We start from the raw sequence: 461,373 nt of genomic DNA on the forward strand, positions 1-461,373 counted from the left end.
CGCCGGGCGGCGGCCGTCCGACAGAGCCTGGCGCTGCGTCAGTTGGAGCGGGTCGGCGCGTACTTGTAGAAGTTCTGCGCCCACTCGATGGTCCAGATCGTCGGCTCCACGTACACGTTCTTGTCCGCGCCGAGGACCATCTCGCTCTTGATCTTCGCCATCGCCGCGAGGAAGACGCGGCGGTCGTCCTCCATGCGCGACCGCATGACGCTCGAGGGCGGGTACAGCTCCTTGACCTGCGACACGACCGCCGCGTCGTTGATCCACCCGTCGACCCCGTGCTCGCCCTTCGGCAGGCGCTCGCCGCCGGCGTCCAGCCAGTCGCGCAGATCGTTGTTGCCGCGGTTCATGCCGTCCGCGTGGCAGCCGATGCAGGAGCTGCCGGTGTTCAGGCGGCGGTCCTGGGTGGCGAAGCCCACCGTGCTGTTGATCTGCGCGTCCGACGCGTTCCGCTGAATGCGCGGATCACGCACGATGTTGACGAAGGCGTCCACGCGGCGCTGGTTGAAGCCGCCCCACAGCGAGTACCCCTGCAGGCCGTTCGGCAGATCCCAGATGACCTCCTCCGCCGACTGCTGCAGCCCGTCGGTCCCAGTGTAGTAGCGGCAGTTCACGTAGCCGCCGCCCGCGTAGCTCGGCTGCCCATCGCACCCCGGCGGCTCGGTGCCCTGCGGCTGAGCCAGGGTCGCGATGAAGCTCCAGTTGTTCGCCGAGCCGCCGATGCCCGTCCCGCTGATGAACTTCGGGATCGGATGCGCCCAGAAGGGGAACCGGATCTGGCCCGTCTCCCACGCCTGCTCGATCGTGTTCACGCCGCCGTCGAGCTGCCCGGTGAAGACGTCCCAGGTCTTCCAGTAGTACCCGCCGCGCCGCGTCTTGGCCCTGAAGTACATGCGGGAGTCGACCGTGATGGCCTGCTTCGTGAGCATGTACTCGTACGACTTCATCCCCTGGTCCTTGATGACGCCGAGCTCGGTCTCGAGGTCGTGCGCATACCAGGGGATCGCCATGATCGCGTTGTAGACGTCCGGACGGGTCAGCGTGTAGACGAGCTGGCTCGCCTCGATGTAATCCGTCTTGAAGCCGTCGACGTAGGGCGGCAGCACGCCGCCGTCCGTCGCGCCCTCGACGTTGCCGGCGAGGACGCGCCCCCAGACCAGCCGCGCGAAGCTCGGATCCACCTGGACGTCCGACGTGAACCGGTACTTCTCCCGGAAGGTGACGTCGGAGCCGACCGGCTCGCCCAGGTAGTTGACGCTGGTCCTCCCGAAGAAGACGTCGTCGTCCGACCCGCCGAAGTGGAGCTTCGTGACGCCCTTGTTGTAGCCCCAGTAGCTGCGGGTATCGAAGCGGTAGACGACGCCCTTCCCGTTGATGTCGACCGGGTTCACGATCCGGGGAGCCCAGCGCGCCGTCGAGTTCAGCGCCTTCGACAGGCCGACGCGGGCCACGTTCATCTCCTCCGCCGTGGCGCCCTTGTTGTGGATCTCGTGCAGCGAGGCGTACTTGATGAACTCCGCGTCCGCGGCGGGGATGGTGGCCTTGTCCGTCGCGATCCACGACTTGACCTGGGCCTCGGTGACCTGCTCGCCGGCCGCGACGGGGCGCGGGGTCGTCGGCAGGCTCGGCGCGACGGCGTTGGCCCACGCCGTGACGGCGGAGAGCATCTGCGTGTTCGCGTCCCTGCAGCTCGATCCGAAGCAGTTGTGCCGGTCGATGCCCATCCGGACGACGAGCTTGGAGTCCGCCGGCTTCTTGAAGTTCACGCGCGTGAGCGCGTACTCGTGGGCCAGCGCCGGATCGACGTCGGAGTGGAGGGGCGCCTGGGCCTTGCCCGTCGAGCTGTGGCAGCCCGAGCAGTTGGTCTGCAGCAGCGGATAGACCGTCGTCTTGAAGGCTTCCAGCGACGCGGCCATGTTGAAGTTCATCTCTTTCGGGATGCAGACGGGCTCGACGTTGAGGCCGCCCTTGCCGTTCGGGAGCTGGCTGTAGCCGAGCCCGCAGCCGGACGCCGGGGCGACGCCGACGTCGCCCGATCCGCCGGTGCCGCCGCCGCCGGTCCCCCCGGCACCCCCGGAGCCGCCCGCGCCCCCAGCGCCGCCCGCGCCCCCAGCTCCGCCCGCCCCGCCGGTCCCGGTGGTCGTCGAGCTCGACGACGTCGTCAAGCTCGACGAGCTCGAGGAACTCGACGACGTCGAGGAGCTCGACGAGCCCCCCACAGCCTTGAGCGAGAACTTCTGGTTGTCTCCGTTGGCCCAGCTCCACTGGTGGAGGCTGGCGCCATCCGCGGTCGACCGTCCCATGACGTCGAGCACCTTGTTGCTCGCGCGGTTCGTGAACCGCTGGACGGTCGAGGAGACGTCCGCGATAGAAAACTGCTGGCTCGTGGCGTTGCCGCAGCTGGACTGCACGATGGTGGCGCCGTTCGAGGTCGACGAGCCGTTGACCCCGAGGCAGAGGCCGCTCTTCACGTTGCGCAGCCGGTAGTAGTTGCTCCCCGCAGACTCCACCCGAAACTGCTGGCTCGTGTCGCCGCTGCGGCAGGAGGCGATCTGCGCGGCCGCCGAGCTCGCCGTGCTCCCGCCGCGGATCTCGACGCACTTGTTGCTCTGCACGCCGACCATCGTGTAGACCGCGCTCGGGTCGATCGTGAGGCCCTCGTCGAGCACGCCGCCTTCCTCGTCCTCGTAGTCCTCCGCCAGGCCGACGCAGGACACGGCGAGAAGGCCCGTCGCGGCGGCAAGCAAGAGTTGCCTGGATGCGAATCTCATGTGATTCTCCTCATTATGTTAACCAGGTAAAAAGCCGATCTCTCTACAGCTCGACGCTGCCCTTCGTTGATCGGGTGCGCTCGCCGCGCGGTGAAGGCTGCCGAGGTACCGCCGCGGTCGCCCTCCGGTGAATCTCGCTCTCGAGGTCCACGGAGCGAGTGGTCTCGGTCCGTGTTCGGTCAGGCACTGCGACGAGGATAGTTATTGTTTCATGTTGGCTAGCCCGTCAAGGCGAACCTGCATTTCGCGGTGTTTTGCGAGCCGACGTGACTATTCCGAAGTCACAACAACCGCGGTTTTTAGGTGATGTTGGGTAGCGCAATATCCGACATCAACCGGAGCTCAGACGAGCTCTACTGCCCGTGAGATTGAACTGCTTAAGCCTCGTTCGAAATGAGAACGTTAACTCGGTCAAATGGATCCGCCGGCGACCAGGTCATCGCGTGCCCCCAGCGGCTCCAGAAATCCAGGCTGGTCGGTCCTCGGACGCGGTGACTGGACGGCGAGGATACGAGCCAACCGAGGACGGCCGAGGCGATCAGGACGTCAGGAAGAGAATTTTTACGCGGCGGCGCCAGGACGCGCAGAGCACCGCGAGATAGGAAATTTCAGGATTCGCTGGCGTTCTCGCGCCCTACGGCACCCTCGACGGATTGATCCAGGCCCCTGCGCCAGAGGCCGCCGAGCGCCGCGCCGACACCTCACATGGGCAGATCGAGGAACGACTCGCCAGTACCCATGATCGCCGCGCCGACAAGGCAGATGGCGGGCTTATCGACTCCGCGCGCCGAGGACGATGATGGCCGTGCCCGCAATGGTCATGGCGCCGCCGAGGACGTCCCAGCGCGTCGGCCGCTGCCCTTCGATCAACCAGAGCCAGAACAGCGAAACCGCCACGTAGATGCCGCCGTACGCCGCATAGGTGCGGCCGGCTCCGGTCGGATGAAGGGTGAGGAGCCAGGCGAACGCGGCGAGGCTCGCCGACGCCGGCAAGAGCAGGAGCGCGGACTTCCCCCGCTGGAGCCAGAGATAGGGCAAGTAGCAGCCGACGATCTCGGCGAGCGCCGTGATGATGAACAATCCGCCGGCTCGCAGGAGGGTCACGCCCGAGCGCCCTTCTCTGCCAGATCTCCCGGGCTCATGCGCTCGAATCACCACGATCCGTCGCCGACGTCAAGATCACGCGCGTGTCGCTCCGGAGGATGCGTTGACCGGCGCACGCGAAGCGCCGCGCGGCTCAACGCATGTTGCCGACTGGACTGTCGTGGACCCCGATGGGGCGCTCCGGATACCGAGGAGCAAGAAGGCCGAGCGGATGGCTCGGGCCGGTGTCCCATCGCGCTCGTGCCTGGAGCAGCGCGCCGCGCCCGCCCTCGCGGCATCGGCGTTCGCGCGGCCGGCCGGAGGTTCGTGCTCGCACGCCTCAGGGCACATGGTAGGCTCTCCACCGATCGTGACCCGGCGGCGAAGGCGAAACTCTGGATCCAGGTGGACGCGGCGGCTGGTCCGGCTGCTCTCCATCCTGGTGCTCGCCTTGTTCGTAAGCCAGATCACCGTAGCCTACGCCTTCGTCGCCGCCGACGATTGCGGCGAGTCCTGCCCCGACGATGAAGACCAGGGGGACTGCCCTTGTCCCCTGGATTGCTCCTCGGGGTGCTGCGCGGCGAGGGTCCCGGCGATCCCGCCCTCGCCCAGCGTTCCGGTTTTGCTCGCGCCCTCGCCCGCCGAGCTGCTTCTCCTCGCGCCCGAGCGCGCGCCCCCGTCGCCGGAGGCGCGCGAGGTGCTCCACGTCCCAAAGCGCCTCGCCTAGCAGGCGCTGCTGGCCGCGCCGCGGCCCGAACCGTCGATCGCGCTCCGGCGGGCTCCGCAGGAGGAGCCCTGTCCGGCCCCGGCGATCGCGGCGTGGTTCAGCGTTCTGCCAGGTCCGCGCGGAGGACGCGATCGCGACCCGCCGTGGCGCGCCCGCGGGAGCGCCCGTTCAACGCTGCTCTCTACCCAGCGCGGGGATCGCGCTCGCGGGCAGGGTTGGCGGCGGCGCTGGCGCGCGGGAGCAACGGCATGCGCAAGATCCGTCCGTCACCCGACGTTGCGAACAGCTAGGAGAACAGGCCCATGAAGTTTCGTTTCATCTCGATCGTGCTCTGCGTCCTCGCCCTCGGTGCTGCGTCGTGCTCGAAGGAGGCGCCGAGCCAAGACAAGGCCGCGCCCGACCAGACGCAGGCGAAGGCGGCGCACGCGCCGCATGCGCCGGCCGACGTGAAGCCCGGCTCCCACGAGGACTGGTGCGGAGAGCACGAGGTGCCCGAGTCGCAGTGCACCCGCTGCAACCCGGACCTGATCCCGGCCTTCAAGGCCACGGGCGACTGGTGCGCGGAGCACGGGCTGCCCGAGTCGCAGTGCCTCAAGTGCAACCCCGACCTGAAGATCGTCAGGCCGCCGAAGGGGAGCTGACATGCCCGGCCGCGTTCACGTCGTGGTGCTCCTGGCGCTCGCGGTCCTCTCCGGGTGCGGGGCCAAAGGGACCGACAACGCCGCGCCGGAGAAGGCCGAGGCGAAGCCCAGAGCCGCGTCGGCCGTCGAGGGCGCCATGTGCAAGGAGCACGGGGTGCTGGAAGCGCTCTGCACGAAGTGCAATCCGAAGCTCGCCCCGGTCTTCCAGGCGAAGGGGGACTGGTGCAAAGAGCACGAGCTCCCGGAGTCCATCTGCCCCGTCTGCCACCCCGAGCGCGGCGGCAAGCCGGCGGCCGACGTGGCGAGCGACGGCGCGCCGGCGGACGGGACCAAGGTCAAGTTCAAGACCAAGGACACGGCGCGGCTCGCCGGCATCCTCACCCAGAAAGCGGTCGAGCGGCAGGGCGGCGGCGGGATCCCCGTGACCGCCAGGATCGTCTACGACGCGCTCAAGGTGGCGGAGATCAACGCCCGCGCCGCGGGGGTGGTCCGGCAGCTTCACGTGGACGTGGGGGCGGAGGTCGAGAAGGGCGCGCCGCTCGCGATCATCGACAGCGCCAACGTGGGGGCGGATCGATCGCGGCTCGCCAGCGCGCTGTCGCGCCTCAAGATCGCCGAGGAGAACCTGCAGCGCGAGGAGCAGCTCGAAAAGGAGGGGATCTCGTCGCGCAAGAGCGTCCTCGCCGCGCAGCAGGAGCTCGACGCCGCCCGCGCCGAGCGCGCCTCGCTCGCGGCCTCCCTGGCCGTCGTGGGCGCGAGCGCGGGCGGGACCGGGGGCTACACGCTCACGACCCCGCTCGCCGGCATCGTGACCCAGCGCAAGGCCACCGTGGGCCGGCTCGTCGGCGTCGAGGAGACCCTGTTCGAGGTGGTCGACGTGTCGAGCATGTGGGCCGAGCTCGACGTGCCGGAGACCGATCTCCCGGCCGTGTCGCTGAAGCAGCCGGTGGTCATCGAGGTCGACGGCCTCGAGGGGCGCGAGCTCAAGGGGGAGATCACGTACGTGGCGCCGGCCATCGATCCGGCGACGCGCACGGCCAAGGCGCGGGTCCCGCTCGCGAACCCGGGCGGCGCGCTGCGGGCCAACATGTTCGGCCGGGCGCGCATCCTCGCCCCGGCACGCGCCGCGGTCATGGTGCCCCGCGCCGCCGTCCAGCGCGCGAAGACGGTGAAGCTCGTGTTCGTCCGGCTCGCGGAGGACCAGTTCGAGGCGCGTCGGGTCGAGATCGGGGCGACCGAGGGCGACCTCGTCGAGGTGACGAAGGGCGTGCGCCCGGGCGAGGAGGTCGCGACCGAGGGGAGCTTCCTGCTCAAGACCGAGACCCTCAAGGAGAGCATCGGCGCCGGCTGTTGCGGCGAGGACTGAGGCGCGGCCATGCTGAACGCCGTCATCACGTGGTCGCTCCGCCACCGGCTCCTCGTGATCCTGGCCTCGATCGGCCTCTCCCTGGCGGGCGTCCTCGCGCTCCGCCGCCTGCCGATCGACGCCTTCCCGGACACGACGCCGGTGCAGGTGCAGATCAACACCGTCGCCCCTGCCCTCTCGCCCGTCGAGATCGAGCGCCAGATCACGGCGCCCGTCGAGCAGGCGATCTCGGGGCTGCCCAGGCTCGAGGAGGTCCGCTCGCTCTCCCGCTTCGGCCTCTCGCAGGTCACGGCCCGCTTCGAGGACGACACGGACATCTACCTGGCCCGTCAGGTCGTCCTGGAGCGGCTCCAGACCGTGACGCTGCCGCCGGGCATCGAGCGCCCGGAGCTCGGCCCGGTCGCCACCGGGCTCGGCGAGGTGTTCCACTACGTGGTCACGGGCAAGGGCAAATCGCTGAGCGAGCTGCGCACGGTCCACGACTGGGTCATCGCGCCGCAGCTCCGCTCGGTGCGCGGCGTGGCCGAGGTCAACGCCTGGGGCGGCGACGAGCGCCAGATCCAGGTCCTCGTCGACCCGGCGGAGCTCACGGCGCGGGGGCTCTCGCTCCACGACCTCTCCGAAGCGCTGGAGCGCAACAACGCCAACGTGGGTGGGGGCACCCTGGACCAGGCCGGCGAGTCCAGCCTCATCCAGGGCATCGGCATCGCGACGCGGGTGAGCGACATCGAGGACATCGTGGTCGCCGCCAAGGGCGGGGCCCCCATCCGGGTCCGCGACGTGGCCCGGGTCGTCGAGGGGCGCGAGATCCGGCGGGGCGCGGTCACCGCGGACGGCCAGGGGGAAGTCGTGCTCGGCCTCGGCTTCATGCTGATGGGCGAGAACAGCCACGACGTCACGACGCGGCTCAAGGCGCGCCTCGCGGAGGTCGAGAAGAGCCTGCCGGAAGGCGTCGACGTCGCCGTCGTCTACGACCGCACCGAGCTCATCGACGAGGTGCTCGGCACCGTGGAGAAGAACCTGCTCGAGGGCGCGCTCCTCGTGGCCGCGGTGCTCTTCGCCTTCCTCGGCAACCTCCGCGCGGGGCTGATCGTGGCCTCGGCCATCCCCCTGTCGATGCTCTTCGCGTTCGATCTGATGCTGCGCGCCGGCGTGGCGGGGAGCCTGATGAGCCTCGGCGCGATCGACTTCGGCCTCGTCGTCGACAGCTCGGTGATCATGGTCGAGAACTCGGTCCGGCGGCTGTCGGAGGACGCGAGCGACCGGAGCGCGACGGACGTCGTGCGCGACGCGTCGATCGAGGTGCGCAAGCCGACGATGTTCGGCGAGCTCATCATCATGATCGTCTACCTGCCGATCCTCGCGCTCGAGGGGGCGGAGGGGAAGCTGTTCCGGCCGATGGCGCTCACCGTCATCTTCGCGCTCGTCGGCTCGATGATCCTGTCGCTCACGCTGATGCCGGTGCTCGCGAGCCTGCTCCTGCCGCGCCGCGCGAAGGAGCGCGAGAACGCGCTCGTGCGCCTCCTCAAGCGGGCCTACCGGCCGGCGCTGCAGCTCGCGCTGAGGTGGCGCTGGGCGGTGCTCGCCGGCGCCGTGCTGCTCCTCGGCAACGCGGTCTTCCTCGCGACCCGGCTCGGCGCCGAGTTCGTGCCGCGGCTCCGCGAGGGCACCATCGTCGCCAACACCGTGCGGCTCTCGGGGGTCTCGGCGGGCGAGTCGATCCGCTACGGCACCCAGCTCGAGCGGGTCCTGCTCGAGAGGTTCCCGGACGAGATCGAGCGCGTCTGGACCCGCACCGGCACCGCCGAGGTGGCGACGGACCCGATGGGGCTCGAGCTGTCCGACATGTTCATCACGCTGAAGCCGCGAGCAGCCTGGAAGCGCGCCGCGACGCAGGACGAACTGGTCCAGGCGATGGAGTCGGAGCTCGCGGGGATGCCGGGCATGGGCGTCATCTACACGCAGCCGATCGAGATGCGGGTCAACGAGATGGTCGCCGGGATCCGGGCCGATCTGGGGGTGAAGCTGTTCGGCGACGACTTCGACACGCTGAAGCAGAAGGCGCGCGAGATCGAGGCCGTCCTCAAGCAGATCCCTGGCGCGGCCGACGTGGTGACCGAGCAGGTCACAGGGCAGCCCGTGCTCGAGATCGAGGTCGACCGCGCGGCCATCGCCCGGCACGGCATCGCGGCCGCCGACGTGCTGGATGTCGTCGAGGCGCTCGGCGCGCGCGAGGTGGGGCAGCTCCAGGAGGGCGAGCGCCGCTTCCCCGTGACGCTGCGCATCGACGATCGCTACCGGCAGGACCCCGCCTCGATCGGCCGCATCCTGGTCACCGCGGCCGGCGGCGAGCGCATCCCGCTCGCGCGGCTCGCGAAGATCCGCACGGCCGAGGGGCCGACCGCGATCAACCGCGAGTGGGCGAAGCGCCGGATCGTCGTGCAGGCGAACGTCCGGGGCCGCGACGTGGGCACCTATGTGGAGGAGGCGCGCGCGCGGCTCGATCGGGAGGTCGAGCTGCCGCCCGGCTACTACGTCCGCTTCGGCGGGCAGTTCGAGCACCTCGAGCGGGCGCAGGCGCGCCTGCTCGTCGTCGTGCCCGTCGCCCTGGGGCTGATCCTGCTCCTGCTCTACTTCACGTACGGGCGGCTCCTCGACGCGATCCGCGTCTTCACGGGCGTCCCGTTCGCCGCGATCGGCGGCGTCGTCGCGCTCTGGCTCGGCGGCCTGCCCTTCAGCATCTCCGCGGGCGTCGGGTTCGTGGCGCTGTCGGGCGTCGCGGTGCTCGGCGACATGGTGCTCGTCTCCACCATCCGGCAGCTCACCGCGGCCGGCATGCCGGTGCGGGCGGCCATCGAGCTCGCGGCCGAGCGGCGCCTCCGTCCGGTCCTGATGACGGCGCTCGTCGCGTCGCTCGGCTTCGTGCCGATGGCGCTGAACACGGGCGTCGGCGCCGAGGTCCAGCGCCCTCTGGCGACGGTCGTGATCGGCGGCGTGATCTCCTCCACGCTGCTCACGCTGCTCGTCCTCCCGGTGCTCTACAGCGTCGTGGGCACCGCGCGCGAGGGCGCGGCGGCCGCCCCGGACCCTTCCGCCGCGCCGGGCGCCGCCGGCCCCGCGCCGCGCGCCGCGGCGGCCCTGCCGCCGGCCGCGGAGTAGACCGATGGGCGCGCACCCGCACCTCCGCGCTGCCTCCCGCGCCGCCGGCGTCCTGATGCTCCTCCAGGCGCTCGCGGTGGGCCTTTACTGGGCGGTGGAGCACCGCCGCGACGCGGGGCGGCCGGGGCGCCCCTTCGCGCACGAGCCGCTCTCCGGGGCCGAGCTGGCGCCGGACGAGGTCCTGACGCGGCCGGACGGGAGCGAGCTTCGCCTGAGCGCGCTGCGCGGCCGGGCCGTGCTGCTCCACGTCTGGGCCACGTGGTGCGGTCCGTGCCGCGCCGAGCTCCCTGCCCTGCTCGATCTCGGCCGGGAGCTCCGGCGGCGCGGGGACGTCGAGCTCGTCGCCGTGAGCGTCGACGAGAGCTGGGAGGTCGTGCGCGCCTTCTTCGACGGCGAGGTGCCGCCCGAGGTCGTGCGGGCCGGCTCGCCCGCGCTCGGGCGGCGGCTCGGGGTCTCGACGCTGCCCGACACGTTCCTCGTGCGCCCGGACGGCACGCTGGCGCTCCGGTTCACGGGCGCGCGCGACTGGAGGGCGCCCGAAGCGCGGCTGCTCGTGGCCGGGCAGGCGGGGACGGGGAAATGGGGGAACTGAACGACGCCTGGATCCGTAAGCCCGAGCCGCGTTGAGAAGATGCGCCGCGGACCTTGCTGCGGTGTACATCCTCCGGCAGGCTGGAGGCATGGCGTCCCTGGCCTTCTCGATGCCGGTGGAGATCGTCGACCCGGACGTCGTCGCTCCTCCGGGCGATCTGGACAGCAACGAGCCGCCCATGGAGAGCTATGTGCACCTCATCCAGATGCTCCTGCTGCTCGAGAGCCTGGAGCTCTTCTGGAAGGAGCGGACGGATTTCTTCGCGGCCGGCAACCTGACGATCTACTTCAGCCCTCGCCAGCTCAAGTCCGAGCACTTCCGGGGTCCCGATTTCTTCGTCGTGCTCGGCACCGAGCGGAGGCCGCGCAAGAGCTGGGTCGTCTGGGAGGAGGACGGCCGGTATCCGAACGTGATCGTGGAGGTGCTCTCGGACAGCACCGAGAGCATCGATCGCGGCCTCAAGAAGCAGACGTACCAGGACGTCTTCCGGACGCCGGACTACTTCTGGTTCCATCCGGAGACGCTCGAGCTCTCGGGCTTCCATCTCGTCGATGGGCAGTACGAGCCGCTCTCTCCCGACGCCTCGGGCCGCCTCTGGAGCGCGCAGCTCGAGCTGTTCCTGGGCGTCGCGGAGGGACAGCTCCGCTTCTTCACCCGCGAGGGCGAGCTCGTGCCGGCCGGCAAGGAGCTCGCCCAGCGGGCCGAGTCCGCCGAGCAGCGGGCCGAGTCCGCCGAGCGGCGGGCGGCGCGGCTGGCGGAGAAGCTCAGGGAGCTCGGCGTCGATCCCGACACGTTGAAGTAACCAGCGCGGCCCGCGCGCTCCCCAGCGCGCGGCGCGCGCCGTCGCGTCGCCTGCTCGCCCCGATCCTGGTAGAACGCCGGCCGGAGCGGGCTCGCTTTCCGGGCCGCTCTCCGCGCTCGTCATCTCGTCGCTCGGGAGGGCCCATGTCCGACATGCTCGTCAACCTGCTCAAGCTGCCGCCGCTCGAACCGTCACTCGAGGCGATGCGCCGAGCCTCCGTGGTCGTCCGGCGGGCGGCGCCTTACGAGATCACGCGCGTCCGGCAGTTCGTCAAGCAACACTTCACGACGTACTGGGCCGATGAGATCAGCGTCGGTTACGCGAACAAGCCCGTCAGCGTCTATCTCGCCATCCGCGGCGGCGAGGTGATCGGCTTCTCCGCCTACGAGTGCACCCGCCGCGGCTTCTTCGGCCCGACCGGGGTCGCCGACAGCGAGCGCGGCCAGGGGGTCGGCAAGGCGCTGCTCCTCGCCTCGCTGCACGGCCTCGCGCAGATGGGCTATGCGTACGGCATCATCGGCGGCGTCGGGCCCGCCGAGTTCTACGCGCGCACGGTCGGCGCGACGCTCATCCCCGACTCCACCCCCGGGGTCTACGCCGATCCGCTGATCGACCCTGCCCCGCCCCGCGGCGCGGAGCCGCCGCGCTGACGCCCGTTCCTCACCACGGAGGCCACGATGAAGCTGTATTTCAGCCCCGGCACGTGCTCGCTGTCTCCCCACATCGCGCTGCGCGAGGCTGGCCTGGAGTTCGACCTCGAGCGCGTCCACCTCGGCACGAAGAAGACGAGATCGGGCGCCGACTTCACCCTGATCAACCCCAAGGGCTACGTCCCCGCGCTCGAGATCGAGAGCGGCGAGGTGCTCACCGAGGGGCCGGCGATCGTCCAGTACATCGCCGATCGGAGGCCCGAATCCGGGCTCGCGCCGCCTGCGGGCACCCTCGGTCGCTACCGGCTCCAGGAGTGGCTCAACTTCATCGGCACCGAGCTGCACAAGCAGTTCGCGCCCCTCTTCAAGCCGAGGGCGCCGGAGGAGCAGAAGAGCGCTGCGCGCGCCTACCTGGGCCAGCGCTTCGGTTACGTGGCGCAGCGGCTCGACGGCGCCACGTACCTCCTCGGCGAGCAGTTCACGGTGGCGGACGGCTACCTCTATACCGTGCTCACCTGGACGAGGTTCGCCGCCGTCGATCTCGGCGGCTGGCCCGTCCTCGGCCAGTACAAGGACCGCGTCGGCGCCCGCCCCGCCGTGCAGGCCGCCATCGCGGCCGAGAAGGGCAAGTAGCGCGTCGCTCGCGGACCGGCTCCCTCAACCGACCGCGATCACGAGCTTGCCGACGTGCTCGCCCCGCCGCAGCGCCTCCATCGCCTCCCGCGCGGCCTCGAACGGGTAGACGCGGTGGATCACCGGCCGGATGCGGTGGTGCGCCACGGCCCGCACGAGGTCCTCGAACATGTCGCGGCTGCCCACGCTGATGGCCTGGATGCGGGCGCGCCGCAGCAGCATCGGGACCACGTCGAGCTCCGCGGAGGCGCCCGCGAGCAGGCCGACGAGGCTCACCTGGCCGCCGGGGCGCAGCGCGCGCACCGATCGCCGCAGGTCGCCGCCCGCCATGTCGACGACGAGGTCGACGCCGACGCCGCCCGTCAGCTCGAGCGCGCGCGCGTCCCAGTCGGGCGTCGAGCGGTAGTTGATGAGGTCGGTCGCGCCCAGCTCGCGCGCCCGCGCGAGCTTCTCGTCGCTGCTCGACGTGACGATCACCCGCGCGCCGGACGCGCGCGCCAGCTGGATCGCGAACACGGCGACCCCGCCGGTCCCGAGCACGAGGACGGTGTCGCCCGGCCGCGCGGGCGCGTCGACGTGGAGCGCCTGCCACGCGGTCACGCCGGCGATCGGCAGGGTCGAGCCCTCCTCGAAGGTCAGCGCCGGCGGGAGCACGACCAGCCCATCCTCGTCGAGCACGACCTGCTCGGCGAGCACCCCGCCCCGCGGATAACCGAGGCTCGACTCGAGGGTCGTCCTGAACGTGGGCCGCCCGCCGAGCCACTTCTGCTGAAACAGGGTGGCGACGCGATCCCCGACGCGCAGCCGGTGCGCGTCCTCGCCGACGGCGACCACCTCGCCCGCGCCGTCGGAGAGCGGCACGAGCGGCGTCGAGAGGGATCTATCGAACTGGCCGTCGATCACCATCAGATCCCGATAATTGAGCGACGCCGCCCGGATCCGGACGACGACCTGGCCGCGCTTCGGCGCCGGGACGGGCAGCTCGACCGGCCGCAGGTGCTCGGTCCCGAACCCACCCTCCAAGACCCATGCTCTCATTCGCCTGTTCATCGCGCGCTCCTCTGCTCGAAAGCCCATCGAATGCGCCGCCGCGGCGCGGAGAGCGCCGCGGCGGAACAGCGGTGTTCCCGGCGCCCTCGCCGCCCGCGGCCGTGCTCCGGCCGGCGCGCGGCTCCGTCGAGCGCCTGAGCGGAGGTTAATTCATTCCACTCTGTGCGTTAGAGGCATCGGTGACACTTGTCTCGTTCCAGAGTAGAACGAATCGCCGTGGACACGCTGACGAGCATCGAGTTCTTCGTGACGACGGTACAGGCGGGCAGCTTCGCCGCCGGGGCCAAGCGCCTCGGCGTCACGGCCTCCGCGGTCAGCCGCCGCATCGCCCGCCTCGAGGACGAGCTCGGCGTCCAGCTGCTCGCGCGCACCACGAGGTCGCTCCGGCTGACCGAGGACGGCGCCGCGTTCCTCGATCGGGGCGCGCGCATCGTCGAGGAGTACCGGGCCGCGACCGAGACGCTCAAGGGCGCGCGCACGGCCCCCGCGGGCGCGCTGCGCGTCGACGCGGCGGTCGTGCTGGGGCGGACGCTCCTCGGGCCGAAGATCCCGGACTTCCTCCGCCGCTACCCGCGCATCCGGCTCGAGCTGACGCTGCGCGACCAGTACATCGACCCGGTGGCGGAGGGGGTCGACGTCACGCTGCGCATCGGAGAGCTCGGCGACTCGTCGCTCGTCGCGCGGCGCCTCGGTGAGATCCGCACGCTGATCTGCGGCTCGCCCGCGTATTTTCGCCGGCACGGCCGGCCGAAGCGCCTCGAGGACCTCGCGCGCCACGCGTGCCTCGGCTTCCTCCGGGACGGGCGCCCCACGCCCTACCGCTTCGCCGACGGCCGGCTGCCGCCGGCCGCCGCCGTGGAGGCGCGCTTCAACACGAACGACGCCGACCTCCTGCTGCACGGCGCGATCGCCGGGCTCGGGCTCCTCTACTCGTTCGACTTCCACGTCGAGGGCGCGATCGCGCGCGGCGAGCTCGAGGCCGCGCCGCTCCGCGACCCGAGCCTCACGTACCCCGTTCACGCGCTCTACCCGAGGAGCCGGCACCTCCTGCCGCGCGCGCGCGTCTTCGTCGATTTCCTCGTCGAGCTCTTCGAGGCCCGCCGCAAGGAGGCGCCCTCGGGCCGTTGAGCTCGAGCCGCCCCCGAGCCCGCGCCCTGCCGCTCAGGCCGGCGCTTGCGCGCGGCGCAGCCCGATCGCCTGCGCCTCGGCGAAGAGCGCCACGGCGAGCGCCTGCACCGCGACGAACGCATAGCCGAGCGCCGTCGGCTCGAACCCCCCGAGCGCGAGGAGGAGCACGCTGTCGACGACCCAGAGCGCGTTCGTGACGACGACGGCGAGGACCGCCCCGCGGGCCGGCTTCTCCCGCGTGCCGAGCCAGGCCACGAGGGCCGCGAACGGCAAGAGGCTCGCGCCGGCCCAGCGGAACAGCGCCTCGGGCAGGCCGGTGAGGCCGGCGAGCGGCGCCGCGGCCGCGACCATGAGCAGGCCAGTGGCGCCGCTGACGACGGCATCGGCGAGGAGGGCGCGGCGCAGGAAATGAGGAGAGGTCATGAACGACATGGCGAGTTCCTTTCGCTGGGAGTGGTGCTCCGACACGGCATACGATGCGCGGCGCCGGGGTCGGGATCGATTACCTCCCAGGTAATGGGCGTCATTTTCCGGCGTGCTAGGGTCGCTCTCGATGATGAGCGCCCATCCTCCGGTCGGGGGTCTCTTGCGCGAGTGGCGCCAGCGCCGCCGCATGAGCCAGCTGGATCTCGCCTGTCAGGCCGACATCTCGACGCGCCACCTGAGCTTCCTCGAGACCGGCCGCGCGCAGCCGAGCCGCGAGATGGTGATCCACCTGGCGGAGCGCCTCGACGTGCCCCTGCGCGACCGCAACCAGCTCCTCGTGGCCGCGGGGTTCGCGCCGCTCTATCCCGAGCGCAGCCTCGACGATCCCGCGCTCGCGGCGGCGCGCAAGGCGGTCGATCTCGTGCTCGCGGGCCACGAGCCGTATCCGGCGGTCGCCGTCGATCGGCACTGGACCCTCGTCGCCGCGAACGGGGCGCTCGGCCCGCTCCTGGCCGGCGCCGACCCTGCCCTGCTCCGGCCCCCGATCAACGTGCTGCACCTGAGCTTGCACCCCCAGGGCCTCGCGCCGCGCATCGAGAACGCCGCCGAGTGGCGCGCGCACCTCCTTGCCCGCCTGCGCCGCCAGATCGAGGTGAGCGCCGACCCCGTCCTGGTGAAGCTCCTCGAGGATCTCAGCCGCTATCCGCCGCCGCCCGAGGGCTCGCGGCGCTCGGCGCCCGGCCGCGAGGCGAGCCCGGTGGCCATCGCGGTCCCGCTCAGGCTCCGGACCGAGCACGGCGTCCTGAGCTTCCTCAGCACGACGATGGTCTTCGGCACGCCGGTCGACGTCACCCTGTCCGAGCTCGCGGTCGAGTCGTTCTTCCCTGCGGACCAGGCGACCGCGGACGCGCTGCGCGCGCGCTGACGGGCGAGCGAAACTTCGAACCCCCAAGGCGCCGAGGACGCCGAGAAGAAGACGACACCGTGGGGCCCTTGGCGTCTTCTCGGTTCCCTCTTCGCTCGCTCGACGTGATCGGCGCTCTACCGGTGCATGGCGATGTCGTTGCGGGGGAAGGGCTTGATGCGCCGGTTGACCCGCACCGTCGACGGGGCAGGCTTGGCCCGCCCCGGGGTCCGCGCGGGGCGCGCGGCGGGCTTCTTCGCGGCCGGTCGGACCGCCTCGGTCGCCGGCGCGGCGTCGGGCTGGGTCGCCGCGGCGGCGGCCGGGGCGGGCTCCGGGATCTCCGGCGCGCGCAGCTGCCGCTGCGTCTCCACGACGCTGGCGAGGAGCGTCGCCTCGGTCGCGCCGGCCATCGCGGCGCTGCGGGGGGCGACGGCGGCGAGCGCGGCGCCGTCGGCCACGGGCGCGCCGTAGCGGGCGCCGAGGAACACGCCGGCGCCGGCGAGCATCACGCCGAGGGCGGCGGCCGTGGCGAGCCGCACCGAGGGCGGCCTGAGCTTCTTGCGGCTCGCGGTCGTCATCATGACCGTCGTCGTGCGATCGGGGACGTCGGCCTCGCAGGGATCCGTCTCCGCCAGCGCGAACGCCGAGGGCGCCGGCGCGGGGTGGCGACGGGTGACCGCGGTCTCCGGCGCGCTCGGGACGCGCATCGTGATCGGGCTCTCCGCGCCCGTGTCGCCGGTCGTGGCCCACGCCTCGGCGCCGCGCGTGCGCGGCGAGAGCGCCCGCTCCAGCGCGTCGGCCATCTCCTTGGCGGACCCGAAGCGCGCGCTCGGGTCGAGCTGAAGCGCCCTGCGCATCCAGTCGTCGAGGGCGGGGGGCGCCTCGGGCCGGAGCGCGCTCGGCGGCTTGAACTTGGCGGTGTGCACGAGCAGCGTCAGCGCCGCGAGCGAATCCCCGGAGAACGGGGCCTGCCCGGTGATCGCGTGGTAGGCGACGACGCCGAGCGACCAGAGATCCGCGCGGAAATCGAGGTCCTTCGAGCTGATGAGCTGCTCGGGGCTCATGTAGAGCGGCGTCCCCACGACGTTCCCGGTCGAGGTGACGCTCATGTCCCGGGCCCGCCGGGCGATGCCGAAGTCGAGCACCTTGACGAAGGTCTCCCCGTCCACCTCGGTCAGGAACAGGTTGTCCGGCTTGATGTCGCGGTGGACGATGCCGAGCCGGTGCGCCTGCCCCAGCGCCTTCGCCGCCTGCGTCACGATGCGCGCCACCTCGCCGAGCGGCAGCCGGCCCAGGCGGCGGATGCGGGCCCGGAGGTCCTCGCCGCGGAGCAGCTCCATCGCGATGTACGGCATGCCCTCCGCCGTGAGCCCGTGATCGAGGACCTGGGCGACGTGCGGGCTCGTGATCTGCGCCGCCGCGACCGCCTCTCGCCGGAACCGCTCCACGTAGCCCGGGTCGTCCACGAACTCGGGCGACATGAACTTCACGGCCACCTGCGACTTCAGCGGAAGGCGCTCGGCGACCCAGATGCTCCCCATCCCGCCCCGCCGGAGGATGCGTACGAGCCGCAGCGCAGGGGTCACCATCTGTCCGGTGTGCAGGGGCATACCTCTGCTACTCCTTACTCGAAAGAGGCCCGAGCTGGTGGTTCATGTCAGCTCTAGCCCAAAACTCGCGTACCTAGATCACTACGACGCCTTCATACGCTCTGCAAGGGAAACAAGTGCTCTCCCGCGGCGCCGCGCTCGGGGCCACCACCGCGGCCATCGCCGAGGCCCTCGCCGAGGATTCCCGAGCAATCATGGGCAGTTAGCGGCGTGGACGCGCATCGACCATGCACCGATGTCGGCGCATGGGCGCACAGGAGCACAAATATCGCCCCTTCGGTCGAAATCATGCTCTTGCGCGGGCGATGTCGGGAGATCCCGGAGGCGCGCTCATCGCACACGGCGACGGAGAGCGAGCGAATCGCCCCTCGCCCTCGTCCCGCGAGGTCGTCTCGTCGTGGTAGGCCGCGGCCGGCCGACGAGAGCATGGATGAAGAGACACAAAGCAGAGACGCCAAGAAGAGAGAGGATGAAGCCCATCCCGTCTCCTCTTGGCGGCTGCTTCTGTCTCGACGGCTACGTCTCTTGCCGTCCTCTCGCGTGGCGCCCTGGGCGCGCACTCGCGCCCGGGCGGTCTGTCCCCTGCTCAGCCCTGCTCAGCCCTGCTCAGCCCTTCGAGGGCTTCGGCCCGAGCGGCCCCCCGTCGCCCGGCATCCGCGCGTAGACGCCGGGGTGCGAGGCGGCGAGCCACTGGTTCACGTGGCTCATCACGTGCGGGCGCTCGGTCCTGAGCTGCAGGTAGCGCTGGCCGCGGGGGACGAGCACCTGCTCGGTGACGTTGCCGCCGAGCTGCTCGGCCAGCACCCGCACGACCGGCTCCACGTCGAAGAACTTGCAGCTGAACAGATCGAAGAACGCCTCGTCGCTGTCGGGGAAAATGTGCAGCGTGATGTGCGACTCGGCGATCATCACCATCGCGCTGATCACCGGGACCCCGTCCTTCGTGGCGGTCTTCACCACGAAGGGCCGCATGATCGGCGTCATCCCGATCTTCGCGGGCAGGTGATCGAAGATGTCGAAGAGCGCGTCGAGCGACGTCGGCCCGCGGTACGGGCTGAACTGCAGGAAGAGGTGGGGACCGAAGTCGGCCTCGGGGCTCACCACCTCGTGCCCCCGGCGCTCCTGGAGATCTCCGCCCTCGCCGCGATCGACCGTCTGCGTGAACACGCTGCGGCACGGGAGCGTCGTCTGGAGCATCATCTGGACGCGCTGGGGATCGAAGGCCCCCGGGTACACCAGATCCGCGAAGAAGCACTCGCGGAAGCTGAAGGTGTGGATCGTCAGGTGGCCGCCGAGCAGCAGCACGAAGGCGCTGATGCCGCAGTCCTCGGCCACGACGCCGTTGTAGTACGGGAGGATGAAGGGAGGCATCACCGGCTTCAGCCGGAGCACGCCGGGCACCTCCTCCAGAAGCTCCTGCGCCAGCTTCACGTCATCAAAACGGCTCCGGAAGCCGTGGAAGCCATCCATCGTGAAATGGGTGAGGTTCTTGCGCGCCTTATGCATGTTGCCCCTTCGTCGACGAGTTGAGCGATGCTACTCCACACGGAGCACGCGCGATCGGAGAAATTTCGCGCGCCGCCTTCCGCCCCCGGCGCGCGTGTGCGCCACCCGATGATCAGGTGGGGAAGCAGGGTACAAACATGGCTGTCGTGCGGCCATGGCCCGCGATCCGGTGCGGTTTCACGCATCGGCTCACCTCGCCGTGCACGATGAGCCCGCCGGGACGTCGCTCGACACTGCAGCGCTCGCCCGCCGCCCGTGCCCCTCGGCGACGGCCCTCGCCCGCGGAGGCCCAGCAGCCGCCAGCGAGGCTCGCGGGAAGAGAGGAGACGCTTGACTTCAAAAAAAGTCTTTCATTTGGCTTCGAGATGCCTTGATGGATCGCGCAGAGACCATGAAGCGAATCGCCTCCAGGCCGCGCGACCGCCGGCGCTCATGTCGGTCATGCAGCGCAGGAGTCGCGGGGACCGGACGACTCCGATGGGGAGCTCGGCGTCCGAGACGTGCCTGTCATCACGCGCTGCGACAGGCCAGCTCACCCGGGAGGCGGCCAACACCTCTCTCGGTTTCGGGATGCCGGCTCACTGAACGAGTTCACCCGGACAGCCCGGACGCCCCCGGAGCGCGCGTTGCGCCGGCGGAGGAAATCCACCCGCCGTGGATCACGGTGTCGAGGTGCGATAAAAATTGAAGCCCAGGTGTCATCCATCGTTGCCCGGACGCGCGCAGGCGTAGAATCGCCGTAGCTATGACCCGATCCCCCTCCGACAAGGACGCGAACAAAAAGGCACCGGTCAGCCCAGTGTCGTCGCGAGGGACCCCGCCGGAGACGATCCCGTCGCGCGGCAACACGAGCGGCAGCTACGTGCCGCCGGCGCCGCCCCCGGCGCGCAACAACAGCAGCTGCCTGCCGCCGGCGCCGGCGTCGAACCGCGGCGGCAGCACCCTCCCGCCCCCGCAGCACCCGGCCGCCCCGGCCCGCGGCAGCCACTTCCCGACCGACGCGCGCGTGCGGCGCGATCGGCCGAGCGCCACGGGCGCGGTGCACGGCGGCCACCCCTCGCCGGACGCGCGCTGGCGCGAGCGGCCGCTCGGCGCGGCCGCGGCGCGCAGCGGCCACGCGTTGCAGGATCCGTTCGATCGGTGGGACCCGCCCGAGGGCCCGCCCACCATGCCCGCGACCCAGCCGCCCGAGCCGCCGAGCTCGCGCGTGCCGGAGATGGCGCGCCACGAGGACGGGGGCCGCGGCCACGCGCCGGCCTCGTCGCCGGGCAGGCGCATCACGCCCGCCGCGCCGTCATCGCACCAGCAGCCTTCGCACCAGCCGTCGGCCCGCCCGGCGGCGGCGCGCGAGCCGCAGCGGCTCCACGAGCCGCACGGCGGCGGGCACGACCCGTACACGCCCATCAACCAGATCCTCGGCTACACGCGGCTGCTCGTCGCGTCGCTGCAGGGCAAGGTCGCGCCGCAGCACATCGAGGACATCCGCAACATCGAGCTCGCCTCGCGAAAGCTGCTCGGCATCGTGCAGGCGATGGAGAACGGCGACGAGGACGCGCCCTCGAGCGTGAACGTCAACGTCGCCTCCCCGCGCGAGGAGCCCGCGGTCCACGCCGAGATCGAGGGCGGCGGGCGCGGCGCGATCCTCGTGGTCGACGACAGCCGGGGCAACCGCGACGTGCTCTGCCGCGTGCTGCAGAACAACGGCTACCGCGCCGTCGCCGCCGAGGACGGCCCGCGCGCGCTCGGGCTCGCCGCGCGCGAGCGCTTCGACGCCGTGCTGCTCGACGTGAACATGCCCGGCATCAGCGGCCTCGGCGTGCTCTCCGCCCTGCGCCAGAGCCGGTCGGCGGCGGAGCTGCCCGTGATCATGGTGACCACGCGGGGCGCGAGCGAGGACGTCGTCGAGTCGCTCAAGCTCGGCGCCAACGACCACGTGACGAAGCCCATCGACTTCGACATCCTGCTCGGGCGCCTCGACACGCAGCTCACGCTGAAGCGCTCGCGCGAGCAGCTGTCGCAGCTCGCCGGGGAGCTGTCGGTCAAGAGCGAGTTCATCCGCAAGACGTTCGGCCGCTACCTGAGCGACGACGTGGTGAACCGCCTGCTCTCCTCGCCCGAGGCCCAGCTCCTCGGCGGCGAGGAGCGCGAGGTCACCATCATGATGACCGACCTGCGCAGCTTCACCACGATGACCGAGAACATGCCGCCCGAGGTCGTGATGCGCCTCCTGAACGGCTACCTCGGCGAGATGGCGCGCATCATCATCGCGCGCGGCGGCACGATCATCGAGTTCATCGGCGACGCGATCCTCGCGCTCTTCGGCGCGCCGTTCCCCACGGGCGACGACGCCCGCCGGGCGGTCGCCTGCGCGCTCGAGATGCAGATCGCGATGGACGCGGTGAACGAGAAGAACAGCGCGGAGGGGCTGCCGACGCTCCAGATGGGCATCGCGCTCAACACCGGCCCGGTGGTCGTCGGCAACATCGGCTCCGAGGCGCGCACGAAATACGGCGTGGTCGGCTCGCAGGTGAACCTGACGTCCCGCATCGAGTCGTGCACGGTGGGCCGCCAGATCCTCATCGCGGACACCACGCGCCGGGCCGCCGGCGCCGGCCTCCTGCTCGGCCAGAGCCACGCGCTGGCGGTCAAGGGGTTCTCGAACCGCGTGCTGTGCCACGAGCTCCTCGGCCTCGACAACCCCGAGCGGCTCTACCTGCCCGAGCGGCGCGTCGAGATCCTCGCGCTCTCGTCGCCCCTGCCGGTCGTGTGCGCGCGCCTCGCGGGCAAGCGCGTCGAGGGCGAGCCGCAGTCCGCCTTCATCCTCGGGCTCTCCCCCTTCGGCGCCGTGCTGCGGCTGCACCCGCGGCCCGCGCCGTTCACGAACCTCCAGCTCCACCCGTCCGTCGCGCTCGCCGAGCAGCTCGGCGGCGAGCTGCACGCGAAGGTGATCGAGCTCGACCCGCGCGCCGAGGACGTGGTGCGCATCCACTTCACGTCGTCGCCGCCGGGGCTCGCCGCGCTCGTGCAGGAGCTCCACCGCGCCGAGGCGTAGCCTCCCCGCCCCCCGGAAGGCGCGGGCTCCCTAGGCCTGCGGCGGCGCGGGAAGGCGGCGCGCGACAAGGAAGTACCCCAAGGGGAATTTCCTGCCGCTCCAGTGCGCGACCTTCCGGCCGGGCGACGACCGGGACCACGCGCTGACCACGCCCTGCGCCAGGGCCGCGATCGGATTCCCCACCACGGGAACGGCGGAGGCGCTCTTCGCGAAGACGTCGCACGCCACTTCCACCAGCCCGCCGATGCGCTCCATGACCAGCACCTCGAACCCGGCCTGCTCTGCCAAACGACGGTGCGCGAACTCGGTGTACCGGTAGTAGTCGTAGGGCTCTCCGTGCACCCAGTAGAAGAACGGCGTGTTCACGAAGGCGACGCCGCCAGGGCGCAGGATCCGCGCCATCTCCGCCCAGAGCGACTCCGGCCGCGCGATGTGCTCGAGCACGTCGGACAGGATCAGCGTGTCGAGCGAGGCATCCTCCAGCGGCAGCGCGCCGTTCAGATCGCACTCGAAGTCGAGGTGCGGCGTCTCGAACGCCGAATTGCTCCAGTCCACGCAGATCACGGACGAGACGTGGCTCCGGTAGGCCCCGTACAGCGGCACCGTCCCGCAACCGAGGTCCGCCGCGGCCCCGTGCGCGTACCGGGGAAGGTACTCGTCATAGAGCCTCGCGATGCAGTCGCCGGTCAGGCGCGAGCCCATGATGACCTCCCGCAGGTCGGTCGACGCGCGCAGCCTGCCGCCCCGCCGGACGAACTTCGTCTCTCGCCATGCCGCTTCGTTCTTCATGGCCCTGCTTATCCGACGGGCCCTCCGGCGCCGTCAACCGGAAGGCACCCGAAGCGCCCCGACGACGAGGCGGTCGCGCCCTCTCCGATGCCGCACGCCACGCCGACGGCGATGGACGTGTCGACGAGCGCGCGCGCGACGACGGCGCCGCGTCCCTCGCGCGCGGCGCCTTCGCCGGCAAACTCAGCGGTGCGCGGCGTTGCTTCGGACGAGCGCCTCGCCTACGCTCCGCCCTCGCAGCGCAGCGCGATTCCGTCACGCGGCCGCACACACCGAGGTAGCCGACGCACATGCGTTCCCTGACCATCGCGGGCCCTGCGGGCGCGCTCCACGTCGTCGATCATCCCGCCGCGGGCGCCCCTTCCCCCGCGGGCGCTCCGCCCGCCGCGGGCGCGGATCCCGCGCGCGAAGCGCTGCCCCTCGTGCTCGTGCACGGGATGGTCGGCCACGCGGGCTTCTGGGAGGCGCCGCTCGCGCACGCCTCTGGCCGGCGCCGCGCCGTGGCCATCGATCTCCGGGGGCACGGCGCGTCCGAGCCCCCCGCCGACGCGGACTACGCTCCTTCCGCGTGCGCGGCCGACGTGCTCGCGGTCCTCGACGCCCTGGCGCTCCCCCGCGTGGCGCTCGTCGGCCACAGCTACGGCGCGCTCGCGGCGCTCGCCGCCGCGGCCGCCCATCCGGAGCGGGTCGCCCGCCTCGTGCTCGCGGACCCGCCCCGCGACTTCTCGCAGGTCCCGGCGGCCGGCAAGGCGCAGCACTTCAAGCCTTATATCGCCGCGCTCGAGGCGGACGGCTGGCGGGACACCGCGGTGGCCACCTTCGACGAGGCGCTCGCGGGCAGCACGCCCGCGACGCGGGAGACGGTGCTCTCGCGCGCCGCCGCCGTGCCGCATGACCAGATGCTCGGCATGTCCCGCCACCTGCTCGAGTTCGAGGCCGCGAGCGCGCTGGACCGCTACCTCGCGGCCCCGGGCGCCCGCGCCCACGCCATCCTCGCCCCGTCGAACGCATGGCCGCTGAGCCTGCATGTGCTGCGGCCCGCGCTGACGTCCGTCGTGCTGCCGGGGACCAGCCACTGGCTGATGCTCGACGCTCCGTCCGCGTTCGCCGCGGCGCTCGAGGCCTGGCTCGACGCCCCCTGACGGGACGCCCCCGCCTTTGCGGCGCGGCCCGCCCGGCGCACACTGCCGCCATGCGCGACGACGACCTCTCCCGGCTCACCGCGAGGACCCTCGGTCACTACGACGATCACGCCCTGTCGTTCTGGGAGGGCACGCGGGATCACGACGTCTCGCAGAACCGCGCGGCGCTGCTCGCGGCGCTGGAGGGGGCGGGCCCGTTCACGATCCTCGATCTCGGCTGCGGCCCCGGGCGCGACCTAGCGGCGTTCCGCGCCGCGGGGCACATCCCGGTCGGGCTCGATGGGTCGGCGCGGTTCGTCGAGATGGCGCGGCAGCACGCCGGGTGCGAGGTGCTCCACCAGGATTTTTTGCGCCTCGATCTCGGGGCCGAGCGCTTCGACGGGATCTTCGCCAATGCGTCGCTGTTCCACGTCCCGAGCCGCGAGCTGCCGCGCGTGCTCCGCGAGCTCCACGCCGCGCTCCGCCCGCGCGGCGTGCTCTTCAGCTCGAACCCGCGCGGCGACGATCGCGAGGGGTGGTCGGGCGACCGCTACGGCTGTTACTGGTCGCTCGAGCGGTGGCGGGAGCAGGTGAGCGCCGCCGGGTTCGAGGAGATCGAGCATTACTACCGCCCCGCGGGCCGGCCGCGCGAGCAGCAGCCGTGGCTGGCGACGGTGTGGCGCAAGCGCTGAGCGGCGGCGCCCGTTCGAGCGCCGGCCCGGCGCTCCGGCCCGGCGCTCCGACCCGCGGCGACGCTCGCGTCAGTGCGCCCTGAGCGCGGGCCGGCAGGACGCGGGCGGGCACACGGCGGGCGCGCCGGCGGCGGAGCCGCGGGCCACGGCCGGGGCCAGGGCGACGATGACGAGGACCAGCGCCACGACGAGGACGAGCCCGCCGCGCAGGGTGAGGAGGTCGGCGACGAGGCCGATCGCCGGCGGCCCGACGAGGAAGCCGCCGTAGGACATGGTGGCGAGCGTCGAGAGCGCCCTCCCCGGCGCGACGCCGGGGGCGCTCGCCCCGGCGCGGAAGACGAGCGGCACCACGACGGACAGGCCGGCGCCCACGCACCCGAAGCCCAGCAGCATGGCGATCGGGACGTTGACGAGCAGCGCCGCGCCCAGCCCGGCCGCGACGACGAGCGCGGCCGTGCGCACGAGCCGCTCGGCGCCGAACCGCTGCGTCAGCCCGTCCCCGGAGAACCGCCCGAGGAGCATCGCCAGCGAGAACACGGCGTATCCGGTCGCGGCCACGGCCGCGGTGGTGTGGAGCTCGTCGCGGAGGTAGACCGCCGACCAGTTGGCCATCGCGCCCTCGCCGATGGAGGAGCAGAACGCGATGAGGCCGAGCAGGAGGAGCCGGGTCGAGCGGCGCTCCCCCGGGGCGCCGGCGGCCGCCGCGGCCGGGGCCTCGGGGCGCGCGTCGGCCGAGAGCGCGGCGCCCGCGGCGGTGACGGCGGCGGCGAGGACGGCGGCGACCGCGAAGAGGTGCGCCGCGGGCGACACCGCCCGGTCGGCCGCGAGCGCGCCGAGGGACGCGCCGACGAGGCCGCCGAGGCTGAACATGCCGTGGAACGAGGCGAGGATCGGCCTGCGGTGGCGCCGCTCGACCTCGACGGCCTGCGCGTTCATGGCGACGTCCATGAGGCCGTTGCTCGCGCCGAGCAGCAGGAGCGCGGCGACGAGCGCGGCGAAGGAGGGCGCGAGCGCCGGCAGGGGCAGCGCCGCGCAGAGGAGCACGGCCGAGACGCGGGTGACGCGCCGGCTGCCGAAGCGGGCGATGAGCGGCCCGGCGGCGCGAAAGGCCAGCATCGCGCCGACGGCGACGCCCAGCAGGGCGAGGCCGAGCGCGCTGTCGCGCAGCGCGAGCCGCTCGCGGACCGCGGGGACACGCGCGGCCCAGGAGGCGAAGGCGATGCCGTTCGCCACGAACATCACGGAGACGGCGCGCCGGGCGCGCGCGACGTCGCCGACGGGTGCTGGGGGCGCGAGCATCACGGCACCCTCCGCGCCGCGCCGGACGGGGCGCGGGCGCTGCGCCGATCGAGGATGGCCGTCCAGCAGACGGCAGGGTGAGCAGGAAGCGTTCCAGAATCTTCGTGCATTATCGTGAACATCAAGGAAGAATCTTGCAGCCGAACACGGCCTTCGCAAGGACGTTCGTGCACAAACAGGAACCAACGTGCAAAACAACGCAGACAACTCCGGGCTCATGGTCGCCGAACGGCGGCGGCATATTCTCGCCGTACTGGAACGTGACGGGAAGGTGGTGGCGGCCGAGCTGAGCCGCGCGTTCGGCGTCTCGGAGGACACGATCCGGCGCGATCTGCGCGAGATGGCGAACGAGGGGCTGCTGCAGCGGGTGCACGGGGGCGGTCTGCCGCTCGCCCGGGTGAACCCGAGCTTCCCTGCGCGGGAGCGGCAGCAGCCGCGCGTGAAGGACGAGCTCGCGCGGGCGGCGGCCACGTTGATCAAGAAGGGTCAGGTGGTGTTCATCGACAGCGGCACGACGAACGTGGCTGTGGCGCGCCACCTGCCGCGCGATCTAGAGGCGACGGTCGTGACCAACAGCCCTCCTGTGGCGATCGCGCTGTCCGAGCACCCGCGCGTCGAGGTGGTGCTGCTCGGCGGGCGCATGCGGAAGGATCCGCTGGCCGCCGCGGACGCGGTGACCATCGCGGGGGTGCGGCAGATCCGGGCGGACCTCTGCTATCTCGGCGTGTGCACGCTGGATCCGACGTTCGGCATCACCACGGTGGATCTGGACGAGTCGTACGTGAAGCGGGCGATGGTCGAGGCCTCGGCGGAGGTCGTCGCGCTGGCGACGGCGGACAAGCTCGGCACGGTGTCTCCGTACGTCGTCGCGCCGCTGGGCGAGCTGACGTGGCTCTTCACCGAGCGCGGGGTGTCGAAGGACGCGCTCGCTCCTTATCGGGAGGCGGGGGTCACCATCACGCAGGCGCTGGAGGAGGAGCCGGCGTAGCGGCGCTCGACCCGGCGCGCGAGGAGGAGCCTTGCCGACCGGCGCGGCCCGCGGCGAGGGAGCTCGTCGGCGCCCACGACGCGCTCGAATTTCAATCTCGCTCTGCGCTCCTCAGTCAGAGTTGGGCCAGGTGAGGATTCCCGCCCGCGGGTATGGCCCGAACCCCGTGAATGGGCTCCAGTCAGATTCGCGTTCTATCACCGCGTGCACCCACGCTTCGTGCGATTCCGCGAGACGTGCCCGGTCGGTCACGATGCCGACGATGCGACACTCGCACAGAACGCGGTCAACGATGTCCGCATCCTCGTGATCGAGCCCGCGCATAGCGCCGCTACCCATGTACTTCGGTCCCTCGAAGTGGGACGTGAGGGCGAGCCACCCATCGTCTGGGTCCAACGGAACGAATACACCCTCAATCTCGGGTTGCATACAAATGTGGCCACAGGTCTGGTTCGAGTAGATGACCCCGCTCGGGTAGGGGATGATCAAGCCGAGGCCCGCGTCGTAGAGCCTGATGCGTCTGCTCATCGCGCTCGGCTGTCGTCAGGAGAGCACTTCGGCGGCGGTCTTCGCACCAAGGACGTTATCGATCCAGCGGTCGAGGGTCGCAATGTCGGTGCATGCCTGGATGCGTGCGCTCTCGTTCTCGGTGAGCCCGATCCCTGCACGCGCGAGCAGCCGCAACGGCGTATCCCTCTTGCCCTCGAGCTTGCCCTCACGCATGCCCTCGAGCTTGCCCTCACGCTCGGTGTACCGCCTGTCACTCGTTCCAGTTCTTCCAATCGTTCCAATTCTTGGACTGAGTCTGCCACACGCCCGTGTTGTTGTAGTCGCCACCGTCTTTGAGGAACGCGTCCTTGCGGGAGTTCTCCCCGCCGAGGTGCCAACGCATCCAAGCAACGTTCGCTCCGGCGCCGTCCCAAGGCCCCGAGCCGTGACCACCGCCCTTCATCTTGCCGAGCCAGACTGGCCCCTTGTTGCCGGCGTTGTTGAAGTCACCCTCGGCGTTGGGCGCCTCTTGACCCGTTTCACCGTAGATGATGCCGACAGGGATCTTGAGATTGACGAGGGCGTTGTGCTCGAAGGAGCCGCTGTTGTTGAGCAACGCGGTGGAGACGCGCTCATCGGTTTGAGCAGCCGCTTCCGACGACAGCCCGCCCATCGAGTGCCCGAACACACCAACGCGGTCGAGGATCAAGCGGCCGTACATGGGGCTGTTCTGATCGGCGTCCTGAGCCTCCAGCCAATCGATCGCCGCCGACATGAGCACGGCGTCGCCCGTCGACTCTCGAATACCGACGAGGACGAAGCCGTGCGAGGCCATGCGCGTCAGCAGCTGTAGGTAGTCGCGAGGAGGGGTACCTCCGCCCGGACCCCAAATGGCCACCGGGTGCTTCTTGTTGGGCTCGGTGGTGAGCGTCGTCGGCCTGACGAGAATGTGGCCACCGCCGCTGAACGAGAGGTCCTGAACCGTCGTCTCGAGCGGTCCGTTAGCGTTCACATTGTCACCCGCCAGCACCACTTCGGGCCGATTGACCTGGCCGCCGCTACCGCCCGCGCCCGAGTCGCTGCCTCCGGAGCTCGTGCCGGTGCCTGCGGACCCCGCAGTGGTACCACCCGAGCTGTTGCCAGCGGCCTCGCCCGTGCCGCCCGCTCCGGCGGGGTCAGCGCCGCCGCCAGAGCTGGTATCGGTTCCGCCCAAGCCCGCGGCACCCGAGCTCGAACCGCTCGCCCCTGGGCTGTAGCCGTCGCCGGGAGCGGACTCGCTCGAGCAAGCAAGAACTAGAATGAGAACAGAAGGAGCTAGTTGCCTCATGGGATACCTCGGAGCTCCGAGCGCGCTTTCTTGACGACGGCCCTCAGGCCAACCTGCTACCGGAGCGGAAAAATCCGAACGACTCGCTGCTGTGCGGCGGCTGCGATGTGAGCGCACACATGACCCGATTCCGCTACGAAGTCCACCTATTCCGCTGCCGCGCGATTGTTCAAACCGCGCTAAACTCGAGGACTTCGGCCGGACGGCTCTAGCGCCCGACGGCGGGAGTATCGTCACCTCGTGAGCCTGACCGAGCCGACCGACCTTCCCATGCCGGAGGTTGACGCCAATGGGGTCGACCAGTAGTGTACAGCTATACGGTAGGATGCCTTCCGCTTGGTGCCAGTAGTGTACAGCTATACGGTAGGATGCCTTCCGCTTGGTGCGACGTCGCGGTAATCGCAGGCGGTTCACGAGTGGAAGGCCTGTCTGATCGCATAAGGCCCGTTCTGTCGACAAACTCGTACAGTCGGACTGCACGAGCCAGCAACGGCTCCGAGAATCTTGCTTTGCGGAACGCGTTTGCTTGTCCTTCTATGGAACGTAGTGTCAAGCCAGATCCCTCCCGATCGCCGACCGTCCTCTTCAACGGAGGCGTCCGCTCCCAGTCGGCACGTGCGGCGTGGCTTGTCCGGGTTCGGCTGGCTTTTGCGACGGGGCTTGCCCGCGTTCAGCTGGCAAGCGCGGCGAGCCTTGAGCGCTTCGCGGTCGGTCACGCGTCCGCGATTGGCGTTGGAACCGCTGGCCAGTACGGAGGATGACGGTAGCTCCCTTTCTGGGGTGTTTTCGCTGGCATCCTCGACGAGATCGAAGCCCTGTTGTTCTCGCGCACGGAGCGGGAACCATCCTTCTATCTGGGCCTCTTCTGACCATGGCTTCTTTCGGTACTCCGAGGGGGCATAGCCTATCCGAGGGACCTCAGGTCGACTGCGCCTGGGCCAGGACAAGCATGGATACTCACCCTCGAACCTTGCTCGTCTCCAGCTGCTGCGCCGGCGATTACACCGCTGCTGGGGATTGATAAATCCACACGTGAGACGAGTCTTTAGCCTTGCTTGCGATGCTTCGTCAGGTCGTACTTCTCCTTGCTCTTCCACATCGAAAGAGCGATTGCGGCGATCTTGCGGGCGATCGTCAGCTTCGCCAGGTTCGGCTTCGTGCCCGCATCGATCAGCCGCTGGTAGTCCTGTTGCAACGGCTCGTTCGGCAGCTGCGTGATCACCGTCGTCGCCGCGCCCTTGAAGACGTTCTTCAGCGTGCGGTTGTGATTCAGGTTCAAGCCGCGCGTCTTCTGTACCTCGGCCCGCCTCCAGCCGCCTTCTTTGTTCTGGATCCAGTCCGACGTCGAGCGCATCACGATCCCGAGGCCGCAATACGACCAGAACTGCCGCTTGGTCCGGAACCGCGCCGGCGACACGACGATGGGCATCATCTGCGCCACCCGGATCGGCCCCGGCCCAGGGCACGACTCGAGCACCCGGCTCATCGGGTGTCGGTGCGCTTCGGCGACGAGGCCCTTCTCCGCTCGCCGCCGCACCGCTTCCACCGCATCGTACTGCGCGTAGAGCATCGTCGCCGCCGCACGGCTCGCGTTGGGCAGCTTCTCCAAAAACTCCCCGCGGCCCTGCTCCGAGTACACGCTCTTGCCCGCCACGGCCACGCCGCGCGACCGAAGCAACGCTTGGATCCGGTTCTGCACCCGCACCACGTCCTGCACGATCATCGCGTGGGTGCGGCCCAGTTCCCCCAGCGTCTTGTACTCGCCCACCTCCTTGAACACGCGCGTCTTGATCGCTCCCGTGCGCAGTTGCTCGGCCAGCCGGAACGCGTCGCGCTCGTCGCTCTTCTGGCCTCGGCTCTCCGAGACCATCGCCACCACGATCTCCTCCGCGTGCGGCGAGAGGATCTCGTAGAGCCACCTGCTTTGCGTCCCTTCCTCGAACGCCACGTGCCTCTTGCCGGTGATCGTCTTGAGTTGCTCCACGAGCGCTTGGCCGTTCGTCTCGACCACGTGCGACCCCTGCCGCTTGCCGCTCTCCCCAATCACCGCAAACGTCCTGCTTGCGGCGTGAACATCCAGACCGATATAGTTCTGCACTGGCGCCCCCTTTCGCAGCTGCGTGGACCTGCAAACCAGCGCTGGCCTCGACGAACGGAGGGCGCCAGCCCTTCCGCAGGCTCGCTGTCATGGGCTCGCTCGCCTCGACGCCACCCTCGCGGCCAGTCAGCCCCACCTGCCCCGAGCTCGAGCCCCCAGCGGAGCGCCCCTCCGCCGTCGCCCACGGTTCGCGTGAGGCACCGCGCGCAGCTCGTGTCCGGGCCGCCGCAGGCGCCCGCGCAGCGGGGCGATGCGCCTGGACACGAGCGAGCACGGTGCCACCGTCCCCAGGCGACGGCGAAGATGCGCCCACGTCGCCGGTCGGACCGGCGCCGTCGGCGCATGCGGGGATCTGCGGGCACGCGGAGGGCGAGCGCGACGATGGTCGCCAGGATCACCACCGCCCCCCAATAGACCCGCGGCCCGAGGAAGCGCACCGACGGCGGCATCGCGCGCTTCCGACAGCCCTCGCGCCGGCAGCACAAGCTGAACCGACGGGCGAACGCCTCGCCCGCTGGCGCGACGAGGGCCCCACGCGGCTTGCGGTCGCAGTCGCACCGGTGCAGCGGCCCGTCGCACACGGGGCAGCCCTCGGCCGCGACCCGGCGCGTCACCGCCTCGTCCACCTCCACCAGCATCCTGAAGAACCCGCGCCCAAGATGGGGGTCGTCCAGCATGGTCTACCTCCGGTCCTGAAACCCGGAGGGGAGCCCCCTCGGACGAACTTCACCAAGTTCAGTGAGGGGGCTTCCTTGTGCGCCCCTCAAACAAGTTGATCAGGATGGGCCCCAGCCCCCTCCATCTCCCTGACGGTTCTCATTCGCGCGCGGGCGGCTCGTCGGAGCGCGCCGTCGGGAAGGTCGCGGTCACGGCGCGCTGACTGCCGAACGCTTGGGGCTGCACACGATGCCGCCCGTGCAGCAGCGTCGCCCGCCAGCGCGGCCCGCCAACCGCGCGCCTGGAGCCGCCGACCGCGCGAGGGTAGCTACTCCTGCCACATCCGAACCTCCGTTGTTGTGGCGTTTCGGGTTCGGGACAGAGCCTGAACGAGCGCGCGTGAGGCGGCCCGAAATGGTAATTCCGACGATCCGGTAACTCGTCGCGAGTTACCTGGATCTAGTCAGGCGGGGAACCCGCTCTGATGACGCGCAGTTAGGCCGTTTCGAGAGAGCGCCCGAGGGGCCGATTTTGGAGGGGCGCGAAGGGGTCGATTTGGTAATTTCGCGCGGGGTCGGCTGCGCGTCTCCGGCGAGCCGCCGACCTCCGTTTTGTCGCATGCGACAGGGCGGCGCGCGCCGGGCACAACCGCGGGCCGGCCCGAGCGGCGCTGCGCGAGCTCGTCCTGGCGGACGCCGGGGCGGCCTGGGGCTGGCGCCTGGACGCGAGCACGCGGCGGGGCGCGAACTCGGCGCACGGGGCCGCGGAGCTCGTCCACACGGGAGGCTGACGGCAGGCGGAGCTCGTCCAGGTGGACGTACGCGCGGCCGGCGGACGCGGCGCCGGGAGGGCTGGCCCCGCTCGACGGCCGGGCGGTGGGATCGCCGGAGGGGTCACCCCGCACACCGAGGTCACCTGATCGGGCCCCAGCGAATGCCAGTCAGGTCACGGTGCCACGTGAGAACCGGCGTCCTCTTGGTCGCACGTTACATCAGACTTTCATGCCGTCACCCTCGCCAGGCGCCGACTCTTGTACTGTGCTTTAACGCTCTTTAAAGTTGAACGGAAAAATGAAGGCTTCGCCCTGGCAGGTTTGTGGTTCGGTGCTTTTGTAGACGCATGAGCTCGCGGCGCTGGTACGAGCTCGCGTGCGGAGTTGTCCGCGCGCCGAGCCACGTCCTGGAAGAGTGTTTCCAGATGAACAAGCAGACCCGGTGCCACCTGCGCGCGATCGCACGGCTGCACCCCGAGATCGGCAACCTGTGTGATCAGCTTGAAGCGCGCTGGAACGCCGTGCGAAGGATCGCGCACGCGCCGGGGGCGGCGGAGCAGTGGGAGCGCGCGGCGCAGGTGCTCGGTGAGCTCGTGGAGAAGCGCCGGGCGACGGCGCCACGCCGGTCGAGGCTGGAGGCTGCGCGCCTGGAGGCGCTGAAGCGAATGGGACCGCCGATGGAGGGGGGAGGAAGACTTGCAAGCAGCCTGCGAGCAGCGTGGGAGGCGGCAGAGCGCGGGACGCCCGCGGTCTCAAGCCCACGTCCGAGCGATCGGCATGCTAGTCTGCGGTGCAGAGCTACCCGCCGGGAAGCGCGCCAGTCGAGCACATGAAGCGGCGTCGCGTTGGACTTTCGCCGCGTACCTCTCCCGTGCGTGCCGATCGCGCCCGCTCGCCGATCCTAATTCAGGGAGCAGGCGACGCTGGCGCACGCGCGACGTCGTGCAGCTCCAGGTGCGTCAAGGAGTGCTGCCACGGCGCCGGTACGGCGCCGCGCTCGGCCCGATGGACGAGGCCGACGGCGCAACGTTCGCCGACGTCCGCCTCGATCTCTGCGACGGCGTCGCGCCCGCCCGGGGTGGACAAGGCCCGATGGGTGGCTCTACGTCGCCTCCACGCGCGGCGTCGCCGGAGCGCGCGAATTACCAAATCGAGTCCTTCGCAAGCCCCCATTTTCTGCCCCTCGGCAGGGCTTTCCAGAACACCCAACCCCGCGATGCAACAGGGTGTTTTCCCCAGGCAGGTCTCCGGGCAATTCATGTCGAATCACCGGCGACACGGAATTACCGTTTCGTGCTCCTTTCAGAAGCGGCGGTCACGGTCGCGCACGAACCCGACACGAATGAAGGTATAGTATGACACGAGCGGCTCTCGCGCGTGTTTCCGGCACCGCTTGCTCTTCGTCAGGCTGGTAACGGCACGCTCGCCATCGACAGAGAGAGCCTGGAGACGCCCGCCGGCGGATGGTCCAGCCCGAAGGTGATCGGCCAGCCAGCGACGGCGACGGCAACCGCAACGCTCGCGATCCCGCTGGATGGGCTGACGATCACGGCGCCGCAGCCGGAGATGCGATTGTCATCCATCGGCTACTGGCACTGGCTGCCTACCCCGCGCGCATCATCGCGCACAACCCGCTGCCACGCGGGTGGATTCCGAAGATAGAGAATAACAAGGCAAAGGGTTACTTGTACCCCGACGAGGATGCTTATCGCGAGCTCTGGCCGGACAATCGGCGTGTCTTCGTCGGGCCAAAGTGTGACTCCTTGCCGGGTTGTCACGGGGCGGAACGCTTCAGAGAACACCTCCAACGCGCGGGAGTCGATCGACCCGAGCTGTTCGAGACCACGGAGTCGAGGCTGAACATCCGATTGCACGACACTCGAGCGACCTTCATTACCATCAAGCTCGCGAATGGTCGCACGGAGACGTGGATCTCCGACCGAACCGGACACAAGTCGAGCGGCCAGATCCACCACTACAAGCGCGCCGCGCGCAAGATCGCCGAGCTTGGGCTGGGCGACTTTGCCCCCCCTGGACGAGGCGATCCCCGAGCTGAGAGGAAAGGGCGGCTCGGTAGGAGGAGGCCAACCCGCGTCCGCTGGAGCAGGCATGGGCTCGGCGAGCGCCGAAGCTTCCGCCTCCGGCGCGCCGCCCGGTCAGACGGCGCCCCCGGACGACGTCCCCGCCCCCGCCACGGCGGACGCTGGCGCCTTCACAGGCGGTTCGTTGGGCCCGCGTTGGGCCACGCCGGAAGAGGACTCGGCCACGCGGCAGTCGGAACCAATTGAAATAATAGATATTTCTGCCGCTGACGCCTCGGCGCCGGAGATGTCCTCACGGAACATCTCGACGAGGGCGTTGTGCTCGAGCGTCGGCATGACGCTCGGCCTCGAGCATGCCCCATGCCGACACGAAATGACGGGAAAACCCGAGGAGAGAGCCAGCTCAGGGGGTGGCGGCGCCATGGCGGAGGCGGCGGCGACCACGCCCCGCTCCACGGCAGATCGGCAAGACGCATTCCTCTCTCCGCTCATGCTGAGACCAGCCATCGATCTGTCGGTCGCGCGCGCCTGCGGCTCCCTCGATCAACGCCACGCTGCTCGACAATCACGGTGTCACGCCGCTGGAGACGCTGCCGCCGATCGTGTGCGACTGATCACGGGCCCTCTCTCCGGGCCAGTCCGACCACCGCCATCGCCCTGTAGCAATCTAGAGCAGCCCGGAGACCAACCCCAGGACACCGCACGTCAGGCCCCCCGAGGAGAGCGCGACGAGGGGCTCGAGGCTCGAGGCGATCGACTCCGGGTAAACCCCGCGCCGGGGGGCCCAGCAGGTCGGCGCGCCCGCGCCGTCCCGATCGCAGACGGCACCGCAATGGCCGAGGAGGGTGAGCCCGCACGTGGGCGACTGCCCGCAGACGCGCTGGACGGTCTTCGCGCTCAGCGCCACGCCGCAGTCGTCGATCAGGGAATTGTCGGCGCAGGCGAACGCGGTCGGGTGGGCCGGCTCGAAGAGATCGCCGAACATGATCGCGTCCCGGACCGTGTACTCCGACGCCTCGCCGTCCGACGCGTCGGCGAGCCCCGGGTGGCCGCCGGTCAGGTGGACGGCGACCTGCGCGCCCAGCGCGTTCAGCGACTGCAGCAGACACGCCGTCATCCAGCGCCGCGACGCGCCGTCCGAGAGCGGCGAGGAGGCCCACGACGGCGCGAGCCCGATCCACCCGGCGAACGATCGATCGAAGCGCGCCTCCACCGCCGCCCCCGCTGGCAGGGCGCAGGCGACGACGCGCTCCACAAGGTGCCTGCCCTGCTCGCTCGCGAGGAGCGCCGCCCCTGCGCCGCTGTCCAAGCCAGCCGGGAGCGGCGCCTGCGCCAGCGCCCGCAGCGCCTGCTGCGTCGAGGGCTTCCAGAAATAAGCCGGCTCGAGGCCGTTCATCACGATGATCTCCTGCTCCGCGACAAGGACCGACTCGCCGTCGTCGGCCGGCGCCGCACCGCACCCGACCGCAAGCACGCAGAAACCGATCACCCCGGCAGCATCGATCCTTACGCGAAGCATGACCTCATCCTCCAGTTAAGGCGCACGTGCGTGCGCATCACACCCGGTTCAGCGGCCACTCCTAAGCAATTCCCGAGCCGCGGCAGCGTCCGGCCGGTCGTCCGCTCCGGCGGCCACCGCGCCGCGGCCGCCGCAACCGGGCTCAGCGCGAGGCGCGCGGTGCGGTCAGCAGCGGCTCGCAGCGGCCTGCGACGCGCCGAGCCGCAGCGCGAGCCCGTCGAACCGCGCGCGCCAGGCCGGATGCTCCGACAGCAGCGCGCGGGCCCTGCTCAGGCTCGCGACAGCGACCTCGACAGCACCGTGGCGGATTGCCGCACGGCCGCGCCAGTAGAGGACCTCGAGGAGCTCGTCGGCGAACTGGAACGGGCCGGCCTCGAGCTCCGCCTCGTCGAGGCCGCCGAGCAGGTCGCGCGGCGCGACGCCGTCGCCGCCGTCCGAGAGCAGGCAGCGCAGCATCAGGTAGCAGCCGTGCGCCGCCTTCGCGGACGGATCCGGCGGGCACGACGCGGCGATCCACGCGAGGAGGCGCCGCGCCTCGTCGAGCTCGCCCCGCGCCGCGAGGATGCGCGCGAGCAGCAGCGAGCACTCGGGCACGGGGCGATCCTCGAACCGCTGCTCGAGCGTGTGCGCGCGGCGCGCCAGCGAGAGCGCCTCGTCCTGCTGATCGCTCCAGTAGAGCAGCTCGGCGACGTTGTACGTGGCGACGCGCTCCAGCCACGGGTTGCCGATCTCCCGCGCGAGCGCGATCGCGCGCCGGAGGTCCGCGGTCGCGCGCGGGAGATCCTTCTTCAGCGCCCAGAGCACGACGCGGTTCATGATCGCGACGCAGAGGTGCGGCAGATCCTCGGCCCGCTCGCAGAGCGCGATCGCCTCCTCGGCCCGCCGCTCCGCCTCGGCGAAGCGGCCCGCGTGCGCGAGCTCGGTCGACAGCAGCACGAGCGCGATGATCCGGCCCTCCTCGTCGCCCGCGGACTCCGCCAGCGACGCCCCCTCCGAGAGGAGCGCGATCGCCTCCACGACCTCGCCCCGCCTGAGGCGCGTGCGCCCCTCGGCCACGCGGAGGCGCGCCGAGAGCCACGGCGAGCCCGCGCGCTCCACGAGCGGACGCGCCAGCTCGACCCGCCGCGACGACGCCTCGTAGGCGCCCGTCCAGTCGAGCGCGGTGGCCTCCTCGAGCAGGACGTCGGCGCGGAGCTCGTCGTCCGCGAGCTCGAGCGCGGCGGAGAGGTCGGCCAGGGCCTCCTCGATGAGGTGGAGCCGGTAACGGATGCGGCCGCGGCCGGCCAGCGCGAGCGCGCGCCGGCGGCGATCGCCCTCGCCGGCGAGCTTGAGCGCGGCGGTGTAGCAGCGCTCCGCCTCGACGTGCCGGTGCCGCGCGAACGCGAGATCCCCGAGCCGGAGGTGCGCGTCGGCCGCCTCCTCCCCCGCCCCGCACGCGCCCGCGTGCCGGGCGAGCGGCTCGAGCTCCTCCGGCCCCGGCTGCGCCGCGAGCTCCGCGGGCGGCGCGACGGGGTCGGCCCGCGGGGCCGCCGACGACGCGGGAGGGCGCCCGCGCTCGACCCGCGCCCGCCAGAAGGCGAGCGCGTGCCGGTGGATCTGCGCGCGGTGCTCGGGATCGAGCGTCTCGTACACCGCGTCGCGAAAGAGGCCGCTCTGGAACCACCACCGCTCGCCCTCACCCCGCGCGCGGCGGCCGTCGCCCTCGCCGCGTCCGCCGCGCTCGCCCTCGCCGCGCGCGATGATCCCCTGCTCGACGAGCACGCCGAGCCCGTACCCGGCGTCGACCGGCGTCCCGGCGCCTCCGGCGCGATCCACGGCGTCCTGCACCCACTCCAGCTCGGCCCGGGTGAACGACTCGCCGAGCACGGCGCAGAGCCGCGCGAGGGCGGCGACCTCCTGCGGCAGCGCCCCGAGCTGCCGCATCGCCAGCCACTGCCACGCCGGAGAGACCGGCAGGCCGTCGAGCTCCGCCGCCTCGACGCAGTAATCGCCGCCCCCGGGACGGCGGCGCACGAGGCCGGCCTGCTTGAGCGACCGGATGATCGCGGCGAGGCAACCCGGGTTGCCGCCGGCCCAGCGGGCGAGCCCCCGGAGCACGTCGGCGGGCGGGTACGCGGCCGGCAGGAGCAGCTGCGCCGCGAGGTCCGCCGCGGCGGCCTCGTCGAGCGGGGCGAGCGTCACCCGGTCGGCGCGCTGCGTGCGCGCGCCCCACGTGGGGCGGAAGCGCTCGAAGCGCGGGTGCGCGACGACCGCCGCCCAGAGCGCCACCCCGGCGCCGTCGAGCGTCGCGACCTCGAGCGCGTCGAGCACGGTGACGTCCGCCCACTGCGCGTCGTCCACGATCACCGCGACCGGGGCGCGGCGCGCGCGGCGGCGCAGCCCCTCGGCGATCGCCCGCGCGAGGTGGTGCGGCGTCGCGGCGCCGGGGCGCGACCACCCGAGCGCCGCGGCCACGGACGCGAAGGTCGAGGCGCCGATCTCCGGGCCGAGCCGCGCCTCGCAGAAGGCCCGGGGATCGGCCGGCGCGGCCGCGGGCGCGGCGAGCGCGAAGCGCAGGATCGCCGCGGTGTCCTTGCTCGCCTCGCCCGGCAGGGGCTGCGCCGCGCGCACGACGAGCGCCGCGGCGCCGGGGCGGAGGCGCCGCGCCACGGCGGCCGCCTCGGCCGCGACCCGGCTCTTGCCGAGGCCGTCGTCGCCGAGCACCGTGACGAGCGCGGGGCACACGCCGCTGAACGCCGCGGCGGCGCTCGCCTCGAGCGCCGCGATGACGTCGCCCCGCCCGACCGTGGTCGGCGGCGGCGCCTCGAGCTCCGCCGCCGGCGCGCCCTGCGGCGACGTCGGGGTCATGGTCGCCTCGGCCTCGACGAGGGCGCGCTCGAACTCCTCGGTGAGCGCGACGCCGGACCAGGGATCCGCAGGGATCCAGGTCTCCGGGCGATCCACGGCCGCGCCGTAGACGGCGGGCGGGGCCTTGTCGCGCGGGCGGATGATGACGCCCGCGAGGTGGAGCGCGGCGCGGGCGCCGTGCCGCTCGACGAGCTCCCGCGCGGCGGCGAGCGCGAGCCGGACCGGGTCCTCGGCGTCGTGGGCCGAGAAGACGGCGGTGTAGCGGCGCCGGCGCTGGCGGACGCAGATCCCCCTGCGGCTCGCGAGCGCGGCGACCACGACCGGCGTGGCGGCGCCCGTCTCCGCGACCAGCACGACGGCCGGCTGGAGCCCCTCGGCGATGAGCCTGCCGCCGCCGCGGCCGGAGGGCGGCCCCGGCGCGATCGCGGGCCGCGAGGTCGGCTCCGCGGCAGCGGCCGCGCCGCGCTCCGCGACGGCGGCCGCGCCAGGCTCCGCGGCGCCGCGCTCCGCGATGGCGGCCGCGCCGGGCTCCGCGGCGGCGGCGCCGCGCTCCGCCGCCGCGCCGGGCTGCTCCGCGGCAGCGGCGGCGCCGAGCGCGCAGGCCTCGTCGAGCGCGCGGCGGAGCCGGGCCGCGCTCGGGGGCCGGCGGCCAGGATCCTTGGCGAGGCACGAGAGCACGAGCTCCTCGAGGGCCTCGGGGACCGGCGCGAGCTCCCCCGGCCGCGGCGGGCGCAGCGTCAGGTGCCCGTGCTCCACCGCGCCCGTGTCCCCCACGAACGGCGGCCTGAGGGTGAGCAGCTCGAACAGGATCGCGCCGAAGGCGTAGAGATCCGCGCGCTCGTCGAGGTCGGCCTCCGCGCGGAGCTGCTCGGGCGCCATGTACTCGGGCGTGCCGACGACCGTGCCCCCGCGCGTGATCTCGATCTCGTCGTCGTGGCGCGGCGCCCCGGCGGGCCGCGCCAGGCCGAGATCGAGCAGCACCGCGCGCGCGGCGCCCGCGCCGGGGCGCGCTCGGGGCGGCGTGAGGATCACGTTCTCCGGCTTGAGATCCCGGTGGACGACGCCGCGCGCGTGCGCGGCCGCGAGCGCGTCGAGCAGCGCGGCCGCGCACGCCGCCGCCCAGGCCGGCTCGGGGGGCCCGGGCAGCGCCGCGAGCGCCTCGGCGAGCGTCTCGCCGGGGACGAGATCCATGGCGAACCAGGGGCGGCCGTCGTCGAGCCGCCCCTCGGCGTGGACCCGCGGGACGTGCGGCGGACCGATGAGCCGGAGCGCGCCCGCCTCGCGCCGGAACCGCGCCTGGACGGTCGGCCGGGGGGAGCGGCCGATCTTGAGGGCGACGGTCAGGCCGTCCGCCTCGCGCCGCGCGGACCACACGGCGGAGAAGCCGCCCTGCCCCAGCAGGCCGCCGACCTGGAAGCCGGGGACGCGCGGCGGCCCCGGCGCGGGCGTGCGCTCGACCGACGGCGGCGCCGTCCCGCCGTCTCGAGGGCAAGCCCCCGCCGGGGGGAGCCGGCGGTGGCACTGTGGGCAGCGGGACACGTCGTTGCTCCCTGGGGCCGGCGGAGAGCGCCAGCTCGCCGCCGCGCTTATGGTACCGTCGCTCGGCCGTTCCATGGTGAGCGAAGAGCCCGACACCCTCCCCAGCGCGGGGATCCCCAGCGAGCGCACGGTCCGGACCGCGCAGCCGGACTCGGCCGAGCCCGCCGCCGCGGCGACGCCGGTCACGCTCACGCCGATGACGCCGACCGCCACGGCCACGCGCCCGCCGGCCGCGCTCGGCGGCCTGGCGCTGGACGGCCTGATGCCCGGGGAGCGGGCGGGCGAGTGGGTGATCGAGGGCCCGCTCGGCGCGGGCGGCTTCAGCGTGATCTACCGCGCCCGGCACGCGGACCGCGGCGCGCCGGCCGCGGTGAAGGTGCTGCACCCGGAGCTCAGCGCGCAGCCGGACGTGGTGATCCGCTTCCAGCGGGAGGTGGAGACGGTCCGGCGGCTGGAGCACCCCGGCATCGTCCGGGTCTTCGAGCAGGGGCAGCTCGAGGACGGGCGGCCCTACTACGTCATGGAGCTGCTCGCCGGGGTCAGCCTGGATCAGCACCTCCGGTCGCGCGGCCGGCTGTCGCCCGAGGAGGCGCTCGCGGTGCTGGAGCCGCTCTGCGACGCGCTCGAGGCCGCGCACGCGCAGGCCGTCGTGCACCGCGACCTCAAGGCGTCGAACGTCTTCCTCGAGGAGGACGGCGACCGCCGCCGCGTCGTGCTGCTCGACTTCGGGGTGGCCAAGCTGCTCGACGCGCCCGGGCCGTCGCTGACCTCGTCGCGCGAGGTCCTCGGGAGCCCCTCGAGCGTCGCCCCCGAGCAGCTCCTCGGCCAGCCGGTCGACGTCCGGGCGGACGTCTACGCGCTCGGCGCCCTCACCTACCGCATGCTCGTGGGCGAGCCGCTCTTCAGCGGGGACATCGGCGCGCTCCTGCGCCAGCTGCACCTGTTCGCGAGCCCGCCGCGCCCGAGCGCGAAGGCGCGGCTCTCGTCGGGCTTCGACGAGGTCATCCTCCGGGCGCTCGCCAAGGACCCCGCGGCGCGCCCCCCGAGCCCCGGCGCCTTTCTCGAGGAGTTCCGCGGCGCGCTCGAGGCCTCGCGCGGCGCCAGCGACGCGCCGAGCGGCGCGCGCGCGCGCCCCGGGGTGGCGGTCTACGCCGAGGTGGGCGCCGCGCCCGAGGCGCTCGACGCGCCGGACGATCGCCTGCTCGCGGACCTGGAGGCGATCCTGCCGTTCGTGGCCGCCGAGCTCACCGAGGCCGGGCTGTCCTCCGGGGCCGAGACCGGCAGCAGCCTGCTCTTCACCGCGGAGCGCCCCGGCGACGCCGACGCCGACGCGGAGGCGCGCCGCCGCGCCGTGGACGCCGCGCTCCGGATCTTCCGGCGCCTCGAGGGCCGCCCGGGGCGCGATCCGAGGGTGCAGGTGCGCCTGTGCCTCCACACGGGGGAGCTGCTCGTCGGCCCCTCGGGCGAGCTGCTCGGCGGCGAGCTCGCGGAGGTCGGCGGCTGGGCGCCCGAGGGGGCGCAGGCGGGCGTGTTCGCCTCGCCCGAGGTCGTCGCGGGCCTCGGGATCGTCGCCGGGCCCACGGCGCTCGAGGGGACGATGCTCGTCCTCGCCGGGGCCGAGCCCGCCGCAGCGCGGTAGCGGCGCCCTCCGGCACCGCGCCGGAAAAGTCCATCCTGGGTGCTGCCTGCGAGGGCCATCAGCAGCTGCGTGCCCGCGTCTGCACCGCAGGTGCGATGTCCGGGACACCGCTCAGGCGAGGTTCGACATGGTAAGCTGGTGAGAGTGATCCGCACTCCGATCCCCACACCAGGCGAGGACGCGACCACCGTGCTGAAGGTCCACCCGCGCGAGGTGACGTTCGGCAGATTCAGCGTGCAGGTGGTGAGCGGCCCGGATCAGGGCGCGTCCCACGTGGCCGACGCGCCGGAGCTCGCGATCGGCACCGCGGCCGGCAATCACCTCGTGCTCACCGATCCGTCGGTGTCGCGCCACCACTGCGTGATCGCCGCGACCCCCAAGGGCTATCAGCTGCGCGATCTCGGCAGCACGAACGGCATCATGCTCGGGGGCTTCCGCGTGGAGGCGGCGTACCTGACCCCGGGCGCCACGTTCGGCGTGGGCCAGACGTCGCTGCGCTTCGACCACCTGCCCGACGAGGTCCACGAGCCGCTCGGGGACGCGGAGCTCTCCGGGCGGGTGCTGGGGCAGAGCACGGCCATGCGCCGGCTCTTCGCGATGATCCCGAGGATCGCCGCGGCGGACGCCACGGTGCTCCTCGAGGGCGAGACCGGGTCCGGCAAGGGGCTGCTCGCCGAGGTGATCCACCAGAAGAGCCCGCGCGCGGCCGGGCCGTTCGTGGTCATCGACTGCGGCGCGATCCCGCCCACGCTCATCGAGGCCGAGCTGTTCGGGTACATGAAGGGCGCGTTCACGGGGGCGCACCAGTCGCGCGCCGGCGCCTTCGAGGCGGCGCGCGGGGGCACGGTGCTGCTCGACGAGATCGGCGAGCTCCGGCTCGACCTCCAGCCGAAGCTGCTGCGCGCCCTCGAGGAGCGCTCGATCCGCCGCATCGGCAGCCTCGATACCGTCCCGCTCGACGTGCGGATCATCGCGGCCACGAACCGCGATCTCCGGCAGGAGGTGAACCGCGGCACCTTCCGCTCGGACCTGTTCTACCGGCTCAACGTGGTCCGGCTCCGCGTGCCGCCGCTGCGCGAGCGGCGGGACGACATCCCGCTGCTCGTCGCGCACTACTACCGGCAGTTCGCCGACAAGGCGGCTCCGCCGGCCGAGCTCGTGGAGCGGCTGGTCCACCACGACTGGCCCGGCAACGTCCGCGAGCTGCGCAGCGCGGTGGAGCGCGCCGTGCTGACCGGCGATCCCGCGATCGGAGAGGGCTGCGCCGCGGCGCGGGAGGTCGTCGACGACGATCAGGCGCTCCGGCCGGACGACCTCGAGCTCTCGTTCCGCCAGGCCAAGGAGCGCACGGTCGCGCGCTGGGAGCGGGCGTACGTGAGGGCGCTGATCCGGGCCAACGGGGGGAACCTCTCCCACGCCGCGCGCGCCGGCCGGATGGACCGGAACTACCTGCGGGAGCTCCTGCGCCGGCACGGGGTCACGGCGACCGAGCCGTGAGCGCCGCGCGCCGCCCGGGGCTCACGAGGCCTCGGGCCGCAGGCGATGGGGCCGCGCGGGGCCAGGGCCGTCGCGGTCCGAGCTCCGCGAGCGCCGGAGCGGGCGCCCGCCTCGCCCGTCCTGCCGCTTGGGGAGCGGCTTCCGGTGGAGGGCGGCGTCGGCGCGCGCGAGGACGTCCGCGAGGTAGTCGCCCCGCCCGGCGGTCGCGTGGAGGGAGTCCTGGATGCCGCGCCGGTGCATCTCCCAGCCGCGGCCGGGGACGAAGCGGAGCGTCGTCGTGGACGCGTGCGGCCGCGCGCGCTCGCGCAGCGCGTCGCCGTCGAGCACCCACACCTCGGGGCCGAAGGCGGCGACGGCCTGCCGCAGGTCGACCGCGGGCAGCGCGCCGACGCGGTTGGCGCTGCTCACGAAGAGCGGCGCGTGGCGCTCGATCAGCCAGGCGATGGGCTCCCAGGTGACGCCGAAGAGGAGCGCCATGCCGTAGCTCGCGGCGGGCTCGAGCCAGCTCGGCGCGGCGACGTCGCGGGCCTGCGGCACGAGGGCGGTCACGCGCTCGACCGCGAGCAGCCAGCCGAGGCGGCGGCGCTCCGCCTCGTCGAGCGCGAGGTGCGGCGCGAGCCGGTCGAGGCGCGGCTCCCACGTGGCGACGGGGTGGTTGTGAGGTCGTCCCCGCGCGCGGTTCACGGCCGCGGCCGTCTTCCCCGCGATCACGTAGGCCAGCGGCGACGGGGTGGGCAGGACGACCGCCTCGCCCCGCTGGAGCGCCTCGTCGATGGCAAGCTTGCCCGCGGCATCAAATCGGGCGACCGGCAAGGGGGCCTCCTGTGTGCTCGCGATCGTGCGCGGTCACGGATGATTCGGTTCTTGCTTGAAACATGGTGGTCACACTCGACGGCGGGCGAGGTGCACGGGGGATGTCGGCCTGCCGCCGCCGCGCGCTCTCAAGCAGGCATCGCGCCACGCGCGGCGCGGGCCGAGGCGAGGGCGATCGCCGCCTCGGAGGGGCCTGATTTCCGTGGAGATGCGGGCGCCGCCGCGCGCGGCGGGCGGCGAGCGCGGCAGGCGGCGACCGAGGCGCCCCCGGCGCCCGGGTGCTGGCTGCAGCAGGCGGCAGGTGCAGCCCGGCGCAGGCAACGAGCGCCCTCTCCCGCCGGCCGGTCAACCCGCTGGGCCCGCTGGACGGGCGAGCGCCAGGGCGTCGGACAGGATCCAGAGCCCCAGGCCGATCAGGACGAACGGCAGCGCCGCCCGGCCGTAGCGCCGGATGCGGCTGCCCAGGACCGGGTGGTGGACGAGTCGGTGGCCGAGCGCGCAGAAGGCGCCGGTCATGACCGCGAACACGGCCGCATGGAGCGGGACGTGCGCCGGGGTGCTCGAGAACAGCGGGATGTAGACGCCGAGGTTGTCCCCGCCGTTCGCGATGGTCACGCTCGCCACCGCGAGCGCCTTGAAGCGCGCCGCGCCGCCGGGCGGCTTCTCGTCGTCGTCGTCGTCGCCGTCGTGGTCGGTCCCGGAGCCCCGCCGGAGCGCCCAGAGGCCCCGCAGCCCGAGCGCGAGGGGTGCCAGGCCGAGCAGGCCGATCCACCCGTCCGGCACGCGGACGGCGAGCAGCGCGCACGCGACGCTCGCGAGGACGAGCGCCGCCATGCCGAGGAACTGGCCGGCGACGACCTGGCGGGCGGTGAAGCCGGGGTCCGCGAAGAAGGCCGACAGCAGGAGGATGTCGTCGATGTTCGTCGAGATGAACACGACCACGCTCACCCCGAGCGCCGGAAGGATCTGGTCCATGGCGCCCGCGGGCGTAGCACCTCCCGCGGCCGGCCACCGCTCGGCGCGGCGCGGCCGGAGCGGCGCCGGCCCTGCGCCGCGGGAGCCGTATCGGCCGTTCCGGGGTAGATAGCGTGGCCGGAGCGGCTGCGCCCGCGCAGGCGGACGGGAGGCGAGCCGCGCGCTCGTGGAGTGGAATGGAGAGCCCATGACGACGAACCCCCAGCCCGCCGAGCCGACCCGGGCGACGGCCGCGCCCGGAGCGAACGCCGCGACCGTGGAGCAGCGCGCCCGGACGGACGTCCCGGTGCAGGGCATGACCTGCGCGGCGTGCGTGCGCCGCGTGGAGAAGGCGCTGCGCGCGACGCCCGGCGTCGCGGAGGCGACGGTCAACCTCGTGACCCAGCGGGCGACGATCGCCTACGATGCGCAGACGACCACGCCGGCCGCGCTGGCCCACGCCATCGTGGAGGCGGGCTACGAGGTGCCCGAGGTGCCCGACGCGTCCGCCGTCGACGGCGACACCGCAGCCTCCGCCGTCGACGGCGCCCCCGCAGCCTCCGCCGTCGACGGCGCCCCCGCAGCCTCCGCCGTCGACGGCGCCCCCGCAGCCTCCGCGGACACCGGCCCCCGCGCGACCTCCACGGGGCCCGAGACCTCCGGGGCCGCCGCGCCCGCCCCTCCACCGCGCCCGCACCCGGCAGCATCCGCGCGCGCCGCCGCCATGGACGCGGCCGAGCAGCGGGAGCGGCGCGCGCTCCGGCGCGACGTCGCGATCGCCGCCCTGTTCACGGCCCCCCTGCTCGCCGTGGCCATGTCCCACGGCGCGATCCCGGCGCTCGAAGGCGCCTTCGGACGCTGGCTCTCGCTCGCGCTCGCGACGGTCGTGGTCCTCGGGCCGGGGCGCCGGTTCTTCCGCCTCGCCTTCGGCGCGCTCCGGCACCGCGCCGCCGACATGAACACCCTCGTGAGCCTCGGGGCCGGCGCCGCCTGGCTCTACTCGACCGCCGCGGTCGTGGCGCCCGGCCTGTTCCCGCACGCCGAGCACGGCCACCTGCCGCCCGTCTACTTCGAGGCCGCGGCCGCGATCGTCACCTTCGTGCTGATCGGCAGGCTCCTCGAGACGCGCGCGCGGAAGCGGCTCGCCGACGCCGTGCGCGGGCTCGTGGCGCTGCAGCCGAAGACCGCGCGGCGCCTCCGCGGCGACGCCGAGGACGAGGTGCCTCCCGCCGCGCTCGCGCCCGGCGACCTCGTGCTGGTGCGGCCCGGCGAGCGCATCGCGACCGACGGCGAGGTGGTCCGCGGCGCGTCGGCGGTCGACGAGTCGATGCTCACCGGCGAGAGCATGCCCGTCGACAAGACCGCGGGCTCGGCGGTGATCGGCGGGACGCTCAACCAGAGCGGCGCCCTCACCTTCCGCGTCACCAAGACCGGCGCGGACACCGCGCTCGCGCGCATCGTCGAGGCCGTGGAGCAGGCGCAGGGGTCGCGCGCGCCGATCGCGCGGCTCGCCGACGTGGTGAGCGGCGTCTTCGTCCCCGCCGTCGCCGCCGTCGCGTCGCTCGCCTTCGTCGCGTGGCTCGCGGTCGACCCGACCGCCGCGGGCCTCGCCACGGCCATCGAGCGGTTCGTCGCGGTGCTCGTGATCGCCTGCCCGTGCGCGCTCGGCCTGGCCACGCCGGCGGCCGTGGCCGTCGCGACGGGGCGCGGCGCGGAGCTCGGCGTCCTCGTCAAGGGCGGCGCGGCGCTGGAGGCGGCGAGCCGCGTCGACACGGTGCTGCTCGACAAGACCGGGACGCTCACCTCGGGGCGGCCCGAGCTCACCGACGTCGTCGCCCTCGCGGGCCACGGCGAGGCGGAGCTCCTCGGCCTCGCGGCGGCCGCGGAGCTCGAGAGCGAGCACCCGGTGGCGCGGGCGATCGTCGACGGCGCGCGCGGCCGCGGCGTGGGCCTCCCGGCGGCCTCGGACTTCCGCGCGGAGATCGGCCACGGCATCGAGGCGCGCGCCGCGGGCCGCCTCGTGCGCGCCGGCACCGCGGCGTGGCTGCGCCGGGCGGGCATCGACCCGGGCGCGCTGGAGGCCGAGGCCGAGCGGCTCGCCGCGCAGGGCCGCACGCCGTCGTTCGTGGCCGTCGACGGGCGGCTCGCGGGGCTCGTGGCGGTCGCCGACCGGCCGACCGAGGAGGCGCGCCGCGCCGTCGCGGCCCTGGCGCAGCTCGGCGTCGAGGTGGCCATGGTGACCGGCGATCGGGCGGGCGCCGCGCGCGCCGTCGCCGAGGAGCTCGGCATCCGCGCGGTGTTCGCGGAGGTGAGGCCGGAGGACAAGGCGAGGATCGTCCGCGAGCAGCGGGCCGCCGGCCGCCGGGTGGCCATGGTCGGCGACGGCATCAACGACGCGCCCGCGCTCGCCGGCGCGGACGTGGGGGTCGCGCTCGGCAGCGGCGCGGACGTCGCGGTCGCGTCCGCCGACGTGGCGCTGCTCCGCGGCGGGATCGCCGGCCTGCCGGTGGCGCTCGGGCTCGCGCGCGCCACGCTGCGCACGATCCGCCAGAACCTCTTCTGGGCGTTCATCTACAACGTGCTCGGCATCCCGATCGCGGCGGGCCTCCTGTACCCCCTCACCGGGTGGCTCCTCTCCCCCGTCCTCGCGAGCGCGGCGATGTCGCTGTCGAGCGTTTCGGTGCTCGCCAACTCCCTCAGGCTGCGCGCGTTCGGCCGCGGCTGACGTCGCGAAGGAACGCTCGATGTTGGGATTCCGCATCGCGCGCCGACCTCCGCGCGCGGCGACGGCGCGCGGGCGGTCGGGCGGCTCCACCAGGTCGGAGGAGACCGAGATCGCCTCGCGATGAGGACCATCTCCCACTCGACCCGTTCTCGACGGCGTTGAATTCATGCTCGATGTCCAGATCGACCTTGGCGAAACCTGGACTGGCCTCGATACCTAGACCTCGGTGAGGAGCGCACGCGTGACGGCGGCACGGGCCAGGGCTCGCTCGCCCGCGTCATCCCGCTGCCCAACGCGGCGCACAAAGAAGCCGGGCGCGCCGTTCGATATCGCCGCGCCGGATTCCTCCGGGCGCCGGCTTGCGGAGGACGCGCCAGCCCCGGACGCTCTTCTGCCGCGCGGGCGCTCCGCCGCACGCCCACACGCATTTCGCGGCAGCATCGCCCCGCGCCGACGGGGTGAATGCTAGAAGCAGCGTACGCACCAAAGTCTCAGAAATACGGAGGATCTATGAGAACTTACCACCGGCATACTGGCACAGCCGTTGCTCTTACCGTGTTCCTCGCGGCGCAAGCCGCTGACGCCGCCGTCACGGTCGACATCGTCCACCCGAACGACACGATCATCGAGGGCAGCACGGTCCCGGTGCGCGTCGCCGCGTCGTCCCCCGACGAAATCTACTACGTGGAGGCGGAGTTCGAGGGCCTCACCATCGAGCTCACGCCGACGGGAGACGGCTACTACGAGGGCGCGTTCGATCTTGGCGAGCTCGGCAGCGAGCTCCCCTACGGCCCTTACGTCGTGACCGTGAACGCGTACGACACGTTCGGCGAGGGGGCGAGCGACGAGGGCATCGTGCACCAGTACGCGCCCCCGACCGTGGTGTGGAACGTGCTGCCGCACGACACCCTCACGGCCGGCTGGCGCTTCGAAGCGAAGTGCATCCCGACACCGCCCTACGAGTGCAAGGAGCTCTCGGCGCGGTTCGACAGCCCGAGCGGGAGCTACGAGTTCTACAACGACGTGTGGTCGCACTACCCGCAGCCCGTCCCGGGACGGCTCTACGTCAAGGAGGCCAATGGCGGGAATGGCTACTGGATCCCATCGGGCAAGACGTACACGCTCACGGTCTCGGCCAACGTCGGCATCGGACCCGACGTCACAAGGACGGTCGGCCCCATCCATGTCGACCGCAGCCCGAGGCTCACCGCCGTCCAGCGCGCTCCCGGCACCATCCTCGATTTCGACGCCACGCGGTTCCTCTTCCTGGATTACCTTCGTCGTATCGGGATCTACGATCGCAACACCCACCAGATCACGTGGGTCGAGGCCATCCCGGAATGGGCGGCTCCCCAGCTCGGCGCCGTCTACGGGGCGCTCACGCCGTCGGGGTCGGTGTACCAGTCGGCGACCGGCTACATTCTCTCCTGGGTCGACGGCGTCCGGCGCCAGGTCGCGAGCGCGACGATAACGCCGCGCCTCGACGCCGTGAACGGCGACACGGCGGTGTGGACGTCGTACAACGACGACTGGGCCCACCAGCACTCGCTGTCGACGGGCACGAACCGGACGCTCTGGTACAACCCGGGGAGCCGATCGCCGTTCCAGGCCGACGTTTCGGCGTCGGGCGGCGTCTTCTTCGGCACCTACGAGAACGCATCCATCGTCGGCCCGGGCAACGCGCTCCTCGGGGATCACGCGGGCAACCTGCAGCGGCCGATCACCGACGGAACGAACGTCGTCGGCCGCTGGTGGGACGGGATGACGAGCTCGAGCTACCTCTACACCGCGGAGGGTGAGGAGGTGTTCCTGGGCGACTCGCTCAGCAACACCTCTGCCGGGCTGCTGGCGCACGCCGGCTACGCCGCCTTCCTGAGGAGCGATGGCGACGCCAACCAGATCTGGCTGCGGACCCCCGACGGCGAGCAGCACCAGATCAGCGATTTCCCGAAGTCGAGCCGGTTCGACCAGGCGAAGCTCCGGGTCGGCCGCGACGGCATCAGCGACGCCGGCGAGGTCCTGTTCCTGTACGAAGGCAAGCGCTATATCGGCCGGCCGGGGGGAGCGCCCGAGCCGATCAGCACCGAGCTCGGCCACGGCCGCTGGCTCGACGGGAGCTGGTATGTGACCATCGGCAACACGCTGTTCCAGGTCTCGACCCCGGCGAGCGCCGCCGCGCGGCTCGCCGCGACGGGGATCGAGGAGCTCGCGCGGGAGGAGGGCCTCGGCGAACGCGAGGTGCTGTCCACGTCGTTCGCCGAGCGAGAGGCGCTCGATGCGACGGTGTGGGCTCGGGATCTGCACGAGCCCGACGCGCTGCCGGCGTCGGCCGACGGCGCCGAGCTGCTCGGCGACGTCGATACGGACACCGGCGCCGACATCGCGCCGGCCGGGGCGGGGTGCAGCACCTCGGGCCCGGCGGGCTCTGCCGGCGGCACCGCCGCGCTCGCCGCCGCGCTCGCGGGCCTCGCGCTCGCGCGCCGCAGCCGCGCGCGCTCGTAGCGCGCCCCGCGGCACCTCGCCGCCGACACGGCGCGCCGGCGCCGCCGGAAGCCCACCGCGATCGTAGATCCCGCCCGCAACGTCTGTTATAACGGACGCACGTCCTCGCTCCGATCGGGTCCAGGTCGATGCGCGGCGCCGCCGTGGGGGACGAAGCGCATCGACCCGGCAACGAACCGTCATCACCGCCTCACGCCGCGGGCGTCGCGCGCCGGTCCCGCCGGGAACGGCGGCGGCGCCCCCGGAGAACACGCGAACGCCCAGAACTCAAGGAGACGCAGCGCATGCGCTTTCGTCCGGATCCCACCTTCTACCCGTCGCCGCGCCTGGCGATGGATGCGCCGCCCGAGCGGCTGGCCTACGTGACGGCGCTCGACGCGGGCGCCGCGCTGAAGCGCCCGGGCAACCATCGCCACGACGCGCTCACGGTCGTCGACCTCGACCCGAGGTCGCCCGAGTATGGCACCCTCGTCTCGGTCAACGAGGTGCCGACCTACGGCGACGAGCTCCACCACTCGGGCTGGAACGCGTGCAGCGCCTCCCTGTGCCCGTACGCGCCGCACCCCCACGTGGAGCGCCGCTTCCTCCTGCTCCCCGCGCTCCGCTCGTCGAACATCTTCGTCTTCGACGTCAAGCCGAACCCGCGCCGCCCCGAGCTCGTCCACACGGTCCGGGCCGAGGAGATCGCCAAGCGGGCCGGCTACTCGCGCCCGCACACGCTGCACTGCGGGCCCGACGGCATCTACGTGAGCGCGCTCGGCAACCCCGAGGGCGAAGGGCCAGGGGGCATCTTCGTGCTCGACTGCGAGAGCTTCGATGTGCTCGGCCGCTGGGAGATCGACCGCGGGCCGCAGTTCCTCCACTACGACTTCTGGTGGCACCTCGGCCACGACACGCTCCTCACGAGCGAGTGGGGGACGCCGAAGATGATCGAGGACGGCGTGAATCCGGAGCTCTTGCTCGGCAAGAAATACGGCCACAAGATCCATGTCTGGGATCTCCGGAAGCGAAAGCACCTCCAGGCGCTCGATCTCGGCGACGAGCACCAGATGGCGCTGGAGCTCCGCCCCGCCCACGACCCGACCAAGGCCTATGGCTTCGTCGGCGTCGTCGTGAGCGTCAAGGACCTCTCCGCCTCGATCTGGCTCTGGCATCGCGACGGCGACCGGTGGGCGATCCGCAAGGTCATCGAGGTGCCGGCCGAGCCGGCCGAGCCCGACCTTTTGCCGCCGCTGCTCAAGGGCTTCAAGGCCGTCCCGCCCCTCATCACCGACATCAACCTCTCCCTCGACGACCGGTTCCTCTACGTGTCTTGCTGGGGCACGGGCGAGCTCCGCCAGTACGACGTGTCGGACCCGTTCCACCCGAAGCTGACCGGCTCGGTGCACCTCGGGGGCGTGGTCCGCAGGGCCGCGCACCAGCGCTCCGGGCCGCTGCGCGGCGGGCCGCAGATGGTCGAGGTGAGCCGCGACGGGCGGCGCATCTACTTCACGAACTCGCTCTACGCCTCGTGGGACGAGCAGTTCTATCCGGAAGGCGTGGGCGGCTGGATGGCCAAGGTCGACGCGGCCGAAGGCGGCGGCATCGCGCTCGACCCCGAGTTCTTCGTCGACTTCGGCCCCTTGCGCCCTCACCAGGTGCGGCTCGAGGGGGGCGACGCGTCCTCGGATTCATTCTGCTATCCCTAGCTCGCCATGACGCCCTGGCTCACCCTGGCGCTCCTCGGCGCCTATCATGGCATCAACCCGGGCATGGGCTGGCTGTTCGCGGTCGCGCTCGGCCTGCAGGAGAAGAGCGGCCGCGCGGTGCGGCGGGCGCTCGTGCCGATCGCGATCGGCCACGCCGCCTCGATCGGGCTCACGGTCGCGCTGCTCGGGCTCGGGCTCGCGAGCGTTCCCGCCGCGGCGCTCCGGTGGATCACGGCGATCGCGCTGATCGGGTTCGGCGCGCTCAAGCTCGTGAGGCCGCGCCACCCGAGGTGGGTCGGGATGCGCGTCGGCTTCCGCGATCTGACCTGGTGGTCCTTCCTGATGGCCACCGCGCACGGCGCCGGGCTCATGCTGCTGCCGGTCTTCCTGCTCGGCGCTGACAACCCGGCGCCGTGCCATGGCGCCGGGTGTCACAACGCAGCTGGCCTGTCCCTGACGAGCCCCGCGGGCTACCTCGCCGCCGTCCTCGTGCACACGGCCGCCATGATGGCGGCGGCCGCGGCGGTCGCGCTCGTGGTCTACCACAGGCTCGGCGTCGCGATCCTCCGCACGGCCTGGTTCAACCTCGATCGGGCGTGGGCCGCCGCGCTCATCGGGGCCGGCGTCATCGCGATCCTGGTCTGACGCCGATCAGCCGCCCGTCGATTCGCCGTCAGTTTGCCGTCAATTCGCCACGACGAGCTGCCACCGCTGCTCCTCGCCGCCGCTGCTCCCCCGCTGCTCGATCGCGGCGGCGTCCTCGGTCGAGCCCTGGACGACCCCGACCAGCTTGCCGCTGTTCTTGTTCCTGATCTGGAGGTCGCCGCCGCCCAGATCGATGAAGAGCCACGCCTGGTTGTCGCCGTCGTGGTCCGTCCATTGCTTCAGCGCGATCCCGTCGCTCTTCGACTCGTCGGGGACGTCCAGCACCTTGCCGCTCTTGACGTTGGTCAGCCGGAAGTAGCCCGCGCCGTTGTAGTTGAGGCTCCACTTCTGGTTGTCTCCGCCGTCGTCCGCGCTCTGCACCACCGCGGCCCCATCCTCGGACGACGCGCCGGCGACCGCCATCACCTTGCCGCTCTTCCTGTTCATGAGCTTGAATCGGTTCGTCGCCCCGGTGACGCTGCCCGCCGCCGTGTCGATGGTCAGCGTGTTGTTCCAGCTCATGCTCATCGTGGTGTCCGAGGGGAACGAGATCGGCTGCCAGACATAGGTGGAGTCGTTGACCCGCCCGCCCCAGGCGCCCGCCCAGCGATCCCCCATGTACAGGTAGGCCGTCCCCGCGCTCCCCTGGACCGGGAGCACGTAGGTCGACTGGGAGTGGTAGGTCGTGCCGTCGGCGACGTTGGTCATCGTCGACCAGCCGCGCTCGAGCGAGCGGGAGGTCGCGTACTTGGCCTGGTTGGGGTCCCAGCCCGTGGCCCCGGAGGTCAGCAGGAAATAGACGCCGTTCCGCTTGAACAGCGCCGGCGCCTCCCGGTGTCCGCCGGGGAAGAGCACGGCCGCCAGCCGGTCCACGGCCAGGTAGTCGGGGGTCAGCGCGTAGAGGTTGAGATCGTAGTTCTCGTTCGAGGCCGAGATGAAGTAGCCCTTGCCGTCGTCGTCGACGAAGAGGCCGCAGTCCCGGGACATGTACCCGGGCTTGCCGTGGTCGGTCACCCCGGTGCCCGCGAGCGGCCGAAAGCTGCCGTGATACGTGTAGTCGCCGTCCACGGTGCTCGAGCTCGCGACCGCGGCCCGGGCCTCGCCGTAGTTCACCCCGTTCTCCCAGTGCATCCACATCACGTATTTGCCCGTGGACGCGTTGTAGACCACCTTCGGCCGCTCGATGTTCGCCGGGTCGAGGTCCTCGTCGGAGTCCATGGTGAGCACATGGTTCCTGAACTCCCAGCGCCGCAGGTCCGACGAGCGGTAAGCGGACACGGCATAGAACGTCCCGTCCGGGTTCCGGTTCTCGCCGAACCAGTAGTAATAGGAGCCCACCTTGATCATCCCGCCCCCGTGCGCCTGGATGGGATTGCCCGAGGTGTCGGCCCACTGAATGCCGTTGACCAGAGGCCCGACCGGCGGGAGCGGCTCCGGGCCGCCGCCCTCGCCGGCAGACCCGCTGTCACCGGGCGCGCCGCCGACGCCGGAGGCGCCGACCCCCGAGGTGACGCCGCCTGAAGCGCCGATCCCCGAGGTGACGCCGCTTCCGGGCGCGCCGCCGCCGCCGGAGGCGCCGACCCCCGAGGTGACGCCGTCCCCGGGTGTCGCGCTCCCGGCGCCCTCGGCCGTACCGGCATCGCAGGCGGCGAGGCCGACCCCCGCGACCAGCAGGCACACCATCGGAGACAAGGAATCGAGACGCATGATGCCCTCCAGAAAGAGCACCATCTCCAGGCCTTCAACCAGGCTTGTCAAGGCCTTCGCGCGCGCTATGGCAGCGCTGGGATGTTCCGCTCTCGTGCGAACACCCAGCCTCGGCGATCTCGGCCGCTCGCGCCGGCCGATCAGCGCGCGCCCGCCGGAATCCCCGACGCGGCGCTCGGGGCGGCGAGCTTGTACTTGTCCCGAGCCCAGGCCGCGACGTCCGCGACCTGCCGCTCCACGGGAGTCGCCGACCAGCCGAAGGTCTCGCGGAATCGCGTGTCGTCGATGACATAAGGCACGTCCCACTGGTACGCCATCTCGACGGCCTCGCGCACGAACGGCGAGAACAGGCCCACCGCGCGCAGCACGAGGCGCGGGATCCGCGCGACCTCCACCTCGACCCCGAGCGCGCGGCCGAGGCGCCGCGCGAGCGCGCGCGTGCTCTCGGCGGGCGCCGTCGGCAGGTGCCAGATGTGGCCCATGGCCTCTTCCCGATCGCCCAGCGTCACGAGGGCGCGCGCCACGTCCTCCACGTACGTATAGGAGTGGGGCATGTCGGGATCGCCCACGCATTCCACCGCCTTTCCGGCGAGCGCGCGCGTATAGAAGCGCTCGCCCCAGACGGACAGCGGCACGTTGGCGCCGAAGAAGTCGCTGGCGCGCCCGATGGCGACGCGCACGTCGCCGCGACGCTGGGCCCCGAGGCGCATCTCCTCGAGGTCGACGCGCAGCGCGCCCTTCTTGCTGCAAGGGCGGCGCGGGGAGCCCTCGCGCATGGGCCCGTCGGGCACGCCGTACATGTAGAGGCAATCGAGCGCCACGAGCTTCGCGCCCGCCTTGCTCGCGCCGTGCACGGCGCCCCGCGCGATCGGCAGGAGCTGCGTGGGCCAGAGATGGTAAGGCGGGTTCATGCAATCGTAGACCACGCTCGCGCCGCGCGTGGCCTCCTCGGCAAAGGCGAGATCGGTGATGTCGCCGCACACCGACGTGAGCCCCGGTCGCTCCGGTGCGCGGCGGGTGCGCTGCACCAGGCGCACGCGATGCCCGCGCGCGAGCAGGAGAGCCGCGACGCGCGGGCCGATCTGGCCGGCGCCGAGGACGACATGGAGCTGGGAAGAGGAGCCCGGGGCGGGCGATGCGTTGTTCATGAGCCCAGGATGGTTCTTGCAACGGCGCAAGACAACGCCCGGAAACTGCAAGCGGCGGCGGCAAAAATGCAAGACCCGAGAGGGCGCGGCGCCGGCGAGCCACGGCCTCGATCCAGGCAGATCGCGACGCTAACGGGAGCGTGTGTCCCGCCGGCGGGGCGCGGTCAGGTGAGGCTGGGGAGCGGCCCGGTGCAGAACTGGGGGTCGCCGAAGGTCGTGTCGTCGGTCCCCATCGCGTTGGCGATCGAGACCAGCAGATCGTTGTGCTGGCGGGGGGAGCCGCCGTTCGCCAGGTAGTCCACGAAGCGGCCGGTGCGGAAGGCCCCGCCCGCGCTGCCGGCGAGCAGGAACGGCATGTTCGTGAGCGCGTGCTGCGTCGACTCGCTGATCTCGGTGACCCACAGGACGACGGTGTTGTCGAGGAGCGTGCGATCCCCCTCCGCGTACGAGTCGAGCTTGCCGAGGAGGTAGGCGAGCTGCTCCGCGAACCACGTGTGGATCTTCGAGTACTGCGCCTTGCCCGCGGTGTCCCACTGGTGGGAGATGGCGTGGTGGTTCCCCTGGAGATCGAGGAACGGATAGAGGTGCTCGCTCTCGGCGTACGACCACTGGATCGTGCAGATCCGGGTGAGATCGCAGGCGAGCGCCGCGGCCGCCATGTCCATCTGGAGCTTGCCGATGGCGGGCATGTTCGCGTCGTCCGAGAGGTCGATGCGATTGCCGAGCGCCGGGCCCTGGCAGCTCGTGCCCGGGGTCGGGCCGCCGCCGCTCGACGAGCCGCCGCCGGCGAGGCGCGCCTCGATGTCCTGGATCGACTGCAGGTGGGCGTCGAGCTTCACGCGATCTTCCCGGCCGATGCGCGGCCGCACGTCGGCGATGTCCTCGCGGAGGATGTCGAACACGGTGCGCCGCTGCGCGCGCAGCCGATCCAGCGCTTCGGAGCTGCCCTGGCCCTGGCCCGGCACCGAGGCCCCGAAGAGCTGCTCGAACGTATCGTAGGGATCCTCGCGCGGCGGGATGGGCTGATCGGGCCCGGCGTAGCAGATCCGGCCGCGCACCTCCGCGTCGCGGACCTGGACGCCGAGCTCCAGGGTGCGAAACAGCGTCGGGGGCTTCAGCTTGTTAGCAATGTGCTGGTCGAGCGAGATCCCCGACGACCAGCCGGCGTTGTTGGAGTTGAAGCTCCGGAAATTGCCCCGGAGCAGCGCCCGCCCCGTGAGCAGGCCGCCGATGCCCCGCGCGTGCTCGGAGCCGATGTTGGAGTTGACCACGACGTTCATGTTGATCCCGCGCATCGGGATCAGCTTCGCCTTGAACGGCGAGAGCGGCTGCAAGAGCGGGCTCAGCGTGAAGTTGGTCTCGGTGCCCTGGGGCATCCATTGCGACTCGAGCGTGCCGTTCGGCGTGTAGAACACCACGAAGCGCTTGGGCGCGATGGTCTCGTCCCCGCGGGCCAGCTCGGAGTTGAGCAGCGGGATCGTCGCCGTCGCCGCCAGCGCGCCCTGGAGCATCCGCCGCCTGGAGATCATTCGCTGTCTCATCTCACTCCTCCTCTGCCGCGATCGCGCTGCGGAACATGAACGCCTCGGTCTGCGTGGTGGCCACGATGAGCTCCACGAGATCGCCCTCGGAGGCGTGGAACCCGCCGCGCAGCTGGTCGAGCGAGCAACCGTCGCCGTCCGTCTCGAAGCGGCCCGCCGCGTAGCGGAACCACTGCGTCGCGAGGCACTCGCGGACCTGCTCGCTCCCGGCGAGCCGCTCCGCCAGCTCGCGGACGCCGACGAACGGGCCATCCACGTCCGCGGACCGGAAGATCTCGCCCGAGCTGTCGATGACCTGGCCGCCCTCCTCGGTGCGGTAGGCGCCGACAGCATCGTAGTTCTCGAACGCGAAGCCGATGGGATCCATCAGCTGATGACAGCCGGCGCACGACGCGTCGGAGGAGTGCTGCTGGAACCGCTCGCGCGCCGTGGCGCCCTCCTCGCCCGTGGGCGGCGTGAGGTCGACGTCGTCCGGGGGCGGCGGCGGATCGTAACACAGGAACTTCTGCCGGATCGCCTTGCCGCGCAGGACCGGAGACGTCTGATCCGGGTGCGCATGGACGGCCAGGAACGCGGGCTGCGTGAGCAGCCCTGCGCGCTGCTCGGGCGGGAGCTCGACGAGCTGGGGCGTGGTCGTGCCGGGCGGGACCGACACGCCGTACAGCTCGGCGACCGGCTCGGTGGCGAAGCCGACGGGCAGCGTGAGCAGGCTCGACAGCTTCCGGTCCCCCGACCACAGCACGTGCTCGATGAACGCGGGCGTCTCGGCGCTCATCCCCGCGACGAGCTCGTCGTCGAACCCGGGGAAGGCGCTCTCCAGCTTGACGATGGTCTGGAGCCTCCCGAGGTTGAGCCATTGCTTGTAGAATTCTGCAATGGCCAGGCGCGCCCGCGGGCTCTCGAGCATCTCGCGGGCTCGCTCGGCGAGCTGTTCGCGGGTCTCGAGCAATCCGGCCTCGGCGTCCGCGAGCAGCTCGTCGTCCGGCCCCGACGCCCAGACGAGGTAGGAGAGGCGGGACGCCATCTCGTACGGGTCGAGGCGCACCTTCGGCGCGGCGTCGTCGAGATCGTGGCGCAGCTCCAGGCGGAACAGGAACTTCGGCGACTGCAGCGCGGCCCGGATGACCACCTCGATCCCCTCGCGCAGCGACCCGCCCGTGCGCCCAGCGTCGTAGGCGCGCATCAGCCGGTCGACGTCCTCTGGCGCGAGCGGCCGGCGGTACGCGCGGCGGCCGAAGGTCTCGATGAACTTCCGCGCGCACGCCGCCTCCGCCTCGGCCTGGCCCTCGACGGCGGCCGGGTCGCACGGCAACAGCTTCGACAGATCGCCCGCCACGGCCTCGGCCGCGAGCGCCTCGGCCGCCAGCAGGTATTTCTCGGCGTGCAGCGACGATATCGTCAGCACCGACGCGTTGTTGTTGAACCCGCCGGCGACCTCGTCCACCGGGAATTGATCGGCAGGGGTAAGCGACGTTCCGAGCAGATCTCGAACCGTGTTGTTGTATTCGAATCGCGTCAGACGCCGCTGCGGCGCGAGGAGCCGCTCTGTCCCCCCGCACGCCTGCGGACCGCCTTGTCCGGACGCCGGGACGTCCTCCCCGGCGCCGGCGCCCGCCGCTCCGATCCTCCCGTCGCACCCGGCCGCGAGCGTCAGCGCGAGCGTCGCGGTGGCCGCGAGACAACCTCGCCAGCGACGAACCCTTAAGTCAGCCATACCGTGACCTCCTACCGTCGTTCACCACCTACGGTGAAGCTTCGGCACGCGCTCGGCGACTCGGGCCAAGAAAATTGCACTCACGCCGAAGCTATCGTGTCTCTCCGCGTCACCGCGCCGAAACCAGGACCGCGATCCCCTGAATGCCCGCGCTGGGGCGCCTTGATCACGGGCGCGCCAGAAATCTTACCGCGCCCGGGCGCCGGGCTGCTCCGGGGGAGCGCCGGCGCGCCGCGCGACGAGCGCGCGCTCCGAGGGATTATGGGGTGTCCTCGACTCCGCTCCTCCCGTCGTTCGCGGGCGCGGCCGCGCGGGAGGCAGGCAGCCGCAGCCATCCATGCGCGGCGAGGAAGCGGCGAAGCGCCGGGTCGTCGGCGGACAGCGGCGGCAGGTACGCTCCGACGCGCTCGCGGCGCCACCACGCGCCGCTGCCGTCGCCGATGCGGGTGAAGCTGTACCGGTAGAGCTCGGCGCGGATGTACCGGGGCGGCGCGCCGGGAAACGGGTTCCGCCCGAGCAGGCGCTGCGCGCCCGGGTCGCCCGTGAGGAGCTTGTAGATGAAATGGACGAGCCACGGCTCGCTCTCGTAGCTCCCGAACGCGGCGAACCAGATCTGCCAGTCGAGGCGGTAATGATACGGCGTGATGACGCACGGGCGCCGGCGCACGTCGCCCGGCTTGCACGGCAGGTCGTATTCGAGCCACCGGGTCCCCTCCCCGAGCGCCTCGTCGCTCGTGCCCTCCAGGATCACCTCGTAGCGCTCCCGGCCGACGCTGCCGAACGCACCATAGGTGTTCACCAGACCGAAGCTGTCGAACGTGGCGTTCATCGCCTGCCGCGGCGAGAGCAGGTTCATGACCGGGCTCACGCTGAGGCAGAGCACCAGGATCGCGAGCACGGCGGCGGCGGCGCGGTGCGCGCGGGACGGCGAGCGCCCCTCGGACAGCGCCGCGGCGCGCTCCCTGAGCCGCGCCGGGAAGAGCCGGCCGAGGGCGCCGTCATCGAAGCAGGCGAGCGCCGGGACGATGGTGAGCCAGTTGAGGAAGGAGAGGTTGCCGCTCGCGATGAGCATCACCTGGAAGAGCACGAGGAGCGCGCCGGCGGCGTGCCGGGCGCGGCGGGGGCCGAACGCGAACCAGGGGACGACCAGCTCGACGAGGTGGTTGAACAGCGCGCCGAGCGCGTGCACCGGCCGCGGGAGCTGGTGGAGGTAATAGCTCAGCGGGCTCGGCACCGGCTGCGTCTCGTAATGATAGACAAGGCACGAGAGGTCGCGCCAGCACGGGTCGCCCCGGAGCTTGATGAGGCCGGCGCCGAGCATGATCCGGAAGATGAGCCAGCGGAAGAGCCAGATCACCACGACCGGCGGCGGCGGCGACCGGAACGGGCGGAGGCCGCGCACCGGACAGAGGAAGATGGCCAGAAAGCCGGTCTCAGCGAGCTGGTGCTCCCAGCCGTAACCGTAGAAGACCTGCCCGATGTGCACGAACGAGAGGTAAAGCGCCCAGAGCGCGAGCTGCACGATCGCGTTGGTGACGCCGGCGCACACGGCGAGCGACAGCGCGACGCCGGCCCACGCGGCGGCGAGGAGGACGCCCTCGGACGCGCCGAGCCACAGAAAGAGCGTGGGGAGCCGGCGGAACGCGGCGCCGGGCGAGCCGGTCACGGCGAGGAGGCGCTCGAGGAACCGGTCCGCCGGCAGGAGCCCGTCCGGGCCGAGGAGCGGGCCGAGCTGCCGGGCGAGCGAGAAGAACGCGATGAGGTAGACGAAGCCGAGCAGGCGGAGCAGGACGAAGCGCGTCAGCAGGTACGTGCGCGGAGGGCCGAGGAAGCGGCGGAGCGGGTGGCTCCGGATGCGGCGGAGGAACGCGCGGTCGTCGTCGGCCGGCGCTGCTTCGTCGGCCGGCGCTGCGGCGGGGGGCGGTGCTTCGCGAGCCATCGGGCGCGCGAGGATAGCCCCCCCGCGCGCCGGTCATCCACCGCGCTTCATCGTGGCGTGGATGAGCCCGTGCGGCTCGTCCACGGGGACGAAGATCTCGTTGTCGTTGCCGAGCCCGAAGCGCGAGAGATCGACGAGCAGGCAATGCTTGTTCGGCAGCGAGAGTCTCAGCTCGTCGACGGCCGGGCAGGCCGCGAGCACGGCCTCCGCGAGCGCGTGGATGGTGTGCTGCACCGAGAGGCTGTGCTGCTCGGCGAACGTCTCGAGCAGGGCGCGGCGGGCGCGCTCCCAGGTCGCCGTGGGGGCCTCGTCGCGGGCCGCCGCGCGCCATCGCGCCAGGATGAGCGTGGAGAGGATGCGGTCCTCCGTCTCCTTCAGCGTCGTGTACTTGTCGCGCGGGAAGCCCGAGAACGCCGAGCCGCCGGTCTTGAGGACGAGCAGATCCGCGATGCCGGACACGATCTCGACCCCGCCGGGCGTCGCCGTGATCTCCGCGGTCCGCCGCTCGGCCCCGGCGCGGAGGAAGGCGTGCCGGTGCGGCGCGCCGCCCGCGTCGATGCGCGACCAGACGTTCTCCGCGATGGCGACCCGCGCCAGCCGGGTATGGTCCTTTCCGAGGAAGTGCTCGGCGAGCAGGACGCCGAAGTCCTCGATCGGCTCGACCGGGTGGCCCTGGGCGAGGGCGTACACGGTGTTTTTCATCGTGTCCGTGGGCAGCACCTTGCTGTTGTCGCCCCGCGTGTAGGCGTCGTCGAAATCGCCCTCGAGCTGGATGTCGATGTCGATGTCGGTGAGCTCGTGCCGCCCGTCCGCGCGGCGGACCTTGACGAGCCGCACCCTCGATTTGCCATAGCTGTTCCGCACCAAGGAGATCGACATCGTTCTTCAGCTCCCGCGCCCGGGCAACGACGCTTCGTTGCGATGCGGGAGATACCGTACCTTGAAGCGGGACGCCGGCTCAAGCCCGGCGGGCAGCCGGCGCGGGCAGCGCCCGCGGTGAGGCGCCCGCCGCCCGCCGGAACGCCCCGGGCGGGCTCGTGCGATACGGGACGTGCGCCGGCGAGCGCGCGTCGCAAGATAGGTCGTTATGGCGATCGCAGAGCGCGACAGGGCGGCCGATCGACTCCTCGCCTCCCGCGAAGCGTTGATGACGGCCGCGCTCGGGCGCCTGCGGGGCGCGGCGGCCGCGCAGGTCGCCCCCGGCGCCCGCGAGGCCCTCGCGCGGTGCGGCCTGGACCTCGGCGCGCACATCGACGCGCTCGCGGCGGCGCTGCGCGCCGGGGGAGGCGACGAGCTCGGCGAGCACTGCGCCTTCGCGGCGGTGTTCCTCGAGGGGCTCGGCGTGCCGCGGAGCGCGCTCGCCGCCGCGCTGGACGCGCTCGGCGAGAGCGTCGGCGAGCAGCTCGACCCGGCGCTCGCCGCGGTCGCGCAAGGCGTCCTCGCCGCCGGCCGGCGGCGCCTCGACGACGCGCCCCTCGTGACGCCGGCCGCGCTGGCGGCCGTCCCCCCGGCCGGCCCCGTGCCGGGCGAGGTGGCCTCGGCGGCGGAGGCGCTCCGCATGTCGGCGCCGCGCATCGCCCCGATGAGCGTGGCGCTCAGCTACGCGCGGCGGCCGGAGGACGCGCTCGCCCACGGCCTGGGGCGCGCCCGCTGCCTGGAGGACGCCCATCGCCACCTCGCGCAGCTCGCCGCGGCCGTCGAGCTGGGGTCGCCCGAGCTCTTCGGCGCGTACGCGGACTGGGCGCAGGCGCTGCTGGTCGGCTTCGGCCTCGACCCCGCCGAGCTCGTGGGCCACCTCGGCGCGCTCGGCGACGTCCTCGCGATCGCGCTGCCCGAGCAGCTCGCCGAGGCGCCGCGGAGGTACCTGTCCGCGGCGATCGATCGGCTCACGTCGGCGCGCGTCGAGCCTCCGAGCTTCGTCCGGCCCGAGGCCCCGCTCGGCGTGCTCGCGTGCGGCTACCTCGACGCGCTCCTCCAGCGGGACCGGCGGCGGGCCATGAGGCTCATCCGGGAGGCGGTCGAGGCGAGCACGCCGATCGGGGACATCTATGCTCACGTCCTGCAGCCGTGCCAGTACGAGGTGGGCCGGCTGTGGCAGCTCCATCAGCTCAGCATCGCCGAGGAGCACTACTGCACGGCGGTCACCCAGATGGTCATCAATCAGCTGTACCCGCTCGTCCCGAGCGCCCATCGGGCCGGCCTACGGCTCGTGGCCACCGCGGTCGACGGCAACCTCCACGAGATAGGCGCGCGCTTCGTCGCCGATTTCTTCGAGATGGCGGGGTGGGACACCTTCTATCTCGGGGCCAGCACGCCGGCGCAGGACGTGATTGACGCGGTCGTCCGCTGCAAGGCCGACGTCCTCGCGATCTCGGCCGCGCTCGGCGAGCACCTCGCCAGCGTGGGCGCTCTCATCGCCGCCGCGCGCCGCGACGTGCGGTGCAAGGGGGTCGTCGTCCTCGTCGGCGGCCGGCCGTTCTGCGCAGTTTCCGACCTCTGGAGGCAGGTCGGCGCCGACGGCTCGGCGCCGACCGCCGAGGGGGCCGTCCGCGCGGCGGAGCGGCTCCTCGCCGCGCGCGCCGCATGACCCTGCCCGGCGCGCCCGCGCGCCGATCCCGCCAGCGCGGGCGAGCGGCTGCGGCGCCAGCGGGGTGCGTTTCGTCTAGCGACCTTCGCGCCGGCCTGGCAAGAACAGGTCGTTCCCACCGGAATCGAAGGTGAGGCCCGGAGTCCGCGATGGCACCGCGCGAGCCGCGAAGCACAGGAGATAACGAAGAAAAGATGGGATTGGCCCTGCCGGCGACAGGGCAGCCCGACGGCAGGATCGCAGAGCTCGCCGGCTCCTTTCTCATGGACTCCACCGCGCTGGCGGTGGGCGTGTTCGCGCCGGACGGCGCGCCCCGGCTCGCGAACCGCGGCATGCGCCGGCTGCTCGGACGCGCGGGTGAGCCGGCCCGCCTCGTCAGCCCGAGCTTTCCGCAGCTCGCCGCGGCGGGGCCCGGCGGCGACGCGCCGGTCCACCGCGGCATCCTGCACTTCGGGGATCTCCGCGCGATCGCGCACAGCGTCCGCGGCGAGGTGTGGCGGCTCGACGATGCGCTGCTGATCCTCGCCGAGTTCGACGTCGTCGAGCTCGAGCGCGTGGTCGCCGAGGTGTCCGCGCTCAACTCGAGGATCACGAGCCTCCAGCGGCGGCTCCTGTCCGAGCAGAAGGCGCTCGAGAGGTCGCTCGGGCAGCTGCGCGCCACGCAATCGATGCTCGTCCACTCGGAGAAGATGAACGCCCTCGGCAAGCTGGCCGCCGGCGTGGCCCACGAGATCAACAACCCCCTCGCCTTCGTCCGCAGCAACGTGCACACGCTGGGAGCGTCGCTCGGTCGGCTGTTCGCCGCCTACGAGGCGCTCGAGGCGGCCGCCCTCCGCGGGCGCCCGGACGACGTGGCGGGCATCGCCGAGGCGCTCCGCGAGGACGCCGACCTCGAGTTTCTGCGCGAGGACGCGGGCGATCTCGTGAAAGGCACCCTCGGCGGCCTCGCGCGCGTGCAGAAGATCGTCGAGGATCTCAGGACCTTCGCGCGGCTCGACCAGGCGGAGGTGGAGCGCTCCGACCTGCGGGAGAGCCTGGAGAGCACCCTCGCGATCGCCGGCCCAGCGCTGAGGAGCGGCGGCGTCCAGGTGACGGTGGAGTGGGCCGACCTGCCGAAGGTGCGGTGCAAGCCGGCGGAGCTCAGCCAGGTGTTCCTGAACCTGCTCATCAACGCGGCCCAGGCGGTCGAGTGCCGCGGCCCGGGGAACGGCCGCATCGCGATCCGCGCGCGGGACGAGGGGCGCCAGATCGCCCTCGAGTTCGAGGACAACGGCGCCGGGATGAGCGATGACGTCGTCGGCAGGATCTTCGATCCGTTCTTCACGACCAAGCCCGTCGGGCAGGGCACGGGGCTCGGCCTCACGATCTCGCACAAGATCGTCGTGGATCAGCACGGGGGCACGCTCGCGGTCCGCTCGACCCCGGGGGCCGGGAGCACCTTCACGATCACGCTGCCGAAGGAGCTCGATCGATGACGAGCGCGCCCGGAGAGCGCCGCGCCCTGCTCATCGTCGACGACGAGCGCGAGACCCTGAAGGCGCTCCGCCGCGAGCTCCGGCGCGACTACGAGGTCCTCACCGCGGAGAGCGCCGAAGAGGGGCATGCGCTCCTGCGCGTGCGGGCCATCCCCGTCGTCCTCAGCGATCAGCGGATGCCGGGCATGACCGGCACGGAGTTCTACGCCGCGGTCCAGGCCGAGTTTCCGGAGACCGTCCGTCTCCTCATGACGGCCTATGCGGACACGAACGCGGCGGTCCAGGCCATCAACGACGGCGGCGTGTACCGATTCATCGCCAAGCCGTGGGATCCGCCGGAGCTCGCCGCCGTCGTGCGGGACGCGTTCGCGCAGCACGATCGGCTCTGCGACCGCAATCGGCGCCTCGCTCGCCTCGAGGCGAGCGCCGAGACGCTCCGCCGGGAGAACCAGCAGCTCGCCGAGCAGAGTCAGCGGAGCCATGAGCTCGTGGGCATCGCCGCGCACGATCTGCGCAATCCGATCGCGGCGATCCAGTGGTTCTCTGCGATGCAGCTCGGGGGCGCCTCGGCCGGGCGCGAGGACGCGCGGCGCCACCTCACCAAGATCCAGGCCAACGCCGAGTTCGCGCTGCAGCTGCTCGAGGATCTGCTCGACATCACGACGCTCGAGCACGGGAACGTCGCGCTTCGCCTGCAGGACGCCGACCTGCGCGGCCTGATCGCGGCGGCGATATCGCTGAACGAGCACGGCGCCCGCCGCAAGCAGATCGCCCTGGTCGTCGACGCGCCCGCCGATCTCCCGCCCGTCCGCTGCGACGTCGAGCGGATCGAGCAGGTCGTGAGCAACCTGCTCAGCAACGCCTTCAAGTTCTCTCATCCGGGCACGACGGTGACGGTGCGCGCGCGACGGCTCGACCAGGCGGTCGAGGTGGTGATCGAGGATCAGGGCCTCGGCATCCGCCCGGAGGAGATCAGCGGCCTGTTCTGCAAGTTCCGGAGGACGAGCACCCGGACGACCGGCGGCGAGAAGAGCACGGGGCTCGGCCTCTCGATCTGCAAGAACCTCGTCGAGCGCCACGGCGGCACGATCCGCGTGGAGAGCGAGCTCGGCCGGGGAACGCGGGTGTTCTTCACGCTGCCGCTGGCCGTCGAGAGGAGCAGCTGAATCGACGCAGCTTTCTTCGAGCGCGATTCGCGGTCGCCTAGCATGCGCGCTCCTGCTCCAGGAGCAAAGGCATGCGGCGCACTCCCCTCTGGTTCTCGATCGTGACCTCGGCGACCCTCGCGACGGCGGCGGCCTGCGGCGACGACGGCGGCGCAGGCAGCGGCGGTGATGGGGGCGCTGGCGCGACCAGCAGCTCGAGCACCGCGGGCGGCGACGGCGGCACGGGCGGCTCCGGCGGCGGCACGGGTGGCTCCGGCGGCTCCGACGGCGGCTCGGGCGGCTCCGACGGCGGCTCGGGCGGCTCCGGCGGCGGCACGGGTGGCTCCGGCGGCGGCACGGGTGGCTCGGGCGGCTCTGACGGCGGCTCGGGCGGCTCCGACGGCGGCTCCGGCGGCACGGGCGGCTCCGGCGGCTCCGGCGGCGGCACGGGCGGCACTGGCGGCTCCGGCGGCTCCGGCGGCGGCCACGCTGCCGAGGACTGGACGCGCGACATCCTCTCGACGGCCCTCGAGCTCGACCTCGCCAGCCTGGCGGGCAGGGCGACCATCGTGCTCGCCGCGTCGGACAGCACCGCCGCGTCGTTCGAGATCGGCGACCTCGACATCGTGTCGGTCGCGGATCCGTCGGGCGACCTCGACCACGCGGTGGCCGCCGGCGCGCTCCACGTGAGCGTGCCGTCGACCGGGAGCGACGCCACGGTCATCATCGATTACGCGTTCAAGCCCCACAACGGCTCCGACGGGTGGATGCCGGAAGCAGGGGTGTCGTTCCTCTGGCCGTATTTCTGCGGCAACCTCTTCCCGTGCAAATCCGATCCTGCGGACGGCGTGCGGTTCACGATGCGCGTGACCGGGGTGCCGGAGGGCATGACCGCGATCTATCCGGAGACCATTCCCACCGACGCGCCTTCGTACATGCCCGCGATCGCCGTCGCCGAGCTCACCGAGCTGGCCCTCGGCGTCACGACCGCAGGCACCCGCGTCAGCGTATGGCACCTGCCCGACCAGGGGGCCGACGCCGCGACCGGCACCGAGCACCTCGTCGACGTCGTCGACTTCCTGGAGACCACCTACGGCCCCTACCCCTTCGGCGACAGCGTGGGGACCGTCTCGGCCGACTGGGGCGGCGGAGACTACGGCGGCATGGAACATCACCCCTTCTGGCACGTCTCGAGCGGCTCTCTCGACCGCGAAGAGGTCAACGCGCACGAGGCCGCCCACGGCTGGTTCGGCAACGGCGTGCGCATCGCCTGCTGGGAGGACTTCGTCCTCTCCGAGGGCACCGCCTCGTACCTGGCGGCCCGCGCGCTCGAGGAGCTCGGCGTGGAGGTCTGGCCGTCGTACGCGTGCGATCTCAAGGACGCCTGCGACCCCGCGGGCGCCAAGAACACCATCGCGCTGCCGGACACCTGCAACGAGATCGACATCCTGACCGATCCGCTGTGGTCGACCGTGCCCTACATGAAAGGCGCGTTCTTCTTCCGCGAGGTGGCCGACGCGATCGGCGTCGGCGCGCTCGACCAGGCCCTCGGCGACTTCTACAGGGCGAACGTGGGGACCGCCGCGCGGACGCAGGACCTCATCGACGCCATCAAGGCAGCGACGGACAGCGCCGGCGCCGCCGCGGTCGACGCGCTCGCCGCCGCCTGGCTCCGCACGCTGGAGTGCCCGATCGACGTCTCGACCCTCTGCCCCACCTAGAGCCCTGCCATGTGGACCGATACCCGCCTCACCCGACAGCTCGGACTCCGTCTCCCGATCATCCAGGGCCCCTTCGGGGGCGGCCTGTCCACCACCGCCCTCGCGGCCGCCGTCTCGAACGCCGGCGGGCTCGGCTCCTTCGGGGCGCACGCCCTGACTCCATCGCAGATCGGCGACCTCATCCCCGAGCTCCGGCGGCTCACGCCGCACCCGTTCGCGGTCAACCTCTGGGTGCCGCAGCCCGGCGAGCCCACCACCATCGACGCGGCGGAGCTCGAGCGGCACGTGGCGCGCCTGCGCCCCATGCTGCGGCAGCTCGGCCTGCCCGATCCCGAGGTGCCCAGCGCGTTCGCCCCGCGCTTCGAGGAGCAGGTCGAGGCCGCGCTCCAGGCGAGGCCGCAAGCCCTGAGCTTCGTCATGGGGGTCCCGCCCGCCCCGGTGATCGAGGGCGCGAAGGCGCGGGGGATCGCCGTCATCGGCACCGCCACCACCGTCGACGAGGCGATCGCGCTCGACCAGGCCGGGGTCGACATCATCGTCGCCTCGGGCAGCGACGCGGGCGGGCATCGGGGCGCGTTCCTGCGGCCCGTGCGGGAGTCGCTGGTCGGCACGCTGTCGCTCGTCCCGCAGGTGGTGGACGCGGTGCGGGCCCCGGTGGTCGCCGCGGGCGGCATCGCCGACGGCCGCGGCGTCGCGGCGGCGCTCGCGCTCGGCGCCAGCGGGGTGCAGATCGGGACGGCGTTCCTCGCCTGCGAGGAGTCGGGGGCGAGCGCCGGCCACCGCAGCGCGCTGGCCTCGCCGGGCGCGCGCACGACCGTGCTCACCCGCGTGTTCTCCGGCCGCACCGCGCGGGGCATCCCCAACGCGTTCGTCGAGGCCCTGACGCCGCACGAGCACGACATCCCGGAGTATCCGGTCCAGAACTGGCTCACGCAGCCGATCCGCCGGGCCGCCGCGGCGGCGGGGCGCGAGGATTATCTGTCGCTCTGGGCCGGGCAGAGCGCCGCCCTCGCCAGGCCGCGGCCGGCGGCCGAGCTCGTGGCGGCGCTCGTCGAGCAGGCCGAGCAGGTGATCCGCGGGCTCATGCAGCCCTGAGGGGGCTCGCCCGCGCCGCCCTGGCCTTACCAGGTCACGGTGTCGTTTCGCGTGAGCGTCCCGCCGGACGCCGGGGTGTTCAGCGTGCGATTGCCCCCGCCGGGCAGGTTCTCCCAGGTGACGGAGCCATCGACGTTCGTGCGGAGGTACTTGTACTGCAGGGCGCTGCCGGCCGGCAGGTTGACCCGGTTCGTCCATACCGGGTAGCTGCGCGGATCGACCGGGATGGCGAGCGCGGTATTCCAGTTGCCCAGCGCCGCGGTGTTGCCGGTGACGTACACGTGCTGGCCGTCCACGGTGCTCGCGGTCACGTTGAACACGACGCTCGCCTGCCCGGACGCGGGCGGCACGACGCAGGCGTTGTAGCGGCTGCAGACCACCGACGGGACGTCGACGACCTTGCCCGCGCGGATCGACGCCAGCAGGCTGATGTACTCGCCCATGGCCCAGTTCAGCGGGCTCATCGACCTCGTCGGGGTGCCCGCCGTGGCGTTCGCCGGCTTCTCGACGATCCAGCCGGTGACGTTCGTCGTCTCGCTCCACACCTGCTCCGGGATGAAGCCTTGCGGCGTCGAGAACGCCTTGACCGCGGCGAGGTAGGTGCTGCCTTGGGTGCCGAGGCCCGAGAGGGCGATCTCGTACATGCCGCGCTCGGCGGTGAAGATGGGCCACAGCCGGCCCCGACCGCCGTCGCCGTCGAAGTTGCCGCCGCCGTTCTCCTCGCCGTACGCGTCGTAGTTGTAGCGGAACCAGGCGTCGCCCTTGCCGGGGATGTTCCGCTTCAGGATCTTGTCGTAGATCTTCATCGTCGCGACGATCGACGCATCGTCCGGGCGCTTCACCCCCATCCTCACGAGCTCGAGGAACCCGCCGTCGACGATGTAGCGCTGGTCGTGCGTGCCGCCGCCGTTGCCGATCGTGAGGGGGGTCGCCGCGTTCGGCCCGGACACGGGGTTATAACGCTGCCGCCCTGTGCCGGTGATGTTCGGGTCCGCCGGGTTGATGCGGACATGATAGCTGTGCTGGCCGTTCACCTCGTGAAAGCCGGTGGTCGTGAACGTCCAGCGGTCGACGTTCTGCTGCCAGTAGTCGGCGGCGGCCATGTAACGGGCTGCGCTCGTCGTGTCGCCGTTGTCGCGCGCGATCGCGGCGGCGCAGACGAGGCCGGCGATCTCGGCGGCGATGGTCGACGGCGAGTACCCGGAGTTCTCCTCCCAGCGCTCCTGCTGGGTCCACGGGCCGGTGTTGACGATGTAGTCCGCGGTCTTCTTGATCTTCGACCACAGCGGGTTGTACACCGACGGGCCGAGGCGCCAGGCCAGGATGATCGGCATCGCCTGCTCATCCATCTGCGTGCCTTGCCAGTACTGCCACCCGCTGACCCAGGCGTTCTGCGGGAAGCGGCCGACGCGGCTGTAGCCCTGGGGGCAGCTCGGCGCGTTGTACTCGGCGCTCCCGCAGTCGCTCGACTGCTGGAGCGTGTTGAACAGGTAATTGACCACCGAGGTCGCGGTCGCCGTGTCCCCGGCCGTCACGAGCGCGCTCGCGAACTTGAACAGATCGCGCGGCCAGACCAGGTGGTAGCCGCCGTTGTTGGCGTCGCCGTTGGTCTCACCCCACGGCGTGCCCATCCCGGCGATCATGGCGCCGTTCGACTTGTCCTGGATCGTCTTCAGCGACATCGCCGCGAGGTAATACTGGTCGTCGGCGGTGCCGCCCTGGTTGTCGAGCCCGCTCGCATAGCCGTTCCACCCGCTGTCGTAGGTGGTTCGCAGGGTGGTCAGGTTGCTGCCGAGGGTCGCGTTCGCGGTGGTCGTCGCCTCCGCCTCGGTGGCGCCGAAGGCGAGCACCACGTCGAACGAGACGCTGGTGACCGCGCTCGTGCCGAGATCGATCCAGCCCATCTGCGCCACGTTGCCGCCGCTCGCGAGGTCGTTGCGCCAGCTCATCGTCTTGTCGGAGGTGCCGCCGAGCAGGTCGGTCCAGCCGTCGGTCGAGCCGACGAAGCCGCTCGACACCATCGGCAGGCCGCCGGTCGTCAGCACCTTCCACGGTTGCGAGGTCGCGAGCGCCGAGAAGCGGCTGTTCTCCGAAGCGACCAGCATCGTGCGCCCGCCCGCCGTCACGGTCTTCGACGTGTCGCCGCCCCCGGAGTTGTCCATGGCCGGGTTGTGGAGCAGGTAGAGGTTGAACTGGGTGACGTTCTTACCGTTCAGCGCGTCGAACTGGACGCGCTGGATCAGCGCGTTGCGCCCCGGATCGGTGAAGATGCTCTTGGTGATGCGCCAGTTGTGGGGGATGTTGTTGGTGACCGCCTGCCAGCGCATGGAGCGCTTGTCCGGCTGGGTGACGGTGTAGCTCTGCTGCTTCTCCTCATCGACGAAGGTCTTGGCCGTGTCCCCCACCATGAACTGCAGGTCGACGGTGTTGACCGTGTCGAGCACCGGATAGAACACCTCGGACACGATGCCGCGGTACCCGGTGAAGTAGACCCGCGAGGCCGAGGTCGTCGACGTGCCGAGGAACGACTTCTCGGCAGGCCCCCACACCGAGGCCACCCCTGCGCCCGCGGCGCTGAGGCCGGCGGCGGCGGCTCTCACATCGCTCGCCGGCGCCTCGCCGTCATGTTCGAACGGGACGGCCGACGCCCCGAACGAGGCCTCGTCCGCGCCGACCGCACAGCCCGCGAGCCCCAATGCCAGATGCAAAATTATAGCACCACAAGAAATCCGGTTCCGCATCACGCCATCCCCTTTCCACCCGGGCAGCCGCCGCGTGAGGGCTCTCCACGGCTGCCGTAAGCCAGCGACTTGATTGACATTTCCACGTGGTGCAGGCGATCCGCGACAGCGGCCCCCTGCGCTCTGCTCGCTCCTGCGCCGCGTGGAACGCCGGCAATTTTTCAGCATAGCACGCAAACAACGCGCCCTCGCGCGCCGCCATGCCGGGCTCCAGGCGACAGCGACGATGCGCTTTACGCGTCGTGTCGAGGCGGTGTTCTCGGCGGCGTGAGGCCGCGTGCTCAGGCGCTCACGAGCCGGCCAGCTTGCGCCGCGCCGCCGCGTAGCGCTTGGCCAGCTCGTCCGCGATGACGCCGATCAGGATGACGGCGCCGATGACCGCGAACTCGATCTGGGTCGGGACCCCCAGCATGTTGATGGAGTTGCGCAGCACCTGCATCAGCGCCGTGCCGAGGATCACGCCCATCACCGCCCCCTCGCCGCCGCGCAGGCTGAAGCCGCCCAGCACGGCCGCGGCGATGGCGTAGAGCTCGTAGAAGTTGCCGAAATCGACCGGCTGGGCCGAGTTGACCTCCAGCGCGAACAGCATGCCCCCGAAGCAGGCGAGCACCGAGCAGAGGACATAGGCGAGGATCGTCATCCGGTCGGTGTCGACACCGCTGTAGCGGGCGGCCTGCTCGTTGCGGCCGAGCGCCATCAGATAACGGCCGTAGACGGTGCGGTTCAGGAAGATCGACGCCGCGACCGCGATCCCGAGGAACAGGAGGAACGGCATCGGGATGTCGATCCACGTGATCGGATCGAGGCGCGTCCTCGCGCCCGTGAACGGGTTCACCGCGTAGGGGCTGAAGCGGCCCTCCGAGATCCACGAGAGGAACGGCACCGGGATGGAGAACGGGCTGCCGACCGACAGGTACCGCAGCGATTCGAACCCGACGCCGAACCCCTGCGTCTGATCGCCCGAGATCCCGCGCGCGGTGCCCCGGTAGAGCAGGAGCCCGCAGAGCGTCACCACGAACGGCTGGAGCCGGAGCTTCGTGATGAGCAGCCCGTGCGCGAGCCCGATGCACAGCGAGATGCCGAGCAAGAGCGGCACCGCCAGCGCCGGCGACCAGCGCTCCACCGCGAGGAGCCACGGCAGCATGCAGCCGGCGAGCGCCACGACCGAGCCGATCGACAGGTCGATGCCGCCCGTGATGATCACGAAGCCGGCGCCGATGCTGAGGATGCCGAACAGCGCCGTCCGCCGGATCAGGTTCTCGAGGTTGTCCGCCAGGAGGAACCTGCCGTTCAGGAGCGCGGTCCCGAGCGACACGGCGACGAGCAGCCAGAAGACGCCGAGCACCTTGCGCCGCGTGCTCGACGCGGGCGCGGGCGCGTCGTCGCGCGCGCGCGCCAGGGGATCACGAGTCGTCGTCACAGGCATGCTCCTCTGGCCTCGATCCCGCCCGATGGCTCCAGGTCACGCGGCGGCGTCGCTGCCGGTCGCGAGCTGCATGATCGCCTCCTCGCGGAGCTCGTCGCGGCCGAGCTCCCCGGCGATGCGCCCCTCGTGCATCACCAGCGCACGATCCGACATGCCCATCACCTCTTCCATGTCGCTGGAGACGAACAAGGTGGCCATGCCGCTCGCGGCCAATCGCTCCATCAGCTGGTATATCTCGTGCTTTGCGCCGACGTCAATGCCGCGGGTCGGCTCGTCGAGCAGGAGCACGCGCGGCGACATCGACAGCCACTTTCCGATGACCACCTTCTGCTGGTTGCCGCCGGAGAGGTGCTGCGCCGGCTGCACGTCGGTCGGCGTCCGCACGCCGAGCTCGCGGACGATCTGCGCCGACATCCGGCGCTCGCCCGCGCGATCGAGGACGCCGTAGCGCTGCGCCGCGCCGAGGCTCGGCAGGCTCACGTTCGCCCGGATCGCCATCTCCAGGATGATGCCCTGTTGCTGGCGGTCCTCCGGGACCAGGCCCATGCCGGCGGCGATGGCGTCGCGCGGGGTGCGCGGGGTGAAGGCCCGCCCGGCCACGCGGACGGCGCCCCCGGCGGCCGGCGTGACGCCGAACAGCGTCCGCAGCAGCGACGTGCGCCCCGCGCCGAGCAGCCCCGCCACGCCGACGATCTCGCCGGCGCGCACGGTGAAGGAGAGCGCGTGCTCGGGGTGCCGCGGCGTCCGGAGGCCCGAGACCTCGAGCACCGGCTCGCCCGGCGGGTGCGGGACGTGCGGATAGAACTGGGAGAGATCGCGGCCCACCATCAGCCGCACGATGCGATCGTGGCTCACCTCGTCGCGCAGCAGCTCGCCCGCGTTCTCGCCGTCGCGCAGCACGAGGACGCGATCGCACAGCGCCGTCACCTCGCCGAGGCGGTGAGAGATGTACACGACGCCGATGCCGCCCGCGCGGAGCTCCCGCACCACCTCGAACAGCGCCTCGGCCTCGCGCGGGCACAGGCACGACGTCGGCTCATCCATGATGAGCACCCGGGCGTTCGAGGAGAGCGCCTTGGCGATCTCCACGAGGTGACGCTGCCCGAGCGACAGGCCGCCGACGAGCGCGCGCGGCGAGCAGGCGAGGCCGACCCGCGCCATGATCGCCCGCGCGTCCCGCTCCATCCTCCGCTCGTCGATGAAGCCGCCCCGCCGCGGCTCCCGGCCGAGGAAGATGTTGGCGGCGATATCGAGGTTCTCCGCCAGGTTGAGCTCCTGGTGGATGAGCGCGATCCCGCGGGAGAGCGCCTCTCGCACCGAGCCGAGCGCGACCGGCCGCCCGTCGAGGCGCATCTCGCCGGCGTCGGGCGCCTCGACGCCCGCGAGGATCTTCATGAGGGTGCTCTTGCCGGCGCCGTTCTCGCCGACGATGCCGAGCACCTCGCCGCGGCCGAGCGCGAGGTGGACGTCGTGGAGCGCGAGCACGCCGGGAAAGCGCTTGGTCAGGCCGCGCGCCTCGAGCAGCGGCGCCCTGTCCGGGTCGGGCGAGGAGGTGGTCATTCGCGTCTGGGGTCGTCTATCTGGCGGCGCGGCGCGGCCCGCCTGGGCCGGCGGCGCGGCGCGGCCCGCCTGGGCCGGCGGCGCGGCGCGGCCCGCCTGGGCCGGCGGCGGCGCGCGGCCCGCCCGGGGCTCACTCCGCCTTGCCTGCCTTCTGCTTCAGATCCGCCCAGAACTCCGGCAGGTTGGTCTTGCGGATCTGCCGGGCCGGCAGGGAGATGAACTCGCCCGGGGGCACGACGGAGGTGTCGCCCCGCACGAGCGCCGCGAGCACCCGCACCGACTCCTTGCCATACATGTACGGATTCTGCACCACGGTGCCGACCACCTCGCCGTCCTGGATCGCGCGCAGCGTCGCGTCCTGCTCGTCGAAGCCGACGACCTGGATCGAGGCCATCTTCCCGGCCTGCTTGACCGCCTCGAGCAGGGCCGGCGTGTGGTACGCGTTGAGGCCGATGAGGCCCACGAGGTCCGGGTGCGCCGACATCATGTCTTCGGCGTTGCTCTTCGCCTTGGCGGCGTCGATCTGGTCGGTGAGGGTCGCGATGATCGTGTACTTCGCCCCCTTCAGCTCCTGGTTCAGCGGGTCGTTCCCGCCGCTCGTGTCCTTCCGGTCGAGCAGCTCGTCGAGCACGCCCTGGCGGCGCTTTCTGGCGTTGTCGCCCTCGAGCCGGCCGACGAGGATGGCCACCTTGCCGCCGCCGGGGATCGCCTCCTTCACGAGCTGCCCCGCCATCCGGCCAGCGACGTAGTTGTCGATCCCGATGTACACGAGCCGATCGCTCTTCGGCGCGTCCGAGTCCTGCGTGATGAGCTTGGTCTTGGCCGCCGCCTTGTTGAGCAGCGGGACCTGGTTCTCCGCGTCGATCGGGCTGATCGCGATGCCGTCGACGCCGCGGATCAGGAGATCCTCGACCCGCTGCATCTGGTCGTTCACGTCGCTCGGCATCACGACGCTCACCTCGGCGTTGTACTCCTTCGCGCCGTCGATGACGCCCTTCTCGGCGATGGTCCAGAACGGGGCGACCCCGTTCGTGATGTACGCGAGCTTCGGCTTCGCGCGCTCTGCCGGCTCGCCCGGCGCCCCCGGCGCGCTGCCGGCGCCGCTGTTGTCGCAGCCCAGGGCCGCGAGCCCCGCCGCCACGCAGACCCCGACGATGAACCGTCCGATGCTCTTCCTCATGCGCCTCACCCCTCCACCCGCGCGGAGCCGCCCGACTCGGCAGGTCCCGACGCCTCGTGCCGCCGCACGGCGCACGCTGAAACAGGCACCCCCCGGCGGACTGGCGGCCTCATGATGCGCCATCCGCTCCGGACGTGTCTACACGATTCGACGTACGGACCTCCGGGCCGTCCCTAGGCGCGCGTCCCCGACACCCTCTGGGCGCCGGATCGGCCGATGGCGTAGGCGATCCCGCTCTGCAGGGTGCCGCGGATCGCGATGCGCGACAGGTCGATGTCGAGCCGGATGAGCGCCTGCGCGACCTCGCCGCGGATGCCGGTCAGCACGGCCTGGGTCCCGAGCAGCCGGAGGGCGTTCGCCGCGTTGATGAGCGCGTTCGCCACGCGGTGATCGACCCCCTTGATCCCCGTGACATCGATGATGACCACGCGGGCGCCGCTCCTCGTCGCGCCGTCGAGCAGGGTCTGGAGCACGTCCTCGGCGCGCTCCTCGTCCAGCGTGCCGATGAGCGGCATGACCATGACGTCGTTCGTGATCGGCACGAGCGGCGTCGACAGCTCGGAGATCTTCTCCCGCTGGAACCGGATCACCTCCTCTTGCAGCTGGGCCCTCGCCTCCTCGGCGCGCTCGCGCTCGCCGAGCTCGTGGAGGAGGCGCAGGTTGGCGTCCCGGAGCTCCTCGCTCTGCGCCGAGAGGCGCTCGTTCGCCTCCGAGAGCTCCTCCGTGCGCTCCTCGACCTCCCGCTCCAGGCGCTCGTTGGCCTCGCGGAGCTCGGCGCTCACGGCCTCCAGGTCCGCGTAGAGCAGCGCGTTCTCGACCGCCACCGCCGCCTGCGAGGAGAGCAGCCGCAAGAGCTCGATGCGATCGGCGGTGAACGCGTGCTCGGCGAGGTGGTTCTCGAGGTACAGGACGCCGCTCAGCCGGCCCTGGTGCAAGAGCGGCAAGCCGAGGATCGATTTCGGCCGGCGCGCGATCACGTGCGGATCGCCGGCGAGGCGCGGGTCGTCCTCCGCCCGGCCGATCACGAGCGCCTCGCGCGAGCGCGCCACGTAGTGCACGACCGCGCGGGCCAGATCGAGGCGCGTCTCCAGGGGCATCGCGAGCCCGAGGCTCACCGTGTCCGGGTCGAGCGAGATCATCGCCTCGACCGTGAGCACCTCGCCGCGCGAGAGGATCAAGAACCCACGGCTCGCCCCGGCGCTCTTGATCACGCTGCGCAGCACCTGATCGAGCACCTTGTCCAGCACGATCTCGCTCGAGATGGCCTGAGCGGTCCTCAGCACCGTGGCGAGGTCGAAGCTCTCCCCCGCGACGAGCCCCGGCAGCGCGGTGCTCGTCGGCGAGAGCGCGACGGCCCCGTCCGCGGACGCCGGGGCGGCCGGCGCGAGCTCCTGGCGCAGCGCCTCGACCTTGGCGCTCGCCCCCCAGCGCTCGTACAGGTAAACGGCCCTGCGCAGGTAGATGCCGGCGAACTCGGCCCTGCCCTGGGCGAGCCAGAACCTGCCGTAGAGCTCGTTCCCGAGCGCCTGGTTGTTGATGTAGTCGGCCTGCCGCGCGGCCTCGATGCCCTGCTCGTAGAGGTCCATGGCCTCGGCGCGCCGCCCCTCGACGCGGGCCTGCTCCGCCAGCAAGAGCAGGTATTTGTGACGCACGTTGTCCGGCCCGGCGTCCGCCCAGCGCTTCATCCGCCCAAGGAGCCGCCCGAGCTGCTCCTCGTGCTCCCGCCGCCCTTCGCCCTCCGCGCCCTCCAGCACGGCGATCCGCATGAGCCCCGCGTAGAACGTCGCCTCGGGCACCTTCGCGTGCGTGGGCAGCGCGCCCTCGATCACGGCGAGCTTCGGCATCAGATCGGGGAAGCTCGCACGGTCGCCGAACAGGTACGCATTCCGGATCTTGGCGTAATACAACCACCCCATGTGGTAGGGCGACCCGCCGTGCTTCGCCGTGTAGGACGCCTCGTCGAACGCGCCGTCGTCGAAGCTGAGCCGGCTCTTCGTCAGCCCTTGCAGGCATTTCATGGGCTGGATCACGCCCGCGAGGAGGATATCGATGATGTCGTGGCTCCGGGCGCGCCGCAGGAACGCGAGGTGCACCTCGGTGAGCTGCGAGAGCTCCGCGAGCGGCATCCCGTAGGTGAGCCGGTCCGAGCCGCTCTGGCTGATCATGTAGCCCATGGCCGTCCAGTCGCCGGCCTGGAGCCCGAGATCGTAGACGCGGTCGTAATAGGGATCCGCCCGCCGCAGGGGCTGTGTCCAGCTGTGCACGTCCGCGGAGAAGATGTGGTAGGTCTTGGCCCGGAGCACGAGGTTGTCGAGCTGGTCCGCGAGCTCGATGGCCATCCTGCCGAACCGATAGGCCGTCTCATACTCGCCGAGCAGCGGGCCCACCACCATGCCGTACGCGACGTATCCGAAGGCGGACATGTCGCTGTTCCCGTGCTGCAGCGAGAGCGTCACCATCTTCACGATGGCGAGGTTCGCGAGCGTCTGATCGCTCGAGTTGTAAGCCCCGAAGAACAGGTTGACGAGGAGCTCCAGCGTCAGCGGGAGCTCGGGGCGCGTCGTCCTCGGGGCGTGGGCGAGCTCCTCGATGCTCCGCCCCGCGAGCAGGACCGGCACCGCCTCGAGCTCCTGCCCGAGCAGCGCGGCGACCTCCTCCCGGTCCTCGGGGATCGGGCACCCGAGGAGCCGGAGGCCGGCCTTCTGGACCAGGGTCGCCTCGTGGTTGCGCCACTGGAGCAGGTATTGATTCGCCTGGACGAGGTGGATCGAGACCTTGTCCATCGCGGTCCGGGCGCGCTCGAGCGCCGCGGCGCACAGCCGCTCGGCCTCCTCGAAGGCGCCGCACAGCGACTCGACCTCGGCGCGCTCCCGGTGGAGCGCGAGGGCGAGCTCGTAGTGGTCGTCGAAGCCGCCGCGGGGCAGGAACGCCATGCCCGCGCGGAGATAGCCGGCCGCGGCCTCGTAGGCGGTGGCCGCCTTGGCCCGCCTGCCGGCGGCGAGGTTCAGCTCCGCGGCCGTGGCCTGCTCCGCGGGCGAGGTCACGATCGGCGCCGCGATGTTGAAATGGTTCACGATGTCGAAGAGCGCCTCCTCGCGGGCGGCGCCCTCCATGCTCGCGAGCATGAGGCGCCCGATCCTGAGGTGGACCTCCCTCTTTCGATCCTCGGCGATGAGCGAGTAGGCCGCCAGCTGGACGCGGTCGTGCAAGAAGCGGTAGGTGACGCGCCAGTCGACGCCGGCCCGCCCGTCGCCGTCGGTCGCGTGCGCGAGGCGGTAGTCGGCGTCGACGGGCGCGATCAGGCCCTCTTGCAGGATCTTCCACAGCGCGGCCACGGTCTCGTGCGGCGGCCGCTCGCTGATCACCGCGAGCGTGCGCAGGTCGAACTCGTGCCCGATGCACGCCGCGAGCCGGAGGACGCGCACGAGCTCGGGATCGAGCTCCTCGATCTTGCGCGCCATGAACTCGACGACGTTGTCGGTGACCGTGCGGCGCCGGATGCTGTCGATGTTCCACGTCCACGCGCCCGCCTCGAAGCGGAGCAGGCCCTCGGCGTGGAGCGAGGCCAAGAACTGGCGCACGAAGAACGGGTTGCTCTGGGTCCGGTCGAACACGACGCGGGCGAGCGGCTCGACCTCGGCGCGCGCCGCCGAGAGCGCGTCCGAGAGCAGCTCGACGACGTCGGCGAGGGCGAGCGGCCGCAGCCTGAGCTCGCAGAGCGGCGCGCCCGCCTGCTCGATCTCGCCGAGCGCGACCCGCAGCGGGTGCGCCGCATACACCTCGTTGTCGCGGTAGGCGCCGATCACGAGCAGGTGGCCGCGCTCCGGATCCGTGGCCAGGACCTCCAGCAGCTTGAGCGAGGCGGGGTCGGCCCACTGGAGGTCGTCCAGGAAGAGGACGAGGGGGTGCTCGGCGGTCGCGAAGACGCGGACGAACGCCTTGAAGATCGCGTGAAAGCGGCCCTGCGACTCCGCCGGGGGGAGCTTCTGGACCGGGGGCTGCGGGCCGACGATCCACTCGAGCTCCGGGATGAGGTCGACGAGGAGCTGGCCGCTCGTGCCGAGCGCGCGGGCGAGCTCCGTGCTCCAGCGCGCGAGCTGCTCCGGCCGCTCGGTGAGGATGTGCCGGATGAGCTCCCGGAAGGCCCGCGCGAGGGAGGTGTACGGCGCGCCGCGGTTCAGCTGGTCGAACTTGCCGGCGGTGAAATAGCCGCCTCGCTGGGCGATGGCCTTGTGGATCTCGTTCACGAGGGCCGATTTGCCCATGCCCGAGTACCCCGACACGAGCAGGAGCTCCCCCTCCCCGCCGGCGGCGCGCTCGAAGGCGGCGAGCAGCGCGCGCTCCTCCTCGGCGCGGCCGTAGAGCTTCTGCGGGATGCGCAGCGTGTCCGGGATGTCGCGCTGGCCGAGCGCGAACGGCGCCACCGCGCCGGCGCTCGAGAGCTGGCGGAGGCACGCGTCGAGGTCGGCGAACAGGCCGAAGGCGCTCTGATACCGGTCCTCCGCGTTCTTTTCGAGGAGCTTCATCACGATCCGCGACACCGCCTCGGGCACGCCCGGGACCCGCTCGGGCGGGGGCACGGGCGTGCGCGCGATGTGCCCGTGGATGAGGTCCATCGGATCGCTCTCGCTGAACGGCAGGACGCCGGTGAGCATCTGGTAGAGGGTCACGCCGAACGAGTAGAGATCGGTGCGGCGGTCGATCACGCGGTTCATCCGGCCGGTCTGCTCGGGCGACATGTACGCGAGCGTCCCCTCGAGCGCCTCGGGGCTCACCGCCTGCTGCGTCTCCTGCGGGAGGAGCGTGGCGATGCCGAAGCCGACGAAGTGGACCTTGAGCGAGTCCGGGTCGACCAGGATGTTGTGCGGCTTGACGTCCTTGTGAATCACCTTGCGGCGGTGGATCTCGTCGAGGACCCGGGCCGCCGAGCGGGCGATCGTCAGGGCCGGCTTGAGCTCCAGCCGTCCGGCGCGCAGGACGTCGTGGAGCGTCGTCCTGCTCGGCCTCTCGAGCACGAGGGCGAGGCCGTTCTTGTGCTTCTCGAGCCCGTACGCCTTGACGACGCCCTCGACGTCGAGCTCGCGGAGGACGTTGTATTCGTGCCGGAGCGACGCGAGCTCGCGCGAGCTGGGGAACTCGCTCTTCAGGACCTTGAAGACAGCAGGCTTGCGCTCGTCGCCCCAGGTGCCTTCGAACACCTCGATGCTCGAGTCGCTGTAAATCTGCTGGCTCACGGTACAGGTTGCGGAGAGCATCTCACCTCGCCAGGCGTATGACCGTCCGGTCGGCACAGCGCTTGCGCCGAGCAGAAGGGACGGATGGTCGCCTGGCAGAATCGCACTGTGGGCGGATTCTGTCTAGATCGCTCGTCCGCGGATCCTGAGCAAATACGGGTGGGTTAATTCGCTCACGATCAATAATTACAGTCTTTATGCTGGTTAGACTCGACCAGGACGGATTCGCCTTCGCTTGCGGTGGGCGCGTGCGCCGGCGGCGCTGGGAGCGGTGCGTCGTTAGCGCAATGCGCCATGGATTGTGGGCGAGCTCTGAGGGATAGCCATGGATCGATTGCGCGGCGCGCCGGAGGGCGGGTCACCGGCGCAGGGTCAGCGCGGCTCCTCGACGGTGGGGCAACCGAACTCGACACGGACGCTCTCGACCCCCACGGACTTCACGTGCTCGCACGTCGCGCCCTTGATCACGACGGTCGGTGGGGTCGTCGAATCGTCGTAATCCCAGCCGTCGTCGCCCGCCTTCGGCAGCACCTCGCCGTCGATGATGACGTTGACCTTCGCGCGGTCCGGCGGCTCGGTCTCGAGCGCGAGCTCGCAGCTCCGCACGAGATCGCGGGTGATGCTCGTCAGCGCCTCGCCGAGGCTCGCCGCGTCCACCACCTCGAAGTAGCGGGGCGAGCTGTCCGACGTGGCCGTTCCCCCCTCCACGGCGAGCTCGTCCAGCACATCGGCGTAGGCGGTCGAGCCGGGGATGCCGACGATGAACGTCTCGATGCCGGCCGCCCGCAGGTCGCTCACCTGCTGCACGGTGCGCGCGTCGTCCAGGCACGCGTCCGCCGCGCCCCCGGAGCAGCAGTTCTCGACGCCCGCCGGACAGTCGCCATCCATGTTCGTGGTGCAGGTCGTGGCCGGGCACGTCGTCGCCGGATCCTGGTTGCAGTTGGGGCCGCCGTCGGTCGCCAGGAGGACGTACCTGTCGCCCGCGAGGGTGCTGCCGGCGCCCTCGGTGAGGTACCGCAGGGCGCGCTCGAGGGCGTCCGCGGTCGGCGTCGCGCCGCCGGGCGCGGTCGCCTCCAGCCGGGCCTTGATGGCGGGGACCGAGGTCGCGCCCGGAGCCACCGCGACGCTCAGATCCGTGCCCGGATCCATGCCGCAGTGATCGTCGGTGGGAAAGAGCTGGAGCCCGACGGACATCCTGCCCTGGATCGCGTCGAGCGCGGTGCCGAGGGCGCCCTTCACCATCGTCCAGCGGTCGCTCGCCTCCCAGCCCTTGGTCATGCTCTCCGAGCGATCGAGCACGATCACGAGGTGAACCTCCCGCGGCGCCGCGTCGACCTGCTGGCCGCCGCAATCTCCGCCGCCGTCCCCTCCGCCCGGGCCGCCGCCGCTGCCCGATCCAGGGCCGAAGAAGCCGCCGCCGAGGGAGGAGTCTCCGGCCGTTCCGCCGGAGCCCGTCCCGCCCGAGGCGATCCCCCCTTCGCCGCCGCTGCCGGAGCCGTCGCCGCTCGTCCCCGTTCCGCTCGTCGATCCAGAGCAGCCCGACGCGAGCGCCCAGCCGAGGAGCCCGAGGGACGTCAGGAACACGGAGCGAGCGCAGATCGCGCGTATCTTGCCGGTCATATCCATTCTCCTCGACACGGGTGCATCGACACGGGGGAGCGCGTTCGCACGCCGCGTCACCCCGGAGGAATGCGGCAGATGCCGTTGTAACACTGCACCGCGCCGGCGTTGCAGCAGTCGGACGTCGCGCCGCAGAGCTGCCCGTACTCCGCGCAAACCGGCGTGCTGCCGCCCGAGCCGCCGGTGCCGCCGGTCGCGCTCGCGCTGCCGCCGCCGGTCGCGCTCGTGCTGTCCGCCCCGCCGGCGCCGGTCGCGCTCGTGCTGTCCGCCCCGCCGGCGCCGCCGGTCGCGCTCGCGCTGCCGCCGCCGGCGCCCGTGGCCGACGACGAGCTCGGGGGCGTGCACGTGCCCGAGCCGGAGCCCGGATCGAGCTCGCAGGTCGTCCCGACGCAGCAGTCGCCGTTGTTCGTGCAGGGTCCACCCTCGGTCACGCACCGGGGCGTCGGCTCGCCAGGGGTGCCATAGCACTGCAGCCGTCCGTCGGCGTTCGGCACGCACGGCGCCCCGTCGCAGCAGTCGTCGGAAGAGGCGCAGTCGTCGCCGGCCTCGCGGCACTCCGTCAGCGCGTTGCAGCGCGGCACGCCGAGGGCGTCGAGGCGGCAGTTGCTGGCGCGCCCCAGGTAGCTGCAGCAGTTGTTGGGAGCGCTGGTCGAGGTATCGGAGCAATAGCTGTCCTTGAAGTGGCAGACGCCGCCCTGGGGCGTGCACATCATGGGGTTGCGGCAGCGGCCGATCTCCCCGGCCGGGTCGCCCGACGTGTCGCAGACCACGTTTCCGGCGCCTGGCAGATCGGCGGTGGGGTCGCCGCCGCAGCAGTCCTCGTTGCGCCTGCACAGGGCGCCGTTCACACGGCAGCCGCTCGGCGGCTGGCAGACGGAGATCCCGGTCGGGCCGTACGGCGCGCAGACGCGGCTGCAGCAGAATCCGCAGCCGTCGCAGACGGCGCCGTCGATGCCGCCGCTGTTGCAGCGGCTGGCCGTGTCCGGCTCTTCGCCGCAGTAGCCTGCGGCGTCGGACGCGCTCCGCTTCACGCACACGCCGGTGCAGCAGTCGCTGTTGCTCGCGCACACATCATCGCGCTGCACACAGAACGAGGCGTTGAGGACGCAGCGGCCGTCGCGCCCGCAGAGCCGGGAGCAACACTGGCTGTCCTCCGTGCACAGGTTGCCGCCGGTCTGGCACGCGGCGTCGCCGTTGACGTCGCTGCACGTCCCGCCGACGCACATGCCGCTACAGCAGGCGGCCCCGCCTTCCGTGCAGTCGGACCCGTCGACGAGGCAGGCGGCCGCGCCGCACCTGCCCGCGGTGCAGTTGAGGCTGCAGCAGTCGGAGGCCTCGTCGCAGACCGCGCCCGGCCCCAGGCAGACGCTGAGGGGCGAGGCGCAGGTCCTCGTCGCGCTGTCGCAGATGCCGGAGCAGCAGTCGCCGGAGCTCGCGCACGCGCCGCCGTAGGGCTCGCAGGTCGGCACCTCGACCCCCGTGTCGGGCCCGCCCGCGCCGCCCGTGCCGCCCGTCTCCGCGCCTCCGGCGCCCGTGCCCGCGCCTCCGGCGCCCGTGCCCGCGCCGCCCGTTCCCGCGGCCGCGCCGTCACCTCCGGTGCCAGCGCCACCCGTTCCCGCGGCTGCGCCGCCCGTTCCCGCGGCCGCGCCGTCGCCGCCGGTGCCCGCGCCGCCTCCCCCGGAGCCGCTCGCGGCGCCCGCGCCGCCCATCCCCGCGCTGCTTGCGTTGGCCCCGCCGGAGGCCCCGCTGCCATCAGCGGTGGTGCCCGTCGAGGTCCCCGACGAGGCGGAGACGCCGCCTCCCCCTCCTGAACCCGTGCCGCCCGTCGAGCCGCACGCGGCGGCGAGCCATACCATACCGACAGCCGCGAAGATTCGAGACACGCGCATACACTTTCCCCCGCTCGATCGCTGGGTGAAACCGACGCGATCCGAGAAAGATACATTCGCGCAACTGCGGCTTGTCCGTATTGGCTTTTGTTCTCTGGGGCGACCGTCTCCTTCACTTTTGTCGGAGGTGGTGAGCCTCGTTGAGCGCAGCGCGCACAACGGCGCGCTGCGACGCTCCGCGACGGGGCGAGCTCTGCCTTGAACGGTCAGCGCGCCCGCACTCCGCGCCTCGGTGAGGTCCGACGCCGAGCGCGCTCACGAGAAAGAAGCGATGGCGCCGCGGGCTACGCCGACGACCTGCTCCCCTTCCAGAGCGCGGTCCAGAACCGTCCCGTCTTCACGGCGGCCTCCGGAGCGGGCTCTTGAGCGCTGTCCGCGGCGGGCTTGTCCTTGTGCGCCTGTCCCTCCAGGAACGCGATCAGCCGCTCTCGGAGCGGATAGTACATGGGGTCCTCGAGCACCGCCTGGCGGTCCCTGGGGTGTGGGAACGGCACCTCCAGGATCTCGCCCACCCGCGCCCCCGGGCCGTTCGTCATCATCGCGATGCGGTCCGACAGGAACAGGGCCTCATCCACGTCGTGCGTGACCATCAGCGCGGTCTTCTGGTCCTCGGCCCACAGGTTCATGAGCACCTCCTGGAGCTCGAACCGGGTCAGCGAGTCGAGCATGCCAAAGGGCTCGTCGAGCAAGAGCATCTTGGGCGACAGGGCGAAGGCGCGCGCCAGCCCGACCCGCTGCTGCATCCCCGAGGACAGCTCGCGCGGCTTCTTGTGCATCGACTCCTCGAGCCCGACGAGCTCCAGGTAGTGCGTCGCGATCTCGATGCAGTCCTTCTTGCTCTTCTGCCGGTGGACCTGCTCCACGCCGAGCAGGACGTTCTCGAGCGCGGTCATCCAGTGGAGCAGGCACGGCGACTGGAACACGACCCCGCGGTCCGGGCCGGGCCCGTGGATCTGCCGGCCCGCGAGGACGATGCCGCCGCTCGTGATCTCGCTGAGGCCCGCGACCATCGACAGCACCGTGGACTTGCCGCAGCCCGAGTGGCCGATGAGGGACAGGAACTCGCCCTTCCTCAGGTTCAGGTCGAAGTTGCGGACGACGACCGCAGGGCCGCTCGGGGTGGGAAAGGTCTTGGTGACGTTCCAGATCTCGAGATACTTCTTCATGCGACCGCCTCCGCGCTCCGCGCTGCGCCGGGCACGCCCCTGCCCGCGCTCGGCCCGGCGCCCGGGCCGAGCAGGTAGTTGATGACCGCGCCGCGGATCTCCTTGAAGCGCGGATCGTGGTTGAGGGCCTTGCGATCCCGCGGGCGATCGAGATCGACGATCACGCTGGGGCCCAGCGTCGCGCCCGGGCCCTTGCTGAGCGGGACGATGCGGTCGGCGAGGAGGATGCCCTCGTCCACGTCGTTGGTGATGAGGAGCACGGTCTTCTCGGTGGCCCGCCAGATCCGCGCGATCTCGTCCTGCAGCGTGGCGCGCGTGAGCGCGTCGAGCGCGCCGAGCGGCTCGTCCATCAGGAGGATCTCCGGATCCATGGCGAGCGCCCGCGCCACCGAGACGCGCTGGCGCATGCCGCCGGAGAGCTGCGCCGGCTTCTTGTCGCGGGCCGGGGTGAGCTTCACCATGGCGATGTAGCGCTCGGCGTGCTCGCGCTTCTTCTCCGCGGGCCAGGCCGAGAAGATCTGGTCCACGGCGAGATAGACGTTCTCGTAGACCGTGAGCCAGGGCAAGAGCGAGTAGTTCTGGAAGATGACGCCGCGGTCGGGCCCCGGCCCCTCGATCGGCTTCCCGTTCAGCGTCACCACGCCGGCGTCCGGCCGCTGTAGCCCGGCGATGAGCGACATGAGGGTCGTCTTCCCGGCCCCCGAGTAGCCGACGACGGCGACGAACTCGCCCTTCTCGATCTCCAGGTGGATGTCCCGGAGCACCTCGGTGCGGGTGGCCCCGGCGCCATAGCTCTTGTCGACGTTGCGCAGCTTGACGAGCGCCATCGCCGTCACCCTCCCGCCAGCTTGAGCCTGCGCTCGACGAGGCTCATGAGCGCGTCGAGGAGGAAGCCCACGACGCCGATGGTGATGATGCACAGGATGATGTGCTCGTAGATGAGGCTGTTGTACTCCTGCCAGAGGAAGCCGCCGACGCCGGGCGAGCCGGTCAGCATCTCCACGGCGACGATCACCAGCCAGGCGATGCCGAGGCTGAGCCGGAAGCCGGTGAACATGTACGGCAGCGCGGCGGGCAGCTGCACCTTGAACAGCGTCTTCATGCGCGAGAGCCGGAGCACGCGGGCGACGTTCATGTAGTCCTGCGGGATCGACCGCACCCCGAGCGCGGTGTTCAGGACCGTCGGCCACATCGAGCACATCGCGATGGTGAAGACGCCGGCCGGGTCCGGCTTCTGGAAGAGCACGAGGCCGAGCGGGAGCCACGCGAGCGGGGAGACGGGGCGGAGGATCTGGATGATCGGATCGAAGCTCGACTTGAAGAGCTTCGAGGCGCCGAGGAAGAAGCCGATCGGCGTCCCGAGCAGGATCGCCAGCGTGTAGCCCTTCGCGACCCGCTGGAGCGAGTACCACGTGAAGCGGAGGATGCCCTGGTCGAGCTCTCCCCGCTTCTCGAACGGCTCGAAGATGTAAGGCCTGCTCACCTCCCACGTCTTGAGCGGAGAGGGCAGCGTCTGGGCCCACAGGCTGCTCGCGGCGGCCCACAGCCCGATCACGCACGCCACCCCGAAGAGGGGCAGGATCATGTGGTCGACTCGAATCTTGGGAGAGATCGCTTTCGCCTCGCTCATGCAGCACTCCTCCACCGCGGCGCTTGCCGTCGGCTCCCGGCGATGCCGGGGATCACCCCTTCAGGGCGTTGACCGGGAACGACGTCGCATATTTCTCGGGGTCCTTGGGATCGAACGTCACGCCGTCGAACAGCGTCTCGGGCTGGTCATTTTGGCCGCCGTGCGCGACCCCGAGCTCCTTCATCGCCTCCTCGTAGAGGTCGGGGCGCATGACCTGCTTGACGACGCCCTCGTAGTCCGGCCTCCCCTCCACCATGCCCCAGCGCCGGAACTGGCTGAGCCACCAGAGCGCATACTTCGGCTGCGGGTAATTGCAGCCCCGGTCGCTGAAGATCATGTAATCCTTGTCCTCTTTCCTGCGGCCGTCGCCGTAGTCGTACTGTCCCTTCAGCCGGCCGAGGATGAGCTCCGGAGGACAGTTGATGTACGTGGGCCTCGACACGATGTCCGCCTGCTCGGGGCGGTTGTCGAGCTTGTCGAGCCAGACGCTCGCCTCGTGGAGGGCCTTGAGCACCGCCTTCACCGTCTTCGGGTTCTTGTCGGCGAACTCCGCGGTGAACGCGCACACCTTCTCGGGGTGGTCCTTCCAGAGCTCCTGCGTGGTGACGGCGGTGTATCCGATCTGATCGGCGATGGCCCTGGCGCCCCACGGCTCGCCGACGCAGAACCCGTCCATCTTCCCCACCTTCATGTTGGCGACCATCTGCGCGGGCGGGATGGTCACGAGCGCGACGTCCTTGTCCGGGTGGATGCCGCCCGCGCCGAGGAAATAACGGGTCCACATGGCGTGCGTCCCCGGCGGGAACGTCATGGCGAAGGTCATGGGCGCGCCCTGCGCCTTCGCATCCTCGACGAACGGCTGGAGCGCCTTGGGATCCCCGGCCACCTTGCCCCGGAGCTCGCTCTTCATCGTGATCGCCTGGCCGTTGCGGTTGAGCAGCCACGGGATGATCATGGGCTTCTTCGGCGACCCGAGGAGCCCCATCGTCGAGGCGAGCGGCATGCCGAAGAGCATGTGCGTCGCCTGGAGGTCGCCGTTCGACAGCGAGTCGCGGATCGCCGCCCAGCTCGCGCCCTTCACGATGGTCGAGTCGATGCCGTACCTCTTGAAGAACCCCTTCTCGTGGGCGATCACGAGCGGCGAGCAGTCGGTCAGCGCGATGATGCCGAAGCGCAGCTCGGTCACCTCAGGCTTGTCGGCGGTCGCGACGAGCGGCGCGGCGTTCGCGGCCGGCGGCCCCGGCTCGTCGGAGCGCGAGCCGCAGGCGGGGAGGAGCGCCGCTCCCCCGAGCCCGAGGGCGCCGCCGAGGAAGCGCCGCCGATCCAGGGGCGAGGCGCTCGATGCTTCCTTCGAAGGTTCCCGTTTCTTCATTCAAGAGGTCCTTTGCTGGGGGATGGGCGTGGAGACGCTGGCGCAAGCAGTCGAGCGCGCCCGCCGGTCGCGGCAGACCGGCGCGGTCGCGCTCCGCGCCGCCGCCGGTGACATCGCCCTGTGGTTCAAGAAGGAGCCAGGTCAGCTCCGCTGCGAACCGGCGGATCGAACGCCATTTCGCATCGGTTGAGGGCCCAGGGTGGTCTCGACCCTACATGGGCCCATGATCCGCCGAGGATCGTGCATGGGTGCGCGTTTCCATCGCGTTTCCGTACAATGTTTTTTCTGCGTTCGAAACGCCGTCCGCGCAGGTGTCCGGGAGGCAGCGAGCCCGGTCGGCAGCGTCGCGCAGCGACGCCCTTCCCTTTGACGAACTGGTTTCATAGACTGCACGTGAGAGCATCCGGAGAATTTCGTTCCATGACGTTGAAAGGTACGCGAATGGCCATTCGACATGCCAGTGTGTGCGTCATCGCGATGTCCTGGATCGGGTGTGCGCAGATCTTCGGCTTCGACAAGGAGTACCTGGTCGTCGAGGATCGAGGGATGGGAGGCGCTGGCAGCGGTGGCGCCGGCAGCGGTGGCGCCGGCAGCTCCGGAACCGGGGATACCGGGGGAGCCGGAGGCGGGGGCGCGGGAGGTGCAGGCGCTGGCGCCGGAGGAGCCGGAGGTGGAGGCGCCGGCGGCGGATGTGTCGTCGAGATGCCGGCGGGCGCGGCGCCAACCGCGGCGCTCTTGATCGACGATATGGAGGATGGAGACAACAACATCATCCCCCTCGAGGACGAAGCGAACCCTCGGAGAGGGTACTGGTTCGCGGCCAATGACATGAACGGCGAGCAGCACCCCGCGCCCGGCAACTTCTACATGAGCGAACTCGAGCTCCCGCGCGGCGACAGCACGTCGGCCGTGAACACCGAGGCGGACGACGGATTCACGACATGGGGAGCCCTCGTCGGCCTTCTACTGAACACCGACGAGGCCGGGACGGAAGGCGTCTACGACGCCTCCGGGTTCCGTGGAGTCGCGTTCTGGGCCTACGCCGAGAGCGGCTCTTACGCGAGGATGATCGTGGACGTCGCCGACGTGCAGACCTGGAGAGCAGGCGGCATCTGCGGCACCAAGGGCCTGTGCGATGACCATTTCCGCACGATCGTCGCGCTGACGCCCTGCTGGAAGTACTACGAGGTCCCGTTCGCGGACCTCGAGCAGACGGGATGGGGCGAGAAGTTCGACGCGGTGGACGTGACGCAGCTCTGGGCGATCCAGTTTCGCTTCAACGTCGGGCAGAAATTCAACATCTGGGTCGACGACGTCGCGTTTTACGAGTGAGCGGCTCCCTCGTCGTCGTGCCTCCGCCCGCCCGTGCATGCGTTACCGCCCGGACACGCTGACCCCTGAGGCGCGGTCGCTGCCCGGTCCGGCGCTGCCACGCCCCCTGAGCGGGGCTCGCGGCGGCCGGAGGGTCCGCGTGCGTCGCTTGCCAGGCCGCAGGTGAGACGGTAGCGTCCGCGCGGCCCGGGTCGCCGTCATGCACGGCCGAACGGGGTGATGCGGTCGGAAGAGGAACCGAGATGAGGAGCGAGTCCACGACATGGGTGTGGGCCACGGCGTGCCTGCTGACCTGCGGGTGTACGGCGCTCGCGGGGCTCGACAAGCCCTATCACCTGGCGACGGGGAGCGGCGGAGACAACCTCGGCGGCGGCGGGGCCGGAGGTGGCTCTCCCGGGTGCGACGAGGAGGCGAGCGCGGGGTGCGTCTACGATCGGTGCGGCGCCGTCCCCGAGGGCGCCCCGGCCGGCGTCTACACGCTCGATCTCGACGGGACCGGCCCCTCGGGGCCGCTCGAGGTCTACTGCGGTGAGCCGGCGGACGGAGGACGGTGGGCGCTCGTCTTCAACAGCGTCGGCGCGGCGGACGGCGCCACGATCGCGTTCTGGAAGATCCTGTATGCCGACCGGCTCAGCGCCAAGGGGGAGCCGTCGATCGACGGCAACCATTACCAGCCTTCCCTGTACGTCGTTGGCCGGGAATACCGCGACGAGATCGAGGACATCGCCGGGATCGTCGCCGAGGTCATGCGCGCGACGGCCGAGGGCATCGACACCGCGGACATGCACCTCCTCACGCCGGTCCGCGTCTCCGGGGAGGAGGAGCTCTTTACGTGGCAGTTCGCCACCGGGTGGTCGTCGCCGGACTTCGACGCGGACACCAAGGGCGACGGCAACTGCGCGAGCTCCTACGTGGGGGTCACGCAGCACTACGGGCACTGCTTCGTCTACAACCTCGGCGCGGACGACGACGCGCCGATCGAGGACGAGGGCTGGGGGCCGCACGTGAGGACCCTGAGCGCGACGTCGTTCGGGCTCTCGGACGACGGCAGCCCCTACACGCGGGTGAAGCGGATCTCCCGCTGGACCCGCTGGTGAGCGCGCCCGGCGCGCTCAGGCCGGGTGCGCCACGACGGGCAGCGACGTCACCCCGCGCATGGAGAGGGAGCGCCGCCACTCCGGCGGCCCGGCCGGGGAGAGCCGGCAGACGCGCGGCAGCAGCGCCGTGAACAGGAGGCGGGCCTCGAGCCGCGCGAGCGGCGCGCCGAGGCAGAAGTGGACGCCGTGCCCGAACGGCAGGTGCGTGACCCCGCCCCGGTCGATGTCGAACCGGTGCGCGTCCGGGAAGTGCGCCTCGTCCCGGCAGGCGGATCCGATCATCACGAGCACCTTCGCGCCCTTCTGGAGGCGCACCCCGCCGAGCTCGGTGTCGGCCGTGGCGAGCCGGTACACCGACCGGATCGGCGGCTCGTACCGCAGGACCTCGTCGACGAACCTCGGGATCAGCGCCGGATCCGCGCGCAGGCGATCGAGCACCTCCGGGTGCGCGATGAGCTGGAGCGCGCTGTGGCTCAGGAGGTGCACCGTGGTCTCCAGGCCGCCGACGAGGAGCAGGAAGAGGAAGCTCATCAGCTCGGCGTCGGTGAGCGACTGGCCGTCCACCTGGGCGCGGAGGAGGTCCGTCACCATGTCGTCGGCGGGCGCGCGGCGGCGGCTGGCCAGCACCTCGGTCAGGTACTGCTCCGCCTCGCGCACGGTGGTGCGGATCTCCTCCATGCGCGCGGTCATGTCCGGCGTGACCGGGCTGATGCTGGTGAGGTCGTCGGTCCAGCGCTTGAAGCGCGCGTGGAGGGAGGGATCGAGGCCGAGGAGCTCGCCGATGACGCTCGCGGGGAGCGGCATGGCGAGCGACTCCACCCAGTCGACCGGCTGGCCGAGCGGCAAGCGCGCCGCGATGTCCTCGGCGAACGCGCGCACGCGCGCCTCCAGGCGGGCCATGGCCGCGGGCGTGAAGGCGCGGTTGACGAGCGACCGCAGGCGGCCGTGCGCCGGCGGATCCAGGACGAGCATGGAGTCGCCGAACGGGTTGTGCCCGAGCCACGCGGGCTTCGTGGCGGCGCGGAACCCCTCCGACGAGAACAGCGCGGTGTCCTTGAGGACGGCGACGACGTCGTCGTGGCGGGTCACCGCCCAGAAGCCGCCCGGATCGACCTGGCACACGGGGGCGTCGCGCCGCAGCTCGGCGTAGGTGGGGTACGGGTCGGCGAGCATCGCGGGGGACATCAGGTTCAGCCGTTCGCTCATGGATCGAGGACCTCCCGGGCGGGTCAGGGATGGAGCGGGCATGGTCGCCTGCCGCGGGGGCGCGCCGCAAGGCGCCGATCAGCGATCCTGAAGGAAGCCCATCACCGCTGCGCAGAACGCCGGCGCGTCCTCCTCGGGCCACATGTGGGTGGCCCCGCGGACCACCAGGTGCTGCCCGGGGATGCAGCGGGCCGCCGCGCGGGAGACCACGCTGAACGCGGGCCGCGACAGCTCGCCATGGGCGACGGTCACCGGCATCTTCAGGCCCGCCAGCTGCCCGCAGGTGATGGCTGGCGGCTGAGGCTGCGAGAGGAGGAGCGGCATCGTCCGCGCGTTGTCCAGGTTGACGGCCTGTCGCTCCGCGGGCTGAGCGTCGAAATATCCCTGGCGCTGCCCCGACCCGTCGAGCAGGAGCCTCAAGGCCTCTCGGCTGTCGCCGCGCTGGACCGCCCCGAAGACGGGGCCGAACATGGCGTTGAGGTCGTCCCCCAGCGCGCGCAGCTCGGCGGGATCGGTGACGTACGAGGGGACCCCAGGCTCGTAGATGAAAGCGCTCCTCAGCAGCTCGGGGTGGCTCAGCGCCGCGGTCAAGGCCACGTGACCGGCATAGGACCACGCGACGAGATGGACGGGCCCCGCGTCGAGGCCGCGGAGGAACGCGGTCAGATCGTCCGCGTGCGTCTGCACGCCGAGCGGGGGCCAGCTCGCGTCCCACGCGCCGGTCCCGAAATAGCGCTGGCTGTAAGCGATGGCCCGGTACCGCTGGCCCACGATGGCGCGGTGACGGTCCCACATCCGATGATCCGAGGCCGCCCCGTGCAAGAACACCACCGGAGCGCCCTGCCCTTGCTCTGCATAGGCGAGCCGGGCGCCATTCACCTCCATGAGCCGAGGTGCGTCGGCGCCGTCCGAGCCGCCATGTTCCGACAGAGATGCTGATTCCATACCCAGGCCGCGATAGCTCGCTCGAGCTCACGGAGCAAACGCCGCGTGGAGATCGCCGGTCGCGGCGCTCGAGCGCTTCACGTCGCTCGTCTGGGCTGGGCGGGGCGTCCCCGGCGCCCTGGGGAAGCGGCGCGCGCTCGATGCCGCGCATCGGCCACGCGCCGGCGTGCCGCGGCGCACCGCCGGGCCGTTGACCCGGGACCGGAGGGCGGGCGAAGATCCGGCGAGCCCTTTGCGCCGCCCCGCGACACGCTCTCTCGCCGCACTCCTCGCGCTCGCAGCGAGCGCCTGTTCCCGCGGCCCCGCCCCCGCCGCGGACGCGGGCGCTGCCCCGGCCGGCAGCGCGGGCGCCCCGGTCGGCAGCGCGGGCGCCCCGGCCGAGCCCCCGGCGCCGCCCGGCGCCGCGCCCGTGCGCGCGCCGGTCCGCGAGGGGGGCGCCCTCGCCCGCGCGGCGCGCGAGGACGCGCTCTACGTGGCCGACGAGGATCACGGCGTCGTCCGCGTCGTGCCGCTGCCGCTCGATCCCGCGCGCCCCGGCGCAGGCGTGCCCGCGCCGGGGCGGCCCGCGCAGGTGCTCGCGCTCGGCGGGGGCGGCGGGCACGAGGCGCGCGTGCTCGCCACGGTCCGCGACCCGGGGCTCCTGCTCATCTTCCGGCCGGACGCGTCGGCGGGTCTCGTCGAGGTCGGCCGCGTCCCGCTGCCCGCCGACGCGTGGGGCATCGCGGTCACGCCGGACGAGAAGACCGCGATCGTGACGTCGGCGTGGACGCACAAGGTCTCGGCCGTGGACCTCGAGGCCGGGAGGGCGAGGTGGACGGTCGACGTGGCGCGCGAGCCGCGGGGCGTCGCCGTGCTGCCCGACGGCAGCGCCGCGTACGTGAGCCACCTCGTCGGCGCGGATCTCACGCGGATCGACGACCTCGGCGGGGCGCCGAGGGTCCGGCGCGTGGCCTTGCCCGCGTCGCCGCTGCGCGCCCCGTCGGGCGAGCGGCTCGCGGCGTCGCTGGGCTATGCGCTGGCGCTCTCCGAGGACGGGCGGCGGCTGTTCGCGGCGCGGCACGCGCTCGGCGCCATGGGCCACGCCGCGTGGTTCGGCGCGGCGACCGTGGACGTGCTGATCACCGGCCGGGACGAGCCGCTCGCCCCGCAGCACCACGGCAACCTGCCGGTGCTCCGGTCGGCGTTCGCCGAGCAGGTGATCACGCCGGAGAGCGTCATCACCCTGCCGGGCGCGAGCGTCACGCCCGTCACCCAGCCGCGCGCCGCGGTCTACCGCAAGCGCGCGCGCACGCTGCTCGTCGCGGGCGAGGGCGACGACCTCGTGCTCGAGGTGGACGCGACGGCCGTGGATCCGACGCTCGCGATCGTGAAGAGCTACGCGGTCGGCGGTCGCTACGACCCGCACATCCGCGTGGCCGGCACGTGCGGCGCGCCGACCGGGCTCGCGCTGTCCGCGGACGAGGCGACGGCGTGGGTGTTCTGCCGCTCGACCGGCGACGTGGCGGCGCTCCGGCTGCACGATCCGGCGGCGGGCGCGGCGCTGGCGGGCGCGGGCGCGACGGGAGCGCCCGGCGCGACGCCCGCGGCGGAGGGGCCGGCGGCGCTCGTGCACCTCGCCGACGATCCGCTCGGCCCCGAGGTCGCGAAGGGGCGCCGGCTCTTCTACAACGCGCTCGACGGCACGGTGAGCGGCAATCTCGGCTGCGCGGGGTGCCACCCCGACGGGCGCGACGACGGGTACGTCTGGCGCGAGGCGACCTTCAGCACGGCCGACGGCGAGCACGCGAACTTCGTCGGCCGGCCGGAGAACATCCCGGAGGTCGCGAAGAGGAAGGGGTTTCCGCGGCGCACCCCGATGCTCGCCGGCAACGTCGGCGCGGCCGGGCCGTACGGCTGGCACGGCGAGAGCGAGGATCTCGTCGGCAGGCTCCAGACGGGCATGGGGCTGCACCGCTGGGGCGGGCTGCCGATCGACCACACGCCGGCCGGGCTCGCGGCAAGGGCCACGTACCTCGCGATGTTCCTCCGCCGGGGCCTGGTGACGCCGCCGCGCGGCGAGGGGGCGCCCGACCAGCGGGCGAAGCGCGGCCGGGAGATCTTCCACAGCGACGAGGCGAAGTGCTCGCGCTGCCACGTGCCCGCGAGCGATTACACCGATCGCACGGCGTACCCGATGCCGAAGCGGCCGCCGCTGCCGGGGTACGACGACGATCCGCGCCCCGAGTACAAGACGCCGTCGCTGCGCTTCGTGGGCGGGCGGCCGCCCTACCTGCACGACGGGCGGGCCGGCACGCTGGCGGAGCTGATCGAGCAGAACGCCGACTGGATGGGCAAGACCAGCCACCTGTCGCCCGAGGATCGGGCGGCGCTCGTGGCGTTCCTGGAGACGCTATGAGGCTGCGCTTCGCGTGGCTCGCCTGGATGGCCTCCGGCATGGCCGGCGTCCTGGCCGCGGCGGCCGGCACCTCCGGCGCGCAGCAGGACGGCGCGCGCTCGACCGCGGCCCCGGCGAGCGCGCAGCAGGACGGCGCGCGCTCGGCCGCAGCCCCGGCGAGCGCGCAGCAGGACGGCGCGCGGTCGGCCGCAGCGACCGACGCCGGCGAGGAGCGGCCCCTCGACGCCGAGCCGTTCCCCGCCGAGCCGTCGAAGCAGCCCACGGCCGCCGAGTGGAAGGCCGCGCCGCGCGTCCGCCTCTCCCGCACCGGCCCCGCGGCCGCGGGCTGCCGCGCCTACCGGATGAGGGAGTGGCTGCGCATCCGCTGCCCCGAGCTCACCGTCTCGGCCATCTCGCTCCTCGGCGGGAAGACCGAGGGCGTGGCCTTCTGGATCGATCCGCCCCGCGGCGGCAGCGAGCTCCCCCGCGGCGGCGAGGTGATGTTCCCGATCCGCCGCGGCGATCGGCGCGTGATCCAGATCCTGACCTTCGGCCCTGGCTACGACGGGCCGTTCACCTTGTTGCCGGCGATCGTCGTCCAGGAGCAATGGCTCGACGACGAGCCGGCGCCGACCGTGACCGCTTCCTGAGACACCATGCGATCCCACAGCACGCCCCTCGTCCTCTCCGCGCTGTTCTTCCCTGCCGTCGCGTGCGGCGTCCTCGCCGCCGCGTGCGGCGCCTCCCCGGCGCCCCCGTCCGCCGGGCCCGCCGGGCCTTCACCCGCTGCGCAGCCCACGCCGGCGAGCGCCTCCGGCGGCGCGGCGACCGCCCCGGCGTCGCCCCAGCCCGGGTCCGACGCGGCCCCGGCGCCGGCCGGCGCCAGCGCGACCGTCGCGCAGGCCGGCGGCGACACGGCCGCGGCGCAGGCCGGCAGCGGGCAGGCCTCCGCCCCGGCGGTGCCCCCCTCGGACGGATGCCCGGACGGCATGGCCCGGGTCCCAGGCGGCAGCTTCGTGATGGGCCCGCTGAAGGTGAAGGCCACCGTGGCGGACCTTTGCATGGACAGGACCGAGGTGACCGCCGAGGCCTACGCCGCGTGCGTCAAGGCGGGCAAGTGCACGGATACGTTGGCGAATTGCGCCAAGGAGGCGTCGACGTACGGCGTCGCCGGGAAGGAGAAGCAGCCGATGGTCTGCGTCGACTTCGCGCAGGCCGAGGCCTACTGCGCGGCCCAGGGCAAGCGGCTGCCGCGCGACGACGAGTGGGAGTGGGCGGCCCGCGGCGGCGAGGAGGCGCGGCCGTACCCGTGGGGCGGCGAGGCCCCGAAGGATCAGCTCTGCTGGTCCGGCGGCGGCGCGGTGCGCAAGACCGCGTGCGACGTGGGGAGCTTCCCCGCCGGCGCCAGCCCCCAGGGCATCCAGGACCTGGCCGGCAACGTCTTCGAGTGGACGACGAGCGCCAACGACGGCAAGGGCAAGATGCGCGTCGCCCGCGGCGGCAGCTGGCGCGACGGCATCCCGCCGCTCGTCAGGACGGCGCGGCCCGGCGGCTTCGAGGCGACCTACCGCTGCGGGTTCCTCGGCATCCGCTGCGTCGTCGAGCCGGCGGCGCAGGCGGCCCCGTAGATCGAGATCGCGCCGCGTCAGCCGGCGTCCATCGGGTCCGGCGGATCTGTCGCCCGGCGCCGTTGCGCTACGTCGCGTTCGGATCGGCGAGCCAGGTCGCCAGCACTTCCGCCGAGGACGAGAGCAACACCTCCGCCACCCGGGTCTCTTGCAGCCGGGCGAGCCGCTCCCCGAGGGCCGCGATCTCCGCCTCGGTGAGCGGCCTGCCGAGCCGGAGCTCGCACATCTGCGCCGTCAACCGGAGCCGCGCGCGCTGCTCCGCCTCCCTCTCCGCCTCCTTCTTGGCCTCCTTCACCGCCTCCTGCAGCGCCTCCTTCAGCCCCGCTTCCACCCCCGCCGCGACCTTCCGCGCGGTGAACTGTTCGAACCATTCCCGGGTTTCCATGACGAAATCCCTCTCCTCGGAGGGCAGCCCTGGAAGGAGCTGCTCCGGCACCTCGAAGCTTAACCGAACGAGCCACGGCATCGCCACCCGGCGCTCCCACGCGTCCCCGGGGAGCGCCGCGAGATCCCGCAGCGCCGCTCGGCGCACCCGGGGCGCGCCGAGCAAGCGCAGCAGCACCGTCCCCCGCACCCGCGGCAGCTCCGCGATCACCACCGCATGGATCCGCCACCCCGGCGCCGGCCCCGCATAGAGGCCGTCCAGCCCGGAGGCGTCCTGCACGAAACCGAAGTCGCGCAGCACCCCGTCCGGGCGCCCGGCGCTCACGATCCACGCCGACGGCAGCTGGAGCGCGCGCTCCGCTCGCAGCTCGAGCGTATGATGCCACTGGTAGCGCTTGCGCATGCAGCCGTGGAGCTCGGCCGCGCCCGGCGCGGCGCTGAACACCTCCACCATCCCCGCCTCGGCCGCCATCGAGCGGAGCAGGCCCGGCTCGATCTCGGGGTGCGCGCGCAACAGCGCCGGATCGGGCACGTGCCAGACGTCGATCCGCTGGGCGTCCCCGGCCGGCACCTCCACCTCGGTCTCGGCTGCGCCCACGAGCACGAAGAAGTCCCGGAGGATGTTCTTGGCGAGCTGATCAAGCCGGAAATGCATGACTGCCGCCGATACCACACCAGGGATCGAGTGGACACTTTGCGGCATCGCGCGCGTCGTCACGAGCGGTGTCGAGGGGGCATTACGGAGACCCTACAATTTCATTCGCACATTCGCTCGACACCGATGCTCGGCCGCGTCTGGCGCGCCGGCCCGGGCCGGGACGGCCGTCTGGCGCCCGGGGGCGCCGAAGGCGCGAGCCGCGGACGACTGCGCCGCCCGAGCCGCGCGGCTTGCGTTCCGGCCACGCGCGGCGCACCTTCGCGCCCAGCCACCATGCACAGCGACGATCCCTACGTGATGCCCGCCTACGTCAAGCTCCTCGTGGCCGACGCGGAGCGCTCCGCCTCGTTCTTCGAGCTCCTCGGCTTCACCCGCGTTCACCAGGATCCGGTGTTCGTTCACCTGCGCTGGGCGCGCTATGCCGATCTCTTCCTCGTGGCGACGCCGCCGGGGGTCGCGCTGGCCGGCCAGCGCGGCCTCGGCGTCATCGTCTGCTTCAGCGCGACCGGCGACCTCGGCATCGAGACCATCGCCGCGCGCGCCGCGGCCGCCGGCGCCGCCGTCGATGGCCCGCGCGACCAGCCGTGGCATACGCGGGAGGTCGTCGTCACCGACCCGGACGGCTACCGCCTCTGCTTCGTCGAGCCGAGCACGTCCCTGCGGGGCTGACGTCCCCCGCCCGCCCGCACCGGAGCCGAGCCGCGCGGCGAGCGCGGGCGAGACGCCCGACAGCGCCGGCCAGGCAGCCCCCACCTTCACCTCGATCGACGAAACCTGCCCGGCGCTCCCGCGTAGAGGGAGCGCGCGGCGAGGAGCGCCGGCCTCAGCGCCTGGCGGGCGCCGCAGGGGGCATGTCGCGGGCGGGTGGTCCGCTCCGAGCACGAAGGCAGGCAGGCGTGCTGAAAGACCGATGGTCTCCTCGGCTCCCCGTCTGCACGTGAGATCCTCGTGAGCGGATGCGCCCCCCGACCTCGCCGCGCGATGCCATTGACGAAAGGAGATCCCATGATCGTTCGCACTGCATTGCTCTCTCTGTTCACGTTCCTCGCCGGCGCCGCGGCGTTCGAGCCGCTCGCGCGCGCCGACGAGAGCTGCCGCGCTCTCGTCCAGGACAGGGTGTCTCGGATCTACGGCCAGCTGGGGTGGGAGATCGACATGACGATCCACCGCGACGGCGTCCGGCAGGTGACGCACTCCAGAGGATGGCTCAAGAGAACGGACGGCGGCGCCCTCGTCGGCCGCGCGGATCAGCTGTTCTCCGATCGCACCTCCGCCGCCGATCCGGACCAGCAGTTCGACGCCGAGAGCGCCGATGAGCTCACTATCGACGTCTCGCCGACAGGCGTCCTCCACATCCGGTATTTCCCCTGGAGGTTCGACACCTCCTGGGACATGGCCTGCCAGGGCCCGGTCATGACCAGGTACATCCCCGGCATCGGCGTCGTGACGCTCACGTTTCACCAGAACATCACCATCCCCTTTTGACCCGAGCCGCCCTGCGCGCGGCGCCGCCGAGCGCGCCCATGGCCTCCTCGCGCCGTGGGTCCGCGGGCTCGATCCGTGTCGTTCGTCACGGCGCTCCACGCGCGCAGGCACCTGCCCCCTGCGCGCCCTCCGGGCCCGCCTCGGCGGGCTCCGGAGGCGCGCTCACCGCCCCCCTTCTCCCCACCCCCTCGATCCTCGCGGCGAGCGCCGCGGGCGAGAGCGCTCGATCCAGGAGATCGGATCCGCAGGGCTCGCGGATGCATCGGCGGGCGCGGCCGTCCTGGCGAGCGGCGGCGCCGTGCGCGCTCGTGTATCATCGCCCCGGCATGTGGTCGGAGCCGTCGCATCCGAGGCGAATCGGGCGGTATCTGCTCTACAGCCCGATTGCGTCCGGCGGGATGGCGTCCGTGCACCTCGGCCGGCTCGTCGGCGAGGCGGGGTTCGCGCGCACCGTGGCCATCAAGCGGCTGCACCCCCAGCTCGCCGCGGCGCCCGAGATCGCCGAGAGCCTGCGCGACGAGGCCCGCATCGTCGCGCGCATCCAGCACCCCAACGTGGTCGCCACGATCGACCTCCTCATCGCCGAGGACGAGGCGTTCCTGGTCATGGACTACGTGCGGGGCGAGTCGCTGGCGCGCCTGCTCCGGGCGGCGCGCGACCGCGGCGCGCCGGCGCCGATCCCCGTCGTCGCGAGCATCGCGTGCGGCGCGCTCCACGGGCTGCACGCGGCCCACGAGGCGCGCAGCGAGTCCGGCGAGCCGCTCGGCATCGTGCACCGGGACGTCTCGCCCGAGAACGTGCTCGTCGGCGTCGACGGGACGGCGCGGCTGCTCGACTTCGGCATCGCCAAGGCGCGCGGGCGGCTCAGCACCACCCGCGGCGGGCAGATCAAAGGCAAGCTGGCTTACATGTCGCCCGAACAGATCCTCTGCGGCGAGGTGACGCGGAGGACCGACGTGTTCGCGGCGGGCGTGGTCCTCTGGGAGGCGCTCGCGGGCCAGCGGCTGTTCGACGGGGGCGACGAGGCCGCGATCCTCGGGGCCGTGCTCGAGCGGCCGATCCCGCCCCCGAGCTCGCTCGCGGCGCACGTGCCGCCGGCCCTCGACGCGATCGTCCTCCGGGCGCTCGAGCGGAACGCCGAGGGCCGCTACCCGACCGCCCGCGAGCTCGCGATCGCCGTCGAGGACGCGGTCCCGCTCGCGTCGCCGCGCGCGGTGGGCGAGTGGGTGGAAGAGCTCGCCGGCGACGCGCTCGCGCGGCGGGCGGCCCGCGTCGCGGAGATCGAGGGCGCCTCGGCGGCAGCCCCCGGCAGCGCGGCGGTGGCCGGCGCCGGGACGCCAGCGCGCGGCGGGTCGAGCGAGCCCGGCAGCGAGCGCGGGCGCGACCTCCAGAGCGGGCGCGACCTCCAGAGCGGGCGCGACCTCCAGAGCGGGCGCGACGAACGCGGGTCGACGGGCCCGCGCGCAGGCGGGCTGGCCGAGACCGCGCCCGCGATCCCGACCAGCGCCCTCGATGCGGTCGCGCTCGCGGCGGCGCCCCCGCCCGGGTCCGCCACGTCCAGCGGGCTCTCCGTGGCGCTCTCCCCGGGAGACGGCGCGCCGCGCGACGTTCGGCCTGCCGCGACGTCGAGCCGCGCGCGGCCGGTCCTCGCGCTGCTGGGCGCGGTGCTCCTCGGCAGCGCCGCGGCGCTCGCCGTCCAGTGGGCGCGCCGCGGCACGCCCGGGCCGGAGAACGCAGCGAGCGCGGCCCACACGCCCGCGGAGCAGCCCGCCGGCGCCGGAGCGTCGGGCGCGCCACCGGCTTCGATCCAGCCGGCGCCCGGCCCGCCGGACGTCACGAGCGCCACGCCCGCCGCTCCCCTCCCGCCGCCGGCGCCGAGCCCGGGCAGCGCGGCGACCACGCCGCCGGCGCCGAGCCCGAGCAGCGCGGCGAGCACGCCGCCGGCGTCGGGTGCCGCCGCGACCGCGTCCGCCCGCAAGCCGGCGCGCACCGCCGCGGGCGCGCGCGCCCCTGCGCCCGCGCCGCGGCCGGCCGGCGCCGACGCCCAGCGCTGCTCTCCGCCCTACACCGTGGACAAGGCCGGCATACGCCGGCTCAAGCCCGAGTGCATGTGACCCGATGAACGCCCCCTCTCCCGCCCGCGCGCGACCCGCGCGCCCGCTCGCCCTCTCCGTCGCCGTCGCCGCGGCGCTCGCCCTCACCGGCGCCCGCGCCCACGCCCAGCCTCACAAGAGGGCGTGCGCCGCCGCCTACGAGCGCGCGCAGGGCCTCCGCCGCGACGGCAAGCTCCTCGCCGCGCGGGAGGCGCTCATCGCCTGCTCGCAGCCCACCTGCCCGGCGGCCGCCGTGGCCGACTGCGGGCCATGGCTCGCCGAGGTCGAGAAGAGCCTGCCCACCGTGGTCATCGCCGCGAGGGACGCGCACGGGCGGGAGCGGCTCGACGTGCGCGTGCTCGTGGACGGGCGCCCCCTCGCCGCGGCGCTCGACGGCAAGGCGCTGCCGGTCGATCCCGGCCCGCACACCTTCCGGTACGAGCCCGCGTCGGGGCCCGCCGTCGAGGAGCGCGTGCTGATCCGCGAGGGCGAGAAGAACCGCCCCATCACCGTGACCCTGGGCGCCTCCTCGGCCGGCGCGCCGGCCTCTCCGCCGCCGCCGGCCGCGCCGACGCCCGCCTCGACCGCCGCGCCGGCGCCCGCCTCGACCGCCGCGCCGGCGCCCGCCTCGACCGCCGCGCCGGCGCCCGCCTCGACCGCCGCGCCGACGCCCGCCTCGACCGCCGCGCCCCCCGCCCCGCGGGCGCCGACGTCCGCGCCGCCATCCGCACCAGCCGCGCCGCCCGCGCCGGCGGCCTCGCCGGCCACCCCGTCCGGGGAGCCCGCCGTCCCCGGGCTCGTGTGGGCTTCCGGCGCCCTCGGCGCCGCGGGGCTCGCCGTGTTCGCCGTCGCCGGCGCGCTCTCGCTGAGCGCCGAGGCCGACCTGCGCGCCACGTGCGCCCCCCGCTGCCCCGGCGACGACGTGCGCGCCATCCGCGTCCAGCACGCGGTCGCCGACGTGGGCCTCGGCGTGGGCGTCCTCGCCCTCGGCGCCGCGACGTGGCTCTACCTGACGCGGCCGGCCGCGGCGAGGCCGCCGAACGCCGGCGTCGCCGCGCCCGGACCGGCGCTGCGGCCGTTCGTCGCCGGCGCCGCCGCGGGCGTCGAGGGGGCCTTCTGATGCGCCTCCGGCCGGCCCACGCCGCCGCGGCCGCCCTCGCGGCCGCCCTCGCCTCGGCGTGCACGCTCGTGCGCCCGCTGCACGGCCTCACCTGCGAGCCGGGCGCCGCGAACGCCTCGTGCCTGTACGGCCAGCCCTGCGAGGCCGACGCCGACTGCGCGACGGCCTCGTGCGTCACCGACGTCTGCCAGTGTCCCGTCGGCATGGTGACGATCGAGAGCTCGTTCTGCATCGACCAGACCGAGGTATCGAACGCCGCCTACCGCGCCTTCCTCGCCACGCAGCCGGACGTCGCCGCGCAGGAGCCGTTCTGCCTGTTCAACGACAGCTTCGCGTTCGACACCGGGCCCGGCGCGCCCGACGTGTGCCAGACCCGCAGCGAGGACGACCGGCACCCCGCCACCTGCGTCGACTGGTGCGACGCCCGCGCTTACTGCAAGAGCCTGGGCAAGCGCCTCTGCGGCGAGCTCCACGGCGGTCCGCTGCCGTACGGCGGCGACACGGCGCAGGGCGAGTGGTTCGAGGCGTGCAGCCACGGAGGCACGCTCCCTCACGCGACCGGTGACTTCGACACCGAGCATTGCAACGGCGACGGGGTGACGACGGTGCCGGTCGGCGATGACGACAGCATGGCGTGCGAGGGCGGCTATTTCGGCCTGCAGCACATGAGCGGCAACGTCCGCGAGTGGGAAGACGCGTGCTCGGACGACACCGGCCCGGGCGACCTCTGCAGGACGCGAGGCGGGGCGTTCGACAGCGGGGGCTCGCTCGACGAGCTCCGGTGCGACGCGCGCGACGTGCGGGAGCGCGCCGACACGGATCACACGATCGGGTTCCGCTGCTGCAGCGGGTAGCAGCGCGCGTGAGGAGCCCCGCCAGGGATCGCTGACCCGGCGGAACGGATTCAGGCAGCGACGGAGCGCGCTGGCTGCGACCCGCGCGCCGATCGCCTCGAGCGGGCGCGCATCGGGGGGCTGAAGGACACCTGCGAGCGCAACCCCGCCGAGGAGCGCCCTTCCGACGGGGCGCCTCGGGCCGGCAGCGGCGCGGCCGCCGGGGAGCGATGAACGAGACGGCTCGCGATGTCAGCCGCGGCGGGCGGCGCGCATAAACCTCTCTCGACAACGGTGAGGCGTTCGCGGCGATCCCGCCCGGCGCAGGCCGACGGGCAAGGCTCGGAACAGCCTTGCTCGAGGCCAGCCACGTCGGGCTCACGCCGCCCGCGAGCTCCCTCATCCAGCGCGGAGCCGCCGCGCTCGGCGCTCAGCGTGTCCGAGCGCTCGCCGGTCCGCGCGACTCAATCCGACATTTCACGCAGCCCCCAGAACGAAGGAACACATTCAATGAAACACAGGTTCGCATCGCTCGTCATGCGCCACGCTGTCACCTCCATCGCCGCGGTCTCCGCCGCCCTCGCCGGCTGCGGACCAAGCGAGTTGGGGGACGAAGCGGCCGCGAACGAGGAGCCGATCGCGTCGACCCATGACGCGCTCCAGCTGGTCGGCACCCCCTGGCCCGGCGGCTGGGTGCCGGTGTGTTATCGCATCGACGACGTCGTAACCAACGCCGAGCGGGAGCGGCGCTTCAAGTACTTCGCTCGGGCCCGCGACGCGGTCGACAACTCGTGGCAGCGGGCGGCAGACATCAAGCTCGAAGACTGGGGCCCCTGCGGCTCGAACACGAACGGCTATCTCGTCGTCCACCTCACCGCGGGAGGCGGCAGCCGCAGCGGGGCGGGCTATCCGGGGCCGAGCGGCGCGCAGCACATGACGCTCGACACGACCGACGGCCGCGTCGAGGTCGTCGCCATGCACGAGTTCGGGCACGCGCTCGGGTTCTCGCACGAGTTCGACCGCGACGACTGGACGGGGCAATGCATGAAATGCACGTCCGATGCCCAGTGCGCGAGCGGAGACGGCAAGGTCTGCCTGCCGAGCGGCTACTGCGGCGTCGCCCACACCGGCGCCAGCAAAGCGACGCCGGTGGCCGACACCGACTCGATCATGGCGGCCACGTATTGCAGCAATCTGGCCGACACGAATCGGACGCTGTCTCCCTGGGACGTCATCGGCGCGCAGAACGTCTATGGGCGCAAGCACGGCGGCTCGATCGTGGGGCTCGGAGGCCGCTGCCTGAACATCGACGGTGGCACGACGGAGTGGGGCAAGAACATCCTCGCGTGGCAGTGCATGAACGCACCCAACGACACATGGTCGAAGCTGCCGCACTCCTCCGGCGGGAACCACCTCCGGGCGACGATCGACGGAGAGATGCTCGCCATGAACGTCGGCGGCGGCGTGGTCTCGCCGACGTCTGGAACGCCGCTCATCTCGTGGGGCCTGATCGATGGCGCGCCCAACGAGCTGTTCTCGTTCGAAGGCATGCGCCTGCGGGCCATGGGCAACATGTGCGTCGTCGCCACGGGCACGACAGCCGGCGCGATGCTCGAGGTGCGCCGCTGCGGCGAGGTGCCGTCGACGCGCGAGCGCTGGACGGCGACGGCGACGAGCCGGCTGCAGTTGACCGGCACCAACCTCTGCGTCGACGTGCCGCCCGGCACCCCGGCCCTCGGCACGCGGCCGACGCTGAAGCCGTGCATCAACACCGCATCGTACCAGTCGTTGAGCTTCCTCGCCGGCGAGATCAAGGCCACGTTCGCCGTCGACCGCTGCCTCAACGTATCCGGCGGCATGCCCGTACCGGGCTCCCCCATCGTCTTGTGGGACGGCTGCGGCCAGGGCCTCTACAACGAGTACTTCTACTTGAACGGTCCTATCAAGTCGCTCGGGCAGTGCGTCGATATCTTCGGCGGCGCTTCGTATCCCGGCGCGCAGGTCGGCATGTACCCGTGCTGGCTAGACGCGGCCAACCAGGAGTGGGACTTCCACTGGCGCTGAGGGGCAACGCTCCCGCGCTCACCGTCGGATGTTGTACTTGTCCAGCTTGTAGAGCAGCGCGCGCCGGGAGATGCCGAGCCGCTTCGCCGCGCGCGTCTGGTTGTTCCCCTCGGCGGCGAGCGCGTCCTCGATGCTCTTCTTCTCCAGCTCGGCGAGGCGCGCCGGCATCGGCGCGTCCTCCGCCGGGGCGCTCGCCGGCCCCCCCACGCTCGCCGGCCCCCCCACGCTCGCCGGCGCCCCCACGCTCGCCGGCGGCGCGTCGGCGCCGGCCACGGTGGCCGGCAGGTGCTCGACCTCGATGACGCCGCCCTCGGCCAGCACCACGGCGTGCTCGACCGCGTTGCGCAGCTCGCGCAGGTTGCCGGGCCACGCGTGCGCCTCGAGCAGCCGCATCGCGGCGGGCGCGAACCGCGGCGCCGGCTCCCCCATGCGCTCGGCGACCTGCTGCGCGAAGCGGTGCGCGAGCAGCGCGATCTCGGCGCGCCGCTCGCGGAGCGGCGGGACGCGGAGGACGAACGTGCTGATGCGGTAGTAGAGATCCTGCCGGAACCGCCCGGCCGCCACCTCGGCCGGGAGATCCCGGTGCGTGGCGCACACGACGCGCACGTCGAGCTCGATCTCCTGCGTGCCGCCGATGCGGGCCATGCGCCGGCTCTCGAGGACGCGCAGCAGCTTGGCCTGCATGGCGAGGGGCAGCTCGCCGACCTCGTCGAGCAGCAGCGTACCGCCCTGCGCCGCCTCGAAATAGCCGATCTTGCGGCGATCCGCCCCGGTGAACGCCGCCTTCTCGTGGCCAAAGAGCTCGCTCTCGAGCAGCGTCTCGGGCAGCGCCGCGCAGCTGAGCCGCACGAACGGGCCGCCGGCGCGCGGGCTCGCGCGGTGGATCTGCTCGGAGACGACCTCCTTCCCGGCGCCCGTCTCGCCGAGGACGAGCACCGTCGTCTGGGCGCGCGCGAGGCGCTGCACCACCTGGAAGACCTTCACCATCGCCTCGTCCGCGACGACGAAGCCGGCGCCGGACAGCGCGTCCGCCGCCCCGGCCAGCGCGGCCTCCGCCGGCGCGGGCGGTGCGAGCAGCGCTGGCGCGGCGATCGCGACGACGATCTCGGCCGGGCCGACGCGGATCACATCGCCGCCGGCGAGGAGCCGCTCACCCCCGCGCACGGCGGCGCCGTTCACCGACGTGCCGTTGCGGCTCCCGAGATCGACGAGCTCGAGGGCGTCGCCCCGCCGCGCGATGCGCGCGTGGTTGCGCGAGACGCGGGGATCGTCCACGCAGACCGTCGACTCCGGCGCGCGCCCGATCGCGACCGCGTCGCCGTCGGTCAGGTCGATCACCTGCGCCGCGCCGTCGCCGGTGCGCACGATGAGCGACGCCTGCCCCCGCGGCGTCCGGCCCCCGGCACCCTCCGCGGCCTCGAGCTCGGTCGCGATCTCGGCCGCGAGGGGCGGCGGCGCCTCGCCGGATGGAGGAGCCGGCTGTCGACGAGGGTCTCGCTCCGCCATGCCGTCCGAAGGATGCGCACGTGTACGAAGCTTGCGCAACCCTCAGCGACGGCGCCGCGCGGCGCGGGCGCGAGATCGCGGGAGAGACGCGGGCCGCGCGCTGGCCCCCGCCTTGCAATGCCGCTCCGGCGCGCACGGAGACGACGCGGGAGCCGCCGTCGCCGGGAGCCATCGCGGGGACCGGTGCGTCGCGAGACGCCCTGCGCCGACGTGCGCCGAGCTTCACGAGCCCACGAACCAGGAGAGAACCCATGACTTATTCCAGCCGTCCGGCGTCCGCCCTCGCGATCCGCAGCGCGCTTTGCCGCGCCCACGCCGTCGTGTGCGTCACCGCCGCGCTCGCCGCCGCCGGGTGCGGCGCGGATCCAGCCGTCGACGCGGAGGTCGCCTCGGGGGCGAGCGGCGACGCGGTGAGCGGGGCCTTCACGATGGCGTGCTCGAAGCTGACGGTGAGCCGCGGCAGGATCGGCGCCGGGCAGACGGCGGCCGGGCTCGCGACGGCCGATCTCACGGGCGAGCAGGACGTGTGGAGCAAGTACGTCGAGTTCGCGCCGAGGACGAGCGCGACGTGCGAGTACGCGCTCCCCGCGGGCACGTCGGCGGCGCAGCTCTCGTCGCTCGCGCTGGGCGTCAACTACCGCGGCCCGGCGAAGTCGGCCATGCGCTGGACCTTCGAGGCCTGGGACGCGGCCGCCGGCGCCTGGGTCCCGATCGGCGACAACGCGTTCGCGGACGACTGGTCGTGGACGAGCGCGAGCCTGAGCCTGCCGGCGCCTCATGCGAGGTTCGTGTCGGGCGGGGCGCTCAAGATCCGGTATGCGACGGCCAGCTCCGCCGACAGCTCCCAGCTCGATCAGCTCGTCCTCACGGGCGCGACCGCCAGCGGCTCGACCGGCAGCGGCGGTGCGACCAGCAGCGGCTCGGGCGGCTCCGGCGGCAGCGGCGGCTCCGGCGGCTCCGGCGGCAGCGGCGGCTCCGGCGGCTCCGGCGGCAGCGGCGGCTCCGGCGGCTCCGGCGGCAGCGGCGGCTCCGGCGGCAGCGGCGGCAGCGGCGGCTCTGGTGGCTCCGGCGGCGGCGGCGTCTGGGTGCCCGCCCCGGGGACGACATGGCAATGGCAGCTCACGGGCACCATCGACACCAGCCTGAACGTCGCCATGTACGATATCGACCTCTTCGAGGCCCCGCAGGCGACCATCGACGCCCTGCGCGCGGCCGGGAAAAAGGTGATCTGCTACTTCAGCGCGGGGAGCTCCGAGGACTGGCGCAGCGACGCGTCGAGGTTCCCCGCCGCGGCGCTCGGCAACCCGCTCGACGGGTGGCCCGGCGAGCGGTGGCTCGACACCCGCAGCGCCGGCGTGCGCGACGTCATGAAGGCCCGGCTGGACCTGGCGGTGCAGAAGCGATGCGACGGCGTGGAGCCCGACAACGTCGACGGCTACACCAACGGCTCCGGCTTCCCGCTCACCGCGGCGACGCAGCTCGACTACAACCGCTTCCTGGCCGCCGAGGCGCACGCGCGCGGGCTGTCCATCGGCCTGAAGAACGACCTCGATCAGGTGAGGGACCTCGTCGGGCACTTCGACTGGGCGCTCAACGAGGAGTGCCACGCCTACGACGAGTGCGAGATGCTCACGCCGTTCATCCGCGCCGGCAAGGCGGTCTTCCACGCGGAGTACGTCGCCGCGTCGCAGGCGAACGCCGTCTGCGCCGACACGAAGCCGCTCGGGCTCTCGACGCTGATCAAGCGGCTCGATCTCGACGCCTGGCGCGTCGCCTGCCCCTGACCCGCGCGCGAGCGCTGGCCGCCCACCGGCGGCCAGCGCCATCGCCCGTCAGCCGCTCACTCCCCCCTCACCTCCAGCACCTGCGCTCCGGAGAAGCTCTGCTGCTCCGGCTGGTAATACGGGTGCACCTCGGCGCCGCCGTCCTCCGCCCGGACGGGCATGGTCGCCTGCAGCCGATAATCGAAGCTCGCCGCGCCGCCCGCGGGGATCTCCTTCACGTACAGGATCAGCTGCTTGCCCGTGATCTCGAACCTCGAGAGCTGGCCCGCCGCGATGTACCGCTGGAGATCCTCGGTCAGGACCTGGAAGCCCGGCGGGAGCCCGACCGTCACGAGGATCATGCTCTGCGCCGAGCTCGTCGTGTTCCGGACGTCCACCGACGCGGTCACGATGTCGTTCACGTACAGCGCGGTCTTGTCGTAGCTCACGCTGACCGAGAGCGGCCCTCCCCCGTCGTTCGGGACCGCGCTCCAGGGCAGGTGGTGGCGGCTCACCAGGTTGTAGCTGAGCTTCCCCTCCCCCTCGAACGCGAGCGTGACCTCGTGCGCGCCGGTGGTCGCGAGGTGCGTGAGGTCGACCGTGGTCATGACGTCGGCCTGGTCCTCGCGCAGGGCGACCGTGCCCGCCGCCTCGCCGTCGACCGCGACGGTCAGCGACCCCACGGCGCCCTCGCTCCCCTTGCTCGCGGCGAGGAGCAGCGTCCGCAGGCTCCAGATCGTCGCCTGGGTGGAGCCGAAGTTGCCGTTCGCGTCCTTCGACTCGGTCAGGAACTTCACGCCGCCGTCGGCGCTCGACCGGTGCGCGTCCGCGGAGAGCAGCGCGTGCGCCGCGAGCGCGGTGGTCGTCACCTTGGCGTCGTCCCCGACCTCGTAGAACGAGGTCTGCGTGCCGCCGTCGTCCCAGAAGATCGCGCCCCCCTCGGCCGTCTTGCGCTCGTCGAGGGCGTCGAGCACCCGGTCGGTCAGCGCGCCGGAGGGGGCGGCCACGGCGAGCGCGTTGGCCGCGATCGCGAGCGTGTACAGGTCGTCGGTCGCCGGCTGCAGCGACCTGCCCAGGTAGTCGAGCCCCCGCGCGATCTCGGGCCCCTCGTACCCCGCGCTCGCGAGCGCCCAGAGCACGAAGGCGCTGTTGCGGAGCGTGCCCGTGTGGAAGCTGAAGAACTCGGTCTGATCGCCCTCCCACGTGCCGTCCGTCTTCTGCTGGCCGGCGAGCCAGGCCACGGTGCGGGCGAGCATCGCCTCGTCCACGGCGTGCACCTTGATCATGTCGGCGAACTCCATGACGCCGAACGCGGTGACCGACAGGTACGGGTGCCCGTCCTGCTCGCCGAACCACGAGAACCCGCCGCCGGCGTGCTCGAAGGTGAGCAGGCGCTGGTAGCCCGCCGAGATCAGCGACTCGGCCTTCATCTGGATCTCCGGGGTGATCTGGCCCGTCTGCTTCATGTACTGCGTCACGAGCACGTTGGGCCAGGTGGTCGAGGTGGTCTGCTCGAAGCAGCCCGACGGCACCTGGAGCATGCTGTCCATGCCGCTCACGACCTGCGACAGGAACGCGGGGTAGATCTCGAGATAGAGCTGGTTCGAGCCGACGACCGCGCCCTCGGGGAACGACAGCGCGTGGGTGACGCTGCCCGTCTCGACCATCCCGGACTTGCTCTCGGCGAACGGCTTGCCGTCCGGGACCACGCGCACGGTGCGCGCCACGGCGTCGGCGCCCTCGGTGCCCCGCGCCGTGACCGTGAGCGCGTTGACGCCCACCGTGTCCACGCGGACGGGGAACCGGACGCCGCGCACCTCGCCCGGCGCGAGCGACACCTGCGCGGTCGTCGCGCCGAGCGCGGTGTACCAGCTCCCCGGCTGGAGGCTCAGATCGACCGTCTGCGGCGTTTCCAGGTAGTTGTAGACGGCGATCGGGAACTCGACCTCATCGCCGCGCGTGAGCGTGGCCGGGAAGCTCACGTCGACGAAGAAGTCCTGGAACACCTTGAAGCCGCTCTGCACGCCGCCGAGCTTGCCGTCGGCCGAGTTCGCGAGCGCGGACAGCCGCCACTCGGTGATGCTGTCCGCGAGCGGGATGCTCAGGGTCGCCGTGCCGTCGGAGTTCGTGATCACGCTCGGGTTGACATACAGCGTCTCCGGGAACTCGCGCCGGACGCGCGGCCCGCTCTCGCCGCCGCCACCGGGGTCCCCGACGACGCCGCCGCCGCCCGCCCCGGCGCTGGCGCCCCCGTTGGCCCAGTCGCCGTCGCCTTCGGCGGCCTCGGGCCAGTTCGGCGCGGGCACGTCCACCCCGAGATCGGCGAACTCGAACGCGATCGCCGCGTCGTCCGCGCTCTGCGCGACCTCGTCGGGCCCCGACGAGAGCACCGTGAGCCCGCTCCAGGTGGAGCTCACCCGGTACGCGTTGCCCCACACGTCGAAGGCGCGGAGGCGCTCGGCCATCCGGCCCGCGAACAGCGCGGCGACCTCGCCCTGCCCGTCGCAGTAGTACTGCGTGGGATCGCAGCCGAGCGCGCGGACGTCCTCCACGGCGGCCGCCGCGGCCTCGGCGAGCACGGGCCGGAGCGCGCCCCGCTGGCGTTCGTAGAACGGCTCGAGCTCGGTCTTCACCTTCGCCAGCACCGCCGGCCAGGTGCGCGCCTGGAGGCCGGTCACCGACGTGCCGGCGAGCGCGGCGAGCGACGCCTGGGTCGTGCGCTGCGCGGCCTCGGCCTGCTCGGGGTCCTCGCTCGCGGTCGCGCTGAACAGGAGGTTCTGGAGGTTCGCCGAGGGGCCGCGGATCTGATAGCTCGGCTTCGCGAACTCGTCCTCCAGCTCGAAATAGGTGCGGAGCAGCCCGGGCTGCGCGTCGACCAGCGCGAAGACGGCCTGATCGACCACCTGCACGCCGACCGCCGCGACCTTCGGGTTGCCGGCGTCGTCCTTGACCGAGAGCCGCAGCGTCGCCGTCTCTCCCGGCGCATACAGGGGCTTGTCGGCGTCGACCTCGATGTTCAGCGCCGAGTCGCCCCGCGCGAAGACCGTGCGGCCCGAGCGCACCAGGTTGCCGTCGTCGTCGACCAGGTACGCCTCGACGCGGTTGTTGCCGAGCAGGCCGGCGTCGACCGGCATGCTGAAGTGGGCGCGCCCGCCCTCGAGCTCGAGAGAGCGCATGTCGACCGCCTGGCCGTCGTTCAGCCAGTCGACATAGACGCTCCCGGTCTCCTCGCTCGACTCGATGGCGACCTCGATCGTCTCGCCGGCCTCGTACACGGCGCGATCGGTGCGCACGATCAGGTGCTCGCCGCCCGCCTGGGCCGCGAACGAGAACTTCTGCTGCACCGCCTTCTCACCGACCGTCGCTCGGACCGAGAACTCGCCGTCCGCCGCGCCCGGCGGCGGGGTGAAGCTCACCGCGGCCTGGCCGAAGGCGTCGGTGCGCGCGGTGAGCTGCGCGCCGTCCGGCGCCGTGATGACCGCATCGATCTCGGGGATGGGCTCGCCGAGCGGATCGGTGACGAAGAGCAGCAGGGTGTTCGGCACCCCCGGGACGAGCTCGCGCGCCTCGGGCACGAGCACGAGGGAGGCCACGTCCGCGGCGACCTTCACCGGGATCGCCTTGGTGACCTCCTGCCCCGCCGTGTCGGCGACGGTGATCGTGAGCGTCACCGCCGCGTCGCCCTGCTCCAGCGGCAGGCCCGCGAGGTGCTGCGGCAGCGTCAGGCTGAACCCGTAATGCCCCTTGGCATCGAGCGTGCCCATGATGCGCTGGAACGTCGTCTGGCCGACGTCCAGCGACGCCGCCTCGATGGTCACGCTGCCGCCGGCGACGTCCTTGCCGAAGAAGTAGCGCGCGTCGATGGTGCCGGTCAGCGTGTCGCCCGCGCTGTACCACGGCCGGTCGGTCTTCACGGCGACCTCGAACTTCGGCAGCGCGTACTGCCCCACGGTGACGGTCTTCTCCGTCGTGGTCTCGCCGCTCACGAGGCGCACCTTGAACTCGCCGACGTTCACGATGGAGCCGATCTGGAACGTGGTGGCGGCCACGCCGAAGGCGTCGGTCTCGATCGGCTTCTTGAAGATCTTGTTGCCCTTGCCGTCCTCCACCTCGAACGTGACCGGCGCGCGGGCGAGCGGCGCGTTGTTCCCCCGCTCGAGCGCGAGCGCGCGGAGGTGGATCGTCTGGCCGGGCTTGTAGAGCGGCTTGTCGGTGGTGAGGAGCAGCTTCGGGCCGGGGCCCTCGACGGTGACCTGCTCGTCGACGACCGCGCTCACGCCGAAGCCGAGCGCCCGCGCGGCGACGGGGAGATCGCCGATCTCGCCGGGCTCCACCTCGAACACCGCGGCGCCCAGCGCGTCGGTCGTCCCGCGGAGCTCCCGCGCCGCGGCCCCCTCGCCCACGGCGAGCTCGACCTCCACGCTCGGCACGGGCTGGTGGCTGAAGGCGTCCGTCGCGCGCACGCGGTAGCTCGCCGCGCGCCCGCGCACCACGCGCGCCGGCCCCTCGAGCTGCACGTCGTAGGGCGGGATGACGCGCAGCAGGCTCCGCGTCACGAGCAGCCCCTCCTCCGACCCGTCGTCGATGCGGACGAGGTAGCGCGCGAGCCCCGGCTGGTCGCTCACGGCGGGCGCCCGCAGGCGCGCCTCGGCGGTCGCCGCGGCCGAGCTCGAGATGTCCACGTCCACCTCGGTCGAGCCTTGCTCCTTGTCGGCGCCGAGATCGACGAGCGTCACGCGCAGGTGGCCGCGCGTCGCCCCGGCGGTCAGGTTGCGCACCGGGATCTGGAGGCGCAGGTCGCCCTCCTCGATCACGCCCCGCAGCTTCGCCTCGTCGACCTCGATCGTCGCGTTCCGCGGCTGATCGGGGCGGCCGAAGGGCGGCGCTGCCTCTTCATCGGAGGAGCAAGCCGCCCCCGAGCCGGCGCCCGCCAGCGTCAGCGCCAGCGCGGCCAGCAGGTGGGGTGAGCTCCAGCGTCGGCGAAATGCATCGAAGCGTGCGCGCATGAATCCAGTCCTCCCGAACGGCGCTGGCACACCCCAGCGGCCGGCGCGTAGGTTGCATGGGATGTACCAGGTTATCGAAGCAGCAATTTCGCGGGAATAGACGCGGGTCGTCCCGGGAGCTGTGCCACCTTGTGCCCCGGATCCGGCTCCCGGGAGGCCTCCGGCGCTGCTCTCGGGGGGCGGCGCCCCGCGTTCGCGGGAGCGACGGCGGCGCGTCGCGGCCGCACGGGGCGCTGGTCGCAAGGCGCGGCCGCCGCGAAGCGCCTCGCGCGTCATCGATGATGGCGGCGCGGCAGCAGCCGATGGCCGTGCACAGAACAGCTGGTCTCTGGCCACATCGCCTATCGAGATCGCGTGTTCGCATTCACCCCTATCCATGACGACACGCGAGCCCGACCCATGGGATGGGGTCGCCCGCTCAGCGATGCGCGACATCGGCGCGGCGATGCGCGAGGTAGCCGGCGCGCGCCGGCGATGCTCCGGCGCCGGGGCGGACGCTCGCCGGCGCTCCCCTGGACATCGGCGTCCGAGCGTCCAAGGCTCCCGTTCGAGCAAGAGGCGCTTCGCTCAGGAGGAACCATGCAGATCGACTTCGATATGCCCGTGATCGCGGGAGGCGGCCTCGACGCGGGCGTGCTCGACCGGGTCCTGGTCGACCGGGAACGGGGCGTGTTGACCCATGTGGTGCTCCGTTCGCCGCTCTCGAGCGAAGAGCTCCTGGTCTCGATGGATCTCGTGCAGGGCACGGCGGGGGGCCAGCTCCGCCTGCGGCCGGGGCGAGACGAGCTCCTCTCGCTGCCTCGGTACTACGAGGGGCGGACGACCGCGCAGCCGGCGGGCCGGGTCGACACCTCGCTCGTCCCGCAGCCGCCCGAGCAGAGGCAGGCGCTGGACGAGGCGCTGGGGGTCACCGACGATACGGTCGAGCTCGGCCCCGAGACGCGGGTGATGACCGCCGATGAGGCCGAGGTGCAGCTCGTGGGCATCGGCGCGAACGACCCCGGCAATGACATCTCGCGGCTCCGCGTGCGCGGCCCGGCGGGCGCCGAGGCCGACTTCCCCGCGTCGTGGATCGACGTGATGCGCGAGGACGTGGTGGCGCTGACGGTGACCCGGGACGACGTCCTGCGGTCGCGCCCCGCGCCCAGGCGCCGCGACGGGAACCTCGCGGACCTCGAGGGGCTCTCGGGCATGGGCGGCCTCGACGGAGACACGCCCGAGGAGGTGTTCGGCGCGGATTTCGTCGATGAGCTGCGCGACAAGGGCGGAATGGTCCTCAACGTCCCCGGCGCGAGCGGCCCCGGCGAGGCCGAAGGCCGCCGCGCCGCCGAGCCCGTCGACGCGGGGGCGGCCGCGGGCGCGGAGCGGCAGCGCCCCTCCCGCTGAGCGCGCGCGCCGGGCCGCTCACCGGCGCTCCGCTCGACCGGAGCTCCGGTCTCGGCGCGCCCTCTTCCTGGACCTCGCGCGCTCGTGGAGGACGCCCGCGCTCGCGCGATCAGGGCCATCAGGGCCAGGAGCGCGGCGCGGGACTCCATGCCAGGGAGCATCCGAGTCGAGCTCGCGCGGCGAGAGCGAGGTGACCGCCGGAAACTTGACATCGATGCTGGCGCGTGCTCGTCTCCGCCCCCCGATGGATCCACACGACAAGCCGCCGAGCCGGGACACGGGCGCGGCCAGGGTTCTCGATCCGAGCGAGGTGGCCGAGACGTTCCGTCGCGAGATCCGTGCGGAGCTCGCCGCCCTGCCTGAGCCGCTGTTCCTGGTCGGTGTGCTCGCGGCGGATCACGGGCCCTCGTACACGTATGCCGAGTACACGCGCAAGGCGTGCGAGGACGTGGGGGTGCGCTTCGAGATCCGCCACGCCACGCGGCTGAGCGCGGAGTCCGCCATCCGCTCGGCGAACGAGGACGCGGGCGTGCACGGGATCATGGTCTATTACCCGATCTTCGGCACGGAGCAGGACGTCTATCTCCGGGACAGCGTCGATCCGTCCAAGGACATCGAGGGGCTCCACACGTACTGGGCACGTTGCCTGTACGGCAACCAGCGTTTCCTGGATGAGGCGAAGACGAAGAAGGCGATCCTGCCCTGCACGCCGCTGGCCATCCTCAAGCTCGTCGAGGCGGCCGGCTTCTTCGGTCAGGGCGAGCGGCCGCTCGAGGGCAGGAGCGTGTGCATCTTCAACCGCAGCGAGGTCGTCGGGAGGCCGCTCGCCAGCATGATGGCGCACGACGGAGCGCACGTGACCTCGTTCGACATCGACGGTCCCCTGCTCTTCGTCCCGAGCTCGTCCGGCGGCACGCACGAGGTGCACGAGACGACGGTGGACCGGGCAAGCGCGCTGCGGCAGGCGGACATCGTGGTGACCGGCGTGCCGTCGCGGAGCTTCCCCCACGTGCAGGCCTCCGAGATCCGCGAGGGCAGCCTCTGCATCAATTTCTCCACGCTCAAGAACTTCAGCGACGATATCCAGGCCAAGGCGAGCGTGTTCGTGCCGCGCGTCGGCCCCATGACCGTGACGATGGCGATCCGCAACAGCCTGCGGCTCTACAAGAACACCCACCCGACCGGGTGAGCGCGGCGCGCGACGCCGACCTCGCGCGCGCTCGCCGGCGTCAGCCCCCGGTCCACGCCGGCGCGTGCTCGCGCGCCCAGGCCTCGAAGGTCCGCGGCTTCCGCCCCGTCACGCGCTCGACGGTGTCGGTCTGCATGGCGCCCTTGCCCGCGCGGATGCGCTCGATGAGCTCGCCGACGGCCATGGCGAGCGACGCGGGGGCCCCGGCCTCGATCATCCTCCGCCGGGCGGCCTCGACCGGGACGTCCACCCGCCGGAGCGGCGTGCCGAGGACGCGCGCGAGGATCTCCACCTGATCCGGCGTGCTGAGGAGCTCGGGGCCCGTCACCTCCAGCGCCTGTCCCACGAGCTCTTCCGTGGTCATCGCGCGCGCGGCGACCGCGGCGATGTCGCGCGGCGCGATGGGCGCGGTCTTGCCGTCCCCGTGCGGGTTGTAGACCACGCGCTCGGCCCGGATGGACCGGGCCCATTGAAAGGTGTTCGACATGAACGTGCCGGGGCGGACGAAGGTCCAGCGGAGCCCGGACGACCTGACGAAGTGCTCCCGCTCGGCGTGGCGGCGGGCGAGCTCGACCTCCGGCGCGCCGGCGCTGATGCTCGACAGGAGGACGACGCGGGGCGCGCCGCTCGCCTGCGCCGCCGCGACGAAGCCTCGGACGTGATCGATGCCGTCGGCCTCCGCGACCGGCAGCAGGAACGCCGCCCTCACGCCCTGGAGCGCCGGCGCGATCGTGTCCTGTCGCGCGAGGTCGCCGACGGCCTTGTCGACCCTGGCCCCCCAGTGGGCCACTTTGCGCTCGTCGCGCGTGAAGACCCGGACCTTCTCGCCCGCGGCGAGGAGCTCCTCGACGAGCTCCTTGCCGACGTTCCCGGTGGCACCCGTGACCAAGTACATGCGTGTCTCCTTCCGGGTGCGCTCCTCGGATCGAGCCGTGAATCGCGGCGAAGCCGTCGCATCGCGCGCTCGACCGGGCCGAGCCACCCGTTCTGGAGCGAACCTACGACTGTTCCATGGGCTTGATTAGTATGGACGTGTAGGAAAAATCGTTCCATACACGGGACAATCGATGCTGCCCGACCTCAACGAGATCGCTGTCTTCACCCGGGTGGTCCAGGCGGGCAGCTTCACGCGGGCCGCGCGCGAGCTCGGGATGCCGAAGTCCACGGTGAGCCGGAAGGTGTCCGAGCTCGAGGCGCGGCTCGGCGCGCAGCTGCTGCGGCGGACCACGCGCAAGCTCAGCCTGACGGACGTCGGCGCGGCGTACTACGAGCGCTGCGCGCGCATCGTGGCCGATCTCGACGAGGCGGATCGGACGGTGACGCAGATGCAGGACGGGCCGCGCGGGCTCCTGCGGATCACGGCGCCGCTGCACTTCGGGTGGATCGGCGGCGTGGTGGCCGAGTACCTGCGCGATCACCCCGAGGCGAGCGTCGAGGTGGTCTGCACCGATCGCGTGGTCGATCTCGTCGCCGAGGGGTTCGACGTGGCGCTGCGGTTCGGCGCGCCCAGCGACACCTCGCTCGTCGCGCGCCGCCTCGGGGCGCTCCCGCGCTACCTCGTGGCGGCGCCCGCGTACCTCGCGCGGCGCGGCGCCCCGCGCGCGCCGGCGGACCTCGCGGGGCACGACGTCCTCGTGTCCGCGGGGGCGCGCGCGGGGGAGCCGCCCGGCGCGCGGTGGGTGCTCCACCGCGGCGCGCGGCGCGAGGAGGTGCGCGTGACGCCGCGGGCGACGGCGAACAACCTCGAGGTGCTGCACCGGGTCGTGCTCGCGGGCGTGGGCATCGGGGTGCTGCCGGCGATGCGGTGCGAGCTGGACGTGCGCGAGGGGCGCCTCTCGCGCGTGCTCGACGCGTGGAGCCCGGCCGACGTGCCGCTCCACGTCGTCTATCCCGGCACGCGGCACCTGTCGCCCAAGGTCAGGGTGTTCGTCGACCTCGTGCGCGAACGGCTGGGTCCCGCGCTGCGCGGCCGGCGGGCGGGAGCGGCGGGCGCCGGTCCAAGCAGCGCGTGAGGAGCCCCCGGGCGGAGATCACATGTGATCGGTGGGATCGTCAGGAGCGGTCCTAGGCCTGGCGGGCTGCGGGGTGCCTCTCCGGGGGGCTGGTGAAGGCGGCGCGGGTGCGGAGGCGCTGGTCGGCGCGGCGGGGGTGGACGGCGCGCTCGCCGCGGCGGAGGCGCTGGGAGCGGCCGGCGGCGAGGGCTCCGTCGCCGCCGCCGAGGGCCCTGCCGCGGAGAGCGCCGTCGCGGGCTGCGCGGCTGCGGAAGCCGGCGAGCCCGCTGGGTCGAGCCGCGACGCCGGCGCGTCGCTCGGCGCGGTGGCGCGGAGGACGGCGTAGGTGACGAGCCCCAGCGCGAGCACGCTCGCGCCGAAGGCGAGCGGGACCCAGCCGCGGCGGCCGCTGCCCGGCGGCACGACGAGGATGCTTCCGGACGGCGCCAGCGTGCTGGCGGTCTCCTGGAAGGCCGGTGCGCCGCCCGGGTCGGCGCCGCTGCCCGGCGCGCCCCGCGGGAGGGCCCCTGGGGCGGCCGGCAGCGTGGACCGGAACGCGCCGTCGGAGTCCGCGTTGGGCTCGGAGCGCGGCATTCCAGGGATCGTGCCCATCGCGCCCGGGCTCGCCCCCATCGCGCCCGGGCTCGCCCCCATCGCGCCTGGGCTCACCCCCATCGCGCCTGGGCTCGCCCCCATCGCGCCCGGGCTTGCGCCCCCCGCGGGCGCCGGCGGCCGTGGGGCCGCGGTCTCCGCCCCGGGCGCGGCGGCCGCTGCGCCGAACGCCTCGGCGAGCTCGCTCGCGCTCTGGAACCGGCGCTCGGGCTCGCGCATGAACGCGCGCGAGAAGAACCGGTCCACCTCGGGCCCGAGCTCCGGCGCGAGGCTGGACGCGAGGGGGACGTCCTCCGTGCAGATGGCCACGAACACCTCGCCGATCTCCTCGCCCGGGAACGGGAGCCTGCCGGTGACGCAGCGATACGCGATCACCCCGACCGACCAGAGATCGCTGCGCCAGTCGAGGGTCTTGCTCCGGCGCACCTGCTCGGGGCTCATGTAGTAAGGCGAGCCGACGAGCGTGCCCGTCTTCGTCTCCTTGCCGGCGAGCAGCGTGCCCTGGGCCTTGGCGATCCCGAAGTCGAGGACCTTCACGATCTCCTCGTCGTCCTGGCGCGCGAGGAAGAGGTTCGCCGGCTTGAGATCGCGGTGGATGATCCCCATCTCGTGCGCGCGGCGCAGGGCCTTGCACACCTGCGCGACGACGCTCAGCGTGGCCGCCAGCGAGAGGCGTCCTTCGCGCGCGAGCCGCGTCTCGAGGTCCTCTCCGTCGAGGAGCTCCATCACGAGAAACGGCGTTTCGCCCTCGATCCCGTAGTCGTGCACGTGGACGACGTTCGGGATCTTGAGCTGCGCCGCCGCCCTCGCCTCGCGCTCGAAGCGCGCCCGCGCGGTCGACGAGGCGGCGTACTCGGGCGCCATGAGCTTGATCGCCACCGCGGCGTCGAGCTGGACGTGCCGGGCCACCCAGATCGCCCCCATGCCGCCCCGCGCGAGCATCCGCTCGAGGCGGTATCTTGCAGCGATGACGCTGCCTTCTGCGAGCGAACTCATGAGCCTCGGCCTCTCGCTGGGATGACGTCTCCGAGGCCCCGGGAGCGTGCGCTCCGGGGCGCCTCGCACCCAACCAAGCAAACGAACGGGCCCCTCGCAACAGGATCCGCGCGCCGAAAGCGGGGCGGCCGGCGGCCGAGGCGAGGGCGAGCCGCCTACCTGCCCCTCGGCCGCGTCGTCGCGCCTGCGCCGAGCGCCGCCTTCGGGGCGGCGGATCGCCCGGCGCCCTGCGGGGCCCGGAGCTCGCTCGCGCGCGCGCGCCGCGCGGGAGCGCCGCCCTGCGACGTGAGCTGCTCCAGCGCCGCCCGCAGCTCGGCGCGCACGTGGGGGCCGAGGAGCTTCTCCGCCATGGCGCTCAGGCGCCCGGCGAACGTGGCCATGATGCAGGCCGCGCGCTGGTCGTCGCGGTCCGGAGCCCCCGAGCGCCGGTAGTGCCGCGCGTAGTCGCGCGTGATCGCCCCGAGGTCGCCGCCCACGTGGACGGCCTGCCGCATGAAGAGCCGCGCGGCGCGCTCGTTGGTGATCCGCGGCATCTGCGCGAGCGTCAGGGCGACGTCGGTCCTGCCCACGGCGAGCAGCATGGAGACCACGCGCTCGCGGGCGATCTCGACGAGCCTCGGCGCGAGCGTGTGCTCGTCGAAGACGTGGACGTTCGCCGGCACGAGCGCCTCGCGCTCGGCGCCGAGCTCGTTCAGGAAGGCGTTCAGCACCGGCGAGCGGGTCGGCGCCGCGTGCAGGTACTCCCGCGCGCTCTCCGCGGCCGGCGCGCCGCCCGGCGGCGAAGGGGCGCCGGCGTCGGGCGTCGCGGGCGCCTGGCGTCGCGCGGCTCGCGCCCGCCGCGCCCGCTCGAAGTGCCGCTCCGCGATCCCGGCGCGCTCGTCCGCCGCGGCGGGATCCGTGGCGCCGAGGAGCGCGGCCAGCCCCGCGGCGCGGGCGGCGGTGACGTGCGGAAGGGGTTTCTGGCTGGTCATTCGAGCAGGCTCTCTCGCTGAGACCTGCTCAGGCGTTTACCACGCCGCGCGAACGGCTGTACAGGGCTGAACTCGGGTTCCGAATGGGGCGCACGCGGGCACGGGGCCGTGATCAGGCGGTCCAGCCGGGTGCTCGGCGGCAGAACACGCCCTCAGGGCTCGCCCAGCACGTCCGCGAGCGTGGGCGCGGTGAGCACGCGCTCGGACCACCGATCGAGCTCCGCGATGTCGGCGGCGTTGATCTGGGCAACGGCGGCATCGGGCAGGGCGCCGAACCGCGCACCGAGCAGCTTCAGCAACATGTGCCGGCGCCCCTGTTGCAGGCCCTCCCGCAGCCCCTCCTGCCTTCCGCGCTCCACCAGCTGATCGGCTGCCGACACGATCTCCTCCTTCCAGGATTCTCCTGCCGCGGCCAGGAGCCGCTCCAGGACCTCGTCCGCCTCGTCGCGCTCGTTCGTCGCCAGAATGTACCGCCATATCGTCCGCAGCGCCTCCACCCCGTTCGGCGCGCGCCGCACGTCGTTCATCAGATCGAGCCACTTCCCGAGCTGCGCCAGCAGCTCCTCCGGCTCCCGCGCGTGCCGCAAGCACCAGAGGACCAGGCGCGAGAACGCGCTCATCGACCGCGCCTTCAGCGCCTCGTCCGCCTCCTGGCTGAGGTCGTCCAGCACGAACCGGAGCCGCGGCACATGCTCGCCCACCGCGGCCCGCGCGCCCTCGTCGAGGTCGAGCAGCTCCTCGAACGACGTCCCCGAGGCCCAGCCCCTCTCGCTGTGGTGCAGCACGACCGGCACGATCGCCGGCAGGCGCTTCGACCCCGGGTGCTCGGCCAGGTGATGCTCCCAGATCCGCACCATGTAGCGGAGCAGCCGGAACGCCATCAGCGGCTCCACCGTGCTCTGGTGCTCGAACAGGAGAACCAGGAGCACGCGGGCTTCGCCCATCGAGGTCGAAAAGAGGAGGTCGCTCTGCCGCTCCTTCAGCGCCTCATCCACGTAGCTGCCAGGGCACAGCCGCAGATCCGCGAAGTTGATCCGCGACGAGAGCTCGGGCGGCAGCGCTTGCCGCAGCTCTCCCGCCGCGTGCTCGACCTGCGAGAAAGCGGCTTTGAACAGCGCATCATGCGCGTTGGTCTGCATCGGTCGGGCGACACCATGCCTCATGGGCACGCCGCCGACACCTTTTTCGGAGATGAGTTTACGCATCCATTGAGGCGTCTCTCCGTAATTCAGACCTCGCCTGGCCATCTGCAGCGGGCCGGCGCGCCCCCAGGCACGCCTGCGTCGCGCGGGGGCACGGCGCGACGGGAGGACGGACCAAGGCAGGATCATGAATAAAATCAACAACATGTGAAAATGCTCATATTTTGTTAGCAAAATGTCGGCATCCAGGTCCATCCTCAGGCCATGGAGAACCCCCGAGGGCGCACCGCGAAGCGCCGCAGCGCCGCGTCGAAGGGCCCGGCGAACCGCCCGGAACAGGCGGGCCGTCCGAGCAGCGAGGCGCGCGGTCGCCCGGGCGCCGGGCCCGCGGAGGGCCAGGCCGCCGCGCCGCACATCGTGTCATCGGCGCACCTCGTCTCGCCGCGCAGCCCGGAGCTGAGCGAGCTCGAGTTCGGCCTGATCGTCGCGAACAGCGCGTTCTCGCGCTGGATGGTCCACTGCATGACCGCCGCCGGGCTGCCGGACCTGACGCCGCTCGACGTGCGCGTGCTGCACCACGTGAACCACCGCGAGCGCGACAAGCGGCTGTCGGACATCTGCTTCGTCATGAACGAGGACACCCACGTCATCAGCTACTCGCTGAAGAAGCTGCAGGCCCTCGGCGTGGTCGAGGTCAGCCGCAGGGGCAAGGACGTGACCTATGCGACGTCCGCGCAGGGCCGCGAGCACGTGAGGCGCTACGCCGAGCACCGCGAGGCCTTCCTCATCGGCACGCTCGAGCCCGACGAGGCGCAGAACCGGCAGATCGGCGAGCTCGCGCGGCTCCTGCGCAGGCTCTCCGGCGTGTACGACCAGGCGGCCCGCGCCGCCGCCGCGCTGTGAGCCCCACAGCGCAGAGCTTCGAACCGCCGAGGCGCCGAGGACGCCAAGATCCGATCCTCTTCTTGGCGTCCTTGGCGTCTAGGCGGTTCATTCCTCGCTCGTTTCAACGTGATCCGTAGTCTGGCAAGGAGTGGAATCCATGACGTCGACCTCGAGCCAATGGCAGTTCTGGATCGACCGCGGCGGGACGTTCACGGACATCGTGGCCAGGCGGCCCGACGGCTCGCTCACGACCGCCAAGCTGCTGTCGGAGAACCCCGAGCAGTACGCGGACGCGGCGGTCGAGGGCGTCCGCCGCCTGCTCGGCCTCCCGCCCGGGCGGGCCATCACCCCCGCCGAGGTCGCGTGCGTGAAGATGGGCACCACGGTGGCCACGAACGCGCTGCTCGAGCGCAAGGGCGATCGCACCGCGCTCGTGACCACGCGCGGCTTCCGCGACGCGCTGCGCATCGGCTACCAGAACCGCCCCCGCCTGTTCGATCGCCACATCGTGCTGCACGACCTCCTCTACGAGCGCGTGATCGAGGCGCGCGAGCGCGTCGACGCGCGGGGCGAGGTGGTCGAGCCGCTCGACGGCGCGGCGCTGCGCCGCGCGCTGGAGGAGGCGTTCGAGGCCGGCATCCGCGCCTGCGCCGTCGTCTTCATGCACGGCTACCGCTCCGCGGCGCACGAGCGGCGGGCGGCGGAGATCGCGCGCGAGGTCGGCTTCACCCAGGTCTCCGCCTCGCACGAGGTCAGCCCGCTCATGAAGCTCGTCTCGCGCGGCGACACCACGGTCGTCGACGCGTACCTCTCGCCCATCCTGCGCCGCTACGTCGAGCAGGTCGCCGGCCAGATGCCGGGCGTGCCGCTCTACTTCATGCAGTCGAGCGGCGGGCTGACGCTCGCCCACAGGTTCCAGGGCAAGGACGCGATCCTGAGCGGCCCGGCCGGCGGCATCGTCGGCATGGTGCGCACCGCGCTCGCGGGCGGGCACGAGAAGGTCATCGGCTTCGACATGGGCGGCACCTCGACCGACGTGTCGCACTACGCGGGCGAGCTCGAGCGCGCCTTCGAGACGCAGGTGGCCGGCGTGCGCATGCGCGCCCCGATGATGAGCATCCACACCGTGGCCGCCGGCGGCGGCTCGCTCCTCACCTTCGACGGCGCGCGGCTGCGCGTGGGCCCGGAGTCGGCCGGCGCGAACCCGGGCCCGGCGTGCTACCGACGCGGCGGGCCGCTGGCCATCACCGACGCCAACGTGATGCTCGGCAAGATCCAGCCCGACTTCTTCCCGCGCGTGTTCGGGCCCGGCGCCGACGAGCCGCTCGACCGCGAGGTCGTCGAGCGGCGCTTCCAGACCATGGCCGAGGAGGTGCGCCGCGAGACGTCGCGCCCGATCACGCCGGAGCAGCTGGCCGAGGGCTTCCTGCAGATCGCCGTCGCGAACATGGCGAACGCGGTGAAGAAGATCTCGGTGGCGCGCGGCTACGACGTCACGCAGTACACCCTCCAGTGCTTCGGCGGCGCCGGCGGCCAGCACGCCTGCGCGGTGGCCGACGCCCTCGGCATGCGCCGCGTCTTCGTGCACCCGCTCGCGGGCGTCCTGTCCGCCTACGGCATGGGCCTCTCCGACCAGAACGCGATGCGCGAGGCCGCGGTGGAGCGGCGCCTCGACGAGGCCGGCCTGGCCGCGGCGGGCGAGGCCCTCGCGCGCATCGGCCGCGACGCCGAGGCCGAGCTCGTGGGGCAAGGGTTCTCGCCCGAGCGCGTGCAGCTGCGAGCGCGCGCGCACGTGCGCTACGAAGGCACCGACACCGCCCTCGTCGTGCCGTACGGCGGCGCGGAGGCGATCCGCGCCGCCTTCGAGGCGGCCTACCGCAAGCGGTTCGCGTTCCTGATGCCCGACAAGGCGCTGGTCCTGGAGAGCGTGTCGGTGGAGGCGATCGGGCCGGGCGACGCCGCCGAGGAGCGGCCCGCCGCGAACACGCGCGCGCGCCCGCACCGCCCCGAGGCCGACGCGCGCGCGCGCATGTTCGCGGAGGGCGCCTTCCGCGACGCGGCGCTGTACCGGCGCGAGCGGCTCGGGCGGGGCGCGGTCATCGACGGCCCCGCCATCGTCGCCGAGGCCAACGCCACCACGGTCGTCGAGCCCGGCTGGCAGGCCGAGATCACCGCGCTCGGCCACATGACGCTCACCCGGGTGGCGCCGCGCCCCGAGCGCCGCGCGGTGGGCACCGAGGTCGACCCGGTGATGCTGGAGGTGTTCAACAACCTCTTCATGAACATCGCCGAGCAGATGGGGCTGCGCCTGCAGAACACCGCCCACTCGGTCAACATCAAGGAGCGGCTCGATTTCTCCTGCGCGCTCTTCGACGCGGAGGGCCACCTGATCGCGAACGCCCCGCACATGCCGGTGCACCTCGGCTCGATGGGCGAGTCGATCCGGACCGTGATCGCGCGAAACCCGGGGATGAAGCCGGGGAACGTGTACGTGCTGAACGACCCCTACCACGGCGGCACCCACCTGCCCGACGTGACGGTGGTCACGCCGGTCTGGGACGACCCGGGCGCCCGCGCGCTGTTCTACGTGGCCTCGCGCGGGCATCACGCCGACATCGGCGGCATCACCCCGGGCTCCATGCCGCCGTTCTCCAGGACGATCGAGGAGGAGGGCGTCCTGCTCGACAACGTGAAGCTGGTCGAGGCCGGGCGGCTCCGCGAGGCCGAGATCCTCGCGGCGCTGGGCAGCGGCCCGTATCCGGCGCGCAACCCGCGGCAGAACCTGGCCGACCTGCGCGCGCAGATCGCGGCGAACGAGAAGGGCGCGCAGGAGCTCTCGGCGATGGTGGCCCAGTTCGGGCTGGAGACCGTGCACGCCTACATGAAGCACGTGCAGGACAACGCCGAGGAGAGCGTGCGCCTCGCGATCGCGCGGCTCGACCCGGCGCTGCTCCGCGACGGGCGCTTCACGCTGCCGCTCGACAACGGCGCGACGATCGCGGTGTCCGTCCGGATCGACCGCGCGCGCCGCTCGGCGGTGGTGGACTTCACCGGCACGTCGGCGCAGCTGGACAACAACTTCAACGCGCCCCGCGCGGTGACCATGGCCGCCGTGCTCTACGTCTTCCGCACGCTCGTGGACGACGACATCCCGCTGAACGCCGGGTGCCTGAAGCCCATCGAGGTGATCGTCCCCGAGGGCTCGATGCTGAGCCCGCGCCCGCCCGCCGCGGTGGTGGCCGGCAACGTGGAGGTGTCGACCTGCGTCACCAACGCGCTGTACGGCGCGCTCGGCGTGCTGGCCAGCAGCCAGCCGACCATGAACAACTTCACGTTCGGCAACGACAGGGTCCAGTACTACGAGACGATCTCGGGCGGCTCGGGCGCGGGCATCGAGCTCGGCGCGGGCGGGGCGCGCGGCTTCCCGGGCACGAGCGTCGTGCAGACGCACATGACGAACTCGCGCCTGACCGACCCCGAGGTGCTCGAGCACCGGTTCCCGGTGCGGATCGATCGCTACGAGATCCGCGCGGGCTCGGGGGGCGCCGGGCGCTTTCCGGGCGGGGACGGCGGCACGCGCGCCGTGCGCTTCCTCGAGCCGATGACGGCGTCGATCCTGTCGAACGGGCGCTCGACGGCGGCGTTCGGCCTGGCCGGCGGGGGCGCCGGCGCGCCCGGGCGCAACGTCGTGGTCCGCGCGGACGGCTCGACCGAGGTGCTGCCGCACATCGGGTCGGTCGAGATGGGGATCGGCGACGTGTTCGTGATCGAGACGCCCGGGGGCGGCGGATACGGAGCGCCGGCGCCGGCCTGAGCGCGCCAGAGATTCAAACCGCCCATGCGCCGAGGACGCCGAGATCTCGTTCTCTTCTTGGCGTCCTCAGCGTCCTTGGCGGTTCATCTCTCGGTCGATCGACGTGATCGGTGTCCTAGAAGCTGCCGACCACCTGGAGACCGAGTCCCTCGCGACCGAGCCGGGCGGGCGCGGCGCCGAGCAGGCGCGGGCCGGAGCGCGCGACGTCCTCGCGCACGAGCGTCGTCTTCCGGACCAGGATGCCGCTCGCGATCATCGCGAGGCCCGCCGCCTGCAAGGCGCCGTCGATCACGAAGATCGCCTCGTCCCCGCTGTCCGCCACCCGCGCCGCGTGGATCAGCGGACCGGCCACCGGAACGGCGAGGATCGGGTACCCGATGAGCGTGCCCGAGACCGAGAACGGCGTGTAGGCCACGCCGAGGATGGTCGCTCCCGCGGAGATGAGCCCGCCGCGCGCGTTCGTCTCGAGGCGGTACCCGAGGGGGATGGGATCGCCCTTCTTGTAGTCGAGCTCGACCGGGTCGGCCGCGGTGAGGATGGCGCGCGCCTTCACCGCCCGGAGCGGCGCGTCGACGACCTTGCCCGCCTTGACGGAGACCGTGGTCGGCGGCGTCCCGAAGCCGTCGGATCCGAACAGCACGATCACGTGCGCGCCGGGCTCGACCTTGCCCTCCCAGGGGGTCGTGCCCACGCGCACGCCGTCGAGCGCGACGCCGAGCTGCTTGCCCGTGACCTCGGAGATGCGCAGGCGCCCGCGCGTCTCGATCGCCTTGAGGCTCGCCGCGACGCGCGCCGTCTTTCGGCCGAGGACGTCGACGCGCGCCTCGAACGGCTCGAAGCCGTCCTTCTGGACGCGCACCGTGTGCGCGCCCGCCGCGACGCGCAGCGGGGCCGGGAGCGGCAGCTCGGCGCGGCGCTCGCCGTCGACGAGGACCACCGCGCCGGGCGCGCCCCCCTCGATCGCGATCGCGCCGACGAGATCGCGCAGCTGCTCCACCTCGGCGAGCGCCGCCTGCTTCGCGTCGGCCGGGAGCACGTCTTCGAAGTCGGCGAGGACCGACTCGAACAGGTCGAGCGCCTCGGTGGTGCGCCCGAGCTTCTGCAAGCAGCGCGCGGCGCTGGAGGTGGCCCCCCACGTCGGGAAGAGCCGCCGCGACTCGAGGAACTCGGCCGCGGCGGCCTCCCACGCCTCGGCCCTGTACATGCGCAGGCCGCGCTGGAAGCGGGCCTCGGCCTCCGCCTTCGCGACGGCCTCGGCGGCGGCGGGTGCGCCGGCAGGAGGCGCGCCGGCGGCGGGCGCGGTGGCAGCGGGCGCGCCGGCGGCGGGCGCGGTGGCGGACGGCGCGCCCGCGGCGGCAGGAGGCGCGCTGGCCGCGGGCCCGCTGGCGGCGGAAGGCGCAGCCGCAGGCCTGGTGGCGGCGGGCTGGGCGCGTCCGGCGCCCTGCGCGAAGAGCGGCGCCGCCCACGCGGCGAGGAGCAATGCGACGGCCGCAGCGGCGCGTCGGGAAGGGCAGATCCGGATTCGCATGATCGAGGATGCGACGCCCGCAGCTTACAGGAACCCTGTCCCTTTCCCGCAACCTGGTTCTGGGTGCCGCCGGCTACTGAAGCGTGCTCGGGACGAGCGGGTCCGCCGGCGGCTTGGGCGGCGCCGACGGCTCCTTCGCCGGCGCCGGCCGGCGTGGCGGCTGCGGTCTGGCGGGCGGCGCGCCGGTCGCTCGGGACGCCGGGACATCGAGGGCGAGCCGCGCCGGAGACGCGCCGTTCTCGGTCACCGCGACCTCCTCCACCCGCTCGGCCCCCGCGCGGACGAGGCGCACCCGGTGCTTGCTGCCGAGCACACCGGAGATCTCGACCAGCCCGCCGCGCACCTCGGCGGGCGCCCCATCGACCTCCACGGCGGCGTCGCTGGGCGCGACGGCCAAGGCGACCCGCCTGAGGGCGACGGGCGCAGGATCGGGCGGCGTCGCGGACGCGGCGCTGGCCGCAGGCGACGCGCTTGCCGCCGCGACGTCGCTCGCCGCAGGCGCTGCGCTCGCCGCCGCGCTGGCCGCCGCCGCGCTGGCGGCCACGGCGGCGTCGGCGCCCGGCTCCGCCGCGCGCGGCGCCGCGAAATACGCGATCGCGCCGGCGGCGCCGAGGGCGAGCAGAATCGCCGGCGCCCGGGACCGCGCCGCGGCGCCGCTCGCCGGCGCCCCGCTCGTCGTCGGAGCGCCCGACGTCGCGCTCACGGCGCGGCCGCGCCCGCCGTCCGTCGTCGAGTCGCCCGGGCGGCGCTCGGCGGCGTTCGCCGGGCTACCCTCCCGGCGCGCCGCGGGGCGCACGTCGAGCCTCGGCGCCGGCACGGCGCGCTCCTCGTCCGTGACGGCCACGAGCATCTCCTCCCGCAGCGCGTGGCCGCCGGGCAGCAGCGGGAGCATCGCGGCGAGCATCTCCTCCGCGCTCTGGAAGCGATCGCCCATCTTCAGCTCCAGCGCGCGGTGCACCACGGCGGCCACCTCGCGCGGGACCCACGGGGCGGCGTCCTGGATGGGCGGGGCCGGCTCCGTGCACAGGAGGACGAAGAGGCGCGCGATCGAGGCGATGTGATGATGAGGCGCGTTCCCCGCCAGCGCGGCGTACAGCACGACGCCGAGCGACCAGATGTCGGTGCGGTAATCGACGGTGCGGATGTCCTCGATCTGCTCCGGCGCCATGAAGAGCGGTGAGCCGAGCATCTTCCCGGTCGTGGTCAGCCCGGTCGTCACGCCGCCTTCCGACGGCTTGATCTTCGCGATCCCGAAGTCGAGGAGCTTGACCACGATCTCCCCGTCGCCGGAGCGCGCCAGGAACAGGTTCGCCGGCTTGATGTCCCGGTGGATCACGCGGGCTTCGTGGGCCTTTTGCAGGCCGAGGCACGCCTGGACGACGATGCGCAGCGCGACGTCGGGCCGGAGCGGCCCGAGGCGGTGCAAGAGCTGCCCGAGGTCCTCTCCGTGGAGGTACTCCATCACGAGGTACGGCGAGCCGGTCGCGGGATCCGTCCCGGCGTCGAGCAGGCGAACGATGTGCGGGGTCTCGATGCCGGCCGCGGCGCGCGCCTCACGCTGGAAGCGGCCGAGCGCGGTGCCGCTCTCCCGTCGCTTCTGCGAGCTGATGAGCTTCACCGCGACCCGCTCGCCGGAGTCGGTCTGCCGCGCCTCGTAGACGCAGCCCATCCCTCCCTCGCCGATCAAGCGGGTAAGGCGGTATTTGCGGTCGACGATCTCGCCTTCCAAGGCCGAGCAGGGTAGGTCGAAGGGCGCCCGGCTGCAAATCAGGCGCAGCTCAGGCGCAGACACCGCGGCGGGCGGACGCCTCGGCCGGCGCGCCGCGGTGTCCCGGGGCCCGCCGCGCGCCGCGGCGCGCGTCACCCCCGCGCGCCGGCTCCCTCGAACCGCGCCCCGCCCTCGCCGCCCACCGCGCCGTTCGCCGCGCCGTTCGCCGCCCTCCCGTCGGCCCTCGGCGGAGCCTTTGCCTGGGCCGCGTGGCTCGCCCGGTGGACGGGCGGCATCTCGATGCCGTGCGCGCCGAACGCCTTCGCGAGGCGCCTCCGGTACTCCCGGCCCACCTGCCACTGCTCGGCCGGCTGCGTCTTGATGCGCGCGCGGACGACCACCGCCCGCTCGTCGAACGACTCCACGCCGACGAGCTCCAGCGGCTCGAGGATGCTCGCCTTGTAGCGCCTGTCCTCCTGGAGCTCGCGCGCGACCTCGCGCATCACCCGCATCGCCCTGTCGACGTCCTCCGTCGTGGCGACGGCCACGTCGAACATCACGGCAGACCACTCCTTGGTCATGTTCGAGAGCGCGTCGATCTTCCCGTTCTGGAAGACGTGCACCACCCCGGCGTCGTCGCGCAGCGAGACCGTGCGGAGGCCGATGTGCTCCACGATCCCCGAGGTGCCGTTGATGCTCACCACGTCGCCGGGCCGAAGGTGGTTCTCGAGGAGCAGAAAGAAGCCGGAGATGACGTCGCGCACGAGCTCCTGCGCGCCGAGGGCGATGGCCAGACCGGCGATGCCGGCGGCCACGAGGAGCGGCGCGATGTAGACCCCGAGCTGGACGAGGAGGATCATCGCCACCACGACCCCGATGACGACCCGCCCGGTCGTCCGGATGATGCCGAGCAGCGCCTCGGAGCGCCTCTCGATCTCGCGCACCGACTTGACGTCGCCGCTGCGGCTGCGCCTCATCAACGACACCTCGACGCGCCTGCACAGGACGTGGAGCCCCTTCAGCAGCACGAGCGCGACGAAGAGGAGCAGCAGCGCGGTCGGCAAGGCGTGGATGACCCACGCGACGGCGCGCCGGAGAACGTCCCGCCAGGATGTGACGTCGAGCCAAGAGTCGAGCGCCATGGGCGATGGCACCTCCTCCGCAGGGCATCCGCAACCCACATGCCAGCGAGCTCCGGGGGTGCGAGGTCCGGCAGCGGGCGCGCGCGGTGACGCGGCCGACGCGCCGCGCGCGGGACGGTGCGACACGATGTCGCAGAGGAGTCGAATTGTCGCAGGGGTTGTGCGTCCGGGCGTCGCGGCCCGTGCTCGCCGAGGCGTTCGGTCCAGCGCCGCGGGCTCGCGCCGGCCCCCGGCGCGGGCGATCGCGCGGCGCCCGGTGCGGGCTCAGAGATCGAAGCGACCGGACGCCTCGGGCTGGTAGACGACACGGTCGATCCGGAAGCGGCGCGTTCGGCTCGGCGTGGGCCACTCCACCTCTTCTGCTTCTCGACAGCCGAGCAGCGCGAGCCCCATCGGCGCGAGCACCGAGATTCGCCCGCTGTTCACCTCCGCGGCCCCGGGAAAAACCACGGTCACGCAGAGCTCCTCCTTCGTATCGAGGTCGACGAGCTGGGCCCTGGAGTTCATCGTGATGACGTCCGGCGGGATCTCGTGCGGCTTCACGACGTCCGCGCGCTCGAGCTCGATCTCGAGCGCCTCCAGGTTCGGGGATTCGGCCCCTGGCCGCTCGCGGAGCGCCTCGAGCAACCGTGTGAGCCGCTGGCGGTCGAACTCGGTGATGACGATGGGGTTGGTGTGAGGTGCCATGAGCAGGATCTCCTTGTGTTGTCGACTCGAGCCAGGCCGCGGCCGGCGGCCCGCGCGGGGCGAGCAGGCCGGCGGGCGCGCCCGTCCAGCTCGTCCGGACGCGGGCGTGCTCGACGACACCCGCGCTTCATCCCGGGAGCGGCCGGCGAAAGGCGCCGAAAGACCGCTCCCTTACGAGCGTGCGGGCGACCTCGGACAGAGCAGCCGGGCGCGCAGGGGGAGGAACGCGCCGCGCGCGCCGCGGCGAGGCCGCGAACACGACTCGAGGTGCAGGCGCGCGTTCATTCCGCTCAGACGGTAGCACGGTGGTGTTCCGCGAGCCATCGAGCAGCGCTTCACGTCTTCCAGGCGCGGCGCGCCTCCGCGCCATCCGCCGTCGAGCCGAATCGGCCGTGCCGCTGGCCGCGACGCGCTCCTGCCCGCGGCGGCGGCGGACGGCGGGACGGCGACGCCGCTCGATGGCGCGACGCTTGCCCGCGACGGCGGCCGCGGCCGCGCCGCCCGCCTCGGACGAGGCCGGTCGGCGCGGGCGCGCGCCCGTGCGCATCACCGCGGGCGAGCGCGGCGACCGGGCTCGAGCCCACGACAGCATCGCTCCGTGCCGGGGCCGTCGCGGCCGCATGACCATCCACAGAGGAGGCAAACGTGAACATCCGGCCGATGGTGCCAGTTCTGTTCTTCATCGTCGTCGCGTTCCCGAGCGCGGCGCAGGCCGAGATGCTCAGCGTCAAGGTCCCGGTCGCGAACTTCCGCGCGGGCCCGTCCACGCGTGAGCCCGTCGAGTTCACCGCGACCCGGTACTACCCGGTCAAGGTCCTGGAGCGCGAGGGCGGGTGGTGCAAGATCAAGGATTTCGAGGGCGATCTCGCGTGGGTGGCCGATCGGCTGCTGGCCAGGGTCAAGACGATCGTGATCAAGGCGGCGCGGGGCAACATCCGCGAGGCGCCGACGACGTCCGCGGAGGTCGCGTTCCAGGCCGAGCGCGGCGAGGTGTTCAAGGTCCTCGATCGCAAGGGGCGCTGGCTCCAGGTCATCGACGAGAAGGGCGGGAAGGGCTGGGTGCGCGAGGATCTGGCCTGGGGCATGAAGAGGCCCGGCGACGCGAGCGGCTCGTCCTGAGCCCTGGAGCGAGGCGCGGCGACCCGTCCCTCACTCGCCGCCCCGCCGGCTCCCCTCCCCGCTCACGCGGGGCCGGCTCCCTTGCTCCCGCCTCCGCGCGAGAGCTTGCTCGTCGCCTCCCACAGGCCATTGAGGTAGACCAGGCCCAGCGCGCGGTCGTACAGACCATACCCCGGCTTGCCGGTCTCGCCCCAGATCATGCGGCCGTGGTCCGGGCGCACGTAGCCGTCGAAGCCGACGTCGTGATACGCCTTCACGATGGCGGCCATGTCGAGCGAGCCCTCGCAGGACAGGTGGGCGGACTCGAAGAACGTGCCGTCCTCCTGGACCGCCACGTTGCGCATGTGCCCGAACGGGATGCGGCCCATGCCGCCGAACTCGTACACCAGCGATACGATGCTGTTGCACAGGTCCGCGCCCAGCGAGCCGGAGCACAGCGTGATGCCGTTGGCCGGGGAGTCGACGATCTTCACGAGCCGCATCAGGTCGTCGCGGTTCTTGACGATGCGCGGCAGGCCGAAGATCGGCCGGGGCGGGTCGTCCGGGTGCATGGCCATGCGGACGCCGACCTCCTCGGCGACCGGGATGATGCGCCGGAGGAAGTGCTCGAGGTGCGCCCACAGCGCCTCTTCATCGACGTTCTTGTACTCGCCGAGGACGGCGCGGAGCTCCTCGGGCCTGTAGCTGGTGTCCCAGCCGGGCAGCGCAATTCCCTGCTCCGGGTCGATCTGCGCCACGGCCCCGGCGTCGAAGGCCAGGGTCAGCGAGCCGTCGGAGAGCTCCTTGGCCATCTCGGTGCGCGTCCAGTCGAAGACCGGCATGAAGTTGTAACAGATCACCTTCACGCCGACGGCCGCGCAGTTGCGGATGTTCTGGCAGAAGTTGTCGATCAGGCGCTCGCGCGTCGGCTTGCCGAGCTTGATGTCCTCGTGCACCGGCACGCTCTCCACCACCTCGAAATTCAGCCCGGCGCCCTCGATGCGCGCCCGGAGCGCCTCCAGCTTCTCGACCGGCCACACCTCGCCCACCGGCACGTCGTAGATCGCCGAGACGATGCCGTAGAGCCCCGGGATCTGGCGGATATACTCCAGCTTGACGGGATCGTTCTCTCCGTACCAGCGAAAGGTCATCTTCATCGTTGCGATCTCCTCGGGCGGGCGCGCTCGGCGCGCGGGAGCGCGCGGCGCGGCCTCGATCCGGGGTAAACCCGGGGCAGACCGGCGCGGCGCTCCTCGCTGCGAGCGCCGGCATCGTACAGCCAGCCGCGCGCCGAGCAAAGGGATCGCGGGCGCCGAGCGCGGGGCGCCACAAACGGCGAGGGCCCGCCGCGCACCCCGTGCGCAGCGGGCCCTCCGAGGTCGCTTACAGCCGACGCGCGACTATTCCGCCCCCTTGCCCATCCAGTAGCTCTCGGGCGGGCCCAGGTAGCTGTCCTTCACGCCGCCCGCGTCCACCACGATCTTCTGGAGGATCACGCCAGGATGGACCATCCAGAACTTCAGGACGTGATCCCCCGGCGCGCTGATCGTGTGCTTGGTGCGCATGATGTTGACGTTGTCCGAGGTGTGCCGCTCCCAGATCTTGTTGCCATTGCCGTTGAGGTCGATGGCGTGGGTCATGTTGACCCGCTGGATCGCGCCGTTGTCGATCGACACGCCGTACTGCATCCCGTCCTTCCAGTTCTGGAAGTTGTTCCTGGGGGACACGTACACGTAGACGTTCACCTCGCCGCTGCTCTTGAGGTGCATGTCGTACTCGAGCCGAGGCGAGTTGCCGCCGGGCTGCTGGGCCGCCGCCGTCACCGGGAACGGCGTGATGCCGTCTCCGGTGCGGCCGATGTCCGGGATCTGCTTCCACCAGATCTCGTCCGTCTCGATCGCGCGGCTGTAGCGCTCCGCCAGCATCGACACATAGCCGTTGGCCTCGATGTAGCGGTTGGGCTTCCAGTCGAGCTTCCTCGGGTCCTCGACGCGCGCCTTGACCACCACCGAGCTGCCGTCCGACCCGCTCACCGTGATCGGGATCTCGAGCGGGAACTGGAGCGGCAGCTGCTTCGACGGATCCGCGGGGTCGGGATACGTCGTGGGGGCCAGGGTCCAGTCCACCCGCACCGTGGCGCGCACTTCCTTGTCGACGACGCCGCGGCTCGGGTGGATGGTCAGCCACGGCGGGCACGGGGCGCCGCCGCCCCAGCTCGCCCAGCCGGCGGGGCACTCGACGGGCAGCTCGGCCTCGATCGCGTACTCCAGCGGCTCGCTGCCGCGGTTGAACACCTCGATGTACTGCTCGGGCGCCGTCTGGTACGGGCTGAACGACGGCAGCACGGGCTCCTCTTCGCTGCCCCCGCCCGCCGTCCAGTAGTCGCTCGAGCCGTCGATCGCCACGCCGAGCTCCGCCGCCGCGGGCACCTCGATCGACACGAGCTCAGGCCAGATGAACTCCTGGATGTTGTTGTACTGGTACTCGGGCTGCTGCCAGGACGGGTTGCCAGGCGCGCCGTAGCCGATGTGCGGCTGCGTCTGGAAGCCCTCCCACTTGCCGCCGGCGAGATCGTGATTGTAGTGGTAGGAGAGCGCCAGATCGTCCTGGAGCCGCGCCTCCGCGATGGCGGCCATGTCGTTGGTCGCGGCCCGGCCCTGCGCGGCGTAGAGCTTGTTCTTGAAGCCCGAAAGGCGCAGCGCGTACAGGTTGGCCGTCGCCTTCACCTGGTAGAGCACGAGCTGGAAGTAGGCGTCCTGCGCCTCGTGCGGCAGGAGCTTGGCCACGAACTCCGCCTGCGAGGCCAGCGACTCCCACTCGCCGGCGACCTGCTCGAGCTCCTGGTAGTTGGTGAGGCTGAACGGGCTGGCGCTGTCGTCGTACGTGACGGCGGCGGTGTCGGGGTCCGGCTGCTGGGTCGTGGGCTCGGAGTACAGGAGGTCGTAATCGACCGTGATCTTCCGGTTCGTCAGCTCCGGCTTGCGATCCGACTGCAGCAGCGAGTAGCCGTGCAGGATGTCGGCGATGATGTCCGCGTAGTCCGGGCCGAACTGCTGCTCGGTCCACCGCTCGTACCACTCGCCGATGCGCTCGACCGGCCACCGCTCCGGGTTCCAGGCGTAGTCCAGGAAGAACTGGAGCGGGAGCTCCTCGTTCTTGAAGTCGCCGACGTTGACCACCCAGAGCCGATCCACGCCGTAGTTGTAGGCGAGGTGGAGCTGCTCCCAGACGTTGGGCAGGAGCGTCGTGTCGACCCACTTGTAGTTGCGGCCGCCGCCGACGTAGTCGAAGTGGTAGTAGAGGCCGTATCCGCCGGCCCGCTGCTTGCCGGGCTCCGGCAGGCGCTTCATGTTGGCCCAGTTGTCGTCGGCCCAGACCACCGTGACGTCGTCCGGCACGCGGATGCCGGCGTCCCAGTACCCCTGGATCTCCTTGTAGAGCGTCCAGACCTGGGGAATGGTCTCCACGTCCTGATCCATGATCGTGTCGAGGATCTCCCGCTGGGCGGCGATGATGTTCTGCATCAAGGGAATGCCGTCCCCCGGGGGCAGGCTCACGTCGCCGGGGCCGCGCATGCCGAGCGTGACGACGCCCTCGATGTTCTCGTCGTGCATCCGCTGGATGCCCTTGGTCCAGTGCTTCTTCAGCGCCTCGGCGTTGACGGAGAAGCGCCAGTCGCCGGTGCCGCCGTACGGGTCCGTCTTCGGCGTGACGACATTGCCTTGAGCGTCCTTGACCTCCGGGACCACGTGGCGATTCCACTCCTCGATGCCCTGCATCATCGGGGCCTCGTGCGAGGTCCCCATCACGATGCCGTAGCGCGTCGCCGTCTTGTGGTTCTCGGGGTCGTCCTCGGCGAACGCCCGGCCCCACACGGCCGGCCAGATGTAGTTCGCCTTCATGCGGAGCGCGGCCTCGAAGACCTTCTCCCAGTAGAGGTGGTTGAGCCCGCCCGGGTAGCCCGGCGCCTTGCCCGGCCCGAACATCTTCGCCGCCCAGTTGCCCGTCGCGGGGTTCTCGTCGTTGACGAAGAAGCCGCGGTACTTCACGGCGGGCTCACCCTGGGTGTGGACCCCGGGCAGCACGTACAGCGCGCCCTTCTTCTGGGGCGGGACGTCGTCCCACCAGTACAGGGGCGACACGCCGATCTGCGCGGAGAGGTCGTACGCGCCGAAGATGGCGCCGCGCTGATCGCTGCCCGCGATCACGAGCGCCCGCTCCACGCCCTCCACCGGGTCCTCGACGATCTGCGTGACGAAGGTCTCCCACTTCCCGGTGAGCGCCGAGGCGTCGAGCTTCCCGCTCTCCTCCAGCTGATCGATGAGGGGGCTCTTGCCCAGCGTGCCGATGATGACCACCTCGGACGCCGACTCCGGGATCTCGTTCTCGACCTCGGCCGGGGCGTCGGTCACCCGCTGGATGTCCTTCGCGAGGTCGTCCGCGACGCGGCGCACGCCCGCGTAATCGTCGTCGCTGACGACCAGCGGAGGAACCTTGCCGTTCACGGCCAGGGCAAAGCGACCCGCGCCCCCCTCGGTCGAGACGTACTTGCCCGGGTCGGCCCCTGGCCCGTCCGACACACCGTTCTCCCCCGGATCACCGTCCTCCCCCGGCGGCCCCTGCTCGCCCGGCGGCCCTTGCTCGCCCGGCGGACCTTGCTCGCCCGGCTCGCCCGGCTCGCCCTTCTCGCCGTCCGACCCGCAGGCGGTCAACGCGGCGAGCGACAGGGGGAGCAACAAGCAGAGTAGCGAGGGTCCGATTCGACCCTTCCTGATGGCAATGCGTGCATAGCTCATGACGGTGTTTTCCTCGTTGATGCGGCTGACCGGTGTTGGTCGGCTCGCCCGCGCCGAGCGCCGGCCGTGTCATCCGGCGCCGGGGCAGGCCGCTCTGTGCATTGACCGATGTCCCTCGAAGACGTGCGCCTGCGGTGGTCCGCTTCGTGTTGAATCAACGGAGCCGCGGACCTGTCGACCACGGCTAGGAAATTTTTCCAGCAGTGTCAGCCTTCGAGCCCGTAAGTAACCCGACGAATTCGATGAGATCTAGGGCGTTGTTATTATTCCCGCCCAGGTCCGAACTGATCTCACCATCGGCGCTTCCGTGGTAGGACGTAAGCGACGCAACCCTCATGCGCCGGCGCCGCCTGAAGCGCGCAACAAGGCCCCTCCGAAGCGGCAGCTCGCCAGGGTCTCCGCTGCTCGGCGCGCGGCCGGAACTCCCCGCCTTCGCCCTCTCTCACGTGCTCGTCACTCCCGAGCTCGTGAGATGCCGGCCGTCGCGCGCGGTCGACCGGAGGCGGGCCTCGCGAGGCGCGGAGACATCATCGAGGGCTCATCCCGCTTCCGGGAGGGCGAGCGGCCCGCACAAGGGATCTCCGGTCGCGCGCTGCAGGCGCGGCGATTCGGTCTTGACATCCTCGAATCATTCTGTCTCCCCCTCCCCTCGGCCGGCGGCGCCCGTGCCGGTGCCGCCACCGGCTGCGCCCGCGCCGCTCGGCCCGGAGCCTCCGCCGGGATCGCCGCTGGAGGCGCGGCGAGCGGCGGCGAGCCGGAGCAGGACAGAAATGAGGTGAGGCACGCTCCGCTCTTACACCCGCTGGCCGGGCACGGGAAGCCGCGCGTGACACGCCGCGGTGCCGTCGCTCCGCGCGCTCCGGCCGCTCCGGGGGGCTCCGGGCGCGGTCGGCCCGCGCGCCCATGAGGCCTCTCCTCCTCCTCCTCCTGCTCCTGGCTCCTGCTCCTGGCTCCTGCTCCTGGCTGGCCACGCCGCGCGCGGGGCGCCGCGCGGAGGCCGGACCGGCGGCGACGTCTTGCGTTGACGTGCCGCTCCGCTGCCGCACATACTCCCGCCGATGCGGCGTCCCGTGATGTGCACCACACACGGTGTGGCTCGGCGGGCCGCTGTCGGGCCCGAGGGCGCTGGGGCGTCTCGATGAGGAAGGGCCCCGCGAAGCCGGCCAGCCAGCGCGCGCAGCGCGAGGGTGAAGGGCGCGCGGCCGACCCGGCGCGGAGCCTCGCGCTGCTCTGGGGCTCTCACGGCAAGCCCGGCCGGTCGGGGCTCACGGTGCGCGCCATCGTGACGGCGGCCATCGAGCTCGCCGACGCGCGCGGGCTGGAGGCGGTCTCCATGCGGCACCTCGCCGACCAGCTGAACGTCGGGACCATGTCGCTCTACACGCATGTCCCCGGCAAGGCCGATCTGACCGATCTCATGGTCGACACGGTCTACGGCGACCTCTACGACGACGTGGACGCGCCGTCGCGGCAGCCGGGCGGGTGGCGCGCGTCGCTCGCATACATCGCCGCACGCAACTGGGAGCTCTACCAGCGTCACCCGTGGCTGCTCGAGATCGTTGGGGGGCGCCCCGTGATCGGGCCGAACGCCTCGCTCAAGTACGAGGCCGAGCTGCGGCCGCTCGACGGCCTGGGCCTCACCGACGTGGAGATGGACTCGGTGCTCACCCTCCTGCTCACGCACGTCGAGGGCACGGCGCGAGCGCTGGCGAGCGCGCGGCGCACGCGGCAGGAGAGCGGCATGACGGACGTCGAGTGGTGGGTCGCCACCGCACCGCTGCTCGACAAGGTCGTCGACGCGAAGCGGTTCCCCGTGGCGACGCGCGTCGGGCAATCCGCGGGTCAGGCCTATCAAGGGGCGTCAAGCCCGGAGCACGCATTCCACTTCGGCGTGGAGCGCATCCTCGATGCCGTCGCGCTCCTGATCGCGGAGCGGCGCGGCGGCCCGGGCGAAGGCCGGGCCTGAGGGCGAGAGGGGCCCAGAGGCCCCTGCCCTCGCGGCGGCCTCGCCCGCCCGCGGCGAGCGCGGCCCGGGCCGGCGTCAGGCGCCCTCGGCGGAGCTCCGCGCCGCGAGGTGGGCCGAGAACTCCGCCGGCGTCCGCCCCCCCGTGCTCCACGACCGCCGCGTAGACGTCCACGCCGCCGATCTGCTCGGGGTGCTCGGGCCGGCGGGACCACACGTCCTTGATCCAGAGGATCGCCTGCCTCAGGTGGCCAGTCGGCGATCACCGGAGCGCAACACTAATTAAGAATAATTAACAGGCATCATCTCCGGGATGAATGCATGGATCGCCGCGTATACGCGCGCTTGACAGCCCACAGGACGACTCCTATCCACCAGCTGCGCCGGACGAACGACCTGGCAGCCGGCGACTTCGCTCGAGGAGAAATCGAATGCGGTATCTGATCGCACCAGCGGCAGTCTGGGTGGGCGTCCTCTTGTCGGCTTGCTCGGCGGAAGAGGCCGCCTCTCGTGACGATTTCGGCGAGGCCGCCTCGGCGCTCAGCGCCGGCGCGGCGGCGGCGCTCGGGTTCGAGACGCTGAGCGGCTGGACGGCCAGCGCGGGCGCGCTGTCGCTGAGCGCCACGCGGAGCGAGGGCGAGAGCGCGCTCTCGGTCGCGAACGCGACGTACACGGTGATCCAGCGCGCGCCGCTCGCCATCGACGAGCCGATCAAGGGCGCGGTCTCGCTCGACGTCCGCGTCCCGGCGCAGCAGCCGAACCCCTGGTGGGCCGGCGAGATCTCGCTCGCCGTGCAGGCCCCCTCGAAGGGCGTGTCGCAGAGCCTCGGGACGAGATCGCTGACGGGCCTCGCGCAGGGCACCTTCCATCGGCTCTCGTTCAGCGTGCCCTCGGCGGTCCAGCAGGCGCTGTCCGCCGGGGCGCCCGACTGGTCGTTCACCATCACCCTCAACGTGCCGTCCGGCAGCGGGCCGCACCTCCTCGATCGGCTGGACGTCGTCGACGCCGCCCCGCCGGTCGCCGCGGCGCCGCTGCCGCCGTGGCTCGAGTACTGCGACACGGCGCCCTGCGCGGCGGCCGCTCCCGTCGTGGTCCACGTCTGCCCGGAGAGCAACCCGCTGTGCACGCCGACACGGCAAACCACGGTCGTGCCGAACGTGAACGGCAAGCCGATCAGCGGCGTGTACCTGCCGATGACGCTGCCGGCGGGGGCGGTGCTGCGCCACGTCTCCGGCTCGGCCACCGTGAGCTACAACACCGTATCGTACTCGTATGCGCCGAGCCTCGTGCTGCGCTCGGACCTCGACGTGCTGCTCAGCTATTACGATGTGGCGCCGGTCTGGAGCGGGACGACGCCGGTGACGTTCGAGAGCACGCAGCTGACCTCGGCGACCGTGGACAGCGTGTTCTACCGCCACCCCTCGTACAGCACGGGGACCGCCGCGGCGGATCTGCACGCGCAGGGGCAGGACGCGGTCGCGATCGAGCGCGCGATGACCGGCGTCACCTCGGAGAAGCTGAGCGCGTTCTTCATGCCTTCCGAGCTGGGCGGGGTCCAGGGGGAAGGAAACTGGTCGTTCGGGAACGGGACGGTCACGATCAACTACGGCAACCCGCCGTTCATCGCGTACAAGGGCGGCATCCCGAGCTCGGCGATGCCGCGGTTCGCCCACGAGAACGCGCACGAGCTGTACAACGAGATCCGCTCGTCGTTCCTCGGCGACGACTCGTGCCTCAACGAGGGCATCGCCGACGCGCTGGCGTACCTGACGGGGTATTTGCCGGTCGAGGACTTCGGCCCCATCGGCCTGACCGGGATCGATTTCGACACCGGCTGCACCGAGCTCACGAGGACGCACGACATCGGCAACTGCTATTTCTGGCACGTCAAGAACGCCGGGCTGCTCACCGAGAGCTTCATGCACGGCATCTTCCATCCGCAACACCAGTACGCCTTCAACAGCTGCACGCAGAACGTGGCGCAGACGGGCAACAGCATCCTCGTCTACTTCACGGAGGCCGCGGGCGGCGCCGACATGGCGCCGGTGCTCGACGCCATGGAGATCCCCCACGCCGGGTCGTACGCCGCGGCGAAGCTCGCGCTCGGGCTCTGAGCGCCCCGTCGATGGTCATGGCTCATCCAAACGCGCGTCGTCGAAGCGGACGACTCGCACCTTGCGAGCGACCGTTCTTAAACAATCGCAATTAAATTACATCATAAAACAGGCTGCGAATGGGCCGCGAGAGAGAGGCGCCCATGGCGCCCGGCCGCACCGTTTTGAGGAGGATTCGAATGCGTTATTCGTACTTGTCAGCTGCATTCTGCCTGGGGATCCTGTCGTCGGGCTGCGCTTTCGAGGGAGACGCGGGTTCTTGCGAGGACTGCGGGGAGTCCGCCTCGGAGCTCAGCGCCGCCGCGGCCGCCGTGCTCGGGTTCGAGACGCTGACCGGCTGGTCGGCCAGCGCGGGCACGCTGTCGCTGAGCACGACGCGGGTCGAGGGCGCGAGCTCGCTCTCGGTCGCGAACGCCGCGTACACGGTGGTCCAGAGCGGGCCGCTCGCCGTCACCGAGCCGATCAAGAGCGTGGTCTCGCTCGACGTGCGCGTGCCGTCGGTGCAGCCGAACCCCTGGTGGGCCGGCGAGGTCACGCTGGCGGTGCAGGCGCCCTCGAAGGGCGTGTCGGAGAGCCTCGGGACCAAGCCGCTGACGAACCTCGCGCAGGGCACGTTCCACCGGCTCTCGTTCAACGTGCCCTCGGCGGTCCAGCTGGCGCTGGCCTCCGGGGCGTCCGATCTATCGTTCTCCGTCACCGTCAACGTGCCGGCCAACAGCGGGCCGCACCTCCTCGACCGGCTCGACGTCGTGAACGCCACCGCGGGGTTCGAGCCCAACGTCACGGCCGTGGCCGTGACCAACCCGGCCGGCCTCGCGCCCGTGAAGGGAGACCCGCTGAAGATCACGCTCACGGTGACGAACCCCGGCACCGCGGCGGGCACGGTCGTGCTCCGGCCCCGCGTCACGAGCGCCCGGTTCAACGACTTCACCAACGTCGCGGCGGGCAGCGTCAGCACCTCGCTCGCCGCCGGGGAGACGAAGCAGGTCACGCTCACGGCGGGGCCGATCCTCGTCGACACGGCGCAGGGCAAGCGCTTCGCCCTCGGCCGCAGCGCCTACACCCTCTCCGGCGTGAGCGTCGAGCCGGCGGGCGGCACGGCGTCCGTCGACACCTCCTTCACGGGCGGTGCCTTCACGATCGGCGCGAGCGACGTGCTCTTCAACGCGGTGGTCTACGACCAGGATTACTTCGACGCGATCGGCTACACCGGCACGGCCGAGGCCTACCTGCTCAACGCGTTCACGCGGCCCACCGAGCTCTTCACCCCGTCGAGCCCGGGATCGAGCTCGGGATCGTACGTGCTTTACCCGAACGGCTTCGATCAGATGATGGGCATCCGGCAGATCTTCCACGCCGTCGGCGGGCTCCCGAACAACCCGTCGAGCGGCGGCTTCTGCGAGCACGTCGGCGCCTACGGGCGCACCGCCCTCGGCCTGACCCGCGACTGGGACATCGACGAGCTCAATGGCAACTACACCGATCCCGACCACCACGGGTTCGACATCCTCATCGGCCTCACGCCGGAGTACGGCGGCGGCGCCGCGTGCGGGTGGCTCGGCGTGCAGGTGAGCGGGCAGTTCAGCTCCGCGCTGAACGTGGGCGTCAGCCAATTGATCTCCGTCCACGAGACCGGGCACCTCTTCGGCGCCCCGCACTGCGATCCTCTGCAAGGCTACGTGATGTGCGGCGGCGAGCACCACCCGCACTATCTCAGCGACGGCATCTTCGTCTGGCACAAGGACTCGTTCGACGTGATGCAGTACATCTGGGACTGAGATCGCCGCCGCGCCGGGCGGGCTGCGAGCTGCGGCTCGCGGCTCGCCCGGGCGGGGCGCCCTCCTGCCTTCGCGGCATGGCGGCGGACGAACAGGCAAGCATTCCGGTCGAACGGTCATGGCGGCGGCGCCGCGCGGCCGCAGATTGGCGGGCGTCCAACGCGCACCGAGGTGAACCGTCCCATGGCCATTCCCGCGATTCTGGTCTTCGGCGCTACCGGCAAGATCGGCGGCGCCCTCATCGACGAGCTCTTGCCCGATCACGCCGCAGGCCGGGTGAAGCTCATCGCCGCCGTGCGCCGGCCGGAGGCCGCCCCGACGTTCGAGGCGCGCGGCCTCGAGACCCGGCTCATCGACCTCGACCTCGCCGAGACGCGAGGCCTCGAGGCGATCGTCGGCGCCATGCGCGGCGTCGATCGCGTGTTCCTGGTCACCGGGTACGACGTCAAGATGATCGCGCAATCGAAGGCCGCCACCGACGCCGCCAGGGCTGCCGGCGCGTCGCAGATCGTGCATATCGGGGCGCACGCGAGCCCGGACACGACGATCGTCCACTTCGCCTGGCACCAGGTCGTCGAGGCCTACATCGACCGATCCGGCCTCGACGCCACGCACCTTCATCCGACGTCGTTCATGCAGAACCTCCCGCTGCTCCTGCAGGTCGGCGCAGCCGGGCCCGGCGTGCTGCCGCACTACATCGGCGACGCCCGCACCAGCTGGGTCGACGCGGGCGACGTCGCCCGGGTCGCCGCGGTCGTGCTCCGCGAGCCGAAGGCGCACGCGGGCCGCGCCTACGGCCTCGGCACGGAGGCCGCGTCGATGCCGGAGATCGCCGCGAAGATCGAGGCGGTCACGGGCCTCCCGTGGCACGCCGAGGCGAGGGAGCCAGCGGCGTTCTTCCGCACCATCACCGCGCTCGGCGCCGATCCGGTGTACATGGCCTGCGTGCGGAACGTCTTCGAGCGGACGCGCGACGGCTCGCTGAGGGAGGCGGCAGACACGTTCGACACCGTGCAACGGCTGACGGGCCGCGCGCCGACCAGAATCCGCGACTACATCGAGAAGAACCGCGCGGTATTCTGCTAATCGCCCCTGACATCCCCGCTTCCGTCTCGATTTCATCGTGACGCCGCGCTGCGCGAGCGCCAGACAAATCGGAAAACGCGTCCTCTCCTGCGGCATCAAGATTGGGTAGCGACCTGAGTCGTTCTCGATTTCTCCGGGCGCAGGAGCGGTCGTCAAGGACGCCGCGCCGTGGAGCTCGTGTTCGCGTGGCTACCGATGGGGGGTGAGGGATGCTTCTGCGCGTCATACCGAGAGCACGTACGTTCTGCGCGACGACCGTCATGTTGGCGATGATGCCAGCCTGTTCCCCGAGGACGCGGCCGTTCGACCCCGAGCATACAGCCGGTTCGGCGGGCGGCCGGGACAAAATCTGCGAGCCTGGAGAACAGGAGCTCTGCTACGGCGGCCCGCCATCGACGGCGGGTGCGGGCGCATGCAAGGCCGGGACGAGAACCTGCAATGACGATGGAACGCAGTATGGCCCATGCGAGGGTGAGGTCCAACCTGCGTCCGAGCTGTGCGATACGCCCACCGACGAGAACTGCGACGGAATCGTCAATGAAGGGTGTGTCTATTCGAGCTGCGCCGACGTTCCGGCCGGCTCGCCGAGCGGCGTGTACCTTCACCATCCTGGTGCATCCGGGGCCGCCGGCGAGTCCGCGGTCTACTGCGACATGGAGGCCGAAGGCGGCGGCTGGGCGCTCCTCTACAACAGCATCGGCTCGGACCAGGGGACCACGATGGCCTTCTGGGACATCCCGTACCTCCATCGATTCGGCAGCAAAGGGGAGCCATCGCTCGACGCCAACGTCTACAACGGGTGGCTCTATCTGCACGGAACCGAGTACCGCGACGAGGCGGAAGACCTCGAGGGCGAGGTCGCACAACTATTCCGCGCGAAGTCGACCGGGGTCGATCCAGACACCCTGCATTTCAAGGCTCCGGAGCTCGTATCCGGCGACTCCGAGATCTACGCAGCTCAGTTCGCCGCTGGTTGGTCGTCCTCGGACTTCGACGGCGATACCACGGCGGAGAACTGCTCCGTGAAATATTCGCGCGTGACGCAGCACTACGGCAGCTGCTGGAGGTACAGCCTCGGCTCTGACGCGGACAGTCCGGTGGACGACGGTGGCTGGGGTCCACATCTCCACTCAGCGTCTGCCCAGCGCCTGGGACTGCACGTCGACGGGAGCGGCTACACGCGCGTCAAGCGCATATCGCGATGGGTCCGGTGGTGAACACCCACAACGATGGCTGAGCCCGCCGGCCGAGAAGAGCCTGCTCGGGGCACGGAATCTGCCTCTAACATCCTCCTGGAGACGGCCGGTGCGCCGAGCCCGACCGCGTGGCAAGACAGCCGCCGTCGCTGCCAAGCGACGCGCCGAGGAGCCCCCTCGGCGGCGACCGAACGCAGAGCCCCCCGAGGAGCGTCATGCCTGATCCCCTGCCCACGACCGACCGCGCCCACGACGTGCTTCGCCAGGAGTTTCAGAGCCTCGACCCGATCTTCAAGCCGCGGAACGTCGCCGTCATCGGCGCGACCGAGAACAGCGGCGCCGTGGGCCGCACCCTCCTCTGGAACCTGATCAGCAACCCGTTCGGCGGGACCGTCTTCCCGGTGAACCCCAAGCGGCCCAGCGTCCTCGGCATCAAGGCCTACCCGAACATCGCGGCCGTCCCGGCCAAGGTCGACCTGGCGGTCGTCGTGACGCCGGCCGCGAGCGTGCCGGGCCTGCTCGGCGAGTGCGTCGACGCCGGCGTCCCCGGCGCCATCGTCATCTCCGCCGGCTTCAAGGAGATGGGCCCTCCGGGCGTCGCGCTCGAGCGGCAGATCATGGAGCGCGCGCGCGGGAAGATGCGCATCATCGGCCCCAACTGCCTCGGCGTCATGAACCCGATCGGCGGGCTCAACGCCACGTTCGCCAAGGGGCAGGCGCGGCCGGGCAAGGTGGCGTTCATCAGCCAGTCCGGCGCGCTCTGCACCGCGGTGCTCGACTGGAGCCTCCAGGAACAGGTCGGCTTCAGCGCGTTCGTCAGCATCGGCTCGATGCTCGACGTCGGCTGGGGCGATCTCATCGACTACCTCGGCAACGACCCCAAGACGAACAGCATCCTCATCTACATGGAGTCGATCGGCGACGCGCGATCGTTCCTGTCGGCCGCCCGCGAGGTGGCGCTGAACAAGCCGATCATCGTGATCAAGCCCGGCCGCAGCGAGGCGGCGGCGAAGGCGGCCGCCTCGCACACGGGCTCGCTCACCGGCTCGGACGAGGTGCTCGACGCGGCGTTCCGGCGCGTGGGCGTGCTCCGCGTGAGCGACATCGCGGACCTGTTCTCGATGGCCGAGACGCTGGCCAAGCAGCCGCGGCCCCGCGGTAACCGCCTGTGCGTCGTCACCAACGCCGGCGGCCCGGGCGTCCTCGCGACCGACGCGCTCGTCGCCCACGGCGGCGAGCTGGCGCCGGTCTCGCCGGAGATCCTGGGCGAGCTGAACGGCTTCCTCCCCGCCGCGTGGAGCCGCAACAACCCGGTCGACGTGCTCGGCGACGCCGGCGCCGACCGCTACCAGAAGGCTCTGGCGATCTGCGCCAAGGACCCGAACAACGACGGCGTGCTCGTCATCCTCACGCCGCAGGACATGACCCAATCGACCGAGACCGCCGAGGCCCTGCGCAAGCACGCGCACGTCGAGGGCAAGCCGATCCTGGCCAGCTGGATGGGCGGCGCCGAGGTGGAGGCGGGCAAGTCGATCCTGAACCGCGCCGGGATCCCGACGTTCGAGTACCCCGACACCGCCGCGCGCGCGTTCTGTTCCATGTACCGCTACACGTACAACCTGCGCGCCCTGTACGAGACGCCGAGCATGGATGAGCGCGCGCAGGACGTCGATCGCGAGAAGGCCGCGGCGCTCGTGGCCGGCGCCCGCGCGTCGGGCCGGGCGCTCATGGATGAGTTCGAGTCGAAGCAGCTCATGGCGGCGTACGGCATCCCGACGGTGCAGACCGCCGTCGCACGGAGCGTCGAGGAGGCGTCGGCCATCGCCAGGGAGATGGGGTATCCGGCCGTCCTCAAGCTGTACAGCGCGACGATCACGCACAAGACCGACGTGGGCGGCGTGAAGCTCAACCTGCGCGACGACGACGCCGTCCGCCGGGCGTTCGCGGAGATCCACGAGAGCGTCTCGCAGAAGGCCGGCGCGGAGCACTTCCAGGGCGTGACGGTCCAGCCGATGATCGCCTTGAAGGACGCCTACGAGATCATCCTCGGCAGCTCGATCGATTCGCAGTTCGGCCCGGTGCTCCTGTTCGGGGCCGGCGGGCAGCTCGTCGAGGTGTTCAAGGACCGCGCGCTCGGCCTGCCGCCGCTCAACGCGACGCTGGCCCGGCGCATGATGGAGCAGACCAAGATCTACGGCGCCCTCAAGGGCGTGCGCGGCCGCGCGCCGGTGGACCTCGCGGCCCTCGAGCACCTGCTCGTGCGGTTCTCGCAGATGGTGATCGAGCAGCCCTGGATCCGCGAGATCGACATCAACCCGCTGGCCGCGAGCGCCGAGCGGATGATCGCCCTCGACGCCCGCGTCGTCCTGCACCCGGCGGACACCCCCGAGTCGGCGCTCCCCCGGTCGGCGATCCGCGCGTATCCGACGCAGTACGTGACGGAGCTGAAGAGCCGAGACGGACAGGCGTTCACGATCCGCCCGATCCGCCCCGAGGACGAGCCGCTGATGGTCAAGTTCCACCAGAAGCTCTCCGAGCGCACCGTCCGGCTCCGGTACTTCTACCCGATGCAGCTCGACCTGCGCACCGCGCACGAGCGGCTGACGCGCGTCTGCTTCGCGGACTACGACCGCGAGATGGCGCTCGTCGTCGAGAAGCCGCCGACGGACGGCGCCGATCGCGAGATCATCGGGGTGGGCCGGCTGAGCAAGCTGCCCGGCACCAACGACTCGGAGTTCGCCCTGCTGATCAGCGACGAGCACCAGCGAAAGGGGCTCGGCTCGCGGCTCCTCGGCCTCCTCGTGCAGATCGCCCGGGACGAGGGGCTCTCCCGCATCAGCGCCGATATCCTCGGCGAGAACGTGGAGATGCAACGCGTCGCGCAGAAGCTCGGTTTCCGGCTCACCCGCGATCTCGAGGACTCGACCTCGAGGGCGGAGCTCCTCCTGTAGGCAGAGCGCAGGGCGGGCGCGCTTGCTCGGAAACAGCCCCTCGGCCGGCGCGCGCTGCCTCCCTCTTCAGCGCAAGCTCCGCTGGACGTCCACGGGAAGTCGCCGGACGCTGATCATGCTCCACGGGTTGTGGAACTCGCAGCGAGCGTCGCGGGCCACCGCGATCGTCCGGTACCGGTCGAGCAGGATCTCCAGCGCGATCTTGGCCTCGAGCCTGGCCAGCGGGGCGCCGAGGCAGAAGTGGATGCTGTGTCCGAAGCTCAGGTGCTGGTTGGGCTTGCGGTGCATATCGAAGGTGTCGGGGTCCTGGAAGTGGGCGCCGTCCCGGTTGGCCGAGGCGATCCACAGCATGATCAGCTGATCGGCGGGGACCGGCTCTCCGCCGATCTCGACCTCCTTCGTGGTCCGCCGGGCGAGCCGCGGGAACGGCGGGCGGTAGCGGAGCACCTCCTCGATGGCCGCCGGGATCCGCGCCGGGTCGGCCCGGAGCTCCGCGGCGGCGGCGGGGTGCTCGTCGAGGCAGAGGATCGCGTTCCCGAGCAGCGCGGTGGTCGTGATGTGCCCGGCGAGCAGCAGCAGGCCGACGAAGCCGACGATCTCCTCGTCTTCGAGGCGGTGCCCATCGACCTCCGCGCGCACCAGCTGGCCGATGAGATCGTCGGTGACGCGCTCGCGGCGCTGCTTGATGTGCGAAAGGAGATAGCGGTTCATCTCGCCGAGCACCGGCCCGAGGCGGTCCACCATGGCCTGATCCGGCAACTGGCCCGGGCCCTGGGTCTCCCTCGACAGCATCGTGTCGGCCCAGGTCTGGAAGGCCGCTCGGTCCGCGGTCGGGATGCCGAGCAGCTCGGCGATGACGATCACCGGCAGCGGATGGGCCAGGCTCCCGACCAGGTCGAAGCGCTCGGCGTCCCCGACGTCGGCGAGCAGCTCGCCGGTGACGGCCGCGATCCGCGGGGCGAGCCCCGCCACCACGCGCGGCGTGAACGCCTGGCTGACGAGATCGCGGAGCTTCCGGTGCTTCGGCGGGTCCATCCGGACGAAGTTGCCTTTGGAGAACAGGTCGAAGTCGGCCTGCGGCGGGATGAACTTGGACATGTCCGACGAGAACGTCGCCGGATCGGACAGCACGCGGAGGATGTCGGCGTGACGGAAGAGGTGCCAGAGGCGCTGCTTCTCGTCGTGAAGAACCGGGGTGGACTCCCGCGCGTTGCGCAGCCAGGTCAGAAAGGAGTCCAGCGTGGGCTGGCTCGGCTGGGTGGTCACGTCGGTCGTGCTCATATCGGATCACTCCTCGGGGCTCTCCCGCGTTGAGTTGATGTTGCCCTGTGCGAACTGCACGTAGTGAGCGCGTAGCTGCTCGAACCGGTCGATGATCGCGGGCGCGAGCGCGCGCATCACGCCGGGCTCGGGGGGTTCCGGGGGCTCGAAGGTCCTGCGCACCATCGTGGCGACCATGTCGGCCCGCTCCTCGATGGACCGCCTCTCCTCGGCCGGGAGCAGCGGATCGATCAGGTAGAAGCCGAACACGGCGGCGTTGATCGCGTAGATCTGGGCGTCCAGATCCACGTCGGTGCGCAGCAGCCCGTGCGACCGCAGGAGCCCGCAATACTCGCGGAGGTAAGCGAACTTGTTCGCCTGGAGCGGCCGCGCCGTGCTGTCGGTGACGAGGCTGCCCAGCACCTCGGTATCGCGGGTGAACAGCGCCTGCAGCAGCGGATACTCCTCGAGGAGGAGGAGCCTGCGCCGCATCACGCGGTGGAGCAGGATCTCCGCCGGGTCCTCGCGGATGACCTCGGCGAACCTGTCGAACATCCGCAGGGCGTCGCGCGCGAGGACCGCGAGGAAGAGCGCCTCGCGCGTCTTCCAGTGCAGGTAGACCGTGCCCTTGCCGATGTTCGCCCGCTTGGCGACCTCGTCGATGGTGACGCGCTTGTACCCCCAGCGGAGCACCAGCTCCGCCGCCGCATCCAGGATCCGCTCGGCCCGCTGCCGCTGCTTCGAGAAATCTCCGTCGGCCACCCTCGCCCTCCGCCTACTGAAAAATGACCGATTTGGAAAATTGGTCAAGCGTCGATCGGTCACGGCGGCTCAAGCTCAAATTCTAGCGTCATTCCGCATATATTCCTTGACAGGTATATACCGATATAAGAATATAAGCCGTCGATGATGCAGACGTTCGCGGCGCTCGCCGATCCGACCCGCCTGCGCATCGTCGAGCTGCTTCGCGCCGGGCCTCTGCCGGTCGGCGAGATCTGCGACCGCCTGCCGCTCGCGCAGCCTCAGGTCTCGAAGCACCTGCGCGTGCTGCGGGACGCCGGCCTCGTCGGCGTCCAGCCTCGCGCGCAGCAGCGCATCTACGGGCTGCGCGCGGCGCCGCTGCGCGAGCTCGGCGCATGGCTCGAGCGCTTCCGGGACATCTGGGACGAGCGCTTCGAGCAGCTCGACGATTTGCTGGCCGAGATTCAACGCGACGAAGAGAAGGGGTGAAGATGGAGACGACGAACCTGGAAGTCACGTCAGAGCGAGAGATCGTCATCACGCGCACGTTCTCGGCGCCGCGGCGCATCGTGTTCGACGCGATGACGAAGCCAGAGTACGTGAAGCGCTGGTACGGCCTCAGGGTCCTCACGATGTCGGTCTGCGAGATCGATCTGCGCGTGGGCGGCAGGTGGCGCTACGTCCTGCGGGCGCCCGACGGGAGCGAGCACGGGTTCACGGGGGTGTACCGAGAGATCGTGCGGCCCGAGCGGGTCGTGTGCACGGAGAACTACGAGCCGCTGGGCCCGGGGCACGAGATGCTCGTGACGGCGACGTACGACGAGCGCGACGGGAAGACGACGTTGACGAGCAGGATCGTCTACCAGTCCCAGGCCGATCGCGACGCGCACCTGCAGTCCGGGATGGAGGCCGGCATGCGCGAGACGTTCGATCGCCTCGCCGAGATCCTCTCCGCGCTCGCCTCGGGTGGCTTCGAACCGGCGAGCGCCTCATGACGCCTCCGCACGCCGGCGCGCGGAGGCGACGCGCTGCTTCCAGCTACCACTCTGCGAGCACGCCGGCGCTGACGACGTTGGCGTCCTGCGTCTCACCGCGATGCCAGGTGTGCTTCAGATTCATGGCGTCGATCGAGAACACCACAGGGGTCATGTAGTAGGCGACCTTACCGCCGATGCCGCGCACTTCCTCGATCACGCTGATCTTGACCGGGTTCGAGGGGGCCTTGTCCCAATCCGTCTCCACCACGTTGGTGGAGCCATAGGTGACCGCGACCTCGAGATCACCCGCGCGGTAATTCGCGGCTGCCAGGTAGCCGTAGTGCATACGCAGCTCGCCGATGCTGTCGATGGCCGTGTTGCCGAGCGCCCACGCCGTGCCGAGGCCCTCGCCGAACCAGCCCGTGGCGCCGATGCCGAAGCCGGCGTAACGACCCCAGGCGCCGCCGCCGGCGCCCCACACGTTGCGCACCGCGTCCGCTGGAATCCCAGGGTCCTGCGCGTCCGGGTTGCTCGGCGACTCCTTCGTGCGGCCGACCATCTGCGTCAGGCCGTTGAGCCAGGCGTTGACCTCGTCCTTCACGGCGGGCTTGTCGTCCAGCACCTTGCGAAAGGTGAGCTCGCCCTCGAAGCGGGGCGCGATCGTGCGATTCCAGGAGGCGTCGATCATGGCCGGGTCGAGCGCCGCCACCGAGAGCTGCACGCCGGCGAGCTCCGGCGTGGCGTAGCCGAGCTGCGCGTGACGAGACGGGAACATCGAGCCCACGCCGGTGTGGCCGCAGGTGGCCGCCCCTGACGAGTCCACGTTGCACGGGTGACCCACGCCGTGCTGGTGGATCAGAGTCCAGTTCATCCTCATGCCGCCGCGGTTGAACAGGCCGAGGCGGCGGCCGCCCCACGCTGCGCCCCAGCTTCCGGAGAGGTCCACATACTGCTCGCGGAAGTCCACCGAGGCCGCGTCGTTGAACTGGCGCACGTTGTTGTTCTGGGCGTTCTGAATGCCCGCCCACAGCGCCAGCTTGATGGTGAGCTTCACGTCCGGCAAAACTTGCTTGTAGACGTTGAAGGCCAGGATCGTGCTGGCGAACCCGCCGCGGATGCGGAACGTGTTCAGATCCGTGTCGGTGACGGTGTTGCCGACGGCGCCAGCGGGCGTCGGGTTGCCGCGGATCGAGATCTGCGGTCCTACCAAGATGTACCGTTCGGTCGACGCAGGGTCGCCGGGGTCGACCTCGTTGCCCAGGCCATCCGCGTCGATCGTCTCGCCACCGATCCAGTTGAGGTAGGCGTCGACGCGTCCGTTGGTCGAGACCTCCCAGTCGTCCACCTTCTCCTTCTTGAGCAGGAAGATCTCGGCTCGCGCCGGCAACGAGGACAGCAGCGCGGGCACGACGCCCGCGCAGACCACGAGGGCTCGCACGACTCTCTTTGAATGACGCACGTTTGTCGATCTCCTCTGCCTGGATCTCGAACGAAGGCCGGCGTGGAGCGCGGCCGGCGGTACACGCAGCGACCGGAACAAATAGTCCAAGTCAAAAAAAATTTGAAATTAAAATTCCAAAAAGTTCTACCGGACGGCGTTCGGTGCGGCGGCAATGCGCTCGGCCAGCTCCCGTCGACATCGGCGTAGGCATCAACGAGTCGCCGGCGCAGGTCGAGGCCGTGGGCGGGACGGCGAGCGCATCGAAGTGCGCAAAGTTGCAAACTCACTGCATTCCAAACAGCGTGAGCGCAATAAAATCATGAACAATTATGAGCGCTTATCGACTCTCATGCGCTCGCCCCGAGGCCGTAGGCGCCCATGCGAGCCTCCCAGGCACATCCCGTGCCCCGAGCTCTGCGGGCGAGCTCGGGGCTGTACCAGACCCCCTCTGAAAACTGCTGTGTGTCCTCGTTCTACGGGTTGACAAATTGGAACAAATATTCTACGAGGGAGCTCCCTGAGCCAGAGCCGCTGGCGAAGGCAAATCAGAGCGCGTGGAGGCGAAGATCCTGCGATCAGCGCCCTGGTAGGAGTCCATCATGGCAAAGAAGATCGGGTTCGTCGGAGTCGGGTTGATGGGACACGGCATGGCCAAGAACCTCCTGGCCAAGGGCTTCCCCGTCGCCGCGATGGCTCACAGGAATCGCAAGCCGATCGAGGACCTGCTCGCGCAAGGCGCGAGCGAGGCCAAGACGCCGCGCGCCATCGCCGAAGCCTCCGACCTCGTCCTCCTGTGCGTGACCGGCGCTCCGCAGGTCGAGCAGGTCGTGTACGGAGAGAACGGGCTCCTGGGTGCCTTCAAGAAAGGCATGATCCTGCTCGACTGCTCCACGAGCGAGCCGGCCATGAGCGAGCGGGTCGCGAACGACCTGGCGGCGCTCGGCGCGTCCTACGCCGACGCACCGCTGGCGCGCAGCCCGAAGGACGCCGAGGCCGGCAAGCTGAACACCATGGTCGGCGCCGACGAGCAGACGTTCGCCGAGGTGCGGCCGGTGCTGGAAGCGTTCTGCGAGAACATCTTCTACATGGGCGGCGTCGGCTCCGGCGCCCGCACCAAGCTCATCTACAACCTCATCACGATGGGGCACGCGGCGCTGATCGCGGAGGCGCTGTGCGCGTGCGCGGCCACGGGCGTCGACCTCGGCAAGTTCGCCAAGGTGGTGGGCAGCGGCGGCGCCAACAGCGGCATCTTCCAGCTGATCGTGCCGAAGATCCTGGAGAGCGGCGACTTCGGCGGGCTCAACTTCACGCTCGCCAACGCCGCCAAAGATCTCCGCTACTACAACCGCATGGTGGCGGACGTTCCGCTCACGGCGCCGATGGGGCCGGCGGTGCTCAACTCGCTCGTGTCCGCGCTCAACTCCGGCTACGCGGACGGGCTGGTCGGACACATGGTCGCCTCCCACTGCAAGCAGAACGGCGTCGAGCTCGGGAAATGACCTCTCGCACCCTGAACCTGGCGGCGGTGGGCGCGCTGTGCGTGCTCGCGGCGGCGTGCAGCAAGAAGACGGGTGCCGAGGGCGCTTCGTCCTCGCAGGCGGAGTCCGGCAAACCGCCGATCCTGATCGGCATCACGGCGGACGCCAGCGGCCAGTACGCGAACAGCGGCGACTCCGACAAGCGCGGCATCATCATGGCCATCGAAGAGGCCAACGCCAGGGGCGGCGTGCTCGGTCGGCCCGTGAAGTGGGTGCACATGGATACCGAGACGACGCCGGCGACGGGCTCCCGCGTCGCCGAGCGCATGATCAAGCAGGACAAGGTCGCCTTCCTCGTCGGCGGCGTCAGCTCCGGCGTGGCCAACGCCATCTCGCAGGTGGCGCAGAAGTACGGCGTCATCTACCTCAACACGAACAGCAGCTCCGCCACGGAGGCCGGCGAGAACTGCCACCGCGTGAAGTTCGTGTGGGACGCCAACGGCAGCAACTTCACCCAGGCTTCCGCCAAGGGCGCGATCGAGACGTTCGGCAAGAAGTGGCTCTTGCTCACCAACGACTACGTGTGGGGTCACGACACCGCCAAGGCCACCAAGAAGGTGGTGGCGGAGAGCGGCGGCGAGATCATCGACGAGATCCTGGTGCCGCAGGGCACGCGTGACTTCAGCGCGATCCTGCTCAAGGTGCAGCAGAAGGCGCCGAACGTCATCGCCGCTGCCGTCGGCGGTGACGACCTGAAGGCCCTGCGCGCGCAGGTCGCGCAGATGAAGCTGGGCGACAAGTACGCCTGGATCAACAACCAGCAGGACTGGCCGGACATCTACGGCTTGCCGCGCACGGACCTGTTCGGCGTGTTCGGCACGACCTGGTACCAGGGGCTCGACTTGCCCGGGGTCGAGGAGTTCAACGCCAGGTACGCCAAGGCCAACCCCGACGCCAAGATCAAGACGCCGGGCAACGTGTTCTACAACGGCTACTGGGCGACCCGCTCGCTGCTGGAGGCGGTCGAGCGCGCCAAGACCACCAAGAACCACGCGGTGATCAAAGAGCTGGAGGGCCTGAGAATCTCGGCCAAAGACCGCATGCAGCACCACGACGCCACCATGAACCCGGCGACGCACCAGCTGCAGCAGACGATCTACCTGGCCACCGCCGACCTCGACTCCCAGAACCCCGACGAGCTGTTCAAGATCCTCAGCCACACCGATCCGAGCCAGGTCGTCGACAAGGAGGCGGACGCCAAGTGCAAGCTGGAGCCGCTCGAGTCGACGCCCGTCTACGAGCCGTAAGCCGTGCTGCCCCACCTGATCAACGGCGTCTCGCTCGGCATTCTGTTCGGGCTGCTGGCGCTCGGCTTCATGCTCATCGTCGGCGTCATGGAGGTGATCAACCTGGCGCACGGCTCGCTGTTCGCGCTCGGCGCCTACCTGGCGGTGGAGATCATCAATCCCGGGTTCATGGGCGAGGCGGCCGGCACGTACTTGGAGCTGCCGCTGGCGCTCAGGTACGCGCTGGCGCTGATCGTGGCGCCGCTCCTGCTCGGCGTCGTGGGCATGGGCCTGGAGCGCTGTATCCGCCGCACGTACGGAAAGAAGTCCGAGTACGGCCTCCTGCTCACCTTCGGCGCCTCCCTGGTGCTCGAAGAAGGCATTCGCATCGTGTGGGGCCCGGGCGAGAAGAGCCTGCCGGTGCCGGAGGCCGTGAACGGCGCGTTCATGGCCGGTGACCTCATCTACTCCAAGTATCGGTTCTTCGCCGCATTTCTGGGCGTCGTGATGATGGCGCTCGTGTGGCTGTTCCTGGAGAAGACGCCCTACGGGGCCCGCGTGAAGGCCGGCGCGCACGACGCCGAGATGGTGCGCGCGCTGGGCATCAACATCAGTCGGCTGCGGCTGTTCGTGTTCGCCATGGGCGCGGGTCTGGCGGCGCTGGCGGGCATCATCCTGACGCCGATCTGGGGCCTGCGCCCGCACGTGGGCGTGGACGCGGTGATTCCCTCGTTTCTCATCATCGTGCTGGGCGGCGTCGGTAGCTTCTGGGGCGCCGTGCTCGCCGGGCTGCTCGTCGGCGTCACGGTCGGCATCACCGGTGGATACGCCGCCGAGTGGTCGGTCATGTCCATGTACCTCTTGCTCATCCTGGTGCTCAGCGTCCGCGCGCGCGGGCTGATGGGTAAGAAGAGCGCGCTCGAGGCCTGATCGATGCCGCTTTACACACCCGTCACCGCAAGAGGCCGCCAGGCGCGCGGGCAAGCCTGGGTCACGAGGCCCATGCTGATCGCGCTGGCCTCGATGGCGAGCTTCCCGCTCTGGGCCGAGCACGTCGGGCTCTACCAGTACCTCGGCATCGAGGTCGCGATCTGGATGTTGTACGCCCTCGGCTACAACTTGCTCATGGGCTACACGGGCCTGCCCGCGTTCGGCCAGGGCGCGTTCCTCGGCGTCGGCGCCTACGCCTACGGCCTGTCTTACCTGAGCTGGTCGCAAAACCCGCTGATTTGCCTGGCGCTCGGCGCGGCCGCGGGCGGCCTCGGCGCTGCGCTCGTCGGGGCGCTCGTGGCGCACCGGCGCGGCATCTACTTCGCCCTCCTCACCATCGCCTGCGGGCAGGTGTTCTGGTTCGTGGCCATGAAGGCGCACTCGATCACGGGCGGGGAGGACGGCTTGCTCAACATCCGCCGGCCGGCGCTGGCTGGGCTCGAGCTGAAGGACAACGCCGCGCTCTATTACGTGGTGCTCGCCATCCTGGCGCTCGCGATCGTGGCGCTGTGGCGCCTTGTGCACTCGCCGTTCGGCAAGGCGCTGCAAGCCATCCGCATGAACGAGCCTCGCGCGCGCTTCGTCGGCTACAACGTGTGGCTCACGAAGTGGACCGTGATCGCGCTCTCCGGCGTGTTCGCCGGGCTGGCCGGCGGGCTCCTGGCCATGGCGCAAGAGAGCGCCTATCCGGACGTGATGAGCGTGCACAGCTCCGGCTTCATCGTCATGGCGGTGCTGATCGGCGGCGGCACCGTGAGCTTCTGGGGGCCGGTGCTGGGCGCGCTGGTGTTCATCGTCGCGCGCGACCTGCTCGGCGCCGCGACCGAGACCTGGCTGCTCTGGTACGGCTTGCTCTTCATGGCGGTGGTGCTGTTCCAGCCCGAAGGCATCGCCGGCGCGTTTCAGCATTACCGCGCCAGGCTCTCGCGCCGATCTCGCGCGGCGGGACCCGAGCCGCTGCCCACGGAGGCCGGAAATGGCTCTGTTTGAGGCCATCCACCTGAGCAAGCGCTTCGGCGACCGGGTGGTCTTGGAGGACATCACGCTGTCGTTCGAACAGGGCCAGCTGTCGGGCATCATGGGCCCGAACGGCGCCGGCAAGTCGACCTGCTTCAACGTGCTCACCGGTCACTTCCCGCCGGATCGCGGGCAGGTGCTGCTGGATGGACAGGACATCACCGGCCTGTCGCCGCGGCAGATCGCGCAGAGGGGCGTGGCACGCTCGTTCCAGATCATGAGCTTGTTCGACGAGTTCACGGTGCTGGAGAACGTGCTGTTCGCCGTGCCGGAGATGCGCCGCTCCGGCATGAACCCGTTCAAGAGCGTCGCCGCCGACTCCGCTGCGATGGACAAGGCGATCCGCGTCGTCGAGCAGGTGGGGCTCGGCCAGCGCCTCGACAGCAAATCGATCAACCTGTCCTACGGCCAGCGCCGCGCGCTCGAGATCGCCGTGGCGCTCGCGGCGGAGCCGCGCGTGCTCTTTTTGGACGAGCCGACGCAAGGCATGGGCGCCGAAGGGCGCGACCGGCTGCTGGAGCTGATCCTCACGCTCAAGCGCCGCTTCACCATCGTCATGATCGAGCACGACATGGACTTCTTGTTCCGGCTGGCCGATCGCGTGTCGGTGATCCACTGGGGCCAGGTGATCGCGCAGGGCACGCCGGACGAGCTGCGCTCGGATCCGTGGGTGCGCCGGGCGAAGCTGGGAGCGCCGGCGGATGCTTGAAATCCAGGGTATCGAGACCTTCTACGGCGAGACGCAGGCGCTGTTCGGCGTCGATCTGAGCGTCGGCGAGGGCGAGGCCGTGGCGCTCCTCGGGCCGAACGGCGCCGGCAAGACGACCGTCTTGCGCTCCATCCTCGGTCTCACGCCGGCGCGCCGCGGGGCGATCCGCTTCGGCGGCAGCGAGATCACGCGCGCGGCCACGAGCGACATCGCTCGCGCCGGCATCGGCTGGGTGCCGGATGATCGCCGCATCTTCCCCGCGCTCAAGGTGAGGACCAACCTTCAGCTGGGCAAGAAGAAGACGGCGTTCCGCAGCTGGAGCGAGAAGGAGGTGTTCGGCCTGTTCCCTGCGCTGGAGTACCTGCTCGATCGCGACAGCGAGAACCTCTCCGGCGGCGAGATGCAGATGGTCGCCATCGGCCGCGCCCTGCTGGGCGGTCCCGGCCTGGTGCTGCTGGACGAGCCGTCGCAAGGCCTGGCGCCCAAGCTGGTGCAGGACGTCATGAAGACCATCGCGCGCCTGCGCGACGAGGGTATCGGCGTGCTGGTGGTGGAACAAAACGTGCGCAGCGTGCTGGCGGTGTGCGATCGCGCGTACATCATCCGCGGCGGCCGCGTCGTGCACCACGGGCCGGCCAGGGCGTTGCTAGAGGACGCATGCCTGCTGGGAGAGCTGTCATGACGACGCCGGTCCTCGAGGTGCGGAACCTGAAGAAGACGTACTCGCGCGGCCTGTTCGCCAGGAAGCAGACGTTCAGCCTCAGCGCCTCGTTCACGATCGAAGGGCCGGAGATCATCGGCGTGATGGGGCCGAACGGCGCCGGCAAGACGACCCTGTTCGAGATGCTGTCGGGCAGCAACGCGCCGACCAGCGGGCAAATCCTGTGCGGCGGGCGCGATATTCAAACGGTGAAGTACCGCGAGCGTGACCGCATGGTCATTCACTACCACCAGTCGTATCAGGTGCGCTCGGTCAAGAAGACCAAGCCCGATTTCATGCTGCGGCCGGCGGGGTCCGACTACCCGCTGGTGCACATCTTCGACGAGCCGCAGTTCAGCACGCAGGACGGTTACATCGGCTTCATGCTGAGCTTCTTCAAGCAGCTCCGCGCCAGCGGCCGCGTGGTCATGCTGTGCGTCCATCCCTACGAGCCGTTTCACATCGACATCCTGCGTGACCACTGCGAGCGCTTCCTGTTCGTGGCCGGCGGTCAGGTCGCGGAGCTGCCGACCTACGGCAGGCTGCTGGAACATACGGGCGTGCGCGACTACCTGGGCGCGCTCGCGGATTGCTGAGCAACGAGAATGACGCCAACGAGAATCGAAACGAAGGACAAGACGAACAACCCGAGCCGCGTCGCGATGGTGACGGGCGCCGGCGGCGCCATGGGCGCGGCGATCGCGCGCTCCTTGCTCGCCGAAGGCCACCGCGTGGTGCTGGCGGACGCGGATCGCGCGGCGCTCGATGCGGTGACGGCCTCCCTGGGCGATGGCGCCTACCCGATCCTGTTCGATCTGAGCGACTCGGCGCAGGTCGAGGCCGCGTGCGCCGAGGTGCGCGAGCGCGTCGGGGCGGTGGAGATCCTGGTCAACAACGCGGGCGTGCTCTCCAATCACAAGCTGGCGGAGACCACGCCGGAGGAGTGGCGCAAGATCATGGCCGTCAACCTGGACGGACCGTACCACCTGAGCCGCGCGTGGGCGCCCTCCATGCGCGAGCGCAGGTGGGGCCGCATCATCAACATGTGCTCGGTGGCCATGAAGACCGGCGGCCTCACGGCCGGCACCGCCTACACCGCGTCCAAGGGCGCGCTCGGCGGACTCACGTTCTCGCTCGCCCGAGAGCTGGCGCCGCACGGCGTGACCGTGAACGCCATCGCGCCGGCCTACGTGAAGACCAAGATGATCACCGAGCAGCTCACGGAGGAGCAGCGGCAGCAGACGCTGAAGCAGATCCCCGTCGGTCGCTTCTGCGAGCCGGAGGAGATCGCGCACGCCGTGGTCTTCCTGTCCTCGCCCCTGGCTGGCTTCATCACCGGGGAGCTGCTCGATATCAACGGCGGTTTACACCTGGATTGAGGCCACCATGACGACCACCGCGCCCCAGTTCTCGAGGACCCTGCTCGGCAAGGTCGCGTACGTACCGGGCGGCACCGGCGTGCTCGGCGCGGCGATCGCGCGCGGCCTCGGCCACGCCGGCGCCAAGGTGGTCGTGGGCGGCACCGACGAGGGCAAGCTGCGCGCGGTGACAGACTCGGTGCTAGCTACCGGGGCGGAAGCCGAGGGCGTCGCCTTCGACGCCCGCTCGGTGAAGGACATCGGGCGCTCGGTCGACGCGGTCTGCGACCACTTCGGGCGCTGCGACATCCTGGTCAACGCCGTCGGCATCCATCGCGAGCAGCGCGTGCTCGAGGCGACCGAGGAGAGCTTCGACAGCGTGATCGACCTCAACCTGAAGGCGGCCATGTTCCTGGGGCAGGCCGTCGCGCGGCGTCAGGTGCAGCAAGGACAGGGCGGACGCCAGGTGCACATCCTGTCCGTGCGCGCCTCCCTGGCCCTGCAGGGGAAAGGCTATTCGGCCTACACCTCGAGCAAGGGCGGCCTGGCCATGATCGTCCGACAGCACGCGGTGGAGCTCGCGCCGCATCGCATCAACGTGAACGGCGTGGCGCCGACCTTCGTGCAGAGCGAAATGGCGCAACATGTACTCAAGAACGCCGAGCAACGAGCCAAGCTGCTCGAGCGCATCCCGCTCGGTCGCGTCGCGGAGCCGGGGGACGTCGTCGGACCGACGCTGTTCTTCTGCGGCCCCGGCAGCGATTTCGTGACCGGGCAGATCCTGTACGTGGACGGAGGCCTGACGGCCTGCCAATAGCGCGGCACGAGCCTCGATAGGTAATGAAGCCATGATCAAGAAACTGCAGAACTACGTAGGCGGCAAGATGACGGACAGCTCCACGCAGCGGTGGGGCGACGTCTTCAACCCGGCGCTCGGCGCCGTCACGAGCCAGGTGCCGATGTCGACGGCCGGCGAGGTGTCGAGCGCGGTGGGGGTCGCCAAGCAGGCCTTCGAGGGCTGGTCGGCGACGCCGCCGGTGCGGCGCGCGCGCGTCATGTTCGAGCTGAAGAGCCTGATCGACCGGCATCTCGACGAGCTGGCGGCGCTCGTCACCGCCGAGCACGGCAAGGTGCTTGACGACGCGCGCGGCTCCGTGACGCGCGGCATGGAGGTCGTCGAGTTCGCCGCTGGTATTCCGCAGCTGCTCAAGGGTGAGTACTCGGAGGGCGTGGCGCGCGGCGTCGACAGCTGGTCCTTTCGCCAGCCGCTCGGCGTGTGCGCCGGCGTCGGGCCGTTCAACTTCCCGGCCATGATCCCGCTGTGGATGGCGCCGATCGCCATCGCCTGCGGCAACACCTTCATCATGAAGCCGTCGGAGAAGGTGCCGTCGCTGTCGCTGCGCCTCGCGGAGCTGTGGACGCAGGCTGGGCTGCCGCCGGGCGTGTTCAACGTCGTGAGCGGCGACAAGGAGGTCGTCGACGCTCTCATCGAGCATCCGGACGTCGCGGCCATCAGCCTGGTCGGCTCCACGCCCGTGGCCGAGGACGTCTATCAGCGCGCGACGCGAGCCGGCAAGCGGGTTCAGGCTCTGGGCGGCGCCAAGAACCACATGATCGTCATGCCGGACGCCGACCTGAGCCACACGGTCGACGCGCTGATGGGCGCCGCCTACGGCTCGGCGGGCGAGCGCTGCATGGCCATCTCGGTGGCGGTCGCCGTCGGCCCCGGAACGGGCGACCGCCTGGTCGATGCGCTCATCCCCAAGGTCAAGGCGCTCAAGATCGGACCCGGCGACCAGCCGGGGTTGGACATGGGGCCCCTGGTCACCAAGCAGCACCTCGAGAAGGTCTCCGGCTACGTGGACCTCGGCGTCAAGGAAGGCGCAAGGCTGCTGGTCGACGGGCGCGGCCTCAAAATCGCCGGATCCGAGAACGGCTTCTTCCTGGGTGGTTGCCTGTTCGACCACGTCACCTCGTCCATGAAGATCTACCAGGAAGAGATCTTCGGCCCGGTGCTCGCCATCGTCCGCGTGCCGACGCTTGACGCCGCCATCCGGTTGGTGAATGCCCACCGCTATGGCAACGGCGGCGCCATCTTCACCAGCAGCGGCGAGGCTGCGGATGAGTTCACCAAGCGCATCCAGATCGGCATGGTGGGCGTGAACGTGCCGATCCCCGTGCCGATGGCGTTCCACAGCTTCGGCGGCTGGAAGGGCTCGCTGTTCGGCGATCACTACATGCACGGTCCGGAGGGGGTCCGATTCTTCACGCGCCTGAAGACCGTCACGTCGCGCTGGCCGCGAGGGGCCAGCGTCGGGGCGAGCTTCGCGATGCCCACGGTGAAATGAATGAAGAAGAGCGAAGCTACGCTTCCGGAGACGTACGAGCAGCTGGAAAAGGCGATCATCAAACAATTCCCCAGCCTGAGCAAACGTCTCCAGCAGATCGCCAGCCACGCTCTCGACAACCCCAGTGAGCTCGCGCTCGACACCATCGCGCAGGTCTCGCAGCGCGCCGGTGTGCAACCCAGCAGCCTCATCCGCTTCGCCCAGGAGTTCGGCTTCTCCGGCTACAGCGACATGCAGCGCGTGTTCCGCACGCGGCTGACCGACGCCATGCCGGACTACAAGGAGCGCCTGCGCTCCCTCAACGGCACCGAGGGCGCTCCGAGCGAAGAGGCCAAGGGCGACGCCAGCGCGCTGCTCGACCAGTTCGTCGAAGCGGACATCGTCGGCCTGCGCCGGCTGCAGCAGCAGAGGCGGATGGGGCCGCTGCTGGACCAAGCCTGCAAGCTGATCACGGACTCCGAGATCGTGTACGTGGTGGCGCACCGCCGCTCCTTCCCGATCGCCTTCTACCTGGCCTACGCCTTCAGCCAGATGAACGTGCGCAACGTGCTGGTGGACGGCGTGGGCGGCATGTTCATGCAGCAGGTCGGCCACGCCACGAATCGCGACGTCATCATCGCCATCAGCTCCAAGGATTATTCGCCGGACGTGGCGCAGGTCGTGCGTGAAGCCAAGCAGCGTGGCGTCAAGATCGTCGCCTTGACCGACAGTCCGCTCAGCCCGCTCGCCGAGCACGCCGACGTGAGCCTGGAGGTACAGCAAGCCTCGGTCGGCATGTTCCGCTCGCTCGCCGTCACCATGACGCTGGCCGTCACGCTCGTCGTCGGCCTCGGCCGCGCCGTGGAGGCCAAGCGCAGCCACGGTAACGGTAAGAAGTCGAAGCGATCGGCCTGAAGGCTTCGCGCACCGCCGGGCGTCAGGCGAGCGGTCGCGGAGGGGTGCGGCGACGCGGGGGCGGCCCGCGGGGCGAGCTGCGACGCGGCAGCCCACCCGCTCCAGCCGCCGGCCGGCGCTGGTCAGCTCACGTGTCTGGATTCGGGATGCGCAGGTCGCGGATGAAGCTGAGCAGCCCGTAATATGAATCGAGGAAGGTGCGCAGCGTGCGACGGGTGGCGCCGAAGCCGTCGAACTCGGCCACCTTCATCCCCTTGGGGTCGTAGGCGCGCCTGAAGTCATCGAGCTGCTCGGAGAGCTCGGTCATGGCTTGCTGCGGAACCGGGTTGTCGATGCGCGGGATGACCGGGATCTTGGAGGCGTTGAACTTGCGCTGCCACTCCGGCGGAATCGTGAGGATGACGTCCCCGCCCACCAGCTCCGACCAGTGGAGGTGATGACGATAGGCGGCGGCGAGCAGGCGCGTGCGGTAACCGGACTGCTTGAACGTCTTGAGCGCGTTCTTGAACACCGCGATGCCGGCCCAATCCAGCGTGCCGGGGGTCGGCACCTTGCCTTGTCGTTCGCACACGACCTTGAGCCAGTCGTCGAGGCGGCCGACCATGATGGTGCAGACCGGGACCATGTTGGCCGTGGAATGTCCGGCTGCCTCACGGCGCTTGAGCCCTCGCTCGACGGCCTCGGCCACGGCGACGGCCTGCGGCGCCGTGAAGCAGACGGTGGCGTTGACGTTGACCCCCTCCGCCGTCACGTCCTCGATGGCCTGGATGCCGGCCACCGTGGCCGGAATTTTCACCTGCAGGTTGGGAGCGAGCGACGCGAAACGGAGCGCCTGGCTCACGAGCGCATGGGGGCTCTTGTGAAACTCCGCGTTGGTCTGGATCGACAACCAGCCCTTCTTGCCCCCCGTCTGCTCGAACACGGGTGTGAGCAGGCTGGCAGCTTTCACGGACATCTCTTCCATCAACTCCCACGCGATGTGCGCCTCCGTCCACGTGGGCTGCGCTTGGATCAGCTCCTCCACGCGCGCCTTCCAGTCGCCGAACTCGGTCCTGAGCACGCTGGCGACGATGGTGGGGTTGCTGGTGGCGCCGACCGCGCCGTGCTCGAGGGCGTACTTGAGCTCGCCGACCGCGCACGAGTCGCTCCAGAAGTCCGTGGGGGTGGTCGAGGCCATCTCGTGCAGGGGGCTGCGGAACCTGGTGGACATGCTGACATTGGAACATATTTTCTAACCAACGGCAATTATCGGAATAAAAATTCCACGGCCGGGATCCCGGCCGCAGCATCGAGGAGAAGGACGGCGCGGTTGAGAAGGTAAAGCAGCCAACACAGGAAACGAACGTCGCTCGGAGAGCGGACGGGGACGGCCGCCGTGAGCCACGAAGCTGGGTGACGGTGCGCCCGCGTGCGTCGATCGAATGTGCGGGTCGTGCGGGGTCGGAGGCGCTGCGCAGGTCGAGCGCACGTACGAAGTTCACCCGAGGCGACCGGGCTTTTGGTACGCTGGCGGAGGACGGCGCCGTCCGTCGGCGCTTCGAGGGGCCACGGCATCATGAACGATGGCGAAGCGAGGAGTGGCAGTACAGCGGAGGTGGAACTGGAGAGGCTCCGCCGGCGCAACGCCGAGCTAGAGCGGCAGCTCGCCGAAAAAGCGCGCGTGGAGACCGCCCTGCGCGACAGTGAGGCGCGCTACCGGGGCATCGTCGAGGACCAGACCGAGCTCATTTGCCGCTTCCGGATGGATGGCACGCTGACCTTCGTCAACGACGTGTACTGCCGGTACTTCGACAAGACGCGGGAGGAGCTGATCGGGCATAGCTTCACGCCGCTCGTCCCCGACGAGGATCAGCGGGTCCTCGATCGCCAGTTCGCGAAGCTCGGCCCCGAGAATCCGATCGTCCACACCGAGCACCGGGTCGTGCGCCCCGACGGGTCGATCCGCTGGCTGCACTGGACCAACCGGGCCCCGCTCGGCGAGGGGGGCGCGAGCGCCGAGTTCCAGGCGGTCGGCGTCGACGTCACCGATCGCCGGCAGGCCGAGGACGAGGTGCGGCGGCTCAACGCCGAGCTCGAGCTGCGCGTGGCGGAGAAGACGATGAAGCTCGAGCAGATGGTCCGCGAGCTGTCGGCCCCGCTCATGCCGGTGGCGGATGAGGTCATCGCGATGCCGCTGATCGGCTTCCTCGACAGCGCCCGCGCCGCGGCGGCGCTCGAGACGCTCCTCCAGGGGGTGATCGCGCACAACGCCACCACGGTGGTGCTGGACATCACCGGCGTGGCCGTGATCGACACCCAGGTAGCCGACGCGATGATCCGGCTGGCCAAGGCGGTGCGGCTCCTCGGCGCGCAGGTGGTGCTCACCGGCATCCAGCCGCGGATCGCGCAGACGCTGGTCGATCTGGGCGTCGGTGTAGGCGGCGTCGTGACGCTGCGGACCCTGAAAGAGGGTATCGCGTTCGCCCTGAAGCGCGGCCCCGCGGGCCCGGGGCGGCAAGCCCGCTAGCAAGGCTCCTCCGCGACGCGGCGGTCCTCGGCTCTGCGCAACCCATGGATTGAAGCAAGGAATCTCCGACCCTCTATCCAGCCTGGCGTCGCGTCGTGTAGCGTGATCGATCATGGCGCAAACGACCGCTCACCTCGATGTGCAATCCGCCACCGACGAGGATGCCCGCGGCGACTCACGGGGGATGGAAGAGGCCGACCCCCGCTACATCAACGACGACATCGCGCCCGTGCGCCTGGATCAGCGCAAATGGGGGATGAAGGACATCGCCGCACTGTGGATATCCATGTGCGCCTGTACTCCCACGTACATGCTCGCTTCGGGCCTGATCGCCGAGGGAATGAGCTGGGCTCAGGCCGAGCTCACGATCCTCCTCGGCAACGTGATCGTGCTCCTGCCCATGATCCTGAACGCGCACGCGGGCACGAAGTACGGCATTCCGTTTCCCGTCTACTGCCGGAGCGCGTTCGGCGTCCGAGGGGCCAACGTGCCGGCGGTGCTCCGGGCCCTCGTGGCGTGCGGCTGGTTCGGAATCGGGACATGGCTCGGCGGGTGGGCCATCTACAAGATCGTCGCCGTCTTCGTGCCGTCGATCGAGCAGATGCCGGCGACGCCGCTCGGCATCAACGCCGCCCAGCTCGCCTGTTTTCTGCTGTTCTGGGGCATCAACGTCTGGATCATCCACCTGGGCATCGAGTCGATCCGGATCCTGCTGAACATCAAGGCGCCCCTCCTGGTCGCCCTCGGCCTGCTCTTGCTCTTCTGGGCGTATGGCCGCGCCGGCGGGTTCGGCCCGATGCTCGAGAGGCCCTCGTCCTTCGCGGCGGGGCAACCCAAGGAAGGCCAGCTCTGGAGCTTCTTCTTCCCTGCGCTCACGGGGATGGTCGGCTTCTGGTCCACGCTGGCGCTCAACATCCCCGACTTCACCCGCTACGCGCGCTCGCAGCGCGATCAGGCCCTCGGGCAGGCCGTCGGGCTGCCGCCCACCATGGCGTTCTTCTCGTTCATCGGCGTCGCCGTCACGTCGGCCACGGTCGTCATCTACGGGGAGACCATCTGGGACCCGGTCGTCCTCATCACCCGCTTCGAGAGCCCCGCCGTCCTGATCGTCTCGCTCGCGGCGCTCAGCATCGCCAACCTGGCGACGAACATCGCCGCGAACGTGGTGAGCCCCGCCAACGATTTTTCGAACCTCTGGCCGTCACGGATCTCCTTCCGCACCGGCGGCCTCATCACCGGGGTGATCGGGATCCTGATGCAGCCCTGGCGGCTCGTCAGCGATCCGACGGGGTACATCTTCACCTGGCTCGTCGGCTACTCCGCGCTGCTCGGCCCCGTCGGCGCGATCCTGATCGCAGAGTACTACGTGATCCGCAGGACCGAGCTCGATCTCGCAGCGCTCTACAAGCGGGAGGGGCCCTATTGGTACACGAGCGGGTGGAACCCCATCGCGATCGTCGCCCTCGTCGCCGGCGTCCTGCCCAATTTGCCCGGCTTCCTCGGCACCATCGGTGTCTTGACCGTCTCCGCCGCATGGATGGACTTCTACCACTACGCGTGGTTCTCGGGTTTCTCGATCTCGTTCGTGGTCTACGTCGCCCTCTCGCTGATGCGCCGCCCGGCCACGCGCGCCGCGGCTTGATCCTCGCCCCCCGCGCAGGCGCGATGCCCATCACGACGTAACCTGCCGGCGAAGGCTGCGCCCCTGACGCGGGGAGCACGCCGCGACATGCGGCTTCCCCACCACGGCGACAGGACGCCCTCGCGACCGAGCCTTCGTGGTGGGTCGGGCCCCTACCGGAGAGGACCTGTAGCACACTGTGGAGCGAGCCATCCACGAGGAGCGCTCGTCCTTGAAAGGTGTCTTCCCAAACAATCGCATCATCTTCTGACTCTGCACCATTGCTCGGCGGCTGAGGTTCGGTGGTATCCTTGAATGTTCCCCTAGCCTCCGAGGTTCCCATGATGAAGCTCCTTCGCCTGTCGCTCCCGGCGCTCGCCCTCGCCGCCTGCGGCGACACCGGCACATCTGTGGACGAATCCCGAGCCGGCGCGAGCGCGCCGAGCGCCCTCGCCCCCGCCCGCCCCTACACCCTCTTCGAGAGCGGCCAGGTCCGCCCTCTCGCCCTCTCGCCCGACGGAACGATGCTCTTCGCCGTCAACACGCCGGATAACCGGCTGGAGATCTTCAGGGTCAGGCGCGGCAGCCTCGAGCACCGCGGCTCGGTCGCCGTCGGCCTGGAGCCCGTCGCGGTCGCGGCCCGCAGCGACGACGAGGTCTGGGTCGTCAACCACCTCTCCGACAGCGTGAGCGTGGTCGACGTCTCGAGACCCAGGAAGCCCCGCGTGGCGCGCACCCTGCTCGTCGGCGACGAGCCTCGCGACATCGTCTTCGCCGGCCCTGGCAAGGACCGCGCCTTCATCACCACCGCGCACCGCGGCCAGAACAGCCCTGTCGACCCGGCGCTCACCACGCCGGGCGTGGGCCGCGCCGACGTCTGGGTCTTCTCCGCGGCGAGCCAGAGCCCCGCGCCGCTCACCATCGTCACCCTGTTCAGCGACACGCCGCGCGCGCTCGCCGCCACGCCCGACGGCGCGCGCGTCTACGCGGCGGCCTTCCACTCGGGCAACCGCACCACGGCGATCGAGACCAACGTGGTGAACCTGGGCCTCGGCCTGCCCCCGCCGACCACCAACGCCGCCGGGGTCGCGCAGCCCTCGGCGCCCCTCATCGTCAAGTTCGACGGCCAGCACTGGGTGGACGAGCTGAATCGAGCCTGGGACGACAAGGTGAACTTCGCGCTGCCCGACAAGGACGTCTTCGTCCTCGACGCCATGGCCGACCCGCCCGCAGAGCTCGCGGGCCCCGCGGGCGCCTTCCAGGGCGTGGGCACGGTCCTCTACAACATGGCCGTCAACCCGGTGAGCGGGCGCGTTTACGTGGCCAACACCGAGGCGTTCAACGAGCAGCGCTTCGAGGGCCCCGGCGTCTTCGCCGGCCACAGCGTGCGCGGCCGCTTCAACCACAACCGCATCACGGTGCTCGATCCGGCGACGGGCGGCGTCGCCCCGCGGCACCTGAACAAGCACATCGACTACAGCGCGTGCTGCGCCCCGGTCCCGAACGCCGAGAGCCGGAAGAGCCTCGCGCTGCCGCAGGGCATGGCCGTCTCGGGGAACGGAAAGAGGCTCTACGTCGCCGCGCTCGGCTCGGACAAGATCGGCGTCTTCTCGACCGCGGCGCTCGAGGCCGACACCTTCGTGCCCAGGCGCGCGAGCCAGATCCCCGTCTCCGGGGGCGGGCCGACCGGCGTGGTGCTCGACGAAGCGCGCAAGCAGCTCTACGCCCTCACTCGGTTCGACAACTCCATCGCGGTCATCGACCTCGACGCCCGGGCCGAGATCGCGCACGTGCCCATGTACAGCCCGGAGCCGGAGAGCGTGGTCCGCGGCCGCCGCTTCCTCTACGACGCCTCGTTCTCGTCGAGCCACGGCGACTCGGCGTGCGCGAGCTGCCATGTGTTCGGCGACGTCGACAGCCTGGCGTGGGACCTCGGCGACCCCGACGCGATGAACACGCCGATGCCCGGGCCCTTCGTGCTCGATCCTGCGCTCTTCGGCCAGCCCGCCGAGTTCGCCGCCCTCAAGGGGCCGATGACGACGCAGAGCCTGCGCGGGATGGCCAACCACGGCCCGATGCACTGGCGGGGGGACCGCACCGGCGGGAACGACGCGCCGAGCGCGCAGCCGGACAGCGGCACCTTCGACGAGGAGGCGGCGTTCAAGAAATTCAACGTCGCCTTCGTCGGCCTGCTCGGGCGCAGCGCGCCCATCCCCGAGGCGGACATGCAGGCGTTCACCGACTTCATGCTCCAGGTGATGTATCCGCCCAACCCGATTCGCCGGCTGGACAACACGCTCACCCCCGACCAGGAGGCGGGTAAGGCCTTCTTCACCGAGCCGGGCGGCGCGTGCAGCACGTGCCACGTGCTCGATCCCGCCGGCAACGCCGAGCACGGGGTTCCGTTCCCGGGCTTCTTCGGGTCCGACGGGCGCTACACGTTCGACTTCATCTTCCAGAGCTTCAAGGTCGCCCAGCTGCGCAATGTCTATCAGAAGGTGGGGATGTTCGGCATGGTGCAGAACCCCCGCTTCAACGATCGAGACGTCGCGTTCCAGGGCGACCAGATCCGCGGGTTCGGCTTCGGCCATGACGGGACGATGGATACGATCTTCCGCTTCCACGATCAGCGCGGCTTCAACGAGGCGCCCGGGGTCGCCGGGTTCCCGCCGGGCGAGGCGGGCGACGTGCTGCGCCGGCAGGTGACCTCGTATCTGCACGCGTTCGAGACGAACCTGGCGCCCGTCGTGGGCCAGCAGGCGACGCTCGCCGGCGCCGGCGACACGGCGGCCGAGCAGCGCGTGGACCTCTTGATCGCGCGCGCCGGCGCGGGCGAGTGCGATCTCGTGGTGAGAGGCCGCGTGCAGGGCGAAGAGGCGGGCTTCCTCTACCAGGGCGACGGCACGTTCCGCCGGAACCGGGCGGGGAGCGCGGCGATCGGCGCGGCGGCGCTGCGCCAGCTCGCAGCCGCGGAGCACGCGCTGACGTACACCTGCGCGCCGCCGGGCTCGGGGGTGCGCATGGCGCTCGACCGCGACGGCGATGGAGCGCTCGACGGCGACGAGGAGGACGCGGAGACCGATCCGGCGGATCCGGCGAGCCATCCCGGAGGCTGAGCCAGGACCCGCCCGCGCGCGCTCACGTCGCGCGCACACGCCCGGGGCGGCCATCGACCCGACGAGCACGTCCAAGACCAGAGCGCCGCAGCCCGCGCTGCCACGGGGCTCGGAGAGGCGTCCGCCTCGATGGCGTGCGGTTTGCAATCTGCCTCAACCGCTCTCGGACTGGCCTCTCCACGGCACCGAAGAGCGCGGGAGCATGAAGAGAAGCAGCATTGGACCGTTCCTGGACCTCACCCTCGCCATGGCCCTCGTCGGCAGCTCCGTCGTGGCCGGCAAGATCATCACCCGCGAGTTCCCGGTATTCCTGGCTTCGGGCCTGCGCTTCGGGCTGGCGATGCCCTTGCTCATTCTCCTGTTGCTCGCCAAGGAGAAGCGCCTGCCGGCCCTGGTGTGGCGCGACTACCGCGTGCTCTTCCTCCAGGCGCTGACGGGGGTGTTCCTGTTCAGCCTCTTCCTCCTGTACGGGCTGCGCTACACGACCTCCTCCGAGAGCGGCATCATCACCAGCACGACACCGGGCGTCACCGCCCTCCTCGCGGCCTTGATCCTCGGCGAGCGGCTCAATCGCTGGAAATGGGCCGGCGTCGGCCTCTGCGTCGCCGGGATCGCCGCTCTCCAGCTCGGCTCCGGCGGAGAGGGCGGCGCGGAGGGCGCCCGCGGCTCGGCTCACCTGTTCGGTACGGTCCTGATCCTGGGAGCGGTCGTGTGCGAGGGCCTGTTCACGATCCTGGGGAAGGTCATGACGGCGAAGCTCAGCCCCCTCGCGGTCTCGACCATGGTGGTCGCCTTCGGCTTCATGCTGTTCTTGCCGCTGGCGGTCTACGAGGCCCGCTCGTTCTCGTTCTCGCAGGCCTCGATGGCTGGCTGGCTGTCGATCGTGCACTACGCGCTGGCCGTCACGGTCCTCGGCTTCGTCCTGTGGTACCGGGGCGTCAGCAAGGTCTCCGCGGCCACGGCGGCGGTCTTCACGGGAGTCCTGCCCGTGAGCGCGCTGATCCTGTCCTATCTCGTGTTGCACGAGGAGCTCCGCGCCGCGCACGGGCTCGGCATCCTGCTGATCTTCGGCGGGATCCTGTGCGCGACCCGGCAGCGCTAGCGCCGAACGCTCCCGCGGTTCCTTTTGCATTTGCCAGAGGCTTCCGTCGTCAACCTAGAGCGGATCTCGGTTGGAACTGAGACACCGTCCTCCGTCTCTCGTCCCCGTCTTCCCTCTTCCCTCTTCCCTCTTCCCTCTTCCCTCTTTCGTGCTCCTCTTCGTGCGCGTGCGCGTGCGCGCTGATTCCGGGAAATCGCGCACGCGCACGCGCACGCGCACGAAGGACGCGCACGGAAGACGGAAGACGAGAGACGAGGGATGAGAGACGAGAGACGAGAGACGAGAGACGAGAGACGAGAGACGAGAGACGAGGGACGAGGGACGAGGGACGATCGGGACGAGAGAGTTTGGTTCTAGCGCGTGCCGTGCTGCTCGGGGCAGCCCCGAGCCCCCTACCCGCGCGTCGCTTCCTTGAGCTCGCGGACGAACCCCTCGACCGCGGCCAGCCGCGCCGGCGCCGGCGTCGCGTCGAGGAGGCGAATGATCGCGCTGCCGACGATGGCGCCGTCGGCGCAGCGCGTGACCTGGCGGACGTGGGCCGGCGTCCCGATGCCGAAGCCGACCGCCACCGGGAGCGCCGTGGCGGCCCGGATGCGGTCGACAAGGGCTTCCATCCCGTCCGCCACGCGGTCGCGCACGCCAGTGACGCCGTTCAAGGGGACGCAGTAGACGAAGCCGCGGCCCTTGGCGCCCAGCGCGCGCAGGCGAGCCGGGCTGGTCGTCGGAGCGGCGATGAAGGCGACGCCGAGGCCGTGGGCACCCAGGACATCGAGCCAGGGGTCGGCGGAGTCGGCCGGCAGATCGGGGACGATGAGGCCGTCGATGCCCGCCTGGACCGCCGTCGCGGCGAGCCTGTCCAGACCGAAGGCGAGGAACGGGTTGCTGTACCCCATCAGCACGATCGGCACCGACACGGAAGCCGCGCGGGCCCGGGTGATCTCGGCGAGCAGCCAGGCGAGGCTCGCGCCATTGGCCAGCGCATCGTGGCTGGACTTCTGGATCACCGGGCCGTCGGCGACCGGATCCGAGAACGGTACGCCGACCTCGATGGCGTCGGCGCCGGCGCGCTGGAGCGCCGCGAGCAGCGGGATGAGCGACTCCCGCGACGGGTGGCCGGCGGTCACGTAGGGAATCAACGCGCGCTCGCCGCAGCGCGACAGCTCCGCGAATCGGGCTTCGAGCTTTCTCATGATCAGGCTCCCTCTCTTTGAATGTGTGCGATCGCCGAGTCGAGGTCCTTGTCGCCGCGGCCGGAGATGTTCACCACCAGGATCGCGTCGCGCCCGAGGCGCGGGGCGAGCTCCAGGGCGTGCGCGACCGCGTGCGAGGACTCGAGCGCCGGGAGGATGCCCTCCATCCGGCAGAGCGTCTGGAACGCTTCGAGAGCGCGCGCGTCGTCGACGGCGACGTACCGGACGCGGCCCGTGTCGCGCAGGAGAGCGTGCTCGGGGCCGACGCCCGGGTAGTCGAGGCCCGGCGCGACGCTGTGGGTCTCGAGGATCTGGCCGTCGTCATTGTGAAGGACATAGGTCTTGGCGCCCTGGAGGACGCCGACCCTGCCGGCGACGAGCGACGCCGCATGCCGCCCGCTCGCGAGGCCCTCGCCGCCCGCCTGGACGCCGATGAGCTGGACCGACGGCTCGTCCAGGAACGGCGCGAAGATGCCGATCGCATTGCTGCCGCCGCCGATGCACGCGACCACGGCATCGGGCAGGCGCCCCTCGCGCTCGAGCACCTGCGCCCGGCACTCGGCGCCGATCACCGTTTGAAAGTGGCGAACGATGGTGGGGAACGGGTGCGGTCCCACCGCGGACCCGAGCAGGTAATGCGTCGAGTCGACGTTGGTGATCCAGTCGCGCAGGGCCTCGTTGCTCGCGTCCTTCAGCGTCTTCGAGCCGGCGTGGACGAACCGGAGATCGGCGCCCAGCATGCGGATTCGCTGGACGTTCATCGCCTGGCGCTCCGCGTCGACGGCCCCCATGTAGACCGTGCACTCGAGCCCGAGCAGGCTCGACGCGGTCGCGAGGGCGACGCCGTGCTGGCCAGCCCCGGTCTCTGCGACGATGCGGCGCTTGCCGAGCCGGACCGCGAGCAGCGCCTGGGCGACGGCGTTGTTGATCTTGTGGGCGCCGGTGTGAGCGAGATCCTCGCGCTTACCGTAGATGCGCGCGCCGCCGAGGGACTCGCTGAGGCGCAGGAGCGGCGTGAGCGGCGTCGGGCGGCCGACGAAGTTCTTGAGGACGTCGCCGAGCGCCCGGTTGAACTCCGCGTCGTCCTTGTAGCGGAGGAAGCCCTGCTCGAGCTCCTCGAGATTGCGCATCAGCGTCTCGGCGACGAAGCGGCCGCCGAACGCGCCGAACACGCCCGGCGCAGGCCCCGAGGAGCCGAGGAGGGACCTGAGCGCCGCGCCGGGATCGGGCGCGCTGACCAGCGCCTCGCCGACGAGGATGCCGTCGAACCCCATGCCGGCGACGGCGGCCACGTCCTCGGCGGTCTTGAGGCCGCTCTCGCTGACCGTGAGCACGTCGGCCGGGATGAGCCGGCGGAGCGCGCGGGACCTGTCGAGGTCGACCGCGAACGTCGACAGATCGCGGTTGTTGATGCCGATGATGCGAGCGCCGGCCTGCACGGCCCGCTCGATCTCGCCGGCGTCGAAGGTCTCGACCAGCGCCTCCATGCCGAGCGAGCGCGCGAGCGCGATCAGCTCGGTGAGGAGCGCCGCGTCGACGCCGCGCGCGATGAGCAGCACGGCGTCGGCGCCGGCGGCGCGGGCCTCGATCACCTGATACGGGTGGACGATGAACTCCTTGTACATCACGGGGACATCCACCCCCGCGTCGTTCGCCACGGCCTCGACGATCTCGGGGCCGCCGCCGAAGAACTCCCGGTCGGCGAGCACGCTGATGGCCCGGGCGCCGTTCGCCCCGTAAGCGCGGGCGATGGCCACCGGGTCGAAGCCCTCGCGGAACACGCCTTTCGAGGGCGACTTCAGCTTGATCTCGGCGATGGCGGACACGCCATCTTTGCGCAGCGCCGCCGCGAAGTTCCGGGGCGGTCGGGCCACCCTGACCCGCTGCTCCAGCGCGGCGCGCGGAACGCGGCGCTCCTTTGCGGCGACCTCGCCGCGCTTGTGTTCGAGGATCGTATCGAGAATCATCGCAGTCCTTCCGCGCTCCGGCGCGTCGCCGAGCGCGCAATGAGGTTGTCCACAAGTGAAGCCAGCGCCCCCGACCGGATGGCGCGGCGGGCGACCTCGACGCCATCGCGCAGGTCGGTCGCGAGGCCGGCGAGGTACAGCGCCGCGGCTGCATTTGCGGCGCAAAAATCATGAAGAGGCCCGCGCTCGCCCCGGCAGAGCGCGCGGAGCAGCGCCGCGTTCTCGGCCGGACCCGCGCCGCGCAGGGTCGCGAGATCGCAGCGGGCGACGCCGAGGTCCTCCGGCGTCACCGTGAACCGGCGCAAGGCGCCGTCGCGCAGCTCGACGATGTCCGTCGGCGCTGCGAGGCTCAGCTCGTCGAGGCCGTCGCGGGCGTGCACGATCAGCGCGCGCTGGACGCCGATCGCCGGGAGGATCTCGAGGTAGAGATCGACGAGGGCCGGCTTGGCCACGCCGAGGACGCGGCGCGCGGGGGCGGCTGGGTTGGCCAGCGGTCCGAGGAGGTTGAGCGCCGTCCGCAGGCCGAGCTCGCGGCGCAGCGGCGCGAGCCCGCGGAGCGCCGGGTGGAAGCGCTGGCTGAAGAGGAACGCAAAGCCGGTCTCGGCGAGCGACCGGTCCACCTCCGCAGGCCCGAGCTCGATATCGATATCCATCGCCTCCAGCAGATCGGCGCTGCCGCAGCGGCTCGAGGCGGCGCGGTTGCCCGCCTTGGCGACGACGGCGCCTGCGGCGGCGGCGATCAGCGCCGCGGCCGTGGAGGCGTTGAAGCTGCCGTGGTGGTCGCCGCCGGTGCCGGCGGTGTCGATGGCATCGGCCCTTTGCGCGACACGGACGGCGCGCGCCATGAGCGCGGCGAAGAAGCCCTCGAGCTCGGCGACCGTCTCGCCCTTGCAGGCGAGCAGCGACAGCCACGCCGCAGCCTGCGCCGGCGTGAAGGCGCCGTCGAGCAGCGCGAGCATGGCGTCGCGCGCCTCGCTCGCGAGGAGGTGCTCGCGGGCGGCCGCGCGCGTCAGGACCTCGACGGGTCTCATGTCAGCGCCCTTCGACCTCGGGCGACGGCTCGCCCGGCAGGAACTTCACGGTGTCCTCGACGGCGAGGCCGAGCTCGCCCCCGGTGAGGGGCGCCGCGGCGGCGACGAGGACGTTGTAATGGTTCGGGAAATGGCAGGCGTCGAAGCCGAGCACCCTGCCGATCACGGTGCCGCCGTGGACCACGAGGTCGCCGCGCTCGATGACGCCGGCGGCGCGCGCCTCGACGAAGCCGAGGAATCCCACCCGGTCGACGCGGTCGCCCGGCCCCGCGGTCGCCTGGTCGGTGGTGACGAGCTCGTGGACCTCGCCGGCGCGCACGCAGCGCGTCGCGTGTCGCTCGAGCACGAAGCCGCGATCGCTCCGCTTGTGCTGGAGGAGCTTCACCACCGTCGTCGGGACGATGCGCTTGCGCGCCTGCGCCGCGCGGGAGAGCCCCTCCGCGGCGTAAGCGTCGTTCACGAGCCGCACGGCGTCGAGGCCGTCCTCGCCGTGGCAGCCGCCCGCCCCGATGGTGGCGACGAAGTCGCGCAGGATCTCCTCGTACTCGTGCCAGAGAGAGCCCTTGAACTCGTCGAAGCCAGCGAGCATGTCGATGGTGATGCTCTCGCCGTTCTTGAGCGAGACCTCGATGTCCTTTCGCTCGCCGCGCGGGTAGGCCCAGTCGAGGCGGACGTGCACCGGGATGCCGCCTTCGCTCACGAGGTCCACGTCGGCTTCACGGTCGATGCCGGCGCCGTCGCGCTCGACGGCGGCGCGGGTGACCTCCATCCGGCCGAGGAACGAGGCGAGCGTGTCGAAGACGTTCGGGCCGTTGTCCGCGAGGCAGCCGCCGCCGCAGCGGCGCGAGTCGAGGTACCAGCGGTCATCGCCCGCGTGCTCCTCGATCTTCTCGAGGTATCGGGCGGTGACCGAGGCGATGCGCGACCGGTCGGCGAGCTGCGGCAGCGCGCGCACGACGTTGACGTTGTAGCGGCGGTGGAACGCCGTGAACAACGTCCGGCCGGCGGCGCGCGCCTGGCCGACGAGGCGCTCGGCGTCCGCGCGGCGGATGGTCAGGGGCTTCTCGCAACAGACATGCTTGTCGGCCGCCAGCGCGTCGCGGCAGATGGCGTAATGCTCGTCGTTGGGGACGTTGATGATGACCGCGTCGATGTCGTCGCGGGCCAGGAGCTCCCGGTAATCGAGCGTCGCGTCGATGCCGCGCGCCTCGAAGGGCGCGACGCGCTCCTTCCGCAAGTCGCACACGGCGACGAGCCTCGCCCCGTCCACGCGCGGAAAGCCCGCGACATAGAACTTCGAGATGACTCCCATACCAATCATACCGATACGAACGGTCACGCTGCATCTCCTTCTTCGACAAGGGTCTCGAGGGGCTTGATCCCCAGCTCGCGGGCCAGCCCGCCGAGCGCCGCGAGCAGGTCGGAGTCCACGCTCACCGCGTCGACGCGCAGGTCGCGGCGGCGCTCGTGCTCCAGATATCCAGGGTAAGTGACGCGCCGGCCCGGCCCGTTGGCCGGGCACTCGACGACGCCAGAGAGGATCCGGTCCATTCGCCGCTGGAACTCCGACAGCTCACCGAAGCGGCGGATGTCCAGGGCGAGGAAGAAGTGGCCGACGTCGCGATCGTCGCGGGAGCGGGCCTCGCCCGAGGGGCCGAAGAGGTCTGGATCCGGGCCGGCCGCGGCGCCGGCGAGGGCGCCGCAAAGGATGTCCACCCAGAGGGCCAGGCCCAGACCCTTCCACCCGCCGGTCTCGGGCTGGCCGCCGAGCAGCTGCAGGTGCCCCGTCCCGGCGTCGTACGAGGCCGGATCGGTGACCGGAGCGCCGTGCTCGTCGACGAGCCAGCCTTCGGGGATGCGCTCGCCCAGGCGGGCCGCGGCGCGGACCCTGCCGGTCGAGACGACGGTCGTGCTCATATCCAGGACGAAGGCCGGCATCTCCCCGCCGGGGGCGGCGAGGCAGATCGGGTTGGTCCCGACGATCTTCACCCCGCCATGCGGCGGGCGAGCGATCGTCTGGGAGCCGAGGTTCGACATGGCGATACCGACCATGCCGCGCTCGAGGGCGAGCTCGGCGTAGTAGCCGGCCGGGCCGAAATGGGAGCTGCGGCGCACGGCGACGGCGCCGACGCCGGACGCCGCCGCCTTGTCCATCGCGAGGCGCATCGCCTTGACGCCGGTCACGAGGCCGAGGCCGTCCTGACCGTCGATGAGCGCCGTGGCGCCCTCGTCCTTGAGGATGCGTGGCTCGGCGTCGCCGCGGATGCGGCCGCTCCTCAGCTTGGCCACGTAGATGCGGCCGAGATTGGCGATGCCGTGGGTATCGAAGCCCTTTCTGTCCGCGTAGACGAGCGGCTCGGCCGCGATGCGGGCGTGCGCCGGCGCGAGGCCGGCCCGGGTCAGGGCGTCGGCCGCGAAGCGCCGCAGCTCATGGAGAGAGATGTTCATTTTGCTCATATCGATTCCTCGTCAAGGGGCGCGGCACCGCTTCGACAGTGGTCGCCGAAGGCCAGGACGATGGCCTCGACCTCGCGGGCGAACCGCTCGAGGTCGGCCACGGCGATGAACTCGCCGTCGGCGTGCGCTCGGTTGTGCTCCAGGCTGCAAGGGCCGTAGACGACCGTGTAGCGGTCGGAGCATTGCGCCCACATGGCGTCGCAGGTGAACGCGCGATGCGCGAGCGCGGGCGGCGTCCGGCCGACGCCGGCGGCCCCGAGGACGCGCGTCATGGCCTCATCGCGGTTGTCGAGCGTCGGGAGGCGGCGCTTGAGCCATTCGAGGCGCGTCACGGCGCGCGCGGCCGAGGCCGTCGCGCCGAGGACCTCGGAGCCGGCGAAATCGGTCGCGAGGCCCTGGAGCGCCTCGGCGAAGCGGATCTCGGTCGCCTCCTCGATCGCCGCGGCCTGGGCCATCGTGGAGTACGCGAAGTTGACGAGCAGCGCCCCCTCGCCGTAAACCCGGTTATGCATCCTGCCGGTGTGGATGCCGGCGACACAGGTCTTGCCCCCGATGCGACGCACGTCCGCGACCAGATCGCGGGCGAACCGCATGGCGACGGCGGCGAGGATGACCGTGGCGTTCTGGCCTGCATGGGGCGCGTCGTCGGTCGAGCCGACCCCCTCGACCGAGACGCGGGCCGTCATCGACGTGGTCGAACGGTCGAAGAAGTAGCCCTCGCTCGGTTCGGCGAAGATGTTCAATCGGCCGACGTAGCCGAGGTCCACGAGGGCCTTCGTCCCGTAGACGCCCATGGCGCCGCCTTCCTCGCCGGAGACCGACTGGACGAGCACCTGGATCTCGTCCGCGAGCCGGGGATCCCGGCGCATGGCCGCCTCGATGCCGGCGAGCACCGCGACGCCGGGGCCCTTCATGTCGACGGCGCCGCGGCCGGTGACGATCCCGTCCTCGCACGCGACGGGGACGTGCCCTGCGACCGTGTCCATGTGGAGGTTGAACATCACGGTGCGAGCCGCCGGACGGGCCCCGCCGGCGCGGAGGACCAGGTTCGGCTGCGACGAGAGGAACGCGCCGCCCATCCTCGCGGCCACCTCACGCACGGAGACAGGGACGTGGGCGCCGCTCAGGAGCGCGGCGCACGGAGCCTCCAGGTAAGCTTCGGTGAAGCCGCGGGAAACCGCGAAGTCGCTGAAGGCCCGCTGAGCGTCCGGGATGGCGCTCGGAACGCCGGTCTCCATGGGGCTGACGGTATCGATGGCGAGCAAGCCGAGGAGGTGCTCCAGGTGCTCGGGGGTGAAACGGGTCTGCGGATCGTTCATCGGGTCCTCCCTGCCCGCCAGACCGCCCGGGCGATGCGCTCGAAGCGGCCGCCGAACTCGACGAAGCTCTCTCGCAGCGTGGCTGTGTCGGCGGTCCTGCCGAGGTGAGGGATGTGGGCCAGGTGCGGCTCGATGGCGATGGCGCCGGCGTAGCCCGCCGCCTGGAGCATCGAGAGGCACTCGGCGACCTGGGCTTCACCTTCGCCCGGCCAGGTGAACTGGGCGGCTCCGTCGGCGTCCCAGACGACATCCTTGACGTGGACGTGGCGCACGTGCGGGAGAACGCGACCGAGGAACGCGACGGGGTCCTGATCCGCGACGCGCACGTTGCCGACGTCGAACAGGAGCCCCAGATGGGGGCTCTCTATCTCGCGCAGCATCGCGAGGGTTTGCTCCACGCCCTGGGAGGCCCAGCCCGAGCAGTTCTCGTGGAGGAGCGTGACGTCGAGCGCCGCGGCGAGCTCGACGAGCTCGGCGACCCGGCGCATCGCCTCGCGGCGCCAGCCGGCGCCATCGAGCCCCTGGTTCGGATAGGACATGATGCGGATGAACCTGCAGCCGAGCGCGTGGGCGCGGTCGGCGAGGATCCTGAGCTCTCTCAGGTCGCGGCCGAAGGGCCCGGAGACCGGGCGCGCCCAGCCGCCAATCCGGCTCGCCAGGGCCACGACCTTCATCCCGTCCTCCGTGATGCGCCGCGCGGCGGCCGCGAAGCGCGCGGGGTCGAGGTCGGCGACGGCGACGCCGTCCAGGGTGCGGAGCTCGATGCCCGGATAGCCGAGGCGGCGCAGCGCCTCCAGCTGGCCGTCGAGGTCCGGAGAGGCCTCATCGCCCACGCCGGCGAGGAGCACAGGGGGCGCCTCACGCATGGAAGCTCCTGACCGCAGAGACGACGTAATCCACTTCCGCGTCCGTCATCTCCGCATAGAGGGGCAGCGACAGCGCCTCGCGCGAGAGCGTCTCGGCCCCGGGGAAGTCGCCTGCCACGTGCCCGAGGTGGGCAAAGCACGGCTGCAGGTGCAGGGGCACCGTGTAATAGAGCTGGGTCTCGACGCCGCGCTCGAAGAGGTGGGCGCGGAGCGCGTCACGGCGCTCGGCGCGGATCACGTAGGTATAGAACACGCGCTCGCCCGGCGCGGACGCGAGCGGCCTGATCGCGGCGCCGAGCTTGCCGAGCTCGGCGTCGTAGTGCTCGCCGATGGCGCGGCGGCGCGCGTGCAGCGCGGGGAGCCGAGCGAGCTTCGCGGTGAGGTAGGCGGCCACGATCTCATCCATCCGGTGGTTCCACCCCAGGTGGTGATGCAAGAAGCGTGTGACGCCGTCCTGGCCGTGATTGCGCAGCCGCCGGCACATGTCGCCGAGCGCGGCGTCGTTGGAGACGATCATCCCCGCGTCGCCGATGCCGCCGAGGGGCTTCGCGGGAAAGAAGGAATAGACGCCGACGTCGCCCGCGAGCCCCGCGGGGACACCCGCGGTCGTCGCGCCGAGCGCGACGGCGCTGTCCTCCAGGACGCGGAGGCCCAGCGCCCTCGCGGCGGCCTGGACCTCGGCCATCGCGGCGAGCGAGGAGAAGAGGTGGGCGGCGATGACGACCTTCGATTCCGGCGTGCACCGGCGCGCGAGCTCGTCGGCGGCGATGGTTCCGGTATCGGGGTTCACGTCGACGAAGACCGGCCGGGCACGCAGGAGGGCCGGGGCGCTCGCCGTCGAGATGAACGAGAAGGCGGGCGTCAGCACGTCGACGCCCGGGCCGACGCCGAGCGACGCCAGCGCGATGAGCATCGCGTCCGTGCCATTGGAGACGGCGACGGCGTGGGCGGCGCCGGTCTGGGCCTTGATGGCGTCCTCGAGCTCGGAGACGCGCTGTTTCAGGATGAACGCGCCCGAGGCGCCCACCTCGGCCACGAGCTGCTTGACGAGCGCCGCGTCGGCGCCGAAGCGCCTCGCATAATCGAAGTACGCGACCCTCATCGCGCGCCTCCGCGCTGGAAGAAATCGGCGATGGCGCCGCAGACGCGCTCGACCTGTCCAGCCGTCATGTCCGGGTACATCGGGAGGCCGAGCGTGCGGGTGCAGGCGCGCTCCGCGACGGGCATGTCGCCGCGCACGTAGCCGAGTCCCCGAAAACAAGGCTGCAGGTGCAGCGGCACAGGGTAGTAGGTCTCGGTCCCGATCCCCTCGTCGGCGAGGTGACGGGCGAGCGCGTCGCGCTGCTCGCACTCGATCAGATAGACATAGTAGACAGGGCCCGCGCCCTCGGGGCGGCGCTGGATGCGCGGCGTCGAGACGCTGGGCGAGAGGCCGGCGAGGCCGCGATCGTACAGGGCGGCGAGCTCGGCGCGCCTGGCGATGTCCTGGGGCAAGCGCCCGAGGCGCGCCAGCAGGATCGCCGCCTGGAGGCTGTCCATCCGGCTGTTGAAGCCGAGGCGGCGATAGACCTGGGGCTCGCCCTCCCTCTGGCCGTGATTGCGGAGCATGCGCGCGGCCTCGGCGATCCGGTCATCGTTCGTGAGGACCATGCCGGCGTCGCCGAACGCCCCCAGCGTCTTGGTCGGGAAGAACGAGAGGACCCCGGCGTCGCCGATGAGGCCGGCGTGCTTGCCGCCGAGCCACATCCCGATGCCCTCCGCGCTGTCCTCGAGGACGAACAGGCCGTGGTGGCGGGCGACGTCGACGATGGCGGGCATATCGGCCATCTGCGTGAACAGGTGGACCGGCATGACGGCCTTGGTGTGCCGCGTGACGACCGCTGACATCTGGGTTGGATCCATCGCGTACGTGACCGGATCGATATCGACGAAGACCGGCTTGGCCCCCGCGTGCGCGATGGAGGACGCGGACGCGAAGAAGCTGAACGAAGGGACGATGACCTCGTCGCCGGGCCCGACGCCCGCGGCCATGAGCATGATGGTGAGCGCGTCGGTGGCGTTGCCGCAGGCGATCGTGTGGCGCGCCTCCGTGAAGAGGGCGAGGCGTCGCTCGAGGCGACGGACGAGCGGGCCGTCGGTGAACGACCCGCCGGCGAAGAGCTCGTCGATCAAGGCGTCGATGTCGCCGCGCTGCCGCTCGAGCGACGCAGCGCACGTGTAAAACGGGATAGCTGATGTCATGTACGACTCCGATGCTTGAAGCTCCGCGTCGCGGCGGGCGGCGGCATGAGCGCCCCGGCGGCGCCGGACGAGAGCTCGGCGGCGAGATCCGAGCAGGCGGCAGGCGCGCCCGCGCGCCCTCGCGACCTCCCCGCGCCGCGCAGGACGGCGTCCGGCACGCCGGCCGGATGGAGGAGGCCGCTCAGGACCTTGGCGCGGGCGATGACGTCCACCACCGCCGTGTTGAACTCCACGCTGCTCAGCGGCTCGGGCCCCTGGGCGGCGAAGTGACGATAGTATTCGATGAAGCAGGTGCTCAGGGGGTCGTCCTCGTACACGTCCGTCGCGACGAGGCGGCCGTCGCCGCCGAAGACCTTGACCCAAGCGTGGTTGTCGTCGGCGCCGGTCTGGTAATATCCAATGACCGTCCCGCGCTCGAGCTCGAGGATGACGTCGCGCTTGCGCATCGGACACCCGAGGTCGGAGTGGCAGACCGCGGCCACGCGATTGCCGTGCATCGTGGCGATGGTCGCGCCGCCCATGTGAGGCACCGTGCCCGAGGCGGCGGAGAGATCGGTGCACTCGGCGTGGAGGACCGCGGCCTCGGTGCCGCCGAGGGCGAGCGCCAGCGCGATCTGGTGGGGCATCTCGACGTCGAAGGCCGTCTGGTGGCTGCTGTTCGCCAGCGTGCGGTTGATGCGCGGCTTGCTGCTCTCGATGACCATCCGCTCGAGCGCGCCGAGCTCGCCGCCGTCGATGATCGCCTTGAGGCGCGCCGTCACCGGGCTCGAGAGCCAGTTGCTGACGACGGCGACGTCGAGGCCGGCCTCCCGCTCGAGGGTGAGGATCTCGCGCGCGTCGGAGACATGGATGGTGAACGGCTTCTCCACGACGAAGCGGCGATACCCGGCGGCGACGGCCGCGACGAACACCGGGTAGTGCTCCGACGGCCCCGTGCAGATGTGGACCACCGTGCGCCGCGGGTCGAAGGCCCCGCGCGCGTCGGCGATCGAGGGATAGGCCGGGAGGCCGGCCGCGCCCTGGAGCGCGCCGCCCGAGGCGACGAGCGGATCGACGACGCCGATGCGCTCATCGAACAGCCCTCGCCCCTCCGGCCTGCGTCGCGCCTTGCGCAGGCAGGTCAGGTGCAGATCTCGACCTGCCTTTCCGAATCCAACAATCAGCTGCTGAAACATATTTCGCTCCTGGTCGTGCGCGCTCATGCGTTCAGCGAACACGACAGCTCGCGCGTGATCACGTCGGCGAGCTCGTTGACGTACGCCTCGAGCCGAGGCCGCTCCACGCCTTCGGCCATGATGCGGACGACCGGCTCGGTCCCGGACGCGCGGACCACCATGCGCCCGGCGGCGCCGAGCTCTCGCTCCACCCTGCGGACGACCGCGGCGATCGTCGGATTGCTGCTCAACCTGTTCCTGTCGGCGACCATCACATCGGCGCGGACCTGCGGGAGCCTCTCGAACGGTCGGGTCAGCTCGCTGAGCCGACGGCCCGTCCGCCTCACGACGTCGAGCAGCAAGAGCCCCGCCAAGATCCCGTCCCCGGTCGTCGCGTGGTCCAGCCAGACGATGTGCCCTGACGGCTCGCCGCCCAGGTTGTAGCCGCCGCGCCGCATCTCCGCGATGACGTGGCGGTCCCCGACCTCGGTCCGCTTCGTCGCGACGCCGAGCCTCCCGGCCGCCTGCGCGAGCCCCGCGTTGCTCAGCACCGTCGTTACGATCGTGTCGTTGGCCAGCCGGCGCTCTCGCTTCGCGGCCGACGCGCAGACATACAGGATCTCATCACCGTCGACCGTCGCCCCGCGCTCGTCGACGGCCACCAGCCGGTCCGCGTCGCCGTCGAAGGACAGCCCCAGCTGCGCGCCGCGCCGCAAGACCTCTTCTCGCAGCGCCTCGACGTGCAGCGAGCCACACGCATCATTGATGTTCAACCCGTTGGGCGCAACCCCGATCGCCACCACGTCCGCGCCGAGCTCCCGGAAGACGCGGGGGGCGAGCTCATACGCGCCCCCGTTGGCGCAATCGAGCACGATCCGCGCCCCGTCGAAGCGCGCCGGCACGGCCGCCTTCAGGTGGCGCAGGTACGCCTCCGTCGCCTGTACGTCGACCGACATCGCGCGGAGCTGTCCGCCGACCGGGCGCGGCAGCCTGTCCTCCGGCGCGTCGAGCAGCTGCTCGATCGCCTGTTCCACGCGGTCCGGCAGCTTGAAGCCGTCCGCGCCGAAGAATTTGAAGCCGTTGTCCTCGGCTGGATTGTGCGAGGCCGAGATCATGATCCCTGCCGTCGCGCCGAAGTGCCTGGTGAGGTACGCGACGACCGGCGTCGTCACGACGCCGAGATGGATGACGGAAGCACCGATAGACGAGAGCCCAGCGACGATCGCCGCCTCCAGCATCGGGCTGGAGACGCGCGTGTCGCGCCCGACGACGAAGGTCGCGCCGCTCGCCTCGCCCGCCAGCGCGTGGCCGCCGCAGCGACCGAGCCGGAAGGCGAGCTCCGGCGTCAATTCCAGGTTTGCGATACCGCGAATGCCGTCGGTGCCGAAGTATTTCCCCATAGAGTTCCACCTCTCCTCGAGGCCTCCGCGCTCGCGGCGAGCTCGCCCGTCAGCGCGCGCGCCGCTCGGGCGAGCTTGCTCGGCGCGCGCCCGATTCCCCTGCTGGATCCCTCATCCTGCGTAGGGGCGCTGGCCTCTTGCCCCTGCCTTCAGCAACGGCCGTGCCGTCCGCTGATGTCGAGGGCGCTCGTCGCGAGCCGAGCCGGATCCGAGAGCCAACGCGCTCGTATTCCACGCGAGCGCTCGAGGAGGAGCGCCTGGCGCCGAGCAACGGTTGGCGTGGTCGCGCAAGACCGCCTTGCGCGGCGTCCGCGGTCATGTCCGCCTGTCCGGCGCGCGGCCAGGTCCAGGCGCGGTCCTCGCCGGAACGCGCGGGATGGCATGACGGCTGCACGCGCCCTCGGACGAACAGCGGTCCATCGCTTCACGGGGGTGTCCTGTGGGGCGCTGAGGCGCCTCCTCGTCATCGGGTACAAACCATGTGTGGAATCGTTGGCTACGTGGGTTATCGCGACGCAAAGGAAGTGCTCCTCGACAAGCTCGCCCGGATCGAGTATCGCGGCCATGACGGCGCGGGCCTCGCGATTCGCACGGTGACGGGCATCGAGGTCTACAAGAAGGCCGGGCCGCTCGCCGGCCTCGCGGGAGAGCTGAAGCTGCGCTCGGTCCGCGGGATGCTCGGCCTCGGTCACACCCGGTGGGCGACGCACGGCGCGCCCGACGACCGCAACGCTCACCCTCACGCCAATGAGGATGGGACCATCGTCGTCAGCCATAACGGGATCATCGAGAATTACCGCCCGCTCAAGGAGCGGCTCGCTGCCCAGGGCTACGCGTTCCGATCCGAGACCGACACCGAGGTCCTCGCCCACCTCATCGAGGAGAAGTACCGGGGAGATCTCGCGGGCGCCGTCCGCGCGGCCCTCGCGGAGGTGCGCGGCGCGTACGCCGTCGTCGTCGCGCACGCCGAGCACGAGGAGATCGTCGCGGCCCGCAGCGTCAGCCCCCTCGTGATCGGCGTCGGCGACGGCGAGATGTTCATCGCGTCGGACGTGCTGGCGCTGCTCCCTTACACCCGCCGCGTGGTGTTCCTGCAGGACGGTGATCTGGTCGTCCTGCGAAGCCAGAGCTACGACGTCACCGATCTCGAGGGAAGGCCGCGCGCGCGCCCCCCCACCCTCGTCGACTGGAGCGCCGAGGCCGCCGACAAGGGCGACTACGATACGTTCATGCTCAAGGAGATCCACGAGCAGCCCCGGGTCCTCGCGCAGACCATCGCGGGCGGTCTGCCCCGCGGCGCCGCAGAGGCGCGGCTCGATCTGCGCCTCGACCCTTCCTCGATCGATCGCGTCCAGATCATCGGATGCGGCACCGCGTACCATGCTGGCCTCGTCGGTGAGCACCTCATCGAGCGGCTCGCCCGGGTGCAGGTGGAGGTCGACATCGCGAGCGAGTATCGGTATCGCCAGCCGATCGTCGACGAGCGGACGCTGGTGATCGCCATCAGCCAATCCGGCGAGACCATGGATACCCTCGAGGCCCTCCGCGAGGCGAAGCGGCTCGGCGCGAGGACGCTCGGCATCGTCAACGTCCAGGGGAGCAGCATGACCCGCGAGGCGCACGAGGTCCTCTACGTCCACGCCGGGCCGGAGATCGGCGTCGCCAGCACCAAGGCGTACACCGCCCAGCTCAGCGCGCTGCTCCTGTTCGCCCTCTGGCTCGGTCGGGCGCGTGGGGCCCTGAGCCCCGCGCGCGCGGCCGAGCTCTCCGCCGAGCTCCGCGACCTGCCGCGCGTCGTCGACGAGGCGCTCGACGCGGCGCGCGTCGCGGAGATCGAGCGGATCGCCGCCAAGTACAGGGACGCCCGCGGCTGGCTGTTCCTGGGGCGCGGCGTGAACGCCCCGAGCGCGTTCGAAGGCGCCCTCAAGCTGAAGGAGCTGAGCTACGTGTATGCCGAAGCGCACGCCGCCGGGGAGATGAAGCACGGCCCGATCTCCATCATCGACGACGGCCTCCCCGTGGTCGTCATCGCGACCGAGTGCGCCCTCCTCGACAAGGTCCTCAGCAACATCCAGGAGGTCAGGGCGCGCTCCGGGAAGGTCATCGCCCTCGTCAGCGATGGTGACACGGAGGCCGCCCGCCACGCGGACGACCTGATCCGGCTCCCTCGCACGGACGAGCTGCTGAGCCCCGTGGTGAACGCCGTGGCCCTGCAGCTCCTCGCATACCACGTCGCGTCCCTCCTCGGGAGGGACGTCGACAAGCCTCGCAACCTCGCCAAGAGCGTCACGGTCGAGTGAGGCGACAACCCCAACCTGGCCGCGCCCGCGAGGCGAGGCGATCGCGCCAAAGGGCAGCTCCGCGCCGCGCGCGGGCCAGCATCGAGCAAACCAAGCACAGAGACCGAGAGATGGAAAGACTCCTCAGGAAGATCGAGCGCCGCGAGGCAAACGTTGTTGTGGTGGGCGTGGGCTACGTCGGCTTGCCGCTCGCGGTCGAGCTCGCCAGGGCGGGCTTCGCCGTGACGGGCTATGACAAGGACCCCGAAAAGGTGCGACGGCTCGGCCGCGGCGAATCGTACATCGACGACATCGGCTCCGCGGAGCTCGCGCCGCTCATCGACGCCGGAAAGCTCAAGGCGTCCGCCGATCTGGGCGTCCTGGGCGCCGCGGACGCCGTCGTCGTCTGCGTGCCGACGCCGCTGAGCAAGAACAAGGATCCGGACATGAGCTTCGTCACCCAGGCGATGGAGGAGATCGCGGAGCGGCAGCACGCCGAGATGCTCATCGTGCTGGAGTCGACGACCTACCCGGGCACGACGCGCGAGGTGCTCGCGCCCACGCTGACGCGCGGGATCTACGAGCTCGGCAAGGACGTGTTCGTCGCCTTCAGCCCCGAGCGCGTGGATCCGGGCAACGCGCAGTGGAAGACGCGCAACACGCCCAAGGTCATCGGCGGAATGACGCCGGCGTGCCTCGCCGTGGGGAGGGCCCTGTATGGGGCGATCATCGATACGCTCGTGCCGGTCGGCAGCACCGACACGGCCGAGATGGTCAAGCTCTTCGAAAACACGTTCCGCGCCGTGAACATCGGCCTCGTGAACGAGGTCGCGCTGATGTCGCGGCGGCTCGGCGTCGACGTGTGGGAGGTGATCCGGGCGGCGGCGACAAAGCCCTTCGGCTTCATGCCCTTCTATCCGGGGCCGGGGCTCGGGGGGCACTGCATTCCCATCGATCCGCTCTACCTGTCCTGGCGCATGCGCGGCCTCAAGTACCAGGCGCGGTTCATCGACGTCGCGGACAGCATCAACAGCGCGATGCCGGGCGAGGTCGTCTCCCTGGTGCAGGAGTCGCTGAACCGGCACAAGGTGCCGGCGAACGGCGCAAGGGTGCTCGTCTCGGGCGTGGCCTACAAGAAGGACGTCGCCGATTACCGCGAGTCGCCGGCGATCGACGTGATCCACGGCCTGCGCAGCCTGGGGGCCGAGGTCGACTACGCCGATCGGCACGTGCCCGAGGTCCGCGAGCACGGGCTGGAGCTGAGGAGCGTGTGCCCGAGCGTCGACTACGGGCGCTATGACGCGGTGGTGGTCGTCACCGACCACTCTGACACCGACTATGCCCGGATGCTCTCGGAGTCGAAGCTCATCGTCGACACGCGCGACGCGCTGCGGACGCTGGACGGCGACAAGTCCAAGGTGGTGCGCCTGTAAGCCGGGGCGAGCCCCAGCGGGTCTCCCAGGAGGTCGACGAGCAGCCCTCCCCGTGAGCTCAGCGCCGCCGCTCCCTCGGCGCGGGGCCCTGCATGCAGTGAACCAGGGCGTCGCGCAGGTTCGCGAGGGTGTTGATCCTCGAGAGATCCACGCCGAGCGACACGATGGTCTGCGCCACCTCGGGCCGGATGCCCACCACGATCCCGCGCACCCCGAGGAGCTCGACGGCGCGGACGAGCCTCACGATGTGATCGCCCGTGCGGTGGTCGATCCCGTCGGCGCCGGTCAGGTCGATGATGGCAGAGCGGCAGCGGGTGCGCATGATCGCCTGGAGCAGCACCTCCATCATCTGCTCGGCGCGGCGCTCGTCGACGGACCCGAACACCGGCATGGTGATCACGCCCTCCCAGACCTCGATGATCGGCGTCGAGAGCTGGCGGATGGCCTCCTGCTGCCGCTCGATGATGTCGAGCTTGTCCAGGAGCACCGCCTCCGCCCGCTTGCGCGCGGTGATGTCGCTGAGCGAGCCCGCCATGCGCGTCGCCCTCCCCTGCTCGTCCCAGAGCGCCTGCCCGCGCGAGCAGAGCCAGCGGAGCTCGCCCGCGGCGGTGCGGCGCCGGAACTCCACGTCGTACGGCGCGCGCCGCTCCAGGTGGCCGCGGAGCGCGGCCTCGACCCGGTCCCTGTCCTCCGCGTCGACGAGGCCCAGGAAGGACTCGATGGAATCGCCGAGCTCGCCGTCCCGACAGCCGAGGATGTCCTTGAAACGATCGGAGTAATAGGCGCCCCCGGCCGCCAGGTTCCAGTCCCAGAGCCCGTCGCGCGCGCCCAGCACGGCCAGGGCGAACCGCTCCTCGCTCTCCTTGAGGGCGATCTCGGCGCGCCGGCGCTCCGCCCGCTCCGCCACGTCACGCAGCGAGCGCTCGATCGCGGGGGCCAGGCGCCTGAGCTCGCTCTTCAAGACGTAATCGTCCGCGCCGGCTCGCATCACCTCGGCGACGATCGTCTCTCCGATGCTGCCCGAGACGATGATGAAGGGCAGATCCAGCCCGCGTTCCTTGATCATGCGGAGCGCCGCCAGCGAGTCGAACCGGGGCATGCTGTGATCGCAGAGCACGACGTCGTACGCCTGCCGCGAGAGCGCCTCGGTCATCCCCTCGGGCGTGTGCACCCGCTCGTGCGACGTGTCGTAGCTCCCCCGCTTGAGCTCGCGCAGGATCAGCCGCGCGTCTTGCTCGGAGTCCTCGACCAGGAGGACGCGCAGCGGCGTGCCCATCTAGGACGCGCTCCCCGGCCGCGCGACCGCGTCCCTCCGAGGGGGGTCGTGGCCCGCGCGAGCTGCCCGCGCGGCGCCGCGCGCGTTGTCATCGACGAGGGGGTTCGTTCCGTGGTCCATGGCGATCCTCGCGAACAGATGAGATCCCGGCCTAGAGCGTGAAATAAAACGTCGCTCCCTGGTCGACGGCGCCCTCGGCCCAGATGCGGCCTCCATGGCGCTCGACGATGCGATGTACGGTCGCGAGGCCGACGCCGGTCCCCGCGAACTCCTCCTCGGTGTGCAGGCGCTGGAACGCGCCGAACAGCTTCGCGGCGTACCTCATGTCGAACCCGGCCCCGTTGTCGCGCACGAAATACGTCGCGCGGCGGCCCCGCTGCTCCTCCTGCGCGCCCGCCATCTGCCCGAGCTCGATCCGCGCGTCCGCCCGCTTGCTCGTGAACTTCCACGCGTTGCCGAGCAGGTTCTCCAGCACGATCCTGAGCAGCTGAGGGTCGCCGTCCGCCGCCACCCCCTCCGCGACGACGCACGCCACGGCGCGATCCGGCTCCGGCCGCTGCAGCGCGGCGAGCACCTCGCGCGCGAGCGCGCTCATGTCGACGCGCTCGCGCTGCATCTCGGCGCGCGTCACGCGCGACAGCCTGAGCATGTCATCGATGAGCTCCGACATTCGCTGGCTCCCCCGCCGCACCTCCGAGAGCAAGTCGCGTGCCTCCTCGTCGAGCTTGTCGCCGTAATCCTCGATCAGCGCGAGGCTGAACCCGTCGATGACCCGGAGCGGCGCGCGCAGGTCGTGAGAGACGGAGTGGCTGAACGCCTCCAGCTCCTTGTTGGCCACCCGCAGCTGCGCCGTCCGCTGCTGGATCCGGAGCTCCAGCTCGCTGTTGAGCTCCCGGAGCGCCTCCTCCGCCCGCCGCCGCTCGGCGTTCTCCCTCGACAGCTCCGCGTAGAGCCGCGCGTTCTCCAGCGAGCTCGCGGCCTGTGACGCCAGGAGATCCAGCGTCAGCGCCCGCTCCGGCGTGAACGCGCCGGCGGTCAGGTTGTTCTCCAGGTAAAGGAGACCCACGAGCGTGGCCTGCCGCAGCAGCGGGATGCACAGCACCGACTTCGGCCGGTTCAGCCGCACGTACTCGTCGTCGGCGAACCGCGGCTCGCCCGCCGCATAGTCGAGCACGACGCGCTCTCTCGCCCTCCGGACGTGCCCGAGCAGGGTCATGGGCGCGGCCGACGAGGGCAGCGGCGCCGCGGGGTTGCAGACGCTCACCGCCGCGCCGGCGGCGGACGCCTCCGCCTCGAGGAGCAGCGCCCCCGCCTGATCCCGGAGCAGATACCCCTTCTCGGCCCCGGCGTTCTCGATCGTGATCCTCATGAGCTTCTGGAGCAGCCGCTCCAGATCGATCTCGTCGGAGAGCGCCTGGGACGCCTTGATGACCGCCATCAGATCGATCGCCGACGGCCCCGCCGGCAGCCCGAGCCGGTCCGGCGCCGAGGGCGGGCGCGCGGCGAGGAGGGCGCCGTATCGCCCCTCGAGCTGCGCCACCTTCGCGGACGCGCCCCACGCGCGGTAGCACCGGTGGGCGTCGGTCATGTAGACGCCGGCGACCTTGTCCCGGCCGAGGCCGAGGTAGAACCTGGCCGCGAGCTCGCTCGCGAGCGCCTCGTCGTGCACGAACCGGTTCGTCTTGGCCGCCTCGATCGACCGATCGTAAAGGTCCATCGCCTCGATGAGGCGCCCGGCGGCGCGCGCCTCCTCCGCCTCGATCAGGAGGCGCTTGTGCTCGAAGTTCTCGGGGCAGCCCGCGGCGTACGAGGAGACCTTGCCCCGGTAGCGGGCGAGCATGCCGCCGAGCGGCTCCCGGGCGGCCTGCGCCGGGGGCAGCGCCAGGATCGCGAGGCACAGGTGAAACGCCATGTCGACCGACAGGATGAGGCCCGCGCTCCCGCCGATCGTGTGGTCGGCGATGGTCCCCATCTCGATCGCGCCGGCGTAGTCCTCGGCGAGCAGCGCCAGCCGGAGCTTGGCCGCGGCGTACCAGCACAGCGTGCTCACGAGCTCGGGCGCCATGATGCTGTCCACGAAGGCCGGCTCGTCCAGCGTCTCGTCCCCGATGGAGTGGAGACCCGCCGTGCGCCCCCGGAGGCAGGCGACGAGCTGCCGCCCGATCGTCACGTTCGCCGTGCTCGCCGGGTTGTACGTCTGCCGCACCAGGAGGAGGAGCTTCTCGATCTCCTCGCCGACCGCGCCGAGCTCGTCGCCCAGCGCGACCCGCGTCCAGACGATGTTCGAGAGGGTGTACGACAGATAGTTGAGATCGCCCGACTCGGGCCCTGCGCGCATGGCGCGCCGCGCATGCTCGAGCGACAGACGGAGCGACCTCTTGCAGAAGCTCACGTTGAGCGCGAACATGTAGTGGAGCCGGCATTTGATGGAGATATTGTTGTATCTCTCGTTGAGATCCAGCGCGAGCTGGCCGAACTCGTGGGCTGCGTCGTACTCGCCGCGCGTGGCCAGCACGAAGCCGTAGGTCAGGTATCCGAAGGCGGCTTCCTCCGAGTGCCCGTGCTTGAGGGAGATGTTCGCCGGCATCACGCAGACCAGCGCGAGCAGCACGGGGTTGATGATGAACGCCACCCCCCACAGGTTCGCCAGGATCTTGAGCGCGATGAGCTGCTCGGGATCGGTCATCGACGGCGCATCGATGAGCTCGCGGATCCGGCGCCCGCCGAGGTTCACGCGCACCGCCGCGAGCTCCGCCTCGAGCGCGGCCTGGCACTCGTCCCCCGCCTCCGGCACGCGGATGCCGAGGAGCGCGAGCGCCGCGCGCCCGACGTCCATGGCCTGCACATACCGGATCTGCATGCAGTAGAGGACGACCCGCAGGTTGAGGATCTGCGCTCGTTCGAGCGTCGATCGCGCCCGCCGCAGGATGACGTCGAAGAGCGCCTCCGCCTCCTCGTGGCGGCCGATCAGGTACTCGCACTCGGCGAGCTCGGCGGAGAGCTCGAACGTCGTCGCGTACTCGTCGCCCCACCCGTCCTCGCCGAGCAGCGCCGCGCCGGCCCGGAAATACCCGACCGCGGTCTGGAAGGCGGTCGCGGCCTTCGCCCGCTTGCCGGCCGCGAGGTTCAGCCGCGCGACGTCCACCTGCTCGCCGCGCTCGGTGATCAGCGCGGCGCCCAGGTTCGTGTGGTGGACGATCTGGAACACGTCCTCCACGTGCCCCTCGTCCGCGCGAGAGCGCCTGAGCAGCCTGCCGATCTGCAGGTGGACCTCCTGCCGGCGGTCCTCCTCGATCATCGAATACGCGGCCTGCTGGACGCGGTCGTGCAAGAACTTGTACGAGATCCGGAACGCGTCGAGGTCGTGCTGGTCCTCGACGTCCTCTCCCCTGGGCGCGTGGAGGAAGCGGTACTCGGACGTGAGCGGCACGACGTACCCTTCGCGGAGCGCCTCCCACAGATCGGCGGCCGTCGCGGCGGGCGTCTTCTCGTGGATGATCGCCAGCGTCCTCAGCTCGAACTGGTGGCCCATGCACGCGGCGAGCTTCAGGATGCGCTGCGTGCCGGGCGCGAGCTTCCGGATCTTGCCGACCATGAGGACGACCACGTTGTCCGTGATGTCCGCCCGCTGGATGCGCGCGAGATCCCACTCCCACGCTCCGGTCCCCGCGTTGAAGCCGATCAGCTTGTCCCGGTGGAGCGCCCCGAGGAGCTGGCTCATGAAGAACGGGTTGCCCTGCGTCTTCTCGAAGACGATCGCGGCGAGGGGCGCCACCCGGTCCGCGTCGGTGACGAAGGTGTCGGCGATGATCTGGGCGACCGTCGGCGGCGCGAGCGGCTTCAGCGTGATCTCGCCGAGCTTCGCCCCCGTCTTCCGGATCTCCTCGACCGTCAGCGCGAGCGGGTGGGCCGGGCCGACCTCGTTGTCGCGGTACGCCCCGAGGACGAGGAGATACGCGTTCTCCGGGTTCGCGAGGATGGCCTGGAGCAGCCGAAGCGACGCCGAGTCGGCCCACTGCAGGTCGTCGAGGAAGAGCACCAGCGGGCGCTCCCTCGTGGCGAAGATCCGGAGGAAGCTCTGGAAGACGATGACGAACCGGTTCTGCGCTTCGGTGGGCCCGAGCTCCGGCACGCCCGGCTGCGGCCCCAGGATGGCCGAGAGCTCCGGGATCAGGTCGATCATGAGCTGCGCGTTCGGCCCGAGCGCGGCGAGCAGCCGCTCCTTCAGGCCCGCGAGCTCCTCGTCGGAGCCCTGGAGGCGCCCCCGCATGAGGTCCCGGAAGGCGTTCGCGATCGGCGCGTACGGGACGCTCCGGTTCAGGAGATCGAACTTGCCCGAGATGAACGCGCCGCCCCGCGCCGCGATCGGCTTGTGGACCTCGTTGACCAGCACCGATTTGCCGATGCCCGAGAAGCCGGCGACCAGGAGCAGCTCGACGCCGCCCTGGCCCACGCGATCGAACGCGAGCAGGAGATCCCTCGTCTCGGCCTCGCGGCCGTAGAGCCGCTGGGGGATGTGGAGCTCGCCGGAGAGGTCGCGCTGGCCCAGCGGGAAGGGCGCGATCCGTCCGCTCGCCTCGAGCTGCGCCAGGCACTCGCGCAGATCGACCGCGACCCCGAAGGCGCCCTGGTAGCGGTCCTCCGCGGCCTTCGCGAGGAGCTTCATCACGATGTCCGAGACCACCCTCGGGACCTCGGGCGAGACCTCGTGAGGCGGCGCGGGCCTCCTCGCGATGTGGCTGTGCACGATCTCCATCGGGTCCGACGACGCGAACGGCAGGCGGCCCGTGAGCGCCTCGTACAGCACGACGCCGAGCGAGTAGAGGTCGGTCCGGTGATCCAGGGTGCGATTCATCCGGCCGGTCTGCTCCGGCGACATATAGGGGAGGCTCACCTCGATCGCGTCGGGGCTCTGGGCCGGCTGGATCTCCTGGGACAGGCGCGTCGCGACGCTGAGGTCGCTCAGCCTCGCCGCGCCCGTGCGCACGTTGACGAGGATGTTCCTCGGATTGATGTCCTTGTGGATGACGTGCCGGCGATGGAGCGCGTCCAGGGTCTCCGCGACGGAAGCGGCGATCCTGAGCGCCGTCCGGAGGTCGAGCCGCTGCGCTTTGAGGACGTCGTGGAGCGCCTGCCCGCCGAGATCCTCCATGACGAGCGCCAGGCCGCCCTCGTGCCGCTCGAGGCCGTACGCCGTGACGACCCCGGGCAGCCCGAGGTCGCGCATCATCATGTATTCGTAGCGGAGCTTCGCGACCTCTCGAGGGCTCTCGTGGGAGCGCTTGAGGAGCTTCACCGAGATCGGCGCATGATCAGAATTCCGGTAACCGCGGTAGAGCGCGGTATCCAGACCCGATTGGAGCTCCTCCGTGATTGTGAACCGGCTCACGCAAACCTCCCGCGCCCGCGATCGAGCCCGGCTCGAAGCTGCCCGCGCGCTGGAGGCCGATGTAGCATCCCCCGAGCGAAGACATCACCCAGGCCCACAGACACTACAGGCGGCCACGAGCGCGTGGCGGCGTCCGAACCGGCAGGACCGAGGCCCCCTGGTCAGGAAGCCATCCTATTCCGGTTGTCCGGGCTCAAACAAGTGGGAATGCGAACATTCCGAGCGGTGCCCGTCATGAGGTCGTGTCGGCGCATGAAGGCAGCGTCCGGCGGCGCCGAAGCGGAAGAGCTCGCCGCACGACGGGCCTACAGGGGCTCGAGGAAGCGCTGGTGCACGTACTTGGCGATCTTCTTGCCGGTCCTGGCCCCGACCTCGCCCGAGCCGCGGTAGTGGATTCCCCCCCAGACGCGGGCGTTGATCACCCCCTCGACGGCGTCCTTGAGGGAGTCGAACACGATGTCTCCGCACGTGTTCGTCCCGACGAGCGGCTCATCGAGGTCGCCGCCGCCGAAGAACTCCATCAGCGCATACAGCGTCGCGCCGCTCACCATCGGGTGGCCGGCGGGGTATTCCTGGTTCGGCGAGGTGGTCATGAGCGGCCTCCAGTCCGAGCCCGGATGGTAGTCGTTGATCGAGGTGATCGGCCGCCAGAAGTTGTAGTGATTCTTGCTGTTCACGTTGGAGATCATGGCGTCGGCCTGGGTGAGCATCGCGAGCGCGAACACCCGCGCGGCCTCGTAGTTGTCCAGCTCGAAGTCCGAGACGAGCTGACGGGTGAACGCGTACGTGCCGCTGAAGACGAACCCGTCGCAGGCCTCCCACCAGAGGGCCTCGAAGGCCTGCTGCGGGGTGCGCACCGTGCTGTCCACGGCGCCGTAGGCGCGGGTCTCCTCCATGTCCCTGCGGAACGCGCCGTTCTTGGGGCGGGGCGGCGGCGGGGGCAGGAACTGGTCGTTGTCGCGCATCGTCCAGGGGGTCATCTCCCCCCACCAGAAGAAGAACGGCTGCGACGTGCCGGGGAACGTGTCGGCCGGGTCGAGCATGACGTACTCCCCCGGCAGGCCCGTCATCGGGTCGTTGTCGCCGTCGTTGTTGGGCCACTCGAACTCGAGATCATCCGGGTTGTTCCACCCGTCGCCGAGGCGCTCGTTCCACAGGTGGATCGCCGCCGCCTCGCCGATCCGGATGCCCTCCTCTTTCTCCGGGCCGTCGGGGATCGCCGAGAGCTGCGCGTCGTAGACGGCCTCCACCATGGGCAAGAGGTCCTGGAGGCCCGGGTTCGCGAACTCCGGCGGGAGGCTCTGGTTCGAGTAGAAATCGATGTACGTCGCCAGCATCGTCCGCCCCGCCGCGGCCAGGGCCGCCTCGGGGGAGGCGGGCCCCTCGGCGTCCACGGGCGGCAGGTAGGTCTCGTAGCGCGCGGTCTCGGGGATCGAGTTGAGCGCGTCGTGAATGGAGACGTGCAGGAGCGCCGAGAGCCTCGACGCCATGAAGAACCCCGTCAGCGGCTCCATCTGCGCCATCACCGTGTTCCAGTCGCGGACCTCCTGGTTGGCTCTGGCGTCCTCGGACCACACGATCGCGGCGACCGACATCGCCGCCGAGAGCAGCCCCTTCCATCGACGCCCTCCCACACCTGCGTTGTGTGGGGTACACGCGTCCTTTTGGTCATGTCCGGACAACAGCATCGAACACCCCCTGGCAAGATCAGGTGGTTTGTCGCACACGAAGCGTGCGACCCCCCCGATCCTGTGCATACGATGTCCGTCGCGACCTGTAAATTCAATCCACGACGTTTTTGAGCTCTCTTTGCACCCTCGCGGGCGCGCGCGCTGTCCCCGCGATCGAGCGGGCGCGCGCACACGCGCGCACCACCTGCGCGGACGCATGCTGCATTCCGGTGCTGGACGAGGCGCCGCTGTCGTTTGCGCGATCAGCGCGGGGAGATCTGCTCGCGCGGCGATCCGGCCGGGCGCGTCACTGCGCCAGGTACGCCTCCACCTCCGCGGCGCGCCCCTTGGCGTGGGCGATCAGCGTGGCGAGGCCGTTGTCGAAGTCCGCGGGCGACGCGAGGTGCGTGTGCCCCTCGATCTCGCCCTCCGGCCCGACGACGTACGGCGCGATGAGTTCGTGCGCCGCCTTGAACCACGCCTCGGCCGCGGCCGGCTCGTACTCCACCTCCGCGGCCTGCTTCACGTAGTCGCGGTAGATCTCGAGGTAGACCGGGTCGTCGAGCAGGTAACGGATGAGCGGCCACTGCTCGGTCACCTGGGACATGTCGAGGGGCAGCGCCGGCATTGGGGTCACTCCTCCCGCGTCGCTATCGATGAACGCGAACGTGTGGTCCCACGGGATCCACGTGAATTGCCCGCCCTTGTTCGGGTCCGAGTAGAGGTAGTAGTTGTGCGGCAGGCGGCCGTACACGTCCCAGTCCTCGATCACCGTGTTGAGCGCCAGCCAGTGGAGGAAGCCGTCGACGTCGAGGCGCGCCTCGAGCCCCGCGCGCCAGGCGGCGGCGTCGGTCCTGTCGGCGTGCAGCGCGTCGAACAGCGCGCGCGCGTCCGAGAAGTCGGCCTCTTCCTCGTGGTTCTCCTTGACGAGGGTCTCGGGATCCCAGGTCTCCCACCGCGCGCCGGTGCCGTCGGGCTTGTAGACGTTGCCCTCGTGGCCGCCGAAGTGCCTGTCGAGGAACGAGTCGTCCGACGGGACCTCGATCCCGGTATAGAGCCCGAAGTAGACCGGCCCCTCCCCGTGATCGATGAAGACGCGGTAGAACGCGGTCGCGGGCGCGGGGATCCCCGCCTTGGCGAAGATGTCGGTGCCGAGCTTCTCGCGCAGGAGCGACGGATCCAGGTAGCTGCTGGTGAACGCCAGCCCGTCGAACCCGTAGAAGCGCTGATTCTTGGTCTCGGGATAGTCATCCTCGAACCGGTCGAAGTTGAGGCGCAGCGGCAGCTTCCAGTTCCCCGCCCCCCAGGGCAGGAGCAGGCTGGCGTTGCCCCGGAGGCGGATGCCGACGTGCTCCCATTTCCGATCCTCGGTGGCGACGTCGCACTCGACGTAGACCGGCGAGCGCGGGATGAGGTCGACGCTGCTGATGAGCCCGGGGTCGCCGCCCACCCCTCCCGGCCCGGACGGCATGCAGGCGAGGCCGACCTCTTCCTCGGTGCACGTCCCCGGGGTCGGGGTCCCGAAGATGTCGACCGTACAGGGGTCGGACGCCGCGAGATCGTTGCAGGCGTCGATCCAGTCCTGCGGCGGCTCGAACTCGCCGGGATCCGGCGGCTTCGGCTGGCAGGTCAGGCCGCCGGGGAGCTCCCCGCACGTCCCCTCGGCGGGGGACCCGAAGAGATCGACCGTGCACGCGTCGCCGGCCACGAGCCCGTTGCAGGCGTCGACCCACTCCTGCGGCGGCTCGAATCCGCCGGGCCCCTGCGCGCCGAACTCGCCGATCATCGACGTCATGTCGTCGATCATCTCCTGCCACTTCTCGGGCGCGATGGTGATGTCGATGCGGGGGACCCGGTCCTGCGGGAACGCGCGGTCATAGTCGGGCTCCTCCTTGAGACTGCCGCCCGCGCCGCCGTCGCCGCCGGCGCCGTCCCCGCCCGCGCCGTTCCCGCCCGTGCCGTTCCCGCCCGTGCCGGTCGTGCCGGTTCCACCGCCGCTCGCGCCGGTGCCTGTCCCGGACGCGCCGGGATCCTCGGATCCGCCGCAGCCCACGAGGGGCGCGGCGGCGAGCGCGGCGAAAGGCAAGAGATAACGCAGACTACGTAGGTTCATCGATCGCTCCTCGGCTCGGCGGTCCGAGGCGATCTTATGTCAACAATGCTTCGATCGCGTGACAAATGCGTCCGCGGACAGCGCTGGGAACCGGCTCAGGCGCGGCGAGAGTGGATCTTTCCAGGCAGGGCGAGGTGGGGTTTTCTACTGGAGCTGGGGTGGAATTTTCCACGCGGGGTGAGCTGGGCGTTGCGTGGCAGGACGGCGGCGCGGGCGCTCGCTCACAGCAGCGCGGCGCACGCGCCGGCCGACGCGACCGACACGCTTGCCGCGTTGGCGGCGCACGCGTTGCTGTACGTCTTGCCGTCGCAGCCGCAGACCGGGTCGTACTGCTCGGTGCACGCCTCGGGGATGGGCGCGCAGGTGCACGGCGCGCCGGTCGCGCCGCAGCTGTCCCCGGGCGCGAAGTCGCAGAAGGACCCGCGCCCGCACGCGCCGCCGCTGCCGCCGCGCAGCAGCTCCGGGGCGGGAGCGCACGCGCCGACCGACGCGACCGACACGCCCGCCGCGTTCGCGGCGCACGCGTTGCCGTATGTCTTGCCGTCACAGCCGCAGACCGGCCTGTACTCCTTCGTGCACAGCGCCGGGATGGGCGCGCAGACGCCCGTCTGATCGGCGAAGCCGCACTGGGCATCTCTCGCGTAGTCGCAGAATAAGCCGGGCTTGCAGGCGAGGCCGGGGAGCCCGATGCAGGCGTCGCCCTCACCCCCGCCTGTCCTCACCTCCTGCGATGCGGATTCTGTCGCTTCGGAGGCGCCGTCGGCCACCTCCACCTGACAGCCCGCGGCGAGCGAGACCATCGAGAGCGCGAGCCAGACGATGGATGCAAAGCGATTGATCTGGAGTCGACCCTGAACGTTCATGATGTTCCTCTTCCTCTCCTGTCGCCTCGCCGCGCCGCGACGAGATCTCGAGACCATCGCCGCGGCGCCGCGGGCGCAGGCTCCACTTAGCAGGAGCCGCGCCACGCGCGTTTCGCGGCCTGCGCGCGCCGCCGCAGCGTCCGGGCCGCCCGCATTGGGCAGCGCCGTGCGCAAGTGAGCGAGGGCTTGCCCAACTTGCGCGGCGGCGGGGGCGCGCCTCGGCCACGCGAGGCCACGAGGCGGCGCGCGGGCCGGGGAGGCTCGAGGCGAGATGCACGCGGTGCATCCCGCGCATGCCGCCTTCGCATTGGAAGGGCAGCCCCCCGCGACCTACATGGCTCAGTACGCCGCGGCGCCGCGCACCAGCGCGGCGCGACACGGCGCAACCCGGAGATCACGAAGATGGCTTGGTTGGACGTCATCCATCGAAATTCCGCCTGCAGCGACGCTGGACGGCGAGATCTTGCGATTGCAACGCGGCCCGCGAGGGCGCCGCGAGGGCTGCTCTGCGCCGGTCTGCTCGGCGCGCTGCTCGGCGGCTGCGGCGGCGAGCCCGCGCCCCTCGAGACGACGGGATCCAGCGATGTGCTGTCGCACCAGGAGGCGCTCGTCGCCGGCGACCTCTCGGGGCTGGAGCACGCGTGGGAGACGGTCCCGAGCGTGGTGCGCAGCGACGGATCCGAGGAGTTCGTGCTGGAGGTAGACCCCGTGGACGACGTGGTGAGCGTCGAGCTCACCGGGCTCGAGTTCCGGATCGAGGGCCCGAGCGACCTGACGTTGCGCGACGACGGCGTGGGCGCCGATCGCGTCGCCGGAGACGGCATCTTCACGGTCGGGCCGTTCCGCTTCGACCCCACGCCCTCGATTCCCCTGCCCACGCATTACGAGGGGAGCCCGGACAGCCCGGCTGGCCTCTATGCCGTGGAGCTCGGCGACCTGGTGATGACGAAGGCGACGGGCGAGACCGTGGCGTTCTTCGTCCGCCCCCAGGTCGGCGCGCTCTCGCCCAGCGTGCCGGTCGCGCCGCGGCGGGTCCTGAGCCCGAAGTTCCGCGCGGCGTCGCACCTCGTCGAGGTGCGGGACGGGCGCGGCGACAGCCAGCGGTTTCTGCGCGGCGCGGGCGGCGACGCCGCCGGCATGCTCTCGGACATGTACGAGGTGGTGCCGGACGTCTTCGACTTCGCGGTGCTCTCCGCCACGTCGCACCTCGAGCGGCCCGGCAGCGTGAGCAACGGCAACTCGGGCGTCCACTCCGCCGTGAAGATCGACTATACCGGGATCGGGCGCGATCCGGTCGACTACTCCCAGTCCTATTACAGCAACCGGCTGAAGGGCGTCGCCGTGCTGGACAACCTGCGCCGGGGCTGGCTGAGCAGCAACTTCGTGCACGAGCTCCTCCACCAGTGGGGCGCTTACCTCCCCTACAGCTTCGGCATGACCGACGGCTTCCATTACGAGCCGACGACCAGCGCGGCCAGCCTGCTCGGCGGGATGGAGTGGATCGACAACGGAAACGGCACCTTCACCCTCGACTGCGACAGCAACGGTCGCGGCGGGGCGACCACCGCCTCGCCGCTCGATCTCTACATGATGGGGCTCATCCCGGGGAGCCAGGTCCCGCCGCTCCGCAGGCACGGCGGCGGCCTCTTCGACTACTGCGACATGGTGATCCCCTCGGTCCAGGCCACCGTGACGATCGCGCAGATCCAGGCGCAGCTCGGCGTGCGGACCCCGGGGCCGGCGACGGCCCAGCGCGACTTCCACATCGCGTTCGTCGTGGAGGCGCACGGCCGCGATCTCACCGACAGCGAGCTCACCTTCTTCAACACGCTGGCGGAGTTCGCGACCCGGCCGGTGCCGGCGGGGCAGCCGAACCCGAGGCTCGACAGCAACTGGGTGCCGATCACGCGCTATTTCGGCAACGGCACGACCTGGCGCACCGACATCCCCGACACCCCGGCCAACCCCGGCGCCGTCACGGCGAGCATCCAGCTGAACGCCGACTGGGCGACCGGCTACTGCGCCAACGTCACCGTGACCAACGGGCGCAGGTTCGGTATCTGGGGGTGGGAGACGGTCATCGACCTCGGGCAATCGACGGTCAACTCGAGCTGGAACGCCAGCTTCGCCTTCGACGGGAGCGAGATGACCGCCACGAGCACGTCGTCGAGCGGCCTGCTCAACACCGGCGCGTCGACGTCGTTCGGGTTCTGCGCCAACAAGACCGGGGCGGCGTGGCAGCCGCAGGTCGTCAGCGCCAGGCAGCTGTGACGCGCAGCGCGGCCGCCCGCCGGCGCGAGGCCCCGCCGCGGCGGCTGCGCTAAGCTCCCCCGCGATGCCCGCGCTCATCCATCGTCCCGGACCGCCGCTCGACGACTTCGTCGACTGCTTCTGGCTGTGGGACGGCTACACGGCGCCCGCGCCCAGGGAGCGCGCGCTCCCGTCCGGCACGCTCGATGTCATCATCAACCTGCGCGAGGATCGTCTCCGCATCTTCGATCGCGACGATCCCGAGTCGTTCGAGCGGTTCCCCGGGATCATGATCTCCGGCGCGCACGCGGGGCACTTCGTCATCGACACCGCGCCGGGCGCGTCGGTGATGGGCGTGCATTTCAAGCCAGGCGGCGCGTTCCCCTTCCTGGGGGTCCCGGCCGGAGATCTCGAGGGGAGGCACGCGGCGCTCGACGCGCTCTGGGGCGCGAGCGCGGCCCGGCTCCGCGAGCGCCTGCTCGAGGCCGGGTGCGCGGCGGATCGCTTCTCCGCGCTCGAGGGCGCCCTCCGCGCCAGGGCCACGCGGCCGCTCCGCCGGCACGGCGCCGTCGCGCTCGCGCTGCGCGCCTTCGACGATCCGACGCTCCGCGCCGTCGCCGAGGTCAACGCGCGCACCGGGTTCTCGCCGAAGCGCCTCATCGCGCTCTTCCACGACGAGGTCGGGCTCGGCCCCAAGGCGTTCTGGCGTGTCCGCCGGTTCCAGGCGGCGCTGCGCCTCATGGACGGCCGGCGGGGCGCGCGCGGCGGGGCGCGCCGGGCCGTTCGCGGCGCCGAGATCGCCGCGGAGCTGGGCTACTTCGATCAAGCGCACCTGAGCCGCGAGTTCCGGGCGTTCGCCGGTCTCGGCCCCTCCGCGTACCTCGCCCAGGAAGTGGAGCGCCCCAACCACGTGCCGCTGCGCGGGTAAAAATATCCAAGACGCTCGCGGCGGTCGCGCTCAGGTTTCGGCTCTCCTCGACACGAGAGAAAGGAAGAGCTCATGAACCCCGTCGCTGTCACCGCCTTGCTCGTCGCCGCGATGCGCGCGGAAGAGTCGAAGCGCAAAGATCGCCTGTTCGACGACCCCTTCGCGCACGCGCTCGCCGGAGACGCCGGGTACGCCGCGCTCCGCGCGTACCGGGACGCGGTCGGCCCCTCGATGCCCATCATCGAGGTGCGGACTCGCTGGTTCGACGAGGCGCTCGCGCGCGCCGCCGCCGCGGGCGTCGCCCAGGTCGTCCTCCTCGCCGCGGGCATGGACGCGCGCGCCCACCGGCTCGCGTGGCCCGCAGGGACGCGCGTCTTCGAGATCGACCAGCCGGAGGTCATCGCGCACAAGGCCGGCGTCCTGGGGACGCGGCCCCCCGCGAGCGAGCGCGTGGCCATCGCCGCCGACCTCGCCAGCGACTGGCCCGCCGCGCTCCGCGCCGCGCGGTTCGACCCCGCCGCGCGCACCGTCTGGCTCGTCGAGGGCCTGCTGCAGTACCTCGACGCGCGCGCGGTGGAGACGCTCATGGCCCGGATCGACGGGCTCTCCGCGCCGCGCTCCGTCCTCCTCTACGACGTCGTGGGCAAGTCGCTGCTCGAGTCGCCCGCGCTCGCGGCGGCGCTCCGCAGGATGGCCGAGCTCGGCGCGCCGTGGATCTTCGGCACCGACGATCCCGCGGGCCTCGTCGCGGCGCATGGCTGGGACGCCGCCGTGGTCGAGCCGGGCGAGGTGGGCACGCGCTGGGGCCGCTGGCCCATCCCGCCCGCGCCCGCGGGCGCGCCGCGAGGCCACCTGGTCGAGGCCATCAAGCGTTGAGCCCACCGAGGCGCCCCACGCCGCCGCGCCCCGGCCGGCGCGGCGCGGCGCGCGTCACGGTCGCTCGGCGGCGGGCGCGAGCGTCCGGTAGACCGCGTCGATCGCAAACGCGAGGTAGGCCCGGCTCTCGGCCCGGTCGAACCCCTGGTTCGAGAGGTGCTGGTGGAACGGCCGGAAGTGCAGCGCGCCGAGGAAGAGATCGGCCGCGTGCTCCGCGGAGACCGCGCGCAGCAGCCCGCGGGCGATCGCGCGCGAGAACCACGCGGCCACCTCGCGCCGCGCGCGGACCGGCGGCAGGTCCTCGCGCCGCTCGGCCATCGACTCGACGGTCATGCCCGCCGATCGGAGCACCGCCAGGCACGGCACGATGCGCTCGAGGTACGCGGAGATCTCCTCGCCGAGCTCGAGGAGCTGGATCCGCGCGTCCCGGTCGTCCGGGCCCGACCGGGCGCGCGCCATCCACGGCGGCTCCAGCGGCGGCTGCAACGCCGCGCGCAGGAGCTGCTCCTTGGTGCCGAAGCGCTGGAACAGCACGCCGTGCGAGATGCCGAGCCGCTCCGCGATGACGGTCGTCGAGACGCCGGCGCCGTGCTCCAGGAAGCACGCGCGCGCCCCGTCGAGGATCTGCGCGTCCGTGATGTTCCGCGGCCTTGCCATTTATAAGTATCCTGATACTTATCGTGTTACGGGACAATGACTTCCTGGTGACGATTCTCACAGAACGCTGACGCTGGCGGCTCGAGCGAGGCGCGGCCCGGAGGGCGGGCGGACGCCGGGGAGCTCGGGGCGCGGGTGCAGCGACCTTTCTTGGCCAAAGGAGGCGTCTGATGCTTGTTCATCGCTTGAGCCAGCTATCCCGAGCCGATCTTCCCATGGCGGGCGGCAAGGGAGCCAACCTGGGTGAGCTGCTCCGGCTCGGGCTCGCGGTACCGCCCGGGTTCGTGGTGAGCGCGGGCGCCTATGCCGAGCAGGCGCGCGCATGGGGGCTCGCCGAGCGCCTGGCGGCGCACCTCGAGGCGAGGCGCTGGGACGACGCGGCCTCGGCGGCGGCGGAGCTCTTCGAGGGGGGCGCGATGCTGCCCGGGCTCGAGGGCGCGGTCCGCGACGCCTACCGCGAGCTCGGCGCACCGCCGGTCGCGGTGCGCTCCTCGGCGACGGCGGAGGACCTCGCCGACGCCTCGTTCGCGGGCCAGCACGAGACGTACCTCGACGTGGTCGGCGAGGACGCGCTGCTCGCCGCGCTGCGGCGGTGCTGGGCGTCCCTCTGGAGCCCGCGGGCCCTCGCCTACCGGGCAGCGCGCGGCGTCGATCACCTGGGCGTCCACATCGCCGTCGTGGTGCAGCGGATGGTGCCGGCCGAGTTCGCCGGCGTCCTGTTCACCGTCGATCCGGTGGCCCAGCGCGCCGACCGCATGCTCCTGGAGGTCGCCCCGGGCCTCGGCGAGGCCGTGGTCTCCGGGCACACGACCGGCGATGTGTACCGCCTGCGGCGCGCGCCCTTCGGCGGGGCCGCGGCCAACGGCGCGGGCAAGCCGAACGGGGCCGCGGCCAACGGCGCGGGCAAGCCGAACGGGGCTGCGGCCAACGGCGCGGGCGAGCCGAACGGGGCTGCGGCCAACGGCGCGGACGACCTCGCGATCGAGGACCGCGACCGCCGGGAGGCCGGCCGCCCCGCGCCGAGCGACGACCTGGTGATCGAGCTGGGCCGCCTCGGGCTCCGCCTCGAGGCCCACTTCGGCTGCCCGCAGGACGTGGAGTTCGCCATCGCCGGGGGCTCCCTGCACCTGCTCCAGTCGCGCCCCATCACCACGCTCGGCACGGCCGAGATCGAGCCCCTCCCGCCGCCCCCGCAGCTCAACCGCCTGCAGCGGAGGATGCTCGAGGCCAACGACAACGACCGGTTCCCCGTCGCCCCGAAGCCGCTCGATCAATGGGCCTTCCGGATGACGCTCCCCGCCCTCGTGCGCATGGTGCGCTTCCTCGGGCTCGACGTGGACGAGGACGAGGAGCGCGCGTGGGTCGACCAGCTGTGGCGCCCGATCTTCATCCCGCCGCGGGTGCGGCCCACCCTCCGGCTGCTCCGGCTGCCGCGGAAGGTCGCGGCCAGCCTGCGCTACGACGCGATGGCGTGGTGGGAAGGCGACGGGCTCAAGCGGCTCCTCGAAGCGTGCGCGCCGGTCGATCTCCGCGCGCTGGACGACGCCGCGCTCCTCCGCCGCGCCGACCGGATCGCGGAGACCTTGACCGCGGTCCTGGGCGAGCGGTTCGAGCGGAGCGCCAGCCAGCTGGCCGCGGTCGCCCTCCGCGTCCCGGTCACCCTCGCCGTGGGGTCGAAGCGGGCGGCGACCGTCATGAGCGACCTCGTCTCGGGCGTGCACACCCGGACGTCCGACGTGAACCTCGCGCTGTTCCACCTCGCGCGCCGGGCGGCGAGCGCCGGTCCGGAGGTCGCCGGCGCGATCCGCGAGGGGCGCCCGGAGGCGCTCCGCGCCTCGGAGGCCGGCCGCGCGATGCTGGCCGAGGTCGAGGCGTTCCTGGAGGAGCACGGGCACCGGGAGAGCGCGGGGCTCTACCTCTCGGCGCCGACGTGGCGCCAGGATCCCGCGCCCCTGTGGGGGCTCCTCCGCGGCCTGCTCGACGCCGCCGAGCCGCCGTCCGAGGAGGCTGGGCTCGCGCGCTACCAGGCGGCGCTCGAGGAGGTCACCCGCGCGCTCCGCTTCGTGCCGGGCCTGGCCGACGCGTTCCGCCGCACCGTCGAGCGGCTGCGGAGCGCGATCGCCTTCCGGGAGCGCACGCACTTCGATCTGGTGCGCTCGTACTCCGCGCTCCAGGCGATCGTGGCCGAGATCGCGCGGCGCCTCGTCGAGCGCGGGCACCTGCCGAGCTCCGACGACGTCTTCTACCTGACGGAAGCCGAGGTCCGGGCGTGGCTCACGGGGACGGCGCCGCCGCTCGACGAGGTGAAGCGGCTCGTGCAGCGGCGGCGCGCCACGTACGGGGTGGTCAACGCGCGGTGGCAGCGGACGGCGTTCGAGATGGGCGGGGGAGGCGCCCCGGGCGACGAGCTCCGCGGCGTCGGGGCGTCGTCCGGGGTGGTCCGCGGCAAGGCGCGCATCGTGCGCGACGCGGGCGAGTTCGAGCGGCTGAAGGCGGGGGAGATCCTGGTCTGCCGCTACACGAACCCCGCGTGGACGCCGCTCTTCACCCTCGCCGCGGGCGTCGTGACCGACACCGGCGGCGCGGTCTCCCACGCGGCCATCGTCGCGCGCGAGTACGGGATCCCGGCGGTGCTGGGGGCCGCCGGGGCGACCGAGCGCATCACGGACGGCCAGGAGATCCTCGTGGACGGGACGGAGGGCCGGGTGACGCTCCTCCGCCAGGCCGGCCGTCTGGGCGATGCGGACGAGCGCGGCCGTGGCTGAGGCCTCGTCGCGCCTGCCGGTGCGGCTGCTCGCCGCGATCGCGCTGTCGGCGGCGCTCGCGCCGCTCAACTCGACGATGGTCGCCGTGGCGCTGCCGGAGATGGCGCGCACGCTCGGCGCCGACTCGGGCGCGCTCCGGCAGGCGCTCGTGACGAGCTACCTGCTCTCGGGCATCGTCCTGCAGAGCCCCGGCGGGAAGCTCGGCGATCGCCTCGGCCACCGGCGCGCGCTCGGGCTGGGCCAGCTCGTGCTCTCGGTGGGGGCGGCGCTCGCCTATCTCTGGCCGGTGGTCCCGGCGCTCGCGACGGCGCGCGTTCTGATGGCCGCGGGCGCCGCGATCGTGGTCCCGAGCGCGACGGCCCTGCTCCGCACGGAGCTGCCGCCCGAGGTGCGCGGGCGCGCCTTCGGCGCCTTCGGGGCGGTGATGGGGGTGGCGGCGGGCACCGGGCCGACGATCGGAGCGCTGCTCGTGGGGTCGTTCGGGTGGACGTCGATCTTCCTCGCGAACGTCCCGGTGCTGCTCCTCTCCGCCGGGCTCGCGCACGTCGGCGCGCCGCCGCGCCCCGCGGCCGCGGCGCCGGCCGCGCCGCGAGCGCGCTTCGACGTCGTGGGCTCGGCGCTGCTGGGCGGGTCGCTCGTCGGGCTCGCGCTCGGCCTCGAGGCCGCCCACCTCCGCTGGGCCGCGGCGCTCGGCGCGCTCGGCCTCGTGCCCTTCGTGCTCTGGGAGCGGCGCGTCGCGGATCCCGTCGTCGACTTCTCGCTGTTCCGGCGGCGCGCGTTCGTCGGCGGCAGCCTGATCATCGCGCTCCAGAACTTCGCCATGTACGCGACGATGTTCGAGCTGCCGCAGGTGGCGGGGCGGCTGTTCCACGTCGGCCCGCGCGACGTGGGCACGACGCTGCTGGCCATGATGGGGACGATGGTGGTCGTCTCGCCCTTCGCGGGGCGCGGCTCCGACCGCTTCGGACCGCGCGCGGTGGCGCTCGCCGGCTGCTCGCTCGCCCTGGCCGGCATGGTCCTGCTCGCGGCGCGGCCCTTGGGCGCGCTCTCGGACGCGATCCCGGCGCTCGTGATGCTCGGCGCCGGCCTCGGCCTGACGTCGGCGCCGTCGCAGTCCGCGGCGATGAGCGACGTCCCGCGGGAGAAGAGCGGCATGGCCGCGGGCCTCACCGCGACGATGCGCTACCTCGGGGGCATCGCCGGCCTCACCGTGCTCGGCCTCGTGCTCACCGACCGCCCGGAGGGCGACGTGGTGATGCGCGAGCACACGATGGCCACGTCGATCTTCGGCGCGGCGCTGCTCCTGACGCTCGGCTGCGCCTTGCTCCTCCCCGGCCGCTCCGCAGCGCCGGCGGCAGCCGCGGGATCCCGGTAGAGCGGCCTGCCTCGCGAGGGGGCGGCGCGCCGCGCGCGCGGCGGGCCCCTGGGACCGGCGCGCCGCGTTCGTGGTAGGGAGCGCGGATGCACCGCCGCCCTCGCCTCGCCGCCACCTGCGCCGCCGTCGCCGCGCTCGCCGCCCTCCCCGCCCTCCTCAGCAGCTGCAGCGCCACGCCCGACGCCGCCGCGCCGGCGAGCGGCGGGCAGCGCGATGCCGCGAGCGGCGCGCAGGCCGCGCACGCGGATCACGCCCCGTCGCAGGGCCAGCAAGGCGCGGCGCACGCGGGCCACGGCCCTGGGCACGGCCACGGCCCTGGGCACGGCCATCACGCCGGCCACGGCCCTGGGCACGGCCACGGCCACGGCCACGGCCACGGCCCTGGGCCGCTCGTGCACCGCTTCGAGCGCGCCGAGGACTGGGTGCCCGCGTTCGAGGGACCCGAGCGCGACGCCTGGCAAAAGCCGGCGGAGGTCGTCGCCGCCATGCGGATCACCCCGGGCATGCGGGTCGCGGATCTCGGGGCCGGCACCGGCTACTTCCTGCCCCACCTCTCCCGCGCGGTCGGGCCGGCCGGCGCGGTCGTCGGCCTGGACATCGAGCAGGACATGGTCCGCTACATGACGGAGCGCGCCGCGCGCGAGCGCCTCGCCAACGTCACCGCGCGGCAGGTCCGCCCCGACGATCCCGGGCTCGAGCCCGGCTCGGTCGACCGCATCCTCGTGGTCGACACCTGGCATCACATCCCCGATCGCCCCGCCTACGCGGCGAAGCTGAAGGCCGCGCTCCGTCCGGACGGCGCCGTGGTCGTCGTCGACTTCACCGAGGCCGCGAGCCACGGCCCCCCGAAGGACCACCGCATCCCCGCCGAGACCGTCGCCGCCGAGCTCCGCGCCGGGGGCCTCTCGCCCGAGATCGCCCCGGAGGACCTGCCCGAGCAGTACATCGTCGTGGGCCGGCGCGCCAGTGCCGGCGCGGCGCGCTGACGCGAGCAGCGCATCGGCGCCCTGCTGGCGAGGACAAGAGAGATTTCAACGCCACAGAGGCACAGAGAGCACAGAGAAGAAGAGGAAAAGAGCTCCTCTCTTTCTCTCTCCTCTGTGTCCTCTGTGCCTCCGTGGTTCAATTTCTCTCTTCGAATGTCGCCGCGCGAACGGCACAACCGGGAGCGTGTTCCGACAGACAAAGATCGTGAGGGAGCGTCGGGTGCTAGCGATACCCGGTCACATCGGACGGCTTGCCGGCGTCCTGGACCTCGACGAGGTACCGCCACGCGTCGGGTTGGCTGCCGTCCACATCCGTGAAGCCATAGACCCGCGCGAGCTGGCCGCTCGACAGGGACTGCCCGGACCACCGGGCCACCTCCGGATCGCCCGCGAGCGCCGCCACCGCCCGACCGACGTACGCGGGGGTCTCCGAGATCGCGAAATGAGGCTCCTTCGCGAGCGCGTCTCGCCAGCTCTCCTCGGTGACCCCGAAATGCTCCAGCATGATCTCCGAGCGCAGCCACCCCGGCGTCAGCGCGACGGCCGTGCAGCGGTGGGCCCGCAGCTCCTCGGCCTGGGCGAACGCCATGCGGAGGACCGCGGTCTTGGCGAGGTCGTAGAAGAAGGAGACGCGGTAGTGCCCTGCATTGTAGTCGGCCGTGCCGTCCGTGATCTCGACGACCAGCCCGCCCGGCCTCTTGATGAGCAGCGGAAGGGCGTAGAAGCTCGTGATGATGTGGGTGTCGATGGCCAGCCGCAGCAGCCGCATTCCGTTGTCCAGCGAGTGCTCCCAGAGCGGCGAGTTCCACGCGAACAGGAGCTCGCCGCCCCAGATGTCGTTGACCAGCACGTCGAGCCGGCCGTGCTCCCGCTCGATGCGCGCGACGAGCTCGCGGACCTGCTCGCGCTCCAGGTGATCCACCTGCGCCGCGATCCCCTGGCCCCCGGCCCGGGTGACCTGCTCGGCGGTCTCCTCGATGGTCTCCGGTCGATCCATCTCCGAGCGCTGCGCGCGCGTGGTGCGGCCCGTGGCGTACACGGTCGCCCCCGCCGCGCCCAGCGCGACCGCGATCCCCCTGCCCGCCCCGCGCGTCGCGCCCGCGACGAGCGCCACCTTGCCCTGAAGTGCTCCGCTCATGCTCCGTCGTCTCCTTCCTTGCTTGCCGACGCGAGCGACCGTCGCACGCAAATCATGACACCTTGTGTCAGGTATTCCGGGACGCCGCGAAGGCCGGCGTCGCGAAGGCCGCGACGCGGCGTCCCGGACGCGCGGCCCCCGACATCCCACTCGACAGCTGATCACACGCGCGCCCAGCCGCCCTCACGACACCCGCCCATCGGTGCCACGTTTATCCACCACGTGGTACCTCGGCGGATCGCGCGGTGCCGCTTGATGCAGCGCAGAGAAGCGCTCTACAAGTAATTCATGATAGGTATCCCCGGCTACACGCTCACGGGCCTCATCCACGAATCTGCCGCGTCGACCGTGTACCGGGGATACCGCAACGACGACCGCGCCCCCGTCGCGGTCAAGCGCCTCAGGAACGATCGCCCCGCCCCGGCCGACGTCGCGAGGCTCCGCTACGAGTACGCCATCGCCAAGGAGCTCGCCCTGCCCGGCGTCGTGAAGGTCCTCGGCGTCGTGAAGATCGGGGCGAGCCTCGCGCTCATCATGGAAGACGCCGGAGGCTGCACGCTCCATGAGCTCATCGGCGCGCGCTCCCTGACCCTCCACGACGCGCTCCGGATCGCGATCTCCGTTGCGAGCACGCTGGAATCCGTCCATCGCGGCGGCGTCGTCCACATGGACATCAAACCGCAGAACATCATGGTCGACGCGCCCACGTGGAGCGCCAAGATCATGGATTTCGGCAGCGCCACGCGCCTCTCCCAGGAGGCGCAGCGCTCGAAGAGCCCCGCCGCCTTCGAGGGCACCCTGGCGTACATGTCGCCGGAGCAGACCGGGCGGATGAACCGCGTCATCGACCTGCGCACGGACCTCTATTCCCTGGGGGTCACCCTCTACGAGATGGTGACAGGCAGGCTCCCCTTCCCGACGAAGGATCTCCTGGAGCTCGTGCACTGCCACATCGCCAGGCTCCCGCCGCCGCCGGCGCAGATCTCGCCCGACGTACCGCGCCCGGTGTCCGACATCATCATGAAGCTCCTGGCGAAGAGCCCCGACGATCGGTACCAGAGCGCCTACGGGCTCAGGATGGACCTCGCGGCGTGCCTCGCGCAGCTCGACGCGGGGCCGCGGATCGAGCCGTTCGAGCTGGGGCGCCACGATTACGTGGACGAGCTCCGGATCCCGCAGACGATCTACGGCCGCGAGGCGGAGCTCGCCGTCCTCGAAGGCGCGTGGCGGCGCATCCACCAGGGCGCGCGCGAGCTCCTGCTCGTGTCCGGCCACGCCGGCATCGGCAAGTCGCTCCTCGTCGGCGAGATCCAGAAATCCGTCGCGCAAGGCAAGGGATACGTCGTCGCCGGCAAGTTCGACCAGATCAACCGGACCGTGCCCTACGCGGCCGTGGCCCACGTCTTCCGGGAGCTCGTCCGCGCCCTCTTGACCGAGCCCGCCGAGGCGCTCGGGCGCTGGACGGAGAAGATCGCGACCGCCGTCGGGCACAACGCGCCGCTCCTCATCGACCTCATCCCCGAGCTCGAGCTCATCCTCGGCCCCCAGCCCGTCGTCGAGCCGCTCGGCCCGACCGAGGCGCAGGCGCGCTTCCACCTCGCCTTCACAAAATTCTGCAGCGCCATCCCCGCCCAGGAGCACCCGCTCGTCGTCTTCCTCGACGACCTGCAATGGGCGGATCCGGCGTCGCTGAAGCTCCTCGAGCAGATCTTGACCGCGCCGGAGATCAAGCACCTGCTCGTGATCGGCGCGTACCGGCAGAACGAGGTCGACGAGAGCCACCTCTTCTCGATCACCCTCGCGGAGCTGCGCAAGGCCGGGGTGAGCGTCGGGGAGATCGACCTCGGGCCGCTCGACCTCCCCGTGGTGACGCGGCTCCTCGCCGACGCCCTCTCCTGCGATCCGGCGCGGGCCGAGCCGCTCGCGCGCCATGTCGTGAGCAAGACCCACGGCAACCCGTTCTTCATGAACCAGTTCATGAGGGCGCTCCACGCCGAGGGGCTCATCGCCTTCGACCCGGCCCGGCGCGCGTGGACGTGGGATCTGCCGCGCATCCAGGAGAGGAAGGTCACGGACAACGTCGTCGACTTCATGGCCGGCAGGCTCCGGGAGCTCGACGAGCGCGCGCAGCGCGTCCTGACGCTCGCCGCGTGCATCGGCTACCGCTTCGACCTGAAGACGCTCGCGACCGTGGCCGGCAAGCCGCGCAGCGCCGTCGCCGGCGAGCTCTCGGCGGCGCTCCGCGAGGGCTTGATCCTCGCCGTCGGCGCGGACTCGAGGTTCTTCGACGCGGCCGTGAGCGGCGCGATGGCCGGCGAGGCGGACGAGCCGGAGCTCTCGGTCGACGCCGCCTACCGGTTCTTGCACGACCGCGTGCAGCAGGCGGCCTACCGGCTCCTCGACGACGCCCGCAAGCAGGAGGTCCACCTCCAGATCGGCCGGCTCCTGCGCGCGCAGGGCGACCCCGGGGACGCCGAGGGCAAGCTCTTCGAGATCGCGACCCACATGAACCTCGGCATGGCGCGGATCACGGCGCCGGAAGAGCGCGTCGCGCTCGCGCGCCTGAACCTCGAGGCGGGCAGGAAGGCCAAGGTCGGCGCGGCGTACGAGGCGGCCGCGAGCTACTTCGAGGCCGGGACCACGGCGCTCGGCCCGGGGCGCTGGGACGAGCAGCCCGAGCTCACCTTCGCGCTGACCCTCGGGCTCGCGGAGTGCCTGTGCCTGACCGGCAAGTTCGACGACGGCGAGCGGCTGTTCGGCGAGCTCCTCGAGCGCGCGAGGACGCGGCTCGACCGCGCGCAGGTCCTCAACCTGCGCATGTCGTTCCACCTGATGCGCGGCGAGCTCTCCGACGTCGTGGCGCGCGGCCTCGAGGCCCTCGCGCTGCTCGGGGTCGACGTCCCGAGGGGGGCCGAGGAGCAAAGCGCGCGGCTCGGCAGGGAGCTCGAGGCGATGCAGGCCCACCTCGCGGGCCGCCCGATCGCCGATCTCCTGGGGCTGCCCACCGCCGCCGATCCGGAGAAGCAGGCCGTCCTCCGCCTCCTCGCCGACCTGACGCAGCCCGCCTCCGCGCTCGGCCTGCCGGTCCTCGGCCCGCTCACGCTCATCATGCAGATCAACCTCGCGATGGAGCACGGCCACGCGAGCACCTCGGCGTACGCGTACGTGCTCTACGCGGTGCTCCTCATCGACGGCGTCTTCGCGCCGAGGACCACGGAGGACCGGTTCAAGGAAGCGTACGAGTTCGCCAAGGTCGGTATCGAGCTGCACGAGCGGATCCCGAGCCCGCGCATCGCGTGCATGCTGCTCACGACCTACGCGTCCATCCTCCATTTCTTCGAGCCGCTCCGGGACACGATCAAGGTCCTCGCCCGCTCCCGGCAGGCCGGCCTGGAGTCCGGAGATCTGGCGTACTCGTCCTATTGCTGCATCCACATGGTCTCGGCGAGCCTGGGGCTCGGCGACGATCTCGGCGCGGTGGCCGAGGAGATCGAGCAGGATCTCGCGCTGATGCGGCGGACCAACGACAGGCTCACGACGCTCATCCTCACGTGCGCCAAGCAGGTCGTCGCGAACCTCGCGGGGCGCACCGACGGGGCGCACACGCTGAGCGACGGCGCCTTCGACGAGGCCGCCTTCGCCAGCGCCATCTCGGTCCCGGAGCTCACCTACGTGGCCGCCTGGTATCATGTGCAGAAGATCCAGCTGGCGGTTCTCTACGGCGACCACGGGGCCGCGCGCGCGCTGATGGCCGCCGTGGAGAAGATGACCGCCGGCAGCGCAAACAACTTCTGGGCGACCGAGCTCGTCTTCTCTTCGTGCCTGAGCCTCGCCGCCGCGTGCGACGGGGCGGCGGCCCCGGAGAGGGAGCGGATCGTCGCGGCGATCGCGGCGCAGCGGGAGAAGCTCGCCCGCTGGGCCGAGCGCTGCCCCAGCACCTACGGGCACAAGCACCTCCTCGTCTCGGCGGAGCTCGCGCGTATCTCGGGCGACGACCGCCACGAAGCGGCGCTGCTCTACGACCGGGCGATCGAGGGCGCCGAGGAGGCCGGGTTCACGCGCGACCAGGCGATCGCGAGCGAGCTCGCCGCGCGGTTCTACCGGGGGAGCGGCCTCACGCGGTGCGCCCGCGCCTACATGACCGACGCCCACCACGGTTACATGCAGTGGGGGGCGACCGCCAAGGCGGACCGCCTGGCGGCCGAGGCGCCGCACCTCGTGACGAGGGTCGATCTCACGTCGGCGCCGCCGGGCATGCTCGAGCTCGCCCGGACCACGGTCCAGACCACCTCGACAACGCGGCTCAGCACGAGCGTGCTCGACGTCGAGGCGGTCATCCGGGCCGCCCAGGCCATCGCCGGCGAGGTCGTCCTCGACAGCGTGGTCCACCGGCTGCTCGACATCGCGATCCAGAACGCCGGGGCGAAGAAGGGGGTCCTCGTCCTGGAGCGCGAGCAGCAGCTGGTGATCGAGGCGACCATCACGGTGGATCCGAACACGGCGCGGGTGGGTCACCCGGTCCCGGTCGAGGGCAGCGCCGAGGTCCCGTCGTCGATCGTGCAGTACGTCGCGCGGACGCGGCTGCCGGTGGTCCTCGCGGACGCGAGCCAGGAGCCTCGCTTCGCCGCGGACGCCTACGTCGCCGCGAACGATCCGAAATCGATCCTCTGCCTGGCGATGGTGCACCAGGGGCGCACGACCGGCGTGCTCTACCTGGAGAACAGCACGGCCACCAACGTGTTCACGTCGGCCCGGCTGGAGCTCTCGAAGCTCCTCCTGGCGCAGGCGGCGACCGCGGTGGAGAACGCGGTGCTGTACGCGCACCTGCACAAGCGCACGGAGGCGCTGCACCGCGCCGAGGAGCGGCTCCGGGTCGAGTTCTCCGAGCGGGAGCGGAGCGAGCACGCCCGCGCCGAGCTCCAGGAGGAGATCATCCGCGTGCAGAACGCCCGCCTGGCGGAGCTCTCCACGCCCATCATCCCGATCACCGACCGCATCATGGTCATGCCGCTCATCGGGATGATGGACAGCCAGCGGGCGCAACAGGTCCTGAGCACGGCGCTCCAGGGGGTCGAGTCGACCGGCGCCGAGGTCGTGATCATCGACATCACCGGCGTGAGGACGGTCGACACCGACGTCGCGAGCACGCTGATGAACACCGCCGTCGCCCTCCGGCTGCTCGGGGCGCAGGCGGTGATCACGGGCATCCGCCCCGACGTCGCCCAGACGCTGACCGCCCTGCAGATCGACCTCGGCTCGGTGGTCACGCAAGGGACGCTCCAGAGCGGCATCGCCTACGCCCTGCAGCGCGTGGGGAGCCGCGGCGCGCCCCTCGGCGCGCGCGCGCGGTGAGGGGCGGCCGGGGGCGTGGCGCCGAGTCGCTTGAGGGCGAACGCGGCGGCGAGAGCGCGGCAGGGAGGCGCGCCGGCGGGCGGAGGCGGGTCATCGAGGGATGTTGAAGAACTCGTTGCAACAGCCCTCTTTCAGGTGGCACACCTCCTTCACAGCGCCTTCGCACGTCCCGACCTCGACCCCATCGACGAGGCACGCGCACCTCGTCGTGCCGTCGGCGGACGGGCCGCAGTCGACCTCGTGCTCCTTGCCGAGGCACGTGGACGCACACGTGCACTCGTTGCCATCCAGGCCGTTCGGGTAGGTGCAATCCAGCCCCCAGCACCCGCTGGCCTCGATGCACGCGAACGCCGCGTCGTGCTCGTCGCCGCACTCGGCGGGCAGCCCATCCTTGCACGAGGGCGCCTCGGGCAGCTCGCACGAGTACATCGCGGCCATCTCGTCATCGCACGCGGTGCCGGTCAACCCGATGGTGATGCGACAGGACCCGTCGCAGTCCAGGTCCGGCGGATCGCAGCCGTACATCTTGTGCTGCTCACAAATAGCGACGCACGCCTGCACACCGCTCGGCTCTCCCGCTTCGCCGCCGCCGCTCCCGCCGCTCCCGCCGCTTCCGCCGTCGCCCATGATGGTGCCAGTGCTGCCGCTGCTCGTCGGCTCGTCGGCGCCGTCGCCGCACGCCACCAGCGTGGACAGGGCCATCATCGACAGGAGCCAACCGGTCCGAATGCTACGTTTCATCACCATCTCCTAGCGTGTTGCTCTGCGAGCGAGATACGCAATCCCTGCGTGCCCTCGTCCAGCAAACGTAGGGCCCGGATCCGCCGCGCGACCGCAGGCCCAACGGCCCCTCCCCCGGACGTCCGCTCCTGGCCGCGAGCCCGGGATCGAGGGCGTCGTAGGGCCGCGCTGCCGTCTCGTCCGCCCTGCTCGGCGGCGGAGGGGCGCGGCGGCGGCATGGCAATCTCTGCCGTCGCACCATGGCAAGATTTGCCAGAGCGGCAAACTTTGCCAGCAGGCGTCACCAGCGTCGCCGCGGCGACCTCGACGTGGCTCGGGTCGAGGTCCGCGAGGGTCGCCCTCGCCATGGCTGGCTCGGTTCTCGCATTGCGCGCGGCGTATCCGGCCTGGTGAGTCCACGGCCAGGGCCGGCGCGGCGAACCGCGCCGGCGTCACCCATTTTGTGCACCGATCAAAGCACCTCGCGGCAGCGCGCGAGCCAGGAACGGATCAGCCCGCGACAGAATGTAATGCTTGCCCCGAACGCAAACAGCATTCATATTCCCGTCGCGCTCGGTCGTGGCTCACCGCGTGCGCGACGGCGCGCGAGCAGGGCATCGCAGGCGCGTTGACTCCGCGGAGCCCGAAGGCCGGGCTGCAACCAGCGCGGGCGACGGCGGCACGCGACCAGCCCAGGGCGGGCGTGCTGACCCGCTCATCAGGCCGACGTGCGGTGTTCTCCCGCGCTCGCCTGGACTCCGTCTCTCTCCGTCTTCGAGCGCGCGCCCACCGGGGGCGCGGCTCGTCATCAAGGTCGTTTCCAGGAGGTCTCATGCTTTCCAAGCGTTCGAGTTCGAGCATTTCGATGCGCTCGCGGTCTGTCCCTGGCTCCGCCGGGGCATGGTGGAGGGCGCGGCACGCCGCGCTGGCCGCGCTCGCCCTCCTGCCCGCTGCGTGCTCGGACTTCGGGCCGGGGGACGGCGACCTGGACGACCCCAGCGCGCTGTTCGGCGCGGCGGAGGTCGACCTCGGCGAGGCCGCCGAGGCGCTCTCGCTGCCGTTTCCGATCGAGCCCCTGAAGTCGCTCACCGTCACCGAAGTCGACATCGTGTCCCAGTTCTCGCTGAAGGACGTCCTGCAGCAGCTGGTCACCCAGTCGGGCGTCCCGGGCCTCACGCCCCTCACGCTGTTCCAGCGGTTCATGGACACGCACCGGACAGCCCCCGGCCTTTACCCCTCCGTCTCGCATTGCAATGACGTGGCCGCCAACCCGAACGATGTGTTTCCTCCCCCGCAGCCCGGCGACACGCCCACGACGGGGTCCATCAACGGATGGCCGGTCCGCTGCCCGCGGACCATCGGACAGGACTCCGCCATCGATCCGTTCTCCACGACGGCCGGCGACAACGCGTACATGGCGACGACGCTGGCGAACCGCTTCGATCTCGCCCCTCCGGACGGCGCCCACTGCGGGGAGTACCGGATCGTGTTCGCGCGGAAGTCGGGCCACCCCGACTTCGACTCTGCCAGGCCCGACCAGACCTTTCGGCGCAGCTTCATCATCTTCGAGGGCCGGCTGCCCAACCCGAGCCCCAGCCTCGGCCGGCAAGGCTGCCGCCCGATCGTCGAGTTCTGGCTGAACCAGTCGAACCCCTCGAAGACCGTGGCGACCCGCGCGGCTGAGCTGAAGTCCTTCTACTTCAACGGCCTGCCCGCGTCCGGCGTCGGGCCCGTCATCCACATCGACAACTACGGCCACACGGCGGGCCCGAACAACGGCCAGATCCGGACGAATGAGTTCCTCCTGTTCCAGGAGGCGTTCGACGCCTGGGTGCTCCGGGAGTTCAGGCTCACGCACGGCACCAGCAGCAGCCCCTCGCTCAACGTCATCCCGTCGTTCGTGAAGGACAACCCGTCCGCGAAGCTCTTCGCGCCCGGCATCTCGGGCGATTCGCGGGTCGTAAGCTTCCAGAGCACCGTCCTCCCGAACATGGTGGAGAGGCTCGCCGCGGCCGACGACGTGAACCGCTTCGCGTACCCGTCGGCCCTGCCGAACTCGATGAACGCGGGCGAGAGCCTGATGATCCCCCTCCAGAACAACTACCTGAACGCGATCGGCACCGGGACGTCGACCCTGAGGACCAACATCGCGAACAAGCTGACCGCCATGGGCAGCGACCTGTCCGGCACGCCCACCAACCTGTCCGTGGATCAGATCATCGGGCGCGCTCAGTCCCTCGCCTGCGCGGGGTGCCATGAGCCCGTGGACGCCACCAACAGCCCGAGCAGCAGCCTCGACGTGGGCCTGTCGAGCGCGTTCCCCAAGACGCTGGTCTTCACCCACACCTCCGAGAAGACGGCGCCGGTCGACGAGAACGCCCCGAACGGTCCGCGGCGCTTCATCCTCTCCAATGCCGTCCTCAAGACGTTCCTCCCGTATCGCGAGAAGGTGATGAAGCATTTCCTCCTCAACAACGCGACCCTCGGGTTCGAGAAGCCGGGCGCGTGGACGTCGACGCAGGCCCTGCTCGCGACCCACACGGGCCGGGTGACGGAGGGCATCGCGTCGCTGGAGGTCCGGACCCCGAGCTCGTTCAACACGATCTTCAGCCCGAACTTCAGCACCTCGGGCCTCACGCCGGTGGGCAACAAGATCAAGCTCTCTCTCTTCGTGTCGAAGGCACAGCCGAACCCGAGCTGGGTGGGCGACCTGATTGTGATGATCTCGATCCCGTCCGCCGGCATCTACGACCAGTGGGTCGGCAACGTCGTGCTCAACGGGCTCACCCGGGGCGAGTTCAACGAGGTCACGTTCCCGCAGCAGCTCCAGGCGGCCACCGTCACGGCGCTCAACGCGGCGCCGAGCGACGTGAAGCTGCAGTTCATCTTCAACGTGACCGCGAACTCCGGCCCCTACTACATGGACGACATCCGGTTCGTGAACTGATCCGCGTCGCGCTCTCGTGAGCAGGACGCCGGCGCGAAGACGCCCGCGTCCTGCCTTGCGCGACCGATCTCGCGCGACCTCGCGCGACCTCGCGCGACCTCGCGCGACCTCGCGCGACCTCGCGCGACCTCGCGCGATCCGCCCCGCCCTGGGGCAGAGGATTGCGGCCCGGCAAATCTTCGCCCCCGAGCGGTCGGCTCGCCGGCGACGCTGGGCGCACGACGATACGCAATTACAGCGCCACAAAATTCGGCTCTCACCCGAATTGTCCAGTCCTCCCACAGGCGCGTGACGCCTCGCATCGAGGCATAGGCGAGTATGCCTATGCCTCGATCCAGAGGACTTGGGTACGACGTCGTTGCAGTCACCTGCACCGGGTGATGCGAGGAAGGGCGGCGATCTTCGAGCTGCGTCGGGCGCTGCGTCGACCAGAGCAGGATCTTCTGGGCCGGAGTCACCGCAGCTGTGCAGGCTGCGGCCGGCTGCAACAACCCCGGGCACTGAGACGGAAACGGGAGGTTTCTCCATGGGCGCATCGCCCCCTCACGCGCCGCGCGGCGCCGTCACGCTGTCGCTGTGCTTCCTGATCGCCTTGCTGGAAGGGTTCGACATCCAGGCCATCGGCGTGGCCGCCCCCCTGCTGATCCCCGCCCTGGGCCTGACGCCCGGGCAGGCCGGCGTCGTGTTCGGGGCCGGCATGGCCGGGCTCGTCTGCGGCGCGCTGGCCGGCGGCTGGATGGCCGACCGCATGGGCCGCAAGCCGCTGCTGATGACGGCCGTCGGCGTCTTCGGCCTGTTCACGCTGGCCACCCTGGTGGCGGGTGGACCGCTGTCGCTGGGCCTCTTCCGGTTCTTCGCCGGGGTCGGCATGGGGGCGGCGATGCCCAGCCTGGTGGCCGTCGCCCTGGAGATCGCCCCGCCCGACCGGCGGACCCGCACCACCACGCTGATGTTCAGCGGCATGCCGGTCGGCGGCGCGCTGGCGGCGCTGTTCGCGGCGGGGCTCATGGGTCGGTTCGGCTGGCACAGCATCTTCCTGGCCGGGGGCGTGCTGCCGCTGCTGCTGCTGCCGGTCATGGCGTGGCTGATGCCCGACAGCCGCGCGGCGGCGGCCGGCGGCGCGCAGCGGCCGGGCAGCGCGCAGGCGCTGTTCGGCGATGGCCGGCTGCTGGTCACGCTGCTGGCCTGGTTCACCTTCGGCATGACGCTGCTGGTGCTGTATCTGCTGCTGAACTGGCTGCCGTCGCTGGTGGCGGCCAAGGGCCTGGGCGGGTCGGGGGGCGCCGGCGCCGCCTTCGGCTTCAATGTCGGCAGCGTCGTCGGCTGCTGGGCCATCGGCGTGCTGGTGGACCGGCTCGGGCCGCGACTTCCCATCATCGCGGCCTATCCCGCCCTGGGCCTGTCGCTGTTCGGGCTGGCGATGGCCGACACCCTGCTGCCGGTGATCGCGCTGGCCGGCCTGGCCGGCTTCTTCCTGCTCGGCGCGCAATATTCGCTCTATGGCGTCATCCCGCTCTATTACCCGGCGCCGGCGCGCGGGCTGGCCACGGGCGCCTCCATCGCCGCCGGCCGGCTGGGTTCCATCGGCGGGCCGCTCGTGGCCGGCCATCTGCTGGGACAGGGCTGGGGCCCCGCCGGCGTGGCCATGGCCATGGTGCCGGTGGTGCTGTCGGCCGGGATGGCGGTGGCGTTGATGACCATCCGCGGCCGCTACGCCGGTGATTGAGGGGCGGCGGCTTCAACGAGAGGCGGCGTCGAGCCGCATGTCTGCGGAGGATCTCATGCAGGTGATCGTCGTGGGCGCCGGGATCGGCGGCCTGGCCGCGGCTCTTTCGCTCCACGCCTCGGGCCACGAGGTGACGGTGTTCGAGGCCGCGCCCACCCTCCTGCCGCTCGGGGTCGGCATCAACCTCCTGCCCCACGCCGGCGAGGTGCTGCACGAGCTGGGCCTTGTCGAACCCCTCCTGGCCCAGGGGGTGGCGACCCGGGAGCTTGTCTATTTCAACCGCTTCGGCCAGCGCATCTGGGGCGAGCCGCGCGGCCGCTTCGCGGGCCACGCCGCGCCGCAGATCTCGCTGCACCGCGGCGCCCTGCAGGGCGTGCTGTTCGACGCCACCGTCGAGCGGCTGGGCCCGGACCGGGTGATCTGCGACCGGCGCTTCCTGGACCACGAGGACCGCGGAGACCGCATCGTGGCGCGCTTCCTCGACCGCGAGGGCGTGGCCCGGGAGGTCACCGCCGACCTCCTGATCTGCGCCGACGGCATCCACTCGGCGGCGCGCGCCCGCCTCTATCCGGACGAGGGGCCGCCGGTCTACGGCGGCCGCATCCTGTGGCGGGCGACCACGCTGGCGGCGCCCTTCCTCACCGGTGCCAGCATGATCATGGCCGGGCATCAGGACCAGAAGTTCGTCGCCTATCCCATCTCCCCGCCGGGGCCGGACGGCCGCCAGAGGATCAACTGGATCGCCGAGCTCGCCGTCGCCGAGAGCTTGCGGCGGGAGGACTGGAATCGGCGGGGCGATCCCGCCGACTTCCTGCCCAGGTTCGAATCGTGGCGCTTCGACTGGCTGGATGTGCCCGGGCTGATCCGGGGCGCCGAGGCGATCTACGAGTTCCCGCTGGTCGACCGCGACCCGCTGCCGCGCTGGAGCCATGGGCGCATGACGCTGCTGGGCGACGCCGCCCATCCCATGTATCCGATCGGCTCCAACGGGGCGAGCCAGGCCATCCTCGACGCCCGCGCCCTGGTCCGCGCGCTCGCCGCCCACGCCGATCCGGTGGAGGCGCTGGCCGCCTACGAGGCCGCGCGCCTGCCCGCCACCGCCGCCATCGTCGCGGCCAATCGCGGCAACGGCCCGGAGCAGTGCATGCAGATCGCCCAGGACCGCGCGCCGGACGGCTTCGACCGCATCGAGGACGTCTTCGCCCCCGGCGAGCTGGAGGCGATCGCCGCCCGCTACAAGGTGCTGACCGGCCTGAAGCGCGCCTCGGAGCCCGCCGCGTGAGCTAGCGGCAGCGCTCTCCAGGAAGGCCGGATTGGCCTCTTCCCAACACCGAGGCTGCTCCGGACGATGAGGCCGAGGCTCGTCCCGTCTCTATCTCGCTCTCCTTCGGCGGATCGGCGAGATCGCCGGACGCCGACTCCCCGTGTCTCGACAACCCACCTCAGTGCGACGGCGGCCCGCTCTCCGGCCCGCTCTCCGCGCCGAGCGACCTGGCCCTCGACCTCCGGAGCGCCCGCCCCTCCAGCGCGTCGGCGAGGGCCGGCCTCACCGCCGCCGCGAGGTGCTGCTGGATCGCGCGGGCGACGTGCGCGACGTGGGGCGGCTCCAGCATCGTGAAATGGTTGCCGGGCACCACCTGGAGCGCGAACGACGCCCGCGAAAGCTCCATCCAGGCGTTGACGGCCACCGCGTCCTCCGGGCTGACCTGCTCCCGCGCGCGCAGGAACAGGACGCTGGCGTCCGTCGGCTGCGGCTCGTAGCTCGCGAGCGCCTGCCACGTGCCCGTGACCTCGGCGCGGAGCCGCGCGTCGTCCTCCATGGCCGCCACGAAGCCGCGGTACCTCCGCGACGCGACCGCCTCGAGCTTCGCCATCTCGTGGGCGAGGCCGCTCGCCGGCGAGCGCTCGCGCGCGCGCGGGTCGAAGCCCGTGTCCAGGAGCAGCAGCAAAGCCACCTTGCGCCCCCGCGCGAGCAGCTGCTGCGCCACCTCGTACGCGACGACGCCGCCCGCCGAATGCCCCCCCAGAAGATACGGCCCCTCGGGCCGGACGCGCAGGATCTCGTCCACGCACCGGGCCGCGATCGCAGGGATCGACGTGAAGCCCGGCTCGCCCGGCGCGGCGCCGGGGGGCTGAAGCCCGTGGACGGGCAGCTCGCCGCTCAGGCGCTGCACCAGGGGGCGATACGCGTGCACCACGCCGCCGAGCGGCGGGATCAGGAACAGCGGCGCCGCGTCCGGCGACCCCGCCTGCAGCGTGACGAGGAGCTGTCCGGCCCCGCGCCTCTCGGGGAGGAGCGCGGCGCTCCCGCTCCGCTGCGTCAGCGCCGCGCTCACGGGCGCGGGCGAGTCCGGAGGCAGCGCCTCCGCGAGCCGCGCGCTCGCCGGCGAGCCCGAGGGAGGGCCGGACGACTCCGGCGGACTCCAGATCTTCGGCGACACGGACCGCACCGTCGCCGGGCCCACGGTGCAGGTGGTGTCGAGCGCGTGGGGGACGCGCTCGAACGGGTACGTGGGGAGCGGCACGCGCCGCCGGCGCTCGTCCCGGGAGAACGCGGCCCAGTCGACGTCGACGCCGGCGCACCAGAGCCGGCCCACCGCGCCGAGCAACGCCTCGAGATCGCCGGCGCCGTCGCCCGGGCCCGCCAGGGTGGTCGCGACCGGTCGCCCGGCGCCCGGGTGGCGCGCCGCCAGGGCGGCCAGCGAGGCGCCGGGCCCGACCTCGACGAGGGCGCGATCGGCCGAGGCGAGCAGCGCGGCGATGCGGTCGTCCGCGCGCGCCGAGCCCGCGAGGAGGCGGGCCCAGGTCGACGGATCGTCGACGTCGGCCTCCGTCACCCAGTCGCCGGCGAGGCTCCCGACGAGGGGGATGCTCGGCGCCCGCCTCGCCATCGACGCGGCCCGCTGGGCGATGCGCGCGAGGAGCGGCCCCGCGGTCTCCTCCTCCGCGCGCCCGAGCAGCGCGGCCAGCGCGACCGCATCGTCGAGCGAGAGCACGCCGGCGACGCACGCGGCGACGACCTCGCCCACGCCGTGGCCGAACAGCGCCGCGGGGCGGATCCCCCACGACATCAGGAGCTGCGCCAAGGCGTACTCCGTCGAGAAGAGCGCGGCCGCGCGGAGGCGCGGCGCGCCGAGCTCCCCGTCACCGGGGGCGCGCCCCGGCGCCTCGGGGAAGAGCCGCCCGCGGAGGTCGACCGACAGCTCGCGACGGAAGAGGTCGGCGCACCGGTCGAAGCTCTCGCGGTAGGCGCGCTCGTGCAGGTAGAGCTCGCGCCCCATGCCGACGCGCTCCGCGCCCGCGCCGGGGAACAGGAAGACGACCTCCGGCGGCCGCCTGCCGGCGACCTCCGTGACGACGCGGTCCGGGTCGCGCCGGCCGAGGGAGGCCGCCGCCGAGGCCGGATCCGCGCACACCACCGCGCGGCGGTGCGCGAAGGGCGCCCGGCCCCGCTGCAGGGTGAAGGCGACGTCGGGGAGCGAGCCCTCCGGCGCGCGCCGCAGGTGCTCGGCCAGGCGATCGGTGCTCCTCTCCAGCGCGGCGGGCGTCTTCGCCGAGACGACGAGCAGCTGACGGCGCCGCGACGGGCCGGACGGCGCCGGCGCCGGCGCCTCCTCGAGCACGGCGTGCGCGTTGGTGCCGCCGATGCCGAAGGCGCTCACCCCGGCGCGGCGCGGGGCCCCGCCGCGCTTCCAGGCGAGCGGCGCGGCGTTGACGAAGAACGGGCTGCGCGCGAGGTCGATCTCGGGGCTGGGGCGGCGGAAATGGAGCGTCGGGGGGATGAGCTCGTGCTCCAGCGACAGCGCCGCCTTGATGAGGCCGGTCACCCCGGCGGCCGCGCGGAGGTGGCCGAGGTTGCTCTTCACCGAGCCGAGCGCGCAGAACCCGACCCTGTCGGTCGCCTTCCGGAACGCGCGCGTCAGCGCGGCCACCTCGATCGAGTCGCCGAGCCGCGTGCCCGCGCCGTGCGCCTCCACGTACGCGATGCTCTCCGGGCCCACGCCGGCAGCGGCGTGGGCCCGGGCGAGCGTCTCGAGCTGCCCCTCCAGGCTCGGCGCGGTGTATCCCACCTTGAGCGCGCCGTCGTTGGTCACGGCGGAGCCGCGGATCACGGCGTGGATCGTGTCGCCGTCGTCCAGAGCGTCCTTCAGCCGCTTGAGGACGACGAGGGCGACGCCGTTGCTGGCCACGATGCCGCTCGCCTCGGCGTCGAAGGGCCGGCAATGGCCGTCGGGCGAGGTGACCGCGCCCTCCTCGTGGAGATAGCCGATCCGCTTCGGCGAGAGGACGCCGACGCCTCCCGCGAGCACCATGTCGCTCTCCCCGGTGAAGAGGCTCTGGCAGCCGAGGTGCACCGCGACGAGCGACGTCGAGCACGCCGTCATGACGCTGACCGCGGGCCCCCGGAGCCCCAGCTTGTAGGCCACGCGCGTGGTCAGCGAGTCGGTCACGTTCCCGGTGTAGATCCGGGCGTGCTCCGAGTTCGGCGCGGCCGGCGGCGGCCCGACGCGCTCGATCCAGTAGCTCGGGGCGTCGCTCCCGGCGAACACGCCGATCGGCTTCGGGGTCGCGAGCGGGTTGTACCCGGCGCTCTCCATCGCTTCCCAGGCGCACTCGAGGAACACCCGCTGCTGCGGGTCCATGAGCGCGGCCTCCCTCGGGCTGTACCCGAAGAACGCCGCGTCGAAGCACATGACGTCCTCGAGCAGGCCGGCCGCCGGGATGAACCCGGGTGTTCGAACAAGCTCCGAGTCGACGCCGAGCGCCCGCAGCTCCTCGGCAGAATAGAAGGCGATCCCCTCGATCCCGTCCTTGAGCATCGACCACAGCGCGTCGACGCTGCGCGCCTTCGGGAAGCGGCCCGCCATCCCGATGATGGCGATGGCGTTGTCGGGCAGCGCGTCCCGCGCCGGGGCCTCGGCCGCGGGCGCCGCGGCGCCGGGCGCGCGCCTGGAGACGGCGCCGTCGCCCGTGGCCGCCGCCCGAGGGCCCCGCTTCAGGTGGACAGCGAGGCTGCGGATCGTCGGGAACTGGAACAGGTCCATGATGGGCACGTCCTCGCCGAGCCGCGCCCGGATGCCGGCGCGGACCCGGGCGAGGAGCAGCGAGTGGCCGCCGAGATCGAAGAACGCATCGTCGAGGCCGACCTCGTCGAGGCCGAGCACCTCGCGCCAGATCTCGCCGAGGACCACCTCGATGTTCGAGGCGGGCGCCGGCGCCGCCGGCCGCGGCGCGGGCTTCGCGCGGTCGTCGGCCGGGAGGGCCGCCATGTCGACCTTCCCGTTGGCGGTGAGCGGGAGCGCGTCGAGCTTCACGAAGGCGGCCGGAACCATGTAGTCGGGGAGCTTCGCCGCGGCGAGCTCGCGCAGACCTCGAGGCATCGAGCGCGTCTTCGGCCGCCGGAGCGGGCTGTTCGCGAGCGCCCGCGCCGGCAAGGCCGCCCCGGGCCGCGCCTGGACCCAGGCGCGCGGCCGCGGCGCGCCCTCGGCGGGCTCGAAGAGCGCGTCCATGCACCCCGGGCCCGCGGTGCTCGACCCGGTGATCCGGACCGAACGGCCGAGGCGCGCGGCGAGCGCCCACAGCGCCTCCGGATCGACCGCGGCCGGCGCCGCCCCGGCGGCCGCGGCGGCGCCGGCCGGCTCGTCGCCGCCCGCCTCCCGCAGCCGGCGCGCCGCGATCACGTCGGCGTGCACGCGCGCGTTCGGGATCCCCAGGACCTCGAGCCCGAGGGAGCCCGCCTCGCGCAGCGCCAGCTCCACGCCGGCGAGGCCCTCCGCGGCGGCCCAGTCCAGCGATCGGAAGGCCGCGGCCGGCTCGGGCGCCGCGCCGACGTGCAGGACCACGTCGTAGCGGAAGCGCGTCATCTCGTCGGCGCCTGGGCCTCGCTTGAGCCAGGTCTCGACGTGCTCGACGCCCGGGATCTGGTCGCGCAGCGCGTGAAAGAGCTCGGGCGCGAGGACGAGCTCTTCCTCGCCGGAGACCGCCCGCTCCACCCGGGCCCGCAGCTCGGCCGCGGTGGCGCCCGCCGGCGCGCGGTGGAGCTCCACCGAGGTGTGAAACGCCTCCAGCAGGGGCAGGCTCCGGATGTCGCCCAGGAACACGACGCCTCCGGGCGCCGTCGCGCGCACGGCGCCCTCGATCACCGAGCGCAGGTAATCGGCGCTGGGGAAGTACTGGACGATGGAGTTCAAGATCACCACGTCGAAGCTGCCCGGCTCGATGCCGCGGAGGTCGTTCGCCTCCCGGCGCTGCAACGACACGTGCGAGAGCGTGCCGCGCGCGAGCTCGGGGCGGAGGAGCGCGATCGCCTTCTCGGAGAAATCCGTGCCGAGGTAGGCGGCGCACTGCGGGGCCAGCTGCAACAGCAGGAGCCCCGTCCCACAGCCGATCTCCCACGCCCGGCGCGGCTGGAACGAGAGGATCCGCTCGACCGTGTGGTCCCGCCACGCGCGCATCGCGGCGGCGTCGATGGGCTCTCCGGTATAGCTGCTGTTCCAGCCCGTGATGTTGAAGGCCGGATCCACGCCGGCGCCGCCCTGCCCGTAGGTGCCGTCGTACAGCGCCTGCCACGCCGAGACGTGCTCCGCCTGGAGCGCCGGGGCCTGATCCGCGGCGCCGCCGTCGTCGAGGCGCGGGATGACGTAAGCGACGAGCCGCTTGTTGCCCGACGGCTCCTCGCGCGCCACCACGACGGCCTCTTCCACGGCGGGGTGCTCGCGCAGCACGGCCTCGATCTCGCCGAGCTCGATGCGATAGCCGCGGATCTTCACCTGGTTGTCGACCCGGCCCAGGAACTCGATGTTCCCGTCGGGGAGCCACCTGGCGCGGTCGCCGGTGCGGTACATGCGCGCGCCCGGCTCGTCCGAGAACCGATCGGGGAGGAACCGCGCCGCGTCGAGCTCGGGCCGGTTCAGGTACCCGCGGGCGATGCCCACGCCCCCGAGGTAAAGCTCGCCGGGCACGCCCACCGGGACGAGCTCCCCGCGCGGATCGAGGAGGTACACCCGCATGTTGTCGATCGGGCGGCCGATCGAGGGGTCGGCCGCCGCGGCCGCGCCGTCCGGCCGCGCCTTCGGCACGACGCACGAGGTGGCGACGACGGTCCCCTCGGTCGGACCGTAGTTGTTCACGACGTCGAAGGGGAGCCGCGCGTCGGGCCAGACGCGGAGCTTGTCTCCTCCCGTGAGCAGGTACCGGAGCGCGGCGGAAGCAGGCCAGTCGAGGCGCAGGAGCTCCTCCGCCATCGGCGTCGGCAAGAACGCGACGGTGATCCCGCGCGCGAGGAGCCACGCCTTGAGCTCGTCGGGGGAGCGGCGGAGCGGCTCCCCGGGGATGAACAGGCACGCTCCCGAGCACAGGTAAGGCCAGAGCTCCCAGACCGACGCGTCGAAGCCCGGGCTCGCGACGAGGGTCGCGCGATCCTCGCGGGACACGGCGAAGCGCCGCACGTGCCACGCCACCAGGTTCATGAGGCTCCGGTGCTCCACGAGCACGCCCTTCGGGCGGCCGGTCGAGCCCGAGGTGTAGATGGCATACGCCAGATTGCGGGGCCGTGCGCCTACCGGCGGGCGCGAGCCGTCCCGCGCCGCCAGCGCCGGCGCGTCGGCGTCGAGGCGGATCACCGCGCCCGCGAACGGCGGGAGGCGATCGGCGAGGTGCGCCTGCGTGAGGAGCACCGGCGCCCCGGAGTCCTCGAGGAGGAACGAGAGCCGCTCGCCCGCGATCGCGGCGTCCACGGGGAGGTACGCCGCGCCCGCCTTGAGGGCCCCGAGGATCCCGACCACCAGCTCCGGCGAGCGCTCGGCGCAGATAGCGACCAGGGTGTCGGGCGCGACGCCCAGCTCGAGCAGGCGGCGCGCGAGCTGGTTCGCCCGGCGATCGAGCTCTCCATAGGTGAGCGAACCGCCCTCGGACACGACCGCGGCGGCGTGCGGCGCGCGCGCGACCTGCTCCTCGAACAGCGCCAGGACGCCCCGATCGCGCGGGAAATCAGCGCCGGTGTCGTTCCACTCCACAAGCAGCCGGCGCCGCTCCCGCTCCGGGAGCAGCGGCATCGTCGCGACGGACCGCGCGGGATCCGAGGTCGCGGCGGCGAGCAGCGTGAAGAGGTGCGTGAGCGTCCGCTCCATCGTCGCCCGCTCGAAGAGATCGGTGCTGTACTCCAGCATCCCGGCGACGCCGGCGGGGGTCTCCCAGGCATAGAGCGACACATCGAAGATCGTCTTCTTCGTGTCCGTGTCGATGGCGCGCGCCTCGACCCCGGGGAGGTGGAGCTCGCGCTCCGCGGGCGGCTGCGGCGCGAACACGATCTGCACGAGCGGGCTGGTGCTCGGGTCGCGCTCCGGCTGGAGCTCCTGGACGAGCCGCTCGAACGGGAGCCTGTCGTGCGCGTACGCGTCCAGGCACACCGCCCTCACCCGGCGGAGCAGCGCCTCGAACGACGGCTCGCCGGAGACGTCGATCCGGATGGGCACCACGTTGACGAAGAATCCGATCGCCGCCTCGAGCTCGGCGAGATCGCGGCCCGCGCTCGGCAGCCCGACGAGGAGGTCGTCGCGCTGCGCGACGCGGTGGAGCAGGACGGCGAACGCGGCCAAAAGGACCATGTTCACGGTCACGCCCTCTCGCGCGCCGAGGTCGCGGATGGCCCTCGCGACCGCCGGGTCGAGCTGGAACGGGATCGTCGCGCCGCGGAACGTCTGGACCGGCGGCCGTACGCGATCGCTCGGCAGCTCGAGCAGGGGCGGCGCGCCGAGGAGCCGCTGCTTCCAGCCGGCGACCAGCGCCGACAGGCGCTCTTCCGTCAGCTGCTCTCGCTGCCACGCGGCGAAATCGGCGTACTGGAGCGGCGCCTCCGGCAGCGGCGGGGGAGCGTCCCGGCAGAAGGCGTCGTAGAGCGCCGCGAGCTCGCGGTAGGCCACCTCGAGCGACCAGCCGTCGACGGCGATGTGGTGGATGTGCAGCCAGAGGACGTGATCCCGCGGCCCGAGCCGCAGCAACCCCGCCCGGAAGACGGGCCCGCGCTTCAGATCGAAGATCCGCTGGGCTTCCGCGTCGAGGAGCCGCGCCGCCTGGGCCTCGCGCTCCCCCTCGGGGAGGTGCTGGAGGTCCGCGACCTCGAGCCGGAACGCGGCGTCCTCGGCGACGATCTGGACGGGCAGGCCGTCGATCTCGGTATAGACCGTGCGCAGGATCTCGTGGCGGCGGAGGAGCTCACGGAGGCTCCGGTCGAGCGCCGGGGCGTGGAGCTCTCCGGTGAGGCGGAAGGGACAAAGACAGTTGTAGGCCCTGCTCTCCGGCGCGAGCCGGTGGAGGAACCACATGCGCTCCTGGGCGAACGAGAGGGGGACTGGCCCCGTCCGGGCGCCCCTCGGAATGGCATGCTCCGCCCGCGGGGCCGCGCGGCCGCCCCCCTTCGCGAGCGCGGCGAGCCCGGCGACGGTCGGGTGCGCGAAGAGCTCCTGGAAGCCGATGTCGATCCCGAAGGCGCCGCGGAGGCGCGAGAACAGCTGGACGGCGTGCAGCGAGCTGCCGCCCAGCTCGAAGAAGCTGTCGTGGACGCCCACGCGCTCGACGCGCAGGAGCTCCTTCCAGAGGCCGGCGAGCGCCTCCTCCAGCTCGGAGCGCGGCGCCACGAAGGCGGTCCCGAGCCCCGCCCGGGCGCCTCCGGGCGCAGGGAGCGCCCTGCGGTCGACCTTGCCGTTCGGCGAGGTGGGGAGCGCGTCGAGCGACACGAAGGCGGACGGGACCATGTAGCTCGGCAACTGGCGCTGCGCGAGGGCGCGCAGCGCGGGGGCGAGCGCCTGCTCGCCCTCGGCGGAGGCGCCCTCGACCACCCCGCGCGCGACGAAATACGCCACGATCCGCCGGTCGCCCGGCGCGTCCTCGCGCGCCACGACCGCGACCTCGCGCACGCCGGGGTGCTGGCCCAGCGCCGCCGCGATCTCGCCGAGCTCGATGCGGTGGCCGTGGATCTTCACCTGATCGTCGATCCGGCCGAGGAACTCGAGCTCGCCCGACGGGAGGTACCGCGCGAGATCGCCTGTCCGGTACAGCCGTGCGCCCGGCCCGGCGCGGAAGGGGTCCTCGACGAACCGCTCCCGCGTGAGCTCGGGGCGGTTCAGGTAGCCGCGGGCCACGCCGGGGCCGCCGATGTAGATCTCGCCGGCGACGCCGACGGGGACCGGCGCGCGGCGGCGATCGAGCAGCAGCACCTGGACGTCGCGGCACGCGCGGCCGATCGAGCTCGACCAAGGCCGCTCGAGGTCCGGGATGCCCATCGGGCGGAGGGTGGCGAAGACGGTCGTCTCGGTGGGACCATAGATGTTGAGGATCGCGGGCCGCTCGTCCCCGCGGCGGTCCCACCACGGCTCGAGCGCGGCCACGTCGAGCGCCTCGCCGCCGCAGATCACGAGGCGCAGCCGGAGGCGGTCGCGGAGCGACGGATCGGCCGCGGAGTCCACGTGGATGAGCTGGCGGAGCGCCGAGGGCGTCTGGCAGACGACGGTCACCCCCTCGTCGCCGAGGAGCCTGTGGAACGCGTCCGGCGTGCGGCTCGTGAGGAACGGCACCACGACCAGCCGCCCGCCGTGGCAGAGCGCGCCCCAGATCTCCAGGACGGAGAAATCGAAGGCATAGGAATGGAATAGGGTCCAGACGTCGCGCTCGCCATAACCGACCTCGCCGGCGGTATGGTCGAAGAGGCGAACGACGTTGGCGTGGGTGACCATCACCCCCTTGGGCTTCCCGGTCGACCCCGAGGTATAGATGATGTACGCGAGGTTCTCCGGGCCCTCGCCCGGCGCGGGCGCGACCTCGCCGTCGGGCTGTCGCTCGATCACGGCCCGATCCGCGTCGAGGCACACGACGCTGGCGCTCCCGCTCCTCAGCCGCGAGGCGAAGCGCTCCTCGGTGAGGATCACGGGGACGCGGGTATCCTCCAGCAAGAAGGCGAGCCGCTCCTCGGGATACGACGGGTCGAGCGGCACATAGGCGGCGCCGGACTTGAGGACGCCGAGCAGCGCGACGATCATCTCGAGCGAGCGTTCCAGGCAGACGCCGATCGGGACGTCGGGCCCCGCGCCGCTCGCCCGGAGGAGGTGGGCGATCCGATTGCTCCGCCGATCCAGCTCGGCATAGGTGAGGCGGCGCCCCTCGAAGGCCACGGCCACGGCGGACGGGGCGCGCCGGGCGTGCGCCTCGACCCGCTCGTGCAGCCGATCGCGCGGCGGATCGAACACCCCGCCGCTGTTCCACCCGAACAGCAGCGTGCGCCGCTCCTCCTCGGTCAGGATCGGCAGCTCCGAGACGCGCTGCGCGGGGTCGCCCGCGGCGCCGCCGAGCAGCGCCGCCCAGTGCCCGAGCAGCCGCTCCACCGTCGCGTGCTCGAAGAGATCGCGGTTGTAATCGATGCGCGCGATCACGCTCGCGTCGCTCTCCTCGACGCGGACGGCGAGCTCGAACGCCACCTCGGTCGCCTCGAACGCCGCCGGCGTCAGCGTGAGCAGAGCGCCTCTCCGCGGCGCGATCGCGCCACGCCCGCTGGAGAAGGTGGCCTGGACGAGCGGGGCGCGGCTCGGATCGCGCGGCAGCGCGAGCCGCTCGACCAGGGACGCGAAGGGGAGATCCCCGTTCTCCTTCGCCTCCTCCAGGGAGCGGCGCACCTGGCGCAGGAGCGCTCGAAAGCTCGGATCCGCGCCCAGCCTGCCCCGCACGACCACGAGGTTGCCGAACGGACCGATGAGGCCCTGCGTCTCCTCGTCTCGCCCGGACAGCGCCACGCCGATGAGGACGTCGTCCTGCCCCGTATACCGGTGGAGCACGGCGTGCATTCCCGCGAGCAAGACCGTGGACAGCGCCACGTCTTCCTCCCGCGCCAGGGCGCGGAGCGCCCGCGCGAGCTCCGGATCGAGCGCGCGCGCCGCCCGGCCGCCGGCGAAGGTCCGCGCCGCGGGCCGCGGCCGATCCGTCCGGATCTCCAGCGCTTCCGGCGCCCCCGCGAGCTCGCGGCGGACGTGCGCGAGCTGCGCGTCGAGCAGCGCCGCGGTCCTGCGCTCCCGCTGTCGCCGCGCGTAGTCCTGATACCCCATCGACGGCGCCTGCCGCTCGATTCCGTGATAGCCGTCGAACAGCTCCGAGAACAACAGCGCCGCGCTCGGCTCACCGTCCGAGAGGATCGGGTGCATGGAGAGCGCGAGGAGGTGGCGCTGCGCGTGGACGCGGATGAGGCTCACGCGCCAGAGGGGACCGCGCTCCAGATCGAGCGGCAGCGAGGTCTCCCGGCGGGCCATGGCGAGCGCCGACGCATCCGAGGCCGGCTGCCCCTCGGCGCCGAGATCCACCTCGCGAAAGGCGATCTCCGCCCGCGGCGAGACGACCTGCGCCGGCTGTCCATCGCGCTCTGCGAAGGACGTCCTCAGGATCGCCTGGCGCGCCGCGAGCCCCTCGATGGCGCGGACCAGCCTGGGCACGTCCAGCTCGCCGTCCAGCCACGCCGCGCCCCGCTCCACCGGGCCCGGCGCCGCGCCGCGGCCCCGGTCGAGCCGAAAGGCGCATTCTTGCTCCAGAGAGAGCGGCATAAACCCCAATTCGTTCATCGCGGATGACCTCCCTGCTGCTGGTAGGGGTCGGTAGCATCGGCGCGCGTGGACATGCCTATGCCGCGTCGAGACGCTCGACGCGCACGCACCTTCACGCACACCGTGCTTGCTGATCTGTCGTACGCTCGTCAGACATCACGGCCGCCGGTCAGCCTCTGGCCAGGAGAAGCCGGCGCCAAGCGGACCTCAAGCTCATAAGTCGCGCTGTCGGCCGCATCGCCACGTGGCGCGAAGCGGACCCTGCGCAGTATGCAGTAGGGACACCGCGACGCCAGTTTGTATTTGGACCATCGCGGCCGCCGGCGACTCGACGGCGCGTATCTGCGCTCGGGAGCACAGCCTCGACTCATGCGCTTGTGGGCGGATACACCAAGCCAGCTGCCGGCGCACCCTGCCTTGGTCCCCTTCCCCACCTTCCGGGTCGATTCCAGCGCATGACGTCCGAACCTTGCTCACGCGGCGGCATCGGGTCGTATTCGGAACAGAGCGCACGCGGGACGGTCGGGATGCATCGGCCGCGGCCGCGCGTTGAGCGGTCGGGGAGTCCGGGGCTCCGATGAAATCGACGAGCTCGAATTTCCAGATTCATGGCCGGTTCGAGCGAAACAGTTTTCTGAATACCGTTCCGCTCGCGTAAAAATATGTAATGGCACGATCGCGGGCATCGTTATGACCGGCGGGCGCTGCGACGATCCCCCCTCCTCCGGTTCGGGCCATGGGCCCACCGGCGTGCGCGGCGCCGGAGCGTGGCTCGATCGCGTACGCCCGAGCCGCTGAGTCTGGCCGCAGGCCACCGGCGCCCGCGGTCACCGGTCCTCCAGCGGATTACGATGACACCGCATCTTGACAGGCTGCTCGGACGACGACTAGCCTGTCGCGGCCATGGCTCGCTCCAGCTCGGCGCTGGTGGTGGGGATCCTTGGGGGCGAGACGGGAGGGTAAGCGACCATGTCGAACAGCAGCGCACCGAGCGGCACAGCAGCGGCCGAGCTCGACGTGTTCCAGCAGCGCACCGTCGAGCTGGAGCGGCTGCTTCACGCAGCTTCCGCGCGTGAGATCGAGCGAGAGAGGGAGATCGGGGCGCTCAGGGAGCGGGTGGAGCTGCTCGACATCGCGCATGACGCCATCCTCGTCCGGCGCCTCGATGGTGTGATCACGTACTGGAACAGGGGCGCAGAGCGGATGTACGACATCCGCCGCGAGGACGCCGTGGGGCGCGCCTCCCATGAGCTCCTGCGCACCGCCTTCCCCTCGCCGCTCCCCGAGATCGAGCGCTCGTTGCTGGAGGTGGGCCACTGGGAGGGTGACCTCAAGCACACGACGCCTCGCGGGGTCGTCATCGTCTCGAGCAGGTGGGTGCTCCGGCGCGGCCCGAGCGGCGCGCCCGAGACGGTGTTCGAGATCAACAACGACATCACCGCGCGCAAGTCGGCCGAGGAGGAGCGAGATCGGCAGACTGCCCTGCTCGAGCGACAAGCGCAGCTGCTCGATCTCGCGCACGACGCGATCCTCCTGCGGGCGCTCGACGGCACGATCGCCTACTGGAACCAGGGGGCAGAGCGTATGTACGGCTACGCCGCCGCCGAGGCGATCGGGGCGCGATCCCATGAGCTCCTGGGCACGCGCTTCCCCGCGGCGCTCCCCGCGATCGACAGGGCGCTGCGCACGGAGGGCCACTGGCAAGGTGAGCTCGAGCACACCCGGCGCGACGGCGGGACCATCATGGTCGAGAGCCGGTGGGTCGCGCAGGCCGACCCGGGCGACGCAGAGGCGCTGATCATGGAGATCAACACCGACATCACGGCGCGCAAGGAGGCGGAGCGGATGCGCTCGGAGCAGCAGCAGGAGCTCATCCGACTGCAGGCCACGGCGATCGCCGAGCTGTCGACGCCGCTCATCCCGATCACCGACCACGTGGTGGTGATGCCGCTCATCGGCGTGCTCGACACGCTGCGCGCGCAGCAGGCGATGGACACCCTGCTGCAGGGGCTCTCGTCCTCGGGCGCGACGGTCGCGATCGTCGACATCACGGGTGTGAAGGTCGTCGACACGAAGGTGGCGGACGCGCTCATCCGCGTGGCGCAAGGGGCGCGCCTGCTCGGCGCCGAGGTGGTGCTCACCGGGATCCGCGCGGAGGTCGCCCAGACCATGGTCGGCCTCGGCGTCGATCTGCGGAACATCGTCACGCGGGGCACGCTCCAGGGCGGGATCGCCTACGCGCTCTCCCGGCCGGGCGCGCGCGGGACGCTGGCCTGACGAAGCGGGACGCGGAAGCTCCACGAGCCGCTCGCCCTCCCGCGGCGCGACGGGCCGGCCCACCGCGCCGCCTGCGCCGGCGCGTCCTGCCGCTCCAGCCCAGCGGGCGCGAGGGGTCTTCGCCGGGGAGGCCAGCGCCGAGCGCGAACCGGCGCCCGTCGAGGCCGGTCAGCCCAGGAGCCCGCGCTCGGCCAACCACAGCGTCGCGCCGGCGCGGCTGTAGATGCCGAGCTTGTCGTAGGCGTGGGCGACGTGGTGCTGCACGGTCTTCTCCGAGATGCGAAGGACCAAGGCGATCTCGCGGTTGGTCTTGCCGGCCCCGACGAGCCGCAGCACCTCCATCTCGCGCCCCGTGAGCGCCTTTCGCGGCCGGAGCAGCCGACCGCACTGGGCGCCGCGCTCGCTGCTCGCAGGAGCCGACGGCACGGGATCGGTGGCGAGCAGGTAGCCGTATGTCGTGCCGTGTCCCCCCGTGAGGCGATGCGTCCAGATCGGGTTGGCGCAATAGATCTCCAGCATCTCCTTCGTGTACCCGACCACGAAGTACTCGAAATACGGATGCCATGCGGGGAGGTCGCGCACGCGAAACTCGATGCCGGAGTCCCGCAGCGTCGCCTCGGAGCGGCTGTCCGTCTCGGCGAAGTACCGGTGCCAGATGTTCTGGGTGGTCGCGACCAGCGACGAGATGTCGGGATCTTGGACGAATCGCTGCAGCGGACCGTCGACGAGCGCCCAGCGCGCCGACTCGGCCCCGAGCTCGAAGAGCGCGTCCTTGCCATCCGCGTAGAATCGCCGGACGAGCTCGTCGTGGAACGCGAGGAACTCGGGCAACGGGACGAAGCTGCTGGCGGTGATCGGCCGCTTGAACCAGGGGTTGGCCACCGCCACTTCACGGAAGAAGCCGCGCCACGCCTCCGAGCCGAACCTCCGGCTCACCAAGGTCTTCCGCGTCAGGATTGTGGTTCCGCTGACCTTCATGGAACAGCCGATCGGCTCCTGTCCCTGCACGACGAGGCCGCGCAGGACGCAGGAAGGCAAAGGATCGCCTGCCAGTATGGCCGATCGGGGTCTCAGCGGTCAACACGCGAGCTCGCTCGCTCTGTGGCGGCGCTCTCACGGTGCGACAGATAAATCAGGAGTAGATCATTTCAATAGCGATGCACACCCAAAGCTTCGCGCGTCGGGCGACGCGCCGTCGTCCCATTCGACGTTCTTCTGCTCGCTCTCCCAACCGGCGCTGCCGACGCCGCACGATGTCCCGAGGAACCTGGAACGGCGCGGTGGGCTACGGCATGACGTGCCGCTTCAGCGCGGGCCAGCCGACCGTGGCGTTGCCGGGCTCGTGGCCGCCTCCCTGCTTGGTGCAGAGCGTCACCTCGACGCCGCCCTCGCAATTGGCGTAGGTCGAGCAGCCCTGCCCATTCTCGGCCGACGGCGAGCCGGTGCATCCATTGATGTCGGCCCACTTCTGGAACGTCGACTTCGCGCCGAGGAACGTGACGGGCATGCCGCGCACCACCGAGGAGCCTCCACCGGCGTAGGGCACGATGGAATCCGACGTGCCTCGGAACGAGATCACGCTGATGGGACGCGACGGCTCGCAGCTGCCGACGTTCTCCTGCAGGAGATCGAAGGCCGCGGGCGCCACGGCCGCGAACACGTCGGCGGCGTGGCAAGCGAGGTAGTGGGACATCCCGCCGCCCATGGAGAAGCCGACCGCGTAGATGCGCTTCGGGTCGATGCAGGCGGTCTCCTGGACCTGCGCCACCAGCGCCCTGGCGAACGCCACGTCGTCGGTGTCGGCCACGCAGCAGGGCCCCACGTTCCAGGCCCCGCCCGAGGGGCCGGACAGCCCGCTCGGGAACGCCATGATCACGCCTTCCGGGTCGGTCTGCGCCGGATAGGGCGAGCCCGACCGCTCCGACGGGCCGGAGCCGCCGAGCGGGTGGAAGTCGACGACGAGAGGCACCGGCTTGCTGCCGTCGTACGTGGCAGGGACATGCAAGACGTAGCTGCGGCTCCGGGAGCCCACCATCACCGTCTTGTTCGAGTCGCCGGCGCTCAACGCGGGCGACGGGCAGGTGACGCTCCCGCCGCCGCCCGTGCCGCTGCCGCTACCCCCGGCGCCCGCGCCGCCGGTGCCGCCCCCGCCGGTGCCGCCCCCGCCGGTGCCCGCGTCCCCGGCGCCGCCCCCGCCGGTGCCGGTGCCGCCGGCGGAGCCCGTCGTGCCCGCTGATGACGTGGTCGCCGTCGTGTCCCCGGACGCGGCGCTGCCGCCGCTACCGGAGGTGACGCCCGAGCTGGTCGTGCCGCTGGCACCGCCGCCTTCGCCGCCGCCGGTGGTCGTCCCGTCGCTGCCGCTGCCGCAGCCCAAGAGGGCGATGCCGAGCGCTCCTGACAGCAGGATCTGCTTTGGTGAATTGATTCGGTGGTTCATCATGGGTCAGCACCTTTGGTTGCGGTGGATATCGGGACGACGGGCTCATACCCGAAGCCGCCGCAGCGAGGCATAGGCATACCGGCCTATGCCTCGCCGCGGGGCGTCACGCGCGCTCCGAGGACGGGACGACTCGGTCGCTCGCCGCGGCGGCCGCGGCGGTCGCGGCGGTCGCGGCGGTCGCGGCGGTCAATTGAGCACCGCCGCGTCCGCTCGGCGGATTTCCCGGAACACTCGAGTGCTTCAGGGGCGGAATTCCGCATCGGTGCTCGCGGGATGTTCACCCGCGCGTTCAGGCGCGAGACCCCGGCCAGACGCTCGATGCCCGATTGCTGCTCCACCTCGTTCGAGCGATCGGATTCCGTTGACAGGGGCAATCCTGCTCCGCTCTCCTAATCGGTCGTGACAGACATAACCGCAGACGCGACAAACGTCTTTCTCTTCCACATCGACCCGGAGACGAGCGTCAATCCGGCGGAGCTCCAGCGGATTCTGCTGGCCGAAGCCGCCGCGTTCAGCGTCGCCTCCCGGCCGGCGATCCACCCTGCGCTCCTCGCGCACCGCATCCTGCGCGGAACGGACGGCCGCCTCCTCTGGGAGATCGCCCTCACCGGGCTCGAATCGCCCGACGACGACGCGCCCAGAGAGAGCCTCTGCGAAGCGCTCCTCGGCGAGGTGCGGGAGCGCCTCGAGGGGCTCGGGAACGTCGAGAGCTTCGCGGGCTACACCGATCTCGTGCTCCCCGGGCCCGGCCTCGGCTTCTGCCGCGCGCCGCTGGAGGCGAGCAGGTCCTCCGGCCTCTTCTCCGGGCTCGCCCAGGCGAGCGCGCCCCTGCCCGGGTGGGAAGACTACGCGACGGACGCGGGCACCGCCGTGGCCGGGGCGGAGCTGCCCGAGGATCTCCTCGCGGAGATCGAGCAGAGCCGCGGCGAGGCGCCCGCGGAGCCGGGCCTCAAGCCGGTTCGCCAAGGGCACATGTACACCGGGGCCGGCGACAAGGCGCACCTCGCCTACCTCCATGATTACCTCGAGTCCCGCGCCGCGGCGTCGAGCTTCAGCGACCGCCGCAAGGTCCTCGCGTTCCGCGCCTTCCAGGCGCGCGAGGGCAGCACCGCGGCCATCAACACCTACGACAACCAGATCGTGACCTGGGGGACCGGCTGGGGCGGCCTCGGGATGCTGGGCAAGGTCATGGCGCGCGCGGTGGCGAACGAGGCGCTCCGCGAGCGGCTCGGCCGCGCGGGCCTGCGCTACCGCGACAAGAACGTCTACGATGTCGTCGACCTCCGGGCGAAGCGGGTGATCACCGGACGGAGAGAGGCGCTCGAGACGCTCCGCAGCTCGGTCCCGCTGCTCCGGGTGCTCATCCACGCGGCGCGCGACCCGCGCACGCGCGACGCCGTCACCGAGGCGCAGCTCGTCACGTTCATGGAGACGTCGGCGCACATCACCGGGGCCGACGGCATCGCCACGCAGGCCTTGTTCAACTGGATCGCCCACCTCAAGCACTGGGCCCCAGCGTACGTCGACGGCTGCCTCGAATGGGCGCTGCCCCAGGCCGACGGCGGCGCCGCGTCGGTCGAGCGCGACCAGCGCCTCGCCGCGCTCGTGGGCCGTTATTTCTACGGCAAGGCCCGGAAGTTCAAATGGATCCCCGACTGGCGGCAATTTCAGCTCTACTGCGAGCACATGAAGGTCGACGGCCTGGATTGCACGAGCGATCCGTTCTTCCGGGCGGCGGCGTCGCCGTCGAGCGATCCGTTCGCCGAGCGGCCGGCGCCGCGGCCCGGCAGGCCGGCCAAGCCGCAGGTCCTGAAGAACGCGCCGCTCGCCGGCGAGCCGGCGCTCGAGCGCGTCGCGCGGGGCGAGGGGTCGCTCCGCAAGCAGGCCAGCGGGCCCGAGATCAAGGCCCTGCAGGAGGCGCTGCTCGCGGTCGGGATCCAGCTCCGAGGCGGCGTCGACGGCGTCTTCGGCGAGCGCGTGGAGGAAGCCGTGAAGGCGTTCCAGGCCGAGCGCGGGCTCCTCGTGGACGGGGTCGCGGGGCAAGCCACCGTGAAGGCGCTGGACGCGAGGCTCGGCGCGGTGAGGGGCTGAGCGGGGCGGCTCGCGCCGACCCGATCGAGAGGAGACCACAGGATGGCGGCGAAGGCGGGCGAGGGAGAATACCGGTACTACACGATCCAGCCAGGCGGCGACGACGGGCCGCTCCTGCCCCATCAGCACTACCTCGGGGTCGACGCGGCGGCGTGGTTCCTGAACCGGGAGGATGGTTGGTTCTCCAAATGGACCGCCTCGGGCACGCTCGAGATCTCCCTGGTCGGGGGCCTCGAGCGCTACCAGGCGGCGCTCGGCGCGTTCGAGCTGCAGGGCAGCGCGAGGACGGCGCCCGTGTTCGATCGCCCCGTGCTGCCCGATCGCAATTACCGCGGCGGCCCGATCACCCTGAGCGTCTCGCTGTTCGCGCTCCGCCGCGACACCGCGCTCGCGGGCCTGCTCAAGGGCGCCGCGTCGGCGAGCCTCGGGATCGTGGCCGGCATGGTGGAGACGGCGAGCCTGGCCGGACCGCAGCTCGTGCTCGGCGCGGCGGGGGCCTCGCTCATCGGCGGCCTGTCGCAGCTGCTCACGAGCGCGCCCGGCGGCGCCGAGCACCTGCTCGGCCAGGGCGGCCTCGAGGTGACGCTCTCCCCCGAGCAGGTGCGCGGACCGATGACATATGTGCTGTTCCACCGAGGGACCCCGCTCGATCCCGCGCGGCTCGCGGTGGGCGCGTCCGGCGCGCTCACCTACCCGCTGCACGACGGGCGGGAGCTCGCCGACGGCGCCTGGCTCCTCATCCGCCTGCGCAGGAGCGCGCGCTACGCGGGCGCGCGCGGCTGGTTCGACCGGGAGCGGGCGCTGCGGGCCGCCGTGGAGAACCTCGTCGACGACGTGCGGACGGGCGCGATCGACGCCGCCGAGGCCCTCCCCCGCCTGCGGCCGGGCGCCGGCGGCGCGGAGACGCTCTTCGACGACCTGCGCGCGCTGCGGCAGATCATCCAGCTCGACGGCGTGATCCACGAGGCCGAGGCGAAAGAGCGGATCGCCGGGCTGGTCAAGCGCTTCGCCGACGCGCGGGCGGCGGTCGCGGGCCACGCCGCGGCGAGCCCGGCGCACGTCGCGCACGGCGCCCTCTCCGGGGCGCTGGAGAGCCCCGGGGGGCTGGAGAGCTTCGGGGCGCTGGAGAGCTTCTCGATCGAGCCCGGCGGCGCGGAGCCCCCGGAGACCACGACGGACGCGGATCTCCTTCACGAGCAGGACTCCATCGCCGCGGCGCGCCGCGCCGCCCGGCCCGGTCCGGGGTCCTCGACGAGCGGCTCCGGAGGATCGCCAAGGCAGGAAGATCATTGATCTTTTCTTCCCGCCCTCCCGCCTTCATGTTCAATCGGCCACCACCTTCGCGCTCCCCCGGGCGCGCGCGCGGGTGATCCGCGCCCGCTCAGACCTCCTCGGCGCCGTGGAGCACGGCCACCCTTCCGTCCTGCTGACGCCCGAGCTCGGCGCGGTACCGCAGCCGGTTTCTCCAATCCATGTACTCGAGGCGCAGGCGCCGCGTCGAAGGCCCTTGCCCCGGATCGAGGTGAAGCATGCAGAAGCCGTTGTTGCCGAGCTCGGGACGGAGCTTGTACCCATGATAGCGCGACTGCCACTCGAGGAAGAGCGGCGTCGCGGGGCACGGCGCGGCGTACAGATCCTTGTCGAGCCCGTACTCGGAGAGTCGATACGGATAGCCGCCGTGCCCGATGCAGCTCGAGACCGGCAGCTCCGGGGTCATGTCGAAGAGACCACAGTAATGCGTGTTGCCCCACATCCAGAGATCCACCGCCGGCAGGTACGGCTTCAGGTGCTCGTACATCCTGGTGAGGTCCATCGATCCATACTGGAACGGCTCGTTCGCTGACAGCAGCACGTTGATGCATCCGCGCTGACGTCCGTCCTGCAGGATCTGCGAGAGCCACGAGCGGAGCCGGGCGTCGGCGTACGTCATGTGGCCGAAGTAGTCGGTCTCGATGCCGATGATCTGGAACGCGTCCCCGAAGCGCAGGCAGAAATAGCTCCCCTGCTGGACCTGGGGCGCGCCCAGGCCCATCCGGTAGTCGAGGTAGCTGAAGTACGGGTACGCCTTGGAGAACATCTCGTGGTTGGAGCTCAGCATCATCACGTTCGTGCGCGCCAGCATGTCCTCGATCTCGGGCGCGACGAAGGCTGCGAACTCCGCCGATGTGCCGGCGTAATAGACGTCGCCCAGGTAGAGGAGATGGTCGGGCGCGAGCCTCCGGATGTGCTTGGCGATGTAGCGCGAGTGCGGGAGCCCGTTGCCGAAGTCGGCGAGCAGGGCGAGGCTGGTCTTCGCCACCGGCATGTCGTACACGAACGACCGATTCTGCGCCGCGTCGTGGTACCGGAAGGGCGCCTTGGGTTTGAGGCTGCTCGCGGCCTTCGCCGCGACGAAGGCGAGCGCGTACATGGCGCCGTCCGCGACCGTCTCGAACTTCTCTTCCATCGGGAGGATGGGCAGCCAGCCCGAGTCGTACCCGAGAAAGCCGAAGCCGTCGGGCATGCCGACGGTCTGCATGGGCGCGGCGGCCGCCCTGTGCAGGCCTTCGCGCATGCCGAAGGCCTGCACCGGCGCGGCGGCCGCCCTGTGCAGGCCTTCGTGCATGCCGAAGGCCTGCACCGGCGCGGCGGCCGCCCTGAGCAGGCCTTCGTGCATGCCGAAGGCCTGCACCGGCGCGGCGGCCGCCCTGTGCAGCGGCTCCGCCGCCGTCGACGGATCGAGGAGCGCCCGCGCCCGGTCGAGCGCGCCCCGGAGCTCCCCCTCGGTCAGCCGGGCGTCCCACAGGCCCCTCGCCTCGGCCAGGATCGGGTCGGGATCGTCCCGGAGGCGCTCCTCGAGCCACGTGACGTGCTCGGGCTCGACGAGCCCGATGTCCGCGTCGGCGCTCGCGTCGAGCGCGTAGTCCTTGACGCGTGGCCGGTCCGATCTCGGGCTGTCTTGCCCTCTCGGAGCGTCCTGTGGCGGGACCATCTGCTCGGTCGCGCGGGGATGGGCGTGTGTCGACGCAGTCGGATGTCCGAGCGCGTGGAGGAGCGATGCCTTCACGGTGTGTCCCTCATTCTTTCCAAAGACGCTGGTCTCGGCGCGCGCCAGGCGGTCCGGCGAGCTGCCGCGCGCCCTCAGCGCGGGTACATCTGCTTGATGAACTCGATGTCGGTCTCCGACAGCGTGCTGTTGCCCGGACGCGACTTCCGGTCGCGCGTGTGCTCCTTCGGGATCGCGTACAGCATGATCGAGCGCGGATCGAACGTCGAGAACTGCGTGACGTTCTTCGAGTACCTCTGGAAGAGGTTGGTGTCGACCTGCTCCCGCTTCCAGCGGTTCGGCGGCCCCATGTAGTATTTGTAGACGGCCTCCGTGTCCCACGGGATGCCGGCGTCGGGGTTCTGGTGCTCATGGATGCACCCGAGCGCGTGTCCGAACTCGTGCAGCACGACCCGCGAGTACTCCTCGTCGGGCGTCGACCGCGTGAGCCAGCCCAGGTTCATCGTCGGCTTGTCCCGGCGGATGCTCAGGCAATCCCGGCCGATGTAGGACCACGAGCCCTCGCCGCGCGTGAACGCGATGCGGATCTGGGCGCTCGGGGCGTCGTCGAAATCGAACTTGAGGTTCGCGTGCCGGGTCCAGAGCTCGGCGACCTCGCGGACCCGCCGCTGCACCTCGCGCTCGCCGCCCATGAACGCGATGCGCAGCGTCTGCCCGGGGGCCCACCGCTTGCCTTTCAGCACGGCGATGCGCGCCGGGTTGCCCGCGTCCTCGGCGTATACGGAATCGAGCGACTCCGCCTGTTCGCCCTGCGCCGCGCCCGAGCGGGCCAGATCGTCGTCCACCGGCGGGAACACGTCCACGCAGACGCAGGTCTCCTCGTCGATCTCCGGACCACCGGTCGCTTCCGATTCAATCATCGCTTCCTCCCTGGTTGATGACCATCCGCGCCGGCCGCCGGCCGGGTGCTTCATGCGCCGCCGCCGAAGACGAACCTCGCGTTCGGGTGCGCGTAGACGCAGTACGCGAGGTGGGTGGGATCGCCGTCCTTCTTGGCCGCGCGCCGCGCCTCGCGGACGGCCTTGCCGACGGGGGCGCCGTTCGCCAGCTCGCGGTACAGCGCCTCGCAGAAGGCGTAGGCGCGGTCGTCGCTCACCAGCCAGAGGGGCGCCAGGAACAGGCCGGCGCCGGCGGAGATGAGGCGGTTCGCCCACCCGCCGATGCCCACGAGCGACCACGCGCCCTGACCCAGCTCGCACGCGTTGAACACGAACGCCGGGCGCGCGGACCCGAGGTGCGACTCGATGTCGGGGCCGTTGATGGCGCGCGGGCTCAGCGGCTCTCCCCCTTCCAGCCAGAGGGCCGTGATGGTGTCGGGGGCGCTCGTCGAGAAGTTGCCGTGCGTCGCCGCGTGGATCAGCCCGTAGCCGCCGTTCTTCAGCAGCGCCTTGACCTCCTTCGCCGTGGCGTACTTGGGGCTCCTGTCCTGCAGGTTCCTGTCCTGGCCCAGGAGCCTGGCGAGGAACTCCTTCTCCTTGGGCGCGCTGCGGAGGTTGGAGTCCGTCGGCACGAGCAGCGCGAACGCGTCGACGCGGAGCGCCGCCGCCGGGCCCTCGTGGCCGCCCCCTTGCTCGTTCCGCCGGAGCCAGCGGGTCAGCGACATGCTGAGGCACCAGGGCTCCTCATCGTGCCAGCGCTCCGGCTCGGTCCCGTACGGCCAGACCAGCTCCCACGGGATGAACGGCTCGTCCGACAGGATGATCATGCTGCTGTCGCGCCACGCCTTGCGCTCCGCGGCGTACATGCGACGGAAGTCCTCCGGAAACAGCGTCTTCCACAGCTCGAAGCCCATGTCGCGGATCTTCGTGTCCACGTCCTCGCGGTCGATGGCGAGCCGCGGCCTGCCGAGGGCGTCGACGGTGGGGTCCCTCCCGGCGCGGAGCAGGTTGAGCTCCCGGTACAGCGACGTGGTGAAGTCCTCGGGCGAGGAGGAGAGCGGGACGCGCGTGAACGTCCTGCCCACCTCGCCCTTCCGGATCAGCGTGAAGGTGAGCGCGCCGCCGGCCGGCGAGCGCTCGTAGGCGATATACAGCATCCGCTCGGGAGCCTCGGCGAGCGAGGCGCTCGAGGTGCGGACCGCGCCGCTCACATGGGCCGTGTCCGAGCTGGCCCCGGGCATGGCGGTGACCTCGACCTGGACGGCGGCGGACCCGACGGGGTTGTCCGATTGAAGGAAATCGAGGACGAGCGTGCGCTCCCCGAGCGCGGTGGGCTTGAGGAAGAACACGACCGGATCGCTGTCACCGCTCGCGGGGATACGGATCTCCTGCTCCAGCGGCGAGAGCACATCGAACGAGGGGGCGCCCAGGCGCACGCGCACGGGCTCCGACGGCCTCAGCTCCACCGGACCCGAGCGGCCGGCGACGCTGAGGCTGGAGGGAGCCACCGTGAGGCGCACGACCAGCGTGAAGCGCTCCGCGCCGAGCCACATCCGGCGCGGGCACGCGACGTCGACATGGCGCAGCACGGTCGGCGCATCGAGCGGGGGCGACGCATCGAGCGGGAGCAACGCATCGAGCGGAAGCGGCGCCTCGGCCGGCGGCGGCGCCGCGGCCGGGGGCGACGCCTGGGGCAAGGGCCACACCTCGAACGGGGACGACGCCTCGACCGGGCGCGACGCGCCGGCCGGCCGCAGAGCCTGGGGTGCCAGGGGCGGCGGCGCCGCGCCGAAATCGCGCGCGCTCCTCGGATTCGCCTCGCGCGTCGGCGGGCGCCGGGCCGAGAGCAGCTCGTCGCCGCTCAGGGGAATGTCCCAGAGGCCTGAGCCGCCTCGCTCGATGGCCTCGAAGCTCTCCCACGACCGGGGGGCGTGCCTCCGCTCGGGCTGGCTCACGCCGGCGCCTCGCGCCTCCTGGGTCGATTCGAAGGTGTGCACGGCGGTGGGCTCGGGGCTCTCGGGTTCCGGGGTCAGCGCCGCGAGCGCGTCCTCGGCGACGACCGCCGCGCTCCGCAGCGATATCCGGGCGACGTCGACAGCGTCGATGACGCCCCGCTCGAACACGCCCCCGTGCGTCGTGCTGAACACGTCATGGCCGAACGCCGCTCTCCGTGTCCGGACCTCCTGGAGGACGCGCTCGCCATCCTCACCGGCGTTGCGCGCGAGCTGCCGCAGCGGCTCCTCGAGGGCGTGGCGCACCACGTCCACGCCGGCGTTCTCCGCGCCGCCGACCTCGAGCGCGTCGAGGGCGGCCTGCGCGCGCACGAACGCCACGCCACCGCCGGGGAGGACGCCCCCGGCGATCGCAGCCCGGGCGGCCTTCAAGGCGTCCTGCAAGCGTCGCCTGCGCGCCGCGCCCTCGGCCTCCGTGGCGGCGCCGACCTGGAGCAACGCTGCCCGCTGCCGGGGCACGTCGGCGAGATCGGCGCCCGCGCCCACGTCGACCTGGAGGAGCGTGCGGCCTCGCTCGACGTGGACCCGAAAGGCGCTCCCGAGCTCGACAGGCTCCCCGCCTTCGAACAGGCGACTCGCGCTCTCCGTGCGTACGCTCGTCCGGGTCAAGGCGGCGACGCGCTCGAGCAGCGCGCCGCCGTGACCGGCAGGGATCGCCACCACGGCGCAGCGGCGGGCGCCGCGGCGGTGCTCGCGGACGAGCGCCTCGATCGCGTCGCCGCCGAGCCCCTCGGCGACGAGGAGCAGGGCCCGCGACGGCGGCGCGGCGACCTGGAGCCACCGGGGAAGCACGCGCTGATCGGCGTCTCCCTCCACCTTCATGACGAGCACGGAGCACGCCTCCAGCGTGCATGACATCCGCTCCGCGTCGGTCGCGAACGCGGCAGAGGCATAGCCGACCTGGAGCTCCATCTCCGCGAGCCTGCGGACCTCTAGGCCGCCTCCCCCCTTCGGCTCGATCAGGATCTGCCCGTCGCCAGCCCAGCCGATCGCCTCCGCGAGGGCGGCGCTGGCCTCAGGGTCATCCTTCAAGCAGGTGGCGCAGATCCGGTCGATCTCGCCCCGTCCCTGGATCTCCTTCGCTTCCTGGTCGAGGTGGCTGATCACGGCGCGGACCGCGAGGCTCACCCCGCGCCTGATCCTCGCCGGATCGTCGCCCTGGGCGATCCGCTTCGAGCTCTCCCGGAGCATCGCCCCGGCCAGCACCGCCGCCGTCGCGGCGCCGTCGCCCACCTCGCTCCTGACCTCGGTCGTCAGGCGGCGCACCAAGGTGGCGCCGAGCGCCGCGAAGGTGCTTGCGTCTCCCAGGCTCGGTGAGGCGCCGGCGCTCCCCGGCGTCGCGGCGCCGCGCCGCGCCGGGCCGAACCCTGCCCTCGCCGCGCCGACCGTGGGCTCCATCCCGGTCAGGATCATCTCGATCGCCTCGGCGGGCGCATGGCGCTTCGATGTCATGATACAGACACGAGCATACGTCATCACCTCTGCGCCGTGAAGCCGGCCGACTCGATGCGTGGATAAGCGATGGATCTACATCGCTTTTCCAGAAGGCGGCGGCGGCCGGAGCACGAATGCATCGCTATGCGGTCGAGGAGCCGCCGGCCGACCCGCGCAGCGCGGCGGCATTGCGGCGCAGGATCCCGGCGGCGCGCCGCTCATAGGAGAACCCGCCGTCGGCGCCCTCCTCCGTGCCTCCGGGCCGGAGCGCGCCGAGGAGCGCTTGCTGCCGCGCCCCGAGCTCCTGCAGCTCCTCCCGGGCGTGCGGATACAGGTGCAGCAGGCCCCTCTTGTCGCCCGCGGAGAGCGATTGCCCATCGCCGTCCGGCGCGCACGGGCTGGGCTGCGTGCGGTAGAAGAGCGGGGGGAACCGGTACAGCATCACCGAGGCCCGGTCGAACTCTCCGAAGGCGATGTTCTGCTGGTTTGCCGGCCTGAGGTTGAGATCGACCTTCGCGCGGGACCAGAAATTCGGGTATCCGCTCAGGTACGTGTAGATGCCGGGGCGCCGGCCCTGGTAGTCGCTCATGAAGCCGCCGCGCGCGTCGCGCGAGAGGGCGTAGCCCGGGTCGTCCTCCCAGCGAAACTCCGCCTGGCAAGGGCCCTTCAGGTTCTGGTGCTCGTGGTGGAACGCGATCGCGTGGAGGAACTCGTGGAGCACGGTGCCGCGCCATTGCGGCGGGAGCGCGCGGTCGAACCCGCCGAGGTTGAGGCTCCGCTGCCACGGGTAGCCGCCCACGTCGTCGTGACGGGCGCCGATGGGCGCGGCGCTCTCCGTGCCCACGAGCGAGAAGTAGCCGGCGCGATCGAAGCTGACCCGGATCTCCGCGGCGAGCTCGCGATCGTCCTGCGACCAGCTCCGGTAACGCCGGTTCTCCGGGTCGTGGCCGAAGTCGAAGCGGAGGTTGCAGGCCGCCGAGATCTCCTCGACGACCCCCTCGATCTTCTGGTGAAGCTCGTAGCTGCCGCCGAGGAAGGCGACGCGCAGGACCTGCCCCGGCGCCCACCGCTCGAGATCGGCCGTGACGAACTCGAGCCCGCCGCCGGACGAAGGGCGCGACTCCAGCCAGCGCGCGTGAGCCTCGCGGTGAGCCTCGATGTAGTCGGGTACGGCGTCCAGGAAGACGTCCGCGGTGGTCAATTCCGGCGCGTGCTGGTCGAGCATGAGGATTCCTCCCGTGCGAGGGGCAATTCGATCGACCATTGGAGGGCCTCGCGCCAGCGCTTGTCAAGCGAGCCATGGCGGAGCGGCGGCGCTCAATCGCGGAGCCGCACGGCGCCGTGCACCTCGGGCGCGACGGCCTTGAGCCACGCGAGAATGGCCGTGATGCGGGTGCCGACGTTCGCGTACCCGATGGTCTTCCCCAGGTAAGACGCGCCCTTCACGAAGCTCGCGCCGCGGTGGAGGGCCAGCACGCTCCAGCCGTCGTCCATGACCGGGGCCCCCGACGCGCCCTCGTCCGTGTCCGTGAAATAGAAGAGATCGCGCGCGGTGACGTCGAGCACCGCATTGGCCCGCAGGCCGACGCGCTTCTCCTTGCCGCGCGGGTGCTGGATGATGTTGACGACGAACGAGTGCTCGTCGGCCGGCTTCGCGAGCGCGCGGAGATCGCACGCGAGGGGCGCCCGGCCCGCCGGGGCGGCGTCGAGCTCGAGGATCGCCGCGTCGAGATCCTCGCTGTGCGCGACGAGCGCCTTCACGGCGACCCCCTCGTCGCGCAGCGCGGGCCCGCTCCAGCTGAAATGGACGCGCGCGCCGATCGCTTGCTTCCCGAGATCCTCGGGGCTCGCCTTCTGGCCCCGGGGGCGCGCGTGGAGGGCGTGCAGGCAGGTGACGACGTGCCGCGCGGTGAGCAACCACGCCGTCCCGTACGCCTGGCCGGTGGACGCCTTGCCGCCTTCGATCACCGGCACGACGACGCAGCCGACCGCGGCGCCCGCCTCGTGACCTCGAAGGAGGAAGTCGAACGACACGGTCTTGTCCGTGATGACGATCTTCTGAGGGAGCTCGTCGCGGGCGTCGATGGGGTCGATCGGCGCTGCGCCGAGGCCGAAGCGCCGGGCCGCGATCGCGCCGAACCGCGCCCTCCCCGCCGCGGAGGACGCGTCGGCCGCCCCGGCGAGCCATTGCCGCAGCCCCTCCTCGTTCTCGGGCGAGAGATCGGCGTCCGCCAGCAGCCCGACGTCCTGCTTGAGCTGCAGCTCGCTCGTCGGCTGGAGCACGCGCTTGGCGCGGATCGCGGGAGGGAGCTTGTCGGCCAGGGTGTCGAGGGCGGCCTGCGAGCGGTGCAGCCCGCCCTCGCGCGCCGCCTCGAGGAGCTCCCGGCGCTCGTCGTCGCGCAGGAGCTTCATGACACGCCTCCCTGCGCGACGGTTCGGCCCGCGGCGCGCGGGATCCGCGCGTACACGTCGGGGAAGCGCGTTTTCAGGTCCTCGAGCACGGCGCTCATCCGTGTGCCGTTGCCGATGACGGGACCATCGTTGGACGTCAGCCCGACGCCTCGGTGCAAGGCGACGATGCGCCCTTCGACGTCGCAGATCGGCGCGCCGCCTATCGCTGGCCAGGTGCTCAGAAGATACGCTATCCGCGACTCGTCCACCGCCACGGCCATCCCCGTGTGCACGGAGAGCTCGTCCGCGCCGGAGGCGCCGTCGTGGGACACCATCGCGAGCCGGTCGCCTGGAAATGGTTCGGTCGCGACGTTCAACGGGGCGCGGCCGGTGTGCTGGATCCACAATGCGGCGTAACCCAGGGCAACGGACTGCGCCGCGACGCTGCGAATCTCGATGTGCGAGAGCTGCTCGCCGTCGCGGAACACGGCATACAGCTCCAGCTCAGCGCCCGGCGGCGCGTCGACGGCGTGCTGCGCTGTGAGGAGCAGCTCGGAGGCGATGAGCCAGGCCGTGGCGTATCTGAGCTCGCGGCGGCCAGCTGCATCGCGGATGCCCCGTCCGCGGGCGAAGGTGTGGACGACGAGCCTCGCGGTGCTGCGGCCGATCGCCTCCGCGTGCTCGCGGAACGATGCCACATCCGGGCGCGGCTCCCCCACGACGGCGGCGAGCTGGCCTTCGTCGGGCGCGAGCAGCTGCGCAGGCGGGACGCCGTCGTGCTGATGCTCCAGGAGCTCAGCCCACATCGCGCGCACCACGCCGAGCGCCTCGCCGCCGAGATCGAGCCGCAGGGCGCGATCCAGGAACTCGGCGAGCGGGACCGCCCCGCCGAGCCGCTCCGTCTCGTTGAGGCGGTCGAGCACCTCGATCAGCTGGACGTGCGGCGGCACGTCCGCCGAGGCGCCGAGGACATCGGGGTCCACGGCCGCGAAGATCGTCGCGAGCCCGTCGCGGGCCGCGAGCGGGCTCGCCACGAGCGCCGCGTGCAGCTCGCGCAGCCGCTCGTGCGCGACGTGCTGAAACGGCGGCCGGCGCGAAAGGCGAGCGCGGATCCCCCAGAGGTCGGCCGCGTGGTCGGGGCGCGCCGCCATGAGCGCCCGCACGAACCCGGCGAGCGCTCCCCCGCTGTCGAGCGCCACGACGAGCGCCCTCGCGTTCATCGAGGCGTCCAGCCCCGCCGCGCGCATCCGGCCACCCAGCCGGCCGAGCAGGGGCGCGCGCTCGTGCGGCGGCACGTGGCGGTCCACGAACATGGCGAGGTCGCTCAGCGCCCCGATCCGCTCCTCCGCCCACGCGCGCGACGCCTCCTGTCCGGCGCGCCCCTGCTGCGCGAACAGCCAGCGGATCGACGCCACGATCCGCTCGGCGCCCCCGTGATTCTCGAGGAGGGTCGAGAGGAGCTTCGCGAGCAGCTCGGGGCGCTGCCCGAGCGCCGCCAGCACGTCGTGCCACGGGAAGCGGCCGGCGCGATCCCACGCCACGTCCGCGGCCGCCGCCGTCCAGTCGAGCTCCTCCGCGAGCGCCGGGCCCTGGTCGTCGAGCGCGACGGCGAGGCCGTCGACGTAAGGCTCGCGGACGCGATCGAGCGCGCCGAGCGCGATCGCGCGCAGCAGCCGGCGCGCGTCGTGGAAGCTCCCGCCCGCGGCGAGCAGCAGCGCGCCGTCGCCGCGGAGCGCGCCGTCGTCGCAGGCGTCGAACGCCTCGGCCACGTCGTCCTCGAGCGACCAGAGCACGCGGCGCGCCTCGTGCTCGCGCCGCGGGGCGAGGATGGCGGCGAGGTCGACGAGCGAGGCGAGGCGTTCCTTCGGGGAGAGCGCCGCCGTGTCGGGGTGCGAGCGGGCCGTGGCGATCCGCCGCAACACCTCGGTGAGATCGCCGTCCCGGGAGCACTCCCACGCGAGCACGCGCCGCATCTCGTCGGCGATGGCCGGCGGGCGCGGGTGCTGCAGGGCGTCGCGCGCGGCCGTCCGCGCCGTGTCGGGTCGCCCGCGCAGCCGCTCGAGCCGCGCCCGCATGCACGGCAGCGCGCTGTCCGGCGCGGCTCCGCCCCGCTCGGCCGCGGCCCGCTCCCACTGCGCGAGCAGCTCCTCGAGCGCGTCGAGCCGGTGCTCGGCGAGGAGCGGCTCGGCGCGGGCGAGCATCTGCTGCTCCCACGACACGTGCGCGCGGGGCGTGGGCATCGCGTGCGACGGCGGCGCCCGCCGCTCCAGCCAGCCGCGCGCCCGCGGGGAGAGCCCGTCGACCAGGGGGGCCAGGGCCTCCTCGATCGCCGGCGTCCACCGCGCCTCCAGGGCCTCGAAGTCCTCGAGCGCGAGGAGGTGGTAGGCGGCCTCGACCAGCTCGTCCCGCCCGGAGAACCAGCTCGCCGCCGCCCGGTGCACGCGGCGGATGTCCTCGGGCCGATCGCTCATCATCAGCTCGACGAGCTCCCGGCGCACCTCGGGCCTCAGCACGAGCGCCTCCTCGTCGGCGGTCTCGACCACGAGGTCGTGGACGCGCCGGAGCGCGTCGAACAGGCGCTTCGCGTCGGCCTCGTCGCGCACGGGGGGCGCGGGCCAGTCGCGGAGGACGTGGAGGATGGCCGCGGGCGTGATGCACCGCAGCGCGAACCCGGGGTGCACGATCGCGCGCACGCGAGGATCCTCGAGGTGCATGAGGACGCGCAGGTGGAGGTAGCCGTCGGTGAGGGCGCGCGCGATGGCGTCGCGCAGCAGGGCGTCGTCGAGCGCCCGGCCCGCCGGCTGCGCGAGCACCGCGCGGGCCGCGAGGCGGAGCGTGAGCGGGCGCCGCGGGAGCATGTCCACGAGGCGCCGCACGAGCGCCTCGTCCGTGAGCCCGAGCGCCGAGAGCAGCTCCTCGGCGCTCCGCAGGTCGAGCTCGCCGAGCTGGACGATCGCGGGCGCCACCGGCCAGAACGCGCGGTCGGGCGCCGCGGCCCAGATGCCGCGCCCGGCGACGACCAGCGACGACGGGACGCCCCCGATCGCGCTCCACAGGTCGCGCAGGAGATCCCGGGCGAGCTCTGGGCTCCGCCGGAGGGCGCGCTCGAACGTGTCGACGACGATCCACAGGCGCGTGATGCGCCCGCGCGCCGCGGCGCGCCCGACGGCCTCCTGGATCTCGGGGACCATCGCGTGGAGGCGCGAGTCGACCTCGGCCCGGTCGGACGCCTGGAACGCGAACGGGGCGCTCTCGAGGTGGCCGGCGTCCTGGAGCGCCTTCGAGAGCCCCGCGAAGCTCTCGAGATCGCGCGCCTCGAGCTGCCGGGACAGCGCCGCGAGCACGCTGGCCACGGACTCCGGATCGATCTCCACGTCGTCCAGATCGAGGTGGACGAGGGTCACGGGGCTGTCCGGGCGCCACGCGCCGAGGTCCACCCCGACGCGGGCGAGCAACGCCGACTTCCCCATGCCGCCGAGCGCGTCGAGCACGACGAGCCGGGCGTCCGTCCGCCCCTCGATCACGTCGCGCAGCGCCGCGCGCTCGTGGCGGCGGCCGACGAAGTGCGCCCCCGCGGTGGCCTCGAGGCGCGCGCGCTGGTTGCCGAGGAGCAGCTCGCGGCGCACGGCGAGCGCCCCGTCGCGCGCCCACGGGACGTCCTCGAGCCAGCCCGCGACGAGCTCGAGCGCGTCGAGGTCGAGCGCGGGCGCCGTGGTCTCCGCGATCGGCGAGGGTGGGCCGTGCTCGAGCCACCGCTCGAGGAGGCGCTGCGCCGGCGTCATCGGCCGGTCGGGGATGCTCCGCGCCGCGGCCAGCACGCTCGCGGCGTCCGGGTGCGCCGCGAGCGCGGCGCAGCGGGCCTCGCGGCGGAGGGACCACGCGCTGCGCTCGTCGTCGATCGCGATCACGTCGACGTCGCGCCGGACGAGCCGCAAGCAGTCGCTGGCGCGGAGGCCCGGGACCGCCGTGGGGTGGAAGGCGTGCACCGCGCACAGGCGCGCGAGCAGCGCCGATCGCTCGCAGGCGCTCCGCCGCTCGTCGCGCGTCGGCTCAGCCATGGATCCCTCCCTCCTGCTGCAGGATGGTCCTGATGCACCCGTTCATGCTCATCAGCGGGTAGTCGGGCGGCTCGGTCTCGCGCATCGCCTGCATCACGCGGTCGACCCACTCGGGGAACCGCTCTCTCGAGATGCGCGGGTGCTGCTCGGCGAGCTCCGCGAAGAACCTCTCCAGGTCGTGGCGATCGATGGAGGTGAGGAGCTCCTCGAGCAGCACCGATCGGTGTCGCTGCGTGAGGCTCGGCGGCGCGCCGAGGAACACCAGGCGAGGCGCCCTGGGGTGCGAGGCGCTCGCCTCCACGCCCTCGGCCAGCCGGCGCAGGAACGTCAGCACGTCGTTGGCCGTGACCCGGCTGCAGTCGTCGAGGACCCACCACACGGGTCCGCTCACGCTGATCGCCTTGCGGATGACCTGCTGCGCGACGAGCTCGATCCACTTGTCCGGCGTGGTGTCCTCCCGGTTCGGGAGCCTCGCGTCCTGCCCGTCGATCGCGTTGCACATGCCGCCCGCCAGCGCCGGGAGCCCGAGGTAGGACGGGACGTCGATCTCGATGACCTGGTGATCGCCCCCGATCCCGGCGCTGTGGATGCAGCGCAGGACATGCCGGGTGAACGTCTTTCCAGCGCCGGTGCCGCCGTCGATCCGCAGGATGCGCCAGCGCTCGTCCAGCATGGCCTTCACGTGGCCGATCAGGGCCTTCCGGTTCACCACCAGCCTGTCGGCCACGCTCGCTCGCTCCAGGATCTGCGTGCGGACGAGCTCCGCCCGCGCCGCCTGCGCCGCGGCGACGGCGGCGGGGAGGCTCTCGATGCCCGCGAGCACCCGCTCGGCCTGGTCGTCGGGGCACTGCCGCAGCCACGCGGCCCAGGACGCCGCCCCCGCCCTGTCCGGAGGGGCGGGCAGGCTGTCCGCGTCCTCGAAGATCGACGCGAGGTCGAACGGGACGCCCCCGCCGTAGAAGGCGTCGAGCTGCATCGCGAGCGGGACGACGTACTTGGAAGCGAGCTGCACCGGGTTCTCCTCGGGATCACGCCGTGGCCGGCGAGGGCACGCAGACGGAAGCGTCGAACAGCCACCGGACGAGGTCGAAGTCGAGCTCGCGCCGGAGCCGCTCCGTGGCCGCTTCGGCCGGGTCGGGCGAGCGGTACACCTCGTGGAGCTCGACGACCTCGGGCGGCGCCTCGAGCCGCCGGTAGAGGTCGACCGCGCTCGCCTCCCGCGCGAGCTCCGCGGGGAAGCTCCCCTCGCGCAGGAGGGTCGCGACGGCGCGCTGCGCGCCGTCGTGCGCGAGCATCAGCGCGTGGTCCTCGTCGACCAGGGCGAGCGGCAGCCCCGCGACGATGGCCGACGCCGCCGGCACCACGCCGTCGCCCGGCCCGGTGCACGGCCCGGCCCAGAGCCTCGCGGGCGCTCCCGGACCGGCGGATGTGCGCCCGAGGCTGTCACACGTGCCCCGCTCCACGCTCGCGATGAGGCCGGCCCGCTCGAGCAGGGGGCTCTCGCGCACGAGCGCCTTCAGGTTGCGGCTCCGGTCGAGCGCCGCCTGGGACGGGCGCAGCGGCCCCGGCCACGTCGACGACGCGTACAGCGCGGCCGCCGAGGGGAAGAGCGCCGGATCGGGGAGCATCTCCAGGAGGCCGGGGAACGAGAGCGCCATGCGCTGCAGCTCGTCCGGCGAGTCGTCGAGCTTCAGCAGCGTGAGCTTGCGCTGCAGGGGGTGCTGCCCGAGCGCCGCCTGCAGCGCGTCGAAGGTGCCGCCGAGCGGGGCGCCGACGAGCACGGCGCGCTGCACGCGCTCGTGCCAGATCGGGCGCCGCCGCGCGTAGGCGCACGCGACGAGCCCGCCCATGCCGTGCGCCACGAGCGCGAAGCGCCGCGGCCGCTCGGCCGAGAGCGCCTCCAGGAAGAAGTGCAGCCGGTCGGCGGCCACCTCGATCCGCTTGCGCCAGTCGAACGCCAGCTCGTGCACGACGAAGCCCTCGCTCCGCCACAGGAAGGCCGCGGTGCCGTAGAGGGCGGGGAGCGGACCTGCCGGCTCGAGCCGCTCCTCGGGCGCGGCGTCCGTGTGCCCATCCTGCTGGAGGGAGAGGCACCAGGAGAGGCTCCGCTGGAACGTCTTCGGCGACAGCCAGGCGCGGCGCCGCCCGACCCCGACGTCATCGAGGTGACCGGTGAAGGCGTCGTGGATCAGCACGATCTCCGGCAGCTCGGGGTCGACGGCGCACGCCGGCTCCCCCGAGCGCGCGGCCGGGAGCGCGCGCAGCAGCGCCGCCGCCTGCCGGTCGCCGAGCGCCCGGATCAGCCGGCGCCGCGCCTCGGGGCCGCCCTGGCCGACGGCGTCGGTGAGCGCGTCGAGGCTCGTCCACGCGAACGAGCCGGCCGGCTCTGCCGGGGATTCCTGGCCGACGTGGACCGGGACCTGGACCGCGCTCGCCGACGGCTCCAGCCGCTTCCATGCCGCCTCGACCGCCGGATCCGGCGTGGGCGGGCCGCCGGACGCCGGCGTGAAGCGGACGCCCGCGTCGCGGAGCCGCGGATCGCGGTGGAGCTCCCAGGTGGGGACGGCCCAGTTGGTGATGAACGGGGCGCCGGCGAAGTGGACGCCGACAACGGTCTTGGTCTCCAGATCGAGCACCGCCGAGCCGGAGTTGCCGGCCAGGGTCGAGGCGTTGTGGCCCATCGCGTGGACGTCGGGGAATGCGCGGTTCTCGGGCTTGAACGCGAGGAGCTCCGTCAGGGAGCCGGGCTGGAGCCGCTTGTACCCGGGGATCTCGCCGAAGTTGTCGAGCAGCACGGCGCGTTCGTACGTGTCGTCCGTGAACCGGAAGTACGGGTACCCGATGACCGCGACCTCGCGCCCCCCGAACGCCTGCGGGGGCTCCGCGGCGAGGGTGAGCGGATCCCTGGACGCGGGGGACGTGACCTTCAGGAGCGCGATGTCCCAGTGCGGGTGGATCAGCACGACATCGAGCACCCGCACGGCTTCCTGCGCGCGAGGAGCGCGCTTCTCGTGCAGCGGGTCGAAATCGACCTGGTAATACATCCCGCGGCCCTGGTAATGCGCGAACTGCAGGGCGACGTGGCGGTTCGTCATCAGAAGCCCGTCGCCGACCAGGAATCCGCTGCCGGCGTAGCCCGGGTACAGGGACGCGCAATCGAGGCGCCCCACGGCGCGGATCGACGGCTTGAGCGAGGCCTCCTCGTCGCCGAGGTGCTTCCAGCGGCCCGACGGCCGCTCGACGAAGCCATCGTTCCAGAGCTCGAGGGTGGGGCACTCGTTCTTCAGCACGATCGCTTCGAGCGCGGCGAGCTGCGCCGGCGCCGGGGTGCGGCCCGCGAGGACGTCGTCGAGGCCCTCCGCCGCACACCGGACCGCCTTCTCTGCACCACCAGCGGATTCGAGCGATGCGTCGGCGGCTCCGACCGAAACGATGACGGACTCCAGACGTTCGCGCCGCTCGACGCTGGTGCTGCCGTAGGCGCTCTCGAGCCCGCCCCGCGCGGCGTGGAGGTCCCTCAAGAACTTCGCCGCCCGTGACGCGCGTTCCTCCACCGATCCCATGGTGACCTTTCGACGCCGCAGGCGGATGGCGTGCGGCCCGGTATGAGAGCCCTCCCATGATACGTACACGCGGACCGAGCCGAAGGTCAACAGACCCTCGTGAAGAGCACGGAAGGCTCTCTGCCGCCGTGCGGCGCTGCTTCAGCCGCTCGAAGGCCGCTATCGCCCAGGCGCCATGGGTTGGCTGGCTGGACGAGGAGACCCCCGCACGCGTAGCATCCGGCGACATGGCGGTCCCTCCGCGCCGGCATTTCCTGGACGCCCCGTCGTTCGACTGGAGCCAGCCCGCGAGCGAGGCGCTGCTCCGCACCCTCAGCGCCGCCTATCCCACGCTCAAGGAAGCCCAGTTCCTCGCCGCCACCGTGGGCATCGACCTCGCGGACGTCGCCGTTCATCCGACGCTGCGCCTCACCTGGATGTCCCTCATCGAGGTGGCGCATCTCGCGAAGAAGCTCCGCCCGCTCCTCGAGAAGGTCGCGAGCGATCCGATGAAGGCGGCCGTGCACGAACAGATCCGCGCGCTCCTCCGCGACGAGCCCGCGCGGTAGGCGCCCGAGCCGCGCGGCACGCGCGCGGGGCTGTGGCGCACGATCGCCGACGCAGAGGCGGCGCCGGCGGGATGGCTCCGGAGGGCCGTGTCAGGGGCGCTGCGCTCAGGGCGGCGGGGGTGGCGCTGGCCAGAGCGCGCCGCGCAACCTGCGCAGCTCGTCGTGGACGAGCGCCTTGCCGGTGTCTTCGAGGATCCTGTCGAGGAGCGCGTCGAGCTTGCGCTGGATGCTCGCCTCGTCGAGCAAGCTCCGCCAGGCCTTTCTCGGCGTCAGGCTCCGCTCCCAGTCGAGCAGATCGATCGGGACCTTCTTGGCGAGCGCCTCGATTTCATCGGTGTTCCGGTACGCGATCGCGAGCACCCGGATGAGATCGTCGCTCTCCGCCTTGTCCCAGGGGATGGCCAGCGCTCCTCGAGCGCGCAGCGGCCACACCTTGACGGCGACGTTCGCGTAGAGCGCGCCGAGGACGCGGAGGTCCTTGTCGTCGCACGCCTCGACGGCCTTCTTCAGCGCGTCCCCCGGCGAGATGGTCGCGTGTCCGAGGATCTCGCCGCGCACCGACTCCGGCAGCGTGCTCGCGATCTCGAGCTTCGACAGGTCGTCGTCGTGTTGATCGGCCCACCGCTCGAGCTGACGCTTGATCTCGTCGCGGAGCCGCGGCACCGGACCGAAGACGAACAGGCACATGGCGAAGAGCTCGGACGCGCCGCCCGGCAGGAGGTCGGTGGGGTCCCGGACGAAGATCGGGTTCGCCGCGGCCCGGTGCAAGCAGTCCCACGTCTCCTGCTGGGCCTCCTGCGCGAAGAGCGCGCTCGCGGTCAGGTAGCTTTGCATCGAGTCGTGGAAGAAGCGCAGATCGCGCGGGTCCTCGGCCTGGACGAGCAGCCCGGCGTCTTTGAGCTTCTGGAGGTTCTCTCGCTCCTCCTCGTTGCTGGCCCGGACGGTGCGCAGGCCATTGCGCCAGTACGTGGCGAGGCAGTAAGAGCGCGCCCACGCGAGGAGCGCCGCGTCCTCCCCCCGCGCTCGCTTGGCCTTCAGCAGCTCCCGGATCGAGGTCTCGTACAGATCCGAGAGCGTGGTCACCGCGGTGTCGCCGATCGGGATCGCAAGCCGGACCAGGATGGGGAGATACGCTCCGTCGTGGCTTCGACACGCCTTTTTGACCGTCTCCGGCAGCACGTAATCCTTCCTGTAGGCGTCGACGAACGTCTTGAGCGTCCCGTGCTGCTCGTCGTTGTCGTGAAGCATCTGCGGCTCGACGCGCATCCAGCGCGCCGAGGCCTCGAAGGCGCTGCGGAAGTAGCGGTGCGGCCTGCCGGCGAGGAGCAGGCGCACCCGGCCGCCCAGGGGGCCATCGAGGAAGCGGGTGATGTCCTCCGGCTCGAACGGCGACTCCACGAGGCCGTCGATCACGATGACGTAATCCCCCCGCAGGAGCTGGGCCTCGAGCGCGTCGGGGCCGAGCGCGTGGGCCTCGAGCGCGCGCCGGAGCGCGTCCGCGAGCGACGGGCCGCCGGCCTCGCACAGCACGGGCAGCGGGCGATCGGGATCCTCCTCGAAGCGCGCGAGCATGCGCTGCATCACCTGCCGCAGCAGCGCGCTCTTGCCCCGGCCTCCGGGGGCCTCGATGAGCACGTTGCCGCCCTGCTCCGGGTCGCCGAGGAAGTCGGCAATCGCGTCCGCGAGCGCCTCCGGGGCCGGGGAGGACGGGCTGCCTTCGCTCAGAAAGACGTCGGCGGGGAGCGGGACGTACGTCTCGCCGCGGGCCGCCTCTCGCTTCTTGCGCAGCTTATCCTTCGCCGCTTTGATGTAGCCTCGCATCAGGCCGCGGCGGATCCTGCGGACGCTGACGGCGACCGGGACGAGCCACTGGAACGGCTTCGACGGGGCGAGGAGGCGGAAGGCGACGGGCGAGACGACGCCGGCGGCGAGCCCGAGCAGCAGCGCCCCGGAGGTGACGCCGACGACCGTCGGGAAGTTGATGTTGAGCTTCTGCGCGGCCGGGATGAGGGCGGCCCCGCCGCCGCCGGCGGTGCTCGCGAGCACGGCCCCGAACGGCATCCAACCCCTCGCGAGCCGACTCCGGGCCTCGAGGAGCACGGGCAGGACGAACAGGAGGAGCGCTCCGGCGCAGGCAAGGAGGGTACGCACCCAGCCCCGGTCGAGCGGGCGGTAGGCGAAGGGGACCTTCTCGAGGACCAGCGTGAGCTTGCTGCCTGCCTGATCTTCGTAGTCAATCACGAGATCGTAGAGGGGCTCGGCGGTCAATGACCTTGGCAGAGGCCAGGCCGAGTTCTGCTGGATCGCCTTGCTCCCCTCCTTGCGGGCTTCGTAATGCTCGGCGCCATCCGTCACACCGCTCTCGTGCATCGAGACCTTGATCGTCGCTGCGCGCGCGCCGAGGTCAGCCGCAGTGGGCCATCGTACGTTGAGATCTTCGAGCCGATCGAGGACGTACGGGATGCCTTCGACCTCGAGCTTGCCTTCCGACAGACGAATCAGCCCGTGCTCGAACTCGATCGTGGCTGCTGCCTCGGACGCGGGCCCGTAGGCGAGAAAGCCACGATCGGTCTTGATCCATCCGTGCGTTCCGTCGCCAGCCGGGTACACCCTCCGCGCATCGCGGACCTTAGTCTCCAGACATCTAAAGTCGCCCGCCTCCGCAGGACGTGCAACACACAAGTTTCCGTCGCCGTTGAACCACAGAGCGGATCCGTCCGGCTGAGCTAGCCCTGACCGTTCGAGCGCCAATCTACGCCCACACACCTGTCGAACCACCAGCGAATCGTTGACCACAGCGACGTGACGGATCCCTTGGCTTAGGTCCACGAGCCAAGCGGTGTCTTCAACGCCACCAGCAACAACCGCGAGTTCAGACATCATCAAATCGTACAAGTCGCTCCGATTCCGTACACTCAGATCATCGCGCTCCTGGCGAACCCCGCTCTCATCAAGCAAGACGATACGCCCATCAGCCGAATAAACCAGCAGACGATCAGCAGATACGGGAACGGTCGCATAAACATCACCAATCGGAATCGGCCTGGCCAGCAGCGATTTTCCGTTTTCATCAACCAAGTATACAGAGATCACATGACTGGAATCCGGGTACGGCTCGGCGGCGCGCGGCAGCGGAGCACCTACGATGGATGGCGCGGGCGGAGTCGGCGTGCCGTGCGCGGCACTGGGTGGCGGTAGCGCGTCGGCTGATGGCAGCTCCGGCTTCGGCGCAGGACCGAACGCCCATATACGACCACCGCTCGTACTGCGGACGAGCCTGCGCACATTGGCCCCCTCGAGTAGCGGCTGCATCTCCTGTCCTCTCGGCTCGCGCATCGCATCTACCATGTAGAGCTTGGTGTCCACCTTCCCCTTCACGGAGAACGATCTTGCCTGTGGCACCGCACCGACAACGAAGGCCCGCGATCCATCGGAACCGACGACAACTTGAGTGGAATCGATCCTAGCCAGCTCTCGCATCGGAGTCTGTGCTTCTTTATCGACGAAGGCGATACATTCGGATGCGTTTAACCAAGCCTGACCGGCCCTGCCAGCCGGCACAAGACCCTGCAGCTCGATCGGTCGCAAACCACCACATTTACCCAATATCGACCCATCGATCCAACCTATGCTCCCAGAAGCATCAACAACTCCGACGTGGACCACGCCAGTTCTCTGAGCATCACGCAACCACAAACTTGTTTTGTCCTTCGAGACGACGGCAGACTCCCCACCGAAGACATTGACAGGATGTCCCGTCAAGTTCAGCCGCACAGAACCCAGAACACGTTTTTCGATTTCAAAATCCACGAGATAAACTGACGCGTCAGTCGCTCCCTGAAGAGCCCAGACCTTCTGCGGGCTATTGGTACGAAAGACATAAACACGCAAATTCTGGAACTCAGTGAGACAATTGGTCTCACCGGCCGTGTCAACGACGCAGAGCCCCCTGGAGTTATTGTCCACCCACGCGTGCTTGCCATCTTCCCAAGGGACAATGCTCCCGTCCAGCCCTGGGACGGGGGCGATCCAGTACCCCTCCGCCGTGCTCCGCATCCGCCCCGGCGACTCCACGGCTCCCCCTGCATCGCCGCAGGCGACGAGCGCGCCCCCGAGCATCGCCGCCCCGCCCGCGCGCCAGTCCATCACGCGCCGCACAAGCCGCCGACACCAGCCCTTCCGCCCTCGCGCGCTCTCGCGCGTCCGTCCGCCTCCGCGCATCACGCCTCCCCGCTCGACCCCCGCAGCAGCCACCGCACGTCCTCTCCCAGCAGCTCCCCCCGCCTGGCCCGCTCGCGCACCTCCCTCGCGCGCGCCTCATCGCCCTCCGGCGTCTCCACGAGCGCCACCGGCGCGCCCCCCTCGAGGTCCTCCTCCGTCACCCGCGGCGCCGAGCACTCCCCCGTCCTCGCCAGCTCGATGACCCCCGCGATCACCCCCGGGTCCCGCAGCAGATCCGAGTGCTCGTACTCCGCCCGATACGCCGGCACACCCGCGATCACCGCGGCGCGCGCCGGCACGGTCCCATCCCCCACCCCGCCCCGCGGCTGCGCGTCCGCGGCGCCGAATTCCCACGACGTCACCGTTCCGTGCGACAGCGACGCGAACAGCGTCGTCCTGTCCAGGATCGGACTCTCCACGAGCCGCCGCTTCAGCGTCCTGCTCTGGTCGAGCAACCGCTGGCTCGGCCTCACGCCCCCGCCCCAGCCGCCCTGCGTGTAGAACGGCTCCGCGTCCGGAAACATCGCGAGATTCGGCAGCATATCCACGAGACCAGGCATCGTCGCCGCCGCCTCCCGGAACGCCCGCCGCGCCGCCGCGCGCGCCTCCCCGAGCGACGCCACCATCGCGAGCCGCTGGAAGAATGGATACGTCCCCTGCACCGCCTCGATCGGCGCATAGCTCCCGCCGAGCGGCGACCCCGCGAACACCGCCCGCTGCACCCGCTGCGCCCACTGCGGGTCCTGCCCCGCCCAGCACGCCGCCACCAGGCCGCCCATCGAGTGCGCCACGATCATGAACCGGCTCCGCGGCCGATCGAGCGCCAGCATCTCCAGGTACAGACGCAAACGCTCCGCCGCGCTCTGGATCCCCTTGCGCCAGTCGTACGAGAACGGATGCACCACGAAGCGCTCCTGCCGGAACGCCCGTGCGGCCCGCCCGTATGCGAGCTGCAGATGCGGTCCCGGCGCCAGCACCTGGCCCCTCGTCGCGTCGCTCACCCCGTCGGCGCCGAGCTTCAACCGCTCCGCCACGTCGCCGAACAGGAGCGTGAGCGCGCTCAACCATACCCGCAACGTGCTCGCGCCCCGGTGCTCCAGGTGGGCGCCGAGGATGCCGTGCACCAGCACGATCTCGGGCAGATCCGGATCGGGCTCCGGGTCGAAGATCCCCTCCTCGGGGCTCGCAGGCCGGAGGAACGCGGCGATCTCGCGGGCCTCCTCCTCGCCGACGGCCCTCGCCAGCTGCGCCCGCGTGGCCTCCGGCGCCCTGCGGAGCGCCTCGGCCAGCGAGGCGTCGTCCTGCCGCTCGTACCACTCGAACGGCGAGAGGACCTCCTCCCGCGGCGCCGCCGCGGCCCCCGCCTCCTGCGCCGCTCCCTCGACGGCGCGCCACGCCTCCTCCACGATCTCCGGCGCCGCCCCGCCGCCGGGCGGATCGGGCGCGAAGCGCGCGCCCTGCGTCATCAGGCGCCGGTCCATGCCGAGCTCCCACGAGGGCACCGCATAGTTGGCCGTCATATAGATGCCGGCGAAATGGATCCCGATCGCCTGGCCCGTCTCGAGGTCGAGGACCACGGACCCGGAGTTGCCGCCGAGCGTCGAGGCGTCGTGGGTCATCGCCTCGACGACGTGTGCATAGGAGCGGATCCGCCCCCTGCCCATCAACGTGCCCGGCGCGAGCCGCTTGCACCCGAAGATGCCCCGGAACACCGATCTCTGCCGCTCCAGATCGTTGCGCGGGTCGAACATGGGGTAACCGACGATCGCCACCGGGCGGCCGTCGAGGCTCGCCGGAGCCTGGCCGAGGAGCCTCAGAAATGGCGTCTCGTCCGCCGCGCGGACGCGCAGCAGCGCCACATCCCAGTACGGGTGCAGCAGCAGGGGCTCCAGGACGTCGAAGCGCACGGAGCTCGTCCGCGCGTGCTCGTGCTTCAGGTCGAGGCTCGCGCGCAAGCCCGGCGTGAAGCTCAGCCGGGTGCCGCGCCCTTGCGCGAAGAGCTCGGCGACGTGGCGGTTCGTCACCATCGTCCGCGGGCCGACCAGGACCCCCGTGCCGCCGTACACGAGCGACGGGTGATCGACGAGATCGATCCGCCCGACGCACCGGATCGCGAGCTCCACGGCAGCCCGACACGCCTCGACATCCCTCCACGGACCGTCCATCGCCGGAAACGTGTCGTCCTGGATCTCGCACACCGGGCGGTCGTCACGGATCATCGCCTCGAGGGCGTCGAGCTCGCGCAGGCCGATGGGCTCGCCCTCCCGGACCTTGGCGAGCAGGGTGCCGCGCGCAGAGGGCGAGTCGGCTGGCGCGCCCTCCAGGTACGGCTCGTGGAACGGCGCTCCGCGCGGCGCCGCCTCCTCACGCCCAGAAGGCGCGCGGAGGACGCGTTGCACGTAGGCTCGCTGCGCTGCGCTGAGCGCCACGCTGGAATCGTCGCTCGTCATAAGATCTCCGATCGAGCGAGACTATCGAAGGGGATCCGTTCCGTCCACGTCCCCGCGCCGTCGTCCGGCGCGACCACGCCGCCGAGCCGCCCTGCCCCGCCGAGCGGGCGCCACGGACCGCCGAACGTATTGCCTTGAAATGCGGGTGGCCGGGCGCGACCATACCCGGTCGTGACCCCTCCCGCTGGCGCCGTGCACTTCCTCGACGACTTCAATTACATCCACCCCGAGGCCGTCGAGCTGCGCAGCCTGCTCGCCAAGGCCTACAGCCGCAAGCAGGACATCCCCGTGATCCTCGAGCGCGCCGGGCTCGATACCAGCTACATCGACCTGGACCAGGCGCCCATTTACGTGTGGCAGGACGCGCTGCGACAGGCGTCCGACGCGTTGCTGCTTCGCCCGCTGCTGGAGCTCGTCCTCGCCGATAAAGATCGCAAGAAGTACCACGACCGCATCAAAGAGCTGATGGAGCCGGCGCCGGTCGTCGAGGCGCCGATCGTCGAGGCGCCGGTCGCCGGGGGCCCCGGCCTGCCCTCCTTTGCCGGGCCGGACCCAGAGTCGGGCGACGTCGAGCGGATCCTCGGCAGCACGAGCAACCTCGTCGACATGGGCCAGCTCGCGGGCGCCTTCCGGGTGTCTCCGGCGGTGGCCCGCCTCGAGGTCCACTCCGGCGGGCAGCGGTTCTACGGCACAGGCTTTCTCCTGGACGCGCCGGGCGAGCCTCTCCTGCTCACCAACCATCACGTGCTCTTCGACCTCAGCGCCGGCGGGCGCAAGGCGTCCCGCGTGGACGCGTGGTTCGCGTACGAGACGGGCCCCGACGGCGCTCCCAGGCAGGCGCGCGTGGTCGCCGGCAACCCGGCGACGATCGAGGGCGTGGCCGAGCACGACTGGGCCGCCGTGCGCCTCGCCTCGCCGCTGCCGGAAGACTACCCGCGGCTCGCCCTGCGCCCTTCCCGGCCGCTCTCGGAGAACGACCCGGTCTTCATCATCCAGCACCCGCGCGGCCTGGTGAAGCACATCGGCCTCACGCGCAACCAGGTGCAGTATGTCGATCACAACGTCGTGCAGTACCTGACGGACACCGACGGCGGATCGTCGGGCTCGCCCGTGTTCAACGACCGGTGGGAGGTCGCCGCGCTGCACCACCGCTGGGTGGAGATCCCCCAGCAGAACGGGCGGCCGCCGGCGTACCGCAACCAGGGCATCCGCATCGAGCGCGTGCGCGAGGGGCTCGTCCGAGCAGGCCTGCTCCCGGCGTGATCGCGCCCCCGGGAGAGAGCTGAACCGAGATGCCGCCTTCCGTACCGATGGCGTATGATCGCGTCGCGCTCGTCCGCGCGCTCTCGAAGGCGTATAGCGGCCCGGAGCCGAACCATAAGCTCGATGCCCTCACCCTCTGCGAGCGCGCGGGGATCGAGCTCTTCACCATCAACCGGGACCAGTCGATACAAGGCATCTTCGACGACGTCACCCGCCTCCACGCGGCGAAGATCCCGAAGCTCGTCGAGCTCATCCTCGCGGACGCCCGCAAGGCGGCGCACCACGCGGCCATCCTGGCCGCCTGCAAGCCCAAGGCCTCCGCCCTCCCGCGGCACCCCGCGGCCAACGCGTACCTGCGGATCGATCGCCACGACATCTGGAGCGATCTCCAGAGCCGCAGCGCCAATGACCCGCGCGCCCACGCGCTCTTGCTCTGCGGCGCGCCCGACGACGGCCATCAGTACTTCCTGGATCGCGTCCGCGCCTTCAAGGACGATCTGGACGCCGAGGTGCTCACCATGAGCCCCACCGTGTTCAACGTGCGTGACCCCCGCAAGGCGCTCCTCGCCCTGCGGGACGTCCTCGCGCGCGATCTCGGCCAGGACGTCGAGGTGGAGACGCTGCCCGACGCGATCGCGCGCCTCACCCAGGACAGGAGCCTGATCCTCGTCTACCCGATGCACCCGGAGGGGCTGGACGCGACCCACGCGAGGTGGCTCAAGGATCACCACACCGAGGCGATCCCCGAGCTCTACCGGCAGGCGGCCGATCGGCGCGGGGGCGCCGCCGGGCGCGCGCTCATCACCCTGCAGCCGGTCGTGTGGAAGCCGAGCCTCTGGGACTGGATCGGGGCCCTCTCGGCCCACAGGGTGACCCACGGCGCGCTCGCGCCGATCGAGCACCGGGCGATGCGGCACGAGCTCAAGCGGATCGAGAGGAGCGATATCGAGATGTTCTTCCGCGAGCTGTACCCAGGCGACCCGCGGGCCATCGAGGCAGGCACGCGGCGCGGCCTCGAGCTCCACGAGGCCAGCAAGGACACGCAGAGCTTCTTCGCCGGGCTCCAAGAGCTCCTGTCCGCCGCCGACGCGGCGCAGCGCTAGGACGTGACATGGACGAGCACTACGAATTCCGCCAGTACCCCGATGGGCCGTTCGACGGCGATGACTACATCCCCAGCAAGAAGCTCGCGGTCGCGGTGAACACGGCGCTCGCGGCCGAGCAGCCGCTGCTCGTCACCGGCGAGCCGGGCACCGGCAAGACAAGGCTCGCCGAGTCGGTCGCGAGGCGCCTCGGCCTGGGCGAGGTCCTCACCTTCGTCGCCCGCAGCGACCACCAGGCGCGCGACTGCCTCTACTCCTTCGACAGCCTGCGCCGCCTCCACGACGCCCAGGTCAAGAGCGAGCTCGCCAGCTCCCCGGCGAATTACGTGCGTTATGAGGCGCTCGGCGAGGCGATCCGCTCGCCCACGCCGCGTGTCGTGCTCATCGACGAGATCGACAAGGCGCCGCGCGACTTCCCCAACGATCTGCTGGGCGTGCTCGAGGGACGGCTCAAGTTCCCGGTGCACGAGACCGGCGAGACGATCGTGGGCAAGGACGGCGCGCGGCCGTTCGTGATCGTCACGAGCAACCGCGAGCAGCCGCTGCCGCACGCCTTCCTCCGGCGGTGCGTCTTTCATCACATCGAGTTCCCGAGCGACAAGGAGCTCGGCGCGATCGTGCGGTCGAAATACGCGGCCGCGACGATCTCCGACGGCCTCCTCGCGGCGGTGCTGAAGCGCTTCCGTGAGGTCCGCGCGTCGGACATCGAGAAGCGGCCGGCCACCGGCGAGCTGCTCGCGTGGGTCAAGGTGCTCCTCCGCGCGAAGGTGACGGAGGCCGACGTGCTGAAGCAGCGCCTGGCCGAGCTCTACCCGGGCGTGCTCCTCAAGCTGGACGAGGATTTCAGGCGCGTGCTCGGCGCGACGGGCGACGCGGAGAGCGCCGGATCGGCGACCCGATGACGGGCGAGGACCGCTTCCCGTTCGACGACCTGCTCGACGAGGTGAAGCGCTCCGGCGTCGCCGTCGGGCCCCGGGAGCGGCTCGCCTTCGCGCGGTTCTTGAGCCGTTACGACGGCACCTCGCGCGAGGAGCTGCGCACGGCGGTGGCCAGCCTGCTCGCCCGCAGCCGCGCCGAGGTGGAGATCGTCGAAGAGGCGTTCGACCGCGTCTTCCCGGAGACGGAGCCAGAGCCGGTCACGGAGGAAGAAAGGCAGTCCAGGCCTCCGCCTCCCCCTCCGCCGAAGAGGAGCCCGTGGGCGGCGCTCCTGCGATGGATCCGCCCGCGCCGCCGCCAGTTCGGCGCGCTCCTCGCGACGGTCGCGATCGTAACCAGCGCCGCGCTATCGATCTCGCCTGGATCATCTGATCCGCCGCCTGGCGACACGGGCAGCGGCGGGGCGAGCAGCGCGAGCACGGCGGACAGCAGCGCGAGCAGCACGAGCAGCACGAGCAGCACGAGCAGCGCCGGCGGGGGCGACGTCACGGCGTGCCGGCCGGAAGAGGCGAGCCTCCAGCGCTGGTATCTCCCTTCGTTCCTGCTCCTCGTGGGCACGCTGCTCTCGCTCGGCGTGGCCGGCGTGGTGCGCGGGCGGAGGCGCCTGCTCGAACGGCAGCGAGGCACCCTCACGGAGGCGTTCGTCGAGCGCCCCGGGCCGCGCTGGTACGACCTCGCGCCCACCCCCGATCGGAGCGCCCGGGCCGCGCTCGATCGGATGAGCGTGACGCTCGAGCGGTCGCTCCGCGAAGCGCTGCTGTCGCCGGAGATCGACGTGGCGCGCACCGTCGACGCCACCGCGCGCGCCGGGCTCTTCCCCACCGTCGTGCGGAGGACGCGGCTCGGCCGGACGCGCGCCGTGGCGCTCGTGGACTCGAGCGCCGCGAGCCGCCCCTTCCGCGCCGCCCTGGAGGCGTTCGTCGAGGCGCTCGAGCGCGCGGGCGTCGACGTGACGCGGCTCTGGTTCGCGGGCGATCCCACGCGCGTCGCCGTCCGCCCCGGCGCGCGCGCCGTCCCCCTCGGCGCGCTCGCGCCGAGGCTCGGCGGGCAGCCGATGATCCTGCTCGGCACCGGGGAGGCCGTGGCCGCGGCGCTCTCCGATCCGCGCGAGGCGCTGCGCGTCGCGCTCCAGCCCTGGCCGGCGAGCGTGCTCCTCACGCCGATCGAGGATCCGGACCTGTGGCCTCGCGGGCTCGCGTCGCCGGCCGCGGCGGTCGCGGCCTTCCCGCTCGACGAGCACGGCGTGCTCGGCGCCGCGCGGCGGCTCGCGGCGCTGCGCTCCCACGCCGCCGCGCCGGCCTTCGCGCCGCGCGCCGAGCGCCCGCCCCTGGATCTCGTCGACGTTCACCTGCTGCGCGCGATGGTCGCGCTCGCGCCGAGGCCCTCGTTCGAGCTCGCGGAGGCGCTGCGCCGGCGGTTCTTGCCGCACGCGCCGGGGTCGATCCTGCTCGCCGTCGCGCCGATCGTCGAGGGCCGCGAGACGGAGCCGGAGCGGCGCGCGCTCGCCGGATCGCTGCGAGAGGCCCGCCGGAGCGGCCGCTTCCCGGAGGCCGAGGTGCGGCGCTTCCTGCGCGACGCCCTCCTCAGGGCCGAGCCGAGCGACCGGGCGTCGGCGGCGTACCTTCGCTGGGAGCAGGACATGGCGCTGCAGGACCTCCACGCGGGCGACCGGCGCGCGCGGAGGGCCGCGCGGGCGACGCTCGCGCGGCTCCTCGCCGGGCCGCTCGGGCCGGAGCTCGAGGGCCGGCTGCACAAGGAGCGCGACGTGCGGCGGGGGGTCGGGGATCCCCGCGCGGACCTCCTGCGCGTCATCGCCGATCGCGGCCTCCGCAGCCTCTGGCCGCCGCACTTCGCGCTGCCGGGCAGCGCGGCGGCTTCCGTGCTCGCCGCGGCGGCGCTCTTCGCGGCCGTGGCGGCGGCGGCCGGCGCCTTCTCCCCGCGGCCGCTCTCGATCGATGGCCGGGCGAACATCGTCGTCGACGCGGAGGACCTCCGGATGGCCCTCTGCGCCTTCGACCACTTCTACGACGTCATGGTCGAGGCCGAGGCGACGTACGGGCTCGCGCGGGCGCCTGGGCGCCCCCTCGTGGTGTTCAAGGTCAGCCCCGTGATCGGCCCGGTCCGCGCGATCCAGGCGGTGGCTCAGCCCCTCGAGGGGGCGCCCGAGGACGCCTTCCTGGGCCGCGCGAGCGCGACGACGCTGGACCTGGTGACGAAGCTGCCCCAGGTCGAGGGGGGCGAACAGCGCGAGCTCGATCCGAGCTCGCTCACGGTCAGCGCCGGGCCGGCCTCGCCGCGTGATTTTCAGGTGAGCGATCTTCTCCGGTGCCAGAGCTCTCTGGGGGTCCTGCCCGGCACGGGCGACGACGTGATCGAGCGCCTGCTCGACCCCGCAAAGCGCCACCCGAGGTGCCCGCCGCCGTGCGGAGAAAACGAGATGTGGTGCTCCGGCGTCGGGTGCACGAACGTCACGACCGAGCAGAACTGCGGCAGCTGCGGGAACGGCTGCCGTGCCGGGTCCTCGTGTGTCGCTCGCAAATGCGAGCCCGTGTGTTCCCCCCCGGACACGGTGCGATGCGGGGACCAGTGCGTCGACGTGATGACCGACCCGAGGAACTGCGGCGGGTGCGCTGGGGTATCGGGCAAGGACTGCGGCGCGGGAACGTGCGTCGGCGGCGAGTGCGTGTCCGCTTGCCCTGCGGGTCAGCCGCTCTGCGGCGACAGCTGCTGCCCGCCGCGCGCCAACGCGACGGCGCGCTGCGACGGCGAGGTCTGCGACTATCGCTGCAACGCCGGCTTCCAGAGCTGCAACGGGACCCTGGACGACGGGTGCGAGTCGAACCGCTGGGTGGACCGCGACCACTGTGGTGACTGCGCAACGCGCTGCGGTCGAGACGAAGGCTGTTCGCGTGGAAAGTGCGTATGCCCCGCGGGCTCGACGCGATGCGGGGACCAGTGCGTCGACGTGATGACCGACCCGAGGAACTGCGGCGGGTGCGCTGGGGGTTCGGGCAGGGATTGCGGCGCGGGGACGTGCGTCGGCGGCGCGTGCGAGTCCCCTTGCCCCGACGGTCAGACCCGCTGCGGCGAGCGCTGCTGCCCGCCGCGCGCCAACGCGACGGCGCGCTGCGACGGCGGGGTGTGCGACTACAGCTGCAACGCCGGCTTCCAGAGCTGCAACGGGACCATGAACGACGGGTGCGAGTCGAACCGCTGGGAGGACGATGAACATTGCGGTGACTGCAAGACGCGCTGCGGTCGGGTCGAGAGCTGCTCACGTGGAACATGCGTCCTGAACCCCATCAAAAGAAGGAACTGCGAGGCCGCGTGCGCCGACCAGTTCAACAGATGCGTCCGCCGCTGCGAGGCGGGGAAGCCCAGTGCGGATCTGGCGAGCTCCTCTGCCCCCGACTGCGCAGCAGATTGCGCGAACAACCAAGCGGTTTGCATGCGGTCCTGCGATCCCATGCCGGCGTCGGTGAGCCCAGCTGGAAAGTGAGGCCGCGAGGAGAGGATTGAAGACAGGGCCGCGCCGAACGCCAGACCGACGCCCCCCGCGCCTCCTCCACCGAGGCGATCGCCGCCTCGAGCACCTCCCCCTCCGCCCTCCAAGCATCGAGCTGCCGCGCGAGCGCGGCCCCCTCGGCCGGGAGCGCCGACGTCTCCGCCTGCCGTGAGCGCGGCCCCGCGGGTTGAAAGACCCCCTCCCATGCACTACGCCAAGGCGGAACCCACGGACGGCCTCCTCCGGGGACCTTCCCTCGATCCAGGCCCAATCGACGTATGACCGACCTCCGCAAGCTCGGCGGGCTCCTCCCAGCCGCCCTCCTCCTCGGCCTCGGCGCGTGCCGCGCCGCGGCCGACGCCCCGCCGGCGCCGCCCCCGCCCGAGGTCGGCGTCATCGAGGTCAAGATGGAGCCCGTCACCCTCCGCGACGAGCTCCCCGGCCGCGTCGCCCCCCTCCGCCTGGCGGAGGTGCGCGCGCGCGTCGCGGGCGTCGTCCTGAAGCGCAGCTTCACCGAAGGGAGCGAGGTCAAGGAAGGACAGACGCTCTTCGTGATCGACCCCGCGCCCCTCAAGGCCGCCGTCGACAGCGCCGCCGCCGCCCTCGCCAAAGGGCAGGCCAACCTCGGGCAGGCCGAGGCGCGCGCGAAGCGCGCCACAGCGCTCGTCCAAGAGGGGCTGGTCACCCGCGAGGCGTACGACGACGCGCTGGCGGCGCAGGCCATGGCCCACGCCGAGATCGCCCAGGCGCGCTCGGCGCTCTCGCTCGCCCGCCTGAACCTCGGCTACGCGACCGTGACCGCCCCGATCGGCGGCAGGATCGGCGGCGCGCTCGTCACCGAAGGCGCCCTCGTCGGCCAGGCCGAGGCGACGCCGCTCGCCGTCATCCAGCAGATCGACACGGTCTACGTCGACATCAAGCAGCCCGCCTCGCAGCTCACGCGCCTGCGCCGCGCCGCGCTGGACGCCGCGCCCCAGGGCGAAGCGGGCCAGCACGCCGCGATCCTCGTGCTCGACGATGGCGTCGAGTACCCCGAGAAGGGCGAGCTGCTCTTCTCGGACATCAGCGTCGATCCGGGCACCGGCGAGGTGACGCTGCGCGCGCGCTTCCCGAACCCGAGCCGCCTGCTCTTGCCCGGCATGTTCGTCCGCGTGAAGCTCGCCAAGCGCGTCGATCAGGCGGCCCTCGCCGTGCCGCAGCAGGCGGTCGGCCGCGACGGCGGCGGCAACGCGACGGTCCTCGTCGTCCAGCCCGACGGCAAGACGGCCGTGCGCCAGGTCGAGACGGGCGGCGTCGATCGCGACCGCTACATCGTCACCTCCGGCCTGAACGCCGGCGACAAGGTCGTGGTCGAGGGCCACCAGAAGGTCGCCCCGGGCGCCGAGGTCCGCGCCGTCCCCTTCACGCCCGCGCCCGCGGCCTCGGCCGCCGCGCCCGCGGCGCGCTGACGCGCGCGGAGCAGATCGAGGCCAGAGCATGTCGCGCTTCTTCATCGACCGTCCCGTCTTCGCGGTCGTCATCGCGATGTTCATCGCGCTCCTCGGGGCGATCGCGCTGCCGCGGCTCCCCGTGACGCAGTACCCGTCCGTCGCGCCGCCGACCGTCTCCATCTACGCGAGCTACCCCGGCGCGACCCCGGCGACGCTCGACCAGAGCGTCGTCAGCCTCATCGAGCGCGAGCTGAGCAGCGCCAAGCGCCTGCTCTACTTCCAGTCGTCGAGCGACGCCTCCGGGGGGGCCCAGATCACCGCGACCTTCCTCCCCGGCACCGACCCCGATCTCGCGCAGATCGACGTCCAGAACCGCCTCAAGGCGGTCGAGCCCCGCCTCCCCGCGGCCGTGCGGCAATCCGGCCTCTTCGTCGAGGCCTCGACGTCGAGCTTCCTGATGATCGTCAGCCTGTCGTCGCGCGACGGCAGCTTCAGCCCCACCGCGCTCGGCGACATCCTCGCCCGCTCCGTCATCGACGAGATCAAGCGCGTCCCGGGCGTCGGCCGCGTGCAGCTCTGGACCAGCGAGCGCGCCATGCGCATCTGGATCGATCCGACCAAGCTCGCGGCGCTCGCGCTCTCGCCCGCCGACGTGTCGGCCGCCATCGCCGCGCAGAACGTCCAGTTCGCGTCGGGCCGCATCGGCGACCTGCCGAGCCCGCCCACACAGCAGATCAGCGCCACGCTCATCGCCGAGGGGCAGCTCACGACGCCCGAGGATTTCGGGGCGATCGTCCTCCGCGCGAAGCCCGACGGGTCGCGCGTGCTCCTCCGCGACGTCGCGACGATCGAGATCGGCGCGCAGAACGTGGCGTCGTCGTCGCGGAGCAACGGCAAGCCCGACGCGGCGATCGGCATCCAGCTCGCGAACGGCGCGAACGCGATGAAGACCTCCGACCTCGTGCGCGCCCGCATGGAGGAGCTCTCGCGGGGCCTGCCGCCCAACGTGACCTACAGCGTGCCTTACGACACCGCGCCCTTCGTCAGGACCTCGGTGCACAAGGTGATCGAGACCCTCGTCGAGGCCATGGTGCTCGTGTTCGTGGTGATGTTCCTGTTCCTGCAGAACATCCGCTACACGCTCATCCCGGCGATCGTGGTGCCGCTCGCGCTGCTCGGCACGTGCGCGGTGATGCTCCTCGCCGGCGCGTCGATCAACATGCTGAGCCTGTTCGGCATGGTGCTCGCGATCGGCATCATCGTCGACGACGCGATCGTCGTGGTCGAGAACGTCGAGCGGCTGATGGCCGAGGAGGGGCTGTCCCCGCGCGAGGCGACGCGGAAGGCGATGGCGGAGATCTCGGGCGCCGTCGTCGGCATCACGCTCGTGCTCTCGGCGGTGTTCGTGCCGATGGCGTTCGCGTCGGGCTCGGTGGGCGCGATCTACCGGCAGTTCTCGATGTCGATGGCGGTCTCGATCCTGTTCTCGGCGTTCCTGGCGCTGACGCTCACGCCGGCGCTCTGCGTGGTCTTGCTGAAACCCGTCCCCGCCGGCCACGCGCGGCGCCGCGGCCCGCTCGGCTGGTTCAACGCCGGCTTCGAGCGGCTCACCTCCGGGTACCGGCGCTGGGTCGCGGGCTCGCTCGACAGGCGCCGCCGGATGCTCCTCGGGTTCACGATCCTCGTCGCGACGCTCGGCCTGCTCTACGTCCGGCTGCCGACCGCCTTCTTGCCGGAGGAGGATCAGGGGCTCGTGATCGTCGACGTGCAGCTCCCGCCCGAGGCCACGCAGCACCGCACGCTGCGGGCGGTCGAGCAGGTGGAGGCGCACTACCTCGGCCGCCCCGCCATCGGCAGCGTGGCGTCCTTCCCGGGCTTCGGCTTCTCGGGCTCGGGACAGAACGTGGCGATGATCTTCCTGACGATGAAGGACTGGGGCGAGCGCCCGGACGGCGCGACGGCCCAGGCCGAGGCCGCGCTGGCGAACGAGAAGCTCGGCCAGATCCGCGACGGCGTCGTGTACAGCCTGGTGCCGCCGCCGATCATGGAGCTGAGCAGCACCTCGGGCTTCAGCCTGAAGCTGCAGGACCGGGGCGGGCGCGGGAACGCGGCGCTCGTGGCGGCGCAGCAGCGGCTGATCGAGCTCTCCGCGGGGAGCCCCGTCCTCGCGCAGGTGCGCGCCGAGGCGCAGCCCGACGCCGCGCAGATCCGGCTGCGGATCGACCGCCAGAAGGCGAGCGCGCTCGGCGTGAGCTTCGAGCGCGCGGCCGGGGTCCTGTCGACCGCGCTGAGCCCGACCTACGTGAACGATTTCCCCAACCAGGGTCGGCTTCAGCAGGTGATCGTGCAGGCGAACGAGGCGAGCCGGATGCAGATCGAGGACGTGCTGCGGCTGTCCGTGCCCAACGGCGCCGGCCAGATGGTGCCGCTCTCCGCGTTCGCGACGGCGGCGTGGGAGCGCGGCCCGCTCCAGCTCGCGCGCTTCAACGGGTTTCCGGCCACCGGGATCAGCGGCGCGCCGGCGCCCGGGCGGAGCAGCGGCGAGGCGATGTCGGAGATCGAGCGCCTGGCCGCGCAGCTGCCGCCCGGGTTCGGCGTCGAGTGGATCGGGCAGTCGTACCAGGAGCGGCTGTCGGGGGCCGAGGCGCCGGCGCTGCTCGCGCTGTCGCTGGTCGTGGTGTTCCTGGTGCTGGCGGCGCTCTACGAGAGCTTCGCGATCCCGCTCTCGGTGATCCTCGTGGTGCCGCTCGGGGTGCTGGGCGCGGTGCTGGCCATGACGGTGCGCGGGCTGCCGAACGACGTGTTCTTCAAGGTCGGGCTCATCACCATTATGGGGCTGTCGGCGAAGAACGCGATCCTGATCATCGAGTTCGCGAAGAGCCTGCGCGAGCAGGGAATGAGCGTGCGGGACGCGGCGATCGAGGCGGCGCGCCTGCGCTTCCGGCCGATCCTGATGACGTCGCTGGCGTTCATCCTGGGCGTGATGCCGCTGGTGTTCGCGCGGAACGCGGGCTCGGCCACGCAGCACGCCATCGGGACGGGCGTGTTCGGCGGCATGCTCACCGCGACGCTGTTCAGCATCTTCTTCGCGCCGCTGTTCTTCGTGCTGGTCAGCCGCCTGCGGCGCGGGAGGGCGGCCGACGGCCCCCTAGAGCGACAAACGGGTTAAAACCGCCTGAAAGGCGCAGGTGAGCGGTCTTCGCCCGTCTCTGGCACATGCGTTCCAGAGCGGCGTTCACCCGCACAGGAGACGGGTCCAGCTCGGCGTTTTCGGCGCGGAAGCGCACTCCGGTGCGCTGAGCACCGAAAACGTCGAGATGGGCCCGTATCCGAAGCGGGTGAACGCCGCTCCTCGGGCGGGCCGCGGCGTCACGGGCAAGTCTCGCCGTTCCCCTCCTGGCGGTGGCTGCCGGTGACCGTCTCGAAGAGCGCGTCAACCACGCACGCCGGCAGCAAAGGGTTATCGGTGACGTGGAGGCTGGCGTAGAGAAGGGCGCCCAGGCCCACCCGCTGGAGCTGGCTGTTCTCGCGGATGGCGAAGAGACCTCCGGTGCTCCGAAGCGCGAGCAGGTCGATGTTCTCCAGATTGGGGTTGCGGCCGATCACCGCTGTATTCCCGATCGACTGCAGCTCGTCGAGCCCGCTCCAGACAGTCATCGCCGTACCGGACACCGTGAGCGTACCGTCGATCCTGCGGAGCGTCCCCAGGTCGATATGCTCCAGCGCCGGGTTGCCTCCGATGGTCACGTTGCCGCCCACGTACTGAAGCTCGTACATCGCGGGACGGATCATGGACGCGTTGCCGGAGATGGTCAGATCACCTTCCACGCTGCGCATCCACTGCAGACCCGACATGTGCTGGAGCCGGTCGTTGCCGACGACGTACAAATCCCCGCCGAAGTGCCCATCGTCGCGGACATCGAAATTCCCCAGCGCGTCGTTGTCATCGAGCGTCAGGCCCCCGTCCACCTGGTTGACCTGGAAATAGCCGAGGTTCGGGTTGCGACGGAACGTGACGTCGCCGCGTACATGCTCGACGCTGCGCTCGAACCGCTCGATCCGTGTCCCCTCGAGCACGAGCCCCCCCGCGACGAGCATGCTCTGATGGATTCCAAACCACAGCGAGCTGATGGGAGCCGCCACGTGGAGGGTGCCGTCGATCTCCACATGGTCTGCGAAGCTGCCGACCGTGCGGAGCCATACAACGTCGAGCGCGGGAGCTTCCCGCACGTTCACGTCCCCGGTGATCCGGTCGCTTTCGATCGTGATCTCCTGCAGCGATGCGTTGCGGACCACGTTGACGCCGCGAAAGCTCTCGGCCGCGAGCGCCGCGCTCACGAGCTTCGGGTTGTCGAGGAGGGTCATCCGGCCCGCTTGCGTGGAGGGATCGTTGAGCTGTGACAACCGGATGATCACCTCGGTCAAGCTCGCGTTTCCTTCGATGTCCACGTCATCGAGCCTGTCGAACATCCGGAGCTCGATCGCCTCGAGGGCCGCGTTGTCGCGCACGACGATCTCGTCGTCGACCTTGCGCAGCGCCGGGAGGTCGATGGCGGTCAGCGCGGGGTTTTCGCTCAGGTAAAGCTGGCCGCCGGTCTGCGTCAGGCCGGTCAGGTCCACGCGGGCGAGCTCGGCGTTATCGTGCACCTCCAGCGTCTGCCCCACGGCCGCGAGCGCGGGCAGCGAGAGGCTCGTGAGCGCGGAGTTGCCTGATACCGTCAGGCGCCCACCGACATGCGCGAGCGCCGGCAGCTCGATCGAGGCGAGCGAGGTGTCTCGGATCGACAGACCGCCGTGAATCGCCCAGATATCGGCGAGGAGCGCGAGATCTTCCGCCGACGTCACCGCGACACCGCGCTGGATCACGTCGCTGCACTCGACCTCGGTCCACTCGACCTCTTCGTCGCCCAGCTCCCCGTCGCCGTCCACGTCGCGCCCGACCTGGAAGGCGATGCCGTCGGACGCGCAGCGCTCGCCCGGCGGCTCGGCCACCATCCGCGTCAGCAGCGCGTCGTCGCAGATGTACTCCGTCGCCGCGACCTCCTCCTCGTCGAGGACACCGTCGCCGTTCTCGTCGGGGCCCGACCGGACGGCCGCGCCGCCGTCGGCGCACGCCTCGCCGGCCGGCTCGTCGTCGACGCGGACCAGGGTCTCCGGCGGCTCGTCGGGCGTGTCGTCGTCCGGCGCGACGTCCTCGTCCTGGCACTGCAGGGTCGATTCGGCGATCTCGTCCTCCTCGAGCGCGCCGTTCTCGTTGCGATCGAGGCCGGCGTGGACGACGGAGCCGCCGTGAGGACACTGCGCTTCGCTCGCCGCGTCGGTGCGCACGACGACCTCGAGCTGCCGCTCGATCGGCGCCGGGGGGTCGCTCTCGCCGCCGCACGCGGCCGGAGCGATGAACGCGAGCAAGAGGGGGTAATAGGTTCGGGTTCCCATCGTAGGAAACCACGCATAGCACGGGCAAGCCGGTACTCGATGGCGAGGGCCCCGCGGAGCACGCTTTGCGCGCCGGCGGGCGGCGGCGGGGCCGTCGCGGTCAGCTCCGGCGCGCTGCGGCGCGCGGGCCGTCAGAACTGGTAGAGACCACCGGCCTCGACGGCCCAGCCCGTGCGGTCCGCGCCCTTGTCCGCCTCGGCGGCCGGATCGAGCTTGTGGCGCGTGAGCGCCAGAGAGGGCTCGAGCACGATCGAGAGCCCCTTCATCGGCGAGAAGGCGTAGCCCGCGCGCACCGTCACGTTGCGCTCGATGCCGGGGCCGTTGCCGCCGACGCGCGCGGGAGGTGTGGCCGGCGCGCCCTCGGCCGCCGGTGTTCCGGGCGTGTAGCCGAGCAGCATGTCGTCGGCGCTCGGCACCACCGCGGCCCCCGCGATGAGGTGCAGGGCGTGCTTGTCGAACGTGAGCTTCCCCGACACCCAGCCGCCCACCTCGGCGACGTCCTTCGCGCGGTGGCCCTGCCCGAGCGTCAAGAGCCCCAGGTTGGCGAGGTTCTTGCCGCCGTACGCCTCGGCCCGCAGGTTCAGCGGACCGGACGTGACCTCGGCGAACAGGTTGCCGCCGATGGCCAGCTTCCTCTCCTCGGTCGGCAGGTTCGCGTCGAAGGCGAGCGACGTGGCGATCATCGAAGCGCCGACCCATGCGGCCTTCTCGGCGCGGTAGCCCGCGCGCAGCGCGAAGGTGGGCGTGCGTGAATACTCGACGTTGTTGAGGATCGCCGTGACGTTCTGGCTCACCAGACCGAGCGCGGCGCCCACCTCGACGCTGCCGAGGGTGGCGACGTAGCTGAGCTGGTGGCGCATGAAGCCCGAGTTCCCGGACTGGAAGAGCGCGCCCACGAGGTTGTACGTGTGCGTGTTCAGCGGCGAGAACAGGTCCCAGAGCTGACCCAGCGTGAGCTTGTGCCCGTCGGCGGGAGACCACTCCACGAACGCCTGCCGCACGCGGAGGCTCATCCCCTGAGCCGGCGACGACTTGCCGAAATCGATGAAGTCGACCTCGACCTGCCCCTTCACGGGCGTGCCCTCCCCGGCGGTCACGCCGAAGCGCGTCTGCGCCGCCTGGAAGCTCAGGCCGACGGCGTCCGGATCGGCGAGGAACACCGGGTTCACCGCGGCCGTGGGCGCGGAGTAGTTCGGGTTGCCGAAGGACTCGAGGCCGTTCCCGACGACGACCGTGGGTTTGACGATGCCGTAGACGCGCACGAGAGGCTTGTCGTCGGGCTTCTTCGGCTCGACCGGCGGCGGAGGAGCAGGGGCAGGCTCCACCACGGGCGCCGCCGCGGCCTCGGCCGGCGCAGGTTGCTGAGGCGGCTCCGCCGTTTGCGCTCTTCCCGTGGCCGGCGCCGCGACCCCGGCCAGCGCGAGCGAGGCGACGAGAGCTGCGCTAGGCGTCTTCCAAGTGATCATGAGTTCTCCTCTGAATCCGGTTGGCGGGATCGGCACCGGTCACGCCCCGTGGACGTCGGCGTCGATGCGGTGATCCTTGGTCTCGTGGATGAAGAGACCGCCCACGATCAACGTGACCGCGCAGACGGCGATGGGATAAATCAGGCCCGTGTAGATGGCGCCGGCCCCGAACGTGTCCTTGGCCCAGGCCGACGCGGTGACGGCCGTGGCGATCAGGGGCAAGAAGCCGCCGAACCAGCCGTTGCCCAGGTGGTAAGGGATGGACATCGAGGTGTAGCGGATCTTCGTGGGGAAGAGCTCCACGAGGAACGCCGCGATCGGCCCGTACACCATGGTCACGTAGACCATCTGGATGCCGATGAGCAGGATCATCATGGGCACGTTGACCTCGTCCGGGTTCGCCACGGGCAGGCCGCTCGGGTTCGAGAAGTGCTTCATGGCCATGTAGATCGGGATGTAGGTGATCGCGCCGAGCGCGCAGCCGGCCATCATGATCTTCTTCCGGCCGACGCGATCGGACAGGCCGCCGAACACCAGGAACAGCGGCGTGGTGAGCGCGAGCGCGACCGACATGATGGTGTAGGCCGTCTGCCACTGGATCTTCAGCACGCTCTGCATGAACGTGAGCGCGTAGAACTGGCCCGTGTACCAGACGACGCCCTGGCCCGCCGTCACGCCGAAGAGGGCGAGGAGCACGTACTTGCGGTTGAGCGGGTTGGAGAAGGTCTCCTTGATCGGGTTCTTCGAGACCTTGCCGGTCGACTTGAGCTTCGAGAAGAGCGGCGACTCCTTCATCTTCACGCGGATGTAGAGCGAGATGGCGAGGAGCAGGAAGGAGAGCAGGAAGGGCACGCGCCAGCCGAACGCCTTGAAGTCCGCCTCGCCGAACAGCGAGCGGGTGGACCCGATCACCGCCATGCTCACGAAGAAGCCGAGCGTCGCGGTGGTCTGGATGTAGCTCGTGTAATAGCCGCGCTTCTGGTCCGGTACGTGCTCGGCCACGTAGGTGGCGGCGCCGCCGTACTCGCCGCCGAGCGCGAGGCCCTGCAAGAGGCGCAGGAGCACGAGCAGGATGGTCGAGGCGATGCCGATCTGCTCGTACGTGGGCAAGAGACCCGTCAGCGCGGTCGAGATGCCCATGGTGGCCATGGTGACGAGGAACGTGTATTTGCGGCCGATCAGGTCGCCGATGTGCCCGAACACCACGGCGCCGAGCGGGCGCACGCCGAACCCTGCTCCGAACGTCGCGAGGCTCGCGAGCAGCTGCGCAGTCTCATTGCCCGCTGGAAAGAACAGCCCACCAAAGAACACGGCGAGGCTGCCGTAAAGATAGAAGTCGTACCACTCGAACAACGTCCCGAGCGACGACGCGGTGATCACGCGACGGATCGTCCCGGCGTCCTCGATGGCTGCATCGGCGCCGCCTTGGACTACGCCACTTGTCATGTTGGTACTCATTTGGGTCTCCCGAGAGGATGGTCCGCGCAGAGCGATTTCGTCACATCAAGAATTTTCCAGCGGGACCGGATGCTGACGAGACCCATACTACCTATCCTTCTGACTGCCAACAAGTGCGCCCAACCTCGTTCTCTGGCCTACCCACCCGGCGAGACGAGACCGGAACAGCGGCGCAATGTTCTCGTCCACCGTCGAGATCCCCCGGCCGAGGCTCATCGGCACCTTCCGCGCCGAGAGCGCGGCGCGCTCGCGCGAGCGGGGCCTCGCGCGCGTACCCGACCAGACGATCGGGCGCGGCCTCTCCGCGGGGCGGTCAGGGCGCGCTCGCGGCGTTCATCATGAAGGTAGTTTGCTTGTGTCTCTGCTCCCCGGCGCGCGCACGGGCGGCCAGCGCTTCGCGCGCCGATCGCGACGGCCGCGAGCTTTCGCCGGCAGAGGGCCGGGGATCGCTGCGGCGATGAGCCGGGAAGCGGCATCTTTCCAGTGCGACGGATTATCGCTCTGCCGGCGAGGCGAACTGGTACGAAATGCAGACGAAGGAGGACCGGTGCTGACGGAGCTCCGCGATAGCAGCTACGATGCTCATGACTCGCTGCGTCCTCCTGACGGTGGTCGCGCTGTGCTTCATCAGCCTGGGGCGAGACGCCGTGACGGAGCTCGACACGCCGGTACACGTAGGAGACGTCCTGCTCGCCAAGTACACGGTGGAGCGCGTGCTCGGCCGCGGCGGGATGGGGATCTCACCTCACCTGCTCTCGAGTCCCTCCATGCGCGACGAGCAACGCGACCGGCACCCGGCTCTGGGCGACCACCGACTCGACCGTGCTCCCGAGGTAGAGCCGACCGAGCGGCCCATGGTCGTAGCACCCGAGCACGAGCAGATCGTACGGAGCGCGCGCGAGCTCCCGCGCGATCTCGTCGCTCGGGCGCGCGCCCACGTGCACGCGCGACGAGACGCGCACGCCGAGCCGGCGCCCCCGGAAGACGGCCTCGTCGACGACGCTCCGCGCCACCGCGCGCACCCGGGATGGATCGCGATCGCGCCAGACGACCGCGCCCAGCTCGGTCTGCGCGCTGCTGAGCAGCACGAGCTCGGCGTCCCACGCCAGCGCCACGTGGGCCGCGAGATCGGCGGCGGCGAGGGAGTACTCGAGGCCGATGATGGGGACGAGGATCCGCCGCGCGGAGGCGCGCTCCGCCGCCGGAGGGTCGCCCACCACGACGAGCACGTTGGACTCCGCCCGCTGGACGATCGCGTCCTGCAGGCGGCCGAACGACATTCCGCGCGCGCGCACCGGCGGCCGCGCGCCCATCACGAGCAGATCGTGATCCCGCGAGGCGCGCAGGATCGCCTGGATCGAGCCGCGCAGCTCGCGCTTTTGCCGCCAGACGCCGACGCGGAGGCGCGCGCCGAGCCTCGCGAGCCCCCGGCTCGCCTCGCCCGCGGCGCGCGATGGGCCGGGCGCCTGCTGCTCCACGGAGAGCTCCGTGATGTCGACCGTCTCGCCGAGCTTTCGCTTGGAGGCGACGATGCTCTCCACGATGTCCGTGGCGAACCCGGGCAGGGCGTGCGCCACGATCGGGACGAGGATCCGCTCGACCCCCGGAATGTACGCGCGCCGCGCGGCCTCCTCGCGCTCGAGGCGCGCCGACTCCTCCTGCGTCGGAGGCGCCTTGCTCTCGAGCCAAAGGATGAGCGCGGGTGAGACGGTCACCGTGACCAGCGCGACGACGGCGTACATCGTATAAGCCTCGTTGGAGAGGAGCCCGAGCTCGACGCCGACGATCGCGACGATGAGGTCCGTGCCGCCCTTCATGTTCAGGCCCACCGCCACGAGCGCCGCCTCGCTGCTCCTGAGCCCGCCGAGCCGCGCGCCGAGCGCGGCGGGGACGACCTTCGCCGCCGTCGCGAGCGCCAGCAGCAACGCGACCATCCCCCACGCCGCCGGCGTGCGCAGCTGCGAGATGTCGACGCGCATGCCCGCCAGGACGAAGAACACAGGCGCGAAGAGGCCCGCCACGAGCGTCTGCACGCCGTCGAGGAGCGGGCGGTTGGTGCGAGGAGCGCTGTTGAGCAGCACGCCGAGCGCGAACGCGCCGAGCAGCGGGTGCAGGCCGAGGCGCTGCGTCAGCGCCGCGGCCAAGAACGTGAGGACCAGGACGAGCGACACCTGTCCTTTGGAGACGCGCGTCGCGTCGGCCACCCAGCGCATCGCGACGTGGGTGAGCGGCCGCCCGACGAGCACCATGAACAGCAAGAATCCGCTCGCCAGGAGCGCGCTCCGGGCGACCGCCAGCGCGGGCGACGCGCCGTAGCTCGACGACGTCATCGCGACGAGCACCCAGGCGGCGACCTCGCTGACCACCCCCGCCGCGAGCGTCACCTGCGCATAGCTGCGCCGCATCGACCCGCGCTCGATCAGCACCTTCGCGATCACGCTGACCGCGGTCACCGAGAGCACGATCCCGAGGAAGAGGCCGCTCGGGAGGGGCCGATCGAGCACGAGCGCCGCGAAGGCAGCGCCCGCGGCGAGCGGGGGCGCGATCGCGCCGAGCGCCGCGAGCGCCCCGGGGCGCGCCTCCTTGCGCAGGATGCCCACGTCGACCTCGATGCCCGCCATCAGCAGCAGGAGGAGCGCGCCTATCCAGGAGATGCCCGAGAGGACGACCCCGACCGCCGGCTCCTGGAAGAGGGCGCGATGGAACCCGGGCGCGAGCGCGCCGACGACGGAGGGGCCCAGCACGACGCCGCCGAAGAGCTCCCCGAGCACCTCGGGCTGACGCAGCCGCCGCGCGAGCTCGCCGAAGGCGCGCGCGGTCAGGAGGATGAGCGCGAGGGTGACGAGCGAGAGCAGAACCTGCCGCTCGGTGAGGCCGTGCATCGGGGTGGGTGGCTCCTCGGTGCGGGTGCAGGCCGGACAGGGCAAGCGGCGTGCTGAGCGCGGGCGAGCGACCTTGGCCCGCCCCGGGCGGCGTCCGAGCGGACGACCGGGCGGAGCGCCGCCCGGCGGCGATCGTGACGGGGCACCGATGAGTTTCTCGGGCGCGGGCAGTCAGTGCTCTCGGCAGGGGCAGGCGCCCCCGCTCGGAGAGGCATCGACGGTCATGAGAAGGCGAGAGTTTATGGGAGCTTTGATCAGCGTCGCGGCGCCGGGGTGTGCGCTGGGCGGGGCCGAGGAGGACGGGCAGCCAGGGCAGGACGCGGGGGCCGGCGCGCTGGCGCCCGCGCGCGAGGTGATGGCGGCGGAGGTGGCGGCCGGGCAGATGCCGGGAGCGGTCTGGCTGGTTGCGCGCGGCGACGACGTGCACGTGGACGCGGTGGGCGTGACCGAGATCGGCGGCAGCGCGCCCATGCGGCGGGACACGATCTTCCGGATCGCCTCGATGACGAAGGCGGTCACCGCGACGGCGGTGATGATGCTCGTCGAGGAAGGCAAGCTCGACCTCGACTCCCCCGTCGACCGATGGTTGCCGGAGCTCGCGAACCGGAAGGTGCTGGCGCGCATCGATGGTCCGATCGACGAGACGGTGCCCGCGGAGCGGCCGATCACGGTGCGCGACCTGATGACGTTCACGATGGGCTTTGGAATCCTGTTCGACACATCGCTACCGATCCAGCGGGCCATCGACGAGCTCGGGCTCGTCAACGCGCAGCCGGTGCCGATGACGCCGCACGGGCCAGACGAGTGGATCCGGCGGCTCGGGACGCTGCCGCTCATGCATCAGCCGGGCGCGCAGTGGATGTACAACACGGGGAGCCTGGTGCAGGGGGTGCTCGTGGGGCGCGTGGCCGACCAGGGCTTCGATGCGTTCGTGCGCGAGCGCATCCTCGCGCCGCTCGGGATGCGGGACACCGACTTTCACGTCCCGGCGGACAAGCTCGCTCGGTTCGCGGGCTGCGGTTACTTCACCGACGAGCAGACGGGGGAGAAGACGCGCATGGATCGCGACGGGACCGAGAGCGCCTATGCCAGCCCGCCGGCGTTCCCTTCGGGCGCCGCCGGGCTCGTGTCGACGGTGGACGACTACCTCCTGTTCGCGCGCATGCTCATGAACGGCGGTGTGCACGAGGGCCGGCGGCTCTTGAGCGCCGCCTCGGTGCGCGAGATGACGGCCGATCACCTCACGCCGGCCCAGAAGGCGGCGTCCTCGTTCTTCCCCGGCTTCTTCGAGACGCACGGCTGGGGTTATGGGCTGGCCGTGGTCACGGCGCCGGACGCGGTCTCGGAGGTGCCCGGGCGCTATGGCTGGGACGGCGGGTTCGGGACGTCCTGGATCAATGATCCTAGCCGCGAGCTGATCGGGATCGTGATGACACAATCGGCCGACTTTCTGTTCTCGGGGGCCCTCGAGCGTTTCTGGCGCAGCGTCTACGTCGCCACCGAATCGGCATGAGCTGCGGCCCGCCAGCGGCGGATCGCCGCGTGGGCTGGGTGCAGGTCAGGCGCCCTCGTCCTCCGCGACCACCCGCACCGCGTCCCCCACCCGCGCTCGCCCCCCGCGCAGCACGCGCGCCGTGATCCCGCCGTGCCCGCGCATGGCCTGGAACCCGCCCTCGCCGAGCGCCTCATCCATCTTCGAGCACGGCTCGCACGGCCCGGTCCCCTCGAGCACCACCTGGCTTGTGTCGGGGGGAGCTCATGTCGCCAGAAGCATGCCCTGGGAGGCCATCGCCGGTGCGCCATCCAGCGGATCTCGATAGGATTGCGCGCACCATGCTCCACCTGAATACCCTCGGCCAGAGGCTCGCGCAGGCCGCGCAGACGCAGCCGGAGAGCGCGGAGCGCGTCGCTCGGGCTGCGCTCGATCTCGGCGTCGAGCTTCCCGGGGACCCGTGGGCGAGGTGGCTCCTCGTCGCCCTCCATCGCCACGTCCCGCGCCAGCGCTGGGTCGGTCGGATCGTGGAGCAGCGCCTGAATGGAGACCTCGCGAGGCTCGCGACCGACGGCGCGCTCGGAGCTCCGAGGGACCGACCGCAAGCGGGGCCGGTCCCCGGTCTGGAGGGCTGGAGCTACTTCTTCCATGGGATCGGCTGTTGCCTGACGTACGACGACGGCACCGCGATCGACGTCGACTTCGACGAGAACGGCGCGGACGCGATCGACCCCTGGTTCTACCGGAGGTACCTCGATTCGCTCCCGGAGCCGGAGGGGATCGAGGCTCCGTTGAAGGGCGCCGGAGGTACGGCGGCCTTTTGGATGGCTGACCTTCGCACGCTCAAGGAGCTGAAGCTCATCACGGGCAAGCACCGCGTCGTGCTCACCGCTTCCGGCCAGACGCTCGCGGGTGCCCTCGCGCCGCTCCTCGAAGAGCTCGCGCGGTCCGAGTCGCCGCTCCGGCGCGCGTGGCTGGCGGTCCTCCTCGGAGACTTCGTCCGGGCATCCGATGAGCTGGCGTCGCTGGCGGTGCCGGCGAGCATCCAGGCTGCCGCGCAGGCGCAGGTCTCCGAGCGCATCTCACGGCTCTCCGGCCCCTACGAGCTCGGCAACGCGGCGGATCTGCGAGCCCTCGCCCGGCTGGGTCGAGAGCACGCAGAGGAAGCGGTCCTCGCGCAGCTCGATCGCTCTCCCATGGACGGCGTCACGAGTATCGCGCTCTACATCATCGAGGACTGGAGCGATCCTCGCTTCGTCGAACCTCTGCTCGACGTCGCCGAACGCGCGACCGGCGAGGTCACCCCCGAGCCTCACGTGCGCGTCACGGCCTGCCGGCTGGCCCTCCGGAGCGCCGTCGAGGTCGCCCTGTCCAGCGGCGTGCGCAGCCGTCTGATAACGCTCCTCGCGACGACGGCCGACGATGCAGCCGGCGAGAGCGCATACATGCTGGCGCTGCTCGATCCCGACCGAGGGCTGGAGCGCCTCGCCGAAGTCCTGAGCTCGGAGATCCCTTTGGCCCGCCAGGAAGCCGCGGCCGGCCTCGCGCTCCTGGGGACCGAGGATGCCCTGGAGATCCTCAAGGAATCCTCGTCCCGAGAGGCCCGGATCCTCCTGCGCGCCCTGGAGGGCAAGGCGCCGGAGCCTCATCCGGAGCCGCGCGAGGAGTGGATCGAGTGGCGGGGCGAGCGGCGGCGCGTCTACAGCATGGAGGACATCCTCGAGGCGAACCTGCCCTCGTGGATGGCGTCATGCCTGGAGAAGCTGCGCCGGCGGTACGCGGCCCTCGGCCGCCTGGCCGCCGCTCGGCGGTAGCGCGCCGACGCTGCTCGATGCGGCCAGCGGCATGGGCGAGCACGCGCGGCTGCTCACGGGCCTGCTGGGTTCGAAAATTCGTCGCTCCCCGTGAGCCGTGGGCCCGGCCCTCCGGAGTCTTCACGCGCAGGACCCCTCCGTGCGCGCTCGCCTCAAGCTCATCCAATCGCCGCCCGCGCCTCGCGGCGGCGCATTCGTCGGCGATGACGCCGAGCTCGTCCAGGCCTTCCTGCGCGGGGATCCCAGGGCACGCGACGCCCTCTACGAACGGCACGCGGATCACGTCCACCGTGTTCTCTACCGGATCCTGGGCTTCGATCGTGACCTCGCCGACCTCCACCACGACGTCTTCGTCCGCGCGCTTCGCTCGATCGAGAAGCTCGAGGATCCCGGGAGCCTCAAAGGCTGGCTCACCATGATCGCGGTCCACGTCGCGAAGTCGTCGATCACCCGACGTCGGCGCCAGAGGTGGCTCTGGTTCCTGCCCGGCGACGAGCTGCCCGAGGTCGCGTCCAGCGGGCCGTCCGGCGAGGTGCTCGACGCGATGCGGGCCACCTACGCCGCGCTGGAGGCGCTCCCCGCCGAGGAGCGCATCGCCTTCGCGCTCCGCTTCATCGACGACATGGAGCTCACCGAGGTCGCCGCGGCTTGCGCGACCTCGCTGGCGACCGTCAAGCGGCGCCTCGCCCGCGCCGTCGCGCGCTTCGAGGCGGAGGCGCGCAAACATCCCGCGCTCGAGCCGTGGATCGAGGGAGGTACCCGATGGGCAAATCCGAGCGATCGCTGATCGACCTGGGTCGGCGCGTCGCGGCGCTGCAAGATCAGGCGCCGGAGGCGCGGCTCGATCATGCGCGAGGGCGCGCGCGGCTCGGCGCGGCCGAGCTCCGCGCCCGCCCCCCGACGAGGCCGCTCGCGGTCCGGCTCAGCGCGATATCCGCGGCGGCGCTGCTCGTCGTCGCGATCGTCGCGGGCGTCGTGATGCGGCCTCGGCCGCTCCAGTTCACGCTCGGCGCGGGCGAGCCCGGCGCCGTCGGCGCATGGCTCGCGGCGTCGTCCACGGCCGAGCTCCCGGTTCGTTTCTCCGATGGATCCTGGCTCCTGCTCGCGCCGGGAGGGCGCGCCCGCGTCGCCGCCGTGGACGCGGACGGCGCCGAGATCGCGCTCGAGCGGGGCGCGCTCGACCTCTCCATCGTCCACAGCGATCACACGCGCTGGAGCGTGCGCGTCGGTCCGTTTCAGGTCCACGTGATCGGCACGCGCTTCGAGACCCGCTGGGATCCGACGACGGAGCAGCTCGTCGTCGCGCTGCGTGAAGGGGCGATCACCGTCTCGGGGCCGATCGTCGGCGACGCGCGCGCGGTCCGCGCGGGCGAGCGGCTCACGATCTCACCCGCGAAGGGCACGCTCGAGGTAGGCGCGCTCGACGAAGCCCCGGCGCCCGCGCCCACGGCCGCGGTTCCCAGCGCGCCTGCGCCGAGCGCGCCGCCGGAAGTGGCGGTGCCGGACGAGGCGGCGCCGGTCGTGGCGACGCCGGACGTGGCCTCGCCGGGCCCGCCGACGCGCGCCGGGGAGGCCGCGCCACCTTCACCGCGCGTTCGCGCGAGCGCCGACGTAACGGCCGCCCCGGCGCGGCCGGCGGCGCCTGACTGGCGCGCCCTCGCGCTCGAAGCGAAATACAAAGACGCCCTCGCGGCGGCCGAGCTCGAAGGGTTCGACGCGATCTGCGCGGCCGCGAGCGCTCATGATCTGCGCGTCCTCGGCGACGTGGCCCGGCTCGGCGGCAACCCGGCGCGCGCGGGGCAGGCCTTCACGTCCCTCCGGGCGCGATTCCCCGGCTCGCCGGAGGCGGCGACCGCGGCGTTCCTGCTCGGGAGGATCGCGCAAGATCAGAGCAAGGACCACGCGGGCGCCGCGGGCTGGTTCACGCGGTACCTGAGCGAGCGGCCGGGCGGCGAGAACGCCACGGAGGCGGCGGGGCGCCTCATCGAAGCCGCGCACGAGATGGGGGACGAGGCCGGAGCGCGCCGAGCGGCGGAGCGTTACCTCGCGGCCCACCCGAGCGGCCCGCACGCGGCCTATGCGCGGAGGGTGCTCGCTCGTGGAGGGCGCGCGACGCCATGACGCGCCGCTCTTCGGCGACGCGCCGCTCTTCGGCGACGCGCCGCTCTTCGGCGACGCGCCGCTCTTCGGCGACGCGCCGCTCTTCGGCGACGCGCCGCTCTTCGGCGCTCGCCCTCACCTGCTCGGCGCTCGTCGCGATCGCCTCTGCTACGCCGCCCGTGCGCGCGGACGACGAGGCGTCAGCGGAGGCGGCCGCCACCGTCGCGGTGCTCTGCGCACCCGGCGATCGCGTCGGCCTCCGCGTGCAGGCGGAGCTCGAGGCGCTGGGCTTCCGGGCCGTGCTGATCGATCCCGCGACCGAGGCGGCGTCGCGCGCGTCGCTGGAGGAGGCGGCGCGCGCGGCCGGCGCCGTCGCCGCGATCCGCGCGGTCCCCTCGGCGCGCGGCGTGGAGGTGTGGATCGCCGACCGCGTCACGGGCAAGACCGTCGTTCGGGCGATGGCCGGCGCCGAGGGCGCGCAGGGCGGCGACGCCGCGCTCGCGATGCGCACGGTCGATCTCCTGCGCGCGAGCCTCCTCGAGGTCGCCTTGCCGGAGCCGCCTCCGGGTGAGGTCCCGGCGACGGCCGAGATCCGCGCGAAGCTGGCCATCCCCGAGCCCAGCGCGCTCGTGGAGGAGCCGCCGCCCGCGCTCCGCTTCTCGCTCGCTCCCGGCATGCTGTTCAGCCCCGGCGGCTTCGGCGCCGCGGCCAGCCTCGATGTCGGCGTCGCCTGGCTGCCCAGCGCGCATGTCGGCGTCAGCGGGTTCGCGGCGATCCCGCTGGCGAGGCCGCGTGTCGAAGGCGCGCAGGGCGGCGCCGACCTTGCGGCGCTGCTCGCCGGGGTGGGCCTGCGCTTCGTCCCGACCCCCCGCACGGCGCGGTGGGCGCCTTCGGTGGATCTCGGCGCGATGGCCGTGTCGCTCCAGAGCGACGGAGCGGCGAGCGCAGGCTTCGTCGCGCGCTCCGTCTCCGCGGCGACGGCGGCCCCGTTCGCGCGCGCCGGCCTCGCCTTCGCGCCCACGCCCACGCTCCGCGTCCGCGCCGACGTCCTGGTCGGCGTGATCGTTCAAGGGGTCTCGATCCAGCTCGCCGCCAGCGAGGCCGCGACCTGGGGACGGCCGATCGTGCTCGCCTCGGCCGGCGTCGATTTCGGTTGGTTCTGATGAGCCGTGGCCGGCACCGCTGAGGTCTTCACGTGGGTGAGCTCGCCTTGGAGGTGATCGAATGGAACATTGGATGACGGCCCTCGCGGCAGCGGTGGTGATCGTGAACGCCGGGTGCGCCCCGATCGTGCTCGGCCCGGTGGAGGAGGAGCCGCTGGAGGAGGAGCCGGTAGAGAAGCCGCCCTCGCGCAGCGCCGTCGCCGTGCGGTACGGTGATCTGTTGTCAGATCCGTACAACCTTCAGGTGCTGGGGAACGGGATGCAGTGGCGGCGCCCGCCGCACCCCGACTCGCTCGCGCTCTTCATCAGTGATGCCGCGCAGGAGTGCAGCCTGCCGCTGATCGGACGGACGCCGGACGGGCTGGCCGACCCTCCGGCCCCTTACGCTTTCTGGCAGATTGCGTTCTTCATCCCGCCGGAGCTCAACCGGCCCGGGCTCATCGATCTCAGGGACTCTCGCATCACGTCGTACGGAGTCGTCTGGGAGCCCTCGCGCTTCGGCCACGCCTCCGTCGGCCCCGGGTCGAGCGTCATCGGAGGGGTGTGGGAGAAGACGCTCGAGATCGTGAGCAGCGACGCGAGCTCCGTCTCGGTGAAGCTCTATTGGGGGCTGCCGGCGTGGCAGGTCGAGTTGAACGGCGTGCCGTACGAGCCCGATGTGGATTTCGGCGGCGACTACACGGCCACGTTTTGCGGCGATCCGCCGCCGCAGCTCCCGCCCTCACCGGGGCGCGCGATCCCTGGCGCCGCGCTGGCCGCGCCTCCGGACGGGCCGTCCCCGGATCCCGACGCGCTCTACCTGTTCCTCGGGAGCGCGGCCGAGAGCTGCGCGGATCCCTGGTCGTCCGTCGCGTGCACCGGCACCTCGCGCGTGACGTTGCGCCTCCCGCCGGCCTACCAGAAGCCCGGGATCCTGGATCTCACGGATCCAGCCATCGCTGCGTCCTTCACCCGCTCATGGAGCACGACCTGCACGCCGGATGACCTCGTCAGCGGCGTGTTCGACGGGGGCACGATCGAGATCCTGAGCATCGACGAGCGCGGGGTCTCGTGCAGGGTGTACGGGTCCCATACCGACCTCACCTATGGAGGCTTCGACGCGGACGGGCTCTACACCGCGTCGAGCTGCCCCTGAGGGCGATCGTACTCTTCGTGCTCCGGTCGGCCGACGCGGACACGACCGCCGGAGCGGACACGGCGCGACGATCTTCGCCTCCCTATCCTGGAGTCCTTCTCGTACTGGGGGCATACGGATGCCGTCGAGAGGTCAAGCGCCAGTAGCCCGCTCAACCCAGGATTCAGGCAAAAAGCCGTGGATCTCGATCCCCTCGCCGACGGATCGGGCATGCTCGAGCACGAGCCGCGCGACCGCGATATCGAGGATCCCGAGCCCGAAGGGGCTGAACACTGTGGGACGGCCCTCGACGCGGGCCGGGGCATCGCCGGTCAACACGTCGGCGAGCGGGCAGCGGACGAACGCTCGGTTGCCATCCTCGAGCTCGGTCAAGTGCAGCGAGGTCCGAGCCCGCAGCACGTGATCGGTGTCGTCGACGACGTTGTCGACCGCCCGTATGGCCGCCGGGGCGAAATCCCGCAACGACAGGTGAAGAACAGTACTGCGGGCCGACAGCCCTGCGAGCGACGCGATGTGCGGAGCCCCGGCAACCGTGGCCACGGATACGAGCGGCGCGTCCGCGAAGACCTGCTCGGCCGACGCCGAGGTGCGGCAGGTGAGGCCCGGCAGCTCTCGACTCGACCGACGAGCAAAGCGCTGAGCCGCGGCAGGATCGATGTCGAAGAGCGCGACGTGCTCGAGCATCGGGAAGCAGATACGGACGAAGCGGAGCACCTCGAAGTTGATCAGCCCGCAGCCGATCAAGCCCACGCGGGTCTCACCCTTCGCATGCAGGGTCCGGGCCGCGAGCGCGGCGCTGGCTGCCGTACGACGAGCGCTGATGATCGATGCCTCCATGACCGCGATCGGTCGGCCCGTGCTTGTCGAGTTCAGCACCAGGACCGCCGAGGCGCGATCGAGCCCACGCGCGGTGTTGCCGGGGAACGACGTGATCCACTTGAGCCCGGCGATCGGCTCCTCGTCGGCGAGGTACGCGGGCAGCCCGATGGCCCGATTGGGGTCGTCCTCAGCGAACCGCAGGAACACCGAGTGCGGCACGCTGCAGCGGCCCCGACGGTGGTTGACGTACGCGCGGCTGACGGCCTCGATGACCTCCGTCTCTCGGCCGTCGAGCGCGCTGGCGACCTCGTGCGCGCCGAGGACCAGGATGCCACGATCACTCACCGAACTCCTCCATGCGCTCCTCCAGATCAGCACAGTGAACCGCGAGCCACTGTCTGTTGAATATCGTATCGAGATAGCGCTCCCCTCGGTCGGGGAGGATCATGGCCACGCTGGCGCCTGCGCGCAGGCGACGAGCGAGGCGCAGCGCCGACACCATGACCCCACCCGAAGAGCCCCCGACCAGGACCGCCTCGCGCCGGGCCAGGAGGTGCGCGCCGGTCACGCAGTCTTGCGTGCTGACATAGTCGATGAGCAGCGAATCAACGCTCGCGAGCCGAGCCTTGCTCGCCGAGCCGAGCCCCGGGATCACGCGTCCGGGCGCCGGCGGACCGAACAGCGCGCTGCCTTCGGCGTCCACCGCGATGATCTGCGTGTGCGCGCCGATGCTCGTGAAGAATTTTTGAAACCCGCCCAGGGTCCCGCACGTGCTCGTCGCGACCAGCACGTAATCGGGCGGGCGCCCGAGCGACACGACAAGCTCTGGCGCGGTGCTGCTGCAATGCGAATCGACGTTGACCTGATTTTCGTACTGATTGGGCCAGAACGCGCCCGGGTTCTGGGCGAGGAGCTGCGCGACCCTGGCTTTCCGGGCGTCAAGGAACTCGCCCGTCTCGGGGTGCGGCTCCTGGATCAGCTCGACCTCGGCGCCGAGCGCCTCGAGGATCCTGATGTTGCTGATCGTGGTCTTGATGTCGATCACGCAGATGAAGCGAAGCCCGAGGTACCTGGCGGCCTGCGCCAGCCCGATCCCCATGTTTCCAGAGGAAGACTCGATGATCAGCCCGCCTGGCTCGATGCGGCCCTCGGCCAGCGCGTGGGTCAACATCGCGAGGGCCGGGCGGTCCTTCACGCTGCCGCCGGGGTTCAGAAACTCGAGCTTGGCGTAGAGCTTCGGGCGCAGGCCTTTGCCGATCCGCTCGAGCTGGATCGTGGGCGTGTTCCCGATCGTCGCCAGCACGCCCACAGGCACATTGGCGATGGATGGCTCCGGATCTCTCGTCAACGAGGTCCCGTTTTGCTCCATCATCGCGACAGAACCTCGAGCAAGGGTTTGCCGACCAGCCCGGACCGGTGACGCGCGCGCAGCCACTGGGCCAGCGTGGCGGCGACGTCCACCGTGGCCACCTCGCGGCGAACGCGCTGCTCCGGCGCGCCCGCGGCCGCAAACGCGATCTGGACGTGAGCGTCGCACGCCCGGCGGCAGTCAGGCTGCCGCAGCGCCTGGTCGGCTCGTGCACCCCCGCCGGTCGCTGTGTTTTCGCGGTACTGCGGAGAGCTCCGTCCGGAATTGACGGTCACGCCACCTCCGAGTCGTCCACCATCAACGAACCGCATCCTCGTCTCGCGGGGGTATGTCGGCCAGCGATCCGTTGGCATTGCCCTCGTCGACACGGCGCTCCTTCGGCACGCTGAGCGCCGACGGCTGCCGCGACATCACCCAGCGCGGATCGATCCAGGTCACCGTCGGCCGCGGCTGGCCTTGCCAGGGCGTCTCGAAGCGATGACGGTGCCGATCGAGGAACACCCGAAAGCTGCCGCGAAGGTGGGCCGCGAACGCCTCAGCATCAGCGTAGACTTCGATGAAGACCAGCTCGTTGGCGAGCCGAGGTTGAGGGGCGAGATCGACCACTTCGTAGTCCGGCGGAGGTCCGATGGGCGGCCAAGCACCAGGCGTGCCAACCGAGAAGAGGAGCGTGCCCGGTTCGTTCTGCTCGACTTCCTTACAGAGACCTTTCAGTGCTCGGTCGAGCTCGTCCGGACACCCATCGCGGAGCTTCCAATGTGCAACCAGAGCGATCATGGTTCCCCCACAGAGCTATTGACGATCTAGTACGGTGCCCTGAGGTTGGTAGTGGTTGGCAGAAACGCATCCAAGGACAGTTGTACCAGGGCCTGCTCGACTCGGGCGCTGGATGTAGGGCGTACGTTCCACCCGGACCCCCCGGAGAGCGCCAGGGACCAGCCTCGACCCGGATCGGCGAGCGCGCGGCGCCAGAAGCTCTCCACTGCGAGCCTATGGACAGGTGTACCGGCGATGCGAACTCTATGGAATCGCGGTTTTGCGCGGAATGTCGCCGGCGCTGACGTCGCCGGCAGTCCTGGGATCACAGCAAGGCGATCCCGGGGAAGGGCACATCATGGATATCCGTAGTCCAGAGCCTTACACGTTCCAGAGCTGGGTCGGCAAGGAGCGGATGTATCCCCCGCCGCAGTGGTACGGATCGTCGCCTGCGCTCGTCGCCCAGCGCGGCCGCCCCTGGAACCAGGACCGGACCGACGTGCCGTGGCTCGATCGCGCGGACGCGAGCGCGCAGATAGACGCCCGGCTCGCGCAGGGTCTGATCAGCGGGGACGAGGCGCGGCTGCTCCACCGATGGGTCAATGACGGCTACTTCGTCATCGAAGGAGCCCTCTCGGACGCGGACGACATGGAGACGCTCGACCGGTGCCGGGCCGACATCGACGCCTTCTGGACGACCGATCAGGTCCTCGAGGGCTTGCAGGTGATGAGCCTGCACATCCAAGGTCGACCTCCTGGACCTGTCGACCACGCCGAGCTCTTGAGCTGGCCGCTGGAGGAGCGGATCCGCCTGCGCGACAGCCAGATCTGGCGGGTCCACTACTACCACCCCCACAGCGAGGCAGCGCTCGCCGTCACCAAGGCGGACGCCATCCTCCGGATGACGCACCTCATCCTCGCCGACGACCCGGTTCTGATCAACGCCATCGCGTTCAAGTGGGGCAGCCAGGTGACCCTCCACCAGGATCTGTGCTCGTACCACATCCACCCGGCCAACCGGCTCGTCGGCGTCTGGGTGGCGGCGGAGGACGTCGACCCCGACGCGGGCCCGCTCGCCGTGTACCCCGGCTCGCATCGCGTCCCGCTCTGGCCAGGCCACACCAACTACCCGCAGACCAACCTCCGCACGTGCCACGTGGAGACGCGCTACCAGGAGGACGAATACCTGAAGAAAGCCGTCGAGGGCAGGGAGTGGAAGCCGCTGGCGATCAAGAAGGGCGACGTCATCTTCCAGCACCCCTTGCAGATCCACGGCGGAGACAAGCGCCGCAAGCCCGGCAAGTCGCGCTTCTCGCTGGTGCTCCACTACTCGATTCCCGGCGGCGACAAGCTTCACGAGGTGGAGGGGCCGTTCAACTGGTAGCCGCGGCGCAGGAGAGCGCAGGAGAGTAACGCTGCTGTCTGGATCGACCTCGGCCCCTGGAGCTCGCGTAGGGTCGCTCGCTGAGCCGACCGAGGATCGATCGCAGAGGGAGAAGACCGGATGTTGGAGGAACGGAAGCGGATAATGGATCTGGTCCGCGCCGAGCTGGCCGCGGCCCTCGGCGTGCCAGCCGACACCCTCGACCACGACGCGAGCTTTCACCGCCACGGGCTCGACTCGCAGCGAGCCGTTCAGGTGGCGGCGGCGCTGTCGGAGAAGCTGGGGCGGCGGGTGTCTCCGACGTTGCTCTGGGAGCACAGCACCATGGTCGCGCTCGTGGCCCACCTCGCGTCGCCGGGGCGGGAGCCGCAGCCGACGCCGATGGCCCGCGCCGTCGTCGACGAGCCGATCGCGGTCGTGGGCATGGCCTGTCGGCTCCCGGGCGCGGAGTCCATCGACGCGTTCTGGACGCTGCTACGAGATGGCGAAAGCGCGGTCGGCGAGGTGCCGCGCGATCGCTGGACGGCCGAGGCCATCTACGCGGAGCTCGGCGACGCTCGCCCCGAGGGGAGCGAGCGGCTCCGCTGGGGCGCTTTCCTCGATCGCATCGACGCCTTGGATGCGCGGTTCTTCGGGATCTCCCCGCGCGAGGCGACGGATCTCGATCCCCAGCAGCGGCTGATGCTCGAGCTGGCCTGGGAGGCGGTCGAGGACGCCGGCATTCGAGCTTCGGACATCCGTGACAGTCGCACGGGGGTCTACTGCGGCTTGATCTGGTCCGACTATGACGCGCTCATCCATCAGCGAGGGCTCCGAGGTCAGACCACCTACACGGCTACCGGCAACCAACGGAGCATCGTCGCCAATCGAATCTCCTACTTCCTCGGCGCCTGTGGCCCGAGCATGGCCATCGACTCGGCGTGCTCTTCGGGGCTGGTCGCGATCCACCTCGCCTGCGAGGGTCTGCGCAGCGGCGAGGCGACCCTCGCGCTCGCGGGCGCGGTCAACCTCAACATCCTGCCGGAGAGCGCGCTCGGGGTCGAGCGCTGCGGCGTCCTGTCGCCCGACGGACGCTGCTACACCTTCGACGCCCGCGCCAACGGCTATGTCCGCGGCGAAGGTGGTGTCGTGGTGGTGCTGCAACGGCTCTCGCAGGCGCTCGCCGAAGGGAACCGCGTCTACTGCCTGGTCATGGGCAGCGCTGTCAACAACGACGGCGCCAGCAACGGCCTGACGGCGCCCAACGCTCGCGCGCAGGCCGACGTGCTCCGCGAGGCCTGCCGGCGCGCGGGGGTCGATCCGGGCGAGGTCCAGTACGTCGAGGCCCATGGCACCGGCACGCCGCTCGGCGATCCCATCGAGGCCAGCGCCCTCGGCAAGGTCTACGGGAACGCGCCGGGCCGACGGGACCCGCTGCGGGTCGGCTCGGCGAAGACGAACGTGGGGCACCTCGAGGGCGCGGCCGGGCTCGTCGGGTTCTTGAAGACGGCGCTGTGCCTCCATCGCGGCGAGCTCGTACCCAGCCTCAACTACGAGTCACCGAACCCGCTCATCGACGAAAGCGCGCTCGGCATTCGGGTCCAGACGGAGCGCGAGCCGTGGTCGGATCCGGGCGCCACTGCGGGTGTGAGCTCGTTCGGCCTCGGTGGCACGAACAGCCACGCCCTGGTCCGCCGCTGGCGCCCGAGCGTGGTGTTCGTGTGCCCGGGGCAGGGCGCGCAGTGGGTCGGCATGGGCGCCGCGTTGCTCGACGCGGAGCCGGCTTTTCGCGCCGTCATCGAGGCTTGCGACCGCCAGCTCCGAGCGACAGCGGGCTGGTCGCTGGTCGACGAGCTGCGCGCGCCCGCCGAGCGATCCCGCCTCCACCGCATCGAGGTCAGCCTGCCCGCGATCATCGCGTTCGACATCGCGCTCGCCGAGCTCTGGCGCTCGTGGGGGGTCGAGCCCGAGGCGGTCGTCGGCCACAGTACGGGTGAGATCGCGGCCGCTTGCATCGCCGGCGTGCTCAGCCTCGAGCACGCCATGCAGGTCATCGGCGGCTACGGGAACGTCATCGCGCGGCAGCGAGGCCTCGGCGGCATGGGCATGATCGGGCTGCCCTGGGACGCCGCGGCCGAGGTGCTCGTCGGCCACGAGGGGCGCGTGTTCCGAGCCATCCGCGACAGCCGAACCAGCACGGTGCTCGCGGGTGAGCCGGTCGCCCTGAACGAGGTGCTCGATGCCGCCGCCCGCCGGGGGATCTTCGCGCGACGCGTGAGCATCGACGTCAGCCCGCACTCGCCGCTCGTCGATTGGTTGCTCCCCGATCTGCGCGCGTCGTTCGAAGGCGTCGAGCCCAGGCGCGGGAGCGTACCTTTCTATTCGGAGGTCACCGGAGGCAGGCTGGAGGATCTCGACGCCGGGCCCGAGCACTGGGTGCGCAACTTCGCCGAGCCGGCCGATTTCTCGGGCGCGGTGAACGCGCTGCTCGCGGACGGACACAGCGTGTTCATCGAGGTGGGGCCCCACGCCCTCAACCGGCGCTCACTCGAGACCGACGTCCAGGCGCACGGCCGCTTCGGGCAGGTGCTGAGCTCCGTCCGACGAGGCGAGGACGAGCTCGCGGCGCTGGCAGAGACGCGGGCGGCGCTCGACCGCCTCGGGCTCGTGCGGCCGCGGGATGGTGAAGCCGCGCGCCGGCCTTCGCCCATCGTGATCTCGGCCCGGAGCCCCGCCGCCTTGGCCGGGCAGACAGAGCGCTTGCTCGCGAGCCGGGCGCTCGCGGAGGAGCGGCTGGTCGATGTGGCCTACTCGCTGGCGACGCGCCGGAGTCACTTCGAGCATCGCCTGGCCGCGGTCGGCCGAGACGCCGACGAGGTTCGCGAGCGCCTCCGCGCACGCGAGCTCAAGCCGAGCAGCTCCGCGCGCCTTGCCTTCTTGTTCACCGGGCAAGGCGCGCAGCGCGCGGGCATGGCGCGGGGCCTGGCCGAGGCCTATCCCGTGGTTCGCGACGCGCTCGCCGAGGCACTCGACCTCCTGGGGCAACCTGGGCTCCTGGAGCTCACGGACCTCGAGCGCACGGGCCGCGCTCAGCCCTCGCTGTTCGCCGTCGGATACGCGCTCCATCGCCTGTGGGAGTCGTGGGGCGTCCGGCCCGACGTCGTGCTCGGCCACTCGCTCGGTGAGGTCACCGCGGCGTGCGTCGCGGGCGTGTTCTCGCTCCGCGATGCGTGCCGGCTCGTGCGCGCGCGGGCTAGCCTGATGGACGCGCTGCCCGAGGGCGGGGCGATGGTGTCGGTGGCGACCTCCCTCGAGCGGGTCGCGCCGCTCTTGACCGCGGGCGTGTCGGTGGCAGCCATCAATGGCCCGGCCCAGGTCGTGCTCTCGGGGGACGAGGGCCGCGTGATGCAGGTCGTGGGTGCGCTCGCGCAGCAGGGGGTCCGCTCGCAGCGGCTGCAGGTCTCGCACGCGTTCCACTCCGCGCGTATCGAGCCAATGCTCGACGACTTTCGGGCCGAGCTCGAGGGGCTCGAGTTCCGGCCCCCCACGATTCCCCTCGTGTCCAACGTCAGCGGTCGGCTCGCGGGGGCCGAGATCCTCACGCCCGACTACTGGCTCGCGCAGGTCCGTGAGCCGGTCCGCTTCATGGACGGCGTGGCCGCCCTCGGTCGCGTCGGGACGTTGCTCGAGCTCGGCCCGCACCCCGTGCTCTGCGGGATGGCCAGGGGCTGCCTGCCCGAAGACGCCGGGCTGACCTTCGTGGCGTCGCTGCGGCGCGATCATGATGAGGTCGAGAGCGTATTGGCGGCCGCGTGCGCGCTCTTCGAGCAGGGGGTCGACATCGACTGGGAGTCGGTCTTTGCTGGCCGGGGAGCCCGCCGCGTCCAGCTCCCGACCTACGCGTTCGACCGTCAGCGCTACTGGTTGCCCGAGCCCGAGGCGCCGCTCCACGGACGCGCGGGGGCCTACCCCCTCGCGGGTCTCGAGCGGGGCTTGCCGGACGGGGGGGCGCACCACGTGCTGCGGCTGCGGCTCGGCGAGCACCCAGGGCTGGCGGATCATCGCGTGTACGGGCAAGTCGTGGTCCCAGGCTCCTACTTTCTCGCGATCGCCCTCTCGATCGCCGCCCAGCGCTGGCCCGGTCAGGCCATCCGGCTCGAGGATGTCCAGTACATGCAGGCCTTGGTGCTCGACGAGGAGGTCGATATCCACGTCCAGCTCACGCCGCAGGGCGACGGATTTCGCTTCACCCTCTCAACGCAGCTCGCGAGCGAGGACAGCGCGCCAGCGGGCTGGAGGTTGCATGCACAGGGGCTCCTGGGCACGTGGGGCGCAGCCCCGCCGCGACCGCCCGAGCCGCCGCGCGGAGCCATGCGCTCCGCGGCCGAGGTGTTCGATGCCCTCGCGGCGGTCGGCGTGGCCTGGTCGGCCGGCTGGCGCTGGTTGACCGATCTGTGGGTGATCGGTGATACCGCCTTTGCGAGCCTCCAGCCGCCCCTGGGTCGGGGTTCGCGGGCGCTCGCGCCGGTCGACCCCGGTCTGCTCGACAACGGCTTCGGGCTGGCGGCCACGGCCTGGCGCGCGATGGACGAGGCGTGGCTGCCCTTGGGGCTGCACCGGCTCGTCTGGCGGCCAGGCGCGCAGGCTCGCCAGTGTCGGCATCATGTCCGCGATCGGGCCGAGGGCCAGATTTCGAGCGACTTCGTGTACTGGGGCGAAGATGGAGTCGTGATCGAGGTCGAAGGCTTGGCGATCCGCCGAGCGCCCCGGGGTGAAGTCCTGGGCAAGCAGGACGATCGCTCCGCTCGCTGGCTCTATGAGCTCGCCTGGACAGCGCGGCCGTCTCTCGGCGCCACTTCGGCGCTCGCGGGTGAGTGGTCGGTCGTCGACGGCGGCGGCGAGCACCCCGCGCTGGAGCCGCTGGTGGAAGAGCTGCGCAAGGCCGCGACGCGCGCCACGCTGAGCCACCTCGGTCGTGAGCATGGCGTCGGTGACGGGCTCGCGGGCGTGGTCGTGGTCTGGGGTGCGGAGCCGACGCCGAAGGGGCTCGAGCGGGTGGCCGGCCAGGCGCTCACGCTCCTCCAGACGCACGCGCGCGGCGGCGCAGATACCGCGATGATCTGGGTGACCCAGCGCGCGATGGGTCCTGGTCGATGTGATGATCCGGGCGCGGCGGCGCTCTGGGGGCTCGCTCGCAGCTTCCGATCCGAGCACCCGGATCGGAGGCTCACGTGCGTGGATATGGACGATTTCGTCGCGCTGGCGAGGCTCCCCGAGGCGCTGGCGCGGGCGGCGGAGGAGCCCGAGCTGGCGATCCGCGGCGACAGCGTGCTCGTTCCTCGGCTCGTCCCCGCGCCGAGGGGGTCGGGCCGTCCGCCTGCATTCAGGGAGGGGACGGTGATCGTCACGGGCGGGCTCGGAGGGCTGGGCCGGCAGGTGGCTCGCTGGCTGGCCCAGCAAGGCGTGCGACACCTGATGCTGGTGTCGAGGCGGGGCCACGAGACGCCAGGGGCCGCGAGCGTCGTGCGCGAGCTCGAGCGGCTCGGCGCGCGCGTGACGCTGGTCGCGGCCGACATCTCGCGCGAGGCCGAGACCCTCAATCTGCTCGCGCGGGTCCCCCACGAGCTGCCGCTGACGGGCATCGTCCATGCCGCGGCGGTGCTCGACGACGGCATCGTCGTCGAGCAGGACGCCCAGCGATTCCTTCAGGTCATGGCGGCCAAGGCCAGGGGCGCGTGGAACCTCCATGAGGCGACGCTGGACCAAGAGCTCGACTTCTTCGTGCTCTTCTCCTCGGCGGCGGGCGTGCTCGGCACCTCGGGTCAAGCCAACTACGCGGCGGCCAACGTGTTCCTCGACGCGCTCGCCCAGCACCGACGGGCGCGCGGCCTGCCCGCCCATAGCCTGGCCTGGGGGCCGTGGTCCGGCGCGGGCCTCGCCGCGGGCATGTCCGACTCGGCCTGGGGACGGATCGCGAGGCAGGGCATCCAGGCGCTCGCGGTCGACGAGGGACTGGACCTCCTGGCCGACGCCATGGGCCGCGACCAGGCGCTGCTGGTCCTGCTCCGATTGGAGCTCGGCGTTCTTGAGCGCTCGCTCGCCGAAGGGGGCCAGGTCACGCCGCTGTGGCGCGAGCTCGTCCAGGTCAAGCCCGCGCTCGCGAAGGCCCCAGGCTCGTTTGCAGACCACCTCAACGCGCTCGCGCCCGAGGCGCGGCTGGGCTCGCTGCTCGCCCTCCTGCGCCAGATCACGGGGGATGTCCTCGGCATGCGCGGCACGCCCGTCCCTTCGGACGTGCCGCTTCAGGTGCTCGGGCTCGACTCGCTGATGGCGATCGAGATCCGCAACCGGATCGCCGCGCGGACGGGGGCAAAGCTGCCGATGACCCTGCTGCTCGACTACCCTGTCCTCGACGCGCTGGCCGAGCACCTCCTGGAGCTCGTGCCGGAGCCGTCCTGAAGGGCCGGCTCAGCGCAGCCCCGCAGCGTGGAGCAGCGCGCGGGCAACGTCGTCCAGGGGGCGTGTGCTGTCGATCACGATGTCCGCGGCCTGAGGCACCACGTGCTGTCCGTGCACATGCAAGCGCCGTCCGAGCTCCAGGTGGTAGCGAAGGTCGGCGCGCAGCACATCGAGGGTTCTCCCGCTGAGCTGCTCGCGCTCCTCCTCCATGCGACGAAGGAGGCGGCGGGCGAGGAGGACGTCGAAGGGCGCATCCAGAAACGCCACGAAGTCGATGAGCGCGGTCATCTCCTTGCGTGCGCGCCCCATCGGCTCTTCGACCAGCACCACGCTTCCGGGCTGGACGACGCCCCCGCCAGGGAGGGTCACCGATTGCCACGCGCGCAGCGCGCGGAGATCTCGTGCGAACTGGGGCGTCTGGTACGCCTCGATGTCCCCGCCCGCCTCCAGCCAGGCCCGCATGTCCATGGGGAGGGTGGAGACAGCCGCATACTCGTCGAAGTGCAGGATCGGCGCTCCTCCGAGCAGCTCGGCGGCTCGGAGGAGCACCTGCGTCTTGCCCGCACCAGACAGGCCAGCGGCTGCGATCACGCGCACGGGCCCTGCTGTCATAGCGTCAGTGGTCAACATATCCGCATCGAGGCGCGAGTCAACTCGTCGGCGAGATCTCGCGGCTCCTCCGCTGTCCCCACCTCCCCTGCGCCCATCCGCCGTCCGCCGTCGTCTGTTACCAAGGCCGATTCCGGCTGGCTGCAAGCCGGGAGGCCGAGCAGGCCGCGCCCTCGACACAACGGCTCAGGATCCACAGCGGCGACTGGCATCCTGAGGGCTTGGGTTGACATCCCCTCGTTGCGCCGCAAGTTTCGCCACGGACCCTGGCAGCCACAGCTCTGGAGCGGTGAGCCAGGTGACGAGCAAGCTGAAGATCGCGCAAGGCGCTCGAGGGCTCGACGAAGGGCGCCCTGAAGGAGAAGCGGAGGCCCGTGGGCGAGGCCATCGCGCCGCCGCGAGGTGGTTCCTGGATCGTCCTGCCGACATCAGGTTGAATGCAACATGTCTGGTCCTCGCTGGTTCCCCTCGTCGCACGGTCAGGCCGCTCTCTGGTTCTTGTGGAAGCTGGCCCCGGAGAGCTGGGCTCATAACATCGTCCTCCCCGCGCGCGTGCTCGGTGACCTCGATCCCGCCGCGTTGCAGCGCGCATTGCAGGCGCTCTCGGAGCGCCATGGCTGCCTCCGGATCGCCTTTGATGATGACGGCGAGCTCCGACAGCGGGAGCTCGCCGATCATCCCGTTCTCCTGGACCGGATCGATGCCCGCGGCTGGTCGCAGGCCGAGCTGGATGCTGCAGTGCTGGCCTGCGCCCGACGGCCCTTCGATCTGGCCGCGAGCGCGGCCCTCACCACCACGCTCTTCGAGCGCAGCCGAGACGAGCACGTGCTCGTCTTCTCCATTCACCACATCGTGAGCGACCTCTGGTCCTTCATCATCATGATGGACGAGCTGCGCGAGCTTTACCGGGCCGAGGTGTCCGGCGGCCCTCGGCTCCGCGAGCCGTCGATCAGGTACGAGCGCTTCGTGGCCGAGGAGCGGCGATTGGTGGAAGGCGACGAGGGAACGCGGCAGCTAGGCTACTGGCGGGAGGTCCTGGCGGGCGAGCATCCGGCGCTGGATCTCCCGGCCGATCGGCCCCGGCCCCCGCTCCAGACCTTCCGCGGCGCCACGGTCAGGCGGGTCATTGACGCCGAATTGACCCGGCAGCTCAAGCTGCTGGCCGCGCACGCCGGGTGCACGCTGTTCATGGCGCTGGTGGCTGCCTACCAGGTGCTCTTGCACCGCTACACCGGGCAAGACGAGATCATCGTGGGGACGCCCACCTCGGGACGCCACCGCCCCGAGTTCAATGATCTCGTAGGCTACCTCGTCAACATGGTCGCGCTGCGAGGCGATCTGAGCGGGGCGCCCTCGTTCCGTCATCTCCTCCGCCAGACGCGCGAGCGCGTGCTGGGCGCGATCGCGCACCAGGACTACCCTTTCTCGGTCCTCGTCGACCAACTCCAGCTCCCGCGCGACCTCAGCCGCTCGCCGCTCTTTCAGACCTCATTCGTGTTGCGCCAGCGCTTCCACAGGTTCGAGGAGCTGGGCCGGTTCGTCCTTCCCGCGGGTGACGAGCTGCCGATCCCCTTCGGCCTGCTCGAGCTCGTGCCGCTGCCCGTGCCGCAGCAGGAGGGGCAGTTCGACCTGAGCCTCGAGATGAAGGAGGACGAGCGGGGCCGGCTCGTCGGAGCGTGGAAGTATGCGACCGATCTCTTCGACGCCGCGACGATCGAGCGAATGGCGGGCCACTTCGAGACGCTCCTGCGCGGGCTCGTCGCGGAGCCCGATCGATCGATCGCGGAGCTCGGCCTGCTCACCGAGGTCGAGCGGCGGGAGGAGATCGCCCGCGCTGCGGGGCCACGGGCGGCGATGCCCGAGGCCCAGTCGGTGGTCGAGCTCTTCGAGGCCCGCGCCCGCGAGCAGGGCGAGCGGATCGCGGTGCGCAGCGGAGATCGGGCGATTCGGTATGCGGAGCTGCTGCGCGATGTCCGGGCGGCCGCGTGCCACCTCGCGGAGCTCGGTGCCCAGCCCGACGACCTCGTCGCGGTGCTGCTGCCCCGCGACATCTCCTTCGTGACCTGGATGCTGGCCGCGAACCGAGCCGGCGCGGGCTTCCTCCCGCTCAACCCCCGGCACCCTATCCAGCGGATCAAGCAGGCGCTGACGGCCGCTCGTACGCCGGTGGTGGTCAGCTCGCGGGCGGCGGGTCTCGGGCTCTGGGACGAAGTCTGCGCGTTCGCCAGCGCCCGCGGGATCCGGGTCGTGGACACCGACAGCCCGCTCCCGGGCCACAGCAGGGAGCCGCCTGCGCTGCCGCGCGGCCGCGATGTAGCCTACGCGATGTTCACCTCGGGCTCGACCGGCGAGCCCAAGGGGGTGCTCGTCGAGCACACGGGAATGGTGAACCATGTCCTCGGCAAGCTCGAGGAGCTCGGCATGGGCCCGGACGATGTCCTCGCCCAGACCGGGCCCCAGACGTTCGACATCGTCGTGTGGCAATGCCTCGCCCCGCTGATCCAGGGCGGGACGGTGGCGGTGTTCAGCGACGCCCAGGCCGAGGATGCGGCCGAGCTTGTCCGCGAGGCGCAGCGCGTAGGCGTCACCGTGATGCAGCTCGTACCCTCGATGCTGCACGCGTTGCTCGAGGAGGTCACAGGCGCCGAGGACGGGCCGCCTCCGCTGCCAGCGCTGCGCTGGATGGTGTCGACCGGCGACGCTCTCCCGATCGAGCTCTGCCAGCGCTGGCTGGCGGCCTACCCCGACGTCCCGCTGCTCAACAGCTACGGCTCGACGGAGTGCTCCGACGACCAGTGTCACTACGAGATCCGCTGCGTTCGAGCTGTCGACAAAACCAAGGCGATCGCCCCGATCGGCAGCCCGATCCGGAACATGGCAGCTTACGTGCTGGACCGTCAGCTCACGCCGGTCCCGGCTGGCGTCATCGGGGAGCTCTATCTCGGCGGGATCGGGGTCGGGCGCGGCTATCTCCATGACCCGCGGCGGACCGCGGAGTCCTTCGTGCCCGATCGCCTCAGCGGTCCGCCGGGCGCTCGTCTCTATCGCACCCGGGACCTCGCGCGCCGGAGGGCCGACGGGAGCCTTGAGTTTCTCGGCCGCGCCGACGGCATGATCAAGATCCGCGGCTTTCGGATCGAGCCGGGCGAGATCGAGGCCACCCTCGTCCTGCACCCGGACGTCTCCGAGGCCGCGGTGGTCGCCCGTGAGCACCCTTCAGGCGAGCGGCTGCTCGTGGCCTACGTGGTCCCGAGGTCTGGCGAGGCGCCCGATGGCCACGCCCTTCGCGCGTTCCTCGGCTCGCAGCTGCCCCAGTACATGGTGCCGCACCTGATCTGTGCGATCCCGGCCCTGCCGCTGACAAGCAACGGCAAGGTAGACCAGCGAGCGCTGCCCGTGGCCGACCGGGAGAACGCGGGCGCGCGCGAGCACGTGCCCCCGCGCACCGACACCGAGACGACCCTCGCTGGGATCTGGGCCGAGGTGCTCGGGTTCGAGCGGATCGGGACGAGCGACGACTTCTTCGCGATCGGCGGCGACTCGATTCGGAGCATCCAGATCGTGGCTCGCTGCAAGCGGACCGGGATCGAGCTGCGGCCGGCCGACCTGTTCCTCCACCCGACCATCGCGGCCCTCGCCGCGTATGTCGACCGGCGGCGTGAGCCGAACCGGCCGCTCGCCGTCGCGCCGGAGCTCCACGTATCCGCAGCGCACCTGGCCCAGGCGCTCGCCCAGGTCGGGTTCGACGCCGATTGAGATGGATCAGGAGACCTCGATGACCGCTCGACCGGATGCCTATCCCCTCACCCCGATGCAGCAGGGCATACTGTTTCACAGCGTCTCTGGCGAGGCTGACGCGGTGTACGTCCATCAGCTCTGCCTCGCGATCCAGGGGTCGCTCGACGCGCGAGCGTTCACGGCCGCGTGGCAGACCTTGCAGGAGCGCCATGCGGTCCTGCGCACCGCCTTCGCGTGGCGCGGGCTCCCGGAGCCGCTCCAGGTGGTCGGCCAGCGAGCCCGGCTCCCGCTCGAGATCCTCGACTGGCGGGATCGTGCCGACGCGGCCGGGCTCGCGACGCTGTGCGCCGAGGAGCGCGCCCGCGGGTTCGAGCTCAACCGCGCGCCGCTGTTCCGGCTCGTGCTGGTCCGCCTGAACGACGACGAATATCGGCTGCTATGGACGTGGCACCACGTGATCCTCGACGCGTGGTCGGTGCCGATCCTGCTCAAGGAAATGCTCGCGAGCTACGGCGCGCATGCGAGGGGCCGGCCCCCCGAGCTCGCTCCGGTCCGTCCGTTCAAGGACTTCGTGGCCTGGCAGCGCGCCCAGCCCTCGGCGGAGGCGTGGTGGAAGGAGATGCTGCGCGGGTTCACCGAGCCCACGCCGCTGACGATCGAGCGCGTCGCGCGAGATCCCCGCCCCGAGCTCGGCTATGGTCTCGAATTCGTCTCCCTGTCGCCGGACGAGGTCGCCGCGCTCAAGGCGGCAGCGCGGCGTCGACGGGTGACGCTCAACACCCTCGCTCAGGGGGCGTGGGCGCTGCTGCTGTCGCGCTACAGCGGCCGTCGTGACGTGGTGTTCGGGACCGCCGTCGCGGGTCGCCCGCCTGAGCTGGACGGCATCGAGCAGATGGTGGGCATCACCCTCAACACCTTGCCCGCTCGCGTCCAGGTCGACCCCGATCGCGAGCTCGAGAGCTGGCTCGTGGAGCTTCAGCGTCGGCAGGTCGAGGGGCGCCTGCGGGAGCACGTCTCGCTGAGACAGGTCCAGTCGTGGAGCGAGGTCCCGGGCGGCACGCGGCTCTTCGACAGCTTGCTGGTGTTCGAGAACTTCCCGCTCGATCTGCAGAGCCTTCGAGCCAGCGACGAGCTGCGGCTCGGCGACTGCGAGTTCGTCGAGCGGGGCCATTTCCCCCTCGTCGTGATGCTCGAGATCCGCGATGCCGGCAAGCTCGGGGTCGGCTGGGACGAGCATCGCTTCGACCGCGGCACGATGCGTCGGCTGCTCGGCCACATGCGCCGGCTGCTCCCCCAGATGTGCGCCGCGGAGCCTCGTCGGCTCCGCGATCTGACGCTGGTCGGCGCCGAGGAGGCCGCCGAGCTGCTCGCGCTGAGCCGAGGCGAGCGCCCGCTCGCGGGGACGCCGCGGACCTTGCACGAGCTCGTTCAGGCCCGCAGCAGCGCGTCACCCGAGGCGCCGGCGATGGTGTTCGCGGGGCTGGAGGACGGCGCGATCGCGTCGATCTCGTACGGAGAGCTCGTCGCGCAGGCGAGCGCGATCGCCGGGCGGCTGGTCCGGGCGGGGGTGTGTCGAGGAGATCGCGTGGTGGTGAGCATGCGCGCCTCGATCCTGCGGCTCGCGACCGTGCTGGGCGTGCTCCAGGCGGGGGCCGCCTACGTTCCTGTGGAGCCGAGCTGTCCGCAGATCCGCTTGACGGAGATCATCGCGGACAGCGGGGCCACACACGTGCTCGTCGACGCCGACGACCCGAGGGAGCAGGTCAGCGGCGTTACGCGGGTCGGCCCAGGTTTCGCGCTGCCCGACGGCCCGCCGGTGGCTGTCGAGGTCGATGTCGATGACCTCGCCTACCTCATCTACACATCGGGCTCGACCGGCCGGCCCAAGGGCGTCGCGGTCGCGCACAGGTCGGCCGATCACCTCGTCCGGAGCCAGATCGAGGCGTTTCGGATCGACGCGAGGAGCCGCGTGCTCCAGTTCGCGTCGCTGAGCTGGGACGCCTCGGTGTCCGAGATCTTCACGGCGCTCGGCGCGGGCGCATGCCTGGTGTCGGCGCCTCGCCATCGGCTCGTGCCCTCGCGCGAGATGGTCGATTGGATCGAGCGGCTCGGGGTCACGCACGCGACGCTTCCGCCTTCGGTGCTCGCCCAGCTGCCGGTGGCTCCGCTGCGTGCCCTGCGAACGCTGGTCTCGGCGGGCGAGCCATGCTCGGTGGACCTCGTGAAGACCTGGGCGCCCGGGCGTCTCTTCCTGAACGCCTACGGACCCACAGAGACCACGGTCTGCGCGAGCCTGGGTCCTGCCGATCCGAGCTCGGATCGGCCTCCGTCCATCGGAAGGCCGCTGGGCGACGCGCGGGTGTACATCCTCGATGAGGAGCTCCGGCCCGTCCCGCGCGGGGTGGTTGGCGAGCTGTGCGTCGGTGGCCCTGGCGTCGCGCGGGGCTACTGGGGTCGACCGGAGCAGACCGCCGCCTCCTTCGTCGAGGACCCCTTCGCAGGCGTGGGCACGCGGATGTATCGAACCGGCGATCTCGGCCGCTTCCTCGCGGACGGGCAGATCGAGTTCGTGGGTCGTCGAGACCAGCAGCTCAAGCTCCGCGGCTTTCGGATCGAGCCGGGCGAGATCGAGGCGGTGCTCTGCGAGGATCCCTCGGTCAGGGCCGCGGCCGTCGATGCGCTCGGGGAGGAGTCGAGCGCGCGGCTGGTCGCCTGGGTCACCGCGAAGCGTGACTACCCGGGTCCGCAATGGTGGCCGTCGATCGCGGAGTACCTCGTCTACGACGAGCTCGCCTACCACGCGATGAGCAGCGACGAGCGACGCAACGAGAGCTACCGAAGGGCGCTCGCCGGGACCGTGCGCGACAGGGTCGTGCTCGAGGTCGGCCCGGGGCCGGAGGCCATCCTTTCTCGCCTCTGCGTCGAGGCCGGAGCCCGCAAGGTCTACGCGGTCGAGCTGCTGCGCGACACGTTCGAGAAGGCGTCCGCGCGTGTCCGCGCGCTCGGCCTCGCGGACAGGATCGAGGTGATCCACGCCGACGCCACGGCCGTCGAGCTGCCCGAGCCGGCGGAGGTCTGCGTGTCCGAGATCGTCGGCGCGATCGGCGGCTGCGAGGGCGCTGCCATGATCATGAACGGGGTCCGGCGGCTCCTGTCCGGAGGCGCGCGGATGGTCCCGGAGCGCAGCGTCACGCTCTTTGCCCCGGTCGAGCTGCCCGCCGCGCTCCTGGCCGAGCTCGCGTTCGACGCGCTGCCGGCTCGCTACGTCGAACGGATCTTCGCCGAGATCGGCTATCCCTTCGATCTCCGGCTCAGCGTGCGTGGGCTCGACTACTCGCACCTGCTCGCGGCTCCGCGGGTGTTCGAGGATCTCGACTTCCGCGCCCCCGTCAACCCCGAGCGCCACGGCGCCGCGGAGTTCGAGGTTCAGCGGGAGGGGACGCTCCACGGGTTCCTGGTCTGGCTCACCCTCGATTGCGGCGCGGGCCCGGTGCTCGACACCCTCAAGCACGAGCACTGCTGGCTGCCCGTGTTCTTCCCTGCGTTCCACCCCGGCGTGGCCGTGCGCGCGGGCGATCGAATCTCCGCGCGCTGCCGCGCGGAGCTGTGTGAAGACCGGCTCCACCCCGACTACGGAGTCGATGGGACTCTCTCTCTGCAGGGCGCTGAGCCCGTGCCGTTCCGACACGACGCGCCGCACCACGCGCCCATCTTCAAAGCCACTCGCTTCTACGCCGAGCTGTTCGCCCGCGACGCGGTGCCGCGGCGGGGCGCCCTGCCCCGTCGGGGCGTCGACCCGGACGCGGTGCTGCGGCGGCTCCGGACTCGGCTGCCCGCGCACATGATCCCGGCCGAGGTGCGGGTCGTGGACGAGCTCCCGCTGGCGGACAGCGGCAAGCTCGATCGCAAGGCGCTGCGGGGCCTGGAGTTTCGCCGTGCCCGGGCCGTCGCCGACGACACGCCGCGCAACGAGGCCGAGCTGCTCGTCGCGTCGATCTGGCGCGACCTGCTCGGGCTCGAGCGCGTCGGGTTGAGGACCAACTTCTTCGACGAGGGCGGTCACTCGCTGCAGCTGATCGAGGTCCAGGAGCGCCTGCGTCAGGCCGGCGTCGAGGTGCTCGTGACCGACCTCTTCGAGTTCCCGACGGTCGAGCTGCTCGCGGGCCACCTGTCCCGGACCAAGCCGACCGACGTGCGCGCGGAGGGCGCCGAGAAGGCCGCGGCGCGCCGCAACGCGCTGGCCGCCCGCCGCGAGGCGCTGGCATCGAGAAGGGCAGCGGGGCCGCGCGGGATCCCGCGGAGGCCGCGATGACACGCTCCGCGCGCAAGCCTGTACGCAGGCGAGGAGCCCGCGTCGCATGAGCCAGCCCGACAGCGCGATCGCGATCGTCGGCATGGCCTGCCGATTCCCGGGCGCGGACTCGCCCGAGCAGTTCTGGCGCAATCTCTGCGCTGGCGTCGAGTCGATCCGCTTTTTCACGGGCGAGGAGCTGCTCGCGGCGGGCGTCGCTCGCGACCAGCTCGGGGAGCCGGGGTTCGTCGCCGCCAAGGCGGTGCTCGACGGAGCGGATCGCTTCGACGCCGGCTTCTTCGGGTTCAGCCCGCGCGAGGCGGCGCTGATGGACCCTCAGCAGCGCGTGTTCCTCGAGTGCGCGTGGGCCGCGCTCGAGCACGCCGGCTACACGCCCGATACGGCCGAGCGCGTGGGCGTGTTCGCGGGGAGCATCCTCAGCATGTACCTGCTGATGAACCTGTGGCCGAACCGGGCTCTGGTAGCGGGCGCGGGGAACCTCCAGACCGCCATCGGCAATGACCCGACCTTCCTGGCCACCAGCGCATCCTACCGGCTCAACCTCCGCGGCCCCAGCCTGTCGATCGGGACCGCGTGCTCGACCTCGCTGGTCGCGGTTCAGGTCGCCTGCCAGAGCCTCCTGGCGTTCGAGTGCGACATGGCGCTCGCCGGGGGCGTCTCGGTCCACCTCCCCCTGATCAGCGGGTATCGCTTCGAGGAGGGCGGCATCCTCTCACCCGATGGCCACTGCCGCCCCTTCGACGCCGCCGCGGCGGGGACCGTGTCCGGCGACGGCGCGGGCATGGTGGTGCTCAAGCGGCTCAAGGACGCGCTCGCGGATCGCGACTTCATCCACGCGATCATCCGCGGATCGGCGATCAACAACGACGGGAGCGTGAAGGTCGGCTACACGGCGCCGAGCGTCGCCGGGCAGGCGATGGTCATCGCCGAGGCGCTGAGCATGGCCGAGGTCGACGCCGCGTCGATCGATCTGATCGAGGCCCACGGCGCAGGTACGCCCCTCGGGGATCCGATCGAGGTAGCCGCGTTGATCGAGGCGTTCGGCGGGGAGACACGCGGGAGATGCGCGCTCGGCTCGGTCAAGAGCAACGTCGGTCACCTCGACGCGGCCGCGGGCATCGCGGGGCTGATCAAGGCGGCGATGGCCGTGCGCCATCGGGCGATCCCGCCGACGTTGCACTTTCGCTCGCCCAACCCGAAGCTCGGGCTCGAGCGTAGCCCGTTCTATGTGAACACCCAGCTGGAGCCGTGTCGGCGCGACGGCGCGATGCGGGCGGGGGTGAGCTCGTTCGGGATCGGCGGGACCAACGTCCACATCGTGCTCGAGGAGCCGCCGCCCGCCGAGCGCGAGCCGAGCGAGCGGCCCTTCGATCTCCTGATGGTGTCGGCCCGAACGCCCGCGGCGCTCGACCAGGCGACCGAGCAGCTCGCGGACTTCCTGGCCGACGCAGACCGGGCCGACCTGCCCGACATCGCGGCGACGCTGCGCCGTGGCAGGCGCGCGTTCGAGTGCCGTCGCGTCGCCCTCTGCCGGCGAGACGGCAGCGACGCGGCCGCGGTCCTGCGCGACCCGAGCTCGCGGATGGACGCGAGATCGCGCCCCGAGCGGCCGGGCGTGGCATTCATGTTTCCCGGGCTCGGCGAGCACTATGAAGGTATGGGCTGGGAGCTTTACTGCACGGAGCCCGGCTTTCGCGCGAGCGTGGACGCCTGTGCCGAGCTGCTGAAAGGCCGACTCGAGCTCGACCTTCGGGACGCGCTCTACCCCGGGCGAGGTTGGCGGAATCCCGCGCTCGGCGAGGTGGCGGTGCCCGCGAGCGCGGGCCAACTCGACCTCAAGGCGATCATGGCGCGCGCCCGCGGGCAGACCCAGGCGAGCGTGGACGACCTTCCCGCGGTCGCGCAGCCGGCGATCTTCGTGATCGAGGTCGCGCTGGCGCGGCTGCTCGAGAGCTGGGGCATCCGCCCTGGCGTGATGGTCGGGTACAGCATCGGGGAGTTTGCTGCGGCCCATATCGCCGGCGTGCTCTCGCTGGCCGACGCGGTCGAGCTGGTCGCGGCGCGAGCGCGGCTGATCCAGGCCGAGGTCCCGAGGGGGGCCATGCTCGCGGTGCCCATGGCGGAGCCGGAGCTCTCGCCGCTCTTGGCCGAGGGGTTGTCGCTCGCCGCCGTGAACGGGGACGCGCTGTGCGTGGTGTCAGGCCCCGAAGGCCTGGTGACCGACCTGCGCGCGCGGCTGAGCGCGGCCCAGGTCAACACCCAGCCGCTGCGCAGCACCCACGCCTATCACTCGACCATGATGGAGGCCATCTCCGAGCCGCTGCGCGCGGTGCTGCGTCAGCTGACCCTGCGCCCACCGGAGATCCCCTACCTATCGTGCCTCACCGGTGCGCCGATCACCGACGAAGAGGCCACGGATCCTGACTACTGGGCGCGGCACCTGTGTCGGACCGTGCGGCTGCAGGCCGCGCTGGATCGCTTGCTCGAGGACGGCGATCGCGTGCTGATCGAGGTCGGCCCCGGACAGTCGCTGAGCGCGCATGCAATCCGCCAGCGGGCCGCGAGGTCGCGCGACAACCGGGTCGTGCCCACGATGCGGCGGTCGTTCGACAGCCAGCCCGAGCTGAGCGCGCTCTTGCGCGGGATCGGTGAGCTCTGGCTCAGCGGCGTCGAGGTGGATCCGGCCCGCTTCCTCGCGCGGAGAGGCGAGCGGCGCGTCCCGCTGCCGACCTACCCCTTCGAGCGCGAACGCTACTGGATTGACCCTCCGGACACAGCCGCGTCCGCCCCGGTGAGCGGTCGTCGACCCGACGTCGCCGACTGGTTTTACCTCCCCGCCTGGAAGCCATCGGCGCGACCGCGCCGGCTGGGCTGCTCCGGGAGCTGGCTGGTGCTGGGCGAGCCTTCAGAGCTCGTGGAACGGCTGGTAGCGGGCCTCCGCCGCGGCGGCGCGAGCGTCACCCTGGGCTCGCTCGAGGACGAGCTCCGTGGGCTGGTCAGGGGCGCGACCCCCCAGCACGTCGTCCACCTGGGCCTGTGCACGGGGCCGATGCCCGGGGAGCCGTCCGCCCAGCGCTTCGAGCGGCTCCAAGAGCGCGGCTACTTCGGCCTCGTGCGCCTGCTCCAGGCGATCACCGCCGAGGGCCTGGCGCTGCCCGAGCGCGTCTTCGTGGTCGCAGATCACCTCTTCGAGGTCGACGGTTACGACGAGCTCGTCCCCGAGAAGGCGACGATCCGCGGTCCAGCGCTGGTCGCGCCGCAGGAGTACCCTGGGCTCGTGTGTCGGGTGCTCGATCCGGGCGCCGGTGACGACGCGGCCAGGGCCGCATGGCTGCTGGACGAGCTCGCGAGCGAGGCGCGCGACGCGGCCGTGGCCTTCCGGCGCGGGCGGCGGTGGGTCGAGGCCTACGAGCCGGTGCGCCTCGACGCGATCGAGCCGCCGCGCGAGCCGCTGCGCGAGCGCGGCGTCTATCTGCTCACGGGCGGCCTCGGCGGCGTCGGGCTCGCGCTCGCGAGGAGGCTCGCGCGTCAGGTGCAGGCTCGCCTCGCCTTGCTCGGGCGCCGCAGCCTGCCCGCGCGCGAGGCGTGGGCGTCGTGGCTCGCCGGCCGCGGAGAGCACGACGCGACCTCGCGGCGTATCCGCGCGGTCTTCGAGCTCGAGGCGCTCGGGGCCGAGGTGCTGGTGCTCGAGGCCGACGTGTCGGACCCGCGCGCGATGGAGGGCGCGCTGCGGGCCGTCGACGCGCGCTTCGGCGGGCTGCACGGCGTCTTTCACTGCGCGGGCGACGTCGGCGCCGAGGCCTTTCGCGAGATCGCGCAGGCCGACGCCGCGCAGGCGCAGGTCCAGTTCAGGTCCAAGGTGTATGGCGTGCTGGTCCTCGATCGGCTCCTCGCTGGCCGTGCTCTGGACTTCTGCAACCTCGTCTCGTCGCTCTCGGCGGTCCTCGGCGGGCTCGGCTTCGCGGCCTACGCCGCCGCCAACCTGTTCATGAACGCGTACGCTGCGCGCAAGCAGCGGACGAGCGAGGTCCCGTGGACGAGCATCGACTGGGATAGCTGGCGGCTCGCCGACGTCCGCCCCGTCATCCACGGGCTCGGGGCGAGTGTGAGCCAGTTCGAGATGAGCCCCGCGGAGGGCGCCGAGGCTTGCATGCGCGTGCTGGCCCAGCGCGACCTCGCGCGGGTGGTGGTCTCCACGGGCGACTTGCAGGAGCGGCTCCAGCGGTGGGTGGGCAAGGCTCCCGAGGCTCGGCGCACCTCGACACAGGTCCACGCTCGCCCGGATATCGGCACGCCGCTCGTGGCGCCGTGCGGGCCGCTGGAGCGTGAGCTGACCGAGATCTGGCAAGAGCTGTTCGGCCTCGCCGAGGTCGGCGTCCACGACAACTTCTTCAGCCTCGGCGGCCACAGCCTCCTCGCGACCCAGCTCAACGCGCGGCTCTACGCGCGCCTTCACGTGGAGATGTCGCTCGCCGCGCTCCTCCAGGCGCCGACGATCGCGGAGCTCGCCACGGTGATCGCCCAGAGGCGCGCCGAGAGGGCCGAGCCCCAGCTCCTCGAGGAGCTGCTCGCCGAGGTCGACGGGCTCTCGCCTGATGATGTCGAGCGGCTGCTCGCCCAGGAGATCGCTTGAGCCGAACGCAGAGACCGAGGAAGCACCGATGAGCACGAACAAGCCGCGAGACCCCGAGACCGAGCTCAGCCCGGAAGAGCGGCTCCAGCGGCAGATTGCGCACCTGTCCCCCGCGCAGCGCGAGCTCCTGCTCCTGCGCCTCGCGCGGCGCACGCAGGGGATGGCGCCGCGCCGCGTCGAGCTCGTGGCCGGCCCGCGATCCCCGGACATCGAGGTCCCGCTCTCCTTCGCGCAAGAGCGGATGTGGTTCCTCGAACGCCTGTCTCCCGGCGATCCTGACCGGATCCTCTGCGGCGCCCTGAGGCTCCGCGGTCCGCTCGCCCGCGCCGCGCTGCAGGCGGCGCTGGACGCGATCGTCGCCCGCCACGAGCCGCTTCGGGCCAGCATCTCCACGCGGGATGGCCGGCCGGTGCAGGCCATTCATGAGCCCGCGCCGGCGCCCTTGCGCGAGCTCGATATCTCGTCCCTCGCCGCGGACGAGCGCGAGGCCGAGCGCCAACGCCTCGTCGCCGAGGAGAGCCGGACGCCATTCGACCTGAGCGCGGGCCCCTTGCTACGCGCGAGCCTCGTGCGGGTCGACGCCGACGACCACACGCTCCTCTTGGCGATGCACCACATCGCGGCGGACGGCTGGTCCATCGGCGTGGTGATGGCCGAGCTGCAGCAGCTCTACGCGGCGTTGGTCCGTGGGCGCGAGCCGGGTTTACCGCCGCTGCCCGTGCAGTACGGCGACTTCGCCCGCTGGCAGCGCGACGAGCTCGACAAGGGCGGGCTCGAGAGAGAGCTCGGCTACTGGCGCATGCAGCTCGCCGACCCCCCTCCCGTGCTCGCCCTTCCGCCGGATCGCCGGAGCGCCGTCGGCCGAGGGTCGCGCGGCCGCACCTGCGGCGCCGCGCTCGATCGGGGCCTCCGCGCCGCGCTCGAGCAGCTCGCGCGCGACGAACAGACGACCCTGTTCGTGACGCTGCTGTGCGGCTTCATGGTGCTGCTGCAGCGGCTCACCGAGCGCGAGGACCTGATCGTCGGTTTACCGGTCAGCGGGCGCTCCCGCGTCGAGACCGAGCCGATGGTCGGCCTGTTCATCAACACGCTCGTGCTCCGGGCCAAGGTCTCGGGCACGCTCAGCTTCCGCGACAACCTGGCCCGGGTTCGGCGGGCTCTCCTCGATGGCCTCGATCATATCGAGATCCCCTTCGAGCGCTTGGTGCAGGAGCTCGCGCCGGAGCGGAGCTCGGGGAGCCACCCGCTCTTCGACATCGTCTTCAACTTGACGCCTCGCCAGACGCGACGCCTCGACCTCCCCGGGCTCGACGCTCGCTTCGAGGCTCCGCCCGAGCGAAGCACCAAGTTCTCGATGGAGTTTTACGCCACCGAATTCGACGAAGCCCTGGAATTCGAGCTGCTCTACCCGAGCGAGCGGTACAGTGACGCTCGGATGCGGCTCTTCCTCGCACAGTACCAGGCCCTCCTGGCCGAGGCTTGCCGACAGCCAGACGTGGCCTGTGCTCGGCTCGACCTGTCCAAGGTCGACGATGCTCGAGCCGACCCGAGCCAGCCGATCGAGCCTGACGACTACGAGCCGCTCGTCCATACCATCGCTCGTCACGTCGCCGACGTCCCGGCCAGCACCGCGCTCGCGCAGGGCACCACGGTGCTCAGCTACGGCCAGCTCGCCGAGGCGATGGCGGGGGTCGCCGATCTGCTCGAGGCTCGTGGCCTCGGGCCAGGGGATGTCGTGGCCGTCACTGGTGCACGGAGCGTTCGTGTAGTCACGGCCATGGCAGGCGTGTTTCTCCGCCGGTGCATGCTCTTGACGCTCAGCCCGGAACTCCCGCCCGAGCGTCGCCGCGTGATGTGCCGTGAGGCAGGCGTACGCGCGCTGCTGTACACGGGCACACGGCCCGAAGAGCTCGGCGAGCTCGGCGACGTCGCGTTCATCGACCTCGACGAGGTGCGCTCGTCTCCCGAGCCCTCGTTCGCCGCCCACCTGGCGCGTGTCCCGCGGGTCGCGGACCGAGCGGAGCCGGCCTACGTGTTCTTCACGTCGGGGAGCACGGGCGTACCCAAAGGGGTGCTGGGCACGACCGCTGGGCTCGCCCACTTCCTGGCCTGGCAGCGGACAACCTTCAGCGTGGGCCCGGGGGATCGCTGCGCTCAGATCACCGGCCTCAGCTTCGACGTGATCCTCGACGACATGTTCCTGCCGCTCAGCTCGGGGGCCACCCTGGTGCTGCCCGTCGACCTCGACGCGCTCTCCGGTCCGCGGATCCTTCGTTGGTTCGCGGAGGAAAGGGTGACCGTCGTGCATACGGTGCCCTCGGTCCTCGCGTCGTGGCTGCGGGGTCCGGCGGAGCGCCCCCTGGACGGCCTGCGCTGGCTGTTCTCGACCGGCGAGCCGCTGAGCGGCAGCGTGGTCGAGCGCTGGCGAGCGCGGTGTAGCGGCGCGGTGGTCAACCTCTACGGGCCGACCGAGACGATACTCGAGAAATTCTTCCACATCGTCTCCACCCCGGCCCAGGAAGGCATCCAGCCTCTCGGACGACCGATGCCGTACACACAGGTGCTGGTGCTCGACGAGCAGCGGCGGCTCTGCGCGCTCGGAGAGCCCGGCGAGATCGCGATCCGCACGCCCTTCCGCAGCCTCGGCTATATCAACGCGCCTGATGAGCAGCGGCGGCGTTTCATCCCCAACCCCTGGGGCACGCGCGCCGACGATCTCCTGTACCTGACGGGTGACCGCGGCGTGCTCGAAGCCGACGGGCTCTTGCGCTTCCTCGGCCGCATCGATCACCAGCTCAAGATTCGTGGCGTCCGGGTCGAGCCGAGCGAGGTCGCCGCGGGGCTCAGCGAGCACCCGGACGTGGCGAGCTGCGCCGTGGTAGCTCGCGAGGACGGGTCTTCCGGTCTCACGCTCGTGGCTTACGTGGTGCCCGCCGAGAGCCAGCGGATCCACATCGGACGCCTGCGGGGCTTCCTGCGCCGGAGCCTCCCCGAGCCGATGATCCCGAGCTCGTTCGTGATCCTCGACGCGCTCCCGCTGACGGCCAACCACAAGCTCGATCGAGCCCGCCTGCCTCCGCCGGGGCCCGAGCGGCCCGCGTTGGAAGGTCACTACATCGGCCCGCGCGACGAGACCGAGCTCGCGCTGGTCGCCCTCTGGGAAGCCCTGCTCAAGGTCCAGCCGATCGGGGTCACCGACAGCTTCTTCGAGCTGGGTGGTCACTCGCTGCTCGCCCTTCACCTCCTCGCCGAGGTCGAGGCCCGCCTCGGGGTTCGGGTGCAGCTCGCCGCGTTCATCGAAGGGCCAACGATCGAAAACCTCGCGGCGCTGGCGCGCGCAGGCCGACCTGTCAGCTCGCTCGTCACGCTCGCCCCGGGCGAAGGTGTCCCACTCTTCCTCGTGCATCCAGGTGGCGGGATGCTGTGGAACTACGTGCCGCTGGTCCGGCGGCTCCGCGGCGTGGCCCCGCTCTTCGGGCTCCAGGCCCGCGGGCTCGACGACGACGAGCCGCCCCACGACGACCTCCGCGCCATGGCGGAGCACTACGTCAACCTCGTCGTGCAAGCACGACCGGAGGGGCCCGTACGGCTCGCCGGTCACTCGCTCGGCGGGCTCATCGCCGTCGAGATGGCGAGCCTGCTCCACCGCGCCGGCCGTGGCGTCGAGCTCGTGGCGCTGTTCGATACGATGCTGCGGCCGCCGCGGACGTCAGAGCTTCCCGACGAGCGGACACGCGATGCTCGCTCGCTCCTCCAGATGGTCCAGGTCATCGAGCGCTTCACGGGCCGCTCCACGGGCCTCGGGCTGGATGGCTTGCTCAACCTCGATACCGATCAGCAGCTCGACCGCGTCATGGATGCGCTGGTCCGGATCGACGCGCTCCCGGTCGGACACGGGCCTGCACGGATCCGTCGCCTGCTGAACGTGAGCAAGGCCCATGGGCTCGCGTGGCGGACACATCTCCCGCGCCCCTGCCCGGTCCCGCTCGTGCTCTTCCGGGCCGAGCAGGCCGACCACGACCTATCCGAGGTAGACCTGGCCACGCTCGGCTGGGGGACGGTGGCCGAGGTCGACGTCTGTACGGTTCCCGGAGACCACGTCACCATGATGCAGGAGCCCAACGTGGTCGTGCTCGCCGACGCGCTTCATCCCCGACTCGCAGGTCGCTCTGGCTGAGCGCGCGGCGCCGCTGCCAGGGAACGCGAGCGCTCCAGCCGACGAAGCGAACCGCCGCCGTCCAGTCCTCATCCCGCTGATCCCTTGAACGAGCGGGTCACGGGATCGGGCCATCGCCGCGGGTCGAGGCCCTTCTGGCTGAGGAACCCGTAGACCCAGCGCTCGAGGCCAAAGCCCATGCAAGCGCTCTCGGCCAGCTGACCATCCGAGCGCCGCGTGCCATAGACCTTCGTGTAGAAGTCGCGGTGCAGGTTGAAGCTGGCGGCCGCCAGCGGCCGGCCACGGTGCGGGAGGTCGAAGAGCAGCTCGTACTTCACCTCACCCATCCTTTGGTAGATCGCCTTGTCCCGATTCGCGTCGAGGAAGAAGGGGTCGTTGGCGAGCTCGACACGAACGTCGAGCTCGAGCTCTCGGCACAGCGCGATGCAGGCCTCGACCACCTGCTCCCGGAGATCGTGGAGCTGCTCGTAGCTGCCAAAGAACACGATATCACGGACGCTGAAGTCCCAGGCTCGGGTCAGCGGGCGGACGTTCGCGCCTTCGTAGCGGAACACGTGGTTCTGCATCGTCAGCGTGCGCACCTCGCCTGGTCCGAGCACGACGTCGCGTTGCTGTCGGTAGCAAGGCAGGCAGACCCCCGGCGTGAGCACGTGGCGCGGCGGACACAGTCGATCCGCGAGGGTCTCGGCGAAGCTCCCCTTGGCCTGCCGCGCCTCGGCGGCGACCGACTCGAGCACCGGCAGGCTGTCGGGCAAGTGGCAGCAGAACGTAGCGTGCTGCGGAAAGTGAGCGAAATAGCCGACCTCTTCGAGGATCTCTGCCAGGACCAGCGCGGGATAGTGGTGCTCCTCGGCGCCGAAGCTGGCTGCGAGCGCCCGGAAGCGGGCCTCGAACCATCGGAACAGAACGAGGAGCGGGCCCGCCAAGCCGCAGAGCCCGGCGCCGAGCTGCAGCAGGTGGGGCGAGGCCGCGAGCTCCTCGTCGATGTCCTGGACCTCGACGCTCGAGACCCGATGCTCACGCACGACCTTCGGGGAGATGCGCCGGTGCATCCGGAGCATGCTCAGCACGACCGCGTCGATCCGCTCTGCGCTCTCGGGCCGGACCAGCTCGACATGCAGCGAGCCGGTCGCGGCGTCGTGCTCGACCCGCACGACGTTGTCGCGGTCGAGCTGGAGAGCCTCGACCATCGCCTGCGCCGCGGCCGGGCGAGCCGCCCCGAGCTGGTAGGTCCGCACGGTCATGACGGTCGCTGACAGGCGTGGCGAGCGATGATGGTCTCGAGCACCTGCGTGCTCCCCTCGATGATCTCCATGATCCGGGCGTCGCGAAACCAGCGTTCGATCGGCTGGTCGGGCCCGCAGCCGCGCGCGCCATGCAGCTGCACCGTGTCGTAAGCTACTCGGTTGACCATCGTCGACGCGAAGTACTTGGCCATCGCTGCTTCCTTGACCGCGTCCGGGCTGAGCCGGCCGCGGAGCTCGCCCGCGCTCTGGCACATCAGCCGAGCTGCGTGAATGTCCGTCATCATCCGGCTGATCATCCGCTGGACCAGCTGGAGGTCGCTCAGCGGACCTCCGAATTGCTGGCGCGAGCTCGTGTGTACCCGGGAAGCGTCGAGGCAGGCTTGCGCGAGGCCGACGCAGCCCCAGGCCAGGTTGTAGCGCCCCGCGTCCAGGCCAGCCGCGGCCACGTAGCTCAGGCCGAGGCCCGGGCAGCCGAGCAGGTGCTCGGCCGGGATCGAACAGCCCTCGAAGTGGATCCGCGCGAGCTGATAGCCGCGGCAGCCGAGCATGTCGTGGATCGGTTCGATACGCAGGCCGTCGGTGGCGCGCGGGACGATGAACGCGCAGGGCCCCTGGTCCGAGCCGGTCAGCACCACGAACAGATGCGCGATCTGCCCGCAGGTGATCCACTGCTTGCAGCCGGAGATCACGAAGCGGCCGGCCTCACCCTCGGCCCAGGTCTCGACCGCGGCGGCGTCGCTCCCGACGTTGGGTTCGGTGATCGCGAACGCGGCCAGGAGCTCGCCCGAGCTCAGCCGCGGCAGCCATCGCTGCTTCTGCTCGGAGGACGCGCCGCGGACGATGGCGCTCCCCGCCATGTGGTGGACGTTCAGCAGGCCCTGGACCGAAGCGCTCTCGTACCCGAGCGCCTCGTGGAGCAGGCCGTGGCGGATCCACGCGTCGGCGGCCTGCGGGCCGCGCTCCACGGTCCCGCCGAAGCGGGTCGGGAAGCCGCTCGCGAACAGGCCTTCGGCCACGAGCGCGTCGATCGTCGCTGGCGGGATGGCTTGCGCGCGATCGATCGTCGCAGCCACCGGCCGCACATGCTCCCGGGCGAACGCCTGGATCCTCGTTCGGTAGTCGGCGTGGGCGTCGAGCACGCTCACGCCCCGGGGTCCAGCTTCGACCGCACCAGCTTCGCGATCGCGTTGATGCTCTTGAAGTTCGCCATGTCGAGGTCGGAGCCGTCGATCTCGATGTTGAACTCACGCTCGACGAAGGCCACCAGCTGGATCGCGAAGAGTGAGTTGCCGAAACCGAGCGAGAAGATGTCGTCGTCGTCCCCGAGCGCGCGCCCGTTGAACGAGCGCGACATCATGGTACGGATTGGGCTCTTGATGGAGTCGTCGGGCATATGGTTCGATCGATTCGCCAGGGGTGGGGCTGGCGCGGTTCAGTCGTAGGTGTAGAAGCCTTTACCGCCCTTGCGCCCGATGTGGCCCGCGTACACGAGCTTCTTGAGCAGCGGGCACGGTCGGTACTTGTCATCTTCCAGCTCGCCGTGGATCACCTCGAGCGAGCGCAGCACGGTGTCGAGGCCGATCAGGTCCGCGGTCTCCAGCGGGCCCATCTTGTGGCCGAAGCAGGACTTGAACAGGCGGTCCACCTCCTGGATCGACGCCACCCCCTCGTGTACGAGGAACATCGCCTCGTTGACGAACAGCATCATCACGCGGTTGGTGACGAAGCCGGGCGAATCGTTGACGACGATCGCGCTTCGACCAGCCTGTCCAGCCAGCTCGCAGGCGGCGCGCAGGCAGGCCTCGCTGGTGTGCACGGCGCGGATGACCTCGACCGTCGGCATGAGCGGGACCGGGTTCATGAAGTGCATGCCCACGACCCGCGCTTGCGCGTCGTGGGCCGAAGCGATGCGGGTGATGGGGATCGCCGAGGTGTTGGCCGCGACCGGGACATCGGGGCCGACGATCTGATCGATGCGCTGGTGGAGCGGGCGCTTCAGCGCCCAGTCCTCGGTGATGTTCTCGATCACGAACTCGGCATCGGCGAGGGCTTCGAGGTTCGTGGTGGGGTGGAGTCGGACGGCCACGTCGTCCGGCGGGGCCGCCGTTTTGTCGAGCAGGCGAAAGAAGCGAGCCTGCCTGGCGACGTTTCCCATCACCAGGCCGAGCTGCCGCTCATCGCTGTCGACAAGGACCACCTCGATGCCAACACCCGCGAGTAGGTGGGCCACGCCGGACCCGATGACGCCAGCTCCGACCACAGCGATTCGTCGAAATCCCATCCCCCGTGCTTCCCTCTGGGTCGAACCAGCGAACCCACCTGGTGAACACGCGCGAAGGTATAGTTCTCGTGGATCGCCGCTGTCAACCTGTGCCCTCGCTTCAAAGGGGTTATGGAAAATCTCGAAGGAAGGAGATTGCGATTCTCCGGAAATCGAGCCCGTCGTCCAGCGGGCACATATCCGCCCGGTCAGGGCTGATTCCGACCAGACCGGTTCGCCATGACCAGGCTGTCCTGACCAAACGCCTTGTGGAGCGCCGCTGACGGCTCCTGCCCTGCGCGGAGCGGCTCGGCCGCCTCCGCGTCGCGCGGGATCGCGCGCCGGGCTACCGAGCTATGCAGTGCCAAGGTGGTTGACAGCCTCGGCGAACCAATGAATGTAGCTTTCGTCAGCGTCGGCCGACTTGGTCACAGGAGGGGTCACCATGACTCATGCCCGCAGCTCCATGGCTCCACGGCACCGCAGCGCTCAAGGGCTCATCGACGCGATGAACGGCAGCGTCGTGGGCTGCTGACCATGGCCGCCACCTCGCTCCGCTGCTCCGGCTGCGGCGCCCTCGCCCCGCCCCTGCGCGAGCAGCCCTACCCGTTCCGCTGCGGGCGCGCGACGGACGGCGATGGCGTCGACCATGTCATGGAGCGCATCCTCGATGGGCGAGGGCTCTCCTTCCCTGCGGGCGGCGAGGCGAGCCCGTTCGCGCGGTACCGCACGCTCTTTCATGTCTATCACACGGCGCTCGCCGGCGGGCTCGGCGACGCCGAGTACCTCGCCCTCGTCGATCGCCTCGACGCGCGGCTCGCGTCGGCCTGCGGGCGTGGCTTCCGCGTCACGCCGCTCGCCTGCAGCGAGGCGCTGAGCCGGGCGCTGGGCTTCGCGCCGGGCGGTGGCGTGTGGGTGAAGGATGAGACCGGCGGCGTCGGCGACTCCCACAAGGCGCGGCACCTCATGGGGATTCTCCTCTACCTTGAGGTGATCGAGCGCCTCGCGCGGCCGCGCCTCGCGCCGCTGGCGATCGCGAGCTGCGGGAACGCGGCGCTCGCCGCCGCGGTGGTTGCGCACGCCCAGGGACGCGCTCTCCGTGCCTATGTACCGCCCGACGCAGATTCGCACGTCCTCGCACGGCTGGCGGAGCTCGGCGCCGAGGGGATCGTCTGCCCACGTACGCCCGGGCTTGTCGGCGATCCCTGCGTAAGGGCCTTCCGCCGTGCCGTCGCCCAGGGCGCGCTCCCGTTCGCGTGCCAGGGCCGGGAGATCGGCCTCGCGATCGACGGCGGTGCCACCCTGGGCGCCGAGCTCGCGGACGAGGGGCCGCCCTTCGATCGCGTGCTGGTGCAGGTCGGCGGCGGCGCGCTCGCGGCGGCGATCATGCAAGGCTTCGCTGATGCCCTGGCGCTGGGCCGGATCTCCGCGCTGCCGCGCTTCCACGCCGTGCAGTCCGGCGCGGTCTCCCCGCTCCCGCGCGCCTGGGAGCGTGTGACCGCGCGCGTCCTCGGGCGCCTCGGCGCGGACCCGGCGGCCCCCTTCGCGGTCCGCGCCTCCCGGATCTGCGCCGCCGATCCCGCTCTCATCGCCGAGGCGCTGCGCCACGCGGCAGCCCACCGCGCCGACTTTATGTGGCCCTGGGAGGGCGAGCCGCGCAGCCTGGCGCGCGCCATCATCGACGACGAGACCTATGACTGGCTCGCCGTGGTGCGCGGCATGCTCATCACGGGCGGCTACCCCATCACGGTCTCCGAGCCCACGCTCGCCCGCGCCAACGCGCTGGCGCGCGAGGCCACTGGGATCACCGTCGGCCCGAGCGGCTCGGCGGGGCTCGCCGGGTTGATCGAGCTCCTCGCCGCCGAGCCCGCGGTGGCCGCCGGCCGGGTCGCGGTCATCTTCTCTGGCGTGCGCGGCTGAGGGAGTGTCGTCCATGCGGGCAGACCTCGGTGCGACGCTGCCGGCGTACATGATTTCCGGGGCACACGTGGCCGTGGAGGCCTGGCCGCTCACGCCGAACGGAAAGCTCGAGCGGCGCGCGCTGCCGACGCCCTGCCGCCCGAGCGGGCGCCAGGCGCATGGCCCCGCGTAGCACCTCGGCGAAGACCGCGATGAAGGTCGCAGAGCAGGATGAAGTGTGAACCAAGACAAGCTGTATCTCCGGTCCAATGTGGTGATGGAGCCGCTCGTGTCCCAGTGGTATGCGTGGCTCTACCTCATCGCTCCGTCCACGGCGCCGTTTTACGTGGCGAACCAGCACCTCAAGATCATGCAGTCGTTCGTGGAGAGACCGATGTTCCACGTGGCGGCGCTGAAGAACCCGCAGCTCATCGGCGGCCCGTTCCTCAACCACGGCGTCGACAAGGTGCCCGAGATCAAGCGTCTCCTCGAGGTGACCGCGCACGAGCAGGCAGCGCTCGTCGAGCTCGCGGCCGCCTTGAAGGCGCTCGACGGCCTGCTGAGCGAGCACGACAAGGGCATGTCGCTGGAGGAGCTCTACCCCAGGGTCCCCGAGCCGCTACGAGGCTATGTCGAGCTCTGCTACGACCTGCGCAACCAGCCCTCCGCGCGCCTCATCGAGGCCATGCTCTACCGTAGCCCGTACTATCGCGAGGCGTCGCAGAGCCTGCTCTTGTGGCGCATGGACCGGGACGAGCGCTCGTTCATCTTCAGCACCCCGCGCCTGGAGGACGAAGCGAGCCTGCTCCTTCGCCGCCCCTTCCGCGCCCCGGCGGTGCGCGAGCTGTGCGAGCTGCGCGCGCGCCCCGCGCCCTTCGACCATTACAAGGAGCTCCTCGACGCTCCAGCCGGAAAGGAGGATCTGGTCCGATCGTTCCTCACGGACGAGCCGCCGCCGCCGCCTCCGCGCTACGAGGGGCGTGGGGTGCGCGTCCGCTATTTTGGCCACGCCTGCGTGCTCATCGAATCGAGGGGCGTCTCCATCCTGACCGACCCCTCGGTGAGCTACCGCTATCCCACCGACCTGCCCCGCTACACGCTGGATGACCTGCCTGCGCGCATCGACTACGCCCTCATCACGCACGCCCACGCCGATCACCTGATGCTCGAGACCCTGCTCGCCATCCGGCCGCGCCTCGGCACCGTCGTCGTGCCGCGGAGCAACGGCTCGCTGCAAGACCCCTCGCTCCGGCTCGCGCTGCGCCAGATCGGCTTCAACAACGTGGTCGAGCTCGATGAGCTGGAGGAAATCGAGGTCGAGGGCGGCGCGATCGTGGGCATCCCCTTCTTCGGCGAACACGGCGATCTGAATATTCGCGCCAAGCTCGCCTTCCTCGTGCGCCTGCAAGAAAAGACCATCGTCGCGGCCGCTGACTCCAATGCGCTCGAGCCCATGCTGTACCGGCGCATCCGGGACGTGTTCGGAGCGGTCGACACGCTGTTCCTGGGGATGGAGTGCGAGGGGGCACCCATGAGCTGGGCTTATGGGCCCCTGATGATGGCGCCGCTCGCGCGCAAGATGGACCAGTCGCGAAGGCTCTGCGGATCCGATGCGCGACGCGCTGGCGAGATCGTCGACCTGCTCGGGCCCCGCCAGGTCTTCGTGTACGCGATGGGCCAGGAGCCCTGGCTGGGCCACGTGATGGGGCTGCGCTACACGGAGACATCGCCCCAGATCGTCCAATCGAACGCGCTCGTCGCGCGCTGCCAGGCCAGCGGCGTCTGCGCGGAGCGGCCCTATTGCTCGCGGGAGATCGAGTTTCTCCCATGAGGGCCCTCGATCGTCACGGCCATCGAGACCGCCGAGGCGAAGCGCTTCTGGATCGAGGGAATCGCGGTGGTCGGGCGGATGCTGGCGACCGACGTGCGATGGTTCTTGACTCTGCGTCCCCAGCGGGATTCGAACCCGCGTAGCAGCCTTGAAAGGGCTGAGTCCTGGGCCGGGCTAGACGATGGGGACCGGCGATGCGGCGCGGGAACCTACCGTCCGTCGTCGAGCAATGCAAGCCCAACTCGCGTCGCCCGTTCCGTCCGGCCCCGCCCCCGCGAAGCCCGCGGCACGAACCGGCCGCTCGGCGGCTCGTCGCGGCGGGCTTCGCGGGGGCAGGCGCCGGTCCCGGCGGCCTCGCTGCCCGCGGACGTGGGCTCAGCCGGACTGAGCCGGCGTCCACGCGGGAGCGTCGCTCGCGGGGAACGAGTCCTCCACGGTCTCGTCGACCTTCTGTTCCGGCTCCTTGTCCGCCGTGGCCTCGTGGCCCTCCACGGGGTCCCCCGGGACGTGCCTGTGCTGTCCGCTCCCGGCCTTCCGGTCGTGCGAGGGCGCGTCGGCGGCGCTCCTGGACGTCTCGGCCCCTCGTTCCTCCGATCCCTTCTCGTTCGGCTTCATGCGCACCTCCTCGGGCTGTTCCGGCTTCTCCAGACCACCTGGAGCCGTCGAGGCGCACCGCAAGGGGCCAACCGGGCGCCGGTGAGCCTGGCGCAGCCGCTCGTCCGGCACGGACCTCCCTCCCTGCGCGGGGCCTCGCCCTGCCGCCGCGGGGCCCTGCCCTGCCCTTGCGCCGCGCGCCGCGCGGCCTGCACGCCGCGTCCCTGCGCCTTCCGCGACGCGACCTCCCGCGCCCGAACCGCTGGACGGCCACGATGAATCGGGCGACCATACGCACCGCGCAACCCACCTTGCGCCACACCGGCAGAGCTCTCCCCCATGCTTTCGCTGCTGCGCCTCGAGCCTGCCGTTTCGACGTCCCCGGGAGGACCGTGCACCGCCGCCGGCGCCTGACGCGCGCCGCGCAGCTCGCCTTCTGCCTCGGTCCGGCGCTCCTCTCGGCCGCCCCTTCGCGCCCGGCGCGCGCGCAGGTTGCGCCACCGGCGCAGCCTCCCCGACCGGCGCCCGCCGCGCAGCCGCCCGCGCGGCCCCAGGCGCAGCCCCAGCCCGCGCCCGCCACGCAGCCGCCCGCGCAGCCCCAGCCCGCGCCCCCCCAGCCCTCGCCTCCCCCTCCTCCCCCCGCCCCGCCCCCCCTCGAGGTCGTCGTCACCGGCACCCGCACCCCCGAGAGCAGCCAGCGCGCCACCGTGCGCACGCGCGTCATCTCCCGCGAGGAGGCCGAGCGCCGCGGCGCCACCAACGTCGCCGAGGCGCTCGACGGCGAGCTCGGCGTCCAGGTCAACTCGAGCGCCTACGGCGCCCTCGGCAACCCGAGCGCCATCCAGATCCAGGGCTTCGACCTCGACCGCGTCCTCGTCCTCGAGGACGGCGAGCGCGTCATCGGCGACAGCGGGGGCGCCATCGACCTCTCCTCCCTCCCGCTCAGCGACGTCTCCCGCATCGAGCTCGTCACCGGACCGACGAGCTCGCTCTACGGCGCGAGCGCCATCGGCGGCGTCGTCAACGTCCTCTCCGCCCCCCCGGCCCACCCGGGCTTCAGCGGCCGCGGCCGCGTCGAGGGGCGCAGCCGCGCCGGGCTCCTCGTCCAGACCTCCGGCGCCTACCGCGGCGAGCGCGCCTGGGCCAGCGCCGACGCCTCGTTCCAGCGGGAAGACAGCCTCACCCTCCTCGAGGACAGCGCCGCCACCGCCCTGCCCGAACGCGCGCAGCACCTCGTGGGCCTGCGCGCCGGCGCCGCGCTCGGCCGCGGCATCGACGTGCGCCTCCGCGCGCGGTGGATCCACGACGAGCAGGACGGCATCGAGCAGCCGCCACCGCTGCCAGGCCTCGGCGTCTACCGCATCGACGTCCCCGAGGTGACCGACCGCTTCACCCTCCACCTCACCGAGACGCTCGATCTCGGCGGAGGCTCCAGCCTGCGCCTCGCCGCCGGCCGCCAGTGGGCCTACCGGACGAGCGAGCGCAACCTGCGCGGCTCCCCCCGCTCGGAGCTGCGCGACCGCACGGGCTCCCTGCAGAGCTACGAGGCCATCGCCACCATCGCCCAGGGACGGCTCACCTGGGTCGCCGGCGCGCGCGCCGAGGTCGAGTCGCTCACCCAGGAGCTCGAGCGCACCGACGTCTCCACCTCGGGCATCTTCGAGAGCACCCTCGACGAGGTGCCCGACACCGAGCTCGGCAGCGCCGCCGTCTACGGCCAGCTCGCGTGGAAGCTCACCGACAGCCTCACCCTCATGCCCGGCGTCCGCGGCGAGTACTGGCCGCGCTACGGCGCCGTCCTCGCCCCACGCCTCGCCCTCGCCTACCGGCCCGCGCCGTCGCTCACGCTGCGCATCTCCGGCGGCCGCGGGTTCCGCGCGCCCAGCGCCAAAGAGCTCGGCTTCTCGTTCGATCACTCGGGCCTCGGCTACAAGCTCGAGGGCAATCCGGAGCTCGCCCCGGAGACGTCCTGGGGCGCGAACGGCGATGTTACATGGATTCCCAGAGAAGGCCTGACGGTGCGCGCCGGCGCCTTCGCGAACTGGGTCGACGACCTGATCGACTTCGACCCGAAACCCATCGACACCTCCGGCGGCGTCGACACGTATACCTACATGAACGTCGCCAAGGCGCGGACCGCAGGCGTCGAGCTCTCGGCGACGTTCCAGGCGGCGTCGTGGCTCCGCGCCGACGCCGGCTACGCCTACCTCTGGACGCGCGACGACACGGGCGATCGCCCGCAGCCGCTCTCCGGCAAGCCGCCGCACACCGCGCAGGCGGCCCTCCGCGCCGACCTGCCCTTCCAGCTCGAGCTCGTCGCCCGGCTGCGGACGATCGCCAGCGCGTTCATCGAAGTGGACGACCGCGGCGTGACCCGCCGCGCGCCCGGCTTCACCACGCTCGACGCGCGGCTCGCGCGGCCGCTCTGGCCCTCGTCGCAGGCCTACGTCGGCGTCAGGAACCTGCTGGGCGCACAGAAGGACCCCAACCGCCGCAACGATCACCGGCCCCTCGAGGGGCGCACCGTCTACCTCGGCGTCGTCGCCGAGCTACCGTGGGAGGACTCATGACACGATGGTCCGTCGCAACAGCCCTTCTCCTGCTCACCCCGGCGTGCAGCGACGACGTGGGAGGCGGAGGCGGCGAGCAGACCGAGGACGGCGCGCTCCTCGAGATCGAGGTGCCGGCCGAAGGCACCGTCTTCCTCCGCCTCGCCACGCCGGAGGTCGTCGTCCCCTCCGGCGATCCCGCGGCGTCCACCGACTGGGATCTCGCGTTCTCGGGGTACGACGTCTTCACCAACAGCGGCCTCAGCGGCCCGGGCGAAGGCGGGGCGCTGCCGCTCACCCTCGAGGACTACACGGCAGGCCAGCTGCCGAGCACGCCCTTCCTGCTCCAGGACGAGGCCGGCGGCGCCTTCACGGGGTGGTACGCCTACGACGGCGAGACGCACGTCGCCTTCAGCCGCTATCACATCCACGCGATCGAGCACGAAGGGCGGTACTGGAAGCTCCAGATCCTCTCCTTCTATGGCGAGGTCGACGGAGCGCCGGTCACGGGGCTCTACCAGCTCCGCTATGCCGAGGTGCTCCCCGACGGCTCCGGCCCGACCGTCGACATCGAGGATCTCGACGCGACCGCGGGCGGCATCGAGATGCCCGAGACCGCGCCGAGCGCCTGCCTCGACCTCGCGAGCGGCGAGCAGCTGATGCTCACGCCGGAAGAGGCGCGCGCATCGACGGCGTGGCACGTCTGCTTCCGCAGGTCCCAGATCAGCGTCAACGGCGAGCTCGGCGGCCCAGGGACCGCGCGCGGCGCCGATCTCCAGGAGCAGGAGGCGAGCTCGGAGTCGCTCGCCGAGGTCAAGGAGCGGACCGCCGCCTCGGAAGAAGCACGGTTCAACGCGGCCGACCACGCCGCCCTCACCGATCCCGCCGTCACTTACCGCGGCGACCACATCGCCACCGCCTTCACGGGGCGCTGGCTCGATCGCGGGTCGAGCCCCCCTGCGCCGGCGAAGGACGCCGCGTGGCTCGTCCAGAGCGCAGACGGCCAGTCGCGCTACGTGGCCGTCATCGAGCGCTTCGAGGGCGCGACGGACGCCTCGCCAGGTCGGGTGATAATGCGCGTCAAGCAGGTGGAATGACCGTCACTCCCGCCATTTGCGTTGCGGGACGGTCACAAGGGTGCGCGGCGCGTGACATCGCGCCAGGACCCGAGCATACTGCGCGCGCGCTAAGGGACGCCCTCACCCGTGGTAAGGAGTATGCTTATGACAGAGTCGCCTGCACCCGCATCGAGCGCCACAGGTCCGTCCCGCGGGACGCTGGACGGCGAGCGCGGGGCGACGCGGGCGCGCCGGGGGGGGCTGCTCGCCGCGGGGGCGCTCGCCGCGCTCGCCGCAGGCGCCTGCGGCGGCAAGGTGGTGGTCGACGGGTTCGAGCCGACCGACGGCACCGGCGGCTCCGGCGTGACCATGAGCTCCGCCACGCCAGGCACCTCGGGTGTCGGTCAAGGCGGCGAGATCGGCGAGGGCGGCGCGCCGCCGATTCCGCCCCTCGTGAAGGAAGAGTTCGCCGACGTCACCGCCGGAAAGAGCGTCCCGGTGCACGTCCCGCCTGGCACCCTCGGCATCACGGCCGTCGCTCAGCTCGTGACCTCGTCGCCGAGCTGGAATCCGGTCGGCATCGAGACCATCACCGGACCCGACGGTAGAGCGTTGGTGGCGGGGTACTCGATTCCCGGCACCCTGGCCCACTTCTTCAATCATGGCATTGGCACGGCCGCCGTACCGCAGACTGGCACAGCTGCCTCCGTGCCACTTGTGCCAGGCACGTACTGGATCACGGTCGGCGGCGGCGACTCCGGCACGCTGGCGGGGCCGGCGCGCCTCTCGGTGTGGCGCCGCCAGACGCTCGACGGGCGCTTTCACGGCGGGAAGATCGACGTCAACGCCTTCATCGCCGGAGACGCGGTCTCCGAGGACTACATGCGGCGCGCGCTGCGCTCTGCGTACAGCGGGTTCGTGGGGCTCGACGTGGGAGAACTCACCGTCCATCACCTCGGGTCGGAGTGGGCGGTCATCGACGAGGATCTCCTCCCCAGCGTGCTCGAGCAGACGGCGGGCGCCGCCGGCAGGCCGGCGCTCAACGTGATCGCGGTGGCAGATTTCACCGGGCGGCTCGAGATGGCGGCCGGCGCGACGCCCTCCGCGCCCTCGGTCGCGGTGGAGCACGGGACGCACCTCAGCGGCATCGTCGTCGCGCTCTTCGGGGATCTCGAGGCCGACGCCGTCATCCTGCGCCACGAGCTCGGCCATTTCGCGGGGTTGTTCCACACCACCGAGCTGGAGGCCGGCTACGCGGATCCGCTGGACGACACCGCGGAATGCGAGGACATGGGCCAGTCGTACGAGCGCTGCCCCGATTACGACAATCTCATGTTCCCGACGGGGGGCGACTTCTCGAGCACGATCACGCTGCAGCAGACGCGGATCATGCAGGCGAGCGCGCTCTACCGGGGCATCGTCGAGGACGGCGGCGGCGCGGCGTCTCCGCTGCCGGCCGAGCCGGGCGCGTCGGCGAGCGAGGCGCCCGTGGCGCCGCCGGCCCCGGGCGGGTCCGCCCGGGCTGGGGCGCCCGACCGCCGCGCCTGGGCGGCCGCGCTCTCGCCGCGCGCCGCGACCCTGCTCGCGGGGCACTTCTGCGGCCACAGCGCGGCCCTGGGCGCGGGCTTCTTCGGGTGGCTCCGCGCCGCCGGCGGCGCCGACGCCGATCGGCTGCTCGCGGTCGGCCGCGATCCAGGGGCGCCGGCGCACGTCAGGGCGCGCGCCCTCGCCGCGGCCGGCCGCGTCGCCGCGGCGTCTGCGCCCGCGGCGCGCGTGGCCGCGGAGCTGCAGGCCCTCGCCGCGGATCCGCGCCTGCCGAGGCGCGCGCGGCTCGGGGCCATCCAGGGGGTCGCCTCGGCCTCGCCCGACGCGGCCCGCGCGCTCGCGGCGCGGCTGGCCGCCGATCCCGACGAGGTGGTCGAGCAGATGGCCGCGCGCGCGGCGCGGTGAGCTCCGGCCACGCGCTCGGCGAGGGTACCCCCGACGAGCGCGACGTCGCGGAGCTGCTCACCGCGCGGCCGGGGTGAGCTGCGCATAGAGCGCGGCGTACTCTCCCATGATCGTCCGGGTCGCGTAACGGCGCTCGGCGCGCCGACGCGCGGCCGCGCCGAGCTGCGCCCTGCGCGAAGGGTCGTCGCGCAGTGCGCGAAGCGCATCCCGCAGCGCCGCCTCGTCCCTCGGGGCCACCGAGAGGGCCACGCGGCCGTCTTCGCCCTCGATGACCTCGGGAATGGCGCCGACCGGCGTGACGACGCAGGGCAGGCCGCTCGCCATGGCCTCGAGCACCACGTTGGGCAGCCCCTCGGCGTGGCTCGGGAAACAGGCGATGTCCGCGCCGCGGTAGGCCGCGGGCATCGCGGCCGGCGGCACCTCGCCGAGCAGGTCCAGGCGGCCCTGCCGCGCGAGCGCCTCCAGCGCCTCGTCCAGGCGCCGGGCGTACTCCGGAGGGCACCCGGCGGCCCGGGGCCCCGCGAGCGCGAGGGTCAGCCCCTCGACGGCCAGCACCGCCCGCGCGAGCTCGAGGACGCCCTTGTGCGGGGTGATCAGGCCCGCGAAGAGCACCCGCAGCGGCGCCGCGGACGCGCGCGGCGCGCGCGGCGCGGCGGCGGGGTGGAAGGCCTCGGTGTCGACCGGGTTCGGGACATAGACGACGCGGCCGCCCGGAACCAGGCGCTGCACGTACTCCTGCAGCTCCTCGGCGAGCGCGACGACGGCGGCGGCGCGGCCGAGCACCGCGCGCACCGCCTGCAAGGTGGGCCACGGAAGGGCGCGCAGCCAGTCGATGATCTGCGTCGAGAAATGCAGGTGGAGCACCGCCGGCACGCCCGCGCGGCGGCACAGCTCCACCGCGAGGCCGTCGCGGGCGGTCGCCCAGAACAGCGTGGTGCACAGGTGAACGACGTCCGGCCGCCGCCGCGCGAGCAGCCGGTGGAGCTCGGACAGCGATTCGCCGGCGCGGACCACGCGCGCCGGGCGAAACCTGCTCTTTGCGTCGACGGCGGCGCTGTGGGGCGAGGTGTCGAGGACCTCCGCCTCGATCCCCGCCGCCGGCGCCGCGTCGAGATAGGTCTGCACCCACCGCGTGAGCCCGCCGGCGGGCGGCGGGAGGGGGCCCCAGAGCGCGACGCGCATGGGCTAGAAGCGCGCCTCGGCGGCGATGTGGTCCCAGTGCTCGCGGAACCACGCCACGGTGACCGCGAGCCCCTCGTGCAGGTCCATCCGCGCCTCGAACCCGAGGACGCGCTTGGCCTTGTCGGTGGACGCGCCGCGACGGCGCTGCGTGTCCCACGCGCGCCGCTCGACGAACCGGACGCCGGCGCGGTTGTCGGTCATCTCGTTGATGGCGCGCGCGAGGTCGAGGATGGCGGTCTCGTTGCCGGACGCCAGGTTGAGCGCCTCGCCCGAGGCGCCCGCCGTGGTGCCAGCCCGGAGCAGCCCATCGACGATGTCGCCCACGTACGTGAACGAGCGGGTCTCATCTCCCGTGCCGGTGATCGGCAGAGGCTCGCCCCGGAGCGCCCAGTAGACGAAGTTGGGGATCACGTTGCGGTAGCGGCCAGGGACCTCGCCCGGACCGTACGAGTTGAAGAGGCGGACCCGGACGGTGCTCAGCCCTTCCTGCCCGGTGAAGTAATTGCAATAGAGCTCGCCGAGCAGCTTGGTGGCCTGATACGGCGTATGCACGTCCAGCGAGGTGTAGTCCTCCGGGACGGGCCGCGGCGGATCGCTGCCGTAGGCGGCGCAGCCGGACGAAGCGAAGACGACGCGATGGACCCTGCGCCGCTGCGCGTGGCGCAGCACCCGCAGCGTGCCAAGGCCGTTGACCTCGAGATCCCGCTCCGGGTTGTCCACCGAGTTCTGGTTCGCGAACAGCGCGGCGAGGTGGAAGACGTGGGAGGTCTCGTCCCGGAAGACCTCCGCGAGCAGGTCGTCGTCGACGACGCTCCCCTCCACGAAGCGCACGCTGCTCCGCGCCGGGACGGACCAGCGGTACGAGGAGGAGAGATCGTCCACGACGATGACCTCCGCGCCCGCGTCGGCCAGGGCCGCCGTGAGGGAGCTGCCGATCGCGCCCGCGCCCCCGGTCACGACGACCCGCCTGCCCTTGTAATTCTGCCGGATGCTCGCCATCTCTTCTGTCATGTCGCGCATGGAATCCTCCTCTCCACAACGCGCCGGCGCGTTGCGTCCTCCCGTTCTCCAGCCGCGCGCCGGCGCGTTCGTGCGCCGGCGCAATCCCGCGCTGGCGCACGAATGCGCCGGCGCAATCCCGCGCTGACGCACGAATGCGCCGGCGCAATCCCGCGCTGACGCACGAATGCGCCGGCGCAATCCCGCGCTGACGCACGAATGCGCCGGCGCGTTCGTCACGCGCTCAGCTCGCCGCGCGCGCGAAGACCTCCTCGTAGCGGGTCACGAGCGCGTCGCGCGTGAACCAGCGAAGGAAATGGCGGCGGCCGGCCTCCCCCATCGCGCGCCGCGCCTCGGGCGTCATGTCGCGCAGCCGCCGCACCGCGGCCGCGAGCGCCGCCGGATCCTCGGGCTCGCAGGCGAGGCCCGCCCCGCTGTCCCGGACCAGATCCGCCGGATCCCCGCTCGCCGCGACGAGCACCGGCCGGCCCGCGGCCATGTAGGCCGGGATCTTCGAAGGGATCGTGAGCTCGAAGCACGGATCCCGCTTCAGGTGCGAGAGCAGCACGTCGGCGAGCGCGAAGAAATGAGGCATGCGCTCGTGGGGCTGCTGTCCGATAAAGACGATGTTCGAGAGGGCGCGCGCCTCCGCCTCGCGCCGGAGCCGGGGCGCGTCGATCCCGTCTCCGACCATGACGAACCGCACGTCGTCGAGGTCCCGCAGCAGCGCCGCCGCGTCGAGCACGCTGAAGAGCGCCTGGGCGGCGCCCATGTTGCCCGCGAACAGGACCACGAACCGCCCTGTCAGCCCGTGCTCCGCGGCGAGCTGCGGATCGGGCTCCACCGGCTGATAGATGCGGTCGTCCGCCCAGTTCGGGATGAGGTGCACCTTGTCGGCCGGGACGCCTTTGCGCGTGAGCGCGCGCGCGAGGCCAGGGCTGATCACGATGAGCGACGCGGCTCTGCGGTACAGGGCACGGTTCACCCGATCGATGCCGGCGAACACGTACGGGTTGCCGAGCATGCCTGACGCGGCCGCGGTCTCGGGCCACAGGTCCTGGACCTCATACACCCACGGGATCCCGCGGAGCGCGGCGAGCCAGGAGGCCGCGACCGCGAGGCTCGGCGGCGGATTGTGGACCCACGCGACGTCCACCCGCCCTGCGAGCGCCGGGCCGAGCAGCGCGGTCGAGGCGCCGAAGCTCGCGTAATTGAGCGTCCGTCGAAGGCGCGATCGGCTGTGGTCGAGGTAGATCGGGAGCCGTATCACCCGGGTGCCGCTCACGTGCTCCACGTCCCAGAGGCGCTGCCGGTATCCCGGATAGAGGCGGCCGTGCGGATAGCTCGGGAATGCGGTGATCGATGTCACCTCGTGCCCGCGCGCAGCCAGCGCCTCCGCGAGCAGGTGGGCCCGAGAAATGGGCTCGGGGTGATACCACTGAGATATAAGGAGTACCCTCACCGTCCCACTTCGTTGCACGGCTGCCCGCCGATATTCAACCGTCGAGCTCGACACGCTCTCCTGGCACATCACCCGTCGACAGCCCCGGGGCGCTCTCGTGCGATCGGACTCCTACACGTAGTGCGAGGTGTGCCAAGGTGAGACGCACAGAAGCAGCTCCCGATCTTCGCTTTGCGGCCGCGCTGGCCCCGCCGCCGGCCATCCGTGGCCGGGCTCCTGGCGGGCGGCGCTAGCCGGCTTTGGACCTCGCGGCCGTGGAGATCAGGCCCGTACCGGCGACGGCGCGCGCGAAGTCCAGGCCCGTCAGCACGCCGCGGAGCCGCCGCCCCTGCACCACGAGGACGCGCCGCGCCTGCGCCGCGTGCGCGGCGGCCGCGGCCCGGTGGAGCGGGGTCCGGACGTCGAGACAGACCATGGCGGGGCTCATCACGTCCTCGACCGGCGAGTCGGAGAGCACGCCGTGCGCGAGCAGCGCCTCGGTCTGGGTGAACATCCCCACCGGCCAGCCGTCCGGGTCCACCACCACGAGCCCGCTCACCTGCGCCGTCGTGAGCCGATCGGCCGCGAGCGCGAGCGGCGCGTCGAGCGGGATCGTGTACGCGGGGGCCGACATGAGCTCGGCGATGGGCGTCGCCTCCCGCGCCTCGACCAAGGCCAAGAGGAGATCCTTCGTGCTGAAGACCCCGGTCAAGGTGTCGTCATCGCGGACGAAGACGCGGTGGATACGGTGCTTCAGCAGCACGCTCGCCGCCTGGACGACCAGCGTCGTGCGCCCGACCGTGATGATCCCCGGGCGCACGACGTCGCGCGCCGGGACGTCGGGCAAGGTCAGCAGCATTCCGCGGCTGTTCGTCTTCGTCTCGAACCGGCCGAGCCGGAGCAGGTCGGTGCGCGAGAGCACGCCGATCGCGCGCGACGCCGCGTCGAGGATCGGTACGCAAGAAATTGCGTGTTCGCCCAATAAGCGGTGGACCTCGGGCAGCGGGGTCGTGTCGGGCGCCGTGATGGCTGCGCAGGTCATGTAACGCGAGACGGGTGTCGCAAAGCGCATCATGGGGAGGATTCCTCGAGGACGCCGGCGCGGATCTCGGCAGGCGGCGCGTCAGCGCGCAGCGGACCAGAGCAAGAAGCGATCCGGAATGCGGCGACGCGCCGACGAGCCCGGTCGTCACAGGCGCCGGGCGCTGCGGGGCGCCGCGAGCGGGCCACCGCCGGCCGCGCCCGGCGCAGACGCCGCGCGTGGACGCGCCATCTGCGCCGGGGTGTGCTGCGAGCTGGGCAGTTTCTCGACGCGAGAGCCGAGCTCATCCACGTCAGCCGGCGATGTCCCAAAATGCATCACGTGGGGTGCCGTGCAACGCAGCCGTCAGCGCACGGCCATAGCGGAATCGCAGGCTTCGGACGCCCGGCCGCCGGGAGCAGCGCGTTTGCAGCGGGCTCCCGGCGGCCAGGCCTCGGCGACGCGTCTCAGGCCACCCGCGGCTCAGACGCCGGGCCGCGAGCGGCGCCATCGCGAGGCCCCGAGCGCGAGCCGCGCCGTGGCGCGGGGCCGGAGCTCGCCTTGGCCTCGCTGCGCCGGCTCCGGGGGATTACCACCTGTTGTTGCAGCCGCCGTAGCGGAAGCCAGGGCTGAAGTTGCCGTAGCGGAACGGACTCCAGGAGTTGCCCCAATCGCCGCCCCAGCCGCAGGGCTTGGGCTTGTTCCAGCCCCCGCCCCAGTCGTTCCAGCCCGGACCCCAGTTGCCGCCGCCCCAGTTGCCGCCGCCCCAGTTGCCGCCACCCCAGTTGCCGCCGCCCCAGTTGCCGCCGCCCCAGCCACAGTTCCGCGGATTCAGAGAACCGCACAGCGCCTGCGAGGTCTCCTCGACCTCCACGGCCTCGGGCTCGTCCATGTCGATCTCGTCGGCGTCCGCCTCGCCCACCGCGCACCCGGTGGTCAGGGAGGCCATCGCCATCGCAACATGCATCCACCTGCTCTTCATCAGCTCGACCATTTCTCCCCCTTCCACGGCCCGCGACATCCGCGGACCGTCAGGCCAGTCGGAGGTCGCAGAGAGCAGCGCTCATGCCCGAGAGCCGGTGTGCACAGGCTGCCGCCCGGCGGCCCGCGCGGCGGGCGGGAGGTTGCGATAAACCGACAATCCTAAACAGCGCACAGCGCGGCGAGCGAGGCCCGTTCACCCGCGCCGGATCGCTGGGCAGATAAGGCGCTTCGGGGCGCGCGCAGCGCACAGCGGCTCGCCGCGGCAGGCGCCCTCGCGCGACGCGACGAGCCACGCAAAACACGCCTTTCGCGAGCGGTGGACTTCTCGGCGCGGGCCGCCTCGCGAGGCGTCTCCGACGATTCGAGGCCTCCGCGCCGGCAAGGTGGGGCGATGGGCGACGGCGGCATACTCGTGCTCACCGAGCTCGGGCGATCCGCGCCGCCCGCCCGGCGCGCTCAGCCCATCTCCTCTGCGGTCATGTGAGCAAGGGTGCTCGGGAATGGCGCTCCGGGCGTCTCGCGACGCGCGCGCCAGCGCTGCTGTCGGGCCGGCGCGCGGCGGGGGCGGCGCTCGCGACGCGCGGCGGGCCGGCGCGCGCGGGGTCGGCCGGCGCGCTCAGGGGACGGCGACCCAGGTATTCCAGGCCAGCGCGAAGTCGTCGGCGCGGATCTCGTGGCCTCGCCCGGGGTGCACCACGAGCTCGTGCTCCCAGCCGTGCTGCGTGAGCACATCGGCGAGGTTCTCGGCGCTCGCGACGGTGGAGGCGAGCTCCTCCCCGCCGACGGCGATGTAGATCGGCGGCCTCTCCTGGGAGAACAGGTGCTCCTCGATGACCATCCGGCCGGCGCCGACGAGCCCGGCGCCGTCGACGGCGACGAGGCCTTCCAGCGCCACGTAGCTCGCGAAATAGCCCCCGTTGGAGAAGCCCATGACGTAACGCCTGCCGAACGTCCCCCCGAGGATCCGCGCTATCCGCGCCTCGGCGCTCATCCACTCCTGGAGCAAGGCGGGCGCCGCGGCGTCGACCGTCTCGCGGCGCGTCGGCCAGCAGAAATGGGCCTCGACGGACGGATCCCAGGTGCAGAGCCCCGGCCTCCCCCGCGGGAACACCGCGACGACCCCGAGCGCCGCGGCGGCCTCCGCCGCGATCGCCTGGAGGGCCACCGGCAGCGCGTCGGGCGCCATGGCCCCGTGCAGCACATAAAGGATCGGCGCGCCGCGGGGCGCGGTCTCCGGCACGTGGAAACAGGTGTGCTCGTCCAGGCCGACCCACCGCGCGGAGCACCAGTCCGTCTCGACCGGCTCCCAGCTCAGCGCTCCGCCCTCCCCGCCGCTTCCGTCGCCGCCAGCGTCGCCCCCGCCGGAAGCGTCGCCCCCGCCGGAAGCGCCGTCCACGCCAGAAGCGCTGCTGCTGGCCATATCGCCGGCCGACGTGGCGCCGGCCGACGTGGCGCCGGCCGACGTGGCGCCGGCCGACGTGGCGCCGGCCGACGTGGCGCCGCCCGCGCCGCCGCCGTCGGCCCCGTGCGGCGTCCCCGCGGCCGCGCCGTCGCACGCGGCCGGCGCGAGGGCGAGCGCCGCGAGCAGCGCCGCGCGGCCCGCGAGGCTCGATCCGCGCATCGCCCCGCTGGCCGCGCCCGCAGCCGCGGCGCCCTCGATGGCGCCGCGGGCGCCCGCGCCCCCGTCCACGCCGCGTGCGTTGCTCATGGCCCCATCACGGTGCCGTGTCGGACGCGGCGCCGCAACGCTCGCGCAGCGAGGAGCCCGCGCCCGAGATCGCGGGACGCGCGGCGCCCCCGAATGTAAGCTCGCCGCATGCTTCGCCTCGTCGCGCGCCCGGCGCGCCCCTCGGATTATGATCACTTTGCACGGCTGTTCGTGGAGCTCGGCATCGACAATCCCGTCCTCCCGCGCGAGCGCTGGGAGAGCGCCTTGGCCAAAGACACCCTCTTCTTCGAGGAGAACGGCGAGGTGGTCGCCTACGCCTATGTCCAGCCGCTGCGCGGGTTCGCCTACGTGCGGCACGTCGTCGTCGCGCCGTCCCACCGCGGCCGCGGGATCGGCGCCGGCGTCATGCGCGCCATCGCCGCGCACCTCCGCGGCCGCGGCTGCGCGCGCTGGTGCCTCAACGTCAAGCCGGACAACACCGCCGCCGTGCGGCTCTACCGGAGCGCCGGCATGGAGCAGGTCTACGCCGTGACCACGTTCCAGCTCGCCTGGGACGCCGCGGCCCGCCTCCCGCGCCCTGCCCGCTCGGTCGCCGCCCGCCCGGTGGAGCCGTCCGACGACGCCGCGGTGGAGGCGGCGTTCGGCTTGCTGCCCGGCCAGGTCGCCGAGGCGCGCGGCCGGGGCGGCCTCGCGCTCCTCTGCCTCGTCGACCCCGCGGCGCCGGGCGCCGCCCCGCTGGGGTACGCCAGCTTCGACCCCTTCGTCCCCGGCGCGTTTCCGTTCCGCGTGGCCGCGCCGGAGCTCGCCGCTCCCCTGCTCGACGCCATCCGCCCCCACGCCCCGCGTGCCCCCGAGGCACTCCTCGTCACGGTCGAGGATGACGACGCGCTCGCCGCCGCCCTCCGCGCGGTGGGCGCGACCGTGCAGCTCGTCGGCGTGCACTTCCGAGGCGAGATCCCGGACGGCGGCTGAGCCGCGAAGGCCGCTTGCCCTCCGGTCGTGCGCCCCGAGCATGCGCTGAAGCTTCAGCCTCACTGTCGGCTCCCATCGCGCCCCCGCGACCGATGCACACCGAGCCATCGCGCGCGAACGCGCGCAGAGAGACCTGCGGAATCATGCGCCACGAGGACGGCCTCGTCTCCGTCCGCCATTCCATCACCAGACACTTCCGTCCAAGATGCACATTCCATCGCTATGTAATGAGAGCGGTGGCCGCTCGGCTCCGCTGGGCAACCATCCTGGTCGCGCCTCAGGACCTTCTCATCCACCAGCACGATTCATCCGCTGACGCTCCACGCATGTACCTTGCATTACGGGGCGTTCCGGTGTCAGATGGTTCTGATCGTGGAGCCATACCGGGGAGAGAGCGGGGCGTGGGCATCGGTAGAGGGAGCGACGGACCCTGCGCTCGACGAGCTGCGCGAAGCCTACCAGCGCGGAAGGCTGCTCGTCGTTGCGGGTAGCAACATATCGACGGCCGCGGGCCTCCCTGCATGGCGCGAGCTTGTCGAGGTCCTCGCGGCGCGCGCGCGGTTCCGCGGCGCCACCCAGGCGGCCCTGCAGGAGATAGCCCGACTGGTCTCTCAGGAGAGGCGCATCGATGCGCTCTCTGCGGCCAGAGCCGCGCTCGGCTCGAATGAGTTCTGCACCGTGGTCGAGCGGCTCTGGAGCGATACCGGATACAACGTCCCGCCCATCGCCGCAGCCATCGCCGCGCTCGCCCCGCAGCTCTCCGGGTTGATCACGACCACCGTCGACCATCTGCTCGAACGCGCGTTCGGCGGGTGCTGGCCTGTGCTCGTCCGGACCACGGCGGATCTCGCCCAACGGCGCAGGTACATCCTCAAGCTGCATGGGACGCTCGTCGACAGGTCTACATGGGTATTGACGCGAGACGAGCACGATCGGTTGTTCCACAGCGACGCCGAATTTCAACGTACGCTCTCCGCCGTTGTCGACGCTCACACGGTCGTGTTCGTCGGCCACGAGCTCGCCAGCGACGAGCACGACTGGCTCTTCGCTCCCGCCCGAGCGCGGTCCGGCGGTCAGGCCCCCCGCCACTTCGGCCTGGTTCCCGACGGGAGCATCGGCCCCGGTCGCCGACACGCGCTCGAAGCCGCCGGCATGAGAATCGTCAGCTACCGCGATCAGGACGGCGGCCATGCAGCGGCCGCGAGCCTGCTGCGCGGGCTGGCCACGGCAGGATTCATCGCGCCGATGGACGCGACGTCGACGAGCACGCCGTCGGACCTCGACGCCTCTCCCGCGCGCGCGGCCCACGTCGAGGAGCCCGTGGATCCAAAACGACTCCGCGTGCAGATCGAAGAGACGTTCACCTTCGAGGAGCTCGAGACCTTCTTCGCGGACTCATTCCCCGATATTCGCGGAGGAATCGCGAGCATCGTGTCGCCGGTGCACAACGCCGAATATCGTGCGTTCAAGCTGGTCAAATATTTCGAGCGACGCAACAGGCTACGCGATCTCCAGTCAAAGATACAAGAGCACGTAGGTCAAGCACCCCAGAGGCAGCCCGCCCCAGCTCGCCACGGATAGTTCCAGAGAGCACCATCGCTTGCGGCGCAGCGAGAGACAAGACAGGGAGAGATCATCATGCCGGTCCGTTCTCCTCAAGAGGTCGACAAGCGCGGCACACTGATCGCCGGCAAATACCGACTACTGTATCCGATCGGAGAGGGATCGCGAGGGGTCGTCTGGGCCGCGTTGAACGACGCAGCCGGGCGGGAGGTGGCTCTGAAGATCTTCACTCCCGCCGATCTCGCTCTCCGCGAGCGAGCGCAGCGCAGCGCGCGTCTTCTCGGAGCGCTCAGGCACAACCACATCGTCGAGCACTACGACTCCGGAGAGACCAACGACAAGATACCGTATTCTGTCATGCAGCTCCTCCAGGGCGAAACCCTGGACCATCTGCTGAACAGAAAAGGCAGCCTTAGCCAACCCGAGGCAGCGCGCATCGGACGCGATGTCGCCGACGCGCTCGTGCTCCTCCACGCGTCCCAAATCGTCCATGGTAGCTTGACATCATGGAACATATTCATGCATCGGGACTCGGAGCAGAAGGAGGTCGTGACGAAGGTGCTCGACGCCGGGCTCGGTGAGCGGCCGCCGCTGTTCGACAACCTCCTCATGGCGAAGGAAGAGGCAGCGGCCTCGGTCATGTACATGAGCCCGGAGCAGATCCGCGGGCGCCAGGAGGTCGATCACCGCGCCGACATCTGGGCGGTTGGCATCATCATGTTCGAGATGCTGACTGGAGCTCGTCCCTTCGCTGGGGCGAAGGTCTCGGAAGCCATCGCGAAGATCATGACGGGTGAAATTCCGAGGCTCGACCAATCCGGACAGCGAATCGCTGGCCGCCTCGCCGACGTGGTCGCATGCTGCTTGCAGCCGAACCGAGAGAAGCGGTTCGCTTCGGCGGGCGATCTGGCCCTGGCGCTCGACGGCTTCACGGAGGCGCCGGCGCGATCGCACAACGTAGGGTCGCCCGGGCTCCCCGATGTGGCCGGTTCTCCGCAGACGGGCCGAGCGAGCGAGCCCGCCTCCCCCACGCCGGCGCCGCCGTCGGTCGCGGCCCCGGCGCTCGATCTCGGACAGGGCTCCCCGAAGCCGGGCGACGTCATCGACGATCGATACCATCTTATACGACCGCTCGGCGAGGGAGGGATGGGCAGCGTCTGGTCCGCCGAGGACGTCCGGCTGAAGCGAGACGTGGCGATCAAGCTGCTGAGCCGGAGCCTGGCCGAGAGCGTCGATCTCCGGCGACGGTTCGAGCGGGAGGCCATCGCCGCGGCGCGGCTCAGGAGCCCCCACATCGTCACCATACACGACTACGGATTCGACTCCCGAGGTCGTCCGTACATCGTCCAGGACTTGATCCTCGGACGCGATCTGCGCGGCATCTTGGAAGCAGAGACACAGCTCGAGAGGGGTCGGGCTGCACGGCTGGCAATCCAGGCGTGCACGGCTCTCGACGCGATTCACTCGGAGGGCCTGATACATCGAGATATCAAGCCAGGAAACCTCCTGATCACCAAAATATCGGGAGGGCACGAGCACCTCATGCTCGTCGACTTCGGCATAGCCAAGGCCGTCGATGGCGTCAGGGAGGGGGTCAACACGACCACGGGGGTCGTCCTTGGAACTCCTCACTACATGTCCCCGGAGCAAATCCATAGCGGCGACGATGTCGACAAGCGCACCGACATCTATTCTCTAGGGGCCACCCTGTACGAGACGTTATCTGGCCGGAAGCCGTTCTCGGGGGACGTGTCCACGATACTGCAGAACAAGCTGCTGTTCGTGCCGCCGCCGCTCGCGTCGGTGGCGAACGTCTCACCGGCGATGAACGCGGTCATCATGCGGTGCCTCGATCCTGACCGAAAGAACCGGTTCGAGAGCGCGACGAGCCTGCGGCAGGCGCTCGTCGAGACGCCTGAGGTGCTCGACGATCTGCGCCTGAGCATCGAGTTCAAGGCCCAGGACCGCGCGCATGACGCGCCTCGGCCTGCCGACGTCGCCTCCTTCGAAGCGACGCGCGCGCCGGTCGCCGACCCGACGCCGACGATGAAGCTCGGGGCAACGCTGGTCGTGGCGGTGGACGAGATCGTTCGAGCCGAGATCCGGGATGCTCTCCCGTTCGCCCCGCAATCTCGAAACGATGCGTCACGGGTGACGATCGGCGCGGCGGGCGCGGCGGAGGCGGGGTCCCTGCCGACGAAGATGCGTCATGCTCCGGCGCTGCGCTCCGAGGAAAAGTCCCTGCAGGTGGATCTCGTCAGTTACCTGGAGCAGGCTGGGCTCCGCGTCCGCTCGTCGGAGCGAGGGCTGATGCGGCTGGAGCGGCGGCCGGACGCTCGGCTCCCTGACGTGGATATCGCGGCGATGCTGCTCGAGGACAGCGCGGGCGCCGACGCGCCCCAGGCGACGATGGACACACTCTCGTTCCAGAGGAAGGCCAGCCCGCTCTACGGGCTGTCGGGCACCCAGGAACGTCCGGTCACCGTCTTCGCGGTGTTTCGGGGGCACCCGGGCGCGGGGATCTACCGACAATGGCATGAGCTCCTGCAGACGAAGCACGTCCGGGTGCTCCCGCTCTCTCCCGGCGAGATCCGCGCCCACGTGCGGAGCGGACAGTCAGCGAAGCACGTGCTGTCCTTGCTACAGCGGCCTTCGTCGAACGCGTTTCAGCTCGAAGGCCCAGTCGAACGGGAGGTGGATTTCTTCGGTAGCAGCAGGCTCCTCGGCGAGCTGGTCGCGAGGCTCGCCGGGAGCGGCCAGAGCTTCGGCGTCTTCGGTTTGAAGAAGTGGGGCACCACATCCTTTCTGCGGCGGCTCCGCATGGAGCTGACCGATCGCGTCACCGCCTGGGTGGACGTCGCCAGCCTCTTCACCGTATCTGCCGCGGAGGTCTTGAGCGCGCTCTGCGAGGACCTATCGAGAGAGCTCCGAAGGAAGGCGCCCGCCGCACTCACGAAGAGCCTCGCCTCCCACCAGCGGCAAGACAGCCGAGCTGCCGCCGATGCGCTTCGCAGCCTCGTATGGTCATGTCACGAGACGTGCGTCGAAGGTCCTCCCATCTTCTTCCTGGACGGGATCGACGAGCTGAGCCGGAGCCGAACCTCCGATGCGGACGACCTCAAGGTCCTCTTCCGATCGCTCTACAGCCTCATGTCCCTCGACCCTCGGGCAATCCTTGTTTTTGCCGGGACAGAGGACGATCTCTTGTCGAAGCAGGTCATCGGCGGCGGCGCGAAGCGCTTCGAGAATCCGTTTTGGACGCGCGTCAGCCGGTACTGTGCGCCGCTCTTCGACGAGCACGAGCTTGGCGAGTTCTTCCGCACGGCCGGGGCGCTCGCCGGGCTACATTTTACGACGGAAGCGCTGGAGGCGGCCTGTCGGCTCACCGGCGGCCAGAAGTACCTATGCAGATTGCTTGGCAGCGAGCTGCACCAACGTCAGGCGTGTGCAACGGAGTGGAGGAGCCTGGATCGCGATGATGTGGAGGAGTGCGTCGGCTCGCTCATCGTGAAATGCAGCGAGTACTTCCACCGGCTGCTGCTCGAGGCGCCCCCGGGGACCCGAGAGCTGCTGTGCCAGCTCGCGAGGGGCCCAGCGCGCGAGCGCGAGCTGCTAGGCCTGAACACCGGCAACCCCGCCATGCATCGGCTCCGCGCGCTCCAGTTCTCTGTCATGCACGGGCTCGCCAGGAAGGAGCTGCGTGGGCCCTATCGCCTGGCCATAGGGTTGATCGGGGAGTGGCTCCAGTGGAGCTCGCCAGGGGACCCCAAAGGAGACTGGACAGAACTCCGGCTCAAGGACGGCGGCGGTATGAACTGCACAGGCGAAGGTGGGGAGCCACGCGAGCCAGCCCGCGCTGAAGGCGCTCTGCATCAGCATACGGAGACGCTGATGGGCGTCGGTCCTACCGCCGAGGAGAAGATCGAGCTTCGTCGGATGATCGTGGACAGGTTCCAGCCGAGCGAGCTGGAGCTCTTGGCCGACAACCTGGGCGTCGACATCATGGCGGTGACGAGCATTCAGCGGCCTCTTCCCAATCAGGCCCTCGATCTCGTGCGGTGGGCGTCGCAGCATGGCCAATTCGGCAAGCTACGCCAGCTGGTGGAACATCATCGCTACGGCGGGCTCGACTGACCTGGAGCCCAGCGCTCTGCGGCACCGCGCCCGCTCCCGTTGGGTAGCACCGTCGCACACGATAACGCATTGCATCAATTCCCCGCGGTAGCGCCATCTGCCCCGCGCGCGGCGAGATCCCGGACGGCGGCTGAGCCGCGAAGCCCGCTTGCCCTCGCAGCCACGCCGCAGTACCGAGCCGGCCATGACCCCACTTCCCGGCCTCCCCGGCGACTTCCTCGCGGCCGTCCAGCGCGAGTTTCCCGCGGATTTCCTCTCCACGGACGCGTCCGACCTCGCGACGTTCGGCCGCGACTGGACCAAGGTCCACGAGCCGAAGCCCTCGGCCCTCGCGCTCCCGCGCTCGACCGACGAGGTCTCGCGGCTGCTCCGCCTCTGCTCCGAGCACCGCGTCCCGGTGGTGCCCTCGGGCGGGCGCACCGGGCTCGCGGCCGGCGCCGTGGCCGCGCGGGGAGAGCTCGTCGTGTCGCTCGAGCGGATGCGCAAGATGGGGCCGGTCGACGTGCTCGGCGCGACCGTGCGCGTCGAGGCCGGCGCCGTGACCGAGGCGGTGCACCAGCACGTCGCGCCGTACGGCCTCACCTGGCCGGTCGACTTCGCGTCCAAGGGGTCGAGCCAGGTCGGCGGCAACATCGCGACGAACGCCGGCGGCGTGAAGGTCATCCGCTACGGCCTCACGCGCCAGTGGGTGCTCGGGCTCACCGTCGTGACCGCGAGCGGCGCCGTGCTCGACCTGAACGGCGCGCTCGAGAAGAACAACACCGGGATCGACCTGCGCCAGCTCTTCATCGGCAGCGAGGGCACGCTCGGGATCATCACCGAGGCGACCCTCAAGCTCACGCGGGTGCCCGAGGGGCTCAACGTGTTCCTGTTCGCGGTGCCGGACCTCGCCGGCGTGCTCGCGCTGTTCCGCGAGGCCCGGCTGGGGCCGTTCGTCGTGATGGCCTACGAGTTCTTCACGGAGAAGTGCCAGGCGCGCCTGCGCCGCCACCGCAACGTGCGCGTGCCGCTCTCCGCGCCGTCGGACTACTACGTGCTCATCGAGGTCGAGCGCGGCGAGCCCGAGGCGCTCGAGGCGTGGATCACCTCGCTGTTCGAGCGCGGGCTGGTCACCGACGGCACGCTCGCGCAGCACGGGGCGCAGGCCGCCGAGCTCTGGGCGCTCCGCGAGGGGATCAGCGAGAGCCTGTCGGCGACCGGGCTGCCGCACAAGAACGACGTGTCGCTCCCGATCCAGGAGCTCGAGGGCTTCTGCTCCGAGCTGGAGAGCCTGTTCGAGGCCCGCTATCCAGGGTGGGAGATCGCGCTCTTCGGCCACATCGGCGACGGCAACCTCCACATCAACGTGATGAAGCCCGACAGCCTCACGCGCGAGGAGTTCCTCCGGCGCACCCACGAGGCGGATCACGCGATCTTCACGCTCGTGAAGAAGTACCGCGGCAGCATCTCCGCCGAGCACGGCATCGGCCTGCTCAAGAAGGAGTACCTGCCCTACTCGCGCTCGGCCGAGGAGCTCGCGATCATGCGCTCGATCAAGCGGGTGCTCGATCCGCTGAACCTCATGAACCCCGGCAAGATCATCGACGTCTGAGCGCGCCGCGAGGCCCGCTCGGCCGAAGGCCTCCGGCGTGAGGGGCAGACAAGCTCCGACCCGGACACAAGCCGCCGTCTCTGGCCCTCTCCAGATCCCCTCACCCGCCTGCGAGAACAACCGCTCTCGCGAGCTCAGCGTCGCGCCCGAGCGCCCGCGCGGTCATACTCCCCGCCGAGACGCATGGGACTGCTCGACTGGCTCCGGCGACGGCGTGGTCTTCCGGCATCGACAGATGCGTTGGCGCCTCGCGTGGAATCGCCGGCGCCTCGCGTGGAATCGCCGGCGCCTCGCGCGGAATCGCCGGCGCCTCGCGCGGAATCGCCGGCGCCTCGCGCGGACGGCACCGCGACGGCGGCAGAGGGCTCGACCCGCGCCGAAGCGACGGCGCCCTCCACGCCTTCGCGGAGGCGGTCGTGGCTGGTCCAGGGCTACCGGGTCGACGCCGATCTCGCGCATCAGAGGCTCTGCCTCTCCATTCCGGCCGAGGGAGACAAGGACGAGGACGAGCCCGAGCTCTTCGCCACGCTCCGGGACGCCCCGCTGACGTCGCGGATGGTCTCGGCGGCGCTGCTCGCGCACAAGGCCAAGCAGTTCGACGACGGCCTTGTCGCGGCGGTGGAGCTCGCCGCGCAGCAGGGCGCGGGGCGCCTGCGCGGCAAGGCGTACCTGATCGAGACCTGGCTCGCCGCCCTCCCCCACGGCGCGCCGGCGATCCCGGCCGCGCTGCTGCTCTGCGCGGCGCGCCTCGGCGGGGCGGCCAGGGACGTTCCGCCCGCCCTCGCGGCCGAGGTCGCGCGCGTGCGCGGCGAGCTCCTCGCGGACGAGCGCCGCTCGAAGCCGCTCGGGATCTACACGTGGAGCGAGCCGCTCCGGCGCGTCTTCCAGCAGGACCGGCTGCTCCAGACGCCGCTCGACGACCCCGGCCAGGTCGAGGCGCTCGCCCGCGCCCTGCGCGACGAGGCGGCCGCGCGGACCACGTACGAGGGCGCGCTCGCCCTGGCGTCCCGGCTCACGGGCCCGCCGGACACGCCCGACCTCACGCCCGTGCTCCGCTCGCTCGATCGCGGCCAGGTCGAGGTCGGGCGCGCCCACGCGATCTTCCCGCCGTCGCGCTCCGTCGAGGCCGATCTGGCGAGCAAGCTCTTCGACGGCCGCCCGATCCCGGAGGGGTTCGACCTGATGAGCGAGCTCGTGGCGCGCATCCGCGACGGCCGCGTGGATCTCCGGCCCACCGAGGGCTCCGGCTGGTACGACTACCAGACCTGGTCGCTCGAGCCGCTCGTCGCGCCCGAGCGCGCGCCCGAGGCGGCGCGCGTGTCGCTCGATCGCCGGTACCGCGAGCACCTGCTGGCGCTGTTCAAGGGCGCCCTCGCGCTCGCGCGCGAGACGCACGTCAAGCAGCTCGCGGTGCCCGCGCCGAGCTGCGCCCCGCCGTTCCCGCGCCCCCGGCCGCGCGTCGAGATCGACGTCCTGCCGGAGCTCGCCGCCGAGCCCACGGTCTCGTATTTCCTCCGCCGCTCGCTCGGGTACCGCTTCGTCCGGAAGGCGCTCGAGGGCGCGTTCGGCGCCGACGCGCTGGCGCGCCTCGAGCGCCTCACGCCCGAGGGGCCGGTCGAGCTCCCGCTCTCCGAGGAGCTCGCCCGGATCGAGGGGCTGCTCTTCGGCGCGGCCGCCGCCACGGCGAGCGATCTCGGGATGTCGCTCGACGAGGCCATGGATCCGGCGTTCCGCGCGGCCTGCGCGCTCGTGGGCCTCCTGCCGGACCAGGACGGCGCGCTCGGGTCGGGGCGCGGGCGCGAGCACGACGTCGAGGCGTTCCGGCGCTTCCGCGCGCAGGACGACCCCGACCTCGGGCGGGACGCCCGGATGATGGTGCCCGTCGTTTACGACCGCGAGCGCCGCAAGACGAAGGTCTGGGTCTTCCTGGGGTGGAGCGCGGAGCGCGTGCTGGTGTCCTTTCAGCAGCCGCCGCTCGTGCGGGTCTTCGCGCCGGACGGACGCGAGGCGTCGCCGCCCGAGGTGGAGGTGCGGTATGGCGCGCTCACGCACGACGTGCCGTATCCGGTGGTGGCGGAGCTCTACGTGGATCGGCTGCTCGATCGCGACGAGCTCCGGGCGCTCTGCGATCGTCGCCGCGGCCGGCGCGCGATCGTGGCGGCGCTCCGGGGCGACGGCCCTTCGTGGTAGAACCGCGGCCGTCGCTCGACGGGAGGCGCTCGCCCTCCCGGAGCCTCGAGCGGCCTCCAGCACCGTGCCAGCAACCAGCCGTCCAGCGCGCGATCGGCCCCCGCGGCCGTCCTGAAGAAAGGGGAGACGATGACCCTCGACGAATCCAAGCTATCGCACCGGTTCACCGAACGAAGCGGCGTGCGCCTTCACTACGTCGAGGCGGGCGAGGGGCCGCTGGTCGTGCTCCTCCACGGCTTTCCCGAGCTCTGGTACTCGTGGCGCCACCAGATCCCCGCGCTGGTCGAGGCGGGTTACCGCGTGATCGCGCCGGACATGCGCGGCTACAACCTCTCGGACAAGCCCCGGGGCGTCGGCGCCTACGCGATCGACGAGCTGACCGCGGACGTGGCGGCGCTCATCGAGGCGTCGGGCGCGGAGCGCGCCGCGGCCGTGGTGGGCCACGACTGGGGCGGCGGCGTCGCCTGGACGTTCGCGATGCGGTATCCCGCGCTCCTCGAGCGGCTGGTCATCCTCAACTGCCCTCACCCCCAGAAGCTGCTCGCCGGGTTCCGCACGGCGCGGCAGCTCCGCAAGAGCTGGTACATGTTCTTCTTCCAGCTCCCGAGGGTCCCCGAGCTGATCGCCCAGAGGAGCGGTTACGCGCTGCTCCGCGAGGCGCTGAAGAACGATCCGCAGCGCCCGGGCGCGCTCAGCGACGACGATCTCGCCCGGTACGTCGCGTCGTGGTCGCAGCCGGGCGCGCTCACGGCCACGATCAACTACTACCGCGCGATGCTCCGCCCGGGCAGCCTGCGCGGCCTCTCCAAGCCGACCCGCGTCGACGTCCCCGTGCTGGTGATCTGGGGCGAGCACGATCGCTATCTCGGCGCCGAGCTCGCCGCGCCGGATCCGGAGCTGGTCCCGAACGCGCGAGTCGCCCGCATCCCCGACGCGAGCCACGGCGTGCTGTACGACCGGCCGGAGCGGGTCAATCAGCTCCTGCTCGAGTTCCTGCGGTGAAGCCTGCGCGTCAGCGCGGCGGCCCCGCGCCGACGTCGTGGTCGCGCGCGCGCCAGCCCGAGGAGCGGCGTCAAAGCGGCTTTTCGCCGCCATGGACCCGTTTGACACGGCGGAGCGGCCGATCGAACCTGCCGGGCGATCATGCTCCGCCGCATCCCTGATCGGAATATCTGGCTCATCTACGGCGCTATCTTCCTTCTCGGCCTCGCCTACGGCATCGCCATCTCCCTCACGGCGGTCTTCCTGAACGACCGCGGGTTCACCAAGACCGACATCGGGCTGCTCGCGTCGTGCTTCGCGCTCGGCATCGTCCTGCTCTCGCTGCCGATGGACGCGCTCATCCGCCGGTTCTCGGCCAAGACCACGCTGGTGCTCTCGCTGGCCGGGTACGCGGCCGCCATCGGCGCCTTCCCGCTCCTGCCGGGCTTCGCCGCGATCGCCGCGGTGCGCTTCCTCGACGGCGCTTGCTCGGTCGGCATCTGGGTGAGCTGCGAGACGATCCTGCTGGCCCGCTCGGACAGGGACAACAAGGCGTTCATCACGAGCATCTACGCGATCTCGATGGCGCTCGGCTACGTCCTCGGCCCGCTCTGCGCGCCGACCATCCTCGCGCTCTCCTCGATGCGCGCGGCGTTCCTCCTCTCCTGCGTCATCTCGCTGATCGCGGCGGTCCTCGTGCTCGCGCGCCTCGACCGCGATCTACCGGGCATCTCCGAGGCGCACGGGGAGCCCGACGCGACGGCCGGCGCGGAGCCCGCGGCGTCCTCCGCGTCGATCTTGTGGCGCATCAAGACCGCGTGCTTCGCGACCTTCGCCTACGGCTATTTCCAGGCCTCGGTCGTGCTGTTCCTCCCGCTCTACCTGATGGCGTCGAAGGGGGTGACGCGCGATCAGACGATCCAGATCCCCGCCTACTTCGCGGCCGGTATGCTCGCCTTCACCAACGTCTTCGGCCGCCTCGGCGACCGCCGCGGCCACCTGTTCCTCATGCGCGTGCTCGGCGCGATCGGCACGCTGATGATCCTCGGCTTCGTGTACCTCGATCGGTACGACGTGATGTGCGCGGCGGTGCTCGTCGCCGGGGCGACGCTCGCGTCGATCTCGCCGCTCAGCCTCGCGCTCCAGGGCGTCGTCACCGCGCCGCGCGACTACAGCCGCGCGAACTCGATCTACAACGTCTTCTACGCCGCCGGGATGCTCCTCGGCCCCCCGGCGTCGAGCGCCATCTACGAGGCCTCGGGCGGCGTCGCGATGCTCTACCACCTCGCGGCGCTGTGGGCCGCGTTCGTCGTCTTCGCCTTCGTCTTCGCAGGGGACGATCCGGCGTCGCGGCGCGCGCGGGGCCGGGTCGAGGCCCCGGCCTGAGGGGGATCGCCCTCCCGACCCCCCATCGACGCAGCGGCAGGCCGCCGGGGGGACGCTTCGACGCGGGTGCCCCAGCGCTCCGCGCTCGCCCCGTCGACGTCGCCGTGGGCGCGGGCGGCCGGGCAGCCCGCGGCGGCGCCCCGCCGCCGCTCCTCAGTAGAGAACGCGCGTCCGGATGCTGGTCTCCAGCGCCCCGATCCGCCGGCTCACCTCGGCCGACACGTCCTGCGACAGGTCCATGATGAGGTACCCGATGTTCGCGTCCGTCGACAGCACCTGGCTGTCGATGTTGGCGTTCACGTCCGACACGATCCGGTTCACGTCGCGGAGCACGCCCGGCACGTTGCGGTGGACGTTGAGGACGCGGTGCGTGGCCTTGAGCGGCGGCAGCTCCACGTTCGGGAAGTTCACCGCGCCCGTCGTCGCCCCCGTGGTCACGAGCTGCGTCAGCGCGCGCGACACCTCGCGGCCGATGGCCTCCTGCGCCTCCTCGGTCGAGCCGCCGATGTGCGGCGTCAGGATCACGTTCGGCAGCCGCTGCAGCTCCGTGTGGAAGCCGTCCGAGTTCGACTCCGGCTCCTCCGGGTAGACGTCGATCGCCGCGCCCGCCAGGTGCCCGCTCTTCAGCGCCTCGGCCAGCGCCGGGATCACCACGACCGAGCCGCGGCTCGCGTTGAGCAGGTACGAGCCCTTGCGCATGTGCGCGAGCTCGGCCGCGCCGATCATGTTGTGGGTCTCCGGCGTGGCCGGCACGTGGAGCGACACGTAATCCGCCTCCGCGAGCAGCGCCTCCAGCGTCGGCAGCGCGCGGTTGTTCCCCATCGGGAGCTTCTGGGCGATGTCGTAGTAGACGACCCGCATCCCCATCGCCTCGGCGAGCACGCCGAGCTGCTGGCCGATGTGGCCGTAGCCGATGAGGCCGATCGTCTTGCCGCGGACCTCATAGCAGGCCTTCGAGACCTTCTTCCACGTGCCGGCGTGCACCTCGCGCGACCGGTCGCCGAGCTGCCGGGCGAGCATGACGCACTCGGCGATGATCAGCTCGGCCACGCTGCGCGTGTTGCTGAACGGCGCGTTGAACACCGGCACCCCGCGGCGGTTCGCCGCGTCGAGGTCGACCTGGTTCGTGCCGATGCAGAAGCAGCCGATGGAGAGCAGCTTGGGGGCCTTCTCCAGGACGCGCGCGGTGACGTGCGTCTTGCTCCGGATGCCGAGCATGTCCACGCCCTCGAGCGCGGCGATGAGCTCGTCCTCCTTCAGCGCGGAGCTACGCGTCTCGATCTCGAACGACCGCGATCGAAAGAGCTCGTGCGCGCTCTGGTGGATGTTCTCGAGCAGGAGCACCTTGACGGGCTCCTTCGCGGCCGGGGGGGTGGTCTGAAGTTTCGTTGAAGTTGGCGTCATGGGCTTCATCCGTCAGGGCCACCTCTACCGCAACTTGGCCGGTTTGCATCTCGGATCCGATCCCCTCCTCCGCCGACGCGGAGGGACGTCCGCCCGCGCATCCGTTGCGCGCGGCAGACCGCCGCACCTCCCGGCGGCGCGCGCCGCAGGGGAGACGCCTCGCCGCGGTCAGGCTAGATTGCGCCGCATGCGCCACCGCAGACACGCTCGACTCCCCGCCTTCCTCGCCGTCGCCGCGCTCGCCGCCGCCCCTGGATGCAAGGGGAAGCCCAGCCCCGGCGGCCCGTCGCAGAGCGCCACGACGGCCCCCGACGCGCCCGCCGCGCCGGCGACCTCGACGACGCTCCAGACGATGCCGCCGCCCGTGCCGCCGCCGTCGAAGAACGCGCTCATCGAGGACGAACGCAACACGATCTCCGTGTTCCGCGAGGTCGCGCCCGCGACGGTGTTCGTGACGCAGCGCCGCCTCGTCGTGGACCGCTTCTGGGGCACCGCGGTCGAGGTGCCCGCCGGCTCGGGCACGGGCTTCGTCTGGGACGCGGACGGGCACATCGTCACGAACTTCCACGTCGTGGACAACGCGCAGTCGCTCGTCGTCCAGCTCCAGGGGGAAAAGACGTTCCCGGCGAAGCTCGTCGGCGTCGAGCCGCGCAAGGACATCGCCGTGCTCAAGATCGACGCGCCCAAGGAGATGCTCAAGCCGATCCAAGTCGCGCCCCTGCGCGAGCCGCTCGAGGTCGGGCAGAAGGCGATCGCCATCGGCAACCCGTTCGGCCTCGATCACACCCTGACGACCGGCATCATCAGCGCGCTCGGGCGCCAGGTCGAGGGCGCGGGGGGCGTGACCATCCGCGACATGATCCAGACGGACGCCGCCATCAACCCCGGCAACTCCGGCGGCCCGCTGCTCGACTCGAGCGGGCACCTCATCGGGATGAACACGATGATCTTCTCGAAGAGCGGCACCTCGGCCGGCATCGGCTTCGCCGTGCCCTCGACGACGATCGCGCGGGTGGTCCCGCAGATCATCAAGACCGGCAAGGCCGAGACGGTCGGCCTCGGCATCCAGCTCGACCCGGCCCACCGCCTGGAGCGGCGCAACGGCATCCGCGGCGTCATCGTGATGGGCGTCGTCCCCGGCGGCCCCGCCGAGAAGGCGGGCCTGCGCGGCCTCTCCGAGGGCGACCGCGGGCTCACGCTCGGCGACGTGATCGTCGGGATCGACGGCGCGCCGGTCGACGACTACGACGCCCTCTACAACGCCCTCGACGGCAAGAAGCCGGGCGAGAAGGTGAAGGTCGACCTGCTCCGCGGCGGCCAGAAGACCACCGTCGAGGTCCAGGTCGAGCTCCTCAGCTGAGCGGCCGCCGGGGCCCGCGAGCGGGCCCCGGCGGGGCGACGCGCGCTCAGGCGACGATCGGATCGACGAGCCCGCCCTCGAGGCTCTCGTCGCCGAAATCGTCGAGCGGGCCGCCCTGGCCGTTCTTGCAGCCGACGGCCGCGCCGATCGTGTTGAGCAGCTTGTTGTTCGTGACCTTGATGTCGACGAACTGGCCGGTCTTCAGGTAGCCCGCGGCGCCGCCGGCGAGGATGTACGGGACCTTCCGGTAGGAGTGGTATTTGTCGGCGTTGTCGTTGAGCCACACGGCCACGCCGTGGTCGAGGAGCGTCCCCGAGCCGAGCTTGTAGGACGCGAGCCGGTCGAGCAGGTGCTTGAAGAGCCGCGCGTGGATCCGGTCGATCTGGTGGTGCAGCTCCTGCGCGCCCTCGATCGGCGGGCCCTCGGAGCCGTCGCTGTCGATGCGGTGGGAGATCTTGTGGTAGCTCTTCTGCCGGACGCCGTGGATCGTGTACTCGGTCCCGTCGTTGCCGTCGCCCACCTGGAGCGTCGCCGCGCGCGTCACGCCGCACGCCATCGCGAGCGCGATGATGTCCATCTGCATGCGGGCGACCGCCTCCACGTTCTCGGATCGGCCGACGTTCGGCGAGATCGCCTCCATCGCGGCGACCTGCTCCGGCGGGAGCTCGCAGGCGAGCGAGGCCTCGAGGTCGCGGATGCTGTCGAAGTGGAGCTCCAGCCGCTCGCGATCCGTCTTGCTGAGGTCCTTCCGGCCCATGAGCGCCAGCATCTCGCTGCGCACGAGGTCGTTCACGCTGGCGCGCCGCTCGGCCAGCGCCTGCTGGGCCCCGGCGTCCACGTCGGCGAGCCCGAAGAGCTTCTTGTACGCGTTGAACGGGTTGCGCTCGGCGGCGCGCAGCTGCTTCGGCCCGCGGTACGAGAGCACCTCGTTGATGTAGCCGGCCATCCTGCCGGCGTAGAGCGTCAGCGGCTCGACGCCCTGCGGGTTGAGCTCGGTCGCGATGCGGTTGTCGATCGACTCGCCCATCGCGAGCGACTCGTTGCCCGACGGATCCTCCGACACGCGCGCGGCGGTCAGGCACTGGTTGCCGCCGCCGGAGTGGCCGCACCCGTTGCCCTGGAACGCGAAATTCACGCCGCGCACCAGGATGAGCTGGCTCGCATAGTCCTTGAGCTCGCTGACCGCCCGGTCGCTGTCCCGCTCCATCGACGCTGCGGACAGCGGGCCCGTCTCGCTCGGCCAGAACATCTCGGGCTCGTCGTTCGTCGCCTGCGCCACGCCGTTCGCCTGGCGCATGAAGATCGCGAAGGGCGGCACGTCGCCCGTGCCGGCCGCGGCGCGCCGGGGCGCGAACGTCTCCAGGAACGGGAGCGCGACCGTGACGCCAAACAGGCCTCGAAGCACACGTCGTCGGGTGATCATTGCGCCTCCGCGGGGACTCGAGCGAGGAACGAGGTGGACGAGACGAGCTGGAGAATGAGCTCCTTGGTCGAGGCGCCGCCGCGCGACGCCTCGCCGAGCTCCTTGATGGCCTGCCGGTCCTTCGCGCCCGTGTTGCGGCCCTGCGCGAACTCGATCCAGCGCCGCGCGTAGCACGCGTGGGCCTCCTCGCTCTCGGCGAGGACCCGGCTGAACTCGATCGCGTCCGCGTAGCTCTTCAGCGCGCCGCCGAACCGGTAGGCGTCCGCGGCGTTGACCGGCACGCCGTTGTCGGTCGTGCGGTACTTGCCGATCGCGTCGTAATGCTCGAAGGCGAACCCGGCCGGGTTGATCCAGGTCCCGTGGCACGCCTCGCCGCACGTGCCCTTGCCCGTGTGCGCCTCGACGCGCTCGCGGTTGGTGGCCTGCTCGCCCGGCGGCAGCCCCGTCGCGTTGTCGGGCGGCGGCGGCAGCGTGGCGCAGAGGATCCTGAGGTTCACGAAGACGCCGCGGTGGATCGAGTCCGGCTGCCGCGCCGTCGCCTTCGACGCGAGGAAGCCGAGGCGCGTGAGCAGCCCCGAGCGCTCCGCCCCGGCGAGCTCCACCTGCTCGAATTTGTCCGAGAACTCCCCCTCGATGCCGTAGACCGCCGCGAGGTGATCGTTCACGAACGCCGTGCGCGAGGTGAGCAGGTCGGTGAGCCCCCCCTCCTCGTCGAAGACGATGTGCTCCACGAACAGCTCCGCCTCGCGCTGCATGTCGTCCCCCATCTCGGGGACGAACTCGGGGTAGAGCGCCTGGTCCTTGTTGAGGTCGTGGTACTGCTCGTAATCGTAGAGCTGCCGGTGGAACGCGCCGATGACCTCGCGGGCGCGCGGGTCGTCGAGCATGCGCTCGGCGTAGGCGCGGACGGCCTCGGGGGTCGAGAGCTCACCCGCCTTCGCCGCCGCGAGGAGCTCGTCGGAGGGCATCGTGTTCCAGAAGAGGTACGAGAGCCTCGTCGCGATCTCGTGCCCGCTCAGCGGGATGAGCCCGTCCTTCGCCGGCCCGGCGCCGAGCTCGACCCGGTAGACGAAATGGGGTGACTGCAGGAACGCCTCGAGCGACGCGCGCGCGCCGGCGGCGAACGGGTCCTCGCCCTCGAAGAGCTCCTTGCCCCGGTGGAACAGCGCGAGGTACGTGTCCCGCTCGCCGTCCGTGAGCGGTCGCCGGAACGCCCGCTCGCCGAACCGCTCGACGAACGCCTGCGCCCGCGCCTCCGGCTCGTCCGGCAGGTCCGCGGGCGCGATCCGGGCGAGCTTGTCCGGGTCAGCGGTCACCATCGCCGCGAGCTCCTCGGCGGCGCGCTGGTAGTCGCTCCAGAGCCCCGGGGTGACGAGGAGCGCGGCCTCGTTGTTGTCGAACACGCCGCCGAGCGGATCGGTCGTGAACGACGCCGAGAGGCCGGGCCGCTCGTCGAGGCGCAGGAGATCGCGCGCCGTGTTCTCCCACTGCGCGTGGCTGAGCCGCGGGAACATGCTGCGCTCGGCGACCTCGGCCGACGCCGCTCCGCCCTCGGGCTCACCGCCCGGCGAGCCGCCCGGTGAGCCGCCCGGTGAGGCGCCGTCGCCCTCGGCCCCATCGCCCACGAGGCCCGTACATCCCGCGAAGACGAGCGCCGCGGCGCAGAGCCCCGCGCCGAGCGCCCGCCGCCATCGCGGCGAGCCGTTCATCGAACAAGACGGTGCTGTCATCGCCCTCTCCTGATTAAGAGCTCTCGTGACTAAGCAGCTCATCCAGCATAGCTATCGATTCAACTACCATCAATGAGAAACCGTCCTGCTCGCCTGAAATCGCGTCAGGTTCGTCAGTTTCGCCAGTTTCGTTTGGAGCTCAAAGTACGCGTCGCGACAAGCCGACGGCGGACAAATCGCACATCACCGGAACTCCCATGCTCGCGACGGGCGAAATCGCGGGAGATCGCGAGATCTCGATGAGCGCGGCGTGGCCCCAGGCGACCAGGTGCGGGACGATCCGCCGCTCTGGGTGCGGGGGGCCTCATGTAGGTTCTCTGTTGCTCCCGCGGAGACGATTCAGCAGGCTGACGCTCATGCGCACCTACCGCACCCGGCTCGCCTCCACCTGGTCAGCGCTCGCGCTCGCGTCGCTCGCGGCCGTCGCTGCCTGCGAGCGGCGGGCGACGCCGCCCTCGGGGGGCGCCCCGGCGGGCCCCGCGAAGGAGGCGCCGCCCGCCGCGCCGGCCGCGAGCGCGCCGGCCGCCGCGGCGCCCGCCGAGGTCGAGTTCCTCGAGGAGATCACCGGCGGCGCGGACAAGAGCGAGGCGCTCCCCCTGATCGTCGCCATTCACGGGCTCGGCGACAGGCCCGAGTCGTTCGCGGGGCTCCTGTCGGGCGCCGACGTCAAGGCGCGCCTCGTCGTGCCGCGCGGGCTCGCGCCGTACGGCGACGGCTACTCGTGGTTTCCGCTCCAGCAGGCGCTCGCGAGCGACGCGGTGGGACAGGGCATCTTGCGCGCGGCCGCCGCGCTCGCGGCGACGATCGAGCGGATCTCCGCCGAGCGGCCGACGCGGGGCAAGGCCATCGTGACCGGCTTTTCCCAGGGCGGAGCGCTCACGTTCGCGCTCGCCCTGCACCACCCGCGCGTGGTCGGCGCCGCCTTCCCCGTGAGCGGCTGGGTCCCCCCCGCCGTGCTGTCCGGCGCGAGCGCGGCGGATCCGGCGGCCCCGGCGCTCGTCGCGCTGCACGGCGACGCCGATCGGCGCGTTCCGCTCGACCCGACGCGCGACGCGCTCGCCGCGCTCGCCGGGCGCGGCGTCAAGGCGAGGCTGGAGAGGTACCCGGGCGTCGGCCACACGGTGAGCGGCGACATGCGGCGCGACCTCCTGCAGCTCATCCGCGGCGCCGCCGCGGAGATGCGGTGACGGCCGCCCGACGCGCCCCTCGTCTTGCGCCGCGGCGAGGAGATCTGCCGGATCGGCCGCCGCACTCCGACCGAGACCGGCAATTGCGATCTCGACATGGATGAGCTCTCACCCGCGGATCGGGCGCAGAAGCGTCGATAGGGGAGGCTCGAGCGAGAAAGCAGGGGTGCGGCGCCGCGGCGCGGGACGCGCGGCGTCCATCTACACGGCGCGCCGCGCGTGCCCTATGTCGCAGCTTCGAATGGAACCGGCCCCTCCCCATCGCTTCGAGAGGTGGCTCTGCCACCCTCGCTTCTTCGGCGCCGTCTTGCTCCTCGCGCTCGCCCTGGCGGCGTTCACGGTGATCGTCGGCTTCTACAGCGATGACTACATCCTGCTGTGCTATCTCGCCGAGCTGATCCCCGGCTCGCCCCCCTGGTACGATCTCTACAACTTCATCAGCGGCGACCCGCAAAAGACCCAGGCGAGCATCGCCCTCACCGCGATCCCGTGGTGGACCGATCCCGAGCTCCGGCTCCACCTCGTCCGGCCCCTGACGAGCGCGCTGATCACCCTCGAGCGCGCCGTCTTCGGCCACGCCCCGCTCGGGTACCACCTCGTCTCCATCGCGCTGTACATCGCGGTGGTCGCGGCCGCCGGCAGGCTCTTTCTGCGGGTGCTCCCGCGCGCGACCGCGGCGCTCGCGCTGCTGATCTTCGCGGTGAGCGCGAGCCACATGCAGCCGGCCGGCTGGATCTCGTGCCAGCACTTCCTGCTCACGGCCCTCCCGGTGGTGCTCGGGCTCCTCGCCTACCTCCGCTACCGCGACGAGGGTTGGCAGCCCGGGCGGTACCTGGGCCCGCTCGGGCTCGGGATCGGGCTCCTCGGCGGCGAGGCGGCCCTCGGCGGGGCGGCGTACTGGGTCGCCTACCAGCTCGCCGGCCCCGTGCCGCCGGGCCGCGCGGCCGGCGTTCGCGCCCGGGCGACCGCGGCGCTCCCGGTGCTCGGCCTCCTCGTGTACTTCGCCGCCTACAAGGCGGTGGGCGGCGGCGCCGCGCACACCGGCGGTTACGTCGACCCGCTCTCCAGCCCGCTCCAGTTCGCCGCCAGGGCGGCGGAGCGCCTGCCCATCCTGCTCAGCAACGCCCTCCTGACCGTGCCCTCCGAGCTCTCCGGCGCGCTCCCCGTGGGCCCCTTCATCGCCGCCGGCCTCGCGGCGACCGCCGGCCTCGCGCTGCTCTACCGCGCTTGCCTGCCCGCGATCCCCGAGCGCGAGCGCGCCGCCCTGCGCTGGCTCGTCCCCGGGGCGCTCCTCACGCTCCTCACGACCGTCGGCGGCTTCCCGGGGTCGCGCGTCCTGATGCTGCCGAACCTCGGGATCGCGCCGCTCCTCGCCGTCCTCATCCTGCGCGGGCTCCGCCCGGCCTCGTCGCCCGGGCGCGCGCCGTGGGCCCGCCGCGCCGGCGCGGGCTTCTTCGCCGTCGTGCACGTCGCGCTCGCGCCGCCGATGTTCCTCCTCGCCACCCTGTCGAACACGGACGCCGCGCGGAAGCTCGAGCAGGTCGCCCGCACCGCCGAGATCGGGGCGCCGCCCCGCAAGCGGGTCTTCCTCGCCGCCTCCTCGGATCCGATGGCGTCCATCTATCCTCAAGCGGTCCTCGCCCTGGAGTCGCCCGAGGCGTTCTCGTGCTGGTCGATGCTCTCGACGGCCAAGGCGCCGCACCGCCTCACGCGCACCGGCCCGTCCTCGTTCACCCTCGCGCCCCTCGGCCGCACGATGCTGGTCGGGGCGTTCGAGACCCTCTACCGCGCGCCGTCGGCGCCGCTCCCGCCCGGCTACGAGGTCCGCCAGTGCGGCGCCACGATCCGGGTCGCGGAGGTCGAGGACGGGAGGCCCTCGCGGATCGAGGTCGATCTGGGCGCACCGCTCGAGGATCCTGGGCTCGTGCTCCTCGCGTGGCGCGACGGGGGGCTCCGCCGCGTCGCGCTGCCCGCGATCGGCGAGGCGGTGGAGCTGCCGTGGTCGCCGGGGCCGATCGGGTTCTTCTGAGCGGGGCGCGCGTCCGCGATCTGCGCAGCCGGCGGGCGCGTAGCACCCCGCCGCGCCCAGCAGGGCGCAGGCGACGCAGGAGGAGAGAGACGACGGCCGCTGCTCGCTCGCGGTCCAGCGCCCCTCCTCCGTCGGTCGCCATCGACTACCTATTCCTCCCGTGGATTTCGAGTTCGACGATGGGGAATATCGATGATGAACGTCGTGGCGGGCCGTGCGCTCGTCGGAGGTCCCGGTGCGCCCTGGCGCGTGGTTTCCGGCGCATCGGCATCCAGCTTCAGCGCCTCGCCCTCGCCGCTCCCCTGCGGGGACGGCGCTGCAGGCGGTGCTCCGGCAGATTGCGCCGGAAGCAGGTCGTGGGAGGTCGCGTCCGATTGGAACGCGTCAAACACGTCAGTCATGCTATGGATGACGGCGATTGAGGCAGCGACGAGCACCGCGAGCACCGGCATAGCGCCTATGTACCAGAGCCAACGGCGGGAATTTCCTTTCTGGACGTGTGGAGGAGGATCGACGATCGTCACGCTTGGACTGGCGCGCCAACCGATCTCCTGGGAGGTCGCTTGGCTCAAGGGTGCACCGCTGTTGAGCTGACGGACGGACATGCAACGATGCAGCGCCTCGCAAAAGGCGCGCGCGTCAGAGTGCCGATTTTCCTTGGTCCAATCGGTTGCCCGCTGCAGCACCGACTTCACCCCATCGCTCACCGGGAGCCCTCGGATGACTTGATTGGCGTCACGCCAGACCAGATGAGGAAGATCGCCGCCGTACAGGCAGAATATGGCAGTCATGGCCAGCCCGTAAACGTCGGCTCTCGCATCGGCGTCTTGTGGATGCTCGAGGAGCTCCGGCGCCGCGTAGAGGAAGGTGCCGAGCGCGCCTGTCCGCGTGCCCCCGGTCGTATGCGCGCCGTTCACCAGATCGAAATCAGTGAGCTTTGGCTCACCGGAAGCGTCGATGAGTATATTGGCGGGCTTCACATCACGATGAACCATCCCTCTGGCGTGAGCTTCCGCCAGAGCATCGCCGACCTTGAAGACGATCGGAAATATATCGTCAAATCGAACGCGCCGCTCGATCACGGCTCGTCGTAAGTCGCCGTTCGTCACGAGCTCCATTACGTAATATTGATACCCATCGTCCTCTCCGTGCGGCTCCAAGACGCGCACCACCGCGGCGTGCTGGAGCGCGGCCATCTCGCGAGCTCCGCGAAAGAGCCGTTCGCGCCGGATGGCATCGCCCGCGAGGTCCGAATGGAGAACTTTGACTGCGACATGAGTGGCCGTGTTCCGATCGAGCGCCTCCCATACCACAGCGAATCCTCCGCGCCCCACGCGATTGAGCAGGAGGTACCGGCCGTCTCCAAGAGAGTCTCCCGCTTTGAGTTGCCCCCCTCGCCTGAGCTGGCGGCGAAGGTCGAGGATTTCGCGTTCCACCTCAGCGGTGCTGGCCCCGACCGACGCTAGCTCCGCCTTGCGGATGCGGGCTATCTGCAGTTTGTGGCTGATGGTTCGAGTTTCGTCATCCGGGTACATCGGCGTACGCTTCCTCGCGTATGCCGGCGCAGATGCATGCTCGTGGGCTCCGCTGATGAGGAGCCGCACTTCCCGTGCTATATCCGCAAGATCGGCCGTGATCTGATGCTCCGTTCCCTCGGAGAGACAGCGGCGCTGCCGCGGGCGCAGCTCGAGTCCACGAAGCCATGCGACGCTCTGCCAGTCGCACGGTGTGGCGAGGATCGGTATGATGGTCAGGCCGAAATGTGCACGCCTCCGCAGGAGGTGCGGCACGACGTCCGTTTGAAGGAATTCGGACGCGAGGAAGTTCGCGGTCACGATGAGAATCGCGACGCTCGCGGCGTCCATCGCGCCGCGGAGCGCGGCGTCCCGCGCCTCTCCGCCGTTGATCCTGCGCTCGTCCCAGGGGTCGAGCAGTCCTTGCAGGGCATGGACGTCCAGCTGCACGATCAGCCGATCCCGCCATGCACCGTCTCGCGGATCGGAGCTGATCAGGACCCTCGGCTTGGATCGTTCCATTCGCAAATTCTCGCACAGGAGGGGGGACGGCTGTCCAGTCAGGCGAATGGCGCCGCTCGGGCTAGGTTGCGCCGCCATCCGAAGCGGGCTGAGCCTCCGGCGAGGTACGCCGGCGCTACGCCTGGCCGCCGGCCGCGCTGCGCGCCGCGAACGTCCGCGGCAGACCCTGAGTGACATCCGGCGATCCATGAGCGGCACCGAGCAGCAAGGGGCGCTGGCCTGGCGGACGGCGACGCGCGAGGTTGCAGCGTGCTGCGCGCGGGGTACTTGCGGCGAGGCGGGGCCGGAGGACCTCGAGCGCGGCGGGGCGGCCGGTCCCGAGCTGCGTGGCGAGGTAGACCACGGCGAAGCCGCCGTGGCTCCGCGCCTCTTCGACAAGGAACTCGCCGGCGAGGGTGCCGGGCGCGAGGTCGTCGGCGGCGCCCGGCGCCTCGTCGGCGGCGGTGCCGGTGGGGTCGTAGGGGCTCGTGGTCGCCGCCAGGGTGGAGGAGATCGCCTGAGCGCGCGGAGAAACGCAAGCCTGCTGTTCCGCCGTGACGCCGCGAGGTCGCTCTCCACGGCACGATAGCGGGATCACGGACGCTTGACGTGGACACAGCCCCGGCATCTCATGAGGCTCTATGCTCAGCCAACGAGTCTCTCTGGAGCGATGGGCGTGCTGCATTGCCGGCACGCTGGCGATGACCGTGGGGTGCGGGGGCAGCGGAGCGCCCCGCGGACCCGAGCCTGTCGGGGCGGCGGCCGAGGCGCTCACGGGCCATGCGCCCGATCTCGTGATCGCGGGCGTGAGCGGGCCTGCGAGCGCTGTTCCACTCAGCTATTTCACGACCGCCGTGACCGTGTGCAACCAGGGCAGCTCGGCGAGCGGCGGCGCGGACGTCGAGGTGAGCCTGTCGGAAGACGACCTGATCACGCCGTGGGACGCTTTCTCCGGCCACGCTCCGCTGGGGAGCCTCGGCCCGGGGCAATGCGCGGTGGTCGACGTCCCGACCGTCGCGACCGTGCCCGACGGCGCCTACACGCTCGGCGCCGTGGTGGACCCGCTCGACGACGTGATCGAGCTCCTGGAGACCAACAACGCGGCTGCGGGAGGCAGCATCGGCATCGGCGACGGTCCGGATCTCATCGTCTCGACCGTGAGCGGCCCGCCGAGCGCCTTGCCCGGCGGCGGCTTCGACGTGGAGGTCACGGTGTGCAACCAGGGCACGATGTCGAGCCCGACCCCGACCGTGGAGGTGCTGCTCTCGCCGGACGCCGCGATCGATCCATCCGATCAGCCCATCGGCGGCGCGACGGTTCCGTGGTTGGACCCTGGCCAGTGCGGCTCGGTGACCGTGCCTGTCAGCGCGGGTGTCGCCGAAGGCGTCCATCACCTCGGCGCGGTGGCGCGCGAGAACGGGTGGAACGAGGAGCTCGACGCGTCCAACAACACGCGGGCCGGCGGGCTGCTCGGCGTCGGCCACCAGGCGGATCTCGTCGTCTCCGCGGTGATCGGGCCGCCGAGCCTCGTCGTCGGCGGCGGCCTCGACGCGTCGATCACCGTCTGCAACCAGGGGACGCAGCCGAGCGGTGGCGCCGCGATCGATCTCCTGCTCTCGCCCGACGGGGAGATCACCCCCGCCGATTTCTGGATCGGCGGGGGATATGTGCCCTCCCTGAGCCCAGGACAATGCGCTTCCGCGACGATCGCCGCCGACGCCTACGTGCCCGAGGGCACGTACACGCTGGGCGCCATCGTGGATCCCGACAGCTGGGTCCCCGAGCTCATCGAGGCGAACAACGCCTCTGCGGGCGGTGAGATCGGCGTCGGCGACCAGCCGGACCTCATCGTGTCGGCCGTGAGCGCGCCGCCGAGCGCGACGCCCTTCGCCATCTTCGACGCCTCGGTCACCGTCTGCAACCAGGGCACGCAGCCGAGCCAGGGCACCCACGTGGCGCTGCGCCTCTCCTCGGACGCGATCGTCGCGGCGACCGACTTCCCGGCCGGCGGCGGCCCGGCGCCGCACCTGGACCCAGGGCAGTGCGCCACCGTGACCTTCCCGGCGAGCGCTGACGTACCGCACGGGGCCTACCACCTCGGCGCGATCGCCGATGCGGGCGACGCGGTCGTCGAGCTCATCGAGGGCAACAACGCCGCGGCTCTCGCCGTCATCGGCGTCGGCCATCGGCCGGATCTCATCGTCTCGGCGGTGAGCGCTCCGCCGAGCGCCCTGCCGGGCAGCGGCTTCGATGCGACGGTGACCGTATGCAACCAGGGCACCACGCGGCCGGGCCACGGCGCCCATGTGGCGCTGCGCTGGTCTCGCGACAGCGCGATCACGTGGACCGACACACCGGCCGGCGGCGGTCCGGCGCCTCCCCTGGATCCTGGCCAGTGCGCCGACGTGAGCCTCCCTGTGACGGTCGACGTGCCTGACGGCGTCCATCACCTCGGCGCGATCGTCGATGCGCACAATGGGCAAGAGGAGCTGAACGAGGCCAACAACGCCGCATCGAGCGCGCCCCTCGGCGTCGGCCATCGGCCGGACCTCATCGTCTCCGCCGTGAGCGGGCCGCCGAGCCTCCTCCCCGGCAGCGCGTTCAGCGCCTCCGTCACCGTCTGCAACCAGGGCACGACCCCGAGCCATGGCAGCAGCGTCGACGTGGTCCTGTCGGCCGATCCGGCGATCACGCCGCTCGACGCGCTCGCGGGGAGCGGCCCCATAGGCGACCTGAGCCCTGGACAGTGCGCCACCGTGGCCGTGCCCGCGAACGCCTATGTGCCCGACGGCGCCTATCACCTCGGCGCGATCGTCGACCCGGTGGGCTCGCTCGCCGAGCTCATCGAGACGAACAACGCCGCTTCAGGCAGCGTCATCGGCGCCGGCAACCGACCGGATCTCATCGTCTCCGACGTGAGCGGCCCGCCGAGCCTCCTCCCCGGCGGCAGCTTCGACGCCGAGGTCACCGTCTGCAACCAGGGCACGCAGCCGAGCTACGGCGCCCACGTGGAGCTGCGCCTCTCCGCGGACGCGACCGTCACGGCGGCCGATGTCCCCGCCGGCGGCGGTCCGGTGCCGTACCTGGATCCGGGCCAGTGCGCCATCGTGACGATCCCGGCGAGCGCCTACGCGCCCGACGGCGCCTACCACCTCGGCGCAATCGTCGACCCGCACGCCTGGATTTCCGAGCTCATCGAGAGCAACAACGCCGGAGCAGGCGCCCTGATCGGCGTCGGCTCCTGGCCCGACCTCATCGTCTCGGCGGTGAGCGGCCCGCCGAGCGCCCTGCCGGGCAGCACCTTCGACGCCTCGGTCACCGTCTGCAACCAGGGCACGACCCCGGGCCAGGCCATGGTGGAGCTGCGCGTGTCCGCCGATTCCACGATCACCGCGGACGATGCTCTCGCGGGCAGCGCCCCGACGCCGTACCTGGATCCTGGCCAGTGCGCCGCCATCGCGATCCCCGCGAGCGTCTATGGCCCTGACGGGGTCTATCACCTCGGCGCGATCGTCGATCCGCACGGCTGGCAGCCGGAGCTCATCGAGACGAACAACGCCGCTTCAGGCAGCGTCATCGGAGCCGGCAACCAGCCGGATCTCATCGTCTCCGCCGTGAGCGGCCCCCCCAGCGCCCTCCCCGGCGGCAGCTTCGACGCCGAGGTCACCGTCTGCAACCAGGGCACCCAGCCGAGCTACGGCGCCCACGTGGAGCTGCGCCTCTCCGCGGACGCGACCGTCACGGCGGGCGACTTCCTCGCCGGCGGCGGTCCGGTGCCGTACCTGGAGCCGGGCCAGTGCGCCATCGTGACAATCCCGGCGAGCGCCTACGCGCCCGACGGCGCCTACCACCTCGGCGCGATCGTCGACCCGCACGCCTGGATTTCCGAGCTCATCGAGAGCAACAACGCCGGAGCAGGCGCCCTGATCGGCGTCGGCTCCTGGCCCGACCTCATCGTCTCGGCGGTGAGCGGCCCGCCGAGCGCCCTGCCGGGCAGCACCTTCGACGCCTCGGTCACCGTCTGCAACCAGGGCACGACCCCGGGCCACGGCCTGGTGGAGCTGCGCGTGTCCGCCGATTCCACGATCACCGCGGACGATGCTCTCGCGGGCGGCGCCCCGACGCCCTACCTGGATCCTGGCCAGTGCGCCGCCATCGCGATCCCCGCGAGCGTCTATGGCCCCGACGGGGCCTATCACCTCGGCGCGATCGTCGATCCCCACGGCTGGCAGCCGGAGCTGAACGAGACCAACAACGCCGCTTCAGGCAGCGTCATCGGCGCCGGCAACCAGCCGGACCTCATCGTCTCCGCCGTGAGCGGCCCTCCCAGCGCCCTCCCGGGCGGCAGCTTCGGCGCCGAGGTCACCGTCTGCAACCAGGGCACGCAGCCGAGCTACGGCGCCGACGTCGAGCTGCGCCTCTCCGCGGACGCGACCGTCACGGCGGCCGACGTCCCCGCCGGCGGCGGTCCGGTGCCGTACCTCGGGCCGGGCCAGTGCGCCACCGCGACCTTCCCGGCGAGCGTCTACGCGCCCGAGGGCGCCTACCACCTCGGCGCGATCGTCGACCCGCACGCCTGGGTTTCCGAGCTCATCGAGAGCAACAACGCGACGGCCGGCGGCGAGCTCCTCGTCGTCTATTGATCGCCCGCTTCGCGGCATCCTCCGCAACGGCGAGGACGCCGCGTCGGGCGTTCTTCTCGACCGTCAAGGTGATCCCCGGGCGCTCGTGAGCCTCAAGCCCCGCTGTGCGCGAGCGCCGCGGAGAACGCCGCCGCGGCCGCCGAGAGCGCCCTCGATCGGACGCGCGCGCGGTGCAGCGCGAGCGCGACGGAGCCGAGCCGAGGCAGCCTCGCCGAGGCGGCGAGCGGCGCGCGCTGCGCCCGCGGGACCCAGCGCCGCCGGGCGGCCGTGACCCCGTGCCCGGCCGCGGCGAACCCGGCGACGAGCCTCGGGCTGCTCGACTCGAGCGCGACGCTCCACGCGACGCCGGCCCGGTCGAGCGCCTCGATCAGGCGGTGTCGCAACAGGCAACCTTCGCTGTAGAGCGCGACGGAGAGCGGCGCGCCGCCCCGCGGCAGCGCGCCGACCCACGCGAGCGGGTCGACGCGCAGGATCTCCGCGCCCGGCGCCGCGTCGAGGTGGGTCGCGACGACCAGATCGAACGCGTGCCCCAGCTCGGGGAGCGACGCGCGCGAGGGCAGGATGGAGACCTCGAGCCGCACCGGCGGCGAAGCGGCGCTCGCCCGCAGGATCGCCGCGCGCACGCGGGCGAGCGGCACGTCCTCCGGGACGGCGGCGCGGAGGCGCTCGGTGTCCGGCCGGCCGGCGAGCTCGAGCACGGCGTCCTCGTGCAGCCGGAGGATGCGGTGCGCGTGGGCGAGGAGGCGCTCGCCGGCCGTCGTGAGCAGCGGGCCGCGCGCGGTGCGGCGAAAGAGCTGGACCCCGAGCAGATCCTCGAGCCTGCGCACCTGGAGGCTCACCGCCGACTGGGTGAGCCGGCGCGCGCCGGCCGCGGCGGTGAAGCCGCCGTGGCGCGCGACGGCGACGAGGGTCTTCAGGAGGCCGATCTCGAGCTCGGGGACGTTGCCCAGCGAGAGGGGGCTATCCTGCTCACGAGACAGCGGCGCGACGAGGGCGGCGCTGCCGCGCCGGGAGGGGTTGTTCGGCATGAGGACGCTGGCCGGATCCTAGCAGAGCCGCCGCGCGCCCGCGGGCGGGGCTCACCGGCGCGCGAGGTCCTGGAGCGCGGCGGAGAGCGCCTCCTCGAAGCGCGCCTCCGCGTCGATCATCGGCCAGTGGCTCGCCTGCGGGATCACGAGCGCGCGCCACCCCGGGACGAGGGCCTGGTTCGCGCGCTCGTTGGTCGGGATGAGGTCCGCGTCGATCGACCACACCGGCACGGTGAGGCGCGAGAGCCGGTCGCGGATCGGATAGCTCAGGTTTTCCTCGAGGATCGCTGTCGCCGTGTCCGCGCGGACGCGGAGGATGCTCGCCGCGACCCGCTCGATATCGCCCTCCGCCGCCGAGGGCGGGAAGAGCGCCCGCACGATCCGGCGGACTTCGCCCGGGAAGTCGGCGCGCAGCCCGCCGAGCATGCCGCGCTGGTCCGCGGGCGACGGCAGGCGATCCACGTCGGGGAACGAATCGACGAAGACGAGCCCCCGCACCCTGCCCGCGAGCGGACCGAGCGCGGCCTCGACCACGATGCGCCCCGACATCGAGTGCCCGACGAGGATGGGCCGCTGCGCGCCGGACGCGCGGGCGACGGTCTCCAGATCTCCGGCGTAGGCCGCCACGGTCCAGGCGCGGCGGGCGTTGCCGGACCGACCGTGGCCGGGGAGGTCTGGCACGATGAAGCGATAGCGGTCCGAGAGCGACCGGACCACCGGCTGGAAGAGGTCCGCGCTGCCGCCCCAGCAATGGGACAGGATCACCGCCTGTTCTCCCCGGCCGGCGATCGCATAGGCGATCGGGGTGCCGTCGGCGGCCGGCACCTGCGCGAAGGAGAGCGCGCCGGTCGCTCGCGGCGACGTGGTCTCGACCGCATGAGCGGCCGGGGGGGCGGGGCTCGGGCGGCAGCCCGCCATCGCGGCGAGCAAGACGGCGAGCGCCAGCCAGGGGAGACGATACGAAGGGTGAGCGTCGGAGGGCTTCATGGGCGTGCGCCATGCTCCGCCGGCGGGGCGGGACGAGCAAACGAGGCCCTCTCATGCGGCCATGAGCGGCGCTCATGGCGCGGCGCCGCCCGCTGGCGCAGAGGGCCAATGTTTTCGTCGCGCTCGGCCAATGCGGGGCCGCGCTCGCGCCCTTATCAACGATCCCATCGACGACGGAGCTCCCGTCCGAAGGAGGCAGGACATGACACGTGAGAGGCATCGACGAGCGTCCGCGCGTGGGATCATCGCCGCGGCGACGGCGGCGTGGGCCGGGCTCTCGCTCGGCTGCGGCGCCGACGCGCCGGGGGACGCCGGCGGCGCGAGCGGTGACACGACCCCAGGGGCTCACCAGATCGTCCGCAAGAGCGCTTCGGCGATGACGAGCGCGGAGATCGACAGGTTCGAGCGGGCCTACGAGTACGCCGTGGCGCAGGGGTTCTTCGACGTCTTCAATGACGAGCACTACGACCATCACCGCAACCGCCATCACGGCGCCGATCTCCAGGCCACCTCGCCGATGACCGTCATGGTCATGGACCAGGCGTCCGGATACCGGCTCTTGCCGTGGCACCGGGCCTTCCTCCTCGAGGCGGAGCAGATGCTCCGCGCCGCCCTCCGCGAGCGAGACGCGGCAGAGGGCGTCGACCCGAGCGAGGCCGATCTCCTGTTCATTCCGTACTGGGACGCGGCCCACGATCAGGATCTGCCGCATTGGGTCCACGGCTTCGAGCCCAGAGGCGGCACAGCCATCGTGCCGCCGGGCCTGCCCGAGGGGCACGCCGGGCACGGCAAGGAGGTGGGCGCGCGCTACGAGATCGCCTTCGGGCGCTGGCCGGGAAAGAACCTTGTCTTCGACACGCTGCCGGCGCCCGAGCACATCGGGCGCATCCTCGCCGAGGGCACGTTCGCCGATTTCTACGACGCGCTCGACGTCACCCCCGAGCTCCGCGTCGAGAGCTATCCAAGGGCGCGGTCGGCGCTCTCCGTGCTGGAGGCGAAGCTGCCGGACAGCGCGGCCGTGCGGGCGCTCATCGACGCTTTCTCGCAGCCCCCGAGCGGCTCCCAGAGCGGCGAGGAGACGACCAACGCCCTCTTCGAGATCGGCTGGATCGGGGCCGTCGAGGCGCAGAAGGCGGCGCCGGACCAGGAGCTCGTCGGCGCCGTCAAGGACGTCTACAGCCTCTTCAATTTCATGCCCCACGTCCGGATGCACCTGTGGGCGGGCGGGCTCGATCCGGCGAACGCCGACGTGCGCGGCACCGTGACCTATTTCAACGAGCTGACGGTGGATCCCGTGTTCTGGATGCTCCACGGCGAGCTCGATCGCACCTGGTACACGTGGGAGAAGGCGCACGCGGACGAGCCGCCGCTCGAGGGGGACGATCGGAGCTTCAGCCCGCTCACCGCCAGCGAGGGCGCCTGGTACGGCGGCGGAAAGGCGCACACGCTCGACGAGCTCACCGCGCATGGCGGGCTGCCGTACACCTATGATGCGCTGTTCGAGGAGTGACGCGGCGCCGCGCGGTCTGGCCCTCGCCGAGCGCCCCCCGCGCCGCGGCGGTAGGCGGCCGGCGTCACGCCGGTCCAGCGCTTGAAGGCGCGGTGGAACGTGCTCACCTCGGAGAACCCGAGGAGGAACGCGACCTCCGAGATGGAGTCGCGCGACTCGCTCAGGTAGCGCACCGCGAGATCGGCGCGCAGCCGATCGAGCAGCGCCGAGAGCGAGGTCCCCTCCTCCTTGAGGCGCCGCTGGACGCTGCGCGGGCTCATGCGCAGGCGCGCCGCGATCGCCGGCAGCGCCGGCTCGCCGTGGGCGAGCTCGGCCGCGATCGCGGCGCGCGCGCGGTCGAGGAAGCTCGCCTCCGCCGGCAACGCGGCCGCGAGCGAGGCGAGGTGCTGATCGAGCACCTCGCAGAGCGCCGGCTCGGCGTGCGCCTGGGGCCTCGCGAGGAAGGCGCGCTCGAACACGAGCTCGTCCTGCGCCTCCCCGAAGCGCAGGCTGGCGCCGAAGAGGCGGCGATGCTCGTCGAGGCGCGCGGGCGCGGCGTGGCGAAAGCGCGCGGCGGCCGGGGTGAACGCCGGGTCCGCGCCGCGCCTCGCGAGGACGACGAGGGTGCCCAGGAAGAACTCGACCGCGTGGCGCGAGGGCGAAGGGCCGCTCCGGGGAGGCTCGTGGCGGAGGCGGGCGACGTCGCCGTCGGTGCGGATCTCGAGCGAGGGGCCGCTGGCCACGACGCGGAGGTAGCGGGCCGCCCGCGCGTACGCTTCCCCGACCGTGGCGCTGCTCCGCACCGCGAAGCCGAGCGCCCCGAGGCCGCCCACCGGAAGCCGCTCCGCGAGGCGCAGGCCGAAGCCGTCGTCGCGGAGGAGCCGGGCGGCCTCGCACCAGAGCCGGGCCTCGACCGCGCGCGGGAAGCGCCTGTCCGGATCGGCGAGATCCGCCGGATCGACCCCGGCGGCGGCGAGCAGGTCCGCGGGCGCCACGCCCTCGGCCGCCGCGCCGGCGACGATGGCCTGGAAGACCTTGACGGAGATGTCGCTCATGGCTCCCCCGCCGGATTCAAGCGCATCCGGCGGAGGCGGCGCAAGCAGGCCGCGCCGGCACAGGCGTGCTCAGCGCGCCTCGGGCCGCGCCGGTTTGTGGGTGGCGAGGTACAGCCCCGGCAGGGCCAGGGCCGCGCCGATCCAGTGGTGGGCCGCGAAGTCCTCGCCGAGGAACAGCCAGGCCATGACGGCGGTGTAGATGGGCGAGAGATAGAGCATCAGCCCGGTGCGGCTCGGGCCCAGGTGCTTGGTGATGTAGCCGTAGGCGGCATAGGCGCCGGCGCCCGGCACGACGATCAGGGTCAGGACGGCCGCCACCGTGCGGGCGTCGAAGGCCGGCGGGCCTTTCACGGCGAGCTCCCAGGCGAGGAAGGGCAGCATCACGACCACCCCGGACGCGGCGATGGCGGTCAGCCGGGCGTTGACGCCGAGGGCGGTGGGCCAGCGCTTCAGCAGCACGGCGTAGAGCGCCCAGGACATGGCGGCGCCCAGGATCAGCAGGTCGCCCGTGGTGAAGCTCAAGCGGAGCAGCGTCGCCGGATCGCCGCGCAGCACGATGACCAGCATGCCGGCGAGCGCCAGCGCCGCGCCGAGCGACTGGCGCAGGCTCAAGCGCTCGCCGAACATGGCGCGCGAGAGCAGGATGATGCCGATCGGCGAAAAGGAATAGAGCAGGCCGATGTTGGTCGCCGTGGTGGTGGCCGCGGCGAGATAGACGCCGGCGCCGCAGATGCCCATGCCGAGCAGGCCGAGGACGAGCAGGCCGCGCCACTCGCGGGCCAGCGCGTCGCGGCGCTGGCGAAGCTCGGCGCCGCAGAAGGGCAAGAGCAGCAGCACGACCCCGGACCAGCGCAGCTCGGCCAGCGCCACCGGCGGGATGAAGTCGGCGGTGGCGCGCGCCAGCACCATGTTGGCGGTGAACATGGCGGGCGTGAGAAAGAGCAGGATCTGGGCGATGCGCTGATCGCGGGCGCCGGCGGCGGGGTCCATCGCCGCGCAGACTAGGGCGCCGCTCAGGCCGGGACCAGGGCTCGGCCTCCGGCGAGGACGGACGCCATGCCCGCGCCGCCTCGGAGCGCGGCGCTACGGGTTGTTGGGCAGCGAACCTTGCCGCCGAGCCCCTGCGGTGCGCCGAGACGGCCGCCTCGCGCGCGAAGCGCCTCGATGGCGCGCGCTCCGCCGGAAGGTGCCCTCCGGCGCTCACCCGTCGGACCGCGGCGCGGCGGCCGCGAGATCCTTGGTCATCATGACCCGCGGCGTCTGTACGAAGCCGCTGGCCCGGTAGAGCGCGATCGCGCGCGTGTTGTCGGGCCGGACGAGGAGGTGGAGCGCGCGCGCGTCCTCCGCGACGGCCATCGCCTCGGCGCTGGCGAGGAGGAGCCGGCCGAGCCCCGCGCCGCGCGCCGCGGGGCGCACGTAGAGCTCGGTCACGAAGGCGTCGCGGCCCCTGAACTCCAGATCGTAGTTGAAGGTCACGACCGCGTAGCCCTCGAGGCCGCGCGCGGTGACCGCCACCACGACGAACCCGAGCGCGGCGTCGGCGAGCAGCCGCCGGAGGCTCGCCTCGACCGCGCCGCGATCCCACGGGATCTCCTCGCCGGCGTTGAAGTCCTCCATCATGTCGAGGACGAGAGGGATGTGCGCGGCGTCGGCGCGCAGGGTCGCTGCGGAGCTCATGGCGATCCGCGATATCAAGCGGCGAGCGAGGATGCCAGCGAAGGCGCCGGGGCGGCGGGCAGACCTGAAGCGGACATCGAAGGTGCATGACCCTTCCCTGAGCGGCCCCGCCGCCGCCAACCTCGCGCGAGGAGGGCCCGATGGGCCTTGTCGAGGCGTCGCCGCTCGGCGAAGCTGCTTCCTTGGCCCCTGGGAAAACGAAGACGAGCCCCCTCGAGAAAACGAGCAAGCCGCGCGCGAAGAAGCGGAAGGACGCGCCCGCCCCCCGCGAGCCTGGCGGCTCGCAGCAGGACCAGGCCGTGGTCGCGTTCCTGCGCGAGCTCGTTCATCCGCGGAAGGACGACATCGAGGCCGTTCGGCAGATCATCCTCGGCGCCAGCCCCGAGATCCGCGAGGGGATCAAGTGGAACGCGCCGAGCTTCCGGACCACAGAGTACTTCGCGACGTTCAACTTGCGCGGCAAGGAGGGGGTCCGGCTCGTCCTCCATATGGGGGCAAAGGTGAGGGAGACCGCGACGAGCGGCGTGGAGATCGCGGACCCGGCGGGTCTCCTGGAGTGGCTCGCGAAGGACCGCTGTCTTGTGACGTTCAGCGGTGGGGAGGACATCCAGGCCAAGCGGTCTGCGCTGGAGGCCCTCCTGCGAGAATGGATTCGATGGGTCTGACTCTCTGGCGCGCCCGACGCGTGGGATTCGCGTGAGGTGAGCTCATGCGATAGGCCGGCTGCTCAGGCTGCCGGTGTCGCTGGGGGCCGCCAGCGGCCTGAAGAGAACGAGAGACAACGCAGATCGACAGACGCGCTCATTCCGCCGCAGCGCCGGCCCTCGCGCTCTCCGGACTCGGCGGCGCGGACCTGGAGCGGACCGGATGAATGTCGTCTCGACCACGAGCACCGGAGGGGCATGACCACCCAGTCCAATAGAATCGGTTCTCGTTCCTGGATCCACAGGTGCGCCTCGGTCGCGGGCTCGATCGCGGTCCTCGTCGCGGCCGTCGCGTGCGAGCCGATAGGCGGCGGCGGCGACGGCGGCGACGGCGGCTCCGGAGGCGATGGCGGCGGCGACGGCGGCACCGGCGGCACCGGCGGCGACGGCGGCTTCGGGGGTGACGGCGGTGACGGCGGCGACGGCGGCACCGGCGGCACCGGCGGCGACGGCGGCTTCGGGGGTGACGGCGGTGACGGCGGTGACGGCGGTGACGGCGGCAGCGGCGGCACCGGCGGCACCGGCGGCACCGGCGGCACCGGCGGCACTGGCGGCACCGGCGGCACCGGCGGCACCGGCGGCACCGGCGGCGACGGCGGCACCGGCGGCACCGGCGGCGGCACCGCTCCTGCGCTGGCGTGGGCGCGGGGATACGGCGGCCCGGGGCTCGACCGGGGCCGTTCCATCGCGAGCGACGCCGAGGGCAACTTCTATGTCATAGGGAGCTTCGAGGGAACGGTCGACTTCGGTGCTGGCCCGCTGACGAGCGGCGGCAAGACGGACATCTTCCTCCTCAAGCTCGATCCGTCGGGTGAGCTGCTCTGGAGCAAGCGCTTCGGAAAGCGCTTCGACGAGGAAGGCTCCGCCGTGGCCGTCGACGCGAACGGCGACGTCATCATTGCCGGCGCCTACCGCGGAAACGGGAACGACGACAACGATAGCGTCGATTTCGGCGGAGGCCCGCTCCCGGGCCTGGAGTTCGAGAGCGTAGGCTTCATGGCGAAGCTCGACGGCGAGGGCAACCACATCTGGAGCCGGGGCCGCAGCTTCAGTTTCGTGGAGCACATCGCAGCCGACGCCCTCGGCGACGTGTACGTGGTGCGCAAAACCGCCCTCAACGCCGGCCTGGTGAAGGTGGGCCCCATGGGCGAGTCCCTTTGGACGGCCGCCCTCATCAACTCATCGGAGTACACTACTTACAGGAGCCTCGCGGTCGACAGCGCCGGAAATGCGGTGGTCGCCATGGGTGACCAGAGCGGTCCCGGGTTCTGCCCCTGCGTGGAGACGTTCTACGTCCGCAAGTTCACGCCGGCGGGCGAGGTCCTCTGGACACGGCAGTTCAACACCAGCAACCCGGGGTACCCCGACCCCGAGGTCGGTAACCGCGGAGCGATGGCCCACCACGTGGCGGTCAACGCCGCGGACGAGATCTTCGTGGCCGGCGCTTCACAAGGAGACGTCGACTTCGGCGGCGGCGTGCTTCCCGAAGGCTACGTCCTCGTCAAGCTGGACCCCAGCGGGGAGCACGTCTTCAGCCGCCCGTTCCGCTACGTCATGACCATGATCGGCGATCCCGCCGGCGACATCGTCGTCCTCGGGGGGCGTCTCGCCAAGCTGGACGCGAGCGGGACCGAGCTCTGGACGCAGCCGTTCTACATGCCCGGGATCACCCCCGTCCCCGGGGTCAGCCTCGCCGTCTCTCCGCTCGGCGCGATCGCCCTGGCGGGCAGCATGAACGCGGCGCTGGACTTCGGCACCGGCCCGCTCCCCTTCGCGGGGGGCGAAGACATCTTCGTCGCGGCGTTCGGCCCGTGAGGCGCGCCGGTAGCGGCTGCGGTACGCCTCACCAGAGCGCTGTTCCGGTGGATATCCTCAGGCGCGGCGGCCCGGATCAGGCCGCCTCGGGCGCGGGGCGGAAGGCGGCGCGGCCGCCGAAGAAGACGAGCAGGCCGAGGGCGATCCAGACGAGCTCCTTGGCGCGCTTGAGGAGGACGAAGGCGGCGCCGACCGTCGCCGCGGCGGGCACGCCGAGCGCGCCGAGGAAGGCAACGTAGCCGGCGTCCTGCACGCCGAGCCCGGCCGGCACCATGAAGGCGGCCGCGCGGAGGAGCGCGAGGACGACCTCGAACGACAGGACCTCGGCGAGCGAGACGTCGACCCCCAGCAGCCGCAGCAGGAAGAGCGTCTCCAGCCCCTCGGCGAGCCACATCGCGAGCAGGAGGAGCGCCGCCGACGCGAGGGCGCCGCGCCGCTTCCCGAGCGCGGCGGCGTGCCGGTCGGTCGCGGAGAAGCCCGCGGCCCTCGCCTCGACGTACGCCCGCGCACGGCGGCCGGGCAGGCGCTTGAGGTGCGCGAAGAGCCGCGACGCGACCGTGCCCGAGAGGAGCGCGCCCGCGAGCGCGAGCGCGGCGGCGAGCAGGCCGAGCCCGGAGAGGACGACGAGCCACGGGAGCCCGGGCGCGCCGAGCAGCGGGCCCGAGGCGCGCTCCAGGTGGCCGAAGCCGAGCGCGAGGGCGATGGCCACGTAGGCGGCGTTCGCGAGGAGGATCAGCGACCTGCGCGCCGCGATGCCGGCGATGCCCTGCGGCCCCGGGACACCGCACCACCGGTGGAGCAGGTAGAACGTGACCGACTCGGAGAGGGCGGCCCCGGCCGGGACGCTCATGCTGAGCGCCTCGGTCGACAGCGTGAGCGAGAGGTACCGCCCGAACGGCGCGGGCGGCGCGAGCGCGCCGAAGACGCGCCGGCTCGCCTCGGCCTGGAACAGCCGCGCGACGAGGTTGGGAATCAGGGCGAGCGCCATCATCGGCGCGGGCGTCGAGGCGAGGAGCGCCGCGACGCCCGGGAGATCCGCGCCGCGCAGCGTGCTCCAGAGCGCCGCCGCGGCGACCGCGACCCCGAGCCACTTCAGCGCGAGGGCGCCCGCGCCGGAGCGCGCTCTCGCCTGGGGAGGCGGCTTGTCGTGGGCAAGGAGGGGCATCGCACGCTCGCGCGCGGGCCATCGGCCCCGCGGGTGCTCGTATCGCTCAGGCGCGTCGCGGCCTCATGACACGCGCGCAACTCCGAGCGCTCGGGCGCGTCGCGGCCTCATGGCGCGCACGCAACCCCGCCGCGACACATCGAGTTTGTCTGCCGCCGGCGGCTCCGCGCCGGCGGGGGCTGCCACCGGCGGCGCCGCGCCCGCAGGGGCGGCCGCCGGCGGCGCCGCGCCGGCGCGCTCACGCGTCCTGGGTCACCCGGATCCGCGCGATGAACTCGCTCCCCGCGCCGGGCTGCGACCCGAGCGGGGTCAGCGTCACGCTCGCCTCGCGCGCGCGGCTGTGCGGGCAGACGAGGCGGCTCCGCGCGACCGCGCGGGCGGCCGGGAGCGGCGCCTGCACGTCGACGAGCACCGACGCGACGTCGCGCCCGTAAAGGAGCTTCTCGTCCACGCCGAAGAGGTCGTGGGCGCTCGGGTTGGCGCCGAGGATCTCCCCCGCGCTGTCGAGCAGGAGGCACGGCTCGGCGATCTCGGCGAGGAGCGCCCTCGACCGCTCCTCGAGCTGCGACACGCTCTCCATCGCGACCACGAGCTCTTCCTCCAGCTGGCTCACCGACGTCCTCACGCCGGAGAGCGAGTCGTACATGCGCGCGATGGTGGTGGCGATCTGCCGGACCTCGATGGCCTCGAACGGCTTGCGGAGGATGAGCAGGTTCGGCGGACACCCGAGCTCGCTCGCGATCTCGTCCCAGCTGTAGTCCGAGTAGGCGGTGCAGATGACCGTGTAGATGTCCGGCGCGAAGCTCCAGATCCCCTTGATCGTCTGGATGCCGTCGATGCCCGGCGGCATCCGCATGTCGACGAAGGCGAGGAAATACCGGCTCGGATTGGCCTTGACGAGCGCGATTCCATCCATGCCCGAGTGGGCCGACTCGATGGTGAACCTGAGTCCGTGGAGGAGGTCGGGGGCCTCCTCGGGCGCCTCGGCGCCGAACAGGCGCGACTCGAGGGCCAGGAGCCCGCGGATCATCTCCGGATCGTGGAGCGGCCTGGGCACGAGCATCCGCTCCATCAACACATGGATGTCCGGATTGTCGTCCACGACGAGGATGGGTCGACTCGCTGGTTCCGAAGACATGAAGATCCTCTCGATTCACTCCGGCCCCGCCGCGGGCCCCCGGGTTACCGCCGATTCCGCCGCTCCAGCCGGCGCCGGACCGAGGCGACGCGCAGCTCGGTCCGCGCGACGCAGGCCGCGGCGCCGATCACGCCGGGCATCGCGGCCAGCGAGTCGAGCACCTCGTACGCGGCCTCGATCGGCAGGACGGGCTCCCGCAGCCCGAGCCGCTCGCCCTGCCGGTCGACGATCTCCGCCGCCGCGGCGCTGCCGAGCGTCCGCCCGAGGAGCTCCACCAGCCCGGCGCGCTCGCATCGACGGGTGCTGTCCGAGGATCCCATGCCTTCGCGTTTCCTTGATCGCCGCGCTTCGCGGAAACATTGGACTCGCTGTCACGGGAGGTGTCAACAATCAGCGTGATCGCACGTACATCCCACCCGTTGACTCGAACTCAATAGGCGTAATCCAGATCACACACCGCTGCGGAGCAGCGGCGCGTCTCTGGGTGGGCGGCGCCGTCGCGGCGCGCCGCGGGTGCGCCGTGTGCGGCTCGGGCCGCGCCGGCTTCGCGCTCGGCGCCACGGCCGCTCGTGCGCCTCCTCGCCGCGCGGCGCGGGCAGCTGGGCCGTGGCGGGCGGCGCGCCGCGCAGGTTTCATCCGATCTGCTGAGGTTGTCCGCCGCGCCGGCCGCGGGCGGAAAGGGCGCGCGCGGGCCGTCGGGAGCCCGGGTGAGGCATCAAGATCGGCTATCGTCCCTGCAGCGCCGCGGCGCGCGGGGGGAGCGGCCTCGGTGGGTTCGGCGGCCGCGGCGGGGAAGACGGAAGGAAGAGCGAAGTGGCGACAGATCACGACAGCATCGAGCGGCTCCGGGTGGAGAACGCCGGCCTGCGCAAGGAGATCGACCGGCTGCACGAGCAGCTCGGGCGCCGGGAGGAGCGGACGCGGCTGATCCTGCAGGCGGCCGTCGAGGGATTCCACGTCCTCGGGATGAACGGTGAGATCCTCGACTGCAATCCATCCTTCGCGAGCATCGTGGGTTACGACCGGAGCGAGCTCCTGACGATGCACATTGGCCAGATCGACCCGCAGCCGGCGCACGAGGCCACCGCGATCATGGATGAGATCAGGGCGAAGGGGTCGCTCCGCTTCATCACGAGGCACCGCCACAAGGACGGCCACCTGATCGACGTCGAGGTGAGCTCTCACCTCGTCCGGAGCGGCGACGAGCGGTTCTTCTCGGCCTTCTCGCGCCCGCTGACCGAGCAGCTGCGGCGCGAGCAGGCGCTGCGCGAGAGCGAGCAGAAGTTTCGAGCGATCTTCGACGAGACGTCGATGTTCATCAGCCTGCTCACCCCGAGGGGGGAGCTGCTCGAGTGCAACCGGACCATGGCCGATTTCACCGGGGCTCGCCCCGAGCAAGGCCGCGGCGAGCCGCTCTGGCGCGCGCCGTTCTGGGGCGGCGCGCCGGGCGTGGAGGAGCGGCTGAAGGCGTGCATGGAGGCGGCGGCGTCGGGCGCGCGATCCTCGTGCGAGCTGGAGATCCGCGGGGCGGGCGGGCGCGTGGCCACGCTCGACCTCAAGATGAAGCCGATCGTCGACGCGTCGGGCGAGAGCGTCCTCGTGATCGCCGAGGGGTACGACGTGACCGAGCTCCGGCGGGCCGAGGTGGAGCGGGCGGCCCTTCAAGAGCAGATGATCCACGCGCAGGAGGCGACGATCCGGGAGCTGTCGACGCCGCTCATCCCGCTCGACGCGGGGATCCTGGTGATGCCCCTCGTCGGGCGGCTCGATCGGGTGCGCATCGAGCAGCTCCTGGAGCGGTTGCTGCATGGGGTGGTGGCGCAGCGCGCGGCCACGGTCATCCTGGACGTCACCGGCGTGGCGGTGGTGGACGCCGAGATCGCGGACGCGCTGATCCGGGCGGCCCAGGCGGTCAACCTGCTCGGCGCGGAGGTCATCCTCACGGGCGTGGGCCCCGAGGTCGCGCAGACGATGGTGGGCATCGGCATCGATCTCCAGGGGATCGCCACGCTGAGCTCGCTCCAGAGCGGGCTCCACCACGCGCTCGGGCGCTCGCGCCGCGGGAGCAGGCCGGGCGGCGCGCGGCGCCGCGGAGGGTGACGGTCGCGGCAGGATCGGGGGCTCGGGCGCTTCGCCCGATGCGTCGGTTCATGACCGCGCTCGTCCTGCGCCTTCGGGAGGCTCGCGCCGGCGGATCGGCTCGGCGAGCCAGCGCACCAGCGCGTCGGCGTCGAGATCGAGCAGGGCGTCCTCGACTTCACCCGGCCCGATCGCCAGCGCGCGCTCGACGATCGAGCGCTCCTCTTCCGCGGTCGGCCGGCGCCCGACCCGCCGGACGAAGAGGCGGCCGAGCAGCTCCGCGATGGCCTTCTGCGCCCCCTTCTGCTCGCCGCGCTTTTCACCCCGCTTCTCGCCGCGCTTTTCACCCCGCTTCTCGCCCCGCTTCTCGCCCCGCTTCTCACCCCTCTTCTCAGCCGTCTGCACGGCTCTCTGCGCCGCTTGCCGCTCGGCCTCCATGATCATTTCGTTGATCACCGGAATGCGCCGGAGCAGCTCCTTCTCCGTCTCCCTGTCGTCGAACAGCATAGCGAGCTCCTCCCACAGATTATGTCCCCAGGGATCGATGGCTGCCATCACCAGCAGCGCGTTGTATAGCTCGAGCCGCTCCTCGCCGGTCGCTGCCCGCGCGTGGATCTCCTCGACCACCTCCCGCATCGCCGCCGCGGTGGCGTCCCGAGCGAGCGGCGCGAACACCAGCCAGAACACGCTGCCGCGCGCCCGGAGCTCGGCCACGGTGCGCTGGTAGACCGCGTCGATCCGGAAGTGCGTGCCGCTGAACCGCCGCCCCGGCCACGCCGTGCGGCGCGCGCCGATCGCGGGCAAGCGCTGCCTCCGGCCCGAGAGGACCACGGCCACGCTCTCGATCGGCGGCACCGGCGCTCCTTTCGCCTCGGCGCGCAGCGCGGTGAAGAGGAAGCCGAGGTACTCGAAGACCTGGTCCGGCACGTCGTCGCGCAGCGCGAAGCAGAACTCGACGTGCAGCACGCGCAGCTCGCCGCCGACGCGCAGGCGCAGGGCCTTGTCGAGGCGTCGCTCGAGCTTCGTGACCTGGGAGTCGACCCAGCCGAGCACCTCGACCGGCCGGCGCTCAGGGACGAAGACGCGCGCGATGTCTCCAGGGCGCCTTCGGGCGATGTGGCGCAAGGTGATGTCGGCGTTTCCCATGCGGCGCGCGATTGGCAGGTCGCGTGCCGGGCGAACGGCGCGCCGAGATCGGCGCGGTACGGCGGGTATTCTCGGCGAAGAGGCGCGCTCGGGCGGTGGCGGCGCCATGGCGGCGGCGCCGGCGCCGCCTCGCGGGCACGCCGCCGGGCGCCCTCGGGGAGGTGCGAGCGCGATGCCCCTCGTCGCGCCCGTCGCTCAGGCGCTGCGGCCCCGCGCCTCGCGCACCAGCGCCACCATCGCCTTGCGCACCTCGTCGCTCGTGGAGACCGGCGCGTCGAACGCGAGCCGCGCCGCCTTCGGCCCCGCCGGCGTGATGACGTCGAGCTCGAAGCCGTAACGGTCGACCGAGGTCATCGTCGCGCCGGTGGCGTCCTTGATCCCGGCGAGCGCCTTCGCGTAGGCGAGGACGGCGTCGGCGTGATCGGTGTTCATGTGCTCGAGGATGCGCGCCGCGTCGGGCGCGAGCGGATCGGGCTCGGCGGCCGCGTAGTCGGCGGCGTCGACCCACGACATCCGGCCGAAGCCGCCGACGTAGCGGATGGACACGGGATCGAGCCGGTAGAAGGAAAAGTCCGTGAAATCCACGTAGTACGACGCGCGCGGGTGCGCCGCGAGGAACGTCGTCCGGGCGGCGGCCGCCTCGGCGGCCTCGAGAGGGCGGCACGGCCCGATCAGCGTCATCCGCCCGAGCGCGAGCGGGTCCGCCCGGCCCTCGGCGGGCTCAGCGACGAGCAGCGACGCCTCGGCGCGGGCCTTGAGGTTGCCCGTGTGCTCGGCGAGCGCGGAGAGCAGCAGCAGCGGCCGACCGTGCGCGTCCACAGCGACGGTGACGAGCGATCCGTAGGGGTAGCCGGCCGGATCCCGCGCGAGCGTGCACAGCGTGGCGGCGCGGGCCCGCTGCGCCAGGGTGCGGCAGCGCTCGGCGTGGCTCGGCGACGGGACGTTCTGGACAGGGCCCTCCGCCTCCGTGGCAGAGCCCGGTCGGCCGTGATCTCTGGTCGTCGACATGGAGGGCGGGTAGCACGCCCGGAGGCGCGCCGGAACCCGGGCTGCGGCGCGCTTCGGAGGCGCTGCGCGGCGCGTCGCGCTCGAGCTGCTCGACGGCGGAGCGAGCGCCCGCGTTCCCGCGGAGCGGGGGGGCGGCGCCGGACTACGGCTTACCCACGTAGCTCCAAGAATTCGCTCCAGCATCGTAAACCCAGATGTCTTCGGCGTTCGCCTCCGTGCCGTACAAGTCGTGCTTGCCGTAAAGGCGTGCCGTGGGGCCGCCCACGTAGCTCCAGCTGGTCCCGCTGCCGGTATAACGGTAGACGGCGCTGCCGTCGGACGTGAGGCCGTAGAGCGCCGCACCCGCTCCATGCCACTGCCTGCCGTCGCCTCCGACCGTCGTCCAGACCGAGCCCGAACCCGAGTACACTTGCAGCGTCTGCCGGTCCCGCGTCAAGCCGTACATCAGCAATCCCGAGCCGAACAGATCCGCGAAACCACCTCCGACGTTGGTCCACGTACCTCCGCTGCGCCGCCAGACCTGGCTCTGGTCGACGCTCAGGGCGAAGAGCGCGCTGGTCGTCGACTCGAACGTCGCGCCAGGGCCGCCGAACATCGACCAGGAGCCGAGGGCGTCGTTGTATTTGAAGACGTCACCGTCCGCGTTGGTCGCGCACAGAGAGCCTTCGCAGACGAAGATCTGGTTCGCCGAACCCCCGATCGTCGTCCACGTCGTCCCGGAGCCGCTGTACTTGAGGACGTCTCCGAAGCTCGACCCCAACGCGTAGAGGGTATCTACGATGGTGACGATCGCCTGGACGGGTCCGCTGACCTTCGTCCAGGTCGAGCCGCTCCTCTTGTAGATGTCACCATTGGAGCGCTTACGGACATAGAGGTTCCCACTGCTCGTGTCAGCGACATTGGTGGGCGCCTCGTAGAGCGCCTGCGCTCCCTCGATGTCGCGCTGCGACAGAAAGAAAGCCCCGGTCGTGTTGGTGCTGCCTTGGCACGCGGTGCGGTGCATGACGGAGAGCGAATCGTACTCGGTCACCAGTTCCGCAGTTGACGTGGGTTCCTCGCACGGCGAGCCGGGCACATGGATGTGCTCGTGGTCGAACCCGAGCACGTGTCCCAGCTCGTGCATGATGACGCCGATGGGCTGGCGCCAGTCCGTCGGCCAGGCGGGATCCCAGGTCAGCAGGAGCTCGCGCCACTCGCGCGGCCAGTCCGGAAAAAAGGCAAAGCCCTGGCTGGGGGGCGGCGCCGGTGAGGTGACGTTGAACTTCACGTTGTTGTTGGTGTTCGTGCAGTTCGCGTCCTGGGCGACCACGTGGACGAAGCGGACGTTGGCGGCGTTCTCCCACGCTGCGGCCGCCTGGTGCATGGCGTCCACGACGCTGTTGTAGTTGGCGCCGAACGCGGACTGCGATACGCAATAAGTCAGGCTCAGCCGGTCGGCCCGGCTCCAGATGTTGTTGGAGCTGCCGATCCGAGTGACGGTCAGGGCGCCGGAGGAGGAGTAATGATCCTCGTAGAACTTCCGGATCCCCTCCTCGCCGCGGAGCGGTATGTCACCCTCGGCGACCCAGACCCCCTTCGACGGCAGCCAGACCAGCGTCTTGCGGAACTCTTCGTACGACATGAGCGGGCGCGGCCCCGCCGTCGCGACGACCTCCTCCTCGGCCGTGTCCTCCTCGGCCGTGTCCTCCTCCGCCTCCGCCGAGTAGCATCCGGCAAGCGAGATGGGCCCGAGCAACAAGCCAATTGCGACGAAAGGACGCGAGTATGCGCTAAGCGACATGTTCGAATCTCCAAGTGATGGTCAATCCGCGCATCGCGCTCCGCGCGTATCACGGATTTCAATGGATGGCGAGCGCCTTGCGATGCTCGCGATCCGCGCGCATCGATAGCAACGAGAGCAACGGCCGTACCCTCCCGCGACGCGACGCCCCCTCCTGCATGATTACGATGCCGCGCGACCTCACCGCACGGAATGGCGTCGATACAAGCTCGTGAAGCCCAGGAGACCAGCGCCCGTCGGGGCGGCGGGCGCGAGCCGCGGTGGCACGTGCCAGCTCGGGAATGGCACCCGATGGCACCGTGCCACCTGCCCGCGTGCGAGCGCCCGCGTTGCCGCGGAGCGGCGCCGGGCTACCGCTTACCCACGTAGGTCCAGCTGTTCGCCCGATCGTCGTCCACGTCGTCCCGGAGCCGCTGTACTCGAGGACGTTCCCGAAGCTCGACCCCAACGCGTAGAGGGTCTTCGGCGCTACGGCACCACCCGCAGCCGCCCCCGCTGCGCCGCCGCCTCGCGCCCGCCCGCCTCGGCCGGCCGCGCGGCCCGCGGAGCCGCCGGCGGCCACACCGCGAAATCCTCCGGCAGCGGCCCCGGCAGCGCCGGCTGCGCCGTCCGCTCCAGCAGCTGGAAGTCGCAGCGCGCGACGAGATCGAGCGGCAGCCCCCGGTCCGGACCGCCCTTCGCGTACCACGCCCGCGCCGCCTGCACGTTGCGGATGAGCACCGCGTGCTGCGGATCGCGCTTCGCCGCCGCCGTGAAGTGGTCCTGCATCGCCTGCCAGTCGCGCCGCGCCGCCGCGACGCACGCGAGCGCGTTGTAGGCGAGCCCCGGCAACGGATACCCGAGCTCCAGCGCCCGCGCCGCGTGCCGCTCCGCCAGATCGAGCTGCCCCGCGTCGAGATAGGCGATCCCGAGCTCCAGGTGCGCCGCGTGATGATCGCCGAGCCGCGCGAGGATCGCCCGCCGCTCCTCCACCCCCTCGCGGTAGAGCTCGCGCAACCCCTTGTTCTGCTCGAACCACGCGCTCATCAGCGCCGTGTCCTCCTCCGAGGCGTCGAACGGCGTCTTGAGCTCCTGGAAGTCGCCCCGGAAGTAGACGTCGCGATCGAGCCAGCCTGCCGCCTCCGCGTCGTCGAAGTCCCGCGTCCCCGGGTAAATCGACAGGCACGAGAAGATGTACTGATGCGGCTTCGCCGCCTCCAGGAACGCGAGCGTCTCCCGGAACGTCTCCGCCGTCTCGCCGCGGTTGCCCAGCATCATGTAATAGCGGACCTGGATACCGTACTTCTTCGCGAGCTCTGTCGACTCGATGATCTTCTTGACCGTGATCTTCTTGTCGATGTTCTTCAGGATCGACGGCGAGCCCGACTCGACCCCGAGGCTCAGGCGCTGGCAGCCAGCGAGCCGCATCTCCCGGAGCAGGTCGTCGCCGAGGACGTCGACGCGCGTGTCGCAGCTCCACAGAAACGAGATCTTCCGCTCGCGGATGCCGCGGCAGATGTCGATGACCCGCTTCCGGTTCGTCGTGAAGGTGTCGTCCTTGATCTGGACCATCTTCACGGGCAGCTTGTTCACCGTGGCCTCGAGGGCGTCGAGCACGTAAGGCACCGACTGGCCCCGGAAGCCGCGGCCCCACGTCGTCTCGGCCCCGCAGAACGTGCAGGCCCAGGGGCAGCCGCGCGAGGTCATCACGATGTGCGTGGCGTAATGGTCGTGCGGCGACTCCAGCGCGTCGAGGTCCTCGATCGCGGCCCGGGGCGGGCCGAGCTCGACGCGGCCGTCGACGCGGTAGGCCGTGCCGGCGATGCCGAGCGCCGGCCGGCCGGCCTCGAGGCGCTCGAGGAGCTCCAGGAACGCGAGCTCGCTCTCGCCGAGCGCCACCGTGTCGATCTCGGGGTGGTGCCGCAGCATCTCGGCCGCGAGCGGGGTCGCGTGCGGCCCGCCGACGACGATGTGCGCCGCCGGGTGGAGCCGCCGGATGCACCGCGCGGTGAGCGCCACGCCGCGCCGGTTCGCGGTCCAGCACGACATGCCGAAGACGTCCGCGTCGAGCTCGCGCACCACCCGCTCGACCTGCGAGAACGGGTACGACGACAGGTTCAGCACCTTCACCTGGTGGCCCGCGCGGATCGCCTGCGCGCCCAGGGAATAGAGCCCGTACGGGGTCTGGTGGAAGTCCGGGTCGAGATCGCCCTCGCGGTAGTCCGCCGGCGGGCCGTCCCCGCTCGTGTCGGGCGCCTCCCCCGGCGCGGGGATCTTCCAGGGCGGTGGGTAGAGCAGCGCGATGCGCATCGGTCCTGCCTTTCCGGTGCTGGGGTCACGCGGGCGCGGCGCCGCCCGCGAGCGACGCGCCGGCGGCGTCGATGCGGCGCGCGCGCGCGATCCGCGCGTAGAGCTCGGCGCTCGGCCGGGGGCTGCGCTCCTGGGTCGCGCGGTCGACCTCGACGAGCCCGAAGCGCGGGGCGTAGCCCTCGGCCCACTCGAAGCTGTCGAGCAGCGACCAGTGCATGTACCCGCGCACGTCGACGCCGCGCTCGATCGCCCGCGCGACCTCGGCGAGGTGCCGCACGAGGAAGCTCGGGCGCTGGTCGTCGTCGGCGTCGGCGATGCCGTTCTCGGTGATGTAGATGGGGACCCGGGCGCGGGGCCACCAGGCGTCGAGCACGTAGCCGAGCCCCTCCGGGTAGATCTCCCAGCCGAGGTCGCTGACCTCGGCCCCCTCGGGGACGAGGCGCCGGAAGAAGCCCGCGCGCGCGTGCGCCGGGGAGAAGCGGACAAGGTCGCGGCTGTAGTAGTTCACGCCGAAGAAGTCGTGCAGGCCGCTGTCGCAGACGGCGCGCGCGAACGCGTCGTTGAACAGCCGCTCGAAGAGCGCCGCCCACATGCGGTCGGCGAGGCGCCCGAACCGCTCCGGCTCGATGACGCGCAGGTGGTGCGCCACGCCGACCGAGATGGGGTGGCCGCGGCGGCCGGCGGCCTCGTGCATGGCGCGGTACATGGCGGCGTGGGCGCGGAAGAGGTTCTGGTGGGCGCGCACCGCCTCGACGGGCGAGCTCCGCGCGGGGGGCCAGACGCCGAGCAGGTGGGCCTGCAGGGCGAGCATGTTGGGCTCGTTGATGGTGACCCAGAGCTGGCAGAGGTCGCCGAGCGCCTCGACGGCGCGCTCGGCGAAGCGCGAGAGGAGCGCCGGCAGGTCCTGCGAGAGCAGGCCGCCGCGCTGCGCGACCCAGCGCGGCAGGGTGAAGTGGTGGACGGTGACCATCGGGGTGATCCCGGCCTCGAGGTGCGCGCCGAGCACGTCGCGGTAGTGGTCCCACGTGGCCGGATCGAACTCGCCCGGCTCGCGCTCGACGCGGGCCCACTCGATGGAGAGCCGGTGGGCGCCCATGCAGAGCCGCGCCTGGAGCGCGACGTCCTCGCGGAAGCGGTGCAGCTGGTCGCACGCGTCGTCCGGCGTGTCGCCGCCGCGGACGCGGCCCGGCTCGCGCGCGAACGCGGCCCAGTCGCTCTGCGCGCAGTGCCCCTCGACCTGAGTGGCAGAGGCGGCAGTGCCGAACAGGAAGGCGTCCGGGAAGCGCAGGTCCTCACCCATGGCCGCGCATCCTACGCGAACTCGCGCCGGGCGGCTGCCTTCCGCGCGAGGAGCGCGGCCCCCGAGGCGCGCTGCGCTGCGGCGTGACCGGCGTGACCCGCGTGCCGCGTACGGCGGCACGCAGCGGGGCGGCGCGCCCGTCGAGGCGGAGCGCGCGCCGGTCGAGGCGGGACGGCGCGCCGGTCGAAGCGGGGCGGCGCGCCGGGCGGGGCGCGGCGATTGCCCGATCGGCCGGGCGCCGGTACGCTACCGACCGGTGCGCGCGGTGCGATGCGGAGGTGCGGCGGGCGCAGGACGGGCAGCGCGCGCCCTCGCCTTCGCCGTCGTCACGGCGCTGCTGCAGGGGGCCGCGCCGGCCCGGGCGGACGGGGTCGGCTGGGCGACGGCGCAAGCCGCCGAGCTGACGCGGCAGGCCGAGGCCCGCGCGGCGGCCGGCGAGGCCGACGTGGCGCTGTCGCGGTACCTGGAGGCGGTCCGCTTCGACGCCACCTACGGTCCGGCGTACCTCGGGCTGGGGGCGCTGTACGAGCGGGCGGGCGATCCGCGCGAGGCGGAGCGCACCTACACGGTGGCGCTGGACCACGTGCGCGGCTTCGTCGAGGGCCACCGCGCGCGGGCGGCGCTCCGGGCGCGCGAGGGGCGGCGCGACGAGGCGATCGCCGACCTCGAGGCGGCGGTGGCGCTCCGGGGCGACGACGCCGGCCTGCTCCAGGAGCTCGCGGCCGCGTACGTGGCGGCGGGGGCGCTGCCGGCGGCGCTCGGCGTGTCGCGGCGGCTCTCGGCCCTGGCCGCGCAGGCGGGCGATCCCGCCCGGGAGGCCGCGGCGCGGACGCAGGCGCGCGCCCTGTCGGTGCTCGTCGGCGAGGCCGATCCCGTGCGGGCGGGCGGCGCCGACCGCGGCCCGGTGCGGCGCGCGCTGGCGCTGTACGCCGCGGCGCCGGCGCGGGGGCGGGCGGCGGATCCGCGGCGCCAAGGGCGGTGATCGGGTCGGCCCCCGATACCGCGGCATCGTCTGCGTCGGACAGGGGATCCGCCCCCGACACCGCAGCATCGTCCGTGTCGGACAGGGGAGCAGCCATTGACGGTGAGAGCTCCTGTGGCTAGCGATCGGTCGACGCCAGCCGAGGAGGAGCCCTGTTATGCTCTTGATCACCGGAGAGGATCCCGTCCTCACGGAGCAGGTCTGTGATGGGCTGTCGCAGCGAGGCATCGCGCACAGCCGGGTGGACGCGGCCCACGCGACGGCGGAGCGCGGCAACCTGTTCCAGGCCGCGCTCGACGCGCGCGCGACCGCGATCGCGGTCATCGAGCCGGTCCCGTGGCGCGGCGCGACGCCGCCCGCGCCCTCGCCTTCCGCCGGGCTGCTCGCGGCCGCGCTCTCGGCGACGCGCGCCCCCGGGGTGACATCGCTGCTCGTCGTGACGTCGCGGCCGGACGGCGACGAGGGGATTCGCCGGATCCGGCGGGACGGCGCCCCGTACATCGTGCTCAGGCCTGCGCCGCTCTTCCGCGTGCTGCCGCCGGACGCGGCGCGGGCGCTCGGGGACCGGCGCGTGCTGATCCCGCCGGAGGTGGCGGAGGCCTTCAAGGACGCGATCCCGGTCGAGGCGCTCCTCGCGGCGATCCTGCGGGCGGTGTCGGGCGAGACGCCTCAGGGCACGATCGTCGACGTCGCCGCCTCGCCGGAGACGTCGGTGATCGAGGTGCTGGCCCGGGCCGGCGCGCGGCCCGAGCTCGCCCGGGGGCTCCGCTACCGGATCGGGCGGTGGTTCGGGCAGGCGATCGCGCGGGTCGACGGGGCGGACCTGCGGATCGACGGCGTGGCGGCCGGCGCGGGCGAGGCGCCGCAGCGCACGCCGGCGGAAGCGATGGCGGCGGCCGGGCCGTAGGCGTAAGCGCAGCAGGGCGGCGGCGGCGAGGGGGCCGGGGGCCGTGGCGCTGGCTTGACCTCGCGCTGTCCGGACAGCATACGGCTGGGACCCATGTCCCTCCGCGTCGCGCTCGGCATCGACGACTTTCGCCAGCTCCGCGAGTCCGGGCTGGAGTACGTCGACAAAACCCACCTCATCCGTGAGCTGATCGACAAGGAGGGCGTCCAGGTCGTCCTCCTCCCCCGCCCCCGACGGTTCGGTAAGACGCTGAACCTGTCCATGCTGCGCTGGTTCTTCGAGAAGCGGCAGGAGGACCTTTCGCGCCTCTTCGAGGACCTCTCGATCTGGCAGGCTGGAGAGCGCTATCGCGCGCACTTCCAGCGATATCCCGTCATCTACCTGACGTTGAAAGGAGCGAAGCAGGAGACGTTCGAGCGCTGCTTCGCGGCCCTCCGGGAAAAGATCGTCGCGCTCTACGACCAGCACCGCTACGTGCTCGACAGCGGCCAGCTCGGGGACGTGGAGCAACGCCGCTACCGGGAAGTGCTGGACGGCACGGCGTCCGAGGCCGTGTACGGCCGGGCGCTTCTGGACCTGTCCAGCCATCTCCACCGCCTCCACGGCGAGCGCGTCGTGATGCTCATCGATGAGTACGACGAGCCCATCCACGCCGGTGTTCTCCATGGCTACGCGCCGCGCATCCTCGACTTCGTGCGCACGTTCCTCACCGAGGGGCTGAAGGGCAATCCGCACCTCCACCGAGCCGTCCTCACCGGCATTCTCCGCGTGGCGCGCGAGAGCATCTTCTCGGGGCTCAACAACGTGGTGGTCTATTCGCTGCTCCGCTCGGACTTCAGCACCTGCTTCGGGTTCACCGAGCCCGAGGTGGAGGCCTTGCTGGACAAGGCCGGCCGGCGCGGCCTGCTGGAGGTGATCCGCGCCTGGTACAACGGGTACGATTTCGGTGGCGCGGTCATCTACAACCCCTGGTCGATCCTCAGCTTCCTGGAGGGGAGAGACGCGGATCCGCTCCCCTTCTGGCTCGGCACGAGCTCCAACGACCTCATCCAGAGGGTGATCGAGGAGCACGCCGTCACGCTGCAGCCCGCGCTGGAGGTGCTGATGGAGGGCGGCGAGATCGAGCGCGTGCTCGAGGAGAACGTGGCCGTCGGCGATCTCGCGCAGAACGAAGACGCGCTGTTCGGGCTGCTGGTCTTCTCGGGATACCTTCGCGCCGAGAAGCGCTCGCGCGGGCCGGGGGAGCAGCCCGCGCACGCGCTGAAGATCCCGAACCGCGAGGTGCGCCTGCTCTACACAGGCACGTTCCGGCGCTGGGCGGAGGCGCGGCTGAAGCGGCAGGGCACCAGCATGCAACGGCTCCTCGCCGCGCTCCTCTCGGGCGAGGCGGCGGGGTTCGAGACAGAGCTCCAAGCCTTCGTCACCGACGTGCTCTCGTACCATGATGCGACGAGGGTCGACCCGGAAGCGGTTTACCACGGCTTCGTCGCCGGCCTGCTGGCGGCGCTCGAGCCGGGACATCAGGTGCGCTCGAACCGCGAGTCCGGACAGGGGCGCCCCGACGTGATGATCCGGCCGGCGCAGCCCGGCAGGCCCGGCGTCGTGCTCGAGCTCAAGGTCGCCCGCGCGCCGCGCGTGAGCCTCGATCGGGCGCTCGACGAGGCACTGGCGCAGATCCGGACGCGAGGCTACGCCGCCGAGCTGCGCGCGAGCGGGGCTGTGCCGGTCCATGCGCTGGCCGTCGCGTTCGATGGGAAGGTCGTCCGGGTACGCGCAGGCGAGCCGGGTTAGGTTCGTACACTCCGGGCTGGTTCCACCCGCCAGGAGTCCGGCCAGAGATCCGGAAAGAGAGTCCAACGCAAAGGCGCAAAGGCGCAAAGGCGCAACAGGAATAAACAATTACACGCTTTTTGCATCTCTGCGGGGGGTGCCCCACTGGCCCGCCTCTGTTCCACTTCGCCATGCGCAACCTCGCGAAACTACTCGGGTCCGGAGACCGTCGAGCGCCCCAATCAGGATCCCCCCTGGGCGTGGTGGGTCCGCCGCTCCAGCGCGACATCGAGTCGGCGATTTGATAAGTGTGACGAATGAACCTGCGTCGCGCGATCCCATACGTCTGTCCGTTGGCCCTGCTCGCCGCGTGCACGAATGACCAGCGCTCTGACGTGGGCGCCGGCGGAGGCACCGGGACCTCCGAGAGCACCGGGAGCACGACGGCAGTGACCGGGACCAGCGCAGGCGCTGGGGGCACTGGCGTCAGCAGCGGCAGCAGCGGCAGCGGCGGCAGCGGCGGCAGCGGCGACGTGCCGCCCCCGGAACCCGAGGAGGTCCCGGTGCTGGAGAACGTCACGTTCTACGACGGCTACGCCGCGACGGTCGACGCGCCGCTCCCGGACGGCGTGATCCGCCACGACAACTCGCTGGTCGCGACCCGGTTGACCGACGAGCTGCTCGCCAAGATCCAGACCACCCTCAAGGTCCGCGTGGTCGTGGGAGCGCTGTGCGACAACTACGATCGACTCGGCTCGGTCAACCTGGCGCTGGTCCCCAAGGGGGCCCAGACCTACGTCTCCGGCGAGGTCGACCGGATCGAGGTCGCGCGGTTCGTCACGCCGTTCATGGACATGAACAAGCAGCCGACGACGGTCCCCTACGAATGGGAGGCCAGCAACCTCGTACCGATCCTGAAAGACCCCGACCTCCTCGCCGAATACGATTTTTGGTTCGAATTGAGCATCTTCGGCGTGCCTTACGCCGCGAACGACGAGGTCGCCGGCTGCGCCGGTCGCAATGACACGCAGCTCGGATCGCTGCTGTTGTACACCGACAGCGCGCAGGAGGCCCAGGACTTCAGCGTCCTGCTGCCGCTGGCCATCGGCGAAGAATTCAACAATTACGCCATGGGCGCCAGCGACAAGGTCGGCTCGACCCGCAAGACCGTCAGCTTCGAGTTACCGGTAGATACACAGAACGCGCAGCTCGTGTTGATCACGTCGAATCACGGCGCCAACCAGGGCGGCGAGGAGTACATTCGCCGCGAGCATTACGTGTACGTCGACGGCGAGCTGGCCTTGCAGTACAAGCCCGGGCGCATGTCGTGCGAGCCGTTTCGCAAGTACAACACCCAGAGCAACGGCATCTACGGGCTGTCCCCGCGGTCGGACGGAGAGTGGCAGTCGTTCAGCAATTGGTGCCCCGGCGACGTGATCGACACCCGGATCGTCCCGTGGGGGGCCGCGAGCGCCGGCATGCACGAGTTCGTGATCGACGTCCCCGACGCGACCTTCGCCGACGGGCAGGGCAACTTCCCGTTCTCGCTCTACGTGCAGGCGCAGTGAATGCATCGTTTGGCGTCCTCGACGGCTCGCCCGGCGCTCGCGACCACGCGCGAGGGGGCGTCGGCGCTCGCCGCCGAGGAGACGTCGTGCCTCAGGTCGGACGTACGACCGCGTAAACGCCGAGCGCCGCGACGGCCATTCCGGCGACCTGCACCAGGCTCAGGGTCTCACCGAACAGACCGAACGCCATGAGGGCCGCGACCGGCGGCACGAGGTAGAGGAGCGTCGCCACGCCCACCACCGCGCCCTGCCGGATCAGCGTGAGCAGGAGCCCGACCGCCCCGATCGAGAGCCCGAACACCGCCCAGAGCAGCCCCGCGCAGAGCGGGAGCGTGAGCTCCATCCGGCGCTGCTCGGTCAGCAGCACCATCGGCAAGGTGACGAGGGCGGCCCCGATGTACTGGATGACGGCATTCACCCGCAGGTCGACCGCGCCGCCCGTGCGCTTCTGCCAGAGGGTGCCGAGCGTCATCGAGAGCATCCCCAGGACCGCGACCGCGAGCGAGAGCGGCGGCACGCCGGCCCCGAGCTTCGGGAACACGACGAGGCACGCCCCCAGGAAGCCGAGCCCGATACCGAGCCAGCGGCGCGGCGAGACCCGCTCTCCCAGCAGCGGCCCGGCGAGCGCCGCCGTGACCAGCGGCTGCAGCCCCGCGACCAGCGCCGAGATGCCCGCCGGAAGCCCGTGCTTCACCGACCAGAACACCCCGCCGAGGTAGAACCCGTGCAGCAGGGCACCGGCCACCAGACCGTCCCGCCATGACCGCGCCGCTCTCGGCCATGGCACCCGCGCCACGACCGCGACGAGGGCCAGCACGAGCCCGGCGAGCGCGTAGCGCACCAGAAGAAAGGTGAGCGGCTCCGCGTGAGGCGCCACCAGCCGCGCGACGATGAACCCCGTCGACCAGATGACCACGAAGAGCGGAGGCGCGATGCGGGTGAGGCGCTGGGAGGGCATGGAAGGAGGGATGCTTGCGCCGGCGGAGCGGCGCCCGTGGGCCGCTACTTCTTCGTCAGGTGCTGGCGGGCGCGGTCCATGACCGGCTGCCCGCCGGCGATGCCCCGCGCGTCGCGGTTCTGCCACTCCACCATCCAGCCAGGGTATTCAGGCGGGAGCGCGCTGGCGTCGTCGAGCTGCTTCACGTGTTCGGGCGAGAGCGTGACGTCCGCGGCAGCGAGGTTGTCGTCGAGCTGCTCCCGCGTCTTCGCGCCGATGATGACGCTGGTGACGAAGGGGCGAGTCAAATGCCACGCGAGCGCGACGCGCGCGACCGAGAGGCCCGTGGCGCCCGCGACCTCCCGCAGCGCGCCGAGCACCCGCGGCAGCCGGGCGCGGTCGACGGGCGGGAAGTCGAAGGTCGAGCGCCGCGCGCCGTCGGGGCCGCCCGGCTTCTCCGGATCGTACTTGCCCGACAGCATGCCGCCCGCGAGCGGGCTCCAGGGGAGGATCGCGACGCCCTCCGACTGCGCCAGGGGCACGATCTCGCGCTCGATGTCGCGCCCCGCGAGCGAGTAGTAGACCTGCGCGCTCTCGAACCGCGCGAGGCCGTTCGCCTGCGCGAAGCCGATCGCCTTCATGGCCAGCCACGCGGGCAGGTTGCTGAAGCCGACGTAACGGGCCTTGCCCGAGCGCACCACGTCGTCGAGGGCGCGCACCGTCTCCTCGATGGGCGTCACCGGGTCGAAGCCGTGGATCTGGTAGAGGTCGACGTGATCGAGCCCGAGCCGCTGGAGGCTCCCGTCGATGCTCGCGAGGATGTGCGCCCGCGAGAGGCCCACCTGGTTCACGCCCGGGCCCACGCGCCCGCGCACCTTGGTGGCCACGACGACCTGCTCGCGCGGGCGGCCGAGCGCCTTGAGCGCCGCGCCGACGATCCGCTCCGACTCGCCTTCGGAGTAGACGTCCGCCGTATCGATGAAGTTGACGCCGCGGTCGAGCGACGTGCCCACGATGGCCTCGGCCTCGCTGGTGCCGAGCGCGCCGATGACCTGCCAGAAGCCCTTCCCGCCGAACGTCATGGCGCCGAGGCAGAGCTCGGACACGTAGAGGCCCGTCTTCCCGAGGAGCTTGTATCGCATGGTGCATTCTCCCTTGTGTGTCCCGGAGGCATAAGTCTTCGAGCGCGCTCGAAGTCAAGGGTCACGTCGACGGGCGCGCGGGGCAGGAGGGCGCTGGACCGCCGGGAGGCGTCGACGTGCGCGGACGTGAAGGGCTGGAGCGGATCTACGCGGCCTTCGCCGGCTTCGGGTTCAGCTGGAGGAAGCGGCGCTGGTAGGCGTACGAGCGAAAGAGGATCTGCAGCGGCGGCTCGTTGCCGCGCTTGATCTCGAGCTTCGCGCCGTCGTCGTGCTCGGCGCAGTGCGGGATGCGCAGCGTGTAGCTCGTGCCGCCGCCGGTGCGCACCGCGATGGCCCCGAGCGCGAGCCCGGCCGCGGCGACGGCCACGTTGGTCCCGGTCTGGCCGTCGTCCACCTTCGCCTCGACGCCGCGCGTCGCCGGCCTCGCGCACACGCAGCAGCCTTCCGGCCAGCGGATCGCCTCGCTCGTCACCGGCACCGGAAAGCCCGGCTTCGGGTGGACGTAGTCGTCGGCGAGCACGGTGAGGACGCGCTTGTCGACGAGGTACGCGGCCTGGCACTTGTCGCAGAACGCCGGGTCCTCGGTGTGGTTGAGCTCGATCTCCGTGAGCGCCGCCTGGCAGCGCGGGCACGTCGCGGTGCCGGCCAGGTCCCTGGCGACGAGGAGCGCCCCGAACGCGAAGACCGCGAGCCCGATCCCGCCGACGAGGCAGAGCAGCCACAGCGCACCGGAGCGGCCGCTCATCGCGCTGAAACAGAGGAACGAGAGACCGGCGAGCACCACCATCATGACGGCGTACTTGAGGGTGGCGCCGGCGTTGCGGGTCACGGTGGACGTCATGAGCGCGACCTTAGCGCCGGTCGCCCCCCGAGCGCGCGCCGAACGCTGTCGCGGAGTCGCGGAAAGAGGGTAGAGGGTGGGAGGGTAGCGCGTCCAAACGCCTTGCGGCGGCCCAATACCACCCTACCCCACACGCGCATTGATTTGCCTTGACTGCGCCGATCGCCGAAAGTACTTTGGTCTGACCAACGGACAACATGACCAACGCACCACGCTTCCGGACCGTGTCCCGTTCGGCGATCTACGTCGACGTCGCCGACCAGATCCGCGACGCGATCCTCAATCGCTCGCTCTCGTCAGGCGAGCGCCTGCCGCCCGAGCGCGAGCTCGCTCAGCAGTTCGGGGTCAGCCGCGCGACGATCCGCGAGGCGCTCCGCCATCTCCAGGCGCAGGGGCTGCTCGCGTCGCGCGGCCGGACCTCGCCGATGCAGGCCGCGAGCCCTGACGCGGCCGTCGACCGCTTCTGCGAGGCGCTCACCCACGTGGTCCAGCTCCGGAGTGTGTCGCTCCCGGACCTCATCGAGCTTCGCGTCGCGATCGAGACCGCCGCGATGACCCGCTCGGCGGCCGCGCCTGTCGCCGCTCACCTCGATGAGGCGCGCGCCGCGCTCGAGGAGATGGAGCGGGAGCATATCTCGCCCGCCGATTTCTACGACGTCGATATCGCGTTCCACGCCGCGCTGGTCGCGGCCTCTGGCAACCAGGCGCTCTCCCTCGTGATGGTCGCGGTCAAGGACAGCATCCGGCTCCACCTCGAAGAGGCGCTGCGGGCGCGCTCGTTCGCGGCGATCCGCCCGCGGGTGGTCGAGGAGCACCGGGCGCTCTTGCGCGCCGTCGAGCGCGGGAACGCGAAGTCGGCCGCGACGCTCCTCAGGGCGCACCTCTCGGAGTTCTACGGCACATGAGCCCTATCGATGAGCTTGCCCTCACGCTGCGCGACGGCCTCGTCACGGATCGGGACGTCATCGAGGGGTATCGCCACGACAAGGCCCTCTGGGCGCCGGGCGGCTGGCCGCTCGCCGTGGCGCGGCCGTCGTCGACCGCCGACGTGCAGGCGCTGGCGCGGTGGGCGACGGAGCACCGCATCGCCCTGGTGCCGCGCGGCGCCGGGACCGGCGTGGCGGGCGGGGCGACCGCCATCGACGGCTGCGTGGTGGTGAGCTTCGAGCGCATGAACCGGATCCTCGCGATCGACGAGGCGGCCATGCTCGCCGTCGTCCAGCCGGGGGTGCTCAACGGCGAGCTCAAGGCCGCGGCGCATGAACGTGGGCTGTGGTATCCGCCCGACCCGTCGAGCTACGCCATCTCGACGATCGGCGGCAATGTCGCCACCAACGCCGGCGGCCTGTGCTGCGTGAAATACGGTGTCACGTCCGACTACGTGCTCGGCCTCGAGGCGGTCCTCGCGGACGGGACGGCGCTCCGCACCGGCGGCCGGAGCCGCAAGGACGTCGCCGGCTATGATCTGACGCGCCTCCTGGTCGGCTCCGAGGGCACCCTCGCGCTGATCACCGAGATCACGCTGCGCTTGCGGCGGCGGCGCCCGCCGGCGACCACGCTCGTCGCGACGTTCGGGTCGCTGGAGGCCTCGGGGCGCGCGGTCGCGGCGATCGTCCGGTCGGTCGATGCGTCGATGCTCGAGATCATGGACCGCACGGCCATCCGCGCCGTCGAGCGCTTCCGCCCGCTCGACCTCGACACCGAGGCTGCCGCGATGCTGATCGCGCAGAGCGACGCCCCCGGGTCCGCCGAGCTGTCCTGCATGCAGGCGGCCTGCGAGGCCGCCGGCGGGACGGTGGTCGCCACGACCGAGGACGAGAGCGAGGGGCAGATGTTGCTCACCGCGCGCCGCCTCGCGCTCACGGCGCTCGAGCAGCTCGGCACGGTGCTCGTCGACGACGTCGCCGTGCCGCTGCCGCAGCTGCCGGAGATGTTCCGTCGAATCGACGCGATCGTCGCCGCGACGCAGACCACCGTCGCGACGGTGGCGCACGCGGGCGACGGGAACCTCCACCCTCTGGTCGTGTTCGATCGAAACGACGCCGCGGCCGAGGCGCGCGCGGTCGCGGCCTTCAACGAGGTGATGGCGCAGGCGCTCGATCTGGGCGGCACGATCACGGGCGAGCACGGCGTCGGCACGCTCAAGCGCGGCCTCCTCACACGCCAGCTCGGCGCGGCCTCGCTCGCGCTGCACCACCGCATCAAAGATGCTTTCGATCCGGGCGGCATCCTCAACCCCGGAAAGGTGATCTCGCCGGTCGGACCGACGAGAGAGGACGGCTGATCGAGCGTAGGAGACGTTGGGGTGTCGTGCGGGCTTGTCCCGGGCGGGGTGTCGCCCGCGCGCGGCGATCCTTGGGTCATCTCGGTCCCATCAAAAATTGGCCCTGGCGCTTGCATCGAGCCGCGGGCCTGGCTACGCCAGCGTCTCCGTGACGCCCACCCCCTCGCCCTACGGTGTCCTAGGCCCCCTCGACGTTCCCCTCGGCCTCGGCCTGCTCCGACTGGCCACGGAGGGGCGCCCCTCGGAAGAGGACGCGACCGCCGTCATCCACGTTGCCCTCGATCGAGGCATACGCCTCCTCGACACCGCCGACGCCTACTGCCTCACCGACCGCGAGGTCCACTATGGCGAGCGCCTCGTGCGCAAGGCGCTCGACGCGTGGTCCGGCCCGCGCGACGACGTGCGCGTCATCACCAAGGCGGGCCTCACCCGACCCAAAGGGCGATGGGCCCCGAACGGCAGCCGCGACCACCTGCGCCGCGCGGTCGAGGGCAGCCTGAAGGCGCTCGGCGTCTCGCGGATCTTCATGCTCCTCCTCCACGTGACCGACCCCAAGACCCCCCTCGAAGAGAGCCTCGCCGCCCTCGCCGAGCTCCAGAGAGAGGGCCTCGTCGAGCACCTCGGCCTCAGCAACACCTCCATCGCAGAGGTCCGCCAGGCCGAGCGGCACTTTCCGGTGCGGGCCATCCAGGAGGAGCTGAGCGTCCTCGATCGCGGCAGCGCCGCGCGAGGCCTCTTCGAGCTCGCCAAGCACATGGGCATCCCGTTCCTCGCCCACCGCCCGCTCGGCGGTCACGCCAAGGTCGATAGCCTCCTCAAGAACCGCGCGATCAAGCCCATCGCCGCGCGGCACGGCATCACGCCCCAGGAGGCGGCCCTCGCGGCCCTGCTCGATCTCGGCCCCCCAGTCGTTCCGCTGTTCGGGGCGACCAAGCGGGAGAGCGTCGAGTCCTGCTTGCGCGCGCGCCGGGTCCCCTTTGGCGAGCGCGATCGCGCCGACCTCTCGAAGACCAGCTTTGCGCCCACGGCCGATGCGCTGGCCTCGGTCGCGCCCCCCGTGGTCCCCGCCGGCCTGCGCGAGCTCGCGCCCGGAGAAGGCCCCGGCGATGCGCCCGAGGTGGTCGTGGTCATGGGAATCCAAGGGGCAGGCAAATCGTCGGAGGTCGCCCGCTATACGGCCCAAGGGTACGCGCGCCTGAACCGCGATGAGCTCGGCGGCACGCTCGACGGCGTGGTCAAGAAGCTCGGAGAGCTGCTCTCCTCGGGGCAAACGCGGGTGGTCCTCGACAATACGTACGGCACGCGCGCGTCGCGCTATGCGGTGGTCCGGGTGGCGCACGCGCACGGCGTGCCGGTCCGGTGCCGGTACCTGGCCACGCCCATCAACGAGGCCTACGCGAACATCGTCCTGCGCGTCCTCGAGCGCTACGGCAAGCTGCTCGGGCCGGAGGACATGAAAGCGCTCGGCAAAGAGGATCCCAACCTGCCGCCGCCGCAGGCGCTCTCGCGGTGGGCCGCGAATTTCGAGGCGCCGCACGTGGATGAGGGGTTCTCGGTGGTCGAGGAGATCCCGTTTGCCCGGCGCGTCGATCCGCTCTTCACGGGCAAGGGCCTGCTCCTCGACGTCGACGGCACGCTGCGAACGACGAAGAGCGGCGAGATCTACCCGCGCGACCCCGACGACGTCGAGCTCCTGCCCGGTCGGCGCGCGGTCCTGGAGCGCTGGGTCGACGACGGATACACGCTCTTCTTCGTGTCCAACCAGAGCGGCATCTCGAAAGGATCGGTGACCGAAGAGGCGGTCCTGGCCGCGTTCGCGCGGACGATCGAGCTCCTCGGCCTGCCCGTGGCCGAGGTCGTGTACTGCCCGCACCCGGCGTTTCCGGTCGGCTGCTTCTGCCGCAAACCCCTCCCGGGGCTCGGGATATCGCTGATCCAGCGCCATAAGCTCGCGCGCGAGCACCTGGTGATGGTCGGCGATATGGAAAGCGACCGGGAGTTCGCGCGAGCGCTCGGGTCGAAGTACATGACGGCCGCGGAGCTCTTCCCGGGCGAGTGAGCGCCCGCGATGAAGCGCCATCAGGCGCCCAGCGCCCCCCGTGGGCCCCGCGGGGGCGCGCCGGGCCTGCACCTCCCGCACCGTCAGCGGTCTGCCCACGAATGCTGAGCTCACCGCCCGCGCCGCCAGCGGTCTGCCCAGCGAGCTGAGCTTACCTCCCGCACCGCGGACGGTCCGCCAGCGACAGCTTCGCCGCACCTCTCCTCTCCCCGCACCATCGTTCCCCGCCCCATCGTCGCCCTCCGAGACAAATCGCCACGGCCTCCCCCCACAGGAGCACTCCGCCGCACCAACCTCGGCAGCACGCCCTCCGGCGCACCACCCCCGCTCCCGCCCGCGCCCACCGCCGCGCCCCGCCCGTTTCCTCGGTCGTTCCCGCGTCCTCCCGGCCTCGCCCCCTCCCCTCGCGCCCTGGCACGGGATCAGCACGGACAGCCCGCATCGAACCCTCAGCCATCTCAGCAGCGCGCCGGTCTGCGCCTCCGTGGCAGCCCGGCGCGCCGGTCCACCCCTGAAGGGAGAAAGCGAGACCTCATGAAGGCGGTAGTGTTTCACGGCATCGGCGACATCCGGATGGACGACATCAAGGAGCCCAAGATCAAGGAGCCGACCGACGCCATCATCCGCATCACGGCCAGCGCCATCTGCGGCACCGACCTCCATTTCGTCCGCGGCACCATGCCGGGGATGGTCCCGGGCACCGTGCTCGGCCACGAGGCGGTCGGCATCGTCGAGGAGCTCGGCAAGGACGTCAGGAACCTGAAGAAGGGCGACCGCGTCGTCGTGCCGTCGACCATCGCTTGCGGTTATTGCTCCTACTGCCGCGCCGCGTACTACGCGCAGTGCGACAACGCGAACCCGAACGGCAAGCAGGCGGGCACCGCCTTCTTCGGCGGCCCCAAGATGTCCGGCCCCTTCGACGGCCTCCAGGCCGAGTTCGCGCGCATCCCCTTCGCCAACGTCGGCCTCGTCAAGCTCCCGAACGGCGTCAGCGACGACCAGGCCATCCTCCTCTCGGACATCTTCCCCACCGCGTACTTCGGCGCCGAGCTCGCCGAGATCCGGCCCGGCGACACCGTGGCGGTCTTCGGGTGCGGCCCCGTCGGCCTGTTCACGATCGCCAGCGCCAAGCTCATGGGCGCAGGCCGCATCATCGCCGTCGATCAGGTGCCCGACCGCCTCGAGATGGCCCGCGACCAGGGCGCCGAGACCGTCGACTTCTCCGCCGAGGATCCGCTCGTCGCGATCATGCGCCTCACCGGCGGCATCGGCGTGGACCGGGCGATCGACGCCGTGGGCGTCGACGCCGAGCGCCCCCACGACGGCCCCGCCCACAAGCAGGCAAAGCAGGACGCCAAGGCGTTCGACCTGGAGGTCAAGCAGATCTCCCCCGACGCGCGGACCAAGGGCGACACCTTCCGCGCCGGCGACGGGCCGTCGCAGGTGCTGCAGTGGGCCGTCCGCTGCGTGGCCAAGGCGGGGACCATCTCGGTCATCGGGGTCTACCCGCAGACCTCGCGCACGTTCCCCATCGGCGAGGCGATGAACAAGAACCTCACCCTGCAGATGGGCAACTGCAACCACAGGAAGTACATCCCGAAGCTCGTGGACCTCGTGCAGACCGGCCAGGTGGATCCCACCACGATCATCACGAAGCAGGCGCCCCTCACGTCCGCGATCGACGCGTACAAGGCGTTCGACCGGCGGGAGGCCGGCTGGGTGAAGGTCGAGCTGCGCCCGCCTTCGGCCGGGACGCCGGCCAACCTGAACCGCGCCGTCGCGTAGCCAGGCGCCGCGCGGCCGCATGGCCCGGGTGAGCGCGCCGGGCGCCGGCGCGTCCGCCTGGGTCACCCGCGAGCGGGGGCCGCTCCAGCGCGAACGGGGAACTTCCCGCTCGAGCGGAGCCCGCGGCTGCGGCTAGGCTCGCAGGCCGCCATGAGGGTCGAGCCGTACCGCGCCCCGCTCCGGGGCGGCCGTCACTGCGTCGTCCGACAGAGCTCGCGCGACGACGCCGCTGCCCTGCTCGAGCTCGAGCGGGCGATCGTGCGCGCCCGGCACGGCATCGTGAAGCACGAGGACGAGCTGCCGGCGAACGCGGACGCCTACGCCGAGCAGCGGGAGCGCGCGGGCCTCACGGCGACGGACGGCTCGGCGATGTCGCTGGCCGCCGAGCTCCCGGGGGGCCGCCTCGTCGGCGAGGCGACGCTCCTCCGGCGGTTCAAGTTCCGGATGCTGCGCCACGTGGGGATCCTCGGGCTCGGCGTGCACCCGGAGGCGCAGGGGCTCGGCGTGGGCCGGGCGCTGATGGAGCGGCTGCTCGGGCTGGCGGCCGCGCACCGCGACCCGGACGGGGGTCGCGTGCGGCGCGTGGAGCTCAACGTGCGGGCGGACAACGCGCGGGCGATCGCGCTCTACCGGTCGTTCGGGTTCGTGCACGAGGGGACGCGCCGCGACCTCGTCCGCGGCGACGGCGGGGCGTTCGTGGACGACCTGATCATGGGCCTCCTGCTGTCCGACGATGCGCCCGCCGCGGGCCGGTGAGGCGCGCCCGCCCTCCCGCGGGCATGGCGCGCGCCCGCCGCGGGCCGGTGAGGCGCGCCCCGCCCCGCGCGGGCATGACGCGCGCCGGCGCCGCAGGGTAGCCTGCCCGCGATGAGCGGACCGCCTCCTGCCGCACGCGCCGCCGGCCCCGGCGCCCTCCCCGACCCCGCCCCCCTCCCCGGCCCTGGCGCCGCGCCCGCGCCGACCACCGCGCCCGGCCCCGCCGCCGCTCCCGGCCCCGCCGGCCGCCACGACCCCGCCGCCCGCGCCCGCGCCGCGCTGCGCGCCGGGCGCATCGCGGCGCTGACCGCCGGCGGCCTCGCCCTCGGCAAGCTCGTCGCCGGCCAGCTCGGCCAGTCGATGGCCGTCACCGCGAGCGCCGTCGACTCGCTCACGGACCTCTTCGCCTCCTCGGCGAACGCCCTCGCCATCCAGCTCGCCCACGCCGCGCCCGACCGCTCCCACCCGTTCGGCCACGCGAAGATCGAGACGCTCGCGACCGCCGGTCAAGGCCTGCTCATCGGCGGCTCCGGGGTCTACCTGCTCGTCGAGGGGATCCGGCGGCTGCTCTCGCCCCAGCCGCTCCGGCTCGCCGCCGTCACGCTCGGCGCCATGGCCGCCGCCGCGCTGATCACCGCGGCGCTCGTCGCCTACCTCGGCCGCGTCGCCGCCCGCACCGGCTCGAGCGCCATCCAGGCCGACGCCGTCCACTACCGCACCGACATCGCGGCGAACGTCGCGGTCCTCCTCGGCGTCGCCGTCACGTACGCGACGGGCTTCTCCCGCGTCGACGGCCTCCTGTCGATCGCGGTCGCCGCCTACGTCCTCACGTCCGCCGGGAGCCTCCTCCGGCTCGGCGTGCGCGACCTCATCGACACCAGCGCCCCCGACGAGCGCGTCGCCGCCATCGAGGCCGCGCTCGACGCGATGCGCGCGCGCGGCGACATCCTCGGCCACCACGGGCTGCGCACGCGGCTCGCCGGGCGCACGCTGTTCGTCGACGTGCACATCGAGCTCCCGGGCGACATGCGCCTCGCCCGCGCGCACGCGACGGGCGACCGCGCGCGCGACGCCATCCGCGCCGCAGAGCCCGACGCCGAGGTGCTCGTGCACATCGACGTCGAGCGCGACGAGCCGGCGTGAACGGCGCCGGCGACAGGGCGGGCGGCCGCGCCGAGCGCGCGGGGCCGCTCAGCCCGGCGGCGAGCTCGGCTCGCCGGCGCGCGGCGGCCCCGCGCACGGGAGCTCGACGAGGAACGTGGCGCCCGCGCCGGGCGCGCTCCGGACGCGGATCGAGCCGCCGTGCGCGTCCGCGATCCTCCGGCTCATGTAGAGGCCGAGCCCCAGCCCGCCGTAGTGCCGGTCGGACACGGCGCGCCCGAAGCGCTCGAAGATCTGCTCCTGCCGCGCCGGGTCGATGCCGATCCCCTGATCCTTCACCGAGAGCCGCGCCGTCCCGGCCTCCTCGCTGACGACGATCTCGACCGGCCTGCCCGCGCCGAACTTCATCGCGTTGGCGAGCAGGCTCGTGACCATCTGGTCGACGCGCGCGCGATCCCAGCGGCCCACGATCCGGCCGCAGTCCCGCAGCGACACCGAGCACCCGGCGCGCGAAAGCTCCAGCGTCAATCGCGCGAGGACATCGCGGACGACCGCCACGAGATCGACCTCCGCGACATGGAGCGAGAGCCGATCCACCTGGCTCCGCGAGACGTCGAGGAGCTCGTTGTGCCGGCGGGTCAGGCGCTTCGCCTGCCGCAGCGCGCGGTCGACCTGCCTGCCCATGGCCCGCGGGTCCCAGGGCCCACCCGACCGGAGGGCCCGATCCATCGCCTCGAGCGTGAGCGTGAGCGACGTCATCGGCGTGTTGAGCTCGTGCGTCGCCACCGTGAGGAACTCGTCCCGCACCCGGACGGCCTCCTGGGCAGCACGGTAGAGCCGCGAATTGTCGATCGCGTTCGCCGCCCGGCGCGCCACTTCCTGCACGATCTCGATGTCCGCATCGCCGTAGCGGCGCTCCGGCACGGACGAGACGACGGTCAGCATCCCGAGCGGTTGTCCCCGCGCCACGACCGGCACGGTGATGGAACTGTAGGTCCCGAGCTCTCGGAGGAGCCTCACGTGCCCGTCGTCCTCGCAGTGTTCCCGGAGGATGGCCTCTGAGATCTCGGGGAGCAGGAGCGGCTCACCGCTGCGCAGGACCCTGGCCGCGGGGTGCGGCGAGTCCCGACCAGGCGGATACCGCCGCTCCAGCTCCTGGATCAACGACTCCATCGTGGGATCTCTGTGCGCCCAGGAAATTCGCCGGATCTCTCCACCTTCCACAACATCGATGATGCACCAATCGCAAAGCGATCGTACCGAGAGCCGCGCAATACGCGACAACGTCTCGCCAGAATCGAGCGACCTGGAGAGGATGTCCCCGACCTCGGCCAGGAAGGCCGCACGCCGCTCCGCCGCCTCGGCCGCGGTCCGCGCGGCCTGCTCCTTGGAGAGCAGCCGCGCGTTCTCCAGCGAGATCGCTGCTTGCGTGGCGAGCAGCGAGAGGGCGGTGAGCCGCTCCGGCGTGAACGCGCCCTTCACGAGGTTGTTCTCGAGGTAGAGCAGGCCCACCACCTCGCCCTGCCTCAGGATGGGCATGCAGAGCAGCGACTTGGGCCGACACCTCGCGAAGTAGTCATCGACGGAGAACTTGCCCGCGTCCGCGGCGGCATCGCTCAGGATGACGTGCTCCTTCGTCCGCTGCACGAAGCGGACGAGCGACATGGGGACGCGCCGCGAACCATCCTCCGTCGAAGGCGGGAGGAGGGTCGTCGCCGCCCCTTTCTCTTCGAGGGTCGCCTCCGCTTCGATGGAGAGGCGCTCGTCCTGGTACAGGAGGATGCAAGCCCTCTGCGCGCCGCCCTGCTCGAGGACGACCGTGAGCAGCGTGCGCAGCAGCTTGTCGAGGACGATCTCGCTCGACAGGCTTTGCGATGCCTTGGTCACCGAGAGCAGGTCGAGCTGCTCGGACCGCGCCGCGAAGGTGGCGGCCTGGGCGAGCGGCGTCGTATCCCAGAGGTGCGGATTCTGCTGGTCGATCTGCTTGACCTTGCCGTCCGCCCCCCAGCGGGCGTAACAGGCACGCGCCTCGCGGAGGTACGTGGCGGCGATCAGGTCGAACCCTCGCGCCCGGTAGAACCTCGACGCGATCTCGTAGGCGAGCGCCTCGTTGTGGACGAAGCCGCTCGCGCGCGCGGCGCGGATGGCCTGCTCGTAGAGCTGCGCCGCCTTCTCCCATTCGCTGCCGACGCGCGCGATCTCGGCGCCGACCAGCGCCGCGCGATGGACGAAGTTCTCGGGGCAGCTCGAAGCCCAGACCTCGAGCTGCTCGTGGTGCGCGAGGAGCTCCGTGAGCTCCTGGGGCCGCTCATCGGCAGGTGCCGCGTCGTGGCGCGCTGCCCGCGCGAGCGCGCTGTGGGCGAGCGCGCTGTAAAAATGGTACTCGGCGATCTCGGGGAACGACGGCGACGTCCAGAGGAGCCAGTGCGCCTTCGCCGCGGCCTCGATAGCAGAGGCATAATCACCCGCGTAAAAGCGCGCTTGCAGCTTGCGGATCCAGTACCAGCTCGCGGCCAACGAGAGACGCGGATCGCCCTCGATGTGCCGTTCGAATCGGCCCTCGTCGAAGCGCTCATCGTTGAATGAGGCGAAATCCGGCAAGAGCCCCTGGAGCGTCTGGATGAGTCTGAGCTGTCCGGTGATGCAGTCGACGACGAGGCCGAACTTCGCCTTCCGCGCGAACTCGAGCGCGCCCTCGGCCTCTCGCTGCACCTCGCCGAGCGGCTCTCCATCTATGAGGAGGAGCGTGAGAAAGGCGGTACGCAGATAGGACGCATACGTGAGATCGCCAGCCTCCTGCGCCGCGTGAAAGGCGCGTCGCAATCGATCGAGGCTGGTACGCACGTGCCTCGTCCAGGGATTGATGGCGTACCAGAAGACCAGATAGACGCGGGCCTTGAAGCGGTCCAGCCCGCGCTTCTCCACGAGGTCGAGGCCGAGCTTGCCGAAGCGGAACCCCGCGCGGTAGTCGCCGAAGCGTGGCCCAAGGACCGTGCCGAGCCGGACGTATCCGAGGCACGACGCGTCGCTGTTGCCATGCTCGATGCTGACGTTCACCATGCGAGCGACCAGGAGGCTCAGCAGGTTCTCGTCGGTGAACAGGGCGGGCGCCTCGCACCACGAGAGGACGTCGATGGTCGTGCGGCAGTCCGGATCGGCCATCGGGGGCAAGTCGAAGAGCTCCTCGATCGGGCGGCCCTCGAGCCTCTGCCACATCCGCTCGTACTCCTGCAGGACCTCCGCGTCCGTCGGGTGCGGCGACCACTCGACGCCGACGCGCCGGAGGTATTCGAGGCATGCCTCCACGCTGCGGTCGCTCCGATCCATGGTCGTGTAAAGAGCCATGCGCGCGCACGTGACGGCGCCGAAGGCGACGAGGTCTCCTGCGCGGCGCGAGAGCATGGAGAGCCGCTCCTCCGCTCTCGAGAGCTCGCCGGTCAGGAACTCACACTCGGCCCGGTGGAGCTCGAGCGCGAAGATGAGCTCGTAGCGGGTGGACCAGCCGTCCTCGGCCAGGAGCGCCGCGCCGGCGACGAGGTACGCCAGCGCCGAGGCGTAGGCGGTCGACCCCTTGGCGCGCTTGCCCGCGATGAGGTTGAGCTCGGCGACCCGTTCTCGCTCTTCCCACGACGTGATGAGCCCGATGCCGCGGTTGAGCTGGTTCACGATCTCGAAGATCTTCTCCTCGAGCTCCTCCGGCGCCGTCCGCGACGCGAGCAGCCTGCCTATCTCGAGGTGCACCGACGCCCGCTCGCCTTCGGGGATGAGCGAATAGGCGGCTTCCTGGACCCAGTCGTGGAGGAACTTGTACGTGCCGTTCAAGCGAAAGACGAGCCCCTCATGGACTGCGTCCCAAAGACCCGCGTGCACATCCTCCTCCGAGCCGCCATGAACCAGCGTCAGCAGGGCGACGTCCGCGGTGTGTCCCAGGCAGGCGAGCTGCTTCAGCGCTCCCTGGGCGCCCTCCGGCAGCCGCGCGAGCTTGCCGACCATCAGGGCCGCCACGTTGTCGGTGAAGCCCTTTTCGCGGATCTGCGCCACGTCCCACCGGAAGGCCTCGGCCCGCTCGTCGAACTCGATCAGCCGCTCTTCGTGCAGCGCCATGAGGAACTGGATCGCGAAGAAGGGGTTGCCGGCCGTCTTCTCGTGGACGAGGTTCGAGAGCGGCGCGGCGTCGTCGCGGGAGCAGTGGAGCGCGTCGCTGACGAGCGCGGCGATGTTGTCTCGGGAAAGCGGGCCGAGCACGATGTCCGAGATGCGCGCGCCCTCCTTCCGCATCTGGTCGAGCGCCAGCGCCAGCGGATGCGAGGGGGGCACCTCGTTGTCGCGGTACGCGCCGGTGACGAGCAGATAGCGCGTCTCGGGGTGCGTCACCAGATCGTGAAGGAGGCCGAGGCTCGCCGAATCGGTCCACTGGAGATCGTCGAGGAAGAGCGCGAGGGGGTGCTCCTTCCGGGCGAACACCCCGATGAAGCGCCGGAACACGACGCGGAACCGGTTCTGCGCCTCGGTCCACGGAAGCTCTGGAGCCGGCGGTTGCCGGCCGATGACGAGCTCGACCTGGGGGATGACCTCCACCAGGAGCTGTCCGTTGATCCCGAGGGCGTCGAGCAGCCGCTGCCTCCAGGCCGCCATCTGGTCCTCGCTCCCGACGAGGATCTCGAGCACGACCTCCCGGAAGGCCTGGACGAGCGTGGAGTAGGGGATGTCGCGCTGGGATTGATCGAACTTGCCCGAAAGGAAGAGGGCTCGCTCCCGGACGACCGGCCTGTGGATCTCGTGGACCAGCGCCGACTTGCCGATGCCGGAATAGCCGGAGACCAGGACGAGCTCGGGGGATCCCGTGCCCACCACGCGCTCGAACGCGCGCAGCAGCGCGGTCACCTCCTCCTCGCGGCCATAGAGCTTCTGAGGGATCTCGAAGCGATCGGAGACGTCGTGCTCGGCCAAGGGGAACGGCTCGATCCGGCCGGTCGCTCGCCACTCCGAAAGGCACCGCTCGAGGTCGTGCTTGAGGCCGCGCGCGGTCTGGTAACGATCCTCCGCCATCTTGGCCAGGAGCTTCAGGACGAGCGCCGAGAGGACCTCGGGCAGGTCCGGGACGAGCGCGGTGGCCGGTGGCGGGGCGCGGGCGACGTGGCAGTGCACCCACTCGGACGGGTCGCGCGCCTCGAACGGCAGCCGCCCGGTGAGCATCTCGTAGAACGTGACCCCGAGCGCATAGAGATCGGTGCGGCTGTCGATCGCCCGGTTCATCCGCCCCGTCTGCTCCGGAGCCAGGTACGGCAAGGAGCCCTCGATGAGCCGGGGAGGCCCTGCCGGCGACTGCTCGCGGGAGAGGCGGGACGCGAGGCCGAAGTCGGCGAGCTTGACCTGCCCGGTAGCTGCGTTGACGAGGATGTTCTGGGGCTTGAGATCCTTGTGGATGATGTCCTGCTGGTGGAGCTCCGCCACGCAGGCCACGATACGCACCGCGAGGTCGAGGAACCGCTCGATGTTCATGGGCGCGTCCATGAAGTGGTCGAGCGACTCGCCGCCGAAATCCTCCAGGACGAGCGCCGGCAGCCCCTCGTACGTCTCGAGGGCGAGCGGCCTTACGATGGCCTCGTGGCTCAGCGCCTTGCCGATCGCGTACTCGTGCTTCAGGCGCTCGATGTCCTTCGGGCGGCTGCGCCTCGGATCGAGGACCTTCAAGATCACCGGGCAGCCATCGGCGCTCCGGATCGCGCGAAGCAGGCTGGTCTTCTGGCCCTCGTGGAGGGTCTCGGTGATCGCGTAGGGGGAGGCCAGGCTCACCTCCACGGGGAGCATCTCCCTGGGGAGGACACGCCGTGGGGCGCTGGCGCCCAGCGGCTCCGTGGGACATGAGAGCTGTCGACGCCGGAACGGTCGAGCCCGCGCGCCTCGCCGAGGCGACGCAACCGCACGGTCGGCGTGAGCGCATAGCGCAGGCCAGGCACCGCATCACCTGTCGCGGTCTCCTGCGGTCGTACCATATCCGAGGCCCCCTCGACCGATAGATACCACGGCTGATGCCCGGCACTTCCGCGGTGCACCTCGCAGGCGCCGACGAGCAGGGATCCCTGGCTCATGTGCACGCCCGGCCGCTCAGCCCGGCGGCGGCGAGCTCGGCTCGCCGGCGCGCGGCGGCCCCGCGCACGGGAGCTCGACGAGGAACGTGGCGCCCGCGCCGGGCGCGCTCCGGACGCGGATCGAGCCGCCGTGCGCGTCCGCGATCCTCCGGCTCATGTAGAGGCCGAGCCCCAGCCCGCCGTAGTGCCGGTCGGACACGGCGCGCCCGAAGCGCTCGAAGATCTGCTCCTGCCGCGCCGGGTCGATGCCGATCCCCTGATCCTTCACCGAGAGCCGCGCCGTCCCGGCCTCCTCGCTGACGACGATCTCCACGGGCTTGCCCGCGCCGAACTTCATCGCGTTGGCGAGGAGGCTCGTGACCATCTGGTCGACGCGCGCGCGATCCCAGCGGCCCACGATCCGGCCGGAGCCGTGCACCGAGACCGAGCACCCGGCGCGCGCCAGATCCAGCTTGAGCCGCGCAATCACGTCGCGGACCACCGCCCCGAGGTCGACCTCCACGACCTCGAGCGAGAGCCGATCCACCTGGCTCCGCGAGACGTCGAGGAGCTCGTTGTGCAGGCGGGTCAGGCGCGTCGCCTGCCGCAGCGCGCGATCCACCTGATGGCCCATCGACTGCGGATCCCAGCGCCGGCCCGGAGCGAGGGCCCGGCGGACGGCCTCGAGCGTGAGCGTGAGCGACGTCATCGGCGTGTTGAGCTCGTGCGTCGCCACGGTGAGGAACTCGTCCCGCACCCGGACGGCCTCCTGGGCGGCCTGGTAGAGCCGCGCGTTGTCGATCGCGATCGCGGCCCGGTGCGCCACTTCCTGCACCAGGTCCAGATCCGCCTCGCCGTAGGTGCGCTCCGGCGAGGACGAGACGACGCTCAGCACCCCGATCGGCTGTCCCCGCGCCACCAGCGGAACGGAGATGAAGCTGTGGGTCCCGAGCGCGCGGATGAGCCTCGCGTGCCCCTCGTCCGGGCAGTAGCTCCGGAGGATCTCGTCGGGGAACTCGGTGATGAGGAGCGGCCCGCCGTTTCGCAGGACCCTGGCCGCCGGCCGGTGCGCAGCCCGGCCCGGAGGAAACCGGCGCGCGAGCTCCTCGAGCAGCCGCTCCTTCGCGGGGTCGCGGTGGGCCCAGCAGCTCCGCCGGGTCTCCCCGCCCTCCACGACGTCGATGACGCACCAGTCGCAGAGCGATCGCACCGACAGCCGCGCGACGCGCGACAGCGTCTCCGCGTAGTCGAGCGACCCGGAGAGGATCTCCCCGGCCTCGGCCACGAAGGCCGCGCGCCGCTCGGCCGCCTCGGCCGCCGTCCGCGCGGCGTGCTCGCTGGCGAGGAGCCGCGCGTTCTCCAGGGAGATCGCCGCCTGCGTCGCGAGCAGCGAGAGGCCGGTGAGCCGCTCCGGCGTGAAGGCGCCGACGAGGAGGTTGTTCTCGAGATAGAGCAGGCCCGCGACCTCGGCCTGCCTCGGGATCGGCATGCACAGGACCGATCGCGGCCGCTGCAGCGCGAAGTAGTCGTCCCCGGAGAACTTGCCCGCGTCCGCGGCGGCGTGGCCGAGGATGACGCGCTCCTTCGTCCGGCAGACGTAGCGGACGAGCGACGCGGGGACACGGCGGGAGACCGCCTCCGTCGAGCGCGGGAGGACGACCGTCGCCGCCCCGCTCTCCCCGAGGGTGGCCTCGGCCTCGATGGAGAGGTGATCGTCCTGGACCAGGACGAGGCAGGCCCGCTGCGCGCCGCCCTGCTCGAGGACGGCCGTGAGCAGCGTGCACAGGAGCTCGTCGATGACGATCTCGCTCGAGATGGCCTGCGACGCCTTGATGACCGAGAGCAGGTCGATCTCCTCGGGCCGCGCCGCGATGGTGGCGGCCGGGGCGGGCGCCCGCGCGTCCCAGAGATCGGGGCTCGCCCGATCGAGCTGCCTGACCTTGCCGTCCGCGCCCCACCGCACGTAGCAGGCGCGGGCCTGGCGGAGGTACGTCGCGGCGAACAGGTCGTACCCCCGCGCGCGGAGGAACCGCGACGCGAGCTCGTAGGCGAGCGCCTCGGTGTGGACGAAGCCGCTCTCGCGCGCGGAGCGGATCGCCTGCTCGTAGAGCGCCTCGGCGTCGAGGTGCCTGCCCTCGACGCGCGCGAGCTCGGCGCCGACCAGCGCGGCGCGGCTGCCGAAGTTCTCGGGGCAATGCGCCGCCCAGACCTCGAGCTGCTCGCGGTGCGCGGCGAGCGCCGCGAGGTGCCTTCGCCGCTCGGCGCCGGACGCGGGCAAAGCCTCGACCGCCGCCAGCGCGAGCGCGCTGTAAACGTGGTAGTCGGCGACGTCGATGAACGACTGCTTCGTCCAGAGCAGCCGCTCCGCCCTCGCGGCCGCCGCGAGCGAAGCAGCGTAGTTGCCGGCGTGGAACTGCGCCTCCTGCTTGCAGATCCAGTACCAGCAGGCGGCGATCGCGAGGCGCGGATCGCTCTCCAGGTGCCGCTCGAACTCGGCCTCGCTGAACGTCCCGTCGTCGAAGGAGGAGAAGCTGGGCAGGAGCCCGCGGAGCTGCCGGATGAGCTGCAGCTGCGCGGTGATGATATCGATGACGAGGCCGAACCTCGCCTCCCGCACGAACTCGAGCGCGCCCTCCGCCTCGCGCTGCACGTCGCCCAGCGGATCGCCCTTGGCGAGCAGGACCATGATCGAGCAATTGCAGGTGTAGGCCGCGAAGGTGAGATCGCCGGTCTCGTGGGCCATCTCGGACGCTCGCCGCAAGAGCTCGACGCTGGTGCGCACGTGCCTCGTCCACGGGTTCACGAGGTGCCCGAAATCCAGGTAGACGCGGGCCTTCAGGCGATCCAGCCCGTGCTTGTCCACGAGGTCGATGCCGAGCCTGCCGAAGCGGTACCCCGCGCGGTAATCGCCGAAGCACGCGCCGAGGACCATGCCGACCTGGACGTAGCCGAAGCACGATCCGTCGCAATTGCCGTGCTCGAGGCTCAGGTTCACCAGGCGGCCCACGACGAGGCTGTGCAGGTTCCGGTCGGTGAACAGGGCCGGCGCCTGGACCCAGCCCAGGATATCGACGACCGCGCGGACGACCGGATCGGTCATCGGGGGCAGGTCGATGAGCGCCTCGATGGGGCGGCTCCCGAGCTGCCGCCCCAGGCGCTCGTACTCGCGCTGCACCTCCTCGTCCGTCGGGTGCGGCGACCAGTCGACGCCGACGCGCCGCAGGTAATCGAGGCAGATCTCGACGGCGAGCTCGGTTCGATCCTGCGTCGTGTAGAGATCCACGCGCACGCAGGCGACCGCCGCCGCGTCGACGAGGCCCTCGGCGCGGCGCGAGAGCGCCGAGAGCCGCTCCTCGGCCGCGTCGAGCGCGCCGGTCAGGTACTCGCACTCGGCCCGGTGGAGCTCCAGCGCGAAGGCGAGCTCGTATTGCCGCTCCCAGCGATTCTCCTCCAGGAAGGCGGCGCCGGCGGCGAGGTACTCGAGCGCCGAGGCGAAGGCCGCCGACGCCTTCGCGCGCTCGCCGGCCACGAGGTTGAGCCTGGCGACCCGCTCTCGCTCCTCCGGCGACGTGATCAGCCGCGCGCCGCGGTTGAGCTGGTGGACGATCTCGAAGATCTTCTCCTCGAGCGCCTCCGGCGCCGTGCGCGCCGCGAGCAGCCGGCCGATCTCGAGGTGCGCCGCCGCCCGCTCGCCTTCGGGGATGAGCGAATAGGCCGCCTCCTGGACCCGATCGTGGAGGAACTTGTACGCGCCGTCGAGGTGCAGGACCAGGCCCGCGCAGACGGCATCGCAGAGATCGGCGTCCGCGTCCTGCTCCGTCCGGCCGCGGATCGTCGAGAGGAGGCCGATCTCCGCGGTGTTCCCCAGGCAGGCGAGCTGCTTCACCGCCGTCTGGACGCTCGGGGGGAGCCGCGCGAGCTTTCCGACCATCAGGTCGATCACGTTGTCGGTGAAGCCCTGTTCGCGGATCCTCGCCACGTCCCACCGGAAGGCCTCGGCGCGCTCGTCGAACGCGATCAGCCGCGCTTCGTGGAGCGCGGTGAGGAACTGGATCGCGAAGAACGGGTTGCCGGCCGTCTTCTCGTGGACGAGGTCGGAGAGCGGCGCGACGTCCTCGCGGCGGCAGCGCAGCGCGTCGCCGACGAGCGCGGCGAGGTGCTCCCGGGAGAGCGCGCCGAGCACGAGGGTCGAGATGCGCGCGCCCGCCTTCCGCACCTGCTCGAGCGCCGTCATGAGCGGGTGCGCTGGGGTCACCTCGTTGTCGCGGTACGCGCCGATGACGAGGAGGTGGCGCGTTTCGGGGTGCGTCATCAGGTCACGGAGGAGCCCGAGGCTCGCCGCGTCGCTCCACTGGAGATCGTCGAGGAAGAGCGCGAGCGGGTGCTCCTTCCGGGCGAACACCCCGATGAAGTGCCGGAACACGGCGCGGAACCGGCTCTGCGCCTCGGCCGGCGGGAGCTCGGGGACCGGCGGCTGCTGGCCGATGATCAGCTCGACGTGGGGGATGGCGTCCACGATGAGCTGCCCGTGGATCCCGAGCGCGCCGCGCAGGCGCTGCCGCCACGCCGCGATCCGGTCCTCGCTCTCGGCGAGGATCTGGAGCACGATCTCCCGGAACGCCTGGACGAGCGTCGAATACGGGATATCGCGCCTGTGCTCATCGAACTTGCCCGAGAGGAAGAGGGCGCGCTCCCGGACGGTCGGCCGGTAGAGCTCGTGGACCAGCGCCGACTTGCCGATGCCGGAGTAGCCGGAGATGAGGACGAGCTCGGGAGACCCGGTGTTCCTCACGCGCTCGAACGCGCGCAGCAGCACGCCGACGTCGTCCTCGCGGCCGTACAGCCGGTGAGGGACCTGGAGGCGGCCGGCGACGTCGCGCTCGGCCAGGGGGAACGGCGCGATCCTGCCGGTGGCCCGGAGCTGCGAGAGGCACCGCGCGAGGTCGTGCTTGAGGCCGCGGGCGGTCTGGTACCGATCCTCCGCCGTCTTGGCCAGGAGCTTCAGGACCAGCGCCGAGAGCACCTCGGGCAGCTCCGGGGCGAACGCGGTGGGCGGCGGCGGCGCGCGGGCGACGTGGCAGTGCACCCACTCGGAGGGATCGCGCGCCTCGAAGGGCAGGCGACCGGTGAGCATCTCGTAGAAGGTGACGCCGAGCGCGTAGAGGTCGGCGCGGCCGTCGATCGCGCGGCTCATCCGGCCCGTCTGCTCCGGCGCCATGTACGGCAGCGAGCCCTCGATGAGCCGGGGAGGCCCCGCGGGCTGCTGCTGGCGGGACAGGCAGGTCGCGAGGCCGAGATCGGCGAGCTTCACCTGACCGGTGGCCGCGTTGACGAGGATGTTCTCGGGCTTGAGATCCTTGTGGATGACCTCCCGCTCGTGGAGCTCCGCCACGCTGGCCACGATGCGGATCGCGAGGTCGAGGAACCGCTCGACCTTCATGGGGCCAGAGGCGCAGCGGTCGAGCGACTCGCCGCCGAAGTCCTCGACGACGAGCGTCGGGAGCCCCTCGTACGTCTCGAGGGCGAGCGGCGCCACGACGGCCTCGTGGCTCAGCATCTTGCCCATCGCGTACTCGTGCCTCAGGCGCTCGACGTCCTGGGGGCGGCTGCGCCTCGGGTCGAGGACCTTCAAGATCACCCGGCGGCCATCGGCGCTCCGGACCGCGCGGAGCAGGCTGGTCCGCTGGCCTGCGTGCAGCGTCTCGGTGACCGTGTACCGGTGGGCAGCGCTCATCAGCATGGCGAAGACGCTCCGTGAAACGCCGGCGCCCGGCGGCTCGCCGGCCCCTGGGGATCGGGGTCGGCGCTGGAGCGATCAAGCCCGCTCGCCCCGGTGTGCCAGCGCAGCCGCACGATCGGCGTGAGCGCGCGGCGGCCGCCGGCCCCCGCGCGCCGTGTCACGCGCTCGCGCCATCGTGGCATACCCGGAGCCCCCTCTTCCCCCTCGACTCATAGGTATCATAAGCGAGGCGGAACATAAGTGACGTGGGCAGTTGCGCGGCGCGCTCCACAGGCCGCGTCGAGCAAGCTCTTCAGGAGCTCGCGCACGCGCGTTCGTTCCCTAGATTCCGCCCATGACAACACTTTCGGGGACGCCGCGAGCCGCCGGGGGGCGGGGCGGAGCCGGACGAGGCAAAGCTAGGGCTGTCCGTGCGTCAAGGCGAGCCCGACGGCCGCGTCGCCCGGGCTCGTCTCGGGTTTCATGGGAGAAGGAACCACGGAGGCACAGAGGAGACAGAAAGCAGGAGCTGCGACACCCGCACCTGGCCCCTGGGGCTGATGTCGGCGAGGTCCTTGACCCGCTGGGTTATCTCGTCTGCATGAGGTCGACCTGCCCGAGCGCGAAGGGCAGCCCTGCTCCGCGTAGCGCGATGTGGGCCGCGATCGAGCAGGAATGCGGCGCGTACGAGCGCCTGAACACGTCTCTCTCCTCTTCCCCCCAGCCTCTCTGTCGATCACGGCTTGGAGAGCGGCAGGAGGTCGCGCACCCGCGCGTCGCGCAGGACGAGGCCGCCCCACGCCAGGATGCCGATCACGACGGCGCTGACGAACGGCTCGCCCACGCGGACATGATTCGCGACCGCCCCCCCGAGGTGAGCCGTCACCAGGATGGCGCCGAGCGGCGCGGTGCGCGGGATGGCGTACAGCACCGCTGCCAGCAGCTCGACGCCGCCGATGACCCGCAGCGCGTCCTCCCGATAACCGAACCGGCGGGCCATATCCAGCATGGATGCGTGCTGCAGGATCTTCATGCCGGCGCTGAGCAGCAGGGCGACCACGGTCAACCCTGACATCCCCCACCCGGCCCATTTCATCCATGCCGGCGCCCCCAGACCCTCGCCCGCCACCGCCGCCTTCGAGCTCATACGCTCCTCCTCAATCACGGATCATGCTGTGTTCTGGAGCTCAGACGCCCAGGCACGCTCTCGACCTCACACCCGCTCTAGATATCGGAGGAACGAGCACCCGTCAAATGCTAGCGTGCCCCGTCGCGACGGCGATCATGCGCGACGGGTCGTCCGGGATCGAGTTCCCCCGCCACGCCACATGGAGGTCCGGGCGAACGAGGAACAAATCACGCCCATAGATCTCTCGGACGTGAGGATCGGGCACGCGCAGGACCTCGAAGGGGACGCCGAGATCGCTCGCGGCGCGCTGGAACCTGCGGGTGTCTTGATCGCTCGGTCCTACCTGGAGGAGCGTGAACCCCGACCCGATCCGGTCGTGCAGCGCCGAGCCATCGCTCAGCCAGACATGCGGCAAGCGCGCGCCGGTCCACGTGGTCGGCTCGTAGCGGTCCGGCCGGTCTGAATCGGGCCCGCCGGGCTCCGGCCAGCAGATCGGCGAGTCGTGATAGCGGTAGCCAAGCTCGATCCCCTCCACCTCGTACAATTTTCTCGCCTGGCGCTCCGCGAGGGCGACGAACTCGGCGCGCCGCGCCGCCGCTTCACCTCCCTCGGCGCAGATGCTCGGATCCCAGGCCGAGAACCAGCCTGCGAACTCGAACGCGGCCATCCCGGCAGCGCGGAGGTTGCGGACGCCGATGGGTTGCCGCTCTGCCTCGTACGAACGGAGCAACGACGGCCCGCCCCAGCCATGGAGCGTCGCGGCCAGCTTCCAGGCCAGGTCGTAGGAGTCGCCGAGGCCGGTGTTCATCCCGAACGCGCCCGCCTGGATCATCTGGTGCGCGGCGTCTCCGGCCAAGAGCACCCGGCCCTTCTGGTATCGCTGCGCCAGCAGCATCCGCGGGGTCCAGGGCTTCGCGTAGAGGACCTGCGCGTCGATCGGCTTCCCGACGGCCTGGTTGATGACCTCGCGCGGATCGATCTTGGTGTAATCCTCGTCTACAGGGATCGCCTTGTGGATGCAGCAATGCTTCAGGTCGTCCTGAGTGACCAGAAATCCCCCGCGCATGGGCGCGAAATGGTAATGACGCCCCAGCCCCAAGGGGTGCTGCTGATGAATGTCGTCACAACGAAAGAATATCTGGAACAGCCGCAGCCACGGATTCCGGTCTCCCTCGAGCTCGATGCCGCTGAGCGCTCGGACCGTGCTGTGCGCCCCGTCGCACCCCACCAGGTAGTCGGCGCGGATCGTCTCAGCGCCTGAGGCGTCGCGCACGGTAGCGACGACGCCCGCGTCGTCCTCCGTGAAGCCCTGGAGCTCGCAGCCGAAGCGCACCGTCACGTTCGGTAGGGCCTCCGCATGCCGCTGGATGAGCGGCTCGAGCGTGTACTGCGAGATACGCTGCGCGGGCTCACGCGGCCATCGCCCGTCGTTGTGGGCGCGGATCTGCTCCCGCTGCTGCGCGATCGAAGGATACCTGAGATGCACGAGCGGAGGATCGTTGAGCGTCGTCAGGATCCACACGTCCGTCGACGCGTCGAGGGGCCAGCCGGCTCTCCGGATGGCCTCCGCGATGCCGAGGCGTCCGAAGATCTCCATCGACCGCGCGTTGCAGCGCTCCATCTTCGGCAGAAACACTGCCTCCTTGTTCTTTTCGACCAGCACACAGGGAACGCCGTACCGGCCGAGCGCGAGGGCGAGCGTCAGGCCAACGGGCCCTCCTCCGACGATCAGCACGCGAGTCTGCGTCACAGGCGGATGCACCATGGCTATTTGGCCTTCGAGAAGAGGGCGAGCGCCTCCAGGCAAAGGGCGGTGGTCAGCTCTGCCGATCCGAACCAGAACACGAAAGGCCCCGGAGGAGGGAGCCGCGGCGCACCGTAGAAGGCGTCACGCCCCCATGAGCCGTCGGTCTGCTGTCTGCGCACGAGGGCCTCGACCGCCGAGTCCAGGCAGGAGCTGTGCCCGCAGTTGAGCAAGGTCGAGATCGCCATCGCGGTGTCGAGATCGGAGCCGAAGGAGCCGTCGCTCACCTGCCGGCGCAGCGTGCGTTCCACGATGAGCCGTCCGCTCGGCTCAAGGCGCGAGACGCCACGCCGCAGCGGGCGCGATATCGCATAGTAGGCCGTCTGACGAGGGATATAGTACCACGAGGCACTATCCTCCGTGTTCGATTCGACGAGCTGATTCAAGTAGTCGCTCGCGGGCCTCGTCTCGGGTGTGTCGCCGAGGTAGAGCAGGACGTTCGCGTTGACGACGCAATCGACGTCGTTCGCGATCGGACGCTTGGGGTCGAGCCAGGTGTGAAACAGCCCGCGCTCGTCCCGATTCGCGAACAGCACCGGCCGGTTCTCTGCGAGCCCCGGAGGGGCGGCTCCGGCGGAGATGAGCGCGTACGAGCAACAGGCAGTATCATCTGCATCCGGCGGGACGGGGACGCGATGCCAGTAACGCCATAATCCCGGAGGCTCCATCTTGCTGAGGAGAAACTTGCTCGCCTTGTCGAGCATGGAGCTCACGTCGAGGCGCGTCACCTCCTGGAGCGCATGGATCGCGAACGTGGTGACGAACGGCGTGGAGTTGTGAGCAGGCTCGTCATCGAAGCGACTGTTCATGCTCGTGTAGATCGCGAACTCACCGCTCTCCATCTGACGCGCGCGCAGGAACGAAACCGCTGACTCGATGGCGTTCTCCAGATTCGGCCTCATCGAACTTCTCTCTCCTTCAGTCGAGACACACGCACCTTCGCCCAGGTGTTCGCCAGCAACCAGGCGGCGCAGACCGAGGGCACCATGGCACACAAGATTTGACCAGCTGTCAGGTGGAACTGGTCCCATTCGACCCGAGGGTGCATCAGCAGCCCGAGGCTCATGACGACGGCCACCACCATGGTATACGCCGCCGCCGACCAGGCGACGCGGTCCTTGGTCAGCGTCCTGCGGTGCGCTCCCTCCAGGACCTGCCTGCAAATCCACACCGAGTACGGCGCCGTGAGACCCATCATCAAGACCACCGTTCCCGGCAGCCCGACCCACCAGAGCACGACGATCGAGGCATACGCGAGCACGTGGCTGAACACGTACAGGCGCGCCGACAGCTCCGGCCCGAGCGCGACCACCAGGGTCTTCTTCCCCGCCGCGCGGTCCCCTTCATGGTCGAAGAGGTTCATCATCAGCATGTAGGAGTATTGAATGATGCAGTTGGGCAGGAGCACCATGAAGAGGACCCACTCCAGCCTGCCAGCTTGCAGATAGAACGCGAGCGCGGGGCAGAGGACATCGATGACGATCATGGAGCAGAGCTCGCCCAGGCCGCGGTGGTTGAACTTGAAGGGCGGCGCCGTATAGAACCATGCGAGCACGATGATGGCGAAGCACATCCACTGCGCTGCCCCGCTCGGCATCCCGATGAGCAGCGCGGCGCCCAGGAAGAGGAGCACGAACGCGGCCCCGATGCTGACGTCCGGCGAGAGGAGCCCATCGGCCAGGACGCGGCTACCGCCGGTCACCCCCGCGCGAGCGTGATTGGCTCGGTCTGCTTCGAGATCGAAGAACTCATTGCAGTAGTGCGTCATGAGGTGGACGCAGGACACGAAGATTTGACCGAACAGGTAGGTGCCGATGTCGATTTGGTGATGGCCAAAGAGGGCGGCGATCGCGCCCAGGCCGTACAAGAGCGCGCTCTTGAAAAGATACTGAGGTCTCCCCAGGCGAACGAAGGCACGCCAGCGCATCTCGATCTCCGGTGCCGGTATTCCGGCGTGGACACTACAAATATCTCGGCGCTGCCCCGTCGGGACAAGCAGCTTCGAGCGAATCTGAACGCACGAACCGGCGCGAAGAGAACGGCTGCACATGCAGCCATTCGTTCCTCATACCTCTCCGCGCTCTCTCGATTCCTTCGACTCGATCCCTTCGAACAGGGCGCGGAAGTTGCCCTCGCCGAAGCGTCGGTCGCCCTTCCGCTGGATCAATTCGAAGAAGAAAGGGCTCGCGCCCGTCCCGGCCTCGCCGCCCTGCACGGGATCCATGAAGATCTGGAGCAAGTAGCGGCCGGGCCCCTCGCCGTCGATCAGGATCCCGAGCTGCCTGAGCGTGTCCAGGTCCTCGAGGATCGAGCTCATGCCCATCTCGGCGAGGCGCTCCGGCAGGCGATCGTAATAGGCCGGCGGCGTCTCGATGAAGCGGACGCCGCGCTCGCGCAGCTCCGCGACCGTGCGGACGATGTCCTCCACCTCCAGCGCCGCATGCTGCACGCCGTTGCCGCGATGGTCCTCGCAGAACCGGTAGATCTGCGAGCCCTCGAAGTTGGGCGGCGTCGGCTCGTTGAGGGCAAACTTGACGCCCGAAGACTCGTCCCACAGGACGACCGAGCGCAGGCCGGAGCCCTTGTGGGCGCTCGAGCGGCCCTGTCCGGTGTGGAACTGGATGCTCCAGAACGGCTGAAGCCCGAGGACCCTCTCCAGCCACATGGCCGCCGGTCCCATGGTCTGGAAATTCGACGTGATGTGGTCGTAGCTCAGCAGCCCGCGCCGGTTGGTCGTGGCCGGCCGCGCCTCGTGCGGGATGAAGCCCGGGAGCGGCACGGGATGGCCGTGCCGCTCCACCAGGTACAGCCGCACGTCGTTGAGCGGCGTCGCCATCGGGAACGCCGCCAGCCCTCCCCTCACCGACGCGTCGCGCTCGATGGCGCCGATGGGGGTGCCGCCGCGCGCTTCAACGAGCGAGAAAGCGCGCTCGACATCCTGGACATCCAGAAGGATGGCGCCGACCCCCTCCGGGTGGAGCTGCAAGAAGCGGCTTGCCACGCTCTGCCTGGAGAGCGGCTCGGAGCAGATCAGCGTGCACGGCCCCGCGCGAAAAATTTCCGAGCGCTGCCCCGTCCGAGCCTCGAGCGCAGGGCTGCTCGACGCGATCTGCTCGAAGCCGAGCAGGTCGCACAGGAGCCAACGCTCGCGCGAGAGGTCGTGTACGTATCGCTGCAATCCAGCTATCTGCTTGATGCCGATCGACTCGACTTTGGGCCACTTTTCGGTCGCCATGAACATCCGCCCCTCTTGAAGCCATTCCCTCCGGCTCGACACCGCTGGATGCCCCGCGCGGCGAGCGAGATCGCCGCAGGAATCTACGCGTCGGAGACTCCGTCCATACGGATGTCGCCATCCGGGAACGCGCACGATGACAGCAGCAAGCCAAGCCGCGGCATCGTGGCGCCCAAAGCGCGCACGCGACGGTATCCCTGTAGAACCTGCACACCGAAACGACTGCTTTACAGTACCGAGCTCGCTCGATCCTCACCCCGCTCCAGCTACCGATTCCCCCGATGCGCGGCTGCCCGTTCCATGGTGACGGCGATCCAACCTCTGGCCGTGCCCATGCATAAGGAGCGCGCTCCCACGCGAATCACCTGCCGCGCTCGCCTTATTCGGACATGTCGCTCGGGCGATCAAGAGACAAATGAACTTCGAATGTTAAGAAGCGTTGCCTTCAATCGTTAAGAAGTGTTGCCTTCAATCGTTGAGAAGCATGCCCCAGCGCCGAGGCAGGCAGTCGAGCTTCAACGACGTCGCATCTGTCGGGACAACTACACCCCCACCGGAATAGTGCGTCCGCACAGTATATGAGTACGGCCGCTCACCCCCGGCGTCTCTCACGTCCAGCCATTAACGCACAGTCCGCCGCATCGCCAGCCATTTTTACGGCGCCTCGGCGCGCTCCGCACGAAATCGACACCTCCTGGAGGGCGGCAAGGCACGAACGCTCGACGTTTCGGCGGCGTTTCGATTGCGTTTCAGCAGCGACGATGGGGGGCTTGACCGCCGGTTTCGCCAGCAGCGCAACGATCGCATTCACCTGCAGGCCGGCTGCTCTGGATAGGAGCGCCGAACACGATCGGACCGAGTCGAGCAACCGCGCGCATGGGTGCAGCGCTCGGCGCGACGAGGGTCCTTGCTGAGGTGGAGCGACGAGGAGCACCCTCGCGACGCGTCGGCCCTGGGAGGCCTGGCGGCGGAGGGTCTCGGGTTCGTCCTTCGGCGGGGGGCTGCGGCGGTTCTACGAGGCGCTCGCCTCGCCGTCGTCGTCGTGCTCGTCGAGGTAGCGCTCGGGCGCGAGCTCCCACCGCTCCGGCGAGCGCCAGAGCTGCGACAGGAGCAGCTCGCGCATCAGGAAGAACTCCTTGGGCAGCCGGTCGTAGAGCCGCTCGAAGAGCTCCCGGTGCGAGCCGAACTCGACCTTCCACGCCTCCCGGTCCACCGCCATGAGCTGGTAGAACTTCTCCTTCGAGAAGCGATCCATGCCCCGCCACTCGATGTCCTCGTAGCGCGGCATCCAGCCGAGCGGGCTCTCCTCGGCGAAGCCGCGGCCGTGAACGCGATCGACGATCCACTTGAGGACACGCATGTTCTCGCCGAAGCCCGGCCAGAGGAAGTTGCCCTGATCGTCCTTGCGGAACCAGTTCACCGAGAAGATGCGGGGCGGATTGACGATCTGGCGCCCCATCTGCAGCCAGTGGTTGAAGTAATCGCCCATGTGGTAGCCGCAGAAGGGCAGCATCGCCATCGGGTCGCGGCGGACCTGGCCGATGTTGCCGGCGGCCGCGGCCGTCATCTCCGAGCCGATCGTCGCGGCCATGTACACGCCGAAGCTCCAGTTGAACGACTGGTACACGAGCGGCACCGTCGTCGCCCGCCGCCCGCCGAAGACGATCGCGCTGATGGGCACCCCGTTGGGGTCGTCCCAGCGCGGATCGAGCGAGGGACACTGCGTCGCAGGGGCCGTGAAGCGCGCGTTCGGGTGGGCCGCCTTGCGCCCGCAGTCCGGCGTCCAGGGCTTGCCCTGCCAGTCGATGAGCTCCGGCGGCGGCTCGTCCGTCATCCCCTCCCACCAGACGTCGCCGTCGGGCGTGAGGCCGACGTTCGTGAAGATCGTCCCCTTCCGGATCGCCGCCATCGCGTTCGCGTTCGACTTCTCCGACGTCCCCGGGGCCACGCCGAAATACCCCGCTTCGGGGTTGATCGCGTAGAGCTGCCCGTCGCGCCCGGGCTTCATCCACGCGATGTCGTCGCCCACCGTCGTCACCTTCCAGCCCGCGAACGCCTTCGGCGGGATGAGCATCGCGAAGTTCGTCTTGCCGCACGCGCTCGGGAACGCCGCCGCGACATACGTCTTCTCGCCCTTCGGCGACTCGACGCCCAGGATCAGCATGTGCTCGGCGAGCCACCCCTGCTCCCGGCCGAGCACCGAGGCGATGCGCAGCGCGAAGCACTTCTTGCCGAGCAGCGCGTTGCCGCCATAGCCGCTCCCGTACGACCAGATGAGCCGCTCCCCCGGGAAGTGGACGATGTACTTGTGCTCCGCGTTGCACGGCCACGGCACGTCCGCCTGCCCCGGGGCGAGCGGCATGCCGACCGAGTGCAGGCACGGGACGAAATCGCCGTCCCCGAGCGTGTCGAGCACCTTGCGCCCCATGCGCGTCATGATCCGCATGCTCGCGGCGACGTACGGCGAGTCGCTGAGCTCCACGCCGATGTGCGAATAGGGCGAGCCCACCGGGCCCATGCTGAACGGGATGACGTAGAGCGTCCGGCCGCGCATCGACCCGGCGAAGAGCCGGCGCAGCGTGGCCTTCATCTCCTGCGGATCGGCCCAGTTGTTCGTGGGGCCGGCGTCCTGCTTGCGGCGGCTACAGATGAACGTGCGATCTTCGACGCGGGCCACGTCGCTCGGGTCCGAGCGCGCGAGGTAGCTGTCGGGGCGCTTCTCCGGGTTCAGGCGGATGAGCGTGCCGGCCTTGACCATCTGGTCGCAGAGCGCGTCGTACTCCTCCTTGGAGCCGTCGCACACGTGCACGTTGTCCGGCTGGCACAGGGCGACGACCTCCGCGATCCACTGCCGGAGCTTCTCGTTGGCGATCGACGTCCGGAGCCCCGGGATCGAGACCGGCGGCGGCGGCTCCGAGTGGACCGAGTTCTGGCTGCTCTGGCTGGCTGCTACGGACACTGGCGTACCCTCCTGGCTCTCTGGGTCGAGCGTGTCTGCAAGGCGCAGGCCCTGCCCGCCCATTCGTCGATTCTGGCCGAAATGCGCCCGGTTGGCTGCACCGATCCTCCCTGAGCCCGGCTGCCTCGGCGTGTCGCGCGCACCAGGTGCGCCCCGGAGCACCCCTTGCGCCGGAGGACGCGCCGACCAGCGCGCCGAGGACACGCCCGCGCGACGCGCCCGTGATGCGGGCGCGCTGCCGGCCGCCGTCGCGCCCGTACCGCGTGGACGATGGTCGCCGCGTGAGCGGGCAACCTCGCAGCGGACGCGCCCGAGGACCGCGGCGCGTGCGGGCCGGGCCGCGCGCGCCCCGCGGCGCCCGCGGGAGCAACGCGCGCTCGGGTAGTGGTCAAATTTGAACATGAAGGCGGGAAGGCAGGAAGAAAACATGAATGATCTTCCCGCCTTCCCGCCTTCATGTGGACTCTCCCCGGGCAAAGTTGACCACTACCCGCGCTCGATTGATCCTGGAGCGACGCCACGTTAAGGGAAATATGGATCCATGCGGTCGGGGGAACGGCGGTCGATCGCCCCTGCGGCCGAGGCGTGGACGCCGGCACGGGGCAGAGCGCATGTCAACCAGCGGGTCTCTCGTCGTCGTGGGCATCGGCATCCAGTGGGCCGGCCAGACGACCCTCGGCGCGCAGCGCGCCATCCAGCGCGCCGATCGCGTGCTCTTCGCGGTCGCCGACGCGTGGGCCGCGCGCTGGGTGCGCAGCCTGAACCCGGCGGCCGAGTCGCTGCCCTACGGGGAGGGCAAGACGCCGCGGCGGTCGATCTACGCGGCGATGGTCGAGCGCATCCTGGCGGAGGTGCGCAAAGGGCTCAAGGTCTGCGCGGTGTTCTACGGGCACCCTGGCGTGCTCGCGAGCGCGGCGCACGAGGCGATCCGGCAGGCGCGCGACGAGGGGTTTCCGGCCCGGATGCTGCCCGGCGTCTCGTCCATCGACTGCCTCTTCGCCGATCTCGGGCTCGACCCTGGCCGGGACGGGCTCCAGCTCTTCGAGGCGACCGACTTCCTCATCCGGGGGCGAGAGATCGACGCCCGCACGCCGCTCGTGCTGTGCCAGATCGGCGGGGTCGGCAACGCCGGCGTGTTCGACCCCTCGGACGCCGCCCGCATCCGCGGCGGGCTCGAGGCCCTCGTCGAGCGCCTGTCCCAGACCTACCCGGCCGCCCACGAGGTGGTGGTCTACGAGGCGGCCGCGCACCCGCTGGCGTCACCCCGCCTGGACCGGGTGGCGCTCGCGGCGCTCGCGGCGGCGCCGGTGGACGACATCTCGACGCTGTACGTGCCGCCGATCGCGCGGGCCCGCGTCGACCCGGAGGTGCTGGAGCGCATCGGCTGGGACGGCGGCGCCGGCGCCGGGGTGGATCCGCCGCTCGTGCACTGACGAGGTGATCTCATGGCAGAAGCAGAAGCAGAAGAAGACGAAGACAAGAGAGGGCGGCGCGAGCAGAGCAGGCGCCTCGCCCACGAGGGCGAGGCGTGCCGCAAGAACGGCCGGTACACCGACGCGATCCGGCTGTTCACCGAGGCGCTCGAGACCGACGGCGCGTACGCGTGGGCCTACGCCCACCGCGGCGCCGCCCGCGCGGCGCTCGACGACTGGGAGCCCTGCTGCGCCGATTTCAGGAGGGCGCTGGAGCTGAAGCCCGACTACGGATGGGCGTATGCGCGCTGGGGGGAAGCCCATCGGATGAACGCGAGCTACAGGCTCGGCAGGGCCGACACGCCCCCGGACTGGCGCGAGCAGCACGCGCTCATCGATCGCGGGATCGAGCTCCTCGAGCGAGCCGCCGAGCTGTCGCCGGGGAGCGCCTGGACCTTCGCCCATCGGGGCGCGGCGTACACGTACAAGTACTGGCTCGAGGTGATGCCCAGGCTGGTGCCGGCCCTGGAGCTGGATGACCGCCCCACGCCGGCGCCGGAGGCGCGGAGCGCGAGGGGCAGCGACGTCGCTGCGCGGGCGCTGCAGGACCTCGACAGGGCCCGCGAGCTCGATCCAGGCTACGCGTGGGTCTCCGCGTTCAAGGCGTGCGTCCTGGCCCTCATCGCGCGCGAGCAGCCGGACATGACGCCCGGGCTCCTCAAGGCGCGCGACTGCATGCTCGACGCGCTCGCGCTCGACGTCGACAAGCGCCTGCCCATCCACGCCGCCGCCGCGAAGCTCATGAGCTGCGCCGGGACGTTCCGTGAGTCCGTCGCCTCGGCGCTCCGCGCCGTGGAGAAGAACCCGGCGGATGTCTTCTCGCGTTACTTCGTCGCTGCCGGGCTGAAGCACATGAACGACCCCCTCGCGCCGGTGGTCATCGAGCACACCCGGAAGGTGCTCGAGTCGACGAGGAGCGAGATCGACACGATGCTCCGCGGCCTGGACGTGCTCGAAGGCCGGGAGAGCGGCAGGTCCATCGTCAGTAGGCGAAACAACCTTTCCGTCGAGGCGATCGCGCTCGTGGCCTTCGATCCCACGTGGAGCGATCTCCGCATGAAGCCGCCCTCGCCGCTCGACGGTCGAGAGCCCCAATCCAGGAACGACTGAACCCCAGGAGGACCCATGAATCGTCTCTTCGATCTGCTCACCGAGCTGAGCATCGACCCCTTCAAGCAGGCCGCGCTGGTGGCTGACGGGCAGGCCGAGCTGCTCACCGACGAGGAGCGGGCCGCGCTGGCGCAGCCGGGCTCGCCCGAGGCGCAGGCCGCGATCGCTGGGGGCGCGTGGAGCCGATGCGCGTTCATCCTCGATCCCGGCCCGGATCCGCAAGAGGATGAGGATCCCGACCCCGCCGACGTCCGGGGCCAGAGCCCTCACCCTTTCGAGGCAGATCGGCGCCACGCGGCGCGGTGACGGTCCACCACGAGCGCGGGGCCAACCCGCGCGCGCGGAGGTGAGCCAGGCGAGCGGGGCTACTCGGCGTGCCCGTGAGCCGCCGCGCCGCCCGCGTCGGCGAGGACCCGCTCGACCACCGGCGCGTGCAGCGCGAGCAGCCGCGACGGCGCCACGCCCAGCAGGACGGTCAGCCCGAGGAGCGAGAGCAGGACCGCGCGCTCGCGGAACAGGAGCGGCGCCACCCCGGCCGCGCTCCCCGCGCCGCGCGGGAGCGGGCCCAGGAACGTGCGCTGGAACGCGCGGAACATCGTGATCCCGTTGAGCGCCGTCGCGCCCAGCATCAGGATCGACGGCACGGGGTGCACGTGCAGGATCCCGTGCAGCAGCAGATCCTCGCTCACGAACGAGAGCGCCCCGGGGAAGCCGATCGCCGCGCACACGAGGAGGAAGAAGAACGCCGCCATGCGCGGCGTCCTCGCCACGAGGCCGCCGAGCTCCCGCGTGTCCGCCGTCCCCGTGCGCGCCTCGAGCGCCCAGACGACCATCGCGACCCCGGTGATCGCGATCGACGACGCGAAGCTCTGGAGCAGCGCGCCGCTCAGGCTCAGCGGGGTCATCGCGGCGATGCCGAGGAGCACGAGCCCCTTCTGGCTCGCCACGAGGTAGCCGAGCATCCGGCGGAGGTCGGTCTGCGTGAGCGCGAGGACCGAGCCGTGCAGGGCGCTGAAGAGCCCGAGGCCGGCGACGATCGGCATGTTCGCGGCGCAGCCCTCGGGCAGGAGCGGCATCACCACGCGCACGAGCACGCAGGCGCCGACCTGCATCTCGGCGAGCAGGACGGTCACGCCGAGCGGCCCGCGCTCGAGCAGCACGGGCAGCCACCCGTGGAACGGCACGGCGGCCATGCGCATCAGCACCGCGATGGCGATGAGCGCGAACAGCGGCGACTGCCACGCCTCGGGGACGCCCACCCGCGCGAGCTCCTCGACGTCGAACGGCAGCGCCGCGCCCCGCCGCGCGCCCAACACGGCGATGGCGCCGAACGCGAGCACGAGCGGCGCCGTGCCGCCGATGAGGAAGATGCGGTAGATGCGGCGGAGGAGCCGGTCGTCCGCGCCCCGCCTTCCGACCAGGCGCTCGCCCGGCAGCAGCGCGGCGACCCACGCCACGGCGAGGAGCGCGAGGTCGGCGGCGCAGTAGACGCCGAGGATCGCGCTGCACGTGGCGAGCAGCGCGGCGACCGTCCGCCGATCCAGCGCGGCGCGCGGGCCCGCCGCGAGCAGGGCGAGCAGCAGGAAGTTGAGCAGCGGGAGCAAGGCCACGGTGTAGCCGTCGAGGCCGAGCCGCAGGCGCGCGCCGAGGAGCGGCGCCGCGGGGCCGATCGCGTCGATGTCGACGGCGGCGCCGCGGGACAGCGCGAGCGGCACGAGCGCGAGCAGCAGGTTGACCGCCGCGCCCGCGAGGGCGACGCGCCGCGCGGCCCCGTCGCTGCGCGCCCGGGAGGCGATCAGCGCGGCGACGGCGGGCAGGAGGATGATCGTCGCGAGCAGCAGGAACATCGTCATGACCGGGCCCTCTTCGTGTCGGGCGCGGCGACCTCGGCGCCGCTGCCGGCGCCGGCGCCGGTGATCGCGCGCCGGCCGCCCTCCCCCTCGGCGGCGGGCTCGGGAAGGCCGCTCAGCGCCGCCACCCAGCGGCGCTCGAAGCGATCGACGAGCTGCCCGAGGCGCATGATCGGCGCGGCGACGAACCGCTGCTGCAGCGCCTCCAGGTGGAAGCGATCGAGCGCGAGCCAGTACGCGCGCCGCACGAGGGGCGCCGGCAGGAGGCGGCCGGCGAGCCCGAGGTGCGGCAGCGGATCGCCGGCGTGCGCGGCGCGGATCTCCTGCGCGTCGCGGAGCGCCGAGGGGGCGCGCAGCATCTGCAGGCACCGGAGGCACGCGTGCGCGAAGAGGTGCACGAGCGCGAGCCGGTAATACCCGAGCCCGATCTCGACGAACATGACCCCGACCTGCGACATCGTGGCGTGCGCGAGGGCGCTCTTCACGTCCGCCTGCGCCCTGCCCACCAGCGTCCCGTAGATCGCCGTGAGCGCCCCGACGCAGGTGACGACGGCGCTCGCCGCCGCCGACCGCTCGAGGAGGGGGGCGGCGCGCAGCATCAGGTACACGCCCCCGTGGACCGAGATCGCGCCGTAGAAGAGCGCGCTCGAGGGCGTCGGCCCCTCCATCGCCCTGGGCAGCCAGCTGCCCACGGGGAACTGCGCGCTCTTGCCCATGGCGGCGAAGAGCAGGCACAGCGCGAGCGCCGTCGCCCCGGCGCCGCCGAGCGCCGCGGCCGACCCGGGCCAGGGGGCGGCGCCGAGCGCCTCGCCGAAGCGGGCGGAGCCGGCGAGCGCGTGCATCAGCACCGCGCCCACGAGCAGCCCCACGTCGCAGATCCGGTAGGTGACGTAGACCCGCAGCGCGGCCCGCGCCGGGGCGGCGCGCTCGTGGAAGAAGGCCACGAGGAGCACGCTCGTGGCGCCGACGAGCTCCCAGCCGGCGAAGAGCAGGTCGATGCTCCCGGCGGACACCACCGTGAGCATGCCGGTCGAGAACAGCGCGAGCAGCAGGAAGAACCGCGCGAACCCCGCCTCGCGGTGCAGGTACGCGACCGAGAACCGGCCGGCGACGAGCGCGATCAGCGAGACGAGCACCATCATCGTCGACGACAGCCGGTCGACGAGCAGCACGACCTCGAACGCGTAGCCCGCGACCTCGAACCAGGGGCCGAGCTCCACCTCGAGGAACACCTCGGGCGAGAGGACCGCCGAGCCGAAGACCACGAGCGAGGCCGCGAGCGAGAGCGACAGCGAGGACAGCACGACGCCCGAGACGACGCGCTCGCCCGGCGTCCGCAGGAGGAGCAGGTAAGCGCCGAGCGCCGCGAACGCGACCGCCGGCGAGAGCAGGGCGAGCGCGGCGAGCCGGCCGAGGAGGAGCTCAGGCAGCATGATCGACGACCTCCCGTGGCCGCGCGGACGCGGCGCGGACGATGGCGGGCGGGACGAAGCCCGACTTGCCGGCGTACCAGTCGGCGGAGCGCTCGACCGCGGGCAGCGGCGCGCCGGGCGGCGTGAACGGGGCGAAGGCGCCCCGCTCGAGGCGCGCGATCGCGCCCGTCGCCGGATCGACGCAGGCGAGCCGGATCCAGCCGTTCAGGGCGAGCTCGCGGATCGCCGGCTGCCGCGCGCAGATCGCGAGGGCCGCCTCGGGGCTCGCCTCGACGACGACGAGCAGGCGCACCGGCTCGTGGATCTCGATCATCTGCTTCGGCAGGCCGGTGCGCAGATCGCTCAGCGAGCCGTCCATGACCCCGAGCAGCGAGGCGAGGTTGTGCGGCAGCTTGGTCCCGGCGCCGTAGCGGAGGTTGTCGACGCGGGAGAAGTAGTACTCGAGGTTGATCCCGGCCCCGACCGGGCCGGCGGCGAGGAGGACGCGCTCGAGGATCGCGCCGCTCGGGTCCTGGGTCGGGTCGTACGAGGCGAGGAACGCGCGGCGGTCGAGGAACAGCCCGCGCGTGAGCTCGCGGCGGCCGATCACGCAGACGGCGTTGGTGACGTGGCCGAGCTCGGGCCGGGCCTGGCTCAGGTCCGCCGCGCGCGCCTCGACGTGCGCGAGCGCCTCCGCGGGGCTCTGGCCCGCGGGCGCCGACGCGAAGCGGCGGCAGCGCTCGTGCGCGTGCCGCCTCCGCGCCTCGGCCAGCGCCGCGGCGAGCGCCGCGAGCTCGCCGCGGTGCGACGCCGGCGCGAGGTGCTCGTCGTAGAAGACGATCTCCTCGGTCGTCGTGTTGTTCATCCCGCCGAGGAAGAAGGTCCCCTCCGGGATGTCGATGCCGCGGCCGCGGAGGAGCGCGCGCACCTCCGGATCGTTCGCCATGGCGGCGAACAGCCGCGCGTTCGGCCCGCCCTGCCGGCCGCCGCACGCGCCGCAGTCGTACGCCGACTGGTGCGGGTTGTTGACGCTGGTGGATCCGTGGCCGAGCACCACGACGAGCGGCGCGAAGCGCCGGGTGAGCCCGATGTTCTCGAGCGTCGTGGCCACCCTGGCCGCCTTCTGCTCCGCCGTGAACGCCGGAGGGCCGCCGCCCTCGCCGCCCCGCGCGCGCGCCTCGGGGCCGTCGTGCGGGGGGCCGTGGAGGTGGGTCGGCACGGCCGGCAGGAGGCGGCGCTCGAGCGCGCGGCGCAGCCGCGCCGACGCCCGGGGGAAGAGCACGCGCGCGACGAGCGGGATCGCCGAGAGCAGCCCGAGCGTCGGCGTGAGCAGGAGGCCCCGCGAGAGGGTCCGGGTCCCGTGCCCGACCGCGTGGAGGAGGCGCGCGAAGCGCCTGCGGCGGGCCTTCCGGAGGCGGAACGCCCCCTCCTCGCGCGGCCGCTCCACGATCTCGTGCGCCGGCTCGACGCCGACGGGGCACAGGCTCATCGGGCCGGCGTCGTCGAGCCCGCGGTACCGGATCGGGACGCCGAAGAACCCGGCGACCCCGAACGTCTCGTGCCGCGGCGAGAGCTCCTCGACGTGGCGCCGGATGCCCTCGCTGCGGTCGTCGAGGCAGAGCACGAGCTGGAAGCGGGGATCGCGGGCCGCGCGCTCGTCCGCGGGGCGGCGCAGGTTGGCGGCGAGGGCGTGCAGCACCTCGACCTCGTGGCTGCGCTCGTAGGCCTCGTGCAGGACGCGTCGCCGGGCGAGCTCGCCGAACGCCTCGAGGGCCTCGAGCGCGGCGACGCGATCCGCCGCCGGGAGCGGCTCGATCTCGGCGACCGAGAGCCCGGCGAGCTGCGCGAGCTGGAACAGGGCGAAGGGCCGCTCGTGGTCGGGCGAGCGCGGCGGCGGCCCGGCGGGCCTCGCGGCGCGCCGGGCGTGCTCGGCGAGCCCGGAGAGGGGCCCCTCGAACCCGAGCCTCCGGCGCGCCACGTCGCGCAGCGCGTACCGGGCGAGGGTCAGGCGCACGGCCAGGTACTCGACGAGCGACGCGGGCGGCGCGCCCTCGGGCCGGTCGCCCGGGGCGCGCTCGAGGCGGTGGATCATGCCGGCCCAGCCGGGCAGCTCGAGCAGCACGCGCGTCAGGTAGGCCTCCCACCGGTCCTCGGCGACGCCGAGCTCCCCGAGGGCGCCCGCGACGACCGCGGCCGGGGACGCCCCGCGATCCGCGAGGCGGCGGAGCTCCGCGTCGAGCCCGGCGAAGAGCGCGTCGGCCGGGCCGGCGCCGTCCAGCACGAGGCTCGAGAACGCGCGAAAGAGGCCCCGCGCGCGGTCCGGCATCGCCCAGTGGGCGACGCCCTCGTCGAGGTAGGCGCTGAGGAGCCGGATCAGGAGCGGATCGACGAGCTCGGCCGGGTCTTCCCCGGTGAGCGCGCGCAGCAGGTCGCGGTGCGATCGATCGACGCCCACGCGATCCGCGAGCGGCGGCTCCGCGGGCGGCGCGGGCGGCAGCGGCGCGCCGCGGCACGCGTCCCACAGGGCGCGCGCGGCGAGCGCCTCCGGATCGGCGCAGCCCTCCGCGCGATCGACGCCGTCGGCTGCGTGATCGACGCCGTCCGCTCCGCGGAGGCGCGCGGCGGCCTCGGGGCGCTCCGCGAGCCAGCGCGCGGTGCGCTCGACGATGCGGCGCCGCTGCTCGGCGGGGAGGTCGGGCCGGAGCCTGCGCGTCTCCCCCACCTCGGCGATGCGCCACGTGAGCCCCGCCTCGGTCACGGCCTCGATGGGGAACCGCAGCGCGAGGCGCTCGATCTGGCGGCGCGACAGCGGCCCTCGGCCGAGGTCGGCGCGCGCGCCGGCGCCCTCCTCGCCGCGCTCGTCGTGGCGCGCGGCGAGGGCCGCCTCGACGTCCTCGTCGCGGATGCGGCCCGACGCGAGGTGCGCGCGGAGCTCGGCCTCGGAGAGGTACGGCTCGGCCTCGAAGACGTCGCTGGCCGCGGCGAGCGCCTCGTGGAACGGCAGGTGCTGGAACGCGTGCAGGGTGTTGTGGTGGACGAACACGCCAATCGGCCCCTGCGCGGGAAGGAGGTGGCCGGCGTGCTGCACGACATGGCGCAGGCGCTCCTCGAGGGGCTCGCCCGCGCCGGGATGGGATGGTGGCACGTTGCTCATGATCCCCCGCAGAATAGGCACGATCGCCCCGCGATCCCATGGCGCGCGCGACCATTTCGACGCTGACGGACTCCCCGCGACCGGATCCGCGCCGCCGCTCGCGGATCGCTCGCCGTCGGCGGCCGGCGCAGGTGTGAGGTCGATTGCGCGCGGCACGGATTTCACCGTTTGCCGCGCGTCGCGGCGCGGATTCACGCCTTGCCGGGCGGGCTCTTCAGAGCAGCCGCACGAGGAGCTGCGCCGCCACGATCTTCACCAGCGTCGCCACCGGGTAGACCGACGCGTACCCCGTGTTCGGCGCGTCGCTGCGCGCCTGCTCCAGGCTGAAGGCGAGCACCGCGGGCGAGGCCGAAGACCGGCACGAACTCGGGCAGCTGGAGCGCAGGGTCGACGGCGCCGACGCCGAGCCCCACGAACAGCACCACCGCGACGCCGAGGTGAAAGCCGCCGATCTGGAGGCGCCCGACGAGGAAGCCGAGCGCGGAGACGACGAAGAGCAGGAGGAGGGGGCTGTCCGCGAGGAGGCGAATCATCGGCTCGGGGCTCGAGGGGCAACGCGCGAAGAGAACCGGCGGTCATCTGACCATGAAGGCGGGAACGCAGGAAGGAGATCCCCCGTGTGCTTCGCGCCTCGATGAGAACATCGCTGGGCGGAGGGCAGCGCCATCCTCGCTGCTCTCCCCGCCCGACGCGCGGGGCGCTGGGCTCCCGTGTGGACGACGAGATCTCGAGATGCAGAGGACACGGCGAGAATCGGTCGAGCGAGAATGCCTCGAAGGCGGGATCGCCGATCCGCGGACGAGTCCGCTCGGCGCGGTAGCGGCGCCCCGCGCCGCTGCTACCCTGAGCGCGACGAGCGGCCCATGTCCCAAAGCCCCGTCGAGCGCGCGCTCTCATATCATACGCGCACGAAGCATCACCTGAGGCGTTATGCGCGCGGCCCGGGCGCCATGGACTGGAGCACGCAGCCGGATCCATTCCGCACCTTCGAGGGCGCCCCGGTCGTCCCCTTGCCGCTCCGCGCCGGCGGGCTCGCCGCGGCGTACCGGGATCTCTACCGCCCCGGCGCGATCCCGCCGGCCGCGGTCGAGCTCGATTCCATCGCCGCCCTCTTCGAGCTCTCGCTCGGCCTCTCCGCCTGGAAGGAATACCGAGGCTCGCGCTGGGCGCTCCGCTGCAACCCCTCGAGCGGGAATCTCCACCCGACCGAGGGATACCTCCTCTCGGTCGGCGCGCCTGGGCTTCCGGCGGGCGTCTATCATTACGTGAGCCGCGATCACGCGCTCGAGCGCCGATGCGCGCTGGGCGCCGGCCCTGCCCGCGCGCTCGCGGGGCTCCTCCCGGCCGGCGGCTTCCTCGTGGGGCTGAGCTCCGTCCACTGGCGCGAGGCGTGGAAGTACGGCGAGCGGGCGTTCCGCTATTGCCAGCACGACGCCGGTCACGCCATCGCCGCCGTCCGCTACGCCGCGGCCGCGCTCGGCTGGTCCGCGGTGCTGCTCGACGATCTCGGCGACGGCGAGCTGTCCGCGCTGCTCGGCCTCGACCGGGCCGCGGACTTCGCGGCCGTCGCGGCGGCGGATCGCGAGCACCCGGACGCCGCGCTGCTCGTCGTGCCCGCCGCGCCGCTCGGCCGGGAGGCGGCGCTCGCCGCGGCCCGCGCGGCGGCCGCGCGCGCGGCCGAGCTGACCCGCCTCACCGGCGAGGGCGCGTGGGCCGGGCGGGCGAACGCGCTGAGCCCGAGCCACGTCGACTGGGAGGTCATCGAGGACGTCGCCGGCGCCACTTGGAAGGCCCACACCGAGGAGCCGGCCGCCCCCCTGGAGGGCGGCCTGCCGCCGCTGTCGGACGACGGCGGCGGCGCGCCGGCGTCGGAGATCCTCCGGACGCGGCGGAGCGCCACGGCGTACGACGGCCGCACGTCGCTCGGCGCCGGGTCGTTCTACGCCATGCTCGACCACCTCCTCCCCCGCCCCGGCGTGCCCCCGTGGGACGCGCTCCCGTGGGCGCCGCTCGTGCACGCGGTCGTCTTCGTGCACCGCGTCCGCGGCCTCGACCCGGGCCTCTACGCGCTCGAGCGGTCGGAGGCCGCGCACGAGCGGCTGAAGGCCGCCCTCGCGCACCCGTTCGCGTGGGAGAAGCCGCGCGGGTGTCCGGATCACCTGCGGCTCTATCGCCTCTCCGAGGCCGACCTGCGGAGCGCGGCGCAGATCGTGAGCTGCCATCAGGAGATCGCGGCCGACGGCGCGTTCAGCCTCGGGATGGTCGCCGACCTCGGCGCCACGGTCCGGGAGCGCGGCGCGCCGTGGTACCGGCGGCTCTTCTGGGAGGCCGGCGTCCTCGGCCACGCGCTGTACCTCGAGGCCGAGGCCGCGCGGGACGGCGGCGGCCGCGTGCGGGCGACCGGCATCGGCTGCTACTTCGACGACGTGTTCCACGAGCTGTGCGGCATCGCCGGCGACGACGTGCAGAGCCTTTACCACTTCACCGTCGGCGGCCCCGTCGAGGACACGCGGCTGATGACGCTCGCGCCCTACGAGCACCTCGAGCGCGCACGGCCCGCCGCGCCTCCGCCTCCGGCGCGCGGCTCCCGCGGGAGCCGCCCCGAGGCGCCCTGAGCCGCCGCCGTCACCGGCGACCGCCGACGGGCACGCGCCTCGCGTGCTCGCGACCGATCTCGGTCGCCGCGGCGCCCCGCCGGAGTACCGCAGTGCCGTCAAATAACGTCCTCACGACAAAGCGCAAACCGGCTTCGAATTCATGATGCCAGCTTGGCCGTGTCACCACAGAACTCCATCGATGCCGCGACCCGAACGGCCAGATGGCGAGCGGCTTCGCCGCGCGCTGCGCGCCCAGCCCACGCAACCCACGCAACCCAAGAAGCCCACCCGACCCACGGCGACGAGGCCCGCAGCGGTCATCGGGCCTGCGTCTCGGGCCGGGGGCGTTGACAAGGATATCGGTCTTTGCTCCCATAGCGAGTTCCCTCGGAGCGGCGCGCGCGTCTGAGGACGGCCGGGGACATGGTGGGGACGGGTCAAGACAGCTCGGACGCGGAGCCGACCCAGACGGCGATCATGGGCAAGTACCGCCCGATCGCGAAGCTCGGCCGGGGCGGGATGGGCGACGTGTTCCTGGCGATCGCGCGGGGGCCGGGGTCGTTCAACAAGCTCGTCGTCGTCAAGCGCCACCGCGGCGTGGGCGGAGACGGCGAGAAGATCGTCACGATGTTCCTCGACGAGGCGAAGCTGTCGGCGCGCCTCAACCACCCGAACATCGTCCAGACCTACGAGGTCGGCGTGGACGAGGCCGGCTACTTCACCGTGATGGAGTATCTGGAGGGCCAGCCGCTCAACGCGATCATGCGGGCGATGGCCCAGGGGGAGCCGGGCGCGGACGGCTTCACGCGCGGCGTCTGGGTCCGGATCGTGGCCGACGTGCTGGGCGGCCTCCATTACGCCCACGAGCTCTGCGATTACGACGGCACGCCGCTCGGCATCGTTCACCGCGACGTCTCCCCGCACAACATCTTCGTCACGTACGACGGCGCGGTGAAGCTGCTCGACTTCGGCATCGCCAAGGCGTCCATCAACGCGGACCTCACCGAGACCGGGAAGCTGAAGGGCAAGACGTCCTACATGGCGCCCGAGCAGGCGGCCGACAGCGCCGACATCGACCGGCGGGCCGACGTCTTCGTGGCCGGGATCGTGCTCTGGGAGCTCCTCACGCGGGAGCGGCTCTTCGGGGGCGACCCCGTGAGCGCGCTCTGGAAGCTCGCGGCCGTGGACGAGATCCAGCGGCCCTCGCTCGTCCACCCGGACATCCCGCCGGCGCTCGACGCCATCGTCGCGCGGGCTCTCGAGCGCGACCCGGCGAAGCGGTACGCGACCGCGCAGGAGATGCGCGCGGCGCTCGAGGACTACCTGCGCGCCTCCGGCGAGGACGTGCGGTCCGACGAGATCGGCGCGCGGATGCTGGCCGTGTTCGCGGAGCGCCGCGCCAGCGTGCAGCGGCAGATCAAGGCGTACATCGACCAGGGCGCGGGCCGCCCGAGCGTGATCCTGGAGCCCCGCCTGTCCCGCCCGAGCGCGATCGAGGGCTCGGACGGGCGGCGCCTCCAGGCCCTGACGCCCCTCGATGAGGAGCTCGGGCAGCGGACGGCGGGGCCGCCGCGACCCGCGCGCGCGACGTCCGACTCGACGAGCCTGAAGCCGGCCCTCCGCGCGGCCGGCACGCCGCAGCAGCGCAGCTACCTCATCGGGGCGCTCGGCGTGGCCGCCCTGATCGCGGCGGTGGCGATCTCCGCGCGCCGCCCGGACGGGCAGGCGCGCTCCGTCGCCCCCGGGGCGGCCGCGCTCGCCGGGTCCGCCGCGGCCGCGGGCGCCCGCTGCGCGGGGACGCTCCGCGTCCGGATCACGACCGGCGCCACCGGGATGGCCACCGACATCGCGCCGCCGTACAGCTACGGAGTCTACGATTACCTGCGTCACCTCAACGACAGCCAGGGGGGGATCCGCGGCTGTCCCATCGAGGTCGACATGAGGGACGCGCAGTACGACCCGGCGAGGACCGAGGAGGTCATCGCGGCGTGGCGGCGGGAGCCTGTGTGGAGCGAGGTCTCCACGCTGTTCGTCTTCGGCACCGGGCCGACCACGCGCGTCGCGCCGAAGCTCGCGGAGGAGAAGAAGCTCATCATCCCCGGCTCGTACGCCGGCTCGCTCGCCACGCCGGTGCCGATCTCGGCGGACGTGCCCTACGCCGAGTTCAACGCCCTCGGACAGAGCATCTCGGCGACAGAGCACAAGACGAGCCCGGGCTATCCGTACATCTTCTTCCCGGCCACGGACTATTCGACCGCGATCCGCATCGGGGTGAAGGCGGCCTGGAAGATCGCGCCCGGGCGCATCGCGATGGTGCACGACACGATCGATCGGTGTCTATACTGCGTCGATCCGCTGGCGGCGGGCAAATCGTACGTGGAGCACCTGCCCGGCATGCTGCTCGGCGAGGATCTCGTCGTGCCGCAGACGTCTTCGCTCGAGGACGAGGGGCTCATCGTCGAGGCGGTGACCCGCTATGTGAAGAGGGAGATCGAGAAGAAGCGGGCGGACCCGTCCTACGTCCCGACGAGCTGGTTCTGGGCGGGCAACAGCGTCGTCTCTTCGTCCTTCGTCGGGAAGGGCGCCGCCGCCGCGCAGAGGCTCATCGATCAGGCGTTTCCAGGGCACGGGTTCCCGGGGAGGAAGCGCTGGCAGCTGCGGGTGATGGCGAACAACTGGGGGATCGGCGAGCGCACGCTGTCGATCTGCGGGGCCAACTGCGCCGGCATCTTCTACGGGCTGTTCCCGGTCCCGATCTACGGCGACACGCAGCACTCGAGCGGGATGGCGGAGATGCTGCGGATCCACCGGGTGTACCGGGAGAAGGACGATCACCCGCTCGATCGATATCAGGACCAGTTCTACGTCCAGGGCCACGCGGCGGCGCTCATGTGGCGCGAGGCCGTCGAGCGGGCGGTCGACGCGGGGCGGGAGCGGCCGACGGGAGAGGACCTGAAGAGCGCGCTGGAGTCGTTCCAGAACGTGGTCCTCGACGGGATGACGGCGGGGCCGATCTCGTTCAGCCCGACGGACCATCGGCCTCAGGCGAACGAGTCGGTGTACACGATCCGCGCGAGCGGGGACGCGGGGGGCGTGGCGTTCAGGTTCGTGGACCAATACTCCATCGAGCTCGACCCGAAGTGGCTCGGGTACTGACCCCGTCCCCTGCCCCGCGAGGCTTGATGTGGACGAAGCTCCGCGGTGTTCCATCCGCCGCGTCCGTCGCTTTCTCTTGACAGCCAAGGCGCTGAGACCGCTATCGTCGAGCGTGCGTTCAGCCTCCTTCTTGCGCCGCCTCGCCCCTGTCTTGCTCACCGCGGCGCTCGGATGCCATGGCGCCGATGAGCCGCGAAGTCGCGCGAAGGAGCATGGCGTCGGGGCGGCTGCCGCCGCGCTCACGGCGCCACGCTGGGACGTGGCGCCGTCGATGAACGTGGCCCGGAGCAGACACACGGCGACACGGCTGCTCGACGGGAAGGTCCTCGTGGCCGGCGGAGCGAGCGCCACGGCCGAGGTGTACGACCCTGACACGAATACATGGACGCTCGTCGCGTCGATGAGCACGCCGCACACGGGGCATACCGCGACGCTCCTTCCGGACGGCAGGGTCGTCGTGGCCGGCGGCGTGACCGAAGCCGTCGAGATCTACGACCCCGCCACGGACACATGGACGCTCGCCGCGCCGCTCCTCGCGCCGCGCGAGCGCCACACCGCGACGCTCCTGCCCGACGGCCGGATCCTCGTGGCCGCCGGCGAGTTCGAAGAGTGGGTGATGAGGTCGAGCGAGATCTACGATCCGGTCGCGGATACGTGGACCGACGCGGGGTCGATGGCGCAGGCGCGCTCCTCGCACGCGGCCGCGCTCTTGCCGGACGGCGACGTCCTCGTGGTGGCCGGGGTGGGCCCCTCCGGCGACCCCATCGGCAGCGCGGAGCGCTACGATCCGGCCACGGGCACGTGGACGGCCGCGGGCTCGATCCAGAACCGCAGAGGCCACACCGCGACGCTCCTCGGGAATGGCAAGGTGCTCGTCGCCGGCGGCTACACCGATCACGGCGGAGAGGGGTTCTCCTCCACGAACCGCAGCGCGGCGCTCTACGATCCGGCGAGCAACACCTGGACGACCGCGGCGCCGCTGAACGTCGCCCGCGACAGTCACACGGCCACACCGCTCGCCGATGGGCGGGTGCTGGTCGCCGGCGGCAGCGCGATCACCGAGGTCTACGATCCGGTGAGCGGGGCGTGGTCGCTCGGCAAGTACCTGAACACGGACCGGAGCGGCCACACCGCCGCGGCGCTCGCGGGCGGGCGGGTGCTCGTGGCCGGCGGCGGGAGCGCGAGCGTCGAGGTGCTCACGCTCGCGGCCCCGGGCGCTCCTTGCCTCTTCGCGGGCGAGTGCGCGAGCGGCTTCTGCGTCGACGGCGTCTGCTGCGACACCGCGTGTGACGGGGGCTCGTGCGACGCGTGCGCGGTGGACGCGGGCGCGTCGGCGGACGGCACCTGCACGCCGCTGAGCGGCGCCGTGTGCGGCAGCGCCGACGGTTGCACGGCGAACGGCGTTTGCCAGGCGGGCGCTTGCGTCGGGGATGTGCCGGTCGGCTGCCAGCCCGCGTGGACGCCGGCCGGGAACATGCCCGTGCCGCGGCACGACGGCACGTGGGCCGAGCTCGCCGATGGCCGCGTGCTCGTGGCCGGCGGGTACGACAACGACTGGAACGACACCCTGTCCGCGAACATCTATGATCCGGCGACGAACGCCTGGAGCGACGTCGCGCCGCTCTCGCGCGCGCGCCGCAAGCCCGCGTCGATCCGGGTCTCGACCGGCGAGATCCTCGTCGTGGGCGGCGATTCTCCGTCGACGGCCGAGGCCTACGATCCGGCGAGCAACACGTGGGCGCTCACCGGCGCCATGGTCGCGCACCACGACCCGAGCCTCGCGCTCTTGCGGCTCCCGGACGGTCGTATCCTCGCCGTGGGCGGCGGGACGGCGGTCGCCGAGCTTTACGATCCGGCGACGAGATCCTGGGCGGCGACGGGCTCGCTCGGCGCCTCGCGATCGAGGCATTCGGCGGTCGTCTTGCACAGCGGGAAGGTGCTGGTGAGCGGCGGCGCAGGCAACCCGGCGACGGCGGAGCTCTACGACCCGGCCACGGGGACGTTCTCCCCGGCCGGGACGCTGACCTTCGCGCATTCCGGGCACAAGGCGACGAGGCTGCTCGACGGCAGCGTGCTCGTGGTGAGCGGCGACGGCGCCGATCGGTATGACCCGGCCACGAATACCTGGACGCCCACGCAAGCGTTGCTCATGCCGCCCGCCGATTTCACGGCGACGCTGCTCGCCGAGGGTCGGGTGCTGGTCACGGGCGCGGCGCGCGTCCCGCACGCGCAGGTGTACGATCCGGCGACGAATGACTGGCTCGTGACGGGGCCCCTGGACGTCGCGCGCCGGCGTCACACGGCAACGCTGCTCGGGAACGGAATGGTGCTCATCGCGGGCGGCAAGGAATGGACCGGCGGCAACGAGTGCACCCTCCGCAGCGCGGCGGTGTACGACCCCGCGACGAACGGCTGGTCGACGGTGCAGAACATGAGCAGGCTGCGCGACGCTCCGTCGTCCGTGCTGCTCGATGGCAATCGCGTCCTGGTCTTCGGGGGGTTACTGGCCGGGTGTTCGTCCGGAGACGGCGACCCCGAGGCGCATGGAAGCGCGGAGATCTACGAGGGCGGCATCACCCCGGAGGGCAGCGGCGGAAGCGGCGACGCGGGCGGCTCCGGGGGAATGGGCGCCGCGGGCGGCTCCGGGGGAATGGGCGCCGCGGGCGGCTCTGGTGGTCACGGTGGCGCAGGCGGTCAGGGAGGCGCCAGCGGCTCCGGCGGCGCCGGTGGAATGGGCGGCTCCGGCGGTTCCGGTGGCATCGGCGGCTCCAGCGGTCAGGGCGGCTCCGACGGAAGCGGCGGCGCGGGCGGCTCCGGTGGAACGGGCGGCGCGGGCGGCGTGGGCGAGGGCGGCGGCGGCGCGGGCGGCATGGCCGGCACCGGCGGTCAGGGCGGTATGGCGAGCGTGAGCGGCTCCGGCGGCTCCGGCGGCAGCGAGGAGCCGGACGGCGGCTGCCGCGCCGCCGCCGCCGGATCCGCGGAGAACAGCGAGCGCGGGTTCGCGGCGCTCGTGGCCCTGGGCGCCCTCGTCGCGCGGCGTCGCAGGCGCTGAAACGCAGAAGGCCCGCGATGGCCCGCAGCCTCGGTGCGCCAGCGCTGGAGCTCCCCGTCGAGCGCGAGGCGCAGCAAGGTCGGCTCGATGTGTCAGCTGGCCTCGAATTCGGAAGCCACCCTCCATGACTCGCGCAAGCGCCCGGACGCGATCATGTCTGCGACGACGGCTTCCAGCAGCGAGCGGTCCATCCGCTCGACGAACAGGTCCGGAGCTTCAAGGTACCTTCCGAACAAGCTCTCGCCTTGCTGGGCGGCTTCGCGGCGAGCAGACTCCAGCATGGCGTACGTCCAGACGTTGACGGCGTACTTGGTCCCGTCCGGTAGGCCAATCAGCATGTTGAAGAACCCGTCCGTTGGGTCCTCATCCGGAGGCGAAATCCAATGCTCGAACTCAAGCCAGAGCTCGAACGGGTGGTCCGACACGGCGGAGCCCCTCGGCGACACGGCGAGCTCTCGCTCGTCCCTGGTGGTCCGACAGACTTCGATCTGATTCTTGTCGGGATCTTCCAGCACGAATCCGGTCGATGACGACGAAGGCGATTTTGCCTCCTCGAGCGTGAGGTATTGGGCCGAGGGCAGGCTGAGCTGAAGACGAACAGTCCCCGCTCTTCGACCTGCGGGATAGAGCTCGAGGAGCACATGCCCGGCCCGCGCGGCGTAGTGAACGGGACCTTCCCCGTGTTTCTCCTCCGCGAAGGATAGGCCGAGCCGCTCATAAAAGCGGAGGCTCGCGCCAAGGTCTGAGCACCGCAGTACGATCAGCGTGAGGGAGGCGCTCATCGGTCGCTCGGTCCAGCTGACGCCGTGGATAAGCCGCGAACGAGATGCATCCCGTGCGCCGCCGCGCGAAGGAGCGGATGCGCGTTCAGGTGAGCGCGCTGACCATGACGTAATAGCCGTCCGGATCGCGGAGGGCGAACTCGCGGGTCCCGGTGGCGGGGTTCGTCTGGGGCTCCTCCTCGAGCTGACTCACGAGAGCCCTGGCGCGTGCCAGCGCCTCGTCGAAATCGTCCACCCGGAAGAACAGCAATAGCCCGTTGCCTGGCTCCGCTCGATCGGGACTGACGAGCGTCGGGTGCTCGTGGGATCCCCACTTGTGAAGACAGAGCAAGACCGTTCCGTCCGTGTCGAGGATCTGGCCGAAATAGTCATGAGCTGGCAACGACTCCGGCTGGCCGAAGAGCGACCGATACCAGTTGAAGCTGCGAGCCACATCAGCGACCCCAATGATTGTCCACGTGCGCTTCACGGGCTTCTCCTATGGCATGACGCCGTGCCGGATAGCGTAGCCGACGGCCGCCCCGCCTTGTCAAGGAGACCAGCGCAGGACCGTGCGGTCTCTACGCCGGACGAAGGCGCGAGCGGGCCCCGGAGAGACGCGGCGCTACGTCGGCCCGGAGATCCGCCAGAAGCCGGCCCTCGCGCTCCCCCACAGGTCCGGGCCGACCGGGCCCTTGCCCCAGAAATGATCGTCGTAGTTGGGGAGCGTCCAGCCCGCGCCGTAGACCCCCATGATCGCATAGATCACCTTGTCGTCGGGCTGGACCTCGATCGCCGTCGTCGCCCACGCCTGCCGGAGCGGCGCCGGGCTCGTGTCGTCGAGCAGGCGGCTCGCGAACATCGACCCCTCGGTCGTGTCGTCGAACGACTCGGTCGCATATCCGAGCAGGAGGTGCAGCCCGTCGAACGCGCTCGACCACCGGAGACGCCAGGCGCCCGCGTCGTCCTGGAGCGGGCCGCAGGCGGCCACGACCATCCACTCCAGGTTGGAGTTGCCCCAGTGAGCGTCGCTGAAATGAAGGATCCGATCGCTCATGGCGCTGCAGAACATGAACCCGACGCCGTTCGCGTGCCCCGTGTAGAACGTGAGATCGACCGAGTCCGCATACGACGCGTCCTGGCCACCCACCGCCGGGTCCTTGAAATCCACCTCCCACGCGCGGAGCTCACCCCAGTTGAAGCGGTGCTCGACGCCCCCCTCCCGGAAGCTCTTCAAGAGGCCATCGACGTTCGCCGCCGAATGATCGAGGCCGCCGCAGCGCCCGACCCACTCGGCGCCCACCACGGCGCGACCCTCGTTGGCCGCCGGCGGCGTCAGGGGTGCGCTCGGCGCCGCGGGCGCGCTCGGCGCCGCAGGCGCGCTCGGCGCCTCGGGCCCAGCCGCGCGCGCCAACGGGAGCTGCCACGCCGCCGTCGCGACCAGGCCGTCGGCGTCCGTGACGTAGAGAGAGAGCGTCTCCGTCTGGCCGCGAAGCGCCAGGCCGTCCAGCGAGATCCGCACCGCCCCGCCGTCGGCGCGGTCAGGAGCGGGCGACCGCGCCGAGGTTACCCACCTGTACGTGTATGGCGCAGTCCCCCCGGTGACGCTCGCCTCCGCAGAGAGGGTCTCGCCGTCCTCGCGCACGGTGATCGCCGCCCGCGGAGCGTCGACGACGGCCGGGACGATCACCTTGCGGACGTCCGCCACCTCGCCGCCGAAACGCCGCCTGCCGCTGCACACGTAATGAGGGAGGATCCGGCGCACCTCGCTGGAGAGCGGCGGCGCGTAATAGACGAGCTCCGGCTCGGCCGCGACCATCGCGCCGCCGCCGAGCGCGCGGGCGCACAGCGCGGGGGCCTCGGCGGCCGGGACGATCGCGACGTCCTCCCCGCGCGCGAGCTCGCGCCGCGCATAGAGGAGGTGGGTCACGGCGCCCTCGGCGTCGAACGTCACCCGGACCTTGGCGCCAGGGCCGATCAGCCGGAGCCCCTCGAGCGCGTCGCGAAAGCTCACCTGCGTGTCGAGGGCGGCCCGCGCCACGTAGCGCCCCTGGACGTCGACCGACTCGAAGAGCGAGTGGCCGACGGCGACGTCGCGCCCGACGGGCAGGCGCGCGCCCTCCAGCGCGGCCCACGCCCGCGCCGCGGCGTCCGCCTCGGGGAGCACGCGGAGCGCGGCGAGCGCCTCGACATCCAGGGCGTCGTCGCCCCTGGAAGTGGCGAAGCCGCGCTCGTCGCGGAACCCGGGCGCGGGCGGGGAGGCCTTCCTCGTCGGCAAGCGCTGGAACCTCGCGCGATCGAGGTAGCGAATCGCCCCGTCGGCCCCGAGCGCGGCGCCGCCCCAGAAGCCCTCCGCCGCGAGCCCGAGCGCGCCGGCGAGCGCGGACGCCCGCGCGACATCGGCGCTCCGGCCGATCACGCGGTACGCGGGCAGGGAGCTCGCCCACCGGGACAAAGGCGCCGTGCCGGACGCACCGAGATCGGCGCTCTCCGGGAGATCCTCGCGGGCGTCGCGGCCGCTGCACCCGGCGACGCCGAGACCCATGACGAGAACGATGCCCAACACCCCACCCGGTGATCTCTTCACGAAAGTCCCCCTTTCCCTTCGGTTGCGGCGAGGGTCGGCGCGCAACTCCGGAGGAATCGATCTCGCAGGAAGCCCGCGCGCGGCCCCCCCGGCCCGCGACGCGGGCCCCACGCATTGCACGACCCAAGCCACGCCGGCGGCGGCGATGAGCGGCGCGCGGCGCCGGCGGTTCGCGGCGTTTCGGCCGAGATTGACCGGATCGCGCGCGGCTCCTAGGCTGCCGCGCATTCCATGACAGCGCACACGAAGGACGGAGAGAGCGCGCCACGCCCCGGCGATCAGACGCTCGAAGGGACGGCGGACCCCGGCGCGCGCCTGTTCCTCGACTTCCTCTCCTCGCTCCGCCCCCGCGTCGAGGCCGCGCTCGAGCAACGCTGGTGCGCCGCGGCCGGCCACGTGCAGCGCTACGGCCGCGAGGTCTCGGCGATGGTCGCCGAGGCGAGGAGCCTGACCCTGCGCGGCGGCAAGCGGTTCCGCGCGGCCCTGCTCGTCGCCGCCTACCAGGGCGTCGCGCCGGACGCGCCGCTCGAGCCCGCGATCGACGCCGGCGTCGCGCTCGAGCTGCTCCAGACCTACCTGCTCATCCAGGACGACTGGATCGACGGCGACACCGTCCGCCGGGGGGACCGCACCGCGCACGTCGCGCTGACCGAGGTGCTCGGCGATCCGCACCTCGGGGCCTCGTCGGCGATCCTCGCGGGCGACTACACGTGGAGCCTCGCGCTCGGCGCGCTCGCGGGCGCCGGGGCGCCGCCGGAGAGGACGCTCGCGGCCGTGCGGCTGTTCTGCGCGATGCACGAGGACGTCGTGATCGGGCAGCACCTCGACGTGGTCGGGCGGGCCGAGGACGTCGAGCAGATGCACGCGCTCAAGACCGGCAGCTACACGGTGCGCGGCCCGCTCGCCCTCGGCGCCACGCTCGCCGGCGCCCCGGCCGAGACCGTGGCGGCGCTCGAGCGCTTCGCGGCGCCGGTGGGCGTCGCCTTCCAGCTGCGCGACGACCTGCTCGGCACCTTCGGGAGCGCCGCCGCGACCGGCAAGCCGGTCGGCAACGACCTGCGCGCCGGCAAGCGCACGGCGGTGCTCGCGGCCGCCGAGGGGCGCCTCGACGCCGCCGGCCGGAGCGCCGTCGAGCGCGCGCTCGGCCGCAAGGACGCGAGCGACGACGACGTGGCCGCCGCGACGCGGGCCCTCGAGGCGTGCGGCGCGCGGCGCGCGGTCGAGGAGCGGCTCGACGCCCTGTGCGGCGAGGCCGAGGCCCTCGGGCGCTCGCTGCCGGTGAGCGCGTCGGCGCGGCAGATCCTGTGCGGCGCGGCGAGCGCGCTCCGGTGGACCGGCGCATGATCGAGGCGCTCGGCCAGGCGTCCGGCAAGGTCATCCTGCTCGGCGAGCACGCGGTCGTGTACGGCGCGCCCGCGCTCGCCGCCGGCATCGAGCGCGGCGCCCGCGCGCGCGCGACGCGCGCTCCGGAGGGCGCGCGGGCGAGCGCGCTCCGGCTGGGCGACCGCGAGCACGGCGCCTCGCCGGCCGAGGGGGACGTCGCGCAGGCGTTCGCGGCGCTCCTCGAGGCGCTCCCCGGCGCCGGCCCCGTGCGCGTCGAGGCGGAGAGCGATCTGCCGCCCGGCGGCGGCCTCGGGAGCTCGGCGGCGCTCGGGGTCGCGATCGCCCGGGCGGTCGCCGCGCTCACGCCGGGCGCCTTCACCGCCGCCGCCGAGGTCGCCGCGGCGGCCGCCTGGGAGCGCGTGTTCCACGGCAACCCGTCGGGCATCGACACGGCCGCCGCCGCGCGCGGCGGGTGCTTCCGCTTCACCCGGGCGCACGGCGCGACCCCCCTCGCCCCGCGCGACGACCTCTGGCTGTGCGTCGGCTCCACGGGGGTGCCGTCGTCCACGCGCAGCATGGTCGAGCTCGTGGCGAAGCTCTTCGAGCGCAAGCCCACCCTGGCCGAGACCTCCATCGCCGGCATCGCCGCGCTCGTCGAGAACGCGGCCCTCGCCATCGAGGCGGGCGACGCGATCGCGCTCGGCCGGCTCATGGACCTGAACCAGATGCTCCTCGCCGGGATGTTCGTCTCGACCGAGGCGATCGAGGCCCTGTGCAAGCTCGCGCGCGAGGCCGGCGCGCTCGGCGCCAAGCTCACCGGCGCGGGCGGCGGCGGCTCGGTCATCGCGCTGCTCCCGCCCCCTCCGGCGGGCGGCGCGGCGGCGACGCCGAACAGCGCCGCGGGCCGCGTGCTCGCCGCCTGGCGCGACGCGGGGTACAGCGGCTTCGTGACCCGCGTGAAGGCAGGCGCCGCCACGGCGGCGCCGGAGGAGCAAGCATGAGCGCCGTGAGCCGGGCGACCGCGATCGCCCATCCGAACATCGCCCTCGCGAAGTACTGGGGCAAGCGGGCCGACGGGCACAACCTGCCCGCCGTGCCGAGCCTCTCGGTGACGCTCGCCGGGATGGCCACGACGACCGAGGTCGCCTTCGATCCGTCGCTCGATCGCGACGAGCTCCACCTCGGCGGCGCGGCCGTGCCGCCGGACGCGGAGGCCGCGCGCCGGGTCGCCGGGCTCCTCGACCGGGTCCGCGCCGCCTCGGGCCGGCGCGAGCGCGCCCGCGTGGTCAGCCGCAACGACTTCCCCACCGCGGCGGGGCTCGCCTCGAGCGCGTCGGCGTTCGCCGCGCTCGCGCTCGCCGCGAGCGCCGCCGCGGGCCTGCCCACCGCGCCCGCCGCCGTGAGCGACCTCGCCCGGAAGACCTCGGTCTCCGCCGCGCGCTCCGCGTTCGGCGGCTTCGTCGAGCTCCGCGCCGGGCGCCCCGGCGACGAGGCGCTCGCGGCGACCCCGCTCGCGCCCGAGGACCACTGGCCGCTCGCGGTCGTGATCGCCGTGACGCGCGAGGGCCCGAAGGACGTGGGCTCCAGCGACGGCATGCGGCACACCGCGGCGACGAGCCCGTACTTCCCCGCCTGGGTGGACGCCGCGCCGTCGCTCTTCGCCGCGGTCCGCGCCGCGGTCCTCGCCCGCGACTTCGCGGCCCTCGGCGCCGCGGCCGAGGCGAGCGCCCTGTGCATGCACGCCTCGAGCATCGCCGCCTCGCCGGGCCTGCTCTACTGGACTGGCGCCACCGTCGAGGTGCTCGCCGCGGTGCGGAGGCTCCGCGCCGAGGGCACGCCGGCGTTCTTCACCATCGACGCCGGCCCGCACGTGAAGGTCTTCACGGCGCCCGAGGCGCAGCCCGCCGTGGAGAAGGCGCTGCTCGCCGTCCCCGGCGTCCTCCGCACCATCTCGGCCGCCCCCGGCGGCGGAGCCCACCTCGCGTCCGGGGGCGCGGGCGCGTGATCGTCCGGGCGCCTGGCAAGCTGGTCCTCTCGGGCGCGTACGCGGTGCTCGAGGGCGCGCCCGCGCTCGTGGCCGCGGTCGATCGGTACGTCGTCGCCGATCCGGCGCGCCAGGCCGACCTCGTCACCGAGGAGGTCCAGGCGGCGATCGACGCGGGCGCGCTCGACCGGGCGGCGTGGTTCGACGCGTCCGCGCTCCGGTCGGCGGCGCCGGAGCCCACGGCGGGCGCGCCGGCCGAGGCGGGCGCGCCGCCGCGCGAGGCGAGCCGCAAGCTCGGCCTCGGCTCGAGCGCCGCCATCCTCGTGGCGACGCTCGCGGCGCGCGCCGCGGCGGCCGCGCCCACCATGGCGGCGGCGGCGGCCGCGGCGGCGTCGTCCGGCCGGCCGATGCCCGCGTGGGACGCCCGCGCGCTCTTCCTCGCCGCGCTCGCCGCGCACCGGCGGGCGCAGGGCGGGGGCAGCGGCGTCGACGTCGCGGCGAGCGTCTACGGCGGCGTCCTCTGCTGCCGGCTCGGCCCGGACGGCGCGCTCGCCGTGACGCCGCACGCGCTGCCGGGCGGGCTCGCGATCGAGGTCTACGCCAGCGACGCCTCGGCGCGCACGAGCGCCATGCTGGAGCGCGTGCGCGCGCTCGCCGCCCGCGACCCGGCGGCGCACGGCGCCCTGCTCGGCGCGGCCGCCGAGGGCGCGCGCGCGGCCGTCGCGGCCGCGGACGCCCGCGCCTTCGTGGCCGCGCTGGATCGCCAGGTCGACGCGCTCGCGGAGCTCGGCGACCGCGCGGGCGCGCCGATCGTCACCCCTGCCCTCGCGCGCCTCCGCCCCGCCGCGGCCGCCGAGGGCGCCGCGCTCGCGCCGAGCGGCGCCGGCGGCGGCGACGTCTCCCTCTTCGTCGGCGGCGCGCCGCCCTCGGCGGCATGGCGCGCGGCGGCGGCCGCGGCCGGCCTCGAGCGTGTGCCCATGTCGCTCGGCGCCCCCGGCGTCCACGTGCTGGACGCAGCCCACCCGGCGCACGCCTGAGCGCGCCCCTCCCCGATCGTGCGCCGCCCGGTGCCGCGGCGCTTGGCACGGAGCCCGCTCTGCTCGCTCCGGGATCGACGGCGGCGCTGCGCTCCGGTGACGCACGGCGGACCCTCCACGAGGCCTTCGAATGCGAAGAACGAGACAGGCATGAAAACCCTGGAGCTCGCGATGCCGCAGCGCCGCCAGAAAAGCATGACTTTTCATGGTGTTACCGCATGGGCGTCCGATGAGCGCGGCGGGCGTCGGGTCCTCCGAGGCGGGCTCCGCGGGCGTGTCGCTGCCGGCGTGGGCGCGGCGAGCGTGACCTGCGTTCACAGCGCGCCGGCGCGGGGCGCGCGCGATCGCGCCGGGCGCCCGACCCGCTGATTCGGCCGCGGGGGGTGGTGAACGGGGCGAGGTGGCACGAGGACCAGAGGACGAGGTGAGGAGGGGGCTCCATGACGACGTGCGATCGAGAGCTTTGCCGATTCGAGGATGTGCTTGGCGCGAGCATGGCCGAGTCGAGGGCGACGCTGGCCGCGTTCGGCGTCCAGGTCGCACCGCTGCGGAGGCGCACCGCCCGCACGTACCTGGGTCGGGTGCTCGTCCACCCGTACAACCTGCTCGTCGTGGGGAGCGTGCTCCTCCTGAGCTTCATCGGCTGGAGCCCGCTGCTCTTGCTGCTCGGCCTCGGGGCGGAGCTCGTGATCCTGTGCGTCGTCCCCTGGCGCGGCTACTTCCGCCGCAGCATCGACGCGCAGCTCGACGAGGCCGATCGCGCGGCGTGGTCGCGGGCGCGCGAGTGCCTGATCCGGCAGATGGACATCCGTCACCAGCAGGAGCTCGCGCGCCTCGACCGGCTGATCGACCGCACCCGCGAGAACATCCGCCGCCGCGGCGGCGCCGTCCCGCTGCTGCTCGAGGACGGCTTCGGCCTGAGCCGCCTGCTCATGAGCTACATCCGCCTCGCGATCGCGCACAAGGCCGGCCAGGAGTCGCTCGCCATGACGAACCACAGCGAGCTCATGGAGACGATCCGATCGCTCGAGGCGATCCGGAGCGCGTCCGCGGGGCGCACGCGCGGGCTGTCGGAGCGGCGGCTCTCGATCGCCTACCGGCGCGCCGAGTGCTGGAGCCGGACCCGCGAGGGGCTCGAGGTGGTGTCGCAGAAGCTCGCGACCATCCTGGAGCTCATCCAGCTGATGCACGAGCAGTCGATGACGCCCGTGGACTCGCCGGCGACCTGCGCGGAGATCGACCGGTTCATGCGCGAGCTCGACGGGTTCGACACCGGCGAGAGCGCGCAGCGCGAGCTCGAGGAGCTCGACATGGACATGGACAGGGCGTTCGAGCTGGAGGAGCTCGAGGCCGAGCCCACCCAGCACAGCCGGCCGATGCGCCTGGTCGCGCGGTGACCCGGCCCCCGCGCCGCGCTCTCGACGGGAGAAGCGCACGCCGGAGCATCGAGCGAGCCCCCCCGGGCGACGCCGTCTTCCGGGATCATGGCGCGCGTCGCCCGGGTAGACTATCGCCCTCGTGACCCTCCCCACGCCCGCGCTCCCCGTCGACTGAGCCGATGCCGACGCCCGACTTCCTCTCCGCCCTCCTCCGCCCCGAGCTCGCCGAGCTCCACGCCTACACCCCAGTCGCGGGCCACTTCCCGGTGCGCCTCGACGCCAACGAGAGCCCGCCGCTCCTGTCGGCCGAGGCGCGGGCCGCGCTCGCGCGCGCCGCCGTGCCCGAGGACTGGGGCCGCTACCCCGACGCGCGCCTCGTCGAGCTCCGCGAGGCCATCGCCGCCCGCTGCGGCGTCGAGCCCGACGAGGTCCTCCCCGGCGTCGGCTCCGACGAGGTGATCTCGATCCTCCTGACCGCGCTCAGCCGCCCGCGGCCGGGCGCCGACGCGGCGAGCATCGTGACGACCAGCCCCACCTTCGTCATGTACAAGCTGAGCGCCCGCGCGCGGGGCATGCGCGCCGTCGAGGTCCCGCTCGACGCCGGCTGGGATCTCGACGTGGCGGGCCTCGTGCGCGCCGTCGAGTTCGCGCGCCCGAGCGTCGTCTTCATCGCCTCGCCGAACAACCCGACGGGCGCGCTCGCGTCGGCAGACCGGCTCGAGGCGGTCATCGCCGCGGCGAGCGACGCCCTCGTCATCGTCGACGAGGCGTACATCGACTTCGCCCCGCGCGACCAGCTCGCCCTCGTTCGCAAGCACCCGAACGTCGCCGTGCTGAGGACGCTCTCGAAGATCGGCCTCGCGTCGCTGCGGGTCGGCTGGCTCGTCGGCGACCGGGGGCTCGTGGCCGAGCTCGACAAGGTCCGCCAGCCCTACAACCTGCCCGTCCCGTCGCAGCGCGCGGCCACCTTCGCCCTGCGCGAGCTCGGCGGCGAGCTCCGCCGCGCCGCCGCGTTCATCACCGAGGAGCGCGAGCGCCTCGCGCGCGGCCTGACCGAGCTCGGCCTCTCCGTCGCGCCGAGCCACGCGAACTTCCTCTGGGTCGGCACGCGCCGCCCCGCCGGGGAGGTCTTCGAGGCGCTCGCCGCGCGCGGCGTCCTGGTGCGCAGCTTCCACGCGGCGGGCGGGCGCCTCGCGCACCGGCTCCGCATCACCGTCGGCCTCCGCGAGGAGAACGATCGCCTCCTCGCCGAGATCGCCGCGTGCGCGTAGCCCCGCCGCCCCCTGCCGCGCGGCTCGCGGCGCTCGCGGCGCTCGCGCTGACCGCCGCCTGCGCCGCGCCCGAGGTCGCGCGCTCCGTGGACGGCCAGATCCTCGTGGGCCGCCAGATCTCGGCGCGCGCGTACGCGCTGTACGCCATCGGCGCCGAGGCCGAGGCGCGCGGCGATCTCGAGACGGCCCTGGAGGCGTACGAGCTGGCGGAGGACAGCGATCCCGAGAGCGCGGACATCTGGACCCGCGTCGGGTCGGTGCGCTGCCGCCTCGGCCGCCGGGAGGCGGCGGACGACGCGTTCGACCGCGCCCGCGCGATCGATCCCGACTACGCGCCGGCCCACCTCGAGCAGGCGCGCTGCGATCTCGCGGCCGGGCGGCCCGCGGCGGCGCTCGGGCGCGTCGAGCGGGCGGTCCTGCTCGATCCGGAGCGCGACGACGGCCTCCTGCTCCGCGCCGAGATCCTGCGGCGGCTCGGCCGGTCCGAGGACGCGCGCCTGTCGCTGCGGGCGCTGCTCGTGCGCCACCCCTTCTCGGCGGACGCGTGGCGCGCGCTGCACGCGGTGGCCCTCGAGGCCGGCGATCGCCCGGCCGCCGAGGAGGCGGCGCGGCGCCTGCGCGAGCTCGCCGCGCGGAGGACCGCCGCCTCCGAGCGGCCGGCGGCGCCGCGGGGGCCGCTGGCCGAGCTCGACGACGCGCTGGTCCACGGGCAGCTGCGCCGCGCCCGCCGCCTGGCGCGCGACGCGGATCTGCCGCCGGCCGAGATCGCGGTGCGCGCGGCGGCCCTGGGCCGCGTCGGCGAGGCGCGCGAGCAGGCCGAGCTCGTCTCGGCGGCCGATCCGTCGAGCGCCTCCGCGCTCGTCGCGCTCGCGGTGGCGGCCGATCTGAGCGGCGATCTCGAGGCGCTGGCCCGCGCCTGCGACGCGCTCCAGGCGCCCGCGGGCGGCGGCGCCGCGGTGCCGCCCTCGCCGCTCGCCCGGCTGCTCTTCGCCGAGCTGCTCTTCCGTCGCATCGGCCGCGACGCCGCGCTCGCCTGGCTCGGCCCGCCGGGGCCCCCCGCGCCCGGCGCCCGCGATCCGCTGTCCCGCGACGTCGAGCGGCGCGTCCACCGGGAGCTCGCGGGGGGCGCGCCGGCCGCGCCCTGAGCTCACGGCGACGGCTTCGCCTTGTTCTTCTTCTCGTTGTGCTTCGCGAGGTCGAAGTTGAGCTCGAAATCGAGGGTGTTCTCGCCCTCCTTGATCTCGATCTCCTTCTTCACGTCCTGATCGATGGCGGGCAGGAGGGCGGCGGTGAGCACCTTGCCCACGGGGATGTCCTTGATCTCGAACCGCCCGTCGAGGCCGGTCACGTCGTGGGTCGCGAACTTGAGCACGAAGACCTCGGCCTTGAGGAACGGCTTCGGCATCTTGTCCACGAGGTGGTAGTAGCCCGGCTGGGGCGGGAAGAACTTCACCGGTTCGCCTTGCGGCATGGCGACGAGGACGGCCATGAACGGGGCGCCCTCGAGGTTGGGCATGTAGGGCTCGAGCACGTCGAGGTTGGCCACCTCGAGCCGCTGTCCGAACGTCATGGCCACGGTGCGGGTCGAGAACGCGCACCCGTGGATGGTCACCTTCTCTACCTCTTCGCGCTCGGGCACGTGGCCGCTGTAGTTGACGACGGTCACGAGCGCGTCGGCGACGGCGTTCTGCTGCCCCACGCGGAACAGCCTCCCGTAGGTGGCGGCGGCCTCGCCGCACTTGCCGGTCGGAAAGCTGAGCCCCGTATCGGGCGGCGGGTCTCCCTTGATGGTGACCCGCCCTTTCAGCGTCCCCGTGGGTCCGCTGTACGGCGCATGCCGCTTCGGGTTCATCACCTTGAGCACCGCTTCCGAGGTCAGCGAGATCGCGGGCGCGGCCGCCGCGCTGGCGCTCGCCGCGGCGCTGGCGCTCGCCGCTGCCGGCGCCGCGCTCCCTGCCGGCGCCGCGCTCCCTGCGGGCGAGCCTCCGCTCGTGCTCCCCCCCTGACACCCGAGCGCCCCGAGCAACGCGACGCTCGCCGCGCGAATCCGCCAGTTCCCCGCTGTCCTCTGCATCGTCTCGCCGTTCCGCATCGGCGCCGACTTTAGCAACTCGCGCGCCCCGCGCAGCACCGCGGTTTCGCCGCCGAAGCGCGCGATCGCCGCTAGCGCCGGTGCCATCGTCGCCAAGTCAGTTGGCGGCGCGCTGCCCCCCCGGCGCGTCCACAGGTCGTCGTGAGGCCGCATCGAGCCCGCACCACTACGCGAGCCCAAGCGTTGCCGAGCGGGGGTTCACCCGCACAGGAGACGGGCCCAGATCGGCGTTTTCGGCGCGCAGGCGTACTCCTGTACGCCGAGCACCGAAAACGTCGAGGTGGGCCCGTATCCGCAGCGGGTGGACCCCCGCTCTAGTGGGAAGCGAGGACCGCGCGGACCGCGATCCCGAGGGAGGTCGTCGGCCAGATCCCGAGGACCATGACGAGCACCGCCGACACGACGAGCGCCGCGTTGACGTACCCCGACCGCATCGGCCGGGCGATCGGCGCCCCCGGCGCCGGCTCGCGCATGTACATGAACACGAGCACCCGCAGGTAGTAGTACGCCGACAGCACGCTGTTGAGGAGCAGCGCGACCGACAGCGTGTACAGCTCCGCGCCCATCGCCGCCTTGACGATGTAGAGCTTGCCGAAGAACCCGGCCGTCGGCGGGACGCCGGCCAGGGACAGGAGGAACAGCGAGAACGCGAGCGCCGCCACCGGGTGCCGCTTGCCGATGCCCGAGAGGTCCTCGTAGCTCACCGCCTCCGCGCCGCGGCTGCCGCACAGGATGAGCGTGCCGAACGCGCCGACCGTCGAGACCGTGTAGGCGAGCAGGTAGAACATCACGCTCGCCTGCGCGTCCTCGCTCGCCCGCACCGTCGCCGCGACGCCGACGAGCAGGTAGCCGGCGTGCGCGATGCTCGAGTAGGCGAGCATCCGCTTCACCGACTCCTGCCGCCCCGCGATGAGGTTCGCCACCGTCATCGTGAGCAGCGCCATCACCGCCACCGCCGGCGGCCAGCCCGCCGCCCACGACGACAGCGCCGGGCTGCTGAACGCGCCGAGCAGCACGCGCAGCAGCGTCGCGAACGCCGCGCCCTTCACCGCGACCGCCATGAACGTCGTGGCCGGCGTCGGCGCGCCCTCGTACGCGTCGGGCGTCCACATGTGGAACGGCACCGCGCTCACCTTGAACGCGAGGCCGACCAGCATCAGCGCCGCCCCGATGAGGAGGAGCGCCGGGTTCGGCGCCTTGTCCCCCGTCGCGCCCGCGATCGCGTCGCGGATGCCGGCGAGGTCGGTGTGCCCCGTCGCCCCGTAGATCAGCGCGCCGCCGTAGAGCAGCAGCGCCGCCGCGAACGAGCCGAGCAGGAAGTACTTGATCGCCGCCTCGGTGCTCCGCGGCGACGTCCGGCGGAAGCCGGTCAGCGCGTACGCCCCGAGCGACATCGTCTCCAGGCCGAGGAAGAGCGTCAGCAGATCCCCCGCGCCGGCGAGGATGATCGCGCCCACCGTCGAGAAGGTCAGCAGCGGGTAGAACTCCCCGCGATCGAGCCGGTGCTCCGGGAGGTACCCCCCGGCGAGCAGCGCCGCCAGCGCGCCGCCCAGGCAGAGCACGAAGGAGAAGAACAGCGTGAAGCGGTCCATCACCAGGTAGGGCGCGAGCAGGTCGACCCCGTCCAGCGTCTCGGGGCCGACGAACCCGACCGCGCCC

At 71.7% G+C, this 461,373-nt stretch carries 288 protein-coding genes and 1 tRNA gene (1 of these 289 running past the window's edge); 145 read left to right on the forward strand and 144 right to left on the reverse strand.

The window, feature by feature from the left end:
* Positions 1-38 precede the first annotated feature (38 nt).
* The gene (locus WME83_RS24035) at positions 39-2,771 is read right to left on the reverse strand and encodes an RICIN domain-containing protein (protein ID WP_437321607.1); all 2,733 of its coding nucleotides are present in this window, start codon (positions 2,769-2,771) and stop codon (positions 39-41) included.
* Positions 2,772-3,542: 771 nt separating this feature from the next.
* Positions 3,543-3,875 (reverse strand): YnfA family protein, encoded by a 333-nt coding sequence (locus WME83_RS24040; protein WP_437321608.1) that lies wholly within the window; start codon positions 3,873-3,875, stop codon positions 3,543-3,545.
* Positions 3,876-4,224: 349 nt separating this feature from the next.
* On the opposite strand from WME83_RS24040, the gene WME83_RS24045 reads away from it, so the two are divergent.
* From WME83_RS24045 to gstA, 8 genes are all read left to right on the forward strand, one after another.
* Complete coding sequence (locus tag WME83_RS24045) at positions 4,225-4,581, forward strand: hypothetical protein (RefSeq protein WP_437321609.1); 357 nt, start codon at positions 4,225-4,227, stop codon at positions 4,579-4,581.
* Between the two features lie 302 nt (positions 4,582-4,883).
* On the forward strand, positions 4,884-5,222 hold the full coding sequence (locus WME83_RS24050; protein WP_437321610.1) for a hypothetical protein: 339 nt from the start codon (positions 4,884-4,886) through the stop codon (positions 5,220-5,222).
* A gap of 1 nt (position 5,223) precedes the next feature.
* A complete protein-coding gene (locus WME83_RS24055) occupies positions 5,224-6,588 on the forward strand; it encodes an efflux RND transporter periplasmic adaptor subunit (RefSeq protein ID WP_437321611.1) in 1,365 nt (454 codons plus the stop codon).
* A 9-nt stretch (positions 6,589-6,597) separates the two neighbouring features.
* Positions 6,598-9,747 carry an efflux RND transporter permease subunit gene (locus WME83_RS24060; RefSeq protein WP_437321612.1) on the forward strand — a complete coding sequence of 1,050 codons (3,150 nt, stop codon included), beginning with the start codon at positions 6,598-6,600 and terminating at the stop codon, positions 9,745-9,747.
* Between the two features lie 4 nt (positions 9,748-9,751).
* The gene (locus WME83_RS24065; protein ID WP_437321613.1) at positions 9,752-10,339 is read left to right on the forward strand and encodes a TlpA family protein disulfide reductase; all 588 of its coding nucleotides are present in this window, start codon (positions 9,752-9,754) and stop codon (positions 10,337-10,339) included.
* Between the two features lie 88 nt (positions 10,340-10,427).
* The gene (locus WME83_RS24070; RefSeq protein ID WP_437321614.1) at positions 10,428-11,141 is read left to right on the forward strand and encodes a Uma2 family endonuclease; all 714 of its coding nucleotides are present in this window, start codon (positions 10,428-10,430) and stop codon (positions 11,139-11,141) included.
* A 143-nt stretch (positions 11,142-11,284) separates the two neighbouring features.
* A complete protein-coding gene (locus WME83_RS24075; RefSeq protein ID WP_437321615.1) occupies positions 11,285-11,791 on the forward strand; it encodes a GNAT family N-acetyltransferase in 507 nt (168 codons plus the stop codon).
* Between the two features lie 27 nt (positions 11,792-11,818).
* The gene (gene gstA, locus WME83_RS24080; protein WP_437321616.1) at positions 11,819-12,424 is read left to right on the forward strand and encodes a glutathione transferase GstA; all 606 of its coding nucleotides are present in this window, start codon (positions 11,819-11,821) and stop codon (positions 12,422-12,424) included.
* Between the two features lie 24 nt (positions 12,425-12,448).
* On the opposite strand, the gene WME83_RS24085 is transcribed toward gstA, so the two are convergent.
* Positions 12,449-13,474, reverse strand: a complete 1,026-nt coding sequence (locus WME83_RS24085) for a zinc-dependent alcohol dehydrogenase family protein (protein WP_437321617.1) — start codon at positions 13,472-13,474, stop codon at positions 12,449-12,451.
* Positions 13,475-13,690: 216 nt separating this feature from the next.
* Between WME83_RS24085 and WME83_RS24090 the strand changes: the two genes are divergently transcribed.
* Entirely contained in the window at positions 13,691-14,602 is a 912-nt protein-coding gene (locus WME83_RS24090) for a LysR family transcriptional regulator (protein WP_437321618.1), read from the forward strand.
* Positions 14,603-14,635: 33 nt separating this feature from the next.
* On the opposite strand, the gene WME83_RS24095 is transcribed toward WME83_RS24090, so the two are convergent.
* Positions 14,636-15,034 (reverse strand): hypothetical protein, encoded by a 399-nt coding sequence (locus WME83_RS24095; RefSeq protein WP_437321619.1) that lies wholly within the window; start codon positions 15,032-15,034, stop codon positions 14,636-14,638.
* Between the two features lie 121 nt (positions 15,035-15,155).
* Here WME83_RS24095 and WME83_RS24100 point away from each other — a divergent pair, with 121 nt between their 5' ends.
* Positions 15,156-15,953 carry a helix-turn-helix domain-containing protein gene (locus WME83_RS24100; protein ID WP_437321620.1) on the forward strand — a complete coding sequence of 266 codons (798 nt, stop codon included), beginning with the start codon at positions 15,156-15,158 and terminating at the stop codon, positions 15,951-15,953.
* Positions 15,954-16,069: 116 nt separating this feature from the next.
* Here the strand turns inward: WME83_RS24100 and WME83_RS24105 are convergent, their stop codons facing one another.
* Together WME83_RS24105 and WME83_RS24110 are read right to left on the reverse strand one after the other, a co-directional pair.
* On the reverse strand, positions 16,070-17,542 hold the full coding sequence (locus tag WME83_RS24105; RefSeq protein ID WP_437321621.1) for a serine/threonine-protein kinase: 1,473 nt from the start codon (positions 17,540-17,542) through the stop codon (positions 16,070-16,072).
* A 606-nt stretch (positions 17,543-18,148) separates the two neighbouring features.
* Positions 18,149-19,048, reverse strand: a complete 900-nt coding sequence (locus tag WME83_RS24110) for an S-adenosylmethionine decarboxylase (RefSeq protein ID WP_020736745.1) — start codon at positions 19,046-19,048, stop codon at positions 18,149-18,151.
* A gap of 745 nt (positions 19,049-19,793) precedes the next feature.
* Here WME83_RS24110 and WME83_RS24115 point away from each other — a divergent pair.
* Positions 19,794-22,100 (forward strand): response regulator, encoded by a 2,307-nt coding sequence (locus tag WME83_RS24115; RefSeq protein WP_437321622.1) that lies wholly within the window; start codon positions 19,794-19,796, stop codon positions 22,098-22,100.
* Between the two features lie 30 nt (positions 22,101-22,130).
* Here WME83_RS24115 and WME83_RS24120 read toward each other — a convergent pair whose 3' ends face one another.
* Positions 22,131-22,889 (reverse strand): class I SAM-dependent methyltransferase, encoded by a 759-nt coding sequence (locus tag WME83_RS24120; RefSeq protein ID WP_437321623.1) that lies wholly within the window; start codon positions 22,887-22,889, stop codon positions 22,131-22,133.
* A 290-nt stretch (positions 22,890-23,179) separates the two neighbouring features.
* Between WME83_RS24120 and WME83_RS24125 the strand changes: the two genes are divergently transcribed.
* Both WME83_RS24125 and WME83_RS24130 read left to right on the forward strand, forming a co-directional pair.
* Positions 23,180-24,031 carry an alpha/beta fold hydrolase gene (locus WME83_RS24125; protein WP_437321624.1) on the forward strand — a complete coding sequence of 284 codons (852 nt, stop codon included), beginning with the start codon at positions 23,180-23,182 and terminating at the stop codon, positions 24,029-24,031.
* Between the two features lie 50 nt (positions 24,032-24,081).
* The gene (locus WME83_RS24130) at positions 24,082-24,702 is read left to right on the forward strand and encodes a class I SAM-dependent methyltransferase (protein WP_437321625.1); all 621 of its coding nucleotides are present in this window, start codon (positions 24,082-24,084) and stop codon (positions 24,700-24,702) included.
* Between the two features lie 69 nt (positions 24,703-24,771).
* Here the strand turns inward: WME83_RS24130 and WME83_RS24135 are convergent, their stop codons facing one another.
* Positions 24,772-26,001 (reverse strand): MFS transporter, encoded by a 1,230-nt coding sequence (locus WME83_RS24135; protein ID WP_437322035.1) that lies wholly within the window; start codon positions 25,999-26,001, stop codon positions 24,772-24,774.
* 187 nt (positions 26,002-26,188) lie between these two features.
* Here WME83_RS24135 and WME83_RS24140 point away from each other — a divergent pair, with 187 nt between their 5' ends.
* Complete coding sequence (locus WME83_RS24140; protein ID WP_437321626.1) at positions 26,189-26,989, forward strand: DeoR/GlpR family DNA-binding transcription regulator; 801 nt, start codon at positions 26,189-26,191, stop codon at positions 26,987-26,989.
* Between the two features lie 111 nt (positions 26,990-27,100).
* On the opposite strand, the gene WME83_RS24145 is transcribed toward WME83_RS24140, so the two are convergent.
* From WME83_RS24145 to WME83_RS24175, 7 genes are all read right to left on the reverse strand, one after another.
* Complete coding sequence (locus tag WME83_RS24145; protein WP_437321627.1) at positions 27,101-27,517, reverse strand: DUF6210 family protein; 417 nt, start codon at positions 27,515-27,517, stop codon at positions 27,101-27,103.
* A gap of 15 nt (positions 27,518-27,532) precedes the next feature.
* On the reverse strand, positions 27,533-27,712 hold the full coding sequence (locus WME83_RS24150; protein WP_437321628.1) for a hypothetical protein: 180 nt from the start codon (positions 27,710-27,712) through the stop codon (positions 27,533-27,535).
* A 37-nt stretch (positions 27,713-27,749) separates the two neighbouring features.
* The gene (locus WME83_RS24155; protein WP_437321629.1) at positions 27,750-28,691 is read right to left on the reverse strand and encodes a poly(ethylene terephthalate) hydrolase family protein; all 942 of its coding nucleotides are present in this window, start codon (positions 28,689-28,691) and stop codon (positions 27,750-27,752) included.
* Positions 28,692-29,850: 1,159 nt separating this feature from the next.
* The gene (locus WME83_RS24160) at positions 29,851-30,903 is read right to left on the reverse strand and encodes an IS110 family transposase (RefSeq protein WP_437321630.1); all 1,053 of its coding nucleotides are present in this window, start codon (positions 30,901-30,903) and stop codon (positions 29,851-29,853) included.
* A gap of 2,832 nt (positions 30,904-33,735) precedes the next feature.
* The gene (locus WME83_RS24165; protein ID WP_437321631.1) at positions 33,736-33,915 is read right to left on the reverse strand and encodes a hypothetical protein; all 180 of its coding nucleotides are present in this window, start codon (positions 33,913-33,915) and stop codon (positions 33,736-33,738) included.
* 1,126 nt (positions 33,916-35,041) lie between these two features.
* Entirely contained in the window at positions 35,042-35,893 is an 852-nt protein-coding gene (locus WME83_RS24170) for a hypothetical protein (protein WP_437321632.1), read from the reverse strand.
* Positions 35,894-36,058: 165 nt separating this feature from the next.
* Positions 36,059-40,279, reverse strand: coding sequence for a protein kinase domain-containing protein (locus WME83_RS24175; RefSeq protein WP_437321633.1), 4,221 nt, complete (start codon positions 40,277-40,279; stop codon positions 36,059-36,061).
* Positions 40,280-40,352: 73 nt separating this feature from the next.
* On the opposite strand from WME83_RS24175, the gene WME83_RS24180 reads away from it, so the two are divergent.
* Together WME83_RS24180 and WME83_RS24185 are read left to right on the forward strand one after the other, a co-directional pair.
* The gene (locus WME83_RS24180; protein WP_437321634.1) at positions 40,353-41,918 is read left to right on the forward strand and encodes a protein kinase domain-containing protein; all 1,566 of its coding nucleotides are present in this window, start codon (positions 40,353-40,355) and stop codon (positions 41,916-41,918) included.
* A 144-nt stretch (positions 41,919-42,062) separates the two neighbouring features.
* A complete protein-coding gene (locus tag WME83_RS24185; RefSeq protein ID WP_437321635.1) occupies positions 42,063-43,415 on the forward strand; it encodes a sigma 54-interacting transcriptional regulator in 1,353 nt (450 codons plus the stop codon).
* Between the two features lie 21 nt (positions 43,416-43,436).
* Here WME83_RS24185 and WME83_RS24190 read toward each other — a convergent pair whose 3' ends face one another.
* Both WME83_RS24190 and WME83_RS24195 read right to left on the reverse strand, forming a co-directional pair.
* Positions 43,437-44,228, reverse strand: a complete 792-nt coding sequence (locus WME83_RS24190) for a hypothetical protein (protein WP_437321636.1) — start codon at positions 44,226-44,228, stop codon at positions 43,437-43,439.
* A gap of 345 nt (positions 44,229-44,573) precedes the next feature.
* Complete coding sequence (locus WME83_RS24195) at positions 44,574-45,203, reverse strand: cadmium resistance transporter (protein ID WP_437321637.1); 630 nt, start codon at positions 45,201-45,203, stop codon at positions 44,574-44,576.
* A 187-nt stretch (positions 45,204-45,390) separates the two neighbouring features.
* Here WME83_RS24195 and WME83_RS24200 point away from each other — a divergent pair, with 187 nt between their 5' ends.
* The 4 genes from WME83_RS24200 (at position 45,391) to WME83_RS24215 (ending at position 52,742) form a co-directional block, all read left to right on the forward strand.
* On the forward strand, positions 45,391-47,907 hold the full coding sequence (locus WME83_RS24200; protein WP_437321638.1) for a heavy metal translocating P-type ATPase: 2,517 nt from the start codon (positions 45,391-45,393) through the stop codon (positions 47,905-47,907).
* A 510-nt stretch (positions 47,908-48,417) separates the two neighbouring features.
* Positions 48,418-50,409, forward strand: coding sequence for a hypothetical protein (locus tag WME83_RS24205; RefSeq protein WP_437321639.1), 1,992 nt, complete (start codon positions 48,418-48,420; stop codon positions 50,407-50,409).
* 284 nt (positions 50,410-50,693) lie between these two features.
* Positions 50,694-52,097, forward strand: a complete 1,404-nt coding sequence (locus WME83_RS24210) for a selenium-binding protein SBP56-related protein (RefSeq protein ID WP_437321640.1) — start codon at positions 50,694-50,696, stop codon at positions 52,095-52,097.
* Between the two features lie 6 nt (positions 52,098-52,103).
* The gene (locus WME83_RS24215) at positions 52,104-52,742 is read left to right on the forward strand and encodes a hypothetical protein (RefSeq protein ID WP_437321641.1); all 639 of its coding nucleotides are present in this window, start codon (positions 52,104-52,106) and stop codon (positions 52,740-52,742) included.
* Between the two features lie 39 nt (positions 52,743-52,781).
* On the opposite strand, the gene WME83_RS24220 is transcribed toward WME83_RS24215, so the two are convergent.
* The 6 genes from WME83_RS24220 to pucL all read right to left on the reverse strand — a co-directional run bounded on the left by WME83_RS24220 (position 52,782) and on the right by pucL (position 61,670).
* On the reverse strand, positions 52,782-54,449 hold the full coding sequence (locus WME83_RS24220; protein WP_437321642.1) for an RICIN domain-containing protein: 1,668 nt from the start codon (positions 54,447-54,449) through the stop codon (positions 52,782-52,784).
* A 140-nt stretch (positions 54,450-54,589) separates the two neighbouring features.
* A complete protein-coding gene (locus tag WME83_RS24225) occupies positions 54,590-55,597 on the reverse strand; it encodes an NAD-dependent epimerase/dehydratase family protein (RefSeq protein WP_437321643.1) in 1,008 nt (335 codons plus the stop codon).
* 164 nt (positions 55,598-55,761) lie between these two features.
* Complete coding sequence (locus WME83_RS24230) at positions 55,762-57,138, reverse strand: DUF1552 domain-containing protein (protein ID WP_437321644.1); 1,377 nt, start codon at positions 57,136-57,138, stop codon at positions 55,762-55,764.
* A 1-nt stretch (position 57,139) separates the two neighbouring features.
* On the reverse strand, positions 57,140-58,852 hold the full coding sequence (locus tag WME83_RS24235; RefSeq protein WP_437321645.1) for a DUF1592 domain-containing protein: 1,713 nt from the start codon (positions 58,850-58,852) through the stop codon (positions 57,140-57,142).
* A 259-nt stretch (positions 58,853-59,111) separates the two neighbouring features.
* On the reverse strand, positions 59,112-60,791 hold the full coding sequence (locus WME83_RS24240) for a lipase maturation factor family protein (RefSeq protein ID WP_437321646.1): 1,680 nt from the start codon (positions 60,789-60,791) through the stop codon (positions 59,112-59,114).
* A gap of 33 nt (positions 60,792-60,824) precedes the next feature.
* Positions 60,825-61,670: a factor-independent urate hydroxylase gene (pucL, locus tag WME83_RS24245; RefSeq protein ID WP_437321647.1), complete on the reverse strand. Its 846-nt coding sequence runs from the start codon at positions 61,668-61,670 to the stop codon at positions 60,825-60,827.
* Positions 61,671-61,878: 208 nt separating this feature from the next.
* On the opposite strand from pucL, the gene WME83_RS24250 reads away from it, so the two are divergent.
* The 5 genes from WME83_RS24250 (at position 61,879) to WME83_RS24270 (ending at position 68,814) form a co-directional block, all read left to right on the forward strand.
* Positions 61,879-63,378, forward strand: a complete 1,500-nt coding sequence (locus WME83_RS24250; protein WP_437321648.1) for a cobalamin B12-binding domain-containing protein — start codon at positions 61,879-61,881, stop codon at positions 63,376-63,378.
* Positions 63,379-63,572: 194 nt separating this feature from the next.
* Positions 63,573-64,853: a sensor histidine kinase gene (locus tag WME83_RS24255; protein WP_437321649.1), complete on the forward strand. Its 1,281-nt coding sequence runs from the start codon at positions 63,573-63,575 to the stop codon at positions 64,851-64,853.
* A complete protein-coding gene (locus tag WME83_RS24260) occupies positions 64,850-66,019 on the forward strand; it encodes an ATP-binding protein (protein WP_437321650.1) in 1,170 nt (389 codons plus the stop codon). Before WME83_RS24255 ends, WME83_RS24260 begins: the two co-directional genes overlap by 4 nt.
* A gap of 71 nt (positions 66,020-66,090) precedes the next feature.
* Positions 66,091-67,719, forward strand: a complete 1,629-nt coding sequence (locus WME83_RS24265) for a M1 family metallopeptidase (protein WP_437321651.1) — start codon at positions 66,091-66,093, stop codon at positions 67,717-67,719.
* A gap of 9 nt (positions 67,720-67,728) precedes the next feature.
* A complete protein-coding gene (locus WME83_RS24270) occupies positions 67,729-68,814 on the forward strand; it encodes an NAD(P)H-dependent flavin oxidoreductase (RefSeq protein WP_437321652.1) in 1,086 nt (361 codons plus the stop codon).
* 26 nt (positions 68,815-68,840) lie between these two features.
* Here the strand turns inward: WME83_RS24270 and WME83_RS24275 are convergent, their stop codons facing one another.
* From WME83_RS24275 to WME83_RS24325, 11 genes are all read right to left on the reverse strand, one after another.
* Entirely contained in the window at positions 68,841-71,522 is a 2,682-nt protein-coding gene (locus tag WME83_RS24275; protein ID WP_437321653.1) for a glycoside hydrolase family 15 protein, read from the reverse strand.
* A gap of 322 nt (positions 71,523-71,844) precedes the next feature.
* Entirely contained in the window at positions 71,845-72,981 is a 1,137-nt protein-coding gene (locus WME83_RS24280) for an ABC transporter permease (protein WP_437321654.1), read from the reverse strand.
* A 36-nt stretch (positions 72,982-73,017) separates the two neighbouring features.
* The gene (locus tag WME83_RS24285) at positions 73,018-74,541 is read right to left on the reverse strand and encodes a sugar ABC transporter ATP-binding protein (protein WP_437321655.1); all 1,524 of its coding nucleotides are present in this window, start codon (positions 74,539-74,541) and stop codon (positions 73,018-73,020) included.
* 130 nt (positions 74,542-74,671) lie between these two features.
* A complete protein-coding gene (locus tag WME83_RS24290) occupies positions 74,672-75,721 on the reverse strand; it encodes a sugar-binding protein (protein ID WP_437321656.1) in 1,050 nt (349 codons plus the stop codon).
* A 173-nt stretch (positions 75,722-75,894) separates the two neighbouring features.
* Positions 75,895-80,976: an AAA family ATPase gene (locus tag WME83_RS24295; RefSeq protein WP_437321657.1), complete on the reverse strand. Its 5,082-nt coding sequence runs from the start codon at positions 80,974-80,976 to the stop codon at positions 75,895-75,897.
* 351 nt (positions 80,977-81,327) lie between these two features.
* A complete protein-coding gene (locus WME83_RS24300; RefSeq protein WP_437321658.1) occupies positions 81,328-82,575 on the reverse strand; it encodes a vWA domain-containing protein in 1,248 nt (415 codons plus the stop codon).
* A gap of 56 nt (positions 82,576-82,631) precedes the next feature.
* Positions 82,632-84,458: a hypothetical protein gene (locus WME83_RS24305; protein WP_437321659.1), complete on the reverse strand. Its 1,827-nt coding sequence runs from the start codon at positions 84,456-84,458 to the stop codon at positions 82,632-82,634.
* A gap of 290 nt (positions 84,459-84,748) precedes the next feature.
* The gene (locus tag WME83_RS24310; RefSeq protein ID WP_437321660.1) at positions 84,749-85,630 is read right to left on the reverse strand and encodes an ABC transporter ATP-binding protein; all 882 of its coding nucleotides are present in this window, start codon (positions 85,628-85,630) and stop codon (positions 84,749-84,751) included.
* Positions 85,627-86,457: an ABC transporter ATP-binding protein gene (locus WME83_RS24315; RefSeq protein WP_437321661.1), complete on the reverse strand. Its 831-nt coding sequence runs from the start codon at positions 86,455-86,457 to the stop codon at positions 85,627-85,629. Before WME83_RS24315 ends, WME83_RS24310 begins: the two co-directional genes overlap by 4 nt.
* A gap of 5 nt (positions 86,458-86,462) precedes the next feature.
* The gene (ntrB, locus tag WME83_RS24320; RefSeq protein WP_437321662.1) at positions 86,463-87,260 is read right to left on the reverse strand and encodes a nitrate ABC transporter permease; all 798 of its coding nucleotides are present in this window, start codon (positions 87,258-87,260) and stop codon (positions 86,463-86,465) included.
* Positions 87,261-87,312: 52 nt separating this feature from the next.
* Positions 87,313-88,632: a CmpA/NrtA family ABC transporter substrate-binding protein gene (locus WME83_RS24325; protein WP_437321663.1), complete on the reverse strand. Its 1,320-nt coding sequence runs from the start codon at positions 88,630-88,632 to the stop codon at positions 87,313-87,315.
* Positions 88,633-88,654: 22 nt separating this feature from the next.
* Between WME83_RS24325 and WME83_RS24330 the strand changes: the two genes are divergently transcribed.
* The 3 genes from WME83_RS24330 to WME83_RS24340 all read left to right on the forward strand — a co-directional run bounded on the left by WME83_RS24330 (position 88,655) and on the right by WME83_RS24340 (position 91,061).
* On the forward strand, positions 88,655-88,822 hold the full coding sequence (locus tag WME83_RS24330) for a hypothetical protein (protein ID WP_437321664.1): 168 nt from the start codon (positions 88,655-88,657) through the stop codon (positions 88,820-88,822).
* Between the two features lie 251 nt (positions 88,823-89,073).
* The gene (locus WME83_RS24335; protein ID WP_437321665.1) at positions 89,074-89,964 is read left to right on the forward strand and encodes a hypothetical protein; all 891 of its coding nucleotides are present in this window, start codon (positions 89,074-89,076) and stop codon (positions 89,962-89,964) included.
* A gap of 242 nt (positions 89,965-90,206) precedes the next feature.
* Positions 90,207-91,061: a fibrinogen-like YCDxxxxGGGW domain-containing protein gene (locus tag WME83_RS24340; RefSeq protein WP_437321666.1), complete on the forward strand. Its 855-nt coding sequence runs from the start codon at positions 90,207-90,209 to the stop codon at positions 91,059-91,061.
* A 15-nt stretch (positions 91,062-91,076) separates the two neighbouring features.
* Here the strand turns inward: WME83_RS24340 and WME83_RS24345 are convergent, their stop codons facing one another.
* Positions 91,077-92,267, reverse strand: coding sequence for a cytochrome P450 (locus tag WME83_RS24345; protein WP_437321667.1), 1,191 nt, complete (start codon positions 92,265-92,267; stop codon positions 91,077-91,079).
* A 78-nt stretch (positions 92,268-92,345) separates the two neighbouring features.
* Positions 92,346-93,212: an alpha/beta fold hydrolase gene (locus WME83_RS24350; RefSeq protein WP_437321668.1), complete on the reverse strand. Its 867-nt coding sequence runs from the start codon at positions 93,210-93,212 to the stop codon at positions 92,346-92,348.
* A gap of 409 nt (positions 93,213-93,621) precedes the next feature.
* Between WME83_RS24350 and WME83_RS24355 the strand changes: the two genes are divergently transcribed.
* Genes WME83_RS24355 through WME83_RS24365 form a run of 3 tightly spaced genes read left to right on the forward strand, consistent with a single transcriptional unit; the run spans position 93,622 to position 97,214 of the window.
* Complete coding sequence (locus tag WME83_RS24355) at positions 93,622-95,607, forward strand: hypothetical protein (RefSeq protein ID WP_437321669.1); 1,986 nt, start codon at positions 93,622-93,624, stop codon at positions 95,605-95,607.
* Entirely contained in the window at positions 95,604-96,236 is a 633-nt protein-coding gene (locus tag WME83_RS24360) for a hypothetical protein (RefSeq protein ID WP_437321670.1), read from the forward strand. The genes WME83_RS24355 and WME83_RS24360 overlap by 4 nt, the downstream gene beginning before the upstream one ends.
* A gap of 6 nt (positions 96,237-96,242) precedes the next feature.
* Positions 96,243-97,214, forward strand: coding sequence for a formylglycine-generating enzyme family protein (locus WME83_RS24365; RefSeq protein WP_437321671.1), 972 nt, complete (start codon positions 96,243-96,245; stop codon positions 97,212-97,214).
* 67 nt (positions 97,215-97,281) lie between these two features.
* Here the strand turns inward: WME83_RS24365 and WME83_RS24370 are convergent, their stop codons facing one another.
* Positions 97,282-98,253 (reverse strand): hypothetical protein, encoded by a 972-nt coding sequence (locus tag WME83_RS24370; RefSeq protein WP_437321672.1) that lies wholly within the window; start codon positions 98,251-98,253, stop codon positions 97,282-97,284.
* 276 nt (positions 98,254-98,529) lie between these two features.
* Between WME83_RS24370 and WME83_RS24375 the strand changes: the two genes are divergently transcribed.
* From WME83_RS24375 to WME83_RS24400, 6 genes are all read left to right on the forward strand, one after another.
* Positions 98,530-98,925, forward strand: coding sequence for a VOC family protein (locus WME83_RS24375; RefSeq protein ID WP_437321673.1), 396 nt, complete (start codon positions 98,530-98,532; stop codon positions 98,923-98,925).
* A 336-nt stretch (positions 98,926-99,261) separates the two neighbouring features.
* Positions 99,262-99,741 carry a hypothetical protein gene (locus WME83_RS24380; RefSeq protein WP_437321674.1) on the forward strand — a complete coding sequence of 160 codons (480 nt, stop codon included), beginning with the start codon at positions 99,262-99,264 and terminating at the stop codon, positions 99,739-99,741.
* A 326-nt stretch (positions 99,742-100,067) separates the two neighbouring features.
* Entirely contained in the window at positions 100,068-101,855 is a 1,788-nt protein-coding gene (locus WME83_RS24385) for a serine/threonine-protein kinase (protein WP_437321675.1), read from the forward strand.
* A gap of 4 nt (positions 101,856-101,859) precedes the next feature.
* Positions 101,860-102,954, forward strand: coding sequence for a hypothetical protein (locus WME83_RS24390; protein WP_437321676.1), 1,095 nt, complete (start codon positions 101,860-101,862; stop codon positions 102,952-102,954).
* Positions 102,954-103,808 (forward strand): formylglycine-generating enzyme family protein, encoded by an 855-nt coding sequence (locus WME83_RS24395; RefSeq protein ID WP_437321677.1) that lies wholly within the window; start codon positions 102,954-102,956, stop codon positions 103,806-103,808. The genes WME83_RS24390 and WME83_RS24395 overlap by 1 nt, the downstream gene beginning before the upstream one ends.
* A 489-nt stretch (positions 103,809-104,297) precedes the next feature.
* Positions 104,298-105,851 carry a M12 family metallopeptidase gene (locus tag WME83_RS24400; protein ID WP_437321678.1) on the forward strand — a complete coding sequence of 518 codons (1,554 nt, stop codon included), beginning with the start codon at positions 104,298-104,300 and terminating at the stop codon, positions 105,849-105,851.
* An 18-nt stretch (positions 105,852-105,869) separates the two neighbouring features.
* Here the strand turns inward: WME83_RS24400 and WME83_RS24405 are convergent, their stop codons facing one another.
* Positions 105,870-107,357 (reverse strand): sigma 54-interacting transcriptional regulator, encoded by a 1,488-nt coding sequence (locus WME83_RS24405; protein WP_437321679.1) that lies wholly within the window; start codon positions 107,355-107,357, stop codon positions 105,870-105,872.
* A gap of 251 nt (positions 107,358-107,608) precedes the next feature.
* On the opposite strand from WME83_RS24405, the gene WME83_RS24410 reads away from it, so the two are divergent.
* The gene (locus tag WME83_RS24410; protein WP_437321680.1) at positions 107,609-109,141 is read left to right on the forward strand and encodes an endo alpha-1,4 polygalactosaminidase; all 1,533 of its coding nucleotides are present in this window, start codon (positions 107,609-107,611) and stop codon (positions 109,139-109,141) included.
* 56 nt (positions 109,142-109,197) lie between these two features.
* On the opposite strand, the gene WME83_RS24415 is transcribed toward WME83_RS24410, so the two are convergent.
* Entirely contained in the window at positions 109,198-114,126 is a 4,929-nt protein-coding gene (locus tag WME83_RS24415; protein ID WP_437321681.1) for an MG2 domain-containing protein, read from the reverse strand.
* 579 nt (positions 114,127-114,705) lie between these two features.
* On the opposite strand from WME83_RS24415, the gene WME83_RS24420 reads away from it, so the two are divergent.
* Together WME83_RS24420 and WME83_RS24425 are read left to right on the forward strand one after the other, a co-directional pair.
* A complete protein-coding gene (locus tag WME83_RS24420; RefSeq protein ID WP_437321682.1) occupies positions 114,706-115,512 on the forward strand; it encodes a hypothetical protein in 807 nt (268 codons plus the stop codon).
* A gap of 244 nt (positions 115,513-115,756) precedes the next feature.
* Positions 115,757-116,701, forward strand: a complete 945-nt coding sequence (locus WME83_RS24425; RefSeq protein WP_437321683.1) for a bifunctional methylenetetrahydrofolate dehydrogenase/methenyltetrahydrofolate cyclohydrolase — start codon at positions 115,757-115,759, stop codon at positions 116,699-116,701.
* Positions 116,702-116,741: 40 nt separating this feature from the next.
* Here WME83_RS24425 and WME83_RS24430 read toward each other — a convergent pair whose 3' ends face one another.
* Complete coding sequence (locus tag WME83_RS24430) at positions 116,742-117,596, reverse strand: NAD(P)H-binding protein (protein ID WP_437321684.1); 855 nt, start codon at positions 117,594-117,596, stop codon at positions 116,742-116,744.
* A gap of 172 nt (positions 117,597-117,768) precedes the next feature.
* On the opposite strand from WME83_RS24430, the gene WME83_RS24435 reads away from it, so the two are divergent.
* Entirely contained in the window at positions 117,769-118,713 is a 945-nt protein-coding gene (locus WME83_RS24435) for a LysR family transcriptional regulator (protein WP_437321685.1), read from the forward strand.
* An 18-nt stretch (positions 118,714-118,731) separates the two neighbouring features.
* Here the strand turns inward: WME83_RS24435 and WME83_RS24440 are convergent, their stop codons facing one another.
* The 3 genes from WME83_RS24440 to WME83_RS24450 all read right to left on the reverse strand — a co-directional run bounded on the left by WME83_RS24440 (position 118,732) and on the right by WME83_RS24450 (position 122,668).
* Positions 118,732-120,300 (reverse strand): serine/threonine-protein kinase, encoded by a 1,569-nt coding sequence (locus tag WME83_RS24440; RefSeq protein WP_437321686.1) that lies wholly within the window; start codon positions 120,298-120,300, stop codon positions 118,732-118,734.
* 155 nt (positions 120,301-120,455) lie between these two features.
* On the reverse strand, positions 120,456-121,271 hold the full coding sequence (locus WME83_RS24445; protein ID WP_437321687.1) for a hypothetical protein: 816 nt from the start codon (positions 121,269-121,271) through the stop codon (positions 120,456-120,458).
* Between the two features lie 152 nt (positions 121,272-121,423).
* Entirely contained in the window at positions 121,424-122,668 is a 1,245-nt protein-coding gene (locus tag WME83_RS24450) for an Rpn family recombination-promoting nuclease/putative transposase (RefSeq protein ID WP_437321688.1), read from the reverse strand.
* A gap of 9 nt (positions 122,669-122,677) precedes the next feature.
* On the opposite strand from WME83_RS24450, the gene WME83_RS24455 reads away from it, so the two are divergent.
* Both WME83_RS24455 and WME83_RS24460 read left to right on the forward strand, forming a co-directional pair.
* Positions 122,678-123,316, forward strand: coding sequence for a winged helix DNA-binding protein (locus WME83_RS24455; protein ID WP_437321689.1), 639 nt, complete (start codon positions 122,678-122,680; stop codon positions 123,314-123,316).
* Positions 123,317-123,455: 139 nt separating this feature from the next.
* A complete protein-coding gene (locus WME83_RS24460) occupies positions 123,456-127,112 on the forward strand; it encodes a hydantoinase B/oxoprolinase family protein (RefSeq protein WP_437321690.1) in 3,657 nt (1,218 codons plus the stop codon).
* A gap of 115 nt (positions 127,113-127,227) precedes the next feature.
* On the opposite strand, the gene WME83_RS24465 is transcribed toward WME83_RS24460, so the two are convergent.
* The 4 genes from WME83_RS24465 to rnk all read right to left on the reverse strand — a co-directional run bounded on the left by WME83_RS24465 (position 127,228) and on the right by rnk (position 132,177).
* Positions 127,228-128,640, reverse strand: coding sequence for a PEGA domain-containing protein (locus tag WME83_RS24465; protein ID WP_437321691.1), 1,413 nt, complete (start codon positions 128,638-128,640; stop codon positions 127,228-127,230).
* A 73-nt stretch (positions 128,641-128,713) separates the two neighbouring features.
* Complete coding sequence (locus tag WME83_RS24470) at positions 128,714-130,369, reverse strand: protein kinase domain-containing protein (protein ID WP_437321692.1); 1,656 nt, start codon at positions 130,367-130,369, stop codon at positions 128,714-128,716.
* A 131-nt stretch (positions 130,370-130,500) separates the two neighbouring features.
* Positions 130,501-131,490 carry a mechanosensitive ion channel family protein gene (locus WME83_RS24475; protein ID WP_437321693.1) on the reverse strand — a complete coding sequence of 330 codons (990 nt, stop codon included), beginning with the start codon at positions 131,488-131,490 and terminating at the stop codon, positions 130,501-130,503.
* Positions 131,491-131,754: 264 nt separating this feature from the next.
* Positions 131,755-132,177, reverse strand: a complete 423-nt coding sequence (gene rnk, locus WME83_RS24480; RefSeq protein ID WP_437321694.1) for a nucleoside diphosphate kinase regulator — start codon at positions 132,175-132,177, stop codon at positions 131,755-131,757.
* Between the two features lie 645 nt (positions 132,178-132,822).
* Between rnk and WME83_RS24485 the strand changes: the two genes are divergently transcribed.
* On the forward strand, positions 132,823-133,296 hold the full coding sequence (locus tag WME83_RS24485) for an SH3 domain-containing protein (protein WP_437321695.1): 474 nt from the start codon (positions 132,823-132,825) through the stop codon (positions 133,294-133,296).
* Positions 133,297-133,358: 62 nt separating this feature from the next.
* Here the strand turns inward: WME83_RS24485 and uxuA are convergent, their stop codons facing one another.
* The gene (uxuA, locus tag WME83_RS24490; RefSeq protein ID WP_437321696.1) at positions 133,359-134,432 is read right to left on the reverse strand and encodes a mannonate dehydratase; all 1,074 of its coding nucleotides are present in this window, start codon (positions 134,430-134,432) and stop codon (positions 133,359-133,361) included.
* Positions 134,433-134,675: 243 nt separating this feature from the next.
* Positions 134,676-138,014 (reverse strand): glycosyl hydrolase 115 family protein, encoded by a 3,339-nt coding sequence (locus WME83_RS24495; RefSeq protein WP_437321697.1) that lies wholly within the window; start codon positions 138,012-138,014, stop codon positions 134,676-134,678.
* Between the two features lie 1,195 nt (positions 138,015-139,209).
* On the opposite strand from WME83_RS24495, the gene WME83_RS24500 reads away from it, so the two are divergent.
* The 6 genes from WME83_RS24500 to WME83_RS24525 all read left to right on the forward strand — a co-directional run bounded on the left by WME83_RS24500 (position 139,210) and on the right by WME83_RS24525 (position 149,159).
* Complete coding sequence (locus tag WME83_RS24500) at positions 139,210-140,037, forward strand: TetR/AcrR family transcriptional regulator (protein ID WP_437321698.1); 828 nt, start codon at positions 139,210-139,212, stop codon at positions 140,035-140,037.
* A gap of 428 nt (positions 140,038-140,465) precedes the next feature.
* Positions 140,466-142,148 carry a hypothetical protein gene (locus tag WME83_RS24505; protein ID WP_437321699.1) on the forward strand — a complete coding sequence of 561 codons (1,683 nt, stop codon included), beginning with the start codon at positions 140,466-140,468 and terminating at the stop codon, positions 142,146-142,148.
* A gap of 179 nt (positions 142,149-142,327) precedes the next feature.
* Entirely contained in the window at positions 142,328-143,926 is a 1,599-nt protein-coding gene (locus WME83_RS24510; protein WP_437321700.1) for a hypothetical protein, read from the forward strand.
* Between the two features lie 183 nt (positions 143,927-144,109).
* Positions 144,110-145,012, forward strand: coding sequence for an NmrA family NAD(P)-binding protein (locus WME83_RS24515; protein ID WP_437321701.1), 903 nt, complete (start codon positions 144,110-144,112; stop codon positions 145,010-145,012).
* A gap of 272 nt (positions 145,013-145,284) precedes the next feature.
* Positions 145,285-146,229: a fibrinogen-like YCDxxxxGGGW domain-containing protein gene (locus tag WME83_RS24520; RefSeq protein ID WP_437322036.1), complete on the forward strand. Its 945-nt coding sequence runs from the start codon at positions 145,285-145,287 to the stop codon at positions 146,227-146,229.
* A 194-nt stretch (positions 146,230-146,423) separates the two neighbouring features.
* Positions 146,424-149,159, forward strand: coding sequence for a bifunctional acetate--CoA ligase family protein/GNAT family N-acetyltransferase (locus WME83_RS24525; RefSeq protein WP_437321702.1), 2,736 nt, complete (start codon positions 146,424-146,426; stop codon positions 149,157-149,159).
* Between the two features lie 66 nt (positions 149,160-149,225).
* Here the strand turns inward: WME83_RS24525 and WME83_RS24530 are convergent, their stop codons facing one another.
* A complete protein-coding gene (locus WME83_RS24530; protein ID WP_437321703.1) occupies positions 149,226-150,440 on the reverse strand; it encodes a cytochrome P450 in 1,215 nt (404 codons plus the stop codon).
* A gap of 6 nt (positions 150,441-150,446) precedes the next feature.
* Positions 150,447-151,181, reverse strand: coding sequence for a TetR/AcrR family transcriptional regulator (locus WME83_RS24535; protein ID WP_437321704.1), 735 nt, complete (start codon positions 151,179-151,181; stop codon positions 150,447-150,449).
* Positions 151,182-151,325: 144 nt separating this feature from the next.
* On the opposite strand from WME83_RS24535, the gene WME83_RS24540 reads away from it, so the two are divergent.
* Positions 151,326-151,649 (forward strand): ArsR/SmtB family transcription factor, encoded by a 324-nt coding sequence (locus WME83_RS24540; RefSeq protein WP_437321705.1) that lies wholly within the window; start codon positions 151,326-151,328, stop codon positions 151,647-151,649.
* Positions 151,650-151,651: 2 nt separating this feature from the next.
* A complete protein-coding gene (locus WME83_RS24545) occupies positions 151,652-152,155 on the forward strand; it encodes an SRPBCC family protein (protein WP_437322037.1) in 504 nt (167 codons plus the stop codon).
* A 43-nt stretch (positions 152,156-152,198) separates the two neighbouring features.
* Here the strand turns inward: WME83_RS24545 and WME83_RS24550 are convergent, their stop codons facing one another.
* On the reverse strand, positions 152,199-153,575 hold the full coding sequence (locus WME83_RS24550) for a porin (protein WP_437321706.1): 1,377 nt from the start codon (positions 153,573-153,575) through the stop codon (positions 152,199-152,201).
* A gap of 602 nt (positions 153,576-154,177) precedes the next feature.
* Between WME83_RS24550 and WME83_RS24555 the strand changes: the two genes are divergently transcribed.
* The 11 genes from WME83_RS24555 to WME83_RS24605 all read left to right on the forward strand — a co-directional run bounded on the left by WME83_RS24555 (position 154,178) and on the right by WME83_RS24605 (position 164,358).
* Positions 154,178-155,077, forward strand: coding sequence for an NAD(P)-dependent oxidoreductase (locus WME83_RS24555; protein WP_437321707.1), 900 nt, complete (start codon positions 154,178-154,180; stop codon positions 155,075-155,077).
* Positions 155,074-156,363, forward strand: coding sequence for an ABC transporter substrate-binding protein (locus WME83_RS24560; protein ID WP_437321708.1), 1,290 nt, complete (start codon positions 155,074-155,076; stop codon positions 156,361-156,363). The genes WME83_RS24555 and WME83_RS24560 overlap by 4 nt, the downstream gene beginning before the upstream one ends.
* A 3-nt stretch (positions 156,364-156,366) precedes the next feature.
* A complete protein-coding gene (locus WME83_RS24565; protein ID WP_437321709.1) occupies positions 156,367-157,272 on the forward strand; it encodes a branched-chain amino acid ABC transporter permease in 906 nt (301 codons plus the stop codon).
* Between the two features lie 72 nt (positions 157,273-157,344).
* Positions 157,345-158,322: a branched-chain amino acid ABC transporter permease gene (locus tag WME83_RS24570; protein ID WP_437321710.1), complete on the forward strand. Its 978-nt coding sequence runs from the start codon at positions 157,345-157,347 to the stop codon at positions 158,320-158,322.
* Positions 158,309-159,058, forward strand: a complete 750-nt coding sequence (locus tag WME83_RS24575; protein ID WP_061627852.1) for an ABC transporter ATP-binding protein — start codon at positions 158,309-158,311, stop codon at positions 159,056-159,058. The genes WME83_RS24570 and WME83_RS24575 overlap by 14 nt, the downstream gene beginning before the upstream one ends.
* Positions 159,051-159,740, forward strand: coding sequence for an ABC transporter ATP-binding protein (locus tag WME83_RS24580; RefSeq protein ID WP_437321711.1), 690 nt, complete (start codon positions 159,051-159,053; stop codon positions 159,738-159,740). Before WME83_RS24575 ends, WME83_RS24580 begins: the two co-directional genes overlap by 8 nt.
* Positions 159,737-160,354 (forward strand): ATP-binding cassette domain-containing protein, encoded by a 618-nt coding sequence (locus tag WME83_RS24585; protein WP_437321712.1) that lies wholly within the window; start codon positions 159,737-159,739, stop codon positions 160,352-160,354. The genes WME83_RS24580 and WME83_RS24585 overlap by 4 nt, the downstream gene beginning before the upstream one ends.
* Positions 160,355-160,363: 9 nt before the next feature.
* Positions 160,364-161,137, forward strand: a complete 774-nt coding sequence (locus tag WME83_RS24590; RefSeq protein WP_437321713.1) for an SDR family NAD(P)-dependent oxidoreductase — start codon at positions 160,364-160,366, stop codon at positions 161,135-161,137.
* 7 nt (positions 161,138-161,144) lie between these two features.
* On the forward strand, positions 161,145-161,933 hold the full coding sequence (locus WME83_RS24595; protein WP_437321714.1) for an SDR family NAD(P)-dependent oxidoreductase: 789 nt from the start codon (positions 161,145-161,147) through the stop codon (positions 161,931-161,933).
* 31 nt (positions 161,934-161,964) lie between these two features.
* Complete coding sequence (locus tag WME83_RS24600) at positions 161,965-163,464, forward strand: CoA-acylating methylmalonate-semialdehyde dehydrogenase (RefSeq protein ID WP_437321715.1); 1,500 nt, start codon at positions 161,965-161,967, stop codon at positions 163,462-163,464.
* Complete coding sequence (locus WME83_RS24605; protein ID WP_437321716.1) at positions 163,465-164,358, forward strand: MurR/RpiR family transcriptional regulator; 894 nt, start codon at positions 163,465-163,467, stop codon at positions 164,356-164,358.
* Positions 164,359-164,485: 127 nt separating this feature from the next.
* Here the strand turns inward: WME83_RS24605 and WME83_RS24610 are convergent, their stop codons facing one another.
* On the reverse strand, positions 164,486-165,568 hold the full coding sequence (locus WME83_RS24610; RefSeq protein WP_437321717.1) for a transaldolase family protein: 1,083 nt from the start codon (positions 165,566-165,568) through the stop codon (positions 164,486-164,488).
* Positions 165,569-165,952: 384 nt separating this feature from the next.
* Between WME83_RS24610 and WME83_RS24615 the strand changes: the two genes are divergently transcribed.
* The 4 genes from WME83_RS24615 to WME83_RS24630 all read left to right on the forward strand — a co-directional run bounded on the left by WME83_RS24615 (position 165,953) and on the right by WME83_RS24630 (position 172,703).
* On the forward strand, positions 165,953-166,864 hold the full coding sequence (locus tag WME83_RS24615; RefSeq protein WP_437321718.1) for a PAS domain S-box protein: 912 nt from the start codon (positions 165,953-165,955) through the stop codon (positions 166,862-166,864).
* A 112-nt stretch (positions 166,865-166,976) separates the two neighbouring features.
* Positions 166,977-168,506, forward strand: a complete 1,530-nt coding sequence (locus WME83_RS24620) for an NCS1 family nucleobase:cation symporter-1 (protein WP_437321719.1) — start codon at positions 166,977-166,979, stop codon at positions 168,504-168,506.
* A gap of 320 nt (positions 168,507-168,826) precedes the next feature.
* Positions 168,827-171,601 carry a beta-propeller fold lactonase family protein gene (locus tag WME83_RS24625; protein WP_437321720.1) on the forward strand — a complete coding sequence of 925 codons (2,775 nt, stop codon included), beginning with the start codon at positions 168,827-168,829 and terminating at the stop codon, positions 171,599-171,601.
* Between the two features lie 202 nt (positions 171,602-171,803).
* Positions 171,804-172,703 carry a DMT family transporter gene (locus WME83_RS24630; RefSeq protein ID WP_437321721.1) on the forward strand — a complete coding sequence of 300 codons (900 nt, stop codon included), beginning with the start codon at positions 171,804-171,806 and terminating at the stop codon, positions 172,701-172,703.
* Between the two features lie 392 nt (positions 172,704-173,095).
* On the opposite strand, the gene trpA is transcribed toward WME83_RS24630, so the two are convergent.
* Genes trpA through glmM form a run of 11 tightly spaced genes read right to left on the reverse strand, consistent with a single transcriptional unit; the run spans position 173,096 to position 186,328 of the window.
* Positions 173,096-173,893: a tryptophan synthase subunit alpha gene (trpA, locus tag WME83_RS24635; RefSeq protein ID WP_437321722.1), complete on the reverse strand. Its 798-nt coding sequence runs from the start codon at positions 173,891-173,893 to the stop codon at positions 173,096-173,098.
* Positions 173,894-173,895: 2 nt separating this feature from the next.
* Positions 173,896-175,860, reverse strand: coding sequence for a tryptophan synthase subunit beta (trpB, locus tag WME83_RS24640; RefSeq protein WP_437321723.1), 1,965 nt, complete (start codon positions 175,858-175,860; stop codon positions 173,896-173,898).
* A complete protein-coding gene (gene trpD / locus WME83_RS24645) occupies positions 175,857-176,891 on the reverse strand; it encodes an anthranilate phosphoribosyltransferase (protein ID WP_437321724.1) in 1,035 nt (344 codons plus the stop codon). Before trpD ends, trpB begins: the two co-directional genes overlap by 4 nt.
* Position 176,892: 1 nt before the next feature.
* The gene (locus WME83_RS24650; protein WP_437322038.1) at positions 176,893-178,212 is read right to left on the reverse strand and encodes a Gfo/Idh/MocA family protein; all 1,320 of its coding nucleotides are present in this window, start codon (positions 178,210-178,212) and stop codon (positions 176,893-176,895) included.
* 14 nt (positions 178,213-178,226) lie between these two features.
* Positions 178,227-179,339 carry an Ldh family oxidoreductase gene (locus tag WME83_RS24655; RefSeq protein WP_437321725.1) on the reverse strand — a complete coding sequence of 371 codons (1,113 nt, stop codon included), beginning with the start codon at positions 179,337-179,339 and terminating at the stop codon, positions 178,227-178,229.
* A gap of 5 nt (positions 179,340-179,344) precedes the next feature.
* Positions 179,345-180,667, reverse strand: coding sequence for a M20/M25/M40 family metallo-hydrolase (locus tag WME83_RS24660; RefSeq protein ID WP_437321726.1), 1,323 nt, complete (start codon positions 180,665-180,667; stop codon positions 179,345-179,347).
* Positions 180,664-181,533: a sugar phosphate isomerase/epimerase family protein gene (locus WME83_RS24665; protein ID WP_437321727.1), complete on the reverse strand. Its 870-nt coding sequence runs from the start codon at positions 181,531-181,533 to the stop codon at positions 180,664-180,666. The genes WME83_RS24660 and WME83_RS24665 overlap by 4 nt, the downstream gene beginning before the upstream one ends.
* A complete protein-coding gene (locus WME83_RS24670; protein WP_437321728.1) occupies positions 181,526-182,635 on the reverse strand; it encodes a DegT/DnrJ/EryC1/StrS family aminotransferase in 1,110 nt (369 codons plus the stop codon). The genes WME83_RS24665 and WME83_RS24670 overlap by 8 nt, the downstream gene beginning before the upstream one ends.
* Positions 182,632-183,774, reverse strand: a complete 1,143-nt coding sequence (locus tag WME83_RS24675) for a DegT/DnrJ/EryC1/StrS family aminotransferase (protein WP_437321729.1) — start codon at positions 183,772-183,774, stop codon at positions 182,632-182,634. Before WME83_RS24675 ends, WME83_RS24670 begins: the two co-directional genes overlap by 4 nt.
* Complete coding sequence (locus WME83_RS24680; RefSeq protein ID WP_437321730.1) at positions 183,771-184,949, reverse strand: Gfo/Idh/MocA family protein; 1,179 nt, start codon at positions 184,947-184,949, stop codon at positions 183,771-183,773. Before WME83_RS24680 ends, WME83_RS24675 begins: the two co-directional genes overlap by 4 nt.
* Before the next feature lie 23 nt (positions 184,950-184,972).
* Positions 184,973-186,328 carry a phosphoglucosamine mutase gene (gene glmM / locus WME83_RS24685; RefSeq protein WP_437321731.1) on the reverse strand — a complete coding sequence of 452 codons (1,356 nt, stop codon included), beginning with the start codon at positions 186,326-186,328 and terminating at the stop codon, positions 184,973-184,975.
* 479 nt (positions 186,329-186,807) lie between these two features.
* Here glmM and glmS point away from each other — a divergent pair, with 479 nt between their 5' ends.
* Positions 186,808-188,628: a glutamine--fructose-6-phosphate transaminase (isomerizing) gene (glmS, locus tag WME83_RS24690; RefSeq protein ID WP_437321732.1), complete on the forward strand. Its 1,821-nt coding sequence runs from the start codon at positions 186,808-186,810 to the stop codon at positions 188,626-188,628.
* A gap of 110 nt (positions 188,629-188,738) precedes the next feature.
* The gene (locus WME83_RS24695) at positions 188,739-190,040 is read left to right on the forward strand and encodes a nucleotide sugar dehydrogenase (RefSeq protein ID WP_437321733.1); all 1,302 of its coding nucleotides are present in this window, start codon (positions 188,739-188,741) and stop codon (positions 190,038-190,040) included.
* 58 nt (positions 190,041-190,098) lie between these two features.
* Here the strand turns inward: WME83_RS24695 and WME83_RS24700 are convergent, their stop codons facing one another.
* From WME83_RS24700 to WME83_RS24720, 5 genes are all read right to left on the reverse strand, one after another.
* The gene (locus tag WME83_RS24700; protein ID WP_437321734.1) at positions 190,099-191,316 is read right to left on the reverse strand and encodes a PAS domain-containing protein; all 1,218 of its coding nucleotides are present in this window, start codon (positions 191,314-191,316) and stop codon (positions 190,099-190,101) included.
* Between the two features lie 151 nt (positions 191,317-191,467).
* A complete protein-coding gene (locus tag WME83_RS24705; protein WP_437321735.1) occupies positions 191,468-196,705 on the reverse strand; it encodes an AAA family ATPase in 5,238 nt (1,745 codons plus the stop codon).
* A gap of 305 nt (positions 196,706-197,010) precedes the next feature.
* Entirely contained in the window at positions 197,011-198,339 is a 1,329-nt protein-coding gene (locus tag WME83_RS24710; protein ID WP_437321736.1) for a hypothetical protein, read from the reverse strand.
* 343 nt (positions 198,340-198,682) lie between these two features.
* The gene (locus WME83_RS24715) at positions 198,683-200,488 is read right to left on the reverse strand and encodes a CotH kinase family protein (protein WP_437321737.1); all 1,806 of its coding nucleotides are present in this window, start codon (positions 200,486-200,488) and stop codon (positions 198,683-198,685) included.
* A 221-nt stretch (positions 200,489-200,709) separates the two neighbouring features.
* On the reverse strand, positions 200,710-201,351 hold the full coding sequence (locus WME83_RS24720; protein WP_437321738.1) for a Kazal-type serine protease inhibitor domain-containing protein: 642 nt from the start codon (positions 201,349-201,351) through the stop codon (positions 200,710-200,712).
* 585 nt (positions 201,352-201,936) lie between these two features.
* Here WME83_RS24720 and WME83_RS24725 point away from each other — a divergent pair.
* The 3 genes from WME83_RS24725 (at position 201,937) to WME83_RS24735 (ending at position 205,405) form a co-directional block, all read left to right on the forward strand.
* Positions 201,937-203,622, forward strand: coding sequence for a cellulose binding domain-containing protein (locus tag WME83_RS24725; RefSeq protein ID WP_437321739.1), 1,686 nt, complete (start codon positions 201,937-201,939; stop codon positions 203,620-203,622).
* Positions 203,623-203,686: 64 nt separating this feature from the next.
* The gene (locus WME83_RS24730) at positions 203,687-204,529 is read left to right on the forward strand and encodes a DUF6597 domain-containing transcriptional factor (protein ID WP_437321740.1); all 843 of its coding nucleotides are present in this window, start codon (positions 203,687-203,689) and stop codon (positions 204,527-204,529) included.
* A 72-nt stretch (positions 204,530-204,601) separates the two neighbouring features.
* Positions 204,602-205,405 (forward strand): SAM-dependent methyltransferase, encoded by an 804-nt coding sequence (locus tag WME83_RS24735; RefSeq protein ID WP_437321741.1) that lies wholly within the window; start codon positions 204,602-204,604, stop codon positions 205,403-205,405.
* Between the two features lie 54 nt (positions 205,406-205,459).
* Here WME83_RS24735 and WME83_RS24740 read toward each other — a convergent pair whose 3' ends face one another.
* Positions 205,460-206,062, reverse strand: a complete 603-nt coding sequence (locus tag WME83_RS24740; RefSeq protein ID WP_437321742.1) for a TetR/AcrR family transcriptional regulator — start codon at positions 206,060-206,062, stop codon at positions 205,460-205,462.
* A gap of 170 nt (positions 206,063-206,232) precedes the next feature.
* On the opposite strand from WME83_RS24740, the gene WME83_RS24745 reads away from it, so the two are divergent.
* The 3 genes from WME83_RS24745 (at position 206,233) to WME83_RS24755 (ending at position 211,188) form a co-directional block, all read left to right on the forward strand.
* Entirely contained in the window at positions 206,233-208,827 is a 2,595-nt protein-coding gene (locus tag WME83_RS24745; protein ID WP_437321743.1) for a PEP/pyruvate-binding domain-containing protein, read from the forward strand.
* Positions 208,820-210,202, forward strand: a complete 1,383-nt coding sequence (locus WME83_RS24750) for an MFS transporter (RefSeq protein ID WP_437321744.1) — start codon at positions 208,820-208,822, stop codon at positions 210,200-210,202. Before WME83_RS24745 ends, WME83_RS24750 begins: the two co-directional genes overlap by 8 nt.
* Before the next feature lie 86 nt (positions 210,203-210,288).
* Positions 210,289-211,188, forward strand: a complete 900-nt coding sequence (locus tag WME83_RS24755) for a class I SAM-dependent methyltransferase (RefSeq protein ID WP_437321745.1) — start codon at positions 210,289-210,291, stop codon at positions 211,186-211,188.
* Between the two features lie 223 nt (positions 211,189-211,411).
* On the opposite strand, the gene WME83_RS24760 is transcribed toward WME83_RS24755, so the two are convergent.
* Entirely contained in the window at positions 211,412-212,326 is a 915-nt protein-coding gene (locus tag WME83_RS24760; protein ID WP_437321746.1) for an SDR family oxidoreductase, read from the reverse strand.
* Positions 212,327-212,614: 288 nt separating this feature from the next.
* Between WME83_RS24760 and WME83_RS24765 the strand changes: the two genes are divergently transcribed.
* Entirely contained in the window at positions 212,615-217,678 is a 5,064-nt protein-coding gene (locus WME83_RS24765) for a protein kinase domain-containing protein (protein WP_437321747.1), read from the forward strand.
* Positions 217,679-217,768: 90 nt separating this feature from the next.
* On the opposite strand, the gene WME83_RS24770 is transcribed toward WME83_RS24765, so the two are convergent.
* Positions 217,769-218,419 (reverse strand): hypothetical protein, encoded by a 651-nt coding sequence (locus WME83_RS24770; RefSeq protein ID WP_437321748.1) that lies wholly within the window; start codon positions 218,417-218,419, stop codon positions 217,769-217,771.
* An 844-nt stretch (positions 218,420-219,263) separates the two neighbouring features.
* Here WME83_RS24770 and WME83_RS24775 point away from each other — a divergent pair.
* From WME83_RS24775 to WME83_RS24785, 3 genes are all read left to right on the forward strand, one after another.
* Complete coding sequence (locus WME83_RS24775) at positions 219,264-221,345, forward strand: hypothetical protein (RefSeq protein ID WP_437321749.1); 2,082 nt, start codon at positions 219,264-219,266, stop codon at positions 221,343-221,345.
* Positions 221,346-221,871: 526 nt separating this feature from the next.
* Entirely contained in the window at positions 221,872-223,071 is a 1,200-nt protein-coding gene (locus WME83_RS24780; RefSeq protein WP_437321750.1) for an MFS transporter, read from the forward strand.
* 37 nt (positions 223,072-223,108) lie between these two features.
* Positions 223,109-224,353 carry a flavin-dependent oxidoreductase gene (locus tag WME83_RS24785; protein WP_437321751.1) on the forward strand — a complete coding sequence of 415 codons (1,245 nt, stop codon included), beginning with the start codon at positions 223,109-223,111 and terminating at the stop codon, positions 224,351-224,353.
* A 160-nt stretch (positions 224,354-224,513) separates the two neighbouring features.
* Here the strand turns inward: WME83_RS24785 and WME83_RS24790 are convergent, their stop codons facing one another.
* Positions 224,514-235,649, reverse strand: a complete 11,136-nt coding sequence (locus WME83_RS24790; RefSeq protein WP_437321752.1) for an amino acid adenylation domain-containing protein — start codon at positions 235,647-235,649, stop codon at positions 224,514-224,516.
* A 969-nt stretch (positions 235,650-236,618) separates the two neighbouring features.
* Here WME83_RS24790 and WME83_RS24795 point away from each other — a divergent pair.
* A complete protein-coding gene (locus tag WME83_RS24795; protein ID WP_437321753.1) occupies positions 236,619-237,926 on the forward strand; it encodes a PAS domain S-box protein in 1,308 nt (435 codons plus the stop codon).
* Between the two features lie 168 nt (positions 237,927-238,094).
* On the opposite strand, the gene WME83_RS24800 is transcribed toward WME83_RS24795, so the two are convergent.
* Entirely contained in the window at positions 238,095-238,904 is an 810-nt protein-coding gene (locus WME83_RS24800) for a response regulator transcription factor (protein WP_437321754.1), read from the reverse strand.
* 307 nt (positions 238,905-239,211) lie between these two features.
* Complete coding sequence (locus WME83_RS24805; RefSeq protein WP_437321755.1) at positions 239,212-240,366, reverse strand: alpha/beta hydrolase family esterase; 1,155 nt, start codon at positions 240,364-240,366, stop codon at positions 239,212-239,214.
* A gap of 399 nt (positions 240,367-240,765) precedes the next feature.
* Here WME83_RS24805 and WME83_RS24810 point away from each other — a divergent pair, with 399 nt between their 5' ends.
* Both WME83_RS24810 and WME83_RS24815 read left to right on the forward strand, forming a co-directional pair.
* Positions 240,766-242,457 (forward strand): peptidoglycan-binding domain-containing protein, encoded by a 1,692-nt coding sequence (locus WME83_RS24810; protein ID WP_437321756.1) that lies wholly within the window; start codon positions 240,766-240,768, stop codon positions 242,455-242,457.
* A gap of 42 nt (positions 242,458-242,499) precedes the next feature.
* Positions 242,500-243,750 carry a hypothetical protein gene (locus tag WME83_RS24815; RefSeq protein ID WP_437321757.1) on the forward strand — a complete coding sequence of 417 codons (1,251 nt, stop codon included), beginning with the start codon at positions 242,500-242,502 and terminating at the stop codon, positions 243,748-243,750.
* 88 nt (positions 243,751-243,838) lie between these two features.
* On the opposite strand, the gene WME83_RS24820 is transcribed toward WME83_RS24815, so the two are convergent.
* The 8 genes from WME83_RS24820 to WME83_RS24855 all read right to left on the reverse strand — a co-directional run bounded on the left by WME83_RS24820 (position 243,839) and on the right by WME83_RS24855 (position 259,797).
* The gene (locus WME83_RS24820) at positions 243,839-245,428 is read right to left on the reverse strand and encodes a hypothetical protein (RefSeq protein ID WP_437321758.1); all 1,590 of its coding nucleotides are present in this window, start codon (positions 245,426-245,428) and stop codon (positions 243,839-243,841) included.
* 149 nt (positions 245,429-245,577) lie between these two features.
* Entirely contained in the window at positions 245,578-246,363 is a 786-nt protein-coding gene (locus tag WME83_RS24825; RefSeq protein ID WP_437321759.1) for a M12 family metallopeptidase, read from the reverse strand.
* 50 nt (positions 246,364-246,413) lie between these two features.
* Positions 246,414-249,845 (reverse strand): TCP-1/cpn60 chaperonin family protein, encoded by a 3,432-nt coding sequence (locus WME83_RS24830; RefSeq protein WP_437321760.1) that lies wholly within the window; start codon positions 249,843-249,845, stop codon positions 246,414-246,416.
* Between the two features lie 124 nt (positions 249,846-249,969).
* Positions 249,970-251,052 (reverse strand): hypothetical protein, encoded by a 1,083-nt coding sequence (locus WME83_RS24835; RefSeq protein ID WP_437321761.1) that lies wholly within the window; start codon positions 251,050-251,052, stop codon positions 249,970-249,972.
* A gap of 92 nt (positions 251,053-251,144) precedes the next feature.
* Complete coding sequence (locus tag WME83_RS24840; protein ID WP_437321762.1) at positions 251,145-252,239, reverse strand: trypsin-like serine peptidase; 1,095 nt, start codon at positions 252,237-252,239, stop codon at positions 251,145-251,147.
* On the reverse strand, positions 252,236-256,276 hold the full coding sequence (locus WME83_RS24845) for a trypsin-like peptidase domain-containing protein (protein WP_437321763.1): 4,041 nt from the start codon (positions 256,274-256,276) through the stop codon (positions 252,236-252,238). Before WME83_RS24845 ends, WME83_RS24840 begins: the two co-directional genes overlap by 4 nt.
* Positions 256,269-257,288 carry a hypothetical protein gene (locus tag WME83_RS24850; protein ID WP_437321764.1) on the reverse strand — a complete coding sequence of 340 codons (1,020 nt, stop codon included), beginning with the start codon at positions 257,286-257,288 and terminating at the stop codon, positions 256,269-256,271. The genes WME83_RS24845 and WME83_RS24850 overlap by 8 nt, the downstream gene beginning before the upstream one ends.
* Positions 257,289-257,304: 16 nt before the next feature.
* Positions 257,305-259,797 carry a trypsin-like peptidase domain-containing protein gene (locus WME83_RS24855; RefSeq protein ID WP_437321765.1) on the reverse strand — a complete coding sequence of 831 codons (2,493 nt, stop codon included), beginning with the start codon at positions 259,795-259,797 and terminating at the stop codon, positions 257,305-257,307.
* Between the two features lie 269 nt (positions 259,798-260,066).
* Here WME83_RS24855 and WME83_RS24860 point away from each other — a divergent pair, with 269 nt between their 5' ends.
* Positions 260,067-260,387, forward strand: coding sequence for an effector-associated domain EAD1-containing protein (locus tag WME83_RS24860; RefSeq protein ID WP_437321766.1), 321 nt, complete (start codon positions 260,067-260,069; stop codon positions 260,385-260,387).
* Between the two features lie 105 nt (positions 260,388-260,492).
* Here the strand turns inward: WME83_RS24860 and WME83_RS24865 are convergent, their stop codons facing one another.
* Together WME83_RS24865 and WME83_RS24870 are read right to left on the reverse strand one after the other, a co-directional pair.
* Positions 260,493-263,753, reverse strand: a complete 3,261-nt coding sequence (locus WME83_RS24865; protein ID WP_437321767.1) for a hypothetical protein — start codon at positions 263,751-263,753, stop codon at positions 260,493-260,495.
* An 854-nt stretch (positions 263,754-264,607) separates the two neighbouring features.
* Positions 264,608-267,058: a trypsin-like peptidase domain-containing protein gene (locus WME83_RS24870; protein ID WP_437321768.1), complete on the reverse strand. Its 2,451-nt coding sequence runs from the start codon at positions 267,056-267,058 to the stop codon at positions 264,608-264,610.
* A gap of 171 nt (positions 267,059-267,229) precedes the next feature.
* Between WME83_RS24870 and WME83_RS24875 the strand changes: the two genes are divergently transcribed.
* The 6 genes from WME83_RS24875 (at position 267,230) to WME83_RS24900 (ending at position 278,464) form a co-directional block, all read left to right on the forward strand.
* Positions 267,230-268,321: a trypsin-like peptidase domain-containing protein gene (locus WME83_RS24875; protein WP_437321769.1), complete on the forward strand. Its 1,092-nt coding sequence runs from the start codon at positions 267,230-267,232 to the stop codon at positions 268,319-268,321.
* Between the two features lie 29 nt (positions 268,322-268,350).
* Positions 268,351-269,424 carry a hypothetical protein gene (locus WME83_RS24880; RefSeq protein ID WP_437321770.1) on the forward strand — a complete coding sequence of 358 codons (1,074 nt, stop codon included), beginning with the start codon at positions 268,351-268,353 and terminating at the stop codon, positions 269,422-269,424.
* Positions 269,425-269,432: 8 nt separating this feature from the next.
* Complete coding sequence (locus tag WME83_RS24885) at positions 269,433-270,326, forward strand: AAA family ATPase (protein WP_437321771.1); 894 nt, start codon at positions 269,433-269,435, stop codon at positions 270,324-270,326.
* Positions 270,323-273,859: a hypothetical protein gene (locus WME83_RS24890; RefSeq protein ID WP_437321772.1), complete on the forward strand. Its 3,537-nt coding sequence runs from the start codon at positions 270,323-270,325 to the stop codon at positions 273,857-273,859. The genes WME83_RS24885 and WME83_RS24890 overlap by 4 nt, the downstream gene beginning before the upstream one ends.
* Positions 273,860-274,143: 284 nt before the next feature.
* Positions 274,144-275,313, forward strand: a complete 1,170-nt coding sequence (locus WME83_RS24895; protein WP_437321773.1) for an efflux RND transporter periplasmic adaptor subunit — start codon at positions 274,144-274,146, stop codon at positions 275,311-275,313.
* Between the two features lie 28 nt (positions 275,314-275,341).
* Complete coding sequence (locus WME83_RS24900) at positions 275,342-278,464, forward strand: multidrug efflux RND transporter permease subunit (protein WP_437321774.1); 3,123 nt, start codon at positions 275,342-275,344, stop codon at positions 278,462-278,464.
* A gap of 200 nt (positions 278,465-278,664) precedes the next feature.
* On the opposite strand, the gene WME83_RS24905 is transcribed toward WME83_RS24900, so the two are convergent.
* The 4 genes from WME83_RS24905 to WME83_RS24920 form a co-directional block, all read right to left on the reverse strand.
* Positions 278,665-280,731: a DUF7151 family protein gene (locus tag WME83_RS24905; RefSeq protein ID WP_437321775.1), complete on the reverse strand. Its 2,067-nt coding sequence runs from the start codon at positions 280,729-280,731 to the stop codon at positions 278,665-278,667.
* Positions 280,732-280,862: 131 nt separating this feature from the next.
* Complete coding sequence (locus tag WME83_RS24910; RefSeq protein WP_437321776.1) at positions 280,863-282,197, reverse strand: hypothetical protein; 1,335 nt, start codon at positions 282,195-282,197, stop codon at positions 280,863-280,865.
* 39 nt (positions 282,198-282,236) lie between these two features.
* A complete protein-coding gene (locus WME83_RS24915) occupies positions 282,237-283,643 on the reverse strand; it encodes an MFS transporter (RefSeq protein ID WP_437321777.1) in 1,407 nt (468 codons plus the stop codon).
* Positions 283,644-284,395: 752 nt separating this feature from the next.
* Complete coding sequence (locus WME83_RS24920) at positions 284,396-286,537, reverse strand: cation:proton antiporter domain-containing protein (RefSeq protein ID WP_437321778.1); 2,142 nt, start codon at positions 286,535-286,537, stop codon at positions 284,396-284,398.
* Positions 286,538-286,787: 250 nt separating this feature from the next.
* On the opposite strand from WME83_RS24920, the gene WME83_RS24925 reads away from it, so the two are divergent.
* Complete coding sequence (locus WME83_RS24925) at positions 286,788-288,050, forward strand: serine hydrolase domain-containing protein (protein WP_437322039.1); 1,263 nt, start codon at positions 286,788-286,790, stop codon at positions 288,048-288,050.
* 45 nt (positions 288,051-288,095) lie between these two features.
* Here WME83_RS24925 and WME83_RS24930 read toward each other — a convergent pair whose 3' ends face one another.
* Positions 288,096-288,269: an MOSC domain-containing protein gene (locus WME83_RS24930; protein WP_437321779.1), complete on the reverse strand. Its 174-nt coding sequence runs from the start codon at positions 288,267-288,269 to the stop codon at positions 288,096-288,098.
* A 101-nt stretch (positions 288,270-288,370) separates the two neighbouring features.
* On the opposite strand from WME83_RS24930, the gene WME83_RS24935 reads away from it, so the two are divergent.
* From WME83_RS24935 to WME83_RS24955, 5 genes are all read left to right on the forward strand, one after another.
* Positions 288,371-289,843, forward strand: coding sequence for a DUF6896 domain-containing protein (locus WME83_RS24935; RefSeq protein WP_437321780.1), 1,473 nt, complete (start codon positions 288,371-288,373; stop codon positions 289,841-289,843).
* 139 nt (positions 289,844-289,982) lie between these two features.
* Positions 289,983-290,630, forward strand: coding sequence for an RNA polymerase sigma factor (locus WME83_RS24940; protein WP_437321781.1), 648 nt, complete (start codon positions 289,983-289,985; stop codon positions 290,628-290,630).
* The gene (locus tag WME83_RS24945; protein ID WP_437321782.1) at positions 290,606-291,964 is read left to right on the forward strand and encodes a FecR domain-containing protein; all 1,359 of its coding nucleotides are present in this window, start codon (positions 290,606-290,608) and stop codon (positions 291,962-291,964) included. The genes WME83_RS24940 and WME83_RS24945 overlap by 25 nt, the downstream gene beginning before the upstream one ends.
* A 158-nt stretch (positions 291,965-292,122) precedes the next feature.
* Positions 292,123-293,106 carry a hypothetical protein gene (locus WME83_RS24950; protein ID WP_437321783.1) on the forward strand — a complete coding sequence of 328 codons (984 nt, stop codon included), beginning with the start codon at positions 292,123-292,125 and terminating at the stop codon, positions 293,104-293,106.
* A 61-nt stretch (positions 293,107-293,167) separates the two neighbouring features.
* Positions 293,168-294,241: a hypothetical protein gene (locus tag WME83_RS24955; RefSeq protein WP_437321784.1), complete on the forward strand. Its 1,074-nt coding sequence runs from the start codon at positions 293,168-293,170 to the stop codon at positions 294,239-294,241.
* 132 nt (positions 294,242-294,373) lie between these two features.
* Here the strand turns inward: WME83_RS24955 and sbnB are convergent, their stop codons facing one another.
* The 3 genes from sbnB to WME83_RS24970 form a co-directional block, all read right to left on the reverse strand.
* Complete coding sequence (gene sbnB, locus WME83_RS24960) at positions 294,374-295,390, reverse strand: 2,3-diaminopropionate biosynthesis protein SbnB (RefSeq protein ID WP_437322040.1); 1,017 nt, start codon at positions 295,388-295,390, stop codon at positions 294,374-294,376.
* 7 nt (positions 295,391-295,397) lie between these two features.
* The gene (locus WME83_RS24965) at positions 295,398-296,495 is read right to left on the reverse strand and encodes a pyridoxal-phosphate dependent enzyme (RefSeq protein ID WP_437321785.1); all 1,098 of its coding nucleotides are present in this window, start codon (positions 296,493-296,495) and stop codon (positions 295,398-295,400) included.
* Positions 296,496-296,726: 231 nt separating this feature from the next.
* A complete protein-coding gene (locus tag WME83_RS24970) occupies positions 296,727-297,206 on the reverse strand; it encodes a putative quinol monooxygenase (RefSeq protein ID WP_437321786.1) in 480 nt (159 codons plus the stop codon).
* 337 nt (positions 297,207-297,543) lie between these two features.
* Here WME83_RS24970 and WME83_RS24975 point away from each other — a divergent pair, with 337 nt between their 5' ends.
* Positions 297,544-298,569, forward strand: a complete 1,026-nt coding sequence (locus WME83_RS24975) for a phytanoyl-CoA dioxygenase family protein (protein WP_437321787.1) — start codon at positions 297,544-297,546, stop codon at positions 298,567-298,569.
* A gap of 120 nt (positions 298,570-298,689) precedes the next feature.
* Entirely contained in the window at positions 298,690-305,007 is a 6,318-nt protein-coding gene (locus WME83_RS24980) for an SDR family NAD(P)-dependent oxidoreductase (RefSeq protein ID WP_437321788.1), read from the forward strand.
* A 9-nt stretch (positions 305,008-305,016) separates the two neighbouring features.
* Here the strand turns inward: WME83_RS24980 and WME83_RS24985 are convergent, their stop codons facing one another.
* Positions 305,017-305,604, reverse strand: a complete 588-nt coding sequence (locus tag WME83_RS24985; protein WP_437321789.1) for a hypothetical protein — start codon at positions 305,602-305,604, stop codon at positions 305,017-305,019.
* A 456-nt stretch (positions 305,605-306,060) separates the two neighbouring features.
* Here WME83_RS24985 and WME83_RS24990 point away from each other — a divergent pair, with 456 nt between their 5' ends.
* Genes WME83_RS24990 through WME83_RS25005 form a run of 4 tightly spaced genes read left to right on the forward strand, consistent with a single transcriptional unit; the run spans position 306,061 to position 322,476 of the window.
* The gene (locus WME83_RS24990; protein ID WP_437321790.1) at positions 306,061-309,372 is read left to right on the forward strand and encodes a non-ribosomal peptide synthetase; all 3,312 of its coding nucleotides are present in this window, start codon (positions 306,061-306,063) and stop codon (positions 309,370-309,372) included.
* 19 nt (positions 309,373-309,391) lie between these two features.
* Positions 309,392-313,666, forward strand: coding sequence for an amino acid adenylation domain-containing protein (locus WME83_RS24995; protein WP_437321791.1), 4,275 nt, complete (start codon positions 309,392-309,394; stop codon positions 313,664-313,666).
* 46 nt (positions 313,667-313,712) lie between these two features.
* On the forward strand, positions 313,713-318,299 hold the full coding sequence (locus tag WME83_RS25000) for an SDR family NAD(P)-dependent oxidoreductase (protein ID WP_437321792.1): 4,587 nt from the start codon (positions 313,713-313,715) through the stop codon (positions 318,297-318,299).
* Between the two features lie 28 nt (positions 318,300-318,327).
* Positions 318,328-322,476, forward strand: a complete 4,149-nt coding sequence (locus WME83_RS25005; protein ID WP_437321793.1) for a non-ribosomal peptide synthetase — start codon at positions 318,328-318,330, stop codon at positions 322,474-322,476.
* Positions 322,477-322,544: 68 nt separating this feature from the next.
* Here WME83_RS25005 and WME83_RS25010 read toward each other — a convergent pair whose 3' ends face one another.
* From WME83_RS25010 to WME83_RS25025, 4 genes are all read right to left on the reverse strand, one after another.
* Positions 322,545-323,720, reverse strand: coding sequence for a hypothetical protein (locus WME83_RS25010; protein ID WP_437321794.1), 1,176 nt, complete (start codon positions 323,718-323,720; stop codon positions 322,545-322,547).
* A complete protein-coding gene (locus tag WME83_RS25015; RefSeq protein ID WP_437321795.1) occupies positions 323,717-324,868 on the reverse strand; it encodes an acyl-CoA dehydrogenase family protein in 1,152 nt (383 codons plus the stop codon). Before WME83_RS25015 ends, WME83_RS25010 begins: the two co-directional genes overlap by 4 nt.
* Entirely contained in the window at positions 324,865-325,080 is a 216-nt protein-coding gene (locus tag WME83_RS25020; RefSeq protein WP_437321796.1) for an acyl carrier protein, read from the reverse strand. Before WME83_RS25020 ends, WME83_RS25015 begins: the two co-directional genes overlap by 4 nt.
* A gap of 75 nt (positions 325,081-325,155) precedes the next feature.
* Positions 325,156-326,004, reverse strand: a complete 849-nt coding sequence (locus WME83_RS25025; protein WP_437321797.1) for a 3-hydroxyacyl-CoA dehydrogenase family protein — start codon at positions 326,002-326,004, stop codon at positions 325,156-325,158.
* A gap of 348 nt (positions 326,005-326,352) precedes the next feature.
* Between WME83_RS25025 and WME83_RS25030 the strand changes: the two genes are divergently transcribed.
* The gene (locus WME83_RS25030; protein ID WP_437321798.1) at positions 326,353-327,903 is read left to right on the forward strand and encodes a PLP-dependent lyase/thiolase; all 1,551 of its coding nucleotides are present in this window, start codon (positions 326,353-326,355) and stop codon (positions 327,901-327,903) included.
* Positions 327,904-328,120: 217 nt separating this feature from the next.
* Complete coding sequence (locus WME83_RS25035) at positions 328,121-329,713, forward strand: MBL fold metallo-hydrolase (protein WP_437321799.1); 1,593 nt, start codon at positions 328,121-328,123, stop codon at positions 329,711-329,713.
* 114 nt (positions 329,714-329,827) lie between these two features.
* On the opposite strand, the gene WME83_RS25040 is transcribed toward WME83_RS25035, so the two are convergent.
* Positions 329,828-329,902, reverse strand: a tRNA-Glu gene (locus WME83_RS25040).
* A gap of 186 nt (positions 329,903-330,088) precedes the next feature.
* Positions 330,089-330,328, reverse strand: coding sequence for a hypothetical protein (locus tag WME83_RS25045; RefSeq protein WP_437321800.1), 240 nt, complete (start codon positions 330,326-330,328; stop codon positions 330,089-330,091).
* Positions 330,329-330,699: 371 nt separating this feature from the next.
* Between WME83_RS25045 and WME83_RS25050 the strand changes: the two genes are divergently transcribed.
* The 3 genes from WME83_RS25050 (at position 330,700) to WME83_RS25060 (ending at position 335,864) form a co-directional block, all read left to right on the forward strand.
* Complete coding sequence (locus WME83_RS25050) at positions 330,700-332,877, forward strand: TonB-dependent receptor plug domain-containing protein (protein ID WP_437321801.1); 2,178 nt, start codon at positions 330,700-330,702, stop codon at positions 332,875-332,877.
* Entirely contained in the window at positions 332,874-333,953 is a 1,080-nt protein-coding gene (locus tag WME83_RS25055) for an HmuY family protein (protein ID WP_437321802.1), read from the forward strand. Before WME83_RS25050 ends, WME83_RS25055 begins: the two co-directional genes overlap by 4 nt.
* A gap of 126 nt (positions 333,954-334,079) precedes the next feature.
* Positions 334,080-335,864 carry a hypothetical protein gene (locus WME83_RS25060; protein WP_437321803.1) on the forward strand — a complete coding sequence of 595 codons (1,785 nt, stop codon included), beginning with the start codon at positions 334,080-334,082 and terminating at the stop codon, positions 335,862-335,864.
* A 57-nt stretch (positions 335,865-335,921) separates the two neighbouring features.
* Here WME83_RS25060 and WME83_RS25065 read toward each other — a convergent pair whose 3' ends face one another.
* From WME83_RS25065 to WME83_RS25090, 6 genes are all read right to left on the reverse strand, one after another.
* On the reverse strand, positions 335,922-337,046 hold the full coding sequence (locus tag WME83_RS25065) for a glycosyltransferase family 4 protein (protein ID WP_437321804.1): 1,125 nt from the start codon (positions 337,044-337,046) through the stop codon (positions 335,922-335,924).
* A 3-nt stretch (positions 337,047-337,049) separates the two neighbouring features.
* Positions 337,050-338,066: an NAD-dependent epimerase/dehydratase family protein gene (locus WME83_RS25070; protein ID WP_437321805.1), complete on the reverse strand. Its 1,017-nt coding sequence runs from the start codon at positions 338,064-338,066 to the stop codon at positions 337,050-337,052.
* A gap of 223 nt (positions 338,067-338,289) precedes the next feature.
* A complete protein-coding gene (locus tag WME83_RS25075; protein WP_437321806.1) occupies positions 338,290-339,507 on the reverse strand; it encodes a glycosyltransferase family 4 protein in 1,218 nt (405 codons plus the stop codon).
* Between the two features lie 229 nt (positions 339,508-339,736).
* Positions 339,737-340,561: a CBS domain-containing protein gene (locus WME83_RS25080; RefSeq protein ID WP_437321807.1), complete on the reverse strand. Its 825-nt coding sequence runs from the start codon at positions 340,559-340,561 to the stop codon at positions 339,737-339,739.
* 535 nt (positions 340,562-341,096) lie between these two features.
* A complete protein-coding gene (locus WME83_RS25085) occupies positions 341,097-341,474 on the reverse strand; it encodes a hypothetical protein (protein ID WP_437321808.1) in 378 nt (125 codons plus the stop codon).
* 633 nt (positions 341,475-342,107) lie between these two features.
* Positions 342,108-343,199: an alpha/beta hydrolase gene (locus tag WME83_RS25090; protein WP_437321809.1), complete on the reverse strand. Its 1,092-nt coding sequence runs from the start codon at positions 343,197-343,199 to the stop codon at positions 342,108-342,110.
* A 108-nt stretch (positions 343,200-343,307) separates the two neighbouring features.
* Here WME83_RS25090 and WME83_RS25095 point away from each other — a divergent pair, with 108 nt between their 5' ends.
* The 7 genes from WME83_RS25095 (at position 343,308) to WME83_RS25125 (ending at position 355,977) form a co-directional block, all read left to right on the forward strand.
* The gene (locus WME83_RS25095; RefSeq protein ID WP_437321810.1) at positions 343,308-344,132 is read left to right on the forward strand and encodes an N-acetyltransferase family protein; all 825 of its coding nucleotides are present in this window, start codon (positions 343,308-343,310) and stop codon (positions 344,130-344,132) included.
* A 360-nt stretch (positions 344,133-344,492) separates the two neighbouring features.
* Positions 344,493-345,713 (forward strand): SIR2 family NAD-dependent protein deacylase, encoded by a 1,221-nt coding sequence (locus WME83_RS25100; RefSeq protein WP_437321811.1) that lies wholly within the window; start codon positions 344,493-344,495, stop codon positions 345,711-345,713.
* A gap of 57 nt (positions 345,714-345,770) precedes the next feature.
* A complete protein-coding gene (locus WME83_RS25105) occupies positions 345,771-349,829 on the forward strand; it encodes a protein kinase domain-containing protein (RefSeq protein ID WP_437321812.1) in 4,059 nt (1,352 codons plus the stop codon).
* 184 nt (positions 349,830-350,013) lie between these two features.
* Positions 350,014-351,420 carry an FAD-binding oxidoreductase gene (locus WME83_RS25110; protein WP_437321813.1) on the forward strand — a complete coding sequence of 469 codons (1,407 nt, stop codon included), beginning with the start codon at positions 350,014-350,016 and terminating at the stop codon, positions 351,418-351,420.
* 273 nt (positions 351,421-351,693) lie between these two features.
* The gene (locus WME83_RS25115; RefSeq protein ID WP_437321814.1) at positions 351,694-353,610 is read left to right on the forward strand and encodes a hypothetical protein; all 1,917 of its coding nucleotides are present in this window, start codon (positions 351,694-351,696) and stop codon (positions 353,608-353,610) included.
* A gap of 129 nt (positions 353,611-353,739) precedes the next feature.
* The gene (locus tag WME83_RS25120; RefSeq protein ID WP_437321815.1) at positions 353,740-354,612 is read left to right on the forward strand and encodes an alpha/beta fold hydrolase; all 873 of its coding nucleotides are present in this window, start codon (positions 353,740-353,742) and stop codon (positions 354,610-354,612) included.
* A gap of 141 nt (positions 354,613-354,753) precedes the next feature.
* The gene (locus WME83_RS25125; protein WP_437321816.1) at positions 354,754-355,977 is read left to right on the forward strand and encodes an MFS transporter; all 1,224 of its coding nucleotides are present in this window, start codon (positions 354,754-354,756) and stop codon (positions 355,975-355,977) included.
* Between the two features lie 153 nt (positions 355,978-356,130).
* Here WME83_RS25125 and serA read toward each other — a convergent pair whose 3' ends face one another.
* Positions 356,131-357,390 (reverse strand): phosphoglycerate dehydrogenase, encoded by a 1,260-nt coding sequence (serA, locus tag WME83_RS25130; RefSeq protein ID WP_437321817.1) that lies wholly within the window; start codon positions 357,388-357,390, stop codon positions 356,131-356,133.
* Positions 357,391-357,568: 178 nt separating this feature from the next.
* Here serA and WME83_RS25135 point away from each other — a divergent pair, with 178 nt between their 5' ends.
* Positions 357,569-358,741, forward strand: a complete 1,173-nt coding sequence (locus tag WME83_RS25135; protein ID WP_437321818.1) for a S1C family serine protease — start codon at positions 357,569-357,571, stop codon at positions 358,739-358,741.
* Positions 358,742-358,787: 46 nt separating this feature from the next.
* Here the strand turns inward: WME83_RS25135 and WME83_RS25140 are convergent, their stop codons facing one another.
* Both WME83_RS25140 and WME83_RS25145 read right to left on the reverse strand, forming a co-directional pair.
* Positions 358,788-360,146 carry a DUF1552 domain-containing protein gene (locus tag WME83_RS25140; RefSeq protein ID WP_437321819.1) on the reverse strand — a complete coding sequence of 453 codons (1,359 nt, stop codon included), beginning with the start codon at positions 360,144-360,146 and terminating at the stop codon, positions 358,788-358,790.
* A gap of 14 nt (positions 360,147-360,160) precedes the next feature.
* The gene (locus WME83_RS25145; RefSeq protein WP_437321820.1) at positions 360,161-361,894 is read right to left on the reverse strand and encodes a DUF1592 domain-containing protein; all 1,734 of its coding nucleotides are present in this window, start codon (positions 361,892-361,894) and stop codon (positions 360,161-360,163) included.
* A gap of 356 nt (positions 361,895-362,250) precedes the next feature.
* Between WME83_RS25145 and WME83_RS25150 the strand changes: the two genes are divergently transcribed.
* Positions 362,251-363,081: an alpha/beta hydrolase gene (locus WME83_RS25150; RefSeq protein WP_437321821.1), complete on the forward strand. Its 831-nt coding sequence runs from the start codon at positions 362,251-362,253 to the stop codon at positions 363,079-363,081.
* A 241-nt stretch (positions 363,082-363,322) separates the two neighbouring features.
* Positions 363,323-365,110 carry a hypothetical protein gene (locus WME83_RS25155; protein WP_437321822.1) on the forward strand — a complete coding sequence of 596 codons (1,788 nt, stop codon included), beginning with the start codon at positions 363,323-363,325 and terminating at the stop codon, positions 365,108-365,110.
* Positions 365,111-365,259: 149 nt separating this feature from the next.
* On the opposite strand, the gene WME83_RS25160 is transcribed toward WME83_RS25155, so the two are convergent.
* Entirely contained in the window at positions 365,260-367,146 is a 1,887-nt protein-coding gene (locus WME83_RS25160) for a serine/threonine-protein kinase (RefSeq protein WP_437321823.1), read from the reverse strand.
* A gap of 115 nt (positions 367,147-367,261) precedes the next feature.
* A complete protein-coding gene (locus WME83_RS25165) occupies positions 367,262-367,723 on the reverse strand; it encodes a hypothetical protein (RefSeq protein ID WP_437321824.1) in 462 nt (153 codons plus the stop codon).
* 43 nt (positions 367,724-367,766) lie between these two features.
* Here WME83_RS25165 and WME83_RS25170 point away from each other — a divergent pair, with 43 nt between their 5' ends.
* Positions 367,767-371,768 (forward strand): CARDB domain-containing protein, encoded by a 4,002-nt coding sequence (locus WME83_RS25170; protein WP_437321825.1) that lies wholly within the window; start codon positions 367,767-367,769, stop codon positions 371,766-371,768.
* A gap of 92 nt (positions 371,769-371,860) precedes the next feature.
* On the opposite strand, the gene WME83_RS25175 is transcribed toward WME83_RS25170, so the two are convergent.
* Both WME83_RS25175 and WME83_RS25180 read right to left on the reverse strand, forming a co-directional pair.
* Entirely contained in the window at positions 371,861-372,796 is a 936-nt protein-coding gene (locus WME83_RS25175) for a LysR family transcriptional regulator (RefSeq protein WP_437321826.1), read from the reverse strand.
* 51 nt (positions 372,797-372,847) lie between these two features.
* Entirely contained in the window at positions 372,848-373,783 is a 936-nt protein-coding gene (locus tag WME83_RS25180; RefSeq protein WP_437321827.1) for an alpha/beta fold hydrolase, read from the reverse strand.
* A gap of 202 nt (positions 373,784-373,985) precedes the next feature.
* Between WME83_RS25180 and WME83_RS25185 the strand changes: the two genes are divergently transcribed.
* Positions 373,986-375,293 carry a tyrosinase family protein gene (locus tag WME83_RS25185; protein WP_437321828.1) on the forward strand — a complete coding sequence of 436 codons (1,308 nt, stop codon included), beginning with the start codon at positions 373,986-373,988 and terminating at the stop codon, positions 375,291-375,293.
* On the opposite strand, the gene WME83_RS25190 is transcribed toward WME83_RS25185, so the two are convergent.
* From WME83_RS25190 to WME83_RS25200, 3 genes are all read right to left on the reverse strand, one after another.
* Positions 375,269-376,327, reverse strand: coding sequence for an AraC family transcriptional regulator (locus WME83_RS25190; protein ID WP_437321829.1), 1,059 nt, complete (start codon positions 376,325-376,327; stop codon positions 375,269-375,271). The two genes, WME83_RS25185 and WME83_RS25190, sit on opposite strands and share 25 nt — an antisense overlap.
* 69 nt (positions 376,328-376,396) lie before the next feature.
* Entirely contained in the window at positions 376,397-377,317 is a 921-nt protein-coding gene (locus tag WME83_RS25195; protein ID WP_437321830.1) for a DMT family transporter, read from the reverse strand.
* Positions 377,318-377,527: 210 nt separating this feature from the next.
* A complete protein-coding gene (locus WME83_RS25200) occupies positions 377,528-378,004 on the reverse strand; it encodes a GNAT family N-acetyltransferase (protein WP_437321831.1) in 477 nt (158 codons plus the stop codon).
* A 140-nt stretch (positions 378,005-378,144) separates the two neighbouring features.
* Here WME83_RS25200 and WME83_RS25205 point away from each other — a divergent pair, with 140 nt between their 5' ends.
* Together WME83_RS25205 and WME83_RS25210 are read left to right on the forward strand one after the other, a co-directional pair.
* Positions 378,145-378,669 (forward strand): DUF1801 domain-containing protein, encoded by a 525-nt coding sequence (locus tag WME83_RS25205; protein ID WP_437321832.1) that lies wholly within the window; start codon positions 378,145-378,147, stop codon positions 378,667-378,669.
* Positions 378,670-378,906: 237 nt separating this feature from the next.
* Positions 378,907-380,523 carry a hypothetical protein gene (locus tag WME83_RS25210; RefSeq protein WP_437321833.1) on the forward strand — a complete coding sequence of 539 codons (1,617 nt, stop codon included), beginning with the start codon at positions 378,907-378,909 and terminating at the stop codon, positions 380,521-380,523.
* Between the two features lie 76 nt (positions 380,524-380,599).
* On the opposite strand, the gene WME83_RS25215 is transcribed toward WME83_RS25210, so the two are convergent.
* The 3 genes from WME83_RS25215 to WME83_RS25225 form a co-directional block, all read right to left on the reverse strand.
* The gene (locus WME83_RS25215; protein WP_437321834.1) at positions 380,600-381,688 is read right to left on the reverse strand and encodes a lysylphosphatidylglycerol synthase domain-containing protein; all 1,089 of its coding nucleotides are present in this window, start codon (positions 381,686-381,688) and stop codon (positions 380,600-380,602) included.
* Between the two features lie 238 nt (positions 381,689-381,926).
* Positions 381,927-382,826: a PAS domain-containing protein gene (locus tag WME83_RS25220; RefSeq protein WP_437321835.1), complete on the reverse strand. Its 900-nt coding sequence runs from the start codon at positions 382,824-382,826 to the stop codon at positions 381,927-381,929.
* A 44-nt stretch (positions 382,827-382,870) separates the two neighbouring features.
* Positions 382,871-383,146 carry a hypothetical protein gene (locus tag WME83_RS25225; RefSeq protein WP_437321836.1) on the reverse strand — a complete coding sequence of 92 codons (276 nt, stop codon included), beginning with the start codon at positions 383,144-383,146 and terminating at the stop codon, positions 382,871-382,873.
* 493 nt (positions 383,147-383,639) lie between these two features.
* Here WME83_RS25225 and WME83_RS25230 point away from each other — a divergent pair, with 493 nt between their 5' ends.
* Positions 383,640-384,926, forward strand: a complete 1,287-nt coding sequence (locus WME83_RS25230; RefSeq protein WP_437321837.1) for a PAS domain S-box protein — start codon at positions 383,640-383,642, stop codon at positions 384,924-384,926.
* Between the two features lie 48 nt (positions 384,927-384,974).
* Here the strand turns inward: WME83_RS25230 and WME83_RS25235 are convergent, their stop codons facing one another.
* The 5 genes from WME83_RS25235 to WME83_RS25255 form a co-directional block, all read right to left on the reverse strand.
* Entirely contained in the window at positions 384,975-386,051 is a 1,077-nt protein-coding gene (locus tag WME83_RS25235; protein ID WP_437321838.1) for a hypothetical protein, read from the reverse strand.
* A 195-nt stretch (positions 386,052-386,246) separates the two neighbouring features.
* Positions 386,247-387,059, reverse strand: a complete 813-nt coding sequence (locus tag WME83_RS25240) for a HugZ family protein (protein ID WP_437321839.1) — start codon at positions 387,057-387,059, stop codon at positions 386,247-386,249.
* A 142-nt stretch (positions 387,060-387,201) separates the two neighbouring features.
* Entirely contained in the window at positions 387,202-388,839 is a 1,638-nt protein-coding gene (locus WME83_RS25245) for a peptidase M10 (protein ID WP_437321840.1), read from the reverse strand.
* 468 nt (positions 388,840-389,307) lie between these two features.
* Positions 389,308-391,128: a radical SAM protein gene (locus tag WME83_RS25250; RefSeq protein ID WP_437321841.1), complete on the reverse strand. Its 1,821-nt coding sequence runs from the start codon at positions 391,126-391,128 to the stop codon at positions 389,308-389,310.
* 25 nt (positions 391,129-391,153) lie between these two features.
* Positions 391,154-392,428, reverse strand: coding sequence for a glycoside hydrolase family 1 protein (locus WME83_RS25255; protein WP_437321842.1), 1,275 nt, complete (start codon positions 392,426-392,428; stop codon positions 391,154-391,156).
* Between the two features lie 256 nt (positions 392,429-392,684).
* Between WME83_RS25255 and WME83_RS25260 the strand changes: the two genes are divergently transcribed.
* The 4 genes from WME83_RS25260 (at position 392,685) to WME83_RS25275 (ending at position 397,655) form a co-directional block, all read left to right on the forward strand.
* Positions 392,685-393,410, forward strand: coding sequence for a tetratricopeptide repeat protein (locus WME83_RS25260; protein WP_437321843.1), 726 nt, complete (start codon positions 392,685-392,687; stop codon positions 393,408-393,410).
* A 157-nt stretch (positions 393,411-393,567) separates the two neighbouring features.
* Positions 393,568-394,317: a hypothetical protein gene (locus WME83_RS25265; RefSeq protein ID WP_437321844.1), complete on the forward strand. Its 750-nt coding sequence runs from the start codon at positions 393,568-393,570 to the stop codon at positions 394,315-394,317.
* Positions 394,318-394,410: 93 nt separating this feature from the next.
* A complete protein-coding gene (locus WME83_RS25270) occupies positions 394,411-396,108 on the forward strand; it encodes an AAA family ATPase (protein ID WP_437321845.1) in 1,698 nt (565 codons plus the stop codon).
* A 296-nt stretch (positions 396,109-396,404) separates the two neighbouring features.
* Complete coding sequence (locus WME83_RS25275) at positions 396,405-397,655, forward strand: peptide-N-glycosidase F-related protein (RefSeq protein WP_437321846.1); 1,251 nt, start codon at positions 396,405-396,407, stop codon at positions 397,653-397,655.
* Between the two features lie 91 nt (positions 397,656-397,746).
* On the opposite strand, the gene WME83_RS25280 is transcribed toward WME83_RS25275, so the two are convergent.
* From WME83_RS25280 to WME83_RS25290, 3 genes are all read right to left on the reverse strand, one after another.
* Positions 397,747-398,613: a DMT family transporter gene (locus WME83_RS25280; RefSeq protein WP_437321847.1), complete on the reverse strand. Its 867-nt coding sequence runs from the start codon at positions 398,611-398,613 to the stop codon at positions 397,747-397,749.
* A gap of 44 nt (positions 398,614-398,657) precedes the next feature.
* The gene (locus WME83_RS25285; RefSeq protein WP_437321848.1) at positions 398,658-399,734 is read right to left on the reverse strand and encodes an aldo/keto reductase; all 1,077 of its coding nucleotides are present in this window, start codon (positions 399,732-399,734) and stop codon (positions 398,658-398,660) included.
* A 145-nt stretch (positions 399,735-399,879) separates the two neighbouring features.
* Positions 399,880-400,575: a hypothetical protein gene (locus tag WME83_RS25290; RefSeq protein WP_437321849.1), complete on the reverse strand. Its 696-nt coding sequence runs from the start codon at positions 400,573-400,575 to the stop codon at positions 399,880-399,882.
* A 197-nt stretch (positions 400,576-400,772) separates the two neighbouring features.
* Here WME83_RS25290 and WME83_RS25295 point away from each other — a divergent pair, with 197 nt between their 5' ends.
* The 6 genes from WME83_RS25295 (at position 400,773) to WME83_RS25320 (ending at position 408,602) form a co-directional block, all read left to right on the forward strand.
* Positions 400,773-401,480: a FadR/GntR family transcriptional regulator gene (locus WME83_RS25295; protein WP_437321850.1), complete on the forward strand. Its 708-nt coding sequence runs from the start codon at positions 400,773-400,775 to the stop codon at positions 401,478-401,480.
* Positions 401,477-402,859: an FAD-binding oxidoreductase gene (locus WME83_RS25300; protein ID WP_437321851.1), complete on the forward strand. Its 1,383-nt coding sequence runs from the start codon at positions 401,477-401,479 to the stop codon at positions 402,857-402,859. The genes WME83_RS25295 and WME83_RS25300 overlap by 4 nt, the downstream gene beginning before the upstream one ends.
* A 148-nt stretch (positions 402,860-403,007) precedes the next feature.
* The gene (locus tag WME83_RS25305; protein WP_437321852.1) at positions 403,008-404,918 is read left to right on the forward strand and encodes an aldo/keto reductase; all 1,911 of its coding nucleotides are present in this window, start codon (positions 403,008-403,010) and stop codon (positions 404,916-404,918) included.
* Positions 404,919-405,452: 534 nt separating this feature from the next.
* Positions 405,453-406,703, forward strand: a complete 1,251-nt coding sequence (locus WME83_RS25310; RefSeq protein WP_437321853.1) for a zinc-dependent alcohol dehydrogenase — start codon at positions 405,453-405,455, stop codon at positions 406,701-406,703.
* A 150-nt stretch (positions 406,704-406,853) separates the two neighbouring features.
* Positions 406,854-407,459 carry an N-acetyltransferase family protein gene (locus WME83_RS25315; RefSeq protein WP_437321854.1) on the forward strand — a complete coding sequence of 202 codons (606 nt, stop codon included), beginning with the start codon at positions 406,854-406,856 and terminating at the stop codon, positions 407,457-407,459.
* Between the two features lie 111 nt (positions 407,460-407,570).
* Positions 407,571-408,602, forward strand: a complete 1,032-nt coding sequence (locus WME83_RS25320) for a cation diffusion facilitator family transporter (RefSeq protein ID WP_437321855.1) — start codon at positions 407,571-407,573, stop codon at positions 408,600-408,602.
* Positions 408,603-408,650: 48 nt separating this feature from the next.
* On the opposite strand, the gene WME83_RS25325 is transcribed toward WME83_RS25320, so the two are convergent.
* From WME83_RS25325 to WME83_RS25360, 8 genes are all read right to left on the reverse strand, one after another.
* Positions 408,651-414,371 (reverse strand): sensor histidine kinase, encoded by a 5,721-nt coding sequence (locus WME83_RS25325; RefSeq protein ID WP_437321856.1) that lies wholly within the window; start codon positions 414,369-414,371, stop codon positions 408,651-408,653.
* Positions 414,372-414,668: 297 nt separating this feature from the next.
* Complete coding sequence (locus tag WME83_RS25330) at positions 414,669-420,371, reverse strand: sensor histidine kinase (RefSeq protein ID WP_437321857.1); 5,703 nt, start codon at positions 420,369-420,371, stop codon at positions 414,669-414,671.
* A 715-nt stretch (positions 420,372-421,086) separates the two neighbouring features.
* Positions 421,087-421,497 carry a DoxX family protein gene (locus tag WME83_RS25335; RefSeq protein ID WP_437321858.1) on the reverse strand — a complete coding sequence of 137 codons (411 nt, stop codon included), beginning with the start codon at positions 421,495-421,497 and terminating at the stop codon, positions 421,087-421,089.
* Between the two features lie 103 nt (positions 421,498-421,600).
* Positions 421,601-423,286: an FAD-dependent monooxygenase gene (locus WME83_RS25340; RefSeq protein WP_437321859.1), complete on the reverse strand. Its 1,686-nt coding sequence runs from the start codon at positions 423,284-423,286 to the stop codon at positions 421,601-421,603.
* A complete protein-coding gene (locus WME83_RS25345) occupies positions 423,247-424,185 on the reverse strand; it encodes a hypothetical protein (protein WP_437321860.1) in 939 nt (312 codons plus the stop codon). The genes WME83_RS25340 and WME83_RS25345 overlap by 40 nt, the downstream gene beginning before the upstream one ends.
* Positions 424,182-425,150 (reverse strand): prenyltransferase, encoded by a 969-nt coding sequence (locus WME83_RS25350; protein ID WP_437321861.1) that lies wholly within the window; start codon positions 425,148-425,150, stop codon positions 424,182-424,184. Before WME83_RS25350 ends, WME83_RS25345 begins: the two co-directional genes overlap by 4 nt.
* Positions 425,151-425,348: 198 nt before the next feature.
* Positions 425,349-426,518, reverse strand: a complete 1,170-nt coding sequence (locus tag WME83_RS25355; protein ID WP_437321862.1) for a 4-hydroxyphenylpyruvate dioxygenase family protein — start codon at positions 426,516-426,518, stop codon at positions 425,349-425,351.
* A 1,012-nt stretch (positions 426,519-427,530) separates the two neighbouring features.
* Complete coding sequence (locus tag WME83_RS25360; RefSeq protein WP_437322041.1) at positions 427,531-429,411, reverse strand: phosphoenolpyruvate carboxykinase (GTP); 1,881 nt, start codon at positions 429,409-429,411, stop codon at positions 427,531-427,533.
* A gap of 677 nt (positions 429,412-430,088) precedes the next feature.
* Between WME83_RS25360 and WME83_RS25365 the strand changes: the two genes are divergently transcribed.
* The 3 genes from WME83_RS25365 to WME83_RS25375 are packed head-to-tail and all read left to right on the forward strand — an operon-like array spanning position 430,089 to position 432,365.
* Positions 430,089-430,910, forward strand: a complete 822-nt coding sequence (locus tag WME83_RS25365; protein WP_437321863.1) for an SAM-dependent methyltransferase — start codon at positions 430,089-430,091, stop codon at positions 430,908-430,910.
* Between the two features lie 12 nt (positions 430,911-430,922).
* On the forward strand, positions 430,923-432,059 hold the full coding sequence (locus WME83_RS25370) for a tetratricopeptide repeat protein (protein WP_437321864.1): 1,137 nt from the start codon (positions 430,923-430,925) through the stop codon (positions 432,057-432,059).
* Positions 432,060-432,074: 15 nt separating this feature from the next.
* Entirely contained in the window at positions 432,075-432,365 is a 291-nt protein-coding gene (locus WME83_RS25375) for a hypothetical protein (protein ID WP_437321865.1), read from the forward strand.
* A 59-nt stretch (positions 432,366-432,424) separates the two neighbouring features.
* Here the strand turns inward: WME83_RS25375 and WME83_RS25380 are convergent, their stop codons facing one another.
* From WME83_RS25380 to WME83_RS25395, 4 genes are all read right to left on the reverse strand, one after another.
* On the reverse strand, positions 432,425-433,912 hold the full coding sequence (locus WME83_RS25380; RefSeq protein WP_437321866.1) for a complex I subunit 4 family protein: 1,488 nt from the start codon (positions 433,910-433,912) through the stop codon (positions 432,425-432,427).
* Positions 433,909-435,342, reverse strand: a complete 1,434-nt coding sequence (locus WME83_RS25385) for a proton-conducting transporter transmembrane domain-containing protein (protein WP_437321867.1) — start codon at positions 435,340-435,342, stop codon at positions 433,909-433,911. Before WME83_RS25385 ends, WME83_RS25380 begins: the two co-directional genes overlap by 4 nt.
* Positions 435,332-438,475 carry a YbcC family protein gene (locus tag WME83_RS25390; protein ID WP_437321868.1) on the reverse strand — a complete coding sequence of 1,048 codons (3,144 nt, stop codon included), beginning with the start codon at positions 438,473-438,475 and terminating at the stop codon, positions 435,332-435,334. The genes WME83_RS25385 and WME83_RS25390 overlap by 11 nt, the downstream gene beginning before the upstream one ends.
* A gap of 191 nt (positions 438,476-438,666) precedes the next feature.
* Complete coding sequence (locus WME83_RS25395; protein WP_437321869.1) at positions 438,667-439,008, reverse strand: hypothetical protein; 342 nt, start codon at positions 439,006-439,008, stop codon at positions 438,667-438,669.
* Positions 439,009-439,338: 330 nt separating this feature from the next.
* Between WME83_RS25395 and WME83_RS25400 the strand changes: the two genes are divergently transcribed.
* From WME83_RS25400 to WME83_RS25410, 3 genes are all read left to right on the forward strand, one after another.
* On the forward strand, positions 439,339-441,090 hold the full coding sequence (locus WME83_RS25400) for a nitroreductase (RefSeq protein ID WP_437321870.1): 1,752 nt from the start codon (positions 439,339-439,341) through the stop codon (positions 441,088-441,090).
* 459 nt (positions 441,091-441,549) lie between these two features.
* Positions 441,550-444,228 carry a protein kinase domain-containing protein gene (locus tag WME83_RS25405; protein ID WP_437321871.1) on the forward strand — a complete coding sequence of 893 codons (2,679 nt, stop codon included), beginning with the start codon at positions 441,550-441,552 and terminating at the stop codon, positions 444,226-444,228.
* 271 nt (positions 444,229-444,499) lie between these two features.
* Complete coding sequence (locus WME83_RS25410) at positions 444,500-447,280, forward strand: Kelch repeat-containing protein (RefSeq protein WP_437321872.1); 2,781 nt, start codon at positions 444,500-444,502, stop codon at positions 447,278-447,280.
* Positions 447,281-447,372: 92 nt separating this feature from the next.
* Here WME83_RS25410 and WME83_RS25415 read toward each other — a convergent pair whose 3' ends face one another.
* From WME83_RS25415 to WME83_RS25425, 3 genes are all read right to left on the reverse strand, one after another.
* Positions 447,373-448,062 carry a hypothetical protein gene (locus tag WME83_RS25415; protein ID WP_437321873.1) on the reverse strand — a complete coding sequence of 230 codons (690 nt, stop codon included), beginning with the start codon at positions 448,060-448,062 and terminating at the stop codon, positions 447,373-447,375.
* Between the two features lie 85 nt (positions 448,063-448,147).
* Positions 448,148-448,531, reverse strand: a complete 384-nt coding sequence (locus WME83_RS25420) for a VOC family protein (protein ID WP_437321874.1) — start codon at positions 448,529-448,531, stop codon at positions 448,148-448,150.
* A 135-nt stretch (positions 448,532-448,666) separates the two neighbouring features.
* Positions 448,667-450,607 carry a DUF6345 domain-containing protein gene (locus tag WME83_RS25425; protein ID WP_437321875.1) on the reverse strand — a complete coding sequence of 647 codons (1,941 nt, stop codon included), beginning with the start codon at positions 450,605-450,607 and terminating at the stop codon, positions 448,667-448,669.
* A 252-nt stretch (positions 450,608-450,859) separates the two neighbouring features.
* On the opposite strand from WME83_RS25425, the gene WME83_RS25430 reads away from it, so the two are divergent.
* From WME83_RS25430 to WME83_RS25460, 7 genes are all read left to right on the forward strand, one after another.
* Positions 450,860-451,972 (forward strand): polyprenyl synthetase family protein, encoded by a 1,113-nt coding sequence (locus WME83_RS25430; protein ID WP_437321876.1) that lies wholly within the window; start codon positions 450,860-450,862, stop codon positions 451,970-451,972.
* Positions 451,969-452,952, forward strand: a complete 984-nt coding sequence (gene mvk / locus WME83_RS25435) for a mevalonate kinase (protein ID WP_437321877.1) — start codon at positions 451,969-451,971, stop codon at positions 452,950-452,952. Before WME83_RS25430 ends, mvk begins: the two co-directional genes overlap by 4 nt.
* On the forward strand, positions 452,949-453,956 hold the full coding sequence (gene mvaD, locus WME83_RS25440; protein WP_437321878.1) for a diphosphomevalonate decarboxylase: 1,008 nt from the start codon (positions 452,949-452,951) through the stop codon (positions 453,954-453,956). The genes mvk and mvaD overlap by 4 nt, the downstream gene beginning before the upstream one ends.
* The gene (locus WME83_RS25445) at positions 453,953-454,972 is read left to right on the forward strand and encodes a hypothetical protein (RefSeq protein WP_437321879.1); all 1,020 of its coding nucleotides are present in this window, start codon (positions 453,953-453,955) and stop codon (positions 454,970-454,972) included. The genes mvaD and WME83_RS25445 overlap by 4 nt, the downstream gene beginning before the upstream one ends.
* A gap of 494 nt (positions 454,973-455,466) precedes the next feature.
* Complete coding sequence (locus WME83_RS25450) at positions 455,467-456,369, forward strand: hypothetical protein (protein ID WP_437321880.1); 903 nt, start codon at positions 455,467-455,469, stop codon at positions 456,367-456,369.
* A gap of 161 nt (positions 456,370-456,530) precedes the next feature.
* Positions 456,531-457,622 carry a histidinol-phosphate transaminase gene (hisC, locus tag WME83_RS25455; protein WP_437321881.1) on the forward strand — a complete coding sequence of 364 codons (1,092 nt, stop codon included), beginning with the start codon at positions 456,531-456,533 and terminating at the stop codon, positions 457,620-457,622.
* Positions 457,613-458,767, forward strand: a complete 1,155-nt coding sequence (locus tag WME83_RS25460; RefSeq protein ID WP_437321882.1) for a tetratricopeptide repeat protein — start codon at positions 457,613-457,615, stop codon at positions 458,765-458,767. Before hisC ends, WME83_RS25460 begins: the two co-directional genes overlap by 10 nt.
* 2 nt (positions 458,768-458,769) lie before the next feature.
* Here WME83_RS25460 and WME83_RS25465 read toward each other — a convergent pair whose 3' ends face one another.
* Positions 458,770-459,486, reverse strand: coding sequence for a hypothetical protein (locus WME83_RS25465; RefSeq protein ID WP_437321883.1), 717 nt, complete (start codon positions 459,484-459,486; stop codon positions 458,770-458,772).
* Here WME83_RS25465 and WME83_RS25470 point away from each other — a divergent pair.
* The gene (locus WME83_RS25470) at positions 459,479-459,628 is read left to right on the forward strand and encodes a hypothetical protein (RefSeq protein ID WP_437321884.1); all 150 of its coding nucleotides are present in this window, start codon (positions 459,479-459,481) and stop codon (positions 459,626-459,628) included. The genes WME83_RS25465 and WME83_RS25470 overlap by 8 nt on opposite strands.
* Before the next feature lie 400 nt (positions 459,629-460,028).
* Here WME83_RS25470 and WME83_RS25475 read toward each other — a convergent pair whose 3' ends face one another.
* A protein-coding gene (locus WME83_RS25475; RefSeq protein WP_437321885.1) for an NADH-quinone oxidoreductase subunit N crosses the window boundary here: on the reverse strand, positions 460,029-461,373 show its 3' portion. It continues 182 nt past the right edge of the window; the window shows 1,345 of its 1,527 coding nt (coding positions 183-1,527); its start codon lies beyond the right edge, outside the window; the stop codon is at positions 460,029-460,031.

It is taken from the genome of Sorangium sp. So ce385 (assembly GCF_051474135.1).
GTDB lineage: Bacteria > Myxococcota_A > Polyangia > Polyangiales > Polyangiaceae > Sorangium > Sorangium cellulosum_D.

Coding starts and splice junctions, on each gene's coding strand:
- WME83_RS24035 (WP_437321607.1), bottom strand. CDS start 2,771: ATGAGATTCGCATCCAGGCAACTCTTGCTTGCCGCCGCGACGGGCCTT.
- WME83_RS24050 (WP_437321610.1), top strand. CDS start 4,884: ATGAAGTTTCGTTTCATCTCGATCGTGCTCTGCGTCCTCGCCCTCGGT.
- WME83_RS24055 (WP_437321611.1), top strand. CDS start 5,224: ATGCCCGGCCGCGTTCACGTCGTGGTGCTCCTGGCGCTCGCGGTCCTC.
- WME83_RS24060 (WP_437321612.1), top strand. CDS start 6,598: ATGCTGAACGCCGTCATCACGTGGTCGCTCCGCCACCGGCTCCTCGTG.
- WME83_RS24065 (WP_437321613.1), top strand. CDS start 9,752: ATGGGCGCGCACCCGCACCTCCGCGCTGCCTCCCGCGCCGCCGGCGTC.
- WME83_RS24070 (WP_437321614.1), top strand. CDS start 10,428: ATGGCGTCCCTGGCCTTCTCGATGCCGGTGGAGATCGTCGACCCGGAC.
- WME83_RS24075 (WP_437321615.1), top strand. CDS start 11,285: ATGTCCGACATGCTCGTCAACCTGCTCAAGCTGCCGCCGCTCGAACCG.
- gstA (WP_437321616.1), top strand. CDS start 11,819: ATGAAGCTGTATTTCAGCCCCGGCACGTGCTCGCTGTCTCCCCACATC.
- WME83_RS24085 (WP_437321617.1), bottom strand. CDS start 13,474: ATGAACAGGCGAATGAGAGCATGGGTCTTGGAGGGTGGGTTCGGGACC.
- WME83_RS24095 (WP_437321619.1), bottom strand. CDS start 15,034: ATGTCGTTCATGACCTCTCCTCATTTCCTGCGCCGCGCCCTCCTCGCC.
- WME83_RS24100 (WP_437321620.1), top strand. CDS start 15,156: ATGATGAGCGCCCATCCTCCGGTCGGGGGTCTCTTGCGCGAGTGGCGC.
- WME83_RS24105 (WP_437321621.1), bottom strand. CDS start 17,542: ATGCCCCTGCACACCGGACAGATGGTGACCCCTGCGCTGCGGCTCGTA.
- WME83_RS24110 (WP_020736745.1), bottom strand. CDS start 19,048: ATGCATAAGGCGCGCAAGAACCTCACCCATTTCACGATGGATGGCTTC.
- WME83_RS24115 (WP_437321622.1), top strand. CDS start 19,794: ATGACCCGATCCCCCTCCGACAAGGACGCGAACAAAAAGGCACCGGTC.
- WME83_RS24120 (WP_437321623.1), bottom strand. CDS start 22,889: ATGAAGAACGAAGCGGCATGGCGAGAGACGAAGTTCGTCCGGCGGGGC.
- WME83_RS24125 (WP_437321624.1), top strand. CDS start 23,180: ATGCGTTCCCTGACCATCGCGGGCCCTGCGGGCGCGCTCCACGTCGTC.
- WME83_RS24130 (WP_437321625.1), top strand. CDS start 24,082: ATGCGCGACGACGACCTCTCCCGGCTCACCGCGAGGACCCTCGGTCAC.
- WME83_RS24135 (WP_437322035.1), bottom strand. CDS start 26,001: ATGCTCGCGCCCCCAGCACCCGTCGGCGACGTCGCGCGCGCCCGGCGC.
- WME83_RS24145 (WP_437321627.1), bottom strand. CDS start 27,517: ATGAGCAGACGCATCAGGCTCTACGACGCGGGCCTCGGCTTGATCATC.
- WME83_RS24150 (WP_437321628.1), bottom strand. CDS start 27,712: ATGCGTGAGGGCAAGCTCGAGGGCAAGAGGGATACGCCGTTGCGGCTG.
- WME83_RS24165 (WP_437321631.1), bottom strand. CDS start 33,915: ATGGATGACAATCGCATCTCCGGCTGCGGCGCCGTGATCGTCAGCCCA.
- WME83_RS24170 (WP_437321632.1), bottom strand. CDS start 35,893: ATGCTTCGCGTAAGGATCGATGCTGCCGGGGTGATCGGTTTCTGCGTG.
- WME83_RS24180 (WP_437321634.1), top strand. CDS start 40,353: ATGGTGAGCGAAGAGCCCGACACCCTCCCCAGCGCGGGGATCCCCAGC.
- WME83_RS24195 (WP_437321637.1), bottom strand. CDS start 45,203: ATGGACCAGATCCTTCCGGCGCTCGGGGTGAGCGTGGTCGTGTTCATC.
- WME83_RS24200 (WP_437321638.1), top strand. CDS start 45,391: ATGACGACGAACCCCCAGCCCGCCGAGCCGACCCGGGCGACGGCCGCG.
- WME83_RS24205 (WP_437321639.1), top strand. CDS start 48,418: ATGAGAACTTACCACCGGCATACTGGCACAGCCGTTGCTCTTACCGTG.
- WME83_RS24210 (WP_437321640.1), top strand. CDS start 50,694: ATGCGCTTTCGTCCGGATCCCACCTTCTACCCGTCGCCGCGCCTGGCG.
- WME83_RS24215 (WP_437321641.1), top strand. CDS start 52,104: ATGACGCCCTGGCTCACCCTGGCGCTCCTCGGCGCCTATCATGGCATC.
- WME83_RS24220 (WP_437321642.1), bottom strand. CDS start 54,449: ATGCGTCTCGATTCCTTGTCTCCGATGGTGTGCCTGCTGGTCGCGGGG.
- WME83_RS24225 (WP_437321643.1), bottom strand. CDS start 55,597: ATGAACAACGCATCGCCCGCCCCGGGCTCCTCTTCCCAGCTCCATGTC.
- WME83_RS24230 (WP_437321644.1), bottom strand. CDS start 57,138: ATGAGACAGCGAATGATCTCCAGGCGGCGGATGCTCCAGGGCGCGCTG.
- WME83_RS24235 (WP_437321645.1), bottom strand. CDS start 58,852: ATGGCTGACTTAAGGGTTCGTCGCTGGCGAGGTTGTCTCGCGGCCACC.
- WME83_RS24240 (WP_437321646.1), bottom strand. CDS start 60,791: ATGGCTCGCGAAGCACCGCCCCCCGCCGCAGCGCCGGCCGACGAAGCA.
- pucL (WP_437321647.1), bottom strand. CDS start 61,670: ATGTCGATCTCCTTGGTGCGGAACAGCTATGGCAAATCGAGGGTGCGG.
- WME83_RS24250 (WP_437321648.1), top strand. CDS start 61,879: ATGGCGATCGCAGAGCGCGACAGGGCGGCCGATCGACTCCTCGCCTCC.
- WME83_RS24255 (WP_437321649.1), top strand. CDS start 63,573: ATGGGATTGGCCCTGCCGGCGACAGGGCAGCCCGACGGCAGGATCGCA.
- WME83_RS24260 (WP_437321650.1), top strand. CDS start 64,850: ATGACGAGCGCGCCCGGAGAGCGCCGCGCCCTGCTCATCGTCGACGAC.
- WME83_RS24265 (WP_437321651.1), top strand. CDS start 66,091: ATGCGGCGCACTCCCCTCTGGTTCTCGATCGTGACCTCGGCGACCCTC.
- WME83_RS24270 (WP_437321652.1), top strand. CDS start 67,729: ATGTGGACCGATACCCGCCTCACCCGACAGCTCGGACTCCGTCTCCCG.
- WME83_RS24280 (WP_437321654.1), bottom strand. CDS start 72,981: ATGCCTGTGACGACGACTCGTGATCCCCTGGCGCGCGCGCGCGACGAC.
- WME83_RS24285 (WP_437321655.1), bottom strand. CDS start 74,541: ATGACCACCTCCTCGCCCGACCCGGACAGGGCGCCGCTGCTCGAGGCG.
- WME83_RS24290 (WP_437321656.1), bottom strand. CDS start 75,721: ATGAGGAAGAGCATCGGACGGTTCATCGTCGGGGTCTGCGTGGCGGCG.
- WME83_RS24295 (WP_437321657.1), bottom strand. CDS start 80,976: ATGCTCTCCGCAACCTGTACCGTGAGCCAGCAGATTTACAGCGACTCG.
- WME83_RS24300 (WP_437321658.1), bottom strand. CDS start 82,575: ATGACCGGCAAGATACGCGCGATCTGCGCTCGCTCCGTGTTCCTGACG.
- WME83_RS24310 (WP_437321660.1), bottom strand. CDS start 85,630: ATGAAGAAGTATCTCGAGATCTGGAACGTCACCAAGACCTTTCCCACC.
- WME83_RS24315 (WP_437321661.1), bottom strand. CDS start 86,457: ATGGCGCTCGTCAAGCTGCGCAACGTCGACAAGAGCTATGGCGCCGGG.
- ntrB (WP_437321662.1), bottom strand. CDS start 87,260: ATGAGCGAGGCGAAAGCGATCTCTCCCAAGATTCGAGTCGACCACATG.
- WME83_RS24325 (WP_437321663.1), bottom strand. CDS start 88,632: ATGAAGAAACGGGAACCTTCGAAGGAAGCATCGAGCGCCTCGCCCCTG.
- WME83_RS24330 (WP_437321664.1), top strand. CDS start 88,655: ATGGGCGTGGAGACGCTGGCGCAAGCAGTCGAGCGCGCCCGCCGGTCG.
- WME83_RS24335 (WP_437321665.1), top strand. CDS start 89,074: ATGGCCATTCGACATGCCAGTGTGTGCGTCATCGCGATGTCCTGGATC.
- WME83_RS24340 (WP_437321666.1), top strand. CDS start 90,207: ATGAGGAGCGAGTCCACGACATGGGTGTGGGCCACGGCGTGCCTGCTG.
- WME83_RS24345 (WP_437321667.1), bottom strand. CDS start 92,267: ATGAGCGAACGGCTGAACCTGATGTCCCCCGCGATGCTCGCCGACCCG.
- WME83_RS24350 (WP_437321668.1), bottom strand. CDS start 93,212: ATGGAATCAGCATCTCTGTCGGAACATGGCGGCTCGGACGGCGCCGAC.
- WME83_RS24360 (WP_437321670.1), top strand. CDS start 95,604: ATGAGGCTGCGCTTCGCGTGGCTCGCCTGGATGGCCTCCGGCATGGCC.
- WME83_RS24365 (WP_437321671.1), top strand. CDS start 96,243: ATGCGATCCCACAGCACGCCCCTCGTCCTCTCCGCGCTGTTCTTCCCT.
- WME83_RS24370 (WP_437321672.1), bottom strand. CDS start 98,253: ATGCATTTCCGGCTTGATCAGCTCGCCAAGAACATCCTCCGGGACTTC.
- WME83_RS24375 (WP_437321673.1), top strand. CDS start 98,530: ATGCACAGCGACGATCCCTACGTGATGCCCGCCTACGTCAAGCTCCTC.
- WME83_RS24380 (WP_437321674.1), top strand. CDS start 99,262: ATGATCGTTCGCACTGCATTGCTCTCTCTGTTCACGTTCCTCGCCGGC.
- WME83_RS24385 (WP_437321675.1), top strand. CDS start 100,068: ATGTGGTCGGAGCCGTCGCATCCGAGGCGAATCGGGCGGTATCTGCTC.
- WME83_RS24390 (WP_437321676.1), top strand. CDS start 101,860: ATGAACGCCCCCTCTCCCGCCCGCGCGCGACCCGCGCGCCCGCTCGCC.
- WME83_RS24395 (WP_437321677.1), top strand. CDS start 102,954: ATGCGCCTCCGGCCGGCCCACGCCGCCGCGGCCGCCCTCGCGGCCGCC.
- WME83_RS24400 (WP_437321678.1), top strand. CDS start 104,298: ATGAAACACAGGTTCGCATCGCTCGTCATGCGCCACGCTGTCACCTCC.
- WME83_RS24405 (WP_437321679.1), bottom strand. CDS start 107,357: ATGGCGGAGCGAGACCCTCGTCGACAGCCGGCTCCTCCATCCGGCGAG.
- WME83_RS24410 (WP_437321680.1), top strand. CDS start 107,609: ATGACTTATTCCAGCCGTCCGGCGTCCGCCCTCGCGATCCGCAGCGCG.
- WME83_RS24415 (WP_437321681.1), bottom strand. CDS start 114,126: ATGCGCGCACGCTTCGATGCATTTCGCCGACGCTGGAGCTCACCCCAC.
- WME83_RS24420 (WP_437321682.1), top strand. CDS start 114,706: ATGCAGATCGACTTCGATATGCCCGTGATCGCGGGAGGCGGCCTCGAC.
- WME83_RS24425 (WP_437321683.1), top strand. CDS start 115,757: ATGGATCCACACGACAAGCCGCCGAGCCGGGACACGGGCGCGGCCAGG.
- WME83_RS24430 (WP_437321684.1), bottom strand. CDS start 117,596: ATGTACTTGGTCACGGGTGCCACCGGGAACGTCGGCAAGGAGCTCGTC.
- WME83_RS24435 (WP_437321685.1), top strand. CDS start 117,769: ATGCTGCCCGACCTCAACGAGATCGCTGTCTTCACCCGGGTGGTCCAG.
- WME83_RS24440 (WP_437321686.1), bottom strand. CDS start 120,300: ATGAGTTCGCTCGCAGAAGGCAGCGTCATCGCTGCAAGATACCGCCTC.
- WME83_RS24445 (WP_437321687.1), bottom strand. CDS start 121,271: ATGACCAGCCAGAAACCCCTTCCGCACGTCACCGCCGCCCGCGCCGCG.
- WME83_RS24450 (WP_437321688.1), bottom strand. CDS start 122,668: ATGGACCTGGATGCCGACATTTTGCTAACAAAATATGAGCATTTTCAC.
- WME83_RS24455 (WP_437321689.1), top strand. CDS start 122,678: ATGGAGAACCCCCGAGGGCGCACCGCGAAGCGCCGCAGCGCCGCGTCG.
- WME83_RS24460 (WP_437321690.1), top strand. CDS start 123,456: ATGACGTCGACCTCGAGCCAATGGCAGTTCTGGATCGACCGCGGCGGG.
- WME83_RS24465 (WP_437321691.1), bottom strand. CDS start 128,640: ATGCGAATCCGGATCTGCCCTTCCCGACGCGCCGCTGCGGCCGTCGCA.
- WME83_RS24475 (WP_437321693.1), bottom strand. CDS start 131,490: ATGGCGCTCGACTCTTGGCTCGACGTCACATCCTGGCGGGACGTTCTC.
- rnk (WP_437321694.1), bottom strand. CDS start 132,177: ATGGCACCTCACACCAACCCCATCGTCATCACCGAGTTCGACCGCCAG.
- uxuA (WP_437321696.1), bottom strand. CDS start 134,432: ATGAAGATGACCTTTCGCTGGTACGGAGAGAACGATCCCGTCAAGCTG.
- WME83_RS24500 (WP_437321698.1), top strand. CDS start 139,210: ATGAGGAAGGGCCCCGCGAAGCCGGCCAGCCAGCGCGCGCAGCGCGAG.
- WME83_RS24505 (WP_437321699.1), top strand. CDS start 140,466: ATGCGGTATCTGATCGCACCAGCGGCAGTCTGGGTGGGCGTCCTCTTG.
- WME83_RS24510 (WP_437321700.1), top strand. CDS start 142,328: ATGCGTTATTCGTACTTGTCAGCTGCATTCTGCCTGGGGATCCTGTCG.
- WME83_RS24515 (WP_437321701.1), top strand. CDS start 144,110: ATGGCCATTCCCGCGATTCTGGTCTTCGGCGCTACCGGCAAGATCGGC.
- WME83_RS24520 (WP_437322036.1), top strand. CDS start 145,285: ATGCCAGCCTGTTCCCCGAGGACGCGGCCGTTCGACCCCGAGCATACA.
- WME83_RS24525 (WP_437321702.1), top strand. CDS start 146,424: ATGCCTGATCCCCTGCCCACGACCGACCGCGCCCACGACGTGCTTCGC.
- WME83_RS24530 (WP_437321703.1), bottom strand. CDS start 150,440: ATGAGCACGACCGACGTGACCACCCAGCCGAGCCAGCCCACGCTGGAC.
- WME83_RS24540 (WP_437321705.1), top strand. CDS start 151,326: ATGATGCAGACGTTCGCGGCGCTCGCCGATCCGACCCGCCTGCGCATC.
- WME83_RS24545 (WP_437322037.1), top strand. CDS start 151,652: ATGGAGACGACGAACCTGGAAGTCACGTCAGAGCGAGAGATCGTCATC.
- WME83_RS24555 (WP_437321707.1), top strand. CDS start 154,178: ATGGCAAAGAAGATCGGGTTCGTCGGAGTCGGGTTGATGGGACACGGC.
- WME83_RS24560 (WP_437321708.1), top strand. CDS start 155,074: ATGACCTCTCGCACCCTGAACCTGGCGGCGGTGGGCGCGCTGTGCGTG.
- WME83_RS24570 (WP_437321710.1), top strand. CDS start 157,345: ATGCTGATCGCGCTGGCCTCGATGGCGAGCTTCCCGCTCTGGGCCGAG.
- WME83_RS24575 (WP_061627852.1), top strand. CDS start 158,309: ATGGCTCTGTTTGAGGCCATCCACCTGAGCAAGCGCTTCGGCGACCGG.
- WME83_RS24580 (WP_437321711.1), top strand. CDS start 159,051: ATGCTTGAAATCCAGGGTATCGAGACCTTCTACGGCGAGACGCAGGCG.
- WME83_RS24585 (WP_437321712.1), top strand. CDS start 159,737: ATGACGACGCCGGTCCTCGAGGTGCGGAACCTGAAGAAGACGTACTCG.
- WME83_RS24590 (WP_437321713.1), top strand. CDS start 160,364: ATGACGCCAACGAGAATCGAAACGAAGGACAAGACGAACAACCCGAGC.
- WME83_RS24595 (WP_437321714.1), top strand. CDS start 161,145: ATGACGACCACCGCGCCCCAGTTCTCGAGGACCCTGCTCGGCAAGGTC.
- WME83_RS24600 (WP_437321715.1), top strand. CDS start 161,965: ATGATCAAGAAACTGCAGAACTACGTAGGCGGCAAGATGACGGACAGC.
- WME83_RS24605 (WP_437321716.1), top strand. CDS start 163,465: ATGAAGAAGAGCGAAGCTACGCTTCCGGAGACGTACGAGCAGCTGGAA.
- WME83_RS24610 (WP_437321717.1), bottom strand. CDS start 165,568: ATGTCCACCAGGTTCCGCAGCCCCCTGCACGAGATGGCCTCGACCACC.
- WME83_RS24620 (WP_437321719.1), top strand. CDS start 166,977: ATGGCGCAAACGACCGCTCACCTCGATGTGCAATCCGCCACCGACGAG.
- WME83_RS24625 (WP_437321720.1), top strand. CDS start 168,827: ATGATGAAGCTCCTTCGCCTGTCGCTCCCGGCGCTCGCCCTCGCCGCC.
- WME83_RS24630 (WP_437321721.1), top strand. CDS start 171,804: ATGAAGAGAAGCAGCATTGGACCGTTCCTGGACCTCACCCTCGCCATG.
- trpA (WP_437321722.1), bottom strand. CDS start 173,893: ATGAGAAAGCTCGAAGCCCGATTCGCGGAGCTGTCGCGCTGCGGCGAG.
- trpB (WP_437321723.1), bottom strand. CDS start 175,860: ATGATTCTCGATACGATCCTCGAACACAAGCGCGGCGAGGTCGCCGCA.
- trpD (WP_437321724.1), bottom strand. CDS start 176,891: ATGAGACCCGTCGAGGTCCTGACGCGCGCGGCCGCCCGCGAGCACCTC.
- WME83_RS24650 (WP_437322038.1), bottom strand. CDS start 178,212: ATGATTGGTATGGGAGTCATCTCGAAGTTCTATGTCGCGGGCTTTCCG.
- WME83_RS24655 (WP_437321725.1), bottom strand. CDS start 179,339: ATGAACATCTCTCTCCATGAGCTGCGGCGCTTCGCGGCCGACGCCCTG.
- WME83_RS24660 (WP_437321726.1), bottom strand. CDS start 180,667: ATGAACGATCCGCAGACCCGTTTCACCCCCGAGCACCTGGAGCACCTC.
- WME83_RS24665 (WP_437321727.1), bottom strand. CDS start 181,533: ATGCGTGAGGCGCCCCCTGTGCTCCTCGCCGGCGTGGGCGATGAGGCC.
- WME83_RS24670 (WP_437321728.1), bottom strand. CDS start 182,635: ATGAGGGTCGCGTACTTCGATTATGCGAGGCGCTTCGGCGCCGACGCG.
- WME83_RS24675 (WP_437321729.1), bottom strand. CDS start 183,774: ATGACATCAGCTATCCCGTTTTACACGTGCGCTGCGTCGCTCGAGCGG.
- WME83_RS24680 (WP_437321730.1), bottom strand. CDS start 184,949: ATGTTTCAGCAGCTGATTGTTGGATTCGGAAAGGCAGGTCGAGATCTG.
- glmM (WP_437321731.1), bottom strand. CDS start 186,328: ATGGGGAAATACTTCGGCACCGACGGCATTCGCGGTATCGCAAACCTG.
- glmS (WP_437321732.1), top strand. CDS start 186,808: ATGTGTGGAATCGTTGGCTACGTGGGTTATCGCGACGCAAAGGAAGTG.
- WME83_RS24695 (WP_437321733.1), top strand. CDS start 188,739: ATGGAAAGACTCCTCAGGAAGATCGAGCGCCGCGAGGCAAACGTTGTT.
- WME83_RS24700 (WP_437321734.1), bottom strand. CDS start 191,316: ATGGGCACGCCGCTGCGCGTCCTCCTGGTCGAGGACTCCGAGCAAGAC.
- WME83_RS24715 (WP_437321737.1), bottom strand. CDS start 200,488: ATGAACCTACGTAGTCTGCGTTATCTCTTGCCTTTCGCCGCGCTCGCC.
- WME83_RS24720 (WP_437321738.1), bottom strand. CDS start 201,351: ATGAACGTTCAGGGTCGACTCCAGATCAATCGCTTTGCATCCATCGTC.
- WME83_RS24730 (WP_437321740.1), top strand. CDS start 203,687: ATGCCCGCGCTCATCCATCGTCCCGGACCGCCGCTCGACGACTTCGTC.
- WME83_RS24735 (WP_437321741.1), top strand. CDS start 204,602: ATGAACCCCGTCGCTGTCACCGCCTTGCTCGTCGCCGCGATGCGCGCG.
- WME83_RS24740 (WP_437321742.1), bottom strand. CDS start 206,062: ATGGCAAGGCCGCGGAACATCACGGACGCGCAGATCCTCGACGGGGCG.
- WME83_RS24745 (WP_437321743.1), top strand. CDS start 206,233: ATGCTTGTTCATCGCTTGAGCCAGCTATCCCGAGCCGATCTTCCCATG.
- WME83_RS24755 (WP_437321745.1), top strand. CDS start 210,289: ATGCACCGCCGCCCTCGCCTCGCCGCCACCTGCGCCGCCGTCGCCGCG.
- WME83_RS24760 (WP_437321746.1), bottom strand. CDS start 212,326: ATGAGCGGAGCACTTCAGGGCAAGGTGGCGCTCGTCGCGGGCGCGACG.
- WME83_RS24765 (WP_437321747.1), top strand. CDS start 212,615: ATGATAGGTATCCCCGGCTACACGCTCACGGGCCTCATCCACGAATCT.
- WME83_RS24770 (WP_437321748.1), bottom strand. CDS start 218,419: ATGAAACGTAGCATTCGGACCGGTTGGCTCCTGTCGATGATGGCCCTG.
- WME83_RS24775 (WP_437321749.1), top strand. CDS start 219,264: ATGCGCTCGCGGTCTGTCCCTGGCTCCGCCGGGGCATGGTGGAGGGCG.
- WME83_RS24780 (WP_437321750.1), top strand. CDS start 221,872: ATGGGCGCATCGCCCCCTCACGCGCCGCGCGGCGCCGTCACGCTGTCG.
- WME83_RS24785 (WP_437321751.1), top strand. CDS start 223,109: ATGTCTGCGGAGGATCTCATGCAGGTGATCGTCGTGGGCGCCGGGATC.
- WME83_RS24790 (WP_437321752.1), bottom strand. CDS start 235,649: ATGCCGCTCTCTCTGGAGCAAGAATGCGCCTTTCGGCTCGACCGGGGC.
- WME83_RS24795 (WP_437321753.1), top strand. CDS start 236,619: ATGTCGAACAGCAGCGCACCGAGCGGCACAGCAGCGGCCGAGCTCGAC.
- WME83_RS24800 (WP_437321754.1), bottom strand. CDS start 238,904: ATGAAGGTCAGCGGAACCACAATCCTGACGCGGAAGACCTTGGTGAGC.
- WME83_RS24805 (WP_437321755.1), bottom strand. CDS start 240,366: ATGATGAACCACCGAATCAATTCACCAAAGCAGATCCTGCTGTCAGGA.
- WME83_RS24815 (WP_437321757.1), top strand. CDS start 242,500: ATGGCGGCGAAGGCGGGCGAGGGAGAATACCGGTACTACACGATCCAG.
- WME83_RS24820 (WP_437321758.1), bottom strand. CDS start 245,428: ATGGTCCCGCCACAGGACGCTCCGAGAGGGCAAGACAGCCCGAGATCG.
- WME83_RS24825 (WP_437321759.1), bottom strand. CDS start 246,363: ATGATTGAATCGGAAGCGACCGGTGGTCCGGAGATCGACGAGGAGACC.
- WME83_RS24830 (WP_437321760.1), bottom strand. CDS start 249,845: ATGACATCGAAGCGCCATGCGCCCGCCGAGGCGATCGAGATGATCCTG.
- WME83_RS24835 (WP_437321761.1), bottom strand. CDS start 251,052: ATGCTCGACCAGCACGCGCCGGAATTGACCACCGCGGACGTCTTCCTG.
- WME83_RS24840 (WP_437321762.1), bottom strand. CDS start 252,239: ATGAAGCTCCTGCGCGACGACGAGCGCCGGGAGCTCCTCGAGGCGGCG.
- WME83_RS24845 (WP_437321763.1), bottom strand. CDS start 256,276: ATGGCTGAGCCGACGCGCGACGAGCGGCGGAGCGCCTGCGAGCGATCG.
- WME83_RS24860 (WP_437321766.1), top strand. CDS start 260,067: ATGGCGGTCCCTCCGCGCCGGCATTTCCTGGACGCCCCGTCGTTCGAC.
- WME83_RS24870 (WP_437321768.1), bottom strand. CDS start 267,058: ATGACGAGCGACGATTCCAGCGTGGCGCTCAGCGCAGCGCAGCGAGCC.
- WME83_RS24880 (WP_437321770.1), top strand. CDS start 268,351: ATGCCGCCTTCCGTACCGATGGCGTATGATCGCGTCGCGCTCGTCCGC.
- WME83_RS24885 (WP_437321771.1), top strand. CDS start 269,433: ATGGACGAGCACTACGAATTCCGCCAGTACCCCGATGGGCCGTTCGAC.
- WME83_RS24890 (WP_437321772.1), top strand. CDS start 270,323: ATGACGGGCGAGGACCGCTTCCCGTTCGACGACCTGCTCGACGAGGTG.
- WME83_RS24895 (WP_437321773.1), top strand. CDS start 274,144: ATGACCGACCTCCGCAAGCTCGGCGGGCTCCTCCCAGCCGCCCTCCTC.
- WME83_RS24900 (WP_437321774.1), top strand. CDS start 275,342: ATGTCGCGCTTCTTCATCGACCGTCCCGTCTTCGCGGTCGTCATCGCG.
- WME83_RS24905 (WP_437321775.1), bottom strand. CDS start 280,731: ATGGGAACCCGAACCTATTACCCCCTCTTGCTCGCGTTCATCGCTCCG.
- WME83_RS24910 (WP_437321776.1), bottom strand. CDS start 282,197: ATGATCACTTGGAAGACGCCTAGCGCAGCTCTCGTCGCCTCGCTCGCG.
- WME83_RS24915 (WP_437321777.1), bottom strand. CDS start 283,643: ATGACAAGTGGCGTAGTCCAAGGCGGCGCCGATGCAGCCATCGAGGAC.
- WME83_RS24920 (WP_437321778.1), bottom strand. CDS start 286,537: ATGCACGGCCTCACCGAGCGGCAGGTTCTGCTCTCGCTCGTCACCCTC.
- WME83_RS24935 (WP_437321780.1), top strand. CDS start 288,371: ATGCTCCACCTGAATACCCTCGGCCAGAGGCTCGCGCAGGCCGCGCAG.
- WME83_RS24945 (WP_437321782.1), top strand. CDS start 290,606: ATGGGCAAATCCGAGCGATCGCTGATCGACCTGGGTCGGCGCGTCGCG.
- WME83_RS24955 (WP_437321784.1), top strand. CDS start 293,168: ATGGAACATTGGATGACGGCCCTCGCGGCAGCGGTGGTGATCGTGAAC.
- WME83_RS24970 (WP_437321786.1), bottom strand. CDS start 297,206: ATGATCGCTCTGGTTGCACATTGGAAGCTCCGCGATGGGTGTCCGGAC.
- WME83_RS24975 (WP_437321787.1), top strand. CDS start 297,544: ATGGATATCCGTAGTCCAGAGCCTTACACGTTCCAGAGCTGGGTCGGC.
- WME83_RS24980 (WP_437321788.1), top strand. CDS start 298,690: ATGTTGGAGGAACGGAAGCGGATAATGGATCTGGTCCGCGCCGAGCTG.
- WME83_RS24990 (WP_437321790.1), top strand. CDS start 306,061: ATGTCTGGTCCTCGCTGGTTCCCCTCGTCGCACGGTCAGGCCGCTCTC.
- WME83_RS24995 (WP_437321791.1), top strand. CDS start 309,392: ATGACCGCTCGACCGGATGCCTATCCCCTCACCCCGATGCAGCAGGGC.
- WME83_RS25000 (WP_437321792.1), top strand. CDS start 313,713: ATGAGCCAGCCCGACAGCGCGATCGCGATCGTCGGCATGGCCTGCCGA.
- WME83_RS25005 (WP_437321793.1), top strand. CDS start 318,328: ATGAGCACGAACAAGCCGCGAGACCCCGAGACCGAGCTCAGCCCGGAA.
- WME83_RS25010 (WP_437321794.1), bottom strand. CDS start 323,720: ATGACCGTGCGGACCTACCAGCTCGGGGCGGCTCGCCCGGCCGCGGCG.
- WME83_RS25020 (WP_437321796.1), bottom strand. CDS start 325,080: ATGATGTCGCGCTCGTTCAACGGGCGCGCGCTCGGGGACGACGACGAC.
- WME83_RS25025 (WP_437321797.1), bottom strand. CDS start 326,004: ATGGGATTTCGACGAATCGCTGTGGTCGGAGCTGGCGTCATCGGGTCC.
- WME83_RS25045 (WP_437321800.1), bottom strand. CDS start 330,328: ATGAAGCCGAACGAGAAGGGATCGGAGGAACGAGGGGCCGAGACGTCC.
- WME83_RS25055 (WP_437321802.1), top strand. CDS start 332,874: ATGACACGATGGTCCGTCGCAACAGCCCTTCTCCTGCTCACCCCGGCG.
- WME83_RS25060 (WP_437321803.1), top strand. CDS start 334,080: ATGACAGAGTCGCCTGCACCCGCATCGAGCGCCACAGGTCCGTCCCGC.
- WME83_RS25065 (WP_437321804.1), bottom strand. CDS start 337,046: ATGCGCGTCGCGCTCTGGGGCCCCCTCCCGCCGCCCGCCGGCGGGCTC.
- WME83_RS25070 (WP_437321805.1), bottom strand. CDS start 338,066: ATGCGCGACATGACAGAAGAGATGGCGAGCATCCGGCAGAATTACAAG.
- WME83_RS25080 (WP_437321807.1), bottom strand. CDS start 340,561: ATGATGCGCTTTGCGACACCCGTCTCGCGTTACATGACCTGCGCAGCC.
- WME83_RS25085 (WP_437321808.1), bottom strand. CDS start 341,474: ATGCATGTTGCGATGGCGATGGCCTCCCTGACCACCGGGTGCGCGGTG.
- WME83_RS25090 (WP_437321809.1), bottom strand. CDS start 343,199: ATGAGCAACGCACGCGGCGTGGACGGGGGCGCGGGCGCCCGCGGCGCC.
- WME83_RS25095 (WP_437321810.1), top strand. CDS start 343,308: ATGCTTCGCCTCGTCGCGCGCCCGGCGCGCCCCTCGGATTATGATCAC.
- WME83_RS25100 (WP_437321811.1), top strand. CDS start 344,493: ATGGTTCTGATCGTGGAGCCATACCGGGGAGAGAGCGGGGCGTGGGCA.
- WME83_RS25105 (WP_437321812.1), top strand. CDS start 345,771: ATGCCGGTCCGTTCTCCTCAAGAGGTCGACAAGCGCGGCACACTGATC.
- WME83_RS25110 (WP_437321813.1), top strand. CDS start 350,014: ATGACCCCACTTCCCGGCCTCCCCGGCGACTTCCTCGCGGCCGTCCAG.
- WME83_RS25120 (WP_437321815.1), top strand. CDS start 353,740: ATGACCCTCGACGAATCCAAGCTATCGCACCGGTTCACCGAACGAAGC.
- WME83_RS25125 (WP_437321816.1), top strand. CDS start 354,754: ATGCTCCGCCGCATCCCTGATCGGAATATCTGGCTCATCTACGGCGCT.
- serA (WP_437321817.1), bottom strand. CDS start 357,390: ATGAAGCCCATGACGCCAACTTCAACGAAACTTCAGACCACCCCCCCG.
- WME83_RS25135 (WP_437321818.1), top strand. CDS start 357,569: ATGCGCCACCGCAGACACGCTCGACTCCCCGCCTTCCTCGCCGTCGCC.
- WME83_RS25145 (WP_437321820.1), bottom strand. CDS start 361,894: ATGACAGCACCGTCTTGTTCGATGAACGGCTCGCCGCGATGGCGGCGG.
- WME83_RS25150 (WP_437321821.1), top strand. CDS start 362,251: ATGCGCACCTACCGCACCCGGCTCGCCTCCACCTGGTCAGCGCTCGCG.
- WME83_RS25155 (WP_437321822.1), top strand. CDS start 363,323: ATGGAACCGGCCCCTCCCCATCGCTTCGAGAGGTGGCTCTGCCACCCT.
- WME83_RS25160 (WP_437321823.1), bottom strand. CDS start 367,146: ATGGAACGATCCAAGCCGAGGGTCCTGATCAGCTCCGATCCGCGAGAC.
- WME83_RS25170 (WP_437321825.1), top strand. CDS start 367,767: ATGCTCAGCCAACGAGTCTCTCTGGAGCGATGGGCGTGCTGCATTGCC.
- WME83_RS25175 (WP_437321826.1), bottom strand. CDS start 372,796: ATGCCGAACAACCCCTCCCGGCGCGGCAGCGCCGCCCTCGTCGCGCCG.
- WME83_RS25180 (WP_437321827.1), bottom strand. CDS start 373,783: ATGAAGCCCTCCGACGCTCACCCTTCGTATCGTCTCCCCTGGCTGGCG.
- WME83_RS25185 (WP_437321828.1), top strand. CDS start 373,986: ATGACACGTGAGAGGCATCGACGAGCGTCCGCGCGTGGGATCATCGCC.
- WME83_RS25190 (WP_437321829.1), bottom strand. CDS start 376,327: ATGAGCGACATCTCCGTCAAGGTCTTCCAGGCCATCGTCGCCGGCGCG.
- WME83_RS25195 (WP_437321830.1), bottom strand. CDS start 377,317: ATGGACCCCGCCGCCGGCGCCCGCGATCAGCGCATCGCCCAGATCCTG.
- WME83_RS25200 (WP_437321831.1), bottom strand. CDS start 378,004: ATGAGCTCCGCAGCGACCCTGCGCGCCGACGCCGCGCACATCCCTCTC.
- WME83_RS25205 (WP_437321832.1), top strand. CDS start 378,145: ATGGGCCTTGTCGAGGCGTCGCCGCTCGGCGAAGCTGCTTCCTTGGCC.
- WME83_RS25210 (WP_437321833.1), top strand. CDS start 378,907: ATGACCACCCAGTCCAATAGAATCGGTTCTCGTTCCTGGATCCACAGG.
- WME83_RS25215 (WP_437321834.1), bottom strand. CDS start 381,688: ATGCCCCTCCTTGCCCACGACAAGCCGCCTCCCCAGGCGAGAGCGCGC.
- WME83_RS25220 (WP_437321835.1), bottom strand. CDS start 382,826: ATGTCTTCGGAACCAGCGAGTCGACCCATCCTCGTCGTGGACGACAAT.
- WME83_RS25225 (WP_437321836.1), bottom strand. CDS start 383,146: ATGGGATCCTCGGACAGCACCCGTCGATGCGAGCGCGCCGGGCTGGTG.
- WME83_RS25235 (WP_437321838.1), bottom strand. CDS start 386,051: ATGGGAAACGCCGACATCACCTTGCGCCACATCGCCCGAAGGCGCCCT.
- WME83_RS25240 (WP_437321839.1), bottom strand. CDS start 387,059: ATGTCGACGACCAGAGATCACGGCCGACCGGGCTCTGCCACGGAGGCG.
- WME83_RS25245 (WP_437321840.1), bottom strand. CDS start 388,839: ATGTCGCTTAGCGCATACTCGCGTCCTTTCGTCGCAATTGGCTTGTTG.
- WME83_RS25250 (WP_437321841.1), bottom strand. CDS start 391,128: ATGCGCATCGCGCTGCTCTACCCACCGCCCTGGAAGATCCCCGCGCCG.
- WME83_RS25255 (WP_437321842.1), bottom strand. CDS start 392,428: ATGGGTGAGGACCTGCGCTTCCCGGACGCCTTCCTGTTCGGCACTGCC.
- WME83_RS25265 (WP_437321844.1), top strand. CDS start 393,568: ATGCTCTTGATCACCGGAGAGGATCCCGTCCTCACGGAGCAGGTCTGT.
- WME83_RS25270 (WP_437321845.1), top strand. CDS start 394,411: ATGTCCCTCCGCGTCGCGCTCGGCATCGACGACTTTCGCCAGCTCCGC.
- WME83_RS25275 (WP_437321846.1), top strand. CDS start 396,405: ATGAACCTGCGTCGCGCGATCCCATACGTCTGTCCGTTGGCCCTGCTC.
- WME83_RS25280 (WP_437321847.1), bottom strand. CDS start 398,613: ATGCCCTCCCAGCGCCTCACCCGCATCGCGCCTCCGCTCTTCGTGGTC.
- WME83_RS25285 (WP_437321848.1), bottom strand. CDS start 399,734: ATGCGATACAAGCTCCTCGGGAAGACGGGCCTCTACGTGTCCGAGCTC.
- WME83_RS25290 (WP_437321849.1), bottom strand. CDS start 400,575: ATGACGTCCACCGTGACCCGCAACGCCGGCGCCACCCTCAAGTACGCC.
- WME83_RS25295 (WP_437321850.1), top strand. CDS start 400,773: ATGACCAACGCACCACGCTTCCGGACCGTGTCCCGTTCGGCGATCTAC.
- WME83_RS25300 (WP_437321851.1), top strand. CDS start 401,477: ATGAGCCCTATCGATGAGCTTGCCCTCACGCTGCGCGACGGCCTCGTC.
- WME83_RS25310 (WP_437321853.1), top strand. CDS start 405,453: ATGAAGGCGGTAGTGTTTCACGGCATCGGCGACATCCGGATGGACGAC.
- WME83_RS25315 (WP_437321854.1), top strand. CDS start 406,854: ATGAGGGTCGAGCCGTACCGCGCCCCGCTCCGGGGCGGCCGTCACTGC.
- WME83_RS25320 (WP_437321855.1), top strand. CDS start 407,571: ATGAGCGGACCGCCTCCTGCCGCACGCGCCGCCGGCCCCGGCGCCCTC.
- WME83_RS25325 (WP_437321856.1), bottom strand. CDS start 414,371: ATGCTCCCCGTGGAGGTGAGCCTGGCCTCCCCCTACGCGATCACCGAG.
- WME83_RS25330 (WP_437321857.1), bottom strand. CDS start 420,371: ATGCTGATGAGCGCTGCCCACCGGTACACGGTCACCGAGACGCTGCAC.
- WME83_RS25335 (WP_437321858.1), bottom strand. CDS start 421,497: ATGAGCTCGAAGGCGGCGGTGGCGGGCGAGGGTCTGGGGGCGCCGGCA.
- WME83_RS25345 (WP_437321860.1), bottom strand. CDS start 424,185: ATGAGGCCGAATCTGGAGAACGCCATCGAGTCAGCGGTTTCGTTCCTG.
- WME83_RS25355 (WP_437321862.1), bottom strand. CDS start 426,518: ATGGCGACCGAAAAGTGGCCCAAAGTCGAGTCGATCGGCATCAAGCAG.
- WME83_RS25365 (WP_437321863.1), top strand. CDS start 430,089: ATGTCAACCAGCGGGTCTCTCGTCGTCGTGGGCATCGGCATCCAGTGG.
- WME83_RS25370 (WP_437321864.1), top strand. CDS start 430,923: ATGGCAGAAGCAGAAGCAGAAGAAGACGAAGACAAGAGAGGGCGGCGC.
- WME83_RS25375 (WP_437321865.1), top strand. CDS start 432,075: ATGAATCGTCTCTTCGATCTGCTCACCGAGCTGAGCATCGACCCCTTC.
- WME83_RS25380 (WP_437321866.1), bottom strand. CDS start 433,912: ATGACGATGTTCCTGCTGCTCGCGACGATCATCCTCCTGCCCGCCGTC.
- WME83_RS25385 (WP_437321867.1), bottom strand. CDS start 435,342: ATGCTGCCTGAGCTCCTCCTCGGCCGGCTCGCCGCGCTCGCCCTGCTC.
- WME83_RS25390 (WP_437321868.1), bottom strand. CDS start 438,475: ATGAGCAACGTGCCACCATCCCATCCCGGCGCGGGCGAGCCCCTCGAG.
- WME83_RS25395 (WP_437321869.1), bottom strand. CDS start 439,008: ATGATTCGCCTCCTCGCGGACAGCCCCCTCCTCCTGCTCTTCGTCGTC.
- WME83_RS25400 (WP_437321870.1), top strand. CDS start 439,339: ATGTCCCAAAGCCCCGTCGAGCGCGCGCTCTCATATCATACGCGCACG.
- WME83_RS25405 (WP_437321871.1), top strand. CDS start 441,550: ATGGGCAAGTACCGCCCGATCGCGAAGCTCGGCCGGGGCGGGATGGGC.
- WME83_RS25410 (WP_437321872.1), top strand. CDS start 444,500: ATGAACGTGGCCCGGAGCAGACACACGGCGACACGGCTGCTCGACGGG.
- WME83_RS25415 (WP_437321873.1), bottom strand. CDS start 448,062: ATGAGCGCCTCCCTCACGCTGATCGTACTGCGGTGCTCAGACCTTGGC.
- WME83_RS25430 (WP_437321876.1), top strand. CDS start 450,860: ATGACAGCGCACACGAAGGACGGAGAGAGCGCGCCACGCCCCGGCGAT.
- mvk (WP_437321877.1), top strand. CDS start 451,969: ATGATCGAGGCGCTCGGCCAGGCGTCCGGCAAGGTCATCCTGCTCGGC.
- mvaD (WP_437321878.1), top strand. CDS start 452,949: ATGAGCGCCGTGAGCCGGGCGACCGCGATCGCCCATCCGAACATCGCC.
- WME83_RS25450 (WP_437321880.1), top strand. CDS start 455,467: ATGGCCGAGTCGAGGGCGACGCTGGCCGCGTTCGGCGTCCAGGTCGCA.
- hisC (WP_437321881.1), top strand. CDS start 456,531: ATGCCGACGCCCGACTTCCTCTCCGCCCTCCTCCGCCCCGAGCTCGCC.